Genomic DNA, 461,373 nt, shown 5'->3' on the forward strand with positions numbered 1-461,373 from the left:
TAATTTATCTAAAAAGCTTCTCCATGGATATTTCAACACTTTTGATTGCTAGAAAAAAATAGGCGCTTCGTGTGTATACACTTAGTGTTTCTTCCTTAAATGAGCAGATAAAATCTCTCTTAGAGAGTACATTTGAGAGAGTTTTAGTTGAGGGGGAACTCTCTCGTATAACCTTTCACAACAGCGGACATATCTACTTTACACTCAAAGATGAAAACTCAACTCTCAAAGCCGTTATCTTTAAAGCAAACGCTGCAAAGCTAAAATTTCAGCTCCAAGAGGGCTTAAAGGTTGTGCTTGATGGTGCAGTTACTCTTTATAAGCCACGAGGCGAGTATCAGATAAACTGTTTTAGTATCTCTCCTTCTGGGCATGGTGCTTTGGCTTTGGCGTATGAGCAACTCAAAAATAGACTTGCATCTAAGGGGTATTTTGATAGTTCAAGAAAAAAGCCTCTTCCAAAATTTCCAAAACGGATAGCTCTTATAACCTCTGCAACAGGGGCGGCACTTCAAGACATGCTTCGCGTTGCAAACAGCAGATACAGAGTTTTAGAGATAGATATATATGATGTTTTAGTTCAGGGCGACAATGCTGCACCATCCATTGTTAGGGCTCTTAAAGTAGCAGATACAAAAGGTTATGATATTGTTATTTTGGGGCGAGGTGGTGGAAGTGTAGAGGATTTGTGGGCATTTAATGAAGAGATAGTTGCAGATGCTATCTTTAGTGCAAGAACTCCGATAATCTCAGCGGTAGGACATGAGATAGATTGGGTTATAAGCGATTTTGTAGCTGATTTAAGAGCGCCAACCCCAAGTGCTGCAATGCAGATGTCTCTTCCTGATGAGAGAGAGTTGTATCAGCATATAGACTCTCTAGCGCAAAGATATGAGCAAATAATTTTACAAAAACTAAATAACGCGAAGCAAGAACTTGAACATATAAACAGACTATATCAAGAGCACTCCATAGAAAAAAAGATAAGTTATAAACTAGAAGAGATTACTCAACTTAAGCTCTCTTTTACAAATAGTATCTATTTTAAGATGCAAAGTTTTAGCAAAGAAGTGGAATCTGTAAAAATCAGATTTCCAAGTGCTATGCAGAGTAGAATCAATATTGCTCAAAATCAAGTATTGACTCTACAAAAAATGTTAGAATCCAACCATCCAAGGTTAAAAACAAAAAGAGGTTTTGCACAAATCTCTAAAGATTCTAAGGTTATTGATATAGAGTCATTAATGGTTGATGAAGTTTTTGATTTAATGAGTGATAGAGTAGCGATAAGTGCAAAAGTAATAAATAAAAAATATATATAGAGGTTTTATATGAAATATCCAGAATTTTTTGATAGTGTTGAGAGCATAAAAGTGGTAGATCCGCTCTCAAATGTATTAGGTGCATTTGAAGGCGGTTTGTATGAGATAAGTTTCTTAGAAGTTGTAAAAGCAGCTGGGCATAGCTGTCCAACAGTTGCAGGTGCTTACATAACAGCTTTAGTAGGATTGAAGGCACTTTATCCAAACTCAAGAGCAGTACGTGGAGAGATAAAAGTTGAGTTTAGCGACTCTTTAGAAGATGGCGTTGCTGGAGTTATTAGTAATGTTATCTCTCAAATCACAGGTGCTACTGATAAGAGTGGATTTAAGGGTTTAGGTGGAAAATTTGCACGTCACTCTCTTATGAAATTTGACGCAAATATAAGTTCTTCTGTAAAATTTACTAGAGTTGACAATGGTAAAAGTGTAGAGGTATATTATGATCCATCATCAATTGGTGGAAGCCCAAAAATGCAACAATTGATGCAAAAAATGATGGGCGGAATGGCTAGTAGTGATGAAGTAAAAGAGTTTGGCGCTCTTTGGCAAGATAGAGTAAAGAGAATTTTAGAAAACATACCAACGGTTACAAAAGTTATAATCTAAAGAGCTGTAATTTTCTAGTAATCAATTTACTATATACTTCTTTGCAAAAAAAGGAGTATAGATGGCATATTTTGACAATGTAAAAGTTGGTGATAAAGTTTTTGGTCTAGTGTTTGGTGCTGGAGAGATAGCTCAAATATTTGAGAACAGCCACTATAAGATGATGGTAGATTTTAAAAATGGCTATGAAGTTCCATATACTGAAGATGGAATTCCTGGCTGGGGAAACTTTAATAAGCAAACGCTTTATTATAAAAATGATATAGACTTAACAGACGTTGATTTCTCTCCTATCTCAAAAGTACTATCCATAAAAAAAATAATAAAGCTAAAAGATAAGAAAAAGCTTCAAGTAAGGCTTCCTTCTGGCGTTTGGAAAAAAGTAAAAAAAGCAGAAGAGTCTTACGTAGAAGATCTTCTAGAGAGAGAAAAATATCATATGTTTAGAAAGAAACCTGAAAAAAAAGATTGATTTTTTGATAAAAAATAGTCGCATTATCTCTACTCCAATTGGCGAAATGTTAGCAGTTACCAATGGAAGAGCTTTAATATATCTTGACTTTATTGATGATATTCTTGAGATAGAAAATTCTGATCATTTTATCTTGCTCAAGTTAGAGAAAGAGTTAAGAGACTATTTTTCTAAAAAACTACAAACCTTTACCATACCGCTCTATCTTACTGGTACAGAGTTTCAAAAAGGTGTTTGGAATACGCTCTTAAAAATCCCATATGGCTCAACTATCTCTTATGCTAAAGAAGCAAAACTTTCTGGAAACCCTAAAGCCTCAAGGGCCGTTGCAAATGCAAATGGCAAAAATCCTATCTCCATTTTAATACCTTGCCATCGTGTTATATCATCAGATGGTTCAATTGGTGGATATAGTGGTGGCGGAGTGTGGAGAAAAGAGTTTCTACTCTCACTTGAGAGAGCAGAAAAGTAGTTTTATCTTAGTGTTAGAGCTGGAAAGTATGTGTGCAAAGAGATGGCTGTTTGAGCGGAAATCTTTTTCATAAATTTATCAAATTTATCCTCTTCATTCCACTGTGGTGATGTTACTCCGCTTAGCTCTATCAATCTTTTTTTTGCATCAAATGAGACACCTAAAGTATCTACAAGCCCAACATCTTTGGCTTGGCTAGCAGTAAATATATGTGCATTTGCATAAAAATCTCTTTTATTTATATCAAGACCTCTAGCCTCTGCAACGTCTTTGGTAAAAAGCTCATAAGTTCCTTGAATAACTTTGTTTAACTCATTTTTTTCATACTCTGTCCACTCTCTATCACTTGCACCTACTTTTTTGTATTTTCCTGCTTGTACACTTTGCGATTTTATGCCTATTTTGCTCATAAGTTCACTAACATCAGCGCCTTGCATTATAACTCCAATGCTTCCAACCATAGAACCAGGATTTGCGATTATTTCATCTGCCCAAATACTAGCGTAGTAACTTCCACTTGCAATTGTTCCACTTGCATAAACAACAACAGGTTTGCTCTCTCTTGCACGTTTTATCGCGTATGCTATCTCGATGGATGGTGCGACTGCTCCACCAGGTGAGTCTACATTTAATAAAATTCCTTTTACAAACTGATTTGAAGTAGCATCATCTATCTGTTTTAGAACTTCTGAGACTTCCATAATAGGGCCTACTAAGTTTATCTGCTCAAGATTATTTGGTTTTAAATCCTCTTTGCTTTGAGGAGCAAATATTAGAAAAAGTATAAGCACAAAAATCATAGCTTTGAAATGCTCTTGAATAAATTTCATGGTTGAGAGTATTGGAGAGAAGATAGTTTTTATAAATTGCATTAAGCACCTTTTTTAGAAATAAATTTTCCGTTGATATAAATTTGGGAGATATTATATCTATGAAGTATTAAATGAATAGCCAACTCATCAGTTGGTTCTTTATCTAAATCTAAAACAAGCATATCTGCATTTTTCCCTTCACTTATCTCTCCGCTGTTGAGTCCTAGTGCTTGTGCTGCATTTATTGTCACACCTCTTAAAAGAGCTTTTGCAAACTCTAAAAGAGGCTCATTTGCATGCATTAGAAGGGAAGCTTTCATCTCTTCAAAGAGGTCAAGTTTGTAGTTTGAACTAAGCCCATCAGTCGCTACAATCCAGCGAATATTTTTATCATTTAATGCTTTGATATCGAGAGTTTTATTGCCTAGTAATCTGTTAGAAATAGGGCAGTGAATAACTGTATGTTTATTATCTGCTATCTTTTGGAGTTCTTTATCATTTGTTTCAACAGCGTGTGTTAAAAGTGTGCTAAAGCCATCAAAATGCTCTAAAAATTCACTAGAACTACAAGTAGAACTATTTTGTTTTAGTAGTTTCTCAAAAAACTCTTTAAAATCGCCCTCGCTCTTATCAAGCCACTCTCTCTCGGCAGAGCTCTCCATAAAATGAGCTGTTAGTTTAAGCTTCTCATCTTTTACTATCTGAAGTGCTTTTTTGATTAAAATAGGATGAACAGAGTAGGGCGAGTGAATGGCAACTGCTGGGTAAAATCCTTCTCTTTTTACACTCTTTGATGCGTCAAGTCTTGCCATAAAATCGCCAAAAAGTGCATCTGCCATCGTTGCTTGAGAACCGATTAGTTCATTAAAAAAAACAACATTTTGAGGTGCATCTGCACAGGCATCTAAGTCCATTGCATGTGAGCTAATTGCCCCAAAAGTTGTGATTCCAGACTCTAGCATAGAAGATATTGCTTCACTCATGCACTCTTTAGCGCAACTCTCTATTAAGTTCTCCCTTTGTTCAAGTACACTATAAAGCCAAGAGATAAAATCTCCATACGAGAGTTCCGTTTTATTTGCACTAAATTCTAAGTGTACATGCGCATTTATAAGACCAGGCATTAGGAGAGAATTTTTTTGTAATATTATAACTTCAGCGTCTGGAAATAGGCTCTTTAGCTCTTCTAGTGGCGCGATTTTATGTATAGTTTTATCAAATGCTACACTTTGCTCACAAAGCAGACTTTGCGGCGTTAATATATAGTTAGGAGTAATTATTTGCATCTTTTATCTTTTTTTAGAATTTAAAATAGATTATGCTTAATTTAGATAAAATGGCTCCTTAAAAATTTTAATTATTAAACAAAAAGGCAAGAGATGAAGATAGTAGTAATTCAAGGACCAAATTTAAATATGTTAGGCGTTAGAGAACAGCAAGTTTATGGTTCTATGAAATTAGAGCAGATTCACTCTCAAATGAGAGATTTTGCAGCACAAAGTGGACTAGAGATAGAGTTTTTTCAAAGCAATTTAGAGGGTGAGATTGTAGATAAGATTCAAGAGTGTTATGGAGATGCTCAAGGTATAATCATTAATGCAGCAGCATATACACACACATCAATAGCTATACGTGATGCAATCTCAGCTGTAAACCTTCCAACTATCGAAGTGCATATCAGCAATATCCACAGACGTGAAGAGTTTAGAAAACAAAATATGATTGCACCAGTTTGTACATCATCGATTGTAGGTTTTGGACCATTTGGTTATCATCTTTCTATGGTTGGTATGATTCAGATAATGAATGAGATAAAAGCAGTTCAAGAGATGCAAAAACAACAAGCTCCTCAAGCAGAGTAGATTAATGTATTTAGAGCGTAAATTAAGCGATAGCTTGACTATCTATAAAAATTTACGCTTTTGTAAAAAAGTGCAAAAAGGTTCTCATAGATATAGAGCAACTATCGGTATTGGTGGTAATTTAGGCGATGTTAGAAGAAGATTTGCCCATCTTGAAGCATATCTTATTAGAGACAGAAGAGTTGAGTTCCTAGAGAGATCGTTGATTTTAAAAAATCCTCCTTTTGGTTTTACAAATCAGGATGATTTTTTTAACTCAATTATTATATTAAAAACGAGTATGCAACCTATGCTATTTTTAGATTATTTAATGAGAGTAGAGAAAAAATTTGGACGTAAAAGAAGTTTTGCTAACGCTCCAAGAACACTCGATTTAGATATTATATTTTTCGATGACAGAGTTGTTAAAAAAGAAAAACTCCATATTCCACATCCAGAGTATTCTAAAAGAGAGAGCGTACTAATTCCACTTAAAGGTTTAAAGAGATGAAAATATTAACTTTTGTTGGAAAAACACCCTCAGATGCGCTAAAAAAAGCAAAAATGAGTCCTAACTATTCTCAAATGCTTCACATAGATACTAAAGAGATACAGAAAAAATCACTAGGGCGAGATGCACTCTATGAGATAGTAATGGGCATTGAAGGCGATACTGAGCAGACATATCAAAAAAATAGTTCTGTAACAAAAGATAGCAGACCACTTACTCAAAAGAGTGCAGATGTTCTTTATGATATATCTTATGCTGCAAAACAGATATCTAAAATAGCAGAGGTAAAAGACCCACTTTATGCTTATCAAGAGCAGAACACTCAGCCTATGCTTGAGCCAAAAGAGCTAAAAGAGATAAAATCTGAAATTGCAAAACTTGGCGATAAAGTTAAAATTATCCAAAATATGTTTTGGGAAGAAAAAGCTCCTGATTTAGATAGTCATATCCCATCAGAATTTGCAGAGATATATAGACTCGCTTCTCAAAGTGGTATGAACAAAGAACACCTAGATGCCATTATGAGAATGACGTTAGAGCATATGCCATTTAAAATGAGAGAAAACTCATCTACAATCAAGAGATATTTCCAAACGATACTTAGAAAAATGGTGCCAGTGAGAATAGAGTCTCTACCATCTATTGGAAATAAAAAAGTGATAATGCTAGTTGGTCCAACAGGAGTAGGTAAAACAACATCAGTGGCAAAACTAGCTGCAAGATACTCATTTTTAATGCAAAAAAAGTATAAAGTAGGGCTGATAGTTCTTGATACCTACCGTATAGGTGCGGTTGAACAACTTATGCAATACGCAAGAATGATGAAGTTAGCAATTGAGACCGTAGTAGATCCATCAGACTTTGCAAGCGCACTTGATTCTCTTAAATATTGTGATTATATTTTGATTGATACAATGGGTTCAAGTCCATACGATAGAAATAAGATAGAGAAAATTTATGAGTGTTTGGATGGAAATGATTCAAAATATAATATCGATGTTGTTTTAGTCATGCCGAGTTCTATAAAATATGAAGATTTAAAAGCTACTTATGAAAATTTCTCTAGTTTAAACGTAGATACATTAATGTTTACAAAGCTTGATGAAACAAGAGGCTTTGGAAATATATTTTCTCTTGCGTACGAGATTAAAAAGCCAATAAGCTACTTCTCAGTTGGTCAAGAAGTCCCAGAAGATTTGGTTTGTGCTACTAGTGATTTTTTAATAGAGTGCTTATTAAACGGCTTTAACAGGAGCAAAGCATGATAGGGAATCAAGCTCAAAAACTCCAAGAGCTAGTCTCATCTAGTTCGGCTAAAAAATCTAAAAAAACTCGTTTTATCGCTGTAACAAGCGGTAAAGGCGGTGTTGGAAAAAGTACAATAAGTTCAAATCTGGCATACGTTCTCTCTCAAAGCGGACTAAATGTAGGAATCTTTGACGCTGATATTGGTCTTGCAAACTTGGATGTAATGTTTAATGTAAAAATAAAGAAAAATATTCTTCATGTTCTCAAAGGTGAAGCAACAGTTAGTGATATTTTGATACCAATAACTAGAAATCTGATTCTAATCCCAGGTGAGAGCGGTGATGAGATTCTAAAATATTCAGATAAAGCTCTTTTTGAGAGATTTATGAGTGAAGCTGAAGTGCTTGATAAATTAGACATTATGATTATCGATACAGGTGCAGGTATTGGTGAGCATATACAGATGTTTTTAGATGCTGCTGATGATGTAATAGTTGTGACTGTTCCAGACCCAGCGGCTATTACCGATGCCTATGCAACTATAAAAACAATAGCAGTTTTGCGCAATGATATTGGTTTAATTATGAATCAGGTTAAAAATCAGAATGAGGCAACTGCTGTATATGAGAAGATAAAAAAAGTAGCACTTGCAAATATTGGTGATAAATTAAATTTAAAACTAATAGGAAAAATAGACAGTGATGTAAAAGTTTCCTCATCTATCAAGCAAAGAGCACTTTTTACTGTTTTACATGAAGGCTCAAGTGTTCATAAAGATATTGTCTCTATTGCAAATAATATAGTAAAAAATTTGGAACGAAATGTGCTAGTTTCTCCAAGTGAGAGTGGTTTATCTGGGCTTTTTAAGCGTTTGGTAAAGCATTTTTAAATCAAGTTGAGGCTGTTTGATGTTAGGTGAGAATTTTGTATATTTTTTTACTGTCCAAGGTTTTTTTATTGGAATAGTTTTTGGGATATTAAAATCATTTAACGCTGAGGGGTTGCTTGTTTATACATTTTTAATAACTGGCTTTTTTTATCTTTTTTCACACGTCATCGTTGCTTTTTACTACAAAACAACAATCGCTAAAAATTACTATTTTCCAAAAGAGAGTCATGAGAAGAAACTAGATTTATTTGTAATTGAGATAAACAAGAGAGAAAAACTTATTGATTCTGCTATAAAAATCACAGATGCAGCTATTAAAGCTAATGCCGCAGATGTCGGGATAAGTGCATGATAAGCGCATATACTCAAGATTTAAAACATAAAGAAGATGAGTTAGCTATCCAATATCTACCTGCTGTAAAAGCAATGGCTTTTAGACTAAAAGAGAGACTCCCTAGTTCTGTTGATTATATGGATCTCTCAGCAATTGGCACAGAAGAGTTGATAAAACTTGCAAGAAGATACGATGAGACTCTTAATGACTCTTTTTGGGGTTACGCAAAGAAGCGTGTTTATGGAGCAATGCTCGATTATCTTAGAAGCTTAGATATTGTTAGCCGTTCAAGCAGAAAGCTTATTAAATCAATAGACTATGCTGTCGAAGAGTATAGAGTCTTACATGATGAAGAGCCAAGTGATGAAGAGTTGGCAGCCATCATAGGTGAAGACGTTGAAAAAATTCATGAAGCAAGAGTTGCTTCGTCTATATATACTGTTATGCCGCTTCATGATCAACTCCATGTTGGAGATGAAGGTTTATCACTTGCAAATATAGAAAAAGAAGAGTTAGTTGATGTTATAAAAACAGTTCTTGGTTCATATAACGAGCGTGAGCAGATGATTATTCAGCTATACTATTTTGAAGAGCTTTCATTAAAAGAGATTAGCGAGGTTTTAAGTATAACAGAATCAAGAATTTCTCAAATTCATAAATCAGTAATCCATAAAATTAAAGAGAGTGTAGGAGCTTAAGATGGCAGACATACTTTCACAAGAAGAGATAGACGCGTTATTAGACGTTGTAGATGATGATGAATCTGACTTATTTGATGATGGAGGAAATGACGTTCCTTCATCAAACAGACAAGTAACTCTTTACGATTTTAAACGCCCAAATAGGGTTTCAAAAGAGCAGCTCCGAGCATTTAGAGGCATTCATGATAAGATGGCTAGATCTCTTGCTTCACAAATATCTTCAATCATGCGATCAATTGTTGAGATACAACTTCATTCGGTAGATCAGATGACATATGGCGAGTTCTTGATGTCGCTTCCAAATCCTACAAGTTTTAATGTTTTTTCAATGAAACCATTGGAGGGAAGCGGTGTTATCGAGATAAACCCATCTATTGCTTTTCCGATGCTTGATAGATTGCTTGGCGGAAAAGGGGAACCCTTTGATGCAAGTCGTGAGTTTTCGGATATTGAGTTAAGTCTTTTTGAAACAATTTTAAGAGTTATGATGGCTACTCTCAAAGAGGCTTGGGGACCAGTTATGGATATTTTTCCAAATATTGAGTCAAAAGAGTCAAGTCCTAATGTTGTACAAATTGTTGCTCAAAATGAGATTGTTGTTATGGTTGTTATGGAGATAATTATCGGGCAGAGCTCAGGTATGATGAATATCTGCTACCCTGTTATCGCGTTAGAGCCAGTTTTGCCAAAGCTTGCAAGTAGAGATTTGATGCTTAATGAAACTAGCACAAAAAAGAGCCGTAATACTGAATTGCATGTATTGCTTGGTGGCGCAAAAGTTGGTATTGAAGCAATGCTTGGTGATGCTGAACTTACTTTAAGAGATGTTTTGGATCTTCAGGCTGGGGATATTGTAAGGTTGACGAGTCCAGCTAATGATATCGTGACTGTATGTGTCGATGGCAAAGATAGATTTCGTGGCAAAATTGGTTTAAGACGATTCAGAAAGTCTATACAAATTACAGAGATAATAGACACAGAAAGAGATGCAGTTAAGAGAGCATTAGAAAACTTTGAATCAATTAGACGACAAAAAATATCTGGTGTTAAAGATATTATGCTTGATGAAGAAAATAGATATAACGATGATGAGGAGTAGATTATGAGTAATTTTATGAAATTATTTGAGAGTGAAACAATAGGTACAGTTGAAGCTCTTATAGGTCAGGCTCCTTCTATGGAACTAAAAGAGGAGCAAGAGTTAAGCATTATCTCTAGTATTGTGCCTCCTATTGTACTAGGCAATATTTCTATTAGTGGAGATATTCATGGTTCAGCAATGCTTGCATTTACTCCAAATTTAGTTACTGCTTTGTCAGATATGATGATGGGTGAAGAAGAGAGCAAAAGAGAAGATGTCAGTGAAGATGATTTAGATGCTGCTAAAGAGATTTCATCAAATATTTTTGGAGCAATAAGCAATAGCCTTGGAGCACAAAAAGAGTTGCCAAAGCTATCTTTTAGTATAGATAATATCGAATACGTTGGTGAAAATAAAGATATTTCACTCGAAAACTACTATAAAATGTTTGTTTATCACTTTAATATAGGAGATACAGATTCTCTTTTAATGTTTATTATGGATGAAAACCTTCATAACGCACTGTTTAAAACAGATAAAGCTCCAGCAGAAGATAAAAAAAATGAACAAAATAAAAGTAGTTCTGCCGCATCTTTAAGTAACGATGAGATGAATAATATTGCACTCATAATGGATGTAAAGCTTCCAGTAAAAGTTAGAATTGGAAAGAAAAAAATGTTGCTTAAAGATGTTTTAAATATGGACATTGGCTCTGTTATAGAGCTTAATCAATTAGCAAACGATCCACTTGACATATTAGTAGATGATAATGTAATTGCAGAGGGTGAAGTTGTGATAGTTGATGGAAACTTTGGCGTTCAAATTACCACAATTGGTACAAAGCGAGAGAGATTAAATCAGCTTAAATCATAACAAGGGCTATATTAGTGAAAAAACATAATAATGATTTAGCAAAAAAATATGTCAAAGATATTAAATCAGCAGATGTTTGGAGTGTTTTTAGAATACTTAGCGATTTTGTAAAAGGTTTTGATGGTCTTGGGGATCTTGGACCGACTGTTACAATGTTTGGAAGCGCTAAGGCAAAAAGTAGTAGTAAATATTATAAATCAGCTCAAAAACTATCTTCAATACTTGCCAAAAGAGGATTTAATATAATGACAGGTGGCGGACCTGGCGTGATGGAAGCTGCTAATAGAGGTGCATTTGAACATAAAAATGTAGAATCTATTGGTCTAAATATTGATCTTCCTTTTGAACAAATCCCAAATAGTTACACTACTACAGAACTAAGTTTTGAGTACTTTTTTTCGAGAAAAGTTATGCTTGTAAAATACTCAATAGCCTACGTTATATTTCCAGGAGGATATGGAACGCTAGATGAATTTTTTGAGGCCTTAACGCTTGTACAAACAAAAAAAATAACTGGCGTAAAAATATTTCTTGTTGGAACCTCTTTTTATAAGCCTCTTATGAAGTTTTTAGAAAATAAGTTATATAAAAATGGAATGATAACACTTGAAGATTTGCATATTATAACTTTGAGTGATGATTTAGAGCAAATTGTAATAGATATAGAAAATTCTCTTTTAAATCAAATAGAAATTTTAAATATTTCTGGATTATCAGATACAAAGTATTGTAACTCCCTTGTCGATTTTTTTAAAGACAAAGATGCAACTATAAAAGAGTATACAAATGTCTAAAAAAGTATTAGTTGGAATGAGCGGAGGAATCGATTCTACAGTTTCTGCCATGTTATTAAAAGAGGATGGATATGAAGTAGAAGGTTTATATATGAAACTTCACTCTAGCCCTGGATATCATGAAATACATGAAGCAAGAGCAAGAAAAGCTGCTGATTTTGTAGGGATAAAGTTGTATGTAATAGATTTGCAAGAGATATTTGATGAGAAAGTTTTTAAGCCTTTTATTGATACTTATGCAAAGGGTAAAACGCCAAATCCATGTGCGCTCTGCAATAGAAGCCTGAAATTTGGGGAGATGGTAAAGTTTGCAGATAAGATAGGTGCAGATTTTATAGCAACAGGACACTATATTAAAACTGATGGAAAATATTTTTATGAAGCTGATGATGATACAAAAGATCAGAGTTATTTTTTATTTTATGTAAACAAAGAGATATTACCAAGACTTCTATTTCCTTTAGGCGATAGAAAAAAAAGTGAGATTAAAGAGCTTGCTGGTTCAATTAGTGGATTAGAAACATTTGCATTACAAAAAGAATCAAGTGAGATATGTTTTGTCGAAACTACATATACTGATCTGCTTCAAGATTATGTTGAAGTGGACAAAGTAGGAGAAGTACTTGATCAAAACGGCAAAGTAGTAGGAGAACATAAAGGTTATATGCACTACACGATAGGTAAAAGAAGAGGCTTTAGTGTTAATGGAGCGCATGATCCACATTATGTAGTAAGTATAGATCCAGATAAAAATCAGATAATAGTAGGTAAAAAAGAGGATTTAGCTTGTAATAGTGTTATTTTAAGTAACTTAAATCTCTATACCGACGATAAAAGCTTTAATACAACTGTAAAATTAAGATATAGAACAAAATCAGTACCTTGTCATGTAGATATTGTAGGTGACAAAGCTTATGTAACACTGCAAGAGAGTGTTTTTGGTGTTGCAGCAGGACAAGCTGCTGTTTTTTATGATGGAAATAAGCTTCTCGGTGGTGGCTGGATAGAGGATAATTGAGTATAAATATAAAAAATAATCTATAAAGTAGAAAATATTAAAAATATGACCACTGTTTTAAGCCCCCTCTAAGCAATCCTTACCTATAATTCCCATCCACAAACACAGAGACCTAAACTTTAGGTATCTAGGCTTCAAGTAGAGGCTTATAACGGTAGTTTGAGATCATTGAAAACTAAGCAAGTAAATAGACTTTAATAACTAAAACTAGTTATTATTTAAGTCGAGTAAGTTTACTTATAAAAACTAAATAACAACAACCGTCTATTCTATTTATACCCAACTGGGTATCTATAGTAATAGATACTTTACAAAGTCCACATATATTTATATAAGTGGCAACAAAGCCAATGAATTTTAATTCTTGGGCAAAGATTAAACAAACCAATTATGGAGAGTTTGATCCTGGCTCAGAGTGAACGCTGGCGGCGTGCTTAACACATGCAAGTCGAACGGTAACAGGAACTAGCTTGCTAGTTTGCTGACGAGTGGCGCACGGGTGAGTAATATATAGTTAATGTACCCCAAAGACTGGGATAGCCACTGGAAACGGTGATTAATACTAGATACACCTCTTTAACATAAGTTAGAGAGGGAAATGTCTTTTCGCTTTGGGATCAGACTATATCCTATCAGTTAGTTGGTGAGGTAATGGCTCACCAAGGCAATGACGGGTAGCGGGTTTGAGAGGATGATCCGCCACACTGGTACTGAGACACGGACCAGACTCCTACGGGAGGCAGCAGTGAGGAATATTGCACAATGGAGGAAACTCTGATGCAGCAACGCCGCGTGGAGGATGACGCATTTCGGTGTGTAAACTCCTTTTATATGTCAAGAAAATGACGGTAGCATATGAATAAGCACCGGCTAACTCCGTGCCAGCAGCCGCGGTAATACGGAGGGTGCAAGCGTTACTCGGAATCACTGGGCGTAAAGGACGCGTAGGCGGGTTGTCAAGTCAGGTGTGAAATCCTACAGCTTAACTGTAGAACTGCACTTGAAACTGGCAACCTAGAGTATGGGAGGGGGAGATGGAATTAGTGGTGTAGGGGTAAAATCCGTAGATATCACTAGGAATACCTAAAGCGAAGGCGATCTCCTGGAACATTACTGACGCTAAGGCGTGAAAGCGTGGGGAGCAAACAGGATTAGATACCCTGGTAGTCCACGCCCTAAACGATGAACACTAGTCGTCGCCCTGCTTGTCAGGGCGGTGATGCACTTAACAGATTAAGTGTTCCGCCTGGGGAGTACGGTCGCAAGATTAAAACTCAAAGGAATAGACGGGGACCCGCACAAGTGGTGGAGCATGTGGTTTAATTCGAAGATACGCGAAAAACCTTACCTGGCCTTGACATTGATAGAATCCAGCAGAGATGCAGGAGTGCCCTTCGGGGAGCTTGAAAACAGGTGCTGCACGGCTGTCGTCAGCTCGTGTCGTGAGATGTTGGGTTAAGTCCCGCAACGAGCGCAACCCTCGTCCTTAGTTGCCAGCAGGTTAAGCTGGGCACTCTAGGGAGACTGCCTTCGCAAGAAGGAGGAAGGTGAGGACGACGTCAAGTCATCATGGCCCTTACGGCCAGGGCTACACACGTGCTACAATGGGGCGTACAGAGTGTTGCAATACCGCGAGGTGGAGCCAATCACTTAAAGCGTCTCTCAGTTCGGATTGTTCTCTGCAACTCGAGAGCATGAAGCTGGAATCACTAGTAATCGTAGATCAGCATTGCTACGGTGAATACGTTCCCGGGTCTTGTACTCACCGCCCGTCACACCATGGGAGTTGATTTCACCCGAAATTGGGAAGCTAACCTTCGGGGGGCTACCACTTACGGTGGAATTAGCGACTGGGGTGAAGTCGTAACAAGGTAACCGTAGGAGAACCTGCGGTTGGATCACCTCCTTTCTAGAGTAGAGTCAATCATTCATTTGAATTGACATACAAGAAAATCTCACAAGAGAAACAGTTATTTTAGTCTTTTACTTGCTTAGTTTTCAGTGATCATTGTTCATTTGAAATTGAAAATGGGTCTATAGCTCAGTTGGTTAGAGTGCACCCCTGATAAGGGTGAGGTCAGAGGTTCAAATCCTCTTAGACCCACCATTTTTGAGTTATAAGTGGCACAACTAATCATAAAACTAAATCCAAGTACTCAATAGAGTATTTAGATTTGGTTTTACACCAAAAAGTTCATTAAATTATTATTGTTAAAGTCAACATATAGTTATAAGAAGATAACTAGAGATTAAAAAGAGCAATCTTTACATTTCTGCAATCAATTATAAATATATCAACTAAATAACTACAATTAAACAGGATACTGCCCTACATTAAGTAAGGTAGTGAACGCAAATTAGAAAAAAAGATATTAAGGGCCATAGGTGGATGCCTTGGCTAGTAGAGGCGATGAAAGACGTACTAGGCTGCGATAAGCCTCGGGGAGCTGCCAAGAAGCTTTGATCCGGGGATTTCTGAATGGGGCAACCCAGCATGGTGCGAATCATGTTACCCTACGGGGAGCGAACTCAGGGAAGTGAAACATCTCAGTACCTGAAGGAAAAGAAATCAAACGAGATTCCCATAGTAGCGGCGAGCGAAACGGGATTAGGGCACTTAGTGATAATATATTTGTTAGCCGAACACTTTGGAAAGAGTGAGCATAGAGGGTGATACTCCTGTAGGCGAAAACATTTATATGGTACTAGACTAAGGAACGAGTAGGTCGGGACACGTGTTATCTTGACTGAATATGGGGGGACCACCCTCCAACCCTAAATACTACTACTAGACCGATAGCGAACAAGTACCGTGAGGGAAAGGTGAAAAGAACTGCGGTGAGCAGAGTGAAATAGAACCTGAAACCTATGGCTTACAATCATTCGGAGCACTATTATTTATAAGTGTGACGGACTGCCTTTTGCATAATGAGCCTGCGAGTTGTGGTATCTGGCAAGGTTAAGCGAACGCGAAGCCGTAGCGAAAGCGAGTCTTAATAGGGCGAATTAGTCAGATGCTGCAGACCCGAAACTGAGTGATCTATCCATGAGCAGGTTGAAGCTGGTGTAAGAGCCAGTGGAGGACCGAACCCATTGACGTTGAAAAGTCTCGGGATGACTTGTGGATAGGGGTGAAAGGCCAATCAAACTCAGTGATAGCTGGTTCTCTCCGAAATATATTTAGGTATAGCCTCGAGCAGTAGCATGAAGGGGTAGAGCACTGACAGGGCTAGGGCTGCTTACCGCGGTACCAAACCCTATCAAACTCCGAATACTTCATGTGTAACCTCGGGAGTCAGGCGGTGGGTGATAAAATCCGTCGTCAAGAGGGGAACAACCCAGACTAGCAGCTAAGGTCCCAAAGTCTTGTCTAAGTGGAAAAGGATGTGGAGTTGCTGTGACAACCAGGAGGTTGGCTTAGAAGCAGCCATCTTTTAAAGAAAGCGTAACAGCTCACTGGTCTAGCGATTCTGCGCCGAAAATATAACGGGGCTAAGACAAGCACCGAAGCTCTAGATGTGAATTTATTCACGTGGTAGGAGAGCGTTCCAGTCAGCGTAGAAGCCATACCGGCAAGGAGTGGTGGAGCGGCTGGAAGTGAGCATGCAGGCATGAGTAGCGATAAAAGGGATGAGAATTCCCTTCGCCGTAAACCCAAGGTTTCCTACGCGATGCTCGTCATCGTAGGGTTAGTCGGGACCTAAGTCGAGTCCGAGAGGGGTAGACGATGGCAAATCGGTTAATATTCCGATACCGACTGTTGTTCGCTTGAGTGATGGGGGGACGCATAGAGTTAATTGAGCTCACTGATGGAATAGTGGGTCGAAGGACGTAGGTTGTAAGGTAGGCAAATCCGCCTTACATTAGACCGAGATCTTACAGGCAGAGCAATCTCTTCGGAGAGCGCTTTGAATCAATGATACTGTCGTGCCGAGAAAAGCCTCTAAACGAGAACAACAGTTGCCCGTACCGTAAACCGACACAGGTGGGTGAGATGAGTATTCTAAGGCGCGTGGATGAACCCTGGTTAAGGAACTCTGCAAACTAGCACCGTATCTTCGGTATAAGGTGTGCCCTATTTGTTAATGGACTTGCTCCATAAAGCATTGACGGGTCGCAGCAAAGTGTCCCTCCCGACTGTTTACCAAAAACACAGCACTCTGCTAACTCGTAAGAGGATGTATAGGGTGTGACGCCTGCCCGGTGCTTGAATGTTAAATGGATTTGTTAGCTCTGCGAAGCATTGAAATGAAGCACAAGTAAACGGCGGCCGTAACTATAACGGTCCTAAGGTAGCGAAATTCCTTGTCGGTTAAATACCGACCTGCATGAATGGCGTAACGAGATGGGAGCTGTCTCAACCAGGGATCCAGTGAAATTGTAGTGGAGGTGAAAATTCCTCCTACCCGCGGAAAGACGGAAAGACCCCGTGCACCTTTACTATAGCTTGACATTGCTATTGGGATATTCATGTGCAGGATAGGTGGGAGCCATTGATGATATGACGCTAGTTGTATCGGAGGCATCCTTGAGATACCACCCCTGAATATTCTGATAGCTAACTCCGTACGATTATCTCGTGCGAGGACAATGTCTGGTGGGTAGTTTGACTGGGGCGGTCGCCTCCTAAAAAGTAACGGAGGCTTACAAAGTTCGGCTCAGAGGGGTTGGAAATCCCTCGTAGAGTATAATGGCACAAGCCGGACTGACTGTAAGAGATACAACTCAAACAGAGTCGAAAGACGGTCATAGTGATCCGGTGGTTCTGTGTGGAAGGGCCATCGCTCAAAGGATAAAAGGTACGCCGGGGATAACAGGCTGATCTCCCCCAAGAGCTCACATCGACGGGGAGGTTTGGCACCTCGATGTCGGCTCATCGCATCCTGGGGCTGAAGCAGGTCCCAAGGGTATGGCTGTTCGCCATTTAAAGCGGTACGCGAGCTGGGTTCAGAACGTCGTGAGACAGTTCGGTCCCTATCTTCCGTGGGCGTAGGAACGTTGAGGAGAGCTGACCCTAGTACGAGAGGACCGGGTTGGACATGCCACTGGTGCACCAGTTGTTCTGCCAAGAGCATCGCTGGGTAGCTACGCATGGATGAGATAACCGCTGAAAGCATCTAAGCGGGAAGCCAACTCCAAGATGAACGTTCCCTGAAGTACGCTTGAAGACTACAAGCTTGATAGGCTGGATGTGTACGCAGAGTAATCTGTTTAGCTGACCAGTACTAATAGTACGTTTGTCTTTTTTTAAAGTTCTTTAAATAGAACACAATTCGTTCACTACCTTACTTAGTGTATAGGTACCTGATGTAGTTATTTAGTTGTGTTGACTTTAACAATGATACTTTATGCATTAATTGCATAAAACTCACTCTAACTCAAGAACAATTACTTTTAAGTACACAAAACAGTGTATTTAAATGTGATTGTCTAGGTGGCTATAGAGAGAGGGAAACGCCTGGTCCCATTCCGAACCCAGAAGCTAAGCCTCTCATCGCTGATAATACTGATCCTTGCAGGATTGGAAACGTAGGTCGCTGCCTAGTTGATCATTTCTAACTTCAACTTCTTAATTTCAATCAAATTCACTTTTTAATTCTAGTCTAACTCTTTTATAAACTTTAATCATTTACTGCTTTAATTATTTAATCCATTTCGCTAAATCACTTTGTTAATTCTAACTCTATTAAATTACTTACATGTAGTAATTCCCATTTAAGAGCGATACTGACTCTAATCAACGAAGATGAAAGTGATGTTTAGTATAAATCTACAGAGTTAACGCAGGTAAGCAGCACTTTAGTATATAAATTTTAATCAACTCTAAATTTAGCAACTACAGGCAAATGATCTGAATAGCCTTTTCCTTTATGTTTTTTGACCTTTGCTTTGGAGATTTCCCATCTATATATGCTGTTTTTTTTGAAGAGGTATTCTTTGTTAAAGTTAGTAATGCTATTTTTAACATATGAGACATCTTTAGTATTTAAAAGTGATTGTGATATTAAAATATTATCTAGCACTTCTTTTTTTCCTTTGTAAATATAAGAGTATCTTTTTTCTTCATCTGTATCGTACCAGATGTTATAAAAACTTTCTTTTATATAACTTACATTGGAGGCAGTGTTTCTTTGATTTATAGTGCCTAAAATGTGGTTTATACCTGTTATGCCATCTGTATCGTTATGTTCTCTTTTTCTTTTAAATTTTAGGTACTCTTCATAGTCAGAGTTAAAATCTCCAAGTAAAATTATATTTTTATCAAATCCAATCTCTTTTACTCTCTTCATTAAGCTCTTTGCGCAGAGTACTCTTTTACTCTCTGGACCAGATTTTGATTTCCAATGATTTGTAAAAATGTATAATTCTTTGCCATCAATATTGAATTTTGTCTCTAAAATATTTCTATATTCATACGTTTGAGTAACGCTTATCTCTTTGGAGTATACAAAAGGAATCTTACTAAGCATAGCAACTTTGATTGTTGTGTTTTTCTTATCAGCAATACTATAATAACCATAATATAGGCCGCTTTGTTTTAGCGCAAATCTCAAATCTAAGAGTGCTTGGAGGGATTCTACCTCTTCTAAAGCTATGATATCCGCATCTATATCTTTTATAACTTGAGCGATATTTTTTAGTTTTATCTTATAGTTTTTTTGATTCCACTCTGAGGCAGAGTTTGGTATATACTCACGATATTCATAACCATTTTTTTCTAAATCAAAGAGATTCTCTACATTATATGTTGCTATTTTCAAGATAGTCTCTCCAAAAAGGGATGTGTAAATTAGAAATATTAAAAACAGAATTTTCATCAAATAATGCCATTTAGTCTTAATAGATTATCTGGATTTGCTTCTGCGCCCATAAACTCTTTATATAAAATCTCCATACTCTTAGCGCCTCCACCCTTTAGGACAATATCAAGATATTTTTGAGCACTTAAAGAGTCGAAAATTCCCTCATCAACTACACTGAAAAAAGCGTCTGCACTTAGAACTTCAGCCCATTTATAGCTATAGTATCCAGCTGCATATCCACCAGCAAAAATATGCGAAAATCCATTTTGAAACTTATTGTACGATGGTGGTTTGATAAGTGCAGTCTGCTCTCTTATAGAGTCTAGGAGCTCTTGAATTTCACTCTCTTTATAGAGGTTTGTGTGGAGCTTAAAATCAAAAATTGAGAATTCCAATTGTCTTAACATACCAAGCGCTGATTGGAAGTTTTTACTTTTTACTAACTTCTCTATCATCTCCGCTGGGATAGTCTCTTTGGTTTTATAGTGCATTGCAAAGAGTTTTAATACTTTAGGCTCATAAGCAAAGTTTTCTAAAAATTGTGATGGAAATTCAACGGCATCCCACTCTACGCCATTTACGCCACTTACTCCGCTCTCATTTACTTCACTTAACATGTGATGTAGTGCGTGACCCATCTCATGAAATAGCGTTACTACATCATCATGTCTTAAAAGAGATGGAGTTTTACCTTTTGATGGCGGAAAATTACATACTATAACGGCAGAGGCTAACTGCTCTTTGCCTTTTTCATCTATATGATGTGAGCTAAAATTATTCATCCATGCTCCGCCTTGTTTGCCTTTTCTAGCTTCTAAGTCAAGATATAATCTTGATTTTAAAGTATCATTGACATATAAATCGTAAGAGAGGGCTTTTTTATCCCATAGCTCCTCACTATTTTTTTTAAAACTTATGTTGAAAAGCCTATTTAAAAACTCAAACGTACCCTCTAAAACACTGTTTTGCTCAAAATATGGGCGATACTCCTCTTCGTCTATATCATACTTCTCTTTTTTTAGAAGTTCGCTGTAGTAAGCTGTATCATAGCTTTTAAGAGGTTTTTTTGCCATATTTTCAAGCTCTTTTAGCTCATTTTGGGCTTGAGGCTTGGAGTTTGTAATTAGTTTTTCTAAAAATTCAATTACGCTACTCTCATCCTTTGCCATTTTGCTAGCAAGTGAGTATGAAGCGTAATTTTCAAACCCAAGCAGTCTGCTCATCTCGTTTTTTAGTGATAATAGTTCATCAATAATCAGCGCATTTTGAGGTGCTCTTGTGACGTAAGCGCGATACAACTCCTCTCTTATCTTCTCATTTGTTCCATATGTCATGTAGGCTATATATGAGGGCATTTGAAGGGTAAATTTGTATTTTGTTACGCCATCTTCTTTGAACATTGCATTTGCCAAATCGCTCTGAGGAATTCCCTCTACATCTTTTAGGTCGGTAACAATATATTTGTACTCATTTGTTGCATTTAAGAGGTTTTGAGAGAAATCATTTGATAGGGTGCTCTTTTTGAGATTTATCTCTTGTAGTCTTTTTTTTGTTTTTTCATCGAGATGAGCACCGCTTAACTCAAAGCCCAAAATATTTAGCTCTAAGACTCTCTTTTGTTCTTGATTTAGGCTTTTTTGTTCATTTTTAAAAATCTCTTTGTAGGCGTTGTATAGCTCTATATTTTGAGAAAGTTTTGTTGAGTGCTCTGTGATTATTGGCAGTGATGCAGCGTATATCTTTTGTGTTTTAGCACTGTTTTTTACAGAGTTAAGGTGGGAGAGCTGTGTGAAAAATTCTCCTAAATGTTCATCCATCATCTCAAGAGGTTTTACAAAATTTGCAAAGGTCTTCCCTTTTATCTTTAGGAGCTTTTTTACTCTTTTTTCATCTTTTTCTATTTTTTCATTTAAATCTTTTATGAAACTGCCTAAATCCACTTTTAACTCTAAAAATTTACTCATATATCAATCCTCTTCATCTCTTTTTAATTTTATCGCGCCAAATTTATCAATTAGTATATCATCATACATATCAGAATATTTAAACAGCCTCTCAAATGCTACACGACCCTCTTCTAATGTTAGAGATGAGTCGATTATAAGGTAGGACAAATAGATGATGTTTTGATTTATGCAGAAGTGCAGATATGAAAATTTTTTATTTTCATCAAGTAGATAGTCGTAAATGCGTTCAATATTTTCTTGCGGTATAACGCAAAGTTTTGACTCTCCTATGATGATACCATTTTCATAGTACGTTATCTCTACTCTTGCGGTGCCAAAGTCCACTCGCCATGAAGCTTGTGAGCGTCTAGCTAATGTAACATTTACATCAAGGGAGTTTAAAATCTCTTCTAATAGTTTTGTGCTTCCAGTTGGTTTATACCCTTTTCTTCTAAGTTTTGCGACCTCTAGTTTTATGCCACATCTTGGGCAGTAGTCATCTTTTATCTCTTCTTCGTTTATGAGGTTTTTGCATGAGTGACATTTTAGTATATTTTTTATATTGAAATTTTTGTAGCTCTTTAGCGCTTCATCTACATAAAAATATGGAAGTGCAAAGCCTAAGTTGTTAGAGTCTTGAATGATAAAGGTGTTTACTCCGATGACTTCTCCATCTATATTTATAAGCGGTCCGCCACTGTTTCCTGGGTTTATAGCTGCGTCAATTTGTACGTACTCTAGTTCTCCATAAATTCTTGATGCTTTAGATACTATCCCCTCTGTTGCGCTATAATTAAGCCCATACGGATGTCCTATGGCGATAACACTATCTCCATTTTGAATCTCTTTTGTAGATAAAGTAAGCGGATTTTCTGGTTTATCAAATCCAAAACTAATAAAGGCCAGATCAAAATAAGCATCATCATAAACAACCTCTGCAATAGAGCGTTTAACCTTTTTTGAGCTAATTACAACCTCTTTTAGTCCAGCTACAACATGAGAGTTTGTAACAATCAAATCATCAATAATAAATCCAGTTCCACTTCCATAAGGTGTCATGATTTGTATGATGTTTTCTATATACTGCTCAAGTATTAGTTGTGTGTTCATGGTTATATCTCCTCATAATTGAGATTTTTTAGTTGTAGATAAAAGCTGTTGTTTAGCTCGTTTAGTGATGAGAAGTTCAGCTTGTCTCCAAATGGTTCAAGCATTTTAAAACGGCTTTGATATGGTGCTATAATAGTTTCGATTTTTGAGATGATAGCTCTTTTTGCAAAGAGTTGAGTCTCTTCGTTATATAGAGGTGTGTATCCCAGTGCCTTAAAATAGCTTGGATTTTGAATCTCTACTAAAGTATGAAGAAGATCTTTTGTAACACTTTGCAGACCATAGTTGTAGAGAATATACATCGCTATATATTTGTACATTGTTGGGATGATTTGGTTATATCTGTTGTTTTTATACCATCTTATCTTAGAGAGAGATTCTGTTATAAAGGTTTCAATCTCCTCGTTTGCTGCTTTGTCTGTTGGGTTGAAAGTATATTTAGCCTCATAAAAATTTTCTCTAAACTCATTTAAACTCATCTCTTTTAGCTCACCGATATACTCTCTTAGCTCATCATTTTTTGCTTCAACTGTTAGATTTTCATCACTAAAGTACTCTTGAATTTTTTTAGTAGATTTTTTGAAAATAGTGTACTTTGGAACTAGCATGTAGTCAATTTTAAAAATAAGATACAAAAATATAAATGACTCCATCGCTGCATTGTCATTTGAAGGAAGAGAGAGTATCTTTGTGTTTATCTCATCGATCCACTTATGCATAAACTCATATTTTAAAGAGAGTTCATCCTCATTTATGGGTTTTATATGAGAGATGTCTTCTATGGATATATCTAAAAATTCGCTCTTTATGTGCTCTTTGTCAAAGTCAGCGTTTAGTGCAATTTCTCTCAGTGGAAAAAATACTTTTTGAGGGCTCATTGTGGTATTGTCAAGAGATAGTTTTAGTTTTATATACTCATCATCACTAAAATAATAAACATAGGTAAATTGGTAGTTACGCTCTAAAATAAGGCGTTTTAGAGCTACGTGTGCAGATGATTTTTTACAAAGGATTGCTTCTGCATTAAGGCTCTCTTTTGTAGCTTTGCCTCTTATTACCGCACTTCCTTGGTATATCTCAAAACAAAGAGAGTCATCTTCTTTTTTTATGATTACGTTCTCATTTGAGATGCCATTTGTGTAGTTTATAAGAGAGTTTAAAAAATACTCATAGGCCAAGAGTATCTCTTTTGATTCAAAAGCTTCGTAAGATTTGTTAAACAGTTTCTCTTCATCTTTTGAGACATTTGCGTTTATGCCTCTTCCAAATGTATGTTTTAACTCATCTTTTGTCTCAAAAAAATTTAACCAGCTCATGGACTCTCTTTTTAAAAATTTAGATTTGTATTATAGTAAAAGCTTCTTTACAAATGGTTAGCATGTTTATGCGAAAGAGGGTGATATTTGTGCTTTTAAGATAAAAAAATTGTAATATTATAAAGATGTTCTTTTATATTGTGATAATTTTATCAAATAATTCGAGGAAGTAGTAATATATGCAAAAGTTATATAAAGATAAAAAAGCAAATAGTTTTAATTTTTTCTTGCTTATTACCGCTGTTCCTATCATCGGGATAATAATTATTTTCTCTCTTATTTTCAGAAATATACAAAACGATATAGAGTTTACTATGCATGAACAGTATGGCTTGACAATCATAGAAGAGATACAAAAAAGTGTTTTGAGTATTCAAAAAATTAGAGGTTTAACCTCCATAGAAAACCCAAACAGTGCTTCTTTAAACAGGCTTGAGTTAATGAAAAAAGATATTGTACTCAGTATGGATTCTTTGGAGAAGAAATTATCAAATATAAATAGCAATGCTGTCTTAAAAAAGGAGTTTTTGAGTTTTATAGGATTTGTAAAAGAGACTAAGTTAGAAACGCTTAGTTTTGATGAACTAACACAGATAGTTAAACAATTTATAGCATACTCAAGTCGCATCTCTTATCACTGCAGTCTTATTTTAGAGTCAGATTTGGATATATATGTTTTAATAAATAATGTTATCTTTCTTTTTGTTGAGCTAGTAGAGAACAACTCTCAAATCAGAGGAATAGCTGTAAATACAACTAAAAACAGTTTAACAGATGTTCAAAGAAAGAGAATGGCTGTGCAGTTGGATAGGATAGATAATAGAGTACAAAAGCTAGATTTTAATCTCTTTTTACTTGAAGACCCAGAACATGACAGGGATTTGAAAAAAAGTTATGAAGATATGAAGAGTGCTCAAAAAGTTATAGTAGATTTTGTAAAAGATGAGCTACTAAAAAGAAGTGGGGCAGAAGTCGACCCAAATTGGATTTATAAACGAATAACAGATAATATAGAGTCGATTATATCTTTGTATGATTTGAATCTACACATATTAAGACAAAGGCTTGAAACAAGGCTTGAAAATAGTAGAGAAAATCTAGTATATAGTGTAATTTTTGGTTTTTTATCTGTTATGTTCATCATTGTAATAAACAGAATTTTTTATCTAAAAAATAGAGATTATATCGATAAGATAGAGGAACTAACTATCACTGATGGGATGACATCACTCTATAATCGCAGATATTTTGATGATATGTTTGATAACTATTTAAAAATCAATCAAAGAATGAATCAAGTGCCGATATTTATCATCTTAGATATAGATTACTTTAAAGAGTACAATGATACATACGGGCATCAAGCGGGTGATGTGGCTATAAAAACAGTTGCAAAGATTGTACAAACTTCTTTAAAAAGAGCATCTGATATGGCTTTTAGGCTTGGTGGAGAAGAGTTTGGAATTTTATGTTCGGGAGTAAGCAAGTCAGAAGCACTTCACTTAGCTCAAAGTATAAGAGAAAATATAGAAAATGAGAAAATTGAACACAAAAACAGTAAAACAAATGACTACTTGACAATATCAATGGGAATTATAGTAATAGAACAAGACAAAATAAATAGTACAAGAGAGATATATAGATGCGCAGATAGAGCCCTATATAAGGCAAAGGAAGATGGACGAAATCAAGTAGTTCTATATGATGCAAAGTTATTTTGTGATAAGCAAATCTAAGTTTTTTACGATATAAATCTCTAAAGTAAAATTTTAAATATAACGAGGTTTATCGTGTCTTATCTGGTTCCTACCGAATTTGTTACAAAAATGATTGATGCTGGTGAGTCAAAAGTTTATATGTCCACCAAAGATACGATAATCAGAGCCTTTATGGCAGGAGCTATTTTAGCTCTCTCCGCTGCTTTTGCTATAACAGTAACCATGCAGAGTGGCTCAGCTCTTGTAGGCGCTATGCTATTTCCTGTTGGGTTTATAATGCTCTATCTTATGGGGTTTGACCTCTTAACAGGAGTTTTTGTGCTAGTTCCTCTTGCACTGCTTGATAAGAGAAAAGGTGTGACAATAAAGCAGGTTCTTCGTAACTGGGGATTAGTGTTTTTAGGTAATTTTGCAGGGGCGATTCTAGTAGCTTTTATGATTTCCTTTATCTTAACTTATGGCTATTCGATAGATGCTGGAGTGGTTGGCGAGAAGATAGGAAGCATAGGAGAGTCAAGAACGCTTGGCTATAAAGAGCATGGAATCTCTGGCTGGTTTACGATTTTCATCCGCGGGATGCTTTGTAACTGGATGGTTTCAATGGGAGTTGTTGGCGCTATGATTTCTACAAATGTAAGCGGAAAAGCAATAGCTATGTGGATGCCAATCATGCTCTTTTTCTTTATGGGTTTTGAGCACTCGGTTGTAAATATGTTTTTGTTCCCATTCTCTATGATAATGGGTGGAGATTTCACGGTAGCTGATTATATTATCTGGAATGAGATTCCAACAGTTCTTGGAAATCTCATCGGAGGTTTGGCTTTTACAGGGCTCACGCTATATGCGACTCATATAAAAACTGGCGCAAAAAGAGAGTTGGATTAGTTTAGGAATCCTCACTTGTATATATCATCATATAAAAAGTAGCTCTTTTGTAGAGCATCGTTTATCATCTCTTGAGTTTTTGTGTATGTAGTGGTAAATATCTTATGTTGTCTGTCGTGATTGTTCTTTATCTTGATATACGCAAGATAAGTTATACCAAGCAGAGATGCAAAAAATAGATAGACACCCTTGTCGTGAGTGGTGTATAGTTCGCTAAAAAGAGCTATGATGTTGTGCGCCATAAATATAGTAATAACTCCTACGCTTCCTATCCAAATGGGGTAAGCGCTACCTTTAGAGTCTCTCTCAAAATTTTCAAGATTTTTTAAAGTTTGAACGCTGTTGTTTATCTGCTCTTTTGCTTTGGCTACCTCTGGCATGTCATCTTTTGATATTTGAAGAAATTTTACATGTATGCTTGATTGCTCACTTTGAGCATTTATCTCTTTGTACTCATCTAAGAGCCAAGGAGAGCTCTTTAGCATCTCTTTAACTATCTGTGGAGTTATGTTTTGGTTTGATAACTTCTCTTTGATTTCAAAGAGAAGTGTGTTGTATAGAGCGTCATCTAAAATTTGAAGTGATACTTTTTCTATGTTTACCATAAGGTAGCCTTTACGCTTCGGGTACCAAAGCTTTTGTAGTTAGTTTTGATTTTGTAAATACGCCTATAAGCCCTTTTACGCCAACGCTCATTAGGATGTTTAATAAAAATACAACCCATGCAGACAGAAGCAAAAGCCCACAAATACCTGCTAATATCATATATGTCTGGTATTCGCCATCAAAATAGAGCGTTCTTCTAAGAGCGCCATCCATCGCAGCCATACCCATAAATGCACCCATACCGATTCCGCCTACTAAATGCGCCCAAAAGTGGTAGTTAGCCATTTTTTGACTATAAAGTTTTACGCCGTTTGTAAGGGTTGGCCAGAGTATATAAACAGCACTGTAAAGAGTCATCGTAAGCCCTACGAGAAGGGCTACGTGAAAGTGCGGACCCGCTACCCACTGCGTGTTATGCAGGATTCTGTTTAATCCCATATCTGCTTGAATGATTCCAGCGGGAACAGCTAACATAAAGCCTAAAATCCCGCCCAGTAAAAACTTTAGTTCATTTGTCATCTTAAGTGGTTTAGCACTCCAAAGCGTAACAAGTGTGATAAAGATGGCTATACCTTGAGTTACAAGCTCGAACGCCGTAACCATTTCGCCGCTGATGAGTTTCATCATGTTGTTTTGTCCCTGATCTGCTAAGAGATGGTGAGACCAAACAGCCCAAGAGACAATCAGTTCAAGCAAAAGTGCAGCTCTTGCTATGTTTTGCATAAAGAGTTTTTTGCCTGTGATAAGCATCGCCAAAAGATACCAAGAACCTGCTATATAAATAAGCACCAAACCATCAGCGATGAGGTCAAGTCCCCACCAGAAAAAGTTTTTATAAAGTAGCGCATTTACGGATGTATAATCCATGGTAGCACCCGATAAATCTCCTACGATATATACTAAAATCAGAACTCCACATGTAAGAATCACAAGCGCATCTAAAAAGTGTCTATCGTTCCGCGAAAAATAGCTACAACAGGCAGTGAAACCGCTGGTTCTTTTGAGTATGGCTCACGACCGCTTAGTTTATAGATGATATTTAACATCCCATCAATCCCAAGTCCAGAGATAATAAGCGGTTTCATCGGTCGTTTTTCATGCCCCTCTTCAGTGTAAAAAACAGTTGCAAAGATATTGTAGATAAAACCTAAAGTTCCTATCATAATAAGCGCAATACCAAGTATAAAAACAAGACCGCCAACTGCATTAAACTGAGAAAAATCAACAGGAAGAGGCCAGTAAAGCGTATAAAGCGGAGCGTAGTGAAAGATAAACCCTCCAAGCCAAGACATAAGAACACCAACTGCAATGAGCATCCATGTAGCGTTTGCCAGTTTGATGCTATATAACGGTTTTTTCATCAGATAGGGTACAAGAAACGTAAACGCGCCAAATACGACCAAGTAAGTTGAGCCAAATATCCCAACAATCGGATGAACAGTCATAACAGAGAAGTAGTGAGAATCATCAAGCATAGGCAGAGGGGAGATAGCATGTGCTCTCATCATCATACCCTCAAGCGCAGATAAACCATAGTAGAGAATCCCTACTATTACCGCTCTTAGAGTAACTTTTTGTGTGGGCGTTAAACCATCAGTTTTTAAGCCTCCCTCGTTACCATTTATCAAAGTGTTTAAAAAACTCATTAGTTGCCCCCTTTTTGTGAATGTTTATCATCTTCGTCGCATCCTGAGACTTCAAAAACATCTTTTACGTACATGTGCGCACCTTTTGGACCTGAGTACTCAGTTGATCTTAAATGATAGAGTCCGTTTTTATGAAACTTCCACATTAAGTCGTTTCTGCTACTAGGAAGTACCTGCATCTGAGTAACCATAGAGTTGTTTTGTCTAAAGATTCCAAAACCGTATGTCAAATCTTTTGAGACTACATCAAATAAAATGTACTCGTTACACTGTAGCTCTATTTTAGGGCTTGGCAGAATAAACTCATGTTTTTCTATTGCTATATTTACCACTTGTGCGGGTTGTATTGAATCCCTTTTAAAATCAATCTCAACCCATGGAATTTTGTTAAATGTTACAATGTGAATTGCAACACCGACTGTAATTAGAACACCTACATAAGTGTAAAATGTAGGTGCTTTTACCAATCGCGGTTTCCCTTTTGGATTTGCTACACCAAGAGCAAACCACCCCATAAGCGAGATTACTGCTACTGTGTATAGTGTATATACAAGTTTTAACATCTGCAATACATCAACAGAATCTGTCATCTTTTCTCCTTTTGTTATTAAGTTTTTCTTAATTAAAAAATTAACAGCAAAACTTTAGCAAGAAATATTATTTTTAGCACCAATAATTTGTATAAAATTTAATCATATTATTGAATGTAAAAATTGCAGATAAGAATATTTTTATTTAAAAAATAGATAAATTCTTTTAAAACTGAGTTGTTTTACTTTGAATTTATCCAGATAAGCAGGGCTATATTTATGATTGTCATGGTTATGAAAGCGAGTTTGTAGAAGAAAACTTCATGCTGTTTGATAAGAGAGATATTTTTTGAAAAATATGGTGCTACTTTTTGAGGATTTTTTAACTCATATGCCATCTCAGAGTAGTGCGCGTATCTCTGTTCTTTATCAAGTGCGATGGAGCGTAAGATGATGCTATCAAGCCAGTGCGGTATGTTCTGATTGTAAAAACTTGGTTTTTTCGCCTCTTTAAAAGAGGGCGTTTGAAAGGGCTCTATCTCTCCATAAGGATACTTTTTAGTAAGAGCGTAGTAGAGAGTAACGCCGATAGAGAAAATTTCGCTAGATTCACTTATCGCCTCACTTAAAAATCTCTCAGGAGATAAAAAACTTGGTGTTCCAGCTTTAGAGTTTGTAGAAAAAATCTCAGTTGTCAAACCAAAGTCGATTATCTTAAACTCAACATTTTGCCCATTTGTTAGGAGCATTATGTTGTGAGGTTTTATGTCGCCGTGGACTAGATCGTATTTTAAAAGATAAGCAGACATGTTGAGTAATAAGCCACAAAGTTTTAGCGCATCATCTACTTTGAGAGGTTGTATAAGTAGCATCTCGTGAAGATTTTGCCCCTCGATTTTTTGCATAACATAGTATCTGTGAGTTCTGTTTTTTGGGATAACTGCTTTTGGAAAAAACGGAGCTTTTAATCTCTTTGCATTCCAAGCCTCTTTGATAAAAAGGTCTAGTATCTTCTCGTCTTCGAGTGCAACTTCTGGTGCAAATTTTAGTATATATCTTTTTGTTTTTTTGTAAGCTTCCCAAGTGTTTTCGTTTAGTGAGCGCTCAAGTGTGTATCCGTCTATGATATCTTTAGCTTGAAGATTTTGTGCGATACTCACTTTTTGCATCTTTAGAGTGCTAAATTCACTCTTTTTTACTATCTCTATGACGAGAGCTGTTGTGTCATCTGCTAAGTTGTCACTTGTTAAATAACTCGCCTCTTTTACCAAAGAGTGGGCTCCAAGATGCAAGTTTTTCTGCATGTACTCATACGAGAGAGTATTGTATAGCCCATCACTGCAAAGAAGTATCTTATCATTTTGTTCTAAGATATTTTCAAAGTAAAATGGCTCAACACTATCTTGTGCACCTATGGCTTGAGTTAGAATGTGGCTTTTTTCTTGTTCAATGTGATCGTATGACAACTGCTTTAAAATACCGTCTCTGTGTAGATAGACTCTACTGTCGCCAACATTTGCTCCATATAGTCTATCGCCTTCTATTACAACAAGTCCTAGAGTTGTGAGAAGTTCGCTTCTCTCGTAGTTCTCAAGGCTCTCTTGATATAAAATTACATTTATGGAAGTTATGAAAGTTTGTATGGATTTTTCTATACTCCAAGCTTTTGGGCGTATTTTAAAGTTGTTGGATAAGTAACTCGCTACTCTTTGTGCTGCTCTGCCACCAGCTTCAGCACTCCCAACGCCATCACATATGATGGCGATAGTTGTTTGCGCGTTTGAGTTTATGGCATAAAAATCATCACTCGTTAAATCTCTTCCCTTAGCAAGACCAAATGCAGAGTGTTTAATCTCTTGCATTAGATTCTACCACCTGCATTTACGCCCCATGTTGTTCTCCATCTTGTTTTTACTAAACTGATACCAATAAGTGCTACAAGAACTATAAGTGCAAATATCATGAACCCCTCATTGTAGCCACCAAAGACCTCTTTACTCCATCCAAAAGCATTAATGATAAAAGTTCCTCCAAGTCCACCAGCAGCGCCAACTAGCCCTGTCATGATGCCTATATCTTTACCAAATCTCTGCGGTACAAGCTGAAAAACAGCACCGTTTGCCATTCCAAGACTAGCCATGATAAGAAACAGAACCAAAATCGCAAATCCAAAAGGAAGAACCATAAAAGCGTTTAGAAGTGCAAAAGCAAGAACAGAGCCAAAAAAGAAGTATAGTGATTTTACACCGCCAAATCTATCTGCAATTGCCCCGCCAACTGGGCGTAAAATAGCTCCTGCAAAGATACAAAGAGCCCCAAAATAACCAGCTGTTACTTTAACATTTTGCTCGTTTAAAATATCTAGTCCAAATGCGCTCATATCGGCTTGATAAGTGTTCATCAGATAAACTTTCATATATCCAGCAAAGCCAACAAATCCGCCAAAACTTACCGCATAAAACAGGTTAAACCACCATGTGTCTCTATCTTTTAATAATTTGCCATAGTCACGCAATTTCTTTGGACGCGGTGTATAAACCTCACTCGGAGCATCTTTTGCCATAAAGATATATGTTATAAAGATGATAGTAGACAAAACAGCGCCTACTAAAAACACACTCTCCCAGCCCCAGATTTGAGCAATCTTAGGTGCAAACAGGAAGTCGATTACAACTCCGATATTTCCAGCTCCAGCTATTCCCAAAACAACTCCTTGAAGTTTTGGTGGATACCACTGCCCAGCTTGTGGAAGAGCTACCGCAAAAGATGCTCCAGCAAAACCAAGACCAAGAGCAACAACTAAAAGCTCCTCATAAGTTATGCTGCTACCTTTAAAGTAAGCATAGAACAGAACCAAGATAACCAAAAATTGAGAAGACAGAGCGGTTTTTTTAGCACCAAATTTATCAACTCCAAAACCTAAAACTATACGAAGAATAGCTCCAGCTAGTACTGGGATAGAGAGCAGTGTAGCCTTTTGCGTCTCACTGATTAAAAATCCGCCAACTGCCAAAGATTCTGCTATCTCAGTGGATAATGGCCCAAGCATTGTCCAAACCATAAAACTAAAATCAAAATATAAAAATGCTGCTAAAAGTGTGGGCCAATGCCCTTGTCCTCTTAATGCACTAAACCCTGCCATGATAAACCTCCTATGTTTGATAAGAAAATTATAGTGACAAAATAGAGCCAATGTTTCAAATAGTTGATTAAAAAATAATCATATTTGGTTGCACAAATATTAATCACTAATCCTTATATAATCAAAATGATTTATCCTATAATTTTTTAACGAAAGTGTAAGAGGAGTGATTATGATTAAGTCTGTATGCGGTTATTGCGGTGTAGGTTGCGGTGTTGAGTATGAGAGTGATAAACTTGGCGGAAACTCATCGTATCCGATAAACAAAGGTGCTCTTTGTTTAAAAGGAATCTCGCAACTCCATAGTATGGGGCTTAACTCTAGATTTACATCCCCACTTATTCGCAAAAGTATTGATGATGATTTTAGGGACTCTTCATATGAGGAGTGTATATCTACTATTGCTTCAAAGATTAAAAGTACTCCAAAAGAGAGGGTGGCGTTTTATCTATCTGGGCAGTTGCTAAGTGAGGATTACTATATAGCAAATAAACTCTCCAAGGGGTTTATCGGCACAAACAGCGTAGATACTAACAGCCGTACATGTATGTCTAGTGCTGTTGTTGGTTATAAAAAGAGTATCGGTGCTGATTTTGTTCCACTTAGGATGGATGATATTTTTAGTGCAAATCTGCTTATTTTAGCTGGAGCAAATACCGCTGAGTCTCATGTTATCTTTCATAACAAAATTAAAAAAGCCAAAAAAGATGGGTTGCGTGTTGTGGTTGTTGACCCTAGATTTACAGAGAGTGCAAAGAGTGCGGATATTTATCTGCCCATAAAAGTTGGCGGAGATATAGATTTTTTTAACCTCATATCAAAGAGGCTGATAGAAGAAGAGCTCTATGACAAAGAGTTTGTAAAAAATAAACTTAATGGCTTTGAAGCTCTAAGGGATGGGCTTTTGTCTTTGAAAAGTGAAGATATGCTTAATGGCTGCGGTTTAACAAATGAGCAGTTTGAAGAGTTTTTCTCTCTCTACAAAGAGAGCCAAAACATCATAACAGCATGGACGATGGGGATAAACCAGTCTGCTCAAGGGGTAGATAAAAACCTCTCGCTTATAAACACACACCTTCTTAGCGGTAAGATTTTCAAAGAGGGAAACGGACCTCTTAGCCTTACAGGTCAGCCCAATGCAATGGGCGGAAGAGAAGTCGGAGGACTCTCAACCATGCTTGGAGTTCATCTTGGTTTTGATGATGAGAGTATTAAAAAAGTATCAAAATTTTGGCATACAAAAAAGATACACAACAAAGCAGGAGTCTGCGCAACGCAGATGTTGGAGGGGGATTTTGATGTTCTTATCATCTGCCACACAGACCCAATCTATCATCTCCCAAACAGAAATAAAAATGAGGCTCTTATAAAAAAGATTCCGTTGGTTGTTGAGATAAATGCGTACGATAACTCTCAAACTTCACAGTTTGCGCATATAAGGCTTCCATCAACTCCTTGGGGCGAGAAAGAGGGAACACAGACAAATCTCGATAGAACAATTACAAAACAGCAAAAACTTGGAAAAACTTTTAAAGATATCAGAGCAGATTGGGAGATTTTTATGCTCTTAGCGCAAGAGTTAGGATATAAAAAAGAGTTTGACTATAAAAATCCAAAAGAGATATTTGAAGAGTACCAACAGATGACGAAGTTAAACTCATATATGGATATTAGTGAGGCTTCATACGATGAACTATCAAATAAGCCCTTTATATGGGGAGAGAAGATTAAAGATTTTTTAACACCGTCTAAAAAAGGAAACCTATTTTTTGTTAAAAATCTAAACCTAAGTGAACAGACAAGTGAGGAGTACCCGTTTTTGCTTCTGACTGGAAGAACAAGAGATCAGTGGCATAGTGGTACAAAGTCCGCAAATGTGGCATCTTTAGTGAAATACAAAGCACTTAATTTTTGTGAGATAAACCAACAAGACGCAATGAGATTTGATATAAGAGATGGCGATGAGTTAAGGGTTTCATCTATAAGAGGTACTCTTACAACTAAAGCAGTTGTTACTTCTGACATCAAAGAGGGAGTCGTGTTTATCCCTATAAGCAACAGCGATATTAACTACCTAACAAACGACCTGCTAGACCCTGAATCACTGCAACCAGACTACAACCATAGTGCGGTAAAAATTGAAGTGGTGTATAAAAAATAATCACTTAATTGTATATTAGGCTTTATGGAACTGCTAAAATTGTGACTATATTCGATAGAGATCGGAGTTACAATGCAAGAGTTACAAAAAGCTTATGACGCAAGAGCAAAAAAAGTAAATAAGATAGAAGAGATAAAAGCGCTTAGAACTCCAAAAGAGGCATTTGAGATGCTGGAGCACTATGCGCAAAATGGTTATGACTCAATTTTAGATGAGGATAAGAGCTACTTTTTAAAATGTTTTGGAATCTATGATAAAGATTCACAAACACCAAAACAGTTTATGATACGAGTCCGTATAACTGGTGGCTATCTAAATGCTACTCAAGCAAAAGTTTTAGGCGAAATCGCAAAAGATTTTGGAGAGGACTATATAGATATAACTACAAGAGCGCAGATAGAGTTTCGCTTTATAGATATAGAAAATATACCGCTGATTTTTGAAAAGATGAGAGCAGTTGGAATAAGTTCTTATCAGACTGGTGTAGATAATTTTAGAAACATAGTAACGGACCCGCTTGATAGTGTAGGTTTTGATAATGTTCTGCCATCATTTTCACTCCTAAAAGAGCTTGAGAGCACTTTTTTACATGATTATGAGTGGATAAGTGCTCTTCCAAGAAAGTTTAACACTTCAATTACAGGCTCAATCTCAAACAGATGTAACGCCTTTAGCCATGACTGCTGTTTTGTGTTGGCTCAAAAAGATGGTATCTATGGTTACAACATCTACCTTGGCGGAAAAGTTGGCAAAGTTGCAAAAAGTGCAGATATTTTTGTGCTTCCAAACCAAGTAAAGAGCGCATACAATTCGCTAACAGATATTTTCGCAAGATTTGGATTTCGTGACAACAGAAACAAAAACAGACTCTCTTTTTTAATTGATGCCGTTGGTATGCAAGAGATAAGCAGTGCCATCAGAGAAAACGCAGGTATAGATTTTGCGACTGCTGGTGAGACGATGACAAAGCTTGATTTTAATGACCCAGACCACGGAAAGGTACAGTTGCGTGATGGAACTTTTGGAGTTCATATGGTTGTTCCCGCTGGAATATTTAGCGGAAGCGACTTGATAGAAGTTGCACACTCAAGCGAGAAATTTGGAAATGGCGAAATCCGTTTTGACATAGAGCAGAGTGTTTATATATTTGGCGTTAGAGATTATGACTCACTTCTACAAGAGAAGATATTTCAAAAATATAGAAGTGTAGATTCGCCATACAAAAACCATCTAATCGCTTGTGCAGGTTCACAGCACTGCTCATTTGGAGTTATAGAAAACAAGAGCGATGCGCTAAATATGGCGGAGTATCTTGAGCAAACAGTACCGCTAAGTGATGCAAGAGTGAGAATGTACTGGTCTGGATGCGTAAAAGGATGCGGTTTACACGGGCTTGGAGATATAGGATTTGAGGGGTGTAAAGTAAAAATAGATAACGAGATGGAGGGCGGTGTACACATATCCTTAGGCGGAAAAATAACAAGCGAAGGGCTTGAGGGATACAGCGTTATAAAATCTGCTCCACTTAAATATGCAAAGTTTTATGTAGAGACTCTTATGCTTGAGTATAAAAGATTAAAAAATAGAGATGAGAGTTTTGAGCTATTTAACGAGCGAGTTCTAAAGCTCTACACACCCTCTGCAATAGGCTTTTTAATGAAACTAGGCGCTTATTTGAGAGCGCATGATATAGATATAGAGATGGGTTTTAGTGAAAAAGTAAACAGCGGAAAAAATGAGGAGTTTGAGCTCTTTGAGATAGGCAGAAAGCTATACTATAAGCTCTCACAACAAGAGGCATATTCGGCGTATGAGAGATTTACAAACACTCTTAAAAATGAGAAGTTACAAAATATTCGCTCTTTGGTACCAAATGTAGATGAAAATCTTGCTCTGCTTTGTGAGAGAATCTTAGACACAAAAGAGCAAAACAGAGCGGTGGTTTTCTCAGAAGTCTCAGAGCTTATAGCGCTTTAATTAAATAAAAGATTTTTTTAAAAACTATAAGTAAACTGAGCAACTAAACCAAAAGCATTTTCATCACTTATATCGCTTCTTGTTCTCATAGCCTCTTTGATGTAGCCCCCGCTCATAAAGTAACCTACACCAAGAAGAAGGTCTATATTTTGGGAGTATTTGTACGTTGTAAAAATATCTATCTCATCTCCATAGTGATCATTTTGCATTGAGGAGATTGTGTAGCTTAACCACTTGTTTGTTGGCTCATCTGCATAAAATTTATGGTATTCAAGTTTTATATTTGTCTTTTTATCTGGTTCATAGATGGCAAATAGCTCATAATCTTTTATGTTTACCCACTGCATGATGTTTAATCTACCGTAGTACTTGTCACTTGCCCCAAAAACAGAGTCAAAAGTTTCATTGTCTTTAGTATTTGGGTCGTCTCCACTTGCGTATGTATAGCCTAAGCCGATTTTTGTACTGATAGGTTTAAAGTTATATCCGCCATCAGCATGAATACCAAGACCATCTATAGAAACACTCTCATAATTTAACTTTGTTTGTTCTCCAAAAGATTTTATAAATGTTGCATCAAAAAACCAGCTGTATAAATCCTTGTCATAGACTCTAGCTCCAGCATAGTAGCTCTCAAGCGAATCATAAACTTCTCTTCTTTTATCATTTGTCTTATATGCTAAAATCGGCTCAAATGCTGCATTTTGCTTATATACATAGTGTCCATACATACCCGCACCATAGTATCCGTGGCGATGATTTAAGCTAAACTCATCTGGATCATGAAGCATCATTGCTCCATAGAAAAAATCTAAAAAATTATCTCCGTCTTTGAGCGATACTTTAATAGCATCCCAAATCCATTTTCCAGAGTTTTTCCACTCTCCTGGACCATAAACTCTTAAATCTCCATAAGTGATTTTTTGTCTTCCTGCTGTTACTTCAACATTTTTGTCTCTGTATTGTAAAAATGTTTCATGCAACTCAAAAAAATCACTTTGCGTGCTATGAACTTGCCCAAACTCTTTGTTATACCAATCATCACTTGAAAAGCCCCAGTCAAAAACTCTTGCATCTTGCATAGATATTTTTGCATTCCAGTTGTCGTTGAAGTTGTATAACAGCCCGAGTTGTATTCTTGACATAAGATAGCTATCATGAGCCTCGCCAAGAGCTGGTTTTGTTCCATAATATTTTTCATTCATGTTGTCAAAACTCTCATAACGAAGTCTTACTTGTCCTTCATAGTCAAACTCCCCATATAAAGAAGAGGCTAGTAGCAGAAGAGGAAGAGTTTTTTTGATACTTTTTCTCATAATAATTCTCCAAATTTTTTATTTTTGATAGCGAAGTATACTCAAATATATAACGGGTGTCAAATGTAGTAAAATAGTTTCTAAAACAAAGCAATATCAAAGACAAACTTAAGTACAATTCGCGCAATTTTAACAAAGGAATTGCATGGCTAACAAACGGGTATTGGTTAAGTTTTCAGGCGAAGCTTTGGCGGGTGAAGCTGGTTATGGAATTGACACTAAAATTTTAAACTTCATCTCTCAAGAGATTAAGTCTTTGGTAGAAGCTAATATTGAAGTCGGCATAGTTATAGGCGGTGGAAACATCATCCGCGGTGTAACAGCGGCACAAGATGGAATTATTAAAAGAACTTCTGGTGATTACATGGGAATGTTAGCAACTGTAATCAACGGAATAGCGATGCAAGAGGCTTGTGAACATGCGGGACTTCAGGTTCGTATGCAAACAGCTATAAAAATGGAGCAAATCGCAGAGCCATATATAAATCGTCGCGCAGTGCGTCATTTAGAAAAAGGACGTGTTGTTATATTTGCAGCAGGAACTGGAAATCCATTTTTTACAACAGATACAGCAGCAACGCTTAGAGCAGTTGAAATTGGTGCTGAAGTAATCATCAAAGCTACAAAAGTTGATGGTGTTTACGATAAAGACCCAAATAAATTTAGTGATGCTATAAAGCTTCAAGAGCTCTCATACGAACAAGCTTTAAGTGACAATATAAAAGTTATGGACGATACATCAATAGCCCTTGCAAAAGACAACTCACTTCCTATTTTGGTGTGTGATATGTTTAAAAAAGGCAATCTGTTGGATATTTTGAAAAATGGAAATATGCAAAATTGTTCAATAGTAAAGTAGGTTTTTAAAAGGACTTTGTTCCTTTTGCGGACTTATCTGACACGTAAGTGTCAAGCTTTAGTAGCCCGTGCTGCTTTAGCGAAGCAAAAGGGACTTTGTTCCTTTTGCGGACTTATCTGACACGTAAGTGTCAAGCTTTAGTAGCCATAGCGGCTTTAGCGAAGCAAAAGGGACTTTGTTCCTTTTGCGGACTTATCTGACACGTAAGTGTCAAGCTTTAGTAGCCATAGCGGCTTTAGCGAAGCAAAAGGGACTTTGTTCCTTTTGCGGACTTATCAAATAAAAAAGGATTAGAAATGAAAGTAGAAGTATTAACAGCAAAGATATTAGACAATAACCCAAACATGGATCGCTACCAGTTAGCAATTGCAGTAGCAAAAAGAACAGATGAGCTTTTAAATGGCGCTGTAAGCAAGTTGAATGTTTCTAAAAAAGTTAAGACAGCTGATTTGGCTCTTATGGAAATCGCTGAGGGCTTTATTGTTATAAAAGGCTTTGTTGATATAAAAAAATAGTGAGTTGATTTTGAGCCAAGTTAATATAGAACAGATCAAAAAAATAGATACTATTGACTCGGCTACAGAGTATCTATTTGCTCAAATCCAACCAAGTGAAACTCTTCAAAAAGCTTTAGAGTACTCTAAAGCTGCTCATGTAAACCAGTTTAGAAAAAGTGGTGAGCCATATATTATCCATCCAATTTTAGTAGCAAGTATTGTTTCATCTATAACTAAAGATGAGGCAATGGCAATAGCTGCACTCCTTCACGATGTTGTAGAAGATACCCAAGTCGGTATAGATGAGATAAAAGAGGTTTTTGGCTCAGAAGTAGCTCATCTTGTTGAAGGCCTCACAAAGATAGATGCAATTAGAGATGCAGAACTTATCCCCTCAAATTCTAATGAAAAACTAGTAGTATCAGCACTCTCTTTTCGCAAGATGCTCCTTGCTAGTATCAAGGATGTAAAAGTATTGGTTGTTAAGCTGTGTGACAGACTTCACAATATGCTCACCCTTGAATCTTTATCGCCACAAAAACAGCAGAGAATTGCAGAAGAGACTCTTGTTGTTTATGCACCAATTGCTCATCGTTTAGGTATCTCTTTTTTAAAAAATCTGCTAGAAGATTTAAGTTTTTCAACTCTTTTTAAAGAGGAAAAAGCGCAGATTGATAATTACCTTGATCTTCACTACCACGCTATCGAGATGAAGCTTACAGAGTTTAGAGAAGCTATCGAGAAGATTTTGGTACAAAATGGTTTTTGTGAAGATGATTTTGAAGTACTATCTCGTGTAAAACACAAATACTCTATATATCTTAAAATGCAGAGAAAGGGTGTTGGAATAGAGGAGATTTTAGATCTCTTAGCGCTAAGAATTTTAACAGATGATCCAGTTAAGTGTTATAACATTTTGGGTCTTATACATCTTCATTTTCAACCTCTCTCTTCAAGGTTTAAAGATTATATAGCTGTTCCAAAAGATAACGGTTATAGAACAATTCATACAACTGTTTTTTATAAAACTGCTATTTTTGAAGTACAAATAAGAACGTACGATATGCATGAAACAGCAGAACTCGGTGTTGCTGCACACTGGAAATATAAGAGTGGCGGCAATGATAGTATTAAGCTAGACTGGCTTCATAATCTAGGCTATCAAAATGAGTCAGTAGAAGAGTTCTATGACTTGATTAAAAATGACTTATACAGTGAAGATATATCAGTTTTCTCTCCAAAGGGAGAGGTTTTTACTCTTCCTCGTGGGGCGGTAGTTCTTGATTTCGCTTATGCTGTTCACTCTCATGTAGGAAATCATGCAAAATCTGCACTTGTAAATAAAGCAAAGACATCACTTATAAATGAACTTCATAATGGTGATATAGTTAAGATAAATGTTGATGAAAATATTATCACAAGATGTAGTTGGCTTGATGCCGTAAAGACATCAAAAGCTAAAACAAATATGAAATACAACTGTAATGCAAGAGTAAGAGAAGTTGACTCAAAATCAGGCATAAACATAGTGGCGACTGCCATGAACTTAAGCAGTTTAATAGTTGAAGAGTGGTTTGAAAAAAACAACTGCGATAAAAAAGCAACAATTGCTACTGACATAGAGCATCTTAGGGATGTAGTTCATAGATATTTAGCTGAAGTTGACAAAAACAGCCGTATAAAAGGCTTTATTTCAAGACGCAGATTTAAACTCAAACTATACAGTTTTAGGGGATTAGAGTTATATAGCACATCAAATATAAGTGATGTTGTTTTTGATTACTGCTGTCACCCAAAAAATGGTGATGAGGTTATGGCATTTTTAGAAAAAGGCAAAGCACACGTTCATCATAAAATGTGTTCAAGCGCAACTAAAAAACTAGATGAAAAAGAGGCGATGGTTTTTGTAAGATGGGAAAAATTAAACATCTACAACTATAATATGATTGTTTCTCTTCACAGCGGAGTAGGAACATTAGCGGAGTTTTTAAACTTTCTAGCTAAACTAAAAATAGATATAAATCAGATTGAGCTTGGAAAAAACAAGAGCGAATCTACACGCTATTGTGAAATAGGTTTTGAGTCAAAAGAAGCCGATATTAATGCACTGCGTGCTAAAATCGAGCAAAAAATAAAACTAATACATTTTATTCGTACAGATGATGCGTATAGATAATTATGATTTTTAAAGTTAAGAAGAACTAAATTAAATAGGGATATACAGTATGTTAAAAGAGGCTCTAAGCGAGATACAAAGAGGAAGTGCTGAAATCATAGATGAGCAGAGAATTGAAAAGTTATTAAAAGCTTATTTTGAAAAAGGCGAGACATATACAGTTAAAGCTGGCTTTGACCCAACGGCACCAGATTTACACCTAGGACACACAGTTCTTCTTCAAAAATTAGCAATTTTTCAAAAATATGGTGCAAAAGTACAGTTTTTAATAGGTGATTTTACTGCTCAAATCGGCGATCCATCAGGTAAAAGTGCGACTAGAAAGACATTAAGTGCAGTGGATATTTTAGAGAATGCAAAAAGCTATAAAGAGCAAGTTTTTAAAATACTAGATGCTTCTAAAACTGATGTTGTATTTAACTCTGAGTGGATAAATCCTCTTGGAGCTTCTGGAATGTTAACACTTACTACAACTTTTAACGTTGCTAGAATGCTTGAGCGCGATGATTTTGATAAAAGATATAAGAGCGGTACATCTATCTCAATAAGTGAATTTATCTATCCGCTTCTTCAAGGGTATGATAGCGTTCATTTAAAGAGTGATATAGAGATAGGCGGAACTGATCAGAAGTTTAACCTTCTAATGGGAAGACATTTACAACGTGCTTATGAGACAGGAAAAGAGCAGGCTGTTTTAATGATGCCTATCCTAGAAGGTCTTGATGGTGTTCAGAAAATGAGTAAGTCTTTGGGCAACTATATTGGTGTTGCAGATGAGCCAAATGAGATGTTCGGAAAAGTTCTTAGCATCTCTGATGAGTTGATGTGGAGATATTATGAGCTTCTAAGTTCAAAAACATTGGCAGAGATAGAGCTTATAAAAAGCGGTGTTGAAAATGGCACGCTTCATCCAAAAAAAGTTAAAGAGGAGTTGGCAATTGAGATAACTGCAAGGTTTCACTCCTCCTCTGCTGCACAAGCTGCAAAAGATGAGTTTGATAGAGTTCACTCAAATAACCAAATTCCAACAGAAATAGATGAGTTTTCTTTAGATGGAGCTACTTCTATTACAAAAGCGCTTGTAGATTGCCTCTTAACACCATCTACATCACAAGCAAGAAGAGATATTAAGCAAGGTGCTGTTAGAATAAACCAAGAAAAGATTGATGATGAAACTCTATTGTTAGAAAGTGGAGAGTACATACTTCAAGTTGGAAAAAGAAAATTTGCAAAGTTAAAGGTGAACTAATGGGATATAAATCATTAAAAATCGGTAAACATATTATAGAAAAACCAATAGTTCAAGGTGGAATGGGTGTTGGTGTAAGCTGGGACAGACTTGCAGGAAATGTATCAAAAGAGGGCGGACTTGGTGTAATAAGTGCCGTTGGAACAGGCTATTATGAAGATAAAAAACATGCTTCAAAGCTTGTAGCAGGAAGACCGCTTGACGCACTTGGTTTCTACTCTAAAGAGGGTTTTGATGCAATTATAAAAAATGCTAGAAAGATTTGCGGAGATAAACCACTCGCTGCAAATATTTTATATGCGATTAATGATTATGAGCGTGTTGTAAGAGATGCTTGTGAGAGCGGAATTGATATAATCATAACAGGAGCTGGACTTCCTACAAATATGCCAGAGTTTACTGAAGGGTATCCTGATGTTGCCCTTGTTCCAATCGTCTCATCTGCTAAGGCTCTAAAGATTATCTGTAAAAGATGGCAGAAGAGATACAACAGACTCCCAGATGCAGTAGTGTTAGAGGGTCCAAAGAGTGGAGGACATCAAGGTTTCACTTATGAGCAGTGCAAGATGGAAGAAAACCAGTTGGAAAATCTGGTTAGACCAGTTGTGGAAGAGGCTGCTCTTTGGGGAGATATTCCAGTTATTGCCGCTGGCGGTATTTGGGATAAAAATGATATAGATGAGATGATCTCTCTTGGCGCATCAGGTGTTCAAATGGGAACTCGCTTTATCGCAACTCATGAGTGTGATGCTCATGACAACTTTAAAAAAGTACTTTTAGAATCAAAAAAAGAGGATATTCAGCTATTTTCATCTCCAGTAGGATACCCTGCTCAAGGAATCAGAACAAATTTAACACTGCTTGTAGAGAAGAGAGAAGGTCCAGCGATAAAATGTATCTCAAATTGTGTTGCTCCTTGTAATCGTGGAGAAGAGGCAAAAGAAGTAGGTTACTGTATTGCAGATAGGCTGAGTGATGCTTACAATGGAAACCTTGAAACTGGGCTTTTCTTCTCAGGGACAAATGGATACAGAGTTGATAAAATCATCTCAGTTAAAGAGTTGATTAATAAGTTAGTAGATGGTGAATAGTTTAAAAATATGATTAGACTTTTTTTACTACTACTGTCTCTTTTTATAGTCTCGGGACTGTATGCCAATAGTGAAATACTAGAACGTGCAGAAAAACATATGCAAAGTGGTTCACAAAGTGATATGTTTCGCGCATATAATGATTACAAAAGTCTATATCTTCATTCGGTTGTAGAAAATGACAGTGATTTAAAAACTAAATGTTTAAATGGCATTGTAGTTAGTGGAAATCAGCTTCATATAGATGTAACAAAATATGAAGCAGAACTAAAAATCCTCTCTAAGAACAACTATAATAAATCAGAAACAAAAGCCACTAAGACAACAAAACGTCTCCAAGATATACATGTAGAAACACTTGCAAAATTAAAATCAACTTCATGGCGCGATGAAACACTTCTTCTTGAGTTTGATAACAGTATAAGCAGTGAACAGATTAACTATTTTACTCTGCATGATAGTAGAAAAGGTAAGTATAGGTATGTTTTTGATATAAAAACTTCCATGCTTACAAGTTCACAAAATATAAACAAAAATAACATCAGTAAAATTAAAATAGCGCAATACAACCCTAATACATTACGCTTGGTAATAGAAAATAACTCACCAATTCAAGTTTCAAAAAATATAGAGAATAACACACTTGAGATTGCTTTTGGTGTAGAAGGTGCTACTGAATTTGCAGAGAAAAAAGTAGAAGAAAAAACAACTTCTCAAAAAGTAACTCAATCAAAATCAAATAAAAATAAAACAGTGGTAATTGATCCTGGCCATGGCGGAACAGACCCTGGAGCTATTGGATATAAAGGTTACAGAGAAAAAAATGTAGTTTTTAGTATCTCAAAAGAGTTAGAAAAGATTTTGAAATCACGTGGTTATACAGTTTTAATGACAAGAAAAGATGACACATTTATCAAGTTAAGCAAAAGAACAGAGTATGCAAATGATAAGAAAGCAGATATATTTGTGAGTGTTCACGCAAATGCAGTTCCAGCTGCAAATGCTGTGAATGTACAGGGAATAGAGTGCTATTTCTTATCCCCTTCTCGTTCAGAGAGAGCAAAAAAAGCTGCTGCTCAAGAGAACTCTGCAGATATGAGCGATATGAATATGTATGGCAAAGATAGCTACTTAAACCTCTTAAACCATCACAATATCTTAGCTTCAAATAAACTAGCAATTGATTTGCAAAGAGGAATGCTTGGGTCTCTCAATCAAAAGTATAGAGATGTGAAAGATGGTGGAGTAAGAGAGGGTCCTTTTTGGGTGTTAGTTGGAGCTCAAATGCCTTCTGTTTTAGTTGAAGTTGGTTTTATATCACACCCAAAAGAAGCAGAGCGCTTAGCAAATAATACCTATACAAGTATGTTAGCAAGAGGTTTGGCGGATGGTATTGAGCGCTATTTTACTAATAATTAAAGTAGTAAAAAAAGAGATTTAGTTCTCTTTTTTATACTCCAAATCTCCAGCAACTGACTCTTTTTCATTTATTATTTTTTCTATCTGTTTTTTTACTAAGTCGTATCTATATTGCTCTTTAAAGCCTATAATGCGTCCACCAGCAGCATTTGGATGTCCGCCGCCACCACACCACTCTTTTGAAATCTGAGAGACACTTACACTATTGTTTGCCCTAAAGCTCATTGTACCTCTAAAGCTTACATCAACGATAAAATCGTACTCTGGGTAGGCAAGTAGAAATCCGTTTCCTATGATTGAAGTGTTTCCAACTCCATAACTAAGGAAGCCTCTATAGCCTTTGTAGTAGATAGTTTTTTCATCTTTTGCATCTCCTAAGAGTTTTACAATAAAAGTAGTTGCTAGGTTATCTAATGTGTCATTTTTATCTATTTTAAAAAACTCTTTCTTTAGCATATGGATTTTCTCGTCTAAAACAATAGGAGCATTCACATCATCAATATATTTTACTGCTTCATGTAAAAGAGAGAGTTTGTAGTTATTGTCTTGTTCGGCAAACATAATCTTATTTAGCTCTCTCATCTCACTAAGAAGGCGCATACAAACTTTGCCATACTCAAAGTTTGCCACCTCTTGCATCTTCCATAAATCAACAGCATTAACGATATTTACAAACTTTTCCATCCACAGCGGAGCATCAAGATTGAAGTTCTCTTTTGCATAATCATAAGTGATTTTTGTAGCTGATCTATTAGTATCTAGGAAATACCAGCTATATTTTTGAGCGCTCTCTTCTCCAGTTCCATGATGGTCTAGCAGTAGAAGTTTTATCTCTTTTTTAGAGCTGTTTAGTTTTTCAACTTCACTGTTTATCCATCTTGATTCGTCTGGCGTTAAATTTAGATCAGTTACTAAAATAGTTGCATCTTTGTCGCTGCTTATTACATTTTGTAAAATAAGCTCTAGTGTCTGTTTTACCTCTGCACCATAATTTGCGTTATAGTTAAATAGTTTATATGGTGTGTATTTCATAACTAACTGGCAACTATAACCGTCTAGGTCTGTATGTGAGAGGTGGTGGATTATTTTATCGTTCATTTTTTTCCTTAAATTTACTTATTTATAGAGATGGAGCCCATAACTTCAAATGTAGCACTAGAGTCTATCTCTGCATGAGAGAGTGTAACAACCTCAAGAGAAAATCTCTCAAAGATTTCTGCTACACCTCTTCTTAGTTGCGGATCAACGATAAGAACAACTGGAGAGATTCCTTTTTGCAACAGTTCCGCTGCTTTAGCGCTTGTTGCTTGGATGAGTGCGTTTATCTCAGTTACATTTAAAAGAAGATTTCGCATCCCATCACGCTCCTGAGATTTTTCTAAAAGAAGTTGCTCAGAAGCTGTGTCAAATGTTAAGAGTCTGATAACCCCATCATCAGAAGCGTACATTTGAGTAATGATACGAGAGAGTTTAGCTCTAACTTGTTCTGTGATTATCTCAACATTTTTTGTGTACTCAGCAATGTCGGCAATTGTTTCTAGGATAGTAAGCATATCTTTGAGCGGTATTTTTTCATGTAGAAGAGCTTTAAGAACTCTTTGAACAAGCCCAATTGAAGCCACTTTTTGAACATCATCGATAATAACTGGAAAGTCATTTTTGATTTTAGTTATAAGAGATTGTACCTCTTGGCGAGTTAAGAGGTCTTCAGCATTTTTCTTAACAAGTTCACTCATATGTGTTGATATAACAGTGGCAGGATCAACAACTGTGTAGCCATTTATAATAGCATCTTCTTTTTGGTTTGGAGTAATCCACATAGCATCAAGTCCAAAAGCAGGCTCTTTTGTCGGCTCTCCTTTTATATCTCCAGTGGCCATTCCGCTATCCATCGCTAAAAATTTATCTGGAACTATTTTCCCCTCACCGATAGATATTCCCTTTAGAAGAATTTGATACTGTTGAGGCTGAAGATGAAGGTTGTCTCTTATACGAACTTGAGGCATTAAAAAACCAAAATCAGAAGCAATTTTTCTTCTCATAGAGCGAATTCTCTCAAGTAAATCCCCGCCTTGCGCACTATCTGCTAGACGGATAAGTTGATATCCAAGAGTAAGTTCAAGCATCTCTACTTTTAATATGTCTTCTAGTGCAATCTCTTCTTCTTTAGCAATCTCTTCATTCGTTTTTTTAGGTTTTAGAGCACTTTTCTCTTTTGCTTGTATCTCTTTCTCTTTTGCGGATGAAATAGTAGCTACATTTAGGATAGTAAGTTCACCTCTTTCATACTTGTAGAGTGACCATCCAAGAAGTGCAAATAGTATACCAACTAGCCCCATGGAAGCGGTTGGAAGACCTGGAACAAGAGCAAAAAGAATCATAATTGCACCAACAATCATCATTATTTTTGCATTGCCCATTATCTGATTGATAGCACCCTCTGCAAAGTTGTCACCATCTCCAGAAGAGCGCGTGATCATAATACCAGTCGCAGTTGAGATGATAAGTGCAGGAATTTGTCCAACTAAACCATCACCAATAGTTAAAAGTGTAAATACAGAAGCGCTATCACTAACGCTCATGTCATGTTGAAAAACACCTATTAAAAAGCCACCTATGATATTTATCAGAGTGATGATGATACCAGCAACAGCGTCACCCTTTACAAACTTACTAGAACCATCCATCGCTCCATAAAAGTTTGCATCTTGAAGGATTTCTGCTCTTCTTCTTTTTGCCTCTGCATCATCAATAAGACCAGCGTTAAGATCCGCATCAACTGCCATCTGTTTACCAGGCATCGAGTCAAGTGTAAAACGAGCTGCAACTTCTGCAACTCTAGTTGAACCCTTTGTTATAACCATAAAGTTTATAAGCACAAGGATAGAAAAAATAACGATACCAATTACATAGTTTCCACCTACAACAAAATTTCCAAAACTTGTGATGATGGAGCTTACTTCATCGGGACCTTGATGCCCATGGCTGAGAATCATTCTAGTAGTTGAGATATTTAGCGCTAGTCTAAAGAGTGTCAAGATAAGAATAAGCGTTGGAAAAGTTGTTAAATCTGTCGGTTTTGGTACATACAATGAGATAAGTAAAATAAGCACGGCAAGAGCCATAGAGATAGTAAGAAACAGATCCAGTACCGCAGAAGGAAGCGGAACTATGATAATGGCTAAGATAGCCATTACAAAGACAACTACACTTAAATCTTTTTGCCCTATAAGGAAGTTTAGTGTTGTGCCAATTTGCTCTCTAGTAGTTAATTTTTTTGCCAATCTACTACTCTAAAATATCTGCTAAAGTTAAGTCTGCTAAAAAAGAGTCTATTTTCCCTTGTAGTTTATTTAGAAATGGCCAAAGTGAGCATAACTGAGCTTTTCCTGATGGACAAGAGTACATAGAAGGTGAGCAGTCAAAAACAGCTGGAGCCTTTCCCTCAACTGAAGACATTACATTTAGCATCGTTATATCTTTAGGCTCAAGCAGAAGCGCAAAGCCGCCATTTACGCCTTTAAATGACTTTAAAATTCCATGCTTTGCCATGGCTTGAAGAATTTTTGCTAGAAAACTTTTAGGAATTGAGAGTTGAGTTGATAGTGTTTCGCTATCCATTGGGGCAGAGGCTTTAGATAGGACTATTAGTGAGAGTATCGCATATTCACTAGCACGAGTTATTAACATATTTATTACTTTATTTTATTTTTGTAAATTATATCAAAAGAAGTTGAAATAAAAGACGAAATCAGATATTATTTCACTTCAACTTTATACACTGATTTGTGTGACTGTTAGATTAAAATACCTTTTGGAGGCTATCATGGCTTTAGATTCGGCTAAAAAACAAGAAATTGTTACAAAATTCGGACGTGGTGAGAATGACACTGGTTCAAGTGAAGTTCAAATCGCTCTTTTAACAAAAAGAATCAGTGATTTAACTGAACACTTAAAAGTGTTCAAAAAAGACCATGCATCAAGACTTGGTCTTTTAAAATTAGTAGGACAACGTCGTCGTCTTATGAAATACTATAAAAGAAAAGATAAAGATGCTTATCTTAAACTTGTAGCAGAATTAGGTATTAGAGATAATATCTAGTTTTACTAGAGTGAAGCTAGATGCTTCACTCAAAGTGTTATAGAAATATCTCTACCGCTCTTTTCAAATCTTCTTCTGTATCTATCCCAAAACCTGTACTTGCTACTTTAACCATACTTATCTTTTTTTGATGATAAATTGCACGAAGTTGTTCTAGTTTTTCTATATCTTCTATTGGCGCATCGCTAAGGTTGCAAAATTCACTTAAACTCTTTTTACTAAAACCATAAATCCCTATATGCCCAAAATATGTAGCTTCTCCGCTTCTGTTAAAAGGTATCGCTGAACGAGAGAAGTAGATAGCGTTGCTCTTATCATCAAGAACTACTTTTACCATGTTTGGGTCTTGTGCTGATTCACTGTTTATAGAGTTATAGCAACTAGCCATAATAAAATCTTCGCCATCATTTTTTAGATTTTTTAGTCTCTCTATAAGCATTTCTACAACTTGTGGCTCGATAAAAGGCTCATCAGCTTGAACATTTATAACAATCTCATCATCTGCTAGATTTAAAATATTTGCGCACTCATTAATGCGGTCTGTCCCACTTTTGTGAGTAGTTGAAGTCATCATGACTTCTATGCCATAAGCTTTACACGTAGAGATGATAAGCTCATCATCAGCTGCCACTACAACTCTATCTAAATGTGCAACTCTTTTTGCGGTTCTAACAACCATCGGCAGACCACCAATATCTGCTAATACTTTTTGAGGAAACCTTGTTGAGGCGAGTCTTGCTGGAATAATTATCATTTAAAGCCTTTAAGATATAATTACAAAATTATATCCAAAAATGAATTTTTAGGACTTTTTTTATATGCTTCTTTACCAACCCTTAAGTGGATATTGCTATAACAGTGACTCAATATTTTTATATGATTTTATTAGCTCTTTTAAACCAAAGGGAAGAGTTTTGGATGTTGGAGCAGGTTGTGGTGTTGTTGGGTTATTAGTAGCAAAAGAGAATGAAAAAGTTGAATTAGAAGCGGTTGAAAAGCAAGAGCTTTTTGTAGAGTATGCAACAATCAACGCTAGAGTGAACAAAATACCTTACAAAATTCATAAAAGTGACTTTTTAGAGCTTGATGAAGGGCAAAAGTATGACTACATAATCTCAAATCCGCCTTTTTACCATGATGGAGTGACAAAAAGTGAAAATGAGATGTTATTTAATGCAAGATATAATAGCAACTTACCATTAGAGAAATTTTTTAAAAAAGTCTCAAGAGTATTAAAGCCAAATTCGCACTTTATATTTTGTTATGATGCATCGCAGTTTGGACTGATTTGTGAAGAGTTGAGCAGAGTTAAAATGAGAGCAGTGGATGTGCAGTTTATTTATCCAAAGATAGATAGAGTAGCTTCACTTGTTATGATACACGCAAGAAACGGCTCGAAGTCACTTATGAAGATTTGGCCCCCATTTATCAGTTTTGATGGTGATGAGTTTTCAAAAAAAGCACAAGATATATATAAAAAAGCTAGCACACAGAGTATAAAATGTCAGATATGATAAAAAAAGATGGATACGATTACACGTTTAATCCCGCAGCATGTCAAACATGTCAGGCAAAATGTTGCACAGGAGAGAGCGGATATATATATGTAAATGCTTCAGAGATAGAGGCAATAGCTCTATTTTACGATATTAGTGTTGAAGAGTTTAGTAAAAAATATCTCTTTAAAGTTGGGTACAAATACTCGATAAAAGAGAGAAAAACAGAAGATAGTTATGAGTGTGCTTTTTATGACAGAGCAACAAATGGATGTTTGATTTATGATGTTCGCCCAACTCAGTGCAGAACATTTCCATTTTGGGACTATTTTAAAACAAGAGTTGATGAGTTAAAACTTGAGTGCCCAGGAGTAGTAGATGCTATATAGTATAAAACTGTTTTTGATTACAATACTATTTTTTAGCGGATGTAGTGCTATAAGTGAACCATCTGTTAAAAAAGGACATGAGAAGAGCTTTGAGTATGAAGATGTTTACATAATGACAGGGTTGTATTTAGAAGAGCTTCAAGACTACAATAGCTCTTCAAAGATGTTTGAGACTCTCTTCCTTGAAACAAATAAAAAAGAGTATCTCTATCGTTCACTAAAAAATGACTTAGTTGCACAAAAATTCGAGAGAGTAGTTCAAAGAGTTGATTTAGAGAAAAATATTGAAGATGATTATGAACTATTAAAGATTAAAGTAGTTGCTCTTATAAAGCTAGACAGGGCTCTTGAAGCAAAAAAGTTGGCTATAAGACTTGGTGAAATTTCAAAAAATATTGACGATTATCTCTTAGCTGCTGATGTTTATACCAAGCTTCAAGAGTATGAAAATGCAGTGGCATATTTAGAAAATATATATGTTACAAATCCACATGAGAAGATAATAGACAGAATTACTACTATCATGTATGTTGATTTAGATAGAAAAAAAGATGCGATAACCCAGCTAGAAGCACACTCAAGAATATATAGTTGTTCAGAGTTTATATGCAATAAGCTTATAGGATTTTATAGCAATGAAAATGATCTAGACGCTCTTTTGTCAACTTATTTAAGAGTTTATAAGCTAAATGAAAATGTGGAAATAGCAAAAAAGATAATACAGATTTATGGCTATAAAAGAGACTATAAAAGTATGAGAGAATTTTTGCAGGAGAACAAAATAGATAAAGAGCTTTTACTGCAACTATATATCCAAGAAAAAGATTATAAAAAAGCAACATCTATAGCAAAAGAGCTTTATGAAGAGACAAAAAATGTTATGTTTTTGGCTCAAAGTGCAATTTTTGAGTATGAGAGCAGTGAAGATAAAAATAACAAGAAAATGCTTGATAGTGTAGTATCAAAACTAAAAGAGGTTGTAAAAACAGATAAAGATGCCATGTCTCTTAACTATCTAGGCTATTTGCTAATTGACCACGATATAGATATAAAACAGGGAATGAAGTATATCGAAGAGGTACTAAAGATAGACCCTAATTCCGCATATTATCTTGACTCTTTAGCGTGGGGATACTATAAACTAAAAAATTGTAAAGAGGCACTAAAAATTATGAAAAGAGTACAAAAACTTGAGGGCGGAGATAACGAAGAGGTTTTAAAACATATAGAGATGATAGAAAAATGCAACAAAAACACAAAAGGGATGAAATGATTTTAGATGAGATAATCAAAAAAACAAGAGAAGATGTTATAAAAAGAGAGAGTGAGTTTTCTCTTGATTGGTTAGGTCGTTCACTTGCATTTAACGCTAGAGCGCCAAGAGATGTATTTCCTTATTTAACAGCAACAGAGCAAGACCCATACAGAGTTATAGCTGAAGTTAAAAAGGCTTCACCTTCTAGAGGTGTCATAAGAGAAAATTTTGATCCAATAGCAATCGCTCAGAGTTATGAAAGAGGAGGGGCTAGTGCTATATCTATACTTACTGAGCCTCATTTTTTTCAAGGAAACTTAGACTATTTGGGTCAGATAAGAAGATACGTTGGCATACCTCTTTTGAGAAAGGACTTTATAGTTACAAAGTATCAGATACTTGAAGCTATGGTTCATGGTGCTGATTTTATACTATTAATAGCTGCAGCACTTAGTAAAACAGAGCTAAAAGAGCTCTTAGGATATACAAGACACTTAGGTATGGAAGCGTTGGTTGAGGTTCATGACAAGAGTGATTTGATAAAGGCTATCTATGCAGGAAGCGATATTATCGGGATAAATCACAGAAACTTGCAAACTTTTGAGATGGATATGAACCTCTCTTATGAGTTAATTCCAATGATACCAAATGGTAAAGTCATAGTAGCAGAGAGCGGAATATATGAGCATGGACAACTAGAAGATTTAAGCAAAGCGGGAGTTGATGCTTTCTTGGTAGGTGAATCACTTATGAGAGAAGATGATGAAGAGGCTGCATTAAAAAAATTAAAATTTGGTAGCAACTAGAGTAAAAAAACTCTAGTTAATTTATGAGAGCAGTGCTTTAGCGCACTCGCTTACTCGTTTCCCGTCTGCTTTGCTTGATAGCTCTTTGGTCGCTGTTCCCATCACTTTTCCCAAATCTTTTATAGTTGAAGCGCCTGTTTTTGCTATGATATCTTTTATAGCTAATGAAAGTTCCTCATCACTTAGTTGAGCTGGTAGATACTCTTTGTAGTATGCTATTTCATCGAGTTCAATCTGCATTAAATCTTCTCGATTTGCATTTTTATACTGAGTAGCTGCATCATCTCTTCTTTTTACTTGAGAGAGAATTATTTTTATAACATCATCATCGCTAAGCTCTTTTCTCTCATCAACTTCTATCTGTTTAAATGCACTGCTTAGAAGTCTTAGAGCATCTCTTTTTTTAGCATCCTTAGCTTTCATAGCCTCTTTTATATCGTTATTTATGGTATCTCTTAGATTCATTTTTTACCTTTTATGTGTGGAACTATTTTTGCTATGATTATAACTAAATAAAGAGATTAAATATAAAGAGATATGTAATGATAAAAAAAATTTTACTGGTTTTGATGCCCATTTATGCTATACTTTTTTTGTCTGGGTGCACCGCAAAACTAAGTGATCCTGATATTGATTTTGAGCCTCCTGCTTATGTTGAAGAGATGCCTGCAAAAGAGGATAACAAAGACTTTACTTCTGTTGGAAGTGTTTTTGGGCAAGGGGAGAATCCTCTTTTTTCAGACCATAAGGCTATGCATGTCAACGATATTGTTACCGTTGTTATCTCTGAGAATGCACAGAGCTCAAACACTGGTTCAAGACAGTTAAGCGAGAGTGACTCTTTAAATCTTGGCGGAGGAGCTTTTACTTCTACTGGGAGCAACTCTGCTGTTAATTCAGCAGTCAGTAAGCTAAATGGCATAGCAAATCTAGGGTTTGGAAGCACTTCTGATAGTGCATACACTGGAAAAGGGAGTGCTACAAAAGATGCCTCTTTTACTACAACTGTTTCTGCTAGGATAGTAAAAGTTTTACAAAATGGAAACTATTTTATCGCTGGAAAGAGAGAGATTTTAGTAGATAATCAAAAGCAGATTATTCAAATCGGTGGAGTTATCCGCCCTTATGATATCGATCAGGGGAATAGAATAAACTCTTCACAAATGAGTGAAGCAAAAATTCTTTATAAAACACAAGGGGATGTTGAAGGTGCTACACAAAGAGGTTGGGGTACAAAAATTATTCAGTCTGTTTGGCCATTTTAGTATTTTTTTACTATTTACATCCCTAACACTTAGTGCGGCGGAGAGTTTTAAAGATTTTAAAAAAGTTCAAACAGAGTCGTTTCAAACATATAAAGATGAGAGAGATAAAGCTTTTAATGCGTACTTAAAGCAGGAGTGGAAGGCTTATATAGAGCAAAAACCTGCTTCTCTTTATGAAGAGCCAAAACCACAAGAGATTATTCCACTAAAGCCACAAGCAACAACTCCTGTTGGTCCGAAAATTTATATTAAACCAAAAGATGAAATAAAAAAAATAGATAATAATGCTTCCATATATGTAGAGATTGAGGTAGCTCCAAAAAAAGCAAAAAATACTACTTTTGATTTTTTTGGAACACAACTAGGCTTTGATGTATCGCAAGATTTAAAAAAAGCTACATATTATCCACAAAATCAAATAGGAATATCAAACTTTTTCTCAAAAGCAGCATCAAGTGAGTATGAGGCTCTTTTATCTGATATAGATAAAACAGCAAAAGAGATGAATCTAAATGATTGGGCGATATATCTGCTTGTTAGTAAAATATCGCAGAAAGCATTTAGTGATGAAGATAGCTCAAATCTTTTGAGCTGGTTTTTGTTAAACAAGCTTGGATACTCTGTAAAAGTTGGGCTATCAAACAAACATATTCTTTTGATGCATTATTCAAAAAAAGTAATATATGCTACTCCAAACTATAAATTTAATGATAAAAAATTCTATGCAGTAAAAAATTATGCAAAAGGCGGCACAACTGTTTTCTCTTATGAGCAAGATTATCCAAATGCTACAAAAGAGCTTGATTTATCACTTCATACTCTTCCAAATTTTGAAAAAAAAGTTGAAAAAAAACTACTAAATTTTTCTTTACTTGGAAAAAAATATGATGTGCCAATCTCTTATGATAAAAATCTTATAGAGTTTATGGCAACTTATCCTCAGGCTGACTATGAGGTATTTTTTAATGCACCTCTTGAAAAAAGTACATACAATGAGCTACATGACGCATTTAAAGAGTATATTCAAGGAAAAAAAGCGAGTGAGGCTATGAACTTTGTCCTTCACTTTGTTCAGAGTGCTTTTAAGTATGAGGTAGACCATGAGCAGTTTTCAAGAGAGAAAGTTATGTTTGCTCAGGAAACTCTCTACTATGATAAGTCAGACTGTGAAGATAGAGCTATACTATTTTCATATTTGATAAAAGAGTTCTTTGGTATCAGTGTAGTTGGAGTAAAATATAAAGATCATATGGCAACAGCACTCTATATCCCACTTGAAGGAGACAGCGTGTCTGTAAAATCTAAACGCTTTGTTGTAGCAGACCCAACATATATAAATGCCACAATTGGGATGAGTATGCCAAAATATAGAGAGATAAAGCCTGAAAATTATATTATTATTAAAGAAAATTAGCGTATGAATAAAGAAAATGATTCACTGACAAATGTTGCAAATAGATTTGCTTTAATAGAGTATTTACAAAGCGTAAAAAATGCAAATCTCTTTTTAATAGATATAGACAATTTTAACAATATTAACAACGCTTATGGTTTTGCAATAGGAGACTTGGCTCTAATAGAGATAACACGTCTTCTAAATATGGCAAAACCATATAAGGCGAAAATATTTAGAGTAAACTCAGATGAATTTGCTGTTGTTTGTGTTGATATAATGAGTTCTCAAAAACTCTCAGATATTGCAAGTTCTATCATCTCTTTTTTCGATCAGAGCGAGATAGATATTTCAGATGATATAATCGTAAAGGTATCAGTAAGTATAGGCATATCTATCGGCCGTGGTGCAGAGATACTAAATGATGCAAGAACAGCTATCAAAGAGCTACGAGAGCATAAACGAGGCTCTTTTAAAATATATGACCCAACTTCTATTTTTATTAAAAAGCAGCAAGAAAATATCTACTGGGTGCATAAGATAAAAGAGGCTTTTGAAGACGAGAGGCTGATTACTTATTATCAGCCAATTGTAAATAACGAAACAAATAAAATAGAAAAATATGAGTGTTTGATTAGGATAGTTGAAAATGGAGTATTGACTCCACCGATAAGATTTATGGAAGCCTCAAAACTAACAGGTACTCTCTCTTTAGTTACAAAAACAGTGATTGAACAGAGTTTTAAAAAGTTTAGTGATACTAGTTTTGGATTTTCTATAAATATAACAAGCACAGATTTATATCTTAATTTTTTAGAAGAGTATCTTCTAAGAAGTGCAAAAAAGCATAATATTTGTCCATCAAGAGTCTCTTTAGAGATTTTAGAAGATATTGACACCCTTGATACTAAAGAGATTTTAACACAGCTAAACTCCCTTAGATACCACGGTTTTAAGATTTCAATCGATGATTTTGGAAGCAGAAGTTCAAACTTCTCAAGACTATTAGAATTTTCTCCAGATTATCTAAAAATAGATGGCTCTTTTATAAAAAACATACTAAGCGATAAAAAAAGTTTAACTATAGTAGAAGCAATTGTTCTTTTGTGCAAAAAAAGCAATATCAAAGTTGTAGCAGAGTTTGTTCATAGCAAAGATGTCCAAGCTAAAGTAAAAGAGCTTGGAATAGAGTATTCACAAGGATATTACTTTGGAGAGCCTAAGGAAGAGTTACTATAAGCTCCTTAGCCTGTTTTAGGGCTTTTGTGAAGGAGTCTTGGATGTTATCTTCCCCTATTAGAGAGGTTATTCCATCTTTACTAAGGTCTTTGAGTACTGATTTTTGAACTCCTGAGAGTAGTATCTTTACGTCTGATTTTTGTAGTGTTTTTATCATCTCTTGAAAATTATGAAGTGCTGTTGAGTCCACAAAAGGGACATGTCTCATACGTATAATGATGATTTTACTACTTAGTCCTATATTTTGAATAACTCCTGAGTACTGCTTTGCAGAAGCAAAAAATAGCGGGCCGCTAATCTCATAGATAGAGATTCCATCAGGAACTCCAGAGTAATCCTCTAGCACATCGCTATCAACGTTGCATGGAGTTTTTATCCCAATATCTGCCATTCTTTTCATAAATAGAAGTGAAGATAGAACAACACCTATCTGGATAGCAACAGTCAAATCAACAAAAACAGTTAGTAAAAAAGTGCTAAGAAGTACGATAATGTCAAAACCAGAGCCTCTAAGTATAGAGACAAAAGAGCGCCATTCGCTCATGTTGTATGAAACTACTATAAGGATTCCAGCGAGTGCGGACATAGGGATTAGCTTTGCGTAACTTGCAAAGATTAGCATAATTAAGAGTAGTGTTATTGAGTGAACGATTCCAGCTATTGGGGTTCGTCCGCCATTTTTTACATTTGTAGCTGTCCTTGCTATTGCACCAGTCGCAGCGATGCCTCCAAAAAATGGAGTAACTATATTTGCAACTCCTTGAGCGATTAGCTCTGTATTTGAGCGGTGATTTGAGCCTATCATACCATCAGCTACAACAGCTGAGAGAAGTGACTCTACTCCTCCTAGAAGTGCAATGGTTAGGGCAGGAGCTATGTAGATATATAAGTTGCTTAGCTCAAGAGTTGGAATTTGAAGTGCAAATGAGTTTGGAATCTCTCCAAAGAATGTCTCAATTGTAGTGACTGGTATAGAGGCAATCTGAACAAATAGAGTAATGCCAATAATAGCTATAAAAGAGCCAGGAATTTTTGTTGTCACTTTTTTTGAGTATATCGTTATGAGAATCGTAGCAACAGTAATAGAGAGAGCGTACAAGTTTGTATCGTTTATGTTTGAGAAGTAAGTTAGCCATTTGTTGAAAAATTCTGATGGTAGTTTTTCTATGTTTAGGCCGAGTGCATCTTTGATTTGCGTTGAAAATATTACAACAGCTATACCGCTTGTAAAGCCCACAATTAGGGGGTGAGGAAAATATTTTAAGAGATTTCCAAGGCGCAAAAAGCCAAATATGACTAAAAAAACTCCAGCCATTATAGTTGAAATCATAAGCCCATCTATACCGTACTCCTCAACAATAGCGTAGAGTATAACTATAAAAGCTCCAGTTGGACCCCCAATTTGAACTCTGCTTCCACCAAGGATAGAGATGATAAAACCAGCGACTATGGCGGTAATAAGCCCTTTTTCTGGAGATACTCCAGAAGCAACTGCAAATGCAATTGAGAGAGGAAGAGCAACAATGCCTACAACAATACCAGCAAAAATATCACTGCTTAACTGCTCTTTATTTATTCCATTTTTTAGTAAACTAAAAAACTTAGGTTCAAAAACATTGTTCATTTATTCTTAGCTTTGTAGAGATGTCAACTGCTCTTTAACTTTGCTCTGCTTATCTGATGCATCCGCCAAAAGCTCTCTGTTTTTTACTAAAACATCATCAGGAGCGTTAGCAACGAAACGCTCATTGTTTAACATTGAAGAGAGTTTGTCTATCTCTTTTTGTAGCTTTTCATCTTGCTTTGTAAGCTTTGAGATAATCGGAGTTAAATCAATACTTTGAGTCGGTATAAAAGTCTCACACATTTGGCTAATATCACTAACTGAGTCTGGGATTTTTTCATTTGTAAATTCAACTACATCAACCTTAGCAAGTCTAGCTATAAAAGGTCTCATCATCTCTTTTTCTTCTTCGCTTATGTTGTCTATCTTTACATAAGCTTTTTCTATCTTTTGGTTTGCCAAATCAACTAAAACTTTAGCACGTCTGATAGAGATAATAGCATCCATGATTATCTCAAATCTTGCTTCATCTTTTTTACGAACTTTTGTTTTGTAAGGGTATTTTTTAATCATTATTGACTCAGAAGTCTCAAGAGTAGTTCCGCTAAGTTCGTGGTAGAGATACTCTGTGATAAATGGCATAAACGGATGAAGAAGTTTCATAGCCTCTTTAAAGATAGCTCCAAGCTCTACAATAGCGCCTTTATCTGCCTTGCTAAGCTCGATTCCCCAGTCACAAAACTCATTCCATAAGAAGCGATAAAGTACAGTTGCAGCGTCGTTAAATCTATACTCATCCATGCATGAGCGAACTTCAGCAGTGGCTACGTTTAGGCGGGATAACATGTAACGACCAAGTGCAGACTCAACACAAAACCCTTTTAAATCAGGGAATGTATCTACGTTCATCTGCAGGAATTTTGCGGCATTGTAGAGCTTGTTTGTAAAGTTGCGGTTAAGTTCAAGCTTTTCATTACTCATGCGGATATCACGCCCTTGCGCTGCACTTATTGCAAGAGTAAAACGGAGTATATCAGCGCTGTATTTTTCAACCATGTCAAGTGGGTCGATTACGTTACCTTTTGATTTAGACATCTTTTGTCCATGTTCATCACGAACAAGCGCATGAAGGTAGATATGGTTAAATGGAAGTTCACCTACAAAACTCTCGCCCATCATCATCATTCTAGCTACCCAGAAAAAGAGGATGTCAAAACCTGTAATGAGAAGTGAGTTTGGATAGAACTCTTTCATATCCTGTGAACTAAAGAGTTTGTCCATATCAACATCACCATTTCCCCAGCCAAGAGTTGAAAACGGCCAAAGAGCAGAGCTAAACCAAGTATCAAGAACATCAGGGTCTTGAGAGATGTTTTTTGAAGCACATTTTGGACATGTATGCTCTTCATCTTTTAGTGAAGCCCACTCATGTTCACAATCCCCACAGTAAAATACAGGTATTTGATGTCCCCACCAAAGCTGACGTGAAATACACCAGTCTCTTAAATCGCCCATCCATGAGTTGTATGAGTTTATCCAGTGTGGAGGGAAAAATTTAGCTTCTCCGTTGTTTGTTTTCTCGATAGATTTACGAGCAACTTCACTTCTTACAAACCACTGTTTTGAGATATAAGGCTCAACAATGTTTTTACATCTGTAACAGTGTCCTACTTGATGTTTGTGCTCTTCTATCTTAACTACAAAACCCTCTTCATCAAGCCTTTTCATGATGATGTCACGAGCTTCTAAACGCTCTAAGCCTTTGAATTCTCCAGCGTACTCATTTAAGATACCCTTTTCATCAAATACAGTAATGAACTCTAAGTCATGACGTTTACCAACTTCATAGTCGTTTTGGTCATGTGCAGGTGTAACTTTTACAACTCCAGTTCCAAAATCCATAGCTACATGTTCATCGGCGATGATAGAGACTTCTCTATCAAGAAGCGGAAGTTTGATTTTTTTACCTACGAGATGTTTATAACGCTCATCATCGGGATGAACCATAACCGCTGTATCTCCAAAATATGTCTCAGGTCTTGTCGTTGCAACTTCAACAAACCCGCTTCCATCAGCAAAAGGGTACTTGATATGGTAGAATTTTCCATCATGGTCTTCATGTTCAACTTCAATGTCACTAAGTGCGCCATCATGTGTACACCAGTTTACCATGTAGTTTCCACGAACAATTAAGCCTTGATTGTATAGATGAACAAAAGCCTCTTTTACGCTCTTTTGAAGCCCCTCATCCATAGTAAAACGCTCACGCTTCCATGCAGGGCTAACTCCCATTTTACGTAGTTGGCTTGTCATAATACCAGCAGATTCTGCTTTCCATTCCCAAGCTCTCTTTAAAAACGCTTCTCTGCCAATCTCCTCTTTTGTAGTGCCCTCAGCAAGTAGTTGCTTCTCAACTACATTTTGAGTTGCGATTCCAGCATGGTCAGTTCCTGGTTGCCAAAGAGTTTTATATCCGTCCATACGTTTATAGCGAGTGATAATATCTTGAAGTGTAAATGTAAGAGCATGACCTATATGAAGACGACCAGTTACATTTGGAGGAGGCATCATGATAGAAAAAGTTTTCCCTTCTTCTACGATAGCGCTGTTTGCGTCTACTTCAAAGTAGCCTCTCTCTTCCCAAATTTTGTAAAACTTATCTTCAGTAAGTTGTGGTTCGTAGCTGTTTGACATATTTATTACCTTGATTTTTGTAGTTTAAAAGTTCGCGATTATATCTAAAAAGAGGTGATGCTTTACTTATAAGTGAGGGCATGGAGAGCATATATATGACTCTTTTTATCTGTTATGGTTTGCTCAAATACCTGTTATTCTTTTTTTTATTAAGTCCAATAGCGTTATAATGATATGTAATCAACAAAATAACATCATATGGAGTAGAACATGCCAAATACAAAAGAGAATTTAGAAGTAGCATTTAGCGGAGAGAGCGGAGCATACCAAAAATATAGTGCGTTTGCAAAACAAGCACAAAAAGATGGGTTTACAAATATAGCAAAACTTTTTAAAACAACAGCAGAAGCGGAGAAAATCCACGCTGAGGGGCATCTAAAAGCTATGGATAAAATAGGCTCAACACTAGAAAACCTTGAAGCGGCAATCGGTGGGGAGACTTATGAGTTTGAAGATATGTACCCGCCGATGTATGAACAAGCAGTAGCTGAAGGACATAAAGCAAAAAAGATGTTTGGTTATGCGCTTGAAGCTGAAAAAGTTCATGCTGAGCTTTACAAAAAAGCATTAAGTGCTGTAAAAGAGGGTAAAGATATAGAGGAGATAGGTATTTATCTCTGTCCAGTATGTGGCTATATAGAACTTGGAATGCCTACTGAAAACTGCCCAGTATGTGGCGTTAAACCTTCAACATTCATTCAAATCTAATTAAAATGCTCTTCTTAGAGCATTTTAGCAATAAATCTAAATCAAGCTTATCTTAGTACAATCTCACTCTTAAAATCTTTACAGGAGCCGTTTTGCCACTTTCTCGTTTAAATGAAGAGCAGTATGCGGCAGCTACTTCTAAAGAGCTTCAAAATCTTATCATTGCTTCTGCTGGGACAGGTAAAACTTCTACTATTGTTGGACGAATTGCTCATCTTTTAGGCCAAGGTGTTGAGCCTTCACAAATACTACTTCTCACATTTACAAACAAAGCAGCTGCGGAGATGGTCTCTCGTGTGGCTGATTTTTTTGGTAAAGATGTGGCTTCTAAAATCGATGCTGGAACTTTTCATGCGGTTAGTTACAGATGGCTTAAAAAGCATGATAAAAAGGTTGTGCTTAAACAACAGCGTGAGTTAAAAACCCTCTTTAGAAGTGTGTTTGAAAAGCGCTCATTTGGGCATATTGGAGCTGAGATAACGCCTTATGGCGGAAACTATCTTTATGATGTTTACTCTTTTTATCAAAATACGGAGCTAAATGCTCATTTTGAAGATTGGATAAAGTCAAAATACCCTGAACATGAGCTCTTTGCTATGATTTACGCAGATATAGTAGATGAGTTTGAAGCGCTAAAAAAAGAGTATGGTTTTGTAAACTTTAATGATTTGCTTCTAAATTTTAGAGATATTTGTAAAACAAAAGAGCTAGGTTATAAAGAAGTTCTTGTTGATGAGTACCAAGATACAAACGCGCTTCAAGGCACTCTCATAGACGCTATGAATCCGCCATCACTCTTTTGTGTTGGGGATTATGATCAGAGTATTTACGCATTTAATGGGGCGGATATATCTATCATCGGTACATTTTCTACAAAGTTTCCATCTGCTAAAGTGCATACGCTTACAAAAAACTATCGCTCAACAGTGCCTATTTTATCTCTTGCTTCAAAAGTTATAGAGCATAATGAGCGAATTTATCCAAAGAAACTTGAAGTAACTCGTCTGCATGACAGCCATGCACCAAGGCTTCTTGCGTATGACGAGCTTTTTGATCAGTACCACGATATAGCCTTTAAGATAAGTAATACCCAAACACCAAGAGAAGAGATAGCAGTTATCTTTAGAAATAACTCCTCAGCCGATGGGATAGAAGTAGGGCTTCGTGAGTTAGGTATTGCATGTAAGCGAAAAGGCGGAACTAGCTTTTTTGATTCGCGTGAGGTAAAAGCAGTTTTGGACTTTTACACACTTCTTGTGAATGAGTCGGATATGATGGCGTTTATCCACCTTTTTGAGTTTGCTAGAGGTGTTGGCTCGGCTATGGCAAAAGAGCTCTATATCGCTCTAAAGATGCTTGGACATGGAAGAATTTTTTATGGACTTTATGCTCCTGATGAGTCTATGAGCAACCCTTTTGAGAAGAGAAAGCTAAACCAACAGCTAGGGCTTTTTGATGATTTTTTAGAGCTTGGAAGTGTTGGTAAGTTTGCCAAGTGTGGATTTGAAGATAAGTTTATGAAAAGCCCAATCCTAAAACACCCAAAACTAACTAAAGAAAATGCTACTTTTTTGCATGATTTTTATCTTCTTTACAGAGATTTAAAAGGTGTTAAAGAGCCTCGTACAATTGTGCAAAAAATCGCACAATCAGAGATATACAAATACATATCAGAACAGCTCTCAAGTAAAAGAGCACTTCTTAAAGATGGCACTATTGATGAAAAACAAAAGGCTGAATCACTCTCAAGAATCGCTAGAAAAATGGTTCTTTTAGAGGAGCTCTCAAAGCCATACTCTGAGCACGAGAGATTTTTAAATGCCATGATACTTGGCTCTTCAGACCTAACACAAGGCGAGGGGGTAAACCTGCTTAGTGTTCACGCCTCAAAGGGCTTGGAGTACAAAGAGGTCTATATAGTTGACCTTATGGATGGACGCTTTCCTAACCGAAAACTTATGCATCGTGGTGGCTCTTTAGATGAAGAGAGACGTCTTTTTTATGTAGCCGTAACCAGAGCAAAAGATATACTCTATCTTAGCTACGCAAAATATGACAAGATTAAAAAATTAAACTTTGTAGCGTCGCAGTTTTTATATGAGGCTTCACTTGTTGAAAAAGATGAAGCTTACCGCGCTATGGTTTTAAAAGAAGAGGATAAAGAGGAGTAGGTTTTGGAGTATAATTTCAAAACTATACAAAGGAGTATAAGATGATTAAAGTGATTTTATTTGCAGTTGTAACACTGTTTATGGTTGGATGTAGTGATGATGCCGCTAAGAGCGCAAGTAGTGAAACACAAACTAAGCAAGAAGTTAAAGAGGAAGTAAAAGCCGTAGTTGCTGAAGTTAAAGAAGAGGCAAAAGCTGCTGTTGCTGAAACAAAAGAAGAGGTAACTAGCGCTGTTGTTGAAGAGACAAAAGCTATCGTTGAAGATGTTAAAGCTGCTGCTCAAGAAGCCCTTGTAGTTGTAGAAACTCCCGCTGTTACGGTTGATGTGATTGGCATATACAAAGTTTGTGCAGGATGTCATGGCGTTGATGGCTCAAAATCTGCACTTAACAAGTCACAAATCATCAAAGGCTGGGATGCTAAGAAAATAGCGGACGCTCTTCATGGTTATAAAACTGGAACTTACGGCGGAGCTATGAAAGGCTTAATGGGTGCTCAAGTATCTAAACTAGGCGATGCAGAGATAGAAGCTCTATCTATCCACATCTCAAAGTTTTAAGGGCTTATGCCCACTTTGTAGGAATAGGATAATTCTCAACTATAAAGTCTATATCTTTGTCTCCTCTTCCGCTTAAGTTTACCAAAATAGACTCCCTTGGATTCTCTTTTGCGTACTTAATGGCAAAGGCCACTGCATGAGCGGATTCCAAAGCTGGAATGATTCCCTCATGTTGAGAGAGTTTGAAAAAAGCATCTACCGCTTCTTCATCACTGCATAACCCTATATTTGTTCTTCCAATGCTATTTAGATAAGCGTGCTCAGGTCCAACTGAAGGGTAGTCTATACCACTTCCTATTGAGTGCACTGGAGCTGGATTTCCATCTTTGTCTTGAAGCATGATAGAGTTAAAACCATGCATAATTCCCTCTTTTCCATAAGTTAAGCTTGCACTGTGCTCACCGATTTTATTACCCTTTCCTGCTGGTTCTACGGCATATAGTTTTACACTATCTTCTATAAAAGCACTAAAAATTCCCATAGCATTGCTTCCTCCGCCAACACATGCCGTTATCATGTCAGGAAGTTTGCCAGTCATCTCTAAAAATTGCTCTTTTGCTTCAAAGCCCACTACACTTTGAAAATCTCTTACCATTTTTGGGAAAGGGTGAGGACCAACAACAGAACCAATTGCAAAGAGTTGAGTGTCTGGATCTTTTATATAGGCATCAAAAGCGCTATCAACTGCTTCTTTAAGTGTTTTAAGTCCATGAGTTGCTGGAACGACTTTTGCCCCTAAAATCTTCATTCTTACAACATTTGGATACTCTTTAGCGATGTCAACTTCGCCCATATGAATCTCGCATTCAAGCCCAAAGTAAGCTGCTGCAGTTGCAAGAGCCACACCATGTTGACCTGCTCCAGTCTCAGCGATTAGCTTTGTTTTACCAAGATATTTAGCTAAAAGAGCTTCAGCCATGCAGTGGTTTAGTTTATGTGCACCAGTGTGGTTTAAATCTTCTCTCTTTAGATAAATCTGACCTCCACCGACAAAGTTTGAGAGATTTTTACAGTACGATATAGGAGTAGGTCTTCCTTGATAGTGTTTTCTTATCTTTTTTAGCTCATTTAAAAACTCAAACGATTTTGAGAGCTTGTCATAAGCTCTGTTTATTTCAGCAAAAGGTGTCTCAAGTTGAGGTGGGATAAATGCACCTCCAAATTTTCCAAAAAAGCCGTTTTCATCTGGCATTGATTCTAGATAAGGTTTTTTCATAGTTATTTCCCTTTTTTTGCAGAGATTGTAGCTATTTTGTGATAAATTTTCTAGTAAGTAGCTATTTTTTTGTTAAAATAATAAAAATTTATAAGAAAGATAAGTATGAAAAATATTTTTTTATTTATATTATTACTCCTTTTTATAGGTTGTGATGGAACTATGTATACAAATATTTATGATAAAAGCAGAGTTGGAGCCAAGATAGAGAGCGTAGAGATAGTTGCTAGTGATGCGTTTTCTAAAGAGAGTGTTAGCGAGATAATGACAAGTCAAGGTTTTTTGGTGGGGAGTTCTGATTATAGATTAAGAGTTGAACATAGAGATTATAAAAAAGCGTGTACAAATCCGCTCTCAAAAACTTCATCTGATTATAGTTTTGATGGGTTGGTTTCGATAGAGCTTTACTACAAAGATAAAAAGCTCTATAACGTTTATAAAGATTATAAGGGCGAAAAGAGCAGAGCGCTTTTTGAGCCTCTAGTAAAAGAGATGCTTAGTGATATGGAGATAAAAAAGTAATTACGCTCCTTCTCTAAGCCCTCTCTCTAAGCTCTCTTGTTGCTAAAAAGTATGTGTGCCCTAGATAGATGACAAAAAATATCGCTGTAAAAAATATCGCAAAGGGCACAAGCGATACAAGGTAGAGCAGGGCTGTTTTTGTTCTTAGGTTGTTAGCCCTAAAGTATGCTATCTCCCTAGCTTCCTCTTTTGTGCAGATGCTTGAAGCGATGTCAAATGTAAGCATTTTATGAAAAAAGTAGTACATTGGCAGATTTAGAGCGATGATGTTTAGAAACGGAATAAAGTAAAACGGTATAAGTAAAATAAAGAGTAAAATCATAATGAGAACTGACTTTAGTGCCAAAAATAGAGCGTAGGGAAGGTTTGAATGTCCTATCATAGAGACGTCGCTGTATGACCTACTTTGAAGCTCCTTTAGTACAAAAGGAGTTAAAAAACCTATAATGATGACAGCCAAAAAGATAGAGAAGTAGATAGCCAAAAAAGTGCCAACCGTATAGATAAAAAATGTAACAAGCCATGAAGTAATGGCATAGTGCATCAAAAACTTTCCAATAGATGAGCCAACAAAAGAAGCGCTAAAACCCTCAGTATGAGCTACTCCGCCCTCTATGGTCGTTTGAGAACTCTCAACGCTAAGTGTGCCTAACTGCTCAACTCCAACTCCAGCTAGTACAAAAAAAACTATGTATAAAACTACCAAGCTTACTATAAAAGGGAGTATGGAGTATTTGAGCATTTTTGGTGTTAAAAAATCTTTTATACTTTGAAGAGCTATCTCTTTTTCGCTCATCTTTTGCTCCATAGTTTTTGGTTTAGCTTTAACTCTTCAACTATCCCGACTGCAAGGTGAAGTGTCTTTACGTACTCCATAGCAACTTTGTACTCTAGGAGTGAGCGAAAGATAGATGGTTCAAAGAGGTCTTTGTTGTAGCTAATCGCCATATAGATATGGTTTGCTTTAAATGAGACATGTATTGGGTGAGCTGATTTGTTTCTAAAGGAGAGCAGTTTTTCCATGAGAGAGTGAGATAGAATGTACCTAGCTTCTATCTGGTCGCCTGAGTAGACAACAAACTCCTCTTCAAATTTTGGGTTGTCCATCTTGACTAACTCATCTCTAGCACCATTGTTTGACTGAAGCCAGTGCCCTATGAGATTTCCAAAGGTACTCTGTGCACTATCTGGTAAAACAACTGTTTGAGATGAGAAGTTTTTGTTAAACTCTGCAACTATATAAAGCCCTCTAAAGAGTGTAACCCAGTTGTCTTTGCCTTTTGAGTTTTGAGTTTTTTTCTCAGCATGCATATCTGAGAACTCTATACGTATGCCATCTATCATGCCTTTAACGTAGTCGTTTCCTCTTACTCTATCGGGCTTTGAAAACAGATTTGAGTGCTCAAAGAGATGCTCTGATACATGTAAAGATGGTGAATAATCAAGAGAGTTGTCTATCGCATGGATAAGTGGCTTTATAACGCTATGTTTAAACTCATGTGTATAGTCATGAACTAAAAATCTATAAATAATGCCACCAAGAACTATGTATCCAACAACTATAAACTCAAAGAAAGAGCCTAAAATATAGGCGACAATAAGAGCTATAAAAGTTAAAATTATCCCAGCCATAACTATTCTATGGCTAAGGTTTTTTCTATCTTTTTCTAGTTTTTCTAGTGTAGGAAAAAGAGATTTATAGTAAAAATCAGTAAGCTCACTTATCTTTTTCAACGCGTAACCTAGTTAAAAAGCTCTTTAACATTTACGTTTTGGCGCTCACCCTCTGCTATCTCAAAGACTTGCTTTCTTCTATAACTCATAAGTGAAGCCATAAAGTTTGTAGGCACCATCTCAATAGCGTTGTTGTAGTCTGTAACAGCCTGATTGTAAGAGCGTCTTGATGCTGAGATTTGCTCTTCTAGCTCATGAAGAGTATGTTGAAGGTGCATTACGTTTTCATTTGCTTTTAGCTCTGGATACGCCTCAACTGCAACCATGATAGAGCCAAGAGCTGAGGTTATCTTTGCATCTAGTGCTATCTTGTGTGCATCACTGATATCTGGCTTTGTAGCCTCTGCGCGAAGTCTTGTAACTTCAGTTAAAAGTGATTTTTCATGCTCCATATATTTACTAACAGACGCAACAAGATTTGGGATGAGGTCGTAGCGCTTTTTGAGGTTTGTATCTACACTTGCAAAGATGTTTTCAACTTGGTTTTTCTTAGCAACAAGCGAGTTGTACATTAAAATAAGTACAAGAGCTATAACTATGATGATGATAAGAGATGTTGGCATCGGGTAATCCTTTTGTTTTGTTTTGTTAAGATAGCAGTCTATCAAAAAAAAGTTGAGATTTTGGTTTTGTTAATGTACGATATTGCAGAATTTGTGATATAACAATATAAAATTTTTACATCTGGAAATAAAAATGTTTAAAAAGCTACTCTCAAATAAAAGATACTACACAAATGGCGAGTTTAAAGGGGAGGAGGAGAAGTATTATCGAAGTAGTTTTCATAAAGATTACGACAGAGTTATATTTTCAAACTCTTTTAGAAGACTCTCAAAAAAGACACAAGTCCATCCGCTCTCAAAAAATGACCATGTTCATAATAGACTCACGCACAGCTTAGAAGTGGCAAGTGTAGGGCGTAGTCTTGGGCTTAGAGCAGGGGAGTTTTTAAAAAACAGGTATCCAGAGATAGAGATAAATCCTTATGACGTTGCGTATATAATTCAAACTGCATGTTTAGCGCATGACATAGGCAATCCTCCTTTTGGACACGCTGGGGAAGAGGTTATAAAAGAGTGGTTCCAGAAAAATAGAGATGAGCCTTTTTTAAAAGAACTTTCCTCTGATGAACTTGAGGATTTCGTACATATAGATGGAAATGCACAGAGCTTTAGAGTTGTAAGCCAGATAGAAAACAACCTCTTTAGTGGAGGAATGAGACTCACTTTTGCAACGCTTGGGGCTTTGGTAAAGTATCCTCACTCATCAGCTAGGTGTGAGCATCTTGGCAAATCAAAATTTAACTTTTTTCAAAGTGAAGCGGACTTTTTTAAGCTTCTGTTTTTAGAGTTAGGGCTTGTAAAGCTTGACGGCTCTTACAAACGACATCCTCTCTCATATCTTATGGAAGCCTCTGATGATATTTGCTATGGGTTACTTGATTTGCAAGATGCAGTTGAGCTTAAAATCATAACACTAAAAGATACTAAAGAGATATTTACACTTATATGTGGTGAAGAAGAGGTGGCGGCTGTTTACGCAGATGATGAGTATTCAGATATAAAAAAAGTATCAAGACTAGTTGCTATCTCTATCCACAATCTAGCTGTTCATACGATGGAAGTGTTTGAGAATAACTTTGATGCAATCATGAGCGATGAACAGCCAAAAGATTTGATAGATTGTTTTACAAACATAGAGTATAAAAGAGCGATAAAAGCGGCTAAAAAACTAGCAAGTGCAAAGATATTTAATGAAAAAAGAAAGATAGAGTTAGAGCTTGGAGCTTACAACATCATAGAGACGCTACTTGATAATCTTATACATGCAACTTATGATTTTTATAAAAAAGAGGATGAGAGTAAACTCTCTTTTAGATACAAAAGAGCACTAGAGCTTATGGGAGAAGATAGACCAAAAAAAGAGCAAAGCTTGTACAATATGTACCAAAGAGTAGTTGACTACATAGTAGGCATGACGGACAACCACGCAAAGTATGTAGCAAACCAACTAAATGGGATGGGGATATAAGCATCTCGTGTGGTTTATAGAAAAAAATCTAAATTTTAAGGGGTAAGTTATGATAGTTTTTGCTGAGGTGTCTCAAAAAGAGCAAGAGAGTATTTTAAGTTTGATTGATGAAAAGTATCATAATCAAATCCGTTTTTTTGAGCAGAGTATAAATGCAAAAAATGCAGAACTATTTTCTGATGCAACACTGCTTTGTACGTTTATACACTCATGCGTAGATGAGAAAGTTCTGCTTCAGCTCCCGCTACTCAAAGCTATCATCACTCGCTCAACTGGAAGTGACCATATAGATATAGAGGCGTGCAGGGGGCGTAACATAGAGGTTGCAAATGTTCCAAGTTATGGACAAAACACCGTTGCTGAATATACATTTACTCTTATCTTAGCTCTTGCTCGTAGAGTAAAACCTATGATAGAGAGGCTCAGTAGAGGGGAGTTTAATCGTGATGGATTAAAAGGGTTTGACCTTTTTGGCAAAACGATAGGCGTAATTGGCACTGGTAAGATAGGTTCGCATGTAGTCTCCATTGCAAGAGGTTTTGGCATGGAAGTTTTGTGTCATGCGCACCACGAAGATGCAGATATAGTAAAACTGCCTCACGTTAAGTATGTTTCACTTGAGACACTTTTATCAAAAAGCGACATCGTGACACTTCATGTTCCAGCAAATCCATCAACATTTCATCTTATAAACAAGAGCAATATTTCTCTCTTAAAAAGCTCTGCAATGCTCATAAATACGGCTCGTGGCAATGTCGTAGAGATAGAAGCTATCGTTGAGCAGCTAACTCTAAAAAATCTCCAAGGCGGTGTTGGTCTTGATACTTTTGAGTCAGAAGATATTTGGATAGAGGAGAAGTACCTTAAAAATGACACGCTCTCAGCACTTGAGCTTCAAAAAGCAATGTTAGTATTTTCAACTCTGCGCTCATCAAACGTAATTTTATCTCCACATAACGCTTACAATACGCAAGAAGCATTAGAGCGAATAGTTGCTATTAGTGTTGAAAATATCAACTCGTTTTTAGAAGATGGAGTTTTTATTACTCCACTTTAGATATGCCCATATCTGAAATTGGGATACAATATCGAACTTAAAAATAGCTGTATAAACAGCGCTGGAGATAGATACCGTATGTTAAAACCAATGTTAAAATTAATCTTTGTGTTAATGTTAGTTGCAGAGAATTTTGTTGTGGCAAATGAGCTTCCAACTCTTTGTAGCAGAGATAAAAATGTAAATGAGTTTACGATACTTAGTTATCACGAAATAGCCCAAAAAGGCGAAACACTAAACTCAACTTATACAGTTACTCCAGAGAATTTTGAGGAGCAAGTGCGTTTTCTGATGGATAGTGGGTATCACTTTGTTAGTGTAGATGATATATTATCTTATAGAAAAAAATCAAAGCCGCTCCCTGATAAATCAGTTTTGCTTACATTTGATGATGGATACCAATCTGTCTATATCAATGCCTTTCCAATTATAAAAAAATACAAAATTCCTACCGTTATAGCAGTTGTTGGCAGTTGGCAAAAATCAAAAGATAGAGTTGATTTTGATGGACATATGATAGATAGAAGTAAATTTCTAAGTCAAGAAGAGATAAAAGAGATGATATCTAGCGGTTTAGTAGAGATTGCAAGTCATACATACGCTCTGCACAAAGGAGTTCTTGGAAATCCGCAAGGCAACAAACTTCCAGCAGTAAAAGCAAGAGAGTGGCTAGAAGATAAGCAGATGTATGAAAATGAGACAAGCTATACAAAACGCATACATGATGATATGCTGCAAAGTGCTACATTTTTAAAGAAATATACAGAACAAAGACCTCGTATAATCGTCTGGCCGTATGGTTACTACAATAAAAAGGCTAGTAAAATGGCCCAAAAGTTAGGGATGTTTATCGGACTGACTCTTGATGATGGAAGCAATACAAAAAATACACCGTTGAGTGCTTTGAGACGTATACTAGTCGAGGGAAAAATGACACTTCCTGATTTAAAGTTGGCAATGGCGATACGAGATGCAAATTTTACAGATGATGCAAGAGCTACAAAAGCAGCGCATATAGATTTGGACTATATCTATGATCCAGACCCACAACAGCAAGAGAAAAATTTAGGTGACTTGCTAGATCGTATAAATAACTTAGGCATAAATACAGTCTATCTTCAAGCATTTGCTGATCCTGATGCTAATGGTGCTGCTGATTATGTATATTTTCCAAACAGAAATATACCGATGCGCGCAGATTTCTTTAACAGAGTCTCTTGGCAGATAAGAACTCGTACTCACGTAAGTAGAATCTATGCTTGGATGCCTATGATAGCGTGGGAACTCCCAGCCAAAAATCCTGCCGCAAAAGATACAGTAGTTACTCTTCAAGTAGATCCAACACACCTAAATATGGGCTATCCAAGGTTGTCACCATTTTCTACAAGAGCACAAAAAGTTATAAAAGAGATTTATGAAGATTTGGCAAAATCAACCTTTATAGATGGCATACTTTTTCACGATGATGTAACTCTCTCTGACTATGAAGATGATAGCAAAGCAGCAAGAGCGCAGTACAAAAAATGGGGATTAGCTCAAAGTGTTAATGAGATTAGAGCAAATCAAGAGCAGTTTGCAAAGTGGACTAAACTAAAAACTGAATATTTGGATGATTTTGCGATGGAACTCGCTCAAATACTAAGAGATGAGCAACCTGGGATTAAAACTGCGCGTAACTTATATGCACAAGTAGCTCTACATGAAAATGCGCAGGAGTGGTATGCTCAGTCACTTAAAGAGTCCATAAAAAAGTATGACTACACAGCGATTATGGCTATGCCGTACATGGAACAGGCTGAGAATCATACAGAGTTTTATGACAAAATAGTAGAACATATAAAAGAGGATGAGTGTGGGCTAGAGCGTACAGTTATGGAGCTTCAGAGTGTTAACTGGAGAAAAGATAGTGAAGCAATTCCAGCAGATGAGCTTAGTCAAACTATAGAGCATCTTTATAGTTTAGGCGTTCATCATATAGCTTACTATCCTGATAACTTGTATAAAAATGTTCCTGATGTTGATGTTATAAGAGAAGATTTTGCAAAAAAAGATTTGCGAATACATAACATAACACCAAGCTTAGATACACCAAACAACTAGGAGTAGCCAATGGCAACATTTTTTATCTGGTGGCACTATATCTGGCATGCAATGCTTGGTTATGTATTTTACTATCCGCTTTTTATGTCAACTTTATGGATGATAGGGGCGATATTTTTTTATTTTAAAAATGAGAAGCGTTATGTAAATGATACGATTCCAGAACTGAGAGAAAATGAGAGCTGGGTTGGTGTCTCTATACTAATTCCTTGTTACAATGAAGGAGAAAACGCTATTGAGACGATTACTTACGCGCTAGATGTGATATATCCAGAGTTTGAAGTAATAGCTATAAATGATGGAAGCAAAGATGATACTTTGGAGATATTGGTTGCTTTGGCAAAAGAGAATCCAAGACTAAAAGTTGTAAATTTAGCCCAAAATCAAGGCAAAGCGTTAGCTCTTCAAGCTGGTTCTCTAGTTGCAAAATATGAGTATTTGGTCTGTATAGATGGAGATGCTCTCATCGACCCTTACTGTGTTTATTGGATGGCTAAGCACTTTGTACGCTATCCTCAAGTTGCAGCAGTAACAGGCAACCCAAGGATAAGAAACCGCACAAGTCTGCTCGGCAAGATACAAGTAGGCGAATTTTCATCCATCGTTGGTATGATAAAACGTGCACAGCGTAGTTTTGGGCGTCTATTTACGGTTTCTGGCGTAATTACTGGGTTTAGAAAATCAGCTGTTCACGAGGTTGGCTACTGGAGCCCTGATATGCTGACTGAAGATATAGACATAACATGGAAGTTGCAGAGAAACGGTTGGGATGTCCGTTTTGAGCCTAAATCTTTAGTATGGATTTTGATGCCAGAGACTATCAAAGGGCTATGGAAACAGCGCTTACGTTGGGCTATGGGTGGTGCGCAGGTTATGTTTAAAAACTTTAAAGTTCTATTTTTACATAAACAGACGCATCTTTGGGGGCTTATGATAGAGTTGCTTCTTAGTATGGTTTGGGCATATACTATGGTTTTGGTTATTTTGGTCTGGATTGCTGGTTTGCTTTTTCCAACAGGCTTTTTAACGCCAAGTGAATCGCCAATTTTACCCGATCAGGGAAGTGTTATCTTGATTGGCGCATGTTTAGTACAGTTTGGAGTAAGTAAGTGGCTTGATGGTCATTACGATGATGGTTTGGGAAAAAATTATTTTTGGATGATTTGGTATCCATTTGCATTTTGGTTTCTAAATCTCTTTACTGCGGTAACGGCACTTCCAAAGGTTATATTTGGTAAAAAAACTCGTGCTAGATGGGTTAGTCCAGACAGGGGAGTTCATCAACAAGTAGCTAAGAGCAAAAAGGGTAAATCATGAAAAAGCGAACACTCATCATAAACAAACGTCATGAAATGCCATTTTCAAAAAAAATAGGTTGGGACGTAGTGACAGTTTTGCTATGGGCTGGATGGATATATTTATGGAAACCTCTGATAATAGTCTTTTATAATATTATGACTTTAGATGCTGATGTAGATGAGATATCACATGTAATTTTTGATGAAATATCAGCAGTTACGGTTGAACATGCCATAATTATGCTTGTTGCAACGCCTAGTATCTTGTTTATTTTATCGTGGCTAAATCGTCACGTTGCCCCTAGTGAGCATATTATTTATAAGTTTGATGAGTACGCTAAGTATTTTCAAGTAGATAGTGCAAAACTAAGAGAGTCAATCGACTCTCAACTAATAACAATCCATCATGACGACAACGGTCATATTGCAACTATTGAAAATAAGATTTAGCTTCTGCTTATAGCCTTTGCAGCAAGGTGTCCACTTGCCCAAGCAAAGGCGAAGTTGTATCCGCCTCTTTTACCCACAATATCCAATACCTCTCCGCAGAAGTAGAGATTTTTTTTCTTTAGTGACTCAAAAGTTTTTGGATTTATCTCTATTGTGTCTACTCCGCCACCGCTAACTTCAGCGTGGCGAAAACCATGTGTGTCGGTTACTTCAAGGCGCCAGTTTAAGAGTTGGTTTGCTATTTTTTTGGCTAGTTTTACATTGATTTTATCGGCAGAGATAGAAGATAAAATATCTAAATCCTCCAAAAGAGCTTGAGCAATTTTTAAGGGAACAAGCCCCGCTAAAATATCCAAAATAGTAAATTGAGGCATATTAAGAGCAAGAGAGCTTATGTGAGATGAGAGCTTTTGTGCATTAAAAGAGGGAAGCAGATTTATCGAGATGCTTACATGAGAAGAGTCCATCAAAGCCACACTTGCACTTTGTGATATATCCAAAACCGCAAAACCAGATACGCCATAATCAGCAAAAAGGATGTCGCCTTTAGAGGTAAGCTCTTTTTTGTTGTTTATAAGGAGTGTTACCTCTCCATCAACTTTGGCTCCGCTCATCTTTTTTACGATTTTAGAGTCAAGATGAAGCTGAACAAGAGAGGGATAGGTTGGGACAATATTGTGCCCAAACTCTTTTGCAAACTCCAAGCCGTCACTGTTTCCACCAAGGTGAGAAGCCGCTTTTGAACCTGTTGCTACAACAACTGCGTCATACTCATTTAGAAGTTTTTTTATATCTGTTATTTTTGTATCGGTATGAAAATTTACACCTAGATTTTTGGCATAGTTTATTAGCAAAGAGGCAACGCTTTTTGCTTCATTGCTTAGTGGATAAACTCGTCCATCCTCTTTCGCCTCAAGAAAAAGCCCAATGCTGTGGCAAAATTTCTCAAACTCCAAAAAGCCAAACTCTTTAAGCGCAAACTCCACAAATAAAGGATTTTGTGAGAAGTAGTCGTTATATGTAAGATTTGTGTTTGTAATGTTACAACGCCCATTTCCAGAGACTAAAATCTTTTTTGCACACTTTGAGTTCTGCTCATACAAATCGACCTGCACACCTTGTCTTGCGCAAAATATGGCACAGATTAACCCACTAGCCCCACCGCCGATGATTGCTGTTTTTTTTGTTTTATTCATAAGAGGATTTTAGCACAATAAAAGAGCTATTTTGTGTGGATATCTTTAAAAAAGTCGGTAATTTCTACATCCAAAGCGGTGGCTATTTTATAGAGGTGTTCGATGTTGAAGTGCTTTTTGTTGTGGTAGATTTCAGCAACAGAGATAAGACCGACAGATTTTAAGCCAATAGATAGGGCTAAATCTAGCTGAGTTAGCCCTTTTTCTTTTCTAACTCTCATAACATTAGTACCAATTTTTCGATGAAGCTCATCTATGTTTTCTGATGTTATATCTTGCAAAAAAACTACCTATAGTTAATATTTGTGTAAGTTTATTGATAATAGAATGTTGCATCAACTAACTATGGTTAGTTAGATTACTTTTAGGATGGAATTATGAAAAAAATAGCATTGGCTGTTTTATTGGCAAGTGGGTTGATGGCTGCGGATAGTGGGAACTATATAGGTGTTGATGTTGGAAACACTAAGTTTGATATGAAAGCTTCTGCCGCTGGAGTTAGTGCAGAAGAGAGTGATGATGGCGGTTCATTTACATTAAAATTAGGGCATTATTTTGATAAAAATAGCCGTGCTTTAATTTCTTATCAAAATGTCAATGTTGATGGAGGAACTTCTTATCATGTTGGTCTAGGGTATGATTATCTTATTGGAAACAGTGACCTCAAGCCGTTTGTTGGTGGTTTTGTTGGATATGGTTCTGCAGAAGTTGATGATTTACCAGAATTAGATATCTCAGGAGCTGTTTTTGGTGCACAAATTGGTGTGAACTATGCTATCAATGAAAATTTTTCTGCCGAGGTAGGCTATCGCTATATGAAGTCAAATATGGAAGATACAGTAACAGTGAGCGGTGTTGATGTAAAAGTTGAAATTGACCCTATTTCAAACTGGTTTGTCGGTGTAAACTACAAATTTTAACTCTCTTTTCTCTCTCCTGTAAACTCCCCTTGAGGGAGTTTTATAAACTCACTATCTTCGCCCCAAAACCGCCCATGTGTTGTGGTGCGTCTTCAAACTTTTTTACTCTTGGATGTGCTTTTAAAAACTCTTTGACTGCGTACGAGAGTTTTCCCGTGCCTATGCCGTGATAGACTATGACTTCATCCCAACCGTTTATGAGTGCATCTGAGATAAATTTGTCTAAAACTTCATTGGCTTCTTCGGCTCTCATGCCATGAAGGTCGCATTTTAATCCTGCTCCTTTTTGAACTTGTAGATTTACGTCAGTTCGTGATTTTTGCTTTATGATTTGAGTATGTTTTAGTTGTGATGTTTGTACTCTTACTCTCATTCCATCAACTTCTACAATAGCCTCTTTTTTATCTTTCATAGCCACAATCACACCTTTTTTGCTATGGTATTTTACGTTATCACCGATATTAAATTCAGCAACTTGCACGATTGGTTGCTCTTTTTTTTCTTGTGGAAGTCTCTCTTTAGCCTTGTTCATAGCTCTATGAATAGCTTGTGTATCTCCAGCTCGAGCAGCTGCTTTTGCCTCATTTATGGCACTTTCATAGCTCTCTTTAAGGGAGCTTTTTTCTCTATCTAGCTCTTTAAAGAGAGCCTCTTTTATCTCTTTTAACTCCAGCTCTTTTTTGTTTATATTTTCTAGTTTTTCATCAACTACTTTATGTTTTTGTTTTAGCTCACGCTCTAGTTGTGAGCCTCTCTCTATAAGAATATTGAGCTTCTCGCTGTTATCGCCATAAACGGCTTTTGCTTCACTAACGATTTTATTTGATATGCCATATCTACTTGCAGTCTCAAACGCGTAACTTTTTCCGATGATGCCATGCATAAACTCATAAGTCGGAACTCTGTTTTTTTCATCGTAAATCGCCGCCATAAGTTCAACGTCATCACGGTCAGCCATAAGAGCGGCAAGTCGCTTATGGTGTGTTGTGACGACTATTTTCTGCTCTCTTGAAATCAACTCATCAAGTATAACTTTAAACAGTGCCGCAGCCTCATCACTATCGGTTCCAAGTTCTATCTCGTCAACTCCGACAAGCGCATCTTTGTACTCAAATATTTTTGAAAACTCCTGCATCCGCCCTGCAAAAGTGGAGATGTCGTTTTTGACATTTTGAGGGTCGTCGATAATAGAGAGTATGTTTTTAAAATTTCCAATATATGATTTATGTTCATTTAGCTTCATAGGGATAATATACTTTGCCATAAAAGCCGCACTTAAAATTGACTTCAAGAGCATAGTTTTTCCACCAGCATTTACACCAGTTATCATCAAGATATTTTTACAGAAGTCTACATTTACAGGTTTTGCGTGATGAAGAGCAGGGTGGATAAAGCTATCCAATACTATTTTTGAATCTTTTGTTGACTTTATAAGTGAGAAATTTTTGCTCTTTGCAAATAAAACTCTAGCTTGATAGTTGTCAAATTTAGTAAACTCTTTATCTACAAAATTTATAAAAGGTAAAAGGTCTGAGAGTTTTGATGAAAACTCTTTTGCATAAGTATAAAAAATCGCCTCTCTCTCTTGGGTGATGTAGCGAATCTGCTCTTTTGCCTTAAGTATGCTATCGGGAGAGACATAGAAGCCTCCACTGCTGCTTCTGCCTACTATGGCACCTTTGAGGACATGGTTAAACCCGCCACGAACTAAAAGAGCTTCTTCATCATTTATGAGATGTAGTTGGCTGTCTATAAGGTATGGCGTAATTTTTGAACTTGATGTGAGTCGCTTTAGCGAACTGTTTATATTTGCTTTTTGCTCTTTGATTCTTGAGCCAAGAGCAAAAAGAGTCTCATCAAGGTTCTCTTCAAATTTGCCATCATGTGTAAAATATTTTTCAACATCAAGGAATTTTTGCTCAATGAGAAATTTATCCATCCACTCGCCAATGATGCCTTGTAGATTTTTGTTTTTAAAGTAACGAAAATATCGGACAACTTTTACTATCTCAAATATCTGCTCAAAAGTAAGTACGCCTCGTTTTTGAAGATGAAGCTTTATATTTGTAAAGTCGGCTACTTTTGGAGGAGCTTTAAACTCTATGGCGTCAAGAGCTTTTATATAGCGATAGTGAAGCTCTTGGTCGCCATCCATAAAGAGAGAGTCATCACGAGAGAAGAAACTTTTAAAAGAGGTTATATGCTCGTTTAAATCGAGTTGATTGATGAGTATATCAATCTTTGTTGGAGCATCTATTCGCATTTAGATGCACTAATCATCTGACCATAAAATGGAGTTTTTTCTTTGCCTATAAAAGTATAAGTACCGATACTTAGTGTGTAGTTTGTGCTATTTACATCCACTCCATCACAATTTACAGTGCTGTTTTGATTAAATTTTATAACTACGCTCATCATTCTCTCTCTTTGTTTGTCTGCGTAGCTATTAAAAATAACAGCAGATAAAACGATGGATAGAGCTACAACAGTTACTACTATTTTTTGCTTATGAGATAGGTCTGTAAAGTAGTGAAGTGCTAAAAAAAATAGTCCTACAACAACTAGTCCAATTAAATAAGACATTAAGCAGTTCCTCTTATCTGATAAGTTAAATCTCCAGCGCCAAAGCCGATTATTAGGCCTTTGTCAAGAGTTTTAAGCTCTGTTTTATCTTTAATGATAGTAATAGTGTTATTTGCTCTTGAGATGTTATCTGCCATCGTTAAGTTGTATCGTTTAAACTTCTCTTTAAAATCAATCTCTCTCATCGCCTCTCCAGCTGACCATACGGGAAGTATTATAAGCTCTGCCGCACCTTCAAAACAGTTTATAAACTCTTCTAAGTTATCAATAGTGCGAGAGTATTTATGTGGTTGCCAGATAGCGGTAATTTTGTCGAAACCTTTAAGAAGGGCATACTCTTTGAGAGATTCAAAAGTCGCCTTTATCTCTGTTGGATGGTGACCATAATCATCTATAATCACTCTATCACTCTGCGCTCCAACAATATCAAAACGCTTTTTAATACCTTTAAAAGTCAATATCTTCTCTCGTATCAACTCAATATCCATAGACTCATTTGCTGCCAAAATCGCCAAAGATGCGTCAAGCGCTATATGCTTTCCAAATCCCCAAACATCAAAACTTCCCAAATCTCTTAGAGTAAATCTAGTATGTGGTTCATCATCAATGAGTACAAATTTTAGTTCTGTAATCTCTTTGCTTGGATAGAGCCAGTTTGCTTCAACTTCATCAATTAATTTACTTAAAAATGGGTCTTCTGCATTTAAAATACGACATGGTGCAGATTTTATAAAAGTTTTATATGAGTCATAAAAGAGTTCGAAGTTGTAGTCGTAGTACTCCATATGTTCTGGCTCAGCATTTACAACAATAGCGCAGTGAGGATTTGAGTTTATAAAACTTCCATCACTCTCATCTGCTTCAAAAATCATAACGTCACTACTAGCGTCATATCTTACATTTGAGCCAAAAGCCTTTGATTCAGCACCTATAATCGCTGAACCATCCATAATAGCGCTTAGTATCGCAGTAGTTGTACTTTTTCCATGAGCACCAGCGATAGAGTAAACTTTAGAGGTGTCTAAAATACGAAGTAGTGCTTCACGTCTGGCAAGAACCTCTATCCCTTTTGCTTTTGCTTCTATGATTTCTGGGTTATCAGGACGTATGATTGCAGAGTGAATAACCAAATCTTGATTGCTTATAGCAGAAGCATCGTGTGGAACTGTAACTTTTATGCCAAGAGAGCGAAGTTTCTTAGTAATAACAGTCTCAGATATATCAGAACCGCTAATTTCATGCCCTTTGTATCTCATATATTGCGCCAAGCCAGATATGCCAATTCCGCCAATACCGATAAAATGAATTTTCATAGAGTTACTCCCCATCTATTTGGGAGTTTTCTAGCAATTTTTGTACCTCATTAGCACTAAAAGAGCTTATGTAAAAAGTTCCAGCCTCCGTAGTTGCATCTAAATCAGCAATATTATCAATAAAATCATCAAGCGAGATATCTTCTGCAGAAGCAAGGTGGTGAATTTTGAGTGCATTTGAAAACTCTTTTGAGTTGCTAAGTCCGCTTAAAACTTCAAAAAGCGCACTTGCATCAGAGATTTTACCAGCACTGTAGTTCTCAATGGCATACTCATAAAGCGCTCTAAGTGTGGCAAAATCTTGAACTTCATCCATATCCATTGCTCTATGAGACTCTAAAGTATCTGTTAATCTCTCTAGCGCTAAATCTAAAATATTTGCATAAAAAGCACCAAGTGTATCTTCATCAAATGTCTCATGTGCACGTTGCTCAAGCACATAAAGTGAAGCTATATCGCCATCTCTTTGCGCTTTTAGCACCTCTTCTTTTAATATTTCAATACTGCTCATGATAAACACTCCTTTAATCTTTCTAGGGCACTTTTGATTTTTTGTGTATCTTCTACAAGCGCGATTCTTATAAAATCTCTTCCAGGATTAAAACCATTTTCATCATCTCTGCCTAAGTATTCGCCTGGCAGAACTTTTACATTGTACTCTTGATAGAGTTTTTTTGTAAATTCCAATGCATTTGGAACTCTTAACCATAAATAAAAAGTAGCCTCTGGAATCTCTGCACCCAAAATTTCGTGTGCTGCTTCAAAGTTTTTTTTGTAAATCTCTCTTGCAATCTCTACATGTTCTTCATCTCTCCAAGCCGCTGCTGCCGCGCTTTGCAGAGGAAGAGGGGAGGCACATCCTATGTATGTTCTATAATTTATATACTCTTTTAGTATAGTCTCATCTCCAGCGATAAATCCAGAACGAAGTCCTGGAGCGGATGAGCGTTTTGAGATAGAATTGATAACTAAAATATTTTTAAAACTCTCATTTCCAGCATGAATTGAGGCTTCAAGCAGTGAAGGAACGGGATTTTTTGTATATATCTCACTGTAACACTCATCATTTAAGAGCACAAAGTCATATTTTAGAGCTAGTTTAACCCACTTTGAAAGCTCTTCAAGAGTTAGTGTTGAGCTTGTTGGATTGTTTGGAGAGTTTAAAATAACTAAATCACAAGAGGAGAGTTTCTCTTCATCTATTTCAGGCTTGAAGCCATTTTCTTGCGTCAAGTTGAGATGAATACTCTTTGCTCTAGAGGCGATAGCAGCTCCCTCGTATATCTGATAAAAAGGGTTTGTAAAAGCGATAGTAGGCTCTTTTTTGTCAAAGAGAAAAAATTGAGGAAAGTTAAAGAGAACTTCTCTTGTTCCAAAAGTTGGAATTATCTCTTTGTCTGTTAGTTTAACATTAAATCTTTTTTCAACAAACTCTCTTTGAGCAGCTCTTAGTTCATCTTCGCCTATTGTCTTAGGGTATCTTCTAAGCTCTGAGGCGCTATTGCAAAGAGCTTTTTGTATGAAATGAGGTGTTTCAAACTGCGGTTCGCCTATCGTTAGGATTGAGGCTTCATACTCACAATTTGGAGTAATACCTTGAAGCAAAGTGGTTAGTTTTTCAAATGGATATGGTTCAAAATTCATCGTTTATGCCCTTTATTGTGGGCGAAATTATATCTAAAATCTACTAGCGGGAAGTAAATGATTACTCAAATTCATCTAAACAAGAGGCACTTCCCTCAGAGACTCTGCAAAATTTTGAATCTTTGTCAAAAGAGATCATATATGGACGCTGTGTCATCTCTAAAGTAGATGCAACTTCTGCAATCTCCTTTAGCGCTTTGAGCGTTTGAGGCTTGGCTACCAAGTCGCTCACATCTATAATCTCCTCATCAATCATAACCTCCACAAGGGCTTCTTTTCTATCTTTAGCTTCTAAGATATATTGCATACTCTTCTCTGAATCAAGGCGCGGAAGTCTATACATAAAGATATAGTAACTGTTTGTAAGCTGAAGCATTTTATTTTCATCAATCTTTTTCATAAGAGCTTTTGAGTATTGGCATAATGGGTCCACAAAAACATAGACTTTGCTCATCTCGCCTGATCCAAACCTTATAGCATGATGCTCAATAGCCTCTAAATCAGCCTTTGGTTTTTGCGTTATATCTACACTCTGTGCAGCAAAAATATTTATAAAAAGAAGAAAAATTAGCGATAGAAATTTCATAGACTACTCCTTGATAGAGAAAATTTTTGAGTGACCAACTCTCCGTCACTGTTGAAAAAGAGATAGTATAGCTTATCTTTTTTTACACTAAGCCCTGCTAAATATCTAAGTGCCAAATTTGCCTGAAGTGAAGCGATATGCATAACAATAGGAGCGGCTATACCATCGGGTGTTTTAGAAGTTATCTTAAAAGCGTCTCTAAAAGATGACTCTTCAAAAAAACATACTTGCCCATGAAATGCCTCTACGCTTCCATAAATCCAAGAAGTACGCTTCTCTTTTGCATAGTCATCTATCTGAGCACGAGTTTCAAGGTTGTCAGTTGCATCAATGAGCAAATCAACTGCTATCTCTTTTTTACACCACTCTTCAAACGTACACTTATGTGCAATAGCTCTTACGTAAGGGCATCTTTGCTCTAAAATTTGAGCATTTATTTCTGCTTTGTTACTCCCCTCATCGCCAATCTTAAAAGCGATTTGACGATGAATGTTATGCGTGGAAACTTCATCAAAATCTATGATGTGTATCTCTCCAATTCCACTAGCACCCAAGGCATAGCAGAGTGAGCTTCCAAGCCCTCCAGCTCCAATTATCGCTATCTTTTTATTTTGCAGTGAGAGTTGTGTTTGCTCTCCCCAAAGTTGTACTTGTCTGTGAAAATAGTCCATCATGATTGGCTTCTCTTGTTTTGTGCATCTCTAAAACCCCAAGCTTTTCTAGCTCTAATGACATCTGCGTGGCTCATATCTACTATCATAAGCTCCTCTTTGTTGCCCAAGTGCTCAAGAAGTTCTCCGTTAGGTGAAGCAAGAAGTGAATCTCCATAAAAACTCCAACTATGGTTTTTATCTACATATTCGCCAATTCTGTTTGCTCTTAAAATATAGCAGTTATGAGTAAAAGCGCGTGACAAAATCAGCGCTTTCCATCTCTCATAAGAGTCAAATGTAGATACACTAGGAAGTAAAATGCAGTCAACTCCTTTAGAAGAGATATGAGAGAACATCTCATCAAAGTGGAGCTCAAATCCGCTCATGATGGCAAATTTAAAACCATCAACTTTAAAGACAAGAGGAGATTGAATCTCTTTTATCTCATTTGCAAAAAATTTCTCTTCATTCCAGTGTGCATAATTTATAAGAATTTGCTGTTCATAATAAGCAGTAGAAGAGGGGGAAAATTTTGCAACAGTTTTAAAAACTTCACCCTTTTTCACTATAACGATAGGCGCAATAATGCTCATATTATAGCTCTTAGCTAGCTCTTTTAAAACTTTTATCTGATGAAGCGCTTGTTCTTGTATCATCGCAACTGACAACTCTTGAAGCTCTTTAAAAAATGGATTTAGTATATATTCGCCAAGGAGTAAAACTTTTACACCCTGTTTGTGTGCAATTCTTATGTAGTTATAAAGCTTTGTAGAGCTCATGCCCTGAGCGCTTAGTTGAAGAACTGCTGCTCTCACTATGTAGCCTTTATATGGTTGATTTTTATCTGCGCTTCTTCTAGTATCTTTTGAGCAGATGAGAGCTCACTCATGCCCATCTCATAAGCCTTTAGACTATCTTGAAGTGTGATTTCTGGATTCATAAGTGTCTCTAGTACTTTTTTTGCACTCTCCAGTTTTGATTCAAAGCCTTGGGCTTCTTTAGTAAAACCTACGGTTTCTTTAGTAAATTTTTCAGACTCATCAATTAATTTACTTTTTGCCATTTTTTATCCTTTTAGTTTATTATTCTTTGTCATCTCTGTATGCTTCTAAAAACTGGCACACGAGAAAATCTACTGCATTTAAAGTGTCTTCATGCAAAAATTCTGACTCTACCAAAACGCTCTGCATGTAAGTATAGGCAAATGTATCAGTTTTCTCTTTTCTGTTTGTTTTTACATCTTCACCAAGAAAAAGTGATACTTCAAGTACATACAAATCCTTAATCTCGATAGCTTTAATCTCTATGATAAAGCTCGTAGAATCAACTTCTCCAAAAGTAAAATCCTCTTTTTTTAGCTTTTTTACTATAAGACTCTTTAGCTCTTCTTTAGCCTCTTTATCTATAAACTTTGTTCGCTCAACTATCATGATTTTTAAATTTTTAACACCGTCTAAAGTAAATTTTGAAGAAGAGAAAAGCATTGTTGAAAATAAAAGAAGAAGAGCAATTTTACGTATCATTTTTTACTCTCTCTAAAGATTTTTAGTGCTTCATCCATCAAATCTGAGAATTTTTTATGGTTTATATATGAAGATAGTTGATAAATCTCTTTTTGATTCTCTGGATTTATAAAATAGATAGATGGTATCGTAGCACTCGAGAATTTTTTTGGAAAATTGCCATCATCCCAATTTTTGTCAAAAACAACGCCAACACAATTTTCTTCTACTTTTTTGGCTACATCTTCATGCAGAAGTGTTTTTCTCTCAAGTTTTTTACACCAAGGACAAAAGTCAGCTACCACAACAAGCATCACTAGCTTATGCTCTTTTTTTGCAAGTTCAATAGAAGCGTTATAATCTCTTAGATACCCTGCGTTTGATGCAAACTCATCAATATAAGCCCCATATATCAAAGAGATTGATAAAAAGAGCAGGGTAAAAAGTTTCAAGTTATACTCTCATTTTTTGCTTCTAAAATATCTTTGATATTTTTTTCAAACTTATCTACTTCAACCAAAAAGGCGTCATGTCCATAGTCACTCTCTATATCTAAATAGCTGTGATTACTGTTTTTTATCTCAAAGAGTGCATCACTTATCTCTCTCATCTCAAAATTTTTAAAGAGTTGGTCATTGCTAAAACTAATTAGATGAAGCTCACATGTTATCTTCTTTAGAGCTTCTTGTAGTGAATCAAATCCTCTTGAGATGTCATAGATATTTATCGCTTTTGTAATGTATAAGTAAGATAGCGGGTCAAACCATTTTGTAAAGTTATATCCGTTGTACTCCAAGAAAAGCTCAACTTGAAACTTTCCAAAAAGTTCATAAAGTCCATCTGTACTTTTGTACTCTCTGCCAAATTTGTTTTTCATAGACTCATACGATAAAAAACTTATATGTCCAGCCATTCGCCCAACAGCCATTCCAGATAGGCCTTTTTCTTTTATGGTTTGACTATCGTAATATCCGCCTTTAAAATCTGCATCTTTTAGTATAGACTCTTGCGCTACTTTGTTAAAAGCAATCGCCCAAGGCTGTGTTGCGTGGGTTGTCGCCATGGTAATAATCTTAGATGCAAAATTTGGATAGTGGATAGCAAAAAGAAGCGCTTGCATCCCTCCCATAGAGCCACCAATAATGGCATGAACATTATGAATACCAAGCTTGTCGAAAAGTATTCTTTGTGCTTTTACCATATCTTTTATAGTTACAACAGGAAATTTGTAGCGGTATGGATTGTGATGCGGATGCGCAGGGCTCATAGGGCCAGTTGAGCCAAAACAGCTACCTATTACGTTTGTGCATATTACGAAGTATTTATCAGTGTCAACCGCTTTGCCAGAACCAATTAAGTTGTCCCACCAACCAGCTTTTTTATCTCCCTCATAAACACCAGCACAGTGATGAGAACCAGTGAGCGCGTGACATATAACAACAACATTGCTTTTATCATCATTTAGCTCTCCATACGTCTCATAAGTGATGTCATAAGGCTCTAAAATACGCCCACTCTCTAAGTAAAGCGGGTTTGTAAAATGCTCAGTATATGTTTTTAGGTTTAGTGACAACGCTTATGCCTCTAGTGCTTGTTTCATGTCGTCAATTAAATCTTTGATGCTCTCTAATCCGCATGAAATACGGATAAGTCCAGAAGGAACACCACAAGCAATTAGTTCTTGCTCATTTAACTGCTGATGCGTTGTAGAAGCAGGGTGAGTGATGATTGATTTAGAGTCTCCGATATTTACAACAAGTGAGTAGAGTTTTGTTGCATCTACTATTTTTGTAGCCTCTTGAAGTGAAGCAACTTCAAAACTAAGAAGACCGCTACACTCTCCATTATCAAAATATTTTTGCGCATTTTTATAGTTTGCGTTACTCTTTAGCCCTGGATAGTTCACTTTTTTTACTTTTGGATGAGACTCTAAAAACTCTGCAAGAGCCAGAGCATTTTTAGAGTGTTCTCTCATACGAAGAGAGAGCGTCTCAACCCCTTGGATAAAGAGCCATGAGTTAAACGGCGATAAAACAGCGCCTAAATCTCTCGATAGTGAGAGTCTTGCTCTTAGTGTAAAAGGAGGAAGTCCTATATCAACATATACCAGACCATGATATGATGGGTCTGGATTGTTAAAGTGCTCATATCGTGGGTTTGAGCGAAGTTTTTCAACTAAATTATTTCTCTCAACTAAAATCCCTCCGATTGCTAAACCTTGACCAGTTGTATATTTACTTGCACTATGAACGACAATGTCTGCGCCATACTCAAATGGACGGCATAAAATTGGGGTTGCAACTGTATTGTCAACAACACTTAAGATGCCATATTTATCCGCTATTTTAGTGATTGCTTCTATGTCGGCTACATCAATGCTAGGGTTTGTTAAAGATTCAAAAAAGATAACTCTTGTTTTATCATCAATTAGAGATTCAAGAGCTGACATGTCATGAACATCAAAGTATCTAGCTTCTATGCCAAATCTCTTTAGAGTGTGTGTGTTTAGAGTCAAACTACCGCCATAAAGCTGTTTTGCACAAACAATGTTTTCTCCAGCTTGTGCTGCATTTGCGATAGCAAAAAATGTAGCACTCATACCACTAGATGTCGCAAGTGAAGCTGCTCCACCTTCAAGTGAAGCAAATCTTTTTTCAAAAACATCAGTAGTTGGGTTATTTAGGCGTGTGTAGATATTTCCAAGCTGTTTTAGAGAGAAGAGATCTGCTGCATGTTCAACACTAGCAAACTCATACGCAGTTGTCTGATAAATCGGAACAACCATCGTTCCTTGTGAATCTTTTGTGTATCCTTCATGCAGAGCTCTTGTTTGCAAATCCATCTTAGTTACCTTGGTTTAAATATTTAAAAGTATTTTATCTAAAATGGTTTAATCTTAGTTTTAAAAGCTCTCTATTTTAAAGCTTAAGCCCTTTTGTCCACTCTTCCATAACCTTGTTTAGCTCCTCTTTTGGAGGCTCCATAAAGTCGATTACGATTTTGTCTTCAAATTCACAAATACCGATACTTCTTGGACGAACTGCCAAAATTTTTGTAGCAGGAATCGCTTGACCAAAACAAAAAACTACATTTTGTGCATCAAGCAGACCATCCATAATAGGGCCACCCAATTTTTTTGTATGAGCAAAATGATCAAATAGAGCGATAAACTCAGCCACTGGGTGGTTTGAAATCTTCTCTTTAAAGTACTCTACTACCTCTTTTGTGCTTGAGAGACGCATCTCACTCTTTAAAAACTCTATACTACAAATCGGATACTTATCCATAAACACTGTTTTTTTCATCATTTTTCCTTTTAAAATTTTTACTCTTGAATACAAATCTCTTTTTTACCAATATGCACTATCGTTTGGTATGCAACAATTAAGATAATTATAGTCGTGGCTGCAACCATCACATAAGATAAAATCTCAAAAAACAGAGTACCTTTTATGTGATACATCAACATAGCACTTATGGCCATTGCCGCAATTGGAAATACAAAAGCCCACCATGAGATGAAGAACTTTATCTTTATAAAATTTTTGTACATAAATAGAATTAAAAGCGTAAAAAATAGAGCAAGATTAAAGAGAAAAAGAGCAAAAGTGTCAACAACTCCAAACATCTTAAAGTAGGCTATAAATCCAACAGCAGGAGGAGCTATGAGTATAAAGAGTGTTGGCATAAACTTTACAGCCATCTGATTATGAAAAATAATTCTATTGAGTATTACAGAAAATAAAATTATCCAAAAGAAAATTCCAACGCTGAAAAAATATATCAAAATATCAATATCAACAAATCCCATACCGCCAACAGGAACTAAAACATTTCCAACTATCGGGATAAACCAAGCAGGGTTTGAGTGGTCTAATTGTTGATTTTTATTTATCCAAAAAGATATTGTGTACATAGTTAAGTAGAAGTGAAAAATAGTTCCAGGATACCAAAATAGGGCGCTGATGAGAGGGAATTCTTCTCTATATATTATTGCAAGCATTAACATGGAAATCGATATTGCTGCAAAGAAGTTTATTCTTATTGGATGAGAAAACTCATTTACAACAGCCATTTTATATGTAAGAGTTTTTCTGACGTATATAAAAGATACTATAAAGAAAACTAAAGTAGTAGCATACATCAAAATTTCACCTAGTATAGCGGGGAAACCAAGCCATAGAGCAGCTTTTTGATATGTTATAGTAAGACCACTTAGTCCCATAACAATAGCATACATCATAATCGGAAAAAATTTTAGCCTATTTGCTTCGAGCGAATTTTCCATTTAAAGCCTTTCATTATCTAAAGTTATAATTTTTATAAATTTTACTATAATTTATAATAAAAGTCAATTAATCTTATAAATAACTACCGTTCCAGCCAGAAGATCATGAAGCCCTCTTTTATCCTCTCTAAATCCAATCATGAAAAATCCAATTAAAAGAGTGATGATAGAAGCAAAATAGCCGATAGAACGAGTAAAAGCTTGTCTATTGTCTATCTCTTTGAATGTTTTAGCGTCAACTATTTTAATGTTTAAAATCTTTTTTCCAGGAGTCGCTCCTTTTGATTTTTTCCAAAAAATTGCAGTTATAAGTAGAGTAGAAATCTCAAAAATTAATTCCCATTTAAGAGATTTTTGCGGTTGATTTGAGAGTGCCATTTGAGCATTTCCGCTCATTGCATAAGAGATGTTTTGTTGAAATTGTGAAAAGTCAAACCAGTTGCCATCACTTAAAAAATAGATAATGATTGCAACTGGGAGAGCGAGAAAGAGAGTATCTAAAAATGAAGCAAAAAAGCGGATCCAAAACCCAGCATATTTTACTTCATTCATATCACTGTTATATGTGGTAATTTGGAGCTTCTTGCGTTATGATAACATCGTGAACATGGCTCTCTTTAAGCCCAGCACTTGTAATCTCTACAAACTCTGCTTGTTCCCAAAATGTAGGTATATCTTTGCTTCCGCAATAACCCATAGAAGAGCGAAGACCGCCCATCATCTGATGAACGATTCCAGCGATACTTCCACGAAATGGAACGCGCCCCTCTATGCCCTCGGGTACTAGTTTGTCTGCTGCTGTTCCCTCTTGAAAATATCTATCATTTGAGCCTTTTTGCATAGCCCCGATACTTCCCATACCACGGTATGATTTATATTGACGTCCTTGAAACATTATAGTCTCACCTGGAGACTCTTCTGTACCTGCTAGAAGTGACCCAGCCATGATACAACTAGCACCTACTGCTAGAGCTTTTGCAATATCTCCAGAGTATTTGATACCACCATCCGCAATAACTGGAACACCATGTTTACGAGCCTCATTAGCACACTCAGATATAGCAGAAATTTGTGGAACACCAACACCTGCAACTATACGAGTTGTACATATTGACCCTGGTCCAATTCCAACTTTAACACCATCAGCCCCAGCTTCTATAAGAGCAAGCACAGCTTCTGCTGTTGCTATATTTCCAGCGATTATATCCACAGACAAAGTTTTTTTAATCTCTTTTACAGTGTCTAAAATACCCTTAGAATGCCCATGAGCAGAGTCAAGAACTAAAACGTCAACTCCAGCATCAACTAGAGCTTTTGCACGATCCATTTGACCAACACCAATAGCAGCTCCAACAACAAGTCTGCCAAAAGCGTCTTTATTTGAGTTTGGATATTCAATACGCTTTTTAATATCTTTAATTGTTACAAGACCTTTTAAAAAGCCGTCATTGTCAATTATAGGGAGTTTTTCTATCTTGTTTTTATGCATTATATCAGCAGCATCATCAAGTGAAATTCCTTTGTTAGCAGTAATGAGAGGCATTTTTGTCATTACTTCATCAGCTCTTTTTGTCATATCTTTTTGAAATCTCATATCACGGTTTGTAAGAATTCCTAGTAGTTTATTGTGCGCATCAATAACTGGAACACCTGAAATTTTAAATTCGTTCATTAGTGCATCAGCATCTGCTAAAGTTGCATCTGGATGAACATATATCGGGTCTATTATGATGCCACTTTCAGATTTTTTAACTTTTTTAACTTGTTTGCACTGAGTCTCTATATCCATATTTTTATGAATTATCCCAATCCCGCCAAGTCTAGCCATGGCAATAGCAGCACGATATTCTGTTACTGTATCCATCGCAGCTGAAACCATAGGGATTTTAAGTGAAATATTTTTTGTTAATTTGCTCTCAAGCGAGACCTCTTTTGGCAGTACCTCTGAGTATTTTGGTACAAGTAAAACATCTTCAAATGTCAGGGCGCGTTTACGAATTTTCATGATAGTCCTTTTGATGTATAAAAGTTATTTATGTTTCAATAAAATTCTGTGGATTATAGCTTTTTTGTTGTTAAAAAAACGTAAAACTTGGGCTTTACATAAAATAAACTATGAATAATATAGAAGTGAAATAGATGTATAATAATAAAAAAACAATATTAATTTAAGGTGCAAAAATGAAATCAAGAGTCTTGTTTGTGTCTGTAGAAATACCAATAGTTATAACTAAAGCCGACCTAGAAAAGGAGTTTCCAGAGCTTCTTCTTACAACAATTGAAAAATCTCTCGTTGGTGAAATTTCTGATGATAAGTATATATTTACTACCTCATTTGGTGTTATAACTTTTTGTAACTTTAGTCATGATGAGATAAAGTCTTTTTTATCTAGATTAAATATTAAAGAAGCAGAGAACTACCAAATATCACTTATAAATCAAGATTATCCGATGATAATAGATGAAAAATATCAAAATCCGCTTATTGATACACACACTATTAGATATGAAAAATTTAATAAATCTGTTGCATCTATTATTTCTCTAGTACTATCCAGAAGTGTCGGGCTTGAAAAAAGAGAAAAATCTTTAGAAAAAAAGATGCAAGAGAGTAAAAAGTTATATGATACGATAGAAAATATAAAAGCAAAAGATAGAAAAAATCTTATGAATTTTGCAAGCAGTATAGCAAAAGAGAGATTTGAAATCTTAAATCAACTTTTTTTGCTAGATAAACCAGATATTATTTGGGATGATTTTGAGCTTGAATCACTATATAATCAACTGGCGCTTCAGCTCGAACTGAAGTCAAGATTTGATGTTGTAGAGTATAAAATGCTATTTTTAAAAGAGTCGGTAACATTTATAACAGATAGAGTAAATCAAAAATCAAGCGAATTTTTGGAGTGGATAATTATATGGCTAATAGCAATAGAGATACTCTTTTCAACATACGAATATATAATAAAGCCAAATTTATAGCTTTCTAAGCTTTAAGCTATTTTTGATTAATTTTTCCAATTGCACAAGAGACAAAGCTTTTAGCCTTTAGTCCGCCTTTTGTAAAAGTCCCAATCTCCTCATCCTCCATAGGATAGCCAAGAGATTTCATCTTTTTACGAAAGTTTAGCTCAGATTCTTCATCTTTTATCTCTAGGGTAACAACTCTAGGTTCTTGTGATAAATCAACATCAACTTCACCAAATTCACTCTTTAGTGACTCTTTTATAGTATTTGCACATCCACCACATTTTATGTTGAGTGCTTTAAAACTCTTTTGCATGATAAAGCCTTTTAGTTTTTTCAATTCTATCATGTATAAATAAAAAAATCTCTTCTATAGTAAATATAAATATAATCTTAAAAATAAGTGCTGAATATAAAAGAATTGGAAGCTTAAAAGTTAAATCAGATAAAATTACTCTGATTTAAAAATACTAGAGGGTAACGCTCTCTTAACAAAGGATACACAATGAAAACATTGATTTTAATGATCGGATTAACACTAGGCGCTCTTCAGGCAGATAACGTTGTAACTTATGATACAAGAACAAATACTACTGAGGCTATCGGAACTAACCACCCGACACAAGACCTATACTAAAGGTCTTTGACACATCTCCGCCATCCTTGGCGGAGATTTTACTTATTTACTCTTTAAATACTTCTACTTTTTATAATTAATCTCTTTCTCAAGACTAAGCGCACCATCAAACAAAACTTGCTCATCATATGCATTTGCAATCAACTGAAGCCCAATCGGCATACCATCAGAACTCTTTGATACAGGAACAGAGATAGCAGGAAGCCCAGCAAGATTTACACTTATGGTATATAAATCACTCAGATACATCTCCATCGGAGTTGATAATTCTCCAAACTTGTTCGCAGTTGTAGGCGCAACTGGAGATAAAATCAAATCTACTTCTTCAAATATTTTAGAATATTGGTCTTTTATGAGGTGTCTTGTCTTTTGTGCTTTTACATAGTACGCTTCATAGTATCCGCTTGAGAGTACAAAGTTACCTAGTAAGATACGACGTTTTACTTCATCACCAAAACCTTGACTTCTAGTTTGGATAAAAGTGTCGTTTAAATCTTTCCCAACAACTCTGTTTCCATAACGAATACCATCATATCTAGCCAAGTTTGTTGTAGCCTCTGCAGTCGCAGTTATATAATAAGCAGATATATCAAACTTTGCATCCATAAGTTCACGTTCTACTATCTCATGACCAGCACTCTTTAATGCTTCTATAGCAAGAGCATACGCTTTTTTTACATCTTCACTTGCATTTTGGATATGTTTTGGAAGTACTGCAATGCGTAGTTTGCGTTCTGAGTTTAGTTTGTCGCTTACTTTGTCGTTTCTGTTTGCGCATGTAGAGTCTTTTTCATCATGACCACTGATAATATCATACAAGATAGCAGCGTCTTCTACATTTTGAGTCATTGGACCTATTTGGTCTAGGCTTGAAGCATAAGCCCCTAAACCATAACGGCTCACTCGTCCATAAGTTGGTTTCATTCCAACTATCCCACAAAAAGAAGCGGGTTGACGGATACTTCCACCTGTATCACTTCCTAAAGCTGCGATAGCAAGGCCAGACGCAACTGCCGCGGCACTTCCTCCAGAACTTCCACCTGGAACACAATCTTTGTTATGAGGATTTAAAGTTTTGCCATAAAAACTTGACTCTGTCGTACTTCCCATAGCAAACTCATCCATATTTGTTCGCCCAAACGCAGATAAACCAGCACTAAGCATCTTCTCTATAACCGTTGCGTTGTATGGAGCGATATAACCTTGAAGTATGTTTGAGCCCGATGTAACAGACCAATCTTTAACCTGAATATTGTCTTTTATAGCGATTGGCACACCATCACCAAGGTTATTTACATCTATATACGCATTGATATCGCTATTTGCTTCTATCTTAGCTTTTAGTTCATCTTTAAATTTTGCTAATTCTTCTTTACTTAATTTTAATGCTTCTTTTAATGTAATCACTGGTATTCCTATTGTTAATAAATTATCGGGTGCATTATAGCAAAATGTGTTTATCTTTTCTTTAGTGGTGCTTTGTTAAGAGTAGAAAGTTCCTCGTTCCCAAGTTTCACTTGGGAATGCATACAGGCAAAACAAATCAATAAACTAAGATACACACTACGCTAGGTAATTTATTGGCTACTATGTCTTGTTATGTGTGTGCTTGTAATGGAAATCTTTCAGGATGCTCAATCATTTCTAAACTTAAATCAACATCTAAATTTTCCCAATAAAGATGACCTTGTCCAAAACTTTCAACTTTTGTAATATCATTTATTGTTTTATTTTTAAACCATGGAAAGTTTTCATAAGATAGAAAATACTCTCGATTATCTGATAATATCCATAATCCATGACTTGATATATTAGTTACTTCTGTTTCCAAAATGTTCCTCCCATGCTTTTATAAATTCTTCATAGTGCTCTTCAATTATTTTCTCAATTTCGCCCAGTTCTTTTCTTGATAATTTATAGTTGGTTGCTAATTCAATTTGAGGGTCAAGCCAAAATTTTGCCTCACCGTTTTGACATTGTACATGAATATGTTGTCTTAATTCTTCTCTTGAAAAGAAAAAGAAACGATAACCATTAATTTTTAAGACCGTTGGCACATATATCTCCTCGTTATTCTATCACTTTATTTTAACATATTTTGCTAGTCTAATGCCTTTGCTGATTTCTGCATGGTAATTTATTCCAATCTCGGCTAACTCTGCAATTTCACTCATTGAGCAATTACAACTTTTTAACTCTTCGGAATATTTTACTCCAAACAATCTTATCATCGTTGTACTATCTCCTTTTGGAGCATTTTCATACATATTCTTTAATTCACTTGCTAAATCTTGTTTTGTCATTTTATTTTTTCCTCACCTAACTGCTATCTTGCGAAATAAGTCGCTGCTAGGCTACTTATTTTTCTCCAAGTACTTGTTATATCTTTTATTTAGTCTCTGTCTTTCCAGTAGTTTGGTTTTCTATGAAGTTGCATTACAGCTAAAATGATAATTTCATTATCTTTTTGAAAATAAATTACTCAACTTTCGCACATAGATTTTGATGTTTAATTTATCTACGAAAGCCCATAAATAGGCGCTTTTTAGTATAATTATGTTACCACTAACATCATTATAAAGGTCTATTTTATGGAACTTGCAAATTATATAGAAACTGCTATGAAAAGCATATTAAAGAATCCAATCCTTGAAGTGCTAATAGAGATAAAAATCACAAAAATACTCAAGCAGAGCAACTTCATTAAACGAAATGTCGGCTATCCACCATTTCAAATAATCTTACACTTCGTGTATATGCTTATCATGAATAAAAGACAGTCTACATTCATAAAAAAGAGCGATAGTGCATTTGGCAAAGACGCTTATTACCGATTTATCAAAGAGAGTCGTTACAACTGGCGAAAGTTTTTAATACTAAGCACTACTGCGCTTTTGCAAAGAATAAAACCTCTACATAAAAACGGTGAACATCGCTTGCTCATTATTGATGACACAGTCGAAGCTAAAAGTGGTAAACATATTGAAGGAAGCTGTAAATATATTTGGAGCAATAAAGAGCACAGAAGCATAAATGCGCTCAATATCGTATCTCTAAATTATGCAGATTCACATTCAACATTTCAACTTGATTTTTCCATCAAGATGAATGATAGTCGTCGAAAAGATATATCTGAATTCACTTCAACTGTTCATCATCGTAGTAATTCTCATAAGCGTAAAGTTGAATCTCTCAAAGGTAAAAACATTTTAGCTATTGAGATGCTTGAGAGAGCGTTAGAGCAAGGGGTAGATGCAGACTACCTACTTATAGACAGTTGGTACGCTAAACCAGACTTCATACATCAAGCTAATGAGCTTGGCATGCCAGTAATAGCAAGACTTCCAAATAATAAACTCATTTGGAACTTTAAGGGCAAACATAAAACTATGAATGCAATCTATGATAGTATGAAAAACTCTCGTCATAAACAGAGTGGCAAACATGGAAAAATATCTTATAAATATTTCGATGCAATTGTAGAACATGCTGTTCTAGGCAAAGTCAAGCTCGTATTTTTGCACACAGGTAAAGACTTGTTGGTTTTTATCTCAACTGATATTATCATTATAGGCAAAGAGATTCTAGCAACTTATAAAAAGAGATGGAATATTGAGCAAGGTTACAAAGATTTGCGAAACCTGTTTGGGTTTGGCAAAGAAGAGAATCGTATCTATGAATCACTAATTGCAAAAATAACTCTCTCAATGTTTGCCTACAACATTGTAAGCTATATCAATCGCATAAAACATGAGCCACAAACTCTAGGAGAATTATTTAGAGACTTAGAGTGTGAGCTTGAAACTCTTGCAATATCAATGCAACTCTTCATTCAAATACTGACAAAAATCTCTGAAATTGAAAATGTTGTCAAGGATAATAAAGATTTACTGACTATTCTCGCTGTACTCAACGCTTATACTCAAAAAGAGTTGGGTTTTATGTGCGAAAGCTGAGTAAATTATTCCAAATGGAAATCTGTTTGTTAAGCATCTTCTTATTTTTCCATCTAGTTTTTGCCAAGCAGTAGGATATTCTAAAATTCTTTGGATTGTTTTTTGAACTTCATATGCAAATTCTGCACCAAGCCCATCTTTACATTCTTGATAATAATCAACTGAAGCATTTAATTCAACTTCAGCATCTGGGTGGAAAGAGTAGGTCATCTATGAGTGGAGTCTTTGAGAGATTTTTTTAAAAACTTCGTCTCCATCAACTAATGTAATGGAATTTGATTCAATTTCTTCTTTTCTTTTGTTGGCTTCTTTTATCCATAGTTTATCTATTTCGCTGTTTAACGGTGTAATACTAGCCAATATCTTATCCACAATTTCAGTCTTTAAATCTATTGGTAAAATATCTATCTCTTCAAAAAGTTGTTCTTGTTTTAAAGCTAACATCATGAACTCCAATACTTAAAATATACACCATTTTAGCAAAATGGTGTATATTTTTTCTTTAATTATTTTTTAGGGGGAACAATTTCCTCTACCGCCACCAGATGGATTGCCTGTTGTACTAGGACAATTTGGTGGTCTGCATCCGCCTTTTCCCATGTGAGACTCCTTTTTTTGAATTTCTCGTTCCCATCGTCTCGATGGGAATGCATACTTAATTTCAAAATTTATTACATTATGCAATATTTTTCTATATCCAAAACTAAATATATCATAATACAACAAAAAGAGGTTATATCGATGAGGCAAAACATTGGCGATATTCAAGTGCTAGAGATTATGAGGGAATTAATGGACTTATAGAGGTTGAGAGATTTTGGTGAGCTATATGCGTTCCCATCGAGACGATGGGAACGAGTTAGATAATTTACATTGATAAAAATGACCAACCCGTAAAATAAAGGTATGTTCGAGTTCTATGTTCTTTATTTCTTCTTTGCTTAAAAAAACTGTTTTAGAGCGATTTTTTATCTCAAGTTTTTCTCGTTCCCAAGTTCCACTTGGGAATGCATACATGTAAAACAAATTAATAAATTAAGATACACACTCCCAAGCACAGCATTTTCTCGTTTTCTCGTTCCCAAGTTCCACCTGGGAATGCATACAAGTAAAACAAATCAATAAACTAAGATATACACTACCAAGCGCAGCATGGGAGCGAGGAAAAGCACATACACCTATAACCTTTTTATCCTCAATTATACTAAAAATATATCCACCTTCTTCAATAATTTGATATGGATTTTCTGCCAATTCTATATCAATTTGTTCGATTTCAAAATACTTTTGTATCCATTCTTTATTTAATTGTATAAAGTTTTTTAGATATTTTTTTTCATTTTCAATTATTTTCATATTTTGTTGCTACTATTTATTAATAGGTTGATGACTAAAACAAAGTAATTTCCCATTAAGCCAACGTCTACAATAAGATATTTCATCAGAGGATAACACTCTGCCACATTCAACACAATGTAGTGTGTAATTTGAAAATCCTGACAATTCATACTCCTTTTTTAATAATAAGCTAGGTACTTAAGATAGACTCATAACGATTGTCGTGAGCAATATGAGGTTTTGTTATGTGTTGAGCTCCAAAACATCTCCATTTTCAAATATGACTAGTATTTTGTCAAATATCCCAAAGTCTTCAACACTTTCAAATGTGTTTTTATAATGTTCAATATGTTCTTGATTATCAAAAGATGTAAACTTATTGTAATAGTTATCAAATAGTGCTAGCCATATTGGCTTTTTAGTATCTTTACATTTGATATTTTTATCATAAATCCTATCATTTACAATATTAAATGTTTGCCCTGATAAATGACAATCTGATATTGTATCAAGTACGGTATTTATATCTCTTGACTTTTTGGCTTTACCACCAAAAGGCATTGCAGAACCTGCAATTTTTCTTGTTCCACTTTTTGGCATTGGAAATATCGATATTTTGAAGCTAACATCATTAATATTATCTTCTATACTATTGTCAACTTTAAGTGCATCTTCTTCAATTAGGGATTTTAAATATTTTTTAAATTTTTTACTAATAGTACTAACTTTGACATAATCATGATGGAAAAATAATAATATTTTTTTATCAGCATCAATAAGGTGTCCAAATTCTTTATCTATATTATCTATAAAATTTAAGTATCCATAATCTATAGTTTTTCTGTTTTTCAAAACATTTTGATCAATATCTGTGATTTCTACACCAATTTTTTTATCATCAATTTTCAAATAAATATCTGGTGGGTCATCACCTTCTTCAAAATCTACAGTATCAAATAATTTTGAAAAATAAGATTGCAAGCTTTCAGCTACAAATTTCTCAGTACCTTTTAAATTCAATGTTATTCACACCAAACTTCACATTTTTGTTTTCTGTTTACATTATATAAAACTGCTGATGCACAAGCACCCATTGGGCTTCCATCTAGAAATATAACATACTCACCGCTATCCCATCCTAAACAATATGTTTTTGCTTCAAATTTTTCACCATTTATAATAAATAGCTCATCATTGTGAGCAACTTCAATCTCATATGAATCAGCTGCAAATAAGCTATTAAACATAATAAGAACTAGAAATATAGTTTTTTTCATAAGTTACCTTTTGTATTGTTTTAGATAGTTACTTTATCGCATAACGGTTGACTTGAGAAATAGTTGCACCCGCAGGGTAATTTATTTCTCTCCAAAGTTTTGTTAAACATCATTAGTTAAATTGAGATTTTCAAATTCACGCATTCTTGATAATTCGAATAAAACCAAACCTAAGGGAATAGCAAAAGAAAAATATGCAGCTATCATTATTTGTCCGCCACCACGAATAAAGAATGTACTTATAAATATAAGCAGTGTAATGCTTACTCCTATACTTAACAATGTCAAGCCAATTCTTCTTATGTACAAAGTTTTTTCACTACTAATAACTGCGCTTAATTTCAATTTTCCACGAGCTATATCTAAAAATCTTTTGCCAAGAATTACAACTACACCAATTGCAGTCACAATTAATACTACAGCAAGAACTGGATTTACAACATTTGGGTTTCTTCCCATTTGCGATAATAACTGTAAAGCAAAAGGTACTTTGCCTAAAAATGCAAGAATAATTGAACCTAGCCCAAGTAGGTAAATTACTCTGGTAAAAGCACTTGCCTCTATTTTTTGAATGTTTTCGTACATTGTTTCTCCTTTTTGTTTAACGTTGGACTTGAGAAATAGTTTTGCCCGCTAGGGTAAATTATTGGTCTCCTCGTTTTTGTTAGGTTCTTTTTTTACTACTAGTAATGTCAACAATATGATGGTTAAAGATATTGGCAAATAAAAAATCCACAATAATGACAAATCTACATATTTCAAATACTTTAAATAAACAATACAGCCAACCGAACCAATTAAAACAATATTAGCAACACTTATTAGATGTAAAAGTACAGGCCTAATTGTTTTTTTAATTAGTGATAAAAACAATATTATATAGTGCGGTAATGCAAAAAATATATAGTTAAAAAAGAAAACCTTGAAACCATCAGATGTGTTGTTATTACTCGTGACCTTTTCTGCAACATCAGTATTATTAGTTGATGTTGCAGAGGATATAAGCAAAAACAGTATAAAAACAAAGAGAGGAAATAGTAAATGTAAAAAAACTTTTATTTTATAACTTACTTTCAATTTAGTTAATCTCCTTGCTTTAATATGGAATATTGTAACCTAACGGTTGAAGATAGCCAATAAATTCCCGCTAGGTAATTTATTGGCTACTCTGTTTTGTTGTATGACTTCTACTTTCAATATATTTAATTACCAAAAAAGTTAAAAACACTATTTACAAAAGTGTATGTTTTATTACTATTATTCCAGTTTATACAACTATTTTTGTCAACAACAATATCATCAACTAGTTCCATATTCCAATTATGAAATTTATATCCAACAGAAATGTTTTTATTAATCACCAAAAAATTCATTAGTTTTTGGGAGCATGTATCTTTAATCATTCCATCGGTTAAAATTCTAGTTAGTTTTTCTTTATTTTGTTTGATATTTTGTAAATTTAACAATACATCATAGTTTGTTTTTTTGACCCAAGTAAGCTTATTATCTTTATGTATAAAATCCAACACAATATCATTATCTGAAGTTTTAATTGGACACATATCGTGTTGGTGCTTAGCAAATTTTTGTAAAAAATCTTGCATATCTATTGCTGATAGCTTTTCCAATTCCTCTCTCATTTGAGGTGTGAATTTATCTTCATTTATTGTTTTTATTGTTTGAGTAAGTTCTTTAGCATATGGCATTCTTGTAAATCCAATGATCATTCCGCAAACTACCATTAGAACAGTATATTTTTTATTTAGTTTCATTGTTTTCCTTCATACAACGGCTGAGTTCAGTAACGATTTATCGTTTACTGCTAGGTTTTGTTATAGGTGGTTAATCTATATCTTCAAATCTAAGACAAAGTACATCTACTATTTTTTTCTTAGTGATATAATTATCAATAGAAGTTAACTTTTTAATTAATCTATTTTTTGAAATAGTTCTAATTTGTTGGCACAATAATATTGATGGCTTTTCAAGTTCATTTTGCAACAATAGTTCATTTGGGTATATTTTTCTACCATTTTTTAAAGAAGTTATTGGAATGATTGTGACTACATCAAGTAAGTTCTCATAATTGTTTGAGATTATTAAAACTGGTCTTTTCCCAAATTGTTCTCTACCAACAGTTGGATTTAAATCAGCTAGATATACATCGTATTGATTCATTTAATATTCTCAAAATCTGAGTATTGAAATTCATCTTCAATACTTTTCATATCTTGAATATATAATTTATCTTTTGAAGCTTCTATCATAGTTTTTTTATATTGCTCTTTTTTTTGTTTTTCTATCAAAAGCTGTAAAGCATTTGATACCAATTCAGAAAATGATTGATACTTCTCCATAATATGATTTAGCTCTAAATTATGAAATAAATCATCTTTAATTGCTACTGTTTTTCTTACCATTGTTAAGCCCCTTACTATAGTAATATTTAATTCATACTTTTATCATACTATAATAATCTAAGAGTTTGTTTAAATTTAAGATTTATAAATATAGTCCTATAACGTTTAAAATGAGCCAATAAATTACCCTACGGGCAATTTATTGGCTCCTCTGATTTGTTATGTGTTTAATAGTCTGCATTTTCAATCATATCACTGTATATTTGTTCAGCATTAATAAACTCTTGAAAGTCTTCAATATCCTCAAGATATGAAGACACTTTATTAAAAAAATCATCTGAAAACGATAATGACAATCCACTTTCTGCATATTTCCACGCGAACTGAGAAGATTCAAATTCAAGCCAATTATCTATCTTATCAAATTGCTCGCATATTTCTTCATATATAATGGCCTGAAAAATCAAGACAGAAGATTTGCCTAATTTATTTCCAAAAACGATAAAATAAATATGAAATATATGGAGATGAATATGAGTCGAAAAAAAGGTCAGATATACAGTGCGGAGCAGAAGACAAAAATTGTATTAGAGCTACTAAAAGAAGATCAAACAATAAATCAGCTAGCAACAAAGTATCAGATAACAGCAAAATCTATTCAGAACTGGAAGAAGCAGTTTTTAGAGAATGCTTCATTGGCATTTGAACCGGCAAAAGCGGTTCAAGAGTTCAAGGATGAAATAAAATCTAAAGATGAAGAGATAGCAGAGCTTCAAAAACAACTTGGTAAATCGGTTGTTGAAAAGGAATGGCTATCAAAAAAGCTAGAGAGCTCGGTCTCATTAAATAAGCGTAAAACACTTGTCGAGAACGGGCTTGAACTTACTAAAACAACCCAATGTAAACTCTTAAGTATAAGCCGTGCAACGCACTACTATAAAGCAGTGCCAGTCAGTGAACAGAACTTAAAAATAATGCATACTATAGACGAAATAGCCACAGACAACTCAGAGTATGGATATCGTTATATTTATCGACAGCTCATAGAGGATGGTTACATCATAGGCAAAGACAGAGTGCTTAAATATATGCAATCTATGGGGATACAAGCGATTTATCCAACGAAAAAGCGTTTGACTAGCATCAAAAATCCAGAGCACAAGATTTATGAGTATTTACTCAAACCTTACTGGACAAGAACAGGCCGAACTAAACAAGTCTATGTTCCAACACCAAATGAAGTATGGAGCGGAGATATCACTTACATCCGAACTAACGGTGGATTTATGTACCTTGCAGCAGTTATAGATTGGCATACAAAAGCGATTTTAGCTTATAAGATTTCCAACTCTATGGATGCAACTCTGGCTACAGATGTGCTCAAAGAGGCACTAAATAAATATCCAAAGCCAAAGATATTTAATTCTGATCAAGGAAGTCAGTACACAAGTTATGAGCATACTCAAACTTTAAAACAACATGACTGTCAACGGCGGAGTTAAATTCGGCAGATTTTCGTAAAAAATATTACGAATAGTAACCTTAAGCAACGACGGTTTAATCTCCTCCTTTTACTGATTTTTCCTCTTTAAACTTATATAAGTCTGAATTGACTACTCCTTCATCTTTTTTCTCTTTTAAACGATACGAATCCCCAAGTATATTTATGACGTGTGAATGGTGTAGTAATCTATCCAGTATAGCAGTAGTCACCACTTTGTCATTCGCAAATATACCGCTCCATTGACTAAACACCAAATTTGACGTAACGATGGTTGCTCCTCTTTCGTATCGTTTGGAGATTACTTGAAAGAAATGGTGAGCGTCCTCTTTACTCATTGGGAAATAACCTATTTCGTCAATTACAAGGAGTGATGGTGCCATAATAGCTTGACGAATAAAAGAGTCGTAGCGTTTCTCTTTTTTGGCATTACTCATTTGCATAATCAAATCAGAAATGGTAATAAACCGAGCTTTAATCCGTTTTTGCACTGCCCCGTAGGCAAGAGCAATAGCTAAGTGGGTTTTACCCACACCTGATTGCCCAAGAAGGATAATATTCTCGTTTCGTTTTACAAACTCCAGTGTAGCAAGTTCTTCAACTTGTCTTCGATTAACCCCTACGGTAAAGTTAAAATCAAACTGTTCAAGTGTTTTTATAGTGGGAAACCCCGCCATTTTTGTAAGGGTAATTCGAGAGCGTTTAGCTCTATTGTCAGATTCAAATTTGAGCATCTCATACAAATATTCACTGTATTTCCAGTTCTCTTTTGCAGCACGATTACTAAGCTCATGGTGCATCTCGCCAAACGTATTTAATTGTAGCTCCCGACAAAGCGTTTCAATCTTGGTGATTAGTTCCATAGAGCTCCCCCTATAGCGTATGCAGGCACCACAAGATAGGCAACGGCGGGTATAAACTCATCATAGCGTTGTAAGTCGCGGTTGGGAATATGGATGGTAATTCTATTGGATGTTTGGCTATTTTTTGATACACTTTGAGCTGTAGCTTTTGTTGGGTGGACACCGCAATAAGGCTTAGGTAGAGGATGCAACTGCGATTGCTCCTCTGCCAACAAGTCAAATGGTTTATATAAGGTTGTTTGATGTACTCTGGAGTTAGCTGTAAAATCCAACCAATCCATAACTGCTGCATTGGCGTTCTCCAAGCTCATTTTATACCCCATCATTGAGAGTCTTACTTTAAAAATATTGTGAAAACTGTATCTGAAATAGTGGTTAAATCTTTCTACTTTTCCCTTTGTTTGCGCACGATATGGCTTGCAGACTTTAAGTTCCATCCCACAGTGTTTTTGGGCAAAGTCTCGAAACTGTTCATTGAATTTATGCTTACCAAATCCATAAGCGTTACGCTTAGTGATAACCGTCTTCATATTGTCATAGAGACCCTCATGGGGCACTCCGCCAAAGTAGCTAAATGCGTTCATATGGCACTTAATAAGCGTCTCTACTTTTTCATCACTCACATATTCAACATACGATGTTCTGGAGTATCCCATGGTAGCTACAAACGCAGATAAGCCATCTTTTGGAAACTCTACCCAATCCACTTGCATCTGCTGGGCTTTTTTTGTTTCAAATCTCACAAGAGGCTCTTCATCTTTGACCTTTTGACGAAGCTCATGTCGTGATATGATATCCTTCATCCAACGAAGGCTTCCTCTGTAGCCTATCTTTTGAATCTCATCATAGATTGCAGTGTTTGGTATTGCAACACCAAGCTTGTGTGCCTCTTCCAACATTCTGGCAATGTTTGGAAGATAGGGATCTACTGTAGTCTCTACCGCCTCTCTTTTTATAACGGGAATGTAGCCTTCTGGCAGCTTTGCGTATTTGGCAACAGTATCTCTGTTGATACCTAATTTTCGTGCAACAGCACTTTTACTAAGCCCATCTTTGAGCATTTTATGAATCATTTTTACTTCACCTTTTTTAAGCACTTATCCCCTTTCAACTTTTTGAAAAGAGACTTTAACAAAATTAATTTGTTTCTTTAAGCTTTTGGTTGTAAAAACTACTTTTTAGCAGCTTTTCATACTGCCCATTTTAACTCCGCCGTTGACAAGCAAACCTTAACAAGCGAGTAACTTCACATATATTTAGACACTCTTATGCAACACATTTGCTTCAAGCAGGAATTGATTTGAGGAGTATTCAGGAATTATTAGGACATAAAAGCGTTGAAACTACGATGATATACACTCATGTAGTTTCAGAGATGAACAAAGCTAAAGTCATCAGCCCATTAGATTTTTAGTTATTTAAATTTTTTTACGAGTACTATTCCAACACCGATAATTACAAATATCATAGCGATAGTTGCTATGATAAATGAGCTCTCAACAGGAGCTGTTAAATCAGGCATTTAGTACCTTTGAACATCTCTTACATGTAGAGGTTTCATCTTTTGCTTGGTATTTCCAACATCTTGGGCATTTTGCATCAGTAGCTTTTTGGATAACAAAAATATCGCCGTCTACCTCAAATTTGCCTAACTCTTCTATGATTTGAGTATGAGAAATGCCAGAAACTACAAACCAATCTTCAGCGGCTGTTTTATCCATCTCTACTATCTTTTTTGACTCAGTTACTATGACTAGCTCAAGAGTGTTTTTGATGATTTTCTCTTTTTTGAGTCCATCAACTATCTCATAAAACTTCTCTCTTGCAGCGTACATGTACTCCGTGTTAAATCCAGACTCTGCAACGTCAATATTTTTATGAACAAAATCAAAAATATCCTCTTTGCTCTCTCTTATAACTTCAGGCAGATACTCAACAATCTCATCAGCTGTATAAGTTAGTATCGGAGCGATAAGCGTTAGAAGTGATTTGACAATTAGAGCCATTGCGCTTTGGCTTGATGTTCTTCTTGCATCATCTTTAGCGTCACAGTAAAGAGAGTCTTTTGTGATGTCGATGTAGATACCGCTTAACTCATTTACTATAAAGTTATTTAGCAGACTCATACCATTTACAAAGTTATAGTTGCTAAATGATTTGTGAACACCATCAAACACGCTTTTTGCTTCGTTTAAGATCCACTTATCTAACTCGCCCATTTTCTCATAAGGAGTTAATGCGTGTAAATCATTGATGTTTGCAAGCATTATTCTAAAAGTATTTCTTAGTTTACGATAGTTCTCAGCGCTCTGTTTTAGGATGCTTTGAGAGATTTTTAGATCTCCTTGATAGTCACTTGAAGCTACCCAAAGACGAAGGATTTCGCTGCCATACTCTTTTAAAACAGTCTCAGGAGCTACAACATTGCCCTTAGACTTAGACATTTTCTCGCCTTTTTCATCGACTGTAAAGCCATGAGTAAGAACGCCTTTGTATGGTGCTTTGTGCTCAACAGCAGCACTTAAGAACATAGATGACTGGAACCATCCGCGGTGCTGATCGCTTCCCTCAACGTATAAATCTGCTTGAAACTCTCCAGCATCATAGTTGCGAGATTTTAGAACTGAGTACCAAGTTGAGCCACTATCAAACCAAACATCTAAGATATCTGTAACTTTTTCAAGCTCATCAGCGCTGTATCCAGCACCAGGGTAGAGGAGCTGTTCTGTTGGCATCGAGTACCAAGCATCACTTCCGTGCATCTCAAAAATCATAGCAGTGAAGTTTAAAACCTTCTCATCAAGAAGAACTTCTCCAGTCGCTTTTACTCTGAAAAATGCGATAGGAACGCCCCAGTCTCTTTGACGAGAGATACACCAGTCAGGGCGGTTTGCTACCATTGATTTTAGTCTGTTTCTTCCAGTTTCAGGAAAAAACAGTGTCTTTTCAACTTCATCAAGTGCAATATTTCTTAGTGTTTTGTCTTCGCCGTTTGGAGTTCCATCAACACTGATAAACCACTGTTTTGTAGCTCTAAAAATAAGAGGAGTGTGGCTTCTCCAGCAGTGCGGGTATGAGTGTCTGAACTTTGAAACATGAACAACGCTCTCTCCCATAAGAGTTATCAAATCTTCATTTGATTTGAAGATATGGCGACCTAAAAAATCTTCTGCATTTGGGATTAAACCATCACGAACTATCGTCTCATCATAACATCCAGTCTCATCAACAGGCATAACTACTTCTAAGTCATAAACAAGTCCTATGCGGTAGTCATCTTCACCATGCCCAGGAGCTGTATGGACGCATCCTGTACCATTTTCAACTAAAACATGTTCGCCCAAAACTATACGTGAAGTTCTGCCATTGAGTGGGTTAAGCGCTAAGAGATTTTCAAACTCTTTAGCTTTAAATGTTTTTGCAATCTCTCCACTGAGGATATTGCTCTCTTTGAGTGAAGAGAGAAGTTTTTTAGCAACTATATATCCAGCTGTTGTTAAAACATACTCCTCTTCAGGGTTTAGCGAAATACCAGTGTTTGCAGGAATAGTCCACGGAGTTGTAGTCCAGATAACTAAAGCCGCTTTTGAGCTGATTGATAGTTTTACTTTTGCTTCATCGCTTAATTCAAATGCTATAAATATTGAGTAATCCTCTTTATCTTCATACTCAACTTCAGCCTCTGCAAGTGCTGTTCTCTCGGCCCATGACCAAAAAACAGGCTTGCTGCGCTCAATAAGAAGTCCTTTTTTTGCAACATTACAAAGAGTGCGGTAGATATTTGCTTCAAATTTAAAATCCATAGTAACATAAGGATTTTTCCAGTCAGCGATAACACCAAGCTTTTTGAACTCTTCTCTTTGAATATCTACAAATTCAGCTGCATGAGCACGACAAAGTTTTCTTACCTCTGATTTTTCTAAAAGCTCTTTTTTTTGTTTTCCTCCAAGTTTTTTCTCAACTTGTTGCTCAATTGGTAGTCCATGACAATCCCAACCTGGGGTAAAACGAACAGATTTGCCGTTAAAATAGTTATGTTTAATAATAATGTCTTTTAAAATTTTATTTAGCGCATGACCGATATGTGTATGTCCATTTGCATATGGAGGACCATCATGAAGAGTGAAGCTTTGCGCATTTTTGCGGTTTGCCTTCATCTTCTCATATATTTTTTTATCGTCCCAAGAGGCATATCTCTTTGGTTCATTATTGATAAGATTGCCTCTCATCTCAAATTTTGTAGTTGGTAGAAGTAGTGTGTCTTTATAATCCATATGAATTCCAAATAATAGAAAATTTTTGGATTGTATCTTTATAGGGTTTAAAAGCTACTTTAATGTAGTCATTTGGTGCTATAATTGGCAAATCAAATCTCTTTAAAAGGGCTGCTAGAACCATGAAACTTCATCTTATTTTTATCGGTAATAAATTTATATATAACCTTCCTCTTAGAGAATATATCATAAGAAAAATTGAGCAAAAGGTTGATTTTATACACTCAATTACTTTTTTTAAAGAGAGCGATAACTCACTTTTTTTATATCTTGATAAAGAGTTAAACTCTCAAAATAGACAAATTATAGTAACTACAAAACAGTACTTTTCAACTATGGGGAAACTTTTATGCACCATAACTGGAGATAATCAGATTTTAAAAGATGAGATGCTTATACCATCAAATTCCTCTATATATGAAAATGGCAGCTATCTTTTAGAGTATAAAGAGTCTATCATAAATGTTCTTCATATGGATGAGATGCAGATGTTTCCTGAAGTGCTACTAGAGGTAGAGGATTCTAAAGCAACTATACATCTTTTTGAAGAAGATAAAGAGAGCGCTGTTGCGATGCTCTCTCCAATAGCGCAGATGTATGATATAAAAATTGATATAGTAACTCTTATAGAAGGTTGGCTTAGAGTTGATATTAGAAGTAAAAAATATGGAAATATATCAAAGTTTATAGCTTCAGCAAAACAGTTATTGCCAAATAAATTAATAGCAACATCAAACATCGTAGCTTTTATAATAGAGAGGCTTTCATCTTGTGGAAAAAAAGTTGCTTTTGCAGAGAGTTGTACGGGTGGACTCTTGACTTATTATTTTACAAAAAACAATAATGCATCTAAAATTCTTGATGGCTCTTTAATAACATACTCAAATACTATCAAAGAAAATTGGCTTGGAGTAGAGAGTAAAACACTTGAAGAGTATGGTGCAGTAAGCAGTGAAGTTGTTTTGGAGATGAGTGATGGAGCTTTAAATGTTAGTAATGCAGATTACTCTATATCTATAAGCGGAATAGCAGGAGATGGCGGGGGAAGCGAATATAAACCAGTCGGAACTGTTTACATAGGTATTAGAAGTAAAGAAACACATCAGGAAGAGCGTATAAACTTAAATGGAGATAGAAACTATATACAGCATCAAAGCGTGCTTTTTGCTATAAAAATGCTACTGCTGATGGACAAAGAGACGTTTTTTTAAATTTGCCATTTTTTGTCTTGACAATTAAAACCTATTTGCCTATAATTTCGTCCTCTAAACGATTAGAGAAAATGTCTTGTTAGCTCAGCTGGTAGAGCATCTCACTTTTAATGAGGTGGCCGATGGTTCGAATCCATCACAGGACACCATTTTTACTTTTATATGCGCGGTGGTAGTTCAGTTGGTTAGAATACCTGCCTGTCACGCAGGGGGTCGCGGGTTCGAGTCCCGTCCACCGCGCCACGTTAGTTCGATTTTAAATGGGCGTTTAGCTCAGTTGGTAGAGCGCTACCCTTACAAGGTAGATGTCACAAGTTCGAGTCTTGTAATGCCCACCATTTAAAAACCTTTTGTTTATGAAAGTGACCCTTTCGTCTAGTGGCCAAGGACACTATCACTTCATGGTAGGGACAGAGGTTCAAATCCTTTAGGGGTCGCCATTATTTTTGGTGTTATATAAAAAAATGGGCGTTTAGCTCAGTTGGTAGAGCGCTACCCTTACAAGGTAGATGTCACAAGTTCGAGTCTTGTAATGCCCACCATTTTTTGATTATGACTTCGTTAAATTTCAGTTCGCATAGTTTACTATGCTTCATTAAAATTTGCCTTGTCTAATACAAAAAAACAAGTTTTTAAAAACTCTTTTAGAAACAATTATTTAATGCGCGGTGGTAGTTCAGTTGGTTAGAATACCTGCCTGTCACGCAGGGGGTCGCGGGTTCGAGTCCCGTCCACCGCGCCACTACCTTTTTAAATTCCTAAAACAACAAATTTCAAAGCATTTTCAAAATTTACTTTGCCAGATTTATGTCAATTCTCTTTCTAAATACTTATACCCATTCTAAAATCAAATAAAGCTTTTTGTACCACGTCCGTCATACATATCTTTATATCTAAACGTTATTAGATTTTGCATAATTGCAAATAAAATCATAAAATTTATAAAACTACTTCCACCATAACTAAACATGGGCAGAGGCACACCAACAACTGGGGCATAGCCTATTGTCATGGAGATATTTACTCCCATATATATAAAAACCATAAAAGCTATTGAGATTGTAACAACCTTTATAAAATTATCACTGTTAAAGATACTTAAACTCATAAGATGCAAAATTAGCATGACATATATTAAAATAATTCCAAGTGCCCCTAGAAAGCCAGTTCTCTCAACAAGAAAAGCAAAAATAAAGTCACTCGTAGCAATTGGCAAAAATCTCATTTGAGTTTGTGTTGCATCATCTTTTGATTTTCCAGTAAATCCGCCTGAACCAATTGCAATGATAGATTGTTGAACATGATAGGAAGGTTTTTCGCTTAAAAAATCATGGATTCTAGTTTTTTGATAATCATGAAGTAAAAAATTGTAAGCGATAGGAGAAAAAATTAAAATTCCCCCAACTAAAAATGCCCAAATTTTCCAATATACTCCGATATAAAATAAAACTCCAAAACCAATAAGTAAAAGAACTAATGCAGTACCTAAATCAGGCTCTTTTGCTATTAAAATAAAAGGAAGAAGTATATAAAAACTTATTTTTGCAAACTCCTTTAATCTGTATCCATCCATTGGTGGAGGTGCTTTATTTATAAGATATGCCAACATTAAAATAAGGGCAGGTTTGACAAATTCGGATGGTTGAATCGTAGCATTAACAAAGGGTATATCTATCCATCTTTGTGCTCCAAGTCTTGAGTGGCCAAAAAACTCTACACCAAGTAAAAGAGCTATGCTTAACCAATAGATTAGAGGAATAATCCAACTCATTCTTCTAATAGGAAGTAAGAAAATAGCTAAAAATGTTAAAGAAGCAATGCCAACATAAGCTGCTTGTTTTTGTGCAAGGGCAGGAACAGCTTCGCCGATAAGCCAGTTTGATGTTATAACTAGAGGTATGATTAATATAATAGAAAAGAGGTCAAATTGTGCTAAAATGCGCTTATCAATTCTCCACAAATTTAAAACTCCATAAGATTTTAGAAATTGTATCATAAAGGTTTATAATATGAATGAAACACAAAGTTATATTTGTGAGGCTCCTGAGCGCCTCGATACATTTTTAACATCGAAAATAGGGCAGAGTCGTTCACAAATAGCTCAACTAATTAAAAAAGAGTCAGTTTTAGTTGATGGTAAAGTGGTTTCAAGAAGCGGAGTAAAACTAAAAGAGAATCAAGTAGTTTTAGTTGAGTTTCCTCCAGCAGAGTTAAAAGCAGCATTAGATGTTGATTTTGATGTAGAAATACTTTATGAAGATGATGATATTTTGGTTATCAACAAGCCAACAGACTTAACAGTTCATCCAGCTCCAAGTGTTAAAGAAGCAACTCTTGTTGATTGGTTAAAACACAAAGGAATAAGACTTTCAACTCTTAGCGGAGAAGAGAGACATGGTATTGTTCATAGACTTGACAAGGGAACAAGTGGTGCTATGGTAATTGCAAAAAACAATGCCTCACATGAATTTTTATCAAACCAACTGCAAGATAAAAGCATGGGAAGATACTATCTAGCTGTTGTAAATCCACCTCTAAAAGAAGATTTAAGCGAAGTTATTGCTCCAATAGCAAGAAGCACTCACAATAGACTTAAGATGGCAATTTTAGAGCATGGCAAATATGCAAAAAGTGCTTTTAAAGTTTTAATGCTCTCAAATGATGAAAAAAATCAGCTTCTTGCATGTAAACTTTACACTGGCAGAACTCATCAAATTCGTGTACATTTAGAGAGTTTAAATCGTCATATTATTGGTGATCATATATATGCTCAAAGCCCAAAGCAAGAGAAATCGGAACGAATTTTGCTTCATGCATACATAATATATTTTATTCACCCAAAAAGTAAAGAGAGAGTCTCTTTTGTTGCATCATTAGATAATAATATGAAAGAGTATATAGATAAAAAATTCAATACGGAGAAGATAGATGAAATTATTGACGTTAGTAACATTATGCACGGCTTCCCTGCTAATACTTAGTGGTTGTGGCGGTAATGTGCCAATACCAAAAAAAGAGGCAGTCATTGATACAACTCTTCCAATTGTAGAGCTTACAGCAAATGGGACAATTATAGACTCTGGCTCAATAGCTCTTGAGTGGAAAGCAATTGATGATCAAAGAGTAGAAGGTGTTTATATATACAAGGTTTCTCTTGATGAAAACGATAGCAATAAAAATGAATACTACGATACTGTAAATAGTCGTTTTTCAACTCATTACTTAGACACAAAAATAGAAGCAAATTCTAGATATGCCTACTATTTTAAAACATATAGTGCCAAAGCAGAGTCTCAAAAAAGTGAAACAACAATTATTACATCTCTTCCTCAGCTAGAGTCTGTTATCTGGATTCATAGTACTCAAGGAATGCCAAGAAGTGCTAAGGTAATATGGCGTCCACATGCAAATGAAAAAGTAAAAGCATATATCATTCAAAGAAGAACTCTTCAAGAGAGCAAATGGAGTGATATTACAACAGTCAATGGACGTCTTAATGCTGAGTATATTGATGAAAACTTGCAAGACAATTTCACATATAAATATCGTATTCGCGTACTTACATATGATGGCATAGTTTCTAAGCCGAGCGAAGAAGTTAGTGTTGTAACAAAAGAGTTACCAGCAGAGATTATGCAAATTGTTGCTTCTACAGATATGCCAAAGAAGATTGAGATTCACTGGAGAGGTACACAGGCAAGTGATTTTTTAATGTATAGAGTATATAGATCTGTTAGCATAAACGGAAGTTATGAGATGTTGGCTGAGACAAAAAATAGCTCATATACAGATAAAATTGGCGAAGATTCAAAAGAGTATTTTTACAGAGTTAGTGTTGTAGATAGAGATAAGTTAGAGAGCGTTAACTCTAACTTTACGGCACTTGGAAGAACTTTAGTAAAGCCTTCAGCTCCTTCACTTGCAGAGGCAATGTTTGTAAATGGACAAGTTAAACTCTCTTGGGTTAGCTCTGATTCAAGAGCAAAAAGTTATATAGTGCAAAAAAAATTCTCTAAAAGTTTTTTAGAGAGTTCTATCGAAGATTTTAAAAATATTAATGGAAATCAATTTTTAGATTCAAATGTTGAATATGAAAAAACATATTATTATAAAATTTTTGCCGTAGATGCTAATGGTATAAAATCAGAGCCTAGTATAGAGGTAAAGTTGAAAATTGAAGATAAAAGTATGGTTCCAAAAAGAGCAAATCCTTCAAGTGTTCAGCAAAATAGAGTTGAGCAAAATGTAGTTCAAGAGAGAAAAGTTCAGCCTTCAAGCCCTATTTCTCCAGCTCCAATAGAAGAAGTAATTATACCAATGCAAGATTTTAACTAAACGAGAATTAATGCCACATTTACACATTGCAGAGTTTAAAGAAGTTGAGATGCCTTCAGACAAAGATGGCGTCTCTTTTAATTTTATAGCAAAAAACGCATCATATCAAGAAGAAAAATTAATTTCTGTAAGCGTAGATGAAGATGAGTTCTTTCTATTGGTAATAGATGAAGATAATAAAAAGCTTTTAAAGAGTGACAAACTTACAAGACCACCATCTATCTTTAATGTTCACAAAGCTCTGCTTTCATACGCTAGTGCTTCTGAAATGAATGTTATCTCATCCAATGTACCACAACATCAAAAAAACATCCATCTAAGAGAAGTTAAATCACTTAAGGATATAAGCTACTTTGCAACAAATTTTCCAACAAATGAGAAAATTTGTATAGAAGTAGGTTTTGGTTCTGGTCGCCACCTCCTTCATCAGGCACAAAATAATCCAGATACTCTATATATAGGCATTGAGATACATACTCCTTCTATTGAGCAAGTATTAAAGCAAATTACAATTAAAAATATTGAAAATATATTGATTTTAAATTATGATGCAAGACTTTTCATGGAGTTAGTTCCATCAAATATAATAGAAAAAATATATGTGCACTTTCCAGTACCATGGGATAAAAAACCTCATAGAAGAGTTATATCAACACCGTTTATAGAAGAAGCTAGCCGTATTTTAAATATTAGCGGAACGTTAGAGCTTAGAACTGACAGCGAGAACTATTATGCTTACTCATATGAGACATTTATCGCATTTCCTAAAACTACGCTTCATATAAATAAAAATAGAGATATTGCAATAACTAGCAAGTATGAAGATAGATGGAAGAAGATGCAAAAAAATTTCTATGATGTGACTATGATAAATAGTGAGCTCTCACCTGAACTCTCTCTTGAGGGCAATTTTGAATTTTCACATGTGAATTTAAACGCGCAAGAAGTTATCAATCTTTATAAGAAAACTCAAAAATTTGAGAGTGGTTTTATAAATTTTGAGCGAAGTTATACTTTGGATGATGGAGCAATGTTACGCCTGTCTATGGGGAGTTTTGATAAGCCAGAGCATCTCTATGTGATAGTAAAAGACACTAAAGCTTACTACTACCCAAAGACGCCGCTTAGATCTAAGAGCAATCTAGTCGCACATAAATTTTTAAATGAGGTGCTTTGTGGATAAAGTGATAATAGCCAAAGATCTTTCATTGGCATATTCAAACAATGAAACTATTATAAATAAGGCAAATTTTTCTATAAACTCTGCTGATTTTGTCTTTATTACAGGTGCAAGCGGAAGTGGAAAATCTACACTTCTTAAGTCTCTGTTTGGTGGATTAAAGCTAAAACAAGGGTCGCTTGTGGTTGGTGGTGTTGAGCTTGGTAATATTTCGCGCTCAAGACTAAATTTTTTAAGAAGACATATAGGGATAGTTTTTCAAGACTATAAACTTGTAAAAGAGTGGAATATCGATAAAAATATAATGCTACCTCTCTTAATCAATGGATACGTAAAGAGCGTTGCTCAAAATCAAGTTGATAAGCTTTTAAAACATGTAAGGTTGAATCATCAAACAGGAAAATATCCACTAGAACTTAGCGGTGGTGAACAGCAAAGAGTTGCGATGGCAAGAGCTCTTGCGCATAATCCTATACTGATTTTAGCAGATGAACCAACAGGCAATCTTGATGAGTACTCATCTGGGCTTATTTGGAATCTTCTAGAGGGGGCTAATGAGCAGTTGAAAACGACTGTAATAGTTGTAACACACAATATACCAAAAACCCTAAATGTTAATTATAAACATTTTCATATTGAGTATGGGAGTATTCATGAAGTCTGTTAGAAATCATCTCTCTTTGGTAATTGCTCTTTTGAGTATACTTTTTTCAATGCAGGTCTTCTTCATCGTTGAACGTGCTATTGACGCTTATAAAATAAATCTTTCACAAAACTATTCAGTTATTGCTGTAAGTAAAAAAGAGGTTAGTGTCGATGAGTTTAAAAAGATAAATAGCATTATCTCAAATTCACAAGAGATATCGCCAGACTCTGTTATAAAGCGATTGAGTAGTGATATGAAAAGCACAAATATAGAGCTTTTGAAACTTACTCTTCCGAAATTTTATAAGTTATCTTTAGGCTATTATCCATCCCCGCAAGAAGTTAAAAAGCTAAGAGATAATCTTCTTGAAAATAGCTCTATAACAAAAGTAGAAGATTTTTCGCATAATCACGATACCGTTTACAAGCTTCTTTTACTTTTTAAAAATGTTGTCTCTCTTTTTTCTATCGTTGTTTTGGTTGTAACGGTACTTCTAATATTTAAAGAGCTAAGAATTTGGCAATATAAACATAATGAAAGAATGAGCATAATGGGGCTTTTTGGTGCTGCATTATGGTTGCGTTCAGCTGTTCTTTTTAGACTCTCAATTGTAGATGCATTAATTGCTAGTTTTTTATCAATCGGAGTTTTTGCTTATCTCTCATCTTATCCTTGGATAATAGAGCAATTTAGAAGTATTGGTATAGATGTTGTTATTTTTAACCCTATTGATGATTCTTTGATTATAGTAGGTGTTGCAATATCAATATCAATTATTTTGGCATCATTGATTGTTGTAGGTCATAAAGAAGAGGCATGATTAGATTATTTATACTATTTTCTTTTATCTGCTTATTTGCAGAAGCAAAAACAAATGTTGATACAAAAATAGAAAAAACAAGTTCTGAAATAGGCTCTTATGCAAAAACACAAGAAGCAATAAGTAGGAAAATGGATGAGACTGCAGAGGCTATTTTACGCCATGAAAGAGATATAAAAACTCAGCAAGAGAGTCTTAAGCGGTTAAAAGATGAACTTGTAGAAAAAGAGAGTAGTTACGATACTAATGTAAAAGAGATAAAAGAGTTAAAAACATCACAAGATGGGCTGAAGCAAAATGGTAATGCGCTTGAAGAAGAGTTAGTTTTTACAATTGCACAAAGTGTAACCCTTTCGATTGTTTTAGAAGAGGAGTTTAGCGCCTCTCAAGATTCATTGATAGAGTATGAAGTTTTAGAGAGTATGCTTCATAGCGCTAAAATAAAAATAAAAGAGCTAAATGAGAAATTTTATGAAAACTCTAAAAATATAGATATATTAAATCATCATGTAAGTTCTCTTGAAGTTGCAATTGCATCAATTGATTCAAAGAGAAGAGAGGTTAAAAAAACTCAAGATGCAAATATTGAATCGCTTAAAAAGCAAAAAATTGCTAGGGATTCATATAAAAAAGAGTTAAAAGAGATTTTAAATAAGCAAGATTCACTTAAAAAGACACTTGCACAACTAAACATTATAAAAATAGATGAGTTAAAAAAGGTACAAGAAGATAGTGAAAGAGAAGAAGCTTTTGCTGAAAACGCAACAACTCCAACCAGCAGTAGTGATTTGCCAAAAGTAAAAACAGTTGGAAGCAGTTATCAAGCTGCAAAAACTAAACTTTATGTTGGAGAAAAAACGATTCCTCCATTTGAGCCATATAAAATTACAAAAAAATATGGAAATTATACGGACCCTATTTATGGCATTAAAGTTTTTAATGAGTCTATATCGCTAAAACCAGCGCAAAATAATGAAAAAGTAAAAACTGTTTTCAATGGAAAAGTCATATACGCAGACAAAACACCTGTTTTAAATAATATAGTAATTGTTGAACATGATAATGGTATCCACACTATTTACGCAAACCTTTCACAAATAGCACCAGATATTGAAAAAGGAAAAAAGGTTAAAAAAGGCTACACGATAGGTAGAGTAAGTGATGAGCTAATTTTTGAAGTTACGCAAAAGTCATTTCATATAAATCCTATTAGTTTGTTTCAATAATTTTTGATACTTTATCTTAAGTTTATTTAATTGTTTTTTGTTGCTATTTTAATATAATAAGTGCTATTATTAATAATTAAAGTCCTATAAGGAGTTGTAAATGGATTCAAATAGAGATTTGGATAATCACAGAAACAATGCTATGTATTATAATCAGCTCTTGCGTGAGGATAGAACAAGAGAGAATTCTCATATAAAATCAACTAGATCTGAGCCTGAATCTTTTGCTAACAAAAAAGTAGATTTTAGCGATTATCTTCCTGTCATAGAAGGGTATGAAGGGATTTTTTACACATTGTACTTCATTTCAATTCCATATATAAGTGGTGCTATATTTTTATTTTTCTTTGTAGCTGGTGGAAGATTTGAGTATTTTATGCTACTTGATTTCAACTCATTTTTGATTGTTTGGATGATTGGTTATGAGATAGTTGCTTCTTTGCTGTTGATAACTATTTTTATATCATTTTTTAAACATGATAACAAGCATAGAAGGATACATTGATTTTGATTCTTTGTTAATTTTGATATAATTTCAAAAAAAATTTAGGCAGAAAAATATGAACTTTATTCAAACACGCGGATATGACGCATCAAAACCAAAAAATGTTACATTCTCAGAAGCTATTTTAAACCCAATCGCCTCTTTTGGAGGTCTTTATGTGCCTGAGAGTTTACCTTCTTTAGGAGAGGCATTTTTAATTAAGCATATAAACTCTTCATACAAAGAGCTGGCTTCTGATATGCTCAGCCGTTTTGAGATAGATATTGATAAAAGCGTTATAGATGAAGCACTAAACCTTTATGATAAATTTGACAATCCAAAAAATCCTGTTCCAGTCGTAAAAGTAAAAGAGAATCTTTATGTAAGTGAGCTATATCACGGTCCAACTCGTGCATTTAAGGATATGGCTCTACAGCCTTTTGGAATTGTGCTCTCTTCAATAGCGCAAAAAAGAGATGAGCATTATCTAATACTAGCTGCAACAAGTGGCGATACTGGTCCAGCTGCGCTAGAGACTTTTAAAAACAGAGCAAATGTCCAAGTTGCATGCCTCTATCCAGATGGCGGAACAAGTGATGTTCAAAGACTTCAAATGGTTACCGAAGATGCTAAAAATCTAAAAGTTATTGGAATAAATGGCGTTTTTGATGATGCACAAAATGCACTAAAGAGACTTCTTGCTTCAGATGATTTCAAAGCTGCCTTAAAGAAAAAAAATATCCTTCTCTCTGCTGCAAACTCTGTTAATTTTGGGCGTATAATTTTTCAAATAATCTATCATATTCACAGTTATTTAGAGCTTGTTCGTCAAGGTGCTATTATAATAGGCGAGAAGGTTTATCTAAATGTTCCAAGTGGAAACTTTGGAAACGCTCTTGGCGCTTACTATGCTTGGAAAATGGGTCTAAATGTTTCTAAAATCATAATATCTTCAAATGAGAACAATGTCCTCACAAAGCTTATTAAAACTGGAAAATATGACCTACGAGACTCTTGTGTTGTGAGTACTACTTCTCCAGCCATGGATATACTAAAGTCTTCAAATGTTGAGAGAATATTATTTGACATGTTTGGACATGAGAGAACAAAAGAGCTTATGCAAGAACTAGAGTCTAAGAATTTTTATGAGTTAAGTGCAGACGAACTTGCAAAACTTCAAGAGAGTTTTGACGCTGATTTTTGTAATGGAGAAGAGGGTAAGAGATATATCAAAGATATTTTTTATAATCATGATTATCTTATGGATCCACATACTGCTACATGTATGAAATCTTATGAGACATGTTCAGACCCTAAGATAAAAACTATTGCTTACTCAACTGCTGAGTGGACAAAATTTTCTCCAGTGATAGCAAACGCACTTACAGGAGAGATAGACGCAGAGGATATTTTAGCTTTAGAGTCTATATCTAAAGAGGCAAATTTAGAGATTCCAGCTATGGTAAAAGAATTATTTACAAAGCCAATTGCACAAAGCACAATTATAGAAAAAGAGGAGATAGAAAAAGAGATTTTAAAGTTTTTATAAACTTTACTCTCTTTAGCTATTTAGATAATTCAACTGCTTTTTTATAAGCACTCTCTATAGCATCTATACAAGACGCTCTTACATTTCCATTTTCTAGCGCACCATAACCAGCAGCTGTCGTACCTCCAGGGCTCATAACAGCATCTTTTAGTAGTGCAGGGTGGATATTTTGTATAAGTGTTCCAAAACCTTCAAACAGACCACGCATCGTTTGCATAGCATCATCTCTTCTCATTCCCTGCTTTACTGCTCCATCTGTTAATGCTTCAGCAATAAGTGTAAGATAAGCAGGACCGCTTCCAGCAAGTGCCGTAGCGATATCAAGCTCTTTCTCGCTTCCTAGCCAAAGAGTAGTTCCTATTGCTCCAAGAAGTTCTTTTGCTTCTTCTTTAAACTCTTCATCACCAGTGAGAGTTGTCATTGATTTGCCAACACCTGCAGCTAGATTTGGCATAGCGCGGACTAGAGCATGTGGATGTAGATTTTGTCTTAGTTTTTGAAGTGAAGTTCCAGCTAAAACGGAGTAAATAACTCTAGCTTTTCCACTGATTCTAGTAGCGACCTCTTCAACATTTGCAGGTTTTACACAAAAAATTACAGTTTTATCTTCAACACTAAAATTATCCATAAGAGCTTTTTCTATATCAATTCCAAGTTCTTTTTCAAATTTTTCAATTTTCTCTAAACTTCTGCCAACTACTTCAATTTTGTAGCTATTTTTCAGTCCTTGCGCAATGCTAAGCGCCATGTTTCCGTTTCCAATAAAAGTTATAGTTTTCATAAAAGTGCCTTAATTTTTTTATGGTAGTATAACATCATCACAAAAATTATCAAAGCATGATATATAAAGGCAAATAGATGGAGATATTTTTACAAGAAGCAAAATCTGCGAGCAGGGTTTTATCGCTCTTAAGCGGTGCACAAAAAAATAGAGTATTAAAAGAGATGGCAAATGCTCTAAGAGCAAATACTATGGATCTCATAGAAGCAAATGATCTTGATATGGCTGATGGGAAGAAGAATAATCTCTCTTCGTCTTTGATGGACAGACTTCTTTTAGATGAAGCGCGCATAGATGCAATGGCTGTAGCAATTGAGGAGATAGCAGCGCTAAAAGAGCCTGTGGGACGTGTTCTTGATGGTTGGGTAACTGAAGCTGGGCTTAAAATCGAAAAAGTATCTATTCCTATTGGTGTGATTGGAATTATCTATGAATCTCGTCCAAATGTTACAAGCGACACAGCTGCACTCTGCTTTAAAAGCTCAAATGTATGTGTGCTTAAGGGCGGAAAAGAGGCTCAAAACTCAAATGAAGCAATAGCAAAAGTTCTTCAAGCAACACTAGAGAGAAATTCTTTGCCAAAATCTCTAATCTCTCTAGTTCCAGACTCCTCAAGAGAGGGTGTTGCTAAACTAATTAAGATGGATAAATATGTAGATTTGATCATTCCTCGTGGTGGAGAAGGGCTTATAAAATATGTATGTGATAATGCAACCGTAAGCGTGGTAAAGCACGATAAAGGGCAGTGTCATACTTATATAGACAAAGAAGCGATACTTGAGGATGCTATAAAAATTGCTATAAATGCAAAAGTTCAAAGACCTGGGGTTTGTAATGCTATGGAGACACTTTTAGTTGATAGCGCTATTGCAAAAAATGCCCTTCCTCTTATAAAAATAGAGTTTGATAAAGCAAACACAAAACTAAAAGGTTGTTTGAAAACACAAAAAATTATAGATGTTGAAAATGCAACAGATGAAGATTATGATACTGAGTATTTAGCAAATATATTAAACATAAAAGTAGTCGATGGAGTAGAAGAGGCGATAGAGCATATTGTTAGATTTGGCTCAGGTCACTCAGAAGCTATTGTGACTCAAAATGTAACAACAGCTGAAAAGTTTTTAAATTCTATTGATGCTGCTGCGGTCTATCTTAATGCATCAACGCGCTTTACCGATGGAGGTTCTTTTGGGTTTGGAGCAGAGGTTGGAATAAGTACAAATAAGCTTCATGCAAGGGGTCCAATGGGAATAGAGGGACTAACTACATATAAGTATAAAATTTATGGAAGTGGACAAACAAGATAGAAACTAGATGGAATTAGAGATATTTTGTTGATACAAATCAACGCTTTAATTTAAAAGATAAATTACAATTATAAATATTAAAAATAGAGGAGTGTTATAAATGTCTTTAATTCCAGAAAATGCCATAAAGATTGAAGTTACTGGCGCAAATGTTGATTTCTTCAAGCTAGAAGAGGATGGTCAAAGTACTTATTTTTTTGATACATCAAAGTGTGGACCGCCAGATCCAATGGTAAATGCGGTAAGTGGTTTGAAGCTTATCAAGGGAACAAAAGATAAATTGGTTATGATTAACCACAAAACACCAGGTGGTCTATTCGCAAAACTTGGGGATGATATATCTCATACGCTAGAAGAGACTGATAATGGTTTAGTAAAAGTAACTTTTACAAGTAATGAATCTTCATCAACATACACTAATTTGCAAAATATTACTCACTAAATAGATTATATGTTTTCTATCTCACAAGATTTCGCACCTCCATTTAAGCTTATCTCTCCTTTTTTTATATTGGGGAGCTTGTTTTATCTGGTTAGTATTATTTATATTTTTTTTATCTCTGCTGAGAATCTTTTTATATTAGATACGAAAATAATAGGTTTTGTACATCTTTTTTTACTTGGATTTATTATGATGACTATCTTTGGAGCAATGGCACAACTTGTGCCTGTTGTTTTAGAGGTTGGTCACTTTGGGGTTGAACTATTTTACGCAATATGGCCACTGCTAGGTATTGGTACCATTATGATGGTATTTGGCTTTGTAGGTTATCCGATGCTACTTCCATTTGGAGGAGTTGTTGTACTTATCTCTATGATGATATTTGTCATGGAGATATTTTTAACTATTAAAAAGATTAAAAAATTTAATCTTGTTATGAAAAGTATACTAGTATCAAATACATTTCTTTTCTTTGGTGTTATTTTTGGTCTTGTAATGTCCCTTGGTTACAGCGGACTTATAACTATTGATATTAACATGTTGCTTAGGGGGCATCTGTTTTTAGTCATTATCGGTTATATCGTTATTACTGTAATGGGGCTCTCTTTAGTGCTTCTTCCTATGTTTGGACTCTCACATGGATTTTCACAAAAACCTTTAGAGAGAGCTATGTTGATGGTTAGCGTAGCTGTTCTTTTAGTTGTTGCTTCATCTTTTTATCCATTGGCAATTTTGGAGTACAGCGGCTATTTATTGGCTATATTAGGGCTGTCTATATACTTTTATTTTATAAACAGTATCTATAAAACAAGAGCTAGAAAAGAGATAGATATATATGCAAAATCTCTTATGTTTTCATATTTTTCACTTATAGCCTCTTTGATTTTAGCTATTGTATATTTTTTCATTGGAACAGAAGAGATTCTTCTATGTTCTGGCTGGATGATGTTTTTTGGTTTTTTTGCTTTTGCTGTAACAGGGCATGTGTATAAAATAATCCCATTTTTAGTATGGTTTGAGAGATTTTCTCCTCTTGTTGGAAAACAGAGAGTTCCGATGCTGGCTGATATGGTTCCAAAACAGAGCTCATCAGCACAACTTCTTTTTAGCGCAGTAGGTGTTGTTATTATAGCGATAGCTATTTTACTTCAAGATGAAAAACTTATAAAAGCTGGTGCCTCTTTCTTGCTGATAGGTGTGTTGGCTTTTGTAAGAAATGTTTTTCATATGATAAATTATAAATAAGGATTTAAAATGTATTCAAAAGAGGAGCTATTTTTAGCTATTTCAACAGTAATTGACCCAGAAGTTGGCTTTAATCTTGTGGAGATGGGGCTTATATATGATGCTTCATGTGACGTGGATGGAAACGCATATGTAAAAATGACGCTCTCAACAAAAGCGTGTCCTATGCATCAGTTAATTCAGCAATGGGTAAAAGAGGCTGTTTTAAAGATGGCAAATATAAAGGGTGTGGAGATAGATTTAGTTTGGGAGCCAGAGTGGAATATAACTATGGCAGACGAACATGTTAAGCAAGCATTAAACAGAGGTTAGTTCTGGCTTGTGTATTCATTGATTGCTTCACATACTTGGTGAAGTGATCTTTTATATTTTTTTAGATTGTTTATATATTCCAAATCTGTAGGGTTTGAAAGACTGTTTTTTAAATCAACTGCAATCTTATGTAGTTCGTCCGCTCCTATATTTGCCGCAACACCAGACATATCTAACAATATTTTATTTGCATTTAGGCTGTCTGAATTTCCTATAAGTTCTTGAATTATTTGTGAAGAATTTGAGTACTTTAGAGTAAAATCGTTCAAAATCTCAAGATAAAACTCTTTATCTCCACCACATATCTCTAGACCTACTTTTGTATCAAACTCTTTTAATTCTTCATTGTGATTATCTAAAGAATTGTTTTTTGATTCGTTTCCAGTTGTGTAAATATATAAAATATCATAAAGAGAGTCCATCTTCAGTGGCTTTTCTATATGAGCTTCCATTCCAACATTTAGCATATTTCTTATATCATCAGCTGCGGTATCTCCACTTAGAGCAATGATTGGTATATGGTTATATTTTGGATTTTTTCTAATAAGTCTTGTTGCTTGAAAACCATCTAAAATAGGCATGTGAGCATCCATAAAAATCATAGAAAAATCGGTGTTATTTTGTAGTATGTTTAATGCTTCTTGTCCATCATTTGCTACTGTTATATCAATTCCAGACGTTGATAAGAGACCAATAATAACTTTTTGATTTATTATATTGTCTTCTGCAATTAAAATTTTTACACCTAAAAATATAGAAAAATCATCTTTAGCTATTTTTTCATGTTTTATGAGTTCTCTTTTTTTTCTAGTTAATGTTGGTTTAATATCTACTTTTTCTTCTTCTTCAGGTTCTTTATGGGTTATATTTTCTTCTTTTTTTGTTTCTTCTTCTTCTTTTATAGATTTAATTTTTTCAGGTGGAGTATCTTTTTTTTCTAACTTTTGTTTATCAGAATTTTTATAAGCTTCTTTCTTCGGAGTAGTTTTAAAAATTATATAAATTAAAAATAGGCTCAAAAATGCAATTACACTAACGATTTCAATATAATTTTCATTCAAAAAACTTTGCATAAAATTAGCCTTTTTTTCTTTATGATACTGTAATAAAAATTAAACTTTACAAAGTTAATGTATAATCATAATAAGAATAATTAAAAAAATATACAGGCTGTAAATGCAAATAATTCCACATGTTCCAGTTCTTTACAGAGAAGTTTTAGAACTCTTTCAAAATATAAAAAGCGGAATAGTGATTGACTGTACTATGGGCTATGGCGGACACTCTTCTATGATTCTTGATGCAAATCCAGATATAAAACTAATAGCAATAGACCAAGATCAGAGTGCAATAGATTTTTCAACAAAACGACTTGAAGCATATAAAGATAGAGTTGTTATAAAAAAAGGGCGTTTTTCTACTGTAATTAAAGAAATTTTAAAAGAGCATGATGTAGCTGATATTAGAGGAATTTTGGCAGATATTGGGGTTTCATCTCTTCAACTCGATAAAAAAGAGAGAGGATTTTCATTTTTTAGTGAAAACCTTGATATGAGAATGGATGAAAATGCGCCACTTAGTGCAAGTGTCGTTATAAATGAGTACTCATTACTTGAGCTTGAGAGGGTGCTTTTAGAGTATGGAGAACTTAGAAATTATAAAAAAATAGCATCATTTATAGTAAATAATCGTCCGTTTTATTCGGCAAAAGAGCTCTCAGAAGCAATTAAACATCTTATGCCAAGTGGAAAAAAAATACACCCCGCAACGCTTCTTATGCAGGCAGTTCGTATAGAAGTAAATAATGAACTTGGTGAGTTAGAATCACTATTGGATACTATACAAGAGAGTGGATTTTCAGATACAAAAGTAGCAATTATCTCATTTCACTCACTTGAAGATAGAATTGTAAAAAATGTATTTAACAAGTGGAGGGCTAATTGTATATGCCCAGCAGAAGCCATTAGATGCACATGCTCAAACGATAACTCTTTGGGAAAAATTTTAACAAAAAAGCCTATAATTGCGCAGTTGGATGAACTAAAAGAGAATCCAAGAAGTAGAAGTGCAAAGATGAGAGTATTTGAGATGGATAGATAATATGAGTGAAAAAACAGAACTTTTAGAAGAGATAGATGCTGTTCTTAACCCAAAAAAAGCGTTGGATTTAAACTATTTTTTTTATGTTTTACTGACTGTTTTTTTTATAGTTGCTATGCTTTTTCCTAAAATATATATTCAACAGCAAATCTATTTTACAAGTAGAGATATCGCGAAACTAAAAGGTGAATATGACACTCTAAAAGAGGAAAACAGGCTTATTCGTGCCTCAGTAGAGTCTATTAGATTTAAAAATCAAATCCTTGATACACTTTTTTAAAGAAATATTATGATTAGACGTTTTTTAGAATTTGCAATTGATAAACCTCTCTTAAATCACATTCTTTTAACATTTATATTTGTCCTCTCTATCTTTGCATATATAAATATTCCAAAAGAGATATTTCCTCCTATGAATATGGATAAAGTAACTATATCTGGTGGTTATGTTGGAACGTCCGCAGATATTTTAGACAAGATGGTTGTAAAAACTATCGAAGATGACCTGCAAAATATAGCAGAACTAGATACTGTTAAAACAACTATCAAAAATGGTTCATTTGTAATTATCGCAGATATAAAACCAAATTCTGACAATGCAAATGTTTTAAATGATGTTAAAGATATTGTAGGAAGTGTAAAAAAAGATCTCCCAGCTGATATGGCGGAACCAATTGCCAAAATTCAACTGCATAATTTTCCACTAGCTCTCGTTGCTCTTGTTGGAGATAAACCAAAAGAGGAACTACTACAAAGAGCAGAAGAGCTTAAGAGTGAACTTAGCAAGTTTAAAGAGCTCAGTGAAGTTACCATTAGAGGTGATGCAGATGAAGAGCTTGTTGTAAATATTGATGAGCAAAAACTATTAGCCTATGGGCTTAAACCAGCTTTAGCGGTAGATGCTATTAAAAATATAAGCTCTGTTTTTCCAATTGGTACTATTAAAGACAGGGGTTCTCATCTATACATTTCTACATACAATGGAGAGAAGAGTAAAGAGGCTGTTGAGCAGACCATAATTAGTGTTGGTGGCGTAAAAGTCCGTATAGCAGATATAGCAGAAGTTGCTTTTAAACTTAGCGATGAGTCCGAGCTCTCTCACTATAATGGAGTGAGAAACATCTCTATAAATATTGCAAAGTCAGAAGATGGAAATGCGATAGAGCTTGTTAAACGGGTACGTACTCTTTTAAAAGAGCAAGAGCTATTGCATCCAGATTTAGAGTATAAGATATATGCTGACACCTCTGTGTGGATTAAAAATCGTCTAAACACTGTTTTTGCAAATATAGTTTTTGGTCTTATGTTCGTTTTTTTAGCAATGCTGCTTTTTGTAAATCGTGGTATCGCAATAGTTGTGGCAATTGGAATACCTGTTAGCTTTATGATTGGGCTTATTGCGTCTGAATTAATGGGCGATAGTCTAAATATGCTCTCTCTTCTTGGTGCACTTATAGCCCTTGGAATGTTAGTTGATGAGGCTATAGTTGTAGCTGAAAATATATACAGACATTTAGAAGAGGGTATGCCAAGAAGAGAAGCAGCGATTGTTGGTGCACAAGAGATGTTTCCTGCGGTTTTAACAGCTACTCTGACTACTGTATTTGCATTTTTACCTATGCTTTTACTTAGTGGCGAGATGGGAATGTTCATAAAAATCATACCTATTATGATAACTGTACTTTTATTATCATCTCTTTTTGAAGCATTTTACTTTTTACCTTTACATGCACATGACTTTTTAAAAGTTTCAAAAGAAGATAGTTTTGCAAAAAAGATTTGGACTAAATTGTCATCGTGGCATAATGCTGTTTTACACTTTTTCTTTAGAAGAAAAGTGCTATCTTTGACTTTAATTGTAGTAACAATTTTATCATTAACTGCTCTTATGATTAAAAATTCAAAATTTCAACTATTTCCAGATTTTGATACAACACAGGTTTATGTTTATGGCAAAGTAAATGTAAATAATGAGCTCGAAGATACAGAAACTATTGTAACTGAGTTAGAAAAAGAGCTACTTAAAAATATAAAAGGCGATGATATATCTTCCATAACATCTATAATTGGTTTTAAGCTTGATGCAAAAAATATGGTTGAGACTGGTGAGCATCTTTTTCATATCTTTATAGATTTAAGTGAACGTGCCCCAGATAACGCTTTTGATAGATATATAAGCCCATATTTATCTGTAGAGTATGATAAGGATGTTTTAAAGAGACAAAGAGACGCTGTTGACATTGCAAAAGATGTACAAAAAGTTGTAGATCCTTTTATGGATTTACAAAGTAGTGGAAAAAAAGTTTTTGAAGAGCTCGTTGTTAAAGTTCCAGGAGCTGGTGTTGTTGCATCTGATATTGAAATTAGTATTATTGCAAATGATGAAGAAAAAATTATTGAGGGTGTAAAAGAGTTAGAAAATGCGTTAACATCAATAGATGGCGTAAATAATGTTTCAAATGATGCAACGCTAGGTGAGAAAGAGTTAAAGCTACGCGTAAACGAGTATGGACAACAGCTAGGTTTTAACGAGGAGCTTATCTCAAGAGAGCTTCGCTCTTACTATCTAAAGGGCGAATATGGAAAGATGTTTAATGATAATGGACTTGTTAGAATTAAAATAGAGAGCATAGTTAATCAAAAAATTGATTCTATAAATAGCATTGAAGTTCAAATACCGTCTTCAGACAAATTTGTTTTACTTAAAGACGTAACTGATTTTGTTATGGCACAAGGATTTGTAGCTCTTCAAAAAGAGAATGGTACAAGAATAAGAACTGTTGTTGCTTCGCTAGATAAAAAAATTGCTACATCTTCTGAAGCTATGAAAAAATTAGAACCTACGTTTAAGAGGTTAAAAGAGAGTGGGTTTAGAGTTGATATAAAGGGTGAAGAAAAAGAGAACGAAAAAAACAAAAGAGAGATGCTTCAATCTGCACTTATTGCAATATTTCTAATTTTTATCACACTTGTTTGGTTATTTGACTCGATAAAAAAATCTTTAATTGTTATAAGTACAATACCGCTTGTATTGCTTGGCGTGTTTTTTGGGCATATGGTTATGGGAATTAACCTAACAATGCCAGGAATGATAGGAGTTGTTGGCCTTGCGGGGGTTGTTGTAAATGATGGCTTAATAGTTGTTAGTTTTATAAAAAATGCAACAAATACAGAAGAGTTAATGAAACAGGCTCAAACAAGATTAAGACCGATTTTCTTAACATCTCTCACAACTGTTCTAGGACTCTCAACACTTATATTTTTTGCTTCAGGGCAAGCTATGATACTTCAGCCAATGGCAATTTCTCTAGGATTTGGTATAGCATGGGCAACAGCCTTAAATCTTGTATACGTACCACTTCTGTACGCAGTTGTTTTTAAGATTAAAGATATTAAGTCATCAGAAAAATCTAAGCTAGGCTAAAGTATAATTCCGACCTACAAAGCAAAAGCTTTTATAGAAACAGTGGGTTCTTAGCTCAGTTGGTTAGAGCCCTCCGCTCATAACGGAGTGGTCGAGTGTTCGAGTCACTCAGAACCCACCACTGCAAAACTCCCTCAATAACGACTCTCCAAAGACTTTCAAAAAGAAAAATCAAACAAACAAAAAAACCTTACCCCGCTTTTTACCCCACTTTTGATAATTTCGCGTACATTTTAATTATTATATTAAAGTTCCTTTAAAGGGAATTTTAATACAATAACAACATGAATATAATCAGTAAAAGAACTATAGTAATGTTTTATGAGAAACATTCTGATGCTAAGACTGCATTAGAGGTTTGGTATTCGGACGCAAAAAAGTCTACATGGAACACACCTGATGATATTAAAAAGATATACGCAAGCGCATCTTTTTTAAAAGACAACCGTGTAGTTTTTAATATTAAAGGTAATGATTTTAGGCTGGTAGTGCATATTGATTATCCTCGTAAAATTGTTAGAATTAAGTTCATAGGAACTCATAGTCAGTATGACAGAATAAATGCAGAGGAGATATAAAATGTTATTAAAACCTATAAGAAATGAACAAGAATATGATATGGCTTTACAAGAAGTTGATAGGTTGATGGAACTAAATCCGCCACTTAAAAGTAAAGAGAGTGATGAGCTTGAAGTTTTAGTTTTATTGATTGAAAAATATGAAGAAGAAAATTGGGCTATATCTGAACCCGATCCTATCGAAGCTATAAAAATAAGAATGCAACAAATGAACCTAAAACAAAAAGATTTAGTGCCGTATATCGGAAATAGAAGCAAAGTTTCTGAACTTCTAAACAGAAAAATTTCACTATCACTCTCAATGATTACAAAACTTTCAAGCGGTTTACATCTGCCGCTTGAGGCATTAATTCAGCCCCCTAAAAGAGCTTTAGGAAAGTAAACAACTATTCCGAAGCGCTTTAAATTATTCAATTTCTGTTATAGAATAAGGAGCTATATTATTATAACAGTGATAAAAATAATAATGGTCTAGTCCTTGAACAGAAACAGGGCTTTTGGTTTCAAGATTATTTGCTATATTTTCAAGCTCTTTATCTGTATAATCTTTTTCTTCATCAATTTCAATGCTTACAATCTTGCCGTTTTTTAAAAATGGTGATAAATCCACACCTTCTAAAAAATCTATCATGTCGTTTTGTAACAAATAGGAAAAATAAAACCACATACCTGCCTCATCGTCAAGAAAATCAATCAAATCAATAAACAAATGAAAACTATCTATCTCATTTTGATTAAACTCATTTCGCTGCTTGATGGCGAATGAAATAGCAGCTGCATGAAATGGTCTTTTGGAAATCTCAAATTGATTAAGATTTGTTTTTAAGTAGTATAAATATTGAAAATAATAACGAAGAATATAATCATGCAAACTATTAATACGTCTCATTTTACCGTGAATATAACTAAAATAAGAATCACGATAATGAGATAAAAGCCCCTGTGAAAATTTTAACTTTTCAAATTTTTGAATTTTGCCAGCCGCCAAAAACTCTTGTAGGTCTTCTTTTGTGAAATATTTTTCAAGTAATTTAATAATTGGCCTGTTTTCATTGTCCCAATTATAATAGGTTGCAAGCGTTGTTGAAAATATTTTTATTGCAATCTCTTTATATTCTTTTCCTTTTTTTTTCATCTAAAAAATTCCTTTATATTACAATATTTATAATTATATACAATTTATATTAAATTACTTCCAAATATTAATAAATTTAAGAATATTTTAATATTTATAATTGTATAGTTATTAATACAAATAAATTCTAATTATTAGAACTAAAGGATTAAAAATGGAAGCAAAAAAAGAATATGAATACAGAGGTATCAAATACAAGGATCGCAAAATCTCAAATACAGAGCTTGAACAAAAAGGCGTATGGCTTGATGAAATTGAAATTATACCTGTCAACGGCGGAGTTAAATTCGGCAGATTTTCGTAAAAAATATTACGAATAGTAACCTTAAGCAACGACGGTTTAATCTCCTCCTTTTACTGATTTTTCCTCTTTAAACTTATATAAGTCTGAATTGACTACTCCTTCATCTTTTTTCTCTTTTAAACGATACGAATCCCCAAGTATATTTATGACGTGTGAATGGTGTAGTAATCTATCCAGTATAGCAGTAGTCACCACTTTGTCATTCGCAAATATACCGCTCCATTGACTAAACACCAAATTTGACGTAACGATGGTTGCTCCTCTTTCGTATCGTTTGGAGATTACTTGAAAGAAATGGTGAGCGTCCTCTTTACTCATTGGGAAATAACCTATTTCGTCAATTACAAGGAGTGATGGTGCCATAATAGCTTGACGAATAAAAGAGTCGTAGCGTTTCTCTTTTTTGGCATTACTCATTTGCATAATCAAATCAGAAATGGTAATAAACCGAGCTTTAATCCGTTTTTGCACTGCCCCGTAGGCAAGAGCAATAGCTAAGTGGGTTTTACCCACACCTGATTGCCCAAGAAGGATAATATTCTCGTTTCGTTTTACAAACTCCAGTGTAGCAAGTTCTTCAACTTGTCTTCGATTAACCCCTACGGTAAAGTTAAAATCAAACTGTTCAAGTGTTTTTATAGTGGGAAACCCCGCCATTTTTGTAAGGGTAATTCGAGAGCGTTTAGCTCTATTGTCAGATTCAAATTTGAGCATCTCATACAAATATTCACTGTATTTCCAGTTCTCTTTTGCAGCACGATTACTAAGCTCATGGTGCATCTCGCCAAACGTATTTAATTGTAGCTCCCGACAAAGCGTTTCAATCTTGGTGATTAGTTCCATAGAGCTCCCCCTATAGCGTATGCAGGCACCACAAGATAGGCAACGGCGGGTATAAACTCATCATAGCGTTGTAAGTCGCGGTTGGGAATATGGATGGTAATTCTATTGGATGTTTGGCTATTTTTTGATACACTTTGAGCTGTAGCTTTTGTTGGGTGGACACCGCAATAAGGCTTAGGTAGAGGATGCAACTGCGATTGCTCCTCTGCCAACAAGTCAAATGGTTTATATAAGGTTGTTTGATGTACTCTGGAGTTAGCTGTAAAATCCAACCAATCCATAACTGCTGCATTGGCGTTCTCCAAGCTCATTTTATACCCCATCATTGAGAGTCTTACTTTAAAAATATTGTGAAAACTGTATCTGAAATAGTGGTTAAATCTTTCTACTTTTCCCTTTGTTTGCGCACGATATGGCTTGCAGACTTTAAGTTCCATCCCACAGTGTTTTTGGGCAAAGTCTCGAAACTGTTCATTGAATTTATGCTTACCAAATCCATAAGCGTTACGCTTAGTGATAACCGTCTTCATATTGTCATAGAGACCCTCATGGGGCACTCCGCCAAAGTAGCTAAATGCGTTCATATGGCACTTAATAAGCGTCTCTACTTTTTCATCACTCACATATTCAACATACGATGTTCTGGAGTATCCCATGGTAGCTACAAACGCAGATAAGCCATCTTTTGGAAACTCTACCCAATCCACTTGCATCTGCTGGGCTTTTTTTGTTTCAAATCTCACAAGAGGCTCTTCATCTTTGACCTTTTGACGAAGCTCATGTCGTGATATGATATCCTTCATCCAACGAAGGCTTCCTCTGTAGCCTATCTTTTGAATCTCATCATAGATTGCAGTGTTTGGTATTGCAACACCAAGCTTGTGTGCCTCTTCCAACATTCTGGCAATGTTTGGAAGATAGGGATCTACTGTAGTCTCTACCGCCTCTCTTTTTATAACGGGAATGTAGCCTTCTGGCAGCTTTGCGTATTTGGCAACAGTATCTCTGTTGATACCTAATTTTCGTGCAACAGCACTTTTACTAAGCCCATCTTTGAGCATTTTATGAATCATTTTTACTTCACCTTTTTTAAGCACTTATCCCCTTTCAACTTTTTGAAAAGAGACTTTAACAAAATTAATTTGTTTCTTTAAGCTTTTGGTTGTAAAAACTACTTTTTAGCAGCTTTTCATACTGCCCATTTTAACTCCGCCGTTGACATCTTGCGGTGAGCACTGGCAAAATCATTATTGGTTTTTTCTTCAATTGAAGTGCTAATTTTTTTTTTTCAGTATAGCAGCTCTAACAATTTTTCTCGCACCTTCGCTTTTGACAGTGTTTTGAAGTTCAAACTCTTCTTCTGGCGTGATAGTTATTTGCATTTAAAAACCTTTTATATTTTTTGAGCTCACGGCTCTTGTTTTCACACTTAAAAAACCTTTTTCACAGCCAAACTAGGATAATGTATCGCACTTAAATAACCTAGATCCTTGCTAGTAACATAACACGCTCCCGTATCAACCATCGCATAAGTGTCTGTAATTACAGGTTCTTTCAAAGCAGTATGTCCAAAAATATTAAAGATATTGTTTTGGACTTCTTTCTCTTTGTTGAAATGCTCTCTATTGAATCCGTGACGCCAAAGTATGTCATAGCCATCGTAGGTGCAAAATCTATGATTTTTTCCAAGCCAATCATTGTGTATGTATGAATGAGAGACAACCAGAGGCATATGTCCTTTAAGCTCAAAATATTTAAAAATAGGCAGATTTGCCAAGAACTCTAAGTGATGATCTGGTATCAACCCATCTTTGTATGAGCTAAGAGTTGCGTCTCCGCCATTAAGCTTCCATTGATAACAATCATTAGGATTTTTGCGAGCCTGTATTAACATCAATTCGTGATTACCTAATACACAATGGTAGCCCTTTTCAATTACCAATTCCAGCACCTTAGAACTTTGTGAGCCTCTATCAATTAAATCACCGACAAAACATACTTTAGCATCTTTGGGCAGTTTGTCTAACAGTCGTACTAATTTTTCATACTCGCCGTGAACATCTCCGCAAACCCAAATCTCATCTTTCATATTAAACCTCGATACTCTTAATCAAAATATCATCTCCATACATACTCTCTGATGGATAACCAAAAGGATTACAAATGCACTTAACGCCATTATGTTCATATTCAAGTCTATCGTGAGTATGTCCAAATACCCAGTACTTCATAGTTCCATCTTGCATAAATTTATGTCCGTTAAATGTAAAAAACATATTACTTTGATGTCCCCTGTAAGATTGGGCTATATGCTCATTCATAAATGACGGATTGACATGTGTAATCATCACATCGCATTTTTTATGAACTGCTTCTATTTTTGGTAATTCTATATTGTAAAGATCATTATAGTTTTCTACTCCAAACATCATCTCAGCATCGTACATGCAGTTTTTCCACATCTCATTATTTGCTTTATGATTATCTGCTAGCGGAAAGTAAGCTTTTAAATAAGCATTACTGTATGAACTAGCACAACCACCAAACCTTACACCATCTATTTCAATCACATTGCCATCCAGGCAATATAAGCCATTTTCTGAGTTGATTAGCTCTATCATCTCTTTGGCACGGTTGAAAGAGTTTTTATCATAATCATATTGAGCTGACTTATTGTTAAGATAATAATCGTGATTACCTAGAACACAAATAATATACTTATAATATAGCTTTTTAAAAAGCTTTAAAAATTGTATATTTTGCTCATTGTCGTGCCCGATATCACCAGCAATAACAAGAACATCTCCAGCGGCTCTGGTTCTATTATTAAAAATTATTGGATCATACATTGATTTCAAAACTTCTGTAGCTTTTTTATTTCCCATTTGCATAGGAAAGTAGTTGTCAAAATGTAAATCACTTAATATATCAATAGTCACTTTATAACTCCTTGCTTCATAATACTAAATGTGAAATAATCTCATTAGAAAATAAATATATTAAAATATATGTTATTATATCATAGTAATACTCAAAATAGCTTATATATTATGAATTTATATCAGCATAATGATATTTACTAGGATAAAAATGATATAATCTCATTATGTATAAAACAATTTCTAAACTAATAGGCAATACTGAGCGGACAATTTTTGCTTGGAAGAAAGAGCAGCGTCCTATAATTTCTCTACTTGAAAAGTATTTTAAAAAAGAAGATTTAAAAGAATTTCTAGAAAATGGAAAAATAGAACGATTAGATGATCAATCTTTTATTGATAACTTTTATAATGAACAAGCTTTTCAATTTATTTCACTTATTTACAGTATGCATTATCATTCAAAATCTGATATTTTTCCGTTATTTGTGAGATTATTGTCAGATGATATTAAAAATATAGAAGATGTTGAATTATATTGGGTAGAGCTACATAAAAAAGAGCTAATATCTTCTAAAACATTAATTGAATCAATAAAAAACTCTCCTATATCTAATCAATTATTTATGTATATAAAGTTAAATATCAAAAATGATTGGGGACCATTATATAGATATCTTCTCGCAGAGGAAGATGATATTATGTGGTTAATAGACTATATTAGATTGATGGTACTGGTTAATAATAAGGACTTATTTTATGACATCTTTGCATCGCACAATGGATTAAGAAAAATTCCAAATATCCCAAATCCAAATATGGAAAGTAAAGAGGATGAAGTAATTAGCAGTAAATACTATTCAAGTATCATCAAGGCTCTTATAGATAAAATTAACAATAACACATGGGATGATGATTTGTATATTGAGTGTAAAAGCAAACCTTTTTCACACAAAAATGCTGATTTTGAGCAGTGGTGTCAACACATGGAAGTAATTTCACTATTGAGCTACGCTATAGTGTAAAATATTTTACTTTAAATCGTTATTGCAGAACCATGTGTAGCCATAATTAGTCTGCTCAAATTCGCCAACACTTTTTTAAAATCATTTCACTAAATTATATAAAAGTGGAAACATTGGAGTGAAATTTACAAGCTACCATCTCTTCCTTTTTTTCTCTTTCAAACGATATGAATATCCAAGTATATTTAAAATTATAGATAAAGCTTTAATCAGTGATGTATTCTCTTAACTCTCCCTCTATCTTCTCTTTCAAAGATGACGGTTCTATCACTTTTACATGTGGTAGCCATCTTTTTAGAAGCTCTTCTATCTCAAGTTCTTGCGTTACTTTGTATGAGACTATCAAGTTGCCGTTCTCTTTTGTCTCTAAGATATTTTGAGAAGCTAGATGGTTTTTGGCTTTAAAGAAGAAAGCTTTAGCGGCTTTTACTTCAAGCTTTATCTCTATGAGATGTTTTTTATAGTCTCGTCTATATAACGCAAATGGGGTCTGCATAAACTTTATAAAATCCTCTAAATCATAGTTTTTTTGGTATGTTTTTGGGGTATCAGTTATGTTTTTTATCTTAGAGATTCTAAACATAGAAAATTGGTACTCTTCATGATCTACCTCACAAGCAAGATAGAAGTTTTCATTTATAAAGACAATCTTGTAAGGTTTTACTTCGATTTGCTCTACTTTGTCTTTTGCTATATAGTCCAGCACGATGCATTTTTGATACTTGATGCAGCTGCCGAGTTTTTTAAATATGACCATGTCATCTTTTTTAGATTCAAAAGGTTTGTTTTTAAACTCATAATAGCTACTTATCTCTTTTATCTTTGATGCTAAGATTTTTTTGTCATTTGGCTCTATGTTGAAAGTATCAAAGAGTTGACTTCTTTGCGCAATAGCAAAAGTTTGAACCAGTAGTGTTATAGCATCGGGATTTAAAAAGTTTTCAAACAGTCCCTTTGTGAGAGCCTTATAACATCCCCTCTCTCCTTTAGCTCCACGGATAAGTTCAAACCCCTCAGGAAAGTACTCTTTTATGGTATCAAGGTCTCTGCGTATAGTTTTTTCGCTTTTGCCATACCACATAGTATCGTTTTGAAGCACATCTATACATACTTTTTCGCCGTTATTGAATCTTTTTAAAAGCTCTAAAACTCTTGCTGTTTGATTGGTCATATTTTTTTCCTTTTATGGGAGAATTATACTCTTAATTATAGACATATTTTGTCTAAATGTAGATTTTAGTAAATAGATAAACTTTATATACAGTCAAAATATGCCCATACAAACATCTACAATTTTGCCATCTTAAAAATGGAGAGGGTTATGAGACTAAATAAAGAATCCATCAAAACTCTTGAACAAAGCATAGAGTTCACAAGAGTAAGCATTCGCAGAAATGGCGATATTAGCAATCTAGACAAAGTCATAGCTGATTTGAAATTGCTTATAAATGAAAATCAAAATAAAATAGATTTTTCAGAACTAAAATCGGACATGGAATTTTTACAAGAGTATTACAAAGAGGGTTCTTGGGGTGATGTAACAAGATGGCTCTCAAACATAAACTCAACCATTCGCACCATCTACTATGACTATCTAGCGAAAACAAGAGAGCATTATGCCAATAAGCCAAGTTATTAGAATTTACTAGACATTATGTGTCTACAGTATTTTCTATAATTTGAAACAACTTTGAAAACTACTCTCTATCTTATAGATGAAATACTTAGCAAATAAAAAATGGATAATAAATGAAAATGATCTTAATTTTTTCACACACATTGACAGATGAACAAATAGATGATGCTAAAAATACACTACATATAAATGAATTTGTGTATATGCCAAAAAAATTGCAAAATGAATGGTCAAACATACCATCATCTATAGATGATATGAAAAATTATTTAAATCCTATTCAAGAGTTTATATTAAATAATAGTTCAAAAAATGATTATGTTTTAGTGCAAGGCGATTTTGGAGCGACTTATAGCACTGTAAATTTCTGTAAAAAAAATAAACGAAAAACAATATATTCTACTACAAAAAGGCAATCAAAAGAAATATATCGTGATAATACAGTAGAAAAAATTAGTTATTTTTCTCATATATCATTTAGAGAGTACTAGTCATGACTTATTCAAAAATAACAGTTATTTTTAAGAGTGCTTTAAAGCCACCTTATTTCATAGGTTCTCAACTTCGTGGAGCTTTTGGATACGCACTCAAAAAAGTGACTTGCATCAACCCATCTTTTACATGTGATGGTTGTTTTGCAACATCAAATTGCCTTTATCATGAATTTTATGAAGCAAAAAATGAAGCACACAAATACCGTTTTGATTTTGAACTTGGTAAAGAGTATTATGAATTTAATTTTTATCTTTTTAACGATGCATGTGCAAAACTTCCTTATGTAGTTTCAGCATTTCATATGATGCTCACACAAATAGGTCTAGGTAAAGATAAAACAACCTATAAAGAGTTTGATATGTATATAAATGATGAAAATGCTTTTGCCAATGGTCAGCTTAAGCTTCCGCCAAACTTTATAAAAGAGTTTAAAACACCGGAACCTATTTCACATGTTAATATCAACTTCGTAACACCTTTACGGATTAAAAAAGAGAATAGATTTATTCGTAATGAGAGTATAGAGTTACAAGATGTGGTCAACTCTATTTATCAGCGTCAACTGCAAATACTTGGTAAACCTCAAAAAAAATTCCCTTATGAGATAAGCGGTGAGGTAGTACAAAAACAACTTCAATACAAAGAGCTCACACGACAAAGCAACAGACAAAAAACTACAATGAATTTAGGGGGGATAGTGGGAGAGATGCAGATAAAAAATATAGATGAAAAAAGTTACCATGTATTAAAACTCGGAGAGATTTTAGCATGTGGAAAAAGCACAGTCTTTGGACTGGGAAAAATTGAGATAGAGGAGATGAAGTGAGTAGTTTAAATGAAGACTTAGCTATAGCAGGTTTGCTACATGATATTGGAAAATTTGGACAAAGGGCTGAGATGCCTTTAAGAAGTTCACAATTTTCAAAAAATAGATACAACTATCTACATGCCGCATATTCGGCGCAGATTATGACTGATTATTTTGAGCTTGATCCTACACTCGTAGATTATAGTGCCATGCACCACGATCTTAAAGAGACAGATGGAAGTGATGATTATTGGATAGTGGCTTCAGCAGATAGACTTGCAAGTGGGTTTGAGAGGGAAAAGTTTGATGATTATAATTCAAATGCAGATTTTGAAAGTGAAAATTTTAAAACACAGCGATTAAGAAATATATTTAACGAAACAAAAGAGTATAAAATAGATGTACTTCATGTTGAAAATATATTTTCAGAAAGTGAAAAATCAAATCAAAATGAATATATAAGTTTATGGAAAAAATTTATATATGATTTAGAAAAAATAGACAAAGGAAACAGACACACAGACTTAGCTACAATAGAATATCTGTTAAAAAAGCATACAACTTTTATACCATCATCAACAACATTTACAAAAGGTGGTTATGACGCGGTAAAAGCAAATATCCCACTCTATGATCATCTCAAAACAACCGCACTTTTTAGCGGAGCTATTGAAGCGATGGATAAATCAAACCGCGATAATGTGCTAAATTATTACAAAAAAGCACCAAGTGATATTGAGCAAAATGATTTCATGCTCATAGCTGGAGATTTTTTTGGAATTCAAAAATTTATTTTTGACAAAGTTGAAGCAAAAAAAGCAAGCAAAATTTTAAGAGCCAAATCAGCATATATTCAGATTTTGACAAAAATTGTGGCCATTAGCCTTTGTGAAAAACTTGGACTGAGCAGATTAGCCATCATAAGCGACAGTGCCGGTAAGTTTGAAATACTCGCTCCAAACAAAGAACAAAACAAAGAGATAATTGCAAAGTTTAAAAAAGAGCTAAACGCACATTTTGTAAAAGAGTTTTATGGTCAAACAGGTGTTGGGGTTTGTTACGCTGAATGTTCTTTGGCTGATTTTATAGGAACTTCAACGAGGGATTATCAAAAGTTAAGAACAAAACTCTCTTTGGAAGTGGAAAAAATGAAATTTAACAAATTTGATTTACTTCATAATAAAAGCTTTGTTTTTGAAATAGATGAAGATTTAAACAATCAAAATCTTTGCCCACTTTGCAATAAAAGAAAAAAAGCAGAAAATAAAACAGAGTGTGAAACTTGTTCAAATTTTATTAAAATAGGAACAGAATTATCAAAAGAGAATTTTCTTGTTATAACAAAAGATGAAACGGCAATTCATATTTTTGATAATTTTTATATAAAATTTATAGAAAACCCCAAAGTTTATAAAAACTCTATCGCTATTTATGACTTATCAAACACGAGCGAATTTCGCGGATATGCAAAATGGGAATTAAGCTCTTATGTAGCCAAAGATAAAGATTTGCAACCGCTTACTTTTGAGATTTTGGCAAACAATAGCGTAAAAGAAAATGAACATGGCGGCGTCAAAGCTCTTATGGCTTTAAAGGCTGATGTGGATAGTATGGGAGATTTTATAAAAAATTCAACCATTACAGATTCATTTGCAAAATTTAATTTTTTTAGCCGTATGGTGGATTATTATTTTAGTGTTTATGTTCCACATCTTATGAATAAAAAATATCAAAACACTTATACAATTTTTGCCGGAGGGGATGATCTTTTTATTCTTGGAGCTTGGGATGAAGTTATTGGACTCTCTAAAGAGATTAGAAATGATTTTAGAAAGTTTTGTGAAGAAAAACTAAGTTTATCTGCGGGAATGATTATGACAAAGTCAAATAAACCGGTCAATTTTATAGCACAAATCTCTGAATCTTGGCTGGAAAAAGCAAAAGAGCATAAGGGCTTTAATGGTCAGCTAAAAGATGCTATATCCTTATTTGGAGAAACTGTCAAATGGGATGATTATCTTGATGATAAAGGTTTAATGAAAGAACTCAATTTGTTATCAGACAATACGGCATTTTTATATAGGCTGATAGAACTGGTAGCAATGAGCAAAAAAGTAAAAGGCGGAGACATAGAAGCAACCATATGGAAATCAAAACTAAACTATAGTTTTTATAGAAATATGGATATGGACAAAGAATCAAACAGAAAATTTATGTCCAATGTAAGCACTATGATTGACAAATACCCGGAGGAGACAAAAATGTTTTTGAGTGAATTTATATATAAAAGGAGAGAATCGTGATAATTTTAGATTATAAGAAAGATAAAGAGTTGTTAAATCTAACAGCTCAGAAATGGGCAAAAGAAATTGGTGTAGGACGAGATGGTGTTCAAAATACTCAAATTAGAAAATTTTTTGATCAAGTGCTGGATTTAACAAATAAAGCGAAACATTCAAACGATTTTGATGGAGAAATTTTACCATTTGTAAAAATGTTAAATTCAAAAGTTGCATATGCAAGTGCTAGAAAATCTGCAGGTGGAAATTTGATAAACAAGCCTTTTGTTGAGATGATGAACAGTTGTATCAATCAAGTAAATACAAAAGAGGAATTAAATATATTTAAACTGTTTTTTGAAGCAGTCATAGGATTTCATAAAAGCTTAGAGGGGAGAAACTAAAATGAAAATTGTAAGCATAAAAGGTCAAATCGAGTTATTGAGTGGGCTTCATATAGGTGGTGGTGATGATACCATGAAGATAGGCGGAATTGATAATGGGGTTATAAAAGACATCAATACAGACAAACCATATATACCAGGAAGTTCCCTCAAAGGCAAAATGAGAAGCTTGCTTGAATGGAATTTAGGATTAGTCAATCTAACTAAAGCAGATGGTGGACCTTTTAACTCAAAGTTATTGGATGATGCAGTTTTTAATGATGGTTTAAAAAGAGGTCAAGCATTAACTTTATTGAAACTTTTTGGAAATGGAAAATCAGATGATAAATTTAATGAAATCATACCCATTACCCGTATAAGTGTAGGGGATTGCCCTTTAGTTGAAGTTGATGATCAAAAAGTTTCTGAAGCAAAATATGAAAATGTTATCAATAGACAAAAAGGAACAGCAGAACATCCAAGACAAATTGAAAGAGTACCGGCAGGTGTCAAATTTGATTTTGATATAAGAGTTAAGATACTTGAAGAAGACAACGAAGAAGAACTTATATCAATGGTAAAAGATGGGCTGAATTTAGTAGCAAATGATTATTTGGGTGGAAGCGGATCTCGTGGATATGGAAGAGTAAAATTTCACATAAGTGAGTAGATTATGAGACTTTATAAAACAACAATAACACCAAGTTCAAATTTTTCAACACTGCTCAAAGGCGATACACTCTTTGGGCAAATGTGTTGGGCTATTAGGTTTGTTTTTGGTGAGGAGAGATTAAAAGAATTACTAAGTGATTATGAAACAAACCCTTTTTTAATTGTTTCAGATGCCTTTGCATTGAATCATCTTCCAAAACCGATGATGCCAAGTTTCTATCTAAACGAGGATGCAAATGATAAAAAAGTAAATAGAAAGAAGATTTGGCTTACTCTTGAAGAGCTAAAAAATGGAAAATTTCATCAAGCAAAAACAGATAAAGAAGTTCAAAATATTGATACATCCATGACGATTATACATAATGCAATTAATTATAAAACATCTACAACTGGAGGAAAGGGTTTTGATCCTTATAGTGAAAAAGAGACATCATTAAGTAAAAAAGATATCTACTTTTTGCTACGCAAAGATTTTTCTTTAGAAGAGCTCAAAAAAAGTTTTGAACTGGTAAGTCAAATGGGTTATGGTAAGGATAGCACTATCGGAAAGGGTCGCTTTGATGTAAGCGAATTTGAAATTATTGATATTGAATTAAGTTCTTCATCTACTTACATGACTCTTTCCCCTTTTATACCACATGAGTTAAAGTGCAAAGCAATATTTTATGAACCTTTTACGAGATTTGGAAAAAGTGGTGCTTCAAGAGCAAATACAAACCCTTTTAAAAAGCCTATTCTTCTAGCAGATACGGCAGCAGTTATAGACTTTGAAACAAAAGTGCAAAAGCAATATTTGGGAAAAGCTATTACAAATATTTCATCTTATTCCGACACAATACATCAAGGCTACACAATTGTTTTACCAATAAAGGAGCTCTCAAATGAATAATAAAATAGTAGTAGATAGAGATAAGTTACATCACTATAAGCTTAAGATTACTACATTAAGTCCTGTGCATATTGGAACAGGTGAAGCATATGAGCCAACAAATTTTGTGATTGATGAGCATAAATTTTATCACTTTGATGAAGTGCTATTTTATAAAAGTTTAGACGATCTAGATAAACAATCTCTCAATACAAAAATGCAAGATTATATGCAAGTTATAGATTTTTATAAGTCAAAAAAATCTAAAGCTAAAAATATTGCCAACTTTGAGTGCAATGCATCTAAGCGGGTACAAACACAATACGATAAAAAAATGAATCTTGATGGCAAAAAAAATCAAAACTTGCTTGAGATTCAAACGACATTCAAAAATCCAAATACATTTAGAGCTATTATTCCTGGAAGTAGCATCAAAGGGATGCTAGATACAGCGTTGAAAATTTATTCTCCAAAAGTTTGTGAAAATGATGCAAGACAGAATCTTATTGTCTCGGATGCCATGCTCTTAAGTGGTGGCACAGAGATAGGCTTTGCAGATAGAAAACATAGAGATCCCCAAAAACAAAGCAAACAAGGTATTTATCAGATTATAGAAGTTATAGCGCCAAAGAGTGAATTTATTTGCACAATTGATACAAATATAACCTTTGAAAAAATTCAGTTTATGTTAAAAGATTATCATAGCAAAAGATACAACAGCCGTTATAAAGAAACAAAAAATAGCTTTATGGCAAAAATTGGTAAAAATGTCGGGATGGATTACATGGTCGAAAGAGATGATGCATCTAGATTAAAAAACAAAGATGGGAAACTATTGGCAACTCATTTTCTATATAGTTCCGATACCATGTATGACGAAGAATTTGGTTGGATTCAAATTGAACTTATTGAAGATGTCAATTATCAAGCGCATCTTAAAGAAATTGCTAATCAAGAAACAGCCTATTATGAAGCTGTAGATGCTAAACAAAAAGCTATTAAAGTTGAGATACAAAATAAAAAAGAGGAAGCACAGAGATTAGTAAAAGAAAAAGAGCAAAAAGAACTTGAGCAAAAACAAAAAGAGGAAGCAGAAGAAAAAGCTGAACAAGAAAGACTCTCTAAATTATCCCCTTTTGATGTTAAAATAGAATCTCTTATAGATGCTGAACCAAATAAAACTATGTCTCATTCTCTTATTATTTTAAACAGTGTGAAAAATGGTAGTTTAGACGAGTTTAAAAAAGAAGCTCTAGAAAAAGTAAAACAACTTATGATGCAAAGCCAAGAGTGGAAAGAAGAAGAGCCAAAACCAAAACCGCCTAAACCATATAAAGATTATAAAAGAACACTTGAAATTAAAACGATGATGGAAAATTTGTCATAAACGGTCTTTACAAAAAGTATGAAAATCTATATAATTATCCTTATGCAAAAGGACACAAATGAAAGATTTATTTAAAAGAATCATTACTGATTTTATAGAAAGAGAGATAAAAGAGATTTTACCAAGGGAGTATAAGGTACCCTTAGATAGTAAAAAAATTATCTCTTTGATTGGAGTTAGAAGAAGTGGAAAAAGCTCTCTCTTGTTTGATCTCATAAAAAAACTTAGAGTAAACACGCCAAGAGAAAATATTTTATATTTAAATTTTGAAGATGACAGATTGTTTGGATTAGAACTCAAAAGTTTAGATTTGATTTTAGATGGGTATTTTGAACTATATCCTGCAAAAAGAGATGAAAAGATATATCTCTTTTTAGATGAAGTGCAAGTTGTAGATGGATGGGAGCTTTATGTTAGACGGATTTATGACACTTTAAATGTTTCTATTTTTATAACAGGTTCGAGTGCAAAACTTCTTTCAACGGAAATAGCAACAAGTTTGAGGGGAAGAACTATCAGTTTTGAAATTTTTCCATTTTCTTTTAAGGAGTATTTAGAGTTTAAAAAAATAAAAGTAAATCTTCACTCTTCAAAATCGCTCAGTTTTATAAAAAACAGCTTTGAGAGCTATATTATTGATGGCGGATTTGCAGAAACAATAAATGAAGATAGTTTTATAGCAAGAAAAATTTTAAGTGATTATTTGGAGCTTATTGTTTTTAAAGATATAGCACAACGGCACAACATCTCAAATACTTCACTTTTAAAACATCTTAATAAATACTGCTTTACCAATATTGCAACGCTACTTAGCTTTACAAAACTTTACAATGAGTTTAAGTCTCAAGGTTTTAAAGTGAGCAAAGATACTATTTTTAACTATATGGCATATCTTGAAGATGCATACGCACTTTTTAGTGTTCCTATCTTTAGAAACTCTATTAAAGAAGAGCAGCGAAATCCTAAAAAAATTTATGCCATAGATAATGGTTTTAAAAAAATATATGATTATGCAATTGGGCAAGACAAAAGTAAACTTTATGAAAATATTGTTTTTTTACATCTAAGAAGACAAACAAAAAACATCTATTATTACAAAGGGAATCAAGAGGTTGATTTTTATGCAAAGCTAGATGAAGGTGAGATATTGGTCAATGTAAGCTATGAAATTAACCAGGAAAAGACAAGACAAAGAGAGGTTAATGGGCTACTAGAAGCGATGGAGTATTTCAATCTTAACGAAGCTTATTTGATAACAAAAGATGAAAGTAGTAAAATTGAAATAGATAAAAAGAAAATTTATATTAAACCACTTTTTGAGTGGTTACTGCAATAGATTTAAATAAAAACAAGAGAATAAGATGATATTTAATATAAAAAAGAAAGCAAATCAAGACAAGAAAAAAGCAGTTATTACCATTTTGGGGATGCTTGGCGGCGATGAAAAGCATAATAAAGCTGAGTATTATTTTGAAAAGAATAAAGCTGATACAAAAGATTATTACAACACTTTGCCACTACTCATTGAAAAATATGCAAGCAAATACTCTATTGTACCTATATATACTCAAGAGGCAAAAAAAACAAATGAGATTGTTTTGCAAAAAAGTGGTGTTTCTAATATAGATTTTGATGAAAAAAATCTTATTGAAGATGATAAAGATTTTGATGTAATATTTAAAATCATAGATGAAGCCATAGAAGAATATGATGAAATAATTGTAGATGTATCGCATGGTTTTAGACATTTACCTATTTTAATGACTGTTGATTTGATTATTCAAAATTTTCAAAATGAAGATAAAATAAAAAAAATACTCTTTGCTAAAGAAATAGAACAATATAAACTTTACGAAATGATAGATTTAAAGAGTTACTTAGATCTTGCAAACATATCTTTTATTTTAACCTCTTTTGAAAAAAATTATACAGTAGCTAATCATATTAAAGTGGATAAATATAAAACACTTATTGAAAAACTTAATAATTTTTCAAATGACATTATGGCTCTTAGTTTAAACAATCTTTTTCAAACAACTTCAAAAGAACTGCAAATTGAACTTGATAAAGTCAAAGATGTCTCTATTCAAAAACAAGCACAAACATTAAAAGAAAAGATAAAAATCCTTACTGCCTATGAAGGAAAAAAAAGATACCAAACATACTATGATTTAGCAAGAGATTTATTTGAAAAAAACTACATGTTACTGAGCCTTTCTTTACTAAATGAAAGTATTCGACTTTATATTAAGTCAAGCATAAAAATTCATCATAAAGAACTTATAGATGAGATTGAAAATCAATTTAATCATGATATATATAAAATTGGTGATTTTTTTAAAAACTTAAATTGGAAAAGTTGGGATAAATATCAAGATGATAGAAAAAAGATTGAGATCTCTAAAAAAGATTATGAACAAATTCAATTATCATTTCCAAAGTATATTCAAGAGCTCTTTGACGAAATAGACAAAAAAAGAAATAATCTTGCACATGCAAACTCAGATAATAAATCTTTTAAGGACATAAAAAAAGAAATTAAAGGGTTGCTGAATGGGTATTATGAAAAATGTATTAAAGAAAAATCTACCTCTGATTTACTAAATCACTTTAAAAAGGTTTAAACATGGCAGACTTAAACACATTCCAAAAATACAAAGCCATTTTAAAAGAGTTTGAACTACGACAAGATAAGACACTAACCGGCTATGATGAAATTTTAAAAGACAAGCTTGCCTTACAACCAAAACAGATAGATAGGCTTCTTTATGAGTTATCTACAGTAATTGATAGCATAGTTTTACTTGAAGGTCAAAAGAAAAAAACCTATAAACTTATAAAACCTATCGACCTTTTTATAGAAACTTTTGAAAATTCAAATGAAATCGGTTGGCTTTTTTATATGGCTCATGATGCAGATCCTGAGATTTTTAAAAGTTTAGCGCAATATACAAACCAACATAAAAATATCTATATCTTTAAAAACACACCTTTTGAAGATGTAAATACTTTTGAATCTAAAGAGATGTTTAAGCGTCTTAAAACAGCAGTTGAACTTCATGAGTATAGAAAAATAAAATTTATGTTTGATGAAAGTGAGTACGACAACCTCAAGTGTTTAAAGCTAATTTTTATGGATAATAACTGGTATATTGCTTTTGTGGACAATGATGAAAAACTCCGTTTTGGAAGAGTCTCTTTTATAGAGAGTGTCAACTATGCCACAAAAATAAGCTTTCAACCATCAACTGTTGAAAAACAGATGAAATTTTTAAATACCGTTCAAAATTCTATGACACTTTTTCATGAGCCAAAAAAAATAGCAAAAATAAAAGCTACAAAAAATATAGCACGATACTTTGAAGATGGCATGAAGATTTTTCTTTCATCTCAAAAATTTAAACAACGCCAAGAAGATGGAAGTGTTATTTTTACTTTAGAATACACACAAGAGCTTGAAATTTTACCGTTTATCCAAAAATGGCTTCCAGATTTGATAATCCTTGAACCTCAAGAACTCAAAGATGCATATGTTAAAAAACTCTCTCATGCACTAAGCAGCTACAACTAGACAGTATATGACTTGATATATCACTATTATTCCTTAAAAATTAGGGGTAATAGATGAAAATAGTTACAATCAATAAGAAAAAATACAATATTAAAAATCGTATTGAATGGGGATTTAATCCTGTAACTCGTACTGTGAAAAGTAAAAAAATCTATTCTCGTAAAAATTTCAAAGCAGATAGTTACTAGACAAAATATGACCATATAATTTTCTATACTTCTTTAATCTAATGAAGGAGTATTGAGATGAATAAATTAAATATTGTTTATATTACAAACGCTAGTTTAAAACAAATCTCAAGAAATATTATGAGAAAAATATACTATCCTGCAAAATCTGAAATTATTAGCAATATAACTGATGGACTTGATGGATTAATCTCTCACGAAGATATTGAAGATATATTTAACAATAACGAAATTCAAGAACTCTATACTCTAAAATTTTTACTCAAAGATTTTGATCTTCTTTTAAAAGATATAGGAGAAAACAAACAAAATATTTATGAAAATATAACATCTCACAATAAAAACTATGCTTTTAAAGTAAAAACTCCTGCATATCATACAAACCATAGTTGTAAATGGATGTATAGTGACTTTACAAATATAAAACTACCTTTAGAGTTTCAGTCCTTAGAAAATCAACAAGCAATACATGAGTGGATAGATGAACATAAAACATTAGCATTTGAAGAACTCAATAAAAAATTTCAATTATATTTTCACACAAATACTAATCTTGAAGAGGTAAAGTATTCAAATTCAGGAGTTAAAAATATTGAAAATATTCAGATAAAACAACATCTCAAACTACGCTTGAAAAATGGTTTTACCCAGTTACGCTTTTTCTTTAATCACGAATTTACAAATAAAATTCTCAATTACAGATATGCACCAAAAGGTAAAATTAATGCTAATAGTCTTAATGACAAAGAGTATCGCAATGCAGTTTTAGATTTTCATACCATTAAAGGTGAAGTGTATGACCTCATAATAGAACATTTTCAAGCTGAGTACAACAAAAGATTAGCTTTTGATATCTCATTTTTGGAAGCTTTAGGTTTTAGAAAATGCAAAGCCTGTAAACAAGAAAATTATATGGCTATGAGTGCTTGATATATGAATAGTTTCCTAATAGCCTACGATATTTTTGATATCAAAAGATTGCCAAAAGTGAAACGGGTTGCTTATTCGTTTTCTCTTGGCGGTCAGCGTTCAGCACTTGAAGCACCGTTAAGCCAGTCATTTATGAAAGAGCTTGTTGCGCAGTTACTGCAATTAACAAAAAATGAGGACAAACTTAACATCATAAAATTTTTAGACAAGCCTATCTTACTTGGAAAAGCCAAACATGTAGCTTATGAAAACAAAGGAGTGGTGATAATATGAGAACAGTTGTAATCGATAAAAAAGATGTTAATCTTACATTTGAAAACAGTGCTATCAAAGTAGAGCAGCAATCTATTCCCTTCAAATACATAGATTTATTAGTGCTTAATCACAGAATAACTCTCAATACAAGCGATATTTTAAAACTTACAAAAGAAGAGATATCTATACTGATAGTTTCACATGCAAATGACAATCTTTCACTCATAGCATCAGCAAATACAAAAAACGCAGAGATAAAACTTGCTCAGTACAGCTCACATGCAAGAAACATAGAGTTTGCAAAATATTTTATCTCGCAAAAAATAGACACACATGCAAAACAACTGACTGCTCATGAAATCACACTTGAGCAAACGCAAGAACAACTACAACTTCAAAATGCAACTTCAATAGATGAAATTATGGGAGTAGAAGGCTCGTTTGCTAGAAAATATTTCAAGGAGTATTTCACTCTGTTTCCTACCTCTATGCATAAAGCAAAACGCTCTAAACAGCCACCATTAGATCCCGTAAACGCTATTATGTCATTTTGGTACTCACTCTATTACAATATCATAACTATCAAACTTATAAGTTATGGTTTTGAGCCAAGTTTGGGGTATCTGCATACACCATTTCGCTCTCACAATGCTCTTGCTTCTGATATCTTAGAACTATTTCGTGCAGATATTAATGAAGCTGTCATTCATCTTTTTAAAAACAAAATAGTAGAAATAGATGATTTTAGTAAAAAAGGGGGAGTTTATCTCAAATTTGAGGGAAGAAAAAAGATATGGACCTATTTTATTGCACTTGTTGATGCACTAAAACCAAAACTAGATAATGAAATAGCACATTTAAAAAGTATGATTTATGATAAATCGAATCTTCATTCTTAAAAATCCATCTACAAAAATCAAAATATACTCTGAGTATATGGTAGTTACATCACCAACCAACAATGATGTCGTAGCCTTTCGTTATATCAGCGAACTCTATATCAACAAAACTATTTACATAACTCCATCCCATCTTATAAAGTTGGCTTCTTTATTTAAAGTCTATTTTATCGATCATCATGGCTATATACTTGCAAGTATAAGGTTGGAAAATGATTAAGCATGATTTTGTCATTTGTTACGATATTGCAGATGAAAAACGGATACGAAAGGTTGCAAAATGTTTAGAAAAAAATGCTTCTAGAATTCAAAAATCTATTTTTTTTTATCCTCAGGCAACGCAAGCTGATATTTTCGCTCTTGTAAATGAGCTGGATGAAATTATAGACCAAGATGAAGACGATATTCGCATCTACCATGTTGATATAAAAAATTCTATTGCGCTTGAGAGTGGTATAGATTTAAGCAACTTTAACTTAGTGTTTTAGGAGAGAAAATGACAATCCAAGAAAAAATACAAAAGATATTTGATCAAGAGTCAGACAATAGACCAGAATGGGCAATAGAGCTATTAGCAGAGTTAAAAGAGATAAAATCTATGCTACAAGAAAGCAAACAAGAAAAAAAAGTACATGACTCCGCTTTTTATGATTTTGTTAAGGATTTTAGAAAAAGAATGATGCCAAGTGTGCAAAATAATATTTATCCAGAAGTGGAGTATGATGGTAGAAAAATAGGAGTCAACTATAGAGGTTTGCTTTATTATAAAGGTGATTTATCGCTGCTTCCAAAAAATGAAGCTTTTAAAGTGTACAGATATTTATATGATCATAAAAAATATGCGGTATAATTAAAGACTTAATTTTTAAGAGTTTTTTGACATTATTTTGTTAAATTATTTAAAAAAAATTTAAGATTTATATTTTCTATTTTGTGAGGTTTCAAAGGTGTTTAAACTTAATAATAGCTTTAATTATTTGTTTCAGTTTTCTATAAGTTTAGTAACTCCCTATTTACCGTAGCTAGATGGAATACAAAATGACCCGATTCTAAGGGGATTGAAACCTATGCACAAACAATATAAACCAATGTCTTCAGAATACAAAATGACCCGATTCTAAGGGGATTGAAACAAGTACTCTGTACACTCCACCATCTTTCTATTAATACAAAATGACCCGATTCTAAGGGGATTGAAACTACTTCATTTTTGTCAAATGAAATACGGTCTCTTAATACAAAATGACCCGATTCTAAGGGGATTGAAACCATTAACCATATCTAGCTTCAACTGCAACTCTTAATACAAAATGACCCGATTCTAAGGGGATTGAAACTATCTTCCCACATACTAATGCGTAATTGAATACGAATACAAAATGACCCGATTCTAAGGGGATTGAAACCTTGATATAAAAATCTTTATACAGTTTCTTAAAAATACAAAATGACCCGATTCTAAGGGGATTGAAACGTTTTTTCCACCACCGATAGTTTAGCTATAATTAATACAAAATGACCCGATTCTAAGGGGATTGAAACCTAACTCATTCTCATTTAACTCAAACCATTTAAATACAAAATGACCCGATTCTAAGGGGATTGAAACCTTTCGCTCGCTCAATTTAGAACCCGTCTCATTAATACAAAATGACCCGATTCTAAGGGGATTGAAACTAATAAAGCTCTTAATTGGTATATGTTCATTAATAATACAAAATGACCCGATTCTAAGGGGATTGAAACGTAATCTCCAAACTCTCTTGGACCAACATTAATAATACAAAATGACCCGATTCTAAGGGGATTGAAACGCTAATTCTAATGCGTCAAGTTCAGCGTCACACAATACAAAATGACCCGATTCTAAGGGGATTGAAACAAACGCCTCATTTGCTTTTAACACTTTGCCTGAAGAATACAAAATGACCCGATTCTAAGGGGATTGAAACTCTGCATAAGTTCCATTAAATAAGCTATCGTTAATACAAAATGACCCGATTCTAAGGGGATTGAAACCACCGTCTTTTAAAGTTGCCACGGCATTTTCGAAGTTAATACAAAATGACCCGATTCTAAGGGGATTGAAACCTTTTGGTTTTTCAACTAATACAGTTTTGGCTTTTAATACAAAATGACCCGATTCTAAGGGGATTGAAACTAGCTTCTACAACACTAGCAGTCTTTTCCCACATAAATACAAAATGACCCGATTCTAAGGGGATTGAAACTTTCATCTTGTTTCCTCTTTGTTGTTTGATAGTTAATACAAAATGACCCGATTCTAAGGGGATTGAAACTTAAAAACCCTTTTTTTACATTTTGACTAATAAGAATACAAAATGACCCGATTCTAAGGGGATTGAAACAAATGCTTTTTGCTTCTTCTTTGTCATTTCTAAAGAATACAAAATGACCCGATTCTAAGGGGATTGAAACTGCTTATGATGTCACGACCTAACTCTACTACAGAATACAAAATGACCCGATTCTAAGGGGATTGAAACGAGTATGAACTCTTAATTGTCTTTAAGCTATCGAATACAAAATGACCCGATTCTAAGGGGATTGAAACTGTAACTCTTTTAGTGTTTTATAATTCATCTTGTAATACAAAATGACCCGATTCTAAGGGGATTGAAACTCAAGTTCTGCGTCACATACGTCAAGAGATTCATAATACAAAATGACCCGATTCTAAGGGGATTGAAACCTTCTTATTGCTTCCTAGTTCGTTTATAAACTGAATACAAAATGACCCGATTCTAAGGGGATTGAAACTTTAACTTCATCACGAAGTTCCATTAAATTCTAATACAAAATGACCCGATTCTAAGGGGATTGAAACCCATGTTGTTGCTTATTATAGAGCGACCTAACAATACAAAATGACCCGATTCTAAGGGGATTGAAACCTTTGTTTAGTTCGTTTATACTATATAAACTTAAATACAAAATGACCCGATTCTAAGGGGATTGAAACTAAGTGGTTAGCTGAATATAGCTAGTGTGCATATGACGGGGTATCCGTTTGAAAATTATGCAATTTATGATGCTTTAAGTTTATAGCATAAGTTTGTATCCAAACATACTATTTTAACTCCACCGGTAACAACAGATATTCAAGAAAATATAGAAAATAAATTAATTGTTTTTATAATGGTCATTATTTGTCTATATTTAACTATATAATTTTTTATATATAAGAAACAAATGATATATGAGATTGAAACAATCGCTGTTGGTCATATACCAGCTGAATTCCATACTACATTTTCAACAGAAGCTATATAGTCTTGGAATAAGGATTATGGGAGTATCTCGAAATATCTGTTTGTAAAACAATATTTTAGTTTTTGCAGTTGAAATAAAAAAGAACAATGAAGTTATATAAAAAAATTTATATATTTGGAGAATTTAAATGGAATTTCTGCTATTTGTAATGATTGTTAGTACAATTAGATATATATATGATTTATTTACTAAAAATACGACTGCAACTCTTGACATAAGTGAGCATACTCTTAAATCAAAAGAACCTACAACAAACAACTACTATATGGAGTTAATGAACTGGATGCAAAAAAACTTATTGGTTATAGGTAATTACGTTTGTACATGCAAAAAATAGCTTGGAAACTCAGTTCTGCTCTTAATAATCTTGACTCACTTTTTTCTAATCAAGAAACATCTTATCTTGTAGATGCCTATCTTTGCGATTGTGAAGATGCAGAGTTCCAAACACTTATATATATTTCAGATGATAATGAACCACTATACTGCTGTCCGCATTGTGGTAATAGTGATTTTTATGATGCTAACTCTTTTGCTAACAATATGATATGGTACGCTCCAATTGAGAAAATATTTTCACAAGACACTCTCATAAGCTTAGAACCTAGATTAAGCTCAACAGAAAATAGTTTTTTGGTCTATGAGATAGCTATTGATATACCAAAAGATTTACATCTTGTACAGAACAAATTTACATATTTTTCGAAAACGCTTTTTCATGTAGTAATTAATAAAGAGATATTTCCAGAATCTCATGTTACTTTTGGAAATTCTGAATTAGCGGAACTTTATGAAAAAAAGATACTTCATCATTTACAAAAGTATCTTAGCCATAATCCCATCCTTTTGCTTTGCAAAACACTCCATGAAGCTGCTTTTTTTTATGCCAATAAACATCTTAGTGAATATGAGTTTATCTACTGGGAAAACCTCGACCTTTTACCTAAAGAGAAGGTTTGGACAATTGAGGAAGCACTTAGATATGTAAGTGCAAATCGCAAAGAAAAAACATATAAAAAGGAGATCTATAAACACTACAAGTCTTCTTTGCTCAATTTAGATAGATTTAATAAACGATCATTAAAACTTGATTATTGGTATGAAGAAAAAGCACAAACAGGTAGATATTACTTTCGTTTCGCACATGTAGTGTCTCTTTATATAAATGATGTAAATATTGCTAAAAGAATGCTAAAACTAGATTTAAGTACCCATCTTTTAAATATTGAAAATAATCTTTTAGAGGAATATATGCTTTATCTATGTGGACACTATACACTCAAACAGATAGAGAAACTCTTTACTCGCTATGCACAAGACGACACCTTTTGGCTTAAAGATACTCTAGGACTTTTTGATATGTTAAGTGAAACGCTAGAGACACTTCCAAAAACACATTGTAATCCTCGTGATATTCATGATGCTTTTTTAGCTCATTTACACTATGGTGCTATTAGAGAAAAACTAGAAAAAATTACTTTTTTTTATGAACAAAAGTACCTTCAAGCATGTTGTAAAATAGAAAACTTTGATGTAAAACTACCATCAAATGGCACAGAACTTTATTTGTGGGGCAATATGTTACAAAACTGTCTTAGTAGTTACTATGATATGATTGAAAAAAGGCAAAGAACCATTTATGGCTTTTTTCAAGGGGAAGAGTTGCTTTTTGCAGTTGAGATAGCTGATAGCTCTGTTGTACAAGCAAGCTGTAAGTACAACACACCATTGACAAAGGAAGATAAAAGTTTAGTTGAGGGATGGGCTAAGCGGTATTTTGCAGGATAGAATTTTTATATTAGAACTTATGTTTTTAGAGGTGCTCTTAAGTCAAAAATATCTGTTCAATACAAAAAGCCAAAAAGCCAAAGTGGAATCTTAGTGCCATATCCGACTTCTATATCATCCAAAGCAAGATAGCTGTTTTTTATATCTTTGATTTGAGAAAAATCTTTATTTTTGCCGCCTATTTCAAAAGTGTATTTATCATCCACTAAAAAGTCGCCTTTTTTTGCACTAAAAATTCTATCATCTATTAGCCTCGTTTGTGAAGAGAGGGCATTTTTTATCTGATTTACAAAAAAAGCCTCTCTTGCACTTCCTGTGTCTAAGTTAGCTGTAATTGCATATGAAATATTTGTGTTTTGCATAAAAAGCTTTTCAGGTTTTGCCATAATGTTATAGCCTTTTTCTTTGCTTTTTATACTGTTTATCACTTTGGCTCGCTCTAGGTACTCTAAGTAGTCATACACTTTTGGACGTGAGATATTGGTAGCTTTTGCAATATCTGTGATATTTGGAATAAAAGGCACATTTGTAGCAAGAAGATAAAGCAGCTTTTTTAATTTTGCTATTTGTGAGATGTCTATGTGGTTTATATGTGGCAAATCCGTTTCAAGTATGAGATTTATTATCTGAATGATTTTTTGATGATACACCTCTTTGTCTTCTAAGATAAATGGATAAGCTCCGTATTTGAGGTACTCTTTAAAGTGCATAAGCGGCTTGATATGCTCGGATATAGTTTGTGTTATAGATATATGGTTTTCTAAAATATTCTCAAGCATAAAACTATCAAACTTATAAATATCAAGAAGCTCAAGGTATTCTCTAAAAGATAGATTTTCTAAAGTGTAAATAATGCTTCTTCTTGAGAGGTCGCTGTTTTGCTGTGATATTTGAAGTATGGAAGATCCTGAAAAAACCACTTTTAGTTCTAGCGTATCGTAGATATTTTTTATGTGTGTTGACCAATCTTCATATTTATGCACTTCATCCACAAAAAGCACCTCACCACCGTGCTGTTCAAAATATTTGGCAAATTCAAAAAGGGAGACTGACTGCATATATGGATTGTCCAAACTTACATAAAGTGCCGTATTTTTATTGGTAAAATTTTCTTTGATGTATTGCAACATCATAGTTGTTTTTCCAAGACCTCTTTGTCCTAAAATCCCTATTGATTTTAAACTCCAGTTTATTTTGCTATAAAGGTATCTTTTTTTGTCTAAGCTAATTTTATGAAGAAGTTTTGCTTGCTCTTCAAAAAGTATTTGTAAATTCATATTAATGCCTTAATCAATAAAGTGTAAATGCATATTAACATATTATTAAATATTTGTAAATAGAATGTCTTTATTCTTAATATTTTGCACTTAGAATTAGTTTCAATCATACTTTTATAAAATAGACATTATATGGACATATAAAATAATAATATACACTATAAAATAAATTTAAAGGATAAAGTGTGTCTCAAAATAGTAAACTATTTAAAGTCTTAGACGAGTATATATATTTTGATAATGCACTTGAATCCCAAGAGTATGCTAAAAAGAACCCTGGAAAAGTTGTTGTTAGAAATCCTCATGGTGATGAAGCGTTAAAGCACAAAGAAGTAGTTTCACTAAAGAAAACAAAAATATCAATATCTCCAAAAATGATTTTAGCACATTTAAATAGACATGTCATATCTCAAGATGAAGCTAAAAAAGAGGTTGCACTGGCCATATATTACCATCGCTTAAAATCAGAATATCCTACAAATAAAAACATCGGTAGCAACGCTCCTATAATGATAGTTGGTCCAACAGGTAGCGGAAAAACTTTTATAGTCCAAAAAGCAAGTGAGTTTGTAGATAGCGTGTTTTTACATGTAGATACTGCAAGCATGGTTCCAGAAGGAATCAAGGGTTATAGTGTAACTAGTTTAATAAAAGACTTGATATCTTTGGCTGACGGTGATATTGAAAGAGCGTCTAAAGCAGTAATATTTTTAGATGAAATTGATAAACTATTTTTAGGTGAAGATAGTGATTTAAACTATAGTAAAAGAGTTGCTAGTCAACTGCTAAGACTCTTAGAAGGTAGCACATTTAAAGTCTATAGCAGTACTGAAGATAAAGAGAGCATAGACTTTGATAGTAAAAATGTTCAATTTATACTTGGTGGTGCTTTTCAATCTATATTGGATGAAAAAAAAGTAAGAAAAGCAGTAATGGGGTTTAATAAAGAACAAATAGAAGCTGATGCGCAAAAGATTACTTTAGAGAATTTATATAAAACTGATGTACCAAAAGAGCTGTTGGGACGAATGAGTTCCATTGTAAACTTATACCCATTAAATGAAGATGATTATTATAAAATTTTGACACAAAGTGATAGCTCTCCTTTAAATGAATTTATAAATAAAATAACATTTCACGGGGATAAAGTGGATATAAATGATGAAACTATACATAAAGTTGCAAAAATAGCGGCACAAAGTGAGTTAGGAGTCAGAGCAATCAAACAAACACTAAAGAGTATGTTTAATGATGCCCTTTTTAGTGCTGCTGATGGAGAATACACAACTCACGCAATTACTTTTAAAGAAGTTAACTAGTTGACAAAATATGTCTATACATTCTTATAAAATAATTACACTAAAAAACAAAAGGAAGCAACACAATGAAAAAAATAATCTTATCTACTTTAACAGTAGTAACCATACTTAGTACAACAGCTTTTGCTGATGGATATACACTCGCACCTGATGGAAGTTATGTAGCAGGAGATAGTTATTCACTGGCTCCCGATGGTTCTTATGTAGGCGGAGATTCGTATACACTAGCTCCAAATGGCTCATATGTAGGAGGTAGTAATTCTAGCTTGACTCCAAATGGTAGCTATGTGGGTGGAAGTACATACAACATGGCTCCAGATGGAAGTTTTGTAAGTGGTTCTTCATCAACTTTAACTCCAAATGGTTCTTATGTTGGAGAATAGTATAAGTATCGATAGACGATTTGCTCAAATTAATTATCAATCAGTCTTAGTAATTACTATGATATGATTGAAAAAAAGCAAAGAACTATCTATAGCTTTTTTCAAGATAAAGAGTTGCTTTTTGCAGTTGAAATAGTTGATAGCTCTGTTGTACAAGCAAGCTGCAAGTACAACACACCATTTGACTCAGGAAGATAAAAGTTTGGTTGACGAATGGGCTAAGCGGTATTTTGCATAACAAAATTTAAGTTAAAACAAACTCTGCTGTTTTGCTTCTTTCTTATAAATTATATCTACAAATCTATCTTTGCAGCTTAGGGCATCTTCTAGCAAGTCAAGATTAACAAGTGAAACTAAAACAGCACAAGTTCTTGCTTGACAGTTCAGTGATTTTTTTGGATTGAACTCTATATCTGAGAATGAGCTATATTCTGCCACCTCTTCTATGATATCTCTGTAGTTGTCATGTAGAGTTTTAATATAAAGATAGTCATAAAATGCTGTTTTAGGTTCATTTTCCCAAAAAATTCCATCAAAATTAAAACCTATAATATTGCCTGATTTTTTGAGTCTCTCATCTTTTTTAGCCTGTATGCTCTCGACAAAATACAAATCATCATATTGAGTACCGCCATCAAATACTTTACTGCCTTGAAATGCACACTCTAAAGAAATTTTCTTATTAACATCAAAATCTACCATCAAATTAAACGCACTTAACTGCCATCCTAATTTATTATCTGCTTTTGTTGACACTTCAAGAACCTTTTTATAGCCTTGTTCATCTGCATTTTTATGGAGTGATTTAATGCTTTTTGCTTTTTGCGATAGTGCAAAACCATTATAAAATGTAAAATCGATATTAACCTCTCTAAAAAGCTCTTTAGAATTATTTGTTGAAATAAATATTGGTCTATTTGCCATAAGTGATTCCTTTGATTTTATTTATATTTATTGAGTCAAACACCATGATCTCAGCTTTTCTTGCTTCTTTTTTTAAGTTGAAGTCTTTTTCATACATCATAGCATTAAAATCTATGTATTTTAAAATATCTTCAATTTTAAATATATGCGAATTTGTACTATTTGCAACAGTATCACAATACAAAGTATTGTTTTCGTATAAAATAGAACTATCTAATTCTATCCATATCGGGTCAATTATATTTTTTCTCGCTTTTGCTACATGATACATCGGATGATCTTTTATAAAAGATAGATGAACATACTTATCAAGCCCTTTTCTTTGATCAAGTCTATGACTTAATTCTTCAGCACCAAAGTGCTTAACAGGTATGTTAAGATTGAAAATATTTTTTAATGATTGAAGCCCGTGTTGTTCAATCGTTTTTAAATTTGCTTTATCTGTGAAGTGATAAATTGAAGCGATACCATAGTTTTCAAAAGTTTCTCTTAGATTCATTTTCAATCCTTTTAGCTTGATTTCTAAAAGAATTATAAAAAAATAGATAGACATATTTTGTCTATTTTAAATTATATTGTCTAGTTTTATAAGTATTGTTTCAATCAGTTCAAGCCAAGGAACAAGATGTGTCTCATTTGGATTTTGTATAACCCTACCTTTGCATGCAGGTTTAATTTCGCCAGGATGAATTTCATAATTTCTACTGCAAGAAAGTTCATCTATAAGCCGTGTATTATTATTTTCGTTAATCTGTAATACTGCAATAATGTTTTTAATTTTATTATTGATTGAAGCATTGCCATCATTCTCAATCGCTCTACTATTCTCTCTCCAGTAAGCTCTTTGTTTTTTAGAAACAACATCGTATTGCTCATAAATAAAATAATCGCAAATTATTTCTATACATTTATAAAGCGTAAACATTCCATATATAAATGGCTTAGGAATGTTGCTATCGAGTGTTTCAAATATCATTGATATAGTGTTTTTGAGTTCTAATAATTTTTTATCACTCTCTGGCATATCAAAAGAGAATTTAACTTGGAAAAGTGATAATTGTAAAAGTTTATTTTGTGTCAAAAAAACTTTCTTTAAAAACTTTCTTTCAAGTCCTTTATCAACCATTTTTACTAATTTATTTATATTTTCAGCCGTATCTATGTTTATATCATCAGGGTGCTCTTTTTTTATATATCCCAGTATCTTTTTCTCATAGAGTTTTTCAAGTATGCTACTTTTACTTGTTGCCGTGAGCATTATTACTTGGATGCCGGCATTTATCTCATGGATTTTTTCAAGAATTTGGATACCTGTGTAGTTTTCTAAATCATCATTTTCATGGTCTGTTTCTATTAACCGTAAATCAAGTATAACCACATCAGCTTCTGCGATTTGGTCTTTTAAATTTTTATATTTGAGTTGTATGATTAAATTGAAGTTTGTTTTATCTTTAAAATCATATTCAAAAACATTAAATTCTAAATCATCTATGCTAAGTGCTTTTTTTAAAACATCACCCCAACCTTTATCCCACTCATCATCTATAAGTAAAACTTTTCCTTTTTTTGATGGCTTAATAATACTTGTGGTCTTACTTGTTTGGCTTTGATTTAAAGCTTTGAGATATTTAAAATAAAGTTGATTTTCTATCTCTTCTTTGTTTTTCTTAACAGTTTCACTTTCTACTTTCAAAAACAGGGACCATCTATAGATGCTCCATTTATTTGCTATATCATGGCTTCCTGATGTATCTTTTGGAGGGGATACTCTTATTTGATTTAAAAAATATATATAGTTTTCTTGTGATAGACCTTTTAACTCAAGTGATTGAAGCTTTACAATATCCTCTTTAGCATTATTGCAAAGATAAGTCCCATCAGTAAACAGAATCTCTGCTTCATTACTAAAACGCATCAAAGTAGCACTATCAAACTCACTGATTATGACTATTGGAAGAAATCTTTTTGCTTTCAATTTTTCACTAAGTCTGATATGGTAAGCCACTCGAAGACCTAAAAGATCTAAGTAATTTGATGAAAGGCTATCTTTTATAAAAATTTTATTGAATTCTTTGGAACTGAGGTCTGAGATAATTTTAGTTGAGATATATGTGTCTATATCATCTTCATTATTAAATACTATATCATACAAAAATGGAGTCTCTACAACATTGTCATTATGTATCAAAAGTGATATGTTGTCAGCTTTCGTTGTTGTGTAAGTATTACAATCTTGAAAATATTTTATTATGCTGTCTTTAAATTTTTGTATTTCATCTGAACTAATCCATCCATTTTCAGTAATAATGTCATAAAATTTATAATCGATTTGAGATAATTTATTCAAGTCCGTGTAGAGTACAAATTTATTTAAAACACTATTTTTATCTCCAAGATGGTCTAAAAATAGATTTGTTTTTTCTAAAACATTTGAAACAACATTAAACTTCCAGTTTTCTCCATAACAAAGCATCAAAATATTCTCGTCGCCTGTTCGAACTGTCTCTAAAAATAGCTTAAGATTTTGACTATAAAATGTTTTTGAGTTAAGCTCAAGAAATTTAAACTCACTGTTGTCATAGTAGTTTACAGAGATGCCGCCTGAAAAAAAGATGAGAATTTTTTTTGTAGTTTTTGCGTAATTTTTAAGTTTATTAATAATAAGAGAGTTGTCGTTTTCATATGCCGACTTATGGGAGATGATGATATCATACTTTGTAAAATTAAAGCTATCTCGAAGTATTTGTTCTTTTAACTCTTCATAGTCATCGTTTATAAAATTATCAAGTATACCAGCATAATTTTTAAAATCAATTCCCGCCCCCTCTAAAAAAAACTCTTGTCTTGTAGCTCTATCTTCTATCAGCAGTATCTTTTTCATTTCGACAAACTCTTTTCTTTTTGTTTTGTATTTTAGTAAAATCTTATCTATAAAATCTCAAGATATGTGTAAATCCTTTTGGTTTATAATCCAATATTTCGATTTCTTTGACATTGTTGCTATGCAAAAAGTTCACTCTAAAATTCATATCTTCATGACTGCTCTCAACACTCCAATCACAAATATTTACAAGAGTTGCTTTGATTTCAGCCAAATCTCCACCGTCGTTTATTACTTTTTCCAACAAGCTATTTGCTGATTTACTTGAAAAAGAGTCTAATTGTGTAATTTTTATCACTATTGATCTATCTTCTTCATTCTCTTGCGTACTTACTTCTACTCTTGGATACTCTATTCGAATTTTTATTTCGCTAAATATTTTACTAAGTGCGCTTGAAAATTTTTCTACATCGGTATAAAATTGACGATTAAATTTTGAGGCAGAGAAATCAAGATAAAATTTCTCTCCTAAATTTTCTTGTTGAGCAGCAAATAACATTTCTAGATTTTTAAAATTCTCTCGTATTTCTATCTCTTGCTTAAAAAGATTGATAATGTCTTTGAAGGTAGTAAGCCTTACTGTTTCAAAATCAACTTTATAAACAATAGCGTTTGGCAATACAAAAGTATCTGGGGTTTTGCCACTATCGCAATGTTCTTTTAGTCCATTTAGTGAAGACCATCCTATATTGATGTGAGTTTTATGGCACCAACTATAGCTCTCATTGGGGTTTTCTTCTATCAAAAAAGCATAAATTTTTTTGTAAAGATTTGGTGACAACTCTTGAAGTTCGTCTTCCAGGCTCTTAAACTGTTTTTTTACAGCACTTTTGTAGCCATCAAAATTGCCATATTCATTTTTAAGAGTTCCAAAATCCCAATCATGAGTTGTGTATTTTATTGGCTTATCAATAGTAAAGTTTTTAAGAAGCTTTATAAGTTTTTGAGGAGTGTTGTTTTTAGACTTTTGAATAAGAACTCTTATATTTTCTTCACTAGTCAAATCAAAAGCAGTCATCTCACTTTTTACATTGATGTCTGCACCAAATTTAGTTAATATCTGGCATCCATCCTCTTCATTGTTTAAAGAACATAACATTAATGCTGTTAATCCACTTTTATTTTTTGTGTTTATATTTGCACCATTATCAATCAAAAGTTTTATTCCTTCTTGTTTCTTGTTGTATAAATCTTTTTTTAAAGCAAATTGCATTAAAGCCGTCATGCCATCACTATTTTTTGTATCAAGTAATGTGCCGTTTTTTATTATCAACCGCAACTCTTCATTTTTACCATCTATCGTATTTGTACTTTCTAAACAGTTTATTATTTTCTCTATATCACTATTTGAATCGCCATAAGCAACACCCTCCAATCTCTCTATCTCTCTATATAATTCAATGTGATATTTTCTGATATAAAAAAATACCACAAACATAATAATTGCAAAAAGTATAGGAATATGGCTTCTAAATCTATAGTTTTCCCACCATTTATCTAATGCTTTTTTAAATCCCTTTTCTGGATCATTACAATCCTCATACACATTTTTTGCTGATAAGAAGATGCTTCTAAAAATAGAGTAGAAATATTCTTCAGAATCAAAGGTAACATTTTTCAAATATGTAATGTTGTTATCACTATTTAATGCAGGAATTGTTATATCAACTGAATATTGTGCAACTAGATCTTGGGATTTTGAAAAAAGTTTTAAAGGTTCATATCCTTTTTTTATTTCACCAGTTGATTTTGCAATTGCATTTTGATAATTTAAATTAATATATTTATTATAATAGGCTTTTTCATGAAATTGTTTCACTAGAACTTCTGTATATTCTCTGTATTTTTTATCACTTATTTTATTCTCTCTAAAATATTTCAAACTCTCATTTAATATCAATTCTAGTTGTTCAGCATCCCTGCCTGCACTTCTTTCAACATGAGCATAAAAAAAATAATTATTTATGGCAGTAAACATGACTACTGACAAGATAATTGCTGCAATAAAGATTGTTTTATTCCTTAAATCAAATCTCTGTATAAAATTATTTTTCATGTCATTTCCGCTCTTTTTTTTTACGTTATATAACTATATTCTAAAAGTGCTTTTAAGAAGCTATCTTGTTTTTTTGTTTCTCGATATTTCCAGCTAATAATATATCTATAATTAGGCATATTTTGTCTATCTAAAAAATCTGCACATTTACTCTTAAAGAATTATACCAAGTTGTCTCAACAAACAAACTTTTTATATATAGACATAATACGACCAACAAAGCTCTTATACTTTTATCATCAAAACAACCCAAAGGATTCAAAATGAAAGTAACAATTCACGCGGCACAAAGATTTTTAGAGAGAGTTATGTTTAAAACAAACTACACATATCAAGATGTAGGTGTGGCTTTAGAGTTTCTTGAAAAAATATTAAAAGATGTAGTTGTAACTAGCAAGGTTAAATACTTTGTTCTTCCAGGATTTAAAAACTTTAGAGTTGTTTATTGTGATAACAAAGCTCTAACAATCATACCAAAGGGGCAAATAAAATGAAAGAATTTTTATCGAGCGCTATAGATAGCATAACCGATACTGCAAAGAATGCGACAAATGCTTATGACTCACACATTAGGGTAAAAGCAATAAAAGTAGTCAATGAAAAGATAAAAACAAAAGGGCTACAGATAGAACACATAGAAGAAGATGATTACGAAGCTATGATAAGTGATTTATCTAAAGATATCAAAGAAGATTATGCTAAAAAAGCTGCTCAAGGGTTGTTGGCATTCATCGGACTTGATATGTTGTTTGGACTATAAAATGTTAGGATTTATCTTTAAAAGCGGTACATACTACTTGCTCTGGCAAAAGTTTAAAAAGCAGATCATTACGCTTCTTGTCTCTTTTGGGCTTATTTTGATGATAATTGGTGTCTACAATGACCTCTTTAGCGTGCTTAAAATATCGAACAAAGAGAATATTCTTGAGCTTTTGCTTCTAAAGTGGTTTTTGATTGTGCTAATAGTTGGTGTCAATATTTTGATGATCAAAAGACTCAGCACCAAAGAGTTTAAAGAGAAGCTAAAAAAAGAGGAAGCAAAAGAGTCAAAGCAGGTAAAACTACCACTCTCTCAGCATGAGAAGCTTGTGAAAAAAGAGAAGCTACTTAACACCACTGAGCTTATCTTGGCGAAGTATGCAAATAAAAAATCTAAAGATGAGATAAAGTGAGAAAGCTTCTTTTTTTTCTTCTCGTATTAGCACTTTTTGCTAAAGAGAGTCTCACACTGCTCCACTCGCTTTTATTACAACATGACCCGATTCTAAGGGGATTGAAACTTAGATGTAGATGTAAATAGGTATCTCTTGATCTGCTCTTTGGAGTTTAATTGTATTTAGCAAATATTTTAATACAAAAAACCAAAAAGCCATAGCGGTATCTTGTTGCCGCTTCCTATCTCTATATCATCGGATACGATATAACTCTCTGGTATGTCTTTTATCTGTTTGTAGCTTTTGGTTTTTCCGCCGACTTCTACAACGAAAGTATCTTCTACACTAAAATCGCCCTTTGAAGATAGTGTTATATCTTTTTCATCAAACATGCTCATAAAAAAGACCTCTCTTATAGTGCCGATTTCCACTTGATCACAGTAGCTATAGTGTAGATTTGTATTGGCAAGGTAGATTTTATCTGGCTTTACAAAGATAGAGTCTCCTTTGGCTTTAGCTCTTAAGAGATTTAAAATCTTTCCTCTTTTTAGATATTCCAAGTATTTATAAAGTGTTTGGTAGTCACTGATGCCTATTTTTGTGGATAACTCTTTTATGTTGACTTTAAAAGGTTTTGATTGGCACACTAAGCGAACAAGTTTTTTTAAGTTTATGATTTTGTCGTACTCTATGGGGAAGATGGATGGGATGTCAACCTCTATGACAGTGTTTATGGTCTCTTGAAGTTTGAGTAGATAACTTTGCTCACTTTCAAAATAAAACGGATAGTACCCGTATTTTAGGTACTCTTGAAAAAACTCAAAAGGTTTAAAATCATTACCCAATTCGTAAGCTATATCAATATGGTTACTAAATATCTCTTGTGTTGTAAAAATAGGTAGTTTTATGGACTTTTTAAGCTCTATAAACTCTCTAAAAGACAACCCTTTCATGTGGTAGAGCAATGCTCTTCTACTCAAATCTCCTTTTGAGTGGTCAAGCCTTATGGCACTGCTACCGCTAAATATGACTTTAAGATTAAGCATGTCATATATCTTTTTTAGCTCTATTTCAAAGTTTTTATATTTGTGAATTTCGTCTATTATGAGAAGCTCTCCACCCTCTTTGGAAAATTCAAATGCTATTTCAAAGAGTGAATCTAAATCTATGGCATCCGCACTCATGTAGAGTTTTTTTGAAAGCGGCAAATCATTTTCTTTGAGATACTGAAGTAAAAAAGTGGTTTTTCCAACCCCTCTAGCACCTATGATGCCGATGAGTTTTTGGTTGAAATCTACTACGCGGTGTATATACCTTTTGTAGTTTGTATCCAATACTCTTAGATAGTTTTGCTGATATTCTTTAAGATTTTGCAGCATTTTATTCCTTTTAATGATAGAACTGTAAAATTATAGCTAAAAATTATTGTTACAACCATAGTTTTTACTTAATCTAATACATAGATAAATCTTTAATTCAATTCATCCTCAAAATATGTCCATATAAATACATACACTTTCCTCAATAAAAATATTTATGAGGAAATAACGATGCTCGGATTTATATTTAAAAGCGGTACATACTACTTGCTATGGCAAAAGTTTAAAAAGCAGATCATTACGCTTCTTGTCTCTTTTGGGCTTATTTTGATGATAATTGGTGTCTACAATGACCTCTTTAGCGTGCTTAAAATATCCAACAAAGAGAGCATTCTTGAGCTTTTGCTTCTAAAGTGGTTTTTGATTGTGCTAATAGTTGGTGTCAATATTTTGATGCTTAAAAGTCTTAGCACCAAAGAGTTTAAAGAGAAGCTAAAAAAAGAGGAAGCAAAAGAGTTAAAGCAGGTAAAACTACCACTCTCCCAACATGAGAAGCTTGTAAAAAAAGAGAAGCTGCTTAACACCACTGACCTTATCTTGGCGAAGTATGCAAATAAAAAATCTAAAGATGAGATAAAGTGAGAAAGCTTCTTTTTTTTCTTCTCGTATCAGCACTTTTTGCTAAAGAGAGTCTCTATCTACATACGCCTAGTGATTTACCTTCTCAAGCCGTACAAACATCATTTGGCAAAGAGCTTCTTGTGCTTATAAAAAATGCAAAACATGAAATACTTTTTGCGATTTACGGGCTTAGAGGGCAAGACGAGATATTTGATGCGCTTCTTGAAGCTAAAAAAAGAGGTGTTAGTGTTAAAGGAGTTGTGGATAGCGATTCAAAGGGTGGCAACTACTACTCCGATACGCATAAACTCTACAGCTCTTTTGAGATAGTAAGCGATCACAAAAGCTACATCATGCACAATAAATTTTTCATCATCGATAGCTCTTTTCTTTGGAGTGGCTCTTCAAATATAAGTGATACTGGAACTGGTGGATATAACGCTAACAACGCTATAGTAACGGATGAGAAAAAAATCATAAACGGTTATCTTGAAGAGTTTAGCGAGATGTTTTACGAGAGAAGATTTTCTACTAAAAAAAGTAAAAGAAGCTATGAAAACATAAAAACAGATGAGTCCATCATCTCTCTCTACTTCTCTCCAAAGTCCAATACTTATGCCGCAATAGAAAAACTTATCCAAGGTGCCAAAAAATATATATACATACCAATCTTTTACCTCACACACAAAGAACTCTCAGATGAACTTCTTAGAGCAAAAAATAGAGGTGTTGAGATAAAGATTATTTTAGATGCCTCAGCAGCAAAAAATGCTTACTCCACGCACAACTCTCTTCGAGAAGTTGGTATTGAAGCAAAAGTGGAAAACTTTGGAGGAAAGATGCACTGCAAATCGATGATTATCGACGATATGTACATCATAAGTGGCTCTATGAACTTTACAAAAGCAGGTAATTCCAAAAACGACGAGAACACGCTTATTATTAAAAATGAAGAACTGGCAGTTCAATACAAGAACTATTTTTTAGATCTATGGCAAAAGATTCCAGAGAGATATCTACACTACGATCCAAATCCTGAGAGTCCACAGAGCATAAACTCATGCATAGATGGTATTGACAACGACTTTGACAGACAAACAGACGCAAAAGATACTAGATGCAACTAAGCATAAAAAATGAAGATTTATTTACGGTGTCATTGGATATCAAGATTAATGGCTTAAAATTATTCATGCAAAAATTATTGCTATACTTCTATAAGAATTAAAAAATAATATACAGGAATTTAAAATGATACAGATACCCATACAAGAACTTCTAGAGAGTTTAGAAGCAGGATATAATGAATACAAAAAGTGTAAAGATGCAGGAAATAATGAAGCTGATTTGGCACATATCAAAGGATTTTGCACAACTATTGAGCAGATTTTAAATGTTTATGGCGAAGTTACTTCAGAAGAGATAAGAAAGATCAAGGAGCCGATACTTGGAAATATTTCACTAAGCAGAAAAAGCAAAAATGAAACCAAACCACTAGATATGAATGCTATAATGGCCTGAAAAATCAAGACAGAAGATTTGCCTAATTTATTTCCAAAAACGATAAAATAAATATGAAATATATGGAGATGAATATGAGTCGAAAAAAAGGTCAGATATACAGTGCGGAGCAGAAGACAAAAATTGTATTAGAGCTACTAAAAGAAGATCAAACAATAAATCAGCTAGCAACAAAGTATCAGATAACAGCAAAATCTATTCAGAACTGGAAGAAGCAGTTTTTAGAGAATGCTTCATTGGCATTTGAACCGGCAAAAGCGGTTCAAGAGTTCAAGGATGAAATAAAATCTAAAGATGAAGAGATAGCAGAGCTTCAAAAACAACTTGGTAAATCGGTTGTTGAAAAGGAATGGCTATCAAAAAAGCTAGAGAGCTCGGTCTCATTAAATAAGCGTAAAACACTTGTCGAGAACGGGCTTGAACTTACTAAAACAACCCAATGTAAACTCTTAAGTATAAGCCGTGCAACGCACTACTATAAAGCAGTGCCAGTCAGTGAACAGAACTTAAAAATAATGCATACTATAGACGAAATAGCCACAGACAACTCAGAGTATGGATATCGTTATATTTATCGACAGCTCATAGAGGATGGTTACATCATAGGCAAAGACAGAGTGCTTAAATATATGCAATCTATGGGGATACAAGCGATTTATCCAACGAAAAAGCGTTTGACTAGCATCAAAAATCCAGAGCACAAGATTTATGAGTATTTACTCAAACCTTACTGGACAAGAACAGGCCGAACTAAACAAGTCTATGTTCCAACACCAAATGAAGTATGGAGCGGAGATATCACTTACATCCGAACTAACGGTGGATTTATGTACCTTGCAGCAGTTATAGATTGGCATACAAAAGCGATTTTAGCTTATAAGATTTCCAACTCTATGGATGCAACTCTGGCTACAGATGTGCTCAAAGAGGCACTAAATAAATATCCAAAGCCAAAGATATTTAATTCTGATCAAGGAAGTCAGTACACAAGTTATGAGCATACTCAAACTTTAAAACAACATGACATCCAAATCTCAATGAACGGCAGAGGCAGATCTATTGATAATATTGTCATAGAACGCTTTTTCAGAACACTCAAGCATAGCAATATCTATATCAGTGACTATCAATCAATCAAGGAGTTAAAAGAAGGTGTAAACGCTTACATGTACAAATATAATTTTAAGAGATTTCATTCAAGCATAGGTTATCAAAAACCAATGAATCTCTATCTTGAATATTTAAAAAGTGTAGTATAAAGTAGCAACTAGAGGTGGAAATTAATTAAGCTGAAAAGTTGTCTTGATTTTTCAGGCCATTATATGCCGACTTGGAAATGCCGACGATTCTTAGACGAAAAGGCATATAAAGCCTTGTCTTACAGTCATAAATTAGGTGTAAATGGCCTAATTTATTTTATGCGTGTTTTTATCTCTCTTTTCTTTTCACACCAACAAACCACAATATAAAAATATTTTATAGACAAAATGCGTCTATATGTATGTCTATAATCTCTTAATAATTTCAATGGAGAAAAGAGATGAAAGAGCTAACAGAAAAACTAAAAAGTATGAAAAGCGCAACACAGTCTCAGTATGATGAGATGATAGAGAAGTATGCTCATAAGGAAGTCATCAAAGAGCTTAAAGAAGCAGGTTTGACAAAAGAGGACCTTACTTCAGAGGAGTTTGAGGCTCTTTTAAATGAACAAAAAAAGAGATCAAACGCTTATGCCAAAGGTGTGTTAGGCGCATCTGGGGTATTTCTATTTTTAGAGCTTTTGGGCTAGAGATGGCAAAAATAGAACTGCTGGACAGGCTTTTTAAAGAGTACCGTATCTGGACACTAAAGCTAAAGACGGCTTCTCAAAATATTGAAGATAACATCTTGCAAAAAGATACAAGTGCAAAACTTGAGGAGAAAGTTATCAGCATTGTTATCTCTTCTGTTCTTGTTTATATCGTCATTGGCATTATCGGTCTATTTGGTGTTGGTATCGCCGGAGTATGGGGCGTAGTTGTTTTTGCAATAGGATGGCTTTTATCTAAGGGGCTAAATAAAAAGATTTTTGGAAGCATGAGAGCCGTTGATTCACTAAAAGATGATGAAAAACTACTTTTAGAGAAGTTGTGGCTGCTTCACGGAGCACATGAGGAGATACGAAATCGTCTAAATGATAAAACAATGTTAGTCTTTTTTACAGACTATCCATCCCTTAGAAGAGAGTTTCAAGAGACTATAAATAGACTCTTAACATATGACGCTTCAAATTTGGCACTTAAATATAGATACAAATATCCATATTTGGTAAAAAAGTATCAACAAGAAGTTGAAGTATTTAATGAAATATATGCACACAAAAAAGGAAAATAATAATGCTAAATAATCAGATAATGTATATAATCTTGGCTCTTATAGTGATATTTTTTTTACTAAGCTTAGATAAAAATTCAAACAAGAATTTCAAAAATGAGATAGTAAGCCTTGGAATACTTGGAACTTTTATCGGAATAGCAATAGGTCTTTTCAACTTTGATGTAACAAACATAAAAGAGAGTATGCCCCAACTCTTAGGCGGGTTAAAAACTGCCTTTATTACATCTGGAGTTGGAATTTTTTTCTCTATTATTCTCTCTATCTATAAACCGCAAAGAACCAAAAAAGATGAGATGCTCGGCGCACTCGAAGAGGTAGTAAAAGATTTTAACAACAACCTGACTGAGCAGTTTGGAGATAACTTTAAGCAGCTTAATGAAGCCGTTAAAAATATGATTGTTTGGCAGGAGAACTATAAAAGCCATATAACGAAGAGTCAAGAGAGTATTGGTCATATTGTCAAAGAGCTTAAGCAAATCTCTCTCGCAAAAGAGAGTGAACAGGCAAGTATCCAAAAACTCACAGACAATCTGGTTGCATCTAGCGATAAAGTAAAAATCTCGCTTGAAGAGACTACTGAGATTGTAAAAGAGAACATGCAACTCTTGCTCAGAGAAGCAAACAAAAGGCTTTAAAATGAACGATAGCCAAAACAGCTGGGTAAGCATAGCAGATGTCATGTCTGCTCTTATGATGATATTTATGTTTATCTCCATCTCTTTTTTATATGAACTTCTCAGCAAAAAAGAGAGCTATAAAATAGAGCTAAACAAAGCACTGCATAAAGAGTTTGATATGGATTTAACAAAGTGGCAGGCAGTCATTACGCAAGATAATATCATGCGCTTTAACTCGCCATTTCAAACAGGGAGTGCTGAAGTACCGCCGCAGTTTTACGAGATACTTCAAGATTTTTTCCCACGCTATATCAGACTGCTAAACATTGAAAAATTCAAAGATGAGATTGATGAGCTAAGAGTTGAGGGACATACATCTAACGGCTGGGGAGCAATAAGCAGCGAAAAAGAGATTTATATAAAAAATATGCATCTCTCTCAGGAGAGAGCAAGTAATGTTTTAGCGCTCTGCTATAGCTTAGAAGATAGCACTGTTACGAACAACCAAAAGTGGCTGGAGGCAAATCTCAGAGCAAATGGCATGTCATTTTCTAAGCCGCTTTATATGAACAACTCAAGTGTTAAAGACCAAGAGAGTTCCAAAAGAGTGGAGTTTAAAGTCCTCATAAAATAAGGCTTTTTATAAAAAGTTTTTTCTAGACATTATGCGTCCATAATTTTTTCTATACTTTTTCATATTTCGATATCAAGGGGAGGTTCAACATGTAGAAAAAACTCTCTCTTGTTATAAAAATAAAAAATAATAAAAGGAATATACAAATGAGAAAAATAAGTTTGCCACTATTGGCAACTGCAACACTCTTTATATTATCTGGCTGTTCATCGCACAATGTAACCATTGCGCCGCAACAACCAAAAAAATATGAAGTTTTAGGAAAAGCAGAGGGAAGTGCTAGTGGCTCTTTGGGGCTTTTAGGAACAGCGTACTATTTTGTGCCAATGGGACTAAACTCAAGAGTTGATAGAGCATATGAAAACGCACTAAAGAGCGTTCCGGGTTCAACAGGGCTTATCAATGTAACATATCAGGAAGATTGGCTATGGTGGATTATCGGTACAAGCAGAGATGTCACCATTAAAGGCGATGCGATTAGGGAGATAAAATAATGAAGTACATAAAAAAAATAATTGCGATTGCTTCGCTAGCTATCTTTGGTTTTTTTATAGTTGGATGCTCAGGCACTCCTGTTTATATTGAGACTCCAAATCCAGTAGCATATGAAGGCTCAAAAGATAAAGGTAGAGAAATAAGTGCCTCTGCGAGTGGATTCCAGCTATTGCTTTTTATACCAATAGATATAAATGAACGCCATGAACAAGCCTACCAAATGCTAAAAGCACAAGCTGGCAATGGCTATATTACAGATGTAAAGATTAAAGAGTCTTGGACCTACGCACTTGTGGGAACTGTTTACAAAACAACTATGAGCGCTATAGTTTATCCTAGAGAGTAGAGTTTATTCAAAAGGCCTAATTTTTTATTTTCATAAAAAGTTAGGCCTTAATTATAATGCTTTACGAATAATAAGTGAGGGGAAAATGTCAAATAGTAAATACACTAGAGAGTTGACATCTTCTGCTAAGGTTGTTCATAAGAGTATTGAAGAGTTTAAGAGCCAGATTTAACAGACATATAGTTTTTAAGAGTTTTCATCTATTGCTGACATAATATTATAGAATTTTAAAAAAATTATTATTAAATATAGTACAACAAGAAACATTATTGTAATATATTACTCAATGAATAAAAATTGGAAAACATATGAGTCATAAGTCTTTTACACCAGGTCAAAGAGTAATTATAAGAGATGCAGAATGGGTAATTAGAAGAGCAGACATACTCGCTGATGATGGTTATGAGTTGGCTTGCAGTGGTATTTCTAACTTTGTTAAGGGTAAAGAAACAATATTCCTAACGACCTATGAAAAAAATATTCAAATCATAGACCCACTTGAAACTAAATTTATCATAGACAAATCAAGTTCGTACCAGCAGTCTCTTCTCTACATAGAATCTCTTTTAAAAGATGTAGTTCCTACAGACCGTAAGATTCATAGAGCACATCATGCTGCTATGGATAAAGTAGATTACCAATTTGAGCCGGCACTTCAAGCACTAGGTCAGCCAAGGCAACGAATCCTTATGGCTGATGCGGTTGGACTAGGTAAAACTCTTGAAGCGGGTATCTTAACCACAGAGCTTATGAAAAGAGGTAAAGGCAAGCGCATCCTTGTTCTTGCTGTAAAAAGTATGCTAACACAGTTTCAAAAAGAGTTTTGGAACCGTTTTTCTATACCATTGACTCGTCTTGATTCTCAAGGTATTCAAAGAGTTAGAAATAAAATTCCAGCCAATATGAACCCATTTTTTTACTATGATAAATCTATTATTTCCATAGACACTCTTAAGCAAGAAGCACTCTATCGTTCATACATAGAACAGTCATATTGGGATATTATCATCATAGATGAAGCTCATAATGTTGCCGATAGAAATTCAGGCTCTCAAAAGTCAAAACTAGCAAAACTTATCTCTTCAAGATGTGATACTTTGATGATGCTCTCAGCTACTCCACATGATGGAAGTGCCAAAAGTTTCGCATCACTTTTAAACATGCTCGACCCAACAGCTATTGCCAATCCAAATGATTACACATTAGATGATTTCAAAGATAAAGGTCTGGTAATTAGGCGGTTTAAAAAAGATATTGCAGACCAAGTAAAAGATGAATTCAAAGAGAGACAAATATTTACTATCAAATCAAATGCATCTATCTATGAAGAGGATGTTTTTGACTATATTTCAAACCTGACATTTAAAACACTTGACAGCAAAAAAAGAGCAGGGAGCGAACTATTTAGAACTACACTCATAAAATCGCTTCTCTCTTCTCCATTAGCTTGTATAGAATCAATTAAAAACAGAATTAAAAGAGTAGAAAAACTTGATGAAGACTACAGTGATGATATTGATACACTTGAAATTTTACTCGAAAAATTACAGCAAGTAGATATTAATAGTTTTTCAAAATATCAAGAGTTAGTAGAACTTATCAACAAAAAAATGAAATGGAAAAAAGCTCCAGATGATAGAATAGTCATCTTTACAGAGCGTATTAAGACACTTGAATTTTTAAAAGAGCATCTTCAACATGACTTAAAGCTAAAAGATAACGAATTAGTCACTATGACAGGCTCCATGAGTGATATTGAAGTAAATAAAATAGTAGAAGATTTTGGGCAAGAAGACTCAAAAGTAAAACTTCTTATAGCCACAGATGTAGCGAGTGAAGGTATCAATCTTCATTACCTCTCTCACAGGCTTATCCACTTTGATATTCCATGGTCGCTTATGGTGTTTCAACAGCGTAACGGAAGAGTTGACAGATACGGGCAAGAAAAAGAGCCAGAAATCTATTACATGCAAACATCTTCCTCAGATGAAGATTTTAAAGGCGACAATCGAATCTTAGATATTTTGATAAAAAAAGATGACCAAGCAGCCAAAAATATTGGCGATCCAAGTGCATTTATGAATGTCTATAGCATAGAAAAAGAGGAAGAGATCGTTGCCAATGCAATTGAAACTAAAAAAGATGCAGATACATTTGAAAAAGAGCTTGATGCGAACATCGAAGACTCAGAATTTGATTTTTTTGCAGCATTAAACGAATCCCTAGAAGAAAAACCAAAAGCAGCAAAAATTGAGTTTGGAACATCTTTATCTCTTTACGAAGATGATTTAGCCTACACAGCTAACGCTTTAAAATACATCCAACAATTTCAAAAGCTAGATGCAAGATTTGAGCATGACCGCATAGAACTCCACGCATCAGAACTGGAAGATTTAAAATACAGATTTAAAATGCTGCCAAGTGAAGTTATCCCTGATAAATGGCATTTTATCTTAACAAATGATTTAAAAACCATCAACGACGAGATAAAAAATTCCAGAAAAAATGAAACAGCATGGCCAAACATTCATTATCTTTGGGAACAACATCCACTTCTTGAATGGATAAAAGATAAATTATTAAGCAATTTTAACAGACAAGAAGCACCAGTTCTAACTTTAAATACTTTAGAAGAAAATGAACAGATTTTTATCATAAGCGGTCTTATACCAAATAAAAAAGCACAACCTGTTATTGATGAATGGATAGGTGTGAAGTTTACTCACAATAAGTTTGATTCTATATTGACCTTGTCTGATGTGCTTGAAAAAACAAAGCTAAACACTAAGAAGTTTCCAAACAGTGCAACAGATTTTGAACTTGAAAGCATAAAAAATAATCTACCAACAGCTATAAATGAAGCCATATTATATATCCAAGCACAAAGAGATAGTTATGATGATGCCATGAGTACTGAACTTTTAAATCATCTTGATGGACTTGATAAATTAAAAGTTCGACACATGGGACAACTTGAGATGGATTTTGATCAAGAGTCCAAAAAATTAGAAAAACAACGAGAGATAGATAATATATTTAAAGATTATCATAACTGGATAAAAGAGACCATGGAGATAGAAAAAGAGCCGTATATCCAAGTAATAGCAGTTCTAAGAGGTATAAAATGAATCTAATCGGTATATCCAACGAAAACGAGTTTTATACAAACCACTATCTCAACGAAATTTTTGAGGGTGATATAAAAGAGCAAATAACATCATGGCAAGAAAAAGAGAATGAGAGTGATGTTTATAAAACACCGTATAAAAAGCTCAGGGGTATTGGCGCTGATTATTTTGAGCTGTTAAAAGAGCTTCAAAAAAAAGGCAATACTACCCAAGACAAGCTAGGTTTATCAAGAGAGTTTTACAAATCATTTTTGGACATCTTCGGTTACAGTTTTTCTTTCACCACAAAAGATTTAGGAGAGCTGGCCGTTCCTATAATTGCCAGTGTAGATAAATCTGATGGCAGTCCATATCTTTGGATATTAGAGAGTTTTTGCAGTGAGAGTTGCGATGTGCTGACTACTACTTTAGAAAAAGAGCAACTCAAAGAGCTTGACGACTACAATGGTGAGTTGAATTTTGATGCCATCATCACTTCGCATATATTTACTCTCTCAGAGCCTCCACGCTGGGTGATGCTCGTCTCACCTTATCAGATAGTGCTCATAGAGAGAGCCAAATGGGCGCAAAAAAGATACCTGCGATTCGACCTCGAAGAGATACTCGGCAGAAAAGACGACAGCACTCTCAAAGCTACAACGGTACTTCTTCATCAAGAATCTCTTGCTCCAAAAGATGGACTAAGTCTGCTTGATACTCTTGATGAAAACTCACACAAACATGCGTTTGGTGTCACAGAGGATTTGAAATACTCTTTGCGAAGTGCAGTAGAACTTCTAGGAAATGAAGCACTTTATTTTCAAACAAAAAATAATCCCGATTTTTTACAAACACCAGAACTCGAAGCAAACCTCACAAGAGAATCTTTGCGTTACATGTACAGACTTCTTTTTTTATTTTACATAGAATCCCGTCCAGAACTAGGCTTCATCCCCTCAAAATCTCAAAGCTTCATAAAAGGGTATTCATTAGAGAGCCTAAGAGATTTAGAACTTATGCCACTTCTAACAGATAACGATAAAAACGGCACTTATTTCCATGAGAGCATATCATTACTTTTTGACATGATTTATAATGGCAGAGTAAGCCATAGAGCAAATATGACAGGGAAAGATTTGTTTGCTATCTCACCTTTACGCTCACATCTCTTTGATCCAAACAAGACACCCATACTCAATGGTGTAAAACTTAGAAATCATATCTGGCAAGAGATTATCCAAAGTCTTAGTCTTAGTCGTGAGAAAAAAGGAAACAGAGGCAGAGGAAGAATCTCTTATGCAAATCTTGGCATCAATCAACTTGGAGCAGTTTATGAAGCACTTCTAAGTTACAAAGGTTTTATCGCAAAAGAGGAACTTTATGAAGTAAAAAAAGCAGATTCCAACCCAACAGAGCTAGAAAATGCTTACTTTGTCACAGAAGCACAACTCCATGAATACAAAGAAGCAGAGAGAGTTTTTAACACCGATGGAACAATCAAAGCCTACAAAAAAGGCTCATTCATCTACCGCCTCGCAGGAAGAGATAGAGAAAAATCAGCTTCTTACTACACACCAGAAGTTCTCACCAAATCACTTGTAAAATATGCACTCAAAGAGCTACTTGGTATTGACGAACATGGCAAAATAGCAAAAGGTGCAGATGAGATTTTAGCTCTTACGGTTTGCGAACCAGCCATGGGAAGTGCAGCCTTTTTGAATGAAGCTATCAACCAACTCTCAGAGGCATATTTACATCAAAAGCAAGTTGAATCTGGCGAAAAGATTCCACATGCCGACTATGTATCAGAACTCCAAAAAGTAAAAATGTACATCGCCGACAATAATGTCTACGGAGTGGACCTAAACCCAACAGCCGTAGAACTAGCAGAAATCTCTCTTTGGCTCAATGCTTTAGCGGGTGCATTTGTGCCATGGTTTGGGTTTCAGCTTGAAAATGGAAACTCTCTCATAGGTGCGAGGCGAGAAGTGTATGAAACACATCAATTAAAAGCAGAGAAAAAAGCACTCATTTGGTATGAAGATGCACCAAAAAGACTCTCTCCAAAATCTCTATGGCTCACTAAAAAACGAGAAGTCACTCTTGGGCAATCATCTGGCTCACTTTTTGAAGACCCTACAAAACTGCCACTGGTTACTGTAGTAGAAGAAAAAGTTGATGACAAAAGTGCAGGAAGAAAGATAGACTCACAAGTGTATCACTTCTTAGTCGGCGACAAAGCGATGGCAAGTTACACAGATAAAGTAGTAAAATCACTCAAAAAAGATGAGATAGACAAAATTGAAAAATGGCGTAAAGAGTTCATAAAACCACATGCCAAAAGTGAAGTAGATAAACTCCTCAGACTCAGCCTAGCCATAGACAAACTTTGGCAAGAACAAGCAAGACATCTCTACGACATGAAGAAAAAAACAACCGACACTCTACATGTATGGGGACAACCAAAAGCACAAAGCCGAGAGACTAACATAGAGTACAAAGACACCGTATTTTTACAAGAGAAACTCTCAGCAGATGTAAAAAGTTCAAGTCCTTATGTGAGACTCAAAACAGTGATGGACTACTGGTGTAGTTTATGGTTTTGGCCCATAGACAAAGCAGAGTTTTTACCATCAAGAGAGCAGTTTTTAAACGACATCTCACTTTTGGTAGAAAAACGAGACGACATCATCATGGACTTTGACAAAAACCTCTTTAGTGAAACCATAGACGATGAACTCAAATTTGAACAAATAACAGAACTAGGCTTTATAGATGTTCATGAGCAAATAGCCAAAAATGAAAGACTTCAAATAGTTCAACGAGTGAGCCATGCACAAAAGTTTTTGCATTGGGAGCTTGAGTTTAGTGATGTGTTTGCCAAAAATGGCGGGTTTGATTTGATTTTAGGAAATCCGCCATGGCTCAAAGTGGAGTGGAATGAAAGCGGAATTATGGGTGAAGCTAATCCACTTTTTGATATAAGAAAGTTTAGTGCGAGTAAATTAAATACTTTGAGAGTTGAAACTTTTGAACAGTATCCAAACTTAGAAAAAGAGTATATTGGTGAATATGAAAGTTCGTCAGCTACTCAAAACTATTTAGGTTCAAACTCAAACTATCCGCTTCTTGATGGTAAATCAAATCTTTATAAATGTTTTTTACCTCTTGGCTGGAATGTGGCAAATAGTAAAGGGGTGAGTGGATTTTTGCATCCTGAGGGTGTTTATGATGATCCAAAAGGGGGAGCTTTAAGAGTTGAAATATATAAAAGATTGAAGTATCACTTTCAATACATCAATGAATTAACTTTGTTTGCAGAAGTGGACCATCATTTAAAATATAGTACGAATATTTTTAATAATTCTAATAGAAATATTGATTTTAAAACTATTGCAAATCTATTTTTACCTCAGACAATTGACAATTCATTTGAAGATCATGGGAACACTGTTGTTGATGGTATTAAAGATGATGAAAACAAGTGGAGCATAAAAGGACATAAAAGTAGAATTGTAAGTATAAAAAAAATTGAACTAGAACTTTTTGCTAAACTATATGATGATGAAGGGACAAATTATTTACAGGCTAGACTTCCAGCACTTCATTCAGTTGAACTCATAAGTGTTTTAGAAAAATTTGCAGATTATCCAAAAAGGTTAAGTGGAATAAAAAAAGAATACTATTCAACCCAATTTTGGAATGAAACCACAGCACAACAAGATGAAACAATGGAACGAAATACTAAATTTGTAAATTCTTCACAAGACTTAATAATATCAGGACCACATTTTTTTGTTAACAACCCTTATTATAAAACACCAAGAAAAGTTTGTACATTAAATGGAGATTATGATGTTCTAGATTTAACTAGTATAAGCAGTGATTACTTACCTCGAACTAATTATATTCCACATAGCAATGAATATGAAAGCAGAATACCAAGTGTTGATTTTGGTAATAATATGAAAGTAACAGAATTTTATAGAATTGTTTTTAGAGCAATGGTAGGAAGTGCAAGCGAAAGAACACTTACTGGTGCAATTGTTGCAAAAAAAATTGCTCATACTAATGCGGTAAGATCTATCGTATTTAAAGATAATTTTATGTTGATAAAACTAAGCATATTAAGCTCTTCAATTATTGCAGATTTTTTTCTAAAGTCAACGGGTAGAACAAATCTTCACTATACATGGGAAACTTTTCCATTACTTGATATTAATAATGAGATGATTACTAGAAACTTATCGCTAACATGCCTGACAACTCACTATTCAGAACTTTACGAAGAACAATTCAAAGAAGACTTTAAAACAGATAATTGGACTAAAAAAGATGACCCAAGATTAAATCATAACTTTTTTAAAGATTTAACACCCACATGGAATCGGCATGTAGCTCTAAGAACAGATTATGAAAGAAGACAAGCGTTAGTTGAGATAGATGTGCTGGTAGCCATAGAACTAGGACTCACACTAGAAGAGCTAAAAACCATCTACCGCATCCAATTTCCAGTGCTTAAACAAAACGAAAACGAAACATTTTATGACATGAACGGACGAATAGTCTTCACAGTCAGCAAAGGCCTCACAGGAGTAGGCTTACCAAGAAACGCAGACAAAAAAGCCCCTCCATACAAAATAGTCATTAATGGCTTAGTAGAAGAAAAACCCCTAGGCTGGGAAGATATAAAAGAGATGAGTGAAGGAGAAATCCACCGCACCATCCAAGACGACACAGTACCAAACGGCCCAATAGAACGAACCATAATCTATGTAGCCCCATTTGCCAAATGCAACAGAGAAAAAGATTATGAAATTGCATGGGCTGAGTTTGAGAGAAGAGGGGATGGAAGATAACAATGAGTAACTTTGATGTATTGAGAAATCAGTTACCACAGCTAGCGGAATTGGGTGCATTCGCTGAATCATATGTATACTCTGATCCTGTAAGCGCGATTATCAAACTGCGTATCTTTAGTGAGCAGTTTGTCAACACAATTTATGCAAAACAACAATTTTATTATGAGAGTAGCTGGTCTTTTTATGATCGCTTGGAAAATATAGAGTTTAAAGATAATGTTGACAAATCTATACTGCAGAAACTACATGCTATTAGAATGAAGGGCAACACAGCTGCACACAAAGGCAAGGCTTCTAGTGATGATGCTTTGTGGCTTTTGAAAGAGGCATACTTGATGGCTTGTTGGTATAATGCACTCTATTCAAAGTCTGAATCACAACCATGTAAAGAGTTCGTTCAGCCGGCAGAACAAGGTGTTAAAATTGACAAACTTCAAGAGACCATCAAAGAGTTAGAAGAAGTTATTCAAAAAGAACAAGATAAAAATAGAACTGCTATACATATTTCTACACAAGAAAATAAAGAAAAAACTTTACAATTTAAAACTGTAAATGAGCAGATTGCCAGTAATATGAGCCTGAGCAATAATGAAATCAACAATAGAATTGATATTGAAGACATCTATTCCGAGTATGATTTAACTGATGAGCAGCATCAACTTGTGCAAGAGCTGAAGCTTTTTTTATCGGATAAAACTAAACATTTGTTCCTATTGAAAGGATATGCGGGTACCGGTAAAACATTTATTCTTAAAGGTTTGACAGACTACTTCGAATTGACGGGAAGAAACTATAGATTAGCCGCACCAACTGGAAAAGCTGCTAGAGTAATCGCGTCAAAGACTAGGAAAGAAGCTTATACAATTCATAAGTCTATATACTCAAATACTGACATAAAAGAATTCAAAACTGAAAATACAGATGGTACGGAAACTTACAAATTCTATTATGACATCAATGTCAATGAAGACCCAGCACAAACCGTTTATGTCTTCGACGAAGCTTCCATGATTCCAGATGTTTACTCAGAAGCTGAATTCTTTAGATTTGGTTCTGGTTTTTTATTGCGGGATCTACTGAAATATATCAACTTGGACAATAATGACCATGATAAGAAAATAATATTTGTCGGTGATAATGCTCAACTTCCTCCAGTAGGAATGAAATTTTCACCTGCATTAAGTGAGGAGTATTTATTAGAAAAACATCAGCTCAAGGCAGCTTCTTTTGAGTTAACTGAAGTAGTTCGCCAAGCGAACAACAGTGGGATTCTGGAAAATGCTATGCAATTACGCAGTAATCTCAAAAATGATGTTAGGAATCAACTAGATTTTAATATGGATTATGATGATGTTGAACATATTGAACATGTCAACCTGATGAACAAATATCTTGAATCTTGCGATAATAAAATCAATGGTGAGTCAATCATCATAGCGCACTCTAATGCATCTGTATCTGAGTACAACCGTAGAGTAAGGGAGCATTTTTTTGTAGGTCAGCCATTTTTAGCTCCTGGAGACAAAGTAATGTCTGTCTCCAACAATGTACAACATGAAATTTTGATTTCAAATGGTGATTTTGGATTGGTCAAAGAGGTAGCTCCATTAGCTGAAACTCGATTGGTACGTATAAAAAGAAAATCTGAAGTGACTGGTGAAGTAGAAAATATTGATATAACATTAGTATTTCGAGATGCTATTGTAGGGTTTAACGATACAGACAATAAAGCGCATTTTTTCCAGTGTAAAATCATTGAAAATTTGCTTTATTCTGAACAGCCTAATTTAAGCTCTGATGAGCATAAAGCTCTTTATGTTGATTTTAGGATGAGACTTCCTTATTTAAGACCCAGTACAAAAGAGTTTAAAGACGCGCTACGAAGTGATCCTTACTTTAATCCTATGCGAGTTAAGTTTGGCTATGCAATTACATGTCATAAAGCACAAGGTAGTGAGTGGAATAATGTATTTGTAAATTGTCAAACCAACATGGGCTTTCTTAATGCGACATATTATAGGTGGCTATACACTGCAATAACTCGAACTTCCAAAAAACTTTATCTTTTAGATGAACCACATATAAAACTTACAAGTGGGATGAAGGCTGTAGGGGGAATTTTTGAAGAAGCAGTAAGGGAAGCAGATGATATTACTCTTTCAGTTGAAAGTAAAGATGATGCAAGTCAAAAAGAACTATTTGGCATTCAGGCTGGTAACTCATTTTTAATGACTATATTTAATTATGTGTCTAGTGCAATTACGCCTGAACATATTAATATTTTAGATATTCAACATCATCCTTACCAAGAAGCATACTTTTTATCTGATGAAAAAGAACGGGCTAGAATAAACATCTACTATACAAGTAAGCAAGAGATATCAAATATTATTTGGCAAGAGAAAAATGATTTATCAGAAAAGCTTGTGGGGCTCTTAGCATCGTTACATCACAAAAAAATCATTATAAAACAGACACATAACCAAGATACGGTTGAGAAACATTTCGAATTTTCAGAACCGTTCCTAGAAGAATTTTATATGTTACTATGTGGTGTTTTAGAAGCTCATAATATTAAGATTGATGATATCTCGTCCCATTTATGGTTGGAAAAATATATGTTTTCTAGAGGTGATGAGATTGCAAGTTTTAATTTTCATTATAATGGAAAAAAGCAATTTACACGTTTCATGGAAGAGAAAAAAAATAGCACATCAGTGGCATTAATACGTGATTTAAATCAAATCTTTTCAAGCGAGTTAGGATAATGGTTACAAGCAAAGAAGTTTTTGAAAAACGAAAGGCCGGATTATTAATTGATGCTTTAGATATGGGTCGAGAACTTGTTTTAAACACTCCTAATGATCCATGGAACATAAAAGCATTGGCATGGACGATTATAGACTTAATAAAAGCTGCATCTACTAATAATGATGTTGAATTTGCACAGTCGTTAGCTTCCGAGCTTCGAGGTTTAAATTTGGACCGCAGTGATGACATCTTAATGAAAAGTGTCAGTTATGTATTGAATCTTTCAAATCCTGCAAGTAAGGTCATTAATGATGCTAAGTTACTTAGCAAACAAGGTAATCATGAAGAAGCCATTAAAGCATACCGCTATGCTATGAATACCTCGCCGAATGATCCATTTATCCAAGAGGGTCTTGGTTGGGAACTTTACAAGCATGGAAAACAATTTTTTAACCATGATGAAATTGTGCTTGGGCCGGCAAAACAATTGTTATTTGAATATATCAAGCTTCAGAATCCAAGACCATCATTACTACATTCACTTTTTTTAAAGCTTTCCGACAAACTAATCGGAAAAGAGGGGTTTAACCTAGTTTCATTTCTACAGCTTTGGGATTTGAATAATTTAACAGATGATGATTTTAAACCTTATAAAGCTGATAATGGCAATGTGTATCCTAGCATTGCAGAAAAGGTTATTCAGCATGCTGCGAAAGACTCATTGTCTAAAAATATTTCAGTTGATATTGAATATATTCTTCCTTTTGTTGATATGGCAATAAGTAAGTTTCCTGAGAACTTTTGGCTTACTTACTACAAAGCAAAACTACTGCATAGTCTGGGTTATAATCAGGAAGCTTATGAGTTTTCAATATCTGTAGTCAAAGCAAAACTAAACGATTATTGGGCATGGGACTTATTAGCAGAGACATTGATAGATGTTGATCGAGAAAAAGCTTTTTCTTGTTATTGCAAGGCACTTTTATGTAGAAGTGAAGATAAATTTCTTGCGAGTGTACGAATTAAACTTGCAGAGTTACTTCTTCAAAAATCTATGTTTAATGAAGCAAAATATGAAATTAATCAAGCAATAAAAAGTCGAGAGAGTGAGGGTTGGAAATTAACAGAAATACTCGTTCATTATCAGCAAAGTGAATGGTATGCCAATGCAACTGCTACGACAAATAATCTGGCACTTTACAAGCAACATATTAGTCTTGCAGAATCATTGCTATTTGATGGTCTTCCATGGCTGAATGCATCTGTTGGCAATACATTTACAACACCAAGAAGCCCTGATAAACCTAAAAGAAAAATATATATTTCTATAACTGGAAAGTCAACTCCTATCGAAATTTCAGTATCAGAAAAAAGATATCAATTTAAGAAGATGGAGCAGGGTGCTGGACTGAGAATAAAAGGTGAATACGATTCAGAAAATCGGTTTCAAATTTATCTTATTGAGCCAAGAGATATAGCACTAAAATGGGATATATTCCCCGAATATATTGGAATAATCGATTATGTCAATAATGAGAAGAAGCTTGCACATTTTATTGTAGACAGAAAGATTGATGGTGTTTTATATTTTGCTGACTATCCACTGAAGTTTGAGGTGTCTGATATCGTTGCTCTTAAACTTTCCTCACATGAAAATGATAGAGGCATACAACACAGTGTCTTATCATGCGTGCCTACAGATAAAGAAATTAGTAGCACAATCGCAAAAAACTTCAAAAGCACTGTTAGGATTGTTAATGGATTTGGTTTTACTGACAGTGATGTATTTATTGATAGACCTTTGGTGGAGCACTTCAAAATGCAAGACAATGATAGTATAGAAGGATTGACTGTACTGAATTTTAACAAGACAAAAAAAACTTGGGGATGGAAAGCAATTAGAATTGATAAATATGAACAAGATATTGAAGATGAGGCTTACAGTGAAAGTTTCTGAGGCTTCTTTTGATGAATTAATCAAGGTTTGGAACGAAACTAGACTAAGTAATTGTCAAGCAGGAATAGCAAAGTGAATATATTTAAGAAAATATTTCAATATTATGTATCATTAAAAGTAGTCAATAAGAGAGGTTTTAAATTGCAAGAAAATATATATAATGAGATAGATAAATTATTTAATGACTATGAATCTTTTGTGATTACTTTAAAAGGTGATTGGGGTACTGGCAAAACTCATTTTTGGAATAAATATAAAAGTGATAAGTTAAGTGAGAAACAATATGCCTATGTATCATTGTTTGGTAAAGATAGTATTGATGATATAAAAAAAGATATTATTATTCAGATATCAGTCAAAGATAAACATTTATCATCTATAAGAGACAAATTAAAAGATGTAAAAACAACTTTAGGTTTTAAAGAAGATGATTCAAATTTTGGACTAACTGGCTCAATGCTTAGTTCAGTAATGTCGCTGTTTGAGAAAAAAGACTTTGAAGATGTCGTTATATGTATTGATGATTTTGAAAGAAAGTCTAATAAATTAGATATTAAAGATATATTTGGTTATTTGTCTGTTTTAAAAGAACAGTTTTCTTGTCAAATAATTCTTATTCTAAATGAAGAGAAAATTTCAGAAGATATAGCTATCTATAAAGAATATAAAGAGAAAATAGTCGATTTTGAATTTCATTTTAGACCATCTGTTGATGAATCATTTGAAGTTATCAAAGATAATATGGAAATGTTTAAAAATGAATTCTTAGAATATTGTCAAAATGTTGGATTAAATAATATACGAGTGATGAAAAAGGTAGTTAGATTTTTAAATAGAGTATCTCAAGATATAAAGTTTAATGATTATTCTGCAAATACAAAAAAAGATTTTTTGAATAAAGTTCTATCCATATTGGTCCCCTATTATAAGTTCTCTACTACTGAATTTAAATCTTTACAAGAGTATACGTATAGTCGAAGATTTGATGAAGATACAAAAGTTAAATCCAATCAAGATTATGAGGATATCCTAAGTTATATGACTCAGCAGGGTATCTTATATCATGTTGATGAAATGGATTTAGTAGTATTGGAATATATAAATAATTCTATACTTGACATAGAAGTTTTAAGACAAACAGTTAAAAGTTTAGATGAAAAACAAGATGAAGCTCTTGTCGAAAATCAATTTCATAATTTACAAAATAATATGCTTTATAATCTAAATTTAGATAAAGATGAGTATATAAAAGAAGTCTATGATTTTCTTGAACAAAACTATTCAGTGATTTTCAGAAAAACATCTTTTAGTAACTTTTTATTTTATATAAACGAGTTAAAAGAATTAGATAAACAGTATAAGTCAAAATATACTAATCTTCTAGAAACATGTGTAAAATCTTTTGTACAAGAGGTTTTATCTATTAAAGACAATTCCTACATGCAAATAGAAGATATTTATGGCATGCATATTTTTAAGAGTTTTGAAAAAGAAATTCCTGCAATAAAACCATACATAGAGGAAAAACTATCTGAACGAAAAAAGATTAACTACAATTTTGATAAGCTACAAGAAGTATTAGAAAAAATTAAGTCGAATAAGGGCTATGGTGCTTTTGAAGAAGATATTATTAATAGTTTATCAGTTACTTTTTATAAGGAAGCACTTTATAAGCCAGAAATTTTAGAAAAAATAATTTATCTATTGAGACATCACAGTAGTATGGAAAATTTAAAAATAGGAATAGCTAAAATCAAAGAAGCAATAGCTTTGATAGAAGAGGATGAAAATAGCAATGCCTATCAGATAAAAAGAATTAAGTTTATTGCTGGCTATAAAGACACATTGATTGGAGATAAACTATGAACCTAAAAGATTTTAAATCAGGCACATTAAAACAAGAGTATCAATACAAAAGTTTTTTGCCTCATAGCATAAATCATACTTTTACATGGAATGATCCACAGATAAACATCATGCTTGAAAATGCAACAAGAGCACTTGGTGAGCTTAATGCTTTTACTATGATAGTGCCAAATGTAGATATATTTATACAAATGCACATCACAAAAGAGGCTAATACTTCGAGTAAGATTGAAGGCACAAAAACAGAGATGGACGAAGTGCTTATCTCAAAAGAACAAATTGATCCAGAAAAAAGAGATGACTGGCAAGAGGTCAGAAACTATGTAGATGCTATGAATTATGCAGTGAAAGAGCTTGATACTTTACCTCTTAGCAATAGACTGATAAAAAAAATACATGAAATACTTCTTAATAGTGTCAGAGGTGAAGTCAAACAGCCTGGAGAGTTTAGAAAATCACAAAACTGGATAGGTGGCGCGAGTTTGGCGAGTGCGTATTTCATTCCTCCACATCAGATGCATGTGGATGAACTTATGAGTGATTTGGAAAAGTTTTTGCACAATGAAGAGATTTTTGTGCCACACCTCATAAAAATTGCAATTGCACACTATCAGTTTGAGACTATACATCCATTCTTGGATGGCAATGGAAGAATTGGCAGACTTCTTATCACGCTTTATTTGGTAAGTAATGGTTTACTAAAAAAGCCATCACTATATTTGTCTGATTTTATTGAAAAAAATAAAACTGCTTATTATGAAGCTTTAACTACTGTTAGAACAAGTAATGACATAGAGCGATGGATAAAGTTTTTTTTAGAAGCAGTTATCTCTACTGCCAATAGTGGAATTGAAACTTTTCAAGCAATTTTGTCTCTCAAACAAGACATGGATGCACTTATTGTTGGATTCGGTAAAAAAGCACATAATGCAAGCAAGCTTATAGAGTTTTTGTATCAAAAGCCAATTATTATGGTTAATGATATTGTGGAACCTTTGGGTATTAGTAAGCAAACAGCTAATCAACTTGTAAAAGAATTTGAATCAAAAGGGATACTAAGAGAGGTGACTGGCTATGAAAGAAATAAACTATTTGTTTTTGAAAGATATTTAAATATTTATAGTCAAAGTTAATGCACAAAACTTGACTAAGAAAATCCATAGTCAAAGTTAAGGATCCAAACTTGACTAAGGTTTTTTTTAGTTCGAGTTTAAACTCCAAATTGAACTAAGAACTTGATAAAAGAGGAAAAATGAACTTACCAATGAATATAAATGAACTACTCCATGGAAAATCTGTAGAGTGGGAACGATTAGAATTTAAAGCTGGATGGAATCCTGAAGTGATACTTCACTCTATTTGTGCTTTTGCAAACGATTTTCATAATCTTGGCGGTGGGTATATTGTTGTAGGGGTTGAAGAGAAAGATGGTCAGCCTATTTTGCCTCCAAAAGGAATCAATCCTGCAAATGTAGATGCTATCCAAAAAGAGCTTTTAGCTCTTGGTCATAATGCCATCATGCCAAACTATCATCCCATTGTTTTTCCAGTAGAAGTTTTTGAAAAAACTATACTTGTCATTTGGGTGCCAGGGGGGATGACAAGACCTTACAAAGCAAAAGTTGGTTTAGGAAAAGAGCAGAAAAACTATGCTTACTATATTCGCAAAAACTCTAGTTCTGTAGTTGCAAAAGGTACTGATGAATCTGAGCTTTTAAGTTTGGCTGCAACAGTTCCATTTGATGATAGATACAACCAGCGAGCAAAAGTAGAAGATTTAGACAGAGGGCTTATAAAAGAGTTTTTAGAAGAAGTTGGAAGTAGTTTGGCTTTGCAAGTAGATGAACTCTCACTTGAAGAATTAGGGCGTGCTATGCATATAGTAGATGGTCCAAAAGAGGCGGTTTTTCCTTTAAATATTGGGCTTATGATGTTTAATCCTGAACCATGGAAGTTTTTCCCTTACACTCAAATAGATATTGTTTGGTTTGGAGCGCATGGAGCTGGAGGAGATAAGTTTAGTGAAAAAATTTTTAAAGGTCCTATACATAAAATGACCAAAGAGGTACTTGATTTTATAGAAAGAAATTTTATTACTGAAACAGTTATAAAGCATCCAGACCGAGCAGAAGCAACAAGAGTAAAAAATTACCCATTTGCAGCAATAGAAGAAGCTGTTGTCAATGCAGTGTATCATAGAGCTTATGACGAAAGAGAGCCTATTGAGATACGAATATATCAAGATGAGTTACTTATATTGAGCTATCCTGGACCTGATAGGTCTGTCAAACTTGAAACACTTCAAAAGGGTCGTGCTAATTCAAGAAGATATAGAAATAGACGCATTGGTGAATTTTTAAAAGAGCTAAAGATGACAGAAGGTCGTTCAACGGGAATCAATAAAATCATAGATGCCATGGCTAAAAATGGTTCGCCAAAACCAGAGTTTGATTTTGATGAGGAACACTCCTATTTTCAAGTGAAACTGCCTATACATAGAGAAACTTTGGTAGAAAAAGCGACTGAAGAGAACTTAATCCCTCAAGTTGGGACTAAGTTAGGACTAAGTCAAAATCAAGTAGAAATACTAGAACAATGTATTGAACCAAGGACTAGTAAAGAACTTATGGTGTTTTCAAATAGAACAAACAGGACCAAGTATAGGGATCAAGTAATTAAACCTTTACTAGAAAGTGGCTATTTGGAACTGACTATCCCTGATAAACCAACAAGCTCAAATCAAAAATATAGATTAACTTTACTCGGGAAAGAAATTGTAGAGGAAACCAAATGATACCATCGGTCCTTGCATCACAGCTCATTAAAGGCACAAAAGATTTTTTAACAACTACATTTCCAAGTAGTACACCAGCATTCTTTGATATGATGGATAATTTTGTAAATGAAGATGGCAAGCTTTTTAAAGGGCCTTATATTTCCGTGGCACTTCCTTTTAGAAAAGGTGCAGTTGATGTTAACTATTTTCCAGATATTTTGGATGAAAACTTCAAACCCTACTATCATCAAGAGTTGGCTTTTAAACGACTCGGCGGAGATAATCCTAAGCCTACACTTGTGGCAACTGGTACAGGTTCTGGTAAAACAGAGTCTTTTATGTACCCTATACTTGATTATTGTTTTAAAAACAAAGATACAAAAGGTATCAAAGCTATTATAATCTACCCCATGAATGCTCTTGCAACCGACCAAGCTAAAAGATTTGCAAAAACTATTTCACAAACAGCTGCACTAAATGGTTTAAGGGTAGGGCTATATATAGGAAGTCCTGAGCAAAATACAAGTAAGACGATGACAAAAGATTATGTTATAACAGATAAAGATATTTTAGGAGATAACCCGCCAGATATTTTACTTACAAACTATAAGATGCTGGACTTTATGCTCATGCGACCTCGTGATCAAAAAATTTGGAAGTATAACCTTGAGAGTGATATATTAAAGTTTATTGCTGTTGATGAGATACATACATTTGATGGTGCTCAAGGAACAGACTTAGCCTCACTTATGAGAAGACTCAGGGCAAAACTTGGTGTAAAAAAAGGTCATTTGGCATGCATAGGCACATCTGCGACATTAGGCGGTGATGGCACAAAAGAGATACGAGAATTCGCCTCAAATATCTTTAGTGAAGAGTTTGATGAAGATTCCGTAGTACAAGAATATAGAATAACTCCACAAGAGTTTTTTGAAGACTCACAAGAAGATATACTATTTTATCCACAGCCATCTCAACTGCAAGAGCTTGATTTTAGAAACTATAAAAGCATGAGCGATTATATTAAAGCGCAATATGAGTTGTGGTTTAATGAAATTGTAGATGATGTTGATAGTGATAATTTTAAAGTAGAACTTGGAGTAAAACTAAAACAGCTTTACTTTTTTAAACTTCTGCTTCAAACATTAGATGGAAGCATAAAATCAAGAGACTCAATTGTTGATGCTTTTATAAGAAAAATCCCTAGTAAAAGTTCAAATGATTATTTTGAGAACATGGTTAATTCATTGTTGGCTCTTACTTCATGGGCTAAAAATGAAAAAGTTGGTAAAAATTATCCACCTTTTTTATTTGTTAGAGTTCAAGTTTGGTTGAGAGAACTTGCTCGTATGGTAGCCACTCTTGATGAGCAGCCAAAGCTTACATACTCTGATGATTTAAAACCTGATGAATATAAACTTCACTATCCTGTAATCCATTGTCGTGACTGTCATGCAACTGGGTGGGGTGGCGTAAAAAAAGAGGGGAATGGTGAGATTCAAAGTGATTTAGATCTATTTTATCAAGCTTTCTTTAGTCATGATAGTAGAGTGAAATTTATCTTTCCAATTGATGAAAAAGCTCAAAATTTAACTGGGCACATCTACTATATCAGCAGAAATGGAATAGAAATATTTGACAAAGACGATGAACAAAATGGCATAAAAGTGTATGAACCAAATAATATTGATTCTAAAGGAAAAAGCCATAGCAATTGTCCATTTTGTAACTCTAAAAACTCTTTAACTATTTTAGGCTCTCGTGCTGCTAGTCTCACCAGCGTTCTTATAGGACAAAATTTTACAAGTAATTATAATGATGATAAAAAGCTCATTGCTTTTTCAGATAGCGTACAAGATGCAGCTCAAAGAGCAGGTTTTTTTGGAGCAAGAAGCTATCAGTTTACTGTGAGAAGTGCAATGCAACAAGCTCTTGATGCTTATGGTGGCGAGGTTTGTTTAAGTGATTTTAGTGATGTTATCAGTAAATATTGGCAAGAGAAATTTGAAGATGATAAACAATATGCTGCAACTCTTATAGCACCAGACATGGAGTGGCTTAGAGAGTATGACAACTTAGTTAAAACAGATGAACTCAATAATTCAGGAGAGTTGATAGATCTCATTAATAAAAGAATTGATTGGATGGTACATAGTGAATTTGGTTTTAAATCTCATATAGGTAGAACACTAGAGAGAAGTAATACATCTGCTATGTATATTGATGGTTTAGAAAAGATAGTTGATATAACTTTACCAATAGTTCAAAATGAGATAGAGAGCTTAAGAAGCATTACAAAAGATGAGTTGGAAAAATTTATTTTAGGATTTTTAATTTATTTAAAAAATAGTGGTGCAATCTTTAGTTTTCATATTGAGCCATATGTCACAAGTGGTGGTGAAACTTATCAAGTAAATCAGCTATATCCAAGAAATAGATATATGGCAAAGTTTAGTCCAAGTGCAAGAAATCCGAAGTTTTTAACAAATGGTGGATTTAAAGATTTTGAGAAAATATCAAATACTACAAAATCAACCTGGTGTGATAGATGGATAATGCACAACTTTGTAGATAAAAATCCTCTTTTGCCTGATACAGTTATGGTATATAAAATCATTCTAAGTGCTCTTATAAAACAGAAAATTATTATAGAAAAAGATGTTAAAGATAGTCTTGTTTGGGGGCTGAATCCTGAAAAACTTTTTATTAACAATGACACTAAACAACTTCGATGTTTTAAGTGTAATCATATTTTATGTGTAACATCAAAACAGCATGAAAGTGCTAAAGATATGAAATGTTTAAGAAAAGAGTGCAGTGGTTATTATGAAAACTATATGAGTGAAGATAGCTACTATAAATTACTTTACACAAATGGTGATTTGCAAAGAGTTGTAGCTAGAGAACATACTGGACTTTTAGGAAGAAGTGCAAGAGAGAAAGTTGAAAATGATTTTATAAAACGCACATCAATAGAACCATGGAAACCAAATCTGCTTAGTGCTACACCAACGCTGGAGATGGGTATTGATATTGGCGATTTAAGTTCTGTGGTTTTATGCTCGGTTCCACCAAATGGAGCTAACTATTTACAAAGAATAGGTCGAGCCGGCAGAACGGATGGTAATGCATTTAATGCAACTATTGCTAATGCAAGTAATCATGACCTCTATTTTTATGAAGAGCCAAATGCAATCATGCAAGGCAGCATTGATGCTCCAGGTGTGTATATAGATGCTTCTGCAATCCTGCAAAGACAATTTTTGGCGTATTGTATAGATAACTGGGTGAGTAAAAACAATATTACAAATCAAGAATTACCACATAGACTAAGTGCAGTTCTTGTTAATATAGATAAAAATAAAACTGATAAGTTTCCTTATACTTTATTTGACTTTATTCAAGATGGCAAGTCAAATCTGCTTCATTCTTTTTTTGCTTTGTATGAAAATAAACTACAAGAGAATTCGATAAAAAGATTAAAAGAGTTTGTAGAAGGTGAGGATGAAGCAAACAGTTTAGTTTTTTTAATACTTAATAGGCTTGAGCAAATGCTCATCGAACAAAAATCTCTCTCAAGTCAGATAAATGCTTTAAAAAAGAGATTGAAAGAACATGAAAATAAAGAAGCAAAAGATAAAGACCATGAAGATGTTGTAAGAAAAATGCACGCAGAACTAGATGGGCTTAAATCAGTTCTCATACTTTTAAAAAGAAAAAAAACATTTGAATTTTTTGCAGATGAGGGACTTTTGCCAAATTATGCTTTTCCAGAGAGTGGCGTCATATTAAAGTCAGTTATCTATAGAAAAAAAGAGACAAAAGCTGATGAGAGTGGTGGTAGATATGAAACTTATACTTATGAGTATGAAAGAGCTGGCAGCAGCGCTATTAGTGAATTAGCACCAAATAATAGTTTTTATGCAGGCGGACGAAAAGTTACAATCGATCAAATAGATATGAGTAGTGCAGAGCCTGAAACTTGGGTGTTTTGTGATAAATGCTCATACACTCAAAGAATAACAAATGAACATTTAGCAACTTGTCCAAAATGTGGGAGTGAAATGTTTGGTGATGATGGACAAAAAAAAGAGATTTTAAGGATGAGACAAGTTCTTGCTACTAGTGATGATAAAAGTAGCCGTTTAAAAGATGATAAAGATCAAAGAGATATTCTGTTTTTTAATAAGCAGCTGCTTATAAACTTTGAAAAAAAACATATTGAAGATGCATATGCAGTTGTCAGTGATGAAACATCATTTGGATTTGAGTTTATAGAAAAGGTGAATTTTAAAGAGATTAATTTTGGTGAGACTACTTTGATTGGTAATGAGATAAGTATAGCAGGAAAATCAGTTCCACGAAAAGGATTTGTAATATGCCGTACATGTGGAAAAGTTCAATTTGGCAAACCAATAGATGAAAAATTTAAAGGAAATCACTCTTTTACATGTGATGTAGAAGATCAAAAAGAGCCAAAAAACTACTTTGAATCGCTTTATCTTTATAGAGAATTTAATTCTGAAGCTATTAGGCTCATGCTTCCTATCTCATCATTAAATATTGATGAAGAAAAACTTCACTCTCTGATTGCATCATTTCAATTAGGACTTAAAGAGTACTTTAAAGGCTCTGTAGAGCATTTAAGAGTCGGAATATATGACGAGGTAGACTCTAAAGATGAAATGCCTAAGAGGTACCTTATCTTGTATGATACAGTTCCTGGAGGAACTGGTTATCTCAAGCAACTGATGCGAGATGAAAAACCTCTTTTTGAAGTTTTAGAAGTAGCCTTAATAAAACTAAAAAGTTGTCAATGCAATACTAACCATAATAAAGATGGTTGTTATAAATGTATCTACGCTTATAAAAATAATTTTGACAGACCACTTATTTCAAAAAGAAAAGCTATTGAAATTATAGAAAATATTCTTGGTTCAAGAGATAGCATTCAAAAAGTACAAAGTGTAAGTGATGTTAATTCTGATAGTTTAAGCGAAAGTGTATTGGAAGAGTTGTTTTTATCTAAATTAAAAAGTATTAGTACTGCTTGGAAGCAAGTCATAACCTCAAGAGGACATAGTGGGTATCTTTTTGAATTAATTGATAGCGATAAGGAAAAACACTCCTATGAAATAGAACAACAAGTTGAACTCACATCAGCTGATGGAGTTGAAGTTTATTCAAAATCTGATTTTATAATCTATCCTATCAAAAATAAAAATATGAAGCCTATCGTGGTGTTTACTGACGGCTTTGCATATCATGAAGATAGAGTTGCACAAGACAGTGCACAAAGAATGGCTATAGTAAAAAGTGGAAATTTCATAGTTTGGTCTTTAACATGGGAAGATATAGAAGAGTATAGTAAGAAAAAATCAAATTATAGATTTGAAAACTATCTTGGTGAAACATATATCAACAATGATTTATTTAAAAAAATGTATAGAGAGAGTAAAAACTTTTTAAATTTTAGTAGTTTAGAGTTACTTTTTGAACTTTTAAAAAGTAAAGAGCTTAGTATATGGAAAAAGCGAGCAAATACAATAGCTACTTCGATGCTTAAAAGAGCATTCGATATAAATGAGGAAAATTTTTTAATAACTCTTAGTGATGATATGAAAGAAGAAACTATACAAACAGATAAGGCATACTTTGGCGGACAATTTAATAATAGTGAAGTTTCCATCATAGCGTTAACGGTTCACGAACAACTTTTAAATAAAGATTTTGCTAATAATATTTTTATCTTATACATCAAAGATAAACTTGGAAAACTTGAATTTTCATCTTGGGCAGGGGTGCTTAGAATGTATAATTTACTACAGTTCTCAAAAAATAGTTTTTTTACTACTACAAATGGTATCAGCGAATCTTTATATGAAGGGATTGATTTTAGAGATAAAGCAAAAAAATATTCTGACACTGATTGGGGTTTTGTATATGAAGATGTCCAGGATGAAGCTAGAAATTTGGTGAAAATATTATCTCAAAACATTAATTTTCCTATTCCTAGTGTCGGGGAAGAGATTGCTGACAACAAAGGTTCTGTTATTTGCGAAGCAGAGTTATTATGGAGTGAATTTAAAATTGCCGTAATCATTGAAGATGCTATTTTAATAGATGGCTGGGATGTTTTTACAATAAACGATGAAGAAAAAATTATACAAACACTACAACAAAGGATTGATTCATGAGAGTAGCTATATCATCTGATTTTTTTACAGCACTTGCAAAACTACCTAAAGCACAACTCAATAGCACTATAAAATTAGTGGAAAAGTTTAAAAATAATCCTAAATCACCTGGATTAAATTATGAGAAACTTCACTTTTCCGATAATATGCACTCTATAAGAGTTGATGGTGCATATAGATGTATCGTTATGAGTCCTGATAGTGATGATGTCTATATTTTACTATGGGTTGACAAACATGACGAGTCATATGATTGGGCGAAAAAACATAAATGTTTAGTTAATGCTCAAACAGGAAGTTTGCAAATAATCCAATCTGAGTATGAAATTGAAAAAATACCAAAGCTAGAAGATGTAACAAAAGAATCATTTTTTAGTAAGTTCAAAGATAAAGAGCTTTTAAAATTAGGTGTTTCAGATGAACTATTAGAGCATGTCAAAAAAATTGATAGTGAAGATGAACTAGATGATTTTAGAAAATACCTGCCAGAAGATGTTTACGAGGGATTATTCTATCTTTTGGCTGGTGATAGTTTTGAAGATGTATATAACTATTTATATACCTCAAATGAAGATGTAGTCGTTGATACCAATGACTTTATTAAAGCTTTAGATAACGATAGCTCTAAGCGAAGTTTTTATGTAGTGGAAGAAAATGATACAGAACTAATGAATATGCTTAATGCTCCTCTTGAAAAATGGAGAGTATTTTTGCACCCTAGTCAAAGAAAGCTAGTTGAAAAAGATTATAACGGGCCAGTAAGAGTTTTAGGTGGTGCCGGAACAGGTAAAACAATAGTCGCAATGCATAGAGCTAAATATTTAGCAAACAAATTAAGTCTATTTGACACTCGTAAAATTTTATTTACAACATACACAAAAAATCTTGCAATTGATATTTATGAAAATTTGAAAAAGATATGTGATGAAGATACTCTGGCTAAGATTGAAATTAAAAATTTAGATCAATGGGTATATGAATTTTTATCTAAAAATGGTTATAAAAATGAGATAGTTTATGAAACTAAAACTAATAGTTTATGGGAAAATGCTTTAGTCTCTAAATCAGATGAACTTGATTTATCTGATGGCTTTTTCAAAGAGGAGTGGGAAAGAGTTATACAACCAAATTCTGTTAGTACTCTAAATGATTATATCAAAGTACCAAGAGCGGGTAGGGGAACAAGACTAAATCGTACTCAAAGAAAGCTTATATGGGAAGTTTTTGAAGAGTATAGGCTACTTTTATCTTCTAAAAATTATAAAGAACCAAGTGATGCTATGAGAGATGCGAGAGTGTTAATTGCTGATGGCAAAATGAATGAAAAATATTCATCTGTTATTGTTGATGAAGCTCAGGATTTTAGCGCACAATCATTTATGTTATTAAGAGATATTGTAGAGGAGTCTATAAATGATATCTTTTTAGTAGGTGATGCTCATCAAAGAATATATGGACACAAAGTAGTACTTGGTCAATGTGGCATTAAAATAGTTGGAAGAAGTAAAAAATTAAAATTTAACTATAGAACCACAGACGAAATAAGAAAATGGGCTGTATCACTTTTAAAAGGTGAGCAAATAGATGACATGGATAACGGAGTTGATAGCAATAGTGACTACAAATCCCTTTATCACGGGCAAAAGCCTCAAGTAAAGTCGTTTAATAGTTATGAAGAAGAAATTGAATTTATAAATGCATATATTCAAAAGTTAAAAATAGAAGATGCAAATAGCAAAATTTGTATTGTTGCTAGAACGCAAAAAATTGTAGACAGTTATAATACATACTTTACTAATCAAAATATTCCAACTATTAAAATATCAAGAAGTACAAAAGACAACATATCAAACACTGGCATAAGATTAGCGACAATGCACAGAGTAAAAGGGCTTGACTTTGACCATGTGATAATTGCCAGCATGAATGATGGCGTTGTTCCTTTAGAAATATCAGAAAAATCTGATGAAAAACAAATAGAGGATGAAAAACTTTTAAAGGAAAAGTCTTTAGTATTTGTTGCAGCTACTAGGGCTAAAAAATCATTGCTTATTACATCTTATGGAGATAAATCTAGATTGTTGTAGTTCGATACATAAATGATTCTAAAAATGCTCCTAATATTATAAAGCAAGAATGTCAAAAAATATTAACTTTGGCGTGTGTCCGGATGAGAGCGGCGGGAGGACTCAAGTTCGTTATCCATATTTTTGCGGGATTATATTAAACTCTATAAGTCTTATATTTTAATTATAAATTTAAGCTTTGATGAATGTACTAATAATCACAAACATTACTATATCCAGACATAAAGCTGTCAAAACACTTCTCTATACTTCTTCTATAACTATTTTATAGGAGCTTACAATGCCAAAACAAACATTCCAATATACTACAAACTATCAGCCAACCGACTTCATGGAAGCAGAACTAGTTGATAAAACAACTTTGTGGATATTGCGTATTATTCTAAAGGCTCGTGGATACAGAGAGTTTTTGGATGAAAAGGGCAGTTTTGACTATAACTCCAAAGAACTTTGCTTTTTTCTAGGTTTAGAAAAATATGCTGCTATGGATGCAGAAAAGTACACTAGTGTTGAAGTGCTTGATATCTTGTCTAAAAAACTTAGTGTATTGGAGAAGCGCAAGAAGTTTGGTTCTTTGGCAGTTCTTGATAGAAATATTAAGCGTATAGCTAAACTCGCAGGTCTTAATAGTGCCGAGGAGAGGGTGCTTGAATTTAGCGTGCTAATAAAACGCTATGAAATACTTGATAAAGCCATAAGATTTCTTGGCAATGAACTAAACTCTCTGCAAACAAAGCGTCTTTTGAGCACTATTTTGGATTTAAAAAAAGAAGAGATTGATGCTATGTTTGCATCTGATTCAAAGTTTTCAAAATCATCTTTATTGGTTTTAGACAAAAGAAGCAATAGCTCACTTGACAGAAAATTAGATCTGCTCAGTAATGAGTTTTGCGACAATCTTTTATCGCTTGATGAAGATGTTGAGAGCTTAATCCAAGATGTAGTAAAGCCTTGCCAAAAGAGTGATTTGGATGTTCAAAATTATCAGCATATCAAACTTGATTTGGAGTTAATGCTCTCGCACTTAGAATATGCTCTAACAACTAAACAAAAAGGAGTAAATATCCTTTTATATGGACTTCCCGGAACTGGAAAAACAGAACTTGCAAAAGTCGCTGCACAAAAACTTCAAGCAAAAATTTACGAAGTAAGTTATACAGATAGTGAAGAAGAGTCTAGTGATGGAAATCAGCGCCTAAAAGCCTACAAAAGCGCACAGGCACTCTTGAGTAATGAGAATACAGTGCTGATGTATGATGAAGCCGAAGATATTTTTGAGAGTAGTGGTGGCTCTTTTTTTGCACCGCCGCAAAGACAAAAAGACAAAGCGTGGATAAATCGCATACTAGAGTCCAATACTATTCCTACGATTTGGATTACAAACAATATTGATAGTGTAGATAACGCCATCGTCAGACGTTTTGATATGAGCATAGAGGTTCCCATCCCTCCTAAAAAAACAAGAGTTGAGATTATTAAAAAATATAGCGAAAATATTTTAGATGAAAAAACACTCCAGATGCTGGCGGCAAATGAAAATATCTCTCCTGCGGTCATCTCAAGCGCGACAAAGGTAGTGAGCAGTTTGCAAAATGCTAATCAAGTGGAGGCATTTACGCGCCTGCTTAACAACACGCTAAAAGCGCAAGGGTATAATGAAATCGCTAAAAATAACGGTGTATTGCTTCCAAGCAACTACAACCCAGCATTTATCAACACCACAACGGACCTAAATGCACTGGCATCTGGCATAAAAGAGAGCAAAAATGCGCGTCTTTGTCTCTACGGACCTGCTGGAACAGGCAAAAGTGCTTTTGGCAAATATATAGCAGAGGTCATAGAACAGCCTATTCTTTTAAAAAAAGGAAGCGACTTGATATCTAAATGGGTTGGTCAAACCGAACAAAACATAGCAAGAGCATTCCAAGAGGCAAAAGAAGAAAAAGCAGTGCTTATTTTTGATGAAGTAGATACTTTTTTAGCCGATAGAGAGAGTGCAAAAGCAAGCTGGGAGATAACGCAGGTTAATGAGATGCTTGTACAGATGGAAAACTTTGATGGGGTATTTATCGCCACTACAAACCTGATGGACAATCTCGACCGTGCTAGCCTAAGACGCTTTGACCTAAAACTTGAGTTTGGGTATCTGCAACCAAAACAGGCGTGGGAGATATTTTGTTCCTACGCAAAAGAGCTGGGATTTACCAAACCTCATATAAGCCTTCAAAACCAAATAGGTTATTTGCACTATCTCACTCCAGGTGACTTTGCGGCGGTGATGCGTCAAAACAGATTTAGACCGATAAAAGATGTGGGAAGTTTTGTAGAAAGGCTTAAAGAAGAGGTTGCTGTTAAAAATACGGTTGGGAAGAAGATGGGGTTTTTGTAGGATGGAGAGTAAAACCAGACATAAAGTTGTCGCATGTATAAAGTAGACTATCATTAAAATATAAAGGATAGTTTATGGAAAGAAGAAACTTTTTTAAATTTGTTGTTGTAATATATGGACTGTTTGGCATAAGTGCAAATGCTAAAGAAGCCAAGCAAGTTAAGCACATAAATTCATCAACAATGGATAAATTATGTATTATTGGAATTGGTGGAGGAGGCACTAATATTGTAAAAGAGATATTAAAACTAGATAAAACACATATACCCATCTATCTTAACAGTGACTATGACTTACTTAATCAAAAAAAGTCTAAACATCAGATTATGTTGGGTTGGAAAGAAAAATCAGGGTTAGGTTGTGGGGGCAACGCGGAATATGGAAAAAGTCTAGTAAATAATGACATAAAAAACAAACTTAACGAACTGACCAAATCCATGGAGACAATTTATGTCATATCGTCGCTAGGAGGTGGGGTGGGAAGTGGAGTCACTCCAGAAATAGTAGAGCATCTAAAAACCTTGAATAAAAAAGTCATAGCGTTTGTAACCATTCCTTTTAGTTTTGAAGGAAAGAAACGAATGGCTGTTGCAAATAATTCAATGATAAAAATAAAAGAATATTCAGATGCTCTCGTTATTTTTAATAACGATTCTTTACTTAGCGATGCTAAAGGCAGAGGTGTCAAAGATACTTTTAAACTAACATCGAGCATGTTTTATAGAATGATGAAGTCTTAAAAGATGAATGAAGAAGATATATTAAACGAGATTATCAACAATCCGTTTATAACAGAAGAAGGGGATGAACTATATCTAACGGACAAAGATTTTATGATTTACGCTTGCAAAAATCATGGTTGGGTATTTGAATATGCAGGCGTAGAACTAAAAGCTGATAAAGAGTTTTTGCTTGAAATTATGCAACACTCTTCTTTATGCTTTCGATGGATAAATAGAGTATTAAAAAGAGATAGACGATTTGTGCTTAAAGCAGTAAAAATAAATGGTTTGATTTTAAAATACACTCTCAAAAAATCAAAAATGGATAGAGAGATTGTACTTGAAGCAGTTAAAGAAAATGGCAATGCTTTACCGTTCGCTCATAAAAATTTTTTCTCTGATAAGGAAATCGTTCTAGAGGCGGTAAAAAATACTATTAGTTCTTCCTACTACTCAGATAAAGCATCCTGTTCAAGCGTCACAGGTTCATATGTAAAGTATTTTCAATCGTTAGGTGTAGCTTGTGAAAAGTTGAGAGCTGATAGAGATGTCGTGTTGGAAGCTGTAAAAAGTGATGCTTGCGCTTTAGAATATGCCAGTCATGCATTAAGAGATGATATAGAGATTGTGTTTGAAGCGGTCAAGAAAGATGGCAGCGCCTTGGAATATGCGAGTGATAGAATAAAGGCTAATAAAGAGATTGTATTTGAAGCAGTGCAAAACGACATGTACTCTTTAATGCACGCAAGTATAGCATTGTTGCTGGATAAAGAGTTTATTTTTAAAGTAAGTGAAACAATTGGGATTGCTGTAGAGTTTCTAAGTAGTGGGTCCATAGAAGATTTAAATGATGCAGAGACTATGCTTGAATCAGTGAAAAACAGCGCTACTGCTATATACACTACTAGCAAAGAGTTGAAAGGTGATAAGGCATTTATGCTCATGGCGGTCATAAACGACGCTTGCTCGTTAAAATACGCAAGCGAGTACATGAGAGCTGACAAGGAAATTGTATTGGCAGCTGTATCTAACAATGGTATTGTTTTGCAATACGCTAGCAAAGCATTGAAGGCGGATAAAGAAGTAGTAATAAAAGCTGTCAAAAACAATGGACTAGCTTTACAATATGCAAGTGAAACATTACGGGCTGACAAAAATATTATCGATATAGCCGTTAAAAATAATATATTTGCAAAACGATTTATTTTTGGTATGTCACCTATACTAGCAAAAAATAAAATATTTTAGCTACAATGAAAAAAAACTTTAAGGAATTCTATAAATGCAATCAAAGTTAGAAAAATTTTATGCTGAGGGCTTAAAAGAATTTAATGATGTAAATGAAAGTACTGAAAAGCCAACAAATCCTTTGATGTTATCAATCCCAGAAGATTATGATAAAAAACTTAAAATAATGCTTTTTGGACAAGAGACAAATGATTGGAGAGGTTTGTATAGTGAAAAAATAAGTGTAGAAAATAATATATCAGGATATTGTCGTTTTTGGATTGATAAGGAAAGTGATTTTTCATATAAAGGTCCATTGATGCAAACTTTTAATAAATTTCAAAAAGACATAGATATGGATAAAACTTCATGTATTTGGAATAATATTATTAAAATTGGTAAACATAGTAAAAGTGGAACACCTTCTTCGGCCTTGATTCAGAAACAAAAATTTTGGTTTGGAATTGTTAACAAAGAGGTTGCTTTATTAAAACCTAATGTAATGATTTTTTTTACAGGTCCTAACTACGACAAATATATAGAAAAGATATTTGGAAAATTTGACCAGGAAGAAGTTATAGGGCAAAAAACAAGGAAAATCTCCAAATTAATTTTCCACTATGATAAAAATATAGTTGCCTACAGAACTTATCACCCAGGATATTTAAGGCGAAGTGCTTTAGGGAAAGAATATTTGAGCTATCTTAAACAAGTGATTGCGGATATATCTATATAATTACCAGACATGAAGCAGTCCATACAAATTACCATACTACTAAATAAATTTAGGAGTTTAAAATGGATAAAAATAAATGAAAATATTCCACACTACTGATTTACATTTCAATAAACATTGGTTTGATTGGATAGCTAATCAACAAAACAGCTATGATATTTTTTGTATTACCGGTGATTTTTTGGAAAGCTCAAAAGAAGAAATTTTAGGTGAGCAAATAGAGTGGATAACAGAGTGGATGAAAAATTTTCAAAAACCTCTTTTTGTGTGCAGTGGTAATCACGACATAGAGGAGCTTGATAATGAAGATTGGCTATCAAAAATCTCCAATGTTTATAGTGACAATACTATCAAAACAATAAATGGCATTAAGTTTGGATGTGTACCTTATATAGCGCCTGATTTTATAGATTTTGATGAATGTGAAGTTATTTTGTGTCATTTACCACCGGCATTGTCAAAAACTGCTTTGCACTGCACAACAAAAGCCGATTGGGGAGACAAAGAGATTACAAAACTCCTTCAAAAAGAGATATTAAGACCAAAAGTGCTTCTGTGCGGACATATGCATCACCCGCATGCAACAACAGATAGGATAAAAAATACCATTATCTATAATCCCGGGGTTGATAAGACAAAAACAGTTCCTCTTCATCATATTATAGAAATTTGAGTAAACTTAACCAGACATAAAGCTGTCCATATAAACTATTATACTTCTAAATAAACTTAGGAGTCAAAAATGAATAAAGTTAAAATAAAAGATATAGCAGATGAGCTAGGAGTAAGCACTAAAGAAGTGTTACATAGAGCTGTTTTAATGTTTATAGATGTTAAATCTATAAGAAGCACTGTTTCACTTGAAAATGCACAAAAAATATTTGATGCAATAATATATAATCAACAACCTGGCGCAGATAATCCAGATAGTTTGTTTTATAAAAGCAAAAATCTTAATATTTACCTATCTGAAAATAGTGTTGATATGATTTTTTTAAATAACATATCAATACCATACATCGATCAAGGTATGGACAACTTTTTACTATTTAGTTACAACTTCTCCGATGATACACTTCAAGAACTATACTCTATGTCGCTGGACAAATTGAATATTGAAAAGTATTTAAAAAAGAAATTTAACGACAGTGATTTTAAAAATTTAGCAGAGAGCGTTAAAAGCTTTTCTAATGATTTTGATATAAGTTTCATAGATAATAAACCGCTTGATAATCTAAAACTATATTGTAGAAAATTTAAGCCTCAATTAATATCTATAGAAGGAATAGATTTTTCATTTATTGAAAACAACAACTTTGAAATTTTTAATACTATCAAAGAAATGACGCTATTTGGTATAAAGTTTGAATTGGGCATAGTTAATGCAAGTATAAATAAAAAAGACATATTTAGAAATAAACTTGATAGTCTTTTTGAGACCGTTTGTTCACCTCGTTAAAAATAGCTTAAATTAATCAGCTCAGAGGTATTCAACAAAAAAGAAGCGGTAATGGATTTGGCAACATCCAAAGCATCCAAAATTTTTCCGCTAAAAACCAGACATAAAGCTGTCAATGTAATATCTTATACTACCTATATCAAAACAAAGGACGCATATGCTATTTGATGAAATTGTATTTATAGTAGAGACTATTTTACATGAAGGTCTTGAGCAGACAAAGCAAACAAGAAAGGCAGGATATCTTTATCAAAACAAGTACATGTCTCGTGCAGTGTATGATTTGTACCTTGTTATTGAGTCTATCTATGGTGCTATGAAACTTTCGTTAAAACATTATTTTCCACATGATTACGAAGTGCTGTGTGAGGGAACGAAGAGTTTTTCGTCGCCAAAAGAGAAGTGGGAGTATTTTACAAATGAAGATTTTGTCTACCTTACAAAAGTGATGATAAAGTTTTTAAAAACAGCACAGAGTCATCATAATTCATTTATCTCAATTATTTATGGAGGAAATTTGGAAGGATTTTTTGGATGTAAAAACCAGTGGCAAGAGCTTTTTTCTAAAACATATTGTGCAGGTAAAATAGAGAACGATATGTTAAAAGTAAGTTATTTGCCATGGGCAAAACCGCTAGAGAGAAAGGAGTGGGATAGTAGAGCGATACACCAAGAGCCTGTCTTCATTGTTTATGATATTTCAAGCTTAGAAAAACGCAAAGAGATAGAGAAGCTTGCACAGCAAAATATACAAAAAATTCAAATCATTATGCGTGAGCTAAAAGATTTTATGCTTAAACACTGCACGCTTGAAGAGATGCTTGAAAATAGAGAGATACAGCGATAAAAGAGAGGAAGATAGAGATGATAGAAGAAGCAAAAAAAATCATTGACGCAGCAGATGCTATTCTCATCACTGCTGGTGCCGGAATGGGTGTGGATAGCGGCTTGCCTGATTTTAGAGGAAAAGAGGGCTTTTGGAGGGCATATCCTGCTGCTAGAGAGCTAGGACTTAGTTTTTCTCAGATGGCAAACCCCAGCTGGTTTAAGAGTGACCCAAAGCTAGCATGGGCATTTTACGGACATAGGTTGCATCTCTACCGCGATACGAATCCTCATATTGGATTTGCGATATTGCAAGAACTGGTTCAAGCTAAAAATCAAAACTATTTTATCAATACTTCCAATGTTGATGGACAATTTCAAAAGGCAGGCTTTGATGAAAAAAAGATTGTTGAAGTGCATGGAAGCATTCACTTTGTTCAATGCAGTGGACACTGCAAGGGGATAGAGAGTGCTGAATATATCGAAGTTGCTATAGATATGCAAAAATTTGAAGCACTGAGCATCCCTTTGTGTCCACGATGCAGCGAAGTGATGCGTCCAAATATTTTAATGTTTGGAGATTGGACTTGGCGGCAGAACCGTACAGATGCTCAAGAACAAAGGTATAAAAAATGGCTCAAAGAGAATTTTTCAAAAAAAATAGCTGTTATTGAACTAGGGGCTGGCACAAATATTTTTACAATTAGGCTAGAAGGAGAGAGGATTGTTAAGAAATTTCCTGATGCAACTTTGATTCGAATAAATCCTAATGATTATGAGATAGAAAGTACCAATGGTGTTAGTATGCCATACGGCGCAAAACATGCTTTAGAGTTGATTTTTAAAAGGTAGGAGTATGTTTTTCAATCTATTTTAAGGAGAAGCAGTCAAAATTCAAAAAAAAGGAGTACCATGAAACAACAGCCTCTTGGAAATTTTCCACTAACACGTCATATTCTTGTTAAAACATTTGAAGTTATAAATTGGTGCATAAAAAGCTACGATTTTTATAGAGAGCATATGGTTTCTTGTAGAAAGACTCAAAGAAGAGGTTGCTGTTAAAAATACGGTTGGGAAGAAGATGGGATTTTTGTAAGATAGCAGTAAAAGCAGACATATAACTATTAATTTAGCATTTTATGTCTGGTTTGTAAAAAAGTTTATTGCTCATTCATTATTTTGACTAATTCTTGAAAATCATTTGAGTCTATTGTAAAGCCCAGCAAAGTTGTAATATCTTGAATGATTCCATCAATTTCTTGAGAATTTTTCAAATAAATACCATCGTATTTCCCAAAAGATACATCAGGAAAGTCTTCTCCTTCTATGACTATCATATTGTCATGAACAGCCCATTCGGTGTCTTTAAAATCTGTTTTTCTTATTCTCAGAACATTGAGAATATCACTTTTTAAATTTAAAAAGCATTTGCAATAAAGCCTAGAAGCATAATCATCGCCTATGGCTAAAAATAAAAATTTTTCATTTTGTAATTTTTTATAAAAATATAATCCATTAAAACCAATATCTATTTTCTTTGTACTTGGTTTTCGTAAGTTTTGTATCCATTGAATATCACTCTCATCAAAATTCCAATTAAAATCATCGCCATTATAAATCTCAAATTCTTTCAGGCATTCTTCTTTTAGTTTTATTTGTAGTTTTTTATAAAATTCCATTTCAAAGATAGCTTTTGCTCTTGGTAAAGCATTTGCTATTTTTATAGCTATTTTTAAATTATCATCATGCTTTAAGTACTCTGCTATCATTTCATTTTCCTCTTTTGAATTTTTATTGGTTAATTTTTCTATTGTAGTTAAATATTGATCCACTGTTATTTTGATATTTTCAAATTTTATTAACTCTTTTGAGTTTGAGAGCCATTTGTAAATATGCGTTTGATAGCTTAACAAATCTATCTTATCGACAGAAAGCGAGTTGTTAAGTGACTGAATTTCAGGCGATTTACCATCTAATGTTAAATAAATGAGAATAATATTGGAAAACTTTTCATTCTCTTTTGCTTTGTGGTATCTATAAAGTTGCTTATGCTGGTCTGAAGCATAAATTTTATTTTCGATAACTATCGTAGTATCTTTAGATTCAAGAACAATATCAATGTAGCTTTGATTTTTTTCTACAATGTGAAACTGTTCAGTTCCAACTTTTACATGTTTACAAAACAAGTCAATATCTTTTATTTTTGCTTTAATTGGTTCTAAAAGCAAAAATTGTTTTAAAAATAAATCTTTGCAACCATGAGAGCCATTTGGATTTAAAAGTTCTGCTAAAAATTTTGAATGCCTTGTTTCAAGTATTTCAACTCCTAAAGTTTCAAAAATATTGAACTCTTCAGATGGCTTTTGATTTTTTTTCATTTTTTCTAAGCTAGCTTGTAACTCTTTTAATAATATTTCAATTTTTAGATTCATTTGGGAAATCCATCTCTTTTGCTTTGAATTATACCTAACAATTTAGACGCCTTCATATCCATTTAAATACCATCTAAAATCTTTCTGTATTCACCGTGCCTCTATTACTCTTGTGTGCTCTAAAACGAACTCTTCTATTTGCATATAATGACTTTTTTCATCGTTCATATTGAAATTTCGGAGCCTAAATTAAAAATGGTAGAATTTTTTTGCAAAATAAAAGTGCATTCAGTCGCTATCGTTATTAAACATTGTTAGCCGCCACAAGAGATATTTTCTCAAAACCAGTGGCGATGAGAGTTACACGAATAAAATCAATAGGTAATGTTGCATCTGTTGTTGTAGCGAAGATAACATCAGCCGAGTAATTTGCCTTTTCACTAATAATACACATTGCCTCTGCAATTTTTATAAAATGAAATTCTGGATGCATCGTAAAATGAACAAGAACCCCTGAAGCAACTTCAATGGGCATGTTATCATTTTTAGTAAACTCGATTACGCTCGTAATTGCTTCGCATGCGGCTTCCTCTCCCTGTGATTCACCTATCCCTGCAAAAGCGCTTCCACGGTTGGACATAATCAATTGTAAATCGGTAATATCGATGTTAATATCGTTTTCGTTATTTGAAGGTAATGTGCTGATAATTCCTTTGATAATGTGGGTAATCATGCTGTCTGCAATCTTGAAAATCTCTGAATTATTCAGTTTATAATTCATTGCGAAGAATATTTTATCATTTGGAACGATGACTATGCAATCAGCCACTTTTTGAACTCTAGCGAGAGACTCTTGCGCAATAATATGACGCTTTTTTCTTTCAAAGATAAAAGGTTTAGTAGTAATTAAAATAGTTAATGCGCCAGCATTTTTAGCAAGTTTAACAATTTCAGGAACTACGGCATGTCCTGTTTGCCCGCCTAAACCTCCTGTGATAAAAACAATGTCGGCACCAGTCAATGTGCTTATGATATTTTTATTATCACTTTCTGCATAGATAGTAATAAATTTAATATTTGTGCTTTGTGTCTTCATCATATTATCGATTATATTGCTGCCACTGCCCCCAAAGCCGACTACTACGATTCGATTTTTTAGCGCTCTTGGCAACTCGCTTTGAATAAATTGTTCCATGATGACAGTCCTTGTTTAAATATAGAAAAGTTTATCATCACCATACGACATCTTTATGTCTGGATAGTTAAATTGATTTCAGGAAAGAAGAGTGCTTGATGAGCTACTAATAATTGACAAATAGCTCATATAGTGATACGATTATGATATTAATCAGCTCATGGAGTATCAATGAAAAAAAAACAGCAATGGATTTGGCAACATCCTGAGTATCCAAAATTTAACTATAATCTTCATAAATTTCTTCCGAAGATTACGCAGATAGCTCAAAACATCGGTCAGGTTAAAGCTCTTATCGCACTCTTAGATCAAGATGCTCAAAACAGTATCAAAATAGATCTTTTTACAAGTGACATAGTCTCTACATCTGCCATAGAGGGTGAGCATCTCTCAAGAGAGAGTGTGCGCTCTTCTATAAGAAAAAAACTAGATACTAAGTTTGATAAAGCAGATGATAAATCTACCTATCATACCGATGCGCTTGCAGCTATACTTATGGATGCTATGCTGAATGCAACGCCTCTAAACCTCGAACGCTTTCATAAATGGCATATTGCACTTCTCTCTCATACGCCAAGCGCTTTTAAAAATATACGACTTGGAGAATTCCGTGATTATGATGATATGCAAATCGTCTCAGGTCCAATAGGAAAGGAAAAGGTGCACTTTGTAGGACTTCCTCACAAAAAAATAGACGAAGATATAAACTCTTTATTGGAGTATATCAACGGTAGCGATGATGATATTTATATCAAAAGCGCAATCGCCCATCTGTGGTTTGTGACCATTCACCCTTACGACGATGGCAATGGCAGGATAGCTAGGCTTATAAGTGACTATGTTATATCTCAAAGTTTTGGATTGGAGTACAAATATTTTTCTATCTCCTTGGCTATTGCAAATGACCGTAAAAATTATTATGACAAGCTGGAGACTACCCAAAACTTAACCGACAATCCTAATTTGGACTCTACATCGTGGATAGAGTGGTACTTAGATAGATTTAACGACTCGCTTCAAGAGACGCTCAGCGCAATCCATAAAATCATGAACAAAACTAAGTTTTGGGATAAGGTACGGCACATCACCCTCAACCAACGCCAGTTAAAAGTGTTGACTAAATTATTGGAATATAACGCAGGTGAGTTTCAAGGCGGTCTTACTACTAAAAAATATGTAGCCATGACAAAAACTTCACTTGCAACCGCAAAAAGAGATATACAAGAACTTCTAAAATATGGATGCTTGTATCAGATTGAGGGTACTCATGGAAGAAATGTTAAGTATGACATTGCGAATTGAAAGTAAAAAAAGATAAACCAGACATAAAGCTGTCAAAAAGAGTTGTTAAGATTTTAAAAATATCAGCATAAAAGAAGTATTTTTAAAATAGAGTAGGGCATAAAATGAAACTTTATTTAGATTATTTACGAACGCCTATAGAGGAGTTTGATTTTATAGCAAGAAGCTATGAAGAAGCTATGGCAATTGTACAAAAACACGGTTCAATGAGTTATATCTCCTTTGATCATGATTTGGGAGAAGATGCTGATGGGCGCTTGTTAAAAAGCGGTTTTAATTTTGCAAAGTGGCTTGTTGAGGCAGACATCACTGGCAGTTATCCTTTTGTGGATAATTTTAAATATAAAGTTCATTCTCAAAACCCAGTTGGTAAAGCAAATATTATTGCTTTGTTAGAGGGATACTTCAAATTTAAAAGAGTTAAGCAATAAATATAAAATTCAAAGTACCCCATATATATGCAATTGCAATGATGCATTAGAGTCATCAAGATATTTTGCTTTCAGTATTAATATATAGTTTGTTTATGCTTTTGGTGCTTCGTTATTTAATTTGCAATTTAATAGATTTTCATAATATTTTCTCATTGATGGAACAAAAAATTCCCTCCATGTATTTTCATCGATTAAATTACTTTTTGCATTATTACAAAGAGGACATGCAAGGATTAAGTTTCCAATATTATAACTATTATCTTTGCTGTCTCTTCGTTCAATTTCTAAGCTCCCGCTAGATCTTTTTGTTTTATCATTAAGTGGTAATAGTCTATCTTCTAGAAAAACTTTGTATAACTCTTCTTGGCTAATACCACAATACCCACAACAAGAATTTACTTCTTCGTTAGTAAACCAAATTAAAAAAGTTTCAAAGTCGTCATTGTCACTTTTTCTTTTTTCTGTAAATTTATTTCTAATTTTTTGAATTTTTTCTACATAATATGCACATTCAATATTTAGCCTTTGAACATCCGCATAATTTTTTGATGGATCTAGTTTTTTAAGTTCAAGTTCTATCTCATGAAATTTCATTCTTTTAAATGAATAACAACTAATAAATAATTTTTGTTCTTCAGATATCTGAAATTTGTCTAAATATTTTTGTATTTTATTGTTACCTATGTCCATCTTATCCTCTTGTTTAAAATTTTCTATTCTGCAGTGTATAACATATTGACTTTGAATAAGATTACTTTAAGAAGAGAGTTATAATATCCGTTTGTCTTACAAAAAAAGGATATTACATGACTCTCCAACTAACAGAATAAAAATTCTATAATCTTTCTATTTTAGGCATTCTCGCAAGCAGAGAAGAGATTGCAAACTCTCTAATATGGGAAATAGAGTATGGCTAGTTTTTAGCTCTCATCCCAATTTCACAATTATCTTATTTTTCCACCAAAACCAGACATAAAGCTGTCAATTTAATATCTTATACTGCTCATATCAAAACAAAGGACGCATATGCTATTTGATGAAATTGTATTTATGGTAGAGACTATTTTGCATGAAGGTCTTGAGCAAACAAAACAAAAAATTAAAGAAGGCTACCTTTATCAAAATAAGTATATGTGCCGTGCAGGATATGATTTGTATGTTGATATCGAGTCCATTTATGGTGCGATGAAACTCTCTTTAGCGCACTATTTTCCACGCGATTACGAAGTTTTTTGCGAGGGAACGAAGAATTTTTCTTCACCAAAAGAGAAGTGGATCTATTTTACAAACCAAGATTTTGAGTACCTTACAAGTGCAATGATAAAGTTTTTAAAAACAGCACAAAAACATCATAACTCATTCGGTTACAGAGGAGATCTAGAAGGGTTTTTCGGATGTAAAACATATTGGTATGAGCTTTTTTCTAAAACATATTACGCTGGTGTAATAGAGGACGATATGCTAAAAGTAAGTTATTTGTCATGGGCAAAACCACTAGAGAAAAAAGAAGTGGGATACAAGAGCCATACACCAAGAGACGAACATTTTAGTTCGTGATGTTTCAAGTCTTGAACAACGTCAAAAAATAGAGAAGTTTGCTCAATAAAATATACAAAAAATTCAAATCATTATGCGTGAGCTAAAAGATTTTATGCTTAAACACTGCACGCTTCAAGAGATGCTTGAAAACAGAGAGATACAGCGATAAAAGAGAGGGAGAGAGGTAGGAGTATTTTTTTCAATCTATTTTAAGGAGAAGCAGTCAGAATTTAAAAAAAAGGAACACTATGCAACCACAGCCTCTTGGAAATTTTCCACTAACACACTATCTTCTTGCTAAAACATTTGAAGTTATAAATGGGCACGAAAAAAGCTATGATTTTTATAAAGAGCATATAGCTTCTTGGAATATTGAAGCATTTGAGAATGATGAATATAGTTTGTTTATAACGATTCTACCAGACAAAATATTGTCACAAGATAAAGAGAGACATTTCATCAATACCAACCACTTTTATTTGATGGTTGAGCACAAAGCAGACAATATGTTGGCGTTAGACTTTATCAATCATGATTTGAAAGAGGTTGTTTGTGAGCTAGAGGGGAACCCTTTTTTGATGGATGTAAGAGATTATTATAATGACTTGGAGCTTCGACAATTGCGAAAACATAGACCAAATGAGGAGTTAAATGATGAACATAGTTAAACTAAATAGATTTATTTATAAACAAGCACTCCAGTTGCGTGATACTGTTTTTGATGAGTTAGAACCTTTAGAGTATGAAACATTAGAGGCATCAATTTATCCTCAAAACTTTTCTCTCTGGTATGAAAAAGCAGGCATAAAAAACTTAGAGTACTGGGTTGCACAAGATACATATTACAATCTTGCTGGACTTGTAGGGCTTTATACTCAAACGGGCGATAAAAAATCAAAAGTATGGCTTGGCTGGTACTGCGTAGATCCAAAATATAGAGGTGTAAATCTTGGTTCAAAACTTTTGGATTTTTCTATAAGAGAGGCGAAAGAGAAGAGTTTTAAAGAGCTGCATCTCTATACAACGAATGATGACGTTTACAAAAGAGCACGTGAACTTTATGAAAAAAGAGGGTTTGTGAAATACAAAGAGACTAAAAAAAATGGCAATGTGTATTACAAGCTTTTACTAAAATAGGAGAATAGATGGCAGTTCTAATAGAGCACATTGATGCGATAGCTAGAAAAAAGCAAAGAGATGTTTTGTTTTTAGAGTTTGGCGTACCTGAGGATAAAAAGAGTTATTCATCTTCGTATGAATATGAGCAAGACCCAATTCGTGGAGATATTTTAGCATGGCTTGATGCTCATAATATATCTTATACAATGTGTGGTGATTTTGCAAGTGAAAACGGATGGAGAGCATATAGAGGTCAGATTTATTTGGATGTGGTACCGGATGAATTAGATGTAGTGTACAAACTTTTAAATGAGTATCTTGAAGACAATGAGGGTAAAATAAGGTTTAAAGGAGTGATGTACTACATACTCTCCTTGGAAATTGCTATGCAAAATGCCCATCATGATGAACCTGGCTTTTGGGAAAAATGGGCTGAGAATTTTTAACTAGAGGATAAAAAATGGCTTATACTTTAAATATAAAATGCGGTAATCTTTTAGAAGAAGGAGATGCTACATTTATTGTAAACCCGTCAAATACAAGATTAATTCTTGGTTCAGGTGTCTCGATGGCATTCAAAAGATATTGCGGTAGTGAGCTTCAAAAAGAGATGTTTCAAAAATTAGAAAAAATTGGACATCCTCTACAACAAGGGGATGTAGTAGTAACTTCTTCAGGAAACGCTAAAAATTTTAAATACGCTTTGAATGTAGCTATTATGGATTATAACGCTGGCGTGCGCTATGAGCAAAAGATTCCAACTATTAAAACGATTGAACATGCTTTGCAAAATATAGAAAACTATCTTGCTTGGTACGAAAGTAACTATCGTGAAGCTATAAAGATAGTTTTGCCACTCATGGGATGTGGTGTTGGCGGAATGGATAAAGAGGCAGTCATAAAACTATATAAACAATTTTTTGAACGTGATGTCTCATTTGATTGTGAAGTAGTAGTTTATGGGCATACTCAAGAAGATTATGCGCTTTTGAAATCTTAGTGCAGAAAGATTTTTAAAAAAATAGAGTAGATATAAAAAACAAGACATAAAGCTGTCATCAGATAGAGTATAAATCTAAGAGTTATAAAGTTATAATCAGTTTATTTTAAACAATTTTCACACAAAGAGCAAGCATGGCATACAAACACGACTACGACAAAATTCTTACAAGGCTCTCATATATCCTCTCAAGACTAAATGACGGAGAGGCTTTGTCTGTTAAAGATTTGGCAAAAGAGTTCAACACTAGCGAGAGGACGGTACAGAGAGATTTTAATGAGCGGCTAGTCTCTTTTCCAATACTACAAGAGGGGAAAAAGTGGAAAATGCAAGATGGATTTAGGGTTGAGAAAACCAAGTCATTAGAAGATGAGATAGTTTTGGACATCATAGAAAAAATTACCGAGGGCATAGGCGGCAAGTTTGCATCAAAGTCACATAAGCTGCTCTCAAAGATAAAAAACCAAGATTTCAATCCCATCTATGCAAAACTCAACATCGAAGATATCAGCGATAAGTTTGGTGAGATACAGGTTATAGAGGGTGCCATAAAAGCAAAAAAAGAGATAGAGTGCTCTTATGATGATGAGCGACACGAGGTTTTTAGAGTAACACTCAAGCCTCTTAAAATTGTAAATTTTGAGGGATTTTGGTATTTGGTTGCACTTCAAGAGGATGTGCTTAAGAAGTACTACCTAAAAAATATCTCTAATGTAAAAGAAACGGCTAATATTTTTTCCACCGATGCAAAGCTTGAAAATCTGCTAGATAACTCCATATCTGTCTGGTTTCAAAAGGATGTAGAACCGTTTGAAGTTAAGATTTATGCCAACAAGATTGCCGCAAAGTACTTTCAAAGAAGACCGCTTCCGACACAGAGCATAGAGTCACTCCACAAAGACGGAACAATAGAGTTTGTCGTAAAGATAACGCATGAGATGGAGATACTTCCCATCATTAAATATTGGCTGCCGCACATGAGAGTCATCGAGCCTGAGTGGATACAGGAGATGATAGACGAGGATTTAAAAGGTTATTTGGAGATAAAAACAAAATGAGACTATCCAAATCACTCTACATAAGAGGTCTTCAATGCACAAAATCTCTTTGGCTTAAAAAGTACAAAAAAGATGTTTTAACTCCGCCCGATGGCTCATCTGAGGTTATATTTGAAACAGGCAACGAAGTGGGCGCTTTGGCATGTCAGCTTTTTGATGATGGCAAAGAGGTACCTTATGAGAACACAAGCTTTGAAGAAAAAATAGCGCTTACAAAAAAGTGGATAGATGAGGGTGTAAAAAATATCTATGAGGCGACATTTGCGTATGACGGCATTGTTGTAATGGTTGACATACTTCACATCAACGGCGACGGCACGCTTGAGATATATGAGGTCAAAAGCTCAACGGAAGTAAAAGATGTCTATCTTGATGATGTCTCTATCCAGTATTATGTTTTAGAGGGTTTGGGCTACACCCTAAAGAGCGCAAATGTAGTCCATATAAACAACAAGTATGTAAGAGGTGATGAGCTGGAAGTTGAGAAACTTTTTTGCATAGTTAATGTTACAGACGAAGTTTTGGAACGTCAACATAACATCCCAAGCTACTTAAAGCTTTTTAAAACACACCTAAACGATAGCGAAAATATGCCCGACATTGACATAGGTACGCACTGTACAAACCCTTACGAGTGCGATGCGATGAGCTACTGCTGGGGTCATGTGCCGAGTTACAGCATCTTTGACATCTCAAGACTAAAAACAGATACCAAATTTTCTCTATACAAACAGGGCATCGTAAACTTTACGGACATTGCAGACATATCGGGCTTTTCGCTCTCACAGCAGATACAGATAAACTCTGAACTTGAGAACAAAGAGATTATCAACCGTGAAGCGATAAAAGAGTTTGTAGATAGTCTATCTTATCCGCTTTATCATCTTGACTTTGAGACATTTCAACAAGCAGTGCCGCAGTGGAGAGGCGTGAGTCCGTTTATGCAGATACCGTTTCAATACTCTCTACATGTAGAAGAGAAAAACGGGGAGTTAAAGCATTACGAATTTTTAGCAAATGACGACAAAGACCCACGATATGAACTTGCAAAGAGACTAGTTAACGACATACCTACCGATGTAACGGTTCTGGCTTACAACATGGGGTTTGAAAAAGGGGTGATACGCAAACTAGCAGAGATGTTTGAAGAGTTTGCGCCAAAGCTTCTTGCCATTCATGACAACATACGAGACCTCATGACACCGTTTCAAAAGAAAGAGTACTATGTGCCAAGCATGAGAGGAAGCTACTCCATAAAATATGTGCTTCCCGCACTCGTACCTGAGATGGAGAGGGCGTACAAAGAGTTGTCACTCGTACACAACGGCGGCGAAGCAATGCAGACATTTGCAAAGCTCTCAAAGATGGATGATGCAACAAAAGAGCAATACAGAAGGGCTCTGCTACAATACTGCAAGCTCGATACGCTGGCGATGGTGGAAGTTTTAAAAAAATTAAAGGAGAGTGTGGGATGAGCATTTCTAATCAAATAAATAATGAAGAATTTATAAGCTTTACACTTGAGTATATTAAAAATAAAATTGTAACTCCAATTGCATACCTTGAAAAAAATAGAAAAGATTGGATAGCACAGCCTATTAAAAAAATAGATTTTTTAAAAGATAAGTTTACAGATATTGAAAGTCCATTTTTAAAGGATGTATATTTAAAGTTTTTAATGTTTGAACATTTACAGCAAAATCCAGACAATAAAGAATTAAAAGAATGGATAGTGCAAGATTGGGGTGGAATAAAAACACTGGAATGTCCCCTATAAACTAGACAGTTCTAAATACAGTAGGTTTTGGAATTATTATATAATTTTAATGACTATTGGTTACTGACACAAAACTCTGAACAGTTTCGATTTAAAATTAGCTAGCTCACTTTCGTGATTTATTCTCACTTTTTCCCAATCTCGGAAAATACATCCCATGCTTGTTTAGCCATTAATTCTTTTTGATTTGAGTATCTTTGTGTTACTGTTATATTAGAGTGCCCTAATAGCCTTTGGACTGACTCAAGAGCTACATTGTTGTTAATAAGCACATAACCCAATAAATGCCTAAAATCATGTATTCTCATATCGATACAAAGCTCATCTTGCAGATATTGCCAAAATCTTTTAGGGATTGCACTAAATTTTTCTCCAGTTCGAGATGATATAAAAACAAGACCCTTTTCTTTTTTTATAAGATTTAAGTGCTCTATCAACACATCATCAAGGACATAGGTTTGATTTTTACGAATTTTATTATTGTAATCCCGGATAAAAAATATTTTATTATCAAAATCTATATCTTCCCAGCATAGCGATCTTACTTCATTACTCCGCCGCCCTCTCAATAAAAACATAAACATAACTCTATAATGATTGTCTGGAATATCCATAATTTTACTTATTAGTTCTTTTATTTTATCGTCAGGCAGAGAAAAATATCTTATATTGTCATATTTTGGAAATTTCAAATAATCAGTTATATTTTTTTCTACCAAACCAAACTCAAGAGCTTTTTTAAAAAGAGGGGAAAATATCTCTTTAACCGTAACGATATAGCTCCCTTTTTTACCGTCTTTAAGCATCTGATTTATTATTTTTTGTAAATCGTCGCTATCAACATCTTTTAAATTTTTATTTTTAACTCCATCCGGTACATACTTATCATAAAAATAAAATGCACTTTTCCATCTATTTTTTGAGATAGTTTGTTCCCTCATCTCTTGAAACTCATTAAAAAATTTATCTAGGGTAGGGTTGTCAGCTCTCTTGGTTGACTTGCCGGCTTTATGAATTGTTATAAGCTCTATGCGGCGATTAAATGCTAAGGCTGGATTGGTTTTATATTTATCATTTGAATAGCCCACAATCTGCTCAATTTCAGTTCCGTTAACTTTTGCCCTCGCTAGATAAGTTTTGACTTTAGTTTTGGGATCTTCTTTAACATAGATTCCCGTATATTTAGTTTTGATATAATCTTGTCTCGTTCCCATTACTTACTTCTTACTATTTTTTTTGAAGTATAGCATAGTACCCCACTTTTTACCCCACTTTTTTAGTAAAAAACATACATATTTAATAAAACTTAATAAGATGAAGTTTTCAAAATCATAGTAGTTAAGTGCTTATAATAGGCTATTTTGTTATAGTTAATACAATTTTGTATAATTTAGTAAAAGTCCAATCCTTGACGCTCATAACGGAGTGGTCGAGTGTTCGAGTCACTCAGAACCCACCACTGCAAATCTCCACAAACAATGAACTTTAAAAGAAAATCAAAAAGTAAGTAACCATTTAAACTTTAATTAGGGTACGTCTTAGGGTACGTCTTAAATGATTTTGTTATACATATCAATTTCTTAAATATTACCTTCTATTTCACTTCAAAATAATTTAATCAAATCTAAACTACAAATAACATACACAATGTTCTATTATTTAAGGGTTATATGTGATTTTTATCTTTTAGAAGAATAAAATGATAAATTTTTAAATCATATAGATCAGCTTTTGAGTCGACCTATTACCAAGGATGAAAGGCATTATAGAGAGCAGAATTAATGAGCGTGGAAATGAGTCGAGACAATGAGAAAGATTAAACATAACAAAACCTCAAAACGTGTCGCTTAAGTCAAACGTTAAGTTTCTAAACCTCTAGAATTTGGAACAGTTTTTAGTAACAGAAAGATTGTTCCAAATAGAATTGAATTTTTGAACATACTCCAAAACCTACAGCTTATTGAACAGTACCATAGTACCATGCATAAACTATATCGTTCTGCAATAAGCAGACATAAAGCTGTCAAAAGAATTGTATAAACTTCTTTTATCAATAAGGAGTTATACAATGAAACATACAACTACTCAAATACAAACATTACTCTCATGGGCAGATGAGCAAGGCTTCTCTGAAGATATTTTTCCTCGTAGTATAGACAAACTACTCTCCATTACGGAGTTAAATTTGCATTCTAAAAACTTAAATTTTATTCCCCAAGAGATTAATGTATTGCAAAATCTTACAAAACTGTATCTATCGGATAATAATCTAGTTTCAATACCTAAAGAAATCGGTAAGTTAAAAAATTTGCAAACCCTGTGGATACAAAACAATAAAATCCAGGTTTTACCGAATGAAATGCTAAATTTAGCACTACTTGAAGAGTTGGTGGCATTTGACAATAGATTGCATACCTTACCAAAAAAAATAGCTGATATGCCAAGTTTAAAATCACTGTTTTTACATTGCAATTGCCTGGATTCAAAGATTTTAGAGTTTGAATTTAACTCGATAAAAAGTGAATTTGAGTTGAGTATTTATGATCAAAACGAGCCGCCTCAGTAGTTTGCAGAATAACCACGCACCAATTCAAGCATTAAGCACTTTTGTTTTCTCTATATTTTCAACATGTAATTTTAAAAATTTACAAACGAAATACTATCTTCGTATCCACATCTTATAATCTCTTTATCTTAAAAATTTACCAATACGGTAGCAAAGGATAAAAGATGAGTTTAATGACAGCAAACGGTACATATTCAAAAACAACCGAGACGTGGATTGTAGTAGCAGTAGTATTTAACATGGCGCTTGGACTCTTCTCAACAGTCGTAGAGGTAATGCTACTGGATTATTTTGTGACTACTCTATTGGAACCTGCGCAACAGGTAAAAGATATGTTGGGCATAATTTATAATTCACTGAGATAAAACGAAATATATACTTCGTTTTAATACTATAAACTGTTTTCATTGGATTAAATCCAAAACCAAAATATATAAGTAAAATAAGGAGCAAACAATGGAAATAACAATTATTGAGGCTATTTCACCAATAATCCTTATGGCTATAGGCTTAGTGCTTATAGTATTTGAGGCTTTCGTGATGAGCTTTGTGCTCATCTGGTTTGGAGTAGGATTTTTTATGGTCGGGATAATTAGTCATCATTTTACGTTCAACGATGCTATCTGGCAGCTGGCGGCAGTCTCTATGGTCTCAATGCTTTTGCTTTTTTTGCTGCGTACGAAGTTTGTAAGATACTTCATGGAAGAGGATGGCATAAATTGATTTTTTGGTACAACATTGATGAGAAACAAAAATTTAGTAAAATAATTCGCAATATGCTACAATCAGCGACTATTTTACAACTGAGAGCTTAATATGACACTTGTCTCTATTATCGGCGATTTTCACTCTTCAATACTTCCTATCTTTTATCACTTCAAAGATGAACTTGTAAACCATGTGTTAGTCTATGATGACTTCAGACATGATGTTTTACAAGCCAAAAAAATAATGCGCGGCACAAAGCACTTTATTGAAGAGAAAAAACTTCCCATCACAACATACACCAAACAGATAGACGAAGACAGCTACGAAGCTATCAAAGAATTGGCGGAGTATATTTTAACTTTTACCAAAGCAAACGAAAAAATACTCATAAATATAACCGACGGACTGGCGAGTATCGCCTATGGCCTTGCAAAAGAGCTAAAAGACAAAGATGTTGCGTTCCTTTCATACGATAGGTTTGACAACACATATACGCTTTTGGATGATACAAGTATGAGCAAACCAATTGCCGTAAGCAGTATGAATATCACAGACCATTTAACTATGAAAAACATAGTTATTGAGAGTATGCAAGATACTAACAATGCCTTGGAGTACAGAGATGAGATATCATCTCTTTTTGATGAGTATAACGGTATGCACGCACGTTATATCAAAGAGCAGAGTGTTCCTGCATTTGTAAGGACGACTCCAAAAGGATTTTTGTTTGAGCTTTATATCTACAATCTTCTTAGCGGACTCAGTTTTGATGACATTGCTCTTGGTGTCAAAGTAAAAGACTATTATGTTGATGATGACTATTTTACAAATGAGTTTGACATCCTTATTATGAAAAATAACCATCTGCATATGATAGAGTGCAAATTCAGAGATGATTTTGACCAGCGAAAAACCGCAGCCTTTATCTACAAGCTTGACTCTATTAGAAATACGCTCGATGATGATGCGCTTATGCTTTTTTTGACAGACGATGAAGTCTATGACCCTGAGCTTGATGCTATAAGAGAAGATATACACGCTCCATACAAAAGAGCAAACGCAAGAAGAATCTTTCTTAGGGGCTCGCCAATAGGACGCACGGGACGCTTCATAAGAGATGTTGACTCCATCTTCTCGCTCAACACTCCGGACATAGATTCGCTCTCGCCGCAAAGTTCAATAAAACCTACCAAGGCAGATGAGTTAAAAGAAGAGTTAAATCAGTTTTTACGCACGCATCTCTTGATAGAGATAGACTTTTTCAGCAAAAAAGAGCTGCTTCGTCTGCTCAATTATAAAATAAATTATCGTAACAATGCCAAAGTAAAAGAGTCTATGGAAAATGAGCATCTAAAGACAGTCATACGATTTCTAAACAAGATGAAAAGTGAGTCGGAGATTCATTTTATTTATAACTATTTTTTAAAATATAAGGCAGAGATGTAGCGTTTGTACACCTATTCGCATGAAATAATAAAATGTGATAATTATATTTCATTTTAAAGATTGTTTAATATTTGCACAGTTAAAATCTTTGAGAATTATTAAATAAAATTATTATGCAGGTGCATTATGGCAAAAAAAGATTATGACAGAGCGCTCTATCGCTTTGTGGGGATTCTTACAAAGCTCTCAGATGACACAAGACCTACCACTCAGGAACTCGCTGAAGAATACTTTGTCACTGCCCGCACTATTCAAAACGATCTCAAACGTCTTGGCATGATGCACTTTCCCATTACAAAAGACAAAGAGGGAAGACATATGTTTGAAAAGGGTTTCTCACTGAACAAGACAGTGCTAAGCAAAGATGAGATGATCTTTTTAAGCCTTGCGCTAGAGCAGTTCAATGATGTGGATGACATAGACAAGATCCAAGAGCGTATATATTGCAAACTTTTTCAACAGCAGGTTGTCAATCCATACTTTATAAAGTACGAACAGCTAGAAGATATCGACATAGATTCGCCGCTTATCTCGGAGCTTGAAAAACTCATAGAGCTTAGTGAAATCACTACCATTGAGTTTAGCGAGCGTACAACGACTCTGGAGCTTTATAAAATAGCTGCTTTTGAGGGTTTTTGGTATCTCTTTGCAAAAGATTTAAGTGACAACAAAACAAAAGTATTCAAGCTCTCAGCCATCCGTAAACTTATCCCGACAGGAAAATATCATAAAACTTCGCATTCCAAAATAGAGCAGATCCTTGACAAAGTTCACTCTGCATTTTTTGAAGACGGCAACTCGTTTACCGTGCGCATAAAAGTAGATGAACCGGTTGCAAAATACTTTAAGGCGCGTGATTTTTTGCAAACACAAATCATAGAGCGTGAAGCCAAAGACGGCTCACTGATTGTCAGTTTTGAGATAAGCCACGACGAAGATGTAGACAACCTCATAAAGTCATGGCTGCCACATGTAGAAGTGCTTGAGCCTCTAAGGTTTCGTCAAAAGATTTGTGATGAGCTGAAAAGTTATGTCAAGAGACTTGAAGCGAAATAGTCTGTGCGTTATGTTTTACTAAAATCAAATATTTAAAACTTTAGGAAGAGTTATGAAACAACTATTTTTACTTGGTGGAAATGATCTTGAAATGGATGCTATCAGAGATTTATTGAAAAACAACAGTATAAAGCCTGCAGATAATAATCTTGCTTGGGGTGCTAAACTAAGCGACTATAAAGAGTTTTTAAACTTTGAAGGAACTATTTATGGCATTGAGCTGGAAGAGGACATAACTCCTCCAAGCAACTATGTAGAGATTGACCATCACGGCAAAAACGACCATAAAAAATCTTCATTGGAACAGGTGGCAGAGATTTTGGGCATCGAACTAACAAGAGAGCAAAAACTCATTGCCGCAAACGACAGCCGCTACATAAGCGGTATGAAATCGCTCTGCGAAAAACAAGAAGAGATAGATAAAATAAGAGCAAAAGATAGAGCTTCTCAAGGTGTAACAAAAGAGGATGAAGAGTTAGCCTTGCAATCTTTCAATATTGCATTAAGTGATAAATCAAATGTCATCTACTCAAAAACATCTCATTTCAGCGCAGTAAGTGATTTGGCTTTTTATGAGTATAACAACTACATCATCTACAACGATTCAAAAATAGTCTTTTACGGCTACAAAAAAAGCAATATTTTAGATTTTTTAAGTACTCAAAATGTTACAGAGTCAAGATATTATTACGGCGGTGGAGATTTTGGTTTTGTAGGCATCAAAGAAGATGCCCTAACCAAAGATGAAACAAAAAAATTAATAGATGAGTTTATAAAAATGAAAAAAGATGAGTTGTACAGCTACCATACTTTTATGTTGCCATTTAAATATAAAGGTAAAGAGAGTGTAATAGAGAATTGGTGTAAATTAGATGATGCTAAAGTTGATTATAATCAACAAGCATACTTCCATAAATTTTTTATAAAAAGCATGTTTGATAATTGTGAAATATATGAAAATATAAAATATAAAACTTTCACACTCAAAACAAAAGATTTAAAAAAATATGGTAGTGATGAAATTAGACGACACTCAAAAACATATAAACTTGGTATTGAAAAATTATCGTTAAGAATTTTTGATGATTTTAAAGTAGGGATACTCTCTTTTCATCTTGAAAATAAAACTTATAAAGATAAACAAGAAATTTTAGAGATAAATGAGTATGGAAGAAGAATATACCCTGAGTATTTAGATGGCGACAATAATTGCAATTTAGTAGCAGAATATATAAAATTAGATGATATACCTGAAACTTTTAATAGCAAAAATGAGAACAATGCTCCAAGAATATCTCAAATTATCACTAAGCTTATTGGAGATATTCAACCAGCAGTTGATGATAGAATGTTTACCATTAGCTACTTGAATAATCCAAAATTTGCAAATGAAGTAAAAGAAAACTATTTATGCAATGATAAGTGGTATGAATATGTTTTTATAGATGGCGATGGCAAAACGGTTCAAAGCCAAACCATGCAAGAAGAATTAATCAAAAAAGCAACTTATGATAGATGGAAAGATTATGAAACTACGTATGGCATGAGTAGGTACTCTTTTGTGTGTTTGGCAAATAGTGATTTTCCATTACCACATATGAAAACTATGTATTTTAGTATGTTTAGTTTGCTTTTGATGGTAAGAGCCACTTTACTTAAATTTGCAGATGATGTGAGTGGAATTGCTAATGGTATAGATACAAAAGATATATCAGGTCAAGTGAATAATACTTACAGGAATTACATAAAATTTATAAACAAATACTATTTTAGAGAGATTACAGCCAAAGATCAAGGACTTGAACTCTATGAAAAAGCATTAGATATTTTAAAAATAGAAAGAGATGTAAAGGATTTAGATAATGAGATAGAAGAACTTTTTAAATATGTAGAATTACAAAGTGAGAAAAAATCAGCAGAATCATTAAATCTTATTAGTTATGTTGGAGGTGCTTTATTTCCAGCTTCTATAGTTACAGGATTTTTAGGTATGAATTATCTAGATGGAATTGGTGGGTATTTACCTGATCTGCTATTGAATAATAAAGGTATAACATCTACGATTTTAGTAGTTCTATCTGCTTCAATAATACCAATATATTTAAAATTTAAAACAAAGTAGAATCATGAACAATAGCAAGTTTAAAGTTAAGTTCACACTCAAACAACACACCCCTATCATTCACTTCCAAAGTGATCAAAGCGGGGCGACGCTAAGGGCAACGGAGTTGAAACCGAAGTTTAAAGTTAAGTTCACACTCAAACAACACACCCCTATCATTCACTTCCAAAGTGATCAAAGCGGGGCGACGCTAAGGGCAACGGAGTTGAAACCGAAGTTTGATAAGTTTTTGATTGAAAATGTTTTTCAAAAAAATAAATCTCTGTATGAAAATTATTTGATAAACATAGATAAGGTTGCTTTTGACTACAAGGTAAAAATTTTTCCAAATCCAAATCAAATAAAAACTGATGCAACATATAAAACAGTAGTACCAAGTTATGATATGTCATCTAAAGTCGGCTCTTATTTTGGAGACAGCAAGGCAGTTGGATTTGAAGACAAGTTAGTAAATGTTGAAATTCATTGCTTTAACTCTAAATTAAAAAAAATAATCGAAGATAATCTTGAATATTTTTTCTGCACTACAGGTTTTGGAACTCGAAGTAACAAAGGATTTGGTTCATTTTCATTACAAAAGACTACAGAGCAATCTTTTGAGGATACTTTAAAACGACGAAACATTGTTTATCATAAACTATCAGATAGTGAGCCGTTAAGAAAAATCCATAACGAATATCAGCTTATTAAAAGTGGCAACTCAAGAAACAAACAAAAATCGTATTTAATGGAGTATTTTTTTGATAAGCAACTTAGATGGGAAAAAAGATGGATAAAAAAACAAATTAAAGAAAAAAATCCTGATATGTTTAAAGATTTAAAAGACGATTACCATGATAAAAATGGATTTAATCCATCTCAAAATGAAAAGTATATTTTTGCAAGAGCATTGCTTGGATTAGCTGATAATCATGAATATTTGACATATTCATCGAGTAAAAAAAGTCAAGAAGCAAAACAAAAGAAAGATGAAAGAAAATTTGACGATGCTAAAAAGTTATCCAAAGAAGCAGATGGATTAAAAGTAAAAATCTCAATAAGCTCAAATGATAATATTGCGAGATACAAATCACCTTTAAACTTTAGGGTTTTTGAAAAATCAATCTTTATAATTCTTAATGAAGCTACTGATGAAATCTACGACAAAGAGTTTACTTTTGTGGCTTCATATAAAAATGGCAATAGCAAAACTCCGCTTGAAACAAGAAGGACTCCACAAAAAAAAGACTTCAGTCTTGGTGATTTTGTTGAATATTCTATGAAGAAACCAAAAAAACCATCTCATTCAACATATAACAAAAATCATCATAGGAATGAAAATACAAAAAGTGAACAAAGCTTCTCTTCTCTTGGAGATAATTTTAGAGCTTCAGAAAGGAACCTCAAATGAACAATAAATATATAGCCCTAACCATAGGACCAATATATGAGACACTTTTAAATGCTAGAAAAACGAGAGAGCTTTGGGTAGGGAGTTATCTTTTTAGCTATTTTATGAAAACGCTTATAAAAGAACTAAAAGAGAAAAAAGGTTTTAGTTTTATAATTCCCTATGAAGGAGATGAGGCATTTAAACCATATGCTCACGCAGGTCTTTTTCACGATAGATTTATAGCTAAACCAAAAGATGCTGTATAATGGCCTGAAAAATCAAGACAACTTTTCAGCTTAATTAATTTCCACCTCTAGTTGCTACTCTATACTACACTTTTTAAATATTCAAGATAGAGATTCATTGGTTTTTGATAACCTATGCTTGAATGAAATCTCTTAAAATTATATTTGTACATGTAAGCGTTTACACCTTCTTTTAACTCCTTGATTGATTGATAGTCACTGATATAGATATTGCTATGCTTGAGTGTTCTGAAAAAGCGTTCTATGACAATATTATCAATAGATCTGCCTCTGCCGTTCATTGAGATTTGGATGTCATGTTGTTTTAAAGTTTGAGTATGCTCATAACTTGTGTACTGACTTCCTTGATCAGAATTAAATATCTTTGGCTTTGGATATTTATTTAGTGCCTCTTTGAGCACATCTGTAGCCAGAGTTGCATCCATAGAGTTGGAAATCTTATAAGCTAAAATCGCTTTTGTATGCCAATCTATAACTGCTGCAAGGTACATAAATCCACCGTTAGTTCGGATGTAAGTGATATCTCCGCTCCATACTTCATTTGGTGTTGGAACATAGACTTGTTTAGTTCGGCCTGTTCTTGTCCAGTAAGGTTTGAGTAAATACTCATAAATCTTGTGCTCTGGATTTTTGATGCTAGTCAAACGCTTTTTCGTTGGATAAATCGCTTGTATCCCCATAGATTGCATATATTTAAGCACTCTGTCTTTGCCTATGATGTAACCATCCTCTATGAGCTGTCGATAAATATAACGATATCCATACTCTGAGTTGTCTGTGGCTATTTCGTCTATAGTATGCATTATTTTTAAGTTCTGTTCACTGACTGGCACTGCTTTATAGTAGTGCGTTGCACGGCTTATACTTAAGAGTTTACATTGGGTTGTTTTAGTAAGTTCAAGCCCGTTCTCGACAAGTGTTTTACGCTTATTTAATGAGACCGAGCTCTCTAGCTTTTTTGATAGCCATTCCTTTTCAACAACCGATTTACCAAGTTGTTTTTGAAGCTCTGCTATCTCTTCATCTTTAGATTTTATTTCATCCTTGAACTCTTGAACCGCTTTTGCCGGTTCAAATGCCAATGAAGCATTCTCTAAAAACTGCTTCTTCCAGTTCTGAATAGATTTTGCTGTTATCTGATACTTTGTTGCTAGCTGATTTATTGTTTGATCTTCTTTTAGTAGCTCTAATACAATTTTTGTCTTCTGCTCCGCACTGTATATCTGACCTTTTTTTCGACTCATATTCATCTCCATATATTTCATATTTATTTTATCGTTTTTGGAAATAAATTAGGCAAATCTTCTGTCTTGATTTTTCAGGCCATTATATTTAATGCCAGTCAAGATGCTTTTGATGTCAAAACAAAAACTTCTTTTCTTCTCAAAACTATCTATCCAGGACTTTTAGTCGGTACTGGTTACCCTCATCCCGTATCAGATAAAGTTCAAAAAGATGATGACACAAAAGGGGACTTTCAAAATGGATTTTATTTTGACTACACTACGGGACTGCCAATTATTCCAGGTTCAAGTATCAAAGGAGCTTTAAGAAGTTATTTTCCATCTATTGATATATCAATGTTTAAAAATAAAAAATACAAAGATGAAAAATGTGAACTTATGCAAGATATTTTAGCGAACGAAATAAAAGACAAAGTATCACTTTCCAAAGATGAAATTAAACAGTTAGAACTAGAAATTTTTGAAGGATTAGATACAAAAGGCAAACCAAAAAGTATCTATAAAAAAGACAGGTTTTTAGATGCTTATCTTGATTTCCAAGGTTCAAAACAAATTTTTGCTGAGGACTATATCACACCGCATAAAAATAGAAAAAATCTTACATTTGCGGATGGAAAAACTTTAGTTCCTGATGAGATGTGCGAACCAAATCCTATCAAGATTTTAAAAATTAGAGGAGATATAGAGTTTAAATTTCAGTTTTTATTGCAAGATGGAATAATTTTAGCGGAGCAGAAAAAACAGCTTTTTGAGTATCTTATCAAAGAGTTTGGCTTAGGTGCCAAAACAAACGTAGGTTATGGAAAATTTATAGGGTAGCCTCATGTTCACCTCCCAACTAGAACACATCTTTACCAAAGAGCATTTCACTGAAGCCTTTGGTGAGATCTCTGCAAAAGCAACAGGGCTGGATGAAGTAAACTTCAAAGAGTTTTACTCCGGTTTTTCCAAAAATATTGATGAACTCTCACACTTCATTCTCTCGGGTACTTATGCTCCAGAGCCGTTAAAAAAGATAGAGATAGACAAAGAGGGGAGTGATGAAAAACGCCCCATAGCTCTAAGCGCCATAAAGGACAAGTTAGTGCAAAGAGTGCTCTACAAAGAGCTAAATCCATACTTTGACAAAGAGTTCTCAGATAAATCTTACGCATACCGTCCTGACAAATCGACTCTAAAAGCCATCAACCGTGTCACGCAGTTTTTAAACGAGAAGTATTACCACATAGTAAAAACAGACATAGAGAACTTTTTTGAGTCCATAGACCATGACACTCTTTTGCAGATTTTAAGTTACCACATAACAGACAAACGCATCATCCGCCTTATCTCGCTCTTTGTCCAAACTGGCGGTTTTAAAAACTTTACCTATGATGAGCACGATTTGGGAGTACATCAGGGCGACATCCTCTCTCCGCTGCTCTCAAACATATATCTTGATGCGATGGACAAGTATCTTGAAAAGCACGAGGTCGCTTTTGTGCGCTATGCGGATGACTTTGTTATGCTCTTTAAAAAGGAAGCCGAAGCAAAAGAGCGTTTGGAGAAGCTCACAACTTATCTTGCTTCCATGAAACTCTCTCTTAACGACTCAAAAACATCAATAGTCCACATCACAGACGGCTTTACCTTTTTGGGTGTGAACTTTCACGGCAGAAATCGACATGTAGACAATGAGCGTCTTCAAAAAGCTATCTCACGCATACATAAACTCTCAAAAGACAAGTCTGGATTTGCCAAGTTTGTAAAAGATATCAATGCTTACCTTTACGCGCTTAAAAACTACTATCTGAAGATTCTCGAACAAAACTCCACGCAACACATTCTTTTGCAAAACGCTCTTTTAGAGAGTGTAGCATATAAAATATCGCTCTCAAAAGCTTCCAAAGCCGTTACGACAAAAAAAGAGTTTCGCATCTTTTTGGACCAGATTCACTTTGAGCTGCTTTTCGCACTCGAGCTGGTAGAAGACAAAAAAGCCCTTGCCATAGCAAAAGGGTATGAGCGTTATCTTGCAAACAAAAGCTACAAAGAGTCACATGCAAAGATAGACAAAAAGAAAAACCACTACGCAAAAAAGTTCGCAAATGACTCGACTCTCCATATCAACACGCATGGTTTGATGCTTGGCATCTCCAAAAACAAATTTGTCATAAAAGAGTACGGCAGAGTTAAAAATTCCTACCCGTTTGACAAGGTAAGCCGCATCATCTTTGAGGGCAAAGGCTTTAGCATAAGTTCCGATGTTCTTAAAAAATGTGCCGATAACTCTATAACTGTTGATTTTATAGACCATAACGCTTTCGCCTACGCTTCGCTCATAACATACAAAGCGACAATAGCTCAAAGCGTGCATAAACAAGCCATGGTGCTAAACACCGACAAACAGCTCACTCTGGCATGTGAGTTTATAAGAGGCAAATCAAAAAACCAGATAAACTACCTCAAGTATCTCAACAAATATCACGGACTTTTGGACAAACATATAGACTCCATGGAGCTAAATGCGCTAAAGATAAAAACCGCTCAAAGCGTAGCCGAGCTGATGGGCATAGAGGGGAGCATCTCCGCTTCGTACTGGGAGGCTGTAAAGCTTGTTTTGGAAGTCCCTTTTGAGAGGCGCATAACCCAAGGTGCGAAGGATATTGTAAACTCTTCGCTCAACTACGGTTATGCCATTTTATACGGCAAAGTCCAGCACTCGCTTGTACATGCGGGGCTTAGTTTGAGCATCTCTTTTTTGCACGCGCTTGATGAGAAGAAGCCGACACTCACCTTTGACATGATAGAGGAGTTTCGCACCTTTATAGTCGATAGAACCATTATAAGTATGCTAAACAAAGACGAGCCCATAAAACTGGGCAACGACGGCATGCTCACCAAATCTTCTCGCCAGCTTATCTCCAAAAACATAAAAGAGAAACTGGGAAGTTACACCATGTGGAAAAAAGAGTCGCGAAAAGTAGAAAATATCATACAGACGCAGTGTCACAACCTCTCACACGCCATAAACCAAGAGGGCGCGAAGTACAAAGCCTTTATAGGGAAGTACTGATGCGTTATGTAGTAGCTTATGACATCACAAACGACAAGCGTCGCAAAAAGCTCTCCGACCTGCTTGACACTTACGGCACGCGTGTAAACTACTCAGTCTATGAGATAGAGCTAAACCAGACAAAGCACAGAAAACTTCTGCGAGAGATAGAAGAAAAAGAGCTCATAAACAAAAAGTATGACTCCATTCGCTTCTACCACATATGTGAGAACTGCCTGCCCAAGTGCTCTGAAATCTCCAATGCACCGGACCCTTTTGCGCATAAAGATATGTTTATATAGCCTCAAAAACGATTCTCGAACTTTTTTTGTCCAAAAATCGCTCTTTTTTGCTAAAATCTACATGTAGAAGTTTTCAAATACGGCATATGCAAAATTATCTTTATGAGATTTGCGAACTTTTAGTTAGAGTTCAGTTTGAAACTACCTGTTTTAGGCATTTTATAAACTTAAAGAAAACAAAAAGTTAGAGATTCTCGATTTTTAGAAAAAACTAAAAGTGATTTGCGAACTTTTTAAAGTGACAAATGTCCTAAAATAGGCTCTCTTTGAAAATATATTGTCAAAACTACATAGTTGCATTTTGCAAAATGCTATGCATTTGCGAACTTTTTTGTCAAACTTGGCAAAAAATGGAAGTTTTTAAGAAGCAAGTAGTTACCATACTGCTCTACATAGCCTAAATCTTGGCTATTTCGCCCCGAATATTCGGGGCAGTTATTTTGAGACTCTGTATGCATCCCAGCACACACTTTGATCCGAATGATTTCGCCCCGAATATTCGGGGCAGTTATTTTGAGACAACATTAATATCTTTTGGCGATGTTTGTTTCGCTATTTCGCCCCGAATATTCGGGGCAGTTATTTTGAGACTCGTCTTATAAATCCTTGAACTGAATGATAATTAATTTCGCCCCGAATATTCGGGGCAGTTATTTTGAGACCTATTGTTAATATTTTCATTATGTCTCCTTAAGACGCGGTATTTCGCCCCGAATATTCGGGGCAGTTATTTTGAGACTCGTTTACTTTCACGACCTCATACTCCTGGTATCTTTGAGATACCTTTATTTCGCCCCGAATATTCGGGGCAGTTATTTTGAGACATCTTTGTCAGATATTTTTCCATTCATTATTTTTTCAATTTCGCCCCGAATATTCGGGGCAGTTATTTTGAGACACCACCTATATTTTTTGTATATTGCCCAACTATTAAATATTTCGCCCCGAATATTCGGGGCAGTTATTTTGAGACTAATAATCCCTTTACACATGAGTGATTATTTTTAAATGAATTTCGCCCCGAATATTCGGGGCAGTTATTTTGAGACTTCCAGAGTTTTCTTTATATATTCATTGTTTTGCTCTAAATTTCGCCCCGAATTTTCGGGGCGCTAATTTTGTAGTTTTTTTCAATTTTATTTCAAAACATCATTTCTAAAATCATCAAAAACAAAATATTTTCTAAACAATATAAAACCAAACGAAATAGCAGGTTCGTTATCTATGTGTATAAAAGGGGGAGTGTTTAAAAAGTTTTAAATAGGGCGGTATGAAATGGAGACTATTTTTTATATTTTTATCTTCCTGGTTATAGTGGGCAGTGTCATTGATGATGGTTCAGATGAAGATTGCGATGGACTTGATGCTTATTTGGACCCTTGTTGTTTTGAGTACTGGGTCTTTGGACCCGGCTCAAAGGATTATGATGATATCTATGACTAGAGTATCTCTCCGCATCCGTTGCAGATATATCTCTCTTCAAAATCTCTGCTTGAGAAGTAGTGCGGGTGCATCTTGTGGTTGCAAAAATCGCACATTGGCAACTCATCTCTGTTTTGAAACATCCTGTAGTAAGGCGCATTGCCTACTTTGCAGTAGTGGTTCCAGAAAAACTCTCTTGTCTCTTTGTCAAATTCAGTCGGGTAAACGCTGTCGCCGCCGTAGTGTATAACCGCGTCCGGGATGTTTACCTCAAGCCACTCCGCTACATTTTTATAGAGCGGAAAGTTTCCTCTCTCATACCCAATGCTGTAAAAAGCATCTTTAAATGAGACCCTTATAAATGTCTCATCTTCTTTTGGCAATATCTCTGTTATATCTTCAAACGATATTATCCCAATAACTTCTACTCTCTCAAGAGCTCTGCACTCATAGTTTGAGCCGTTCTTTTTTTTGTATATGTCAAAATTATCATATCCAAAAGCGCATGAGAGGTGATATGAGAGGTCGGCTATCTGCTCTTTTGTGATTTTACTTTTTGTTACGGCAAACATTTCAACGTCTATTCCCACTTGAAGCCTTTTTATTTAAGTTAGCAATTATGGGTTTTATTATAACTTCAATTTACGAAACTTCTAATGATAGAGAACTCATAAAACAAAACGAAATGTACGCTTCGTTTTGTTTATGTAAACTTTTTTCTGTAAAAAACTAGAAAAAAGGATCTGTTATGGAAGCAATTTTTGAGTTTGTAGTTATTGTTTTTCAATCGGTGGGATCTCTCGGCGATAAGATAAGAACGGTCGTGCGTGAAGGGGTGACTTTCATAGAAGACCCGTTTTTGGCATTTTATCTTGCAGCGCTGATCAGTTCATCTATGTTTTGGCTGATACTCAAGGTGACAATATTTAGATATCAGTCATACTGGGAGTTCTTTGGTCATTTCAACTGGCTTGTTTTTTTGTTCACTGTTTTTATCTATATTGCAGGTTCATATCAATACTCGCTCGCAAAATCAGATATGACCTTTATCAGCGTTGCCATTATTTTGTACCATGTCTATGTTACAGTAATGGGTGCAGGAATTAAAAATTTGGTTGAGGAGTTTAAGTCATGAAGAGATATATTTTAAGCGCACTCTGCCTTGCTGTAATCCCTCTGGTAGTTTCTGCCAAAGATGGCAGTTGGCATATCGCTATAAAAGAGGGTTTTGTATCGACGGATAAGGCGACTTACTTTGATGGCAAAGAGAGTATGAGTAACACGGTAGGCTCAGGTGGAAGAAGAACAGAGCTGGAGCTTGGCGGCGTTTGGAGAGTTTACAGAGCCTCTACGCCTCTTTACTCAAAAGCATTTGCTTACACATGGAAGCATGATGATGCTAAAAATGATGAACGTGGCTATGGCATAGGTCTTAGCGGCGGTTTTACAAGCGGTGACTTTACATATTCTCTGGGCGGCAAAGTTGGCGTTGGAGCGCAAAAGACACAGGGCAAGAGCTTTATGACGCAAAGCGGAACATCCAATGTCTCATACATATTTAGCGGTACTTCTCAAGCAACAGAGGCCATCTTTACAAAAGATACGGATGTTGTCGAGATAGCTCTGCTTCTGGATTTGGCTTATGCTTTGAGTAAGAACATAGGAGTTCATCTTGGAGTCGGTTACATTATGGACACATATAGTTTCTCTTACACTTTGGCAAATGGAGGAAGTGTTCAGCTCTCAGGTGTTGTGCAGGATAATTACCAGGCTACTCTCGGACTCAATTTTGAGTTTTAAAATATTTATAACGAAATGTACACTTCGTTCTATACCTATATACTTTTAGACGTAAAATAAAAAAAGGGTTTAAAACCCAAACAAAGGATTTACATGTTAAAAAAATTAGTCACATCAAGCCTCTTGGCTATTTCGTTGGCGTCAGGCCTTGCAGCGGACAATTATGTATTTGTCGGCGCATCAAAAGCAGATATGATGGAGGATCAGTCTCCGACTATATTTAGTGTCGGTTACGGTTTTAGCAAAGTGTTTCGCAACAATGTTATGGTTGGGTTTAGCACATCGTACCATCAGGGTGATTTTAAGAACTACAGTGGCTCTGACAGCTCTTGGTTTAACGGTATCGGGGTTGACTTTCACTTAGGGTACAGCCCGACAAAACCGCTTGAAATTTACGGCATAGCAGGTTATCAGGTACAAGCAATCAGCTCAAGCACATCAGCAGGCGGCTTTGGCTATGGGGCAGGGGTCTCTTACAAGGTGTTTGAACATGTCGCACTTGCCATGGAGTACAGAACATACGATATGGAAGTCTCAAGTTTGAACATCAACTATGACTACAACACAATGGACGCGCTTATCCGCTTTGTGTGGTAATAAAAATCAAAACTTTTGCCGTAAATGCAGCTAAGGCTGTATTGGCATAAATATTAAATTTACTTTATATGGGAAGATGATACAATTTAAAGCCATAAATATATCAAAAAATGATACAATAAATTCATGAAAACAGATCAAAGCACAGCTTCTTTAGAAAATGAATTAAAATGGATATGGGAGAGTAGTAACTTTCCAAATTTTACTTATGATAATGTCAATCTTGATAGTCTGACTTATAAGTTTGGTCAGCTTAAGATGGTAGAGAATTTTATGAATCGGAGCGATTCAAATGAATTGCTACTTGAGGTACTTCTTGATGAGGCAATAGCAACATCCGCTATTGAAGGGGAAATACTTCAAAGATCATCGGTTCGTTCATCTATCAATAAGCTTTTAAAACTTGGACTTGAAGATGATTATAGTTATACCGTACAATCTGATAATCTAATAGAGATACTCATAGATGCAAAATCAAATAAAGAGCCATTAACTAAAAAAAGATTATCTGCATGGCATAAAGCACTTTTTCCTACAGGAAGCTCAGGATTAAGAGATATCACAATAGGCGCATACAGAAATGATGCCCAAGATATGCAAATAGTATCTGGTCCTTGGGAAAAAGAGAAAATTCACTACATAGCACCACCATCAAGTAGTATAGATAGACTCATGGAAGATTTTTTAAAATGGCTCAACATTAAAGATGAACAAAACAGTATCTATAAAGCTATAGTAGCTCATCTTTACTTTGTACTAATACACCCATTTGACGATGGAAACGGAAGAATCGCTAGAGCCATAACTGATTACGTACTAGCTGGGTCAAATTTGGCAAATGCAAAGTTTTATTCTATCTCTACCATTATTTATAAAAATAGAAAAGAGTACTATGATGTTCTGGATTATGTTTGTAAAAATACAAATCAAGATATTACACTATGGATAGAATGGTTTGTAAAACTTCTTGAAATATCTATCGATGAAACCCTTCAAAAAGTCGAAGTAGTACAAACAAAAGCAAAGTTTTGGGATAAATACAGAGCTGAAAAATTAAACGACAGACAAAAAAAAGTGATACTCAAAATGCTCTCATATCTTCCAGAAAAATTTGAAGGTGGTATGAGGGTAAATAAATATATGAGCTTAACCAAATCCCAAAGACTCACAGCTAGTAGGGATATAGCAGATTTAGTTCAAAAAAGGATATTTGAGAGTTTTGGAAAAGGTCGGGGTGTTTATTATGAACTTAAAATATAAGGTGTTAACTGAATAAGTTTATGTATATATAAGTGAGAGTCATTCCAGATTGAACATAGACCTTAAATAGGTCTATGTATATTTTTATTACTAAATAAAATTTAATCTATTTAGTGATAAACCTTACTATTTAGAAGGACAGTTCCCTCTACCACGACCAGATGGGTTTCCAGTTGTACTTGGCCCCTTAGGTGGAGTACATCCACTTGACTTTGACATTGCATATCCTTTTAATGTATTTTTATTTGCTAGTTAGAGTACCTATCTACTCTTCATCGTTATCATCGAAAAGATAATCGTCATAATTCTGATTATTGATATCCGACAAGGAATCAAGTTTCTCTTGAGCCATATTTAACATATTGCCTCCTTTAGTTTAAGATTATAAAAATAAAATACAAAACTATAGATTCTGTTTCGTATTAAACTTTCAAATAAAACTTTAGCACCTTAAGCACTCCAATACTAGGAATTTACTTGGACACGAATTTTCATACGGCTAAATTTCCTACACGCGGGGATATCTTACATTTACTCAGTAAGCAGTTAGAGATTAAACAAAATGGGAATAAGCAGGAGCGTTTTACCAAAGAAGAAAAAATTGAAGCAGAAATGCTAAATACTCAAATCAATGACCTAGTAAATCGTATACTAGAGTTATTTTATGAAAAACCAGATACACCTGAAATCATTTATCTACAAAAGAACTTGCATTCATTTTTGAACTTTTATAATGAATTCTCCTTATCATTTGAAAGCTGCAACGCTTCAGAGAAACAACTGATTTTTTTATTATGGAAAGACTTTTTCATTCCATTTGCAGCAGTGTTGTCATCAATTATTTTTAAGGACACATTACCTTTATTAATTCACTTAGAACCATCAAAAAAACAACTACCAATGGAACTCTTATTTAACTGGATTAACAAAAAGATAAACAATAAAAAAAGTATGTTTAAATACCTACTTGAAAAACATCTTAATGACAATGAATACGATAAGGGTGAAAACACTATTAGGAAAAATATTGCTAGTTGGATAAGTGGCGAAACTACACCAGAAATAAAATCCATAGAAAGACTTGCAAAATACATTAGCGCTGACCTAGATGAAATTACTCCAACAAAGCTACAAAATATGTTTATATATGCATGTTTAGTCCAAGATACATACAAAGCACTTAGCACTCAATATACAAAACATCAGGTGTACATGCTAATCAAACACTTTTTTCTGCTCAGTAAACTATTTTTTATGCAACAACTACATAGTGATCAAGACGAGCTAAGAATACTAATCTATGAAAAAGGTTTATTCTCTCATATTAATCCAAATATTTTAAATAGAGACTTGTACTGGGATGAATATTTCATGTTCATTCAGTATGTTTTACATAGTGATATCCCACCCAATAAATTGATCAAAAAAGCAAAACGGAGCAATGATAGTGCATACTATTTGGATGAACATACAGCATTTAAATATATGCCTGTATTTTTGCCTGTTGATTTCTTGTTGCAAGAGTGTGACCAGCAAGAATACAAAGATCTTTTTAATGACTTTATGCTTTATGTAGAAAAAACTAGTGAAAGTTATACTATTTCAACTTGGGAATAGAATATTCAGTCAATGGATTCGCATCAAGCACAAGTGCACCATGTTATGGGTTCCATATATATCAAGCTCTTGCCTCAGCAAGACAAAAGCCCTCAAGACCTTAGTGAAGTTAAAAGCATGTTTAAATATCTTCAGAACAACTTGAACGTCGCAGAAGATGACTACAGTATATGTTTTTTAAAATCCAGATACTATGCATTTACTGGAAGTCCTGATAAAGCATTAGAATCCTGTGTAAAAAGCTACAAATCAGGCAAACAGCAGATGGGCACACATACCAAAGATTTGATTACAGAAGGAATTCTACTATCAGCAAAATGTAAGAGCAAAAGAAATTTCAACTATTTTTTAGAGCAAGCTAAAATCAAAAAAATATTCAAATATGGGATGCTAAAAGTTCCTGCGAATACTAAGATTTATACTTTGATCGAAGTATCAAAAGAGAACCCAAACTTTGAACGTCTCATCCAAGAGTATGACCATTATTGGAGCTGATCAAGATGCTCTGTTAGAATCCAGTAGTTCCTAAAATTGTATCACTAATTTAAAGCATCATTGAATATAATGGCCTGAAAAATCAAGACAGAAGATTTGCCTAATTTATTTCCAAAAACGATAAAATAAATATGAAATATATGGAGATGAATATGAGTCGAAAAAAAGGTCAGATATACAGTGCGGAGCAGAAGACAAAAATTGTATTAGAGCTACTAAAAGAAGATCAAACAATAAATCAGCTAGCAACAAAGTATCAGATAACAGCAAAATCTATTCAGAACTGGAAGAAGCAGTTTTTAGAGAATGCTTCATTGGCATTTGAACCGGCAAAAGCGGTTCAAGAGTTCAAGGATGAAATAAAATCTAAAGATGAAGAGATAGCAGAGCTTCAAAAACAACTTGGTAAATCGGTTGTTGAAAAGGAATGGCTATCAAAAAAGCTAGAGAGCTCGGTCTCATTAAATAAGCGTAAAACACTTGTCGAGAACGGGCTTGAACTTACTAAAACAACCCAATGTAAACTCTTAAGTATAAGCCGTGCAACGCACTACTATAAAGCAGTGCCAGTCAGTGAACAGAACTTAAAAATAATGCATACTATAGACGAAATAGCCACAGACAACTCAGAGTATGGATATCGTTATATTTATCGACAGCTCATAGAGGATGGTTACATCATAGGCAAAGACAGAGTGCTTAAATATATGCAATCTATGGGGATACAAGCGATTTATCCAACGAAAAAGCGTTTGACTAGCATCAAAAATCCAGAGCACAAGATTTATGAGTATTTACTCAAACCTTACTGGACAAGAACAGGCCGAACTAAACAAGTCTATGTTCCAACACCAAATGAAGTATGGAGCGGAGATATCACTTACATCCGAACTAACGGTGGATTTATGTACCTTGCAGCAGTTATAGATTGGCATACAAAAGCGATTTTAGCTTATAAGATTTCCAACTCTATGGATGCAACTCTGGCTACAGATGTGCTCAAAGAGGCACTAAATAAATATCCAAAGCCAAAGATATTTAATTCTGATCAAGGAAGTCAGTACACAAGTTATGAGCATACTCAAACTTTAAAACAACATGACATCCAAATCTCAATGAACGGCAGAGGCAGATCTATTGATAATATTGTCATAGAACGCTTTTTCAGAACACTCAAGCATAGCAATATCTATATCAGTGACTATCAATCAATCAAGGAGTTAAAAGAAGGTGTAAACGCTTACATGTACAAATATAATTTTAAGAGATTTCATTCAAGCATAGGTTATCAAAAACCAATGAATCTCTATCTTGAATATTTAAAAAGTGTAGTATAGAGTAGCAACTAGAGGTGGAAATTAATTAAGCTGAAAAGTTGTCTTGATTTTTCAGGCCATTATAAATTACTAAAAAATTTAAAATAGTACAAAATAATATATTTATGATTTTTGTATCATATCACTAGCTATTCTAGATCCTTGCATATAATTCATGGTTAAATATTTTGTAATAGTATTTGGGTCGTTGTGCCCTAATGCCCCACTCATATAAATGGCATCTATTCCCTGTTCTGCCATTGCTGAGACCATCACATTACGTGTATAGTGCATTGTAAACCAATCTCCCAATTCTTTCTTTAGCTTAGCAGTTTGACGTTTAGCATCTGATAGTCTTTTAGTTTGATCAAAAGGTGATGAAAACACCCAACCTTCATTATGTTTAAACTGTTGCAAAGCCTCTTTAACATTTGGTGGAAGAAAAACTTTTTGCTCTTCATCATTCTTTGTATTTGCTAAAAAATAATAGTCATATTCAAAGGAAATATGTTCCCATCGTAAATTCATAATTTCACTTTTACGTCTGCCTTGAAGAGCTAATAAAAAAAATGATCTATAGTAAGGATCATTAATATAAAGTCGTATTATCGCATGATAAATATTAGTTAATCTATCTGTGGCATTTACAACAATCTTTTTAGATTTAGGAAGTTTAATTTTTACATCTAAGCAAGGATTGTGAACTACAATTCTATTTGCACGAGCTATATTAAATGCAGGAGATAGTACTTCAATTGTTTGCTTAGCTGTTCTAGGACTATCACCAGACTTTATATTGTCACTAATTACTTTTTGAATATGCATTGGAAGTACATTTTTAGCTTTTTTATTACCTAGTACTTTTGCAACTTTTCTTTCATAGTATGATTTACGACTATTTTTATATGTTCCGTCTTTTAGTGTTTCAAAATAAAGTTTAACAATATCAGAAATTTTAGCATCTGTATCTATAGAACTAGTGGCTTCTTCTTTTGCTTTCAGCAGTTCAGCTTCAGCATATTTAATTCGATCTCTTTTTCCCCAAGTTTTTCTGGAAAGGTCTACAAGACCTTTATATGTTTTTTTTTCATGAGTAAATCGATAATAAAATTTATCATAGGAACTATTTGCATGTAGATTTGGCTTTACTTTATTGGGGTAATCTTTTGGATTAATAGCCATATTATCTTCCTTTATAAACGGGGTACTTCCTGGGGTACCTCTTATGTAGAAATAATTATACTATTAAAAGAATTAATAAGAAATAGAAACCCTGAAATAAGTGCTTAAATGGGTCAACTGGTACCTTAAGGAATAATAGTCTCAATGGCTCATAACGGAGTGGTCGAGTGTTCGAGTCACTCAGAACCCACCACTGTTAAACTCCATCCACAACGAACTTTCAAACAAAAATAAAAATAAGTTATAAATTTTATTTAAAATCTGGCACTATTCTGTATCCAACACCATAAATACTCTCAATACAATTAGCTGATAGTTTTTTTCTAAGTTTTGAGACAAGCTTTCTTATGTTTATAATATCTAAGTTCTCATTTAGTGAATTGTAACGTTTTGTTATATCTTCATTTGAATATATTTTTCCTACATTGTCTGTAAGCATTTGTAAAAATATAATTTCGTATTTTGTTAAAGTAACCATAACGTTATCAATTTGTAACATATTTGTCTCTTTATTAAATATGCAGAATCCAGCTAATTTTATAACCAAAGGATTAGAGTGGTGAATTTTTTGTTCATTTTTTAAAAGTATTTTTTTTGTTGCTTTTTGAAGTACTTTTATCAAGTCTTGATAATCAATAGGTTTTTTTATGAACTGCTCAATTCCTAGGTTAATTAATGGAAGTAGATATTTTGAATCATCAAAAGCAGATAACACTATAATAATTTGTTCTGGATTTGTAATATAAATATTCTCAACAAGTTCAACACCATTCATGCGTGGCATCTGTATGTCTGAAATAACTATATCATAGTACTTAGAATGACTGATATAAAACTCTTTATACTGCTTTAGTGCATCCTCACCATTTTTTGAGCCATCAACTTTACCAAAAAATTTTTTTAGAATCTCTTTTATATTTTCTCTTAAGTCATCATGGTCTTCAACGAAGAGAATAGATAACTGTTTTGTGCTTGTTAATAACTCTTTTGAATTCAAAGTTTATCCGCTTTCTATCTCTATTTTTGGGCTTAATTATATCTATAATTGATTCTATATTCAATAAAATAAGATATTATTGCAAAAAAAGGAATAAGATGAAACTAATAATTAATGGTGAAACAAAAGAGTTTGAAGAAAAAATAACTTTAGAGAAACTTTTAGAGAGATTGAGTCTTAAAGATAAAGTTATGGCAGCAGCTGTAAATATGGAGATTGTAAAACAAAATAGTTGGGATTCATATCAACTTTGTGATATGGATAAGATTGAATTGCTAGATTTTGTTGGTGGTGGTTGATTCGATAGCTACAACCGCTATTGCATACTCTCCATCATGTGTAATAGAGAGGCTAATGCTTTTTACATTAAAATTTTTAATTATTTTTTCTGATAGTGTAATATTTGGTGCGCCACGAGAAGATTTAGATATAACGATATCATGAAATCCACACTCTGCACCGATGCCGACACCAAGTGCTTTTGAACATGCTTCTTTTGCTGCCCAAAACCCAGCAGCTGTTTTATGATTTTTAATAAGTTGAATTTCGGTTGGAGATAAAAATTTATTAAGAGATTTTTCGCCAAACCGCTCAATAAGGCGGTTCATACGAGATGTTTTAATAAGGTCTATACCAATCATCTACTGAATAACAAATTCTGTAAAGTAGATTCCTTCTATACTTCCATCGCTAATCATAGAATTTAGTGTATCCATAATCTGCTCAGATACCTTTTGCTTCCCTTTTTTAGAAGATATCTCTTCTAGTGTTTTGGAAGTCAAAATTCTAATAATTCTATCTCTAATAACTGGAGATTTACTGTCTAGCTCCATACTCAACTCTTTACCGTTTAGTTCAAGTGATATTGTTGCTTTAAGATAGCGACGACCAGCATCACTTTTTAAATTAACTGTAAAACCATCAAGAGGGTATAGTATTCCAATTTGGCTTAGTTTTCTAGATCCCATATCATCAGATTCTTCTCTAGATCTGCTTGAGCCATTAGAACTACTTTTTTGCTGTGGTTTTTCTGCTTGTTGTTCTATATTTTGCTGAGCTGCCTGTTCTTTTGTATCATCACCAGATAAAAGAATAACAACCGCAGTAACAGCAACTAAAATTAGGACTAAAACAGCAACAATTATTATAATTAATAATTTTTTTGATTTTTTTTCTTCTGTAACTGTGTCTTCAGCAGTCTCTTTATTTGGCATAATTCTTCCTTGAGTTTAGTTTTGTTAGTATATCAAAATTTGTACTATTAAAAAATCCATAGAGAGCTTAGTCACATATCTTTATGTTTAAAGTTTTTATAATTTCTTCAAATATTTTCCCAGCATCACGATCTATATCATCATGATATTCGATTACAACAACATCTTTATTATTTGAAACATTACATGTGTATGACTCAGGTTTTATCGTATATTTAGAGGTTATTTTATCAATTGTTGAGCAAACTAGTGCGCCTTCTTCTTTTCCTTCATATGATATTGATATTTTAGAAAATTTTTCTTCACTTCTAACTTGAGCATCCATACTATGATTTCCTTTAGAGATATTAAATTTGGGAATTATACTATTAATAGTGTAAAGTAGATTTTAATGTAGCCAAAATTAGTACCATTCCAATAGTTTTGTTACTTCATCAACTATAAAAGTTTTTATATTTGTTTTCTCCAATGGTTTTTTACAAACTAAAGCTTTTGTTATATTTTGCATACTTGCCTCTTTTAGTCTAGTATCCATTCCAAAAACTTCTCTTACATCACCAACAAGAGAAACTTCTCCGATAAATACAGTCTGTTTTGATATTGCACGATTGCGAAAACTGCTAATTATGGCTGCAAGTATCGCAAGGTCTGCAGAGGTTTCAGTTATTTTTATACCGCCAGTTATATTTATAAACACATCATATCCAGAGAGCGGAATCTCTAACTTTCTCTCTAGGAGTGCTAGGAGCATGTTTAATCTGTTTGTATCAAATCCAGTTGCTTGTCGCTTTGAATTGGATGTGTGAGACTCTGAAACTAGCGCTTGAACTTCAAGTATAATAGGGCGAGAACCCTCCATAATGACTGTTAGTGCAGAACCTGCTTGTTCTGAGTTGCGATTGAAAAATCTTGATGCTATATCGGTTGCTGAGACTAAACCATCGCTTCTCATCTCAAAAACACCTATCTCGCTTGTTGGACCAAAACGATTTTTAAATCCTCTTAAAATACGAAGTTCTTGGGAAGAGTCTCCCTCAAAATATAGAACTGTGTCTACCATATGCTCTAGTACTCTAGGTCCAGCAATTGAACCCTCTTTTGTAATGTGCCCGATGATAAAAATAGCTATATTTCTATCTTTTGCTATTCTCATTAGCTCAAATGTAATTTGTCTTACTTGAGTTACAGACCCTGGAGCAGAAGAGATGTTTTCAGAGTATAGTGTTTGAATAGAGTCTATGATAATAAAACTATAATCCCTGTGTTCAATCTCTACTAAAACTTGTTCAAGCCTTATCTCGCTTAGTAGAAAAAGTGTATCTTGGTTTGAGTTTAGACGATTGGCGCGAAGTTTTATCTGTGAAGTTGACTCTTCTCCTGTAACATAAAGTACATTTTGTCCGCTTGAAGCTATATCGCCACCGACTTTTAGAAGAAGTGTCGACTTTCCAACTCCTGGACTGCCTCCAATTAGAGTAAGTGAACCAGGTACAACACCACCACCTAGTACGCCATCTAGTTCTTTACTTTTGGAGCTAAACCTAAAAATCTTCTCCTCTTTTATCTCATTTATACTAATTGCTTTTGAGGATGAGGCAGTGGTTGATTTTGTCTGTTTTACAACATCTTGCTGATGTTCGTTTAGTTCTACAAATGAGTCCCAAGCACCACAGTTTGTACACTTTCCCATCCATCTAGGAGTTGTCAATCCACAATGTTGACACTCAAAAAGAGTCTTTTTTTTGGACATAGTTTTAGCCTTTAACGAGTTATGAGGGTATTATATAAAATTGTGAGGCAAAGAGATAAAAGTATGTCATATTGTCATACTTTTATATTATAGAGAGATTTTTAAATATCTTCTTCAAAAATAGCGTCTAGAAGTCCATCGACAAATTCATACTTATCAAAAGGTGTAAGATTTTCTGGTTGCTCACCTGTTCCAACATATAAAATAGGAAGATTTAGTGCGTAAGCTATGCTAAAGACGCTTCCGCCTTTAGCTGTTCCATCAAGCTTTGTAATGATAATGCCATCAACACCTATCATCTCATTAAACGCTTTTGCTTGGGCTATAGCAGAGTTTCCTTGTGTTCCATCAATTATAAGAGTTGTTCTATGAGGTGACCCACTATGAGCTTTGTCGCAGATTCTATGAATTTTTTTTAGTTCATTTGCTAAGTTTGTTTGAGTGTGAAGTCGTCCTGCTGTATCAATTATGACATGGTCATAACCTTTTGATTTCGCTGAGTCGATAGCATCATAAGCTACTGCAGAACTATCGTGACCCTGCTTTGAAGCTACTATCGGAATATCTAATTTTTTTGCCCAAAGTGATAGTTGCTCTATCGCAGCAGCACGAAAAGTATCTCCTGCTCCAAGCATGACTTTTTTACCCTCATTTTTGTATCTAAGAGCAAGTTTTGATATAGTTGTAGTTTTTCCTGCACCATTTACTCCAACAATAAGCTCAACAAAAGGAGCGTTGAACTCAGGCTCTATATATGAAGTGTAAGCAAGAGTAGCAAGGAGTTTTGGGCGTAGAATCTCACGAGTTATTTTACTTTGATATAGTTCATTGATTATTATCTCAACAAGAGCGTATTCAACATCAGCTTCAAGTAGAATTTCTTCTATCTCATCTTTTGAAAATGATAATTTTTTCTTTGGAACTACTGATTTTATCGCCTCAGCAGTTTTACTTAGAGACTTTTTTATAAATCCAAACATATCTATTTGCCTAAAGCATTTCTTATATCGCTATCTATAAATTCCTCTTCAGTGGCGCCTACATAGTGGTTTATTAGTTTTGTGTCTTTGTACATTGCAAGTGTTGGGATAGGAAATCTCTCACCGAGTTCCAACTCTTTTACTATAGCGTTACTAAGGCGGCGGTTTTGATCTGAATTTACTAAAATATAGTTTGCATTGTATGTTTTTGAAAACTCTACTAGTTTTTCATTTTGAATATTTTCTTCAATTGTTATACCAATAATAATTAAATTATCTTTGTATTTTTCTTGAAGTGAACTAAGGTGTTGTGCAGCGCCACGACATGGTGGACACCAAGTAGCAAAAATATCAAATATCACTATTTTGTCTTCTGCTCCTACAAGTGTAAAACCTTTATCTATTTTTTTAACGATATATTCTTTGTTATTAGTATCTGTGAGAACATACTCGCTTGAAGCTATCATTGTATTTGGGTCTTTTTTAGTTTTATCTTCAGAGCAGCCTTGAAAAAGAAGAATTGAGATTGTAGATAGAATAAGAATCGATTTTTTAAACATTTGCTTACCTTGTTTTCTGTTTTTTGAGTAGAATTTAGCGAAATTATATCCATAAAGATTTTAGATGGCTCTTACAAAAGCAACTTTTAGACAAAATTGTCTAGAGATGATTAAAAACAGTTCTAAGCATAATCGTTTATACAAAAATAAAAAAATAAGTAATCAGTTAATAAAAGAACTTAAAAAATTTAAAAATAAAAAAATACTTTTTTATACATCGCTCCCATTTGAGGCGGATACTGCAAAAATAATAAAACTTATTAGAAGAAAATATAATATCTTTGTTCCATTTATGCAAGGCGAAAGTTTTAAGATGGTACCATTTAGGTTACCGCTGAAGAAGAAAAAATTTGGTATTTATGAAGCGGGAAATAGTTTAAGAGACATTAAAAATATAGACGTAGCTATAGTGCCAGTTGTTGGTGTAGATGGAAATTTACAAAGAGTCGGTTTTGGAAAAGGAATGTATGATCGTTTCTTTGAAAAGTTAAAAAAGAGACCATACACAATTTTTATACAGTCAGAATTTTGCTTTACAAAAGAGTTAATTTGTGATGATTATGACATCGCATGTGATTTGATAATTACACCAAACATTAAAGTACAAAATAAAAATATTGCTACAATCATGAGGAAATAAAATGTTAAACGAGATACTTAGTGGCAGCTCAGCAGCTGTTATTAGTGGACTTGTTGGGTTTTACATCTCTAAAAAAATAACTAATGCTAATTTTGATATATATGTTGAAAAAGCAAAAGCTCAAGCTGGTGCTATTGAAAATGAAGCACATATGCTTCTTTATAAAGCAAACATTAAATCTCAAGAGATAGAGCAAGAAGCTACAAAATTGTATGAAAGTGCAAAAGATAGAGCTAAAGCTGATCTCCATTTAAAAGAAGATGATGTTAATAAAAAAGAGCAAACTTTTAAACGTTATAAACAAAATGAAGAGAGACGACTACAAGATGAAGTCTCTACTTTAAAAGCTAGACAAGTTGATTTAAAAAGAAATGAAAAATCTTTAAGTTTACTAAAAAAAAGATATGAAGATCAGATTGATGAAGCACTAAACGCTATTGAGCATTGTGCTGGTATGACAAAAGAAGAGGCAACAAAAGTGCTTCTTGAAAAAGTAGAAGAGAAATCACGTGCTGAAATCGCGCATGTTGTAAGGCGATATGAAAATGAAGCTAAAACAGAAGCTAAAAAAAGAGCAAATTATATTTTAGCACAAGCTACAAGCCGTTTTGCAGGAGAATTTGCCGCAGAACGCCTTACAAATTCAGTGCATCTTAATGATGATGAATTAAAAGGCCGAATTATTGGAAAAGAGGGAAGAAATATCAAAACCCTTGAGACACTGCTTGGCGTTGACATAATAATAGACGATACTCCAAATGCTATTTTGGTAAGTAGTTTTAACCTTTATCGCAGAGCAATTGCTACAAAAACACTAGAACTCCTTATACAAGATGGGCGAATACAGCCAGCACGCATAGAAGAGATATATAATAAAGTTTGTGAAGAGTTTGAAACTGATACTCTACATGAAGGTGAAGAGATAATTATTAATCTTGACATCGGTGTTATGCATCCAGAGTTGATAAAGCTTATTGGCAAACTCCGTTATCGTGCTAGTTATGGACAAAATGCTCTTGCTCACACTTTAGAAGTTGCACATTTAGCTGGAATAATGGCTTCTGAAATGGGTGGAGATGCAAGACTTGCAAAAAGAGCTGGACTTCTGCATGATATAGGCAAAGCACTCACTCATGAACATGAAGGCAGCCACGTTGATTTGGGTGCACAAATTTGTAATCGCTACAATGAGCATAGCGTTGTTATAAATGCTATATATGCTCATCATGGTCAAGAAGAGATTAATTCTATTGAGTGTGGTGCAGTTTGTGCAGCTGATGCTCTCTCAGCAGCGCGACCTGGTGCTAGACGTGAAGTTTTAGAGAGTTTCTTGAAAAGAGTTACAGCCATAGAGGAGATAGCATCACAACATAATGGTGTTAAACAAGCCTACGCTATAAATGCTGGCAGAGAGGTTAGAGTTATAGTAAATGCCTCTCTTGTAAATGATGATGAGTCTATACTCTTAGCTAAAGAGATAGCTACTGAGATAGAACAGGGAGTTCAATACCCTGGCGAGATAAAAGTAAATGTTATTCGTGAGAGCAGAGCTGTAGAATTTGCTAAATAGCTCTAATAAATATCTTCTGCATCATTAATCTCTGAATCGTCATATGGGTCCATATGCATAAGTATATGGACTTTTTTATCAGAAAAAAGTTTTTTAATTTTGTCTTCTAATTTATCTGAAACAAGATGTGCATCATATAGAGATATGCTTACATTAAAGACAACATGAATTGATATAAAAATATGTGAACCAGATGCTCTTGTTCTTAAATGATGATAGTTTGTGACAGTTTTATCACTATCTACAATTTCTTTAATCTTCTCTATTTCCTCTTCACTAAGAGCTGCGTCAAGAAGCATAAGTATTCCTTCTTTTATGATTGGAAGTGCTGAGTAAATCATATAAATTCCAATTATTATCCCAAGAATCGGGTCTATAATATGCTCAGAAGTAACTGATACAAGTCCAAGAGCCAATAAAACAGCGCCATTTGAGAATATATCAGTTTTGTAGTGAAGAGCGTCAGCTTTTATAACCATATTTCCTGTTTTTTTAGCAACTTTATTTAAAAAAACAACAAGAAACGAAGTAATTATTATAGATACAAGCATAACCGTAATACTCACACCTACAAATTCCATTTCTCTTGGATGTGCAAGTTTAACAAGTGCCTCATATAGTATGAAAAGTGCAGACAATGATATAACAGTCCCCTCAATAACTGCTGCAAGAGGCTCTATTTTGCTGCGTCCATAGTTAAAATCATCATCAGGATCTTTTTCGGCATTATGAAGAGCGAAGTAGTTAAAGATAGAAACAGTTAAGTCAAGTAAAGAATCAATAGCAGATGCCAAAACAGCGATTGAACCACTTAGTATTCCTATACTCATTTTCATCACTACAAGAAGCATTGCTACTGAGGTTGATATTAAGGTGGCTTTCTTTTCTATTCTCATATTTGCTCCTATATATTTTAGGGTACAATTATAGTAAATTTAACATATTGTAGTGATTAAAATGAACATAGATGAATTGAGAAAAGAACGACAAAAGTGGATGGAGTGGAAAAATATCGCTCCGCTTCGAGAGGCACTAAAGCGCTTAAATAATGGCGCGTGGAGTGTTGAATTGGGCGATGTGGTAACCATAAGAAGTGAAGCTTTAGAAAGTATAGAAGATGTTGCAAGGCTTATGATGCCTTGGAGAAAAGGTCCATTTCAGATATTTGACACATATATAGACTCTGAATGGAGAAGCAATATAAAATATAATCTTTTGAGAAAACATTTTAATTTAAAAGATAAAAGAGTTGCCGATATAGGATGTAACAATGGATATTATCTTTTTAGAATGCAAGAAGATGCACCAAAACTGCTTGTCGGTTTTGACCCATCGCCACTATTTAAAACACAGTTTGATTTTATAAACCACTTTGTTAAGAGTGATATTGTTTATGAACTTTTGGGCGTTGAACATCTGGAGTTTTATGAAGATAAGTTTGACACTATCTTTTGTTTGGGTGTTTTGTATCACAGAAGCGATCCTGTATCAATGTTGAAATCCCTTTATAAAGGGCTAGATAAGGAAGGCGAGGTTATTCTTGATACTTTTTATATCGAGGGTGAAGAGGAGATTTGCCTCTCCCCTGCATCATCATATTCAAAGATACCAAATATCTATTTTGTACCTACGATTAGTGCTCTAAAAAATTGGTGTCTAAGAGCTGGATTTACTATTTTTGAAGTTTTAGAAACCTCTTTGACTTCAAGTAATGAGCAGAGAAAAACTTCATGGATTGAGGGTGAATCTTTGGAGAATTTTTTAGATAAAGATGATAACACCAAAACAGTAGAAGGGTATCCTGCACCAGCAAGAGTATATGTTAGATTGAAAAAGGAAATTAAATGAATATATTAAAAGATAAAGAAGAGATACAAGAAGAGGATGAAGAGCTAGAGATAAATGGGTATAAAAAAGATGATGTTTTATTAAAAACACATGAAAATACAAATCAGGATTTATGTGGAGAGATAGAAAAACTTGATATAGGATTTGTAAAACTAAAACTTGTAACTACTCATGATATGATTGCTGATTCTATGGGGTTGATACATGGCGGGTTTATTTTTAGTGCTGCTGATTTTGCAGCAATGGCTGCTGTAAATGAGAGAAATGTTGTTTTGGTTGCAAGTGAGTGCCAGTTTTTATCTCCTGTAAAGTTTGGAGATATTGTAAATTTTACTGCAAAAGTACGTCATAAAGAGGGACGAAAAAGAAATGTTCATGTTATAGGCAATGTTTTAGAGATAAAAGTTTTTGAGGGTGAATTTAAAACAGTTGTTACAGAGAGACATGTTTTAAAACTTAAACTAAATGGCGAAAATGATGATGAAGAGTAACAAATCCCTTATAGATTTGCTATCCAATAATCGCTATACAACTGCTCCTGTTTTATAGTCGTAGTTCCGCCATGTCCTGGATAGATTGTCTTATCGTAAGGAATTTTTTTAAACTCTCTTAGTGACTCTCTCATCTGCGCTGGTGAAGAGTATGGAAAGTCTGTACGCCCAATAGAACGCTCAAATATAAAATCTCCGCTAAACATAGCATCTCCTATTTCAATAGTTGAACATCCAGGTGTGTGCCCTGGAAAATGATGAAATTTAACGCTTACGCCATTAAAATCAAACTCTTGATTTGCTTCTACTTCAACATCTGCATATGATGGAGGCAGAGATGGCATCCAAGAGCTCTCAGAGAGAAGCATAGTGTCCTCTTTAGGGGTATATAGAGGAATTTTTAACTTTTTTTGCAACTCTGCATTGCTCCAAACATGATCAAAATGTCCGTGAGTATTTAAGATAGCTATGGGGTTTGTTACATTTTGCATTACCCACTCTGTTGCACCTATACCAGGGTCTATAATAAAATCCATATCGTTTATAGATACTATATAGCAGTTAGTTTGATACTCACCCATTGGTTTGACTTTTATATTCATGCTTTGCTCTTTGCGCTTTTTTGTAAAATTGTAACCTGAAAAGTATAAATATAGCCTCATATATCATATTTTACACATCTTTACCAAACTTTGATATAATCTTATTTGTTAAAGTTCCTTAAAGGTTAATGATGAAAAAGTACGAGCTCATAACAGAGCATCTACAATATTTCTTATATGATGAAGTCCACAAAACTGGGATAAAAAATGTTGTTTTAGGTCTTAGTGGTGGGATTGATTCGGCTGTTGTAGCAGTGCTTGCATCAAAAGTTTTTGGGGATAATTTGCTATGCGTAAAGATGCCATCACACTACTCGTCACAAAGCTCTCTTGATGATGCGGATGAACTCTCTTTAGCTTTTAATCTTAGTTCTATCACTAGTTCGATTGAGCCTATGTTAAGGGCTTATGAAGAGATGAATCCAGATATGGACAATTTAAGAAGAGGCAATCTCTCAGCACGGCTTAGAATGAGCACTCTCTTTGATTTCTCTGCAAAATATAGTGCTTTGGTTTTAGGAACAAGCAATAAAAGTGAGTTAATGTTGGGGTATGGAACCATTTATGGAGATTTGGCTAGTGCTTTAAATCCTATTGGTGATCTATACAAAAGTGAAGTGTATGAGTTGGCGCGCTATTTGGGCATAAATGAGACTATTATAAAAAAAGCTCCATCGGCAGATTTATGGGCTGGACAGAGCGATGAGGCTGATTTGGGCTATACGTATGCAGAGCTAGATGAGGTGCTTAAACTATATGTTGAAGATAGATTAAGCAGAGAGAAGATTTTAGAGATGGGATATGATTCAAAGATGCTCGATATGATAATAGAGAGAATTTTTCGTAATCATTTTAAAAGAAAGATGCCACTGATAGCTAAATTGACATCTAGAACTATAAATCACGATTTTAACTATCCAAGAGATATTAGACTATAAGGAGTATGCAATGAAAGTTTCGTTTTGTAAATATGAGAGTAGCAGAGAAGCCCATTCAAATGTGAGTGATGTTTTAGATGGAGAAGAGATAGACCAAGTAGAAGAGCTTGAGGATGAGTTTAAGGCATATATCGGTGCCGATTATACACTTGCTACTTCACATGGTACCTCTGCACTTCATTTAGCTATGTTGGCGCTTGATTTGAAGCGTGGAGACAAGGTTGTTTGTTCTGTAAATGCACATCCAAAAGTTCCAGAAGTTGTTCGCCATTTTGATGCTGAACCTGTTTTTATAGATATTGACCCAGAGACATTCAACATAAATCTTGATAAATTAGAAGCATATTTAGAGGACAACAGAGCCAAAAAACTAAAAGCTGTAATCGTTACGCATGTGGCTGGACAGTGTGGTGATTTGGATAGACTCTACTCAATGGGAACTATCTATGATGTGAAAATCGTAGAAGATGCAAGTGAAGCACTCGGAGCAACGTATAAGGGCAGAAGAGTAGGAGCAACAGGGGCAGATATAACATGCTTTAACTTCTCTTCTCATCTTAAAAAAGATGTCTGTAATGGTGGTATGCTTGTTTCAAACTCACAAGAGATAATAGAACGTGCAAAACTTCTTAGCTCACACGCTATGAGCAGAGATGAGGATTCATTAGAGTACATTTATGATGTTACAGATATAGGATTTGATTACTCTATGAGCCAACTTGATGCCGCTTATATAAGAGCAAAAGTTCAAGAGCAAGATGAGAATCTCAAAAGAGTCAATCAGATAGCTCAAATGTACAATAAAGCCCTTGATGGAGTATCTCATATCTCTATACCAAAAGTTATAAATGAAGAGCATCCATACTCTCTTTACATCATTAAAGTTGATAAAAACAGAGACTCTTTTGCTCTAGAGTTAAAAAAACATGGGGTTGAGGTTGGTCTGCACTATATTCCCCTTCATTTTTTATCTTACTACAAACATAAGTACTCTTTAAAAGTCAATAATTTTCCAGTAGCACTTACAACGTATCAGCAAGTAATGTCTCTGCCTATATATGCAAGTATGGATGATAAAGAGGTTAAATACGTTATAGATAAAGTAAAAGCTGTTGCTCTAACAAGAGTATAAATTTTTGCGTAAAAAAATAGTCTTTTGGGTTGAAGAGTACTTCTACAACCCGAGTTTCATTCAAAAAATCATCTCTCTTTTTCTGTTTCCCCTTAGCTGGATTTACTGTTTTTATATGTATGTCAGATATAAGAGCAAACATGCAGAAGATTTCAATATAGATATAGTAAGTGTAGGAAATTTAAGTGTTGGCGGAAGTGGCAAAACACCGCTTGTTACGGCTCTTGCATCAAGATATGAGGGAGCAGCTATTGTACTTAGAGGTTATGGACGCAACAGCAGAGGATTGTATGTTGTAAGCGATGGGGTTAAAATATTGTGTGATGTGGATATTAGCGGAGATGAAGCTATGATATACGCGCATAAAGTTTCTAAAGCAATTGTTATAGTTAGTGAGGATAGAAAAAAAGGTATTTTAAAAGCTAAAGATATGGGCGCAAAAATAGTTTTTTTAGATGATGCCTACTCAAAACACGACATAAAAAAACTAGATATTCTCATAGATGTTGAGAGTAAAAACTTAGCTTGTTTACCATCTGGACCCTTTAGAGAGAGGCTTTGGAGTGAAAAAAAAGCTATCGTAATAAAAGAGGGTACGCATTTTAAAAGAGTAGTTGAACTTAAAAATAAAAGTGATAAAATGTCGCTTTTAACTGCCATAGCAAGACCGCAGAGGCTTGATAAGTATCTGAGCGAAGTTGTTAGTAAAAACTACTTTGAGGATCATCACTCATTTGAAAAAGATGAGGTTTTAGAGATTTTAAAGCGAGATGGCTCAGAGACTCTTTTAGTTACTTACAAAGATTTTGTCAAGTTAGAGCAGTTTGATTTACCACTGTCTCTGCTTGATTTACATGTGGAAGTGGATGAGTATATTTTTAAAATTATAGATAATTACAGGGGAAAATAAGTGCAAAAAAAGATTGAAACAGTACAGACGCTTCTTGAAGCGTTACCATTTATAAAAGAGTTTAGAGGCAAAACAGTAGTTATAAAATATGGTGGTTCAGCTCAAGAGACACCTCAGTTAAAAGAGAAGTTTGCAGAGGATATTTTGCTTATGTATCTAGTTGGAATCAAGCCCGTTATAGTCCATGGCGGTGGACGACAGATAAACGAGATGCTTGATGCGCTAAAGATTGAGAGCAAGTTTATAGAGGGGCAGAGAGTTACATCTAAAGAGGTAATGAGAATCGTTGAGATGGTTTTAAGTGGAGAGATAAACAAAGAGATAGTCTCGCTACTAAACTCTCATGGCGCAAAAGCGATAGGTATCAGTGGAAAAGACGCTCATTTTATATCTGCAAAAGCAAAAGATTTCTCAAGATGGGGACTAACTGGAAATATTACAGACGTAAAAGCTGATGTTATCTCAAATCTTATAGCTGAAAAATTTATTCCAGTTATCGCTCCAATCGCTGCTGGAGGCGAGATGGGTCACCCTGGATTTAATATAAATGCAGATTTGTGCGCCTCGTATGTTGCAAAAGCGATTGGTGCACATAAAATTATCTTCCTAACAGATACAGCAGGTGTTTTAAACAACAGCAAAGAGCTATTTAGTACGCTTACAAAAGCAGAAGTTGAGGCTCTAAAAGCAGATGGAACAATTCATGGCGGAATGGTGCCAAAAGTGGATGCTTGTCTTGAAGCAATAGAAGGTGGAGTTGCTAAAGCGCATATCATTGATGGAAGGATAGAGCACTCAATGCTACTAGAACTCTTCACATCAGCTGGAGTTGGAACTCAGATAACTATCTAAAGTTTGGCTCTTGCCATCTTATAAAAGAGTTTCTCGCTTGAGAGCTCTTGCGGTATTTTTTTTGAGTCTAAAATCTCTTCACATAGCAGTTTCGCAAGCAGTGGAGCTACTACAAAACCCCTTGAGCCAAGAGCATTTATGATATATAGATTTGGAAAGTATGTAAGTAACTCTGGCGGAATTTTTGTTCCATTTTTTATAGATGGATATTTTTTTATGCTTTCATCATAATCTATAACTTTGCCAATTACTGGAAAGTAACTCTTAATTGTCGCTCTTGCACCTCTGTATATTTTACTTACTTCTATATTTTCCAATTCAATTAACTCATGTGCTTCTCTCAACAACTCTTCAACTTGCCCTTGTTCGCTGTTTACATAAAAAGCGCATTTATCACATGAGGTCAAACACTCCATCTCAGTTGCGTCATGTCTCTCTTTTGTCGCACCGATAGAGATAGTAGAATCATTTTTATTTGTCGATACAGAGATAGATTTATGTATGTTAAAAGGCACTTTTGTTGTTGTTTTGACATCTATTTTAACTCCAAAAATTGGTGCTATTTTTATATAAGGAGTCGATACTATGGGCTTTATAACGCCTTGAGCTAGAATTACGTTTTTTGCCATAAAGCCATCAAAGATATAAAACCCATTTTCGTATTTTAACTCATCTACACCATAATTATAAAAATCACACTTCTCTATGAGCTTTTTACATACATTGTACGGGTTTAAAATCGCTGCATTTTCGTAAAAATATCCATCAATATTGGCAAAATTTTGTGAAATATCTTTTAACTCTTTTGTGTTTATATAGCGGTTTTTTATGTTGTTTGTTTTGAGTTTTGTAGTGTCAAAATTGTCATTTGCAACTCTTAGCACACCATTTTTTACTATCTCACTTGGAGCCATTTTTTCATAAAAATCCAAAGAGTACTCTAGCGCGCTATTTATAAAACTGTTGTAACTGTTTTGTACTCCAGCAAGAGGCGATAAAAAGGCTCCAGCCGCGCCACTTCCGCCACTAGCAACGCCTTCTTTGTCTGCAACCGCAACACTAAATCCTCTTTTTTGAAGATAAGATGCGCTATTGCATCCAGCACTCCCTGCACCGATAATTAAAAAGTCATATATTTTCATTTGAGAATTATAGAAAAATATGACTTAATGTCAGGAGTTAAGAGATTGTTAGAATAGTGATGTTATAATCGCAAAAATATTATTAAACAGGGTATAAAATGTACGGATTATTTGAAGACGAAGATGATATATTTATGGGCTCTCCAAAGAGTAAACTTATGGATGTTGTATTTAATGCGAACAATGACGTTGTAAGATATGAGTTAGAAAAATTCATCGATAGAGCCGCTGCTATGGAGATGATGATGAGATCAAAATGTGCTGATAAATTTAGCGATAATGGCGATGAAATAGAAAAAGAGATTAAATCTTATATCTTGAATAATAGAGATGAAGTTGATAGTTTTGCTAAGAATTTATATATTGAAATGATGGGCGCAATTTTATCACAAAGTGAATAGTTGAAAAATCTACTCCTTATCTTTACTCTTTTAGCATTAAGTTACACTTTTTCATCTGCTTCTGAGTATAGACAAAAGAGAGAAATTTTGCTAAAAAAAGATGAGCAAAAGAATATTTTTGTAAAATACGCTGATAAAAAAAAGCTTCTCTCATTTAGATGGACTCTTTACACTGATGGAGCACTTGTTCTATTTAAAAGTTATGACAAAATTGTTGGACAAAATATACTTCATTTAAAAAACAAAAGCCATAGTTTTCGAGTAGAACTAATGCCAAAAGGTACTAGATTTGCAGATGGAGCTTATATGTTAGTAAAATTTAAAGAGTTCAAGGAGGCTTCAAATGAGGTTCTCTTTGAGATACTTTTATTTGATGATAAAAAATATATAGAGTTAGAAGAGTTAAAAAAATAGCTAAAGAGAGAGTGATGCAAAGAGTTGAGAGCGAAATTAATAGGATTGTCAAAGAGATTGATTATGATGAAGTAACACGTCTTTTTGAAATGCTTCAGGGCGGAAAGAGACTTAGAGCAAAACTGATTTTAAAAATAGCCCCAACTTGTGAAACTGCTCCTCTTCTTGGTGCTATTGTTGAACTCATTCACGCTGCTAGTCTTTTGCATGATGATGTGATAGATGAGGCTACACTTAGACGTGGAGTTGCTTCTGTAAACGCAACAGATGGGAGCAAAACAGCGGTAATGCTTGGCGATATACTCTACTCAAAAGCTTTTAGTGAATTGGTAGCATTTGATAAAGAGATTGCTAAAGTTATCTCATCTTCTGTTACAGCACTCAGCAAAGGCGAGATGATGGACGTTAAGATGGCTTCTGCTTTTAATAGCGATGAAGAGAAGTATCTTGAGATGCTATATCTTAAAACTGCCACTTTGATAGAAGCATGTGCCCATGGGGCAGCTCTTCTTGCAAAAAAAGACCCACACTTACATGCTCTTTATGGAAAAAATCTAGGACTCTCTTTTCAAATTATTGATGATATTTTAGATATAACTTCAGATAAAGCTACTCTTGGCAAACCAGCGATGAATGATTTTGTCGAGGGAAAATGTACTCTGCCATATATCTATCTTTATCAACTCTTAGGCGAAGAAGATAGAGAAAAACTCAGTTCTTTACACGCAAAGGCACTTAGCGAAGATGAATCACTCTGGATTAGAGATATGATGGCACAACATAAAACGGTAGAAAAGTCATTTGCTCTTGCTCAAAAGCTCTCAAATGAGGCTATGAGTGCTATAAAAGATGACGCAGGATTGATAGAAATTTTACAAACCATGATAAAAAGAAGTTACTGATGCACTATTTAAACATAAGTTTTTCACATAAAAATTCAACTCTTGATGTTAGAGAAAAGCTCTCATACAAAGATGACAACGCTACAAGAGGATGTCTTACAAAGCTTAACTCTGGCGAAGCTATAAATGAATCTATATTGATTTCTACATGTAACAGAATGGAAGTGTTTTGTAGCTGTAGTGATATTTCAGAAGCTACAAAACATATATTTGAGATGTTGGCGGCAAGGTCTGGAGTCTCTATCGATGAGTTAGAGGGCAGAGCAGATATATTTGATGACAGCAGTGCAATTCATCATATCTTTAGTGTTGCATCTTCCCTAGATTCTATGGTTGTTGGAGAGACACAAATTGCAGGTCAGTTAAGAGATGCTTTTAGATTTTCATACGATAATGGATTTTGCTCTCAAAAATTGGCTCGTGCCATGCATCACGCTTTTAAGTGTGCTGCAAAGGTAAGAAATGCAACAGATATTTCATCAAAACCAGTATCAATCGCAAGTGTTGCAGTTGCAAAATTAAAATCAGTTCTTGATAGTGTTGAAGGCAAAAAAGCCCTAGTTATCGGCGTTGGAGAGATGTCTGAGATAACAGCAAAGCATCTTTTATCAAGTGGCGCAGATGTTTATATCATAAATAGAACAAAACAAAAAGCTGAGAAATTAGCAGCACAATGCGGTGCAAAAGTTTTAGATATGCAAGATTTACAAAAGGCTGTAAATGAGTTTGAGATACTATTTACTGCTACGTCCTCACCTGAACCTATCATTACAGATGAGATAATAAAGCCTTGTGATTTTGAGCGCTACTGGTTTGATATGGCGCTTCCTCGTGATATAAACTACCATAAGGGCGATAGAATCAATCTGTATGTAATAGATGATTTAAAGAATATAGTAGACGAAAATATGGGATTACGTGAGGATAGTGCAAGAAAGGCTCATGGTATCATAGGAAGAAGCACTGTTGAGTTTTTTGAGTGGTTAAATACGTTAAATATTGAACCAATGATAAAAGAGATTTATCAAAAAGCATTTGAAGCAGCACGTATTGAGAGTGATAGAGCTATAAAAAAAGGGTTTATTCCAAAAGAGTATGAAGAACAAGCTTACAAAATGACGCAACAAGCTTTAAAGAGGTTTTTACATCAGATGAGTTCTAAGATGAGAAGTGTCTCTGAAGAGTCAAAAGCAGATATGTTAACAAGTGCAGTTCAGTTTTTGATAGAAAAAGATAGAAGTGATATGCCAGACAAATATAAGTGCGAACACGCATTAAACATTATAGAAGGAAGATAAGTGAGAAGAAGTAGAGCGTTTATTCCAACTGCAAAAGAAGCGCCATCTGATGCAACATTACCAAGCCATCAGTTTTTAGTAAGAGGCGGTTTTATAAACCAGCAAGGTGCTGGACTTTACAACTTTTTGCCACTTGGAAAGATAGTGTTAGAGAAAATTAGAGCTGTTGTAAAAGAGGAACTTGATTTTGCGGGATGCTGTGAAGTACAACTTAGTTTTGTAACTCCTATTAGTTTGTGGGAGAGAAGTGGTAGAGCTGATGCTATGGGCAAAGAGATGTTAAGAATAAATGACAGACATCAAAATGAGTTTGTACTTAGCCCTACAAATGAAGAAGCTATGGTTGAACTTGTAAAAAATAGAGTAACAAGTTATAAAGATTTACCACTAAATTTATACCAAATCAACACAAAGTTTCGTGATGAAGCAAGACCTAGATATGGGCTTTTGCGTGGTAGAGAATTTTTGATGAAAGATGGTTACTCTTTTCACTCAAGTAAAGAAGATATGGTTCGTGAGTTTGACCTCATGGAAAGTACTTATAAAAAAATCTTTACAAGACTTGGGCTTGATTTTAGAGTAGTCGCAGCTGATAGCGGCGCGATTGGTGGAGATGGAAGTAAAGAGTTCCATGTTTTAGCAGATAGCGGAGAAGATACACTTATAGTCTGCGAAGCTTGTAATTATGGTGCAAACATTGAGACTATTGATGAGTTTAAAGATAAGATAGATGAACTAAACGAAAAGAGTTATGAAGAGCTAAAAGAGCAAAAAATAGATCAAAAGTGTTCTTGCGGAGCAAATCTTTACTTTAAAAAAGGTATAGAAGTTGGACATATTTTCCAACTTGGGACTAAATACTCAGCTGCATTAGAAGCAAACTTTAGTGATGAAAATGGAAGAAGCAAACCTTTTGAGATGGCAACTTTTGGCATCGGTGTTAGTAGACTTGTAGCTGCAATTATAGAACAAAACCATGATGAGAGTGGCTGTATCTGGACTAAAGAGAGTGCCCCATATATCGTAAATATTATGGTCTCAAATGTAAAAGATGAGACTCAAATGAGTTTAGGCGAAGAGCTTTATGTAAAACTTAGAGCGGCAAAAGTAGATGTAATTTTTGATGATACAAAAGAGAGATTTGGTTTTAAGATGAAAGATGCTGAGCTTATAGGCTTTCCTTACACTATTATTATCGGTAAAGAGCTTGAGAGTGGATTAGTTCAAATATTTGATAGAAAAACAAAAGAGAGTTTTTCAATCGATGTAAGTAGTGCTTATGAGAAAATAATGGAGTTAATTAAGTAATGATTTACTTCTTAATATATCTCTTTTTAGAAGTCCTTGTCTCTGTAAATATTGCCTCAGCAATAGGAGGTTTATGGACTTTTTTTGAGATACTATTTAGTGCTTTTTTAGGTATAACGATACTTATGAATTTTCGCTCTACATTTAGAGAAAATGTTATGGCAGTTTCATATAAATGTATAGATTTACAAGAGTTTCAACGCCTTAGTCTCTTTAGTATCTTTGGAGCAATTTTACTTATTATTCCAGGGTTTTTAACAGATATTTTAGGTGTTTTATTACAGTTTAGCGTACTTACAACTATGCTTGTTAATCGTTATAATGTAAAATCAAAGTGCAAAACAAATTATAAAAATTACAATAAAGAAAAGGATATTGATGTCATTGATGTTGAAATTATTAGCGATAACACTAGTACTAAGTAGTCTCTTGCGAGCAGAACCTACAGGTAAAGATGTAGAGAGTTTTTTAAAAAAGATGTTTGCAGCAAATCAAAATATAAAATCACTTAATGTTAAAGTTACAAATGTAACTGAAGTTCAAGGACATGATGACTGGTATGCATACTATGTTGAATTGGATGCTTTACTTGTAAAAGATAAACGTCAAGTTGTTCAAAAAATGGTTTGGTTTTCAGATGGAAAAGTAATCACAAAAGAGATTTTTGATATAGAAAAAATCAGAGATATGAATGAGTTGGTCTCTTTACCTTTTGAAGAGAAAAATTATAAAAAAGAGAATTTGATATATGGAAATGCAAATGCAAAACATAAAGTGGCAATCTTCTCAGATCCACTCTGTCCATTTTGTAAAACATTTGTTCCAGAAGCGCTTGAGTACATGAAAAGTAGACCAAATGAGTTTGCAGTTTACTACTACCATTTTCCACTTGAGTCACTTCATCCAGCTGCTGTAGAGCTTGTAAAAGCTGCTGTTGCACTTGAACTTCAAGGCAAAAAAGATGTTGTACTAAATCTATATAAAATAAACATAGATCCAAAAGAGAGATCAAATGATAAGATATTAGCAGAGTTTAACAAAGTAATGGGCTCAAATATAAAAATGTTTGACCTTATCTCAAAAGAGGTTGGCGAACATCTTAAGAGTGATTTGGCAATAGCAGACTCAATGATGGTAAATGGAACTCCAACAATGTTCTTTGATGGTGTTTTAGATAGAACAAAAATGAAATATAAAGAGGTAAAATAGATGAAAAAATTAGTAATAGCAACAAGGGGATCGCAATTAGCACTTTGGCAGTCAAATCATATAAAAGCTATTTTAGAAGAGCAAAATCCAGGTCTTGAAGTTGAACTAAATGTAATAATTACGACAGGAGACCGTATCCAAGATAAGGCACTCTCTAAGATAGGCGGAAAAGGACTGTTTTTAAAAGAGCTTGAAGAGGCTATGCTTCAAGGGGAGGCTCAAATAGCAGTTCACTCACTAAAAGATGTTCCAACAGTTATGCCTGATGGACTTCTTCTAGCAGCAATTACAGAGAGAGAAGATTCAAGAGATGCACTTTTATCAGAAAATTATGCAAATATTGAAGCGCTTCCAAATGGCGCAGTTGTAGGTACATCGTCTCTTCGCCGCCGTATGCAGATACAAAAACTTCGCCCAGATTTAATTATAAAAGATTTAAGAGGCAATGTTGATACAAGAATAAGAAAGCTAAAAGAGGGTGAGTTTGACGCTATTATCTTGGCTGCAGCTGGAATAAACAGACTCTCACTGCTTGACGCTGTAAAACATGTATATCCTATTTCGCTCGAAGAGATGATTCCATCTATGGGGCAGGGCGCATTAGGAATAGAAGCCGTAAATGACGCTGAAGTTTTAAAAATAGTAGCAAGACTAGAAGATGAGTACAGCAGAATTGAGACAACGATAGAGAGATCTTTTGTTGATGAGCTAGAGGGCGGCTGTCAAGTTCCAATAGGAGTAAATGCTTCTGTTTTAGACGATGGAACTATTAGTATAAAGGCTATTCTAGGGCTTCCAGATGGAACAGAAATGCTCAGTGATTCAAAAATTACATCTAAAAAAGATTATGAAAATATCGGTAGAGAGATTGCCGCTGAGTTTATCCAAAAAGGTGCTAAAGAGCTTTTAATGCGCGCTGAAGCGATGATGGAAAATAAGTAATAATGCAAAAAACCATTGAGTTATTAAAGAGTAAGGGTGAACTAAGAGTAATTGATATTGAGCTTGATATATATCTTGAAATTCCACATTTAGCATATGCAGAAGTTAAGAAAAAAGATGGTGGAATGGCTATTCTTTTTACAAATGTGATTGATAGAAAAAGTGGTAAAAAGTTTGATGAAGAAATTTTGATGAATGTTTTTGGTTCATATAAGCGTTGTGAGCTTCTCTTTGGCAGAACTATAGAGTCTGTTGCTGATGAGATAACAAAGCTTCTTCATATGAAACCTCCAAGTGGTTTTTTAAATAAAATTTCAATGGCGAGTGAACTATTTTCCCTTAAAAATATATTTCCAAAAAAACTCTCTAAAGAGGGTGAATGTCAAAAGATAAAATATCTAGATGATGCGATAGACCTTTATAAAATCCCAGTTTTAACTACATGGGAACAAGATGGTGGTCCTTTTATAACAATGGGACAAACTTATACTCAAAGTCTTGATGGAGAGATGGTAAATCTTGGTATGTATAGACTTCAAGTATATGATAAAAATCATCTAGGAATGCACTGGCAGATTCATAAAGACTCTTCACACTTTTTTGATCAGTACCAAAAAGCTGGCAAAAAAATGCCTGTAACCATTGCTATTGGTGGTGATCCGCTCTATACTTGGTGTGCAACTGCTCCATTGCCTTATGGTGTAAATGAGTTACTTATGTATGGACTTATAAAAAAAGAGAGTGCAAAACTTGTGAAATCTTTAACAAATCCACTCTATATCCCACATGATGTTGACTACGTTATAGAGGGTTGGGTAGATACAAATGAGATGAAAATAGAGGGTCCTTTTGGCGATCATACTGGGTATTACACTTTAGAAGAACCATATCCAGTCTTAGAAGTCAGTGCAATTACTACAAATAAAAAGCCTACATATTTGGCTACAGTTGTAGGAAAGCCACCTCTTGAAGACAAGTATATGGGTTGGGCTACTGGAAAGATATTTTTTCCTCTGTTAAAAACAACAGCTCCTGATTTACTTGATTATCATATGCCAGAGAATGGTGGTTTTCATAACTTAATACTTGCAAAAATGCAACCTCATTACAAAGGACATGCAAAACAGTTTATGCACGCTTTTTGGGGTGCTGGGCAGATGAGTTTTGTTAAACATGCAATTTTTTTAGATGAAAAAGCTCCAAAATTAGATAGCTATGAAGTGATAAGTGCATATATTTTAGATAGGTTTACTCCAAAATCTCTCTTTATTTCAGAGGGCATTTTAGATGCACTTGATCACTCGTCTGATGAAGCACTAGTAGGTGGAAAGCTAGGTATTGATGCAACATCGGCTAATAAAGTAGAAGCTCCAATGCTTTTAGGCGACGAAGAGCTTTTAGTTAAAGTTAAAGAACTTATACCAGATACTATAAATTTACATCAGTTTATGAGAAGAACAAAAAATCCAATCACTGTTATATCTGTTGACAAAACAAAAAATGTAAAAAATTATTTTGAGGCACTTATACCTTTGAGTATGCATTTAAGAGTTGTAGTTTTTGTAGATGCTCATAAAAATGATATATTTAACTCTTATATGCTTGTGTGGAGAGTTACAAATAATATGGACGCACTTAGAGATATATACATCTCTGGATTAATGGTTGCAATTGATGGGACAAATAAAAATGCTTTAGATGGTTTTGAGCGAAGATGGCCTGATGATGTTGACTGTACACAGAGTGTTGTGGAGTCTCTTAAACTCAAGGGTGTGTGGGATTTAAGTGAAAAATTGTATGAAAAGTTTCAATTATCGTGATTTATTGTCTTTTGCCTTCTCTATAAGGTTCATATAATAAATTGTAATGTAATATAAGCAATTATTATAGGGGTTTAGCATATGAATAAGTTTTTAATTTCTGTTTTGTCTATATCAATTTTCACGTCAATTGCTCTTGACGCCGCTGTTTACAAAGGCCAAAGAGAGTTTGTAAAAAAGTGCGTAAAGTGTCATAAATCTGGACAAGTTTTTGTCTCAACAAAGAAAAAAAGAGAGTGGAATGTTTTCATGAAAAACAAGGGTGAGAAGTTGGCAGAAGTTCATATGCAAAGCAAAAATGAAGATGCTGAAGATTCACATGAGTATTTTGAAAGCAGAGGTTTTACTAAAAATTCAAAACACTTAAAAGACTTTTTATTTGAATACGCTGCTGATAGTGGAAATGTTCCTGCTTGTAATTAAACTAAACTACTATATTTATTAAGATAGATATTTTCTATCTTAACGCCTCTTCTCTATTTTGTAAAATCACTTAATTTAGCTAAAATACCGAACTTTTTAATATTGGAGAAATTATGGACAAAATGTGGTCAGGTCGTTTTTCTGCAAGTGCTTCAAGCCTTTTGGATCAGTTTAACGCATCTATAATGTTTGATAGAAAACTTTATCGTGAAGATATTGAAGGCTCTTTAGCACACGCTACAATGCTAACAAAACAGGGCATATTAACAGCAGATGAATTATCTCAAATAAGTAAAGGACTCTCACAAGTAAAAGATGAGATAGAATCTGGAGTATTTGAGTGGAAGATATCTGATGAAGATCTTCACATGGGGATTGAGAAGCGTCTTACTGCCATTATCGGTGATGCTGGAAAAAAACTTCATACTGCAAGAAGTAGAAATGATCAAGTAGCAGTAGATTTTCGCCGCTATGTTCTTCGTAAAAATCTAGAGATAGTTGAAGCTCTTAAACTTCTCATGAATGAGATTTTAGAGATAGCATCAAAACATACCCAGACTCTTTTACCAGGTATGACGCATCTTCAACATGCACAGCCAATAAACTTTGCTTTTCATCTAGGTGCATATCTTTCAATGTTCAAGCGTGATATAGAGAGATTTGAGAGCTCATATGTAAGAAATAATATATCTCCGCTTGGATGCGCAGCTCTTGCTGGAACTCCACACAAGATAGATAGAGATATGACAGCAGAACTTTTAGGCTTTGAGAGTGCAAGTATAAACTGTTTAGACACCGTAAGTGATAGAGATTTTGCACTGGAAATTTTATTTAATATCTCAACTATGATGATGCATATATCTCGTCTTAGTGAAGAGCTTGTTATGTGGTCTAGTTATGAGTTTAGATTTGTTGAGCTTAGCGATGAGTACTCAACAGGCTCATCAATTATGCCACAAAAGAAAAACCCAGATGTACCAGAGCTTCTTCGTGGTAAAACAGGTAGAGTTTATGGCTCTTTAATGGGTCTTTTAACTGTTATGAAAGGGCTTCCTTTGGCGTATAACAAAGATACTCAAGAAGACAAAGAGGGTGTTTTTGATGCTGTAGAAACTGCTGAAATCTCATTAGAGATTTTAAAAGAAGCTATGAAAACTATGCAGATTAAGCCACAAAATATGAAAAGTGCTTGTAAAATAGGACATTTAAGCGCTACTGATTTGGCTGATTATCTAGTTCAAAAATGTGATATTCCTTTTAGAGAAGCACATTTTATTACAGGAAAAGCAGTTGCTAAGAGCGAAGAGCTGAAAATTGATTTAAGTGATATAGAGTTTAAGTATCTTAAAGAGATTGATGAGAGAATAAGTGAAGATGTTTTAGCGTTTTTATCTATAGAAAATTCTATGAATGCTAGAACTTCAGCTGGTGGAACTTCTACTCAAAGAACTAAAGAGCAACTAGAATATTTTAAAAATTTCTTAATAGGACAATAGATGAAAGTTAGCGTATCACACTTAAATGAGATGAAATTTGAGGCAAAAACTGAGAAGGGCAGTTTTATTATTAACTGTCCAGAGATAAGTCCAATAGAGTATTTTTTATCAGGTATTATCTCGTGTAGTGCTACTGATATTGTTTTATTGCCAAAAAACCAAGGCAAAACAGTTTCAAATTTAGTAATAGATGGTGAAGCTATCAGAAATGATGATTTTCCAAAAAAATTTAATACTCTTTATCTTGATTATAGTTTTGATTCTGATGCTGATGACACTTCGGCCGCTCGTTATGTTATGGCGTCATTAGAGACTTACTGCTCAACTATTAACACGATAAGAGATAGCGTTATTATCTCTTACTCAATTACACATAACGGCGTAAAGATAAGAGAAAACGAGAAGATGATATCTGGCGGTGGAAGCAAGATAGATATGGGCACTATAGAGAGTTGCCCATCATAAATAGCTAAATCATACTTTTTGGATTTGCATCGCTTAGATGTGACCAAGCGAGTTTTGCTCCTCCAAGAAGATGGAAGTGAAGATGTTTAACCTCTTGAGCTCCATCTTCTCCTACGTTTGTTATAACTCTATAGCCACTTTTGTCAACGCCAACTTCTTTAGCAACATCTTGTATGAATGTAGTCATTTTTTTCATAGTATCAGGAGTTACTTCATTAAAACTCTCAACATGTATTTTTGGTATTGCCAATATGTGAACAGGAGCTTTTGGATTTATATCGTGAAAAGCTATAAAATCTCTGTTTTCTAAGACTATATTTGATGGAATTTCATTATTTATTATTTTGCAAAATATACACATTTTAGCCCTTTTTTTTATTTATTGTAACATACAAATTGACAAATGAAGCTATATATAAATTATATTTGACTATAATCCATTTTAAAATTTAAGAGGTTTTTCCTCCAATATGGGTGAATTGATTGAAACATTGGTATGATGCAATAAAAGAGGCACAAAGTGTCGAAAAAATTGAAGAAATCCGAATATCTCTATTTGGTAAAAAAGGGGTTTTAGCAGCAGAGTTTGCTAAGATGAAAGAGGCATCGGATGAAGAGAAATCAAAAATTGCACAAGAGTTAAATATAAATAAAAATGCTTTAATGAATGAGCTTGTGCAGAGAAAAATAGTTCTTCAAACTTTAGAACTTCAAGAACATATGAAGGCTGATGCGATAGATGTAAGTATGTTTAGCTCATCTTCAGAATCAGGAGCGCTTCATCCAGTTATGGAGACGATGGACAGAATTGTAGAGTACTTCTCCTCTATGAATTTTGCGGTTAAAACTGGCACAATGGTTGAAGATGATTTTAATAATTTTGAGGCATTAAACTTACCAAAGTATCATCCAGCTCGCGATATGCAAGATACATTCTATTTTAAAGATGAGATGCTTCTTCGTACTCACACTTCTCCTGTACAGATAAGAACTATGATGAGCAATAAACCGCCGATTCGTATGATAGCTCCAGGTGCTGTTTTTAGAAGAGATTATGATATTACGCATACTCCTATGTTCCATCAGGTTGAGGGGTTATTGGTAGACAAAGAGGGCACTGTATCTTTTGCAAATTTAAAGTTTATTTTAGAAGATTTTTTAAAATATATGTTTGGTGATGTGGAAGTTCGTTTCCGTCCTAGTTTTTTTCCTTTTACAGAACCTTCTGCTGAAGTTGATATCTCGTGCGTTTTTTGTAAAGGAAGTGGTTGTAGAGTTTGCTCTAGAACAGGCTGGCTTGAAGTTTTGGGCTGCGGTATAGTTGACCCAAATGTTTTTGAAGCTGTAAAGTATCAAAATGTTAGTGGATATGCTTTTGGCCTTGGAGTTGAACGATTTGCGATGCTTATTCATCAGATAGGAGACCTTCGTTCACTTTTCGAGGGAGACATAAAGTTGCTGGAGCAGTTTAGATGATAGTTACAAGAAGTTGGTTAAATGAGTGGATAGATATAAGTTCAATATCCACGGATAAATTACTAAAGACATTAAACTCTATTGGCTTGGAAGTAGATAGTATTGTCACATATAAAGTGCCAGAAAAAATTGTATTTGGAAGAGTCTTAGAGTGTAAAAAGCACCCAGATGCAGATAAACTAAATATCTGTAAAGTAGATATTGGATCAAGTATACGTCAGATTGTTTGTGGCGCTTCAAATGTAAAAGCTGGTCTTGATGTAGTAGTTGCAACTATTGGAGCAGTTATGCCAGATGGTACGCTTATTAAACCAGTGACACTTCGTGGTATAGAGTCTGAAGGGATGATTTGTTCTGCAAGGGAGATAGGTCTTGGCGATGTTAGTGAAGGAATTATTGAACTCGATAGTAGTATTGGAAAATATGAAATAGGTCAAGAGGTCTCACAAAACGCTATATTTAGAGATGATGTTATAGAGATTGAGCTCACTGCAAATAGAGGCGATTGTTTAAGTATTAGAGGAGTAGCAAGAGATTTAAGTGCGGCTTTTGACAAACCACTCAGAGAGAGAAAAGTTCAAGAAGATGAAGATAAAAGAGTCGGAATAGGGCGTATTTTATCACTCTCTCATGAAAATAATTTAGATGTAAATATCAGATATAAAGCTGTTGACTTTAAAAATCTCACACTCCCTTTTATAGTAAAACTTAGATTGTCTCAAGTAGATGACAAAAAAGAGTCTGACGTTGAGTCATTGATGCTTTATGCAACGCATAGCAGCGGAGTTATACTAAGAGCGTATGATTATGCTCTTTTTTGTGTAAAAGATGAACCAATTGCAAAAATATCTCTAAGCAAAGACAAAAATGGTTTTGCTTCTATTATGTCAAAAGATAAAAAAGTTTCAGTAGTTGGAGTTATGCAAGAGGAGTCCTTTAAAGTTGCTCATAGCAATGGCGTAGTCCTGATTGAGGCAACTTATATTCCACCAGATATTATTTCTAAAAAAATGCAAGAGAATAAAATTCCTACAGGGCTTAGTTACTACAGAGCATCAAGAGGAAGTGAACCAGACTTAAATCAAGGTTTAGATTATTGTATCAGTGTTATTGAGACCAACTCAGAATCATCTGTTTATGGTGGTACTATTGAAATTGATGAATCACATGAGGATAAAATTATTAGTCTTAGTAAAAAAGAGATTGATGAGATAATCGGTGCAAATATTGATAAAGTTAAGATTACAAAAATACTTAAAAATCTAGGTTTTGATACAACAAAATCTTCTGCTGATAGTTTTGTTATTTTAGTACCAAGATTTAGACATGATATAGTAAATAAGCAAGATATTGTAGAAGAGATTGTTCGCCTTGTTGGAATCGATAATATCCCCTCAAAACCATTTACATTTACTGAAGCAAATAGCTTTAATGATGACTATTTTAATTATAAAAAAAGAGTGACATATAGACATAAAGCTGCATTTAGCGGTTTTTTTGAATCTGTTCATTTTGTTTTTGATGAAAAAAAGATTTTACAAGAGTACGGATTTGAGACTATTGTTGAAAATAAAGAGTTACTAAATCCTATTGTAAATACGTTAGATACGCTTAGAACTACACTTCTTTGTGGGCTACTTAGAGCAGCATCAAATAATAGTAAAAATGGATATGCTTCTGTTAAACTTTTTGAAGTTGGTTCTGTTTTTGACTCTCAAAGAGAAGAGTCTTTAAAGATGGCATTTATATTTTGTGGAGATAAAGAGGCTGAGAGTTTGTCAAATTCTGGAAAACCTTCAAAAGTTGATTTTGCACTTTTTGCACAAAAAATTTCTAATGTTATTGGAGAGTTTGAGCTTCGCGAATATAAAACTAAACATACCCTCTCTCATCCATACCAATGCGCTGAAATATTTGTTGCCAATGAAAGTGTAGGGGAGATTTTCCGTCTTCATCCAAATGTACAAGAGAGTTATGATTTGGATATTACTTACATGTGTGAGTTAGATTTTAACAAGCTCCCATGTGAGTTAAAAACAGCAAAGCAATCTTCTAAATATCAAGCTTCTTTTAGAGATTTAAGCATTGTTATGCCTAAAGATATGGCGTATGAAAAAGTAAAAAATATAATTAATGCATCTGCAACAAAAGAGCTTATTCGCTTTTATATTGTTGATAAATATAGCGATGAATCGCTTGGTGAAAATATGAGTCTCTCTATCCGTTTTGTGCTTCAATCATTTGATAAAACATTAGAAGAAGAAGAGATTACAAATACAATGAGCACCATTTTAGAAGCATTAAAAACTGATCTTGGAATTACAATTAGATGAATAGCGTAAAAGTTAATAAGGCGGAGTCGTTTTCTTTTAAAACCAGCCAGATAGCACCAGATAAATCTATATCACACAGATGCGCTATGTTTGCTATGTTAGCAGATGGAACAAGCGAGATAACAAACTTTTTAAGAGCTGAAGATACGATGAACTCTTTGCAAATTGTAAAAAATTTAGGCGCGATGATTGAAGATGATGGAAACATAATCAAGATAAGTTCTGATGGTATAAAAGAGAGTAGTGAAGTTTTAGACTGTGGAAATTCTGGAACAGGTATGAGACTGTTTTGTGGTCTTTTAAGCTCTGCTGATGGTCATTTTGTATTAAGTGGCGATGAGTATCTTCGCCGTCGCCCAATGAAGAGAGTTACTGCTCCACTTCGTGATATTGGAGCAAAACTTGATGGCAGAAATAACGGAGATTTAGCACCACTGAGCATTAGAGGTGCATCACTCACTGCATTTAATTACGAAAGTAAAATAGCATCTGCACAAGTTAAAAGCGCGATGATATTAGCTGCTCTTAGAGCTGATGGAGAGTGTAGTTACTCGGAGCCAGAACTAAGCCGTGACCATACAGAGAGAATGTTAAAAGGCATGGGCGCAGAGATTGAAGTGAATGGTTTAGTGACTAAGATAAAACCTATGAAGAAACTTCTCTCGCCATTGAAAATTAGAGTTCCTTCCGATCCTTCAAGTGCATTTTTCTTTGCAGTTGCTGCTGCTATTACTCCTGATTCTGATGTTGTACTCGAGGGTGTAACTCTAAATCCAACCCGCATAGAGGCATTTAAAGCGTTAGAAAGAATGGGTGCAGATATAAGATATGAGACAACAGAAAATAAGTACGAACCAATAGGAAATATATATGTCAAGTATGCACCCTTAAAAGCAATAATAGTTGAAGATAATATCTCATGGCTTATAGATGAACTACCTGCTTTATCGATAGCTTTTGCATGTGCTGAGGGTGTAAGTATTGTAAAAAATGCAGAGGAGCTCAGAGTTAAAGAGAGTGACAGAATATCAACTGTTGTAAATGGTCTTATAGCTTGTGGGATAGAAGTAGATGAAGTCCATGATGGATATAGCGTCAAAGGTGGAACTCTTAAAGAAGCTAAAATAGATAGTCATGGAGACCATAGAATTGCTATGAGTTTTATAATAGCAGGGCTTAAATGTTCAATGGAAGTTGAAGATATAGATTGTATAAATACATCATTTCCAAACTTTTTTGAACTTTTACAAAAAATAACCAAAGTAGAATTCACTTCTTTGTAAAAGGAGACATAAAATAATGAAAATAGAATTAGCGGAGAGTTACGGTTTTTGTTTTGGCGTAAAAAGAGCTATAAAGATTGCTGAAGAGAATAAAAACTCTTCAACATATGGCCCTTTGATTCACAATTCAAAAGAGATACAAAGACTTGAAAAAGACTTTAAAGTTGGTTTGACTGATGACCATAAGAGCTTTGCTTCTGGCGATAAAGCAGTTATTAGAACTCACGGAATACCAAAAGAAGAGTTAGCAGAGCTAAGGGCAAACAATGTTGATGTAGTCGATGCTACTTGTCCTTACGTTACAAAGCCTCAGCAAATTTGCCAAGAGATGAGTGAGCAAGGATATGAGATTATTATTTTTGGTGATGATGCACATCCTGAGATAAAAGGTGTAAAAAGCTATGCAACTTACGGCGCGATTGTCGTTACTTCTCCAAGCGAACTAGAAGATTTAAAACTAAAAGATAGAATTGCTCTTGTAGCTCAAACAACTAGAAAAGTTGAAGACTATATGGAAGTAGCAAACTATCTAATTCCAAGATATAAAGAGGTTAGGGTTTTTAACACTATATGTAACGCAACTTTTGAGAATCAAGAAGCTGTTAGAAAGATTTCAAAAAAAGCAGATGTTATGATAATAATTGGTGGAAAAAACTCATCAAATACAAAGCAGCTATTTAGTATTTCACAAGATAATTGCAAAGATAGTTATCATATAGAGGATGAAAATGATTTAGATTTTTCATGGTTTAATGGTAAAGAGTTTTGTGGAATCAGTGCTGGAGCTTCTACTCCTGATTGGATTATTCAAAACGTGGTAAACTCTATTCAAAATAGCATTTAGTTGCTGTTTTGAAATATTTTTTTAGATAATTTATCCATAATATTTCCCCCAATTTTCAAGCCTTTTTTAAATAATTAATAAAAGTATTATTAATAATTAGATATACTCACGAAATTTTTATGTAACAGAGGATAGGTAATGGCGTTCGATAACGAATCATTTGAAGAAGAAGAAAATTTTGCAGAGATGTTTGCTGCAAGTGAAAAGCAGCAAGAGACAAGTCGCATAGTAGAAGGCGAAGTTGTTGAAATTCAAGCGGATGAAAATAGAGCATTAGTAGGTGTTGGAGATAAGCTAGAGGGTATTCTTAGTTTAGACGAAATCAGTGAAAATGGTGTATTGAAGTTTAATGTTGGCGATAAAATCAAAGTAATGGTTACTGGATACTATAATGAGCGTCCAAAAATATCATATAAAAAAGTTTTAGAACAACAAAAAACTATCGATTTTATCGATAAACATAAAGAAAACTTTGAAGATATTGTTATTGATGGTTTAATTACTAAGAAAAATCGTGGTGGATATGTTGTTGAAGCTGATGATGTAACATTCTTTATGCCTCGCTCACTTGCGGCTTTTAAAGACACTGATGAAGTTGTTGGTCGTAAAATTAAAGCTCAAGTTGTAAAAATAGATGAAGAGCAAAACTCAATTGTTGTATCTCGCCGTAAGCTATTTAATGATGAGCGTAAAAAGAAAAAAGAGATTATTGATAAGTTGATGGAAGATGACACAACTATCGAGGGAACTATCAAAAAGATTACTAGCTATGGTATGTTTGTAGATGTTGGTGGTGTTGATGGTTTAGTTCATTATAATGAAATAAGCTACAAAGGTCCTGTTAATCCTTCAAAACTTTATAAAGAGGGCGATGCTGTAATGGTAAAAGCTATCTCTTATGATAAAGATAAAAGACATCTTTCTTTATCAATCAAAGCAGTTCAATCTGATCCATGGGCTGAAGTTGAGAGTGAACTAGATGAAGGCGATACAATTACTGTAACTGTTTCAAATATCGAAGCTTACGGTGTTTTCGTTGATTTAGGAAATGATATTGAAGGTTTCTTACATATCTCAGAAATATCATGGGACAAAAACGTTAAAAATCCTAATGATTATTTAACAGTTGGTCAAGAAATTGATGTTGAAGTAATTGAAATAAATCCTAAGACACATAAGTTACGTGTTTCATTAAAAAGACTTCTTGCTAAGCCTTTCGATGAATTTATGAAAAAACATAACGAAGGTGATGTAATTACTGGAACTGTTACTTCTCTTACAGATTTTGGTGCGTTCGTTCGTATCGATGGTATTGAAGGACTTCTTCATAATCAAGATATCTCTTGGGATAAAAACGTAAAATGTAAAGACGTTTTAAAAACAGGTGATGAAGTTGAAGTGAAAATTGCTAAAATCAATCCTGAAGATCAAAAAATTTCACTAAATAGAAAAGCTTTACTAGAGAGCCCAATTGATTCATTTGCTAAAAGCCATAAAATGAATAGTATTGTAGTTGGTACTATCCGTGATATTAAAGATTTTGGTGTTTTCGTTTCACTAGAAGATGGCGTTGATGCACTAATTCGTGATGAGGATTTATCTCCATTGGAAAAAAGTGATTTAGTTGTTGGACAACAAATAGAAGCTGCAATTGCAGTAATTGATACACGTCGTGACCGTATTCGCTTATCTGTTAAAAAATTAGATTACATAAAAAACCAAGCAATGCTAGATGAAATTAACGATGATGAGTCGCACTCTTTGGGTGATTTGATTAAAGATAAATTCAAGTAAAGATAGTGCGAAAAATTTTAAGATGGCTTACTCCTCTCATAGCAGTTGGGGTGGCTATTTTTATTGTTTTTTTTCTTATTTCAATCAACTCAAGTGAAGCCCATATTGAATTGGCTCCTTTAGAGCACAAGAAGGAAATTGTTGTAGATAAACCACAGCAAATGTGGCTGAATCATTTTTATAAGGCAGAAAAATCAGGATATTTTTATCCAGTAAATGAAGTTTTAATAAAAGTTGATTTAAATGAGAAAATAGCACCAAAACCAATATACAAACTCTCCGCGCCAGAATTAGATCCGTATCAACTCTTCTGTTTAAAAGAGGAGCTAAAACATCATAAATTGGAGTATTATCTCAAAAAAGATAAGAATGGTGCGGAGTTGCTCATTTACTCAAAAGATAGAGATAAGTTAAATTCTCTAGTTGAAGTGTTAAAAAATTATCAAATTTCAGCCTATGTTGGGCTATACAAAGAGGATACATAATGCAAAAACATACAATAGTAGTTTGTGATCATATACATGAAGCAGGATTGGAGATGCTGCGAAATGATAAAAATATAAATTTTATCATGGCGGCAGATGAAGACAAAGAGAAGCTTTTAACAATTATTGAACAAGCAGACGTTGCAATAACAAGAAGTTCAACTGATGTTGATGATAAGTTTATAGCTCATGCAAAAAACATGAAAGCAATTGTTCGTGCGGGTGTTGGCGTTGATAACGTTGATATAGCTGGATGTTCTAAAGAAGGAATTATAGTTATGAACGTTCCAACAGCAAACACAATTGCTGCAGTTGAACTTACTATGGCGCACATGCTCTCTTGTATGAGAATGTTCCCATATTCTCATAATCACTTAAAACTTGATAGAGTTTGGAAAAGAGAGAAGTGGTACGGGTATGAGCTAAAAGGAAAGAAACTAGGTGTTATTGGTTTTGGAAACATTGGCTCACGTGTTGCAAAAAGAGCTCAGGCTTTTGAGATGGATATAGTTGCTTATGACCCATATATCAACCCTTCAAAAGTAACTGATTTAGATATGGTTTATACTAAAAATTTTGAAGATATTTTATCTTGTGACATTATCACTATTCACACTCCTAAAAATAAAGAGACTGTAGATATGATAAATAGTGCAGAGATAGCTAAAATGAAAGATGGTGTGGTTTTAATTAACTGCGCTAGAGGTGGTCTTTATAATGAAGAAGCACTATACACTGGTCTGACAAATGGTAAAATCCGTTTTGCTGGTATTGATGTATTTATGAAAGAACCTGCAACAAATCACCCTCTGCTTGATCTTGATAATGTGACTGTTTCTCCTCACTTAGGTGCAAATACTTATGAGTCACAATATAACATCGGTGTACAAGCTGCTGAGAATGCTATTGCAGCTGCAAAAGGAATTTCTTATGCTCATGCAATGAATCTTCCAATTGATGAGAGTAAAATACCACCATTTGTAAAACCATTCTTAGAGATGGGGCAAAAAATTGGCTTCTTAGAATCTCAGTTAAATCAATCTCAAATTGTAGCAATTAAAGTAAGTGGGCATGGCGATATAGCAAAGTATGTTGACTCTCTTGCAACTTTTGTTGCAGTTGGGGCTATGAGCCAAATTAGTGATGATACTATCAACTATGTAAACGCTGATTTTGTGGCAAAAGAGAAGGGTATAAAGATAGAGTTTGAAGCACTTCTTGAGTCAACTGTTTATAAAAATCTCATTACTATTAAGTTAACTACTGCTGAGGGTGGAACGACTACTATTAGTGCTACTATCTTTGATGATAATATATTTAGAATTGTCTCAATAGATGGTTTTGATATAGAAGTTGCTCTTAAGGGCGATATGATTATTCTTAAAAATCAAGATGTTCCTGGAGTTATTGGAAATATTGGTTCAACTTTAGCAAAACACAATGTAAATATAGCAGATTTCTCACTTGCTAGAAATGATAAGAAACAAGCCTTAGCTGTTATCTTGGTTGATAATGTTATAAGCGATGCTACACTAGATGAGTTATTAAAAATAGATGCTTGTTCAAGCGTTCAATACGCAAGGTTATAGGTTATACTTAAACAACTATATGAGTAAATCCCATATAGTTGGCAGGGACAAAGATTTCCCTAAACCCACCCCCATAAAGCTCACACATCTTTTAGAAAAGTTCTTACATGTAATTTTTACATGCAAGAAATATCTACTCTTCATCCAAATTAAAATGTTTATTTAAATCAGATTTATAAAGAAGTATTGGCACTATAATCAAAGATGCAACAACGGCTGCTATTGTTCCAAAGATCAAAGCTACACCAAGGCCTCCAAATACAGCGTCTCCTGCTAGAAGCGTTGAAGCAAGTATAATTGCTGCTGCAGTTAGAAAGATAGGTTTGGCACGTGTTGCACTTGCGTATGCGATAGCTTCTGCTTTGCCCATTTTACTATCTCTCATCAGTGAAGCAGTAAAATCTATAAGAAGTAGAGAGTTTCTAGAGCTTATCCCTATAAGTGCGATAAAGCCAATTAGTGACGTAGCAGTTAAAAAGAATGTATCTGCTGTAAATATATCCATAATATAGTGTCCAACGATTACTCCAATTATTGATAAAAATGAGCCTAATAAAATGATACCGCTAAGGGTATAGCTTTTATAGTAGATTACCATTAGTAAAAATATAAGTACAAGTGCTGCGATAAAGGCAGCGCCTAGTTCAACAAAAGTATCAAGTGTTACTTCCATCTCTCCATCCCAAATTAGCTCATAAACATCTTTAGAAGTTTTATCTACTAATCTTAGGTTAAATAATCCAATTTTTTCTATATCGTATTTGTCACTAAAGGTCTCTAAGATAGTGTTTCTTGCTTCCATAAGAGGATAGACTTGTGAAACCATATCTGTCTCAGCCATTACATTTGTCATTTTATGAAGATTTTTGCTCATTATCATAGGGTTTGATTTTTTTGGTACTATGGTTACGAGCTCAGTTAGCGGCGTCATCATTCCCATCTGGTTCATAAGTTTTAAAGATGATAGTTTTGCTTTTATATCATTTATATCTTTTGATGAGAATTTTTTTGACTCTTTGCTTAGTGAGAGATAGATTGGAATCTGATCATTTATCATAGATGAGTTTTTAACAGCTATCTGCATACCCTCAAATGCAAGATATAAAACATCGTTTAACTGCTTTATATTCACTCCAGAGAGAGATACCTTTGTGCTATCAACTTCTACTTCAAAAGTGTCATATATCTCATCTTGCATAACTTCTACATCAACTAAACCATCTGTTTTTTCAAATACATCTTTAACTCTGTTAGATAGAGTACGGATACCATCTGAATCTTGACCATAAACTTCTGCAACAATTGCTGCTAAAACAGGAGGCCCCGCAGGTGGCTCTACAAATGTTATGGTTGTATTTTCATATAGTTTTGTACAGTTATTTTGAATTTCTGGTCTGATGCGTTGAACCATAAAGTATGAAGGCTCATCTCTATGGTGTTTTTTTGTAAGGTTTACAACTATTTCTGAGACATTTTCACTATTTTTAAAGTGTGAGCCTTTGATAAGTCCAGCAAAATCAAGAGGAGCACCCATCCCTAAAAATATCTCAAAGTCAGTTATCTCTTTCTCATTTTTTAGATATTTTGCTACACACTCGCTTACTCTGTTTGTCTGCTCGATAGAGCTTCCCTCTGCAAGGGTTGCATAAATAGTAAATGTATCATTATTTTTTCCAGGGAGCATCTTTGCCAAAACCATTTTACTAGGAGCTATCATAAGTACAGATAAGACAAATGCTATAAATGTAGCTATAAGAATAAAGTTCCTCTTTTTAGGATTTTGAATACCCTCAAATACGGTGTCTTGAAATTTTTTAAACATTAATGTTTCTCCTCGCTATGAAACTCTGGTTTTTTTAACATTCTAGCTGCTAGATATGGAGTAAAGATATATGCTACAAAAAGTGAAGCCACAAGAGCAACTGGAACGTTTGCAGGAATTGGTTTCATAAACTGTCCCATCATCTGCCCAACAAACGCCATAGGAACCATCGTCATAATAATCGCTAAAGTTGCTATGTTTGTCGGTGGTCCAATCTCATCTGTTGCTTCAACCATAATATCATCAACACTTTTGTTTGCAGACTCTCTTGAGTGGTAGTGACGGTGAATATTTTCAATTACGATAATAGCAGCATCAACTAAAAGTCCAAGAGAGAGCAAGAAGGCAAAGAGTGTTATACGATTTATGGTTTGTCCTGTTAGATATGCTACAAAAAGTGTAATTGCTAAGATTGCAGGAACTGTAAATGTAACGATTAGAGACTCTCTCCATCCAAGAACTATGATTAATAAAATAGCGATAATTACGATTGATAAAAGAAGGTGAAATACAAGCTCATTTACTGCTTCATTTGCTCTCTCACCATCGTTTCTTGTGATTACATAGCCTATATTGTTGTTGTTTAAATACTCTTTGTATGTCTCTAAATCACTCTTAACTGCATCCGCAATAACAACTGCATTTGTGCCTTGAAGCTTAGAGACTGTAAGTGTTACTTGATTTTGAAGTTCTGAGAAGACTCCATTTTCATTTTTTTTACTAATAGTTGCTGATTTAAAGTTTTGAATATCATAAGATGCGCTCACTTTTGCTACCTGTTTTAGATAGATTGGTGAACCCATATATTGGGCGATAATAATATTTCCGATATCATCAGCACTCTCAAGAGCATTTTTTACACCAAGCATAACTATCTCATTCTCTTTTGTTCTGTTTTTTACAGCTGGAACACTGTATGACAAGGATTGGACACCTTGAACAATTTGACCCATAGAGATGTTATAGCCAGAGAGCTTATTTAAATCTACTTCAACATTAAACTGGTGTCTGTTTCCACCTTTTAGCTCCGTAACTGCAACGTTGCTTAGTCCATTTATATGGTGCTGTATATTTTTAACTCTTTCGTAAAGTTCAGTTTTGCTCATGTTTGCGTCTTTTGAATAAAAAGCAACAGAGATTACTGGAATATCTACATCAATATCAAGAGGTTTTATGATTGGATTCATCGCACCTTTTGGGAACATGTTAGAGTTTTGCATAATTTTGTCATAGATTTTTAGGTTGGAGTTCTCTTTCTCTTCCCCAATAAAAAATGCAGCATTTACAACACCGACATTGTCCATCGCCATTGAAGAGATATTTTCTACACCTTTTACCTCTTTGAGCTTTCTCTCTAATGGTTTTACGATGGCTTTTTCAATCTCAGCGGCACTAGCCCCAGGAAGAGCAACTATAACAGTTGAGCCACTTACAACCATTTGAGGATTCTCTTCTCTAGGCATTATATTTAGGGCTAAGTAGCCAATTGATAGTAAAAATATACCAAGAACAATAGTAAGCGGATTTCGTAAAAAGCCAGATGCCAATTTACCAGCGATATCTGTTGGTTTATAGTGAATCATCATCAGAGCCTACTCAATTACCACAGTTGCATACATACCTGGATAGATAGAGTTGTAGACATTTTTAAATGATATTTTTATCTTAAATGAGTGTGTCATAGGATTTGAACTAGGTATGATTGCGCTTACTATACCAACGGTTTGGATATTTTGAGACGCTATATTTACGACTACTTTTTTTCCCTCTTTTATAAGTTTTAAATTATCCTCTGATATTTCAGCCGATATTTTCAAATCACTTAAATCAGATAACTCTAAAGCTGGCATTCCTGGCATTGCCATCTCCCCGACTTTTATATTTTTAGAGACAATTACACCATCATTTGGCGCTGTTATGTTTAAGTAGCGATACTGATTTTTAACTTCTGCTAATTGTGCTTCTGCTTGAATAACCTGTTTTTTAGCAATAATTATCATGTTTGCAAGATTCTCTTCTGCAAGAGCTAAATTTTCAACTTCAAACTTTGAAACCATATCTTTTTCAAGAAGTCTTCTGTGTCTATCAAGATTCAATTTTACGTTTGTATATTGGTTCTGATACATTTGAAGGCTAAGTTGCGCTTGAGATATACCAAGTTCAACTTGAATAAGAGCAGAATCTATCTCTTTTGAGTCAATCGTATATAAAAGAGCCCCTTTTTTTACACTATCACCCTCTGATACTTTAACATCTGTTACAAAGCCCATAAAACGGCTTGTTATCATCTTTCTGTTGTCACTTATAACTGTGCCAGATAGTGTTATCGCCTCTGCCGATAATATGGCGCTTAGCATTGCCAAAAGTATTGCTATTTTTCTCATTTTTCTTCTCCGTTTGCTAATTTTTCAAGTGCGAAAATTCTCTCGTTTCGCTTGTTTAGAGTCTGTTGTAGTTGCAGTATCTTTTGAATCTGCTCAGATTGTTTGATGATTACATCGCTCATTGAAGAGAGTTTTTCTCTATATCTCGCCTCATAATTGTTGTAAATCTCATCAGCTAAAAGAAGCTCTTTTTTTAGTGACTCTATATCTTTGTTTAAACTCTCTATCTCAGTTCTTATCTTTTGTGTTTGAAGCTCAATTCCGCTTTTTGCGAGGGCTACTTGAGTTTGTGTTTTTAGATACTCAACTCTTGATTTTTCAACATTTGCGCTATCTATGCCACCATTAAATATATTTAGCGTAGCTCTAGCACCTATTGTGTAAGATTTATGGTCACTCGCATCATTTAAAAATTTATCATCAGCAGTTGCGACCTCTGCAAAAGCACCAACCATTGGGTAATATGAAGACTCTGCTACATCAACCATACTTTTTTTAAGAGCAAGTCCACTGTTTGCTTTTTGAATATCTATGTTATTTTTAAGTATCTCATCATTTGTAACGGTTGGCATCATAATCTCAAGTGATGGAGTTTTTATAGATGTCACTTTTTGGTTTAGAAGAAAACTTATGTAGTGGTACAAAAGCTCTTTGTTTGACTCCATTTGTGAGATTAGACGCTCAACATTTCCCTTTTTTGCTGTTACTTCAAGCAAATCAACTTTTTTTGCATAACCAACATCTATCATCTCTTTTGTCATAGCTTCAAGTGTATCTATGTTTTTTAAAATAACATTTAAGTTAGAGATAGAGTCCTCAAGAAGAGCCATATCATAAAAGCTTTTTCTAGTTTCATACACTTTTTCATTTAGCATTTGAGTTTTTTCTAGCGTTCTAATCTTAGTAACGCTCTGCATGATATCCTCATAGCTAGAAATCTTAAAGCCAGTAAATATAGGAATCTCATACTTTAATTTGCTTTGGAAGTAGTTTCTTGTTCCTGGGTAGTTTAAACCATGTGGAGGAGTAACATAGTCTCCTTGACCTGTTGCAGTAAAAACATCCATAAATTCTTCTGCTCCAAAATCTCCAAAAGTTGCCTCTCTTGAACTTAGTTTAAAACCAAACACATTTCCAGCGTCATTTGAACGTGCAAAATCTTGAATCAAGTCAAGTTTCCCGAAGTGGTTTCCTGAAGCTGTTTTTCTCTCTTCTATGGCACTCTCTATATCGTACTGCGCACTTTTAATCTCTAAATTTTGTGATTTTAGTAACTCAAGCGCCTCACGCAGGTCCATTGAACTTGAAGCACTAAGCATTGTTGTGCCCAAAAGAATGGATAAAATGAATAGCGTAAACATATATTTCATAAGCATCTCTCTTGATAAAATTAAGTTCTGATTATAACACATATTTTATTTTATTATATATAAAAATAAAATTTTAAACTTTTACTATCTAAATTCTATACTTTATGTAACCCATTGTAAAGATAAAAGTACTCTTTTTGAGATGAAGTATTGTATCTATTATATTGATTTTTTAATAAGGGAGAGGCAAAAATGCCCTCCTTTATTTTTTTTGATAAAATAGAAAGTATGCGGATGGTAATAGAAGCAGTGTTAGAAGTGTTGAACTGATGATTCCTCCAGTGATGACAACTGCGAGTGGATACTGTATCTCGCTTCCTACACCAGTTGCATATAACAGTGGCAAGATGCCAAAGAGTGTGGTAAAAGCAGTCATCAGTACAGGACGCAGTCTCAATAGGGTTGCATCTTTTAGAACTATCTTTAAATCCACATGTGGGAATTTTTCTCTTAGCTCATCGATAAAGCTAACTAGAACTATTCCATTTAAAATAGCAATGGCAAAAATTGCCAAAAATCCAACAATCGCTGATACTGATAGATAAATCCCGCTCAGTAGCAGTGCGATAATACCTCCTATAAATCCAAATGGAACATTTAAAAGGATTAACATCGCTTTTGAGATGGAGTTAAAGGCACTATAAAGAAGCAGTATTACCAATAGTAGAGTTATTGGGATGATTAGCATCAACTTCTCTTGCGACTCTTTCATATTTTTAAAATCTCCAGCCCAAGCCGTATAATAGCCATTTGGAATGGTTAGACTATTTTTTAAAATCTCATCTGCTTCTTTTACAAAAGAGGCAACATCTCTGTCCTCAACTTCCATAGATACAACCATGTAGCGACTAAGATTTTCACGCTTTATAAATGATGCCCCATGAGATATAGTTATGTCACATATTTGCGATAGAGTTACCAACGCACCGTTTGATGAGCGAATAGTGATATTTTTTAGAGACTCTATATCTTTTTTTGCATCTTTTATTTTAGGCACAATTCCAAAACGTCTAACACCCTCAATCATTTCAGTTACGCTCTCTTCACCTATCCCGTTTCTGATTATACGCATAACTTCATCTACACTTATGCCATAACGTGCAAGAGCGAGATAGTTTGGTTCTATCTTTATTTGAGCTTGACCTAGTTGAGTCTCAACTTCCATCTCTTTTAGTCCATCAACTCCTTGAAGTTTACTTTGAATCTCTTGCGCGATTGACTCTAAGATGCTTTGATTTTCCCCATAAATTTTGATGGCTAACTCAGCTTTTACTCCCTCTAAAAGCTCTTCTATACGCATAGCAATTGGCTGTGTCGGTATAAATTGGAGATACTCAAAATGCTCTTTTAAATCTTTGTTCATTTTAAGAGTTAGATTTGGTAAATCTTTTATCTCGCCTTTTAGAGTCAATAATATCTCCATATAGTTTGCTTGAGCAGTCTCTCCTTTTTCGCTTCTTCCTATCATCGAGAGAACTGATGTTACTTCATTTGGATAGTTTTTTAGTATATGTTTTTCTATCTCACTAGCACTATGGAGGGATTGTTCAAGCCCAGTTCCTGGAATGGCGATGACTCTATACATAATAGACTCTTCATTTAGCTCAGGCATAAACTCTCTTCCTTGAGCGCTTAGTATATAGCTTAGTATGATGAAGAGTACAGATACTCCAACAAACATCTTTTTTGAGTGTTTTAGAGATAATTCTAAAAGAGGCGTGTATCCTTTTTTGATGCCTCTCATAAAACTATTTTCTCTATTTTTTGATGCCTTAAGAAGTAAAATACTTAAAGTAGGAACTAAAAAGAGGGCAACAATCAATGAGCCAAGCATAACAAAGAGTATGTTTAAAGCCATCGGTGTATATAATTTTCCAGCTAAGCCATCAAGTAAAAGAAGAGGAATAAAAACAGCAGCAATAATCAAAATAGCAAAAGTTACAGGTTTTGCAACCTCTTTTGTAGATTCTGATATAAGCTGAAGTTTTGGCATATCACTCTCGTCATGAAGCTTTCTAAAACTGTTCTCAACTATAACAATAGTGCCATCAACAATCATCCCAACAGCGATAGCAAGACCACTCAGGCTCATAAGATTTGCACTTAAGTCATAGTATTGCATAAGTAAAAAAGCGATAAACAAAGAGAGCGGAAGAGATAGGATAACTATAAATGCCGAACGTAGCTCAAATAGAAACAAAAATAGTATAAGCGCAACCAGTATGATGCCGTATATTAGGGCATCACTCATTGTTTTTAATGCTTTGTGTGTTATCTCTGTTCTATCATAAATAGTCTCGATAGTGACTCCTTGAGGCAGAGCGGAGTTTATGGTTGGAATCTTCTCTTTGATTAGTTTTACTACATTTGCGGCATTTGTTGCGCTTCTTTGTAAAACCATACCCATAACTGCCTCTTTAGCATCAATGCTCACCGCCCCGAATCTAGGAGCAGAGTCCTCTTGCACTGTTGCTACGTCTTGTATTGTTATGGATTGTCCAGATTCAAATTTTATAACGCTGTTTCGTATATCATCGAGGGTGTTGTAGAGCCCTGCACCACGAATCTGATACTGCTCACGGTTGAACTCAAGATACTGTCCACCAGCTGAGAGATTACTTTTTTGCAGAGTGCTTACTATATCATCATAGGTAATGCCAACGTTTTGGAGCTTTTTTGTATCTACTAAAACATTGTACTGTTTTTGATAACCGCCCCATCCAACAACCTCTTCTACACCGCTAAGGCTCTTTAGCATTGGGGAGACAACATACTCTTGTAACTCTCTTAACTCTTTTAAAGAGAGCTTGTTGTCCATATCTTTTAATCTGTACCAAAAGACCTGACCAAGACCTGTCGTGTTTGGGCCAATCACTGGTTTACCCCAGCCAGTCGGTATATTCACACTGCTTAATCTCTCATTTACAAGCTGACGTAAAAAATATATATCTAAATCATCTTCAAAAAAAACAGATACATACGATAGTCCAAAAAAAGAGTTTGAACTTATCATCTTTACCCCAGCCATGCCAGATAGTGCAGATTCTATTGGGTAAGTTATGAGTTTTTCTATATCTTGTGCAGATGCTCCAGCACTCTCTGTGTAGATAACAACCTGCTTAGGAGTTATATCTGGAAATGCATCAATTGGAATCTCTTTGTAAGCTTTAAAACCAAATAGGCTAATTGCTACAAATATGAGAACGACTAAAAGTCTGTATTTAAGTGAAATGTCAATGAGTTTGTTTAGCATCTATATCACCTAGTGTTCATGTTCATCTAGAGATGATTTTAGCATCATAGATTTAGCATAGTAGCTTTTGTCACTAACATACTCTTCGCCTTCATTTAAGCCCTCTACGGCTACATACTCATCATCTTGAGTTATGATTTTTACAACACGAGCTTCAAAAATATCTTCATGCTCATCTTCATCTTTATGTTCGTCATGACTTTCATGAGCATCATTTTCTTTTTTATGCATAAATACAACCCACTCATTGTTGAAAAAAGATAGAGCTGATTTTTTTACGCCGACATACTTTTTCGCCTCATCAAAATAGAGAGTAGAGGCTAGATAACTTCCAACAAACAGAGAGTCAACCATCTCATCAATGCTTGAGAGCAAGATAACTCTCTGGCTCTGCTCGTCTAGCTCGGGAAGTATCTGAGTTATATGGGTTGTAACTATCTTTTTGTTATGCTCTAGGCTTATCTTTTGAGTAACTTTTACACTTTGTGCATACTCAAGAGGCAGATACGACTTTATATAAAAGGCTTGTTCTTTTACTATGGAGACAAGTGGTTCATCCTCTTTTATAACCTTGTGCAGTGGCTCCAAAAGAGCAGCAACACGCCCAGCGCTGTGAGCATAGATGATAAAATTTCCCGTTGGCTCAACTAACTTGTTTGGATTTATTCCAAGGGTATTTAGTTGTGATTTCAATCCATCTATCTCCGATGAGACCATATCAAACTCTATCGTTTGTCTGTTTGCATCCTGCATAGAGAGCATACCTTTCTCATAGAGCAACTTACTAGCTTTTTGGTTTTTATCCAAAGAGAGAAGCTGTTTTTTAAGTGAGAGATATTTTGATGTGATATTTGAGAGCTCTATTGACTCAATAAGTGCAATTTTATCTCCAGTTTTTATCTTTTGGTTTGGCTCTACAAAGTAACGCTCTAAATGCCCACTTAGAAGTGAAGTGATTGATTGCTGGGCATTTGAGAGCTGAATAACTTTTGAGTTTAGTTTTACACTTTTAGAAAATACTCTAAGTTGTGCAACTTCGCTAGGTAGCTCTATACCAAAGAGCGATACGGAGCATAATAGTGTAAGTAGATATATTTTATTCATTGTAAACTCCTTTTATATAGTTTGTATTTATGGCATTTTTATTTAATGCAGTACCTATCTCTATGAGCGCTCTTTTGCTCTGTAACATTTTGTTCTTTATCTCTTGAAGTTCGATTAGATTTATACTTGAAATCTTATATCCATCCTCATACATTGCCAAAAGTTCAACCTCTGTTTGCAGAGTTCTTGCGCAACTCGCCTTTAACTTAAGCAGAGCATCCCTCTCTTTGTAGAGTTTTTTTAACTCCATGCTTGTGATATTTTTCTCATTCTTGCTTAAGCTATCAAACTTTGAGGCTCTAAGAGTTGATAATTTTGCCTCTTCTTTGTTATCGTTAAATATAGCAAGAGGGATATTTACTCCAAATCTAAAGATATCTTGCTCTGGCTCACTCTCAAACTCCCCAAAGATATCGATACTTTTTATTGCATGTGAATTTACTTTTGCTTCCATAAGAGCGCTATCTTTTTGTGCACTCAGTAGCTCAATAGAAGGGTTTTTACTCTCATGTATAGCTCTCTTTAGAGTGAAGTCATAGCCATCATCAAGCTCTGTCTCCTCATTTGCATCTGCTGTGCCAAGAAGGTCATAATATGATGAAATAGTGTTTATGTGGGCAAACTCTTTTGAGTTTTGACTCTTTTCATAATCAAGTAGTGCTTGAAGCTCTACTCCTTTTGAGATTGCTCCGTTTTGAAATCTTAGAGCAGATATTTCATATATTTTCTTTGCAATGGCTATCTCCTCTTTGGCAAGTTCTAGGACTCTCTTTTGCTCAGAGTAGATTGTATATTTTAGAGATATGTTGCGGATAAACTCAGCCTTTTTTTGGCTAAAAGAGGCATTTTTTGTTTTAATGTTTGCGCTATTTAGAGCTTTTGTATCATCTTTTATGCCCCATAAACGAACTGGCTGGGATAGATTTAAGATATATCCGTCATCTGCTTTATTGTTTGTAGGTTTAAATGATGAGTGGGTGAGTTCCAACGTTGGGTTCTCATACTTTAAAGATATGTCAGCTTCTATTTCGCTCTCTTTTATCTCAAGTGAATGAGCATATAAATATGCACTTCTATCTATAGCTTTTTGTAAAAATATATCAAAACTCTCGGCACTCAAAAAGGTACACAAGAGTAGAGATGTGCTTATGTATTTAAACATAATCATCCTTTATAAAATAAAAATTTGTTGTAGGTTATGGTTGGATTGAAGTGTTAAGCGATAGGGGGTTTGAAGAAATCCAGATTTGTTTGAAATTTATATGACTCTTTTTTGTAAGTTCTAAAAAAATTCTCAGCATCAACATAAGCTAAGATATTATCCTCTTGCGGTATGTATAGATGATGGTACTCGTAGTGTATATCGCAAATATCGCCATGGTCTGATGGCATCTCTTGCTCACTTATATATTGGCTAATTGTGCAGTGTTCGTTGTCGTAGTATGCAAAAATATACTCATGAACAAGAGAAAAGCTCATGACAAATAGCAGAGCAAAAGTTACTATTTTATCTGCTTTTGCAAATTTCATTAAGATATCATCTTAAGGCTAAGCAGAAGGTATTGTTGATTGAATTGATTAATCATCTCAGAATCCCTCATCATTAGTTTTAATGCTTCAAAAGATGAGAAGCTCTTTCTGTGAGGTCTATGACTAGTAAGTGCATCAAAAACATCACATATTGCCAAAATAGAGGCAAAATCGCTTATATCGTTTTTCTTAAGTCCATTTGGATAACCACTTCCATCATAACGCTCATGATGATTCATTACAGCGTCTAGGATGTATGGATCTAAAATTTTGTTCTGTTTTATAATTTCAACACTGTAGCTGCAGTGTTTTTGAACTAAGAGATTCTCATGTTTGTCTAGTTTTGTCTCTTTTCTGATGATATTTGTATCAATTCTCTTAAGACCTACATCATGTAAAAACGCTGCCGTTCCAAGCTGGACTAGCTTAGTATCAGAGAATTTTAGTGTATAGCCTAGAGCAATTGCATAGATGGCAACATGCAAAGAGTGGTACTCCAAGAGGTCTTCGTTGTTAAAGTATGGCATTATATTTTTTATAAAATTTTGGTCATTTTTTACAAGATAGATTATTGATTTAACTATAAGTTCACTGCATTGTGAGTCGATTTTATTCTCTTTGCTATTTATAAATATATCAAAAAAACCAGAAGTTACATTATAAAGAAGAGCTACTCTTTTTTGGTGATTGTTTATATTGTGGCGAATATAGTATCTTAGACTCTCACATGATAAAATCTGTTTTTCTTCATCAGCTTTGGCTAGATAGAGGTTTGTGTGGTTTTGAAGTTTTGCATAAAGAGCTTCATTTATAAGTGTACCTGCTTCGATTATTATCACAAAATCATTATCTTTTTTTATTAAGATGTCAAAGGGAACAACTTCACCAATGGAAATCGTGTTTAAATCAAATCTTATGTAACTGCGCGAATAATCTAATTTTGTTTTAATAACTTTCATGTTTGCGATTATAGCCAGATGTTTAAAATAAATGTTGTACTAAACAATTATTAGTTAGAATTTCGCTTTAAAACAAAGGCAAAAAAATATGCAGATGATAGTGGATTCTCTTAGAAAAAAAGGGAAAATTTACAAAAAAATGCAAGAGATTTCTACCAAAGAGTTGGGAATCAGAAACAGAATCAAGATATACAAAGCAACAGATGTTACTGGGTATTTCTGGGCTATTTTTGCCATTAGCCAAAAGAGTAAACTGCTTATGAAAGATGTACATAAATTTGAAGAGATTTATGCAAAACTAACTATTTTTTGTGCGCACAACTTTAAGCACAAAACTATTTTTATAGATGCCCCTCTTTGTTCAAAAGCCAAAGATGCACTCAAAGAGTTGGGCTGGAAAATCCAGTAATGCTTCTATGTGACATCGGAAACACAACTTACCATTTTTTTGATGAGCACTCATCTTACAAAGAGGATGCAAAACTCTTTGATCCATCATCAGTAAAAGAAAAAGTTTTTTATATATGCGTAAATAGCGTAGTAAAAGAGCGTCTATCTTTACTGGAGAATTGGATTGATTTATCTTTGTATGTTGATATGAGCAGATACTATAAAACTATGGGAATAGACAGAATTATGGCATGTGAAGCTATCAAAGATGGCGTTGTTGTAGATGCGGGAAGTGCTATCACTGTTGATATTATCAAGAGTGGCAATTTTGAGGGCGGTTTTATCTACGCAGGGATAAATGCAATTAGTGCGTGTTATAAAAATATATCTCCCTCACTTGAGTACTCATTTAACTTTGAGCTTGATTTGGATAAAATGCCGAAAAATTCCCGTGATGCCATAAGTTATGGATACCTTGGGCTTCTTTACAAAGAGGTTGCCTCTTATGGTATGAAAATATATCTTACAGGCGGTAATGCAGGAGAGTTTAGTAAACTTTTTATCAACTCACAAGTAGATGAGTTACTGCTTTTTAAGGGAATGAAAAATATTATGAAAAAGGCCAATTTATGCTAACGATAGCACTTCCAAAAGGACGTATTGCGCAAGAGACTTTAGAGATTTTTGAGAATCTCTTTGGCGATGGTTTTGCGTTTGATGATAGAAAGTTGATACTAGAGACTCCAAAGTTTCGTTTCTTGCTTGTAAGAAATCAAGATGTTGCTACATATGTTTTTCATCAAGCAGCTGATATAGGGGTTGTTGGACTTGATACTCTAGAAGAGCAGGGGCTGGATGTGATTCGTCTGCTTGATTTGAAGCGCGGAATATGTAAAGTTGCTATTGGGATGAAAAAGGGCGAGAAGTTTGATCTTGATAAACCAGAGATTAAAGTCGCTTCAAAGATGGTAAACATCACAAAACGCTACTTTGAAGAGCGTGCTGTCTCGGTTGACATTATCAAACTATATGGTTCTATTGAATTAGCTCCACTTATCGGTCTTGCGGATATGATTGTTGATGTTGTAGAAACTGGCTCAACCATGAAACAAAACGGACTAGAAGTTGTAGAGGATATCATGACTTCATCAACTTATCTCATCGCAAACAAAAACAGCTATATCGCTAAAAAAGATGAAGTGCTTGATATTTACGAGAAGATTAAGAGCGTAATAGATGCAGAGCAAAAAGTAAAATGACAAATTTAGACTTATATGCAAAAGCTGAACATCTCTTAGGCATTGAAGAAGCAACAGAAGCGCTTTATGATTTGTATCGTTCAGAGTTGGATAGTTACAGTGTTGCAACACTCTTAGACATTGGTTGCGGTCGTGGCGGTTTTATGAAACGCATGATAAGCGATGGCGTTACATGCAGTGGAATCGACCTTAGCTCTGTTATGGTGCAGGAGTGTAAGGCTGATGGACTGGATGCCCAGTGTGTTGATATATCAAAAGTTGATGGCAAATATGACGCAATCGTGGCTATATTTGATGTGCTAAACTTTTTAAATGAAGATGAATTGCTGAAGTTTTTAGATGAAGTTGCTCTTCGCCTGAATGATGATGGCGTGTTTATCGCAGATATAAATACACTTTATGGATTTAAGGATGTTGCTGAGGGCAGTATGAGCAGCCAAAACGAGAATGAATTTTTAGTTGTTGATGCTGTTTTTGAAGATGATAAACTCTTTACGAAATTTACGCTTTTTGAGAAATGCGAAGATGAGAGATACAAAAAATATCAAGACACTATAGTTCAGTATTTTCATAAACTAAAAATCTTTGAAAAACCAAACTCTCTAAAACTTATAGATAAGCAGACTTTCTCGCTATATGACACAAAAGACAAGACACTTCTTATATTTAAAAAGAAGTAATTACTCCATCCAAGTTAAAAACTCTATAGTGAAAACAGCGCCATCTTTAGAGTTTGATGCTGTTATTACTCCGCCATTTTTCTCAACTAAAATTTTTGATAGATAAAGACCGAGATGTAGGTCATTATTGATTCCGTCACTATATGCAAAAAGATTATCAAATGATTTTTTTGTGATTCCACCACCATTATCGCTGATAGTAATTTTTTTGTCACTAATTGAGAGATGAATCTCTGGATTTATCGTATCTCTTAATTTAAAAATCTCTCTTGCGTTATTTAAAATAGTAAAAATTACTTGTGAAAACTCATTTTGATTTCCAAATGTGTTCTCTTCTTCATGTGAGATAATATATATTTTAATATCATCAAAATAGAAAGTTCCCTCAACGATTGTAAGAATTTCTAAGATAGTGTCAGTAAGAGAAAACTTCTTAATGTCATAAGATGGCTTATAAAAATCTTGAAACGTATCTATCGTCTCACCCATAAATTCAATTATATCTTCTGATTTTTTTAGTGATTTTAAAAATTCATCTTTATCAAAAGAGCTTGAAGACAAGAGTTCTTCTCTATTTTTAGTGTTTATTGATTTAAGTGACGCAAGAGGTTGTTTCCATTGATATGAAATATGCATCAAAAGTTGTCCTAAAGCGGCCTGTTTTGATTGTTGATACATCATCTGTTCTTTTGTTTTGTTGCTATATATCTCTTCTTGAACTCTGCGTTCGAGGTTTTTTTCATAAGCTCTTAGGTTAAGGTGCGTTGATACTCTTGAGAGAAGTTCATCTGGGTGAAATGGCTGACTAATGTAGTCAACTCCACCTGCGTCAAATCCTCTTTTAATCTCTGCTTGTTCATGTTTTGAGCTTAAAAAAATTATAGGTATGTGAGATATACTTGGCGTGCTTTTTAAAGTTTTACAAATATTACAGCCATCTACCCCTAACATTTTGATATTTAGAAGAATAAGGTCTATGCTGTTTTCATTTGATAGCACATCAATTGCATTTTTCTTATCTGAAGCGGTTAATAGATTGTAATTTTGAAGTAGGCTAGTTAAAGTATCAATGTTTTGTTTTATATCATCTATTATCAATATCGTCTGTTTTTCATCCATAAAAGAGCCTCGCACGTAGTTAAATTTTTAAAATATAAATCAAAGAGTTAAATTATATCTTCTCGAAGATAAAAAAATAGATGGTATCATTTGCACTATGAAAATATGTAAAATATGCAGTAGCAAAACCGATAAAATAGTAGATAAAAAAAGCACTAAAGAGTATGATAAATGCTCTGTTTGTGGCTATATAGCGCTAGATGAGAGCTTTTACGTCGATGAGGTGCGAGAGAGAGCACACTATGACAAGCATAACAATACTCTTGAATCCCTTGGCTATGTAAAAATGTTTGAAGATTTGGTTGGTGAGTTTGTTTTGCCATATAGAGATGAGATAAAAACCTCATTGGATTTTGGATGCGGAGAGGGTGAAGTTTTGCCAATAGTCCTTGAGCGAGAGGGGATTTCATGTGATAGATATGATTTGCACTATTTTCCAAAACAGATATATAAAGAAAAAGAGTATGATTTAATTCTCTCAACAGAGGTTTTTGAGCATCTGCAAAATCCGCTTGAAATATTTGAAGAGTTACTTTTACATATAAAAAAAGATGGTTATCTTCTGCTTATGAGCGCATTTCATCCAGATAATGATGAGGAATTTTTTAAGTGGTGGTATATTAGAGATATAACTCATATAGGTTTTTTTAACCTGAACACTTTTTCGTATATAGCCAAGATGTTAAATATTCAGATAGTTAAACATAACTTTAAAAATAGTGTTCTGTTTAAAAAAAGAGCAGATTAAAAAGAAATAGAGGCTATAATCTGTCAAAATTATGTCAAGGATTAAAAATGAAAAATGTAATACTCTCAGCTTTAGTGGTGCTATCTTTCGCATTTAACGTAAATGCAAGTGAAAAAAGCGGATGTACTTTAGCTCAAAGTGGCCCGATAGAAGTTAGTTGGACAGGATATAAAACTCCAAAAAAAGTTGGTGTTGGCGGAACTTTTGATAAAGTAACTTATACTCCAGTTGCCCCAAGCGGTGAAAACTTTCGTTCTATCTTAGTTGGTTCATCTGTTGTTATAGATACTTCAAGTGTAAACTCTAAACATCAAGATCGTGATGCAAAACTTGCAAAATTTTTCTTTGGACTCATGAGTGATAAAAATATAAATGCAAAGATAGTTGATATCAAAGCAGATAAAAAAGTCAAAGATGCTCCAAGAACAGGCGTTGTAACGTTAGAGATAGAGATGAACGGTGTTAAAAAAACAACTCCTATGACTTATAGTTTTAGTGATGGAATCTTTGAAGCAAAAGGTTCAATTGACTTGCTAGAATTTAGCGCAAACGAAGCATTGTCTGGAATAAATAAAGCTTGTTATGACCTTCACGAGGGTAAAACATGGAGTGATGTTGGAATCGGCTTCAAAACAAAAATAGAAGCAACTCTCTGTAGAGCTAAAGCTATAAACTAAGATAACTAACTCTTTTAAAAGATTTTATACTATTTTTTATAGCATACTCTTTTATGAAATATGTCAATGCAAAAGATAGTATAAGTAAAGTTACTCAACTTTCGCACATAGATTTTGATGTTTAATTTATCTACGAAAGCCCATAAATAGGCGCTTTTTAGTATAATTATGTTACCACTAACATCATTATAAAGGTCTATTTTATGGAACTTGCAAATTATATAGAAACTGCTATGAAAAGCATATTAAAGAATCCAATCCTTGAAGTGCTAATAGAGATAAAAATCACAAAAATACTCAAGCAGAGCAACTTCATTAAACGAAATGTCGGCTATCCACCATTTCAAATAATCTTACACTTCGTGTATATGCTTATCATGAATAAAAGACAGTCTACATTCATAAAAAAGAGCGATAGTGCATTTGGCAAAGACGCTTATTACCGATTTATCAAAGAGAGTCGTTACAACTGGCGAAAGTTTTTAATACTAAGCACTACTGCGCTTTTGCAAAGAATAAAACCTCTACATAAAAACGGTGAACATCGCTTGCTCATTATTGATGACACAGTCGAAGCTAAAAGTGGTAAACATATTGAAGGAAGCTGTAAATATATTTGGAGCAATAAAGAGCACAGAAGCATAAATGCGCTCAATATCGTATCTCTAAATTATGCAGATTCACATTCAACATTTCAACTTGATTTTTCCATCAAGATGAATGATAGTCGTCGAAAAGATATATCTGAATTCACTTCAACTGTTCATCATCGTAGTAATTCTCATAAGCGTAAAGTTGAATCTCTCAAAGGTAAAAACATTTTAGCTATTGAGATGCTTGAGAGAGCGTTAGAGCAAGGGGTAGATGCAGACTACCTACTTATAGACAGTTGGTACGCTAAACCAGACTTCATACATCAAGCTAATGAGCTTGGCATGCCAGTAATAGCAAGACTTCCAAATAATAAACTCATTTGGAACTTTAAGGGCAAACATAAAACTATGAATGCAATCTATGATAGTATGAAAAACTCTCGTCATAAACAGAGTGGCAAACATGGAAAAATATCTTATAAATATTTCGATGCAATTGTAGAACATGCTGTTCTAGGCAAAGTCAAGCTCGTATTTTTGCACACAGGTAAAGACTTGTTGGTTTTTATCTCAACTGATATTATCATTATAGGCAAAGAGATTCTAGCAACTTATAAAAAGAGATGGAATATTGAGCAAGGTTACAAAGATTTGCGAAACCTGTTTGGGTTTGGCAAAGAAGAGAATCGTATCTATGAATCACTAATTGCAAAAATAACTCTCTCAATGTTTGCCTACAACATTGTAAGCTATATCAATCGCATAAAACATGAGCCACAAACTCTAGGAGAATTATTTAGAGACTTAGAGTGTGAGCTTGAAACTCTTGCAATATCAATGCAACTCTTCATTCAAATACTGACAAAAATCTCTGAAATTGAAAATGTTGTCAAGGATAATAAAGATTTACTGACTATTCTCGCTGTACTCAACGCTTATACTCAAAAAGAGTTGGGTTTTATGTGCGAAAGCTGAGTAAAGTTATATATATCATCTATTTTTTCTTATGTCATAAATGGATTGGTTGGTTTGATATCTATCTCATATCCAAGAAGTGAAAGTATTTGATTGACTGTGACTATACTTATATTTGCAATGTATCCATTTTCAAGTTTTGATAGTGTCGCTCTTGAGATACTAGATTGTTCTGCTAAACTCTCTTGAGACAAACCTTTTTGCTTTCGTAAAGTTTTAATAGTTTTTCCAAGTTCTGATAGTATCATCATCAAGCTCCTTTATACTAACTTCTTTTAAAGATAACTTCCAACTATCCAACATCATCTTTCCTATTTTAAAATCTGGGTTTTTAGTCAAATAAATTTCTAGTTCATCTATTGCCCAAAGTAGTGCAGCGTAACATTCCCCATAATATTTCTTAGCTTCTCTTAAACTCAAAAGACAACTCTTTTGCCCAAATTTTATAAGAGTATCTTTTGAGTGCCATATCTTTTTACCATCAAGCATAAGTGCTGGTTTATCTTTGTGAATATAAACAACAGTATTTACAACATCATATGCAGGTGAATAAAAAATATTTTTAAAATCATCATCAAACAAAAGACCAAAATTTTTCAGATGTGCATCACCATTTTTAAGCAGATAATTCATCACTACAGTTTTATAAAAAGCTATCATAGACTCTTTTTTATTGGTAGTATATGAGTAGATGATTTTAGCTATCTGCTCATAGCTACCATCATACTTACTATCCTTATTTTTATCCATCAAGGACAATATCTCTTCAAATCCATAAAAACTACCATCATTTTTTAGTGTAAATTTTTCTACTATTAAAAACTTATTGTTTTTAGATAACTGAATATTTGCTATTTTTACCCCTGCTTTTTCTACAGCTTTTAGGCAAAAGTATTCATTGAGAGCCAAATCTTGATACTCTTCACCCCAAGTTTTAATGATGTACTCTTTGGTGTCTAGTTTTTCTTTGTCATTTAATAGTGCTATTGTTTTTGGCTGAACTCCACTGATGGCATTTTTATTTAAAAAGGTTTGAAGAAGATTACTGAAAGTATCGTTTGTATCGTTTGCTAAGATCTCATCTATATAAAACTTTGGAAACTCAACACTATTTTGCAAATCACTTTTAAATTCTACTCTTGATTGGATATTGGAACAAAGTAGTGAAAATATAAGATAGTCATCTACCTTACCATATTCTTTTGATAAAAGATTTTTAAATATCTCATACAAATACCCCTCAGGTAAAAAACTCTCCAAAAAAGGTGGAAATTTATAATCATACAGATAAATCTTTTGAGTATTTGGTAAAGAGAGTGCTATAGAGTTTTGTATATCAAAATTTTTATAGTCTATGATAAAGTTTCTATTATCTTTGATAAATGATGCTACTGCTTTTTGATGGTGAAATATCTCTATCATTACTTACCTTGTATAAATTGATTTACAATTATACTATATAAGTTATGTTTTGTAAAGTAAATTATACAATTATTCACCATTCACCATGAAAGAAGTGCCTGTAGGATGAAGCATTAATTGAATCCTTTCTTCTTTACTATAAGGATTTGCAAACGACTTTTTGATCGCATATTCTTTTATAAAATATGTCAATAAAAATGAGATTAAAAATAAAACTATATAATCATAATTATTTCTCTCTAAAAATAGTTTTTAACCAATTTTCAATAGAATATTTTTCATATATTTTTCTTTCTGACTCTTCATATGGTGAATCAAAAAAACTTTTATCAATAATTATATTGTTTCTATCAATTACCATAATATTATTTGGATTATAAAAGTCGTATTCCAATATATTCTGATTGGTAGTGATTAATTTCTTTTTACCCCCAAGACACTCAAAAGTACGCATTGTTAATCCATACTGACCTGGATGATTAATATCTAAAACTACTTTACTTTTACGGAAAAAATCAACTATTTTACTATGTTCTAGAGGTTTAAAATTAAAATCATTGATGCTACCATACTCATAATTTTTAACAAAATATTTTCTAATATAATACATTATCTTACTAGGTAAATAAAAATAGTAGTAACTCTTATAGTTATCTAATATTGTATTTACTCTCTTTGCTATTTTATATCTATCACTGTGTGCAGTTGCAATAAAAGTTATATCAAATTCATATTTTTTTGTTTCTAATTTTTCATATTCTTCTATATAAAACAAAGGTAAAAATGATAAATCATATTTTTGAGCATCTCTATTATCAAAAGAAAAAACTTCATCAAACAACTCAATTGTATTAAAACTATTTTTATTTTCAAAGGAATCCCACATATACAATATAATTTTTGCTTTTGGTTGTAGAACTTTTATAATTTGCAGCTCTTTAAAAGAAAAAGTTTCTGGAGATACAACAAAAACATAGTCATAATTTTTATGCTTGATAAATTCAAACATTTCATTATAATATTTATTAATTTTATTATTAACAAAAAATTTTAGCTTCAATCGAATAAAAACTTTTGTTAAAAAATCATTACTTGGTCTATCATCAAAATAATCAACTATTGCACCTAGATTTTCTAATTTTTCTTTGATAATTTTTTCATATCCAAAAAATTTAGGACTTATGTATAAAATATTTTTATTTTCTAAATACCTATTCATTACTTATAAAGCCCTTTCTCTTTCATCTCATTTATACTTGTTTCATACTTATCTTCTACAACATCTTGAGCGTTTACCCATGCTGTAAATCGTCTTATCCCTTCTTCAAAACTCACTTTTGGTTCAAACCCTAATTTAGCTTTTATTTTATCCAAATCTGCATAATTATCTCTAATATCTCCAAGTCTATAATTTCCTGAAATAGTGATTTTAGAGTTACTATTATAAGCTCTCACAAGTGTATCTGCAACAGTATTTACATCTATTGCTTCTCCCAGTCCCACATTAAATACTTCATAGTTTGCTTCATCTTTTTCTATTCCTAAAATAGTAGCTTCAACCACATCATCGACATAGACAAAATCACGACTCTCTTTTCCATCTTCAAAGATATTTATATCATTTCCATTTTTTATTCTAGTTGAGAAGATAGATAAAATTCCAGTATATGGGTTACTTAGTGATTGTCCTGCTCCATACACATTTTGATATCTAAATGCAACTGCTGGGATATTTAGAGATTTTCCCATTACCATAAACATCTGTTCTTGTACTTGTTTCGTAATGCCGTAAATTGAGCTTGGATGAATTTTGCTTGTCTCATCAGTTGCCATTAGTTTTGCATTTGCTCCACACATTGGACACTTTACAGCAAAATCACCTTTTGCCATATCTTCATCTTTTCGTTCACTCGGATAGACTACTCCACATTTTGGACATTCATACTTACCTTCGCCATAAATAGACCTAGAAGAAGCAATTATCATCTTTTTTACACTATGCTTTTCATTTGCCAAAATATCTAAAAATATTGAAGTTCCTTTGATATTTACATCAGTATATTTTTCTATCTCATACATAGATTGACCCGTGCCTGTCTCAGCTGCTAGATGCACAACTACATCTGTTCCGTCAAGTGCTTTTTTCCAGTCGTCGTAGCTTAAAACTGTCCCTTTGATGAAGTTTACTTTATCTTTGATACTTTCATATAATGGTGAGTATTCACCATGTATCTGAGGTGAGAGGTTATCCAGAACTGTTACTTTATACCCTTTTTCTATAAGTTTCAAACTCAAGTTTGAACCTATAAATCCTGCTCCACCTGTTATTAATACTTTTTTATATTTCATTGTTTCTCCAACTTAAATTGTATGATTATTTATTTCTCAAATTTCTCCAACAGTTTGTTGGAGATTTCTCGCACGGTATGTGCGAGTTAATTCAACACTTGCTTACAATACTCAAAAACTTCATCATCGCTTGTATAGTTAAATACTTTGATACCATTTCTTAATAATTTCTCTTTATTTTCTACATTTGCATTATTCACTGCATTTAAAAAGTCATACTCTGTTCCACTTGAAATATGAAGCGGTACACCTTGAAAGGCTCTAAAAACATCTTGAGAGTTATTTATACTTCCTATAAGAGAGTGGACAATCTTAGAAGACTTTTTATTGTAAAAATCCAAGCTAAACCCACTAATAACTGACTTTTTTACTTCTATTTTATCTTTAAATTCTCTTGCTACTATCTCTTTTGTTTTTTGTTCAAATTTTTGGGCTGTAGTCTCTTTTTCGGCTCTTTCTAACTTGTATCCTACATACTGATAAAACAGTTTCTGTACAAGCTCATTGATTGGTTCTTCTGATTTACTACTTAACTGAAAACTTGTATCGAGTACATTTTTGTATCTATTGTTTATTTTCGAAATAATTTCATCACTAGAATACTTTCCTTGTAAAAAATTTCCCAAGTCTTCAACAGAGTTTTTCAATACCTTAGATTCTATTAAAATTGGACAATGAAGAAGTGATATCTCTTTCGTACTTAGAAGTCTATAGTGTAATTCATCCCCATCATATACAACAACCCCAACATTCAAAAACTCATAAGTATCTACCTTTGGAAAATATCGTACGATATTAAACTTTCTTGTTTTCATTTTATTGTTTATATCAAAGTTGTGTCTTTTTAAAAACTCTTCCATTTCATTCTCCTAGTATAGACATTCGCATTTTATGAAATCTGTCGTATCAAATATTTTTCTTGACTTTATTCTTTTGGCTATAGTATTTGCTATCATCACTTTATAGTTTAATGGCTCCCAATCTGGAGGCATGGTATCTATCAAATCCAACAAAACTTGAGTAAATTCATCAATGCTTTGAGCTGTTAATTTATAATTCATTTGTTCATCACTATTTTTAAATATATATCTTCCTGAACTTTTTGGTAAATTGCATAATATTTGCATTGAAATATCTTCACCACTCACTATCTTTTCGTACAAAATAGCATCTGCCAAAGCATTTCCATAGTCTATAGCATAGTACTTTCTTCTATCTTTTTTGTCTTGTAAGATATTTGAATTTGCTCCTTCAACTCTATCACAGTTTAAGATATAGTTATCAAGTCTTATGGTATCTCTTACAAATGTTTTATTCATTTTTTCACTTTTGATTTCCATGGCATCTTCTATATATTCAACACCCACATTAAAACCTTTGGAGTCTTTTATATACTCATAGGACTCTTTTTCTATTATGTTTTGAGTGTATGCATCAAAAACCATATCTACTACATCATCGTCAATATACAAATAACACACATTTTGAGGAGAGATACCAAATCCCATCTCATCATGCAAGAGATAAGCCAATGTTTCGTTGAACACTCCAAGATCTTTTGGATTTGTTCCATCTTCTCTAGTTTTTAGTACATAAAGTTTTTCATCTTCTGCTCTTACTATGATAGGCTTTGTGCCACCAAAACCAGCAGGCTTGATGATAGATATGATTTTTAATGGTCTAATCTCTCTCATTGCTCTTCTTTATGTTTTCTTAATTTTAACATCTTTTGTATTACAGATGCCATCTATAGCTCATCTACAAACTCCCCATTCTTATCCGTCTTCTTCCAAACACCACTCTTCTCATCATATCTCTTCACTATCCTAGCAGGAACTCCAACTATTACACAATAATCAGGGAAATGACCTTTTACAACTGCATTTGCTCCGACGATACACTGCTTACCCAATATCGTGCCTGCTTGTATAACGGCTCCATATCCTATAAAGCAATTTTCACCTATATGTGTTTTTGCACTTACAAGAGGTTGTTCAAGTATATGTTTATCTATCTCATCATATTGATGATCTATATTAGTAACAAATACATTAGCAGAAAAAGTTGTATTTTCACCTATTCTCAATTCTTGTCCACCACCTGAAATGATATGCAGATTTTGCCCAATAGAAATATTATCTTTAAAGATAATAGAAGAATTTTTATCTACTACTTCTACCCTAGCTCCTGGGAAAATGCGAACTCTTTTGCCTATAAAAATTCTTTTAAAGTTCCCTATAAATACAGGTTTTCCAATATACGACGGTAAACCAAATTTTGCAAAAAATGGCTTGTATATCAAACCTCTTAAAATCCAAAATATTTTAAATATCATTTGAAATACCTCTTTATTAAATGCATTAAAGTATAAAGTCTCACTTTTAATTTATGAGCTAAACTATTTTTACTTTTTTCACCACCACTTGAAGCATTTGAACTATGTCTTCGATATAATAGTAATTGTTCATCCAGCTTATAGCTTTTAAAATACATCTCTGCTACTAAACTAATCCAATAATCATGAGCACATAATTTTGCATTCTCTGGAAATGGTAAGCTTTTTTCTAATACATTTTTTTTAAATGCCATACAAGCACCCACATATCTTGGTAATAATAAATTTCTTATAAAACCTCTACCAGTTTTATATACTTCAAAATGTGACTTATTTATTATCCCAAGGTTTTCATTCACAATGCTATTATCACTAACTACAAAATCGTATTTTTTAAGTATTTCGGTCATTTTTTGAACTTTGTTTTCTACCCAAACATCATCTTGATCTGATAAAAAAATTATATCACCACTAGCTTTTTCAAGTGCATTTTCAAAATTTCTTGTATAACCTTTTTCTTTTGTATTCTTATAAATTTTGATTCTACTATCGTTAAAAGACTTTGTAATTTCAACTGTATTATCCGTAGAACTATCATCAGAAATTATAATTTCATCATTTTCACCTATTTGAGATAATATAGAATCCAATTGCTCTTTTATATACTTTTCACCATTATATGTTGCCATACAAACTGATATTTTCATATTTCTTTTCCTTTTATATAATAATCATAAAATACTTTTATAAAACTCAATTTTTTATATTTTAAAATTAATCTAATCAATCTTCTCAAAGGAGACCATAAAACATTTGTATTTAAAGCATTTCCTATCTCTCTTGAAGCACTACAATAGTACCTAAATCTGTTATATTCTCTTGCAAAATCTTTTCCTTCATCACCTGAAATACTGTGTTTTAGATATACATTTACTAAAACAATTTTTGGATTTATTTCTTTATATTTTTCAATAAAATAAATATCACTAAAATCAAGTTTTAAATTCTCATTATATCCACCAATTTTTTCAAACATTTCTATAGGTATCATTAGCCCGCTATTTATAACTGATTTACCAAGCAAACTATAGATTTTCTCGTAAACAAAGTTTTCAAAAGATTGTGTTTTTCCTACAAAATTGCTCATAAACGCAGGAGAGTAAATTTTTGTTTTTTTCTCATCACATACTATTGGTACATAAATGTAATCATTTTTATATGTCTCATACATTTTCATATATTGTTCTATAAAATTTAACTCAAAACTACTATCTTGGTCTAAAACCAATAAAAGTTCTTTATTTAATTCTTTAGCTTTTTTATAAGCTTGATTGTACGCACGACTTACTCCACTATTATTTTCATCGTGTTCATAATAAATATTTACATTTTCAAAAATTGATACTTCTTGCGGAAGTTTTGAATTATCGTAAATGAAAATATCAATTATTTCATTTGGTACATTCTTTAAAATTGTTAAGTCTGATATTTTTTTATTGTAAATTACTATTGAGATTAATAAATTCATTTTGTCACTTTTAATTTGTAGTTTAGAGAAAAAGCTAAAAACAAACAGATCCAAATAAATAAAACATTAAAATAATTTGCAAACACACTCATTATCATGATATAAGAAACTACTGACCAAGCAATGGTATAACTTAAATCATTACTAAATATATATTTTCTATATATAAAAGAAACAAATACCCCATATAAAAATGCAAAAAAAGCCACTCCTAAATAACCAAAATCAAGATATGGATCACCTATTATAGTCGCTAATTTTCCAAAAGTATTGAATTCATCAAGATAGCTTATCCCAAATGCTTGGTCTATTTTAAATAATTGAATTAAAGATTTGAAAGTATTTATGCCATACATATAATCCTGACTCTTTAAAATCATTTCATTTAATGTATTAAAATTCATAGAAGTATATAGATTATAAGTTATATCAAACATATTGACATCCAAATCAATTGGAACATCAGAATAAGATTTCATAAAAGTGACTTCATCAACTTCAACATCAATAGCTTGAAATCTGACCGTACCAAGCACTAAAAAGAACACTGCAACAAATGGAACAAAGATTATCAATAATCTACCGATATTTAAATTATTGACTTTGACATACACTAAGAAAAAAGTCATTATGCCTAAAATCATAATTTGCCTAGAAAGTAAGTTTAATAAAATAAAAGAAGATATTGCAATAAATAGAATAAATTGGGACTTCGATATAACACTTTTTTTATAATAAAAATAAAAAATAGCTGGAAATAAAGAATTTAACATTACCAAATAGTGAAGAACTGGAACATAGCTCATTTCTGTGTAAATATTAATACCATAAAACAATGTCATCAAAAAAGGAAATCCGCCATTTAAAAACATTTCAATTAAAAAAATAATTATCCCACCAATAAATAGTAATTTTAGAAAATTATAATTTCTTTCAACAGTTACTAGATTTATTTTATCCGAAGAATATTTTTTAAACTTTACAAAAACTCCTGCTATGTAAAAAAATAAAAATAAAAATATAGACAAATTGGTTTCAAATGATAATTCTTCCTGTCTTTGCGAAATCATAAATTGGTAATAAATAATTGCAAATAAAAAAGGAATAAGTAAAGTGATTGGATTAAGTAAATTATTAAATTTTTTTACACTTAAAAAAAGTATAAAGAGTAAATATAAAAATAAAATTCCTATTAAGAAAAATTCTTTTCCAACTTTAAAGCTTAGATCAAGAAAATAAAAAAAAACACCTGAGAGAATAATTGATATAAAAAAAAATGCTTTAATTTGATTAATTTTTACTATCATTAATCACTACTTTTAATCAAATGATAAAAATATTGTATATACTTCTTTAGCTTCAATAATATAAGATTAAATTTATATTTTTTAAATGAAGAATCTTGAAGAAGTTCTGTATAAATTCTTATATCACCTTGTAACATTTTTAAAATATATTTCTTTCTTGATTGCTTTTCAATATACACATCACACAAAATCTCATTTAGATAAGCTATTTGTTTATTTTTTACAACATAAATCCAAAATTTCCAATCTTCCAAACGATTAATTTTTGTATCAAATCTAACATCAGTTTTTCTAAATAATGGAGAATGAATAACAAGAAAATTTCCTTTCAAAATCTCGTAATCAATATTTCCATCTATCTTTGGTTCTAAAGTATGAGTTGTTTGACCTAGCTCATTTTTATACTCAACTCCACAATAAACCAAAAAATATTCAGGATTAGCATCCAAAAAATTCACTAGTTTTTCTATTTTTGTAGGATATATCTCATCATCAGAATCCAAAAACTGTATATATTCACCTCGTGCCACATCTAAGCCATGATTTCGTGCAGCTGATCTTTCTTGATTTTCTTGATAAATATACTTAAATCTTTCATCTTTGTTGTATTTACTCAAAACATCTTTAGTATTATCAGTTGAGCCATCATCAATAACAATTATTTCTATATTTCCATAAGTCTGATTTATACAAGAATCAACAGACCTACAAATTGTATTTGCATTGTTGTATGTTGGGATGATTATACTTACTAATACACTATTCTCACTCACCATTCAAAGCTCCCATCAAAAACTCTAACGAGCTTTTTTTATTCTCTTCTAGAATCTTATTTACACTTGTGTAATCAATACTATTTATCTTTTTATCTTTCAAATCTTCCACACTAAAAACCATTCTATCTTCTAAACCTAGTAAAGAAAGTAACGAGGTAAATCTATCCAAACCTCTATCGTGATTTCCTATCACTACAAAATCTTTTTCAAAGATGATAGAAAAAACCATACCATGAAAAGAATCCGTCACTACTGCATCAGCATAAGCAAAAGAAGCTAACCACTGAGGGACTGAATAGGTTATTTTTGAACTATCAAATCCTTTGAGATGATGTACACTCTCAAACTCAACATTCTCTTTTACAAAGTTGATAATCCTTTCTTTTTCTTGCTCTTCATCTAAAACATAAGTGACCAATCCACCTTTTGAGATGTTTGAAATATCATATTTTGAGATAATCTCATCTATATAAAATTCTTTATTCATAAGCATTGTTGGGTCTAAAACATGTTTTGCATCGTTATAACTAAAAGTATTTTTACAAATATCTACTCCTGATAATTCTCTTGTAGATATAGCGGTGAACTCTTTTAGAAGCTTAGCTATCTCTTCGCTATCATTTTCCCCTTCCCACACATCTTTTCCAAAAGAGGCTGCATAAGCTATTTTTTTAGTTTTACTACCATCTAGAAAATCAAAAAAATAACTTTTATAATATTTGTCATTTATATATGCTTTTCTCCAAACTTGGTCACTTCCGACTATGACCGCATCAAAGTTCTCTTTGTTGGCAAAATTTTCTAAAGCTTGTTTTGTGTATAAATCTTCACTTATTTTAAATATCTCTTTTTCTATAAATGGTCTATGAAATAGCTTTCTTGTATCTCTTTCTTCATTTAGTTTTTTACTTGCTTTAAAATTTTTAAAATCTTGAAAAGGGATTTTAAGCAATATCTCTTTTACTATTTTTTTCCACCATACTTGAGTATAAGCACTTTCTTTATATATCAAAGCAACATCATGCCCCTCTTTATGCAGCAGTCTATAGAGTGCTATAGCTTGTAAAATCCCGCCATAGTTTTCGGCTATCGGGAGGGTTAGTATTCCTATTTTCATTTTGTAATTATTCCTTCTATTTTTTTTTTAAATCTAACCAATAATTTGTAAAAACTTTTCTCTACGTTTTTTTGGTGCTGATATGACAACTTCCATATGTTTTTGCAAAATTATTTTGTACTCTTCATCTTGATTTGTATTTTTAATACATCGTTTAAATATATCAATAAATTGATCTAGTTCTCTTAAGATTTGGTCAGGTTTTCTTTGATAGTTCGTGCCACCCATTGTACGTATCTCAATATGATTTATAATTCCTTTTTCTTTTCTTTTTTCAAGATTCCAAACTCTTCCCTTTTTATTTTTGAGTTTTTTTGCTTCTTCCATGTCAAGAGTGGTTAATACATCCATCACATTTAAACAATAACCATTTCTTTTTCCCCAATTATTTAGCAGTAAAGATTTATCGCATAGAAGCATAAACTTGTAAAAATCCACTTCTATGTTTGTGTCTATTGTAGAGATATGTATATGAAATCCCGTATCTTCATTAGTTTCGCCACTACTATCAACTATTTTACAAATAGTATAAATATAATGCTTCAAATCTTCATAAGAACAAATAGGTGTTGTAATTTCCTTACCTGTTCTCGCTCTAAGAGATGGCTCATTTTTATAGTTCATATTTTCATCATCATTACTATCAAGATGTAATCTTAGAGATATATCAGGTTTTAAAACACTCTCAAGAGAATCAATTATTTCATCTTCTAACATTATATTCGGATAAAATTCAAACTCACATCCAAATCTTAAATCATTGTGTAGTGTCACTAATTCTCTCCATTCATGATGGATTTATAATAAGCATCAAGATCAAAAGATTCTTGTTTTTTCCATGTTGTTATAGGTTGTTTCTTTTTAGAGTCGAGTTTATTAGTATAAAAGTATGTAAAAGCTCGTTTGTTAGTCTCAAAGCTTCTACTTTTGACCTCTATTGCTTCTCTAGTATAATAATCAGGACTACCCTCAAAAATATCGATTTTTTTCAATAAATCTTTTCGTGCTATTTTATATAGCTCTCCTTCAATATTATGCAGAGGCTTATTTTTGAGTAAATATGGATACTCCCCGCCTTTTGCTTTATACATTGCAAATTTTCTAACTGTTGTTGCTTTTGAGATGTATCTGCCTTTGTCTAGTATATGTTCATTTTCAAATCCTTTTTTCAATGAACCATATACAAAAAGATAGACTTCAAAATATTCATCTTCTTTTGAAAAAACACCTTTGTCTTGTATAGTGATTAGTCCACTGTCATGAAGTCTATGTAGGTTGATACGCACTACATCGGTAGATAGTTCTGGTAAGTTTTCACGAACATATTTAAATGTAAAATTTTCATGACAAGGAAGTGTTTTTATAAATTTTTTAATCTGTTGAGATTTTGTCATTTTTAGTCCTTTTTTTACAAATAAGTGTTACGATTTTTTAAGATTATATAGTTATTTATTTAAAATATTTAAAATACTTCTAAATACCTATATAGCGATAAAAAATCTATATAAAATAGAATTTTTCTTACAAATAAGTGTTACGATTTTTTGTATATTTTCAGTAATTTTTTTATATATCAAAACCACATCATGCCCCTCTTTATGCAGAAGTCTATAGAGTGCTACAGCTTGTAAAATCCCGCCATAGTTTTCGGCTATCGGGAGGGTTAGTATCCCTATTTTCATTTTGTCCCTTTTATTATTCTATATATTTTTGAAACAACTCTTTTTGGTAATATCAAAATCCCTTTTATTTTGTGTAGTTTTTCAATTTTTTGAGATAAGGCTTGTATTTCTGCTCTATTTTTCTCATACCCTTCAAGTGAAAGTTTTTGGATTTGGAGTCGTATTTTTGTTGTTTGTCTTAAAAAAATACCTCCAGTTCCTAGCGCAACGGCATTTTTATTGTCAACTACAGCTTGTTGAGACAATAAAACTTTTTTAGCACTTATAGGTTTGTTCACAATGCTAGAGAGCGTTTCTAAAAAATCCTTAATCTCTTTTGTGCGAGATATAACTAAAGTATGCCCTTTGTAATCTTTGGTATATTCAGGAAGCCATGCGTCCATAAGTACTATATCTGCACAATGAGCAAACACATCCGTACAACTATTACATGCCATAGGTGTAAATGCTCTACTTCCCCATAATTTACCAGGGCCGTCCTGCTGAGCCGTCCTGCTGAGCCGTCCAGCTGAGCCAACTTTGCCTTTGAACTCAAAGGCAAAGTTGCTTGCTGGCTCATTTTCTTGCTTGACTCTAAACTTTACATATTCAAGTCTATCTGTTTTGATGGCGTTTCGTGCAAGTGTATGGGTAAATTCTTTTGTTTTCATTTGTCCACAAACAAGACCAATGATGAATTTGATTCGTTTTCTTAGTTTGTGGTTTTTTTCTTGAGCTAAGCGTATGGCGTTTGCAAAACATGGTAGTGCCGTAACAGCATAGGTGCCGTCATTGCTCATGACAAAATCAAGTACCTCTGAAAGTTCTGTAGGGTAATAAATCGAACCACGAGTTTTTTGAAGTTCTTCAGAGTTTTTAAATACTGAAAATTTAAAAAGCTTGTCCACATCTTCATTTGGCTCTACACTCAAAACTGCATCAACTGCTTTTGATTCCAACAATGCATTTAGTATGGCATGACCTGCACCACCAGAAGCCGATTGGAGTCTGTCATTTAGTTCTTTTTTATGCACTTCATGAGTACTTGTATAAAACCCTAAATCATTATGAAATGAAATATTTTCTTGCTTGCCATAAAGCTCTTTTGCTAACTCTTTTTCTGTTTTATTCGTTTCTATAAAAGGACAAACATCAATACAAAGAGTGCATTTGTCTAAACATCCTTCACTCTCTTTTGGCTCATACATCCCAATAGCATTAAACTGCATATCAAGTACATTCACAGGGCAAATAGTGTCACAAACTCCACACCCGATGCACTTATCTTGATTGACGATTAGTTCTGTTATGTTTGGTCTCATCCATGTGTCCTTAATGATTTTATATGTTTTAACGTATTTAAACTTCCAAAAAGAGTTAATGCCTTTGTCTGCATGTAAAACATAGGTCTTGTTTTTGTATTTGTAAAATTAAAAAAATAAAGTGCCATGGATTGAGATATTACAGTAGCAATAGCGGCACCAACTGCTCCATATAAAGGAATTAAAAAATAGTTCAAAACGATATTGACAAAAAAACCAACCAAACCTCTGTAAAATGAAGATTTTTGCAGTCCTTCTGCTATGAAGTACCTATAAGAAATTGCACTCATAGCCATAAAGACTCCACCCCAAATATGAATAGTCAGTACAAGCGAAGATTCACTATAGCTTTCTCCAAAAATCAAGTTTATAAAAGGTGAAGCTACAAAAATAATCCCAACACCTGCAACTACACCCAAAAGTGCCATAAGATTTAAAAGATGTTGTGTTCTTTGTAGATATAAAGTATAGTTATTTTTTCTAGCATTCAGCATAGCAGGGAATAATGATGTAGCAATGATGACAGGAATAAACATCCAACCCTCACTTATTCTTACAGCAGCTGCATAAATCCCCACCGATTCATCACCTATCATACTTCCAAGCATAATTTGGTCAACTCTTGTATAAAGTACATATAGAGTCCCAGCTAGTATTAGCGGCCATGCCTCTTTAAGTAAATATTTTACTTTAATAAATGAAACTTTCCAATCTGAAATTTTATTTGATTTTTTAAGATAAATTATTATTAAACCAATAGCAAGCAAAATGCTTTCGAGCAAAACTACCCATGCAAACGCAATAAGCGGAGCTTCGAGTATGATTAAAACACCTTTGGTAATTGAACTAGCAAAAATAACCATTGCATCGATTATTGCGCTGTATTTTGCTTGAACATGTGACTCAAACCAGTATTTTATGACTTCAAAAGAGCTAAAAAAGAAAGCTGAAGAGATGATGATAACCATGAAAAATATAAGGTCGCTCTCAGGACGAACAATAGTCACACTAAACGCAGCCAATGGCAGAAGTAAAATTGTGCCGATAAAACGAAGAGTAAATGAAGTACCCATAATCTCTTGAGTGTCTTGAGGATGAGAAAGCAACTCTTTGGTTACAAGCTTGTCTAACCCCAATGATGACAACACTCCAAAAATCGCCACAAAAGAAAGAGCATAGTTAAAAATACCAAACTGTTCAGGACCCAAATATCGAGCAAGCCAAACAGTAATAAATAAACCAATAGCTATACGAAATATTTTTTCAGCAAAAAGCCATGAAGTGTTTGATAGATATTTTTTGAAACCAGAATTATTTGGCATTATATAATCTTTGAGATAATCTCATCTATTTATTTCCATACTTCCCCAAATACCACTCAACCGTCTTAACAATCCCACTATCAAAATTCTCATCAGCTTTCCAACCAAGTTCATTTTCAAGTTTTGTAGCATCTATTGCATATCTTCTATCATGTCCTGCTCTATCTTCTACGAAAGTTATTAAATCTTTGTAAGAATCGTTAGCTTGTGGTACTTTTTCATCAAGGATTGTACAGATTCTATCTACGATTTGAAGGTTTGTTCTTTCATTTCTTCCACCGATATTATAAGTATCTCCTGTTTTACCAGTATGATAAACGATATCTATCCCTTTACAGTGGTCAAGTACATAGAGCCAATCTCGGATATTTTTCCCATCACCATAGATTGGGATTGGGTTGCCTTTGAGAGCATTTCTGATAATTGTAGGTATTAGTTTTTCATCATGTTGTTTTGGTCCATAGTTATTTGAACAGTTTGTGATAACAGTATTGAGTCCATAAGTTTCATGATATGCTCTTATAATCATATCACTTGAAGCTTTTGAAGCAGAATATGGAGAGTTTGGCATATAGGGAGTAGACTCACGAAACAAATCATTTGGGTCAAGGGTGAGTGTTCCATAGACTTCATCGGTGCTTATGTGATGAAATCTTGGAAGTGAGGTTTTAACCTCGCCATTTGCCGAAGCTAAAGCATCGGTTCCGATAAATCTTTCTTTATAAACAAATGGTTTTTCCATCCAATAGTTTTTCGCTACATCGACAAGGGTATAGGTACCATTTACATTTGTTTGTACAAATACACCTGGATTTTTGATAGAGTTATCCACATGAGATTCAGCTGCAAAATGGATTACACCTTGGATATCATATTCATTGAAGATAAACTCTACTAGTTCACGATTACAGATGTCACCTTTGATGAACTTATATCTAGAGTTGTTTTTACACTCTTTTAGGTTTTCTAAATCTCCTGCGTATGTTAGCAGATCAAGATTTACTATAGTGTACTCTGGGTATTTTTCCAGGAAATATGGTACAAAATTACTCCCTATAAATCCTGCTGTTCCTGTTAAGAGTATTGTTTTGTTTTTATTGTTAAACATTTGAAGTCCTATAATAATCTAAGTATGTTTCATAAAGTTTTTGTTTGAATTCTGAACTGTTTTGTTGATAATCTTGAGATTGAATGTTGTGCTTGAATTCATCTATGAAATCTAGCACTTCTCCCAATGTAGTTTCATAAACTTTCTTTGGTTCAATATATGTTTCTTGTGAAGTTTGATTATCAATGATAGATACAAAATCATTAACTATATCTTGTACATAAACATAGTGAATCTGAATATTTCTATCAAAACAGTTTATCTCCAAATCATGGATACTGTTGTATATCCAAGTAGATATGACTGAATTGTAATTTGGTTTACAACCTTCTCCAAACACATGAGGAAGTCTATAAATAAAACATTTTGCATTTGTCTCTTTTGAGTAGTTTTCGACTAAAACTTCTGCTTCTCTTTTTGTTTTACCATATTCATTTTTAAGAAGTTTTGCATGGATAGTTGAAGCTATCAAAATAGGAATATTTTTATTGTTCTTTTTAAGAAAATCTACAATATTTTGAGTAAGTAAGGTATTTGAATTTTTAAAATCATCATTAGAGCTATTTGGTCTGACTTCCCCTGCTAAATGAACTATAAAATCACTTTGAATGATTTGTTTTTCTAAGGTCTCTAAAGAATCATTCCGATTAAACTCTAATATATTAAAATAGTTGCTATCAAGTTTTTTTAGTAAATTTTTACCTATGAACCCTTTTGAACCAGTCACTAAAATATTAAGCATAATAATCTACTCCAAATTCAAATATATCATTTGTATCTTTTAGAAGTGGTTGTTTAGTATCTTTAGGCGATAGGTTGAGTTCATCATGGTTTAGTATCCAGTTTATATTTAAAGATGGGTCGTTAAATGCTATCCCTCTATCATTTTGGGGACTATAATAATTATCTACTTTATAAGCAAAGATAGTATCATCCTCAAGTACTACAAAACCATGAGCAAACCCTCTAGGAACTAAAAGTTGCTTTTTATTTTCACTTGATAATTCAACCGATACATGGTGTCCAAAGGTAGGAGAATCTTTTCTGATATCTACCGCTACGTCTAAAACGCTACCTTGGATAACTCTTACTAGTTTAGTTTGAGCAGCGGGATGAAGTTGATAATGAAGACCTCTTAAAACGCCACGAGAAGATTTAGACTCGTTGTCTTGGCAGAAGTTAATCTTGTAGCCTAAAAACTCTTCTAGTTTATCAGCTCGAAATGTTTCTACAAAATAGCCTCTGCTATCACCATGAACTTTTGGTTCTATTATCACCACATCAGGGATTTGTGTTCTTATAAAGTTCATAAGCTATTTCATCCTTCTTGGTTGATTTGCTCTATTGATAAGGTATTGACCATATTGGTTTTTCTTTAAAGGCTCGGCAAGTTCAAGGAGTTTTTCTTTTGAGATATATCCCATCTCATAAGCTATCTCTTCTAAGCATGCTACTTTTAGTGATTGTCTGTTTTCAATAGTTTGGATAAATTGACTAGCTTCAAGGAGAGATTCATGAGTACCAGTATCAAGCCATGCGTATCCTCTTCCCATAAGTTCCACTTTGAGTCTTGATTCGTGAAGATATATTTCATTGAGAGTTGTAATTTCAAGTTCACCACGGTCTGATGGTTTTACCTGTGCAGCTTTTTTCACTACATCATTTGGATAAAAGTAGAGTCCTACAACTGCATAGTTTGATTTTGGCTCTTTTGGTTTTTCTTCGATAGATACTACAGTTCCCTCATCATCAAACTCTGCAACTCCATATCTCTCTGGGTCACTTACATAATATCCAAATACTGTTGCATTGTTCTCTTTTACATTTGCTACACTTTGTGCAACTAATTTAGTTAATCCATGACCATAGAAGATATTATCTCCCAAAACTAAACAAGCATCATCACCATCTAAAAACTCTTCACCTAATATAAAAGCTTGTGCTAATCCATCTGGGCTAGGTTGCACTACATATTCAAATCGCATACCAAGATCACTTCCATCTCCCAAAAGGTTTATAAAACTTTGCTGATCTTGTGGAGTTGTGATTATTAAAACTTCTTTTATCCCTGCAAGCATTAAAACTGAAAGAGGATAGTAAATCATCGGTTTATCATAGATTGGTACTAGTTGTTTAGATACCCCTTTTGTGATTGGATAAAGTCGTGTTCCACTTCCACCTGCTAAGATTATGCCTTTCATTTATTTTCCTCCATCTTTATAAAATTCTTTATACCACTTCACAAATCTCTCAATTCCAACTTCAAGCGATGTATCAGGCTTATATCCAAAGTCATTGATAAGGTCACTCACATCTGCATAAGTAGATACTACATCTCCATCTTGCATATCCATATAGTTTTTTTTAGCCTCTTTTCCTATGGCTTTTTCAAGCGTTTTGATAAAATCTAAAAGTTGAACTGGAGAGTTATTTCCAATGTTATAGATTCTATATGGGGCAGTAGATCTATCAGGTGGCAAATTGATGGATTGCTTCGCTTCACTCGCAATGACTGGAGTTGCAGGATTGTCAATTACCTTTACTATTCCATCTACTATATCACCTACATAAGTGAAGTCTCTAGACATATTTCCATGGTTAAATACTTTTATAGGTCTGTCATTTGTGATAGCATTTGCAAAAAGCATAGGAGCCATATCTGGTCGCCCCCACTCACCAAAGACAGTAAAAAATCTCAACGATGAAGCCAAAATTCCATATAGATGAGAGTATGTGTGAGCCATCATCTCATTACTTTTTTTAGTAGCTGCATAAAGTGATACTGGATGGTCTGTATGGTCACTTGTTTTGAACGGTTGGGATTTGTTTAGTCCATATACTGATGAGCTTGAAGCATAAGATAGGTTTTTTACACCATAATTTCTACAAGCTTCTAGAATATTCATAAAACCTACTACATTACTTTGAATATAAGCATGTGGATTTTCTATAGAGTATCTTACACCTGCTTGAGCTGCTAGGTTGCATACTGCATCAAACTTTTCAGTCTCAAAAAGGTTGTTTATAGTTTGGCTATCTTCTAGGTTTGCTTTGATGAATTTGTGGCGAGGAAATAATTTTGAATTATGAATTTTGAATGTTGAATTATCAGATTCGACTTCGTCTCTTTTTATTCCTAATTGTTCTAGCCTTGCATACTTTAGATTTACATCGTAGTAGTCATTGATATTATCTAGTCCTACTACTTCATCTCCTCTTTCAAGGAGTTTTTTGGCTAAGTGGTATCCGATGAAACCTGCTGTTCCTGTAACTAGTATTTTCATTTAGTACAATGTGCCTTTTTAAGATTTGACATATCATACATCTCTTCATACTCTTTTTTTTGTTGTTGAAGTTTATCGTACTCTTCTTTTTTAATTTCGATAAATTTATCTGTTAGAGTAATTTTTTCTTTTATACCTTCTGGAGTTAAAAGATATTTGTATTGTATTTTACTTTTTGAGTTTACAAATCTATCAACTTTAACCAAACCTTTTTCTACAAGTTTTTTAAGAACATAGTTAACCTTACCTGCACTATAACCTATCTCTTCACCTATAGTTCGTTGATTAGTTACTTTTCCTAATGTTCTTAAAACCTCTAGTTCAATCTCTTCTTGAGTCAATTTTTTAACCTTTTGTATAAATCGTGTTTAGTGATTGAATTGTATAGCGTTTAGACTTTGAATATGATTAAATAATTTTATATTATTATTTTAAAATGATAATATTTCTTATAAGACAATTGACAGAATTAAATAAAAATGCTACAATATACACAAAGACTACAAAGGATATATGATGACAATAAAAGTTGGATTTAGAGAATTAGCTAGAAATTCTAATATTTTAGATGGTTATGATTATATTGAAGTTGAAGATAAAAAAACTCATGAGTACAAAGGCTTATTTGTGTCTCCTAAGTATGCTAAGGAATTTAAAATTTTTTTAGAGGAGAAAATATCTAATGAGAATCAGAAAAAACTTGATAAAATTATGCAGTTTTCTGGTTCAATTGAGATAGACTCAAAATATAAGGAAATGAGTTCTAGTGAGTTAAGGGACGCGCGTGCCAACAAGAAATAAAATATATTTAGATACAAATGTCATCATGGATTTTGTTGATTCATCAAGACCAAAACATTTAGAAACAACTCAACTATTTAGTTTCTTGATAAAAAATAAATATGATATATTTATTAGTGAAGATATGATTAGTACTTTATTTTATATATCCAAAGATAAGAAGAAAATGTTGAAGTTTTTAGAAGTTATACTAGAGGACTGGACTGTATCTGCGTTTGGTAAAGATGTCATCAAAAATGCTATTGAACTATCTCTTGGTAGTAACTTAGATTTAGAAGATATGCTACAGTGTCTATGTGCAAAAGAAAATGGCTGCGAAGTGTTGCTAAGTAATGATGTAAAGTTTTTAAATTGTGGTGTAAAAGTAATGAGTGTTGATGCCTTTTTTAATGGCAAGTGAGTATTGTCACAGGCGGAATTAGGTTAATGTTGAATGGTGAATTTTGAATGTTGACAGTTTATGAAAATAATGTAGCGGTAGCATGGTGCAAGTAGTAAGTATGACAGAAGCTAGAAATAATTTTAAGCTATGAGATAGATATCAAACCAGCGAATCTATTTGTAACATAAGGCAATAACATATGATTTATATAGTTCTATTTTTAATATCTTTTACCATCACTTATCTCATAAAAAATTATGCTATAAAAAAATCACTTGTAGCAGAGGTAAATGAAAGAAGTAGTCATAGTGTACCTACTCCTCATGGCGGTGGAATAGCTGTCGCTATTACTTGGTTTGCAGGGCTTATCTATCTGTATATAAACGACCAAATAGAATCATCACTTTTCTTTGCACTTATTTTGGGTGCTGTGATAGCGATGGTTGGTCTTATGGATGACATAATAGAGCTAAAGCCAAAGACTAGGATGATAGTCTTTACTTTTATAGGAGTTGCGGGGCTTTATATTATTGGCGGATTAGATGTCATAACTTTTGGAATATTTAATATTGCAAACCCTATAATCACATCTTTATTTTCCTTACTGTTGATACTGTGGTACATAAACTTAACTAATTTTATCGATGGGATAGACTCTTATTTGGCTGTAGAGTTTATATTTTTAAGTATTGCTGGTGTACTTTTGTTTGGTGGAGCAGAACACTTTACAGTGCTTGGAGTGTCGGTGTTAGGCTTTTTATATTGGAACTGGCATAAAGCTAAGATATTTATGGGAGATGTTGGAAGCACACTTCTAGGCTACACCATAGCTATTATCACAATCTATTATGCAAATATTGAAAGTTCAAACCTATGGATATGGATCACACTTTATGGAGTATTTTGGTTTGATGCTACCATAACTTTAGTGCGAAGAAAGATTAATGGTGAGAAATTAAGTATCGCACATAAAAAACATGCCTATCAAAGACTAACACAATCTGGTTGGAGCCATAGTAAGGTTACCGTTTACGCACTTGGGCTTAATGTAGTGATATTTTTGCTAGTATATTTTATACCAAATATTGCTATAAGTTTTGCGCTTAGCATAGTGCTTCTTTATGGTGTGATGAAATTTATAGATAGTAAAAAGCAGTTTGTGTAGCAGTTTTAGTTAAGATGCTGATAAGTTAGCAAGATAAATTTTTTGAGGTGAAAAGATAGATGATTTTAAGCAAAAAAGTACTCAATTTTCTTGTCATCATAATTGTATCTATGTTTACGTTTTCGTGGACATATTTTATTTTTCATCTTCCATTTGACTGGGGTGTGGTTGCGACTATAGTTGTTCTTAGAGTAGTGGCATCTGTTCTTATTTACAAAGATTATTCCCTCTCATGGTCAAAAGCGACACAAAAAACATTTCTTTTAAAAACACTCGTAGTCGTAGTTCCATTGTTTATATCACTTGCAATCTACTATCAAGAGGTGCGAATAGTTTTTTTAATCTCTGAGGCATCTTTTTATCTTATCTCGGTTACATTTTTGATGTATTCGTATCACTATTACATAAACAGAAGTACTGCTCTAAAAACAAAGTCTCTAGTGATATATGGTGCTGGAAAAGCTGGTTTGAAACTCGAAGATGAGTTTAGGGACAGTGCATATAAAGTAAGGTATTTTGTCGATGATGATAAAGTTACTCAAGGCCGTAGTATAGATGCTATCAAGGTAGTCTCTAAGTTTCAGATAAAAGAGATAATAGGTGAGCAAAACAGGTATGATTTACTTATTATCGCAATTCCGAGTGCTTCAAAAGATAGAATCAAAGATATTCATGAGAGACTTAGCCCATATTTTAAACAGATAAAGATATTACCCGCTATTGATGAGATACTTCAAGATAAAAACTACTCTGCGATACTTCAAGATATCAGTGTTGAGGATTTACTAGCCCGTCACCCAAAAGATTTAGATAAAACAGCTATTAAAAAATTTATTTGCGCAAAGAGAGTTTTAATCACTGGTGCTGGTGGAAGCATAGGTAGTGAAATAGCAAGACAGTGTGCTCTCTTTGGAGCAAAAGAGCTTGTGTTGCTAGATCACAGTGAATTTAATCTATATCTTATAGCAGAAGAGCTTTGCGAATACAAACCAAAGCTTGTTATGCAATCTGTGGTTAATTTAGAACACCTAGATGCCACATTTGAAAAGTACAAGCCAGATATTGTTATACATGCAGCCGCATATAAGCATGTACCGCTTGTAGAGGAAAATATAACCGAAGCAATTATTAACAATGTTATAGGGACAAAAAATGTCATAGATATGTCAATAAAACATAGCGTTAAAAAATTTGTTCTTATCTCAACCGACAAGGCAGTGCGTCCTACAAATGTGATGGGAACAACTAAAAGGATTTGTGAACTTTATGCGCAGAATGTACTCTCATCAAAAACTGAAATTGTAGCGGTTAGATTTGGAAATGTTTTAGGAAGCAGCGGCAGTGTGATACCAAAATTTAAGGCGCAAATAGAAGCTGGAAAAAATATAACAGTAACTCATCCAGATATAACTAGATACTTTATGTTAATCCCTGAAGCTTGTGAGCTTGTACTTCAAGCAGCAAGTATAGGAAAGGGTGCAGAGATATTTATACTTGATATGGGAGAGCCTATAAAGATATTTGATTTAGCCAAAAAGATGATTGAGCTATCTGGAAGAGAAAATATAGAGATAGAGTTTTCAGGTCTAAGGAGTGGAGAGAAGCTTTATGAAGAGCTTCTTATCGACTCAAGTGATGCAAAAACAGAGTATGAGTCTATAACAGTTGCTGGTAGAACTAATTATTATATAGAGAAGTTAAACCAAGATATCTATGATTTAGTTCATTGTGAAGATAAATTAGAAAAGCTAAGAGAGATAGTGCCAGAATTTGATCATCAGGCAAACTAAAGCTCTCCTCTAAGAGCAATGGCGCTTTTTATGGCGTTTATGTAACTTAGAGTTTTTGCTTTTCCTTCGTAAGCTATATCAAATGCGGTGCCGTGGTCTACTGATGTTCTAATTATTGGTAGATTTAGTGATACATTTATGCTCTCATCAAAATATAGCGCTTTAAGAGGAGCTAAGCCTTGATCGTGGTACATGGCGATAAAGTATCTAAATTTCTCTCTTGCGTGTGGAGTAAAAGCAGTATCTGGGACTATTGGACCTATAAACTGCTCAAAACCTACTTTTTTATTTGCGCTTTTTATTGCTTTTGTGATTATCAGCTCTTCATTTCCAAGAACTCCATTATCTCCAGCATGTGGATTCAGCCCAAGAACAGCCACTTTTTCATTTGGTACTGAGTTATTAAAATCTAAAAAAAATTGTTTTAACTTTTTATATTTTATGGATGAAGCGACATCTTTTAGCGGGATATGTTCGCTAAAAAGAGCGACAAACATCTTCTGGCATCCAAGCATCATAATGGCATCTCTGTTGAAGTGCTCACGAAGCAAGTCGGTGTGACCTTTGTATTTGAGTCCAGCTAACATCCAAGCTTCTTTGTGAATAGGCATAGTTACAACTGCATCGGCTTTTTTTTGCTCACATAAAGATATGGCATGAATGAAAGAGTCATAAGAGTATCTGCCAGAATCTTTATCAACGCACCCTTTTTTTATAGCAAACTCTCCAGCAGTCTCTGATATTTCAAAATTTGATGGGATTTTATAGCCTAGAAGGGTTGACGCTTGATTTAACATGTAAGAGTTTATGCAGTAAAGAGGAGCGCAGAGCTTTGAGACCTCTTCATGTGCTTTTATCGCTATCTCGATTCCAACACCATTTAAATCTCCAACACTTATAGCAATGCGCACTTTGCTCATCGGCTTGTTAATCTTTTCATCTCTTTTATAGCTTCGCCTAAACCGCAAAATAGGCTTCTAGCTACTATGCTTTGACCGATGTTTAGCTCTGTTATCTCAGCTATCTTCATCATCTCATGAACATTGTGGTAGTTTAGTCCATGCCCAGCAGCAACCTCAAGACCGATTTTTTTTGCATGTTTTGCAGCTTCATCTATTGCTAAGATGGACTTCTCAAGTCTGATGGAGAGCTCATGGCGAGGAAGTTCTAGCTCTTTTATGGAGTGATTGGAGTGCGGAAGTGAGGAGTTAAGCATCGCATAGAGATTTGCAAAAGTTCCAGTATGAAGCTCAACCATCTCAGCTCCCAACTCTTTTGACTTCTCAACAGCCTCTATGGTCGGGTCTATAAATAGTGACACAGGTATAAGATAGTCATGTAAAAGCTCTATCGCATAAGCTATCTCATCTTCATAGCCAAAAACATCAAGTCCACCCTCTGTTGTTACCTCTTCTCTCTTCTCTGGAACTAAAGTAGCGCGGTGAGGCTTCAAGTCAGTTACGATATCTAAAATAGCTCTGTTTATGGAGCACTCTAGGTTTACACCGACATTAGAGTATTTTATAATAGCATATGCATCAGCGTCTTGAATGTGACGTCTATCTTCTCTAAGATGGATAGTTATCTGGTCTGCTCCGTTTTGTGTAGCAACATAAAGAGCGTTTAAGATATCTGGATCATTCACTCTTCTAGCTTCTCTTAAAACCGCTACATGGTCTATGTTTACGCCTAATTTCATACTGTTCAAATTAAAATCCTATCTGCTTCTATGTAGAGGATGTTGGTAGTCATTTCTCTCACATGCGTTAAATGTAACTACTGTTCCAACTGCCAAAAAAGTCATTAAAATAATTTTTTTCATTACAAATCCTTTAAAAAGTTTGTTCAATTATATCATTGATACTATTTACATCGTCTGTATTGGCAAAACAACTCTTATCTCCACAAATCATAAAACCTTTATCTTCAGAGGCTTTTTTAAATATAAATGGGTAGTTTAGTGAGGCAATCTTTAGCGCATTTGATTCTAAGTTTTTCTGTTCCGATTTTATAACTCTATCGCCCTTTAAGTAGCGCAACATTTGACGTAACATGCAAGGGTATATAACAGGTCTTCTTCCTAGTTCGTAAGAGTTGTATTCTAGTGTCTTGAAGGCAAAATGGCTATATTTCGCATCTTCTAAAAGTGTGCCTAAAGAGAGCAGAACATCAACTATGATTGCAACAGAACTTGTGTAGGTATTGTCAGAGATTTCCGCTTTTGTCTCAAACTCTCCAACGCTAAATCTCCATGTTCCTTTATCATAAAACTTCTCTAAAGCTATGTTTGCTAAGTGCTGTGCGCGGATAAGATATAGCTCATTTTGTGTTGCGTTATATGCTTCTATCAGAGCAGAAGAGAGATAAGCATAATCCTCTAAAAAAGCCTCTACTTTAGGAGTTTTATGTATAAGAGTCGTGTGATAAAGTTTACTCTCAAGGTACATTGTATCTAGTAGTGCGTTTAGCGAGTTTATAGCTCTTTGTGTATAGTTAGAGTCGATTTTGCCTAAGTTGAAGAGTGCTTTTATCATCATTGCAGACCATGATGTTTGGATTTTTTTATCTATAAAAGGGTACTCTCTTTTAGCTCTTAGAGTTTGTAGAAGCCTTTTAATTTCACTAAAACCTTCAACTCCACTCTCATCTCTAAATCTGATGATGTTTTTTCCCTCAAAATTTCCATTTTTTGTGACACTCAGTGCATCTAAAATAGCCTCTATATTTGAGTAGTTGTTATCTTTTAAAAGTGTATAAACTTCATCATAGCTATATACAAAGTAAGTTCCCTCTTCGCCCTCGCTATCGGCATCACTAGCACTATACATAAGGTCGTCTTCACTCATAAAGTTATGCCAAAAATCTGCGCACTCTTTAGCAATATGTAAAAAACTCTCATCACCATAAGAGAGATAAGCGTTTGTGTAGAGTTCACAAAGCAGGGCGTTATCGTAAAGCATCTTCTCAAAATGCGGTACTAACCATTTATCATCAACGCTGTATCTGCAAAACCCGCCATCAACAAGGTCGTATATACCGCCTTGTTTCATCATACGCAGTGTATGTAAAAACATAGCTTTTGCCGCTTTATCATCATATAGTTTGTCAATAACAAGCAGTGTGCCCAATGTGCTAACATGAGGAAATTTTGGTGAATGAGAAAAGCCTCCGTAAGCTGTTTCATAGTTGTTTTTTACTTGAAGCATAAAGTTTTTTACAAAATCCTCTTTTAGAACCGTTGCCTCTTTTGGATGCTCTTGGTTGTTTAAAAACCCCTCTATCTCGTCTGCATTTTTTAACAACTGCTCATCATTTGCAGAGATTTTAGATGCTATGAGTTTTGTAAGCTCGATAAAACCCATCCCCTCGATACTTCCCTCTGTTGTTTGTGGAGCTATATATGTTCCTGCAAAAAATGGTTTATTTTGTGGTGTACAAAAGATAGAAGTTGGCCATCCTCCGCTTCTGCGGTTTAGTAACATATATACTTCTTGATAGTGTTTGTCTATGTCTGGGCGCTCTTCACGGTCTACTTTAATACTGATAAAATGTTTATTTAATATATCTGCGCACTCTTTGTTTTCAAAAACATTCTCCTCCATAACATGACACCAGTGACAAGAAGAGTAACCAATGGAGATAAATATAGCTTTGTTTTCATCTTTTGCTTTTTTAAAAGCTTCATCGCACCATGGGTACCAATCAACTGGATTATTTTTGTGCTGTTGCAGGTAAGGAGAGTCCTCTTTTTCTAATCTGTTTGACATAATAATTCTCTGTATTTTAATTTTATGTAGAGTAGGGAAATGTTGATGATATTTTGCTTAAATGATAAGTCTAAGTTTTACGATAAGTATTTAGAGTTTTCATAAAGTTTACACTTAAAATGTTATAATTTACTCACATTTTATAAATCTGGACAATTAATTCATGAAAAAAATCATTTTATTTCTACTTTCATCCCTCTTTTTACTTGCTGCACAACCAAAATTTTTGATGCCTGATGAGGCATTTATGCCATCGGTTAAGTTAAATGAGAAGATGCAGTTAGAGGCTACAATTGGGCTTGGTAAAGATATATATGTTTATGAAGAGTCGGTTAAGTTTGAGCTAAAAGATGCAAAGGGCATAAAGATTAAAGATATAGTCTCTCCTAAGAGTGTAGAGCATCATGAAGATAAGGTCTATCTTGAATCTCCTACTTTTTTAATATCTCTTGATAAGGATGCAGGTGTAGATGGCGTTAAAAATATCACGTTAAATTTCTCATTTCAAGGGTGCTCAGAGCAGGGGCTTTGTTATGAGCCAGATACAAAATCTTATACATTTGAGATAGACAGTTCAAATCTTGAAGTAGCATCAGATAAAGAGAGTTTGCCAAAAGTAGAGACAAAAGCAGAACTAAAGATAGAAGCCAAGACGGAGACAAAAGAGCTATCAGAGAGCGACTCAATTGCAGATACCATAAAAGAGGGCAGTATAGCTCTTATCTTAGTGACATTTTTAGGCTTTGGTCTTCTCTTGGCACTTACTCCATGCACATTTCCTATGATTCCTATCATCTCTGGCATCATCATCTCTCAAGGGGAGGGGATTACTACTAAAAAAGCCTTTATGCTCTCTTTGGTTTATGTCTTAGCTATGGCAGTGGCATATACGATAGCTGGAGTTTTAGCAGGTCTCTTTGGCTCAAATCTTCAAGCAACGCTTCAGGCTCCATGGGCAATATACTCATTTTCTGCAATTTTTGTAGCACTTGCACTTAGTATGTTTGGCTTTTATGAATTAAAACTTCCAGACTCTTTTGTTGCAAAGATAAGCTCAAATCACCATACAAACCGCAATGGATATGCAGGAGTTGCTATTATGGGCTTTTTATCTGCCCTGATTGTTGGACCTTGTGTTGCTGCTCCTCTTGCTGGTGCGCTGGTTTATATCGGGCAGACAGGAGATGCGCTACTTGGCGGTGCGGCTCTTTTTGCTATGAGTATAGGGATGGGGATTCCTCTTATCTTGGTTGGTGTGAGTGCTGGTAAGTTTATGCCTCGCCCTGGCGCATGGATGACTATGGTTAGCGCTGTATTTGGGGTTATGATGCTAGGTGTTGCTATCTGGATGCTTGAGCGTGTTGTAGATGAGAGCGTAATCGTGCTTCTTAGTGTAATGCTTGGAGTCGGATTTGCTACCTATTTTGGAGCGTTTGATAAAGATGCACATCTATTTAGAAGAACTATCTCTATCCTTGTTTTTATCTACTCTGTATCTCTTTTTGTTGGCTTGATGGCAGGTTCATACAACATGATAAAACCGCTTGGATTTTTAAAGTCATCTTCTGGCACGAGTAGCCAAAGTGTTAAATCTGCACATTTAGAATTTAAAAAGGTAACTTCTATTTCAGAGCTTGATAAGGTTTTAGAAGCAAATAAGGGGAAGAAAATTATTTTGGATTTTAGTGCAGAGTGGTGTGCCGTATGTAAAGAGCTAGATAAACAAACATTCTCAGATGAAGCAGTAAAAGCAAAGATGAGTGAGTTTGTGCTCGTAAGAGCAGATGTTACGCAAAACACTCAAGAGCAAAAAGATCTAAGTAAAAAATATGGAGTTTTTGGTCCACCTGTAATCATCTTTTTTGACAAAGAGTCAAACGTAATAAGCTCAAAAACAGTCGTTGGCTTTATAGAAGCTGATAAGTTTGTAGAGCATTTAAAGAGCATATAACATAAAATATGTGCTAGAATTACCAAAAAATTTATAAAAGGGGGAGATATGAAGAGAGTCGAAAATATTTGTGATTTTAAACTATTAAAGCTCTCTTTGCTCTCTAAGCCTTGTTATTGCAATATATTTTTTGCTCTAAAGACAAGAACTTCTCTTTTGATAAATCATTTTATTCCTCGTTGTCCATACTATACAACTTACTTTGCGTTTAGACGCACAGGCGTACATCCTCCTCTCTAATATCCTTTTTTTACAAAATCATTACAAAAAAATAGAAAAAAATAATGACACAAGGATGTTTTAATGTCAAAAAATTACATAGTTGGTTTCCCACGTATAGGGGAGCAAAGAGAGTTAAAGAGAGTTTTAGAAGAGTTTTGGGCAAAAAAATGCTCATTTGAAATGGTTACAAAAGTAGCTTCTGAGTTAAAAAAAAGACATTGGGAGTATCAAAGAGATGCAGGAGCAGAGTTTATAAGCTCTAACGATTTTTCACTCTATGACAATATGTTAGACACCTCGGTAATGCTAGGTGCAATTCCAAAGAGATTTGCCAATCTTGTGGGCGAGGAGCTCTACTTTGCAATGGCAAGAGGCAATGCTTCAAGCGTAGCTATGGAGATGACAAAGTGGTTTAATACAAACTACCACTACATAGTTCCAGAGTTAAGTTTGGATGATGAGTATCTGCTTAACGCTTCAAAAATAGTAGATGAGTACAATGAAGCAAAAACTCTTGGCATAAAAACAAAGATAAATATAATCGGACCTATAACTTATCTAGGGCTTAGTAAAAGAGCAGACGGTGGCGATGTTTATGAGCTTTGGGGCAAAATATTGCCGATTTATGAAGAGCTCTTAAAAGTTATAAGCAGACTCGATGAGAGAATCACTGTGCAGATTGACGAGCCAATTTTTGTAAAAGAGTTAGATATCAAAGTCTTGAGTTTGATAAAACCGACTTACGATAGACTTTGCGCAGTTTCGCCAAACATAAAAATTGCTGTTGTTACATATTTTGAGCACTCAAACGAAGCAACAAAAGTTTTAGTTCATACACCAATCTGGGCAATAGGGCTTGATTTTTTATATGGAGAAGAAAATTTAAAATCACTTGATATCATAGCTATGAGTGGCAAAGAGCTTATCGCAGGGGTAGTTGATGGCAGAAATATATGGAGATGTGATATAGAAAAAAGTCTTGAGCTATTGAGAGATATCTCAAATTTTGTGAGTAAAGATAGAATTTTAATCTCCTCATCTTGTTCACTTCTTCATATACCTTTTACTATAAAGTATGAGGAGAAGATGAGTGGTGAGATAAAAGAGTGGCTAAGTTTTGCGCTTGAAAAACTCTCTGAAATATCGCTTATATCAAAAATCTTTTTTGAAGGAGAGTTTAGTTTGGATGAGGCTCAAAAAAGCTCACTCGTAAACAATAGAGATGCAAATATAAAGAGAAGAAATTCGACTCTCATCCATAATAAAGCTGTACAAGAGAGAGTAAATAGTCATTCAAAACTTCAAAGAGATGGAGATGCAAAAGAGAGATTAAAACTCCAAAGAGAGATTTTTAGATACGAGGATTTAGTAACAACAACCATCGGCTCATTCCCTCAAACTCCAGAGTTAAGACGTGCTAGAAGTGACTTTAAAGCCGCTCTTATCTCAAGTGATGAGTATGAGAGTGAGATAAAAAAGTATATAGATGAGTGTGTGCTATTTCAAGAAGAGTGCGGACTAGAAGTTTTAGTTCATGGTGAGCCAGAGAGAAACGATATGGTTGAGTATTTTGGTGAACAGCTAAATGGATATGGATTTAGCCAAAATGGGTGGGTACAGAGCTATGGAAGCAGATGTGTAAAACCGCCATTTATCTATGGAGATATAAGCAGACCTCGCCCTATGACGATTGATTGGATAGCTTACGCACAAAGTAAAACAAACAAGATTATGAAAGGGATGCTAACGGGTCCCGTAACCATCCTAAACTGGTCGTTTGTGCGTGATGATATGCCAAGAGGAGAAGTTTCAAAGCAGATAGCTGTTGCTCTTAGTGATGAGATAGATGATTTGCAAAGAGCAGGTATAAAAATCATACAGGTTGATGAAGCGGCATTTAAAGAGGGGTATCCGCTAAGAAGAGCGAAGATAAAAATATATGAAGCGTGGGCGACTAGAGATTTTAAAATCGCTGTTAGTAGTGCAAAAAAAGAGACACAAATCCACACTCATATGTGTTATAGCGAGTTTAATGACATTATAAATACCATAGAAGATATGGATGCAGATGTTATCTCCATAGAGACTGCAAGAAGTGGCAATGAACTACTAAAAATATTTAAAAAAGTAGGATATACAAAAGAGGTAGGGCCTGGTGTTTATGATATACACAGCCCAAGAATCCCGAGTGTTGAGGAGATTGTAAAGCAGATAGAACTTCTGCTTGAGGTTTTGCCAAAAGAACAACTTTGGATAAATCCAGATTGTGGATTAAAAACAAGAAAATGGGAAGAGGTAAAACCAAGTTTAAAAAATATGGTTAAAGCGGTGAAAATCGTAAGAGCAAAGCTAAACGTTTAGCTTTTGTAGAAGACTCTCTTTGCAAAAAAAAGCAAAGAGGGTTTGTCTATTTTATGTTGCTAGAAGCCACAAAAGAGGCTAGTTTTTTGATAAACTCATTAGGGTTGGTGTCTGCTATCTCTTGAGCTAGGATTTTATCTGCTCCATCGCCGAGTATCTTTTTAAACACGGCTTTAATATCTTCTATATCGCCTCTGTTTTCAAGTCTGCGTCTAAGACCTATCGCATTTAAGCCTTTGATAGTAGCTTTATTGCCCTCTACTAGCATAAATGGTGGGATATCGCTATCTACAACAGATGCACCGCCGATCATAACTCCTGTCCCTATCGTGTTGTTTGCTTCTATCACGCTAAATCCGCCAAGAATAACTCTCTCTTGACATCTAACATTTTCATAAAGTCTTACCGCATTTGTTACGATACAAAAGTCACCAAGCTCTACTCCGCTAAATATTTGAACATACCCCATTAAAAAGTTGTTAGCACCTATAACTATCTTTTTATTGCTTCCATCTTCACTCTCTTGAGAACCGATTTGAGTAAACTCTCTGATATGCGTTTTTTCACCTATCTTTATATCTGAGTTCTCATTTCCAATAGTAGAAAAACTAAAGATTCTTACGTCCTCATCAACTTCAAGCTTACCCTTTAGGATAATATTTGATTGTAGTATTACGCCATCTTTTAGCACAACATCTTTGCCGATATTGCAAAATGGACCTATGATTACATTCGAAGCGATTTTAGCACCATCTTCTATGATTACGCTTGAGTGGATACTATTTTTGTTTTGTGACATTATTTACTCGCAATTTCTAATGTAATTATGCTATCTTCGATAGAAGCCAAAGAGCCTCTGTCTCCACTCTCTAAGTAGTTTATAAATGCTTCAAGCTCATCGCTTAGAGCATTGCTTCTGCTTACAAAACAGTTTTTTGTAATATGTGAAGATGGATTTATATTTATACGTTCAGTGAGTGTTTGAGATAGTAAGTCAGCTTCAAAAAACTTGATTTTACTATGTTCATCAACTCTACAAGCCACGCTTATAGCTCTTTTTCTATATGGTGTGAGCCAGTTTGTTGCGATATCCCCGATGATATTTCCCTCAAGTTCAAACGCTAAGATAGCGTTGTCCTCATGAGTTTTATGAATTTTTTGAGATTTGAAAACAGCACTTTTTATAATATTTTTTTTAGTGATAAATCTAATCAAATCGCTATCATGAACAGATAAATCCGTCAAAATTCCAACATCTGCAATGCGTTCTGGAAAAGAGCCACTTCTAACAATAGAGATAGATAAAATCTCATGCTCTTTTATCTCATTTATGAGAGATTTTACAACAGGATTATATCTCTCAATATGCCCTACACAGCTCTTAATGTTGCTCTCTTGTATCGCTTTTAGTATCTCTTTTGCATCTTCAACACTTGATGCTGCTGGTTTTTCTATAAAAATATCAATGCCACGCAAAGCACACTTTAGAGCTGCTTCTTTATGTAGAAATGTAGGCGTTACAATGATGAGAGCATCAGGTTTTATCTCATCTAGCATCAAATCCAAATCATAGTAAAACGGCTCTTCAAACTCGCCATTTTTAACAACATCACAAAGAGCAACTACTTTAGCAGATGGTATCTGCTTTAGCGTGTTGTAATGGTTTTTCCCCATTACACCAAGTCCGAGAATCGCAATTTTTTTCAATAATTAACCTTTAATGGCAGCAACAACAAAATCTTGCTCTGCTTCACTTAAAAACGCGCTCATTGGAAGTGACATAATTTGTGTAGAGATTAATTCACTAAGAGGAAAATCCCCATCGCCATAACCTAGATATTTAAAAGCTTCTTGTAAGTGAAGAGGTACAGGGTAGTGAACAGCAGTTGGAACACCAAGAGCAGATAGTTTTGCTACCATTGCTTCTCTATCTTTTACTCTGATTGAGTATTGAGCATATACGCTTACGTTTCCATCAGCAATTTTTGGAGTTACAACGTCTGCGTCTTCAAGCAGATCACTATATCTGCTACCTATCTCATCTCTTAATCTTGCTTCTTCTTCAAAATGTTTTAGTTTTACATTTAATATCGCTGCTTGAACTGCATCAAGACGGCCGTTAATTCCGATATATTTATGTTTGTATCTCTCATTTTGCCCATGATTTAATAGCATTCTCATCTTTGATGCTAACTCATCATCACTTGTAAAGATAGCCCCGCCATCACCATAAGCACCAAGAGGCTTAGATGGGAAAAAGCTTGTACATGCGATAGTTGAGAGGTTACATGATTTTTTACCATTATAAGATGCACCAAAACTTTGACAAGCATCTTCTATAACTACAAGGTTATGTCTTTTTGCTATCTCGTTGATTTTGTCCATATCTGCGCATTGACCATAGAGTGAAACAGGGATAATCGCTTTTGTTCTCTCAGTGATAACCGCTTCAATCTTAGTTGGGTCTATGTTGTAGCTCTCTTCGTCAATATCAACAAAAACACTCTTAGCGCCTAAAAGAGCGATAACCTCAGCAGTTGCGATAAAAGTAAATGGAGTTGTGATAATCTCATCACCTTCGCCAATATCAAGAGCCATAAGAGCTAAAAGAAGAGCGTCTGTTCCACTGCTACATCCAATCGCATGATTTGCACCAGTATAAGCTGCTAGATTTTTCTCTAACGTGTTTAATTTCTCTCCGCCGATAAACTGCGCTGAATTAAAGACTTCCATAACTTCACTGTTTATCTCTGTCTCATATTTTTTGTATTGTGCTTGTAGGTCTATAAAGTTTATTTTCATTTAGTTTTTTATCCTAATAATTAAATCTATTTAAGATTTTTCGACGATTTTCGCAACTGTTTTTGAACTGCCGTGTTTCAAATAGCCTCTAAGCGCTTTTGAGTCACTCAAAAACTTCTCTCTGTCATACTCATGGTACGACTTTAATAGATTTTCTTTTGTGACATCCTCTTGTATAAATTCGGGGTGAAGCACCACGCCTTTAAACTTTGAGAACATTATATTTGCAAGACCGATATACTCTAGCTTGACAAGTCTACTTGCTATAAAGTAGTCAAACCCCTTAGCAATATATGTCAAAATAAAAGGCGTTCCGATTAGTGAAGCCTCTAGTGTTGCCGTCCCGCTACATATAAAAGCAAAATCCGCTTCAAGAAGCGTCTCATGCGTATTGTAAGCTATTTTAAAACCCGCAAGATTACCATAAACTTCTTTTATATCTTCTTTAGAAAAGTGTTTTGGAATGATGATAATTGACTCTGCATCAAGCTCTTTTTGAAGCTCTATAAAGATTGGAAGAAGCTTTTTTATCTCGCCCTTTCTGCTCCCTGGCATAAAGACTACTTTTTTTACTTCTTCTCTTAGAGTCTCTTTGAACTCAGATATCTGATCAAGTAGCGGATGTCCAACATAAGTAATTGGCGCAGTTTTAGAGTAGTAGTCTTTTTCAAATGGCAAGATGGAAGCAAGATGGTCTATCGTTTTTTCAAGTATTGGGATACGCTTTTTTTTCCAAGCCCATGCTTGAGGCAAAATGTAATAGATAATCTCTTTAGTTGGATATTTTTTTTTGATTTTTTTGGCAAGTGGAAGGTTGAATCCAGAGGAGTCTATGAGTAAAACTTTATCAACATCTTTAGCTAATTCAAGCATCTCATTGTTTAGTTTTATAAAAAAAAAGAGTTTCTTTATAGCATCAATAAAACCCATGATAGAGAGAGCTCTTAAATCAACTATGCTATTTCCCAAATCTCTATCAAAAATACCGATAAATTCTGTCGTCTCGCTTAACTCTTTTTTTAAAGATTTTAGATGTATATTTGCAGAGTGCTCTAGCGCACTTACCAAAATCTTCATGAACCTCCATCTCCCTCTCTATAAAAATTATCATCATACTTTTTTTTACTATCTTCTTTTACATAGTTGTACATAAAAATTGATAAGTTTTCTATATCGTCGTCGCTCAAATTAAGAGCAAAGGGTATCATCATGTCTTGTTGCTGGTTTTCAGAAATCTTAGAGCGAAATCTCTTTAGTTTATAGGACATATAACCTTTTGCACGATTTGCAAGATATGGATAGTTATGCATCCCCTCTAAATCTCTTCCATGACAGCTAAAACACCCATTTTTCATATATACGTTTTTTCCTAATTCATATGGCGATGAGGATTTTGCAAATGAAATAAGAAACAATAGGAAAAATAAAAAACGCAATTCTAAGCCTTTGTTGTTTATAATTTTAGCATTATACCAAATCCATTTTTTTAAAGAGGGCAGTGTTTATGATTTTTAAGAACGCGATTGTATGTGACGTTAATGGCGAGAGAGTTTGTGATGTAAGAGTTGAAAATGGGCTCTTTGCTGAGATTGGTTTAGATATAAAGGGTAAAGAAGAAGTTGACGCAAAAGGGTTGTATCTTATACCACTGCTAGTAGATTTAAATATAAAAACATCAGATTCTAACCTAAATGCTAAAAATATAAAAGCAGTTTCAAATGAGGCGCTAAAGGCTGGAATAGGGCATATAGTGCTTAGTCCAGATTCTACTCCTGCGATTGACAACGAGATAGTCTTAGAGTTTGCTCAAAACGGACTTCATGAGCTCCATGGCGCAAAAGTTGATTTGATGATAAACACGCTTAAAGAAGACGCAACGCTTAGCAACATCGCAATTTTGTTAAAACGTGGAGCAGTTGCACCTTATATGAGTACAATCGCAAAAAATGATGTAGCCATAAAGATAGCGCAGTATGCCCAAATGTATGGAGTAACTATCTTTTGTAAAGCAGAGGATAATTCACTAATCTCAAGTGGTGTTATGCTTGATGGCGATGTCAGTTCTAAACTAGGTCTTGCTGGGATTCCTGATTTGAGCGAAGTACTGCATGTCTCTCGTATGATTGAGATTGCAAGACACTTTGATATAAAGATACTTTTTAAAGCGATAGCTTCTCCACGCTCTATATATCTTATTAGTAAAGCAAAATCGGAGGGTGTAAAGGTTACGTGTGAAGTATCTATTCATCATATATTAAACTCTGATGAGGCTTGTAAAAATTTTAATACAACAGCAAAACTAAATCCGCCACTAGCTTCAAAAAAAGATATGAATCTTCTTCAAGAAGCGCTTAAAAACTCTCAAATAGACATACTGACAACGCTTCATCAACCAAGCTCTCCGATAAGCAAAGAGGTGGCGTTTTACGATGCTGCTTATGGTTGTGAGGGACTCTCACATGCTATGAGTCTATACTATACAAAACTTGTAAAGAGCGAGATGATACCTATGAACAGGCTCTTAGAGCTGTGTGTTAGAAATCCTCTAAAAGCCATTGGAAAAGATGGCGGAGAGATAAAAGTAGGAGAGAGAGCCTCTTTTATGCTTTTTGATCCAAGTAAAAAAGTTACTATGGATGAGAAGTTGTCCCTTTATAGCGGTGAGGAACTTTATGGCGAGATTAGAGAGGTTTTTAACTTCTAATATGATAATATTCCAAAAAAATTACAAGGAGACAATAAAATGCTACATGAATACCGTGATATCATAACTCATATGAAAGAAACAGGAAGCGAAAATGCTCACTTTTTAAGAATCTTCAACAAGCACAATGAGCTAGACGATAAGATATTAAAAGCTGAAAAAAGTGAAATCATACTTACTGATATGGAACTAGAAACTCTTAAAAAAGAGAAGTTATTGCTTAAAGATGAGGCGTATTCTATCCTTATGACATACAAAAAAGAGCATAGTCTTTAATCCATCAATATGATGGATTAGGCTCTTTTTCTATAAAATTCCGCTTTAAATTCTCCGTAACAATCATTTAAAATTGCTTCTCTAGCTTCTCTCATAAGATTAAGATAATAGTGTAAATTATGAATAGTCGCAAGTCTGAAGTATGCTATCTCACGAGCACGGAAAAGATGGTTGAGGTAAGCTCTTGAGTACCTTTTGCATGTTAAACATTCACACTCGCTATCTACTGGAGTATTATCCTCTTTAAATGTCGCGCCTTTTATGTTTAATCTTCCAAATGAGGTAAAAAGTGTTCCGTTTCTTGCATTTCTTGTTGGCATAACGCAGTCAAACATATCTATACCGCGCTCTATATTTTCTATCAAATCCTCAGGCGTTCCAACACCCATCAAGTAACGAGGTTTATCTGTTGGCATGTATTTTGTTGTATGCTCGACTGTATCGTACATCTCGTTGTTTAACTCGCCAACACTAAGTCCGCCAATAGCAAAACCATCAAAATCAAGAGCGCAAAGCTCAGTTGCACTCTTTGTTCTAAAGGCTTTGTCTGTTCCGCCTTGGATAATGGCAAAGATATTTTGCTCTACACCGACACCCTCTTTTTGTTTTGCTCTAAAGTAATCTATACTCTCTTTTGCCCATGCAGTCGTTCTCTCAATGCTTAATGCTATGCGTTCTTGAGTAGCTGGAAGAGCGACAAGATCATCTAAAATCATCATGATGTCAGAACCAAGATTGTGTTGGATGTCGATAACCTTTTTCGGCGTAAAGAAGTGTTTGCTTCCGTCTATGTGGCTTCTAAACTCTATACCGTTTTGTGAAGCTTTAGAGATGTCGCTTAGGCTAAACGCCTGAAAACCGCCACTGTCTGTTAAAAAACTCTTTGGGTAAGTTGTAAAGCCGTGAAGTTTTCCCATCTTAGCAACAGTCTCATCCCCTGGGCGTAGATACATGTGGTAAGTATTTGCCAAAATTATCTCTGCACCAAGAAGTTCTAAAACATCCTCCATATCAAGAGCCTTGACACTCCCAAGAGTTCCAACAGGCATAAAAACAGGAGTTTTTATAGTTGAATGGGCTGTTTTAATGGTACATGCACGAGCATTTTTTGAAGTGGCTTCTAAAGTAAATTCCATAAATAATATTCCTAAAGCATATAATTTTTTGACATTATAACATTAACTGAAATTTCTCGCTTTTTGTGCAGGTTATTACTGGAATATACAGCTTTAATTAAAGTTATTTATTTATCTGTATTTTTTCAACCAATATAAAGAAATGGTACTAGAATGATACAATCAAATAAAAGAAGGCAAAGCAGATGACTAAAACATTGATTAAAAATATTGATGCAATCCCACCACTCCCAGAATCAGTACAGGATGTTGAGAGAATATATAGAGATGAAAACAGCACGTTTGAAGATATGCAAAAGGCTATCGAAAAAGACCCGATTCTAACAGCAGATATACTTAGGATTGCAAATTCACCTATGTACGGCATATCTAGAACTGTAAATAGCGTAAAACAAGCAGTCTCACTACTTGGCAAAGATGCGATTAGAGCATTTGTTTTAAATAGCGCAGTTAATGCTTCTTTTAAGATTGATTTGTCTCCTTATAGTATGACAAAAGAGCAGTTTGCATATGCTTGTGAGAGACAATTGGCACTTATGATAAATTGGCTTATTCGTACTCAAGCAAAACGTTTAGGAATCCTTGCACCAGCCGCATTTTTAGTTGATATAGGTCGTGTGATAATCAGTAAAACAATCATAGAAGATGGCAGAGCAGATATAGTAAAAGAGTCATTGGGCAGTGCAGAAGATATAGCTCGTGCAGAAAAGAGTGCTTGTGGTATGCAAACAACAGATGTAACAGCAACTCTTTTTAATAACTGGAAATTAGACCCAGAAATCATCCACGTTATAAGATATAGCGATGACCCAGAAGGAACGATGGATGAAGATAGAGAAATGGCAGCACAGCTAAAGGCTATTAGAGAAACAGTTCTTCCAAATGGAGAGATAACAAAAGAATCAATAGCAATAGCAAAAGCAACCATAGAAGAGTTCAATCTAAATTTAGAGAGTTATGAAAAAGCACTAGAGAAAGTTTTAAACTCTTAACCTGTAAATTTTGGGACGTTAGAAATTTCTCTCTACAAAGTTTCACATCTGCTTTCATGACTTACCTCTACACTGTATAAAACCTCTTTTCGAGCAAACGCTTGAAAATGAGGAAGCAATAACAAAATAAGTTTAAGTCCTTTTAGGGTAAAATCGCAAAAAAATTTGCAAGGTGAATTTATGGCAACTATCGGAATGAGTGATATCAAAAAAAATATTCGTCTTATAATAGGCGAAGTACCATATAAAGTGGTAGAGTTTCAACATGTAAAACCTGGTAAAGGTGCTGCATTTGTTCGTATGAAAGTTAAGAGCTTTTTAAATGGCAAAGTTGTTGAAAAGACTGTTCATGCTGGAGATAAATTTGAAGTTCCTGAGATAACTTTTAAAACTATGCAGTATCTTTATGATGATGGCGAGCAGTATCAGTTTATGGATAATGATAGTTATGAGCAGATAGGTCTTAGCTACGAGCAGTGTGATGACGCTTCAAAGTGGTTTAAAGATGGTATCCAAGTTGATATGATTTTTTACAAAGGAAACGCTATCTCTGTAAGTGCTCCTGAGGTTATGGAACTAGTAATTACTGACACTCCTCCAAACTTCAAGGGTGACACATCAAGTGGAAGTAAAAAACCTGCAACTCTTGAGACTGGCGCTGTTGTTCAAGTGCCTTATCACGTTCTTGAGGGCGACACAATTAAAGTAAATACTGTTGATTGTGAATATCTAGAAAAAGTAAAATAAAACCCAATAAACACGACTTTGCTCGTGTTTATATCTATCTCGTAACTTCCTCTTAAACTCATTTTTACTATAATCCTAAGCTTTAAACAATAAGTACAAAAGGTTATAAAATGAGCGCTCAGCCCTTTACCCATCTTCATCTTCACACGGAATACTCACTTCTTGATGGTGCAAATAAACTAACCAATTTGGTAAAGCAGGTAAAAGAGCTCGGCATGAGTAGTGTTGCTATGACCGATCATGGCAATATGTTTGGAGCGATTGATTTTTATCAGCAGATGCGAGCCGCTGGGATAAAGCCTATTATCGGGATGGAAGGTTATATCCATAATGGCGAAACTATGGATGATAAAAGCTCAAAACAACGCTTTCATATCTGCCTTTTTGCAAAAAATCAAAAAGGTTATGAAAACCTTATGTATCTCTCTTCAAAAGCATTTATAGACGGCTTTTACTACTTTCCACGTATAAATAAAAATGAGCTAAGAGCTCATAGTGAAGGGCTTATATGCACCTCTGCATGTCTTCAAGGCGAGGTAAATTGGCATCTAAATCTATCAAATGATAGAAATGTAAAAAATGGCGCACTTGGATATGATGGCGCAAAAGCCGTTGCTCTGGAGTATAAAGATATATTTGGGGATGATTTTTACCTTGAACTTATGCGTCATGGCATAGGAGATCAGCTCTTTATTGATGAGCAGGTTTTAAAACTATCTAAAGAGTTAGATATAAAAGTAGTAGCTACAAATGATACACACTATACATTTGCAGAAGATGCTCAGTATCATGAAGCTTTTATGTGTATAGGGATGAATAAACTCTACGACGACCCAAATCGTATGCGTCACTCTGTTCATGAGTTTTATCTAAAGAGCCCAGCACAGATGGCGATGCTTTTTGCAGATATTCCTGAAGCCATTGAACATACACAAGAGATAGTTGAGAAGTGCAACTTAGAGCTAAAACTAGGAGACCCAATCCCTCCAAACTTTAAATTTTCAGCAGAGTATGCACGAAATGATGGCTTAGAGATAAATAGCAGTGATAAAAATGAGATAGATGCCCAGTATTTTGTTTATCGTTGCAAAATAGGGCTTGAGAATCGTTTAGCGCATGTAGCCGAGGAGAAACATCAAGAGTACAGAGATAGACTTGACTTTGAGATGAATGTCATAAACTCTATGAAGTTTCCAGGATATATGTTAATCGTTTGGGATTTTGTTAAAGTTGCCAAAGAGAAGGGTATAGCGGTTGGTCCAGGGCGAGGAAGTGCGGCGGGGAGCTTGGTTGCTTATTCGCTTGAGATTACCGACATCGACCCGATGAAGTATGATTTGCTTTTTGAGAGATTTTTAAATCCTGAGCGTGTAAGTATGCCCGATATCGATATGGACTTTATGCAGGCTCGTCGTGGTGAAGTGATAGACTATGTAGTAGAGAAATATGGACGAAATCAAGTAGCGCAAATTATCACTTTTGGTTCACTTTTGGCAAAAGGAGTAATCCGTGATGTTGCTAGAGTTTTGGATATGCCACTCTCTCAAGCTGACAAAATGGCAAAACTTGTTCCTGATGAGCTTGGAATCACCCTAAATGGAAGAACAAAAAATGGAGAGTTTATAGCTGGAGCTTTTCAAAAAGAGCCAAAATTAAAAGAGCTAATAGATAGTGACGCAAACGCTGCAAGAGTTTGGGAATTTGCAAAAAAACTTGAAGGATTAAAGAGAAATTCTGGTATTCATGCCGCTGGAGTAGTTATATCAAACGAAGAGTTATGGAAAAAAACGCCTATTTATAAGCCTTCAGGCGAGGATGTTTTTGTAACTCAGTACTCTCTAAACTACCTTGAAGATGTAGACTTGATAAAGTTTGACTTTCTTGGTCTTAAAACTCTTGATGTAATCGATAACGCTATCAAGCTTATAAAGTTTCGTTACAACAAAGAGATAATCTGGCATGAGATAGATGAGAATGATGCAAAGGTTTATGAGGTTATAAGAGGCGGAAATACGGTTGGAATGTTTCAGATAGAGAGTTCTGGTATGCAAGATTTGAACAAACGACTAAAACCAGATAATTTTGAGGATTTGATTGCGGTTTTAGCGCTCTATCGTCCAGGGCCAATGGAATCTGGAATGCTTGAAAGCTTTATCGAGAGAAAGCATGGCAGAGAGAAAATAGAGTACACTTTTGATAGTATGGAGCCCATACTTAAAAACACATACGGAGTCATCGTCTATCAAGAACAGGTTATGCAGATAGTACAGAGTGTTGGTGGTTTTTCTCTTGGTTATTCAGACATTATCCGCCGTTCTATGGGTAAGAAAAAGGATATGTCCGTTTATAACGATGAGTTTGCAAGGGGAGCTCAGAGTCAAGGGCTTGACTACGCCGAGGCTTCAAAACTCTTTGATTTGATTGAAAAGTTTGCTGGGTACGGTTTTAACAAATCACACTCTGCGGCTTATGCGATGGTTACCTTTCAAACAGCATGGCTAAAAACTTACTATCCTAACGAGTTTATGGCGGCACTTCTAACGTCTGATAAAGATAATACAGATAAAGTTGTGCGTTACATAGATGAGACTAAGAGGATGGGAATAGAGTTATCGCCTCCAGACATTTGTGACTCACAGCTTGAATTCTCCGCTATCACAAAAGATGACAGAGAGATAGTTCTATTTGGGCTTGGTGCTATAAAAGGTGTAGGTGAAGCAGCAGTTCAATCTATACTTGAGACAAGAGCAGAGGGTGGAGAGTTTATCTCAATAGAGGATTTTGTAAACAGAATTGAGCCATCAAAAGTTAATAAAAGATTTATAGAGTCAACAATTAAAGCTGGTGGTTTTGATAGATTTGGGTTTTCAAGAAAAGCACTACTTGACCAAATAGAGAAGATTGTAGATACTGCAAAAGATGCTTCAATGGCTAGAAAAAATGCAGTAGGAAGTCTTTTTGGAGATGATAGTGAGATAACAAGTGTTGAGTTAAAACTTAGCAACTCGCCAGAATATGGACTAAAAGAGATTTTAGAGTTTGAAAAAGAGACAATTGGTTTTTATATATCAGGACATCCACTTGATGAATTTAGAGATAAGCTAGATGAGTTAGAGTACACGCTTTCATCTGAAGTAGAGGATGTAAAAGATGGCACTTATGCTATTTTTATAGGTAAAGTTGAAGAGATAGTTAAAAAAACCTCTAAAAAAGGTGCTCAATTTGGCATAGTAAATCTTATGGACTTTCATGGAAATATAGAGCTTATGCTGTTTTCAGATAAAGTAGAAGAACTCCAAGCGATGAACTTAAATGAGCCAATAGCCTTTAAGGTAAAGATAACTCACACAGATATGTTTACAAGAACAAGTGTGAGCAAAATCATGACACTAAAAGATGCAAAAAAAGAGACGCAAAAGACTAAAAAAGAGGTTAGAGAAATACCTCTTCCGCCACAAGAGCCGATAAATCTTGCTATAAGACTAGACACAAATATGAGGATTTTAGAAGATTTATATCAGTTAATCAGACAAAACCATGGAAACAGAGAGCTAAAAATAACGATAATTTCAAAACTTCAAAATATAGTTATAGACTCTAGTATAAGAGTTGACAGTAAAATCATTAGTCTATTAGAGGGTAATGAAAGTATTGATATATTGGTTTCATAAGGGTAGAGATGAGAGAAAAAATAAAAACAAAAGTAAAAGAGATTGCTGTAAATCCAAACACAAAAAAAGTACTTCTTTCAATGAAGCCAGAGCGTAATTTTTGGGGAATTAGCGGTGTGGTTTTATTTCTTATACTTCCAGAAATTATTGCCTATATCTGGGGAGCGGATATTACTCTGTATGCAAATAGAGAGCTTTTAGTAGCAGAAAGTTTTTTAGATAAACAGTACTTTGAGATGCTAATAATGCTCTTTGAAGATGGGATGAGTTATATAAATCTTCTCATTGGTATAGTGCTTTTTATTTGGCTTTTTTTCTAATGAAATCACGAGATTTGGAGCATCTTTTTTATGAGTGGGATGGTGATGTTTTGGTTTTAAATATACTGGGAACCCCATCAGCAAAGAGAGATGTTATAGGCAAAGTAAGAGCAAACCAGCTAAAAGTAAGTGTTAGGGCACAGCCTGAGGGTGGAAGAGCAACGGACTATATGGTAGGCTTTTTAGCAAAAGAGTTTGGAGTTAGTGTCTCAAGCATAGAGGTAGTTTATGGACGAGAGAGTATCCACAAACAACTCCGCATAAAAGCACCAAAAAAGCTTCCAAATGGTATTAATGAGTAACTGTTTACAAATTTTAATTTGTCTTTAGTTAAGTTCTAAATGTTTCAAGTTTAGCATGTAGCTCATCAGTCATAGCGTTAAGATGCTCAGCTGCTGCTGCGATCTCTTCAACATTTCTTGCATTTCTTGAAGATATTTCATTTATCTGAGTAACTTGAGATACGATATACTCAACATTTTTACCAGTTTTCTCAAAGTCATTTACAGTTTTATCACTTGCTCTTACAGCATCTTCAACGATACAAACGCTGTTGTTTATCTTCTGCTCAACATCAGAGGCGCTCTGCGCTAAAGCTTGAACTTCCTCTGAGTTTGAGCTCATCTGTCCGCTTACATCAACAATTGACTGCACGATTATATTTATGGTTGCATTTATCTCTGTTAAGCTTCTTTGAGTTCTCTCTGCAAGTTTACGAACTTCATCGGCAACAACAGCAAAACCACGCCCATGCTCACCAGCACGAGCTGCTTCTATGGCAGCATTTAGAGCTAGAAGGTTTGTTTGGTCTGCTATATCTGAGATGATTTCAAGAACATTTTTAACTTGATTTGCTTCATGTGAAAGTGTTTGCATTCTATCTGAGAGTTCTACTTCAAGCTGGGCACTCTGCGAAACTTTTTGACTAAGAGATACTATCTCATCTCTTGCCATGTCAAGATTTTGGTTTGCTTTTAGTATCTCTTTTTTACTCTCTTGCGCATCGCTTATCGCTTGAGAAATCTCATCTTTAATGTTTTGAGCTTTTTTAGTTGCCTCGTCTATGATAGTTACAGATCTCTCAACACTCTCTCCAACACCCATAGCCGTAGTTGATAGCTCGTGAGAGATAGAAGCGTTTTCACTTGAAGATTGTTTTGAGGTTTCTATTATTTTTCTTAGTCTGTCTATGAGTTTGTTAAAATTTGATGCTATATCAGAGAGCTCTTTAGCAGATTTTTCATCAGCCTTAAGCGTGAGATTATTGCTAGAACAAATCTCTAGTATAGTTGCTTTGAGAGTATTAATAGGCTTTATGATATTTGAGTTTATCATAAAAATTGCAATTAGAAGAATAGTTATTAATACAAAAACAGAGTAAATAACGATAGTCAAACCTATACTGTTTGGTACATCTAGGACTTCATTTTCATTGATTTTAGAAACTATAGCCCATCGTATACCGTTGCCTATCTCTATAAATGAGTATGAAGATAAAACCTGATTGTTGTTGTAGTCAGTAATTACCTTTGTATCTGTATTTCCATTTAGTGCATCTATGGAGGCTTGAGAGTTTATCATACCTGTTGATGGGTTTGCAAAAGATGCTTCCAAAGAGTGGTTTTTATTGTCTAAAAAGCTGTTATTTCTCATAAGCTTGTCTTGCCCGATTAAAATATCCTCTTGTGTTGCACCATAACCTTCTCTATGGCTTGTTATAGAATCTATCTGTTTGCTGTCTATCTTTAGCACAAGTACAGCTTGAAGCTCTGCTCTAATCATAATAGGAGTAGATAAAAACATAGCCGCACTCCCATCAACACTATAGTACTGCATATCTATAAAAGTTGATGATTTGTTCAATACAGCTTCTCTCCATGCTTTTGCTAAAGGGCTGTCTTTGAGTTCAGAATACTTTAGGTTTGCTCCGTAGTCTGATTTTTTTGTGGCGCTATATACAACTTGCCCTGTCTTTGCCAAAATAACATATAAGTCACTATACTCATACTCTTTTAGGTATTTTTGAAAATACTCTTCATGTGGAATCCTCTGCTCTTTTGCAGATGGAGCATTTACTGCAAAAGGATCACTCTCTTTTATCTCTAGCTCGTCATATACACTCAGCATATCCCATGCTAAGTTTTGCAGATTTTCGCTGTTTGTAAGTACTTCTATATCCTTTTTACATCTGTTAAAAAAGATTTCAAGATTATATTTTTTTATATCTCTCATCGATGTTAGTTTTGCATAGCTTTGAGATACAAGAGCATCTTTACTTTTTTTTGTTGATATGAAAGTTGTGATAACTGTTAAAACTATTAAAGATGAGAATATCAGTAGTAAAAGCTGACTTTTTATACTTAATTTTTGCACTTGTTTCCTTTTTTTTAAATAATAGAACTGATGGAGATATGATTTTTTTCTTGTTTTGCAACTTTTTTTTGAAAAGAAAATATCTCATTTAACATAGCTGTATCACGTTTTTTTGATAAAGCTCTTACTAGAAGCACGGAAGCACTTGTGCTAAGAAGAGGGAACTTTTTTTTATCTCCATCTCTATTCATGGATAATATAAAGCCATTTTCTTTATCCTCTTTTGAGTATAACTCTCTTGCATCATCACAAAACTTTTTGATAAGTTTGTCTATTTTATGGATATATTTTTCTTGCTCACTCTCTTTACACTCAATGGCTATAAAAAAATCATCCCCGCCAATATGTGCCTTAAAAAAATCATGTGAGAGATTTTTTTTGAGAATATCAGCAAAAAGCTGTAGCGCTCTATCTCCATTTCTAAATCCATAGGCATCATTAAAAGCTTTAAAATTATCTAAGTCAAAATAGCAAAGGATATAGAAATTTTGATTTGTGCTTACCTCATATAGATACTTCTCTATCATAGAGTTGCCTGGAAGTTTTGTAAGAGGATTTTGCTCTCTTGCATATATGAGATTTTGTTCGTTCATAATGGTTATGATGGCTCTAGCGGATAAAAATCCATGATATTTAGAATTTTTTGTAAGTATGATACCTATGGACTCTGGATTGTTTGAAAAGAGTTCTATTATTGTTGAGATATTGCAATTTATCTCTGTTGTACCGCAAGGTTCTATGAGGTATCTTAGTTTTGATTTTTTTATACTGTAGTTGGACATAAGGGATCTTCCATATGGTGAATAGATAAGCTCTTTTATGGAGTGTTCTTGTAAGATACCAACGGGCTCATAATTTGAATTTACGATAGGAACAGCTCTTGTATGTGGGTTTTTTTGAAAAAAATCAACTATAGTGCTCATATCCATATCCATTGTCAGAGGAGATTGCTTGTCAACAAACTGTTCCATATTACATTCTGGATTTGTCAATCTTTTATCATTTTTTACTAGATTAGTTATGTGTTGGTACTCTTTGCATATTTCATTAGTATCAAGTGTAGGAACTTGTACGAAATAACCTTGTACAAAGTGGCATCCTAAATCTTTGCAGATGAAAAATTCCTCTTTGCTCTCAACCCCCTCAGCTATAACTTTTATGCCAAGTTGTATTGCTAAGTGGGTTATACATCTAGTGATAAGCTTTTTTTTCATATCGTTTTGTATGTTATTTAGGAAAAATCTATCTATTTTAATAACATCTGGAGTTATGTCATATAGCAGTTTGTATCCTGAATATCCAACACCAAAATCATCTATGGCGATACAAAATTTTTCATTTTTATAGTGAGATAGTAACTCCTGAATTCCGTTTGAACTTGATACTTCAAATCTCTCTGATATCTCAAAGCATATATTGTTTTTATTGATATTGTGACTATCAAGAATTTTGCTTGTGTTTCCTTGTTTGTAATTTGGCATTTCAAGAAGTCTGTTATCCAGATTATAAAAAAGCTTTATATTTTCATAATCTTTTATCATCATATATTTTTTGAATGCTTTTTTTCTGAGTTTTAAATCAAAAGAGTAAAGAAGATTATCTTTATAAACTTCATCGAAAAGTTCAAAGATAGAGTTGAATCCAGCCTCTTTATAATTTCTAAGAAGTGCTTCAACGGCAAAAATCTTCCCAGTATTTATATTTAAAATAGGCTGAAAGGCAAAGTCTAAGATTTTAAGATTTTGTATCCATTTTTTTGGCAAACTGTTTTTCATGTCAAAATGTTAGAGTAAGATTGTTTCAAAGAGATTACAAAATTATTGGATATTTTAGCGTTACTAATTTTTGCAAAGATTTTATATTTCATGCTAATTACTTTTTCTAAATCATCCGCTAAAGAAAATATAGATATGATATTTCTTTACTAATTAGAAAAATATCAGGGATAAAATTAATGAACATAGAAGATTTTAATAACGGGCTTTTAGGATTCTTGGACGCTTCGCCGACTCCTTTTCATGCAACGCAAAATATGGCTGGGATGTTTGAAAATGCTGGATTTACAAGGCTTCATGAGGTTCAAAAGTGGAACTTGAAGCAAGGCGAGAAGTACTATGTTACTCGTAATGACTCCTCTATCATCGCTTTTACATATCCAAAAAGTAAAAACTATGTGATGATTGGAGCGCATACCGATTCGCCAAATCTGAAGCTAAAACCAAATCCTGTTATAAAAGAGCATGGAGTTGTAAAGTTTGGGGTTGAGCCTTATGGCGGTGTATTATTGGGCACTTGGTTTGATAGAGACCTCTCTTTGGCTGGGCGTATCTCTTATCTGGATTCACAAAACATGATAAAAGACTCTCTTGTAGATGCTAAAAAATCTATTGCAATTATCCCCTCTCTTGCGATTCATCTTGATCGTGAAGTAAATGAGAAGAAGAGCGTTAATGCACAAACTGATATTTGCCCGATACTCTCAACTAACAAAGAGTTTAAATTTGAGAGCTTTTTAAAAGAGCTTTTAACTAGTAGCGGAGTTAAAGATATAAAAGAGCTTTATGCAAATGAGCTTAGTTTTTATGATACTAAAAATGCCTCTTTTGTTGGGCTTGAGAGTGAGTTTATAGCAAGTGCAAGGCTGGATAATCTTCTTAGCTGTTATGTTGGAATGTTGTCTATTTGCAGTGTTGATGCTCTCTCTCCTATGCTTTTTATCGCAAGTGATCATGAAGAGGTTGGAAGCGAGTCGGCGAGTGGGGCAGGTGGGAGCTTTTTAGAGAGTACTCTAAAGCGGATGTTTAGCGATTTTGAAGAGTATACGCAGATGATTCGTTCCTCAATACTTATAAGTGCGGACAACGCTCATGCAGTGCATCCAAACTTTGCGAGTAAACATGATGCAAACCATGCACCGCTTATAAATGGTGGTGTTGTTATAAAGGTAAATGCAAATCAGCGTTACGCTTCAAGCTCTAAAACGATTTCAAGGTTTATGAATGTTGCCTCATCTTTAGGTGAGCCTATACAAAACTTCGTAACTAGAAGCGATATGGGATGTGGCTCTACCATCGGACCAATAACCGCTTCAAGGATTGGAATTGACACGATAGATATAGGGCTTCCAACTTATGCTATGCACTCCATTCGTGAGCTTTGCGGAAGTTATGATGCTTATAGTCTTTATAAAATTATCTTAGGATTTAGTGAGTAATGTCCGTTATTTCCCCAGAAGAGTTAAATGTTTTAATAGAGCAGACATATAAGGTAGAAAAAGAGTTTAGTGAGCTAAAGGCTTCTTATATACATCTTCAAGATACTGTTGAAGAGGTTGTGGAATTTTTACCAAATGCGATTTGGATTTTAGATAAAAGTGGAGATATTTTTTTACAAAACTCTCAAGCCAAATCACTTGATGAACTTTTTGAACTTTTAGAGTCTAAAAAAAATGATTACGAGGTAACTTTTAACACAAAATCGTATCTTATAAAAAGCTCTTCATATAAAGAAAAAATTATGTTGAGTGCAACAGATATAACAGAGCAAAAAAGAAAAGAAAACCTCGCTACCATGGGGCAAATGGCGGCACATCTATCTCACGAGATACGTAATCCCATAGGCTCTATCTCACTTCTTAGCTCAACGCTAAAAAAAAGAGTAATGCCTGAAAATGTGGCTATTGTAGAAGAGATACAAAAATCAGTTTGCAGAATTGAGCGCATAATAAAAGCGACACTGATGTTTAGCAAGGGTGTTCATGCTAACAAAGCGCCTTTTATGTGGAGTGAGCTTCAAGATGCGCTTAATATGTCTGTTGGATATTATGGTTATACAAAAGAGATAACATTTATTTTCCCAGATAAAAATTTTGAGATAAATGCAGATAGAGATCTGCTAGAGATGCTTTTTTCTAATTTTTTAACAAATGCCATAGACGCCATAGAACTCGATGACGAGGAGAGTGGAGAAGTTGAGATGATTTATGAGAGAGATGATAAATTTCATAAGTTCTATATATATGATAGCGGCATAATGATAGAAAATACAAAAGAGCTTTTTGAGGCATTTAAAAGCACAAAAGTAAAAGGAAATGGTCTTGGGCTAGTGCTTTCACGTCAGATAGCAGAAGCGCATGGCGGAAGTGTGGAACTTCTTGATGGACAGAGAAAAGGTTTTGAGATAAAACTTGCTATTTGACAATTTTTTCTACGTTTTAAAATGATAAAATAAGTTTAAAAAAAAAGGCATAAAATGCAAAAAGAGTTGATAAGTGTTCCAAGAGCAACGCTAGATTTTTACAAATATGAAGAGGATGGGTTAACCATCTATGAGTACGATGCTACAAAGTGTCAACCGCCTGAACCAATGGTAAATACAATGGTGGGATTACCTCTTTTAAAGAGTAAAAACGACAGACTTGTAGGTATATTTTTCCATGAACCGTTTCCTCTTTATGACAGAATTCCTTTAACAATTTCACATGAAGCAAAACAGCTTGATAGCGGAGATTTTAGGATTACGTTTAAGCTAGAAGAGTAAGTTTAGACTTTAGTTTTTGTTTAATCTTCTATTATCTTACTTTTACTAGAATATCCTTTTTAATTTAAGGATATATATGAAGAAACTTCTTTCAATTTTTGGCTCTATGAATGGCATGGTCATTATGATGCTCCTTTTTGCAGCAGCAATTGGCTATGCTACTTTTATAGAAAACGACTACGGTACAATGACTGCAAAAGCAGAGGTGTTTAATGCACTCTGGTTTGAGGTGCTTATGGGACTTCTTGCCATAAATCTTATGATAAACATGTATAAGTTTAAAATGTTTAGCATTAAAAAAGCTCCTATTTTTATCTTCCACCTCTCTTTTTTAATCATTCTTCTTGGCGCTGCAATAACTAGATATGCAGGATACGAAGGTACTATGCACATCCGTGAGGGTGAAGTAGCTACTACTATGATAAGTATGGAAAACTACTTTAACGTCTCCGCTAAAGTAGGCGAGAAAGTTGTTTCATCATCACAAAATCTTTATCTTTCAAAAAAGAGTCATAATACTCTCTCATCAATTTTAGAAATTGATTCAAAAAAAGTAGAAGTTGATTTGACTAACTATATTCCAGATGCAATTGAAACGCTTGAAGATGCGCAAGATGGCGGATTTGAAGCTTTAGATATTATGGTTGCTGCAAATGATTCTAGTGAACCTATTAGACTTAAAAAAGGTGAATCTTATGAAAATGATGAGTTTGCACTAGATTTTGAATCAGGAAAAATATTTTTAAAACCTACTATTTCTATCTTTTCTAAAGATGGTGAAGTATATATGAAACATGACATGACTCTGAAATTTCTTAAAATGGACACTAAAGAGCAGGGTGAAATATCACCAACTCAAGATACTCTCCTAGCACTAAGAACTCTTTTTGGCGTAGAGAGCGGTAACTTTGTTGTTCGTAAATACTACAAACATGCAACAGCTAAAATAGTTTCAAACCCTAATGCTTCAGCTATGAGACCTTCACAAGATGCATTTGTTTTCAATATAAAAGTTGGTGATGTATCACAAGAAGCTATGATTTTCGCACAAGCTGGAAGAATGGCAAAAGAGAACCATTATGATATAAATGGAGTACATGTAGATATTTCATATGGAGCGAAGAGACTTGAGTTGCCTTTTGGAATAAAATTGATAGATTTTCAGCTTGACAGATATCCTGGGTCAATGTCTCCAGCATCTTATGCTAGTGAAGTTGAGCTAGTAGATGAGGAGAAAAATATACATATGCCTTATAGAATTTTTATGAACAATATTTTAGAGCATCGTGGTTACAGATTTTTTCAATCTTCTTACGATCAAGATGAGATGGGAACAGTTCTCTCTGTAAACAATGATCCAGGAACACTGCCATCTTATCTGGGTTATATACTTTTAGGAATTGGTATGTTCTGGTCAATATTTTCAAGAGGTAACAGATTTTCTCAGTTGTCGGAGAGAGCAAGAAAAGCAAGTTCCCAAAAAGCACTTAGCTTATTTTTTGCTCTAGGGCTTCTCTTTAGTGTTGTACCATCACATGCGCAAGATTTAAATCCATCTCTCAAGACAGTTTTGTCATTTGATAAAGAACATGCTAAAAAATTCGGTGAGTTGATTATTCAAGATAGTGGCGGAAGAATGAAACCACTCGATACGCTCTCAACAGAGATAGTTGCAAAGATTCATAAAAAAGCAAATATAAGTATCGGCGAAGATAAATTAAACGCAAATCAAGTTGTTCTTGGAATGATGACAAAGCCAGATATTTATAGAGATTTGAAAATAATCGCTACAAAGAACGAGGCTCTAAATAAAATGATAGGCGCAGAAAATGACGCAAAATATGCCTCTTTTTCACAGTTTTTTACAAGCCCTGAAACATTAGAAGGGTATAAAATAGCAGAAGCTGTAAATGATGCTACACGTAAAGAGCCTAAGCATAGAGACCTTTTTGACAAAGCTGTTTTAGAGGTTGATGAGCGTGTAAATATATCTTACGCAGTATATTCAGGCGCACTTATAAAGATATGGCCTAAACCAAACGATGTAAACAATAAGTGGCATGAGACTATCGATGCACTTCAAACTTTTGATCCAAAGACATCACAAAAAGTTAGAGATATTGCTTTTGAATACTTTACTGCAATAGAGAATGCGCTAAAGAGCGGTGATTGGAGTGGAGCAAATACAGCGATAGACAAAATAGCAAATTATCAAAGCTTTTATGGCTCATCAGTTCTTCCTACTGAAGAGAGAATTAAAGCAGAGATGTTCTATAACAGCGCAAATATCTTTGAGAGAATCTATCCTCTATACTTTTTAATTGGATTTGTTCTTTTAATCGCTAGTTTTATCAAAATATTAAAACCAGCTCTTAAGATAAAACTCTTGTCAAACTTATCTCTACTTTCGTTAACTCTGCTTTTTATAGCTCATACTGTGGGCTTAGGACTTAGATGGTATATCTCTGGTCACGCTCCTTGGTCTGATGGTTATGAGTCTATGATATATATCAGCTGGGCAACTGTTTTAGCTGGTTTCATCTTCTCAAGACGCTCATCTATGACAATGGCTTCAACTGCCGTACTAACTGGACTTATCCTTTTTGTAGCACACTTAAACTGGATGAACCCGCAAGTAACAAACTTAGTTCCAGTTCTAAACTCTTACTGGCTTAGCATACATGTTGCGGTAATTACTGCTAGTTATGGCTTTTTAGGGCTTGGTGCACTTTTAGGATTTATCACTGTTTTACTATTTATATTTAAAACACAAAACAACGACAAGCATATCTCATTATCTATCAAAGAGCTTAACTCAATCAATGAGATGAGTTTAATGATAGGACTTGCATTTTTAACACTTGGTAATTTTATCGGCGGTGTTTGGGCAAATGAGAGTTGGGGTAGATACTGGGGATGGGATCCAAAAGAGACTTGGGCATTAGTTACGATTTTAGTTTATGCTGCTGTTATACACCTTAGATTTATAAAGTCTCTTTATAGTGAGTTTAACTTTAGTGTTATCTCACTTCTATCGTACACATCAGTTATCATGACTTACTTTGGAGTAAATTACTATCTTGCTGGAATGCACTCATACGCAAAAGGCGACCCAGTGCCAATTCCAGACTTTGTTCCAGTAACTTACGCAATTTTATTTATAGCAATAGCAATAGCCTTTAGAAATAGAAAACTAGCCTAAATATTGGCAGTTTTCTGTAATCATTACTGATAAATTATTTTTTACATATTCTTTTGATATAATCGTTTTATTTAGAAAATAGGGCAGTGTATTGATAAATTTAGAGACTCAAGATGTAAATAATCAAAAGATTAAAGAGTTAGAAAAAGTAGAAGAACTTAAACACATCTTTCCTGAAGCTTTTGAAGATTCAAAATTAAATATAGAGAAGTTTAAAAATCTACTTTTTGATGTCAAAGATGAGAAAACTGAGCACTACAGTTTTAACTGGAACGGCAAGCAAGAGTGTTACAAAATCATCAAAGAGAAATCAAATGCAACGCTCAAAGTTGATAATGATAAAAGCATCCTAGATGGAGACAATATTTTCATAGAGGGTGATAATCTTGAAGTGTTAAAACTCCTTCAAAACTCCTACCATAAAAAAATCAAGATGATATACATCGATCCTCCATACAACAAAGACAAAGATTTTGTCTATAGTGACACTTGGGGCGACACCATTACAAACTACCTTATCCAAACAGACCAATTAAGAGATGAGGGTTACACAAGCTCTAAGACTTCAAGTGTAGGCAGACGTCATACAAACTGGCTTAACATGATATATCCACGACTTTGGTTAAGCAGAAATCTGCTCAAAGATGACGGCGTAATCTTTGTAAGCATAGATGATGATGAAGTTGCAAACTTACGAAAAGTTATGGATGAGATTTATGGGGAAGAGAATTTTATTAGTAATGTAATATGGGAAAAAAAGTATAGTCCACAAAATGATGCGAAATGGTTTAGTGATAATCACGACCATATTTTAGTGTACGCAAAAAATAAAGATATTTGGAGACCAAATCTTTTAGCAAGAACAAAAGAACAAAATGACAGGTATAAAAATCCTGATAATGACGCTCGTGGACTTTGGAAATCTAGCGACTTGTCTGTAAAAACTTATTCTGTAAATTATGATTATCCTATAACTACACCATCTGGAAGAATTGTTAATCCACCAAAGAGTAGATGTTGGAGAACATCAAGAGATAAATATGAAGAGTTAGTAAAAGAAAATAGAATTTGGTTTGGAGAAGATGGCAGTGCTACGCCTTCAATAAAAAGATTTTTATCTGAAGTGCAAGATGGGATTGTGCCACTGACAATTTGGAAATATGCAGATGTTGGGCATAACCAAGATGCAGCAAAAGAAATAAGAGAATTATTTGATGGAAATGCTTATTTTGATACACCAAAACCGACAAAATTATTAAAACGAATGTTGCACTTAGGAAGTAGTGACAATGACATTATCCTAGACTTTTTCGCAGGAAGTGGGACAACTGCCAATGCAGTGATGGAGCTAAATCAAGAAGATGAAAAAGATGGAAAAATAGGCAATAGAAAATATATCTTAGTACAACTTCCAGAAGCTACCGATGAGAGTAGTGAAGCCTACAAAGTAGGGTATAAAAAAATAAGCGACATAACAAAAGAGAGAATCAAAAGAGTTATAAAAAAGCTAGACTATAAAGACGGTTTTAAATCATATAAACTTGACAACTCAAATTTTCAAGTTTTTAAAGAGTTGAAAAAAAGACCAAACGATAGTTTTGAAGATATTATGAAGATGTTAAAAATGAGCGTATTCAATGAAAATATCTTAACTCAAGGCGCAAAACAGATAGACATAGTGTATGAAGTAGGACTGAAAAACGGGTTTAGTTTATCGGCTTGTAGCCAAGAGATAAAAAAAGATAAATATAGCTTTATAAGACTATATGAAGAGACAAGAGAATTTTACTTCTGTTTTGATAAAGAGGTAAAAACGGATATACAAGAGTTTATTCCAAAGAGTGCTAAGTTGATTTGCTTTGATAAAGCACTAAGTGATAGCACAAAACTAAATCTAAGAGAAAATTTGGATTTGGAGACTTTATAATGAAACTAACTAAAGAGATAATATTAGCTTTTCTAACGGAACATAAGCAAGAGTTTAAGGAAAAATATTCTGTCGAAAAAATAGGCCTTTTTGGTTCTTATGCAAGAGATGAAGCAAATGAAAATAGTGATATAGACATCATAGTAAAAATGCCATCAAGTTTTGATGCTTATTATGACTTTAAAGAGTTTCTTGAAACATCGCTTCAAAAAAGAGTTGATTTAGGTATGGAAAAAACTATAAGAAGCTTTATAGCTAATGATATTAAAAAAGATATTATCTATGCCTAATAGAGCTGTAGAATTATATATATTGGATATTTTTGTAGCTATTGATAAAATTAAAAGATATACGGCTAAATTTAATAATGGAAGCGATTTGTTGTGTGATGAATTAAGTTGGGATGCAACAATAAGAGAGTTAGAAATTATTGGTGAAGCTACTAAAAATTTGCTTCATAACAATGTTGTCAATGACAAAAAATATAGACGAATAGTTGATTTTAGAAATCAGATAAATCACGGATATTTTGGTATAGATGAAGCTATTGTTTGGGATGTTATAACAAGTAAGATAAATGAATATGAAAATGACTTGAATAATGTAATAGTTGATTTTAAATTAGATATGCTTAGCACTATAAAAGCATTTAAAATAGAAAATAAAAAACAGAAACAGGTTTTATTGTTTTTAGAAGATTTAGAAAAAAAATGCAAATAAAATATCTCAAACAACTACATCAAGAAAAAGCTATAAACTCTATAGTAGATATATTTCAAGGTCAGTCAAAACAAGATAATAGTTTTGATATATTTGACGGTGAAGCAGTTTGTTCCAATGAGCTTTTAATATCTCAAGATGACATACTGAATAATCTACATGTAATACAAAGATTAAATAATATTGAAGAGTCTTTGATGTTGCAAAGTTTGGATTTTTCTATAGAGATGGAAACGGGTACGGGTAAAACTTTTGTATATATCAAAACTATACTAGAGCTATACTCAAAATATGGATGGAGTAAATTTATCATCATAGTGCCATCTATCGCCATAAAAGAGGGGGTTTTGAACTCTTTAGCAAGTATGAAAAGCTACTTTAGGGATGAGTTTAATTTTCCTTATGATTATTTTGAGTATGACTCAAGCAGGTTAGGCACTCTGAAACATTTTATAAGAGATGATAGCCTCCAAATTATGATTATGACGATAGATAGTTTTAAGAGAGCAGGAACTGTACTAAATATGCCGCGAGAAGGATTTGTTGGAACTCCAAAGATGAGTTTACAAAAAACAAATCCTATATTGATACTTGATGAGCCGCAAAATATGGAGAGTGATTTAAGTAAAACTGCATTAAGTGAACTAAATCCACTTTTTACATTAAGATACTCTGCTACTCATAAAAACTACTACAACCTTGTGTATAGTTTAAGCCCCAAAGAAGCACTTGATAACGGGCTTGTAAAACAGATAGATGTTTTGGCTTTGAGTGAAAATCAAACTATAAATGATGTTTATATAAATGTGCAAAAAATTGAGATAGATAAATCTTCAAGAAAACCTGTTGCATCACTTGAACTTATTGTAAAAAACAAGGATGATTTTGTAACAAAGCTTGTAAAAATAAAAGGTGAAGATAGCTTAAGAGATAAAACAAAAAATTCAATATATGAGGGTTTTATAGTCGATGAAATATCTTTTAAAGATATGTATATAAAATTTGAAAATGGTTTAAAACTAGAGATTAATGATATAAACGGACAAGTAAAAAAAGAGATACAAAAACTTCAAATTAGCGAAGCAATCGAGCGTCACATGAAGAGATTTGAAGAGTTAAAGAAAAAAAATATAAAAGTTTTAAGTCTATTTTTTATAGATAAAGTTGCTAATTTTTTAAGTGCTGAAAATGGCTGGATGGAAGAACATTTTATAAGTGAATTTGAAAGACTCAAAGTAGAGTTTGAGAGTTTTAAAAGCATAGATGCCAAAGAAGTGTATGCTTACTACTTTGCAAAGAGAAAAGCTGAATTTGTTGATGAGCTTAAAAATAATGATAGTGATAGAAAACTACAAAAAGATACTTATGATTTGATAATGAAAGATAAAGAAAAACTTCTTAGTTTTGAAGATAATCATAGTTTTATATTTTCACACAGTGCCCTAAAAGAGGGATGGGATAATCCAAATGTGTTTTTTATAACAACGCTAAATGATACAAAAAGCCAGATGAAAAAAAGACAAATTATCGGTCGTGGTGTAAGACTTCCAGTAAACTCAAATGGACAAAGAGTAGAAGATAAAAATATAAATAGACTTACCGTGATAGCAAATGAGAGTTTTGATGAGTTTACAAGAGGATTGCAACAGGAGTACGACATTAGCGGTAATGGAAGCCAATATACTAAGCCAAATAATTTAGCTACGCAAAAATATGCTAAGAGAAAGTATAGTGAAGATGATATAAAAGAGTTTAAAGAACTTTGGGAAAAGCTTAAACAAAAAACTATTTATGAGATAACTTTAGATACAACAAACTACATAGATGAAGTTAGTGAAAAACTAAAAAATATTGAAGTTAGAGAAAAAAAGATTGTAAAGCAGTTTGGAAATATAGAGAGCAGTTTTGATGGATATGTAAGTGAGTCAAAAAGTACTAAAATTGATGTTGAAGAAGAGTTACCAAATATAGTATCTATAATTGAAAAGCATATTGGTCTTTCAAAACAAACTATTATTGCAATATTTGAAAAAGTTGGGATAGAAGAATTTACAAAAGAGTTTATTAAAAATAGTGATTCATATATAAAACAAGCCATTGAAGCTTTTGAGGATGTTATGTTTTCTATGTTAAGTAAAAGCGGATTGGTTTATAAAAAAATAGATGAATATTATGAATTTGCCAATATTTTCCCTGAAGAAATTTCAGGATATAAATTGGAAGATTGTAGAAAAGGGCTTTACGAAGCTGAACAATATGACTCAGATACTGAAAAGAATTTTATAACTTGTGCAGATATTGGAGATTTTAAAATTTTTACAAAGCTACCAAATAAATTTAAAATTAAAACTCCTCTTGGGACATATAATCCAGATTTTGCAGTTGTAAAACTTGATGAGAGTGAAGGAAGTTTTATTGTTGAGACAAAAGGCAGTGATAAAAAAAGAGATTCAAGAGCTAGAGAAGATTGGCAGATAGAGTATGCTAAAAAACATTTTGAACTTATAGGTTTAAAATACAAAGATAGAATTACTAGCTGTAAAGATTTATTAATATAGAAAATAAAAGGTTTATAATTGGAGTTTAAAGGATTTTGTGGAGCAATCCCTTTTTTAGAGTCTATTCGTAAAAACAACACAAAAGAGTTTTTTGAAGCTAATCGTGATGAGTATGAAAGAGTTATCCTAAACCCATCAAAGGCTTTTGTAATCGAGATGGGTGAACATCTCATGGCGTTAGAGCCTCGTGTGACTCCTGAGCCAAAGATAAACAAGTCTCTCTTTAAAATGTATAGAGATATACGCAGAATGGGTGCTAACAAAGAGCCTATGAAGTCAAAAGTAGGCATCATCATACCTCAAGACGGCTGGGATGGTTGCAGACTTCAAAAATCATCTTTTTATATGCATTTTTCTCCAGATGAACTTTTTGTTGCGGTTGGTGTTAGATGGTTTAACAAACCCCTTCTTGACGCTTATCGTGAATATATAAGAGATGAGAGAAGAAGAGTAGAACTTGATAGTTTACTGAAAAAATTAAACTCTATGGGTTATCTAACAATAGAAAAAGGGTACAAAAGATACCCTAGAGGCTTTAGTGAAGATATGCCAAGCGTTGATTTGAGTCTTCAAAAAGGTATGGCAACATACAAAATTTTACCTCCAAAAACGATAGAAGATGGTGCTTTGCTTATAGATACTCTGTATAAAATATATGAGGATATGCTCCCGCTTCAACGCATAGTTTACGAGATAAGCCAAAGAGCAAAAGAGGAGTAGAGATGAAAAAAGAAGCAATTATTTTACTAAATATGGGTGGTCCAAACAATCTCGAAGAGGTTGAAGTTTTTTTAACAAATATGTTTAATGATAAAAACATCATAACAGTAGGAAGCTCACTTCTTAGAAAATTTATAGCTACTATGATAACCTTTAGCAGAACCGAGAAATCACAAGAGATATATAGACAAATCGGTGGTAAATCACCTATTGTAGGGCATACTAAGAGGCTTGTAGAGAAGCTTCAAGATAGAGTAGGAGAAAATGTTATAGTTGATTTTGCTATGCGTTACACTCCACCTTTTGCTTCTGAAGCCATCGAGAGACTTAGTGATAAAAATATAGAAAAAATCTATCTCATCCCGCTCTATCCGCAGTACTCAACAACTACTACAAAATCTTCATTAGAGGATTTTGAGGAGCAGTATCACTTAAGCGGGAGTGATGCAATCTTAGTTGAGATAAAACACTTTTTTAATAACAAGAGCTATAACATGGCTATTTTAGAGCGCATAAAAGAGAGAGTTTCTTCTGAAGAGATTGGTGATTTTGACTTAATATTTTCTGCTCATGGTCTTCCTGTAAAAGTAATAGAGAGAGGCGATGTATATGAGCGCCATGTAGAAAAACATATCTCTATACTAAGTCAGATGATGCAAGATGAGGGGAGTGTTTTTAAAAATATTCACCTAGCGTATCAGTCAAAAGTTGGTCCTATGGAGTGGCTAAAACCTTCACTTGAAGATAAACTGCGTGAGATAAAAAATAGAAAAGTTATAATTTTTCCAATAGCATTTACGATAGATAACTCTGAGACTGACTATGAGCTAGAGATTGAGTACCGCGAAGTTGCTCATGAACTTGGATATGAAGAGTATAGAGTTTGTAGATGCCCAAATGACAGTGATTATTTTGTAGAGGCACTAGTAGAGCTATACGCAAAGATGAGATAAAACACTATGAAAGTAGTTATTTTTGATATGGACGGCACTCTGCTTGACTCCAAAGAGGATATAACAAGCTCTATAAACTACGTTAGAAGTATGAATCATAATCTCCCAGAAGTAAGCCAAGAGTATGTTGTAGAAGCTATCAACATGGAGGTTAGAAACCTCTCAGAACTCTTTTACGAGACGCCTCTTTATGAAGATAGAGATAGAGAGCTTTTTGAGAGCCACTATGAGCGTGAGTGCATTAAAAATGTCTATCTTTATGAGGGCGTAAAAGAGTTATTAAACGAGCTTGTAGCGAGAGATATTAAAATATCAGTTGCTACAAATGCACCAACACAGTTCGCGCTTCGTATGTTAGAACATTTGGGGGTAAAAAATCTCTTTGACATAATCATAGGCGCAGATATGGTTGCAAACTCAAAACCAAGCCCTGAGATGCTTGAATATATACTCAAGCATTATAGATTTGATAAAAAATCTCACAAAGCGTGGATGGTCGGAGACAACTCAAAAGATATACTAAGTGCAAATGCGGCTCAAATTGAGTCTATCTTCGTTACATGGGGCTTTACACCCTTTGCAGAACAAAGAGTAATAGCCAAAAAACCTCTAGATGTACTGGAGATAGTTTTATAAAAATTTATGATAAAATGTTTTGATTTCATCTGAAGGATTGAGAGATGTTTGATATTGATTTATTAGTTGCATTTGCTTTTATGGGGATTCTGTTTTTAAGACAGATTTCGATTATAAAACAGCCAAATAAGATAAACTACGCTCCATTAATGATTGGTATAGGTGCTATTAGCGGTACTATCCATTTTATAGCTCATCCAGAAGCCTCACAATCTCTCCTTGTTTTAAAAGAGAGCCTCTTTCCCATCTTAGTCTCTTTGATTTTATATCTCATAATGAACATTTTGCATCAAACACAACAAGCCCAATATGCCAAAGAAGAGCATGAGTCAACAAAAGAGCTTTTAGCGCAATTTACACAACTTAAAGAGTTTAGCGGTGAGTTAGAAAAAAGAGTGATTTTAAATCAAAATGATGAGAGAGTATCAGAAGAGCATCAAAGAGATAAATTCAAGCATGATATGAAGATGTTGGACTCTATTCTTGAGAATCAAAACCAATTTTTAGAGAATTTTGAGCAGATGAGAGGGTGGTATGAAAATGTCAGTAAATCATTTGAAAAATTTACAGAAGTTCAACTCCCTTCCCTTGATAATGTAGTGCATAAACATATAGATATACTCCGCATAGCAGAACAAGATCACTTTAACAAAGTAAAAGGGACACTCTCAAAAGCGATAGAGAGCAGAGAGGGGATAAAAAATGAGCTAGAAGAGCTAAGAGAGAGCCTTCATGCAATCAGCAATATCTCGCAAACTATCGCAAAAAGCGTAACAAAGCATACTACTGAACAACTCTCAGAAGTCGTAAAGCCATTTGAAAAAGAGATACTATCTCTAAAGTCACATGCAGAGGGAGTAAATACTTCACTATATGAGAGCGAGAGTAAACTCCATAATATTCAAGAGAGAAGTGAACTAATCATGAATCAGATGAATCTCTCTTCTAAGAAGATGAATGAGCTTCAAGCCCAAAATAGTTCACTTCATGATATATATGCGATGATGAGAGATTTGATGAGAGATATTGAGATTATAAAATCTGAGTATGTAAAATCACAATCCCAACTTAGTATTATTGTAGATGATTTTAATGAGATAAGTAAGAATGATAGAGCGGCTTACAAAGAGCAGAGTGATAACTTTTTATCTCTATTAAATAGTGAGATGCAGACACTGCTTCAAAAACTAAACGCACATAAAACAGAGCCAGAAGATGTAACTTCAAATCTGAAATTTTTATCTAAACAGGCACAGCTTAAAAATAGATACTCAGAGTTAGAGAGCTAGATAGATAAGAAAAGGGTAGATTAAAAGCCCTATATATGGCAAAAAGCTATCAATAGGAGCAAGAAGGATAAGAGAGAGTTCATGCGAGAGTTTTTTCTTTGTAAATATCTGCTCTATAAGTAGTATTTTTGTCGCAATGTCGGCAGTTTTTAAAAACAGTAAAATCATCGCGTAGATGTTATACTCGCTAAGCAGAGCAAATCCTATACTAAAATAAAAGGTAGGTTGCATTAGCAAAAAGATAAATATACTCTTTGAGTAGTGTTCGTTCATCTTTATAATCATGCCCATTATACTTGGAGCCTTTTGCCACCAAATCTCGTAGACTTCAAGAAAAACAAAGAGAAGTATGTAGTTTAAAATTAAATCATCTATCATGGTTAAAATGGTACTATAAATAGCTAAAAAATGAGTACAAAAAAGAGGTAATTAAGTTGAGTTCACACGATAGAAAAAGCAAGATACTTAAAAAAGTTATATTTTTAAATATTTCACTTGTAATCGCAGAGATATTTGCTGGTATATATAGCGGTTCAATGGCTCTTTTGGCGGATGCGTTTCATAACCTAGGTGATGTTTTGGCTCTGTTTATCTCACTTATCGCCATAATATATGGAGCAAAAAAAGCAAACGATTTTATGACATTTGGATATATAAAAGCCGAAATGATGGCAGCTTTTATAAATGCAATATTTTTAGTAATCACTATGCTTTTTATCTTAGTTGAGTCCATTGAACGCCTCTTTACGCCAAATCAAATAGACGCTCCCGTTGTGATAGTTGCCTCGCTTGTAGCACTTTTTATAAACGGTTTTAGTACATGGCTACTAAGCAGAAGCAATATAGAGCATCATCACCATCATCATGAGCAAGAGAGCCACCATGAGCATCACAACCATGAAGATATAAATATAAAATCAGCATATCTTCATATGCTAGGAGATGCTGTTATCTCTTTTAGCGTTGCAGTTGGCGGAGTGCTTATCTACTTCTTTGGTATAGTTGCAATTGACTCTATTTTATCGGTTCTCTTTAGTATATATATAGTGCGAGAGACACTTCCTCTGCTTAAAAAATCATTCTACTCGCTTATGGATTCAAATGTTGATGATATCAAGGAGATAGAGGCTCTTATGCTATCTTTTGATGAGGTTTTATCTGTTCATGACCTTCATCTATACCGTCCAAGTTCAGTAGAGTTCTATGGCTCTGCTCATATTGTCTTGAAGGATGACCTACTTTTAAGTGAGATAGATAAAATATCAAATCGCATTAGAGAGAGACTTTGTGATGAGGGAATTACACACTTTGTAATTCAGCCAGAGAGCAAAGAATTTGATAAAAATTCTGCATGTTGCGCTCTTCATTAGCACAAAACAATACTCCTTATCAATATATATTAAGCTATATAACGCTAAAGTTCTATAGCTTGTAAAGTATAGTATATAAGGAAAAAAAAGATAATGAAATTTCTATCTGAACTAATTTTGATGGATGGTGACAACTCATTTTTGCTCCAAAAAAGAATAGCGCTTCTTGATGCAATTGATAAAGTTGGAAGTTTAAGCGCTGCTGCGAAGATGGTTCCTCTTAGCTATAAAGGTGCTTGGGATATGATTGATGCTATGAATAACTTTTGTCCAAGCCCAGTTGTTCAAAAAGCAACGGGCGGAGTAGGTGGCGGTGGAACAACACTAACTGAGTATGGCAAAAACTTAGTAAAAACGTATGAGGTTATATATAGAGAACATCAAAAATTTCTGGAAACTATTTCTCACGTTACAGATTTTGACAGTGGGAGTTTAAAATTTTTTAGGAGATTTAATATGCAGATAAGTGCAAGAAATCAGATAGTTGCAACAGTAGTAGAGATAAAGAGTGATAACGTAAACGCGACACTGCATATGAAGCTAAAGAGTGGATATATAATGACTAGTGTCATTACAGCAGGTGCCGTTGAAAATTTAGGGTTAAATCTAGGCGATGAAGTTATAGTTATATTTAAATCAAACTCTGTTCTTCTCTCTACTGATTTGAATCTAAAATTAAGTGCAATGAATAAGCTTAGTGGCATAGTAGAGAAGATTCATCTCTCAGATATTAATTGTGAAGTAGTGGTAAATGTCGGAGGGGATTATATAGCGTCAGTTGTGACAAAAAGTGCTGTTGAGGCTTTAGATATAAAAGTAGGCGATAGTGTCAATGCCATAATAAAATCAAGTGATGTAATGGTTGGGAAATAGATGAAAAAAATCATAAGTACAGTAGCGGTAGTTTTAAGCTTAAGTGTTCCTCTTCTAGCAGATAGTATAAATGTTTTTGCAGCGTCAAGTACAAAACTTGCGATGAATAAAATAGTAGAGAAGTTTAAGGCAATAAACCCTAATGATGAGATAGTGATAACCTTTAGCTCAACAGGAAAGGCTTATGCACAGTTTAGCAATGGTTTTGCGTATGATATTTTTATGGCAGCTGATAGCTCATATCCAGCTAAGATATATGAAGATAAAAATGCCATAACCAAGCCTGAAGTTTATGCGCTGGGTGTCGTTGCACTCTTTAGTACAAATAAAGAGCTTATAAAAAAAGGGTTAAATGCTTTAAGTGATGAGAGCGTAAAACATATATCTATCGCAAATCCTCGTTTAGCACCGTATGGGGTTGCAGCTATGGAGATACTTAAAAATCACTCACTGCAAGAGGCTACAAAGTCTAAACTAGTTTTAGGTGACAACATAGCTCAAAGTGTTCAGTTTGTAGATTCTGGAGCGGCTGAGATAGGTTTAGTAGCATACTCGCTTATAAAAAGTTCAAGAGAGAGTGATGAGTTTATGCTTATAGATAAGAAGAGATATGCACCGATGCAACAATCATTTGTTTTGACAAAGTATGCAAAAGATAAACCACTAGCAAAAAAGTTTGCAGAGTTTATACTAACTAAAGAGTCTCAAGATATTTTTGAAGAGTTTGGATTTGGCAGAGTTAAATGAACAGAGTTGGCGGAGTAATTAAAGAGATAAAAAAAAGCGGTGAGATAGAACATATAATCGTTGATACTAAAGACGCTCTCTTTAGTGTTTTGATACTAAGCAGCAATGAGAGTTATAAAGTTGCAGATAGAGTAGAACTTCTTTTTAAAGAGAGTGAGGTGATGGTTGCAACTATAGAGTCTAAAGTGAGTGCAAGAAACTCTTTTGTCTCAAAAATTATTGAAATAGAAGAGGGCGAGATTTTGGCAAATGTGACTTTCTCGTTTTATGGCTCTAAAATATCCTCTATCATTACAAGAGAGGCGCTTAAAGATTTGTCTTGTGGTGTCGGAGATGATAGCAGATGGTTTATAAAATCAAATGAAGTCTCAATTTTAAGAGCTAAATAGGAGCCAATATGGAGGAGAGTTTTTTTCAAACAATGAAGCTGACTTTTGAGTTGGCTGGTATTACTACGCTTATTTTGCTATTTATCGGGATACCTCTTGCCTACTATCTCTCACAAACAAAATCAAAATTTAAACCAATTATAGAGGCTTTAGTCTCAATGCCATTGGTTCTTCCACCGTCTGTTTTAGGTTTTTATCTGCTTCTTGCTTTTAGTCCTCAAAATGCTTTTGGCGCTTGGCTTGATAGAGTTTTTGATGTAAAGCTTGTATTTAGTTTTGAGGGGCTTGTTGTTGCATCTATAATCTTTAGTCTGCCTTTTATGGTGCATCCGATACAGAGCGGTTTTTCTTCACTCTCAAGCTCTCTAAGCGAGGCTTCATACACTCTTGGCAAGAGTAAAATGGCTACCCTTTGGTATGTACTTCTGCCAAATATAAAACCATCTCTGCTTAGTGCCAGTGTTATAACATTTGCACATACTGTCGGTGAATTTGGAGTGGTTTTGATGATAGGAGGCAACATAGCAGGAGAGACGAAAGTTGCAAGTATCGCCATATATGATGAGGTAGAAGCCCTAAATTACGGCGTTGCAAACCAGTATGCTCTTACTCTTTTTATTATTACTTTTTTTATTTTGCTTTTTGTTTATGCAATAAATAAAAATATGATAAGAAGTGAGATTAGATGATAGAGATAAACATCATAAAGCCCTTAAATACGGCAGATGGAGATATAAATCTAGTAGTAGATAGAAGTATAGAAGATGGCGAATTTTTAACTCTTTTTGGTAAGAGCGGAAGCGGAAAAACAACACTTTTAAGAATACTTGCAGGACTTGAAGTCCCAGAGAGTGGCTATATAAAAGTTGATAATGAAGTCTGGTTTGATAGCAAGAGAGGTATAAATATACCTCCACAACGACGAAATGTAGGGTTTGTTTTTCAAGACTACGCACTTTTTCCAAATATGAGTGTAGAGGAAAATCTAAAATTTGCTCTTAAAGATAAAAATGAGTTTAAAAAAGTTGATGATATCTTAAAAATCATGGAGATACAAAATCTCAAAAATATGAAACCACAACACTTAAGCGGTGGACAAAAACAGAGAGTAGCAGTTGCAAGAGCACTTATGAGAGAGCCGAAAATACTGCTTCTTGATGAGCCACTCTCCGCTCTTGATAATGCAATGAGACATAAACTTCAGGATGAACTTCTTTTAATTCATCAAAAATTTGGCATCACTTCTATCCTTGTCAGTCACGATATTGGCGAAATTTTTAAACTCTCAAGCAGAGTTTTTAAAATTTCAAATGGAGAGATAACAGATGATGGTTCACCAAGCCAAGTTTTTGCAAATCAAAACATCAGCGGAAAGTTTAAAATAGTAGGCGAGGTTTTGAGTATCAAAAAAAGCGATATTTTATACATAGTAGAACTCTTATCTAACAATGAAATTATAAAAGTAACAGCTGTATACGACGATATAAAAGAGCTCTCAAGCGGAGATAAGATACTCCTCTCAAGCAAAGCATTTAATCCTATTTTGAGTAAGATTTAACTCTTTTTTCTACTAGAAATGGCTCTTATCTCTCATCCGCATATGCTTCTTTAGTTTGAATTCTACTATCAACATAACCGCGACCAATAGTGAAATGATAAAGGCTCTGGAACTTGTTGTCTTTAAGTCCAAGCAAGGAGTGCATCATGTCGTCCAAAAAGCACCCGATTCCTGTACCGCTTAGACCCATAGAAGTTGCATCAAGATAGAGCTGTTGTCCTATCATCCCACACTCCCAGTAGAGTTCTTTGTATCTATGCGCTCCATGTGTTTGGAGTTGCTCTTTGAAATTACATAACATTCCAAGAGAGAAAGCCCCATCACTAGCAATCGCTTGTGAACAGCTAATTGCTTGACTTGGCATCCTTGCATCACGACTCTCTAAAAGAAACAGATTGTCTAATTCTGTACTTTTCCACAGATATGCATGGTGCATAGCTTTTTGTAAAGCATCTTTATCTCTTTTGTTTCTAACAAGTATATAAATGCCTTCATCTAACTCCTCTACTCTATGTACAAAAATAACTAAGTGAGCGGAATTTTCTTTGCCATCAAGAGAGTTACAAACACCACGCAGTAGAGAAAAAAACTGCTCTTTTGAGATGGATGATTGCTCTTTATCCATCACATGAACACTTCTACGACTCAGTATTACTGTTTTTGACTCTTTTGTAGGAGGAGGCAAGTGAGGTTTTTGTTTTTGCTCTTTTTGTCGAAGTGATTTCTCTGAAGTCGCTTCCGTTATCTCAGGGATGATTTCCCACTTGTACATACTTGGGCTGAGCTTATTTGCTACTCCATCATACGTTAGAGGCAAATCTTGTAAAAGAGCCTCAATGGATAAAGATGGGCTTAGACACTCACTAGAAACTACCAAGAGCATATCTGCATGTTCGCTCTCACTAAATCTTCTCTCTTGTGAGAGTCCAAGCAGTTTGTTAATATCTTTATCACTTACACCATCTAAGCGCGTTATTTTCCAACCTAAAGTTTTTGCTGAAACTACCAAAGATTGCCAAGCGTGACCCGCATCCAAGTTTACATATCTAAAAGCTCTCTCTCCATATTTCCACACTTCTCTCCAAGCGATACTAGAGAGTCCTATGATAAAACTATTTTTTGGAAGAGTGTCCCAAAAGTTTGTATCAAAACTAGCTAAGGCTTCAAGAGCATGATTTTTTGGAGCATAGTGAAAAAGTGTAGTTTTAGCGTTTTGTTCCTGCGATTCTGGTGGTAAAAGTAAGTAAGCTTCAGTAGGATGTAAATTTCCGCTAGAAGCATTACAGCGAACTGCCCACGCACTCTCTCCAGAGACTTTCCAAGCGGCTATACCCATAGAAAACTGTAAAAGCTGTGAGAGTGACTCTTTTAAAAGTGGTGCAGTAGGCAAGTCGGTATTCAGAAGATGGTACGGAGGTGTTGCGTGCTTAAAAGCTAAAGGAAGCATAAAGTTTTCTGCTCCTCTGTACTCACGAAAAGGGTTAGGTTGCGTAGCCCAGTCCATATATCCAAGAGAGCGTGCATATCTCTGCTGTGAGTGTTTTGTGGCTTCATGGTAAGCAAATGTTGTTTGTAAGTTTTTATTCATGATTACTCCTTTATTATGACGAGCAACTAATATGAGATATACCAGCAATGCCAAAGAATTTAGTTGGTTTTTTTCTATAGTATTTTTCTTCTATCTCGCTAGAATGCTCAGCATATGGGTCACTCATAATCTCTTGTAACTCTTTTATGAGGGTAAAATCTCCACTTTGAGCTTCTTTATAGGCAGGAACAAGGAACCACTCTCGTAGTGTATATTTTGGATTTATTTGCTTCATATCATAAGAGAGCATCTGGCGAGACTCTTCAGTTGTGACATTGATAAGTGATTTCCACATTTGTAGCCACTCAGACCAACTCTCTAAAATCGACTCATTATCTATATAATCACCATAAAAGCTTTTAGTAAGTGTAGAAATATCATCAGGTACGCTAGAGAGTTCACGAAAAAAAATAGTGTAATCGAGGGAAGTTTCTATCATTAACTTCATAAGTTCATCAAATATAGTTACATTAAAAGTTTGTAGGCCTAGCTTAGAAGCCCACATCTGCTCCATTTTACCTTGCATAACGTTGGAGAATTCATCTTCTATCATCTTTAGTTCTCGCAACTCACTCTCATGTGATTTAAGCAATGGTTTGAGTGCGATGCAAAACATATAAAAGTTACGCTGGGCAGCTTGAGGCTGATTTAGAAATGAGAAGTGATCTCCGCCACCCGTCCATGGTTGATACTTTGGGCTAAACATATCTATAAATCCAAATGGACCGTAATCGAGTGTAAAACCACCTGCTGCGCAGTTGTCACTATTAAAATTCCCTTGAGTGTAACCGACACGAATCCAATCTGCTACAAGTGAGGTAAGACGATTGCAAAACTCACGAGCCAACAATAGCACTTTCTTATCTATGGTTAAATTTGTATCTATAACATCACTATATTGGCGCTCTATAAGGTGTAACACTATCATCTCAAGCTCTTGCATCGCTTTTGGATGCTCATTTTTACGTGCACGACGACCAAAAAGTTCAAGTTGACCTACCCGAAGAAAAGAGGGTGCTACCCGTGTTGTAATAGCAACGGCTTCTTCTATCATAACTTCAGGATCTCTAGAGTGAGAATCGTTTAAAAACCATGGCCGTCTAACCTTTTGTGTTTTTGATACGTACAAACTCAAAGAACGTGATGTTGGAACTCCAAGTGCGTTCATATGCTCTTGAGCCAAAAACTCTCGAATACTTGAGCGTAGAACTGCACGACCATCAGCTCCACGACAGTAAGGTGTTTTGCCGCCACCTTTGAGCTGCATTTCCCATCTTTTTCCATTTATGACAGCCTCTAGGATAGATATAGCTCGACCATCACCATATCCATTTCCTGTTTTAAAAGGACACTGTTCGTAGTATTCTGTACCATAGATAGAAAGCGCGTATCCTGTTGCCCAACCTATCTTTTGCAGCGGCTCTGGTAACTGCGATGTGTCACCCGAAAAAAGCCGAACAAAATCTTCTGATGTAGCAAGAGCATCACTAAATCCAAGTTCAGCAAAGAAGTTTTTGCTATGTGTAATGTAAAGAGGAGCTTCAAGCGGAGTAGGAATTACTGGCACATAATGCCCACTAAAAACTTCTCTTGGCAAATGGTCTATACCGTTTGCTTTAGCATCTGGATCAGGAGTTAGTGTGTCCATCAGGGAGTAATCAGCTAAGAGTGCTAAATCATCAAGTTTGTTTATAATTTTACAGGTTTGTTTAATTTCTTGCATATATTTTCCTTGTTTTAGAGACATAAAATTCAAATGTAAAAAGAAAAAAATGTATAGTGCAATGTATATCTCAACTATCTTTATAGTAAATTAATTGCTTAGATTATGTAGTTATTTTAACATTCTTATATGTGCTGGAATTCCATATTTGGCTAATTATAAATTGAGTACAATACGAAAAAATATAATCAAAAATAGCTTTAAAAGAGCACTAAAGAAAGGGTTTACATGAAATTGAGAGTCTATTATGAGGATACAGATACTGGAGGGGTTGTTTATCACTCTAATTATCTAAACTTTTGTGAAAGAGCTAGAAGTGAGATGTTTTTTAAAAATGGATTGAGCCCTGTTTTACAAAATGGTCATTTTGTAGCAAAAAAAATTGAGGCTAACTATATAACTTCTGCGAAGTTAGGTGATGAACTTGAAGTAATAAGTGAGCTTTTAGAGATAAAAGGGGCATCATTTAAGCTTTGCCAAACTATTTTTAAAGATGATAAAAAAATATTTGAGCTTGTTATAACACTTGCATATATAACATTTGACGCAAAACCTCAAAAGATTACGCAGGATGTTAAAGATATTATAGAAATGCTTTTTGATAAAAAGTGATGAATTTGGTTGCGGAAATAGGATTTGAACCTATGACCTTTGGGTTATGAGCCCAACGAGCTACCGAACTGCTCTATTCCGCGACATACCTAAAAATAGGGGGTTTAGTTAAAAAGGGTGGATGGGGATATAGGATTCGAACCTATGAATATCGGCACCAAAAGCCGAGGCCTTACCACTTGGCGAATCCCCATCATTTAAAGTAGAAAATTGGTTGCGGAAATAGGATTTGAACCTATGACCTTCGGGTTATGAGCCCCATTGAAGCCTTTTTTCTATATTCCTTAAAGAAACATAACCATCACCAAACAACTATAAATAGGTGCTTTTCGATACCTTTCTATTTTTCCAATATTCCGCTAAAATTCCTATATTATATAACATAGGTGGGGAATAGGTGGGGAAAATAAAACGCATTTCTACTAAATTCACAGGGGTCTATTACATAGAATCCACAACCAATGAAAAGCCAGATAAAACGTATTATATCAGATTTAAAGATATTAATAAAAAAGATGTTGAAGTAAAAATCGGTAAATTTACAGAAGGTATCAGAGAGCAATATTGTAATATAAAAAGAAATGACATTATAACAAAAATGCGACTTGGTGAAGAAGTTCATATTAAACACCGACGAAAAGATAAAGTTTTATTAAAAGATATAGCTCAAGAGTATTTTGACACTCGGGCTGAATCAAGTAGTAAAAATAAAGATTTATCTATTTTAAATAAGCATTTATTAACATATTTTGAAGATGTTGACCTTGAGACTATAGTTAAAAAAGATATTCAAGAGTTTCAGAAGATAAAAATTGCGACTCCACTCGCTCCAAAAACTGTAAACAATATACTCTCTTTGTTTGGTAGCATAATAAAGAATGCTAGTAGAGAAGAGCTACTCAAAAATGATATTTCAATATTTATAAAAAAAGATAGTGTGGATAACGATAGAGAAAGATTTTTAACCGTAGAAGAGATTAAAAAGTTATACAAAGTCGTTGAAGGGGATAAGAGACTACATCTTTTTTGTAAATTATCATTAACTACAGGTGCAAGACTTGCCTCAACTATGAATATAAGGAAAAAAGATATAGATATAACACATAAAATTTTAACACTTAAAGATTTTAAAAATAATACTACATACAAAGCTTTTTTAAAGGATGATGTAGTTGAACTCTTAAAAAAGTATACAGATGAGATTGAACATACTGAAAAGCTATTTGATGTGAGTGAAACGACTATTCAAAAGCCATTAAGAGAGATTTTAAACAAGCTGTTCAATACAAAATTAGATTCAGGCGATAGAAAGAATAGGGTGGTGCTTCACACACTAAGACATACCTTTGCTTCACACCTTGCAATAAATGGAACACCTATTTTTACGATTCAAAAGCTCATGAATCACAAAGATATAAAAATGACTTTGAGATATGCAAAGCTAGCAGATCATAGCGGCAGAATTGAAGTGGATGGATTAGAGTTTTGAAATAAGATATAATTTGATTTTGATATGAACCGGAGAAATATGACAGAGTTAAGAAAAAAGATTTGTATACATGTTGATTTATCTATAGCTGATACACAATACAATGAAGAGCTATGTTTCCCGATTCCTCCAAAAACAGTTAAAAGACTATTACAAATCCTGCATTTAAATATAGAGAACTATACATGTGTTATTAAAAGTCATGATGTAAGACATGTAAAAAAGAGACATCCCGAAGATATAGATTATATATGCGAGATACCGATTATTATTCAAAAATTTGATAGAGTTGAAAAGAGCATTGTGAGATGTGAAAAGACTGGTACATCTCTGGTTAATTTTGCATTTGAAAAAAGATATGATAAAAATACAGTCAAACTTGTTAAATTGAGAGTTTTGAGGGATAAGAAACTGGAGTTGAAAACTATTTTTGTGAAAGAGTAGCAGACCAAAAACTGCTACATTCTACGGGTGTTTGCTAATGCCTTTTAAAAATCTTTAGCTTGACGTCCGAAACGAACTCCGATGGTTTTACACTCAGAAGACTTTCTGTAAGAACTATTATAGATGAATAAAATAAATAAGTCAATATGCAACAGCTGGAACTGTGCATATAGTTTTAGTAAATCTTTAACCGTGAAAGGTGTTGATTTACAAGTCAAAGATTAATCTCTCAATCCTTGAAGTTATTTGTGAGATAGTTAAATATCTCAAGAATAATTAAAACAAAGAGGGAAGCTTAACGGCTTCTCTCGTATGCAAATTATACCACAAACAAAAAAATCTTCAATCTTTTTATAAAAAAATCGCTTTTTTACCAAAAAATACATAAACATATTGTCACAATAATGTCAAAAAAAGAGACAATTTAAGCTAAAACATAAAGCAACTTAGATATTTCTTGCGATAATCCTCAACAAACTATAATAAAGCATTATAAGCAGTAAATCAGTACATCGCCAATTTAGGACTCTCACAAAGACAAAAGGCGCGTTTCCTAATGATGAAAGCTTATTAAAATTGCTTTACATGGGGATTCAAAACGCTCAGAAGAAATGGACTATGCCAATTAGAAACTGGAGCTTAACAATCTCTCAGTTAGCCATCCACTTTGAGGGACGGCTTGATGACGCTTTAGATTTATGATATAATTTTAGGAATTACTCGATGCTGACACGGAATCTTGAACACTACCTCGATACTTTATATCCTACACCATATTCGTTTTGTATTAGTGTTTCAGGAAGTTTTTTTCTTAGTCTTTTAATAATAGTCTTCAATGACTCCTTTTTATCTTCATCAAAGTTGTTCCATATATGGATGATAATGTCATCAAAGCTTAAAACTCTCTTTCTATTTTGGAAGAAAAAATCAAGAATTTTTGATTCAGTTGGGGTAAGTGGTATTATCTGGCCAAATTTTGTAAGTTCTTTGTTGTTGATGTTCCAAAAAATATTATGACCAAGCGAGATGTTTTTCTCATTAAGTATTTTAAAGTTTGTGAGCTCGTAAAGGAGAAGCTCTATGCTCTCTTGCAAATCCTTTCTGTTTATAGGTTTGATTAAGTATTTGGTTAGTTTTAATTCAGTAGCTTCAAGGATTGCCTCAAAATCAGATCGTGCAGTCATCATAACAACCTTCGTTTCGTGATCGTTCATTCTTATTTTTTTTACAAATTCAAGACCGCTCATTTTTGGAAGATTAATATCTAAAAAGATTATGTGAGGTTTTTTGTCCAGATAAATTTCATAGCCATCTAAAGCATTAAATACGGCATACACATCTTTGAAATACCTTTTAAGATGCATAGAAATTTTCTCATTTAACTCTTTTTCATCTTCTATATATAAAACCTTATAATTTAATAGTTCTTGATTATGCATTTTTTTCCTTTATGAATTGTATGTGGCAAGACAAGCCCTTATCCGTGTTATGGGCATTGAGTTTGCCATTAAGTTTTGTTTCTATAATCATTTTAGCTATGTAAAGACCAAGTCCTGTTCCTTGACTTTTATGCTTAGTTGTAAAGTATGGTTCAAAAATACGACAAATAATATCTTCATTGACACCTCCTCCGTTGTCTGAAATCTCTAAAATATATTCATCTGCAAGTCCCTTCATCTCTATGAGAATGTAAGGATTTTTTATTTGTTTTGCTATAAGAGCATCTTTACTGTTGTTTATTAAAATGAGAAGAACCTGTGCCAGTTCACTTTTGTTTCCTTTGATGTAAATGTCTTTTTCTAGATTGATTATAAGTTCAATCTTATTGTGCTCGAGCACTTTTTGTATGATTTTAAGGGTATGCTCAATTGCTTCATTGATATCCAATTTTTCAATTTTGTCATTTTGCAAAAAAAAGTTTTTGAAATAGTCGATTGTGCTCGACATATATAGTGTCAACTCTTCTATATGTAAAAGCTCTTTTTCAAGATTTTGATCTTTTATTTTATGATAATGTATAAGGTTGTCGATAGTCATAATGGTTGCGTTTATCTCAGAGAGAGGCTGTCTCCATTGATGAGCAATATTTTGAATCATTTCGCCCATAGCGATTAATTTGCTTTGTTGAAATATCATTTTATCTTTATCGGTAATCTCTTTTAATTGCTTTTGCATTTTTGCTTGAAGATCTATATTGATTTTTTTAATCGCATATTGTCTATGATAGAGCAAGACAAGAATAAATAAAACGCCTACGATTATTTTCCACAATAAATTATAGTCAAACCCTTGTTCATACTTAATTGTCATCCAATTTGAAAGAATTTTTTCTTTCTCTTTTGATGATATATTGTTGATGCTTTTTGATAGAATTGAGAGTAAAATAGGATTGTCTTTCTTTACACCCATTTTATATTGATTCATCAATTCTGTTTTTCCAGCTATTTTTACATCTACTAGATTTAATTTTCTAATTAAAAAAGAGCTTCCAAAGAGAGCATCTATAGTCGCATCTATCTCTTTGTTTGATAAAAGTGCAAAGCACTCTTCGTGACTTTCACAGTGCCGTATTTTTATTTTTGGGTAGTTCTTAGAGATATAGGCTTCCCTACTGTGTCCTTTGACAAGACCTATTGTTTTACCATTTAAAAAAGATATGTGATCAATATAAGGAATGTCGTGTTTTGTAACAAAAACATCAAACTCTTCAAAAAGTGATTGAGTGAAGTTCATGTACTTTTTCCTTTCAAAAGTCTCGTTAAGAAAAGGAATAAGCTCACATTTCCCTTGTTTAAAATATGTTTGAGACTCTTCCCATGAACTTGTAGGAACTATTTTAAATTTTTTGTCCATTTTGGTTGAAATTAAGTCCAAAAATTCAGCAACCATTCCTGTGTATCCATTAAGCGAACTAAGTTTTTCATAAGGTTCCCAATTCGGATGCACACAGACTGTAATATTCTCTTTGGTATCTAAGAATTGTTCTTCTTCTTGACTAAATACAGTTTTGTATGGCTGAAAAACAATCTCTTTGAGTACGTTAAGATACTTATCACTCACATATCCAGATTCGATAAAGTTCTCAGCAATATGATAAAGCCTCTCAACGTCTATACTCCCGATTTCTTCTAAATGTGAAAGCATGAGAGATTCTATCTGCTTAGCTTCAAACGCTAGGGCCTCTTTAGTTTTCGCTTGAGTATTGTATTTTTTTAAAATAATATCAATAATCTCGTCTTGATTTTCAAGTGCATACGCCCAGCCTCGATTTGTCGCTTCTTTGAACTTTCTTACCGTGGCAGGATTTTGTAAAGCGAATTTTTTTGAGGTGAAAAGGTTGAGATCATAATACTCGCTCCCATAAACGGATGGATTAAAAAGTTTATATGAAACGTTTTTTTTATCAAGTTCGTAAATCTCATTGGTAGTGAAAATTGCCATTGCATCTACTTTTTTGTCAATAAAGTCATTTATGTTGAAACTCGCTTTTACGCTTTGTATATCTTTTAGAGATATGCCAAACTTTTCAAGCATTAGTTTAAGGGTGACACTATCTATGTCATTGGAGATTCCCATTACTTTTTTGCCCTTTAATTGCGCTGGCGTTTGGATCTCTTTTTGGGCGATGAGCACTAATGGTGATTGCTTGAAATAGTTCGCTATAAAAACTACAGGTTTCCCCTTGAGATATTCTGAAATTAAGGAGGAATAGGTTAATCCAAACTCCGCGTTATTCTCCAGAACGGTATCTGTAATGCTTATACTGTTTTCATATTCTAAAAACTCAACATCAAATCCAAGCTCTTTATAAAAACCTTTCTCCTTGGCGGCGTAAAATCCTGCGAATTCAAACTGATGTTTCCACTGCAGTTGAACTCTTATCTTTTGTAAACTTTCCCCAAATAAAGAGTAGATAAATATGCAAAATAGCAAAAGAAGAATTTTCATAGCGTTATTTCCAGATGTTTTTATGATGATACCATTGATTAAATGATTTTATTATGAGTTAAGGTATTATGCATAAAAAATATGACAATAAAAATTGTTAATAGTTAAATAATATTAATATCTAATTTTGATATAAATTTTTTTTATATTGTTCCCTTTTTTGCCCCTTTTGTAATTTATAATGTTGTACCAGTTTTTATAAATAATCATACTAGTTTGTTTTTTTAAGAATCAAATTATATGCTTTGGTTGCTAAGCCTTATTTTTAAAGATTGACTATTTGAAATTTGAAGCAAGCTAAATTGCGATACGAGGAAAAGAAATGAAGCTCTATGTAAAAAAACTTTCAGGGGAAAGTGAAGTTATAGTTGTTCAAAAAGGCAAGCTCACAAAAGTAGCGGTAACGGAGAACTCTAAATATCAATTTGTTGATGACGCAAAGACGCCATCAACAAAAGTAAAAGTCTTAAAAACAAAAAGAGTCGGAGATGATTTAGAGGTATATTTTGAGGGTGAAACTGAGCCCTCTTTAGTTCTTGAGAATTACTTTGCACAAATGCAAACACCTCCAATGATTTACAATCAAAATGGAGAGCTTCTTACATCATCAGGGTATATTAACTTAGAGTCTGATGTTGACCCATTTTTTCTCGTAGAACCAGTAGAGAATACTTTCTTAACTTATGGTTTGGCAGCTGCAGCAGGTATAGGAGCTTTAGCACTTACATCATCAAGTGATTCAAGTTCAAATAGCTCACCAGCCCCTGACACGATAGCTCCTGCGTTAAACACCGACACGGGTGTTATGTCAACAGGCACTCCGACAGATGGAATTTTAATTGTTACCACTTTGCCATCAAACGCAGTAGTCGGAGATAAAGTGCTTACAGTTTTGAAAAATTCTTTAGGTGTTGCTATTCAAACTGAAGAGACTACTTTGACCGCTGATGATCTTACGAATGGCACTATCACTCAAACAATAGGGACTCTTCCTTTTGGAACATATACAACCCTTACTTCTATGAGCGATGCGGCAGGAAACGTAAGTGAAGTGGCTGAAATCTCATTTAACAACAACCTCTCGGGACAACTTCAAGATGATTATATCTCTGACGCTTTTGTATTTATAGATACAAATAGAGATGGTGTTTGGAGTGAGGGCGAAGAGTGGACACAGACCGATTCTAATGGTAGATTTGAATTTACTACAGATCCTGATGGCGCGCCAATTATCGCGATGGGTGGGGTCGATACGGCTTCAGGAACGCCAAATACGATAGTTTATAAAGTTTATTTGGACGCAACGACTCAAGTACCTGGTCACGATGTCATTATGTCTCCTCTTTCAACGCTGATCGCAGCTGTCGCGGAAGCTCAAGCAAAAGCAAACGGAACACAAAATGAAGCGATGACTCAAGAGGCTTTACTTGCCGCCGTAGTAACAATCGGACAAGTTTTTGGAATAGACATCCAAGATCCTCAAGCTATATTAAATTATGACTTTGTGGCTGCCTCAATGGGTGAAAACGCTACTGACTTTGATAAAGCTTTTTTATCCTTAAATAGACAAATCGCAGTAGTGTTAAGTACGTCAACGGCATTAATTGATGGTGCCGCCGCTACGTCAAATAATGATATTGACGCAAATATTTTGGGTCAAGGAGCAACTGCGGCGACTCAGTCTTTCGCAAATTTAATTGCAGAAAAAGAAAATACGGGAACGACCATTGATTTAGGATCATCCACTGATATTCAAACAATTATTACAGATTCTATAACTATTTCAAATGACTTGGGATTAACAAATGATTTAAGAGCGTCAAATGAAGCCGATTTAACTACGATTAGTGATGTGATATCTGGATTTAATACTCTAATTGACGAGCAAACTAATTTAGATCCTCAGTCTACTCAAGCTCTTTCAACCTTAAGAACTGTAACGGAAGTTTTAGTTCCTACGCTAACAACCGCTGGTGCTCAAGCTAGTACGCAAAGGGGTGGAGATATCTCTTTATCTGATAGTATAGATACTTTAAATACTGATACGACAGGCGGAATTGATACTTATATTGCTACACAAATAAATACGGTTGCGACCGAAGCTAAACCATTTTTAGCAAATGACGTAGATGGCGTTACGGGACAGCTTACAAAAATAGTTCTTCAAATGCCAACTTTAGGTGTTGGAGATAGCGTTGACAGGCTTTATATCTCTAAAGCAACGGATGATGAATATAGTGTAGAACTATTTACAGTAAACCCTTTAACTAAAGAGACAAATCAATTAACTGAAGAAATAGAAATTGACTCTAGAACCTACTTTGTGGTTGATCCTTCCGTTGTTGGATTTTTATATGTCAAATCAAGTGAAGAAATTGAATTGGATTACTTGGATGTAATTGCTTACAATACAGTTGATAATAATGAAACTCCATATAATGGAGATGTTCAAATCTCTATGAAACCTCCATTAGTCTTACCAACTATCACTATTGACACTGTAGAAGATAATTTTGGAACAATTACAGGGACAATCTCTAAAAACTCAGTTACAAATGATGAAACGCCAACTATAAGTGGAACGCTATCAGGTGAACTTCCAGTTGGATATACTCTAAAACTCTTTAATAATGATGGTATTTTAATCGATGTCACTCTTAATGTTTTAGATTGGAGTTATACGTCATCTGATCTCGATGATGGAAGCCAGGCTTTTAGCGTAGCTATTGTCAGAGATAGTGATAGTAAAATCATGACGGCGCTTAATCCTTATGGCTTTGTTGTCGATACGGTTACTTCAATTCCAGTAATAAATCAAACAGATGGAAAAGTTATCAATGGTACGGCAGAAGTTGGTGCCACTGTTACAATAAAAGACGGTGAGACGGTTGTTGGAACAGCAATGACAGACGCTACGGGTAAATGGTCTTTCTCCACAACAACTCAAATCGCAGATAGTACGCCATTAACAGCGACTGCTGTGGATAGAGCTGGAAATAGTGCTACTTCTCAAAGTGTAACTGTAGAATGGGGAGTTCCAACTACTTTAGTGACTCTAACTACAGTTCAGGATGACTTGAAAGCCTTAGCGAATGACGCATACACAAATGACGCAACGCCAACTATATCGGGAACAATTAGCGCGTTGTTGCAAGAAAATGAAGTAGTGTTGATTTTCAATGGCGATAAAAAAATCGGAGAGGCTGTTGTCACTGGTCAAACTTGGACATTTACTCCAAGTGAGAATTTAGATGATGGAGCTTATCGTTTTAACGCTAAAGTTGACAATGGCGCAAAGCAGGGTCTGGCGTCTTCTAATTTTGATCTAAATATTGATACGTTGGTTCCAACGCAATCTATAGCAATAGAAAGTGTTATGGATGACGTGCTAGGTATTGTTGGCGAAATACCAGCAGAGGGACTTACAAATGACTCTAAACCTATGTTCATTGGAACAATATCTTCAGAGTTAAGCGAAAATGAATCAGTCGTAGCATACATAGGGACTACGAAAGTAGGTATAGCTACGGTTGATGGAACTAGTTGGTCATTTACTCCAACAATCCCACTCTCTGATGGATTAAAAAATATAAAATTCGTGGTTGAAGATAAGGCGGGACTAAAAAGTGCCGATACGTCTTTTGAGTTTACTATTGACACAGCAGCTCCAAGTTTAAATATTGATTCAAATTCATTAATCACATCTATACAAGAGAGTAATACCACAGACGTTATATGTTCGGTAACAGCTTCAACAGGTGCCATTCTTTCGATGAAAAGTGGAAGCGGTGATTCTGATTTATTTGAAGTTTCAGTAGCTGGTGAAGTTACCGCAAAAAATGGATTGGACTATGAAAGTAAAACGCTTTATACTTTTACGGTTGTCGCAAGTGATGAAGCTGGAAACAGCAAAGAAGTGACAGCCACTATTGCAGTGACAAACCTCACGGAAGCTCCAACTATAGTTAGTGTTGAGCCATCATCTTTAGCAAGTTTTGAAACGCCTGATTTAGGTGAAAGCGTTGAAATTAGTTTTATAGTAAAAAGAACTGATTCAACTGGAGAAGCCACTGTTTCTTGGGAAACAAGTGGAATATCCGCGCAAGATTTTGAAAATAGCGAACTGCCAAGTGGCCAAGTAACTTTTACGGATGGAGAATCAGAAAAAACAGTTACTATATTTGTTCCTGCGAGTTTAACGCAAGAGCAGATAAGAACTTTAGAGTTCTCTTTGACAAATGCAGATGATGGCTACTCTATAGATGCTTCAAACGCTAACGCGATAGCCGATATCGTTGATACTTCCACTGTTGAAACAGGCACTAGATTTACAGTTTCGGCTGATAAATCAGTTATTAGTGAGGGTGCAAAGGGCGAAAATACAGATATTACTTATACTATAACAAGAAGTGGTGATTTATCACAATCTTTAAGTATCTCTTATTCTGTTACCCCAGGTGGTGCTGCACTTGTAAGTGGAAATGATTTTGTATTAGAAAGTTTACCTAGTGGTAATATTTTATTTGATGCAAATAGTGCAACAGCAACTGTAATTATTTCTGTTCAAGGTGATAATGACGTAGGTCCTGATGAACAATTTAATTTTGTTTTAGAAAATCTTCCAGAGGGCTCAAAAGTATTTGGAAACGCTATTGGAAAAATTGTAAATGATGACGCTTATATTTCGGTTGTTCCTGAAGAAATTGAAAATGCCTCAACAGGCGAAGTGGCATATAAATTTATAATCACAAGAAGTGGTGACACTTCAACTGCGCATAGCGTATCGTATACAATTTCTTCAACAGGTGAAAATGGAACAGACTTATTTGATACGGATGAAGAGATTATACTTACTTTTGAAGCGGGAGAAACGCAAAAAGAGGTAAGTTTCCAAACAACTGGAGACGAAGTTGTCAACGGATATAAATCATTTGGTATAGAGCTGTTTGCTAGTGAAGATTCAAACGTTACGTTATTAAACAAAACAGCCATCTCTACTATTAACCCAAATGTTCAAGACGTAAAAATTGAAGCGGATATTGATAGATTATTAGAAGGAAGTATTGAAGAGTTTGTTTACACGGTAACAAGAAGTGGAAATATTTCTGAAGCTTTAGAGATTCCTTGGAGCTTAGAGCCATCAAATGAAAATGGAGTAAGCGCGACTGACTTTACGGAAGGTGTTTATCCATCAGGAACTTTAGTGTTTGAAGAGGGAGACACAACCGCCACTATACGATTTAGTTCTACTCAAGATAGCGTTTTAGAAGGTGACGAGGGCTTTAATATCGTACTTGACAATGCGTCTTTGCCTGAATATATAAGACTCATAAATCCATCAATTGAAGGATTTATAGTTGATGATGAAAGCGCTGTTGGTTTTGCTACAAACGCATTGTTTGAAGCCATGGAGGGAGATTCTGGGACAAGGGATTTAGTAGTGACGGTAAGTAGAATCGGATTTACTGGAAATCCATCAACCGTTGACTGGGCTCTATCTTTTGGAAGTGAATCAAATAGCGCGGCGCTTGCAGATTTAATGCAAAATCAACCAACGTCAGGAACAGTTTCGTTTAAGCCAGGTGAAGCAACAGCCACCATTACAATTAAAGTGGCGGGAGACGTAGCTTTTGAAGATGGTTTGGATGAAGTGTTTAACGTAACGCTTGCAAATCCATCTACGGGAACAAAACTCATCGGTGGAACTGGAGAAAATGGAGTGGCGTTTGATGGCTACTCAAACGTAACAACGGCAACGATTATAAATGACGATTCGCTTATCAAAGTGGCAAGCTCCACTGTTGAGTATTTAGAAGGTCAAGGTGGAACTTCTGATTATGTGGCTATCACCATCAAAAGAGAGGGAAGCACTGTTGGAGAAGATTGGGTTAAATGGTCACTCATTAGCAGTGGAGAGTCAAATTCCGCTGACAATGTGGATTTAGGAGAAGAGAATGACTCTATAGGTATTTTTGATAGTTACTATGATTCTTGGATAGACTTCGCGACGCTCAGTGGCGATCAAAGCGTCCAAGGGAGCATTATTATTTCAAAAGATGGCTATTTAATGGTGTCATACAATCGAGAGTGGTCTTTTAATAATACGGAGCCAATGGACGAGTTTATCTTAAATAATATCTCGTTAAATGGTGGAATATTAACTTCTGTTGAAAATGATAATAACTTTGATTTGAACTTTGAAGAAAGTACAACAAGCGCGAATGGAAGCGCAGACGATGATGGAGATAGTGAGGATTATAGAGCGTATGTAATTTTCAAACTTGACGTAACGGATTCTAACGCTGAAATTTCATTTGATGCTGAACAGTTAGGAAGATATGGAATTGATACAAGTAATATTTCGTATGCGCCTGAAGGAACTTTCTCTACTGATAGTGGAGATATGAGATATGACAATGAAGGCGCAAATCTTTTAATTCCAGCGTTAAAAAGTCCTCTTTTAATTAATTCATTGGATATAAGCGCGTTTATTGATGAAGAAAACTACGCGATTGAAGATATTGAGTATTTTGACATAGATGAATTTTGGGATAATGATTTATACTTCAACGAAGGAACACAAGAAAATCCAAATTGGGTTAATTTTTGGGATCATGCTGAAAATGTAGAAAGTGCTGATGTTTCCGTGCAAGATATAAATGATGGAAAGTTAGGTCATACGGGAAGTACTATAGGACTATATGTATATCCTAATGATGGAGAAAATGAATATAACGGAATAGATATATATACAGGAGTTTACACAGCGTTATCTATTGATGATTTCGCAGGAGATTATGAAATCGGTTCTGCCGAATATGTTTATTTTGACTGGATAGTTGATGACAACTTTTATATAAATACAAGTGAAACATCAACACCAAATTGGGTAAATGTAGATAATAATGAAAGATATGTAGCGGTTCAAGATATTTTAGATGGTAAATTAGCATATCTAGGTGATAGCAAAGATTTTAAAGCTTATATATATGATGGAAATGAAAATGAGCTTTCATACATTGAAAATGTTGAGTATCATACATTGACTTTAAATGATTTTGCATCGAACTATTTTGATGTTAATGATATCTCATGGGTTCGATTTGATTCTGATGAAACAAAAATTCAATATAATGTAGGATCTGATAGCGAACCAGAATGGCTTACAATCGAAGAAAGATATGACCAAGAATATAGCAATGCGAGAAGGGTGGATGCGGAAGAGATAGTAGATGGAAAAATTCGTTACATCGGCAGTGTTGTTGAAATTGAACCAAAAGTGTATATCAATGATGGAGATGACTCTTATTATGTAGACTATACGTTTGTCGCTTCAGAAAATGTTTCATCTGAAATAGCAACACAAACAGGTGAGGTTGCACTTGATGGAAGTGGATATATCTGGGTGAGATACGACAATAACGAAAATAGTGGTAGTGATGGGGCTGATAAAGCTTGGATAAATAATCTTCACTTAGTTGATCCAAGTGGATTAGCGACTATTGAAGTTGTGGGACAAAAAGTAATCAAAGATGGCGTTGCAAAAGAGCAAGAGCTATCATCAATGTCTGGTACTTTAACTTTAGATGGCATTGCTATTAAAAACACCTCTATTGTAAGTGAGGACACAAATTCACTTATCGCGATTACTACAGGTGGGAATAGAATTTCGTTTGATATTACAGATATAAATGGAGAAGATAGTTGGGTTGAAACTTCGAATGGTAGTACGACTTTAACAGCTCTTAATGTATCTCAAGCAGAAAAAATAGTATATGGTCAATATAAGGATACAAACCTATTAGACACAGATACTATTTCTATAGTTCAAGGTAATTTATCATCACTTGCTTCAAATACTAAAGTTATTGAACCAAATGCATTTCATACAGTTTCTCTTGATTCATTAGTAAATCTTTTCAATGTAGATACATATATGCAAAATAATCAATACACTATAAATGATATGGTATATGTTTATTTTGATGGTTGGAACACAGACCAAAATTCAGATGAGTTGTATTTTAATAAAGGAACAGTAGAAAATCCACAATGGGAAATATTTAATGGTGGAGATATTTTAGTTCAAGATATTTTAGATGGAAAACTTGCATATACAGGGGAGTATTTTGAAATCCAATATCCAAAGTTTTCATTTGATGAAAATGGGAATAACTATTACTACTATGATGATTATGGTTATATGTATAATCCAACAAATACGGTTTCTCTTGAAGATTTAGCAAGAGCATTTCAGACGTCAGTTGATGAAATTGCATCTATTAATATTAGAAATTTTAGCGTTGATGATGATTTGTATTTTAATAACGGTACAAAAGAAAATCCACAATGGATTGAATTTTGGGATTATTATTATGCAAATGATGAAACATATCCAACTTTCACAGCTCAAGATATTATAGATGGAAAATTAGCTTATACAGGAAATTATGTTAATTTTTATAATACAACTATTTATAGCGCCGAAGAAGTTATTGCAAAAAATATCTATAACCAAGATATAAATAATTCTGGAAGTGATTATATTTATGACCAAACTCAAACACATACTTTAACTCTTTCTGATTTAGAAAAATCATTTGATATTAAAGCTGGAGATATAGGTCAAATCAAACTTTACTCTGCTTATGCAGATGAAGATTTATATGTAAATATTGGAACAAAAGATACAGCGCAATGGGTAAACTTTAATAATTATTTTGAAGGAGATTGTACTTTAACAGCTCAAGATATTCTTGATGGAAAAGTCATTTATACAGGTGATTATTTAAATATTAATAATGTAGATATTTATGATAAGAATACTAATTTATTAGTAGATGAAGGTTCAGCATATATTGATAATTCATTAAATGTAGTTACTTTAGAAGATATTGCAACTATGTATGAAAATAGATTTAGTGCTGATGATATTGGTTCTATTAACATTAATTCTTGGAGTGCAGATAATGATTTATTATATAACTCGGGGACTATAGAGGAGCCATATTGGGAAAGTTATTCAAATTATTACTTGAGTCATGGTTATACATATCCAATTCTAAGCGCACAAGATATATTAGATGGAAAATTAGCTTATACGGGTGATTATTTACAAATATACACCATTATAGAAGATACAAATGGAAATGAATTAGTTTGGTATAACTGGAGTAACTATATTTATTCAGTAGCTGAAGTAAATAATCCAAATACATTTGAAACTATTGAAATCTATGATGCAACAGATGGCTCACTTGTAGGAGATGAACCATATTTTATGCATTCAGTTGCTACTTATGAATTTAGTGGAGAAGATTCAGCTTCACTTTTAGGAGAAGATTCAATAACTTTAAATGGAGAGTTATTAACATTTACATCAGATGATGATTTATCAGATAGAACTATTACTATAAGTGGTTATATAGAGGGAAGTGAAGATTTAGTAATTGAAACTATTACAACTTTAAATAATCAAACAGTTGTTTCAACAAATAGATTTGTTTCTGTAACTTCAATTCAAGTATCTTCGGGAGCAAATGATGCTTCATTATCTGTTGGAAAATCTATTGTATTTGAAAATACAATGACACTTTTTGCAAAATCAAATTTAGCAGATACGGATGGTGAAATCACAATAACTGGTTTAGATGCAAATGGTCAAGTTCAAACTATTGTTTATGAAAATATTTTAGATGGAATTTCAAAATCAGTAGGAGTTTTCAAAGAAGTATTTGCTATTGAAACTGCTAATATGAATGATGGAAAAATTGAATTTAGTGCTGTTGAGGGAGATGGTTTTGCAGATATTACTCTAAATGGAACTAGAGATAATGATGGTTATATTGTATTTGCAGAAGCTCAAAGAGTTACTATTACAAACAACGATTCAAACGCACAAAATCAAGAGTACAGAATAACAGGTATAGATAAAGACGGTAATAGCGTAGTTGAAATTGTTGAAGGTTTAGATTCTAATGGTTCTTATGTTTCAACACATTATTTTACTAAACTGTTAAATATAGAAAGTGGTTCAGTAAATGGTTCTTCAATTAGTAATATCTCAATTGGTACAGTTGGAGCTCCAATAGTAAATGAGCAAGTAATGTCTGAGTACGGAAGTGAAGTTGCTGTAAATGATTCAGTAGCAACATTTGAAACGCCAAGTCAAATTACATTTAGTAGTACAGATGATTTAACTACTAGAGTATTTACAATCACAGGTACAAATACTTTAGGTGAAACTGTTGTAGAAAATGTAACAGGTGCAAATAATGGTCTTTCAATGAGTGCGACTAAATTTATGACAGTTACAAGTATAACTGTTGATGATGGTGCAGTTGGAAGTGTAAAAGTTGGATTTACTACAAGTGGTGGATTAACTGATAATTTTGTTATAACTGGTAGTGGAACAGCAGAAGATCCATTTGTAGGATATTCAACAAATGTAGCAGAAGGTACAGAATCAGATGTATTATTATTTGTAAACTTCAATGGTGCGGCGGCTGGAAGTGTAAAACTATCATACGACTTAGCAGTGCAAGGCGCTGTCAATGAAGACACTTTATATGTAGAGTATTCTTCTAATTTAACTTCATTATTACAAGGTAAAACATATTTTGAAGATGGAGACGATGAAACGACTATTTTAATCCCAGTGGTTGGCGATGATACTAAAGAAGCAAATGAAGATATGACTTTGGTTCTAACAGGCAGTTCAGAAGGAACAACGATAGTTCAAGGAGAAGAAACGACTGTTGTTACTATTGTAAATGACGATGATTTAGTCACTTTAGACACAACGCCAGTTTCACTCCAAGAGGGGGATGATTCACAAGCTCCAAATACTTTAAGATTTAGTGTTTCTAGAGACGCGAACAATACTGAAAAAGAAGTATTCTGGCATATTGAAAATATTACGTCAGAAGATGGAGATTTTGCAGCTACAAGTGGCTCTGTGATTTTTGCAGAAGGTGAATTAGAAACTTATATTGATGTTGTTTTAACTTCAGATAGAATTCAAGAGGGAACAGAAAACTTTAATTTAGTACTCTCAACTCCAGAAGTTGGAAGTGGGTATAGCTTAAGTGGCTCAACAACAGCTGCTGGAACAATTGTTGAAGATGATGTTGCAATTAGTATAGTTGCAAATGATGTAAGTCAAGCTGAAGGTGCAACTGGTGCTGAAACTACATATACATTTACAGTAACAAGAACTGGTGATACAACACAAGCTAGTAATTTAGTATGGAATGTTGCAGGAGATGTTGCAAATATACCTTATGGTTTTGATGCAACAACTGGAACTTTAGACTTTGCAGCAAATGAATTAGAAAAAACCATCACTATCACAACAGTTGGTAATGATGAAATGAATGGTGATAGACCTTTCACAGTTACAGTTTCAAATGTGCAAGGTGATACAAGTGATATTAAAGTAGCAACTGCAACTTCAACAATGATTGAAGATGATGCTATTAATTTATCTATTGCTTTAAATGAAGTAAAACAAGTCGAAGCTACGGGTACGGCTAAAACATTTACGTACACCATAACAAGACCTGACGCTGAGTCATCTTATGAAGCTTCGTATAATTGGGCTGTAATTTTAGAAGGCGATGGAGTAAATCCAGTTGCAAGTTTGGCAGATTTTGTAAATAGCACGATTCCATCAGGAAATATAGTATTTGCAGCAGATGAAAAAACAAAAACTATTACTTTTGAAGTGGCTAATGATTCAATCTTAGAAGCTGATGAAGCGTTTAAACTAAGATTTGAAGCGGCAAACGCAAGTGAGATTTTAGATCAAGATATTACAGCATATATCGTAAATGATACAGTTGCTTACTCTATCGAAGTAAAAGCTAATGATGTAGCAGTTGATACAGCAGTTAAAGAAGGAGATAGTGAAAATAAAACTATTACAGTAACTTTTGTAAGAGCTGGAAATTCAGAAAATGAAGCAACTTTAACTTACTCAATTGAGGGAACAACTGCTAATGTTATAAGTGCGGATGATTTTGTTGATATGCAAACTTTACCAACAGATGAAACGATAATTTTTGAAGCTGGGCAAAGTACAGTTACAAAAACATTTACTTTAAAAGCAGATTCTGTAAAAGAAGAGAATGAATCATTTAAAGTTGTATTGAAAGATGCTCAAACTACAGAAGTTGCAACAAAAACCGTACAAGTTACAAATGATGATGCAGGACTTGTTCTTGAAGTGAGTCAATCTTCAATTACAGAAGGAACTTATGCAGCAAATTCATCTGCCGATGCTAGATATACAACATTAACATATACAGTTTATAGAAGTGGAGACACAACTCATAGTTCAGAAGTAAGCTGGAAAGTAAACGCGGAATCTGGAATTACAATAGATGATTTCGTAGGAGCAACTGATAGTTTAGGTACAAACAATGGTTTACCATCTGGGACTATAACTTTTGGCGCTAATGATAGTGCAACATATAAAACATTTACAATAAATGTAGCAAAAGATTGGAAATATGAGGGTGCTAGTGAAAATCTAGTAGTAGAGTTATTTGACGCGTCTGTTGGAACTGGTATCACAACAGCAACAGTAACTACTACTATTTTAGATGATGATAAAGAAGTAGGGTTTAGCGTAGGCACAATCACTCAAACAGTAACTGAAGGCAGTCCAACTGGTACGGAAATGGTAAATGCTAGTGAATACGTAGATATTACATATACAGTTGTAAGAACTGGAAATGATAGAGATGGAACGCAAACTATTACTTGGAGTTTAAGTGGACTAGATAAAGAAGGATATGACGCTGCTACTGTAGATTGGTTCTCTAATAATTATGCACAATGGCAAAATGAAGATGTCACAACTATAAATAGAGTAGCAAGTGGAACTTTAGTATTCTCAGGAAATGAAGATAATTCTAAAACAATAACAATTAGAGTACATAAAGATCATTATCAAGAAAATCCAGAAGCATTTAAAATCACTCTTAGTAATCCAACAGAGGGATTATCTGTAAGTGAAACAACAGGTATTGCTGAGGGATATATTACTGATGATGATATTGCACTTTCTCTTTCATCTGATTTAGCAACTAGAGTTGTAAAAGCTGAAGGGCAACTAGATGGAAATGAAAATACTGTTTATACAGAATATACGTGGGTAATTGAAAGAACAGGATTAGAAGCAGCAGTTGATTTAGTGTGGAGTGTTCAAGGTCATAGTATAGGCAATATGTCATATGTTGCTGCTAATGGACAATGGGTATATGGAACTATACCTAGTGCAACTGTTGATAGTAGTGATTTTGATGCAAACACATTAAGTGGAACTTTACAATTTGGAGAAAATGAAACATCAAAAACTCTCACAATTAGAGTAGTTGGAGACGCGGTAGTCGAATCAACAGAAGCATTTAAGGTTGTATTTGCCAAACCAGCAAATGTTGGAGATATTAGTGACCTTGGAATTTGGTCTGTTGTAAATCCTACGACAAGTTATGCTGAGGGAGTTATTTTAAGAGATGAGGGAAGATTTGGTATAGAATCTTATGAATTAGATATAAATAGTGTAGAATCTTTTGATAATGATGAATATGACACTATTGATGATGAAAATGCAAAAGCAGAGGGCGATAGTGGGGAAGTTTCTCATTTCTTTAAAATTTATAGAGACTTTACAACTTCAGGCGATGCGACAATAGAGTGGAGAGTTGAAAATGGTTGGGTTTCAAGCGTTGAAGATGATTATCCATTCTTAGACCATAATACAAGTATATCAGCAGATACAAGTGACTTTGTAGATGGCCAAAATAGCTTAGCGAACACTACGCTTCCAAGTGGAGTGGCTACTATAGCCGATGGTGAAGAATACACTATCATAGAGATAAAAACGAAAGGCGATATAAGCGCTGAAGACTTAAATAGCTTTGTGGTAAGACTAAGCAATCCATCAAGTGGTAGTACTTTAGATGTTTATTATCAAACTTCAATGGGGTATATCGCTAATGATGATAATCCACTATTTTCTATTGGACAAATTATTCCTGATGAAGAAAATGCCGCTACTTATGGAAGTAAAGTTGTAACTGAGGGAGATACTGTAACATATAGAGTTTATAGAAGTGGCTCAACCGCTTATGAAGCGGATATCGATTGGCAAGTTATATTTCCTGACTCCGCAGCAAACGCGCTAAATAGCGACTATAAAGCCGATGCTACTGATTTTGATACTTCTGTTTTAAATGGAACGTTAAACTTTGGCGTTGGTGAAAGCTATAAAGAGATCACTTTAAATATTAAAGATGATACTACAAAAGAAGCTTGGGCGGAAGCGTTTAGTATTGAGCTTTCAAACGCAAGATGGGCAAATAGCGTTCCAACTGAAGTGCAAAACGCAAAAACTCCTGCAATCAGTCAAGTTGCTGGAACAATGGAAAGCATTATCATTGATAATGAAGCTGCAACATCTGTTGTATCTGTGAGTGCGGTTAACAATGCAACAGGTGGATTTGAAGGTGGTTATAATGAAAATGGTGCAACTAATACTATTACTTATACGCTAACAAGAACGGGAGATGCTACAAACGCTGCACAAATTGGATGGACATTAAGAACGCCTAGTGATTATACTGACTATTCAAGTATAAGTGGAGATACGGTTGCTCAAACTTATACGCCATATCAAGCTTCAGCGCCATCTTACGCCGTTGGACTTGTGAGCTTTGAAGCGGGAGAAACTACAAAAACTATAACTTTGACATATAACAATGATGATGTTATTGAAAATAATGAAAACTTTGTATTTACTCTGATTGATGGTAAAACAATTTTAGAAAATGGTTGGTCTGAGTGGATGTCTCCTTGGTATTATGGTACTGGAAATGACACAACGTTAAATCTTAACAAATTTGGGATTGATTTATTAGACGCGGATGGAAGAATTCCAGATTCAGCTAATATGTATGTGGATAGCGAGAACGCAACCGTTACAACCGAAGTTAAAAATGATGATGGAAGAATTTATGTGAATAATACATTCTACTCTTTTCCTTACAATTATATGGGTGAACATATCTATGAGGGTGATAGTGGTGATATAGTATTTACCGCAGATATTACACGATATGGAAGAATTGACCATGATGTGACTATTACTTATAATCTTGTAGATGCAAGTAATAATGTGGTTGCAACTGGCACTTGGGATTTGGCAGGTGATACTACAAACACAAATGGTAATGGAAGTAAAGAGTACACTATGGACTTTGTGCTTGGAACTGCAAATACGACCGTTGAAGCCGATAAAACTTATACTTTACAACTCAGCAACGTGAGTGATTCAAATATCTTATTTTCTCAAAATCCTAGTTGGTCAGGAGGAAGTACGACACAAAATATTCCTGTGACCGTACTTAATGATGATGCGACTTGGTCAATTGGTGCAACTACGTTAAGTCAAGTAGAATCAGATGATTTCCAAGATTACACATTTACTATTACAAGACCAAGTAATGAGTATATAGGCGCTGCTGATGTAACTTATCAAATAGTTGCAAATGGTGCTACTTATACAATAGATGAAAATGATATTGTAAATGGATTAGGAGAAAGAACCGTATCTTTTGCTGCTGGTGAAACTTCAAAAGTTGTTACGTTCAGAGTTGATGGAGATCAAGTGGCTGAGAGAAATGAATCATTTAACGTAGAGTTGGTAAGTGCTACTAAAGGTCAGATTTCCGATGTGGCAAATACTCTAACATATACTATTGTAAATGATGATACGACTGTGGAGATTGTTGACGCGACTCCTGTTTTAGAAGGCGACGTTGATGGCGCATATTTGGAATTTGACGTAATTAGAAAAGGTCAAATTTCAAATGGTTCTTCTTCTGTTACTTGGACAGTACAAGATGGAAGCGCAACAATCACAGATGACTTAACAAGCGCATCTGTTAAAACAGAAAGTTTAAGTTTTGATAATGGGCAAACAAATATTTCAGAAGTAATTTCTGATGGATATGGTGAACAAACTCAAAAAGTTAAAGTTTATATTAAAGGTGATACAACTGTTGAAGCAGATCAATACATAAATGTATCTCTTTCTAACGCGACAGATAGTGATGGAATCAACACACAAAAAGTAATTGCAAAAGGTACTATTTTAAATGATGAAAGTATCTTTACTTTAACAGCTGGTGAATCAGTAGTTGAGGGTGATATTGCAGGTCAAAAATTCACAATTACAAGAAGTGCGGTTACAGGACAAGAACAAACCATAGATTGGGCAGTAAGTAGCGAAGGAAATAGCCACTCTGTAAGCACTGATGATATGAATGGTGGAATTCTTGCAACTGGTAGCGTAACGTTTGCGTCAGATGAGTTGGTAAAAGAGATATTTGTAAAATCGGCTTCCGATGTTGTAGCGGAACTTGATGAGGTATTTATATTTACTATTTCAGTTGCAAATGGAACAACGGGTGCAACCATAGAAGATGGCAAAGATGTGGCTTATGGTACCGTAGTAAATGATGATGTTGGAACTCCTGTAGTTTCTTCAAATGATTCAACTATTGCAATAGATGGTGTTTCAAGTGTAGTAGAGGGTGATACAGGAACTTCTTATGTAGAGTTTACTCTTACAAGAGGTGGAGTTTTAACTTATGATGCAAGTGTAAGTTGGCATATTGAGTTGATTGATGCCCAAGCAGATTTAGCAGATTTTGGTGGAACATTACCATCTGGAATTTTAGAATTACCATTAGGTGAAACAGCATTTACAATTAAAGTTCCTATTAGTGGTGACTCAGCTTATGAAGCAAATGAGAAATTTAAATTAGTAATTGATACTCCTGAACCAGGTCTTGAAATCATAGTTGATAATGCAGAAGGGACAATTACAAATGATGATGCACTTATTTCAATAGTTGATAATGTTGTAGTTAATGAAGATGGAACGGCAACATTTACACTTTCAAGAACAGGTGTATTAACTGAGTCAAATACAGTAAATTGGACTATAACTGCAAGTGAAAATGTTTTGGGAACAAACGATATAAATGTTTTAACTGGAACTGCCACTTTTGCAGCTGACTCAGCTACAACAACAGTCACTATCAATATGAATAATGATTCTATTTCAGAAGCATATGAAGTATTTAATTTCACATTGTCAAATCCAAGCCAAGGTGCAAGTTTGGATTTAGAAAATAGTTCTAAAACTCTTACTATTACAAATGATGATGCTGATAAAATTACTTATACTGTTACTCCTCTTTCACAAAATGAAGGAGATGGAGATTCTTGGACAACATATACTGTTACTGTAAATAGAGAAAATCCAACAACAAATGTAAGTGTAGATTGGTCAGTTACTGAAACAACAGCAATTAATTTATCAGATATCATTTTTGAAGCACAAACAGGTACAGTTACATTTGAAGGAACTTCATTAACGGCAACTTTTGATATAAAAGTAAAAACAGATGATATTGGAGACTTTGATAAATATTTTGATTTAAGTTTATCTAATCCAATAGTTAAAATAAATGATGTTGTAGATAGTGTAAATGGTGCTTATGTTGATACTTCAACAACAGAACTTGAAGTATTAAATGATGATCCTGCATTTAGAGTAGATTTCACAGCAAATAGTTTTGTTGAGGGTAATGGAACAAACACTAAACTAGTAACATTTACAATTACAAGAAGTGGTGATTTAAGTGGGACAGCTTCTTTAGATTGGGCAATAAGTACAGAAGAAAATAGTTTTAATCCTGTAAATATCTCTGATTTTGGAGGATATTGGCCAACTGGTAATACAACATTTGCAGATGGTGAAAGTGTAAAAACTATCCAAGTTGCAATTGCTCCAGATGCTGTATTTGAGCCATCTGAGAGTTTCAAAGTTGAAATATCAAATTTAATTTCACAAACTCAAGGTGCGCAAATTATTGTAGCTACTGACACAGCAGTAATTACAAATGATGATATTGGTGTTAGTGTTGAAGCTTCTGTCGATAGTATTATTGAGGGAAGTGATGGAAATAATCCAGCTATATCATTTACATTGAGTGCTGAAGGTGTTGCAAATAAAACTGTAAAAGCTCATTTTGTAATTGAAGGTACAGATATTAACCCAATTGATAGTGGAGACTTTGAATTTAAGTACTTCAGTGGAAATATTATAGGTTCTTATTATGATTCTGAAACTATGACAGGTTGGGTAGAATTTAGAACAGATGGTAATGGTTATGTAGAATCAAATATTAATTTAGAGATAGTTGCAGATAATATTGCAGGTGCAAATGAAATCTTAAGAGTTAGAATTACAGAAGTTGTTGGTGGAACAGTTGATAACTCAGAAGCGATTCTAGAAATTATCAATGACGATACGGCAATTACTTCTATTGTAAATACAACAGTGGATATAAAAGAAGGAAATGTGGGAACTAAAATTTACACATTTGAAGTTACAAGAAGTGGAAGTACTATAAGTGAAGCTCAAGTAGCTTATGAAATTTTAGGATTTGGTGATAATCAAGCTGATAGTTCTGATTTTGATGGAGCGTTATTACCAAATGGAAATATTACATTCCTTGAAGGTTCTTCAACTGCAATTATTGAAGTAGTCGTAGCAAGTGACACAGTTTTTGAAAGTGATGAAGGATTTATAGTAGTTGTTGCTCCTGGCACTCCAAATGAAGCTAGATTGGACGCTGTTATTCAAAATGACGATTTAGCTACTTTAGAAGTAAATGGAATAGTAACTTCTGTAAAAGAAGGAACGGACAACGCTAATTTCTTAACTTATGAAATCGTAAGAAATGGAGATAATAGTGAACCATTAATAGTTAGTTATAAATTAGTAGATTTACAAGATACTGATATTACAACAGCTGATTATTTAGTAGGTGATGCAACTGGCACTATTACAATTCCAGCTGGTGAGTCTAGAGTTGTTTTAGCTCTAGAAACCGTAAATGACGATATTTCATCAAATGATATAGAGTTTAAACTTCAGATAACCGCAGATGGATTTGAAAATCCAGCTACCGTGAATAGCACGATATTTGATGATGACAGCGGCATTTCAATTAGTACAACAGATGTAAGAAAAGTTGAAGGGACAGATGGAACTACAACTTATACATATAGTGTTACTAGAACAGGAGTTAATTTAGCAGCAACGACAGTTGCTTGGGCATTAGCTGGTCTTGGTATAAATGCAGCTGCATCAAATGATTTTACAACAGTAATGTCTGGAAATGTAGTGTTTGCACAAGATGAAACTTCTAAAGAGATTGTAATAACAGTTGTTGGTGATACTATAGTTGAAAATGATGAAAACTTTAGAGTAACTTTAGTTTCTTCAAGTGATACAACTCAAAAAATTCTTGTGTCAAGTGTTGATTCAGTTATTGAAAATGATGATGTAATTACTGAAAATGGAGATACTATCCAAGGCGGAACAGGTGTTGATGTAATAGATTCTCTTGGTGGAGATGATATTATTCATCCAGGAGCTGGAGCGGATGTTATTCACGCTGGAGACGGAGATGACACTATTTACGCTGAAGGTGGAGCGGATGTTGTTTACGCGGGAGCTGGAGATGATGACATCGTGGTGGATAGTTTAGACTTTATGCTTATTGATGGTGGATTAGGTTTTGATACTTTAGTGCTTGATGGTGCGAGTATGCAACTAGATTTTGCTTCTATCGCTGTTGGTGAGAAGTTGAAAAGCATTGAAGCTATTGATTTGACTGGAACTGGAGACAACGCTTTAGCGCTCTCGTTTGAAGACGTATTTGCCATAAATGACGCTAAAGAGTTATATGTTCGAGGAAATCAGGGAGATACTGTTTCAGTTGATTTAACTGGAGCGACGACTTCTACGGAAGGAATAGATGGCGTGACTTACAATGTGTATGAATATAATGCGGAAGATGAGTACGCTAAGATATTAGTCGAGCAAACAGTAAGTGTTAATGTAATCTAAATTATAATAACCTTTCTCGCGTCTTTTGTGATGCGAGAAACATCTCTTTTATACTAAATAACCAATAAACCTTTAGGATGTGTGTATGATTAAAAAAAAATCTGTTTTGTCTCTTTTTCTTTTAGCTATTTCCCTTCAAGCTTCTCCCTATGAAAAATTTGTCGAAGATTTAATTAGTACTTCTTTTGAAAAAAATCCTTCGATATTATCTAAACAAAACTCAATAACCGCTACGAGTTACAGTGTAGATGGCGCATGGTGGCAATACTTTCCAACACCATCCTTACGTGCTGAGAATGATGAAAATGGAGCTCAAGTAGCAAACTTTAGTCTTCAGCAGCCACTATGGGCAGGTGGAAGAATAGATGCGACATATAATAAAGCGAAAATTCAAAAGCAAATAGCACAAATGAATTTAGCTGAAACAAAAGAGAGTTTGGCTATTTTGGTGACTCAAAATATTTATAGTTTACTCTCATCATATGGAAAAGCTTTAGTTTACATTGAGGCTCTCAAACGATTGGAAGAGCATAAAAACATGATTACAAGAAGAATAGCCGAAGGCGTTTCTCCGGACTCGGAACTATCACTTATTCAAGCCAGACTTACACAAGCTCAAACAGATCATTCTATGGCATTGGCTTTGCAAAGTAGAGCATTGCTTACACTAGAACAGTTACTTGCTAGAAGAGTCTCAATAGAAGAATTTAAAGATATTTTGCCAAAAGAGTTAAATCAACTTGAATTAACGCCACAATATAACGACGACAATTTAATAGCCAAAGTAGTTGCGGTTAATCCTTCTTTAGAGAAGTATGCGCAACAAATTAACGCGCAATCTCAAGAAGTAACTATTAAAGAATCCGCTATCTATCCTAGTGTTTACGCTAAGTATGAAAAAAATTGGGCAGATGAAAGCAATATCGCAAATAGTAGTAGTATGAACAATAGAAGTTATTCAGTTTTTAAAGTCGGTTTAGAGTACACGCCTGGCGCGGGCTTCTCGTCAATCTCGGCAATAGAAGCAGCTAAGGCGGACGTATTGACTCTATCAAGTGATAGGGACAATATAGAACTAGAGATAAAACAAAAAGTGGCTTCGGAATTGAGTGATTATCAGTTCACCTATGAGAGATATGACAACTATGTTTTGGCTATCAAAACGAATGAAGAGACTAGAGCTTCATATAAAAGATTATTTATTGCGGGAAAAAGAAGTTGGTTGGATGTTCTTAATGCGGAGAGGGAGCTGATTAACGCTCAGATAAGTTTAAGTGATGTTCAGGCCTATTTAGTCACAACGCCTATAAAATTCAAAATCTTTTCAAATGAGTTAAAAAAGTTAAAAATAAGGGTAGAGAATGAGCAGTAATAAAAAAGATCAAACAGCCTATGGGATGTTTAAATCTAATCTTTTACGATACAAGAGATATATTTTTGAAGGGATAGCCGCGACTATAGTTATTAATATTTTAGCTTTGGCAACTTCTTTGTTTAGTATGCAAGTGTATGACAGAGTTATTCCGACTCATGGACTATCTACGCTCTTTACCCTGGCGTTAGGCGTTATCATAATGATAATTTTTGAATTCAGTATGAAAATGGCTAGAAGTTTGATTATGGACAATGTGATTGTTGGTTTGGATAACACATACTCAAGACAGATTTATAAAAGACTTTTGTCTATCAGACTAGATCAAATGCCTTCAAGCGTGGGTTCTTTGTCTTCTCAGTTAAAAGGGTATGAAACAATTAGAACGTTTTTAACAGCGAGTACTTTGTACTTATTTGTCGATACACCTTTCGCTATTTTATATATTTTACTTTTGGCGTTTATTGGAAGCCCTTGGATCGCTCTCATATCTTTTACTTTTTTTATCACGGCGTTATGCGTAGGCTTATGGTTAAAATATAAAATAAAGCTTCATGCAACTGACAGTGCTAAATACAATAATATAAAAATCGGAGAATTAGTCGAAACTATTCAAGGTTCTGAGATTATAAAAGCGGGATATGGTGAAAAGAAATTTTTAGCAAGATGGATGCACACAAGCAAGGGCGCCATTTCTAATGATTTGTCTATGAGACATATAAATGAAAACTCAACATATATTGCTGCGTTGCTACAGCAACTAGGGTATGCTTCAATCATTATTACTGGAGCTTTTTTGGTTATAAGTGGCGATATGACTATGGGAGCGTTAATCGCTTGTACTATTATTTCAGGAAGAATTATGGCACCCGTAGCTGCATTGCCTGGATTGTTTACTCAAATGGCCCACTCAAAAGCCGCATTGGAAGGACTTGAGCAAATGTATAGCTTAAAAACCTATCATCATGACATTGCAACTCCCTTAAAGCCCTCAATCATCTTAGGCGATTACTCAGTATCTGATGTAGAGTACTCATATACAGAGGGCGTGAAGGCTTTATCTATTGAAAACTTTACCATCAATAGAGGAGATAAAATTGCAATCGTTGGGAGCATAGGATCGGGTAAAAGCACATTTTTGAAAATCTTATCAGGTATGTATAGCCCACAAGAGGGAAAAGTGCTCTTAGACAATTTAGATATCTCCTTGATAGATAGAGAGCTTCTTTCTAATACGATTGGTTATATGACGCAAGACAATAGACTCTTTCAAGGAACACTGAGAGAAAATTTGATTATAGGTCAAAAAGACCCTGGAGACGAGGTTTTAAGAGACATAGCTACACTCACTGGTCTCATTCAAATTGTTCAAAGTAATCCACAAGGGTTTGAATTGCCTATTAGCGAGGGGGGAGTTGGATTGTCTACGGGTCAGAAGCAATTAGTGGCAATAACAAGACTTTTGATTAACAGCCCAACTATTTGGCTTTTAGACGAGCCAACTGCTTCGATGGATGGACAGTTAGAAAACAAAATGCTAAAAATTTTAGCGACAACTATTAAAGAAGAAGACACTGTGGTGATTGTAACTCACAAACCTTCTATTTTGGCGATAGTAGATAAAATACTGGTGTTAAACAATGGGAAAATAGCCATGTTTGGAAATAAAAATGAGATTTTGGAGAAACTCCAATCTCCTGTCTCTAGCAAGGAAAATTAATGTCTTTATCTATAGTAAGCAGACAAAAAACAAAACGAGCGAGATACTTTATTTATATCATAGTGGTTGCATTTTCAACTATTTTACTCTGGGCTTATAGTTTTGAAATTGAGCGAAGTATTAGAACGCAAGGACAAATAGTCTCGGCGGATAAAACGCAAATTATCCAATCCGCTGATGCCGGCGTTATAGAGTCAATACAGTTTAAAGAGGGAGATAGTGTTAAAAAAGGAGATATTCTTGTGGTCTTAGAAAAAGAGAGAGCAAACGCAGCCTATACTGATACTCTGGGAAAAGTTTCCGCCTTAAAAATAACCCTATGTAGATTAAAAGCCGAAGTGTATGGAAAGCCTCTTTCTTTTCCCTCCGAGCTTTCAAAATATAAAGAGTTCATATCTAATCAAACGGACTTGTATAAACGAAGAAAACAAGCAATAGATGAAGATGTTTCTACTTTAAAAGAGAGTTTGGAATTGGCAAAGCTAGAGCTGCAAATGAACAACAACCTTTTAAAAACAGGAGATGTTGGAAAATTGGAAGTACTTAAACTGCAAAGGCAAATTACTGATATTAAAGGCCAAATATCTACGAAAAAAAATAAATATTTTCAAGATGCTCAAGCTGAAATGACTAAGGTTCAAGAAGATTTGTCAACTCAGGAACAAACATTACTTGATAGAAAGCAGCTGCTAGAACATACTACATTAGTTTCTCCTATGGATGGAGTTGTAAATAAAATCAATTTTACCACAATAGGAGCTGTTGTAAAACCTGGAGACGAAGTCGTTGAGCTACTGCCTACGGAGTCTGATTTAATTGTGGAAGTCAAAATCCAGCCAATAGATATGTCACATTTAGTTAAAGGATTAAAGGCAATCATTAAACTAGATGCCTATGATTTTTCTATTTATGGAGCGATGATTGGAGAGGTGGATTATATAAGCCCTGATTCCTTAACTGAACAAGGGAGAAATGGCGATACAATTTATTATAAAGCAAAGATTCGTATCAAGGAAAAAGAATTTAGAAACAGGTTTGCTGATGAAATACAGATAAATCCAGGTATGACAGTCACAGTAGATATAAAAACTGGAAGTAGAACAGTTTTAGAGTATATTACTAAACCAATTACTAAAACTATTAGTGAGTCTTTGAGTGAAAAATAAAATTTTATAGAAGTTGATAGTTTTCTTTAGGGAAAGATAGGGGACAAAAGCTTTTTTTCACAAAAAAAAGCCCTAAAAATAGGGCTTTAAGACTACTCTCTTTGTTTGGTAGCATAATAAAGAATGCTAGTAGAGAAGAGCTACTCAAAAATGATATTTCAATATTTATAAAAAAAGATAGTGTGGATAACGATAGAGAAAGATTTTTAACCGTAGAAGAGATTAAAAAGTTATACAAAGTCGTTGAAGGGGATAAGAGACTACATCTTTTTTGTAAATTATCATTAACTACAGGTGCAAGACTTGCCTCAACTATGAATATAAGGAAAAAAGATATAGATATAACACATAAAATTTTAACACTTAAAGATTTTAAAAATAATACTACATACAAAGCTTTTTTAAAGGATGATGTAGTTGAACTCTTAAAAAAGTATACAGATGAGATTGAACATACTGAAAAGCTATTTGATGTGAGTGAAACGACTATTCAAAAGCCATTAAGAGAGATTTTAAACAAGCTGTTCAATACAAAATTAGATTCAGGCGATAGAAAGAATAGGGTGGTGCTTCACACACTAAGACATACCTTTGCTTCACACCTTGCAATAAATGGAACACCTATTTTTACGATTCAAAAGCTCATGAATCACAAAGATATAAAAATGACTTTGAGATATGCAAAGCTAGCAGATCATAGCGGCAGAATTGAAGTAGATAATTTAGGATTTTGATATAATTGCAATGCGGTTCTGCTGTAGCTATATGCAACAGCTGGAACTGTGCATATAGTTTTAGTAAATCTTTAACCGTGAAAGGTGTTGATTTACATGTCAAAGATTGTTCTCTCAATCCTTGAAGTTATTTGTGAGATAGTTAAATATCTCAAGAATAATTAAAACAAAGAGGGAAGCTTAACGGCTTCTCTCGTATGCAAATTATACCACAAACAAAAAAATCTTCAATCTTTTTATAAAAAAAAACGCTTTTTTACCAAAAAATACATAAACATATTGTCACAATAATGTCAAAAAAAGAGACAATTTAAGCTAAAACATAAAGCGACTTAGATATTTCTTGCGATAATCCTCAACAAACTATAATAAAGCATTATAAGCAGTAATTATAACTTAAGCTTAAAAAGCCCACAAATTGCTATAATTTTCTCATACAAATTACTGAACGGGGTACTAAGTTGTGGCTCTCCCCAAGAGCCAAGGAGACTCCCAGTCTCCCGTTGAGTAATTAAAAAGATACAACTTAGTACCTTGTGTCTCACTCAAAAAAAATCACAATATAAAAAAATAGATAGATCTTACTACTATCGAAGCTTTGAAGCACTTGTAATATAAAAAAGGGTTTTGGAGTAATAAATATCGAAAGACTTTATCAGTCTCTTTCCAAAGTTTGGCGACGCTGGAAGACTGATAAAGCTCGGCACATAAAGATTATGTGGTGTCCGCAATTATACCACAAAATTCTCAAATCCGTTCATATTTTCTTACCAATTGTTAAAATAAATAATAGCGGTTGGATGGGCAACTGCAAGGTTGAAAATCCTTTAAAAGCTAATAGCCTTCAACTCCCTAGAGATCGGGAGGGAAAACATAGAGTTAGCCACATCAAGGATAAGATGTCAAAAACCAAAAGAGACCAAATGTACAGAGTGTGAGGCGGTTTGCGGTTCAATTCACTCTGGAGATACCCGTAGTAAACAGCAATGTTTAGTAGTGACTCCCTTAAGGCTGGTAGGAGCGGATATAATAAGCCGCTATGCTGTAAGACTAAAAGGTTATGGATAAGGGCTACCGTCCATGTAATTGTTTTAAGTCGATGAGTACAACATCGATTTAGTGTGTTAAAAATGAAAGCGAAACCTCATTTGACGCGGCTAAAACTACTCCTATATAGAGAATAGTTATCAAATGGCTATCCTCTATATAGGGTAGTTATGTCTATTTTTCAGCATTTCCTATTTTCTGCGGCTTTTTAGAGAGTTTTTAAAAAAGAAAAATTGAAAAATAGATATAACGAGATAAAAAAGATGGAGGAAGCCTTAGCTTTTACTATAGTTAGCTTTTATTTTTTTTATTTTATCTTGGCAATAATAATCAAAGTCAAACTTAGATCCAAATTCGGATGTTTTTACACAATCTGCAATCAGGTAAGGTGAATACTTGTATTTTTTACTTAATTGCATAGGAGAACCTATAAGTAATCTATCTGAAATTCCTTCAGACCCTTCTATGCTTGGGTCAATAATAGTTCCATCAGATAGAGTAATCCATGCATGCATATTACTAGGTACTACTCTACTATTGTTATATTTATCAATAAAATGTTTTTTTGTACCTACAGAAAAAATATCATGATTATCTATAGTTGTTGTTATTCTACCAAAAGTTAAAAAAGCATATTGTTGTTTAGTTATGACAGTAGCAATATCAATTAAGAATATTGATAAGGGCATACATAACCCACTGCTTATAATTTTTTGAAACTCCTCTAATGCAATAGCATTATAGTAATTCATTAACTCTACATCTTTATTTGATATGTCTTTATAACGCATATCTAATTCAAAGATAGCTTTTTTATTTTTAAACAAATACCCGTCTTTGGCAGTATTAAATAATTTCTCATATTCTATATTAGCGGTATTATTCATTGATTATCCTATCACTTACAAGCTGCTCAACAGCATTGGCAGTATGTATGCACTCTGTATTAAAAGATATTTTAGGATACAGCTCATTGATTGGATATATATTAATAGAATAGCCTACCAAATCTTTCATTTTAAGCAAACTCCTAATCTCATTATACATAAGTACAATATCTTCTTTCCCTTTGATTTTTTGAGTTACCGTCTCTTCGTTCAGCATTAAATACATAGCAGGAAAATATCTCATTGTAAAAAGCAACAAAGTAATAAATAAAGACAAAACCACAAATATAAAAAGTGTGACTTGTATATACTCTATTATATTAGGTTTAAAATCAAGATAATAAATAAAAAAAGTAGAAGCAAAAAAACTACCTATAAAAAGACCAAAAAGAGTACGAGCAAGATCTACCTTGTTTATATAATTATGAAACACTCTTATTTTAAGCTCATCTTTGATTTTAAGGGGTTTGAAAATAAGAGATGAATAGAAGTTGTTTTGGGTGCCAATTGCTGCACTTGTAAAATCTTGTGCAACTTCATTTTTAGTATTATGAAAATTGTTTTTTTGCTGACTAATCATTTTTGTATATTACATATATTTAGGCAGAAGTGACGATAAATCAGTTTTTAACTCATCAACTTTTTGTTTTGAGACGGCAAAACTATACAAAGTATCAACAAGTTTTAAAATATTAGGATCAATATTAATCGAACCGATATTTTGAGTGTGTGAACTTTTATTTTTTGAGCTAAAATCTTGTCCTACCACATTATTACTATTTTGAAAATTATTAGTTTGTACATCCCCAAAAATCTCATTATATATACCTAGTTCACGACATTTTTTTTTAATCGCGTTTACGGAATTACGAGTCCGCCAGCTTGATATTGAAGTTTGTTTTGTATCTAAAATTTGAGCAAGTTCACTTATTGTGCTTACATTGTAATGATTTAATAGCTTTTCTATATAAAAATCTGCATTATATTGCATATATAACTCCTATATTGCATAAGTAACTCAAAATAACTCTAATTTAAGCTTAAAATAAGCGTTATAATGCAATAATACATTATCAATAGAGGTAAAGAGAGGTAAATAGCAATGAATAGTATAACACACAAAAATGAAAAAACAAATAAAGTTGATGAAGCAATAGAGCTTTATCTAAACATGCCAGAAGATCTTTTTGATTTTATGTTTCAAAATTATTGTGATTTACAAGATGGAAACTTAGAAAATTCCAAAAAAGTCAAACTTGATGAATTCGATCCAAACTGGATGATTAATGTGCCTGCTGCCATCAAATGGGCAGTTCAAAATGAAAAATAAAAAAAGGATACGTCATGAAAAATGAATCAATTACACAAACACTCGAAGAGATAAATAATCTCAACCCTAAATTTAAGAAATTGCTCGCGCTAAATCAGAAACAAACCGCAGATGCAATAGGCGTCAGTAGTTCGACTCTCGAATCATGGCGCAAAGAAGGTATAGGACCGTCATACAAAAAACAAAATAACGGTAAGCGTGCCCGTGTACTTTACCCAAAACAAGCCATAGCAGAGTGGCTATCAGATACCGTTAAAACGGCGTAGCTTAAACGCTGCGTCTTACCCTCATTTAAGCCCTACTAATAGGGCTTAAATGAGGCTAAAACCCTCAATGTTATTTAAAAATTAAGCCTGACTCACTAAAAACGAAACCCTTGCACCTGTTTTTTTGACAGAGCACGTGGTATAGCAGGTAAAAAAATATGCGCAATGTAGGAGACTGTGAGAGTTGCACATAGTTATAAACTTGATATTGCATTTTAGGAATGTAATACAAAATTTATAAAGTAAAGGAGTCAAAAATGAGCAGGGAAGAAGATAAAGAGCTTTTAAGTAATTTAATTTTTGCGAATAAAAAATTTGCCGAAAATTTGGAAGAATTAAAAAAACTTGACGGGATTGCGGCGAGGGCAAAAGCCCTAAACGAGGTCGATACCTCTAAAATTTTAGAACAACTTGACTTGGTTAGTTTTACACAAATATCGCGCAAAATAATCGATCGATTAAATGAGCAATTTGAGGCGCAACGGGTTCAAATCAATAAAAGTGCGGCGGCAGCCGAAACCGCCGCAAAAGAGCTATCAAAAAAAGCCGAAAATCTGACAGTTGTGGCGGATGGTTTTAACAATCTTGATAATATGTCTCAAGATTTGGATCAGTTTGTTAAAAAGTTCAAACAGATGAGCTATAAAAGCCTATATTTAGGCGTTATATCGGCTACTGTAGTAGGTATATTTGCGGGCGGTGTATTATCTTACGCCTACCAGTTTGGCACCGGAGACACTGGGCGCTGGCTTGAGTTTGCGAGTAAAACAAACGCTGTAATCATGCCCGCAAATGCGGGCGGCTACAAAATATTTACACCCGCTGCTCAGTCTAAATTTTTTTTAGAGAGCAATAAAAACGGGGCAGATGTGTTGTTTATTTACCCAGCGGGGGTAAAGTAAAAATGAAACCACTTGAAAAATTCAAAAGTCGCGAACCCCCAAAAAGACGGGTTCAAAAGCTTGAAAAAATAAAAGAAGAGGTAGCGGATTTATACGCCTCCGGCTACCAAGCCGAGCAAATTCAACTTTTTGCTCTTTCTCAAAAAATAGAAGTATCACTTCGTACGATAAGACGATATTTAAGCAAACTTAAAGCTTCAAAATTTTCCCCTACAAACCCGTCGGCGGAGCCGACCAAACCTAAAAATGGTGAGCGAAAACCTAGCCCATTTTTACAAAAAATCATAAAACAAGCAGAGGAGTAAAATATGATATTTATTATCGCAAATTCAAAGGGCGGCGTAGGTAAAACCAATACTGCCATAACTATAGCGTGCCTGCTGCACGCAGCAGGTAAAAAATTTAAGCTGATTGAGCTTGACAACAACAACTCAAGCCTTTTGTTTAAAAACTCAAAAGTAATGAGCCAAGACAATATCAAATCGCTCAAAATCGATAAAAAAGATGAAGCCGTGGCGGATATGCTTTTTGATTTGATGGATGATCCATACATTAATTATATCGTTGACATCGGCGGGGGAGATGACACAGCGCCGATAGTGCAAAAACTCAAACAAGTAAACCGTCCAAAAACTTGGATTATTCCAACGACAAAGATTAAAAAATACTTAGCCAACGCAGTAGCAACACATGACGATATAAACGACCCCGACAACACTGTATTTTGTCTAAACATGTACTCTGATTTTGCAAAAATTCAAAAAGAGTTCATTTATTTTTTCGGAGACCCAAAAATCGGCATAAAACCATACTCACCTATTTTTGCAAAAGCAAGAACAATAGGTATCCCGTTTAGTCACCATTTTGAGATTGCGGCAGATGATGAGCAAACCATTTATGACCTTGCCGCGATATCTCGTGAGACATCGCAAGAAGAAGCCGAAGCAGAGTTTTACGCCGCCGCAAAAGGCGATCGCGAAAAGTTTCACAAAATGCTAATGATGTATTGGCGCAGCCAAGAGGCGGCGCAAGTTTTTAATGAGATTGAGCAAAATTGCTCAAGCGAGCTTTTATCGTAAAAAAGCTCAAAAATGACAGATAAAGACATAAAAAGACATAGAGTGCCACCAAAAAGACACACAAAGACAGAGAGTGTCACAGAGTGCCATCAAAAAGACAAGAAAAGGACACTCTAAAGAGTTGCACCAATGCCACTTTAAAAAAAAGTGGCGTGCTTGGGTGGAGTTTGGGTGTAAAAATCAAAAAAAGGAGATAAAAATGAATATTAGCCAATTTTATATGGATCAGCTTGCTGTCAAAAAAGTTACCTTTAAATTCCTCAAAAATAAGATTTTGCAGGATTTTGACGAGTTGGGAGATTTAACATTTGTTGCTTACAAATCACCAAACAACAAAGATAAATACAAAAATTTGGGATATTTGCTTAAAAATAACTCAAAATTTGTAACGCAAATAAGAGTATATATTATTGCCGCGCGGTTATACATGCTCACTAAAGTTCAAAAAAATGCTCACGGTTCGTAAACTGAGCCTCGCACAAGCCTCTACTTACTATTCAAAAGACAACTACTACACGGAGCAGCAGGGCGAGTTTTACGGTAAATTAAAAGATAAGTTAGGTTTAAATGACCTCACTCATGAGAGCTTTATTCAACTCCTGCAAGGTGTCAACCCCTCTACAGGGGAGAGTCTAGTCGCCTCAAAGAATGGTAAAGAGGCGGCGGTGCCCGCCTTTGATTTTACTTTTAGTCCATCAAAAAGTATAAGTATTGTATATGAGGCGGCGCTTGCAAAAGGCGATACTATCCTTGCAGCTGCCATTCAAAAAGCTCACGACAACGCAGTAAATACGGCTTTGTCTCACATTGAGCAAGAGCAAATAAAAGCGAGAGTTCAAGTAAAAGGCAAGCGACAGAGTGTAAATACCGGCTCTATGGTTGCCGCAAAATTTCAACATGACATTAACCGTGCGCTAGATCCGCAGCTTCATACACACTCAGTTATTTTTAACATAACTAAGTGCGAGGATGGAAAATATCGCGCACTTGACGCTTCACACCTCTTGAAAAAAAACTGCCCAATAATTAAAAATATAGGGCAGTTTTATAGGGAGGCTTTGCGCGAAGAGCTGCAAAAAGCAGGTTTTGAGCTGCGAGATACAAATAAAAGTGAAAGCTTCTACGAGCTTAAAAATGTAGATGATAAACTCATTGAGGCTTTTTCAAGCCGTAACATAGCCATAAAAGCCAAAGTTGAGGAGCTTAAAAAAGAACATCCTCATTTATCTAAAAGTCAGCTCTCATTAAGAGCTTTTTTTAATACAAGAGTTGCAAAAAAAGAGGTAAATCGCGACGAGGTTCGCGTAAAAAATGTTGAGCTGATGTCTCAACATGTAGATATCAACAAGCTTCTATCTTCTTTACAGCCTATTTCAAAAAATGAGGTTCAAAAAGACCAAGAGCTAAAACAAGACGAGCTTAAAAAATTAATCTCTCTTGTAAAAAGCGAAATTACAAATAAAAAACACCGTACACCTTTAAATGTCGCGACTAAAATCACAACTAAAATAGATAATCCTATATCTATTTCAATTCTATTCAAAAAAATTAAAACCGAGGAGGCAAAACAACAAACAGAGTTTAAAAATATGCATGAGGTGCTAATCAACAGTTTACAATCCACAAAGTTAGACACGCAAAAACTTTTCGCGAGTCTCAAACAACCAGATATAAAAATTAAAATTGAGGAGGCAATCGAAAATGCCCGGGGAACAACCAATAACCGAGATAGATTTGCTGCAAGCTTTAGTGAGCTCTCAGACAAACTTGAGCGAGCAAAACTCTCTCATTATAGAGATGCTTCAAATATTATTACCACAACCGCAGAGCGAGGAGTCGCAAGAGCCAAGCTTGAAAGAGATGATGTTACTAATGCTAGAACAACAGGAGTTAATCATAAACCAGTTGTCGTCACAATCGAGGACATCAGAACCGCAGAGCGAGCTTATGCCGAGCAACGAGCCCGAGAACTTCAAAAACAAGGAGTTACAAGATGAGTAATAATCAAAATTTAGTAGTAATTAGCGAGCTTCAGTCCGCCATAAATGAGCTAGACCACAACCGCGTCTCATGGATTGATAAGCATTATGTGATGGATTTGCGAGATAAAGCGCAAGTGCTTTTAGAGGCGGTTTCAAGGCTTGAAGACGCAGAAAAAGAGGCAGCGATAGACGCAGCGCAAGAGTTTTTAATCGAGATTAAACCGGTTATTCAAGAGTTGTATAAGCAAAAAATAGGAGCTTAAAATGGACTTTATATCACGCAAATATACGGTATTAATGGGTAACGAGCCCTTAACTCTATGGGTAAAAAATGATCAGGTGCAAAGCGCAAAGTTTTTGGATAAAAAAATCCAATTAAATTTAGATGAGGAGACGGTTAAACTCATCAAAGATAATCCTACAAAAATAGTCAACGGTAACAACCTTACCGCCAACGAAGATTTTACACGCAAAGTCTCAAAAATGATGAGCTCCAAACTTGAGCTTGCGATTGCAAAAAATGATAAAAAGACTTTATCAAGATTTGCGCGTTCAGAGTTAGTGCCGGAGGACATGAAGCTTGATTTTATTGCTGCTATCAATCGTCAAAATGGTTTAAGAGGCGTATTAACAAGAGCCGTAAATCGCACAAACTCCATTTTTCAAAATCTGGCTAAAAAAATAGACAGATTTTTTGACAAAGTCACAGACAAAATCGCAAACAAAAAATTAGATCCATATTTAAGCAAATATCAACTTCAACATGTAAACAAAGCACCACCGCTGTCAGAGCAGGATTTAAAATCACATGTTGACCCCAAATTAATGGAGCTTGCGGAGCAGTTTTTCAAAGAAAAAGGCTTAGATAAGCGACAGTTTAGCGCAGAACTTTTGAGTGATCGCATTATACTTAATGAGTTTTTGGAGAGAGGTGTTTCAAAGGGCTTCACTATCAAGGATTCTCAAGTAGCACTGTTTAAGGTTGAGGGCCAGGCAATTAACACTTTGCTTATGTCTGACAAAATGCAAGAAAATTTAAATCTCCAAGCAGCGATTAAAGATTTGCAAGACAAGTTACATGTCTATGAGGCAAGAGAGACAAGTAAAAACGAAACGCTTAAGGATTTTGAGGTACTCGCAAAAGATTTGCAAGCGATCGATAAAATAGACCTACTCGTTAAAAATAAAGAGTATCTATCTATGACACCCGACCAACAAACAAAGTTTGAAGATTTTCATATCTTTAAATTTGAGCCAGTGCAAGAGAGAGCAAAAGAGATATCTGTTATTCAGGAGCAAATCAGAGCCCCAAAAACAGAAACAATTATCGACCGTACTCCTACGGTTGATTTTTTTGACAAAACTATCCAGGGCAAAATCGCTCAAGAGTGGAGTAAGCAACAAGTCGCTAACCGTGAGAGTGCTTCACCCACAAGAGACTTTATGAACATTTCCGCAGTACGCTTTAACGGCGTAAGTAAAGAGTCGCTTGACAAATGGGCTTTAGCTGCTAAATCAAACGCTCAAGCAGACCCAAAAACTATTGATAAATTTGTTGAGGCTTCTTTACGCAACGCTAAAGAGCTTGGAAAAGTCGGAGTCTTAAAAGAGGCTACTCAAGGCGAGTATAAGTTTGTTGATAATTTTGCGAAACAAGCTCTTTATCAAAATGTTGATAAAACAACAGCTCAAATCCAAGAGGTTAACCAAGGCAAAGAGGTAACGAGAGAGTTATACAATAAAGACGAGATAAAAGAGCGGGTTCAACATATGTCAAGCGCGGACAGCTTCAAAGAGCTGCTAAATTCAAAGGGAGAGCTAGACTCTCAAAAACTTTTCGAGTATGCTCAAAAGCTTCAATCTGTAGCCGCGGCATTCCATGAGCGAGAGAGCCCAAGTGTGGTAGTAACGCGTGAGGACTTACAAAAAGCAGACAGAGCGCACGAGTCAAAAGAGCAGGGGCGAGAAAATGCAAGATAAAAAAATATATATGCAGCTAGGCGACGGTTCTGAGTTCGAGAGCCTAAAGCAAAGCTCCAATCAAATGGAGTCGGAGCAGCCATTTTTTGAAAAAAAGATGGCAGAGAGAGGTTTCGCAGAATTCAAGGATATAGGGTTTGATAGTGTCGAAGTTGTTCAATTAGGTGCAGGTATGGTTTCTATAACCATACCTTTGGCTTTGATTGAATTTTTAAATAAATTTTTATCTAAATTTGAATTAGAGAAGAGGATAGAGAGATGAGTGATTTATTTTTAATCGGGGCTATTTTTGCTCTATTGTGGTACATTTTTGGAATTAAGAAAGAGAATGGCTTTGTGTATGCAAGATTTCCATTTGCTCATAAAAACGCTGGAGGCTCACTTCCAAATCCGCTAGAAGTAAAACGGGGTTATATATGGACTCCTGTTTCGAGATTAAAAATTCTCTTTAAAAAAAGTGTTAAAAATAAAGTTTTTATTGATACCTTTAGATTCGATGAAGATTTCAAATATAAAGCAAATATGAATGGATTTTTTGCCAAAAGAGCGGAGATATTAGAAATTCATTTTGACCCTTTAAAAATGACACAGGGTATTTTACTTGTAGGAAAAATGGGTTCTGGTAAGACAGAGTTTTATTTCAATATTCTAAAACAACTGTTTTACAACAGAGCAGTCATACACCAAGTAAAAGCAGGCGATTTTGTAGAAACGCTATTAGGTAAAAACGATATACTGTTTTCGCCGTATGATGAAAGAGGCTATTTATGGGATGTTATGAGTGAAGATGAAGGTATTCTAAAAACTTTTTTCGAGAATTATGCCAACGCAATTATGGGAGATAAAAAAGACTTCTTTAGTGCCTCAAGCCAACGCTTATATAATGAGCTTGCTCAAAAAGTCAGAACCAAATACGCAAACGAGACTTCAGCTGTTAAATGGTTATTATTGATTAAAGCGATTAAGGATTTATTCGCAGAGATGGACGGTGGAACTCAGAAGTCAAAACAAGATGTTAAATCAACGATGGAAGCAATGTTTGAGCCTTTAGAGATTATGGCTTTTAAAATGCAAGACCCACAGCAAAAACGATTTATAATTAAAGACTTTTTCAAGAGAAAAAATCAATGTAAGCTTATTATGGATAACATTCCAGAGCATGAAAAATCATTAACTCCACTCTTTGCAGCTTTCATAGCTTGTATGTCACAGGTTCATACTTCAATGCCTGATTCTAAAACAGATTTTACTTTGTATGCATTAGATGAGTACCTATCTTTTTTATTAATCATGGATGACGCTTCTAAGAAGCGCTTGCACACGTTAATTCGTTCTAAGTGTGGAATACTAATGCCAGCCGTGCAATACATACCGAAAGATGATAAAAAGCTCCAGCAGTTATTGACATCTTCTGCTTATGCATGGATTTATTTTAGCGTGATTGAAGAGGAGACAATCAATCTTCTTAAAAATTCTATTGGAGAAACGGAGTATGTTTATTCAGAGAAAAACGAGAGCCAAGATTCAAAAGGTAAATCCTCAAATTATTACTCAAATAAGCATGAGAAAACGAATATCATATTCAACAAGCTACTAAACGGTTTGGGAGACAAGTTCGAGCATATCGTTTATTTGCCGAATCATGAAGTCGTTTATAAAGGCTACACACCACAAGCAAACTTAAAAGCGATTGCTAAAAAGAGCGTTCCTGCTGATTTAAAAGAGTATTACGCTTTAAAATACAGCAATGATAATGCACCAGAAGAGGACATCAAAAACCTTACTTTTGCTGACCTTTTCAAAGAAAAACCACTCTCGAAAGTGGAGGAATTTAGACTTTTCAAAAAGTTTGAAAAGGCAAAAGGGAAAGAAGAGGAGCTTAAAAACTTTAAAACAGAAAACAAGCTTGAGCAGGTAAACCTTGAGCATCTCTTCCAGAAGTATATGCAAGACGGGCAAATTTTAGAAAACAAAATGAAACTCTTTACTTTAAATGAGAGAGTGGAGCTAAACGGCAAATGGCAGAGAGTGCAGGGAGACGCAGAGCAAGAGTTACAATTTATTGAAAAGTATGATTTGTTTGGTGCTTTACCTGCATTTTTTGAGTTTGATTATAAAGATAAACTTGAAATAGAGCAAATGGTATGAAAAAGTTTGATGATTCGCAAATTCAAACCTTTATCCGCCAAACTAACGAGGAGCTTGTTTTACAAGACCCTCTACCCGTTTTACAAGATTTAGCAATCGAGCTCAAAGAGCTAGGTAATGACAGCTATCGCATGAATATACGAGGCGAGAAAACGGCAAGTGCTTATATCTCTCTCAAACATGGCAAATGGATTTATAAAGATTTTGGAGCGGACAAGGGCGGCAATATCGTTAATGTTGTGATGGATGCAACAGGGAAAGATTATAAAACCGCTCTTAGCTACTCTTTACAGACGCTAGGAGTCCCGAACTATTTGGAGCAGGCCCTTAACTCTAAAAAAGAGAGTTATGAGCTTACAAAGGCAGACCGAGAGAGAATAGCAGCGCAGAGAGAAGCAAATAAGAGTCGTGAAAGCTCTCATCCGCTCTCTAAGGTTACGACAGTGCATGAAGTCGCTACAAATCAGTTAGCAGTCGATTATCTAGCCTCAAGAGGTATTCTAAAAATACCCCCGCAGATGAAGATTATCAACGGTGAATATACAAACAACCAGGGCAAAATAAAAAAAGCTTTTGGTGTTGGCGTTCTAACTCAAAGCGGCGGCGGGGATATCCATTTTCTCCAAAAATTGGATTTGAAGTCTATGAGTTTTGGAACGAGTGATGTGAGTTTTTTTAAAAACCCAAACTCAAACAAAGTAGCGATTTTTGAAAGTAAAATGGATTATGCAGCTGCATACCAACAAATGCCGCTAGACGGTGTTAATATCATTATCGCTAACAGCACGTCAAACGCTTCTAAAGTCGCAGAATTGCTTATATCAGAGGGATTGACACAAACCCCTATGTTTTTTAATCAAAACGACGCAGCAGCATATCGTTTCGTGGCCGACATAATGAAAAAGGCAGAGATTACAGAGGTTAAAAGCATTCGCTATGACATCATGAGCGAGTATAAAAAAGATATCAACGATATTTTACTTGAGGGCGAAAAAATAGCGGACCGCATAGAGACGCGAGATATTGATTACTTTTCAAATATCGCCGCTTCTCTTGAGGCTATCCAAAAAGCGCAAAACACTCCAAAAATAGAACCAGTAACAAGAGAAGATTTAAAGCTCGCAGATAAAGCTTACGAGAGAAGCCAAGAGCGAGAGAGGTAAGGGTTTTTAAAAGAAAATTAATTACCCTCGTTTAGCTTCTCATTGAGTTCTTTGATGAGGAGCTTAAATTCATCTAACTCTTTAGTTTTTTCATACATACCAAGAAATTTAGCAACCCACAACGGCACTGGATTAGAGCGACCATACTTAGAGACCGTGGAATACGGTATATCGGTTAACTCTGCAAATTCGGTCAGATTGATATTCAAAGCAGTTAAACGCTCTTTGAATTGTTCGAGTGTCATATTATATTACTCCTATGTCTTATTAAGATTTAAATAATAGCGTATATTTGCTTAAAAGGCAAATAAATATCTATATATTTAGCATATTAGGAGATAAAAGCTTGACATTTATATCTTAATAGGATATAATTATTCTATATATTTAGTATATTAGGCAAATAAAAGGAAATAAAATGAAAAACATAACAGAAACAGCACAACTGATTAAATACTCTAGACAATCGATTGAGAATTCTTTGGAGCTGCTCCAGCTAAAAATAGAGAGTGATGAAGAATATAAATCTTTTTCACAAAAGTTATATGAAGAAACGAAAATATCAAATTGTTTCCATAGTAGTTATTTTGAATTTAGTTTTTTCAAAGTTGAAAATGATGTAGTTATATCTTTATTTAGGATTGATGAATTTGGTAATGTGCTTTTTACAGAAAAAAATATTTTTGATGGTATTGAAGAAGTTGCCGCAGAGGCTCATAGCATAGTCGCAAAATTTTACAATGGAGTAAAAAAATGAACCCAATACAAAAAATAGCTTTAACTTGGTACAAAATCATTGATGGAACCGGAACACTTTACGATATGCTCCGTGACCTAAACATATATGTCAGACTCGTTTTTTATATAGGGCTGGTACTCTTTACTTTTTTTGTTTTACAGTTAACAGAAAAGTTTCTACCGCTTGCAAAGTACGGTGCTGAGGGCTTATATATCTTTCTTACTTACCTTACGACAGCGAGCACGGCTTTAGTCGTTACATACGAGAGTATCTACAACTTGAATGTAAAAGCAATCATTCAAATGCAAAAAGAAGATCGCGATTACATAAAACGCGCAAAACTTCAAAAATGGCGTTTGCGTAATATGTTATTCCTCTTGCGAATAGGTGTTTATATTTTTTGTTACATAATCATTGCGAGTCTAATTCAATTGATAGTTGTCATGGCTTTTATGGAAAATTATCCGATGGCGGGCGAACAAGAGCTCAAAATGCTAAAAGAGAGCTACTACATTATGCTTGGATACTTCACGATGTTTTACGCGTTTTTGTTTTTAGTTTTAGAGTTTTTCACACGTAAAATTCAAGAAAGGGGAACTCATGCTTAAGTATCTACTTTTAATTTTTATATTAATTAACCCGCTGGTTGCTAATTATCAAAGCACCTACGACCGTAAAAATATTCTCGCGGATTTTGAAAAAGGTGGAGAGGCAATAGAAAAGTATAAACTAGACACCTTTATTACGTTGCAAAAGGAAGAACTGGTAAGTCGAGGCGTTATGACGGACTCCAAGAGCTTAACAAGTGAAGCGGATAGTGTCGATTGTGCTGAGTTTTTGGCTAACGGCAATTTTACTGCTACAATTTATAGGCTTGACCCTAAAAGCGGCCGCGTTAGCTGCATGGTAGCAAACACCGGCAATCTCTACAACCCTATCGGAGTTTTTGATGTTTACTACCCAAAAATAGAGGCAAAATTCAAAAAAAATTATGCTCAAAGCCAGGGCGAAAATGCAACAGCACTCAAGACGGCTAATGAGCAGTTTAAAGTGCTCACGAATGAGAAAAAAAAGATAGCGAGCGAGATTGCGCAAAACGGCGCTCAATATCTCAATATCCCTCAGCTTCTATTGTCAAGTGTATTGACAGATGTTGACATAATCGACATGGAGGCAACTCTGGCGGCGGGCAGGCTTCAACTTCAAGACGGCTATACGGCTAAAATTTACCGCGAGAATGCAGGCGTAACTGATAATGCCGAGATCATCAAGAGTGATGCTAGCGGACTGTTTAGCGTGTACACAGGACTAAGTAATTTGTCTATGCAGTACTTTTATTTTATCTTTGGTTTCGCAATGATTTTTGGAGCCGGCGGTTTTGCCCTTAACTACTTTAGCGATCAGGTTGATAAAACTAGTAAAACGGCGAGAAAAACTCCCTATGCGGTTGGCGCTATTGCAGGTATGCTGCTTTTTTTCCCGTACAACGATCACGATATAATCCACGCTCCAAGCGGAGAAGAAATAGGGCAGTTTGATATTATGAAGACGCGCTATCAGGATTTTGAAAAAACTGGGTACTATCTCTTTTCGGATTGGGCTAATGAAATAGCAAAAGTCACGATTGACACAGAGATGGACGGTCTGATAGATAAGGCAGGTCTAAGCAATCAGCAGCAAATCATCGACTCACATGCGGCTCTGGCACAGTATCGTAATCTAACGCAATACGCGGCACAGATAGACAAAGAGTGTTTTGAAACCTTCAAAAAAGACTGGTTCTCTAATATAGATAAAATGAATATCTATAGCGATAACCCAAACACGCTATTTCCACTATCGGAAAATTGGGCTTACGCGGCGTCGTGGGGTAAGATAGGCGGTGCTGATTACTATAATAAAGGTTTAGTGCTCTCAAGCGGCTACTCTGCATTTACAATAAATCAAGCTAGAGAACAAGACCTAAACCTTTATTATCCTAGGTATTCAATGTCCGCCTGCGCGCATAACAATCTCTTAAAACTCCGCTACCAGGACAAAATGATAGACTATACCAAGTCATACCATGAGGCGATCTTTAGCGGCGACACGGCGGAGCAGAGCGCTAAAAAAATAGCCGTATTGCGCAATCTTACCCATTTTCAATATGAGCTTTATCGCGATTGGGGTTTTTTGGCAGTGCTAGCTCTTCCAGTGACGAAGATGCAGACAGAGTATATCGGCGGTCTGTATAGAACAGAGAACTCTTTTCTTAAAAAAGCCAACGAGGAGATAAACGGCGGAAACATCGTCGGCGAAGCAGTTCATAATCTTGTTAGCTCGCTTCCTTATGGACTTCTTCCTGGAGTAATGAGCGTGTACACTTTTACGGAGCAGAACGCTCATATTATCGGTGCAGCGACAGGGGCGGCAGCCGGAGCGAGCGGCGGATGGATCGGCGGACTCTTTGGTGCCGTTGCCGGCGGTGTGGCCGCTGAACTATCCAGTAGCGTCATCGGTTTCGGTATAGCCGTTGCGTACGCTAAAACTATAATCGTTTTATCACCTATACTAGCGATTCTTCTCTTTGGGCTTGCGAGATTTTTAATTATAATCGTCAAGATATTTCTTATCCATTTTGTAAGTTTAGTGCTGTTGCCGGTGATTTTCGTGAGTAGGAACCTGGAGTACTTCAAGACGTTTAGTTTGAAGGTTTTCATAACGATGCTGGAACTCCCAGTATATGTTATTGCCGTTTGGCTCGCGGTAATGGTAAACTCTCTAGTCCATTCTATAGGGGATGTTTTCAGCAAGAAGATCATACTCGGAATGATCGAAAACAACAAAGTTAGCTCAGCGGCGAAAGAGATCTCGCTCTCTGATTTTGCATCTATGAACTTTGAATATATCAATGTTTTTAAAATATACGTTTTGGATGGCTTCATGCAGATTGGTATAACTATCTTTTCATTAGTCATGATCTATGTAATTATTCTAAAAGCTCACAGTGCGCTTTTTGAGATGTTAGAACTAAGAGGCGTCGAAACTCTCGATCAAGCGGGAGAAGCTTTGTCGGCTCAATCAAGAGGATTTGGAGGTAAAATATGAAAAGTTTAGTAGAAGAAATTAAAATCTTGACCTATAACATTAAAGTGGCAAAAAAATTGCCCAAAACTGAGAGCTCTTGCTCTCTTATCCGATTGATGGAGCATATAAAGGATGCGATATCCAAAAATGAGCTATGTCCTCAAATAATAGACACTATTATAGTATTTCTTCCGCTGCTTTATTTGCAAATTTATAAACTTAAAAAACAAAAAATATGAGCTGCCTCTAGAGCAACTCTCTTATCAACCTCGAGTTGAGCCAGTGTCAAACGAATGCCAAATTTAGGCAGATAATTTGCTAGAACAGCTCTATATTATGGATTTAATTGGAAAGAAATACATGCAAATTTTAACTCTTCGTTTGACACCTAACGTTTAAAATGAGCAATCAAAAACCCGCTCGCGGGTTTTTGATTGGTCTCCTTTGATTTGTTAAACATCTATTTCGCTTCCATAACTTGTAAACTCCATTGTTCACATCCTGGTTCTACAGGAAAGCCATTTTCATCTTCAAAACGTATATTCATTCCTGCACGAGTTTTCATAGTTTTAAGCTTGGTTGCGGGGAGAAATTCAGGTGTTAAAAGCTGAAATTCATCAGGTAAAGATCTAATATTATTTATATAAGATTGCGTCTTTTCATATTTCACTACATCGCCTTTCATATATTCTAGTAATGACTCTATTTCTGATTCTTGCAATTGATAAGTCCAGTTTAGGCACCATCTAATTTCTGTAGTATCAGATTTGGTAGGTATTGATAGTCGATGCATTATATCGGATTGGTTAGATGACGTTGGAACCTTTCCTAAGACATTCGAGATAATTTGCTCTTCAGCTTCTTTCAAAAGAACACAACCCGCCCATTGTTGGTTTTGTTCTTCTTTGCTCAATTGTTTGAAGACATCACTCAAGAAAATTTTTGTTTCATCATCTGCGCAATAATCCCCAATTCCTATGGCTCCTCGTAATGGCATATTTTCATTTGAAAATAGTTCCATCAGTCGCAAAGTTGAGAAAATAAATTTACAACTACTTTTGACATCTATTGGATATGATACTAGAACTAGTGTATCAAATACAAATTCACCTACTTCGAAATTGTAGTTTTTTGTTTCTAAACTCCCTGGTAATGTATCATTTACAAATACCTTTTCACGAGCTTCTTTGATTAATCTATTGTATTTTTCTATAACTTTTTGCAATTCATATTTGTCTTCAATTTGACTAGATAATCCTAGTACATCTAACATGGCTATTAATCGATTTTCCAGATACAAATAATTCCCCTGATGTTTAACGTTTGAGTTGAGAAATAAATTAGCCGCAGGGTAATTTATTTCTCTTCAATGTTTTGTTAGGTGTCAATCTCTAAGTTCTGCACTAATAAAGACATTCGAATTTGTATTGATAATTTTTTTACCTGATTTAATAAGATGACCATCTACGGAATCAATTTTTAAAACATAAGTAACTTCCTCTGAAGCATTCTCTAAAATCTTAATAGAATATGTTTTTCCTATCTCAAACATAATATTTCTCCTTTATTTTGTAATTAGTTTCACCTAACTAGTTATTCATTCCCATTATAGTGAACTTAGACTTAATATTATAATTAATAGAACACACAAAATATACTATTAAAAGTGATAATAGGTTGATTTAATTAAAAAATATCATATTTTTAATGTTTTTGCATTTTTTTTTATATTATTCTTAAATATAAAGTGTTCTTTTAGCACTAAATTTACCGTTATTTGGACAAAGTGTTGAGTTATTTGTTTAATAATCCATTAAAAGGACATAGTATCCCTTAAGCAAGAGGTGTAAATTATGGAGATTAAGAAATAATTGTTGATAGAAAAAAGAGTTTAAAGGAGCTATTTCAGGGGCTTTTAGTATGTTTTAGATTCTCCAGTATCCGGAGCCATGCATGTGCTATAGTAACTCTTATACAACAGCTGAACAAATTGAGCAATTGATTTCTAATAACAAATTAGATTGGAATAAACAATTTGATAAGATGAATAAGAAACTAGCTATTGATATAAAAGATAATTAACTAGACTTTTGAAGTTTTTAAATTTCAATTATTAACATTAATACAATTGGAATGCTTATATAAAAAATACTTTTATAGTTTCTATAGCTGGTTTATAATTTTTATTAACTCTTGTGTTTATAGCTTTCTTCTAAGTTGCTGTAATGAGTTGCTACTTAAGCAACTCCGCTTTTTTGGCTTCAAACTCTTCTTTAGTAATAGCCCCTTTTTCTAGCAGTCCGAACCAATATCCGACATCACTCTTATCAACTGTAACCTCTTTTGCTAGACCATTATTAGCATACGCCTTATGCTCTTTGGCAACTCTTTCATTAACTTCCATCTGAGCTAACTCACCTTCAATGTTTTTATAAATACTTAGCCCGTTTTTTCTTCTAAACTTTCTTACACTTCTCTCCCAAAGGATAAAAGGGATTGCAAAAAGAAACATGCCCCATAACATATCAAGGGTAGAATTGCCAAATGTGCTGCCCTTTGTCCATTCGGCATCCGACATTATTATCATCCACACACCGACAAGATAAAATGGTACATAAAAAACAGCATATGCAAAAAGTCTTGCTGCGAATCCTCCGGTTTTTATTGCTCCTCCCGCTGCTGCGAAAGTACCATTTGAATTATTCTTACTCATTTTAAATCCTTATTTTATTAAAAATTATTATTTGTAGTTTATCATAACTTTAAACTTTTATGTAAGTGGAAAAAATGTTTTGTTATTAAACTGAAATGACATAAATAAACTAGACATATTTTACTTAGTTAACTAATAGTGTTTTTCATCATATATAAAAGAATTAGATATTTATCTCGCTCTAAAGTATAAAGAGGTATTCTATTGTTAATTTTTATAAACTAATATTCACAAAGAGAACATAATGCCAGAACAGAAATTTTTACAAGATTTAGAAAAAAAACTGTGGACATCTGCCAACAAACTACTTCCATCATTAGATGCAGCGGTATATAAGCATGTAGTGCTTGGAATGGTATTTGTCAAATATGTATCAGACAGCTTTGAGACGCGCCGTCAAGAGTTAAAAGTTGCTTTTGCAGACCCATTAAATGAATATTTCTTAGGTGAAGATATAGATGAAGAGTTCATAAATGAAGAGCTAGAGAACAGAGACTTCTACACTGAGAAGAATGTGTTTTGGGTACCGCAAGCGGCTCGTTGGAAATATTTGCAAGATAGCATCAGGTTATCTCTTGGCTCACCTTTGCCTCATGGTGGAGAGTTTAAGGGTGCTGGAAAGTTACTTGATGACACTATGGAGCTTATAGAAAAAGAGAATCCAAAGCTCAAGCGCATCCTTAACAAAAACTATGCGCAACTCCAAATAGAACAAAATAAACTTGCAGACCTGCTTGACCTTATAGCTACTATTCCATTTGTGCATGACTCGCTCAAAGCAAAAGATATTTTGGGGCATGTGTATGAATACTTTTTGGGGCAGTTTGCAGCGGCTGAGGGGAAAAAAGGTGGACAGTTTTATACTCCTAAATCTATAGTAAATCTCATAATCGAAATGGTTGAGCCTTACAAAGGGCGTATTTATGACCCTGCTATGGGGAGTGGTGGATTTTTTATAAGTAGTGAGAAGTTCATCGAAGCTCATAATGGAAGACTTGGCGATATTTCAGTTTATGGGCAAGAGTCTAATCCTACCACATGGAGATTAGCGGCTATGAACATGGCGATTCGTGGGATAGACTTTAACTTTGGAAAAGAACCAGCAGATACCTTTACTAAAGACCAACACCCAGACCTAAGAGCTGATTTTGTACTGGCTAATCCACCGTTTAATCAAGATGAGTGGTGGGACGCTAGTTTGGAGGGTGACGCAAGATGGAGCGGTTATCCAACACCTCCAAAAGGAAATGGCAACTATGCTTGGATGCTTCACATGTTGCACCATACAAGCCCACATGGAGTTGTAGGTTTGGTTTTAGCCAATGGCTCACTCAGTTCTAACACTTCTGGCGAAGGGGACATAAGAGCCGCACTTGTAAAAGCTGACATTGTAGAAGCGATAGTAGCTCTTCCATCACAACTCTTTGCCAATACACAAATACCTGCATGTATCTGGATACTCAACCGTAACAAGAAACAAAAAGGCAAAACTCTTTTTATAGATGCTAGAAATGTTGGACACATGGTAGATAGAGCTCAGAAAGCATTTAGTGATGATGACACAAAAGCATTGGCGGATATGTTGCATAAGTTTAGAGCCAACACAGGTTATGAAGATATAGCAGGAGAGTTTTACGCAGCATCTACTGAAGAGATAGCAAAACAAGAGTACATCTTAACTCCAGGGCGATATGTGGGAACAGCCGAAGAGGAAGATGACGGAATCTCATTTGGTGAGAAAATGGCTACACTTACTGCAACTTTGAGTGAACAGTTCAAAGAGTCGGCAAGACTTGAAGAGATGATTAAAAAGAACTTGGTGGGGCTTGGGTATGAGGTCTAAAATATCTTTTGGAGACATAGCTAAGTTTTCAAATGGCAAAACTTCTCCTGATAGAGATGATAATGCAAAATATAATGTTTTCGGTTCCAATGGCATTATTGGAAAATCTAATCTGACAAATACAGAAGACGAAATTGTTATAATCGGCAGAGTTGGTAGCTATTGTGGAAGTGTTTATTTTTCAAAACATAAATGCTGGGTTACGGATAATGCAATCAAATGTGAAGCAAAAAGTGATAATGTTCCATCTTTTATTTACTATCAAGCACTAAAACTAAACTTGAATAATTTTAGAGTTGGAAGTGGACAACCACTTTTAAATCAAGGGATTCTTAATAATCTTGAAATCAATTATTTTGCCCCTCATACCCAAAAAAAAATAGCCCACATCCTCTCAACCCTAGATGACAAAATAGAACTCAACCGCAAGATGAATCAGACACTAAAAGAGATGGCTCAGGCACTTTTTAAGTCTTGGTTTGTAGATTTTGACCCAGTACATGTCAAGGTGAATGCCGCAGGCAGAGAGGATGCCCTGGGGTACAAAATGGGATGCGCAAATGATGAAGAGCTAGAAACAGCAGCACGTGAACTTGGAATATCCAAAGAGATATTAGAACTATTTCCTAGCGAGTTTGAAGAGAGTGAGCTTGGGATGATTCCTAAGGGGTGGAGCTTCTCTGAATTATCTTCAATTTGTAAGGTTCAATCAGGCTATGCATTTAAAAGTGCTTGGTGGCAAGATACTGGAGTTAAAGTTGTTAAGATTAAAAACATAAATGGGAGCGTTGTTGATACTTTGGATTGTCAGTGTGTATCTAAAGAGATAGCAGATAAGAATGCTAACTTTAAACTCAATAGTGGTGATTGTTTGATTGCAATGACAGGTGCTACAGTTGGGAAAGTTGGAACTATTCATACTTCTGGTGAAGAATATTTACTTAATCAACGAGTTGGAAGATTTCAACCATACGAAAATCATGATGAATATGTAAAAATATTAGTCAATACAGATAAGTTTTTTGATAGTATTCAAGGTCAAGCCCAAGGAAGTGCACAACCAAACATAAGTGCAAAAGAAATTGAATCTACAAAAATTATAAAGCCTGATATTGAAGTGATAAAATCTTTTTCTAAACTTATGAGTCCTATTTTTATGAAAACACTTGAACATCAAGGAGAAATCCAAACCCTCCAAAAAACAAGAGACACACTCCTTCCAAAACTTCTCAGCGGCGAAATAGAGGTATAAATATGACACGAGACCAATTCCAAGAAGTTATTCTAGTTAAAGATGATGGGCGAATGAAACATCGTGAAAGTAAAAAGTTGGAATTTAAAATAAACTTTAACTTTGGCTCAATGAATGAATATTCCAAGACCTTTGCCGCTTTTGCTAACAGCGCAGGAGGAATTGTTGTCTTTGGGGTTCAAGATAAACCTAGAAATCCTATAGGAATGGCAAACAATAATTTTTTAGATATTGACCCAGAACATATCACCAATTATCTTAATGAACATTTCTCACCTGAAATAGAATGGGAAATGTTTGACTATGAGATAGAAGACCTAAAGTTTGGAGCTATTTTAATAGGTGAATCTAGACATAAACCTATTGTTTGTAAGAAAGAAACAAAAGGACAAAAGGCTAGAGAAAGTGATATTTTCTATCGTTATAGTGGAAGAAGTGAACGAGTTAAATTCCCAGAATTACAGAATATGTTGAATGAGAATAAAGAAATAGAGCGAAAAAAATGGATGGAACATATTCAAAATATTGCTAGAATTGGTCCAGAAAATATTATGCTAATGGATATCATGAGAGGGGAAATACCTAATGAAAATAATACAAAGATTATTGTCGATAAAGAGCTTCTGAAAGAAATTAAGTTTATTCAAGAGGGTAAGTTTGTTGAAAGAGATGGTGCGCCTGCATTAAAACTAATTGGTTCAGTTGAAGGAGTTGAGGCAGTAGCTCCTAATTTCAATCTCTACGATGATTTCTATTCTACAAAAGAATTAGCAAATAAATTAGGGGTTTTAACAGATAAAGGTGGCACATCTAATATGACAGCTATCATTTGGAAATTTAATATACAAAATGAAGCTAAGTATTATCAACACAAGGGACAACAAAAACTATACAGTAAGCTAGCATATGAATTTCTAGCATCTAAAAAATTAGAAAGAGAAGAGATAGAAGAAATCAGTAAAGAATATTATGCTTCAAGGGGAAGTCAATGATAAACGAAGACCAAGTAGAGCAACTCGCCATAGAGTGGTTTAAAGAGTTAGGGTATGATTATCTCTTAGGCTACGAGATAGCCCCAGATAGTAATGACCCACAAAGAGCCAACTATCAAGAGGTACTTTTATCTCATAGACTCCAAACAACTCTAACGAAACTAAACCCAACGCTTCCAGCAACTGCCATAGATGAAGCTATCCATCTACTAAAGAAACCACAACATGCAACCCTTATTCAAAACAACAGAGCTTTTCATCAGATGCTACTTCAAGGTATATCTGTAGAAATTAAGAATGGTGATGAAGCTAAAGGTGAGGTAGTAAAGCTTATAGACTTTCATGATGTAAATGCAAATGATTTTTTGGTAGTAAACCAATACACCATTAAAGGCACTAAAGGCAACAGAAGACCTGATATAGTCGTATTTATAAATGGAATTCCTATTTCTATATTGGAACTCAAAAATCCAGCAGATACCAATGCAGATATTTTCAAAGCGTACAATCAGCTACAGACCTACAAGGATGAGATAGAAGACCTATTCGTCTATAATGAAGCTCTTGTCATTAGTGATGGAATTAACGCTAGAATTGGTTCACTCACAGCTACGGATGAACGGTACATGTACTGGCGAACCATCAAAGATGAGAATGATAAACCACTGCTCGAGTATGAGCTAGATACGCTCATAAAAGGATTCTTTGATAAGGAACATATACTAGACTACATTCAAAGCTTCGTTCTTTTTGAGGATGATGGCAAGAACATTATTAAAAAGATTGCAGGGTATCATCAGTTTCATGCAGTGCGAGAAGCTATCCGCTCTGTTATAGAAGCATCAACTGGCGGAAGCAAAAGAGGTGGTGTCGTTTGGCATACGCAAGGGAGCGGAAAGTCTATCAGTATGGCTTGTTTTGCAGGTAAACTCACGAAACAACCAGAGATGAAAAACCCAACTCTACTGATAGTTACAGATAGGAATGATTTAGACGGTCAGCTCTATGCTACATTTTCCAGTGCTAAGATGCTGCTAGGTCAAGAACCAATCCAAGTAGACAGTGTGAGTGAACTGCGGGAGATACTAAAAGACAAACCATCTGGAGGGATTATCTTTACTACAATTCAGAAGTTCGCACTCCAAAAAGATGAAAGTAGGTTTCCAATTCTTAGCGATAGAGATAACATAGTGGTCATAGCTGATGAAGCGCACAGAAGCCAGTATGGATTTGATGCCATGCTAGATAATGAGACAGGTCAGTTTAAATATGGCTACGCTCAACACCTCAGAGATGCCGTGCCTAATGCTACATTTATAGGCTTTACTGGAACACCTATTGAGAGTGCTGATAAAGATACAAGAAGTGTATTTGGCGATTATATTAGTATCTACGACATCGAGGACGCTGTAAAAGACGGTGCTACTGTTCCAATTTATTATGAGAGCAGACTTGCTAAACTAGATCTAGATGCAGAAGTACTCAAAGAGATAGATGCAGATGTCGGCGAGCTAGTAGAAGATGAAGAGTTAAATGACAAAGAGAAATTCAAAAGCAAGTGGAGCGCATTAGAAAAGCTGGTTGGCTCTGAGCCAAGGATACAACAGATAGCAAAAGACTTAGTGGAGCACTTTGAAGACAGAGTTGCCACGATAGATGGCAAAGGTATGATAGTTGCCATGAGTAGACAGATAGCAGTTGATTTGTATGATGCTATAGTTGCTCTAAGACCACAGTGGCATGATGAAGACCAAACCAAAGGTGCTATTAAAATCATTATGACTGGTTCAGCTAGTGATGATGCAAAGTTACAGAAACATATCTACTCTAAACAGACAAAAAAAGATTTAGAAAGAAGAATCAAAGACCCAGACGATGAGCTAAAGCTGGTTATTGTCAGAGATATGTGGCTTACTGGATTTGATGCACCAAGTCTTCACACTATGTACATTGATAAGCCCATGAGGTCACATAATCTCATGCAAGCGATAGCGAGAGTCAATCGTGTATTTAAAGGTAAGAATGGCGGACTTGTAGTTGATTATATCGGCATCGCCAATGAACTCAAAGCTGCACTTAAAACATACACTGGAGCTAATGGCAAAGGTAGCGGAACTGTAGATGTAGGCGAAGCGTTTGCTGAGATGTTAAAGAGACTGGACATTGTAAGCAACATGTATCATGGATTTGATTATGGGGAATATCCAACCAAAGCTCACATGCTACTAGCTCCAGCAGCTAACCATATCCTTGGACTTAAAGATGGTAAAAAAAGATATTTGGATGAAGTGCTCTCCCTTACCAAAGCTTTTAGTTTATGTGGAACTTTGGATGAAGCCAAAGAGCATAAAGAAGAGATAGCATTCTTTCAAGCTGTGAAGGCTGTAATACAAAAAGTTGGAGTAGTAGCAGGTAAGAAAAAAGACACCAATGGAGCCATTAAGCAAATCATAGATAATGCTCTAATTTCTGAAGGTGTGGAAGATATATTTTCTCTCGTTGGATTAGAGAAGCCAAATATTGGAATACTCTCTGATGAGTTCTTGGAAGATATTGCTCACATGAAGCACAAGAATCTTGCTGTAGAACTGCTAGAAAAACTACTGAGTGACCAGATAAAAGCTCAAAATAGAACCAATGTTGTTCAAGAGAAAAAGTTCAGCGATAGGCTCAAAGCTACGCTAAGCCAGTATCATAATCGTGCAATAGAAACAGCCAAGGTTATAGAAGAGCTTATACAGATGGCAAAAGATATTGCTGAGGCTGCAAAGCATGGAGCAGACTTAGGACTCAATTTTGACGAACTAGCTTTTTATGATGCACTTGCTGAGAATGAATCGGCACTTCGAGAGATGGGTGATGATATACTCAAGCAGATAGCGCAAGAGCTTACAACTAAACTCAGAAGTAGCGTAAGCGTTGACTGGCAAAGAAGAGAGTCTGTAAGAGCTAAGATGAGAAATATTATCAGAATGATACTCAAGAGATTTAAGTATCCACCGGATAAGACGGCAGAAGCTATGGACTTGGTTATGAAGCAAGCTGAAGTGCTTAGTGATGAGTGGAGTAGGTAAATGAATTATCTTATGCTTGATACCTGCGTATTATTAGACATATCAACAAACAGAAAAGATTTGCCTATTGTATCGGCTCTTGAGGAATTAACACAATCAGGAGCAATAAAACTTCTAGTTACAGATCTTGTTATTGCTGAATTTAATAGAAATAAAGAAGATGTAGCTGATAAAACTAGAAAGCGGTTAACCCAAGAATTTAAAATAGTAAAAAATATAGTAAGTGAATTCGGTGGGGAGCAGAAGCAACAGGCGGTAGAAGTATTAAATGAAGTCAATATGAAATTGCCTCTTTTATCCGAAGCTAATTATGCAACAATATCCAGAGTTGAAAAACTTATTGAAGATTCTATGCAAATAGAAGTGACAGATAAAGTTAAAATAGCTGCAGCAAATAGGGCTATAAGTAAAAGAGCACCATTTCATATAAGTAAAAATTCTATGGCAGATGCTGTAATTATTGAACAATTTTCAGAGTTTATGCTAGAAAAACAGTCAGAAAATAATTCTTTCTTTTTTATTACACATAATCATAATGATTTTTCAGATAAAGATCATCGCTTACCACATGAAGATTTTAATGAGATATTCCAAGAGCCCAATGTATTTTATTTTAATAATACTCAATCAGTTATTAATTTAATAGATTCTGAGATATTAGAGGATATAGAATTTGAAGAGAATTATATGGATGAGACTCGTGGACTTCAAGAGATATTGTTATCTATGGATGAATTGGTAGATAAAGTTTGGTATAACAGACATTGCTACAGAAGTTATCAAATTGAAAATGGTGAAATTCGTATGGTTCCAAAAGGCACAAAAAAATATGGAAATGATGTGATACATGAGGATATATGGGAGGGTGCTTTGAAATCAGCTAAGAGAGTTGAAGAAAAATATGAAGACACTGGTCCTTGGAGTGATTTTGAATGGGGTATGATTAATGGTAAATTATCAGCTCTTCGCTGGGTTTTAGGTGAAGAATGGGATGAACTATATACATAGTGATATGAAATTTTATGGGAAAAAAATATGCAAGCATTTAAACCAAAAACATTAACAATAGCAGAGCTATTTGGTAATCAGGATAGTTTATATAAGATACCAAGGTATTAGAACCATATAGATGGGAAGGTAATCAAGTCGAGCAGCTTTTGGGATGATATTTATTCTGCATATAAAGTATGGTAGTGCATAAACTATCACAATCAACCAGATGATTTTTTAGCTTATCTTCTTTAACATTAGTAGTAGTATTATTTTCATAATAGAAGCACTTTTTATAATTTTTATCATCATTATAAATCATCTTCCAAAAAGCATCAGGAACAGCTATCTGGTTATTACCTATTTTGAGTGGATTTAAGCTATATACAACGCCATTTAAGACACTAACACTACCAAGTGATACTGCTACACTTCTTTCAAGTTCCTCAGCTTTAATCCAAGTTTTACGATTAACATTTGGTGCTTGAGGAATGATATTTGCCATCGTATAAGTTTTAACAACTACCTTTTCATCATAATCAAATGAAGCATCATTAGCTAAATGACCTCTATCATAGCCTGAGTTAGTGTAATCTTTATTATGACTTCTGTATTGGTTAGGTAAATTTTTTTCTGTATAGAACTTTGAACGCTTCTTGATATTAACTGAATTTACTAAAGTTCCATCTAAACTATAAGATACATATTTAGCACCTTTGGCTTCGTAGTCATAGCAAATTGTAAAGACTTGTTTATCTATGATTTGAGAGCAGTTTTGTTTATTTATGTATTGACTTAGGTCTGTTGCTTGTAGTAGTGTAGCAAGCATGAATATGGTTGATAATGTTATTTTTTTTATAAAAGTATTATATCGAAGGATGTGATGCTTTTTGTTTAGGTGGGGAGTAGGTGGGAAAAATATTTTATTGCTAAAACTTAAAGTTAGTATGATTTATAATAAAAAGTAATGATTTGGTTGCGGAAATAGGATTTGAACCTATGACCTTTGGGTTATGAGCCCAACGAGCTACCGAACTGCTCTATTCCGCGACATACCTAAAAATAGGGGGTTTAGTTAAAAAGGGTGGATGGGGATATAGGATTCGAACCTATGAATATCGGCACCAAAAGCCGAGGCCTTACCACTTGGCGAATCCCCATCATTTAAAGTAGAAAATTGGTTGCGGAAATAGGATTTGAACCTATGACCTTCGGGTTATGAGCCCGACGAGCTACCGAACTGCTCTATTCCGCGTCATTACAAACAAAGATAATTCGTTTGTTGGAGTGGAATTATAGGCAAATAAGATGGCTTTGTCAAGAAAATCGGTATTAAATCTTAAAAAATCGTTTGAACTAAATTTAATCAACATTTATATATAATCTGCGCAATTAAAATAAAGAAGTATATATGACACCTACGCAAAGAGTATTGGAAGCTATTGAAGAGATTAAACGAGGGCGAATGGTCATCATGATTGATGATGAAGATAGAGAAAATGAGGGTGATTTAGTTTATGCTTCAGCATTTTCTACTCCTGCGCATGTAAACTTTATGGCTACACATGCAAGAGGACTTATTTGTGTTGCGATAAATAGATCTATTGCAACAAGACTTGCATTAAACCCGATGGTAAGCTCAAATACATCTTCTTATGAGACAGCTTTTACAGTTTCTGTTGATGCGAAAAATGCGCTCACTGGTATATCTGCTGGAGAGAGAGACGATACTATTAAGATTTTAGCAAATCCTATTAGTAATGCTGATGAGCTTGTAAAACCTGGGCATATATTTCCTCTTATAGCAAAAGATGGTGGCACACTTGTTAGAACTGGACATACAGAGGGCTCTGTTGATTTGTGCCGTTTGGCTGGGCTTAGTGAGTCAGCTGTTATATGTGAGATAATCAAAGAAGATGGCACGATGGCTCGTCGTGATGACCTTGATATCTTTGGGGAGAAACACAATCTTAAGACAATTTTTATATCCGATATAGTTGAGTATCGTCTTGCTAATGAGAGACTTGTAAATGAGATAAATGTTGAAGAGTTAGAATTTTTTGATACAAAAGTTAAAAAGCACACTTTTGTAGATCATGACAAGATAGAACATACGGCTATTGTTTTTCATAAGATTACATCAATAGCAAATGTAAGAGTACACAATGTTATACCAGATATAGAACTTCTACTAAATCAGAAAAAATATCATAACCTTATCTCTTCAATAGAGTATTTAAAGCAAAACAGCGGTGTTCTCATCTTTATAAACAAGCCTACGCATAACGATAATGCTGCGATGAAAGAGTTTGGGATAGGAGCTCAGATACTAAAATCTTTTGGTATTTCAAAGATGAATCTATTATCTTCTTTAAGTCATACTGATTTTGTAGGGCTTAGCGGATTTGCACTAGAGATAAATGAAATCATAGATATTTAGTCTATCTTTTAAATTTTGAAACTTCTTTTTTTACTCTTATCTATGTTTTGGCTCCTAGAAGCCAAAACAACCTCTCGCGTACAAGTAATTATGTCAACTTTCGTCACTATTAAAGTCGATGAAAAAAACGAAAAATATATCAATGATGGTTTTTTGATTATGAAAAACGTTGAGATGTCACTCTCTTCATACAACAAAGATGCAAAACTTTTTCAACTAAATAAAAACCTATATGTAGCTTTAGATAGTTATCTCTATGAAGCGCTATCTCTAAGCAAAGAGTATTACAAAAAGAGTGATGGGTATTTTGATGTAACCATAGGCTCTATTACAAAAGAGTTATATAGGTTTGGTGAGGATGAGAGAGTAGCCACAGTTTCAGAGTTAAAGAGCGCTAAAGTTGATTTTAATGCTCTTAGATTTAATGAAAGGGAAGCTTCTATAAAAGAGGGGATGAAAGTGGATTTGGGCGGCATGGGAAAAGGTTTTGGTGTCCAAAAAGTAGCAGACTATTTTAAAAAGATGCAAATATATGATGCGATAATCTCTGCAAGTGGAGATATAAGATGTTTATCTACGTGCAAGATAGAGGTTCAAAATCCATTTGATGAAGAGTTGATTTTGTTCTCATTTGAGACGCTTGGAGATGATGTTGGCATATCAACCAGCGGAAACTATAACAGATATGTCGCCTCAAAAGAGAATAACCATCTAATAAATCCAAAAGCTAAAAAACCACAAGTGCTTTTTACCTCCATAACGCTAATAGGCTCAATCTCTAGCGCATCTTTGGATGCTTATGCCACCGCTGCCTCTGTTATGCCAATAAGCAAAGCGTATGAGTTTTTAGATACTCTTGGCATTGCTTATATCATTGTGCAGAGTGATAAAGAGATAGTAATTAGTAAAAATATAGCTTCACACGTAAAAAATTTATCTAATTTTTCTAAATAGAAGCCATAATGTAAATAACGTTAGAGATAAAAAAGTAAAAAAAGATAGGATTTTTATATATGCAAAAAAACTCCATCCGCTAATAATCATAAACGGTGTAAAAATCTCTAGCAAAGCAGTGATAAAAGTGACATAAATGAGTATCAAAAAAACTCTTCTGCTCTTTAAATCTGTAAATACTAAAAAGTGTAAAAGAACCATCGCAAAGAGTCCAAATACAAATATGTGTGGCAGAACTATCTTTAAAATTCCAGCGGCACTTTGTGCTGGAATAAATTTATCTTCATTACCAATATAGTAATCTAAAACAGAGTTGTAACTAAACCCAATTTTGTGCTCAAAGAGCATTACCGCACTCAAAATAAGAAGCAGAGAAAATAGTATGTAGTAGAAAATAGAGAGTTTATACGCTTGTTGCATTAAGTTTCCAAAGAGCATATAAAATCATATATAAAGCAATAGCGTGCCAGAAAAAATATGCTATGACATATATATATGTAAAAAAGTTTGATAGATAAAAAGCAAGAGGAAGTGAGATGAGTGAAGTAATGGCACTGAGCATTAGTGCATTTGTTAAAATGGCTCTGCTTCTGTTTGCAACTCTTATAAAAATTGAGCTAAGAGTTAGTAAAATCATCATTATAAAGAAAATCTGAGTGTGCCAAAACTCTAAAAATGAGGCTTCATTCATGGCATCTATATATAACTCTTCATTTCCCTTAAGCGTTGTATTTACCGCTTCAAATGTGATTCCAAAGCCTGATTTTAAAACAAGAACATCAGAGATAAGATAAAGCAGTATAAATAGAAGAAAACCTCTAAGAATGAGGCTCATTGAACTGTTTTTTTGAATGTTTTTTACAACAGTAAATTTCAATTTTTGCCTTTAAGCATCTCTTTATAGATAGCGAGAGCTTTTTTGGAACCATCTATTATGTTTTTTGCACTCATTGTTGCCCCTGTTGTATTTGGCACATCGCCTGTGCTACTAAGCTGTAAAACCCACTTTTTTGATGGTAAATACTCCATAGGCTCATTAAAAGCTACAATCTCAATACTTTTTAAAGTTGATTCGTCGGAAATAATATATAAAACGACAGCATTTTTAGAGCGTACTTTTTCATTTATAAGAATCCCATAGCCTAGAGTAGTACTATTTTTTGTAGCTTTAAATACTTTAACAATGTTGGTAGATAATTTTGTTTTTGATTCTTGTTGTATTTTTTGTGCTTGAGCATTTGTAAGCAATAAATTTTCTTCACTAATTGTTGCTTCGGGTCCATAATTTTCCTGCATAGCTTCTGCTGGAAGTATAAGTAGTTTGGCACTTAAAGGAAGTGCCAAAAATATGAGAAAAAAAAGTGAAATATGCTTCATGATGATGTCGTCCCTAATTTTCTTTGATTGTATAAAATAATTTTTTTTTTGTCAATGCGCTGTGTCAATAACAGCGCAAAATAAAATATTTTAAAATATAAAGCCCATAGAAAGACTAAAAGTATCTGAATCAATACTTCCCTGACTCTGCATCGCATAATCAGCTTTTAGAACAACCTGAGAATGAGGAAAATAGTTTATACCAAATGTTGTAGTTTTAATTGCATCTAATGAGCTGCCGTCTGTTAACGCATATGCTGGATTTACGCTCTCGTACTGTATAAAAACTGGAAGTTTATCTTCTGATGATATAAATGAAAACATGTCATAACTTAAATTTAAAAAGCCACCCTTAGCTTTTTTTTGAGAAAGAACACCTGCAAGTTCCAAAGCCTCTGAACGATTTGCTATGGAGTATGTACCATAACTTCTAAACGCCCCAATACTATAATCCGCATGAACATCAAAAATATTAATATCAGAATCTGAATAAGCAGAGGCACCTACCAATAATCCATTTACACCTGTATAGTCAATTCTTGCGACTACTCCTAGTCCAGGATTATTGTTTGTTAGAGAGCCACCTCTTGCATCTCTAAGCCAGTTTTTATCATTGTCTATTGATGAATCAAGTGAAGTTATTCCAGCAATTTTGTATTTAAAATCTTCAGCAATATCTCCATAGAGCATAATGCCGCTCTCATTCCATGTTGATGGAATCAAATATTTTGCAGTTAATGGTCTTTGTACGGTGTTGAAAAGTGTTGGTTCATGTCTTTCATTTATAAGACCCATTGGCATAAGCATATTTCCAACTCGTATATTTGCATTTTTATTTAATAGAAAATCAAGATACATAAATTCAACAATTACTTCTCCTCCCTCTGAAGTACCATTGTTGTTTTCAACACCACCGTGCTCAAACTCAAGCTCTGCATTTAAAATAATATTATCAGAAAACTTGTAACCTATATATGGAACAAATCTGTAAACATCTACCTTTGAAGAATTACCACTATCTGAATTAGTATGGGAATAATACATTTCTCCGTAACCACCAATACTAAGTGGAGATTTTGAATAATACACTTTTGATGCTGCAGCGCCCAACCCACTATGTGAAGCCTCAGTATCAACTGTTGTGTAGTTAAACCCTGTTTGAAGGTTGCTAGTTTCGTTTGTTAGAATCTTAGTCTGCTCACGAAGCTCTGCTATTTCTTGCTTTAACTCCAAAATATCTGAAGCGGTATCTGCAGAAAGTGTAGAGGATAATATCAGGGCTGCTGCCAAACTAAGCTGTGTTTTGTTTGTAAAAAATCTCATGTTTATTCCTTTGATGATTACGATAATTCATATCATAATTAATTTGAGAATTGTAATTAAAAATTCTTAATCTTACATTAAAACGATAATCATTATCGATAAAATTAATTTTTATTTTTTAATCTTGGCTATAATTAAATAAAAATAAAACCAAAGAGAAATATGAGAGAATTTTTTAATAGAGTAGAAGATGGCGTTTTAGTAAATATAGAAGCAGATATAGAGATAGAGTCGCAAAAAGAGATATATCCTTGGCTTTGCAGTATCTTTGTAAAGTTTGGAGAGATTAATAAAGAGTTTGATGGTTTTGAACTTTTTTTTGAGACAAAAGAGGCTCTTATAGTTGCTCTTGAGTATGAAAATAGAGCGGTATATGCAGGTTCTAGAGTCAAGGATGATTGGAATGAGTTCTATTTTTATGCAAAAGATGCAAAAAAATTAGAACCAATTATCTCAAAAATGTTAAAAGAGAGCGGGTACAAATATGAAAGCAGTGTAGTAAAAGATGCAAAGTGGGATTTTTATCAGCATAATCTTTTCCCAAGTGAGCTAGAGTTTTGTCATATACAGAGCGATAAAATAATCTTTTTGCTTCAAGAAGAGGGCGATAATATTGACGCAAAAAGAGATGTAGAGCATTATGCCTCATTTGATACGGCTACTCAAAAAGATAGATTTGTTGCAAACGCTCTTCTTAGCGGATTTGAGTTTAAAGATGATGTTAGCAGTGAAGAGTTTGACCACGGAGTAGCACTTGTAAAAGAGCATACTATACAAAACGAAGAAGTAAGAAGTGTTGTTGAAGAGCTTTTTGAGTTGATAAAAAAAGAGCATGGATACTATGAAGGTTGGAGTACAACTTTGGCAGATGAAGAGAATTAAAAAGAGATAGATGTTTAAAATAGTTGGAGTTATAAATTATCTTTTAGTTGTTTTTTTAAATGCTTTTACAGATTTAGGGCATAAAATAATCATCCAAAATACTGTTTTTAAAACTTATGAAGGGTCAGAGCAGATAGTATTTACCGCTGTTGTAAATGCTCTTATTCTGCTTCCGTTTATCCTTGCTTTTTCTCCCTCTGGATTTTTAGCAGATAGATTTGCTAAAAATATCATCATGAAATTCTCATCACTCCTTGCTATTTTCATAACGCTTCTAATTACATATTCATACTATCAGGGCTGGTTTTTTACAGCATTTGCTATGACATTTTTACTGGCACTTCAAAGTGCAATATATGGACCTGCAAAATATGGATATATAAAAGAACTTGTTGGTGTTAAATATATAAGTGCTGGAAATGGAGCTATTCAGGCCACAACCACCGCCGCAATTTTGCTTGGAATACTATTTTATACAGTGTTGTTTGAGTTGCTTTTAGGGGATAAATTTTCCACTAAAGAGGATATCTTGCATATTATCGCACCGCTTGGATGGCTTTTAGTTCTTGGCTCTGTTGTTGAGTATATTTTGGCTTCAAAATTACCAAACAAAATGATAGAAACAACCAAGAGAGAGTTTGACTTTAAGAGATATTTTAGAGGTGAATATCTCAAGAAAAACATGATAATGATAATGAGAAAAAAAGAGATTTTTGATGCGATTATAGCTCTTAGTCTTTTTTGGTCTATCTCTCAAGTAGTTTTAGCGATTTTTGGAGAGTACGCAAAGAGTAAGCTCGGTATTACAAATGCTATAACTGTTCAAGGAATCATGGCATTAGCCGTTTTAGGTATCATTTTTGGCTCTATAATAGCTTCGAAATTATCAAAATATTATGTAAATATGGGCTTGTCTGCTCTTAGCGCTTTAGGTATAACGGTGGTGCTTTTTTTTATTCCGCATACGGTATCTATAGCTATTTTAGGCTTAGAATTTATCCTTTTTGGACTCTTTAGCGGAGTTTTGATAGTACCATTAAATGCAAAGATACAACTCTTATCTTCAAACACCCATTTAGGCACAATTCTGGCTGGAAATAATTTTATACAAACTGTTTTTATGTTTGCTTTTTTAATGTTGACAACACTCTTTGCATATTATGGAGTTGATGCAACATCTCTCTTCTATTTTATGATGATAGTTGGAGTTTATCTCAGTGTGAAACTCTTTAAAAGATACCTTGTTATGGGCTTTTGGGCATTTTTTGAACTTCTTTTTAGGATTAGATATAAATTTAACTATGTAGGAGTTCAAAATACGGAGTGTAGCGGTGCAATCATGTTTGTTGGAAATCATGTAAGCTGGATTGATTGGTTTATATTACAACTCCCAATAGAGAGACGAATTAGCTATATAATAGACAAAGATATATATAAACATAAGCTCTTAAATTGGGCTTTTAGATTGGCACAGCTTATCCCAGTATCACAAAGAGCGTCAAAAAATTCATTTCTTGAAACCTCAATGAAATTAAAAAATGGTAAAATAATAGCTATATTTCCAGAGGGCGAAATATCTAGAAGTTCTGACGTGTCAAAATTTTATAGAGGTTATGAGTTTATAGATAGAAATGGAAGCGCGATTGTTCCGTTTTATATAGATGGTGTTTTTGGTAGTATTTTTGCAAGACACAAAGGTGATGCGAAAAGATGCTTTTTGAAAAAAAGAGAGATAACTCTCTATTTTGGAGAACCAATAACAAAAGATATAACCCCAGAAGAGCTTAGAGAAAAAGTTATAAATTTAAAATGTTAATTAATCTGACGCTTTATGCGTCAAGCTTTAGTGCCATAGCGGTTAGCGTAGTCAGTCGGGACGAGTTCTGATTGACGTGATATTAGTAAAAAAGGATATAGATTTGAGAACAACATTGATAATTGGTGCAGGTGGAGTAAGTCGTGTAGTTGTATATAAATGTGTACAAAATGCGGATGTTTTTGGCAAAATAGTTTTGGCAAGTAGAACACTTAAAAAGTGTCAAGACATAAAAGATGAGTTGCCAAACGCAGATATTGAGGTAGCTTCAGTAGATGCTGATAGTACAGAAGAAGTTATAAAACTTATAAACTCATGTAAGCCAAGCATTGTTATAAATGTTGCTCTTCCATACCAAGATTTAACTATTATGGATGCTTGTATCGCTACTAAAACACCATATTTAGATACTGCAAATTACGAACATCCAGATGAGGCTAAGTTTGAGTATAAACTTCAATGGGCAAGAGATGAGAAGTTTAAAGAAGCTGGAATCATGGGACTTTTGGGAAGCGGATTTGACCCAGGGGCAACAAACGTATTTTGTGCTTATGCTCAAAAACACTACTTTGATGAGATTCATACTATTGATATTTTGGACTGTAATGCAGGGGATCACGGGTACGCTTTTGCAACGAACTTTAATCCAGAAATAAACCTAAGAGAAGTTAGCGCAAATGGCAGATATTGGGAAAATGGAGAGTGGATAGAGACAAAGCCTCTTGAAATTATGCAGGTTTGGGATTATCCTGAAGTTGGTCCAAAGGATAGTTATCTTCTCTACCATGAAGAGATGGAATCCCTTGTTCAAAATATAAAAGGTCTAAAGAGAATCAGATTTTTTATGACATTTGGACAGAGTTATATAAAACATATGGAAGTTCTTCAAAATGTCGGAATGTTAGGAATCGAGCCCGTTGAGCATAAAGGGATGATGATAACTCCTATTGAGTTCTTAAAGACACTTCTGCCAGACCCTGCATCTCTTGGTGCTCGTACAAAAGGTAAAACAAATATAGGTATTGTTGCAGAGGGCTTAAAAGATGGCAAAAAGAGAAAAATCTATATCTACCAAGTAAAAGAGCATGAAGATTGCTTTGCTGAGACAAACTCACAAGGTGTATCATACACAACAGGCGTTCCCGCTATGATTGGTGCAAAACTTATGTTGAAGGGTGTCTGGAGCGGGGTTGGCGTGTTCAATATGGAACAGATGAATCCAGACCCGTTTATGGATGAGATGAACATAAGTGGACTGCCTTGGCAAGTTAAAGAGCTAGAAATTTAGATGACTTTTAAGCATATAATATCAGATATTGAGTCTCTGCCTCCACTCTCAAACACACCGTTTATGATACAGCAGATATACAACTGTGGCTCTCAAAATATTGATATTATAAGACTTGTAAAAGTGATAGAAGATGATGCGGCATTAACCGCAAATATCTTAAAGATGATTAATGCGCCAGTATATAAATTTTCAAGAAAAATAGCTTCAGTCGCACAAGCGGTGACCCTCTTTGGTACGGATGAAGTTTATGGTTTGGTTTTAAAGTATGCAATAGCAGAACAACTCAAAGCTGATACTGAGATATTTGGAGTAGATAATAAAAAATTTAATGATATTTGTCATCTTCAAAGTACGCTTATGATGCAGTGGTATTCGAAAGTCGATGTAAGACATGCCCAATTTATGGCTCCATTGGCACTTATTATGGAGACTGGAAAGCTTGTCCTCTCAAAAGAGGTAATGAAGAGTAGTTATATAAAACAGTTTTCAAATGGATACAAAAAGACAAAAAATGTTGCTGAATTTGAGCATAGTTTGCTTGGAACTACAACTTACTATCTAACGGCAACACTCTTTGAGTATTGGAAGCTAGAGCCTCTTTATGTTGAAATCTTAAAAGGCCTTGATTTTGAAACAGATCCAAGCCCAAAAGTAAAATCATATATTGACTCACTTGATGCAGTCAGAGTGGCTATAAATACAAAACATATTTTGACGCCAGATTCTATTGAAGAGGCGTGTGAAATAGTTGATAACATGGGACTAGATAGAGAACACTTTAAAAAGATTGCGCTTAGAATCAAAGAAAAATATAATCAAATTTTAGTAAATAGACTTATAAAAAAAACATAAAAAGTGTAGAGATATGAAAAAAATAGAAGAGTTAAAAACACCATATTACATGTGTGATGAGTCCCTTTTAAGAAACAACTTAAAAATACTAAATTATGTGCAACAAGAGAGTGGGGCTAAAGTTATTTTGGCGCTTAAAGGCTTTGCAATGTGGAGTACCTTTCCTCTTGTAAAACAGTACTTAAAAGGTTGCACATCGAGCGGACTACATGAAGCACTTTTAGCTAGAGAAGAGTTTGCACAAGATGATAAAAATCTTGAAGTTCATACGTACTCTCCAGCTTTCAAAGATGAAGAGATAGATGAGATAGCTAAAATATCTGACCATATAGTATTTAACTCGCCATCTCAACTCTTTAAATACTCAAAGCGAGTCAAGGAGATAAATCCTAAAATCAGCCTATCACTTAGAATAAATCCAGAGCAGTCATCATCTCCAAAAGATATATACAATCCTTGTGGAATCTATAGCCGACTTGGGACAACTTTGGCAAATTTTGATGAGAGAGTTTTAGAGCATATCGATGGGCTTAACTTCCATGCACTTTGTGAGCAAGATGTTGATGCCTTAGAAGATGTTTTAGTAGCTTTTGAAGAGAAGTTTTCTAAATATTTTAAAGGTATGAAATATATAAACTTTGGCGGTGGACACCACATAACAAAAAAAGGTTATGACGTAGAGAAGCTTATAAATTTAATAAAAAATTTTAGAGCCAAATATGGTGTCGATGTCTATTTGGAACCTGGGGAAGCAGTTGGGTGGCAAACAGGAGTTTTAGTAAGCACTGTTTTGGATATTGTTCACAACGGCATGGATATAGCTATTTTAGACACTTCAGCAGAGGCTCACATGCCAGATACTTTAGCAATGCCATATCGAGCTATGGTTAGAGGAAGCGGTGAGGCTGGAGAGAAAAAATATAGATACCGTTTTGGTGGAAATACCTGTTTAGCAGGAGATATTATGGGTGATTACTCTTTTGATGAGCCGTTGCAAGTAGGCGATAAAGTTATATTTGAAGATCAAATTCATTACACTTTTGTAAAAAACACGACATTCAACGGTATAAAGTTACCCTCATTGGTTATACTAAGAGAGGATAAAACTCTTGATGTTATCAAAGAGTTTGGATATCAAGATTATAGAAATAGACTATCATAAAAGGAAAAATATATGCAAGAAGATAAAGCTAGATGGAACGAGAGATATTTAGAAAATCCTATGCCTCAGAGTGTATCTCCACTACTTGAGCAATATATTGAACATGCAAAAGTTGGACAAGCGATAGATGTGGCATGTGGAACAGGCAGGAACACACATTATTTAGCTGATAAAGGTTTTAATGTTGACGCTGTTGATATATCTGATTATGCTCTTAAAGCTGTAAAAAACAGTTCAATGATAAAAAAGATAGATACTGATTTAGATAAATACAATTTAACCCCAAACAAATATGATTTGATTGTAAATGTAAACTATCTAAACCGCCGTCTTGTTTCTCAAATGAAAGATTCACTCAAGAGTGGTGGATTGTTAGTGTTTGAGACGTTTATAGTGGCTCATGGTGACTTTAATATGCCAACAACTAACCTTGATTATCTTCTTAGAAAAAATGAGCTATTGCACTCGTTTATAGGGCTTGATGTAATTTATTATGAAGAGAAGATTGATACTAATCTAAGAGGCGAGAGAACTAAAGTTGCATCGCTTGTAGCTAAAAAGGCTTAAGGCCTCTTAGCTTTTAAACTCGTTTATTCTTGATTCAAGAGAGTTTGCAACTTCTAAGAGACGTTTTGACTCTTCTGTAATATCTATAACTCTCTCTTTGTTTAATGATGAGTGATTACTTATCTCATTGATTTTTTTAATTATCTCATCTGTATGTTTTACTATTATCTCAGAGTCTTGTACTGAACGTTTTGCAACATCTAGAGAGTTTTTCATCTCATAAGATGTATCATTAATCTTTTCTTCCACATCTTGAGATATATTTGTAAGCTTTTCCATCCCTTTTGCATTTTCATGCATCTTATCACTAACATCATTGATTGATTGAACAATTGTGCTCACACTTATCTCTATCTCTGAGAGCGACTTTTGAGTTCTCTCTGCAAGTTTACGTACTTCATCAGCGACAACGGCAAACCCTCTGCCATGCTCACCAGCACGAGCTGCTTCAATGGCAGCATTAAGAGCTAAAAGATTAGTCTGCTCAGCTATATCTTTAATTACAAGTAAAACGCTCTTAACTTGATCAGCATCTTGTTTTAAACCAAGTAATTTAAGAGATAAGTCATTTTCTATCTCTATAAACGTATCTACTTCATGTACTAGTTCACTAAGTGCCTCTCTTGAAGACTCCAGATTTTTATCTGCTTTTGCAACCTTTTCCTGAGTCTCTCTAGCAACTAATATAGAGTTATCTAAGATTTCTTTGATAGATTTGCTTTTATGTGTAGTCTCTAAAACGATAGCACTTTCTTCTTGTATAGTTGTAAATATGGAAGATGAAGATTTTGTTATTTTGTCTGCAATAGATACATTTTGATGACCTAAATTTTTAACTTCATTTACAGTCTCTTGAACAGTTTTAACAAAATCATTTACGGCATAAGCAGAAGCCGCAAACTCATTTTTGCGTAAAACTTCAATACGTCTAGTTAAATCTCTATCACCATCAACAAGCTCTCTTATTCTTTTTCTTAGCTCATCAATTGGGGCGATTACCTCTTTTTTAAAAAAAGTATTTATAATTAGTATAAATATAAGAAAAACGGTACTAAGCGTTATAAGCAAAATATTTTTTGTGCCTTCAATATCTTTATCATTTGCGTCAAGAGATACTACAAGATTCATAACCCCAAGAACATCTCCCTCATTTGCATTTGCATGACATGCAATACAGTTTTGTTCTGCTATCATAGGGCTTAATAGCTGTATAGTGTGGTGAGAGTCACTTGCCTTTTCAATAGTTTTTGGCTTTTTAGTAGTTAAAACCTCTTTTACCATCATATCATTTGTAAATGTTTCATTCTCTGAAGAATAAAGCTCAAGAGTTAGCTCTGATTTTGAAACATCGAGCGACTCAATTCCATGAATTTTTTTTGCTTGTTGTATAGTATTTTGAACAACTTTTGGGTCTCCTGCTAACATACTTTGCGTAACAGTCTGAAATATTGATTGGCTTAGCATATCAAGAGACTTATTTGCAGTTTTGTTTGAAAAGTCATTGAAGGTGTAAGATATATATGCATACATCAAGCCAACAGAGAGTGCGCCAAAGAGTAAGATAGTGATTAGAATACGAGATTTAATAGTAGATAACATTTAATAACTCCATATTTAAATTATAGAATTTTAGTTTAACATAACAATATTTTTATTTAGCTTAAAAGCCCTTCTAAAAGTGTATGCCATAGCATATCAACATCATTATCACTTAAAAAAAGAGCAGAGTGATTCTCAAAAAGTTCATTTATTGCGCTTTTCTTTATTGCGTGTGTATGAGCACAGCTTTTGTGTGTTGGTAAATAAGCACGTAGCAGTGAAATTTCATCCTCGTCAATATGTCCAGAACATAAAAAACACTCAAACTCTTTATGTAGCCTACCTTCATGTTCAAGTAATTTTACATATGACTCAATTGCTACTCTCTTTGGGTTTTGTCTGTTCCAGTTTTGTGAAGCATTTTCTAACAGCTCAAAATAGAATGAGTCAAGTTGCTCAGCATCTTTTAAGTGCTTATAAAAAAGAGCGCAAAAATCTTGCCAAAGTTTTAGCAGTTTATAATCATTTATCCATTTAAAGCCTATATGAATAACATCTTTTAATCTATGTATTGTTGCTTTAGAAGATGGCTCTTTTTCATAGTCTATTTTAAAGCCCATATTTATTACGCCATGTCTAGCGCCATAGAATCTATAAAGAGTATCTAAGCTCTCTCTTGATAAGATTGTGACAATAAGATTTTCATCTTTGACCCTATTTAACGCTAGAATAAACCCCTGCATAGTTTCGCTTCTTTTTTACTCAAATTTATATTTTTATCAAAAAATCATTCTGTTATTATAATTTTTTAAACCTTTAGATTGTATAATGCAACTCTTATCTCTAAATAGAACAAGTTTCTTTAAAAAGAGATTAAATTTGTAGAAAATTACAAAAAAAGCAAGATTTAGGAGTTAGTATGGTTGAATATCATGATTTATTAAGATCATTTAAAGATAATTGTGGATTTGGTCTTGTTGCAAACATTAAAAACAAGGCGTCTCATAAAATTTTAGATGATGCGATAACTGCGTTAGAGAGAATGATGCACCGTGGTGCTGTTGCAGCTGATGGAAAAACTGGTGATGGAAGCGGACTGCTTCTCTCCTTACCTGAAGAGTTTCTTCGCAAAGAGGCCTCGAAAAGCGGGATTGAACTTCCAGCACAGTTTGCAATCGCTTCTATCTTTACAAAAGATATTAAAAACCTATCTATTGTAGAAGAAGTTTGTACAAACAATGATTTAAAAGTTGTTCTAAGAAGAGATGTTCCTATAGATATTAATGCTCTAGGAGAACAAGCTCTTGCTACTTTACCAAATATCGTTCAATTATATATAACTCCAAATTCAATAATGGCTACAAATAGATTTGAAGCACTTCTTTATCTCTCTCGCAAAGAGAGTGAGCATAAATTAGAAGATGATAGAAATTTTTATATAGCTTCTATGAGCTCAAAGGTTCTTTCATATAAAGGGCTAGTTATGCCTACACATATAAAAGAGTTTTATAAGGATCTACAAGACGAGAGTTTTAAAATCTCTTTTTCACTCTTTCATCAAAGATTCTCAACAAATACACTTCCAGAGTGGAAACTAGCTCAACCTTTTCGTGCTGTTGCGCACAACGGTGAAATCAACTCTGTAGAGGGAAACCGTTTTAATGTTGAAATAAAATCAGAATCAATTAAAAGTGAAGTATTTACAAGCGAAGAGATACAGAGGATATTGCCTATTTTACAACCAAGATCTTCTGATAGTGCTTCAGCAGATAACTTTTTTGAATTTTTGCTTGTAAATGGTATGGATTTTTTCAAAGCAGTTCGCGCAGTTATTCCAGCTGCTTGGCAAAATGCTCCACATATGGATCCAGAACTTCGTGCGTTTTATGAATTTCACTCTACTGTTTTTGAAGCATGGGATGGTCCAGCTGCATTTTCTGTTACAGATGGAAGATATGTAGGATGTGTTTTAGATAGAAATGGACTTCGCCCTTCAAAATATGTTATTACAAAAGATGATACGCTTTTAATAGCAAGTGAATATGGTGTTGTAGATATCGCACCAGAAAACATCAAAGAGAGAGGTCGCCTACAATCTGGCGAGATGATAGGGCTTGATTTAAAGTTTGGAAAAATATTTAAAAATAGTGAAATTAATGATTATTTAAAGAGTTCAAACCCATATATGAAGTGGTTGAATGAACATATGATTTATCTTCAAGAACATGTTGTAGATCAGTATATGTCGGAACCAAAATATACTAAAGAAGAGCTAATTGCAAGACAGAGATATTTTAACATTACTCATGAAGTGATAGAACAAGTCATAGAACCTATGATGCTTGAGGGTAAAGAAGCCGTTGGATCTATGGGTGATGACACTCCTCTAGCTGCATTTTCCAATAAACAAAGAGCTTTTAGTGACTTTTTTAAACAAAAGTTTGCACAAGTAACAAATCCTCCTATTGATCCAATTAGAGAAAAGGTTGTAATGAGTCTAAATACAGGCTTTGGAGAAGTTCACAATATACTAGATGAAGTTCCTTTCCATGCTCATCGCCTTAAGTCTATCTCTCCAATTATTACAAGTGAAAAGTTAGTTATATTAAAATCATTTGGAGATAAAAAATCACCAAGTTATCAAGATTTTTATCGTAACAAAACATTCTCAACTGCTTATGAATCAGGGCTTAGAAAATCGCTTGATACTTTAGTTGAAACTATTGTCTCTTCTGTTAAAAATGAGGGAACAAGAATCATAATCTTAGATGATTTTGAGTTTAGTAAGACAAAAAGAGTTATACCAATGGCTATGGTAATTGGACGTTTAAATATTGCGCTTTTAAAGGCAAAAGTTCGTCACTTAGCATCTATGGTCGCAGTAACAGGTGAAGTTTATGACTCTCATAGTGCAGCAGTTCTTCTTGGATATGGTGTTAATGCTATTCATCCAAAGCTTTTAGCAGAGAGTGTTGTAGAACATGCAAATAGATCAAATGTAATTAAGATAGACTGTAATACAGCTCTAAAGGCGGTTCATAGCTCTTTAAATGCTGGTATATTGAAAATAATGTCCAAAATGGGAATCGCAACAGTTGCATCATATAGAAATGCAGGTCTTTTTGATGTAATGGGACTAAGTCGTGAAATAGTAAAAGAGTGTTTTGAAACTTCAAATTCAGCACTCAATGGACTATGTTACGACGATATAGACGAGAGAATTGCAAAGTATCATAAGGATGCTTTTGAAGATAGCGGATTTAATAGAATTTTCCCTCTAAATATTGGTGGGTATTATAAGTTTTATAATGGAGCAGAACATCATGATTTTGGTCCATCAGTAATCCATGCTATTCATGCAACTGCAAACAGTGGTTTAAAAAAAGATTATGATAAGTTAAGAGATATAGTAAATGGCAGGGGTTTGAAATTTATTCGTGATTTCTTTGATATTAAATCAGATAGAGCGGCTATTAATATTTCAGAAGTTGAACCAAAAGAGGAGATATTTAAGAGATTTGCTTCAGCTGCTATGAGTTTGGGGTCAATCTCTCCAGAAGCGCATGAGACAATTGCTATGGCTATGAATCAAATAGGAGCTAAATCAAATTCAGGAGAGGGCGGGGAAGACTCTGAACGTTTTGGAACTGATAGAAACTCAAAGATTAAGCAAGTTGCAAGTGGACGATTTGGTGTAACTGCCGCGTATCTGAGAAGTGCCGAAGAGATTCAGATAAAGGTTGCACAAGGTGCAAAACCTGGGGAAGGTGGTCAACTTCCAGGTCATAAGGTTTCGCCTCTTATTGGAAAACTGCGTCATACAGTTCCTGGAGTAACACTAATTTCGCCTCCTCCTCATCATGATATCTACTCAATTGAGGATTTAGCGCAGCTGATTTTTGATGTTAAACAAGTAAACCCAAATGCAAAAGTAGCTGTAAAATTGGTTTCAGCTATTGGTGTGGGGACAATCGCAGCTGGTGTTGCAAAAGCTTATGCGGATAAAATTATTATCTCTGGCGGTGACGGCGGAACTGGAGCGGCTCCGCTTACTTCTATAAAATTTGCTGGAAATCCATGGGAACTTGGGCTTAGCGAGGCACATAACGCACTTAAAGCAAATAACTTAAGAGGTTTAGTAGAACTTCAAGCAGATGGTGGATTAAAAACAGGTCTTGATGTTATAAAAGCAGCACTTCTAGGCGCTGAGAGTTACGCATTTGGTACAGGAGTTTTAACAATTGTTGGCTGTAAAATGCTTAGAATTTGCCACGTAAATAAGTGTACAGTTGGTATCGCAACACAAAATGAGATGCTTCGTCAAGAGTTTTTTAAAGGGCATGTTCATCAACTTATAAACTACTTCACACTTTTAGCTGAAGATATTCGCTCTATCATGGCACAACTTGGATTTAAAACTATGCAAGAGATGATTGGAAGAAGTGATATTTTAAAAGTTGTAGAGAATGATTTTGCTAAAAAGTTTGATTTTAGTTCAGTGCTTCATCAAGAAGAGGGTGTAAATCACTCAACGCAGAGTTCTAATCCTACATTTGATGACAACGCATTTGAAAAAAATGTTTTAAATGAGGCTATGAGCTCAATCAAGCATCCTAAAAATAAAGTTAGAATAACAAGAGAGATTACAAACGTAAATAGAAGTTTTGGCGCACTTCTTAGTGGTGAGATAGCAGAGTACTATGGAGATAAAGGCTTAGCAAGTGATACGATTCGCATAAACCTTAGCGGAATATCAGGTCAGGCACTTGGCGCATTTTTAGTTCCAGGAATATCTATATACTTAAATGGTGTTGCAAATGATTATATTGGCAAAGGTATGCATGGCGGTAAAATAATTATCAACTCTCTCAATCAAGGTGAAGAGTTTGCTGCTGGAGGTAATACTTGTCTTTATGGAGCAACAGGTGGAAAACTCTATATTTCTGGGAGTGTAGGTGAGAGATTTGCAGTTCGTAACTCAGGTGCACTAGCAATAGTTGAGGGAACTGGCGATAACGCATGTGAGTATATGACTGGCGGTGTTGTTGTTATTTTAGGACGCACTGGTATAAACTTTGGTGCTGGAATGACTGGCGGAATAAGTTTTGTATATGATTTTGATCACACTTTTATAGAGAATGTAAATCGTGAATTAGTTGAGCCTGTTCGTATAGATACTGATGATGGAGATGAAGCTAGACACTATCTAAAGAAACTTTTACAAGATTATTTTACAGAGACACAAAGTAAAAAAGCAAAAGAACTTCTTGATAATTTTAGAGTTGAAGTAAGAAACTTCTGGCTTGTAAAACCTAAAAATTTAACTAAATTACCTATGAACTTAGAGATCGGAGATTAATCATGAAAGAGTATTTAACAATCGAAAGAATCGAAGCTAAAAAAAGATTAGTCGTTGAGAGAACAAAAGATTTTGGCGAGATTTATGAAGTTTTTGACCGTAATGAAGCGGCAACTCAAAGTGAGAGATGTATCCAGTGCGGAGACCCTTTTTGTTTGAACAAATGCCCACTGCATAACTATGTTCCTCAATGGCTAAAGGCTGTAAGTGAAAAAGATTTGGAGTTTGCATTTAAACTCTCAAATGAGCCTTCACCTTTTCCTGAAGTAATGGGAAGAGTATGTCCTCATGACAGACTTTGTGAGGGTGATTGTACTTTAAATGATGGACATGGAGCTATAACAATAGGCTCTGTTGAAACATATATTACAGAAGAGGGCTTTAAGGCTGGGTATAAACCTGATTTTCCAGGAATTACAACTGATAAAAAAGTAGCAATCATAGGAAGTGGCCCAGCAGGACTCTCGTGTGCAACATATCTTTTGCGCTCTGGAGTTGCTGTAACTATGTATGAGAGAAGTGATAGAGCGGGCGGGCTTTTAACTTATGGAATCCCAAATTTTAAGCTTGATAAAAAGATAGTAGAACGCCGTGTAAAGTATCTTAAAGAAGCTGGAATGGAGCTTGTATTAGAGTGCGAAGTAGGTAAAGATATTGCTTTTGAAGAGATAGCTAATAAGCATGATGCGATGTTCATAGGAGTAGGTGCTACAAAAGCTAAAAAAGCCTCTATTAACGGAGAAAAAGCACCAAATGTTTTTAGAGCTATGGACTATTTAACTGCAATTCAGAAAAAAAACTTTAAGCTTAATTATGACAAAAAATTTGATTTTAAAGATAAAAACGTTGTTGTAGTAGGTGGCGGAGATACTGCTATGGATTGTCTTAGAACTGCAAAGAGAGAAGGCGCAAAGAGCGTAATATGTCTATACCGTCGTGATGCACACAACATGCCAGGAAGTCAAAAAGAGTATAAAAACGCGATGGAAGAGGGTGTTGATTTTACTTTTTTTGTATCACCAAAAGAGATTGTCTTGAATGACAAAGGCAATGCAATAGCAATTGAGATGATAAAAACAACTTTAGGTACAAAAGATGAGAATGGACGCCAGAAGATTGAAGAGATAAAAGGAAGCGAATATAGAGTAAATGCAGACGTAGTAATTATGTCTTTAGGTTTTGATCCAGAAGTACCATCATTTTTAGCAGAAAATGGAATAGAAACAAATAAATGGGGTGGGATTATTATTAACGAAGATACCCATGAAACAAGCACTGCTGGGATTTATGCAGGTGGTGATTGTTATAGAGGTGCAGATTTAGTTGTAAGTGCTGCTTATGATGGTCGTGAAGCTGCAAGAAGTATGCTAAAAGTACTTCTGAAAAAATAGTGTTACTTTTCTACATCTAGTCTTGTTAGATGTAGAAAAAATTGCTCTAATTTGTAACAAATAGAAGCACCTCATTTTTTAAACTTTACAGAAAACAAGTATTATTTTGATATAATTTCCGCCATTATATATTGAAGGATACTTTTTGAATCTACTTAGCATTTTTTCTAGAAACACAGATAAGAACCAACCTGTTAAAAGTGAAGCACCAGCACACTGGGTAAAGTGTAAATCATGTCAGTCGCTTATGTACTATAAAGAAGTAGAAAACCAAAAACATGTATGTCCAAAATGTGGTTATCACATCAGAATAGGTGTAAAAGAGAGAATAGAACTCTTAGCAGATGATGGTACATTTGTAGAGTATGATGATAATTTAAAACCTATTGATCCACTAAACTTTATAGATAAAATATCTTATAAAAAAAGACTTGAAGAAGCATACGCAAAAACTGGAAAGAACTCATCTGTTGTAAGCGGAGAGTGTAAAATGAACGGAGTAAGTGCACAAGTAGTTATATTTGACTTTGCATTTATGGGCGGTTCACTTGGTTCTGTTGAAGGTGAGAAAATTGTTCGTGCAGTTGATCGTGCTATTGAGAAGAGACAAGGGTTAATTATACTTAGTGCAAGTGGTGGAGCTAGAATGCAGGAGAGCACTTTTTCTCTACTTCAGATGAGTAAAACTTCAGCCGCTTTGGCAAAACTAGCACAACATAAACTTTTATATATCTCTGTTTTAACTGACCCTACTATGGGGGGAGTTAGTGCCTCTTTTGCAACATTGGGAGATATTATTATAGCTGAACCAGGAGCATTAGTTGGCTTTGCTGGACAGAGAGTTATTGAGCAGACAATTGGCTCAGCTTTACCAGATGGTTTCCAACGTGCAGAATTCTTACTTGAAAAAGGCTCTATTGATATGATTGTCAATAGAAATGAGCTTAAAAAAACACTCTCAGATATGCTAACACTTTTTAAAGTTGCGTAATGCGACTTTATGCTCTTTGTGATCAAGACCTTTTAGATAAAAGAGGTCTATCTCTTGAAGATTTTATCTCAATTGCTAAAGAAAAAAATGCAGAGATTATCCAATACAGAAATAAAAATGCAGATATTACATTTATAAAACAACAACTGATAAAAATCAGAAAAATGTATGATGGCTTTTTGATTGTAAATGATGCTTATGAGCTCATAGAGTTTTGTGATGGCGTTCACGTAGGGCAAGAAGATTTAAGAGCCATAGATGAAGATATTTTTGTTGCAGTTAAGATTATTAGAGAAGTGATTAAAAAAGATAAGATTTTAGGTATTTCAACTCACAATGAGAAAGAGATTTTAGAAGCAAACAAGATGGATTTAAACTATATTGGTTTAGGCGCATACAGAAATACGGATACAAAAAGTGATGTAACAACGGTTCTTGGCGAAAAATTAGACTCTCTTGCATCACAATCAAAACATTATGTAGCTGCAATTGGTGGAGTTAGAGAGAGTGATAAATTTGTACACGTCACTTATCATGTGATTGGAAGCGGACTACTTTAGTGAATATAGAGATTTTATCAATTGCAAAAAGAGAGAAATCTACTTACGATCCTTTATCAAAAGAGCTTATGAAGATGATTTCTCGCTTTGCAAAGATAGAAGATGTAGAACTTTTTAACAAAGATGTAACAAAAGCACACACCATCTCACCAGAGGCCTCAAAAGAGGCTTATTCAAAACTTTTTGAGCCACATATAGCTAAGAGTTTTAATGTTATATTGCACCCAGATGGAAAATTAATCGATAGTTATGAATTTAGTAAGCTATTAGATGGTAAAATTGCGATTAAATTTTTCATAGGCGGTGCTTATGGCTTTGAAGAAGAGTTCTTGAAAAAGGGTCATTCTATCATAAGTTTAGGGAATATTACTATGAGTCATAAAATTGCAAAAGTAGTTTTGCTTGAGCAGATTTATAGAGGTTTTTCAATTTTAAGTAATCATCCATATCATAAATAACAAGGAACATAAGTGCAAGAGAGCGAGTTAAAATATTTTAAAGAAATTCTTGAGAGTAGAAAAGAACAAATAATAAAAAATATTAAAGGTGTTAATGAAGAGTTAACTCAATTGAGTTCTTTAGAGTTAAATGATGAAGGCGATCATGCATCTGTGGGTAATAGTTCAATGGTTGAGAGTGCAATTGTTCATCAACAAGAGCAAGAGCTAAAAGAGATAAACGTTACGCTTGGAAAAATTTCAACAGGTGATTATGGCATATGTGAAATGTGTGAAGATCCTATTGGTTTTCAACGACTTAAAGTTAAGCCTCATGCGATATACTGCATTGATTGTAGAGAAATAGTAGAAAAATCTAAATAAGGAATAAAGTTATGCATCTTAAAAAATATACGGTAGCAGCATTTATATTAATAGTAGTAGTTGGGTGGTATGTTTACGCATTCATAACACAAGACAGCGCAAGTATTGAGCTTTTTGGACTAGTATTACCTCCTCTATCGATTGCAATATTGGTTGTTTTACCGATGATTATTTTATATATCGCAAGTCTGCTTCATATGCTTTTTTATTCACTTATGGGAATACTGAAGCTTCGTAAATATGAAAAAGATCATGAAAAAATGGTTGAATCTATTGTTGATGCTTACCTTGGAAAAGAGAATCGTTCTCACTCATTTAAAACACAAAAATATAAACTTTTAGGATCTTTGGTTGATAATGCAACTATCTTTCCAACAGCAGAGCTTAACGCTGAAGTTGAAAATAAGAAGATAAACGATGTTCTTGCGTTAATAAACAGTATTAAAAATGGTGAAGTTGTTGATTTGAGAAAACATTCGCTTTCATCTTCAAATGCACTTGTTATTCAAAATGATAGAAACAGATATAAGAAGGGCGTTCTTAGCGCTGAAGATATTTTAAGCTCTCAAAATAGATATGATATATCTTTACAAAAAGAAGTTTATACTGATTTTGTAAAAAAAGCACCACTCAATATGATTGAAAAGTATAAAAAAGCAATTACAAAAGAGTCTCTTTTTGAGATTTTATCAAGAGTAAATGCTGATGTAAATACTTTGGTTATTTCAAACGACTCTTTAATTGCTCTTTTTAAAGATTTAAAGCTTTCATCAAAAGAGTATATAGAAGCATCTAAAAAACTATCAAAATCAATGTTACCTGAACAAAGAATGAAGCTTTTTGAAACATTAAGTAATGAGAATGAATTAACAATGGAAGCTTATCTATTTACTCTTTTTGATTTAGAGATGTTGACTCCTGCTAAAGAGATACTTGATGCTTCTCAAAATGGCGATTATGCACAGTTTAAAGCATATAGTTCACTTAAAGAGTGTGGCAAGCACTTTAATATAAATATCTTTATTTAGTACCAAATGATTGAAAAAAAACTTACTTTTGATAAGCCAATTTATGTTCTAGCACCACTCGCAGGATATACAGATTTACCTTTTAGAAGTGTAGTTAAAAAGTTTGGTGCAGATCTTACTGTTAGCGAGATGTTAAGCTCTAATGCCCTAGTTCACGGCTCATCAAAAACATTAGGTATGATAGAAAAAAGTCCTAATGAGGATCCTTATTCTGTACAAATTGCAGGAGCAGAGGTTGATGTTATAAGAAGAGCTGTAGAGATACTAAATGAGCAGCAAGGCATAGATGTTATTGATCTAAATTGCGGATGTCCTGTTCCTAAAATTGTAAGTCATGGAAGTGGGAGTTCTCTTCTTTTAAATCTGCCTCTTATGGGTGAGATTATAAAAACAATTAAAGAGACTTCAAATAAAAATCTTACAAGTGTAAAAATAAGACTTGGATTTGAAAAAAAGAACCATGTTGATATTGCAAAAATAGTTGAAGATAGTGGTGCAGATTTCATTGCTGTTCATGGAAGAACGCGTGCTGGAAAATTTAACGCACCAGTTGATTATGATGCGATAAGAGAGATTAAAGAAGCTATACGAATTCCTGTTATAGCAAATGGTGATATCGACTCATACGAGAAAGCAGAGTGGGTTTTAGAGCATACTGGTGCTGATGGTGTTATGATAGGAAGAGGTGCAGTTGGTGCTCCTTGGATTTTTCATCAGTTAAAACATGGCACTAAAGATGTTGATGAGAGTATAAAACGCGCCATAATAATGGAACATTTTGATAAAATGATTGAATTTCATGGTGCTCATGGTGTTGCTATGTTTAGAAAGCATATGCATACTTATTCAAAGGGATATCGTGGGGCTTCAGTTCTTAGAGATAAGATAAACCATGTCTCTAATCCTCAAGAGTGTAGAGAATTGATAGAAAATTTTTTAAAAAATAGTGAGATAGTTTGTTAAAAATCAGCAAATCCATTAGAACATTAGACGAGAGTGATATAGGGGATAATCTTCTGCATTATGATTATAATGTAAAGTATCTACTCTCTTTAATCAGACGTGGAATCGATCAAGAAGATCAACACTATTTAAGTTCTTATCGCTCTTTTGAGGGTGAAGTTTTTGAAAACTTTATTTATGAAAAACTTCTTATGTATGCAGTGGAAAATGAAGATATAGATAAGTTTGTCTTAAAAGGTTTTCATCAAGACAAAATAAAATCTCATGCAAATACTCTCTCAATTAGCGAGAAACAGCAGATTGTTTATAGAACAAAAAGTAGAGAAATAAGCGAATTTGACGCTATGTTTATCACAAAAAGCAGAGAACTCTATTTTGTTGAGATGACGCTTGTAAAATCAGTTTTAAAATTAAGAAAAAGACTTAGAAAGAAAAAAGCTCTTTTAGAGCTTATTTTTCCAAACTATGAAGTCAAGGCACTAATTATTCTAAATGAGGGTGCTACTGGAGTTAGACAGCTACCATCTTACTGCAATGTTTGGTTAACAAATGAGTTTTCTGCTAAAGGTGTACTTGATTATATTGTAAATACAGACAGTAGAAGACTACAAGTAAAAAAGAGAGTTAAATCACCTAAGATGGTTGAAGCTCACTCACTTAAGCTATATCCGTTTAGATATTACAATACAATTTCATGGATTACAAAAACTATCAGAAGTCATAAAAAATATGTTATAGATATGAATTTTCTAATGAGCCAAAAAGTTCAGAGATACCATGATTTGTATAATAAATTTTATATTGGCTATATTGATGTTTCGCTGCTTAGAGATGAACTTGGGCTTGATAGTAGTTTTAAGGACAATCAAAGTGTAGTTGTTGCGATTGAGAAAAAGCACTCAGATGAGATTACGCTTACTTACTATATACAACAAGCACGTAAGGTTTTATATCTTTACTCTTATGATGAAAATTCTAAAGTTATAAGAGAGAAAAAAGATCCGTACGGAATAACAATTACAGAAGTTTATCATATTAGTAAAATGATGGATGAGAAGTATAAACTAAGCGTTGCAAATCTAGCTACTATTAAAAATCTTTTAGAAGGTAAGACGCAGCTAGAGGATTAAACCTCGTAAGAGATTGAAGCTGCCTTTTCTTTATATATTCTCAGTGATTCTTTATAATCATCATCATTATTTAAAAAGTTATCAAGCTCTTTATGTCTATTTTGTAAGATAGTTTCAAATTCACTTTGATTTGTTGGCTTGTTGTCTGAAAATTTGTCTAAAAGTATATTGCTTTTTCCCATAAGCACAAGATAGCTCTGTTCGCCATAGTCAAGCATAACTACGCTGTTATCACTGTTTAGTGCTTTTTGAAATCTAATAGTTACATTTGATTGGTTTGTTGGTGCTGTAAACTCTTTTTTCTCTTCTTCTTCACTGCTGTTTTCTTGAAAAAGCCAAGATGCTTGTTTCTGTTTTGTTTGTGGAAGCGCAACTCTTTTTTTGATATAAAAGAGTATTCCTATTCCAAGAATGAGGATTGAAACAACAATATAGTAGCTTTGAGATAAATCATCACCTTTTTTTGTCGGAAGAGAAGCGAACTCATCTTTTGAAACCTCGCTTCTCTGCTCAACATTTGTTTGTGGTAAAATCTCTGGCGCTGCAAAGCGAAGTCTAAGTCCATAAGAGTCAGATGTTTTTGAAGCTTGTAGGGCTACAGACGGTGGTATTTCAGCTACAATTTGAGTATACTCTTCCATTGGAGTTATAGTAATTGAACGAATGTATTTTGAAGATAGTTGTTTGATTTTAGAGGACTCTATTGAAGCATTTTCAAGTTTTATAGTAATGATAGAATTGCTATTGCTCTGTTTTATAACACCATTATATGGAGTGTCAAACGTTATCATAACATCTACTCTATCTGTTCTATCATAGATATTGTAACTCAAAATTTTTGATGCACTTAGTAAAAAAGGGATAGATAAAAGTAGTAAAAATTTAATCATGCTTTTTCTCTTGAGAGATGGTATAAAACAGCGCTCGAGTCCAATACTTCATTGATACGAATTGCGAGATTTTTTTCATATACCATGACTTCTCCTCTTCCTAAAATACGCCCGTTTACATATGATTCAACGCTCTCTCCAGCTGGTTTTTTAAGGTCAATTATAGAGCCTTTTTTTAGCTGTAGTATTTCACTTATCGTTAACTCTGTTTCACCTAAATCAGATATAAATTCAACTTCCATATCCAACAGACCAGAATAATCCATCCATGAAAGCTCAGTTTCTGGATTAAAAGCTTCTTCTTTTGCTCCATATGTGCGTCTTTTGTTTTTCAATTATATTTCCTTGATAGCAATAATCATCTCATCATTTCCTACTTTTATAGTTTTTGCTTCATCATACTCTATATCAAAAGCATCTATCTTTGCAAAGTAAGGAGTTGCCATTGTATATGAATATTCAGGCATATTTTGTGCAAGAACTTTAGCGCTTCCAACTATCAGGTTTGTGAGTTCAAGCACCATATCAACTAGAGTCTCTTCATCGCTATCATCTTCTTCTAAAAGAAGTGCTGTGACTCTCTGGGCAAAATTTGGGGTTGCACCTATAAAAACTCTATGCTTTTTTCCACTGCTCATAGTTATATCAACATAAGCAATAACTGTTCTCATATTTTCTGTATATTCAATTATTTTATAAGGCTCTCTGATTTGATGGGTACAAAAATTTTGAGAAGCCTCTACTATGATATTTAACATTAATGCCCCTTAAGTGGGATGATTATACTTGATTGAATCTCAAAGTAAAATTAAACTATCTTATGTTTAGTGTGTTGTAATAACTTTGATTTTGAGAAGATGATATAATTTCTAAAAAAAGTTATAAAAAATGGTTGAATTGCTCTTTTTAGGTGTTGGTGTTGGTGCTCTATCTGGTTTTTTTGGGATTGGTGGCGGAACTATTCTTGTTCCTCTGCTTCTATTTTTAGGGCATCAAATAAAAGATGCTATTGGAATTTCAATAGTGCAGATGGTTTTTAGCTCAATCTATGGAAGCTATTTAAATAATAAAAAGAAAACATTAGATGTACCAATGGTGCTTATAATTGGAATCGGTGGATTTTGTGGTGCGTTTTTTAGTGGTTTTATTGCTTCTAGTGTAGATGATAGAGTTTTAGAGATTATATTTTTGCTATTTGCTTCATTTGCGCTACTTAGACTATTTTTTAAGACGACGCAACATAGGACTCAAAAGTATGTAAGCAGAGCAGTTTTATTTTTTATAGGATTTGTCTTAGGTACACTAAGTATGCTAATTGGCGTTGGCGGAAGTATTCTTTTAGTGCCGATACTGGTAGGGTTTTTGCATGTAGATCTAAAACGTGCTATATCAGCTGGGCTGTTTTTTGTAGTTTTTTCATCCGTTGCTGGTTTAATATCACATGCCATAAGCAGAGAGATAGATTTTTATAGCGGAACGATTATAGGCTTGGCTTCATTTGTTGGTGTTTATATTGGAGTGCATCTTAAAGAGAAAGTAGATGCGGTTGTACAAAAAAAACTATTAGTGCTCTTTTATCTTTTAATAGTACTATATTTGGCACAGAGAATCTTTTTTAGAGGAAATTAATTATATATGAAAAATAGAGATGTTATAAAAATAGTAGGTGCGAGAGAAAATAATCTAAAAAATATATCGCTTGAGATACCAAAAAATCAGCTTGTAGTCTTTACGGGTCTTAGCGGAAGCGGAAAATCAACTCTAGCTTTTGATACGCTATATGCAGAAGGGCAAAGACGTTACATGGAGTCTTTATCATCTTATGCAAGACAGTTTTTAGACAGAGTTGGAAAACCTGATGTTGACAAGATAGAAGGTCTTACTCCTGCTATTGCGATTGATCAAAAAACTACAAGTAAGAACCCGCGCTCAACAGTTGGGACAATCACGGAGATATATGACTACCTAAGACTTCTTTATGCTCGTGTTGGGATTCAACACTGCCATAAATGTGGCAAAGCAATCTCTCAAATGAGTGCTTCAGATATTATCAAAGAGGTTGCAAAACTACCAGAGGGTGCAAAACTTGTTCTTTTAGCTCCTATCGTAAATGAGAAAAAAGGTGCATATGCAGATGTTTTAGAGTCTCTTGTACAAAAAGGTTATGTTCGTGCCATGATAGATGGTGTGATGGTTCGACTTGATGAAGAGATAGAGCTGAGTAAAACAAAAAAACATACTATAAAAGTTGTAATAGATAGAGTAGTAGTAAATAAAGAGAATAAAGAGCGCATCGCAGCTGACGTTGAAAAAGCCTTAAAAGAGAGCTATGGTGAGCTTGAGATAGAGATACTAAACCATGAAGAGCTTGGACTAAATAGGTCACATATGCACTACAGCGAACATAACGCATGTTTTGATTGTAAGGTTAGTTTTGAGCCCTTAGAGCCGCTATCTTTCTCTTTTAACTCACCAAAAGGTGCATGTAGAGAGTGCGATGGTTTAGGGCTTCGTTACGCACTTGATCAAGATAAGATTATAGATGTAGATTTATCGGTTGAAAAGGGTGCTGTAAAGATAATTTATGGCTTTAACAAAGGCTACTATTTTACGTTCTTAAAAGGCTTTTGTGCGCAAAACAAGATAGATACAACTATCCCTTATTTGGAGCTAGAAGAGCATCAGAAAAAAGCTATTTTACATGCTGGGATAGATGAAGTTAGCTTTCTTTGGAAAGGTCATGAAGTAAAGAGAGTTTGGCCTGGAATCATAAAAATAGCGTACGATATGTTTAAAGATGAAAAAGAGTTGGCTGATTATATGAGCGAGAAAAAGTGCAGTATATGCTCATCACATAGATTAAAACAGGAGTCTTTATCAGTTAAAGTCGCAGGTAAAGGGATAGCAGATATTTTAGATATGCCAATCTCTAAAAGCTATGAGTGGTTTAAAGAGAAGAGTAATTTTAACTATTTTTCAGATCAAAGTGCACAAATCTCTGCTCCTATTTTAAATGAGATAAGAGAGAGATTGTACTTTTTGTTTGATGTTGGACTTGGCTACATAACTCTTGGTCGTGATGCTAGAACTATAAGTGGCGGAGAAGCTCAAAGAATCCGTATCGCTTCACAAATAGGAAGCGGTTTGACTGGTGTTTTATATGTCCTTGATGAGCCAAGTATTGGGCTTCATGAGAGAGATACTCTTAAGCTCATACGAACTCTTAGAAGCCTTCAAGAGAAGGGAAACAGCGTAATTGTTGTTGAACATGATAAAGAGACTATTGAAAATGCTGATTTTATAGTAGATATTGGCGCAGGTGCAGGAAAATTTGGCGGAGAGGTCGTTTTTGCAGGGACACTAGATAAGCTCAAAAAGGCTAAAACACTTACAGCTGATTATCTTTATGGCAGAAAAAAGATAGAGTATTTTTATAGAAGAGCTCAAGAAAAATATATAGAGATAAAAAATGTTACATTAAATAATATCAATAATTTAAGTGCAAAAATTCCACTAAATAACTTTGTATGTATCACAGGAGTAAGTGGAAGTGGAAAGAGTTCTCTTATGCTTCAAACGCTTCTTCCAACGGCAAGAGAGCTTTTAAATCATGCAAGAAAAGTAAATAAAGTTGCAGGAGTTGAGATAAACGGACTTGAGCATGTTGATAAAGTAATCTATCTTGACCAAAGCCCAATAGGACGAACTCCTCGCTCAAATCCAGCAACATATACAGGGCTAATGGATGAGATAAGAAATCTTTTTGAGCAGACAAAAGAGGCGCAAATCAGAGGATATACAAGCTCAAGATTTAGCTTCAATGTTAGAGGCGGACGATGTGAGAAGTGTCAAGGAGAGGGCGAAAATAAGATAGAGATGCACTTTTTGCCAGATATTATGGTTAAGTGCGATACATGTAATGGCACAAGATATAATCAGCAGACGCTAGAGGTTTACTACAAAGGTAAAAATATCTCAGAAGTGTTAAACATGAGCGTTGAAGAGGCTTATGAGTTTTTTAAAGCGATACCAAAACTAAACCAAATCCTCTCAACTTTAGTTGATGTAGGTCTTGGCTATATTACCTTAGGACAAAATGCAGTAACACTCTCAGGCGGCGAGGCACAAAGAATCAAACTAAGCAAAGAGTTAAGCCGTAAAGATACAGGCAAAACGCTATATATCCTTGATGAGCCAACAACGGGGCTTCATTTCGCAGATGTTGATAGGCTTACAGGAGTTTTACACAAGTTTGTAGAGCTTGGAAATAGTGTTTTGATTATAGAACATAACTTAGATATGATAAAAAATGCGGACTACATCATAGATATGGGTCCAGAAGGTGGAAGTGGCGGCGGCTTGATTATAGCGGAGGGAAGCCCAGAAGAGGTTGCTAAAGAGTATAAAAAAACAGGAAGTTATACTGGCGAGTATTTAGCTAAAGAGCTTCTGCTTCATAAAAAAATATAATAAGATTCAAGGACAATAGTGAAAAAGATAAAACTTACAGAGTATAGTCACGGGGCAGGGTGCGGATGTAAAATATCTCCGATGCTTCTTGATGAGATTTTAAAAACAACTACGCAAATGCCTATATATCCAGAACTTTTAGTTGGAAATGAGCATAAAGATGACGCCGCGGCGTATGATTTGGGAGATGGCAAGTCAGTGCTATCTACAACAGATTTTTTTATGCCTATCGTAGATGATGCTTTTACTTTTGGACGAATTGCTGCAACAAACGCACTTAGTGATATTTACGCGATGGGTGGTCGTCCGCTTATGGCTATCGCAATTTTTGGATGGCCTATCGACAAACTCTCTGCAGATGTTGCAAAAGAGGTTATCGAAGGCGGTAGAGCAGTATGTTTGGAGAGCGGAATCCCTTTAGCAGGAGGACACTCAATAGACTCTCCAGAGCCTATCTTTGGACTTGCAGTAACTGGTATAGTTGAGAATAAACATCTTATGAAAAACAGTTCTGCAACGGATGATTGTTATATATTTATCACAAAACCAATAGGTATCGGAATACTTACTACAGCGCAAAAACAAAAAAAGATAGAAGACGGAGATATTGATGTAGCTGTTGAAGCGATGGTTACGTTAAATAAGTCAGGGGCTACATTTGCAGCACTTGATAGCGTTTTAACTATGACAGATGTTACAGGGTTTGGTCTTTTAGGGCATCTTAGTGAAGTTTGTGAAGCTAGTAATGTAAGTGCTAAGATATATTTTAAGAGTGTTCCACTT

General features: G+C 34.3%; 426 protein-coding genes, 13 tRNA genes, 3 rRNA genes, 1 pseudogene and 2 CRISPR repeat arrays (2 of these 445 cut by a window edge). Of the genes and pseudogenes, 278 read left to right on the forward strand and 165 right to left on the reverse strand.

Features of this window, described 5'->3' with window-relative positions; all coding sequences use genetic code 11:
• The 5 genes from ubiE to AC6H33_RS03410 form a co-directional block, all read left to right on the forward strand.
• Positions 1 to 62: the 3' portion of a bifunctional demethylmenaquinone methyltransferase/2-methoxy-6-polyprenyl-1,4-benzoquinol methylase UbiE gene (gene ubiE, locus AC6H33_RS03390; RefSeq protein WP_497605560.1), read on the forward strand. It extends 658 nt beyond the left edge of the window; the window shows 62 of its 720 coding nt (coding positions 659-720); its start codon lies off the left edge, out of view; it ends in the stop codon at positions 60 to 62.
• Between the two features lie 9 nt (positions 63 to 71).
• Positions 72 to 1,322, forward strand: coding sequence for an exodeoxyribonuclease VII large subunit (xseA, locus tag AC6H33_RS03395; RefSeq protein WP_497605561.1), 1,251 nt, complete (start codon positions 72 to 74; stop codon positions 1,320 to 1,322).
• Positions 1,323 to 1,331: 9 nt separating this feature from the next.
• The gene (locus AC6H33_RS03400; RefSeq protein ID WP_497605562.1) at positions 1,332 to 1,928 is read left to right on the forward strand and encodes an FmdE family protein; all 597 of its coding nucleotides are present in this window, start codon (positions 1,332 to 1,334) and stop codon (positions 1,926 to 1,928) included.
• A 61-nt stretch (positions 1,929 to 1,989) separates the two neighbouring features.
• The gene (locus AC6H33_RS03405; RefSeq protein ID WP_497605563.1) at positions 1,990 to 2,400 is read left to right on the forward strand and encodes a hypothetical protein; all 411 of its coding nucleotides are present in this window, start codon (positions 1,990 to 1,992) and stop codon (positions 2,398 to 2,400) included.
• A gap of 4 nt (positions 2,401 to 2,404) precedes the next feature.
• A complete protein-coding gene (locus AC6H33_RS03410) occupies positions 2,405 to 2,872 on the forward strand; it encodes a methylated-DNA--[protein]-cysteine S-methyltransferase (RefSeq protein ID WP_497605564.1) in 468 nt (155 codons plus the stop codon).
• A gap of 2 nt (positions 2,873 to 2,874) precedes the next feature.
• On the opposite strand, the gene sppA is transcribed toward AC6H33_RS03410, so the two are convergent.
• The gene (sppA, locus tag AC6H33_RS03415) at positions 2,875 to 3,744 is read right to left on the reverse strand and encodes a signal peptide peptidase SppA (RefSeq protein WP_497605565.1); all 870 of its coding nucleotides are present in this window, start codon (positions 3,742 to 3,744) and stop codon (positions 2,875 to 2,877) included.
• Positions 3,744 to 4,970 carry an aminofutalosine deaminase family hydrolase gene (gene mqnF, locus AC6H33_RS03420; RefSeq protein ID WP_497605566.1) on the reverse strand — a complete coding sequence of 409 codons (1,227 nt, stop codon included), beginning with the start codon at positions 4,968 to 4,970 and terminating at the stop codon, positions 3,744 to 3,746. The genes sppA and mqnF overlap by 1 nt, the downstream gene beginning before the upstream one ends.
• 93 nt (positions 4,971 to 5,063) lie before the next feature.
• Here mqnF and aroQ point away from each other — a divergent pair, with 93 nt between their 5' ends.
• From aroQ to rrf, 14 genes are all read left to right on the forward strand, one after another.
• Positions 5,064 to 5,546, forward strand: a complete 483-nt coding sequence (aroQ, locus tag AC6H33_RS03425; RefSeq protein ID WP_497605567.1) for a type II 3-dehydroquinate dehydratase — start codon at positions 5,064 to 5,066, stop codon at positions 5,544 to 5,546.
• Positions 5,547 to 5,550: 4 nt separating this feature from the next.
• Positions 5,551 to 6,036, forward strand: a complete 486-nt coding sequence (gene folK / locus AC6H33_RS03430; protein ID WP_497605568.1) for a 2-amino-4-hydroxy-6-hydroxymethyldihydropteridine diphosphokinase — start codon at positions 5,551 to 5,553, stop codon at positions 6,034 to 6,036.
• The gene (flhF, locus tag AC6H33_RS03435) at positions 6,033 to 7,301 is read left to right on the forward strand and encodes a flagellar biosynthesis GTPase FlhF (protein ID WP_497605569.1); all 1,269 of its coding nucleotides are present in this window, start codon (positions 6,033 to 6,035) and stop codon (positions 7,299 to 7,301) included. The genes folK and flhF overlap by 4 nt, the downstream gene beginning before the upstream one ends.
• The gene (locus AC6H33_RS03440) at positions 7,298 to 8,173 is read left to right on the forward strand and encodes a P-loop NTPase (protein ID WP_497605570.1); all 876 of its coding nucleotides are present in this window, start codon (positions 7,298 to 7,300) and stop codon (positions 8,171 to 8,173) included. Before flhF ends, AC6H33_RS03440 begins: the two co-directional genes overlap by 4 nt.
• 19 nt (positions 8,174 to 8,192) lie before the next feature.
• On the forward strand, positions 8,193 to 8,525 hold the full coding sequence (locus tag AC6H33_RS03445) for a hypothetical protein (protein ID WP_497605571.1): 333 nt from the start codon (positions 8,193 to 8,195) through the stop codon (positions 8,523 to 8,525).
• A complete protein-coding gene (locus AC6H33_RS03450; protein WP_497605572.1) occupies positions 8,522 to 9,205 on the forward strand; it encodes an RNA polymerase sigma factor FliA in 684 nt (227 codons plus the stop codon). Before AC6H33_RS03445 ends, AC6H33_RS03450 begins: the two co-directional genes overlap by 4 nt.
• 1 nt (position 9,206) lies before the next feature.
• Positions 9,207 to 10,307: a flagellar motor switch protein FliM gene (fliM, locus tag AC6H33_RS03455; protein WP_497605573.1), complete on the forward strand. Its 1,101-nt coding sequence runs from the start codon at positions 9,207 to 9,209 to the stop codon at positions 10,305 to 10,307.
• A gap of 3 nt (positions 10,308 to 10,310) precedes the next feature.
• Positions 10,311 to 11,162: a flagellar motor switch protein FliY gene (fliY, locus tag AC6H33_RS03460; RefSeq protein ID WP_497605574.1), complete on the forward strand. Its 852-nt coding sequence runs from the start codon at positions 10,311 to 10,313 to the stop codon at positions 11,160 to 11,162.
• A gap of 14 nt (positions 11,163 to 11,176) precedes the next feature.
• Positions 11,177 to 11,956: an LOG family protein gene (locus tag AC6H33_RS03465; protein ID WP_497605575.1), complete on the forward strand. Its 780-nt coding sequence runs from the start codon at positions 11,177 to 11,179 to the stop codon at positions 11,954 to 11,956.
• A complete protein-coding gene (gene mnmA, locus AC6H33_RS03470; protein ID WP_497605576.1) occupies positions 11,949 to 12,974 on the forward strand; it encodes a tRNA 2-thiouridine(34) synthase MnmA in 1,026 nt (341 codons plus the stop codon). The genes AC6H33_RS03465 and mnmA overlap by 8 nt, the downstream gene beginning before the upstream one ends.
• A 387-nt stretch (positions 12,975 to 13,361) precedes the next feature.
• Positions 13,362 to 14,883, forward strand: a 16S ribosomal RNA gene (locus AC6H33_RS03475).
• A gap of 121 nt (positions 14,884 to 15,004) precedes the next feature.
• Positions 15,005 to 15,081 (forward strand) — tRNA-Ile (locus tag AC6H33_RS03480).
• Between the two features lie 255 nt (positions 15,082 to 15,336).
• A 23S ribosomal RNA gene (locus AC6H33_RS03485) occupies positions 15,337 to 18,224 on the forward strand.
• 180 nt (positions 18,225 to 18,404) lie between these two features.
• A 5S ribosomal RNA gene (rrf, locus tag AC6H33_RS03490) occupies positions 18,405 to 18,520 on the forward strand.
• Together the 16S, 23S and 5S rRNA genes with 1 tRNA gene alongside form the textbook arrangement of a ribosomal RNA operon.
• Positions 18,521 to 18,787: 267 nt before the next feature.
• On the opposite strand, the gene AC6H33_RS03495 is transcribed toward rrf, so the two are convergent.
• Genes AC6H33_RS03495 through AC6H33_RS03510 form a run of 4 tightly spaced genes read right to left on the reverse strand, consistent with a single transcriptional unit; the run spans position 18,788 to position 24,149 of the window.
• Positions 18,788 to 19,735: an endonuclease/exonuclease/phosphatase family protein gene (locus tag AC6H33_RS03495; RefSeq protein WP_497605577.1), complete on the reverse strand. Its 948-nt coding sequence runs from the start codon at positions 19,733 to 19,735 to the stop codon at positions 18,788 to 18,790.
• 56 nt (positions 19,736 to 19,791) lie between these two features.
• Complete coding sequence (locus tag AC6H33_RS03500; RefSeq protein WP_497605578.1) at positions 19,792 to 21,741, reverse strand: M3 family metallopeptidase; 1,950 nt, start codon at positions 21,739 to 21,741, stop codon at positions 19,792 to 19,794.
• Positions 21,742 to 21,744: 3 nt separating this feature from the next.
• The gene (locus AC6H33_RS03505) at positions 21,745 to 22,833 is read right to left on the reverse strand and encodes a trypsin-like peptidase domain-containing protein (RefSeq protein ID WP_497605579.1); all 1,089 of its coding nucleotides are present in this window, start codon (positions 22,831 to 22,833) and stop codon (positions 21,745 to 21,747) included.
• A 2-nt stretch (positions 22,834 to 22,835) separates the two neighbouring features.
• Positions 22,836 to 24,149, reverse strand: coding sequence for a hypothetical protein (locus tag AC6H33_RS03510; RefSeq protein WP_497605580.1), 1,314 nt, complete (start codon positions 24,147 to 24,149; stop codon positions 22,836 to 22,838).
• 179 nt (positions 24,150 to 24,328) lie between these two features.
• Here AC6H33_RS03510 and AC6H33_RS03515 point away from each other — a divergent pair, with 179 nt between their 5' ends.
• Both AC6H33_RS03515 and AC6H33_RS03520 read left to right on the forward strand, forming a co-directional pair.
• Positions 24,329 to 25,885, forward strand: a complete 1,557-nt coding sequence (locus tag AC6H33_RS03515; RefSeq protein ID WP_497605581.1) for a GGDEF domain-containing protein — start codon at positions 24,329 to 24,331, stop codon at positions 25,883 to 25,885.
• A 54-nt stretch (positions 25,886 to 25,939) separates the two neighbouring features.
• Positions 25,940 to 26,752, forward strand: a complete 813-nt coding sequence (locus AC6H33_RS03520) for a formate/nitrite transporter family protein (RefSeq protein ID WP_497605582.1) — start codon at positions 25,940 to 25,942, stop codon at positions 26,750 to 26,752.
• 11 nt (positions 26,753 to 26,763) lie between these two features.
• Here AC6H33_RS03520 and AC6H33_RS03525 read toward each other — a convergent pair whose 3' ends face one another.
• The 6 genes from AC6H33_RS03525 to AC6H33_RS03550 all read right to left on the reverse strand — a co-directional run bounded on the left by AC6H33_RS03525 (position 26,764) and on the right by AC6H33_RS03550 (position 32,676).
• Positions 26,764 to 27,357, reverse strand: a complete 594-nt coding sequence (locus tag AC6H33_RS03525; protein WP_497605583.1) for a hypothetical protein — start codon at positions 27,355 to 27,357, stop codon at positions 26,764 to 26,766.
• 10 nt (positions 27,358 to 27,367) lie between these two features.
• The gene (locus AC6H33_RS03530) at positions 27,368 to 28,225 is read right to left on the reverse strand and encodes a cbb3-type cytochrome c oxidase subunit I (RefSeq protein ID WP_497605584.1); all 858 of its coding nucleotides are present in this window, start codon (positions 28,223 to 28,225) and stop codon (positions 27,368 to 27,370) included.
• A 71-nt stretch (positions 28,226 to 28,296) separates the two neighbouring features.
• Complete coding sequence (locus AC6H33_RS03535) at positions 28,297 to 29,004, reverse strand: cbb3-type cytochrome c oxidase subunit I (RefSeq protein WP_497605585.1); 708 nt, start codon at positions 29,002 to 29,004, stop codon at positions 28,297 to 28,299.
• Complete coding sequence (locus tag AC6H33_RS03540; protein ID WP_497605586.1) at positions 29,004 to 29,594, reverse strand: cupredoxin domain-containing protein; 591 nt, start codon at positions 29,592 to 29,594, stop codon at positions 29,004 to 29,006. The genes AC6H33_RS03535 and AC6H33_RS03540 overlap by 1 nt, the downstream gene beginning before the upstream one ends.
• 182 nt (positions 29,595 to 29,776) lie before the next feature.
• Positions 29,777 to 31,396, reverse strand: coding sequence for a bifunctional protein-serine/threonine kinase/phosphatase (locus AC6H33_RS03545; RefSeq protein ID WP_497605587.1), 1,620 nt, complete (start codon positions 31,394 to 31,396; stop codon positions 29,777 to 29,779).
• Positions 31,396 to 32,676 (reverse strand): MFS transporter, encoded by a 1,281-nt coding sequence (locus AC6H33_RS03550; protein ID WP_497605588.1) that lies wholly within the window; start codon positions 32,674 to 32,676, stop codon positions 31,396 to 31,398. The genes AC6H33_RS03545 and AC6H33_RS03550 overlap by 1 nt, the downstream gene beginning before the upstream one ends.
• A 172-nt stretch (positions 32,677 to 32,848) precedes the next feature.
• Between AC6H33_RS03550 and AC6H33_RS03555 the strand changes: the two genes are divergently transcribed.
• Together AC6H33_RS03555 and AC6H33_RS03560 are read left to right on the forward strand one after the other, a co-directional pair.
• Positions 32,849 to 34,837, forward strand: coding sequence for a molybdopterin oxidoreductase family protein (locus tag AC6H33_RS03555; protein ID WP_497605589.1), 1,989 nt, complete (start codon positions 32,849 to 32,851; stop codon positions 34,835 to 34,837).
• 72 nt (positions 34,838 to 34,909) lie between these two features.
• Positions 34,910 to 36,814: a ferredoxin-like domain-containing protein gene (locus AC6H33_RS03560; protein ID WP_497605590.1), complete on the forward strand. Its 1,905-nt coding sequence runs from the start codon at positions 34,910 to 34,912 to the stop codon at positions 36,812 to 36,814.
• A gap of 17 nt (positions 36,815 to 36,831) precedes the next feature.
• Here the strand turns inward: AC6H33_RS03560 and AC6H33_RS03565 are convergent, their stop codons facing one another.
• Positions 36,832 to 38,130: an alginate export family protein gene (locus AC6H33_RS03565; protein ID WP_497605591.1), complete on the reverse strand. Its 1,299-nt coding sequence runs from the start codon at positions 38,128 to 38,130 to the stop codon at positions 36,832 to 36,834.
• Between the two features lie 145 nt (positions 38,131 to 38,275).
• Between AC6H33_RS03565 and pyrH the strand changes: the two genes are divergently transcribed.
• From pyrH to AC6H33_RS03595, 6 genes are all read left to right on the forward strand, one after another.
• Positions 38,276 to 38,989 (forward strand): UMP kinase, encoded by a 714-nt coding sequence (gene pyrH / locus AC6H33_RS03570; protein WP_497605592.1) that lies wholly within the window; start codon positions 38,276 to 38,278, stop codon positions 38,987 to 38,989.
• A 296-nt stretch (positions 38,990 to 39,285) separates the two neighbouring features.
• Positions 39,286 to 39,504 (forward strand): DNA-directed RNA polymerase subunit omega, encoded by a 219-nt coding sequence (locus AC6H33_RS03575; protein ID WP_497605593.1) that lies wholly within the window; start codon positions 39,286 to 39,288, stop codon positions 39,502 to 39,504.
• 4 nt (positions 39,505 to 39,508) lie between these two features.
• The gene (locus AC6H33_RS03580; RefSeq protein WP_497605594.1) at positions 39,509 to 41,662 is read left to right on the forward strand and encodes a RelA/SpoT family protein; all 2,154 of its coding nucleotides are present in this window, start codon (positions 39,509 to 39,511) and stop codon (positions 41,660 to 41,662) included.
• 49 nt (positions 41,663 to 41,711) lie between these two features.
• Positions 41,712 to 42,911, forward strand: coding sequence for a tyrosine--tRNA ligase (tyrS, locus tag AC6H33_RS03585; protein ID WP_497605595.1), 1,200 nt, complete (start codon positions 41,712 to 41,714; stop codon positions 42,909 to 42,911).
• Positions 42,911 to 44,002, forward strand: a complete 1,092-nt coding sequence (locus tag AC6H33_RS03590) for a nitronate monooxygenase (protein WP_497605596.1) — start codon at positions 42,911 to 42,913, stop codon at positions 44,000 to 44,002. Before tyrS ends, AC6H33_RS03590 begins: the two co-directional genes overlap by 1 nt.
• A gap of 9 nt (positions 44,003 to 44,011) precedes the next feature.
• Complete coding sequence (locus AC6H33_RS03595) at positions 44,012 to 45,421, forward strand: N-acetylmuramoyl-L-alanine amidase (protein ID WP_497605597.1); 1,410 nt, start codon at positions 44,012 to 44,014, stop codon at positions 45,419 to 45,421.
• Positions 45,422 to 45,439: 18 nt separating this feature from the next.
• Here AC6H33_RS03595 and AC6H33_RS03600 read toward each other — a convergent pair whose 3' ends face one another.
• Genes AC6H33_RS03600 through AC6H33_RS03610 form a run of 3 tightly spaced genes read right to left on the reverse strand, consistent with a single transcriptional unit; the run spans position 45,440 to position 49,111 of the window.
• Positions 45,440 to 46,519 (reverse strand): DHH family phosphoesterase, encoded by a 1,080-nt coding sequence (locus tag AC6H33_RS03600; protein ID WP_497605598.1) that lies wholly within the window; start codon positions 46,517 to 46,519, stop codon positions 45,440 to 45,442.
• 14 nt (positions 46,520 to 46,533) lie between these two features.
• Positions 46,534 to 48,705 (reverse strand): flagellar biosynthesis protein FlhA, encoded by a 2,172-nt coding sequence (gene flhA / locus AC6H33_RS03605; protein ID WP_497605599.1) that lies wholly within the window; start codon positions 48,703 to 48,705, stop codon positions 46,534 to 46,536.
• Positions 48,706 to 48,709: 4 nt separating this feature from the next.
• Entirely contained in the window at positions 48,710 to 49,111 is a 402-nt protein-coding gene (locus AC6H33_RS03610) for an RrF2 family transcriptional regulator (protein ID WP_497605600.1), read from the reverse strand.
• Positions 49,112 to 49,247: 136 nt separating this feature from the next.
• Between AC6H33_RS03610 and rpsO the strand changes: the two genes are divergently transcribed.
• Positions 49,248 to 49,523 carry a 30S ribosomal protein S15 gene (gene rpsO / locus AC6H33_RS03615; protein ID WP_497605601.1) on the forward strand — a complete coding sequence of 92 codons (276 nt, stop codon included), beginning with the start codon at positions 49,248 to 49,250 and terminating at the stop codon, positions 49,521 to 49,523.
• Positions 49,524 to 49,560: 37 nt separating this feature from the next.
• Here the strand turns inward: rpsO and kdsB are convergent, their stop codons facing one another.
• The gene (kdsB, locus tag AC6H33_RS03620; RefSeq protein WP_497605602.1) at positions 49,561 to 50,277 is read right to left on the reverse strand and encodes a 3-deoxy-manno-octulosonate cytidylyltransferase; all 717 of its coding nucleotides are present in this window, start codon (positions 50,275 to 50,277) and stop codon (positions 49,561 to 49,563) included.
• A gap of 64 nt (positions 50,278 to 50,341) precedes the next feature.
• Here kdsB and AC6H33_RS03625 point away from each other — a divergent pair, with 64 nt between their 5' ends.
• The 4 genes from AC6H33_RS03625 to trpC are packed head-to-tail and all read left to right on the forward strand — an operon-like array spanning position 50,342 to position 53,469.
• Positions 50,342 to 51,037, forward strand: coding sequence for a tRNA1(Val) (adenine(37)-N6)-methyltransferase (locus tag AC6H33_RS03625; protein WP_497605603.1), 696 nt, complete (start codon positions 50,342 to 50,344; stop codon positions 51,035 to 51,037).
• Entirely contained in the window at positions 51,025 to 51,408 is a 384-nt protein-coding gene (locus tag AC6H33_RS03630; RefSeq protein ID WP_497605604.1) for a YkgJ family cysteine cluster protein, read from the forward strand. The genes AC6H33_RS03625 and AC6H33_RS03630 overlap by 13 nt, the downstream gene beginning before the upstream one ends.
• Complete coding sequence (locus AC6H33_RS03635; protein WP_497605605.1) at positions 51,398 to 52,681, forward strand: tetratricopeptide repeat protein; 1,284 nt, start codon at positions 51,398 to 51,400, stop codon at positions 52,679 to 52,681. The genes AC6H33_RS03630 and AC6H33_RS03635 overlap by 11 nt, the downstream gene beginning before the upstream one ends.
• Complete coding sequence (trpC, locus tag AC6H33_RS03640; RefSeq protein WP_497605980.1) at positions 52,678 to 53,469, forward strand: indole-3-glycerol phosphate synthase TrpC; 792 nt, start codon at positions 52,678 to 52,680, stop codon at positions 53,467 to 53,469. The genes AC6H33_RS03635 and trpC overlap by 4 nt, the downstream gene beginning before the upstream one ends.
• 21 nt (positions 53,470 to 53,490) lie before the next feature.
• Here trpC and AC6H33_RS03645 read toward each other — a convergent pair whose 3' ends face one another.
• The gene (locus AC6H33_RS03645) at positions 53,491 to 53,934 is read right to left on the reverse strand and encodes a GatB/YqeY domain-containing protein (RefSeq protein WP_497605606.1); all 444 of its coding nucleotides are present in this window, start codon (positions 53,932 to 53,934) and stop codon (positions 53,491 to 53,493) included.
• 77 nt (positions 53,935 to 54,011) lie between these two features.
• Here AC6H33_RS03645 and flgH point away from each other — a divergent pair, with 77 nt between their 5' ends.
• From flgH to AC6H33_RS03660, 3 genes are read left to right on the forward strand one after another with little or no spacing between them, the layout of a single operon-like run.
• Positions 54,012 to 54,734, forward strand: a complete 723-nt coding sequence (flgH, locus tag AC6H33_RS03650; protein WP_497605607.1) for a flagellar basal body L-ring protein FlgH — start codon at positions 54,012 to 54,014, stop codon at positions 54,732 to 54,734.
• Positions 54,679 to 56,148 carry a hypothetical protein gene (locus AC6H33_RS03655; RefSeq protein WP_497605608.1) on the forward strand — a complete coding sequence of 490 codons (1,470 nt, stop codon included), beginning with the start codon at positions 54,679 to 54,681 and terminating at the stop codon, positions 56,146 to 56,148. Before flgH ends, AC6H33_RS03655 begins: the two co-directional genes overlap by 56 nt.
• Before the next feature lie 3 nt (positions 56,149 to 56,151).
• The gene (locus tag AC6H33_RS03660) at positions 56,152 to 57,366 is read left to right on the forward strand and encodes an EAL domain-containing protein (RefSeq protein WP_497605609.1); all 1,215 of its coding nucleotides are present in this window, start codon (positions 56,152 to 56,154) and stop codon (positions 57,364 to 57,366) included.
• Here the strand turns inward: AC6H33_RS03660 and AC6H33_RS03665 are convergent.
• The gene (locus AC6H33_RS03665) at positions 57,347 to 58,990 is read right to left on the reverse strand and encodes a SulP family inorganic anion transporter (RefSeq protein WP_497605610.1); all 1,644 of its coding nucleotides are present in this window, start codon (positions 58,988 to 58,990) and stop codon (positions 57,347 to 57,349) included. The two genes, AC6H33_RS03660 and AC6H33_RS03665, sit on opposite strands and share 20 nt — an antisense overlap.
• A gap of 6 nt (positions 58,991 to 58,996) precedes the next feature.
• On the reverse strand, positions 58,997 to 61,624 hold the full coding sequence (locus tag AC6H33_RS03670; protein WP_497605611.1) for a valine--tRNA ligase: 2,628 nt from the start codon (positions 61,622 to 61,624) through the stop codon (positions 58,997 to 58,999).
• A 210-nt stretch (positions 61,625 to 61,834) separates the two neighbouring features.
• Between AC6H33_RS03670 and AC6H33_RS03675 the strand changes: the two genes are divergently transcribed.
• The 3 genes from AC6H33_RS03675 (at position 61,835) to AC6H33_RS03685 (ending at position 65,063) form a co-directional block, all read left to right on the forward strand.
• Entirely contained in the window at positions 61,835 to 62,332 is a 498-nt protein-coding gene (locus AC6H33_RS03675; RefSeq protein ID WP_497605612.1) for a rubrerythrin family protein, read from the forward strand.
• 92 nt (positions 62,333 to 62,424) lie between these two features.
• Positions 62,425 to 64,503, forward strand: a complete 2,079-nt coding sequence (locus AC6H33_RS03680) for an ATP-dependent helicase (RefSeq protein WP_497605613.1) — start codon at positions 62,425 to 62,427, stop codon at positions 64,501 to 64,503.
• Positions 64,504 to 64,544: 41 nt separating this feature from the next.
• Positions 64,545 to 65,063 (forward strand): c-type cytochrome, encoded by a 519-nt coding sequence (locus AC6H33_RS03685; RefSeq protein ID WP_497605614.1) that lies wholly within the window; start codon positions 64,545 to 64,547, stop codon positions 65,061 to 65,063.
• Positions 65,064 to 65,067: 4 nt separating this feature from the next.
• On the opposite strand, the gene trpB is transcribed toward AC6H33_RS03685, so the two are convergent.
• Positions 65,068 to 66,279, reverse strand: a complete 1,212-nt coding sequence (trpB, locus tag AC6H33_RS03690; RefSeq protein ID WP_497605615.1) for a tryptophan synthase subunit beta — start codon at positions 66,277 to 66,279, stop codon at positions 65,068 to 65,070.
• A 105-nt stretch (positions 66,280 to 66,384) separates the two neighbouring features.
• Here trpB and AC6H33_RS03695 point away from each other — a divergent pair, with 105 nt between their 5' ends.
• Positions 66,385 to 66,801 carry a hypothetical protein gene (locus AC6H33_RS03695; RefSeq protein ID WP_497605616.1) on the forward strand — a complete coding sequence of 139 codons (417 nt, stop codon included), beginning with the start codon at positions 66,385 to 66,387 and terminating at the stop codon, positions 66,799 to 66,801.
• 13 nt (positions 66,802 to 66,814) lie between these two features.
• Here the strand turns inward: AC6H33_RS03695 and AC6H33_RS03700 are convergent, their stop codons facing one another.
• The 3 genes from AC6H33_RS03700 to AC6H33_RS03710 are packed head-to-tail and all read right to left on the reverse strand — an operon-like array spanning position 66,815 to position 69,098.
• Positions 66,815 to 67,597 (reverse strand): EI24 domain-containing protein, encoded by a 783-nt coding sequence (locus tag AC6H33_RS03700; RefSeq protein WP_497605617.1) that lies wholly within the window; start codon positions 67,595 to 67,597, stop codon positions 66,815 to 66,817.
• A complete protein-coding gene (locus AC6H33_RS03705; RefSeq protein WP_497605618.1) occupies positions 67,594 to 68,535 on the reverse strand; it encodes a DUF3137 domain-containing protein in 942 nt (313 codons plus the stop codon). The genes AC6H33_RS03700 and AC6H33_RS03705 overlap by 4 nt, the downstream gene beginning before the upstream one ends.
• Before the next feature lie 8 nt (positions 68,536 to 68,543).
• Complete coding sequence (locus tag AC6H33_RS03710) at positions 68,544 to 69,098, reverse strand: LemA family protein (RefSeq protein WP_497605619.1); 555 nt, start codon at positions 69,096 to 69,098, stop codon at positions 68,544 to 68,546.
• A 133-nt stretch (positions 69,099 to 69,231) separates the two neighbouring features.
• Here AC6H33_RS03710 and AC6H33_RS03715 point away from each other — a divergent pair, with 133 nt between their 5' ends.
• The 5 genes from AC6H33_RS03715 to pgaD are packed head-to-tail and all read left to right on the forward strand — an operon-like array spanning position 69,232 to position 75,471.
• Entirely contained in the window at positions 69,232 to 70,566 is a 1,335-nt protein-coding gene (locus AC6H33_RS03715) for a deoxyguanosinetriphosphate triphosphohydrolase (RefSeq protein WP_497605620.1), read from the forward strand.
• A gap of 49 nt (positions 70,567 to 70,615) precedes the next feature.
• Positions 70,616 to 71,623, forward strand: a complete 1,008-nt coding sequence (locus tag AC6H33_RS03720) for an NAD(P)-dependent oxidoreductase (protein WP_497605621.1) — start codon at positions 70,616 to 70,618, stop codon at positions 71,621 to 71,623.
• Between the two features lie 18 nt (positions 71,624 to 71,641).
• Entirely contained in the window at positions 71,642 to 73,723 is a 2,082-nt protein-coding gene (gene pgaB / locus AC6H33_RS03725; RefSeq protein WP_497605622.1) for a poly-beta-1,6-N-acetyl-D-glucosamine N-deacetylase PgaB, read from the forward strand.
• A gap of 9 nt (positions 73,724 to 73,732) precedes the next feature.
• Complete coding sequence (gene pgaC, locus AC6H33_RS03730; RefSeq protein WP_497605623.1) at positions 73,733 to 75,040, forward strand: poly-beta-1,6-N-acetyl-D-glucosamine synthase; 1,308 nt, start codon at positions 73,733 to 73,735, stop codon at positions 75,038 to 75,040.
• Entirely contained in the window at positions 75,037 to 75,471 is a 435-nt protein-coding gene (pgaD, locus tag AC6H33_RS03735) for a poly-beta-1,6-N-acetyl-D-glucosamine biosynthesis protein PgaD (protein WP_497605624.1), read from the forward strand. The genes pgaC and pgaD overlap by 4 nt, the downstream gene beginning before the upstream one ends.
• On the opposite strand, the gene AC6H33_RS03740 is transcribed toward pgaD, so the two are convergent.
• Together AC6H33_RS03740 and AC6H33_RS03745 are read right to left on the reverse strand one after the other, a co-directional pair.
• Positions 75,468 to 76,667 carry a BaiN/RdsA family NAD(P)/FAD-dependent oxidoreductase gene (locus tag AC6H33_RS03740; RefSeq protein ID WP_497605625.1) on the reverse strand — a complete coding sequence of 400 codons (1,200 nt, stop codon included), beginning with the start codon at positions 76,665 to 76,667 and terminating at the stop codon, positions 75,468 to 75,470. The two genes, pgaD and AC6H33_RS03740, sit on opposite strands and share 4 nt — an antisense overlap.
• Before the next feature lie 26 nt (positions 76,668 to 76,693).
• Positions 76,694 to 76,948 (reverse strand): helix-turn-helix domain-containing protein, encoded by a 255-nt coding sequence (locus AC6H33_RS03745; RefSeq protein WP_497605626.1) that lies wholly within the window; start codon positions 76,946 to 76,948, stop codon positions 76,694 to 76,696.
• Positions 76,949 to 77,044: 96 nt separating this feature from the next.
• On the opposite strand from AC6H33_RS03745, the gene AC6H33_RS03750 reads away from it, so the two are divergent.
• Complete coding sequence (locus AC6H33_RS03750) at positions 77,045 to 77,587, forward strand: outer membrane beta-barrel protein (RefSeq protein ID WP_497605627.1); 543 nt, start codon at positions 77,045 to 77,047, stop codon at positions 77,585 to 77,587.
• A gap of 40 nt (positions 77,588 to 77,627) precedes the next feature.
• Here the strand turns inward: AC6H33_RS03750 and AC6H33_RS03755 are convergent, their stop codons facing one another.
• The 17 genes from AC6H33_RS03755 to guaB form a co-directional block, all read right to left on the reverse strand.
• Positions 77,628 to 79,850, reverse strand: coding sequence for an endonuclease MutS2 (locus AC6H33_RS03755; protein WP_497605628.1), 2,223 nt, complete (start codon positions 79,848 to 79,850; stop codon positions 77,628 to 77,630).
• Positions 79,841 to 80,170, reverse strand: coding sequence for a hypothetical protein (locus AC6H33_RS03760; RefSeq protein WP_497605629.1), 330 nt, complete (start codon positions 80,168 to 80,170; stop codon positions 79,841 to 79,843). The genes AC6H33_RS03755 and AC6H33_RS03760 overlap by 10 nt, the downstream gene beginning before the upstream one ends.
• A complete protein-coding gene (gene murC / locus AC6H33_RS03765; protein WP_497605630.1) occupies positions 80,170 to 81,483 on the reverse strand; it encodes a UDP-N-acetylmuramate--L-alanine ligase in 1,314 nt (437 codons plus the stop codon). The genes AC6H33_RS03760 and murC overlap by 1 nt, the downstream gene beginning before the upstream one ends.
• A 4-nt stretch (positions 81,484 to 81,487) precedes the next feature.
• The gene (locus AC6H33_RS03770) at positions 81,488 to 81,994 is read right to left on the reverse strand and encodes a hypothetical protein (RefSeq protein WP_497605631.1); all 507 of its coding nucleotides are present in this window, start codon (positions 81,992 to 81,994) and stop codon (positions 81,488 to 81,490) included.
• Positions 81,991 to 83,127, reverse strand: coding sequence for a succinyldiaminopimelate transaminase (locus tag AC6H33_RS03775; protein ID WP_497605632.1), 1,137 nt, complete (start codon positions 83,125 to 83,127; stop codon positions 81,991 to 81,993). The genes AC6H33_RS03770 and AC6H33_RS03775 overlap by 4 nt, the downstream gene beginning before the upstream one ends.
• A 61-nt stretch (positions 83,128 to 83,188) precedes the next feature.
• The gene (locus AC6H33_RS03780) at positions 83,189 to 83,713 is read right to left on the reverse strand and encodes a thioredoxin domain-containing protein (RefSeq protein ID WP_497605633.1); all 525 of its coding nucleotides are present in this window, start codon (positions 83,711 to 83,713) and stop codon (positions 83,189 to 83,191) included.
• Positions 83,710 to 84,387 (reverse strand): HesA/MoeB/ThiF family protein, encoded by a 678-nt coding sequence (locus AC6H33_RS03785; RefSeq protein WP_497605634.1) that lies wholly within the window; start codon positions 84,385 to 84,387, stop codon positions 83,710 to 83,712. The genes AC6H33_RS03780 and AC6H33_RS03785 overlap by 4 nt, the downstream gene beginning before the upstream one ends.
• Positions 84,384 to 85,181: a carbon-nitrogen hydrolase family protein gene (locus AC6H33_RS03790; protein WP_497605635.1), complete on the reverse strand. Its 798-nt coding sequence runs from the start codon at positions 85,179 to 85,181 to the stop codon at positions 84,384 to 84,386. The genes AC6H33_RS03785 and AC6H33_RS03790 overlap by 4 nt, the downstream gene beginning before the upstream one ends.
• Positions 85,181 to 85,429: an exodeoxyribonuclease VII small subunit gene (xseB, locus tag AC6H33_RS03795; protein WP_497605636.1), complete on the reverse strand. Its 249-nt coding sequence runs from the start codon at positions 85,427 to 85,429 to the stop codon at positions 85,181 to 85,183. Before xseB ends, AC6H33_RS03790 begins: the two co-directional genes overlap by 1 nt.
• Positions 85,430 to 85,448: 19 nt before the next feature.
• Positions 85,449 to 85,889, reverse strand: coding sequence for a hypothetical protein (locus tag AC6H33_RS03800; RefSeq protein ID WP_497605637.1), 441 nt, complete (start codon positions 85,887 to 85,889; stop codon positions 85,449 to 85,451).
• Positions 85,886 to 86,320 carry a thioredoxin fold domain-containing protein gene (locus tag AC6H33_RS03805; RefSeq protein WP_497605638.1) on the reverse strand — a complete coding sequence of 145 codons (435 nt, stop codon included), beginning with the start codon at positions 86,318 to 86,320 and terminating at the stop codon, positions 85,886 to 85,888. Before AC6H33_RS03805 ends, AC6H33_RS03800 begins: the two co-directional genes overlap by 4 nt.
• Positions 86,317 to 87,441 (reverse strand): homoserine O-acetyltransferase MetX, encoded by a 1,125-nt coding sequence (gene metX, locus AC6H33_RS03810; RefSeq protein WP_497605639.1) that lies wholly within the window; start codon positions 87,439 to 87,441, stop codon positions 86,317 to 86,319. Before metX ends, AC6H33_RS03805 begins: the two co-directional genes overlap by 4 nt.
• Positions 87,442 to 87,444: 3 nt before the next feature.
• Positions 87,445 to 88,710 carry an O-acetylhomoserine aminocarboxypropyltransferase/cysteine synthase family protein gene (locus tag AC6H33_RS03815; protein WP_497605640.1) on the reverse strand — a complete coding sequence of 422 codons (1,266 nt, stop codon included), beginning with the start codon at positions 88,708 to 88,710 and terminating at the stop codon, positions 87,445 to 87,447.
• A gap of 76 nt (positions 88,711 to 88,786) precedes the next feature.
• Positions 88,787 to 89,173, reverse strand: coding sequence for a DUF6858 family protein (locus tag AC6H33_RS03820; protein WP_497605641.1), 387 nt, complete (start codon positions 89,171 to 89,173; stop codon positions 88,787 to 88,789).
• 20 nt (positions 89,174 to 89,193) lie between these two features.
• On the reverse strand, positions 89,194 to 90,156 hold the full coding sequence (locus AC6H33_RS03825; protein ID WP_497605642.1) for an SLAC1 anion channel family protein: 963 nt from the start codon (positions 90,154 to 90,156) through the stop codon (positions 89,194 to 89,196).
• A gap of 63 nt (positions 90,157 to 90,219) precedes the next feature.
• Positions 90,220 to 90,708, reverse strand: a complete 489-nt coding sequence (locus AC6H33_RS03830) for an RDD family protein (RefSeq protein WP_497605643.1) — start codon at positions 90,706 to 90,708, stop codon at positions 90,220 to 90,222.
• A 7-nt stretch (positions 90,709 to 90,715) separates the two neighbouring features.
• Complete coding sequence (gene guaB, locus AC6H33_RS03835) at positions 90,716 to 92,161, reverse strand: IMP dehydrogenase (RefSeq protein WP_497605644.1); 1,446 nt, start codon at positions 92,159 to 92,161, stop codon at positions 90,716 to 90,718.
• A 176-nt stretch (positions 92,162 to 92,337) separates the two neighbouring features.
• Between guaB and AC6H33_RS03840 the strand changes: the two genes are divergently transcribed.
• Positions 92,338 to 93,138: an RMD1 family protein gene (locus AC6H33_RS03840; RefSeq protein WP_497605645.1), complete on the forward strand. Its 801-nt coding sequence runs from the start codon at positions 92,338 to 92,340 to the stop codon at positions 93,136 to 93,138.
• A gap of 16 nt (positions 93,139 to 93,154) precedes the next feature.
• Here AC6H33_RS03840 and AC6H33_RS03845 read toward each other — a convergent pair whose 3' ends face one another.
• Entirely contained in the window at positions 93,155 to 93,439 is a 285-nt protein-coding gene (locus AC6H33_RS03845; RefSeq protein WP_497605646.1) for a heavy-metal-associated domain-containing protein, read from the reverse strand.
• A 189-nt stretch (positions 93,440 to 93,628) separates the two neighbouring features.
• Here AC6H33_RS03845 and AC6H33_RS03850 point away from each other — a divergent pair, with 189 nt between their 5' ends.
• Positions 93,629 to 93,760 (forward strand): hypothetical protein, encoded by a 132-nt coding sequence (locus AC6H33_RS03850; protein ID WP_497605647.1) that lies wholly within the window; start codon positions 93,629 to 93,631, stop codon positions 93,758 to 93,760.
• Between the two features lie 63 nt (positions 93,761 to 93,823).
• Here AC6H33_RS03850 and gatA read toward each other — a convergent pair whose 3' ends face one another.
• The 4 genes from gatA to AC6H33_RS03870 form a co-directional block, all read right to left on the reverse strand.
• Positions 93,824 to 95,167, reverse strand: a complete 1,344-nt coding sequence (gene gatA / locus AC6H33_RS03855; RefSeq protein WP_497605648.1) for an Asp-tRNA(Asn)/Glu-tRNA(Gln) amidotransferase subunit GatA — start codon at positions 95,165 to 95,167, stop codon at positions 93,824 to 93,826.
• A 190-nt stretch (positions 95,168 to 95,357) separates the two neighbouring features.
• Positions 95,358 to 95,591, reverse strand: coding sequence for a DUF2442 domain-containing protein (locus tag AC6H33_RS03860; protein ID WP_497605649.1), 234 nt, complete (start codon positions 95,589 to 95,591; stop codon positions 95,358 to 95,360).
• Entirely contained in the window at positions 95,572 to 95,817 is a 246-nt protein-coding gene (locus AC6H33_RS03865) for a DUF4160 domain-containing protein (RefSeq protein WP_497605650.1), read from the reverse strand. The genes AC6H33_RS03860 and AC6H33_RS03865 overlap by 20 nt, the downstream gene beginning before the upstream one ends.
• Positions 95,818 to 95,838: 21 nt before the next feature.
• The gene (locus tag AC6H33_RS03870; protein ID WP_497605651.1) at positions 95,839 to 96,063 is read right to left on the reverse strand and encodes an HTH-like domain-containing protein; all 225 of its coding nucleotides are present in this window, start codon (positions 96,061 to 96,063) and stop codon (positions 95,839 to 95,841) included.
• Between the two features lie 288 nt (positions 96,064 to 96,351).
• Here AC6H33_RS03870 and AC6H33_RS03875 point away from each other — a divergent pair, with 288 nt between their 5' ends.
• A complete protein-coding gene (locus AC6H33_RS03875) occupies positions 96,352 to 97,716 on the forward strand; it encodes an IS4 family transposase (protein ID WP_497603908.1) in 1,365 nt (454 codons plus the stop codon).
• Here AC6H33_RS03875 and AC6H33_RS03880 read toward each other — a convergent pair.
• The 10 genes from AC6H33_RS03880 to AC6H33_RS03925 all read right to left on the reverse strand — a co-directional run bounded on the left by AC6H33_RS03880 (position 97,648) and on the right by AC6H33_RS03925 (position 103,158).
• A complete protein-coding gene (locus AC6H33_RS03880; protein ID WP_497605652.1) occupies positions 97,648 to 97,926 on the reverse strand; it encodes a hypothetical protein in 279 nt (92 codons plus the stop codon). The genes AC6H33_RS03875 and AC6H33_RS03880 overlap by 69 nt on opposite strands.
• Positions 97,927 to 98,160 carry an addiction module protein gene (locus tag AC6H33_RS03885; RefSeq protein ID WP_497605653.1) on the reverse strand — a complete coding sequence of 78 codons (234 nt, stop codon included), beginning with the start codon at positions 98,158 to 98,160 and terminating at the stop codon, positions 97,927 to 97,929. It lies immediately after the preceding gene.
• Positions 98,161 to 98,751: 591 nt separating this feature from the next.
• Positions 98,752 to 99,072 carry a hypothetical protein gene (locus AC6H33_RS03890; protein WP_497605654.1) on the reverse strand — a complete coding sequence of 107 codons (321 nt, stop codon included), beginning with the start codon at positions 99,070 to 99,072 and terminating at the stop codon, positions 98,752 to 98,754.
• A 225-nt stretch (positions 99,073 to 99,297) separates the two neighbouring features.
• Positions 99,298 to 100,074, reverse strand: a complete 777-nt coding sequence (locus tag AC6H33_RS03895) for a hypothetical protein (RefSeq protein WP_497605655.1) — start codon at positions 100,072 to 100,074, stop codon at positions 99,298 to 99,300.
• Positions 100,075 to 100,076: 2 nt separating this feature from the next.
• Positions 100,077 to 100,331: a hypothetical protein gene (locus AC6H33_RS03900; RefSeq protein ID WP_497605656.1), complete on the reverse strand. Its 255-nt coding sequence runs from the start codon at positions 100,329 to 100,331 to the stop codon at positions 100,077 to 100,079.
• A gap of 102 nt (positions 100,332 to 100,433) precedes the next feature.
• Complete coding sequence (locus tag AC6H33_RS03905; protein WP_497605657.1) at positions 100,434 to 100,916, reverse strand: hypothetical protein; 483 nt, start codon at positions 100,914 to 100,916, stop codon at positions 100,434 to 100,436.
• A 617-nt stretch (positions 100,917 to 101,533) separates the two neighbouring features.
• Positions 101,534 to 102,103 (reverse strand): hypothetical protein, encoded by a 570-nt coding sequence (locus AC6H33_RS03910; RefSeq protein WP_497605658.1) that lies wholly within the window; start codon positions 102,101 to 102,103, stop codon positions 101,534 to 101,536.
• Between the two features lie 70 nt (positions 102,104 to 102,173).
• The gene (locus tag AC6H33_RS03915) at positions 102,174 to 102,509 is read right to left on the reverse strand and encodes a type II toxin-antitoxin system PemK/MazF family toxin (protein WP_497604147.1); all 336 of its coding nucleotides are present in this window, start codon (positions 102,507 to 102,509) and stop codon (positions 102,174 to 102,176) included.
• A complete protein-coding gene (locus tag AC6H33_RS03920; protein ID WP_497604146.1) occupies positions 102,506 to 102,751 on the reverse strand; it encodes a hypothetical protein in 246 nt (81 codons plus the stop codon). Before AC6H33_RS03920 ends, AC6H33_RS03915 begins: the two co-directional genes overlap by 4 nt.
• Positions 102,752 to 102,918: 167 nt before the next feature.
• Positions 102,919 to 103,158: a hypothetical protein gene (locus AC6H33_RS03925; RefSeq protein ID WP_497605659.1), complete on the reverse strand. Its 240-nt coding sequence runs from the start codon at positions 103,156 to 103,158 to the stop codon at positions 102,919 to 102,921.
• Between the two features lie 66 nt (positions 103,159 to 103,224).
• On the opposite strand from AC6H33_RS03925, the gene AC6H33_RS03930 reads away from it, so the two are divergent.
• Positions 103,225 to 104,193 (forward strand): IS3 family transposase, encoded by a 969-nt coding sequence (locus AC6H33_RS03930; protein ID WP_497605660.1) that lies wholly within the window; start codon positions 103,225 to 103,227, stop codon positions 104,191 to 104,193.
• Between the two features lie 55 nt (positions 104,194 to 104,248).
• Here the strand turns inward: AC6H33_RS03930 and istB (AC6H33_RS03935) are convergent, their stop codons facing one another.
• Entirely contained in the window at positions 104,249 to 105,055 is an 807-nt protein-coding gene (gene istB / locus AC6H33_RS03935) for an IS21-like element helper ATPase IstB (protein WP_497604552.1), read from the reverse strand.
• Complete coding sequence (istA, locus tag AC6H33_RS03940) at positions 105,046 to 106,152, reverse strand: IS21 family transposase (RefSeq protein WP_497604551.1); 1,107 nt, start codon at positions 106,150 to 106,152, stop codon at positions 105,046 to 105,048. Before istA (AC6H33_RS03940) ends, istB (AC6H33_RS03935) begins: the two co-directional genes overlap by 10 nt.
• A 182-nt stretch (positions 106,153 to 106,334) precedes the next feature.
• Between istA (AC6H33_RS03940) and AC6H33_RS03945 the strand changes: the two genes are divergently transcribed.
• Positions 106,335 to 106,469 (forward strand): tyrosine-type recombinase/integrase, encoded by a 135-nt coding sequence (locus AC6H33_RS03945; RefSeq protein WP_497605661.1) that lies wholly within the window; start codon positions 106,335 to 106,337, stop codon positions 106,467 to 106,469.
• 100 nt (positions 106,470 to 106,569) lie between these two features.
• Here the strand turns inward: AC6H33_RS03945 and ileS are convergent, their stop codons facing one another.
• Entirely contained in the window at positions 106,570 to 109,329 is a 2,760-nt protein-coding gene (ileS, locus tag AC6H33_RS03950) for an isoleucine--tRNA ligase (RefSeq protein WP_497605662.1), read from the reverse strand.
• A 122-nt stretch (positions 109,330 to 109,451) separates the two neighbouring features.
• Here ileS and AC6H33_RS03955 point away from each other — a divergent pair, with 122 nt between their 5' ends.
• The 7 genes from AC6H33_RS03955 to AC6H33_RS03985 all read left to right on the forward strand — a co-directional run bounded on the left by AC6H33_RS03955 (position 109,452) and on the right by AC6H33_RS03985 (position 111,282).
• Complete coding sequence (locus AC6H33_RS03955; protein WP_497605663.1) at positions 109,452 to 110,540, forward strand: CinA family protein; 1,089 nt, start codon at positions 109,452 to 109,454, stop codon at positions 110,538 to 110,540.
• A 73-nt stretch (positions 110,541 to 110,613) separates the two neighbouring features.
• Positions 110,614 to 110,689, forward strand: a tRNA-Lys gene (locus tag AC6H33_RS03960).
• A gap of 17 nt (positions 110,690 to 110,706) precedes the next feature.
• Positions 110,707 to 110,783: transfer RNA gene (locus AC6H33_RS03965), tRNA-Asp, on the forward strand.
• Between the two features lie 19 nt (positions 110,784 to 110,802).
• Positions 110,803 to 110,878, forward strand: a tRNA-Val gene (locus tag AC6H33_RS03970).
• Positions 110,879 to 110,904: 26 nt separating this feature from the next.
• Positions 110,905 to 110,980, forward strand: a tRNA-Glu gene (locus AC6H33_RS03975).
• Positions 110,981 to 111,006: 26 nt separating this feature from the next.
• Positions 111,007 to 111,082 (forward strand) — tRNA-Val (locus tag AC6H33_RS03980).
• 123 nt (positions 111,083 to 111,205) lie between these two features.
• Positions 111,206 to 111,282, forward strand: a tRNA-Asp gene (locus AC6H33_RS03985).
• 105 nt (positions 111,283 to 111,387) lie between these two features.
• On the opposite strand, the gene AC6H33_RS03990 is transcribed toward AC6H33_RS03985, so the two are convergent.
• The gene (locus tag AC6H33_RS03990; protein WP_497605664.1) at positions 111,388 to 112,500 is read right to left on the reverse strand and encodes an FtsW/RodA/SpoVE family cell cycle protein; all 1,113 of its coding nucleotides are present in this window, start codon (positions 112,498 to 112,500) and stop codon (positions 111,388 to 111,390) included.
• Positions 112,501 to 112,549: 49 nt separating this feature from the next.
• Here AC6H33_RS03990 and AC6H33_RS03995 point away from each other — a divergent pair, with 49 nt between their 5' ends.
• The 8 genes from AC6H33_RS03995 to thrC all read left to right on the forward strand — a co-directional run bounded on the left by AC6H33_RS03995 (position 112,550) and on the right by thrC (position 120,780).
• Complete coding sequence (locus AC6H33_RS03995) at positions 112,550 to 113,521, forward strand: RluA family pseudouridine synthase (RefSeq protein ID WP_497605665.1); 972 nt, start codon at positions 112,550 to 112,552, stop codon at positions 113,519 to 113,521.
• Positions 113,469 to 114,875: a fibronectin type III domain-containing protein gene (locus AC6H33_RS04000; protein WP_497605666.1), complete on the forward strand. Its 1,407-nt coding sequence runs from the start codon at positions 113,469 to 113,471 to the stop codon at positions 114,873 to 114,875. The genes AC6H33_RS03995 and AC6H33_RS04000 overlap by 53 nt, the downstream gene beginning before the upstream one ends.
• Positions 114,876 to 114,885: 10 nt before the next feature.
• Complete coding sequence (gene trmB, locus AC6H33_RS04005; RefSeq protein ID WP_497605667.1) at positions 114,886 to 116,058, forward strand: tRNA (guanosine(46)-N7)-methyltransferase TrmB; 1,173 nt, start codon at positions 114,886 to 114,888, stop codon at positions 116,056 to 116,058.
• On the forward strand, positions 116,051 to 116,722 hold the full coding sequence (locus AC6H33_RS04010) for a cell division ATP-binding protein FtsE (protein WP_497605668.1): 672 nt from the start codon (positions 116,051 to 116,053) through the stop codon (positions 116,720 to 116,722). Before trmB ends, AC6H33_RS04010 begins: the two co-directional genes overlap by 8 nt.
• Positions 116,709 to 117,521, forward strand: coding sequence for a cell division protein FtsX (locus AC6H33_RS04015; protein ID WP_497605669.1), 813 nt, complete (start codon positions 116,709 to 116,711; stop codon positions 117,519 to 117,521). Before AC6H33_RS04010 ends, AC6H33_RS04015 begins: the two co-directional genes overlap by 14 nt.
• The gene (locus AC6H33_RS04020) at positions 117,518 to 118,747 is read left to right on the forward strand and encodes a murein hydrolase activator EnvC family protein (RefSeq protein WP_497605670.1); all 1,230 of its coding nucleotides are present in this window, start codon (positions 117,518 to 117,520) and stop codon (positions 118,745 to 118,747) included. The genes AC6H33_RS04015 and AC6H33_RS04020 overlap by 4 nt, the downstream gene beginning before the upstream one ends.
• A gap of 100 nt (positions 118,748 to 118,847) precedes the next feature.
• Positions 118,848 to 119,252, forward strand: coding sequence for a hypothetical protein (locus tag AC6H33_RS04025; protein WP_497605671.1), 405 nt, complete (start codon positions 118,848 to 118,850; stop codon positions 119,250 to 119,252).
• 55 nt (positions 119,253 to 119,307) lie between these two features.
• Positions 119,308 to 120,780, forward strand: coding sequence for a threonine synthase (thrC, locus tag AC6H33_RS04030; RefSeq protein ID WP_497605672.1), 1,473 nt, complete (start codon positions 119,308 to 119,310; stop codon positions 120,778 to 120,780).
• Positions 120,781 to 120,796: 16 nt separating this feature from the next.
• Here thrC and AC6H33_RS04035 read toward each other — a convergent pair whose 3' ends face one another.
• Positions 120,797 to 121,561 (reverse strand): pyrroline-5-carboxylate reductase, encoded by a 765-nt coding sequence (locus tag AC6H33_RS04035; protein ID WP_497605673.1) that lies wholly within the window; start codon positions 121,559 to 121,561, stop codon positions 120,797 to 120,799.
• 77 nt (positions 121,562 to 121,638) lie between these two features.
• Here AC6H33_RS04035 and AC6H33_RS04040 point away from each other — a divergent pair, with 77 nt between their 5' ends.
• From AC6H33_RS04040 to AC6H33_RS04055, 4 genes are all read left to right on the forward strand, one after another.
• A complete protein-coding gene (locus AC6H33_RS04040) occupies positions 121,639 to 122,871 on the forward strand; it encodes a glutamate-5-semialdehyde dehydrogenase (RefSeq protein ID WP_497605674.1) in 1,233 nt (410 codons plus the stop codon).
• Positions 122,872 to 122,971: 100 nt separating this feature from the next.
• Complete coding sequence (locus AC6H33_RS04045) at positions 122,972 to 123,313, forward strand: hypothetical protein (RefSeq protein ID WP_497605675.1); 342 nt, start codon at positions 122,972 to 122,974, stop codon at positions 123,311 to 123,313.
• A 9-nt stretch (positions 123,314 to 123,322) separates the two neighbouring features.
• Positions 123,323 to 124,558, forward strand: a complete 1,236-nt coding sequence (locus tag AC6H33_RS04050; protein ID WP_497605676.1) for a hypothetical protein — start codon at positions 123,323 to 123,325, stop codon at positions 124,556 to 124,558.
• Positions 124,559 to 124,567: 9 nt separating this feature from the next.
• On the forward strand, positions 124,568 to 124,870 hold the full coding sequence (locus AC6H33_RS04055; protein ID WP_497605677.1) for a metal-sulfur cluster assembly factor: 303 nt from the start codon (positions 124,568 to 124,570) through the stop codon (positions 124,868 to 124,870).
• Here the strand turns inward: AC6H33_RS04055 and AC6H33_RS04060 are convergent.
• Positions 124,867 to 125,943, reverse strand: a complete 1,077-nt coding sequence (locus AC6H33_RS04060; RefSeq protein WP_497605678.1) for a response regulator — start codon at positions 125,941 to 125,943, stop codon at positions 124,867 to 124,869. The genes AC6H33_RS04055 and AC6H33_RS04060 overlap by 4 nt on opposite strands.
• A 103-nt stretch (positions 125,944 to 126,046) precedes the next feature.
• Between AC6H33_RS04060 and rsmH the strand changes: the two genes are divergently transcribed.
• The 6 genes from rsmH (at position 126,047) to AC6H33_RS04090 (ending at position 131,354) form a co-directional block, all read left to right on the forward strand.
• The gene (gene rsmH, locus AC6H33_RS04065; protein WP_497605679.1) at positions 126,047 to 126,970 is read left to right on the forward strand and encodes a 16S rRNA (cytosine(1402)-N(4))-methyltransferase RsmH; all 924 of its coding nucleotides are present in this window, start codon (positions 126,047 to 126,049) and stop codon (positions 126,968 to 126,970) included.
• 1 nt (position 126,971) lies between these two features.
• A complete protein-coding gene (locus AC6H33_RS04070) occupies positions 126,972 to 127,250 on the forward strand; it encodes a hypothetical protein (protein WP_497605680.1) in 279 nt (92 codons plus the stop codon).
• A gap of 9 nt (positions 127,251 to 127,259) precedes the next feature.
• A complete protein-coding gene (locus AC6H33_RS04075) occupies positions 127,260 to 130,394 on the forward strand; it encodes an efflux RND transporter permease subunit (protein ID WP_497605681.1) in 3,135 nt (1,044 codons plus the stop codon).
• A 44-nt stretch (positions 130,395 to 130,438) separates the two neighbouring features.
• Positions 130,439 to 130,515: transfer RNA gene (locus AC6H33_RS04080), tRNA-Ile, on the forward strand.
• 193 nt (positions 130,516 to 130,708) lie between these two features.
• A complete protein-coding gene (locus AC6H33_RS04085) occupies positions 130,709 to 130,972 on the forward strand; it encodes a type II toxin-antitoxin system HigB family toxin (protein WP_497605682.1) in 264 nt (87 codons plus the stop codon).
• 1 nt (position 130,973) lies between these two features.
• The gene (locus AC6H33_RS04090; protein WP_497605683.1) at positions 130,974 to 131,354 is read left to right on the forward strand and encodes a helix-turn-helix domain-containing protein; all 381 of its coding nucleotides are present in this window, start codon (positions 130,974 to 130,976) and stop codon (positions 131,352 to 131,354) included.
• A 24-nt stretch (positions 131,355 to 131,378) separates the two neighbouring features.
• On the opposite strand, the gene AC6H33_RS04095 is transcribed toward AC6H33_RS04090, so the two are convergent.
• Complete coding sequence (locus AC6H33_RS04095) at positions 131,379 to 132,107, reverse strand: hypothetical protein (protein WP_497605684.1); 729 nt, start codon at positions 132,105 to 132,107, stop codon at positions 131,379 to 131,381.
• A gap of 154 nt (positions 132,108 to 132,261) precedes the next feature.
• Here AC6H33_RS04095 and AC6H33_RS04100 point away from each other — a divergent pair, with 154 nt between their 5' ends.
• Positions 132,262 to 132,411 carry a hypothetical protein gene (locus AC6H33_RS04100; RefSeq protein ID WP_497605685.1) on the forward strand — a complete coding sequence of 50 codons (150 nt, stop codon included), beginning with the start codon at positions 132,262 to 132,264 and terminating at the stop codon, positions 132,409 to 132,411.
• 36 nt (positions 132,412 to 132,447) lie between these two features.
• Here AC6H33_RS04100 and istB (AC6H33_RS04105) read toward each other — a convergent pair whose 3' ends face one another.
• The 4 genes from istB (AC6H33_RS04105) to AC6H33_RS04120 form a co-directional block, all read right to left on the reverse strand.
• Positions 132,448 to 133,254: an IS21-like element helper ATPase IstB gene (istB, locus tag AC6H33_RS04105; protein ID WP_497604552.1), complete on the reverse strand. Its 807-nt coding sequence runs from the start codon at positions 133,252 to 133,254 to the stop codon at positions 132,448 to 132,450.
• Positions 133,245 to 134,351, reverse strand: a complete 1,107-nt coding sequence (gene istA, locus AC6H33_RS04110; RefSeq protein WP_497604551.1) for an IS21 family transposase — start codon at positions 134,349 to 134,351, stop codon at positions 133,245 to 133,247. The genes istB (AC6H33_RS04105) and istA (AC6H33_RS04110) overlap by 10 nt, the downstream gene beginning before the upstream one ends.
• Before the next feature lie 332 nt (positions 134,352 to 134,683).
• Positions 134,684 to 135,343, reverse strand: coding sequence for a metallophosphoesterase (locus tag AC6H33_RS04115; protein WP_497605686.1), 660 nt, complete (start codon positions 135,341 to 135,343; stop codon positions 134,684 to 134,686).
• 1 nt (position 135,344) lies between these two features.
• Positions 135,345 to 136,193: a metallophosphoesterase gene (locus tag AC6H33_RS04120; protein ID WP_497605687.1), complete on the reverse strand. Its 849-nt coding sequence runs from the start codon at positions 136,191 to 136,193 to the stop codon at positions 135,345 to 135,347.
• 167 nt (positions 136,194 to 136,360) lie between these two features.
• Here AC6H33_RS04120 and AC6H33_RS04125 point away from each other — a divergent pair, with 167 nt between their 5' ends.
• Positions 136,361 to 137,158: a hypothetical protein gene (locus tag AC6H33_RS04125; protein ID WP_497605688.1), complete on the forward strand. Its 798-nt coding sequence runs from the start codon at positions 136,361 to 136,363 to the stop codon at positions 137,156 to 137,158.
• A 205-nt stretch (positions 137,159 to 137,363) separates the two neighbouring features.
• Here AC6H33_RS04125 and AC6H33_RS04130 read toward each other — a convergent pair whose 3' ends face one another.
• Positions 137,364 to 138,329, reverse strand: coding sequence for a helix-turn-helix transcriptional regulator (locus AC6H33_RS04130; RefSeq protein WP_497605689.1), 966 nt, complete (start codon positions 138,327 to 138,329; stop codon positions 137,364 to 137,366).
• A gap of 150 nt (positions 138,330 to 138,479) precedes the next feature.
• Between AC6H33_RS04130 and AC6H33_RS04135 the strand changes: the two genes are divergently transcribed.
• The 20 genes from AC6H33_RS04135 to AC6H33_RS04230 all read left to right on the forward strand — a co-directional run bounded on the left by AC6H33_RS04135 (position 138,480) and on the right by AC6H33_RS04230 (position 156,611).
• On the forward strand, positions 138,480 to 138,797 hold the full coding sequence (locus tag AC6H33_RS04135) for a hypothetical protein (RefSeq protein WP_497605690.1): 318 nt from the start codon (positions 138,480 to 138,482) through the stop codon (positions 138,795 to 138,797).
• A 110-nt stretch (positions 138,798 to 138,907) separates the two neighbouring features.
• A complete protein-coding gene (gene csx20 / locus AC6H33_RS04140; protein WP_497605691.1) occupies positions 138,908 to 139,285 on the forward strand; it encodes a CRISPR-associated protein Csx20 in 378 nt (125 codons plus the stop codon).
• Positions 139,286 to 139,287: 2 nt separating this feature from the next.
• Complete coding sequence (gene cas6, locus AC6H33_RS04145; RefSeq protein ID WP_497605692.1) at positions 139,288 to 140,115, forward strand: CRISPR system precrRNA processing endoribonuclease RAMP protein Cas6; 828 nt, start codon at positions 139,288 to 139,290, stop codon at positions 140,113 to 140,115.
• Entirely contained in the window at positions 140,112 to 142,400 is a 2,289-nt protein-coding gene (gene cas10, locus AC6H33_RS04150) for a type III-A CRISPR-associated protein Cas10/Csm1 (RefSeq protein ID WP_497605693.1), read from the forward strand. The genes cas6 and cas10 overlap by 4 nt, the downstream gene beginning before the upstream one ends.
• Entirely contained in the window at positions 142,397 to 142,780 is a 384-nt protein-coding gene (csm2, locus tag AC6H33_RS04155) for a type III-A CRISPR-associated protein Csm2 (protein WP_497605694.1), read from the forward strand. The genes cas10 and csm2 overlap by 4 nt, the downstream gene beginning before the upstream one ends.
• A 1-nt stretch (position 142,781) precedes the next feature.
• Entirely contained in the window at positions 142,782 to 143,429 is a 648-nt protein-coding gene (gene csm3, locus AC6H33_RS04160) for a type III-A CRISPR-associated RAMP protein Csm3 (RefSeq protein WP_497605695.1), read from the forward strand.
• Between the two features lie 3 nt (positions 143,430 to 143,432).
• A complete protein-coding gene (gene csm4, locus AC6H33_RS04165; RefSeq protein WP_497605696.1) occupies positions 143,433 to 144,320 on the forward strand; it encodes a type III-A CRISPR-associated RAMP protein Csm4 in 888 nt (295 codons plus the stop codon).
• Positions 144,313 to 145,686 (forward strand): type III-A CRISPR-associated RAMP protein Csm5, encoded by a 1,374-nt coding sequence (gene csm5, locus AC6H33_RS04170; RefSeq protein ID WP_497605697.1) that lies wholly within the window; start codon positions 144,313 to 144,315, stop codon positions 145,684 to 145,686. The genes csm4 and csm5 overlap by 8 nt, the downstream gene beginning before the upstream one ends.
• Positions 145,687 to 145,744: 58 nt before the next feature.
• Positions 145,745 to 147,022, forward strand: coding sequence for an ATP-binding protein (locus AC6H33_RS04175; protein ID WP_497605698.1), 1,278 nt, complete (start codon positions 145,745 to 145,747; stop codon positions 147,020 to 147,022).
• A gap of 25 nt (positions 147,023 to 147,047) precedes the next feature.
• Positions 147,048 to 148,310, forward strand: a complete 1,263-nt coding sequence (locus AC6H33_RS04180; protein WP_497605699.1) for a CRISPR-associated DxTHG motif protein — start codon at positions 147,048 to 147,050, stop codon at positions 148,308 to 148,310.
• Between the two features lie 2 nt (positions 148,311 to 148,312).
• Positions 148,313 to 149,257 (forward strand): WYL domain-containing protein, encoded by a 945-nt coding sequence (locus AC6H33_RS04185; protein ID WP_497605700.1) that lies wholly within the window; start codon positions 148,313 to 148,315, stop codon positions 149,255 to 149,257.
• 53 nt (positions 149,258 to 149,310) lie between these two features.
• Positions 149,311 to 149,445, forward strand: a complete 135-nt coding sequence (locus tag AC6H33_RS04190; protein WP_497605701.1) for a hypothetical protein — start codon at positions 149,311 to 149,313, stop codon at positions 149,443 to 149,445.
• Positions 149,446 to 149,502: 57 nt separating this feature from the next.
• A complete protein-coding gene (locus tag AC6H33_RS04195; RefSeq protein ID WP_497605702.1) occupies positions 149,503 to 150,375 on the forward strand; it encodes a hypothetical protein in 873 nt (290 codons plus the stop codon).
• A 3-nt stretch (positions 150,376 to 150,378) separates the two neighbouring features.
• Positions 150,379 to 150,648, forward strand: a complete 270-nt coding sequence (locus AC6H33_RS04200) for a CRISPR-associated endonuclease Cas2 (RefSeq protein WP_497605703.1) — start codon at positions 150,379 to 150,381, stop codon at positions 150,646 to 150,648.
• A complete protein-coding gene (cas1, locus tag AC6H33_RS04205; protein WP_497605704.1) occupies positions 150,645 to 151,529 on the forward strand; it encodes a CRISPR-associated endonuclease Cas1 in 885 nt (294 codons plus the stop codon). Before AC6H33_RS04200 ends, cas1 (AC6H33_RS04205) begins: the two co-directional genes overlap by 4 nt.
• Positions 151,504 to 151,749: a hypothetical protein gene (locus AC6H33_RS04210; protein ID WP_497605705.1), complete on the forward strand. Its 246-nt coding sequence runs from the start codon at positions 151,504 to 151,506 to the stop codon at positions 151,747 to 151,749. The genes cas1 (AC6H33_RS04205) and AC6H33_RS04210 overlap by 26 nt, the downstream gene beginning before the upstream one ends.
• On the forward strand, positions 151,742 to 152,017 hold the full coding sequence (cas2, locus tag AC6H33_RS04215) for a CRISPR-associated endonuclease Cas2 (protein ID WP_497605706.1): 276 nt from the start codon (positions 151,742 to 151,744) through the stop codon (positions 152,015 to 152,017). Before AC6H33_RS04210 ends, cas2 (AC6H33_RS04215) begins: the two co-directional genes overlap by 8 nt.
• Positions 152,018 to 152,025: 8 nt before the next feature.
• A complete protein-coding gene (locus AC6H33_RS04220; protein WP_497605707.1) occupies positions 152,026 to 152,379 on the forward strand; it encodes a hypothetical protein in 354 nt (117 codons plus the stop codon).
• Between the two features lie 180 nt (positions 152,380 to 152,559).
• Positions 152,560 to 154,512: direct repeats of the CRISPR family, unit length 35 nt; unit sequence AATACAAAATGACCCGATTCTAAGGGGATTGAAAC.
• Between the two features lie 438 nt (positions 154,513 to 154,950).
• Positions 154,951 to 155,160, forward strand: a complete 210-nt coding sequence (locus tag AC6H33_RS04225; protein ID WP_497605708.1) for a hypothetical protein — start codon at positions 154,951 to 154,953, stop codon at positions 155,158 to 155,160.
• A complete protein-coding gene (locus AC6H33_RS04230) occupies positions 155,148 to 156,611 on the forward strand; it encodes a PcfJ domain-containing protein (protein ID WP_497605709.1) in 1,464 nt (487 codons plus the stop codon). The genes AC6H33_RS04225 and AC6H33_RS04230 overlap by 13 nt, the downstream gene beginning before the upstream one ends.
• A 56-nt stretch (positions 156,612 to 156,667) precedes the next feature.
• Here the strand turns inward: AC6H33_RS04230 and AC6H33_RS04235 are convergent, their stop codons facing one another.
• The gene (locus AC6H33_RS04235) at positions 156,668 to 157,888 is read right to left on the reverse strand and encodes an ATP-binding protein (RefSeq protein ID WP_497605710.1); all 1,221 of its coding nucleotides are present in this window, start codon (positions 157,886 to 157,888) and stop codon (positions 156,668 to 156,670) included.
• A gap of 185 nt (positions 157,889 to 158,073) precedes the next feature.
• Between AC6H33_RS04235 and AC6H33_RS04240 the strand changes: the two genes are divergently transcribed.
• From AC6H33_RS04240 to AC6H33_RS04250, 3 genes are all read left to right on the forward strand, one after another.
• Complete coding sequence (locus AC6H33_RS04240) at positions 158,074 to 159,207, forward strand: AAA family ATPase (protein WP_497605711.1); 1,134 nt, start codon at positions 158,074 to 158,076, stop codon at positions 159,205 to 159,207.
• A gap of 65 nt (positions 159,208 to 159,272) precedes the next feature.
• The gene (locus AC6H33_RS04245) at positions 159,273 to 159,590 is read left to right on the forward strand and encodes a hypothetical protein (RefSeq protein WP_497605712.1); all 318 of its coding nucleotides are present in this window, start codon (positions 159,273 to 159,275) and stop codon (positions 159,588 to 159,590) included.
• 63 nt (positions 159,591 to 159,653) lie between these two features.
• Positions 159,654 to 159,788 (forward strand): hypothetical protein, encoded by a 135-nt coding sequence (locus AC6H33_RS04250; protein ID WP_497605713.1) that lies wholly within the window; start codon positions 159,654 to 159,656, stop codon positions 159,786 to 159,788.
• 51 nt (positions 159,789 to 159,839) lie between these two features.
• Here the strand turns inward: AC6H33_RS04250 and AC6H33_RS04255 are convergent, their stop codons facing one another.
• The 4 genes from AC6H33_RS04255 to AC6H33_RS04270 form a co-directional block, all read right to left on the reverse strand.
• Entirely contained in the window at positions 159,840 to 160,514 is a 675-nt protein-coding gene (locus AC6H33_RS04255) for a DarT1-associated NADAR antitoxin family protein (RefSeq protein ID WP_497605714.1), read from the reverse strand.
• The gene (locus tag AC6H33_RS04260) at positions 160,504 to 161,013 is read right to left on the reverse strand and encodes a DarT ssDNA thymidine ADP-ribosyltransferase family protein (protein ID WP_497605715.1); all 510 of its coding nucleotides are present in this window, start codon (positions 161,011 to 161,013) and stop codon (positions 160,504 to 160,506) included. The genes AC6H33_RS04255 and AC6H33_RS04260 overlap by 11 nt, the downstream gene beginning before the upstream one ends.
• Before the next feature lie 66 nt (positions 161,014 to 161,079).
• Positions 161,080 to 163,395: a hypothetical protein gene (locus AC6H33_RS04265; protein WP_497605716.1), complete on the reverse strand. Its 2,316-nt coding sequence runs from the start codon at positions 163,393 to 163,395 to the stop codon at positions 161,080 to 161,082.
• A 43-nt stretch (positions 163,396 to 163,438) separates the two neighbouring features.
• Positions 163,439 to 165,451: an ankyrin repeat domain-containing protein gene (locus AC6H33_RS04270; protein WP_497605717.1), complete on the reverse strand. Its 2,013-nt coding sequence runs from the start codon at positions 165,449 to 165,451 to the stop codon at positions 163,439 to 163,441.
• A 263-nt stretch (positions 165,452 to 165,714) separates the two neighbouring features.
• Between AC6H33_RS04270 and AC6H33_RS04275 the strand changes: the two genes are divergently transcribed.
• Genes AC6H33_RS04275 through AC6H33_RS04285 form a run of 3 tightly spaced genes read left to right on the forward strand, consistent with a single transcriptional unit; the run spans position 165,715 to position 166,623 of the window.
• Positions 165,715 to 165,945: a hypothetical protein gene (locus AC6H33_RS04275; protein WP_497605718.1), complete on the forward strand. Its 231-nt coding sequence runs from the start codon at positions 165,715 to 165,717 to the stop codon at positions 165,943 to 165,945.
• The gene (locus tag AC6H33_RS04280; RefSeq protein WP_497605719.1) at positions 165,942 to 166,211 is read left to right on the forward strand and encodes a hypothetical protein; all 270 of its coding nucleotides are present in this window, start codon (positions 165,942 to 165,944) and stop codon (positions 166,209 to 166,211) included. Before AC6H33_RS04275 ends, AC6H33_RS04280 begins: the two co-directional genes overlap by 4 nt.
• Before the next feature lies 1 nt (position 166,212).
• Positions 166,213 to 166,623: a hypothetical protein gene (locus tag AC6H33_RS04285; RefSeq protein ID WP_497605720.1), complete on the forward strand. Its 411-nt coding sequence runs from the start codon at positions 166,213 to 166,215 to the stop codon at positions 166,621 to 166,623.
• A 176-nt stretch (positions 166,624 to 166,799) separates the two neighbouring features.
• On the opposite strand, the gene AC6H33_RS04290 is transcribed toward AC6H33_RS04285, so the two are convergent.
• Positions 166,800 to 167,984, reverse strand: a complete 1,185-nt coding sequence (locus AC6H33_RS04290) for an ATP-binding protein (RefSeq protein WP_497605721.1) — start codon at positions 167,982 to 167,984, stop codon at positions 166,800 to 166,802.
• Positions 167,985 to 168,155: 171 nt separating this feature from the next.
• Between AC6H33_RS04290 and AC6H33_RS04295 the strand changes: the two genes are divergently transcribed.
• From AC6H33_RS04295 to AC6H33_RS04430, 28 genes are all read left to right on the forward strand, one after another.
• Positions 168,156 to 168,566 (forward strand): hypothetical protein, encoded by a 411-nt coding sequence (locus AC6H33_RS04295; RefSeq protein WP_497605722.1) that lies wholly within the window; start codon positions 168,156 to 168,158, stop codon positions 168,564 to 168,566.
• Positions 168,563 to 169,672, forward strand: coding sequence for a phospholipase D-like domain-containing protein (locus tag AC6H33_RS04300; protein ID WP_497605723.1), 1,110 nt, complete (start codon positions 168,563 to 168,565; stop codon positions 169,670 to 169,672). The genes AC6H33_RS04295 and AC6H33_RS04300 overlap by 4 nt, the downstream gene beginning before the upstream one ends.
• A gap of 124 nt (positions 169,673 to 169,796) precedes the next feature.
• Positions 169,797 to 170,066: a hypothetical protein gene (locus AC6H33_RS04305; protein WP_497605724.1), complete on the forward strand. Its 270-nt coding sequence runs from the start codon at positions 169,797 to 169,799 to the stop codon at positions 170,064 to 170,066.
• Between the two features lie 53 nt (positions 170,067 to 170,119).
• On the forward strand, positions 170,120 to 171,325 hold the full coding sequence (locus AC6H33_RS04310; protein ID WP_497605725.1) for an IS3 family transposase: 1,206 nt from the start codon (positions 170,120 to 170,122) through the stop codon (positions 171,323 to 171,325).
• 281 nt (positions 171,326 to 171,606) lie between these two features.
• Complete coding sequence (locus AC6H33_RS04315; protein WP_497605726.1) at positions 171,607 to 171,855, forward strand: hypothetical protein; 249 nt, start codon at positions 171,607 to 171,609, stop codon at positions 171,853 to 171,855.
• Between the two features lie 2 nt (positions 171,856 to 171,857).
• Positions 171,858 to 172,439: a hypothetical protein gene (locus AC6H33_RS04320; RefSeq protein ID WP_497605727.1), complete on the forward strand. Its 582-nt coding sequence runs from the start codon at positions 171,858 to 171,860 to the stop codon at positions 172,437 to 172,439.
• A 2-nt stretch (positions 172,440 to 172,441) separates the two neighbouring features.
• Positions 172,442 to 173,077 carry a hypothetical protein gene (locus AC6H33_RS04325; RefSeq protein ID WP_497605728.1) on the forward strand — a complete coding sequence of 212 codons (636 nt, stop codon included), beginning with the start codon at positions 172,442 to 172,444 and terminating at the stop codon, positions 173,075 to 173,077.
• A 1-nt stretch (position 173,078) separates the two neighbouring features.
• The gene (locus AC6H33_RS04330) at positions 173,079 to 173,693 is read left to right on the forward strand and encodes an OmpA/MotB family protein (protein WP_497605729.1); all 615 of its coding nucleotides are present in this window, start codon (positions 173,079 to 173,081) and stop codon (positions 173,691 to 173,693) included.
• Positions 173,694 to 173,839: 146 nt separating this feature from the next.
• The gene (locus tag AC6H33_RS04335; protein ID WP_497605730.1) at positions 173,840 to 174,187 is read left to right on the forward strand and encodes a hypothetical protein; all 348 of its coding nucleotides are present in this window, start codon (positions 173,840 to 173,842) and stop codon (positions 174,185 to 174,187) included.
• Positions 174,187 to 174,534: a hypothetical protein gene (locus AC6H33_RS04340; RefSeq protein WP_497605731.1), complete on the forward strand. Its 348-nt coding sequence runs from the start codon at positions 174,187 to 174,189 to the stop codon at positions 174,532 to 174,534. The genes AC6H33_RS04335 and AC6H33_RS04340 overlap by 1 nt, the downstream gene beginning before the upstream one ends.
• Positions 174,535 to 174,842: 308 nt before the next feature.
• On the forward strand, positions 174,843 to 177,662 hold the full coding sequence (locus AC6H33_RS04345; protein ID WP_497605732.1) for a DEAD/DEAH box helicase: 2,820 nt from the start codon (positions 174,843 to 174,845) through the stop codon (positions 177,660 to 177,662).
• A complete protein-coding gene (locus AC6H33_RS04350) occupies positions 177,659 to 182,500 on the forward strand; it encodes an Eco57I restriction-modification methylase domain-containing protein (RefSeq protein ID WP_497605733.1) in 4,842 nt (1,613 codons plus the stop codon). The genes AC6H33_RS04345 and AC6H33_RS04350 overlap by 4 nt, the downstream gene beginning before the upstream one ends.
• A 2-nt stretch (positions 182,501 to 182,502) precedes the next feature.
• Positions 182,503 to 185,271, forward strand: coding sequence for an ATP-dependent DNA helicase (locus AC6H33_RS04355; protein WP_497605734.1), 2,769 nt, complete (start codon positions 182,503 to 182,505; stop codon positions 185,269 to 185,271).
• Positions 185,271 to 187,211 (forward strand): tetratricopeptide repeat protein, encoded by a 1,941-nt coding sequence (locus AC6H33_RS04360; RefSeq protein WP_497605735.1) that lies wholly within the window; start codon positions 185,271 to 185,273, stop codon positions 187,209 to 187,211. The genes AC6H33_RS04355 and AC6H33_RS04360 overlap by 1 nt, the downstream gene beginning before the upstream one ends.
• Positions 187,212 to 187,352: 141 nt before the next feature.
• Entirely contained in the window at positions 187,353 to 189,077 is a 1,725-nt protein-coding gene (locus AC6H33_RS04365; protein WP_497605736.1) for a P-loop NTPase fold protein, read from the forward strand.
• The gene (locus tag AC6H33_RS04370) at positions 189,074 to 190,210 is read left to right on the forward strand and encodes a Fic family protein (protein WP_497605737.1); all 1,137 of its coding nucleotides are present in this window, start codon (positions 189,074 to 189,076) and stop codon (positions 190,208 to 190,210) included. The genes AC6H33_RS04365 and AC6H33_RS04370 overlap by 4 nt, the downstream gene beginning before the upstream one ends.
• A gap of 119 nt (positions 190,211 to 190,329) precedes the next feature.
• Complete coding sequence (locus AC6H33_RS04375; protein WP_497605738.1) at positions 190,330 to 191,871, forward strand: RNA/DNA-binding domain-containing protein; 1,542 nt, start codon at positions 190,330 to 190,332, stop codon at positions 191,869 to 191,871.
• On the forward strand, positions 191,868 to 198,050 hold the full coding sequence (locus AC6H33_RS04380; protein WP_497605739.1) for a DEAD/DEAH box helicase: 6,183 nt from the start codon (positions 191,868 to 191,870) through the stop codon (positions 198,048 to 198,050). Before AC6H33_RS04375 ends, AC6H33_RS04380 begins: the two co-directional genes overlap by 4 nt.
• Positions 198,047 to 200,137 (forward strand): UvrD-helicase domain-containing protein, encoded by a 2,091-nt coding sequence (locus AC6H33_RS04385; RefSeq protein WP_497605740.1) that lies wholly within the window; start codon positions 198,047 to 198,049, stop codon positions 200,135 to 200,137. Before AC6H33_RS04380 ends, AC6H33_RS04385 begins: the two co-directional genes overlap by 4 nt.
• Before the next feature lie 280 nt (positions 200,138 to 200,417).
• Positions 200,418 to 202,526 carry an AAA family ATPase gene (locus tag AC6H33_RS04390; RefSeq protein WP_497605741.1) on the forward strand — a complete coding sequence of 703 codons (2,109 nt, stop codon included), beginning with the start codon at positions 200,418 to 200,420 and terminating at the stop codon, positions 202,524 to 202,526.
• A 74-nt stretch (positions 202,527 to 202,600) separates the two neighbouring features.
• Positions 202,601 to 203,266: a hypothetical protein gene (locus tag AC6H33_RS04395; RefSeq protein ID WP_497605742.1), complete on the forward strand. Its 666-nt coding sequence runs from the start codon at positions 202,601 to 202,603 to the stop codon at positions 203,264 to 203,266.
• A 3-nt stretch (positions 203,267 to 203,269) separates the two neighbouring features.
• Positions 203,270 to 204,496, forward strand: a complete 1,227-nt coding sequence (locus AC6H33_RS04400; RefSeq protein WP_497605743.1) for a DUF4116 domain-containing protein — start codon at positions 203,270 to 203,272, stop codon at positions 204,494 to 204,496.
• Between the two features lie 34 nt (positions 204,497 to 204,530).
• Positions 204,531 to 205,211: a hypothetical protein gene (locus AC6H33_RS04405; protein ID WP_497605744.1), complete on the forward strand. Its 681-nt coding sequence runs from the start codon at positions 204,531 to 204,533 to the stop codon at positions 205,209 to 205,211.
• A gap of 76 nt (positions 205,212 to 205,287) precedes the next feature.
• Complete coding sequence (locus AC6H33_RS04410; RefSeq protein WP_497605745.1) at positions 205,288 to 205,884, forward strand: metallophosphoesterase family protein; 597 nt, start codon at positions 205,288 to 205,290, stop codon at positions 205,882 to 205,884.
• A 69-nt stretch (positions 205,885 to 205,953) separates the two neighbouring features.
• A complete protein-coding gene (locus tag AC6H33_RS04415) occupies positions 205,954 to 206,670 on the forward strand; it encodes a translation initiation factor IF-2 N-terminal domain-containing protein (protein ID WP_497605746.1) in 717 nt (238 codons plus the stop codon).
• Between the two features lie 157 nt (positions 206,671 to 206,827).
• Entirely contained in the window at positions 206,828 to 207,517 is a 690-nt protein-coding gene (locus AC6H33_RS04420) for a hypothetical protein (protein ID WP_497605747.1), read from the forward strand.
• A gap of 17 nt (positions 207,518 to 207,534) precedes the next feature.
• A complete protein-coding gene (locus tag AC6H33_RS04425) occupies positions 207,535 to 208,347 on the forward strand; it encodes an SIR2 family NAD-dependent protein deacylase (RefSeq protein ID WP_497605748.1) in 813 nt (270 codons plus the stop codon).
• Between the two features lie 60 nt (positions 208,348 to 208,407).
• Positions 208,408 to 208,557, forward strand: coding sequence for a hypothetical protein (locus tag AC6H33_RS04430; RefSeq protein WP_497605749.1), 150 nt, complete (start codon positions 208,408 to 208,410; stop codon positions 208,555 to 208,557).
• A 98-nt stretch (positions 208,558 to 208,655) separates the two neighbouring features.
• Here AC6H33_RS04430 and AC6H33_RS04435 read toward each other — a convergent pair whose 3' ends face one another.
• Positions 208,656 to 209,927, reverse strand: a complete 1,272-nt coding sequence (locus AC6H33_RS04435; protein WP_497605750.1) for a PDDEXK-like family protein — start codon at positions 209,925 to 209,927, stop codon at positions 208,656 to 208,658.
• A gap of 244 nt (positions 209,928 to 210,171) precedes the next feature.
• Positions 210,172 to 211,062, reverse strand: coding sequence for a cell division protein FtsZ (locus AC6H33_RS04440; RefSeq protein ID WP_497605751.1), 891 nt, complete (start codon positions 211,060 to 211,062; stop codon positions 210,172 to 210,174).
• Between the two features lie 171 nt (positions 211,063 to 211,233).
• Between AC6H33_RS04440 and AC6H33_RS04445 the strand changes: the two genes are divergently transcribed.
• Complete coding sequence (locus tag AC6H33_RS04445; RefSeq protein WP_497605752.1) at positions 211,234 to 212,364, forward strand: Fic family protein; 1,131 nt, start codon at positions 211,234 to 211,236, stop codon at positions 212,362 to 212,364.
• A 104-nt stretch (positions 212,365 to 212,468) separates the two neighbouring features.
• Complete coding sequence (locus AC6H33_RS04450; RefSeq protein WP_497605753.1) at positions 212,469 to 212,795, forward strand: cyclic-phosphate processing receiver domain-containing protein; 327 nt, start codon at positions 212,469 to 212,471, stop codon at positions 212,793 to 212,795.
• A 93-nt stretch (positions 212,796 to 212,888) separates the two neighbouring features.
• Here the strand turns inward: AC6H33_RS04450 and AC6H33_RS04455 are convergent, their stop codons facing one another.
• A complete protein-coding gene (locus tag AC6H33_RS04455) occupies positions 212,889 to 213,488 on the reverse strand; it encodes a hypothetical protein (protein ID WP_497605754.1) in 600 nt (199 codons plus the stop codon).
• Between the two features lie 336 nt (positions 213,489 to 213,824).
• On the opposite strand from AC6H33_RS04455, the gene AC6H33_RS04460 reads away from it, so the two are divergent.
• The 8 genes from AC6H33_RS04460 (at position 213,825) to AC6H33_RS04495 (ending at position 219,291) form a co-directional block, all read left to right on the forward strand.
• Positions 213,825 to 214,355 (forward strand): hypothetical protein, encoded by a 531-nt coding sequence (locus AC6H33_RS04460; protein WP_497605755.1) that lies wholly within the window; start codon positions 213,825 to 213,827, stop codon positions 214,353 to 214,355.
• Between the two features lie 230 nt (positions 214,356 to 214,585).
• A complete protein-coding gene (locus AC6H33_RS04465) occupies positions 214,586 to 215,005 on the forward strand; it encodes a hypothetical protein (RefSeq protein ID WP_497605756.1) in 420 nt (139 codons plus the stop codon).
• Entirely contained in the window at positions 214,989 to 215,474 is a 486-nt protein-coding gene (locus tag AC6H33_RS04470) for a GNAT family N-acetyltransferase (protein ID WP_497605757.1), read from the forward strand. Before AC6H33_RS04465 ends, AC6H33_RS04470 begins: the two co-directional genes overlap by 17 nt.
• 8 nt (positions 215,475 to 215,482) lie before the next feature.
• Entirely contained in the window at positions 215,483 to 215,902 is a 420-nt protein-coding gene (locus AC6H33_RS04475) for a hypothetical protein (RefSeq protein ID WP_497605758.1), read from the forward strand.
• Positions 215,903 to 215,916: 14 nt separating this feature from the next.
• Entirely contained in the window at positions 215,917 to 216,456 is a 540-nt protein-coding gene (locus AC6H33_RS04480) for a macro domain-containing protein (RefSeq protein WP_497605759.1), read from the forward strand.
• A gap of 134 nt (positions 216,457 to 216,590) precedes the next feature.
• Positions 216,591 to 217,514: a helix-turn-helix transcriptional regulator gene (locus AC6H33_RS04485; RefSeq protein ID WP_497605760.1), complete on the forward strand. Its 924-nt coding sequence runs from the start codon at positions 216,591 to 216,593 to the stop codon at positions 217,512 to 217,514.
• The gene (locus tag AC6H33_RS04490; RefSeq protein ID WP_497605761.1) at positions 217,511 to 218,989 is read left to right on the forward strand and encodes a DUF2779 domain-containing protein; all 1,479 of its coding nucleotides are present in this window, start codon (positions 217,511 to 217,513) and stop codon (positions 218,987 to 218,989) included. Before AC6H33_RS04485 ends, AC6H33_RS04490 begins: the two co-directional genes overlap by 4 nt.
• Complete coding sequence (locus AC6H33_RS04495; RefSeq protein WP_497605762.1) at positions 218,986 to 219,291, forward strand: hypothetical protein; 306 nt, start codon at positions 218,986 to 218,988, stop codon at positions 219,289 to 219,291. Before AC6H33_RS04490 ends, AC6H33_RS04495 begins: the two co-directional genes overlap by 4 nt.
• A gap of 125 nt (positions 219,292 to 219,416) precedes the next feature.
• On the opposite strand, the gene AC6H33_RS04500 is transcribed toward AC6H33_RS04495, so the two are convergent.
• On the reverse strand, positions 219,417 to 220,505 hold the full coding sequence (locus AC6H33_RS04500) for a tyrosine-type recombinase/integrase (protein WP_497605763.1): 1,089 nt from the start codon (positions 220,503 to 220,505) through the stop codon (positions 219,417 to 219,419).
• An 854-nt stretch (positions 220,506 to 221,359) separates the two neighbouring features.
• Here AC6H33_RS04500 and AC6H33_RS04505 point away from each other — a divergent pair.
• From AC6H33_RS04505 to AC6H33_RS04540, 8 genes are all read left to right on the forward strand, one after another.
• On the forward strand, positions 221,360 to 221,857 hold the full coding sequence (locus AC6H33_RS04505; RefSeq protein ID WP_497605764.1) for a leucine-rich repeat domain-containing protein: 498 nt from the start codon (positions 221,360 to 221,362) through the stop codon (positions 221,855 to 221,857).
• A 164-nt stretch (positions 221,858 to 222,021) separates the two neighbouring features.
• Positions 222,022 to 222,222 carry a hypothetical protein gene (locus AC6H33_RS04510; protein ID WP_497605765.1) on the forward strand — a complete coding sequence of 67 codons (201 nt, stop codon included), beginning with the start codon at positions 222,022 to 222,024 and terminating at the stop codon, positions 222,220 to 222,222.
• A gap of 91 nt (positions 222,223 to 222,313) precedes the next feature.
• Positions 222,314 to 222,580, forward strand: a complete 267-nt coding sequence (locus AC6H33_RS04515; protein ID WP_497605766.1) for an NfeD family protein — start codon at positions 222,314 to 222,316, stop codon at positions 222,578 to 222,580.
• 93 nt (positions 222,581 to 222,673) lie between these two features.
• Positions 222,674 to 224,011, forward strand: a complete 1,338-nt coding sequence (locus AC6H33_RS04520; protein WP_497605767.1) for a Card1-like endonuclease domain-containing protein — start codon at positions 222,674 to 222,676, stop codon at positions 224,009 to 224,011.
• A 126-nt stretch (positions 224,012 to 224,137) separates the two neighbouring features.
• Positions 224,138 to 225,067 (forward strand): helix-turn-helix transcriptional regulator, encoded by a 930-nt coding sequence (locus tag AC6H33_RS04525; RefSeq protein WP_497605768.1) that lies wholly within the window; start codon positions 224,138 to 224,140, stop codon positions 225,065 to 225,067.
• 52 nt (positions 225,068 to 225,119) lie between these two features.
• Positions 225,120 to 227,189 carry a hypothetical protein gene (locus tag AC6H33_RS04530; RefSeq protein WP_497605769.1) on the forward strand — a complete coding sequence of 690 codons (2,070 nt, stop codon included), beginning with the start codon at positions 225,120 to 225,122 and terminating at the stop codon, positions 227,187 to 227,189.
• A 4-nt stretch (positions 227,190 to 227,193) separates the two neighbouring features.
• On the forward strand, positions 227,194 to 228,579 hold the full coding sequence (locus AC6H33_RS04535) for a hypothetical protein (RefSeq protein ID WP_497605770.1): 1,386 nt from the start codon (positions 227,194 to 227,196) through the stop codon (positions 228,577 to 228,579).
• Positions 228,576 to 228,827, forward strand: a complete 252-nt coding sequence (locus AC6H33_RS04540) for a type III-B CRISPR-associated protein Cas10/Cmr2 (protein WP_497605771.1) — start codon at positions 228,576 to 228,578, stop codon at positions 228,825 to 228,827. Before AC6H33_RS04535 ends, AC6H33_RS04540 begins: the two co-directional genes overlap by 4 nt.
• A gap of 59 nt (positions 228,828 to 228,886) precedes the next feature.
• On the opposite strand, the gene AC6H33_RS04545 is transcribed toward AC6H33_RS04540, so the two are convergent.
• On the reverse strand, positions 228,887 to 230,092 hold the full coding sequence (locus AC6H33_RS04545; RefSeq protein WP_497605725.1) for an IS3 family transposase: 1,206 nt from the start codon (positions 230,090 to 230,092) through the stop codon (positions 228,887 to 228,889).
• A 45-nt stretch (positions 230,093 to 230,137) separates the two neighbouring features.
• Between AC6H33_RS04545 and cmr6 the strand changes: the two genes are divergently transcribed.
• Genes cmr6 through cas2 (AC6H33_RS04560) form a run of 3 tightly spaced genes read left to right on the forward strand, consistent with a single transcriptional unit; the run spans position 230,138 to position 233,407 of the window.
• A complete protein-coding gene (gene cmr6 / locus AC6H33_RS04550) occupies positions 230,138 to 230,890 on the forward strand; it encodes a type III-B CRISPR module RAMP protein Cmr6 (RefSeq protein ID WP_497605772.1) in 753 nt (250 codons plus the stop codon).
• 4 nt (positions 230,891 to 230,894) lie between these two features.
• On the forward strand, positions 230,895 to 233,126 hold the full coding sequence (cas1, locus tag AC6H33_RS04555) for a CRISPR-associated endonuclease Cas1 (RefSeq protein WP_497605773.1): 2,232 nt from the start codon (positions 230,895 to 230,897) through the stop codon (positions 233,124 to 233,126).
• On the forward strand, positions 233,126 to 233,407 hold the full coding sequence (cas2, locus tag AC6H33_RS04560) for a CRISPR-associated endonuclease Cas2 (protein WP_497605774.1): 282 nt from the start codon (positions 233,126 to 233,128) through the stop codon (positions 233,405 to 233,407). Before cas1 (AC6H33_RS04555) ends, cas2 (AC6H33_RS04560) begins: the two co-directional genes overlap by 1 nt.
• Positions 233,408 to 233,817: 410 nt before the next feature.
• Positions 233,818 to 234,456: a CRISPR direct-repeat array (repeat unit 37 nt; unit sequence ATTTCGCCCCGAATATTCGGGGCAGTTATTTTGAGAC).
• Between the two features lie 390 nt (positions 234,457 to 234,846).
• Here the strand turns inward: cas2 (AC6H33_RS04560) and AC6H33_RS04565 are convergent.
• The gene (locus tag AC6H33_RS04565; protein ID WP_497605775.1) at positions 234,847 to 235,419 is read right to left on the reverse strand and encodes a hypothetical protein; all 573 of its coding nucleotides are present in this window, start codon (positions 235,417 to 235,419) and stop codon (positions 234,847 to 234,849) included.
• Between the two features lie 158 nt (positions 235,420 to 235,577).
• Here AC6H33_RS04565 and AC6H33_RS04570 point away from each other — a divergent pair, with 158 nt between their 5' ends.
• The 7 genes from AC6H33_RS04570 (at position 235,578) to AC6H33_RS04600 (ending at position 241,935) form a co-directional block, all read left to right on the forward strand.
• The gene (locus AC6H33_RS04570) at positions 235,578 to 235,964 is read left to right on the forward strand and encodes a hypothetical protein (protein ID WP_497605776.1); all 387 of its coding nucleotides are present in this window, start codon (positions 235,578 to 235,580) and stop codon (positions 235,962 to 235,964) included.
• A complete protein-coding gene (locus AC6H33_RS04575; RefSeq protein WP_497605777.1) occupies positions 235,961 to 236,629 on the forward strand; it encodes a hypothetical protein in 669 nt (222 codons plus the stop codon). The genes AC6H33_RS04570 and AC6H33_RS04575 overlap by 4 nt, the downstream gene beginning before the upstream one ends.
• Before the next feature lie 135 nt (positions 236,630 to 236,764).
• Positions 236,765 to 237,226 (forward strand): outer membrane beta-barrel protein, encoded by a 462-nt coding sequence (locus AC6H33_RS04580; RefSeq protein WP_497605778.1) that lies wholly within the window; start codon positions 236,765 to 236,767, stop codon positions 237,224 to 237,226.
• A 126-nt stretch (positions 237,227 to 237,352) separates the two neighbouring features.
• The gene (locus AC6H33_RS04585) at positions 237,353 to 238,486 is read left to right on the forward strand and encodes a DUF4172 domain-containing protein (RefSeq protein WP_497605779.1); all 1,134 of its coding nucleotides are present in this window, start codon (positions 237,353 to 237,355) and stop codon (positions 238,484 to 238,486) included.
• A 477-nt stretch (positions 238,487 to 238,963) separates the two neighbouring features.
• Positions 238,964 to 240,103, forward strand: a complete 1,140-nt coding sequence (locus AC6H33_RS04590; RefSeq protein WP_497605780.1) for a hypothetical protein — start codon at positions 238,964 to 238,966, stop codon at positions 240,101 to 240,103.
• A 12-nt stretch (positions 240,104 to 240,115) separates the two neighbouring features.
• Positions 240,116 to 240,598, forward strand: coding sequence for a hypothetical protein (locus AC6H33_RS04595; RefSeq protein ID WP_497605781.1), 483 nt, complete (start codon positions 240,116 to 240,118; stop codon positions 240,596 to 240,598).
• A gap of 131 nt (positions 240,599 to 240,729) precedes the next feature.
• Positions 240,730 to 241,935 carry an IS3 family transposase gene (locus tag AC6H33_RS04600; RefSeq protein ID WP_497605725.1) on the forward strand — a complete coding sequence of 402 codons (1,206 nt, stop codon included), beginning with the start codon at positions 240,730 to 240,732 and terminating at the stop codon, positions 241,933 to 241,935.
• Between the two features lie 102 nt (positions 241,936 to 242,037).
• On the opposite strand, the gene AC6H33_RS04605 is transcribed toward AC6H33_RS04600, so the two are convergent.
• Both AC6H33_RS04605 and AC6H33_RS04610 read right to left on the reverse strand, forming a co-directional pair.
• Positions 242,038 to 243,096 (reverse strand): tyrosine-type recombinase/integrase, encoded by a 1,059-nt coding sequence (locus AC6H33_RS04605; protein WP_497605782.1) that lies wholly within the window; start codon positions 243,094 to 243,096, stop codon positions 242,038 to 242,040.
• A gap of 250 nt (positions 243,097 to 243,346) precedes the next feature.
• Positions 243,347 to 244,093 carry a response regulator transcription factor gene (locus tag AC6H33_RS04610; protein WP_497605783.1) on the reverse strand — a complete coding sequence of 249 codons (747 nt, stop codon included), beginning with the start codon at positions 244,091 to 244,093 and terminating at the stop codon, positions 243,347 to 243,349.
• A 98-nt stretch (positions 244,094 to 244,191) separates the two neighbouring features.
• On the opposite strand from AC6H33_RS04610, the gene thiS reads away from it, so the two are divergent.
• Positions 244,192 to 244,392 (forward strand): sulfur carrier protein ThiS, encoded by a 201-nt coding sequence (gene thiS, locus AC6H33_RS04615; RefSeq protein WP_497605784.1) that lies wholly within the window; start codon positions 244,192 to 244,194, stop codon positions 244,390 to 244,392.
• Here thiS and acpS read toward each other — a convergent pair.
• The 6 genes from acpS to AC6H33_RS04645 form a co-directional block, all read right to left on the reverse strand.
• Positions 244,369 to 244,734 (reverse strand): holo-ACP synthase, encoded by a 366-nt coding sequence (gene acpS, locus AC6H33_RS04620; RefSeq protein ID WP_497605785.1) that lies wholly within the window; start codon positions 244,732 to 244,734, stop codon positions 244,369 to 244,371. The two genes, thiS and acpS, sit on opposite strands and share 24 nt — an antisense overlap.
• Positions 244,735 to 245,307, reverse strand: a complete 573-nt coding sequence (gene fliL / locus AC6H33_RS04625; RefSeq protein ID WP_497605786.1) for a flagellar basal body-associated protein FliL — start codon at positions 245,305 to 245,307, stop codon at positions 244,735 to 244,737.
• 67 nt (positions 245,308 to 245,374) lie between these two features.
• Positions 245,375 to 245,632 (reverse strand): hypothetical protein, encoded by a 258-nt coding sequence (locus AC6H33_RS04630; RefSeq protein ID WP_497605787.1) that lies wholly within the window; start codon positions 245,630 to 245,632, stop codon positions 245,375 to 245,377.
• A gap of 78 nt (positions 245,633 to 245,710) precedes the next feature.
• Positions 245,711 to 247,057 carry a DNA repair protein RadA gene (gene radA / locus AC6H33_RS04635; protein ID WP_497605788.1) on the reverse strand — a complete coding sequence of 449 codons (1,347 nt, stop codon included), beginning with the start codon at positions 247,055 to 247,057 and terminating at the stop codon, positions 245,711 to 245,713.
• Between the two features lie 101 nt (positions 247,058 to 247,158).
• Positions 247,159 to 248,037, reverse strand: a complete 879-nt coding sequence (gene ftsY / locus AC6H33_RS04640; RefSeq protein ID WP_497605789.1) for a signal recognition particle-docking protein FtsY — start codon at positions 248,035 to 248,037, stop codon at positions 247,159 to 247,161.
• Between the two features lie 2 nt (positions 248,038 to 248,039).
• Complete coding sequence (locus AC6H33_RS04645; protein WP_497605790.1) at positions 248,040 to 248,597, reverse strand: TlpA family protein disulfide reductase; 558 nt, start codon at positions 248,595 to 248,597, stop codon at positions 248,040 to 248,042.
• Between the two features lie 64 nt (positions 248,598 to 248,661).
• On the opposite strand from AC6H33_RS04645, the gene AC6H33_RS04650 reads away from it, so the two are divergent.
• Entirely contained in the window at positions 248,662 to 249,237 is a 576-nt protein-coding gene (locus tag AC6H33_RS04650) for a 5-formyltetrahydrofolate cyclo-ligase (protein WP_497605791.1), read from the forward strand.
• A gap of 1 nt (position 249,238) precedes the next feature.
• Positions 249,239 to 250,807: a ribonuclease Y gene (gene rny, locus AC6H33_RS04655; RefSeq protein WP_497605792.1), complete on the forward strand. Its 1,569-nt coding sequence runs from the start codon at positions 249,239 to 249,241 to the stop codon at positions 250,805 to 250,807.
• Positions 250,808 to 250,809: 2 nt separating this feature from the next.
• Here the strand turns inward: rny and AC6H33_RS04660 are convergent, their stop codons facing one another.
• On the reverse strand, positions 250,810 to 251,703 hold the full coding sequence (locus AC6H33_RS04660; RefSeq protein ID WP_497605793.1) for a cation diffusion facilitator family transporter: 894 nt from the start codon (positions 251,701 to 251,703) through the stop codon (positions 250,810 to 250,812).
• Positions 251,704 to 251,764: 61 nt separating this feature from the next.
• On the opposite strand from AC6H33_RS04660, the gene cmoB reads away from it, so the two are divergent.
• Positions 251,765 to 252,655 carry a tRNA 5-methoxyuridine(34)/uridine 5-oxyacetic acid(34) synthase CmoB gene (gene cmoB, locus AC6H33_RS04665; protein WP_497605794.1) on the forward strand — a complete coding sequence of 297 codons (891 nt, stop codon included), beginning with the start codon at positions 251,765 to 251,767 and terminating at the stop codon, positions 252,653 to 252,655.
• The gene (locus AC6H33_RS04670) at positions 252,652 to 253,146 is read left to right on the forward strand and encodes a hotdog domain-containing protein (RefSeq protein ID WP_497605795.1); all 495 of its coding nucleotides are present in this window, start codon (positions 252,652 to 252,654) and stop codon (positions 253,144 to 253,146) included. The genes cmoB and AC6H33_RS04670 overlap by 4 nt, the downstream gene beginning before the upstream one ends.
• Before the next feature lie 8 nt (positions 253,147 to 253,154).
• Here the strand turns inward: AC6H33_RS04670 and AC6H33_RS04675 are convergent, their stop codons facing one another.
• Positions 253,155 to 253,748, reverse strand: a complete 594-nt coding sequence (locus tag AC6H33_RS04675; protein WP_497605796.1) for an MBL fold metallo-hydrolase — start codon at positions 253,746 to 253,748, stop codon at positions 253,155 to 253,157.
• Between the two features lie 131 nt (positions 253,749 to 253,879).
• On the opposite strand from AC6H33_RS04675, the gene AC6H33_RS04680 reads away from it, so the two are divergent.
• From AC6H33_RS04680 to argB, 4 genes are read left to right on the forward strand one after another with little or no spacing between them, the layout of a single operon-like run.
• The gene (locus AC6H33_RS04680) at positions 253,880 to 254,686 is read left to right on the forward strand and encodes an NAD+ synthase (protein ID WP_497605797.1); all 807 of its coding nucleotides are present in this window, start codon (positions 253,880 to 253,882) and stop codon (positions 254,684 to 254,686) included.
• Between the two features lie 10 nt (positions 254,687 to 254,696).
• Entirely contained in the window at positions 254,697 to 255,818 is a 1,122-nt protein-coding gene (locus tag AC6H33_RS04685; RefSeq protein ID WP_497605798.1) for a DegT/DnrJ/EryC1/StrS family aminotransferase, read from the forward strand.
• Between the two features lie 4 nt (positions 255,819 to 255,822).
• Positions 255,823 to 256,728 carry a tetraacyldisaccharide 4'-kinase gene (locus AC6H33_RS04690; RefSeq protein WP_497605799.1) on the forward strand — a complete coding sequence of 302 codons (906 nt, stop codon included), beginning with the start codon at positions 255,823 to 255,825 and terminating at the stop codon, positions 256,726 to 256,728.
• Positions 256,729 to 257,580: an acetylglutamate kinase gene (argB, locus tag AC6H33_RS04695; protein WP_011372484.1), complete on the forward strand. Its 852-nt coding sequence runs from the start codon at positions 256,729 to 256,731 to the stop codon at positions 257,578 to 257,580.
• Here argB and AC6H33_RS04700 read toward each other — a convergent pair.
• Positions 257,577 to 258,722 (reverse strand): FAD-dependent oxidoreductase, encoded by a 1,146-nt coding sequence (locus tag AC6H33_RS04700; RefSeq protein ID WP_497605800.1) that lies wholly within the window; start codon positions 258,720 to 258,722, stop codon positions 257,577 to 257,579. The genes argB and AC6H33_RS04700 overlap by 4 nt on opposite strands.
• Before the next feature lie 98 nt (positions 258,723 to 258,820).
• Here AC6H33_RS04700 and AC6H33_RS04705 point away from each other — a divergent pair, with 98 nt between their 5' ends.
• From AC6H33_RS04705 to AC6H33_RS04760, 12 genes are all read left to right on the forward strand, one after another.
• The gene (locus AC6H33_RS04705) at positions 258,821 to 259,123 is read left to right on the forward strand and encodes a DUF2018 family protein (protein WP_497605801.1); all 303 of its coding nucleotides are present in this window, start codon (positions 258,821 to 258,823) and stop codon (positions 259,121 to 259,123) included.
• Complete coding sequence (locus AC6H33_RS04710) at positions 259,124 to 259,537, forward strand: hypothetical protein (RefSeq protein ID WP_497605802.1); 414 nt, start codon at positions 259,124 to 259,126, stop codon at positions 259,535 to 259,537.
• 14 nt (positions 259,538 to 259,551) lie between these two features.
• Complete coding sequence (locus AC6H33_RS04715; protein WP_497605803.1) at positions 259,552 to 260,439, forward strand: polyprenyl synthetase family protein; 888 nt, start codon at positions 259,552 to 259,554, stop codon at positions 260,437 to 260,439.
• Complete coding sequence (gene hemA, locus AC6H33_RS04720; RefSeq protein ID WP_497605804.1) at positions 260,439 to 261,737, forward strand: glutamyl-tRNA reductase; 1,299 nt, start codon at positions 260,439 to 260,441, stop codon at positions 261,735 to 261,737. Before AC6H33_RS04715 ends, hemA begins: the two co-directional genes overlap by 1 nt.
• Positions 261,738 to 263,045, forward strand: coding sequence for a proline--tRNA ligase (proS, locus tag AC6H33_RS04725; protein WP_497605805.1), 1,308 nt, complete (start codon positions 261,738 to 261,740; stop codon positions 263,043 to 263,045).
• Positions 263,045 to 263,470 carry an FxsA family protein gene (locus AC6H33_RS04730; protein WP_497605806.1) on the forward strand — a complete coding sequence of 142 codons (426 nt, stop codon included), beginning with the start codon at positions 263,045 to 263,047 and terminating at the stop codon, positions 263,468 to 263,470. The genes proS and AC6H33_RS04730 overlap by 1 nt, the downstream gene beginning before the upstream one ends.
• Positions 263,433 to 264,254: a DsbA family protein gene (locus AC6H33_RS04735; RefSeq protein ID WP_497605807.1), complete on the forward strand. Its 822-nt coding sequence runs from the start codon at positions 263,433 to 263,435 to the stop codon at positions 264,252 to 264,254. Before AC6H33_RS04730 ends, AC6H33_RS04735 begins: the two co-directional genes overlap by 38 nt.
• The gene (gene hemC / locus AC6H33_RS04740; protein ID WP_497605808.1) at positions 264,255 to 265,196 is read left to right on the forward strand and encodes a hydroxymethylbilane synthase; all 942 of its coding nucleotides are present in this window, start codon (positions 264,255 to 264,257) and stop codon (positions 265,194 to 265,196) included.
• A gap of 2 nt (positions 265,197 to 265,198) precedes the next feature.
• Entirely contained in the window at positions 265,199 to 267,016 is a 1,818-nt protein-coding gene (locus AC6H33_RS04745) for a menaquinone biosynthesis decarboxylase (RefSeq protein WP_497605809.1), read from the forward strand.
• An 81-nt stretch (positions 267,017 to 267,097) separates the two neighbouring features.
• Positions 267,098 to 267,439, forward strand: coding sequence for a cytochrome C (locus tag AC6H33_RS04750; RefSeq protein WP_497605810.1), 342 nt, complete (start codon positions 267,098 to 267,100; stop codon positions 267,437 to 267,439).
• Positions 267,440 to 267,552: 113 nt separating this feature from the next.
• On the forward strand, positions 267,553 to 268,935 hold the full coding sequence (gene argH / locus AC6H33_RS04755; RefSeq protein ID WP_497605811.1) for an argininosuccinate lyase: 1,383 nt from the start codon (positions 267,553 to 267,555) through the stop codon (positions 268,933 to 268,935).
• Positions 268,936 to 269,400, forward strand: a complete 465-nt coding sequence (locus tag AC6H33_RS04760) for an OsmC family protein (RefSeq protein ID WP_497605812.1) — start codon at positions 268,936 to 268,938, stop codon at positions 269,398 to 269,400.
• Between the two features lie 4 nt (positions 269,401 to 269,404).
• Here the strand turns inward: AC6H33_RS04760 and AC6H33_RS04765 are convergent, their stop codons facing one another.
• On the reverse strand, positions 269,405 to 269,761 hold the full coding sequence (locus AC6H33_RS04765; protein WP_497605813.1) for a histidine triad nucleotide-binding protein: 357 nt from the start codon (positions 269,759 to 269,761) through the stop codon (positions 269,405 to 269,407).
• Positions 269,762 to 269,883: 122 nt separating this feature from the next.
• Between AC6H33_RS04765 and pheS the strand changes: the two genes are divergently transcribed.
• The 7 genes from pheS (at position 269,884) to serA (ending at position 279,204) form a co-directional block, all read left to right on the forward strand.
• Positions 269,884 to 270,876: a phenylalanine--tRNA ligase subunit alpha gene (gene pheS, locus AC6H33_RS04770; RefSeq protein ID WP_497605814.1), complete on the forward strand. Its 993-nt coding sequence runs from the start codon at positions 269,884 to 269,886 to the stop codon at positions 270,874 to 270,876.
• On the forward strand, positions 270,873 to 273,209 hold the full coding sequence (pheT, locus tag AC6H33_RS04775) for a phenylalanine--tRNA ligase subunit beta (RefSeq protein ID WP_497605815.1): 2,337 nt from the start codon (positions 270,873 to 270,875) through the stop codon (positions 273,207 to 273,209). The genes pheS and pheT overlap by 4 nt, the downstream gene beginning before the upstream one ends.
• A complete protein-coding gene (gene aroA / locus AC6H33_RS04780; RefSeq protein ID WP_497605816.1) occupies positions 273,206 to 274,492 on the forward strand; it encodes a 3-phosphoshikimate 1-carboxyvinyltransferase in 1,287 nt (428 codons plus the stop codon). The genes pheT and aroA overlap by 4 nt, the downstream gene beginning before the upstream one ends.
• Positions 274,493 to 274,508: 16 nt before the next feature.
• Positions 274,509 to 275,336, forward strand: a complete 828-nt coding sequence (locus AC6H33_RS04785; RefSeq protein ID WP_497605817.1) for a 4-hydroxy-3-methylbut-2-enyl diphosphate reductase — start codon at positions 274,509 to 274,511, stop codon at positions 275,334 to 275,336.
• 138 nt (positions 275,337 to 275,474) lie between these two features.
• Positions 275,475 to 277,130 (forward strand): 30S ribosomal protein S1, encoded by a 1,656-nt coding sequence (locus tag AC6H33_RS04790; protein ID WP_497605818.1) that lies wholly within the window; start codon positions 275,475 to 275,477, stop codon positions 277,128 to 277,130.
• Positions 277,131 to 277,135: 5 nt separating this feature from the next.
• Positions 277,136 to 277,615: a hypothetical protein gene (locus AC6H33_RS04795; RefSeq protein WP_497605819.1), complete on the forward strand. Its 480-nt coding sequence runs from the start codon at positions 277,136 to 277,138 to the stop codon at positions 277,613 to 277,615.
• Positions 277,615 to 279,204, forward strand: coding sequence for a phosphoglycerate dehydrogenase (gene serA, locus AC6H33_RS04800; RefSeq protein WP_497605820.1), 1,590 nt, complete (start codon positions 277,615 to 277,617; stop codon positions 279,202 to 279,204). The genes AC6H33_RS04795 and serA overlap by 1 nt, the downstream gene beginning before the upstream one ends.
• Positions 279,205 to 279,337: 133 nt before the next feature.
• Here the strand turns inward: serA and AC6H33_RS04805 are convergent, their stop codons facing one another.
• The 9 genes from AC6H33_RS04805 to AC6H33_RS04845 all read right to left on the reverse strand — a co-directional run bounded on the left by AC6H33_RS04805 (position 279,338) and on the right by AC6H33_RS04845 (position 291,626).
• Positions 279,338 to 281,026 (reverse strand): efflux RND transporter permease subunit, encoded by a 1,689-nt coding sequence (locus AC6H33_RS04805; RefSeq protein WP_497605821.1) that lies wholly within the window; start codon positions 281,024 to 281,026, stop codon positions 279,338 to 279,340.
• Positions 281,026 to 282,612: an efflux RND transporter permease subunit gene (locus AC6H33_RS04810; RefSeq protein WP_497605822.1), complete on the reverse strand. Its 1,587-nt coding sequence runs from the start codon at positions 282,610 to 282,612 to the stop codon at positions 281,026 to 281,028. The genes AC6H33_RS04805 and AC6H33_RS04810 overlap by 1 nt, the downstream gene beginning before the upstream one ends.
• A 6-nt stretch (positions 282,613 to 282,618) precedes the next feature.
• Entirely contained in the window at positions 282,619 to 283,410 is a 792-nt protein-coding gene (locus AC6H33_RS04815) for an efflux RND transporter periplasmic adaptor subunit (protein WP_497605823.1), read from the reverse strand.
• Positions 283,407 to 284,780, reverse strand: coding sequence for a TolC family protein (locus AC6H33_RS04820; RefSeq protein ID WP_497605824.1), 1,374 nt, complete (start codon positions 284,778 to 284,780; stop codon positions 283,407 to 283,409). The genes AC6H33_RS04815 and AC6H33_RS04820 overlap by 4 nt, the downstream gene beginning before the upstream one ends.
• 202 nt (positions 284,781 to 284,982) lie before the next feature.
• On the reverse strand, positions 284,983 to 288,033 hold the full coding sequence (locus AC6H33_RS04825; protein WP_497605825.1) for an efflux RND transporter permease subunit: 3,051 nt from the start codon (positions 288,031 to 288,033) through the stop codon (positions 284,983 to 284,985).
• A 9-nt stretch (positions 288,034 to 288,042) separates the two neighbouring features.
• Complete coding sequence (locus AC6H33_RS04830; protein WP_497605826.1) at positions 288,043 to 289,137, reverse strand: efflux RND transporter periplasmic adaptor subunit; 1,095 nt, start codon at positions 289,135 to 289,137, stop codon at positions 288,043 to 288,045.
• Complete coding sequence (locus AC6H33_RS04835) at positions 289,130 to 290,299, reverse strand: TolC family protein (RefSeq protein WP_497605827.1); 1,170 nt, start codon at positions 290,297 to 290,299, stop codon at positions 289,130 to 289,132. Before AC6H33_RS04835 ends, AC6H33_RS04830 begins: the two co-directional genes overlap by 8 nt.
• Positions 290,300 to 290,352: 53 nt before the next feature.
• Positions 290,353 to 290,667, reverse strand: a complete 315-nt coding sequence (locus AC6H33_RS04840) for a hypothetical protein (protein ID WP_497605828.1) — start codon at positions 290,665 to 290,667, stop codon at positions 290,353 to 290,355.
• Positions 290,667 to 291,626, reverse strand: coding sequence for an HD-GYP domain-containing protein (locus tag AC6H33_RS04845; protein WP_497605829.1), 960 nt, complete (start codon positions 291,624 to 291,626; stop codon positions 290,667 to 290,669). The genes AC6H33_RS04840 and AC6H33_RS04845 overlap by 1 nt, the downstream gene beginning before the upstream one ends.
• Before the next feature lie 88 nt (positions 291,627 to 291,714).
• Between AC6H33_RS04845 and AC6H33_RS04850 the strand changes: the two genes are divergently transcribed.
• Genes AC6H33_RS04850 through AC6H33_RS04865 form a run of 4 tightly spaced genes read left to right on the forward strand, consistent with a single transcriptional unit; the run spans position 291,715 to position 293,955 of the window.
• Positions 291,715 to 292,035: a hypothetical protein gene (locus AC6H33_RS04850; protein WP_497605830.1), complete on the forward strand. Its 321-nt coding sequence runs from the start codon at positions 291,715 to 291,717 to the stop codon at positions 292,033 to 292,035.
• Positions 292,035 to 292,652 (forward strand): type III pantothenate kinase, encoded by a 618-nt coding sequence (locus AC6H33_RS04855; protein WP_497605831.1) that lies wholly within the window; start codon positions 292,035 to 292,037, stop codon positions 292,650 to 292,652. Before AC6H33_RS04850 ends, AC6H33_RS04855 begins: the two co-directional genes overlap by 1 nt.
• Positions 292,646 to 293,275: an ATP phosphoribosyltransferase gene (gene hisG, locus AC6H33_RS04860; RefSeq protein ID WP_497605832.1), complete on the forward strand. Its 630-nt coding sequence runs from the start codon at positions 292,646 to 292,648 to the stop codon at positions 293,273 to 293,275. The genes AC6H33_RS04855 and hisG overlap by 7 nt, the downstream gene beginning before the upstream one ends.
• A complete protein-coding gene (locus AC6H33_RS04865; protein ID WP_497605833.1) occupies positions 293,272 to 293,955 on the forward strand; it encodes a class I SAM-dependent DNA methyltransferase in 684 nt (227 codons plus the stop codon). The genes hisG and AC6H33_RS04865 overlap by 4 nt, the downstream gene beginning before the upstream one ends.
• On the opposite strand, the gene AC6H33_RS04870 is transcribed toward AC6H33_RS04865, so the two are convergent.
• Positions 293,956 to 295,074, reverse strand: a complete 1,119-nt coding sequence (locus AC6H33_RS04870; RefSeq protein WP_497605834.1) for a response regulator — start codon at positions 295,072 to 295,074, stop codon at positions 293,956 to 293,958.
• Positions 295,075 to 295,171: 97 nt separating this feature from the next.
• Here AC6H33_RS04870 and AC6H33_RS04875 point away from each other — a divergent pair, with 97 nt between their 5' ends.
• From AC6H33_RS04875 to AC6H33_RS04885, 3 genes are all read left to right on the forward strand, one after another.
• Positions 295,172 to 295,822: a class I SAM-dependent methyltransferase gene (locus tag AC6H33_RS04875; RefSeq protein ID WP_497605835.1), complete on the forward strand. Its 651-nt coding sequence runs from the start codon at positions 295,172 to 295,174 to the stop codon at positions 295,820 to 295,822.
• Positions 295,823 to 295,869: 47 nt separating this feature from the next.
• Positions 295,870 to 296,499, forward strand: a complete 630-nt coding sequence (locus AC6H33_RS04880) for a YceI family protein (protein WP_497605836.1) — start codon at positions 295,870 to 295,872, stop codon at positions 296,497 to 296,499.
• Positions 296,500 to 296,702: 203 nt separating this feature from the next.
• Positions 296,703 to 298,067, forward strand: a complete 1,365-nt coding sequence (locus tag AC6H33_RS04885; protein WP_497603908.1) for an IS4 family transposase — start codon at positions 296,703 to 296,705, stop codon at positions 298,065 to 298,067.
• A gap of 29 nt (positions 298,068 to 298,096) precedes the next feature.
• Here the strand turns inward: AC6H33_RS04885 and AC6H33_RS04890 are convergent, their stop codons facing one another.
• The 23 genes from AC6H33_RS04890 to AC6H33_RS05000 form a co-directional block, all read right to left on the reverse strand.
• Positions 298,097 to 298,318, reverse strand: a complete 222-nt coding sequence (locus AC6H33_RS04890; RefSeq protein WP_497605837.1) for a helix-turn-helix domain-containing protein — start codon at positions 298,316 to 298,318, stop codon at positions 298,097 to 298,099.
• Positions 298,284 to 299,489: a type II toxin-antitoxin system HipA family toxin gene (locus AC6H33_RS04895; protein WP_497605838.1), complete on the reverse strand. Its 1,206-nt coding sequence runs from the start codon at positions 299,487 to 299,489 to the stop codon at positions 298,284 to 298,286. The genes AC6H33_RS04890 and AC6H33_RS04895 overlap by 35 nt, the downstream gene beginning before the upstream one ends.
• A gap of 229 nt (positions 299,490 to 299,718) precedes the next feature.
• Positions 299,719 to 300,708, reverse strand: coding sequence for a WaaS/CpsH family glycosyltransferase (locus tag AC6H33_RS04900; protein WP_497605839.1), 990 nt, complete (start codon positions 300,706 to 300,708; stop codon positions 299,719 to 299,721).
• Positions 300,708 to 301,838, reverse strand: coding sequence for an NAD-dependent epimerase/dehydratase family protein (locus AC6H33_RS04905; protein WP_497605840.1), 1,131 nt, complete (start codon positions 301,836 to 301,838; stop codon positions 300,708 to 300,710). Before AC6H33_RS04905 ends, AC6H33_RS04900 begins: the two co-directional genes overlap by 1 nt.
• 86 nt (positions 301,839 to 301,924) lie before the next feature.
• Positions 301,925 to 302,698 (reverse strand): DUF3037 domain-containing protein, encoded by a 774-nt coding sequence (locus AC6H33_RS04910; protein ID WP_497605841.1) that lies wholly within the window; start codon positions 302,696 to 302,698, stop codon positions 301,925 to 301,927.
• A 9-nt stretch (positions 302,699 to 302,707) separates the two neighbouring features.
• The gene (locus tag AC6H33_RS04915) at positions 302,708 to 303,532 is read right to left on the reverse strand and encodes a HipA family kinase (RefSeq protein ID WP_497605842.1); all 825 of its coding nucleotides are present in this window, start codon (positions 303,530 to 303,532) and stop codon (positions 302,708 to 302,710) included.
• A gap of 53 nt (positions 303,533 to 303,585) precedes the next feature.
• Positions 303,586 to 304,173: an acyltransferase gene (locus tag AC6H33_RS04920; RefSeq protein ID WP_497605843.1), complete on the reverse strand. Its 588-nt coding sequence runs from the start codon at positions 304,171 to 304,173 to the stop codon at positions 303,586 to 303,588.
• Positions 304,170 to 304,880 carry a glycosyltransferase family 2 protein gene (locus AC6H33_RS04925; RefSeq protein WP_497605844.1) on the reverse strand — a complete coding sequence of 237 codons (711 nt, stop codon included), beginning with the start codon at positions 304,878 to 304,880 and terminating at the stop codon, positions 304,170 to 304,172. Before AC6H33_RS04925 ends, AC6H33_RS04920 begins: the two co-directional genes overlap by 4 nt.
• Positions 304,877 to 305,701 carry a glycosyltransferase gene (locus AC6H33_RS04930; RefSeq protein ID WP_497605845.1) on the reverse strand — a complete coding sequence of 275 codons (825 nt, stop codon included), beginning with the start codon at positions 305,699 to 305,701 and terminating at the stop codon, positions 304,877 to 304,879. The genes AC6H33_RS04925 and AC6H33_RS04930 overlap by 4 nt, the downstream gene beginning before the upstream one ends.
• Positions 305,698 to 307,008, reverse strand: a complete 1,311-nt coding sequence (locus AC6H33_RS04935; RefSeq protein ID WP_497605846.1) for an O-antigen polymerase — start codon at positions 307,006 to 307,008, stop codon at positions 305,698 to 305,700. Before AC6H33_RS04935 ends, AC6H33_RS04930 begins: the two co-directional genes overlap by 4 nt.
• On the reverse strand, positions 307,008 to 307,784 hold the full coding sequence (locus AC6H33_RS04940) for a glycosyltransferase family 2 protein (RefSeq protein ID WP_497605847.1): 777 nt from the start codon (positions 307,782 to 307,784) through the stop codon (positions 307,008 to 307,010). Before AC6H33_RS04940 ends, AC6H33_RS04935 begins: the two co-directional genes overlap by 1 nt.
• Complete coding sequence (locus AC6H33_RS04945) at positions 307,774 to 308,901, reverse strand: polysaccharide pyruvyl transferase family protein (RefSeq protein ID WP_497605848.1); 1,128 nt, start codon at positions 308,899 to 308,901, stop codon at positions 307,774 to 307,776. Before AC6H33_RS04945 ends, AC6H33_RS04940 begins: the two co-directional genes overlap by 11 nt.
• Positions 308,902 to 308,934: 33 nt before the next feature.
• Entirely contained in the window at positions 308,935 to 309,675 is a 741-nt protein-coding gene (locus tag AC6H33_RS04950) for a hypothetical protein (RefSeq protein ID WP_497605849.1), read from the reverse strand.
• Positions 309,675 to 310,295 carry a gamma-glutamylcyclotransferase family protein gene (locus tag AC6H33_RS04955; RefSeq protein WP_497605850.1) on the reverse strand — a complete coding sequence of 207 codons (621 nt, stop codon included), beginning with the start codon at positions 310,293 to 310,295 and terminating at the stop codon, positions 309,675 to 309,677. The genes AC6H33_RS04950 and AC6H33_RS04955 overlap by 1 nt, the downstream gene beginning before the upstream one ends.
• 87 nt (positions 310,296 to 310,382) lie before the next feature.
• The gene (locus tag AC6H33_RS04960; RefSeq protein ID WP_497605851.1) at positions 310,383 to 310,583 is read right to left on the reverse strand and encodes a hypothetical protein; all 201 of its coding nucleotides are present in this window, start codon (positions 310,581 to 310,583) and stop codon (positions 310,383 to 310,385) included.
• Positions 310,580 to 311,884 carry a Coenzyme F420 hydrogenase/dehydrogenase, beta subunit C-terminal domain gene (locus AC6H33_RS04965; RefSeq protein WP_497605852.1) on the reverse strand — a complete coding sequence of 435 codons (1,305 nt, stop codon included), beginning with the start codon at positions 311,882 to 311,884 and terminating at the stop codon, positions 310,580 to 310,582. The genes AC6H33_RS04960 and AC6H33_RS04965 overlap by 4 nt, the downstream gene beginning before the upstream one ends.
• Positions 311,881 to 313,206 carry a flippase gene (locus tag AC6H33_RS04970; protein WP_497605853.1) on the reverse strand — a complete coding sequence of 442 codons (1,326 nt, stop codon included), beginning with the start codon at positions 313,204 to 313,206 and terminating at the stop codon, positions 311,881 to 311,883. Before AC6H33_RS04970 ends, AC6H33_RS04965 begins: the two co-directional genes overlap by 4 nt.
• 25 nt (positions 313,207 to 313,231) lie before the next feature.
• Complete coding sequence (rfbB, locus tag AC6H33_RS04975; protein ID WP_497605854.1) at positions 313,232 to 314,314, reverse strand: dTDP-glucose 4,6-dehydratase; 1,083 nt, start codon at positions 314,312 to 314,314, stop codon at positions 313,232 to 313,234.
• The gene (locus AC6H33_RS04980; protein WP_497605855.1) at positions 314,307 to 315,056 is read right to left on the reverse strand and encodes an NAD-dependent epimerase/dehydratase family protein; all 750 of its coding nucleotides are present in this window, start codon (positions 315,054 to 315,056) and stop codon (positions 314,307 to 314,309) included. The genes rfbB and AC6H33_RS04980 overlap by 8 nt, the downstream gene beginning before the upstream one ends.
• On the reverse strand, positions 315,049 to 315,624 hold the full coding sequence (gene rfbC, locus AC6H33_RS04985) for a dTDP-4-dehydrorhamnose 3,5-epimerase (RefSeq protein WP_497605856.1): 576 nt from the start codon (positions 315,622 to 315,624) through the stop codon (positions 315,049 to 315,051). Before rfbC ends, AC6H33_RS04980 begins: the two co-directional genes overlap by 8 nt.
• A 3-nt stretch (positions 315,625 to 315,627) precedes the next feature.
• The gene (gene rfbA / locus AC6H33_RS04990; protein ID WP_497605857.1) at positions 315,628 to 316,515 is read right to left on the reverse strand and encodes a glucose-1-phosphate thymidylyltransferase RfbA; all 888 of its coding nucleotides are present in this window, start codon (positions 316,513 to 316,515) and stop codon (positions 315,628 to 315,630) included.
• A complete protein-coding gene (locus AC6H33_RS04995; protein WP_497605858.1) occupies positions 316,516 to 317,598 on the reverse strand; it encodes an NAD-dependent epimerase in 1,083 nt (360 codons plus the stop codon).
• Positions 317,595 to 317,939: a MarR family EPS-associated transcriptional regulator gene (locus AC6H33_RS05000; RefSeq protein ID WP_497605859.1), complete on the reverse strand. Its 345-nt coding sequence runs from the start codon at positions 317,937 to 317,939 to the stop codon at positions 317,595 to 317,597. The genes AC6H33_RS04995 and AC6H33_RS05000 overlap by 4 nt, the downstream gene beginning before the upstream one ends.
• A gap of 175 nt (positions 317,940 to 318,114) precedes the next feature.
• Between AC6H33_RS05000 and AC6H33_RS05005 the strand changes: the two genes are divergently transcribed.
• From AC6H33_RS05005 to AC6H33_RS05020, 4 genes are all read left to right on the forward strand, one after another.
• Positions 318,115 to 318,399 (forward strand): hypothetical protein, encoded by a 285-nt coding sequence (locus tag AC6H33_RS05005; RefSeq protein ID WP_497605860.1) that lies wholly within the window; start codon positions 318,115 to 318,117, stop codon positions 318,397 to 318,399.
• Complete coding sequence (locus AC6H33_RS05010) at positions 318,383 to 318,799, forward strand: type II toxin-antitoxin system VapC family toxin (RefSeq protein ID WP_497605861.1); 417 nt, start codon at positions 318,383 to 318,385, stop codon at positions 318,797 to 318,799. Before AC6H33_RS05005 ends, AC6H33_RS05010 begins: the two co-directional genes overlap by 17 nt.
• Positions 318,800 to 318,980: 181 nt before the next feature.
• The gene (locus AC6H33_RS05015) at positions 318,981 to 319,946 is read left to right on the forward strand and encodes an MraY family glycosyltransferase (RefSeq protein WP_497605862.1); all 966 of its coding nucleotides are present in this window, start codon (positions 318,981 to 318,983) and stop codon (positions 319,944 to 319,946) included.
• 59 nt (positions 319,947 to 320,005) lie between these two features.
• Positions 320,006 to 321,736, forward strand: a complete 1,731-nt coding sequence (locus AC6H33_RS05020; protein ID WP_497605863.1) for a polysaccharide biosynthesis protein — start codon at positions 320,006 to 320,008, stop codon at positions 321,734 to 321,736.
• On the opposite strand, the gene pdxA is transcribed toward AC6H33_RS05020, so the two are convergent.
• The 3 genes from pdxA to AC6H33_RS05035 form a co-directional block, all read right to left on the reverse strand.
• Positions 321,733 to 322,656, reverse strand: coding sequence for a 4-hydroxythreonine-4-phosphate dehydrogenase (gene pdxA / locus AC6H33_RS05025; RefSeq protein ID WP_497605864.1), 924 nt, complete (start codon positions 322,654 to 322,656; stop codon positions 321,733 to 321,735). The two genes, AC6H33_RS05020 and pdxA, sit on opposite strands and share 4 nt — an antisense overlap.
• Complete coding sequence (locus AC6H33_RS05030) at positions 322,653 to 323,435, reverse strand: pyridoxine 5'-phosphate synthase (protein ID WP_497605981.1); 783 nt, start codon at positions 323,433 to 323,435, stop codon at positions 322,653 to 322,655. Before AC6H33_RS05030 ends, pdxA begins: the two co-directional genes overlap by 4 nt.
• 133 nt (positions 323,436 to 323,568) lie before the next feature.
• The gene (locus AC6H33_RS05035) at positions 323,569 to 325,503 is read right to left on the reverse strand and encodes a thioredoxin domain-containing protein (RefSeq protein ID WP_497605865.1); all 1,935 of its coding nucleotides are present in this window, start codon (positions 325,501 to 325,503) and stop codon (positions 323,569 to 323,571) included.
• Between the two features lie 163 nt (positions 325,504 to 325,666).
• Here AC6H33_RS05035 and dsbD point away from each other — a divergent pair, with 163 nt between their 5' ends.
• From dsbD to metE, 3 genes are all read left to right on the forward strand, one after another.
• Positions 325,667 to 327,454 (forward strand): protein-disulfide reductase DsbD, encoded by a 1,788-nt coding sequence (dsbD, locus tag AC6H33_RS05040; protein WP_497605866.1) that lies wholly within the window; start codon positions 325,667 to 325,669, stop codon positions 327,452 to 327,454.
• Positions 327,455 to 327,502: 48 nt separating this feature from the next.
• A complete protein-coding gene (locus tag AC6H33_RS05045) occupies positions 327,503 to 327,694 on the forward strand; it encodes a hypothetical protein (protein WP_497605867.1) in 192 nt (63 codons plus the stop codon).
• A gap of 63 nt (positions 327,695 to 327,757) precedes the next feature.
• A complete protein-coding gene (gene metE, locus AC6H33_RS05050; protein ID WP_497605868.1) occupies positions 327,758 to 330,037 on the forward strand; it encodes a 5-methyltetrahydropteroyltriglutamate--homocysteine S-methyltransferase in 2,280 nt (759 codons plus the stop codon).
• Positions 330,038 to 330,083: 46 nt separating this feature from the next.
• Here metE and AC6H33_RS05055 read toward each other — a convergent pair whose 3' ends face one another.
• From AC6H33_RS05055 to AC6H33_RS05075, 5 genes are read right to left on the reverse strand one after another with little or no spacing between them, the layout of a single operon-like run.
• On the reverse strand, positions 330,084 to 330,836 hold the full coding sequence (locus AC6H33_RS05055) for an acyl-ACP--UDP-N-acetylglucosamine O-acyltransferase family protein (protein WP_497605869.1): 753 nt from the start codon (positions 330,834 to 330,836) through the stop codon (positions 330,084 to 330,086).
• Positions 330,836 to 331,744, reverse strand: a complete 909-nt coding sequence (locus AC6H33_RS05060; RefSeq protein ID WP_497605870.1) for a Gfo/Idh/MocA family protein — start codon at positions 331,742 to 331,744, stop codon at positions 330,836 to 330,838. Before AC6H33_RS05060 ends, AC6H33_RS05055 begins: the two co-directional genes overlap by 1 nt.
• A 3-nt stretch (positions 331,745 to 331,747) precedes the next feature.
• Positions 331,748 to 332,839: a DegT/DnrJ/EryC1/StrS family aminotransferase gene (locus tag AC6H33_RS05065; protein ID WP_497605871.1), complete on the reverse strand. Its 1,092-nt coding sequence runs from the start codon at positions 332,837 to 332,839 to the stop codon at positions 331,748 to 331,750.
• Positions 332,840 to 332,869: 30 nt separating this feature from the next.
• Positions 332,870 to 333,916: a lipid-A-disaccharide synthase gene (gene lpxB, locus AC6H33_RS05070; protein WP_497605872.1), complete on the reverse strand. Its 1,047-nt coding sequence runs from the start codon at positions 333,914 to 333,916 to the stop codon at positions 332,870 to 332,872.
• A complete protein-coding gene (locus AC6H33_RS05075; protein ID WP_497605873.1) occupies positions 333,913 to 334,194 on the reverse strand; it encodes a c-type cytochrome in 282 nt (93 codons plus the stop codon). Before AC6H33_RS05075 ends, lpxB begins: the two co-directional genes overlap by 4 nt.
• 149 nt (positions 334,195 to 334,343) lie before the next feature.
• Between AC6H33_RS05075 and AC6H33_RS05080 the strand changes: the two genes are divergently transcribed.
• Together AC6H33_RS05080 and AC6H33_RS05085 are read left to right on the forward strand one after the other, a co-directional pair.
• Positions 334,344 to 335,543, forward strand: a complete 1,200-nt coding sequence (locus AC6H33_RS05080) for a metal-dependent hydrolase (RefSeq protein WP_497605874.1) — start codon at positions 334,344 to 334,346, stop codon at positions 335,541 to 335,543.
• A gap of 39 nt (positions 335,544 to 335,582) precedes the next feature.
• Positions 335,583 to 335,819, forward strand: a complete 237-nt coding sequence (locus AC6H33_RS05085; protein ID WP_497605875.1) for a DUF465 domain-containing protein — start codon at positions 335,583 to 335,585, stop codon at positions 335,817 to 335,819.
• A 17-nt stretch (positions 335,820 to 335,836) separates the two neighbouring features.
• On the opposite strand, the gene tgt is transcribed toward AC6H33_RS05085, so the two are convergent.
• Positions 335,837 to 336,955 carry a tRNA guanosine(34) transglycosylase Tgt gene (gene tgt / locus AC6H33_RS05090; RefSeq protein ID WP_497605876.1) on the reverse strand — a complete coding sequence of 373 codons (1,119 nt, stop codon included), beginning with the start codon at positions 336,953 to 336,955 and terminating at the stop codon, positions 335,837 to 335,839.
• Between the two features lie 185 nt (positions 336,956 to 337,140).
• Between tgt and AC6H33_RS05095 the strand changes: the two genes are divergently transcribed.
• The 5 genes from AC6H33_RS05095 (at position 337,141) to AC6H33_RS05115 (ending at position 342,987) form a co-directional block, all read left to right on the forward strand.
• A complete protein-coding gene (locus tag AC6H33_RS05095) occupies positions 337,141 to 337,947 on the forward strand; it encodes an HDOD domain-containing protein (protein ID WP_497605877.1) in 807 nt (268 codons plus the stop codon).
• A 180-nt stretch (positions 337,948 to 338,127) separates the two neighbouring features.
• Positions 338,128 to 338,694 carry an elongation factor P gene (gene efp / locus AC6H33_RS05100; RefSeq protein WP_497605878.1) on the forward strand — a complete coding sequence of 189 codons (567 nt, stop codon included), beginning with the start codon at positions 338,128 to 338,130 and terminating at the stop codon, positions 338,692 to 338,694.
• 110 nt (positions 338,695 to 338,804) lie between these two features.
• Complete coding sequence (gene dnaE, locus AC6H33_RS05105; protein ID WP_497605879.1) at positions 338,805 to 342,365, forward strand: DNA polymerase III subunit alpha; 3,561 nt, start codon at positions 338,805 to 338,807, stop codon at positions 342,363 to 342,365.
• 8 nt (positions 342,366 to 342,373) lie between these two features.
• On the forward strand, positions 342,374 to 342,685 hold the full coding sequence (locus AC6H33_RS05110) for a hypothetical protein (RefSeq protein ID WP_497605880.1): 312 nt from the start codon (positions 342,374 to 342,376) through the stop codon (positions 342,683 to 342,685).
• Positions 342,685 to 342,987: a DUF167 domain-containing protein gene (locus tag AC6H33_RS05115; RefSeq protein ID WP_497605881.1), complete on the forward strand. Its 303-nt coding sequence runs from the start codon at positions 342,685 to 342,687 to the stop codon at positions 342,985 to 342,987. Before AC6H33_RS05110 ends, AC6H33_RS05115 begins: the two co-directional genes overlap by 1 nt.
• 28 nt (positions 342,988 to 343,015) lie before the next feature.
• On the opposite strand, the gene AC6H33_RS05120 is transcribed toward AC6H33_RS05115, so the two are convergent.
• A complete protein-coding gene (locus AC6H33_RS05120) occupies positions 343,016 to 345,058 on the reverse strand; it encodes a methyl-accepting chemotaxis protein (RefSeq protein ID WP_497605882.1) in 2,043 nt (680 codons plus the stop codon).
• A gap of 14 nt (positions 345,059 to 345,072) precedes the next feature.
• Entirely contained in the window at positions 345,073 to 346,833 is a 1,761-nt protein-coding gene (locus AC6H33_RS05125; RefSeq protein WP_497605883.1) for a GGDEF domain-containing protein, read from the reverse strand.
• 179 nt (positions 346,834 to 347,012) lie between these two features.
• Here AC6H33_RS05125 and AC6H33_RS05130 point away from each other — a divergent pair, with 179 nt between their 5' ends.
• The 12 genes from AC6H33_RS05130 (at position 347,013) to AC6H33_RS05185 (ending at position 361,602) form a co-directional block, all read left to right on the forward strand.
• Positions 347,013 to 348,272, forward strand: a complete 1,260-nt coding sequence (locus tag AC6H33_RS05130) for a M18 family aminopeptidase (RefSeq protein WP_497605884.1) — start codon at positions 347,013 to 347,015, stop codon at positions 348,270 to 348,272.
• The gene (locus AC6H33_RS05135; RefSeq protein ID WP_497605885.1) at positions 348,272 to 349,255 is read left to right on the forward strand and encodes a sensor histidine kinase; all 984 of its coding nucleotides are present in this window, start codon (positions 348,272 to 348,274) and stop codon (positions 349,253 to 349,255) included. The genes AC6H33_RS05130 and AC6H33_RS05135 overlap by 1 nt, the downstream gene beginning before the upstream one ends.
• Positions 349,256 to 349,309: 54 nt before the next feature.
• Positions 349,310 to 349,597, forward strand: a complete 288-nt coding sequence (locus AC6H33_RS05140; RefSeq protein ID WP_497605886.1) for a hypothetical protein — start codon at positions 349,310 to 349,312, stop codon at positions 349,595 to 349,597.
• Between the two features lie 76 nt (positions 349,598 to 349,673).
• A complete protein-coding gene (locus AC6H33_RS05145) occupies positions 349,674 to 352,799 on the forward strand; it encodes a cytochrome c biogenesis protein (protein WP_497605887.1) in 3,126 nt (1,041 codons plus the stop codon).
• 91 nt (positions 352,800 to 352,890) lie between these two features.
• Entirely contained in the window at positions 352,891 to 354,726 is a 1,836-nt protein-coding gene (locus AC6H33_RS05150) for a site-specific DNA-methyltransferase (protein ID WP_497605888.1), read from the forward strand.
• Positions 354,726 to 355,016 carry a nucleotidyltransferase family protein gene (locus AC6H33_RS05155; protein WP_497605889.1) on the forward strand — a complete coding sequence of 97 codons (291 nt, stop codon included), beginning with the start codon at positions 354,726 to 354,728 and terminating at the stop codon, positions 355,014 to 355,016. Before AC6H33_RS05150 ends, AC6H33_RS05155 begins: the two co-directional genes overlap by 1 nt.
• Positions 355,009 to 355,446 carry a HepT-like ribonuclease domain-containing protein gene (locus AC6H33_RS05160; RefSeq protein WP_497605890.1) on the forward strand — a complete coding sequence of 146 codons (438 nt, stop codon included), beginning with the start codon at positions 355,009 to 355,011 and terminating at the stop codon, positions 355,444 to 355,446. Before AC6H33_RS05155 ends, AC6H33_RS05160 begins: the two co-directional genes overlap by 8 nt.
• Positions 355,437 to 358,004, forward strand: a complete 2,568-nt coding sequence (locus tag AC6H33_RS05165; protein WP_497605891.1) for a restriction endonuclease — start codon at positions 355,437 to 355,439, stop codon at positions 358,002 to 358,004. The genes AC6H33_RS05160 and AC6H33_RS05165 overlap by 10 nt, the downstream gene beginning before the upstream one ends.
• Positions 358,005 to 358,022: 18 nt before the next feature.
• Entirely contained in the window at positions 358,023 to 358,724 is a 702-nt protein-coding gene (locus AC6H33_RS05170) for a DUF2461 domain-containing protein (RefSeq protein WP_497605892.1), read from the forward strand.
• A gap of 2 nt (positions 358,725 to 358,726) precedes the next feature.
• Complete coding sequence (gene hemH, locus AC6H33_RS05175; protein WP_497605893.1) at positions 358,727 to 359,677, forward strand: ferrochelatase; 951 nt, start codon at positions 358,727 to 358,729, stop codon at positions 359,675 to 359,677.
• A 6-nt stretch (positions 359,678 to 359,683) separates the two neighbouring features.
• On the forward strand, positions 359,684 to 360,313 hold the full coding sequence (locus AC6H33_RS05180) for an HAD family hydrolase (protein WP_497605894.1): 630 nt from the start codon (positions 359,684 to 359,686) through the stop codon (positions 360,311 to 360,313).
• Positions 360,314 to 360,357: 44 nt separating this feature from the next.
• Positions 360,358 to 361,602, forward strand: a complete 1,245-nt coding sequence (locus AC6H33_RS05185) for a hypothetical protein (RefSeq protein WP_497605895.1) — start codon at positions 360,358 to 360,360, stop codon at positions 361,600 to 361,602.
• On the opposite strand, the gene AC6H33_RS05190 is transcribed toward AC6H33_RS05185, so the two are convergent.
• Complete coding sequence (locus AC6H33_RS05190; RefSeq protein WP_497605896.1) at positions 361,591 to 361,980, reverse strand: hypothetical protein; 390 nt, start codon at positions 361,978 to 361,980, stop codon at positions 361,591 to 361,593. The two genes, AC6H33_RS05185 and AC6H33_RS05190, sit on opposite strands and share 12 nt — an antisense overlap.
• Before the next feature lie 56 nt (positions 361,981 to 362,036).
• On the opposite strand from AC6H33_RS05190, the gene AC6H33_RS05195 reads away from it, so the two are divergent.
• The 6 genes from AC6H33_RS05195 (at position 362,037) to AC6H33_RS05220 (ending at position 366,539) form a co-directional block, all read left to right on the forward strand.
• The gene (locus tag AC6H33_RS05195; protein WP_497605897.1) at positions 362,037 to 362,972 is read left to right on the forward strand and encodes a cation diffusion facilitator family transporter; all 936 of its coding nucleotides are present in this window, start codon (positions 362,037 to 362,039) and stop codon (positions 362,970 to 362,972) included.
• A 93-nt stretch (positions 362,973 to 363,065) separates the two neighbouring features.
• On the forward strand, positions 363,066 to 363,845 hold the full coding sequence (locus AC6H33_RS05200; protein WP_497605898.1) for a TOBE domain-containing protein: 780 nt from the start codon (positions 363,066 to 363,068) through the stop codon (positions 363,843 to 363,845).
• Positions 363,846 to 364,592, forward strand: coding sequence for a molybdate ABC transporter substrate-binding protein (gene modA, locus AC6H33_RS05205; RefSeq protein ID WP_497605899.1), 747 nt, complete (start codon positions 363,846 to 363,848; stop codon positions 364,590 to 364,592).
• On the forward strand, positions 364,589 to 364,981 hold the full coding sequence (locus AC6H33_RS05210; protein WP_497605900.1) for a hypothetical protein: 393 nt from the start codon (positions 364,589 to 364,591) through the stop codon (positions 364,979 to 364,981). Before modA ends, AC6H33_RS05210 begins: the two co-directional genes overlap by 4 nt.
• A gap of 8 nt (positions 364,982 to 364,989) precedes the next feature.
• On the forward strand, positions 364,990 to 365,670 hold the full coding sequence (modB, locus tag AC6H33_RS05215; RefSeq protein ID WP_497605901.1) for a molybdate ABC transporter permease subunit: 681 nt from the start codon (positions 364,990 to 364,992) through the stop codon (positions 365,668 to 365,670).
• Positions 365,667 to 366,539 (forward strand): sulfate/molybdate ABC transporter ATP-binding protein, encoded by an 873-nt coding sequence (locus AC6H33_RS05220; RefSeq protein ID WP_497605902.1) that lies wholly within the window; start codon positions 365,667 to 365,669, stop codon positions 366,537 to 366,539. Before modB ends, AC6H33_RS05220 begins: the two co-directional genes overlap by 4 nt.
• Positions 366,540 to 366,564: 25 nt before the next feature.
• Here AC6H33_RS05220 and AC6H33_RS05225 read toward each other — a convergent pair whose 3' ends face one another.
• Both AC6H33_RS05225 and AC6H33_RS05230 read right to left on the reverse strand, forming a co-directional pair.
• The gene (locus AC6H33_RS05225) at positions 366,565 to 368,127 is read right to left on the reverse strand and encodes a SagB/ThcOx family dehydrogenase (protein ID WP_497605903.1); all 1,563 of its coding nucleotides are present in this window, start codon (positions 368,125 to 368,127) and stop codon (positions 366,565 to 366,567) included.
• Positions 368,128 to 368,140: 13 nt separating this feature from the next.
• Positions 368,141 to 369,850: a protein adenylyltransferase SelO gene (locus tag AC6H33_RS05230; protein WP_497605904.1), complete on the reverse strand. Its 1,710-nt coding sequence runs from the start codon at positions 369,848 to 369,850 to the stop codon at positions 368,141 to 368,143.
• 228 nt (positions 369,851 to 370,078) lie between these two features.
• Here AC6H33_RS05230 and AC6H33_RS05235 point away from each other — a divergent pair, with 228 nt between their 5' ends.
• Positions 370,079 to 370,462, forward strand: a complete 384-nt coding sequence (locus tag AC6H33_RS05235; RefSeq protein WP_497605905.1) for a YbgC/FadM family acyl-CoA thioesterase — start codon at positions 370,079 to 370,081, stop codon at positions 370,460 to 370,462.
• Between the two features lie 6 nt (positions 370,463 to 370,468).
• Here AC6H33_RS05235 and AC6H33_RS05240 read toward each other — a convergent pair.
• Together AC6H33_RS05240 and AC6H33_RS05245 are read right to left on the reverse strand one after the other, a co-directional pair.
• Positions 370,469 to 370,545: transfer RNA gene (locus AC6H33_RS05240), tRNA-Met, on the reverse strand.
• Positions 370,546 to 370,580: 35 nt separating this feature from the next.
• A tRNA-Gln gene (locus AC6H33_RS05245) sits at positions 370,581 to 370,655 on the reverse strand.
• Positions 370,656 to 370,859: 204 nt separating this feature from the next.
• On the opposite strand from AC6H33_RS05245, the gene AC6H33_RS05250 reads away from it, so the two are divergent.
• The 3 genes and pseudogenes from AC6H33_RS05250 to AC6H33_RS05260 all read left to right on the forward strand — a co-directional run.
• The gene (locus AC6H33_RS05250) at positions 370,860 to 371,951 is read left to right on the forward strand and encodes a tyrosine-type recombinase/integrase (RefSeq protein ID WP_497605906.1); all 1,092 of its coding nucleotides are present in this window, start codon (positions 370,860 to 370,862) and stop codon (positions 371,949 to 371,951) included.
• 39 nt (positions 371,952 to 371,990) lie between these two features.
• Positions 371,991 to 372,395, forward strand: coding sequence for a PBECR3 domain-containing polyvalent protein (locus AC6H33_RS05255; protein WP_497605907.1), 405 nt, complete (start codon positions 371,991 to 371,993; stop codon positions 372,393 to 372,395).
• A gap of 501 nt (positions 372,396 to 372,896) precedes the next feature.
• A pseudogene (locus tag AC6H33_RS05260) lies at positions 372,897 to 373,097 on the forward strand (IS256 family transposase); the annotation flags it as partial.
• Positions 373,098 to 373,141: 44 nt separating this feature from the next.
• Here AC6H33_RS05260 and AC6H33_RS05265 read toward each other — a convergent pair.
• Together AC6H33_RS05265 and AC6H33_RS05270 are read right to left on the reverse strand one after the other, a co-directional pair.
• The gene (locus tag AC6H33_RS05265; protein WP_497605908.1) at positions 373,142 to 373,834 is read right to left on the reverse strand and encodes a response regulator transcription factor; all 693 of its coding nucleotides are present in this window, start codon (positions 373,832 to 373,834) and stop codon (positions 373,142 to 373,144) included.
• Complete coding sequence (locus AC6H33_RS05270) at positions 373,827 to 376,343, reverse strand: ABC transporter substrate-binding protein (protein WP_497605909.1); 2,517 nt, start codon at positions 376,341 to 376,343, stop codon at positions 373,827 to 373,829. The genes AC6H33_RS05265 and AC6H33_RS05270 overlap by 8 nt, the downstream gene beginning before the upstream one ends.
• Positions 376,344 to 376,665: 322 nt before the next feature.
• Here AC6H33_RS05270 and AC6H33_RS05275 point away from each other — a divergent pair, with 322 nt between their 5' ends.
• From AC6H33_RS05275 to AC6H33_RS05295, 5 genes are all read left to right on the forward strand, one after another.
• A complete protein-coding gene (locus AC6H33_RS05275; RefSeq protein ID WP_497605910.1) occupies positions 376,666 to 396,339 on the forward strand; it encodes a Calx-beta domain-containing protein in 19,674 nt (6,557 codons plus the stop codon).
• An 85-nt stretch (positions 396,340 to 396,424) separates the two neighbouring features.
• On the forward strand, positions 396,425 to 397,711 hold the full coding sequence (locus AC6H33_RS05280; RefSeq protein WP_497605911.1) for a TolC family protein: 1,287 nt from the start codon (positions 396,425 to 396,427) through the stop codon (positions 397,709 to 397,711).
• Positions 397,701 to 399,431 (forward strand): peptidase domain-containing ABC transporter, encoded by a 1,731-nt coding sequence (locus AC6H33_RS05285; protein ID WP_497605912.1) that lies wholly within the window; start codon positions 397,701 to 397,703, stop codon positions 399,429 to 399,431. Before AC6H33_RS05280 ends, AC6H33_RS05285 begins: the two co-directional genes overlap by 11 nt.
• Positions 399,431 to 400,597, forward strand: coding sequence for a beta-barrel domain-containing protein (locus AC6H33_RS05290; protein WP_497605913.1), 1,167 nt, complete (start codon positions 399,431 to 399,433; stop codon positions 400,595 to 400,597). The genes AC6H33_RS05285 and AC6H33_RS05290 overlap by 1 nt, the downstream gene beginning before the upstream one ends.
• A gap of 101 nt (positions 400,598 to 400,698) precedes the next feature.
• A complete protein-coding gene (locus AC6H33_RS05295; protein ID WP_497605914.1) occupies positions 400,699 to 401,331 on the forward strand; it encodes a tyrosine-type recombinase/integrase in 633 nt (210 codons plus the stop codon).
• 1,322 nt (positions 401,332 to 402,653) lie between these two features.
• On the opposite strand, the gene AC6H33_RS05300 is transcribed toward AC6H33_RS05295, so the two are convergent.
• Genes AC6H33_RS05300 through AC6H33_RS05310 form a run of 3 tightly spaced genes read right to left on the reverse strand, consistent with a single transcriptional unit; the run spans position 402,654 to position 404,256 of the window.
• A complete protein-coding gene (locus AC6H33_RS05300) occupies positions 402,654 to 403,265 on the reverse strand; it encodes a hypothetical protein (RefSeq protein WP_497605915.1) in 612 nt (203 codons plus the stop codon).
• Positions 403,258 to 403,845 carry a hypothetical protein gene (locus AC6H33_RS05305; RefSeq protein WP_497605916.1) on the reverse strand — a complete coding sequence of 196 codons (588 nt, stop codon included), beginning with the start codon at positions 403,843 to 403,845 and terminating at the stop codon, positions 403,258 to 403,260. The genes AC6H33_RS05300 and AC6H33_RS05305 overlap by 8 nt, the downstream gene beginning before the upstream one ends.
• Before the next feature lie 9 nt (positions 403,846 to 403,854).
• Positions 403,855 to 404,256, reverse strand: coding sequence for a hypothetical protein (locus AC6H33_RS05310; protein WP_497605917.1), 402 nt, complete (start codon positions 404,254 to 404,256; stop codon positions 403,855 to 403,857).
• Between the two features lie 111 nt (positions 404,257 to 404,367).
• Between AC6H33_RS05310 and AC6H33_RS05315 the strand changes: the two genes are divergently transcribed.
• The 12 genes from AC6H33_RS05315 to AC6H33_RS05370 all read left to right on the forward strand — a co-directional run bounded on the left by AC6H33_RS05315 (position 404,368) and on the right by AC6H33_RS05370 (position 414,115).
• Positions 404,368 to 404,595, forward strand: a complete 228-nt coding sequence (locus AC6H33_RS05315; RefSeq protein WP_497605918.1) for a hypothetical protein — start codon at positions 404,368 to 404,370, stop codon at positions 404,593 to 404,595.
• Between the two features lie 14 nt (positions 404,596 to 404,609).
• The gene (locus tag AC6H33_RS05320) at positions 404,610 to 404,861 is read left to right on the forward strand and encodes a helix-turn-helix transcriptional regulator (RefSeq protein WP_497605919.1); all 252 of its coding nucleotides are present in this window, start codon (positions 404,610 to 404,612) and stop codon (positions 404,859 to 404,861) included.
• A gap of 257 nt (positions 404,862 to 405,118) precedes the next feature.
• Positions 405,119 to 405,763 (forward strand): hypothetical protein, encoded by a 645-nt coding sequence (locus AC6H33_RS05325; RefSeq protein ID WP_497605920.1) that lies wholly within the window; start codon positions 405,119 to 405,121, stop codon positions 405,761 to 405,763.
• 2 nt (positions 405,764 to 405,765) lie between these two features.
• A complete protein-coding gene (locus AC6H33_RS05330) occupies positions 405,766 to 406,068 on the forward strand; it encodes a hypothetical protein (RefSeq protein WP_497605921.1) in 303 nt (100 codons plus the stop codon).
• A 3-nt stretch (positions 406,069 to 406,071) separates the two neighbouring features.
• Positions 406,072 to 406,842, forward strand: coding sequence for a nucleotide-binding protein (locus AC6H33_RS05335; protein WP_497605922.1), 771 nt, complete (start codon positions 406,072 to 406,074; stop codon positions 406,840 to 406,842).
• Positions 406,843 to 406,915: 73 nt separating this feature from the next.
• A complete protein-coding gene (locus AC6H33_RS05340) occupies positions 406,916 to 407,308 on the forward strand; it encodes a hypothetical protein (protein WP_497605923.1) in 393 nt (130 codons plus the stop codon).
• Positions 407,292 to 408,839, forward strand: coding sequence for a MobF family relaxase (gene mobF, locus AC6H33_RS05345; protein WP_497605924.1), 1,548 nt, complete (start codon positions 407,292 to 407,294; stop codon positions 408,837 to 408,839). Before AC6H33_RS05340 ends, mobF begins: the two co-directional genes overlap by 17 nt.
• On the forward strand, positions 408,836 to 409,087 hold the full coding sequence (locus AC6H33_RS05350; RefSeq protein WP_497605925.1) for a hypothetical protein: 252 nt from the start codon (positions 408,836 to 408,838) through the stop codon (positions 409,085 to 409,087). Before mobF ends, AC6H33_RS05350 begins: the two co-directional genes overlap by 4 nt.
• A gap of 1 nt (position 409,088) precedes the next feature.
• Positions 409,089 to 410,804, forward strand: coding sequence for a hypothetical protein (locus tag AC6H33_RS05355; protein ID WP_497605926.1), 1,716 nt, complete (start codon positions 409,089 to 409,091; stop codon positions 410,802 to 410,804).
• Positions 410,794 to 411,066 (forward strand): hypothetical protein, encoded by a 273-nt coding sequence (locus AC6H33_RS05360; protein ID WP_497605927.1) that lies wholly within the window; start codon positions 410,794 to 410,796, stop codon positions 411,064 to 411,066. Before AC6H33_RS05355 ends, AC6H33_RS05360 begins: the two co-directional genes overlap by 11 nt.
• A 260-nt stretch (positions 411,067 to 411,326) precedes the next feature.
• Entirely contained in the window at positions 411,327 to 412,952 is a 1,626-nt protein-coding gene (locus AC6H33_RS05365; protein ID WP_497605928.1) for a type IV secretion system DNA-binding domain-containing protein, read from the forward strand.
• Positions 412,949 to 414,115, forward strand: coding sequence for a hypothetical protein (locus AC6H33_RS05370; protein ID WP_497605929.1), 1,167 nt, complete (start codon positions 412,949 to 412,951; stop codon positions 414,113 to 414,115). Before AC6H33_RS05365 ends, AC6H33_RS05370 begins: the two co-directional genes overlap by 4 nt.
• Before the next feature lie 17 nt (positions 414,116 to 414,132).
• Here the strand turns inward: AC6H33_RS05370 and AC6H33_RS05375 are convergent, their stop codons facing one another.
• Positions 414,133 to 414,360, reverse strand: a complete 228-nt coding sequence (locus AC6H33_RS05375; protein WP_497605930.1) for a helix-turn-helix domain-containing protein — start codon at positions 414,358 to 414,360, stop codon at positions 414,133 to 414,135.
• 173 nt (positions 414,361 to 414,533) lie between these two features.
• Here AC6H33_RS05375 and AC6H33_RS05380 point away from each other — a divergent pair, with 173 nt between their 5' ends.
• Genes AC6H33_RS05380 through AC6H33_RS05395 form a run of 4 tightly spaced genes read left to right on the forward strand, consistent with a single transcriptional unit; the run spans position 414,534 to position 418,159 of the window.
• Entirely contained in the window at positions 414,534 to 414,872 is a 339-nt protein-coding gene (locus AC6H33_RS05380; protein ID WP_497605931.1) for a hypothetical protein, read from the forward strand.
• Positions 414,869 to 415,462 (forward strand): hypothetical protein, encoded by a 594-nt coding sequence (locus tag AC6H33_RS05385; protein ID WP_497605932.1) that lies wholly within the window; start codon positions 414,869 to 414,871, stop codon positions 415,460 to 415,462. The genes AC6H33_RS05380 and AC6H33_RS05385 overlap by 4 nt, the downstream gene beginning before the upstream one ends.
• Entirely contained in the window at positions 415,455 to 417,941 is a 2,487-nt protein-coding gene (locus AC6H33_RS05390) for a hypothetical protein (RefSeq protein ID WP_497605933.1), read from the forward strand. The genes AC6H33_RS05385 and AC6H33_RS05390 overlap by 8 nt, the downstream gene beginning before the upstream one ends.
• On the forward strand, positions 417,938 to 418,159 hold the full coding sequence (locus tag AC6H33_RS05395; protein WP_497605934.1) for a hypothetical protein: 222 nt from the start codon (positions 417,938 to 417,940) through the stop codon (positions 418,157 to 418,159). Before AC6H33_RS05390 ends, AC6H33_RS05395 begins: the two co-directional genes overlap by 4 nt.
• A gap of 221 nt (positions 418,160 to 418,380) precedes the next feature.
• Here AC6H33_RS05395 and AC6H33_RS05400 read toward each other — a convergent pair whose 3' ends face one another.
• From AC6H33_RS05400 to AC6H33_RS05410, 3 genes are all read right to left on the reverse strand, one after another.
• Positions 418,381 to 419,193, reverse strand: a complete 813-nt coding sequence (locus AC6H33_RS05400; RefSeq protein WP_497605935.1) for a hypothetical protein — start codon at positions 419,191 to 419,193, stop codon at positions 418,381 to 418,383.
• Between the two features lie 111 nt (positions 419,194 to 419,304).
• Positions 419,305 to 419,472, reverse strand: coding sequence for a hypothetical protein (locus AC6H33_RS05405; RefSeq protein ID WP_497605936.1), 168 nt, complete (start codon positions 419,470 to 419,472; stop codon positions 419,305 to 419,307).
• Between the two features lie 681 nt (positions 419,473 to 420,153).
• Positions 420,154 to 420,633: an SHOCT domain-containing protein gene (locus AC6H33_RS05410; protein WP_497605937.1), complete on the reverse strand. Its 480-nt coding sequence runs from the start codon at positions 420,631 to 420,633 to the stop codon at positions 420,154 to 420,156.
• 244 nt (positions 420,634 to 420,877) lie between these two features.
• Between AC6H33_RS05410 and AC6H33_RS05415 the strand changes: the two genes are divergently transcribed.
• The 5 genes from AC6H33_RS05415 to AC6H33_RS05435 are packed head-to-tail and all read left to right on the forward strand — an operon-like array spanning position 420,878 to position 428,802.
• Positions 420,878 to 422,476: a type I restriction-modification system subunit M gene (locus AC6H33_RS05415; RefSeq protein WP_497605938.1), complete on the forward strand. Its 1,599-nt coding sequence runs from the start codon at positions 420,878 to 420,880 to the stop codon at positions 422,474 to 422,476.
• Positions 422,466 to 423,728 (forward strand): restriction endonuclease subunit S, encoded by a 1,263-nt coding sequence (locus AC6H33_RS05420; RefSeq protein WP_497605939.1) that lies wholly within the window; start codon positions 422,466 to 422,468, stop codon positions 423,726 to 423,728. Before AC6H33_RS05415 ends, AC6H33_RS05420 begins: the two co-directional genes overlap by 11 nt.
• Positions 423,729 to 423,730: 2 nt before the next feature.
• Positions 423,731 to 424,720: an ATP-binding protein gene (locus AC6H33_RS05425; protein ID WP_497605940.1), complete on the forward strand. Its 990-nt coding sequence runs from the start codon at positions 423,731 to 423,733 to the stop codon at positions 424,718 to 424,720.
• Positions 424,717 to 427,794 (forward strand): type I restriction endonuclease subunit R, encoded by a 3,078-nt coding sequence (locus tag AC6H33_RS05430; protein ID WP_497605941.1) that lies wholly within the window; start codon positions 424,717 to 424,719, stop codon positions 427,792 to 427,794. Before AC6H33_RS05425 ends, AC6H33_RS05430 begins: the two co-directional genes overlap by 4 nt.
• Positions 427,795 to 428,802, forward strand: coding sequence for a PIN domain-containing protein (locus tag AC6H33_RS05435; protein WP_497605942.1), 1,008 nt, complete (start codon positions 427,795 to 427,797; stop codon positions 428,800 to 428,802).
• Positions 428,803 to 428,935: 133 nt separating this feature from the next.
• Here AC6H33_RS05435 and AC6H33_RS05440 read toward each other — a convergent pair whose 3' ends face one another.
• The 4 genes from AC6H33_RS05440 to AC6H33_RS05455 form a co-directional block, all read right to left on the reverse strand.
• Positions 428,936 to 429,613, reverse strand: a complete 678-nt coding sequence (locus tag AC6H33_RS05440) for a DNA/RNA non-specific endonuclease (RefSeq protein WP_497605943.1) — start codon at positions 429,611 to 429,613, stop codon at positions 428,936 to 428,938.
• Positions 429,614 to 429,757: 144 nt separating this feature from the next.
• Positions 429,758 to 429,834: transfer RNA gene (locus AC6H33_RS05445), tRNA-Met, on the reverse strand.
• 35 nt (positions 429,835 to 429,869) lie between these two features.
• Positions 429,870 to 429,944, reverse strand: a tRNA-Gln gene (locus AC6H33_RS05450).
• Between the two features lie 18 nt (positions 429,945 to 429,962).
• Positions 429,963 to 430,039, reverse strand: a tRNA-Met gene (locus AC6H33_RS05455).
• Positions 430,040 to 430,195: 156 nt separating this feature from the next.
• On the opposite strand from AC6H33_RS05455, the gene AC6H33_RS05460 reads away from it, so the two are divergent.
• Entirely contained in the window at positions 430,196 to 431,224 is a 1,029-nt protein-coding gene (locus tag AC6H33_RS05460) for a bifunctional 3,4-dihydroxy-2-butanone 4-phosphate synthase/GTP cyclohydrolase II (protein ID WP_497605944.1), read from the forward strand.
• 90 nt (positions 431,225 to 431,314) lie between these two features.
• A complete protein-coding gene (locus tag AC6H33_RS05465) occupies positions 431,315 to 432,178 on the forward strand; it encodes an FAD:protein FMN transferase (protein WP_497605945.1) in 864 nt (287 codons plus the stop codon).
• Here AC6H33_RS05465 and AC6H33_RS05470 read toward each other — a convergent pair.
• The 4 genes from AC6H33_RS05470 to AC6H33_RS05485 all read right to left on the reverse strand — a co-directional run bounded on the left by AC6H33_RS05470 (position 432,158) and on the right by AC6H33_RS05485 (position 434,878).
• Positions 432,158 to 432,598, reverse strand: coding sequence for an Aq_1264-related membrane protein (locus AC6H33_RS05470; protein WP_497605946.1), 441 nt, complete (start codon positions 432,596 to 432,598; stop codon positions 432,158 to 432,160). The genes AC6H33_RS05465 and AC6H33_RS05470 overlap by 21 nt on opposite strands.
• Complete coding sequence (locus tag AC6H33_RS05475; RefSeq protein WP_497605947.1) at positions 432,582 to 433,055, reverse strand: Aq_1264-related membrane protein; 474 nt, start codon at positions 433,053 to 433,055, stop codon at positions 432,582 to 432,584. The genes AC6H33_RS05470 and AC6H33_RS05475 overlap by 17 nt, the downstream gene beginning before the upstream one ends.
• Positions 433,052 to 433,555, reverse strand: a complete 504-nt coding sequence (locus AC6H33_RS05480; RefSeq protein WP_497605948.1) for an FMN-binding protein — start codon at positions 433,553 to 433,555, stop codon at positions 433,052 to 433,054. The genes AC6H33_RS05475 and AC6H33_RS05480 overlap by 4 nt, the downstream gene beginning before the upstream one ends.
• 90 nt (positions 433,556 to 433,645) lie before the next feature.
• Positions 433,646 to 434,878, reverse strand: coding sequence for a porin (locus AC6H33_RS05485; RefSeq protein WP_497605949.1), 1,233 nt, complete (start codon positions 434,876 to 434,878; stop codon positions 433,646 to 433,648).
• Positions 434,879 to 435,040: 162 nt separating this feature from the next.
• Between AC6H33_RS05485 and AC6H33_RS05490 the strand changes: the two genes are divergently transcribed.
• The 6 genes from AC6H33_RS05490 (at position 435,041) to AC6H33_RS05515 (ending at position 441,448) form a co-directional block, all read left to right on the forward strand.
• Complete coding sequence (locus tag AC6H33_RS05490; protein WP_497605950.1) at positions 435,041 to 435,760, forward strand: DUF695 domain-containing protein; 720 nt, start codon at positions 435,041 to 435,043, stop codon at positions 435,758 to 435,760.
• 10 nt (positions 435,761 to 435,770) lie between these two features.
• Positions 435,771 to 437,576, forward strand: coding sequence for an MFS transporter (locus AC6H33_RS05495; RefSeq protein ID WP_497605951.1), 1,806 nt, complete (start codon positions 435,771 to 435,773; stop codon positions 437,574 to 437,576).
• Positions 437,577 to 437,679: 103 nt separating this feature from the next.
• Complete coding sequence (locus AC6H33_RS05500; RefSeq protein WP_497605952.1) at positions 437,680 to 438,864, forward strand: saccharopine dehydrogenase family protein; 1,185 nt, start codon at positions 437,680 to 437,682, stop codon at positions 438,862 to 438,864.
• Positions 438,865 to 439,719, forward strand: a complete 855-nt coding sequence (locus AC6H33_RS05505; protein ID WP_497605953.1) for an HDOD domain-containing protein — start codon at positions 438,865 to 438,867, stop codon at positions 439,717 to 439,719.
• 13 nt (positions 439,720 to 439,732) lie between these two features.
• Positions 439,733 to 440,881 carry a carboxynorspermidine decarboxylase gene (gene nspC, locus AC6H33_RS05510; protein ID WP_497605954.1) on the forward strand — a complete coding sequence of 383 codons (1,149 nt, stop codon included), beginning with the start codon at positions 439,733 to 439,735 and terminating at the stop codon, positions 440,879 to 440,881.
• Positions 440,882 to 440,893: 12 nt separating this feature from the next.
• Positions 440,894 to 441,448 carry a class I SAM-dependent methyltransferase gene (locus AC6H33_RS05515; protein ID WP_497605955.1) on the forward strand — a complete coding sequence of 185 codons (555 nt, stop codon included), beginning with the start codon at positions 440,894 to 440,896 and terminating at the stop codon, positions 441,446 to 441,448.
• Positions 441,449 to 441,454: 6 nt separating this feature from the next.
• Here the strand turns inward: AC6H33_RS05515 and AC6H33_RS05520 are convergent, their stop codons facing one another.
• Both AC6H33_RS05520 and recO read right to left on the reverse strand, forming a co-directional pair.
• Complete coding sequence (locus AC6H33_RS05520; protein WP_497605956.1) at positions 441,455 to 443,047, reverse strand: methyl-accepting chemotaxis protein; 1,593 nt, start codon at positions 443,045 to 443,047, stop codon at positions 441,455 to 441,457.
• A gap of 56 nt (positions 443,048 to 443,103) precedes the next feature.
• Entirely contained in the window at positions 443,104 to 443,730 is a 627-nt protein-coding gene (gene recO, locus AC6H33_RS05525) for a recombination protein RecO (RefSeq protein ID WP_497605957.1), read from the reverse strand.
• A gap of 176 nt (positions 443,731 to 443,906) precedes the next feature.
• Here recO and gltB point away from each other — a divergent pair, with 176 nt between their 5' ends.
• The 9 genes from gltB (at position 443,907) to AC6H33_RS05570 (ending at position 455,230) form a co-directional block, all read left to right on the forward strand.
• Positions 443,907 to 448,346 carry a glutamate synthase large subunit gene (gltB, locus tag AC6H33_RS05530; RefSeq protein WP_497605958.1) on the forward strand — a complete coding sequence of 1,480 codons (4,440 nt, stop codon included), beginning with the start codon at positions 443,907 to 443,909 and terminating at the stop codon, positions 448,344 to 448,346.
• A 2-nt stretch (positions 448,347 to 448,348) separates the two neighbouring features.
• Positions 448,349 to 449,737, forward strand: coding sequence for a glutamate synthase subunit beta (locus AC6H33_RS05535; protein ID WP_497605959.1), 1,389 nt, complete (start codon positions 448,349 to 448,351; stop codon positions 449,735 to 449,737).
• Between the two features lie 145 nt (positions 449,738 to 449,882).
• Positions 449,883 to 450,728 (forward strand): acetyl-CoA carboxylase, carboxyltransferase subunit beta, encoded by an 846-nt coding sequence (accD, locus tag AC6H33_RS05540; RefSeq protein ID WP_497605960.1) that lies wholly within the window; start codon positions 449,883 to 449,885, stop codon positions 450,726 to 450,728.
• The gene (locus AC6H33_RS05545) at positions 450,728 to 451,288 is read left to right on the forward strand and encodes a thiamine phosphate synthase (protein ID WP_497605961.1); all 561 of its coding nucleotides are present in this window, start codon (positions 450,728 to 450,730) and stop codon (positions 451,286 to 451,288) included. The genes accD and AC6H33_RS05545 overlap by 1 nt, the downstream gene beginning before the upstream one ends.
• Positions 451,288 to 451,746, forward strand: a complete 459-nt coding sequence (locus tag AC6H33_RS05550) for a 23S rRNA (pseudouridine(1915)-N(3))-methyltransferase RlmH (protein ID WP_497605962.1) — start codon at positions 451,288 to 451,290, stop codon at positions 451,744 to 451,746. The genes AC6H33_RS05545 and AC6H33_RS05550 overlap by 1 nt, the downstream gene beginning before the upstream one ends.
• Positions 451,747 to 451,758: 12 nt before the next feature.
• Positions 451,759 to 452,109 carry an RNA polymerase-binding protein DksA gene (gene dksA, locus AC6H33_RS05555; RefSeq protein ID WP_497605963.1) on the forward strand — a complete coding sequence of 117 codons (351 nt, stop codon included), beginning with the start codon at positions 451,759 to 451,761 and terminating at the stop codon, positions 452,107 to 452,109.
• A gap of 11 nt (positions 452,110 to 452,120) precedes the next feature.
• Positions 452,121 to 453,137, forward strand: a complete 1,017-nt coding sequence (locus tag AC6H33_RS05560) for a hypothetical protein (protein WP_497605964.1) — start codon at positions 452,121 to 452,123, stop codon at positions 453,135 to 453,137.
• Between the two features lie 6 nt (positions 453,138 to 453,143).
• Complete coding sequence (gene dusB / locus AC6H33_RS05565) at positions 453,144 to 454,100, forward strand: tRNA dihydrouridine synthase DusB (RefSeq protein ID WP_497605965.1); 957 nt, start codon at positions 453,144 to 453,146, stop codon at positions 454,098 to 454,100.
• Positions 454,094 to 455,230 (forward strand): hypothetical protein, encoded by a 1,137-nt coding sequence (locus AC6H33_RS05570; RefSeq protein ID WP_497605966.1) that lies wholly within the window; start codon positions 454,094 to 454,096, stop codon positions 455,228 to 455,230. The genes dusB and AC6H33_RS05570 overlap by 7 nt, the downstream gene beginning before the upstream one ends.
• Here AC6H33_RS05570 and AC6H33_RS05575 read toward each other — a convergent pair.
• From AC6H33_RS05575 to AC6H33_RS05585, 3 genes are read right to left on the reverse strand one after another with little or no spacing between them, the layout of a single operon-like run.
• Positions 455,227 to 456,120 carry a hypothetical protein gene (locus AC6H33_RS05575; RefSeq protein WP_497605967.1) on the reverse strand — a complete coding sequence of 298 codons (894 nt, stop codon included), beginning with the start codon at positions 456,118 to 456,120 and terminating at the stop codon, positions 455,227 to 455,229. The genes AC6H33_RS05570 and AC6H33_RS05575 overlap by 4 nt on opposite strands.
• Positions 456,117 to 456,455 (reverse strand): flagellar motor switch protein FliN, encoded by a 339-nt coding sequence (fliN, locus tag AC6H33_RS05580; RefSeq protein WP_497605968.1) that lies wholly within the window; start codon positions 456,453 to 456,455, stop codon positions 456,117 to 456,119. The genes AC6H33_RS05575 and fliN overlap by 4 nt, the downstream gene beginning before the upstream one ends.
• Entirely contained in the window at positions 456,456 to 456,878 is a 423-nt protein-coding gene (locus AC6H33_RS05585; RefSeq protein WP_497605969.1) for a chemotaxis protein CheX, read from the reverse strand. It abuts the gene before it with no gap.
• Between the two features lie 130 nt (positions 456,879 to 457,008).
• On the opposite strand from AC6H33_RS05585, the gene AC6H33_RS05590 reads away from it, so the two are divergent.
• The 3 genes in view from AC6H33_RS05590 to selD are tightly spaced (at most 15 nt apart) and all read left to right on the forward strand, a layout consistent with a single transcriptional unit that may run on beyond the window.
• Entirely contained in the window at positions 457,009 to 457,749 is a 741-nt protein-coding gene (locus AC6H33_RS05590; RefSeq protein ID WP_497605970.1) for a sulfite exporter TauE/SafE family protein, read from the forward strand.
• A gap of 6 nt (positions 457,750 to 457,755) precedes the next feature.
• Positions 457,756 to 460,590, forward strand: a complete 2,835-nt coding sequence (gene uvrA / locus AC6H33_RS05595) for an excinuclease ABC subunit UvrA (RefSeq protein ID WP_497605971.1) — start codon at positions 457,756 to 457,758, stop codon at positions 460,588 to 460,590.
• Positions 460,591 to 460,605: 15 nt separating this feature from the next.
• Positions 460,606 to 461,373 carry the 5' portion of a selenide, water dikinase SelD gene (gene selD / locus AC6H33_RS05600; protein ID WP_497605982.1) on the forward strand. Its footprint extends 267 nt past the window's final position, so 768 of the gene's 1,035 nt are visible here — the first part of the coding sequence; it begins with the start codon at positions 460,606 to 460,608; its stop codon lies off the right edge, out of view.

The organism is Sulfurimonas limnophila (genome assembly GCF_059705345.1).

Coding starts and splice junctions, on each gene's coding strand:
- AC6H33_RS03400 (WP_497605562.1), top strand. CDS start 1,332: ATGAAATATCCAGAATTTTTTGATAGTGTTGAGAGCATAAAAGTGGTA.
- AC6H33_RS03405 (WP_497605563.1), top strand. CDS start 1,990: ATGGCATATTTTGACAATGTAAAAGTTGGTGATAAAGTTTTTGGTCTA.
- sppA (WP_497605565.1), bottom strand. CDS start 3,744: ATGCAATTTATAAAAACTATCTTCTCTCCAATACTCTCAACCATGAAA.
- mqnF (WP_497605566.1), bottom strand. CDS start 4,970: ATGCAAATAATTACTCCTAACTATATATTAACGCCGCAAAGTCTGCTT.
- aroQ (WP_497605567.1), top strand. CDS start 5,064: ATGAAGATAGTAGTAATTCAAGGACCAAATTTAAATATGTTAGGCGTT.
- folK (WP_497605568.1), top strand. CDS start 5,551: ATGTATTTAGAGCGTAAATTAAGCGATAGCTTGACTATCTATAAAAAT.
- flhF (WP_497605569.1), top strand. CDS start 6,033: ATGAAAATATTAACTTTTGTTGGAAAAACACCCTCAGATGCGCTAAAA.
- AC6H33_RS03440 (WP_497605570.1), top strand. CDS start 7,298: ATGATAGGGAATCAAGCTCAAAAACTCCAAGAGCTAGTCTCATCTAGT.
- AC6H33_RS03445 (WP_497605571.1), top strand. CDS start 8,193: ATGTTAGGTGAGAATTTTGTATATTTTTTTACTGTCCAAGGTTTTTTT.
- AC6H33_RS03450 (WP_497605572.1), top strand. CDS start 8,522: ATGATAAGCGCATATACTCAAGATTTAAAACATAAAGAAGATGAGTTA.
- fliM (WP_497605573.1), top strand. CDS start 9,207: ATGGCAGACATACTTTCACAAGAAGAGATAGACGCGTTATTAGACGTT.
- fliY (WP_497605574.1), top strand. CDS start 10,311: ATGAGTAATTTTATGAAATTATTTGAGAGTGAAACAATAGGTACAGTT.
- mnmA (WP_497605576.1), top strand. CDS start 11,949: ATGTCTAAAAAAGTATTAGTTGGAATGAGCGGAGGAATCGATTCTACA.
- AC6H33_RS03500 (WP_497605578.1), bottom strand. CDS start 21,741: ATGAGTAAATTTTTAGAGTTAAAAGTGGATTTAGGCAGTTTCATAAAA.
- AC6H33_RS03505 (WP_497605579.1), bottom strand. CDS start 22,833: ATGAACACACAACTAATACTTGAGCAGTATATAGAAAACATCATACAA.
- AC6H33_RS03510 (WP_497605580.1), bottom strand. CDS start 24,149: ATGAGCTGGTTAAATTTTTTTGAGACAAAAGATGAGTTAAAACATACA.
- AC6H33_RS03515 (WP_497605581.1), top strand. CDS start 24,329: ATGCAAAAGTTATATAAAGATAAAAAAGCAAATAGTTTTAATTTTTTC.
- AC6H33_RS03525 (WP_497605583.1), bottom strand. CDS start 27,357: ATGGTAAACATAGAAAAAGTATCACTTCAAATTTTAGATGACGCTCTA.
- AC6H33_RS03530 (WP_497605584.1), bottom strand. CDS start 28,225: ATGGATTATACATCCGTAAATGCGCTACTTTATAAAAACTTTTTCTGG.
- AC6H33_RS03535 (WP_497605585.1), bottom strand. CDS start 29,004: ATGAGTTTTTTAAACACTTTGATAAATGGTAACGAGGGAGGCTTAAAA.
- AC6H33_RS03540 (WP_497605586.1), bottom strand. CDS start 29,594: ATGACAGATTCTGTTGATGTATTGCAGATGTTAAAACTTGTATATACA.
- AC6H33_RS03545 (WP_497605587.1), bottom strand. CDS start 31,396: ATGCAAGAGATTAAACACTCTGCATTTGGTCTTGCTAAGGGAAGAGAT.
- AC6H33_RS03550 (WP_497605588.1), bottom strand. CDS start 32,676: ATGGCAGGGTTTAGTGCATTAAGAGGACAAGGGCATTGGCCCACACTT.
- AC6H33_RS03555 (WP_497605589.1), top strand. CDS start 32,849: ATGATTAAGTCTGTATGCGGTTATTGCGGTGTAGGTTGCGGTGTTGAG.
- AC6H33_RS03560 (WP_497605590.1), top strand. CDS start 34,910: ATGCAAGAGTTACAAAAAGCTTATGACGCAAGAGCAAAAAAAGTAAAT.
- AC6H33_RS03565 (WP_497605591.1), bottom strand. CDS start 38,130: ATGAGAAAAAGTATCAAAAAAACTCTTCCTCTTCTGCTACTAGCCTCT.
- pyrH (WP_497605592.1), top strand. CDS start 38,276: ATGGCTAACAAACGGGTATTGGTTAAGTTTTCAGGCGAAGCTTTGGCG.
- AC6H33_RS03575 (WP_497605593.1), top strand. CDS start 39,286: ATGAAAGTAGAAGTATTAACAGCAAAGATATTAGACAATAACCCAAAC.
- tyrS (WP_497605595.1), top strand. CDS start 41,712: ATGTTAAAAGAGGCTCTAAGCGAGATACAAAGAGGAAGTGCTGAAATC.
- AC6H33_RS03590 (WP_497605596.1), top strand. CDS start 42,911: ATGGGATATAAATCATTAAAAATCGGTAAACATATTATAGAAAAACCA.
- AC6H33_RS03595 (WP_497605597.1), top strand. CDS start 44,012: ATGATTAGACTTTTTTTACTACTACTGTCTCTTTTTATAGTCTCGGGA.
- AC6H33_RS03600 (WP_497605598.1), bottom strand. CDS start 46,519: ATGAACGATAAAATAATCCACCACCTCTCACATACAGACCTAGACGGT.
- AC6H33_RS03610 (WP_497605600.1), bottom strand. CDS start 49,111: ATGTTAATAACTCGTGCTAGTGAATATGCGATACTCTCACTAATAGTC.
- rpsO (WP_497605601.1), top strand. CDS start 49,248: ATGGCTTTAGATTCGGCTAAAAAACAAGAAATTGTTACAAAATTCGGA.
- kdsB (WP_497605602.1), bottom strand. CDS start 50,277: ATGATAATTATTCCAGCAAGACTCGCCTCAACAAGGTTTCCTCAAAAA.
- AC6H33_RS03625 (WP_497605603.1), top strand. CDS start 50,342: ATGCTTCTTTACCAACCCTTAAGTGGATATTGCTATAACAGTGACTCA.
- AC6H33_RS03630 (WP_497605604.1), top strand. CDS start 51,025: ATGTCAGATATGATAAAAAAAGATGGATACGATTACACGTTTAATCCC.
- AC6H33_RS03635 (WP_497605605.1), top strand. CDS start 51,398: ATGCTATATAGTATAAAACTGTTTTTGATTACAATACTATTTTTTAGC.
- trpC (WP_497605980.1), top strand. CDS start 52,678: ATGATTTTAGATGAGATAATCAAAAAAACAAGAGAAGATGTTATAAAA.
- AC6H33_RS03645 (WP_497605606.1), bottom strand. CDS start 53,934: ATGAATCTAAGAGATACCATAAATAACGATATAAAAGAGGCTATGAAA.
- flgH (WP_497605607.1), top strand. CDS start 54,012: ATGATAAAAAAAATTTTACTGGTTTTGATGCCCATTTATGCTATACTT.
- AC6H33_RS03660 (WP_497605609.1), top strand. CDS start 56,152: ATGAATAAAGAAAATGATTCACTGACAAATGTTGCAAATAGATTTGCT.
- AC6H33_RS03665 (WP_497605610.1), bottom strand. CDS start 58,990: ATGAACAATGTTTTTGAACCTAAGTTTTTTAGTTTACTAAAAAATGGA.
- AC6H33_RS03670 (WP_497605611.1), bottom strand. CDS start 61,624: ATGTCAAACAGCTACGAACCACAACTTACTGAAGATAAGTTTTACAAA.
- AC6H33_RS03675 (WP_497605612.1), top strand. CDS start 61,835: ATGCCAAATACAAAAGAGAATTTAGAAGTAGCATTTAGCGGAGAGAGC.
- AC6H33_RS03685 (WP_497605614.1), top strand. CDS start 64,545: ATGATTAAAGTGATTTTATTTGCAGTTGTAACACTGTTTATGGTTGGA.
- trpB (WP_497605615.1), bottom strand. CDS start 66,279: ATGAAAAAACCTTATCTAGAATCAATGCCAGATGAAAACGGCTTTTTT.
- AC6H33_RS03695 (WP_497605616.1), top strand. CDS start 66,385: ATGAAAAATATTTTTTTATTTATATTATTACTCCTTTTTATAGGTTGT.
- AC6H33_RS03700 (WP_497605617.1), bottom strand. CDS start 67,597: ATGAGCGAAAAAGAGATAGCTCTTCAAAGTATAAAAGATTTTTTAACA.
- AC6H33_RS03710 (WP_497605619.1), bottom strand. CDS start 69,098: ATGCCAACATCTCTTATCATCATCATAGTTATAGCTCTTGTACTTATT.
- AC6H33_RS03715 (WP_497605620.1), top strand. CDS start 69,232: ATGTTTAAAAAGCTACTCTCAAATAAAAGATACTACACAAATGGCGAG.
- AC6H33_RS03720 (WP_497605621.1), top strand. CDS start 70,616: ATGATAGTTTTTGCTGAGGTGTCTCAAAAAGAGCAAGAGAGTATTTTA.
- pgaC (WP_497605623.1), top strand. CDS start 73,733: ATGGCAACATTTTTTATCTGGTGGCACTATATCTGGCATGCAATGCTT.
- pgaD (WP_497605624.1), top strand. CDS start 75,037: ATGAAAAAGCGAACACTCATCATAAACAAACGTCATGAAATGCCATTT.
- AC6H33_RS03740 (WP_497605625.1), bottom strand. CDS start 76,667: ATGAATAAAACAAAAAAAACAGCAATCATCGGCGGTGGGGCTAGTGGG.
- AC6H33_RS03750 (WP_497605627.1), top strand. CDS start 77,045: ATGAAAAAAATAGCATTGGCTGTTTTATTGGCAAGTGGGTTGATGGCT.
- AC6H33_RS03755 (WP_497605628.1), bottom strand. CDS start 79,850: ATGCGAATAGATGCTCCAACAAAGATTGATATACTCATCAATCAACTC.
- AC6H33_RS03760 (WP_497605629.1), bottom strand. CDS start 80,170: ATGTCTTATTTAATTGGACTAGTTGTTGTAGGACTATTTTTTTTAGCA.
- murC (WP_497605630.1), bottom strand. CDS start 81,483: ATGAAAATTCATTTTATCGGTATTGGCGGAATTGGCATATCTGGCTTG.
- AC6H33_RS03770 (WP_497605631.1), bottom strand. CDS start 81,994: ATGAGCAGTATTGAAATATTAAAAGAAGAGGTGCTAAAAGCGCAAAGA.
- AC6H33_RS03775 (WP_497605632.1), bottom strand. CDS start 83,127: ATGAATTTTGAACCATATCCATTTGAAAAACTAACCACTTTGCTTCAA.
- AC6H33_RS03780 (WP_497605633.1), bottom strand. CDS start 83,713: ATGAAATTTCTATCGCTAATTTTTCTTCTTTTTATAAATATTTTTGCT.
- AC6H33_RS03785 (WP_497605634.1), bottom strand. CDS start 84,387: ATGATGGACTATTTTCACAGACAAGTACAACTTTGGGGAGAGCAAACA.
- xseB (WP_497605636.1), bottom strand. CDS start 85,429: ATGGCAAAAAGTAAATTAATTGATGAGTCTGAAAAATTTACTAAAGAA.
- AC6H33_RS03800 (WP_497605637.1), bottom strand. CDS start 85,889: ATGATACGTAAAATTGCTCTTCTTCTTTTATTTTCAACAATGCTTTTC.
- AC6H33_RS03815 (WP_497605640.1), bottom strand. CDS start 88,710: ATGGATTTGCAAACAAGAGCTCTGCATGAAGGATACACAAAAGATTCA.
- AC6H33_RS03820 (WP_497605641.1), bottom strand. CDS start 89,173: ATGAAAAAAACAGTGTTTATGGATAAGTATCCGATTTGTAGTATAGAG.
- AC6H33_RS03825 (WP_497605642.1), bottom strand. CDS start 90,156: ATGGAAAATTCGCTCGAAGCAAATAGGCTAAAATTTTTTCCGATTATG.
- AC6H33_RS03830 (WP_497605643.1), bottom strand. CDS start 90,708: ATGAATGAAGTAAAATATGCTGGGTTTTGGATCCGCTTTTTTGCTTCA.
- guaB (WP_497605644.1), bottom strand. CDS start 92,161: ATGAAAATTCGTAAACGCGCCCTGACATTTGAAGATGTTTTACTTGTA.
- AC6H33_RS03840 (WP_497605645.1), top strand. CDS start 92,338: ATGAAATCAAGAGTCTTGTTTGTGTCTGTAGAAATACCAATAGTTATA.
- AC6H33_RS03845 (WP_497605646.1), bottom strand. CDS start 93,439: ATGCAAAAGAGTTTTAAAGCACTCAACATAAAATGTGGTGGATGTGCA.
- AC6H33_RS03850 (WP_497605647.1), top strand. CDS start 93,629: ATGAAAACATTGATTTTAATGATCGGATTAACACTAGGCGCTCTTCAG.
- AC6H33_RS03870 (WP_497605651.1), bottom strand. CDS start 96,063: ATGACAAAACAAGATTTAGCAAGTGAATTAAAGAATATGTATGAAAAT.
- AC6H33_RS03875 (WP_497603908.1), top strand. CDS start 96,352: ATGGAACTTGCAAATTATATAGAAACTGCTATGAAAAGCATATTAAAG.
- AC6H33_RS03880 (WP_497605652.1), bottom strand. CDS start 97,926: ATGACCTACTCTTTCCACCCAGATGCTGAAGTTGAATTAAATGCTTCA.
- AC6H33_RS03885 (WP_497605653.1), bottom strand. CDS start 98,160: ATGTTAGCTTTAAAACAAGAACAACTTTTTGAAGAGATAGATATTTTA.
- AC6H33_RS03890 (WP_497605654.1), bottom strand. CDS start 99,072: ATGAAAATAATTGAAAATGAAAAAAAATATCTAAAAAACTTTATACAA.
- AC6H33_RS03900 (WP_497605656.1), bottom strand. CDS start 100,331: ATGAAAAAAACTATATTTCTAGTTCTTATTATGTTTAATAGCTTATTT.
- AC6H33_RS03905 (WP_497605657.1), bottom strand. CDS start 100,916: ATGTACGAAAACATTCAAAAAATAGAGGCAAGTGCTTTTACCAGAGTA.
- AC6H33_RS03910 (WP_497605658.1), bottom strand. CDS start 102,103: ATGAAACTAAATAAAAAATATACTGTTCTAATGGTAGTTTGCGGAATG.
- AC6H33_RS03915 (WP_497604147.1), bottom strand. CDS start 102,509: ATGAATCAATACGATGTATATCTAGCTGATTTAAATCCAACTGTTGGT.
- AC6H33_RS03920 (WP_497604146.1), bottom strand. CDS start 102,751: ATGGTAAGAAAAACAGTAGCAATTAAAGATGATTTATTTCATAATTTA.
- AC6H33_RS03930 (WP_497605660.1), top strand. CDS start 103,225: ATGAGTCGAAAAAAAGGTCAGATATACAGTGCGGAGCAGAAGACAAAA.
- istB (WP_497604552.1), bottom strand. CDS start 105,055: ATGGAACTAATCACCAAGATTGAAACGCTTTGTCGGGAGCTACAATTA.
- ileS (WP_497605662.1), bottom strand. CDS start 109,329: ATGGATTATAAAGACACACTACTTCTACCAACTACAAAATTTGAGATG.
- AC6H33_RS03955 (WP_497605663.1), top strand. CDS start 109,452: ATGAAACTTCATCTTATTTTTATCGGTAATAAATTTATATATAACCTT.
- AC6H33_RS03995 (WP_497605665.1), top strand. CDS start 112,550: ATGAATGAAACACAAAGTTATATTTGTGAGGCTCCTGAGCGCCTCGAT.
- AC6H33_RS04000 (WP_497605666.1), top strand. CDS start 113,469: ATGAAATTATTGACGTTAGTAACATTATGCACGGCTTCCCTGCTAATA.
- trmB (WP_497605667.1), top strand. CDS start 114,886: ATGCCACATTTACACATTGCAGAGTTTAAAGAAGTTGAGATGCCTTCA.
- AC6H33_RS04015 (WP_497605669.1), top strand. CDS start 116,709: ATGAAGTCTGTTAGAAATCATCTCTCTTTGGTAATTGCTCTTTTGAGT.
- AC6H33_RS04020 (WP_497605670.1), top strand. CDS start 117,518: ATGATTAGATTATTTATACTATTTTCTTTTATCTGCTTATTTGCAGAA.
- AC6H33_RS04025 (WP_497605671.1), top strand. CDS start 118,848: ATGGATTCAAATAGAGATTTGGATAATCACAGAAACAATGCTATGTAT.
- thrC (WP_497605672.1), top strand. CDS start 119,308: ATGAACTTTATTCAAACACGCGGATATGACGCATCAAAACCAAAAAAT.
- AC6H33_RS04035 (WP_497605673.1), bottom strand. CDS start 121,561: ATGAAAACTATAACTTTTATTGGAAACGGAAACATGGCGCTTAGCATT.
- AC6H33_RS04040 (WP_497605674.1), top strand. CDS start 121,639: ATGGAGATATTTTTACAAGAAGCAAAATCTGCGAGCAGGGTTTTATCG.
- AC6H33_RS04045 (WP_497605675.1), top strand. CDS start 122,972: ATGTCTTTAATTCCAGAAAATGCCATAAAGATTGAAGTTACTGGCGCA.
- AC6H33_RS04050 (WP_497605676.1), top strand. CDS start 123,323: ATGTTTTCTATCTCACAAGATTTCGCACCTCCATTTAAGCTTATCTCT.
- AC6H33_RS04055 (WP_497605677.1), top strand. CDS start 124,568: ATGTATTCAAAAGAGGAGCTATTTTTAGCTATTTCAACAGTAATTGAC.
- AC6H33_RS04060 (WP_497605678.1), bottom strand. CDS start 125,943: ATGCAAAGTTTTTTGAATGAAAATTATATTGAAATCGTTAGTGTAATT.
- rsmH (WP_497605679.1), top strand. CDS start 126,047: ATGCAAATAATTCCACATGTTCCAGTTCTTTACAGAGAAGTTTTAGAA.
- AC6H33_RS04070 (WP_497605680.1), top strand. CDS start 126,972: ATGAGTGAAAAAACAGAACTTTTAGAAGAGATAGATGCTGTTCTTAAC.
- AC6H33_RS04075 (WP_497605681.1), top strand. CDS start 127,260: ATGATTAGACGTTTTTTAGAATTTGCAATTGATAAACCTCTCTTAAAT.
- AC6H33_RS04085 (WP_497605682.1), top strand. CDS start 130,709: ATGTTTTATGAGAAACATTCTGATGCTAAGACTGCATTAGAGGTTTGG.
- AC6H33_RS04090 (WP_497605683.1), top strand. CDS start 130,974: ATGTTATTAAAACCTATAAGAAATGAACAAGAATATGATATGGCTTTA.
- AC6H33_RS04095 (WP_497605684.1), bottom strand. CDS start 132,107: ATGAAAAAAAAAGGAAAAGAATATAAAGAGATTGCAATAAAAATATTT.
- AC6H33_RS04100 (WP_497605685.1), top strand. CDS start 132,262: ATGGAAGCAAAAAAAGAATATGAATACAGAGGTATCAAATACAAGGAT.
- istB (WP_497604552.1), bottom strand. CDS start 133,254: ATGGAACTAATCACCAAGATTGAAACGCTTTGTCGGGAGCTACAATTA.
- AC6H33_RS04115 (WP_497605686.1), bottom strand. CDS start 135,343: ATGAAAGATGAGATTTGGGTTTGCGGAGATGTTCACGGCGAGTATGAA.
- AC6H33_RS04125 (WP_497605688.1), top strand. CDS start 136,361: ATGTATAAAACAATTTCTAAACTAATAGGCAATACTGAGCGGACAATT.
- AC6H33_RS04130 (WP_497605689.1), bottom strand. CDS start 138,329: ATGACCAATCAAACAGCAAGAGTTTTAGAGCTTTTAAAAAGATTCAAT.
- AC6H33_RS04135 (WP_497605690.1), top strand. CDS start 138,480: ATGAGACTAAATAAAGAATCCATCAAAACTCTTGAACAAAGCATAGAG.
- csx20 (WP_497605691.1), top strand. CDS start 138,908: ATGAAAATGATCTTAATTTTTTCACACACATTGACAGATGAACAAATA.
- cas6 (WP_497605692.1), top strand. CDS start 139,288: ATGACTTATTCAAAAATAACAGTTATTTTTAAGAGTGCTTTAAAGCCA.
- csm3 (WP_497605695.1), top strand. CDS start 142,782: ATGAAAATTGTAAGCATAAAAGGTCAAATCGAGTTATTGAGTGGGCTT.
- csm4 (WP_497605696.1), top strand. CDS start 143,433: ATGAGACTTTATAAAACAACAATAACACCAAGTTCAAATTTTTCAACA.
- csm5 (WP_497605697.1), top strand. CDS start 144,313: ATGAATAATAAAATAGTAGTAGATAGAGATAAGTTACATCACTATAAG.
- AC6H33_RS04175 (WP_497605698.1), top strand. CDS start 145,745: ATGAAAGATTTATTTAAAAGAATCATTACTGATTTTATAGAAAGAGAG.
- AC6H33_RS04180 (WP_497605699.1), top strand. CDS start 147,048: ATGATATTTAATATAAAAAAGAAAGCAAATCAAGACAAGAAAAAAGCA.
- AC6H33_RS04185 (WP_497605700.1), top strand. CDS start 148,313: ATGGCAGACTTAAACACATTCCAAAAATACAAAGCCATTTTAAAAGAG.
- AC6H33_RS04190 (WP_497605701.1), top strand. CDS start 149,311: ATGAAAATAGTTACAATCAATAAGAAAAAATACAATATTAAAAATCGT.
- AC6H33_RS04195 (WP_497605702.1), top strand. CDS start 149,503: ATGAATAAATTAAATATTGTTTATATTACAAACGCTAGTTTAAAACAA.
- AC6H33_RS04200 (WP_497605703.1), top strand. CDS start 150,379: ATGAATAGTTTCCTAATAGCCTACGATATTTTTGATATCAAAAGATTG.
- cas1 (WP_497605704.1), top strand. CDS start 150,645: ATGAGAACAGTTGTAATCGATAAAAAAGATGTTAATCTTACATTTGAA.
- AC6H33_RS04210 (WP_497605705.1), top strand. CDS start 151,504: ATGATAAATCGAATCTTCATTCTTAAAAATCCATCTACAAAAATCAAA.
- cas2 (WP_497605706.1), top strand. CDS start 151,742: ATGATTAAGCATGATTTTGTCATTTGTTACGATATTGCAGATGAAAAA.
- AC6H33_RS04220 (WP_497605707.1), top strand. CDS start 152,026: ATGACAATCCAAGAAAAAATACAAAAGATATTTGATCAAGAGTCAGAC.
- AC6H33_RS04225 (WP_497605708.1), top strand. CDS start 154,951: ATGGAATTTCTGCTATTTGTAATGATTGTTAGTACAATTAGATATATA.
- AC6H33_RS04230 (WP_497605709.1), top strand. CDS start 155,148: ATGCAAAAAATAGCTTGGAAACTCAGTTCTGCTCTTAATAATCTTGAC.
- AC6H33_RS04235 (WP_497605710.1), bottom strand. CDS start 157,888: ATGAATTTACAAATACTTTTTGAAGAGCAAGCAAAACTTCTTCATAAA.
- AC6H33_RS04245 (WP_497605712.1), top strand. CDS start 159,273: ATGAAAAAAATAATCTTATCTACTTTAACAGTAGTAACCATACTTAGT.
- AC6H33_RS04250 (WP_497605713.1), top strand. CDS start 159,654: ATGATTGAAAAAAAGCAAAGAACTATCTATAGCTTTTTTCAAGATAAA.
- AC6H33_RS04255 (WP_497605714.1), bottom strand. CDS start 160,514: ATGGCAAATAGACCAATATTTATTTCAACAAATAATTCTAAAGAGCTT.
- AC6H33_RS04260 (WP_497605715.1), bottom strand. CDS start 161,013: ATGAATCTAAGAGAAACTTTTGAAAACTATGGTATCGCTTCAATTTAT.
- AC6H33_RS04265 (WP_497605716.1), bottom strand. CDS start 163,395: ATGAAAAAGATACTGCTGATAGAAGATAGAGCTACAAGACAAGAGTTT.
- AC6H33_RS04270 (WP_497605717.1), bottom strand. CDS start 165,451: ATGAAAAATAATTTTATACAGAGATTTGATTTAAGGAATAAAACAATC.
- AC6H33_RS04275 (WP_497605718.1), top strand. CDS start 165,715: ATGAAAGTAACAATTCACGCGGCACAAAGATTTTTAGAGAGAGTTATG.
- AC6H33_RS04280 (WP_497605719.1), top strand. CDS start 165,942: ATGAAAGAATTTTTATCGAGCGCTATAGATAGCATAACCGATACTGCA.
- AC6H33_RS04285 (WP_497605720.1), top strand. CDS start 166,213: ATGTTAGGATTTATCTTTAAAAGCGGTACATACTACTTGCTCTGGCAA.
- AC6H33_RS04290 (WP_497605721.1), bottom strand. CDS start 167,984: ATGCTGCAAAATCTTAAAGAATATCAGCAAAACTATCTAAGAGTATTG.
- AC6H33_RS04295 (WP_497605722.1), top strand. CDS start 168,156: ATGCTCGGATTTATATTTAAAAGCGGTACATACTACTTGCTATGGCAA.
- AC6H33_RS04305 (WP_497605724.1), top strand. CDS start 169,797: ATGATACAGATACCCATACAAGAACTTCTAGAGAGTTTAGAAGCAGGA.
- AC6H33_RS04310 (WP_497605725.1), top strand. CDS start 170,120: ATGAAATATATGGAGATGAATATGAGTCGAAAAAAAGGTCAGATATAC.
- AC6H33_RS04315 (WP_497605726.1), top strand. CDS start 171,607: ATGAAAGAGCTAACAGAAAAACTAAAAAGTATGAAAAGCGCAACACAG.
- AC6H33_RS04320 (WP_497605727.1), top strand. CDS start 171,858: ATGGCAAAAATAGAACTGCTGGACAGGCTTTTTAAAGAGTACCGTATC.
- AC6H33_RS04325 (WP_497605728.1), top strand. CDS start 172,442: ATGCTAAATAATCAGATAATGTATATAATCTTGGCTCTTATAGTGATA.
- AC6H33_RS04330 (WP_497605729.1), top strand. CDS start 173,079: ATGAACGATAGCCAAAACAGCTGGGTAAGCATAGCAGATGTCATGTCT.
- AC6H33_RS04335 (WP_497605730.1), top strand. CDS start 173,840: ATGAGAAAAATAAGTTTGCCACTATTGGCAACTGCAACACTCTTTATA.
- AC6H33_RS04340 (WP_497605731.1), top strand. CDS start 174,187: ATGAAGTACATAAAAAAAATAATTGCGATTGCTTCGCTAGCTATCTTT.
- AC6H33_RS04345 (WP_497605732.1), top strand. CDS start 174,843: ATGAGTCATAAGTCTTTTACACCAGGTCAAAGAGTAATTATAAGAGAT.
- AC6H33_RS04350 (WP_497605733.1), top strand. CDS start 177,659: ATGAATCTAATCGGTATATCCAACGAAAACGAGTTTTATACAAACCAC.
- AC6H33_RS04355 (WP_497605734.1), top strand. CDS start 182,503: ATGAGTAACTTTGATGTATTGAGAAATCAGTTACCACAGCTAGCGGAA.
- AC6H33_RS04360 (WP_497605735.1), top strand. CDS start 185,271: ATGGTTACAAGCAAAGAAGTTTTTGAAAAACGAAAGGCCGGATTATTA.
- AC6H33_RS04370 (WP_497605737.1), top strand. CDS start 189,074: ATGAACCTAAAAGATTTTAAATCAGGCACATTAAAACAAGAGTATCAA.
- AC6H33_RS04375 (WP_497605738.1), top strand. CDS start 190,330: ATGAACTTACCAATGAATATAAATGAACTACTCCATGGAAAATCTGTA.
- AC6H33_RS04380 (WP_497605739.1), top strand. CDS start 191,868: ATGATACCATCGGTCCTTGCATCACAGCTCATTAAAGGCACAAAAGAT.
- AC6H33_RS04385 (WP_497605740.1), top strand. CDS start 198,047: ATGAGAGTAGCTATATCATCTGATTTTTTTACAGCACTTGCAAAACTA.
- AC6H33_RS04390 (WP_497605741.1), top strand. CDS start 200,418: ATGCCAAAACAAACATTCCAATATACTACAAACTATCAGCCAACCGAC.
- AC6H33_RS04395 (WP_497605742.1), top strand. CDS start 202,601: ATGGAAAGAAGAAACTTTTTTAAATTTGTTGTTGTAATATATGGACTG.
- AC6H33_RS04400 (WP_497605743.1), top strand. CDS start 203,270: ATGAATGAAGAAGATATATTAAACGAGATTATCAACAATCCGTTTATA.
- AC6H33_RS04405 (WP_497605744.1), top strand. CDS start 204,531: ATGCAATCAAAGTTAGAAAAATTTTATGCTGAGGGCTTAAAAGAATTT.
- AC6H33_RS04410 (WP_497605745.1), top strand. CDS start 205,288: ATGAAAATATTCCACACTACTGATTTACATTTCAATAAACATTGGTTT.
- AC6H33_RS04415 (WP_497605746.1), top strand. CDS start 205,954: ATGAATAAAGTTAAAATAAAAGATATAGCAGATGAGCTAGGAGTAAGC.
- AC6H33_RS04420 (WP_497605747.1), top strand. CDS start 206,828: ATGCTATTTGATGAAATTGTATTTATAGTAGAGACTATTTTACATGAA.
- AC6H33_RS04425 (WP_497605748.1), top strand. CDS start 207,535: ATGATAGAAGAAGCAAAAAAAATCATTGACGCAGCAGATGCTATTCTC.
- AC6H33_RS04430 (WP_497605749.1), top strand. CDS start 208,408: ATGAAACAACAGCCTCTTGGAAATTTTCCACTAACACGTCATATTCTT.
- AC6H33_RS04435 (WP_497605750.1), bottom strand. CDS start 209,927: ATGAATCTAAAAATTGAAATATTATTAAAAGAGTTACAAGCTAGCTTA.
- AC6H33_RS04440 (WP_497605751.1), bottom strand. CDS start 211,062: ATGGAACAATTTATTCAAAGCGAGTTGCCAAGAGCGCTAAAAAATCGA.
- AC6H33_RS04445 (WP_497605752.1), top strand. CDS start 211,234: ATGAAAAAAAAACAGCAATGGATTTGGCAACATCCTGAGTATCCAAAA.
- AC6H33_RS04450 (WP_497605753.1), top strand. CDS start 212,469: ATGAAACTTTATTTAGATTATTTACGAACGCCTATAGAGGAGTTTGAT.
- AC6H33_RS04455 (WP_497605754.1), bottom strand. CDS start 213,488: ATGGACATAGGTAACAATAAAATACAAAAATATTTAGACAAATTTCAG.
- AC6H33_RS04460 (WP_497605755.1), top strand. CDS start 213,825: ATGCTATTTGATGAAATTGTATTTATGGTAGAGACTATTTTGCATGAA.
- AC6H33_RS04465 (WP_497605756.1), top strand. CDS start 214,586: ATGCAACCACAGCCTCTTGGAAATTTTCCACTAACACACTATCTTCTT.
- AC6H33_RS04470 (WP_497605757.1), top strand. CDS start 214,989: ATGATGAACATAGTTAAACTAAATAGATTTATTTATAAACAAGCACTC.
- AC6H33_RS04475 (WP_497605758.1), top strand. CDS start 215,483: ATGGCAGTTCTAATAGAGCACATTGATGCGATAGCTAGAAAAAAGCAA.
- AC6H33_RS04480 (WP_497605759.1), top strand. CDS start 215,917: ATGGCTTATACTTTAAATATAAAATGCGGTAATCTTTTAGAAGAAGGA.
- AC6H33_RS04485 (WP_497605760.1), top strand. CDS start 216,591: ATGGCATACAAACACGACTACGACAAAATTCTTACAAGGCTCTCATAT.
- AC6H33_RS04490 (WP_497605761.1), top strand. CDS start 217,511: ATGAGACTATCCAAATCACTCTACATAAGAGGTCTTCAATGCACAAAA.
- AC6H33_RS04495 (WP_497605762.1), top strand. CDS start 218,986: ATGAGCATTTCTAATCAAATAAATAATGAAGAATTTATAAGCTTTACA.
- AC6H33_RS04500 (WP_497605763.1), bottom strand. CDS start 220,505: ATGGGAACGAGACAAGATTATATCAAAACTAAATATACGGGAATCTAT.
- AC6H33_RS04505 (WP_497605764.1), top strand. CDS start 221,360: ATGAAACATACAACTACTCAAATACAAACATTACTCTCATGGGCAGAT.
- AC6H33_RS04510 (WP_497605765.1), top strand. CDS start 222,022: ATGAGTTTAATGACAGCAAACGGTACATATTCAAAAACAACCGAGACG.
- AC6H33_RS04515 (WP_497605766.1), top strand. CDS start 222,314: ATGGAAATAACAATTATTGAGGCTATTTCACCAATAATCCTTATGGCT.
- AC6H33_RS04520 (WP_497605767.1), top strand. CDS start 222,674: ATGACACTTGTCTCTATTATCGGCGATTTTCACTCTTCAATACTTCCT.
- AC6H33_RS04525 (WP_497605768.1), top strand. CDS start 224,138: ATGGCAAAAAAAGATTATGACAGAGCGCTCTATCGCTTTGTGGGGATT.
- AC6H33_RS04530 (WP_497605769.1), top strand. CDS start 225,120: ATGAAACAACTATTTTTACTTGGTGGAAATGATCTTGAAATGGATGCT.
- AC6H33_RS04535 (WP_497605770.1), top strand. CDS start 227,194: ATGAACAATAGCAAGTTTAAAGTTAAGTTCACACTCAAACAACACACC.
- AC6H33_RS04540 (WP_497605771.1), top strand. CDS start 228,576: ATGAACAATAAATATATAGCCCTAACCATAGGACCAATATATGAGACA.
- AC6H33_RS04545 (WP_497605725.1), bottom strand. CDS start 230,092: ATGAAATATATGGAGATGAATATGAGTCGAAAAAAAGGTCAGATATAC.
- cas1 (WP_497605773.1), top strand. CDS start 230,895: ATGTTCACCTCCCAACTAGAACACATCTTTACCAAAGAGCATTTCACT.
- cas2 (WP_497605774.1), top strand. CDS start 233,126: ATGCGTTATGTAGTAGCTTATGACATCACAAACGACAAGCGTCGCAAA.
- AC6H33_RS04570 (WP_497605776.1), top strand. CDS start 235,578: ATGGAAGCAATTTTTGAGTTTGTAGTTATTGTTTTTCAATCGGTGGGA.
- AC6H33_RS04575 (WP_497605777.1), top strand. CDS start 235,961: ATGAAGAGATATATTTTAAGCGCACTCTGCCTTGCTGTAATCCCTCTG.
- AC6H33_RS04585 (WP_497605779.1), top strand. CDS start 237,353: ATGAAAACAGATCAAAGCACAGCTTCTTTAGAAAATGAATTAAAATGG.
- AC6H33_RS04595 (WP_497605781.1), top strand. CDS start 240,116: ATGGATTCGCATCAAGCACAAGTGCACCATGTTATGGGTTCCATATAT.
- AC6H33_RS04600 (WP_497605725.1), top strand. CDS start 240,730: ATGAAATATATGGAGATGAATATGAGTCGAAAAAAAGGTCAGATATAC.
- AC6H33_RS04605 (WP_497605782.1), bottom strand. CDS start 243,096: ATGGCTATTAATCCAAAAGATTACCCCAATAAAGTAAAGCCAAATCTA.
- thiS (WP_497605784.1), top strand. CDS start 244,192: ATGAAACTAATAATTAATGGTGAAACAAAAGAGTTTGAAGAAAAAATA.
- acpS (WP_497605785.1), bottom strand. CDS start 244,734: ATGATTGGTATAGACCTTATTAAAACATCTCGTATGAACCGCCTTATT.
- fliL (WP_497605786.1), bottom strand. CDS start 245,307: ATGCCAAATAAAGAGACTGCTGAAGACACAGTTACAGAAGAAAAAAAA.
- AC6H33_RS04630 (WP_497605787.1), bottom strand. CDS start 245,632: ATGGATGCTCAAGTTAGAAGTGAAGAAAAATTTTCTAAAATATCAATA.
- radA (WP_497605788.1), bottom strand. CDS start 247,057: ATGTCCAAAAAAAAGACTCTTTTTGAGTGTCAACATTGTGGATTGACA.
- ftsY (WP_497605789.1), bottom strand. CDS start 248,037: ATGTTTGGATTTATAAAAAAGTCTCTAAGTAAAACTGCTGAGGCGATA.
- AC6H33_RS04645 (WP_497605790.1), bottom strand. CDS start 248,597: ATGTTTAAAAAATCGATTCTTATTCTATCTACAATCTCAATTCTTCTT.
- AC6H33_RS04650 (WP_497605791.1), top strand. CDS start 248,662: ATGGCTCTTACAAAAGCAACTTTTAGACAAAATTGTCTAGAGATGATT.
- rny (WP_497605792.1), top strand. CDS start 249,239: ATGTTAAACGAGATACTTAGTGGCAGCTCAGCAGCTGTTATTAGTGGA.
- AC6H33_RS04660 (WP_497605793.1), bottom strand. CDS start 251,703: ATGAGAATAGAAAAGAAAGCCACCTTAATATCAACCTCAGTAGCAATG.
- cmoB (WP_497605794.1), top strand. CDS start 251,765: ATGAACATAGATGAATTGAGAAAAGAACGACAAAAGTGGATGGAGTGG.
- AC6H33_RS04670 (WP_497605795.1), top strand. CDS start 252,652: ATGAATATATTAAAAGATAAAGAAGAGATACAAGAAGAGGATGAAGAG.
- AC6H33_RS04675 (WP_497605796.1), bottom strand. CDS start 253,748: ATGAATATAAAAGTCAAACCAATGGGTGAGTATCAAACTAACTGCTAT.
- AC6H33_RS04680 (WP_497605797.1), top strand. CDS start 253,880: ATGAAAAAGTACGAGCTCATAACAGAGCATCTACAATATTTCTTATAT.
- AC6H33_RS04685 (WP_497605798.1), top strand. CDS start 254,697: ATGAAAGTTTCGTTTTGTAAATATGAGAGTAGCAGAGAAGCCCATTCA.
- AC6H33_RS04700 (WP_497605800.1), bottom strand. CDS start 258,722: ATGAAAATATATGACTTTTTAATTATCGGTGCAGGGAGTGCTGGATGC.
- AC6H33_RS04705 (WP_497605801.1), top strand. CDS start 258,821: ATGTACGGATTATTTGAAGACGAAGATGATATATTTATGGGCTCTCCA.
- AC6H33_RS04715 (WP_497605803.1), top strand. CDS start 259,552: ATGCAAAGAGTTGAGAGCGAAATTAATAGGATTGTCAAAGAGATTGAT.
- hemA (WP_497605804.1), top strand. CDS start 260,439: ATGCACTATTTAAACATAAGTTTTTCACATAAAAATTCAACTCTTGAT.
- AC6H33_RS04730 (WP_497605806.1), top strand. CDS start 263,045: ATGATTTACTTCTTAATATATCTCTTTTTAGAAGTCCTTGTCTCTGTA.
- AC6H33_RS04735 (WP_497605807.1), top strand. CDS start 263,433: ATGTTGAAATTATTAGCGATAACACTAGTACTAAGTAGTCTCTTGCGA.
- hemC (WP_497605808.1), top strand. CDS start 264,255: ATGAAAAAATTAGTAATAGCAACAAGGGGATCGCAATTAGCACTTTGG.
- AC6H33_RS04745 (WP_497605809.1), top strand. CDS start 265,199: ATGCAAAAAACCATTGAGTTATTAAAGAGTAAGGGTGAACTAAGAGTA.
- AC6H33_RS04750 (WP_497605810.1), top strand. CDS start 267,098: ATGAATAAGTTTTTAATTTCTGTTTTGTCTATATCAATTTTCACGTCA.
- argH (WP_497605811.1), top strand. CDS start 267,553: ATGGACAAAATGTGGTCAGGTCGTTTTTCTGCAAGTGCTTCAAGCCTT.
- AC6H33_RS04760 (WP_497605812.1), top strand. CDS start 268,936: ATGAAAGTTAGCGTATCACACTTAAATGAGATGAAATTTGAGGCAAAA.
- AC6H33_RS04765 (WP_497605813.1), bottom strand. CDS start 269,761: ATGTGTATATTTTGCAAAATAATAAATAATGAAATTCCATCAAATATA.
- pheT (WP_497605815.1), top strand. CDS start 270,873: ATGATAGTTACAAGAAGTTGGTTAAATGAGTGGATAGATATAAGTTCA.
- aroA (WP_497605816.1), top strand. CDS start 273,206: ATGAATAGCGTAAAAGTTAATAAGGCGGAGTCGTTTTCTTTTAAAACC.
- AC6H33_RS04785 (WP_497605817.1), top strand. CDS start 274,509: ATGAAAATAGAATTAGCGGAGAGTTACGGTTTTTGTTTTGGCGTAAAA.
- AC6H33_RS04790 (WP_497605818.1), top strand. CDS start 275,475: ATGGCGTTCGATAACGAATCATTTGAAGAAGAAGAAAATTTTGCAGAG.
- serA (WP_497605820.1), top strand. CDS start 277,615: ATGCAAAAACATACAATAGTAGTTTGTGATCATATACATGAAGCAGGA.
- AC6H33_RS04805 (WP_497605821.1), bottom strand. CDS start 281,026: ATGTTTAAAAAATTTCAAGACACCGTATTTGAGGGTATTCAAAATCCT.
- AC6H33_RS04810 (WP_497605822.1), bottom strand. CDS start 282,612: ATGATGATTCACTATAAACCAACAGATATCGCTGGTAAATTGGCATCT.
- AC6H33_RS04815 (WP_497605823.1), bottom strand. CDS start 283,410: ATGAGAAAAATAGCAATACTTTTGGCAATGCTAAGCGCCATATTATCG.
- AC6H33_RS04820 (WP_497605824.1), bottom strand. CDS start 284,780: ATGAAATATATGTTTACGCTATTCATTTTATCCATTCTTTTGGGCACA.
- AC6H33_RS04825 (WP_497605825.1), bottom strand. CDS start 288,033: ATGCTAAACAAACTCATTGACATTTCACTTAAATACAGACTTTTAGTC.
- AC6H33_RS04830 (WP_497605826.1), bottom strand. CDS start 289,137: ATGAATAAAATATATCTACTTACACTATTATGCTCCGTATCGCTCTTT.
- AC6H33_RS04835 (WP_497605827.1), bottom strand. CDS start 290,299: ATGTTTAAATACATAAGCACATCTCTACTCTTGTGTACCTTTTTGAGT.
- AC6H33_RS04840 (WP_497605828.1), bottom strand. CDS start 290,667: ATGAAATTTGCAAAAGCAGATAAAATAGTAACTTTTGCTCTGCTATTT.
- AC6H33_RS04845 (WP_497605829.1), bottom strand. CDS start 291,626: ATGAAAGTTATTAAAACAAAATTAGATTATTCGCGCAGTTACATAAGA.
- AC6H33_RS04850 (WP_497605830.1), top strand. CDS start 291,715: ATGCAGATGATAGTGGATTCTCTTAGAAAAAAAGGGAAAATTTACAAA.
- AC6H33_RS04855 (WP_497605831.1), top strand. CDS start 292,035: ATGCTTCTATGTGACATCGGAAACACAACTTACCATTTTTTTGATGAG.
- hisG (WP_497605832.1), top strand. CDS start 292,646: ATGCTAACGATAGCACTTCCAAAAGGACGTATTGCGCAAGAGACTTTA.
- AC6H33_RS04865 (WP_497605833.1), top strand. CDS start 293,272: ATGACAAATTTAGACTTATATGCAAAAGCTGAACATCTCTTAGGCATT.
- AC6H33_RS04870 (WP_497605834.1), bottom strand. CDS start 295,074: ATGGATGAAAAACAGACGATATTGATAATAGATGATATAAAACAAAAC.
- AC6H33_RS04875 (WP_497605835.1), top strand. CDS start 295,172: ATGAAAATATGTAAAATATGCAGTAGCAAAACCGATAAAATAGTAGAT.
- AC6H33_RS04880 (WP_497605836.1), top strand. CDS start 295,870: ATGAAAAATGTAATACTCTCAGCTTTAGTGGTGCTATCTTTCGCATTT.
- AC6H33_RS04885 (WP_497603908.1), top strand. CDS start 296,703: ATGGAACTTGCAAATTATATAGAAACTGCTATGAAAAGCATATTAAAG.
- AC6H33_RS04890 (WP_497605837.1), bottom strand. CDS start 298,318: ATGATGATACTATCAGAACTTGGAAAAACTATTAAAACTTTACGAAAG.
- AC6H33_RS04895 (WP_497605838.1), bottom strand. CDS start 299,489: ATGATAGAGATATTTCACCATCAAAAAGCAGTAGCATCATTTATCAAA.
- AC6H33_RS04900 (WP_497605839.1), bottom strand. CDS start 300,708: ATGAATAGGTATTTAGAAAATAAAAATATTTTATACATAAGTCCTAAA.
- AC6H33_RS04905 (WP_497605840.1), bottom strand. CDS start 301,838: ATGAAATATAAAAAAGTATTAATAACAGGTGGAGCAGGATTTATAGGT.
- AC6H33_RS04910 (WP_497605841.1), bottom strand. CDS start 302,698: ATGGAAGAGTTTTTAAAAAGACACAACTTTGATATAAACAATAAAATG.
- AC6H33_RS04915 (WP_497605842.1), bottom strand. CDS start 303,532: ATGAGAGAGATTAGACCATTAAAAATCATATCTATCATCAAGCCTGCT.
- AC6H33_RS04920 (WP_497605843.1), bottom strand. CDS start 304,173: ATGATATTTAAAATATTTTGGATTTTAAGAGGTTTGATATACAAGCCA.
- AC6H33_RS04925 (WP_497605844.1), bottom strand. CDS start 304,880: ATGAAAATATCAGTTTGTATGGCAACATATAATGGTGAAAAGTATATA.
- AC6H33_RS04930 (WP_497605845.1), bottom strand. CDS start 305,701: ATGAATTTATTAATCTCAATAGTAATTTACAATAAAAAAATATCAGAC.
- AC6H33_RS04935 (WP_497605846.1), bottom strand. CDS start 307,008: ATGATAGTAAAAATTAATCAAATTAAAGCATTTTTTTTTATATCAATT.
- AC6H33_RS04940 (WP_497605847.1), bottom strand. CDS start 307,784: ATGGTGAGTGAGAATAGTGTATTAGTAAGTATAATCATCCCAACATAC.
- AC6H33_RS04945 (WP_497605848.1), bottom strand. CDS start 308,901: ATGAAAATAGGAATACTAACCCTCCCGATAGCCGAAAACTATGGCGGG.
- AC6H33_RS04955 (WP_497605850.1), bottom strand. CDS start 310,295: ATGACAAAATCTCAACAGATTAAAAAATTTATAAAAACACTTCCTTGT.
- AC6H33_RS04960 (WP_497605851.1), bottom strand. CDS start 310,583: ATGAAAATAGGGATACTAACCCTCCCGATAGCCGAAAACTATGGCGGG.
- AC6H33_RS04965 (WP_497605852.1), bottom strand. CDS start 311,884: ATGAGACCAAACATAACAGAACTAATCGTCAATCAAGATAAGTGCATC.
- AC6H33_RS04970 (WP_497605853.1), bottom strand. CDS start 313,206: ATGCCAAATAATTCTGGTTTCAAAAAATATCTATCAAACACTTCATGG.
- rfbB (WP_497605854.1), bottom strand. CDS start 314,314: ATGTTTAACAATAAAAACAAAACAATACTCTTAACAGGAACAGCAGGA.
- AC6H33_RS04980 (WP_497605855.1), bottom strand. CDS start 315,056: ATGCTTAATATTTTAGTGACTGGTTCAAAAGGGTTCATAGGTAAAAAT.
- rfbC (WP_497605856.1), bottom strand. CDS start 315,624: ATGAACTTTATAAGAACACAAATCCCTGATGTGGTGATAATAGAACCA.
- rfbA (WP_497605857.1), bottom strand. CDS start 316,515: ATGAAAGGCATAATCTTAGCAGGTGGAAGTGGAACACGACTTTATCCA.
- AC6H33_RS04995 (WP_497605858.1), bottom strand. CDS start 317,598: ATGAAAATACTAGTTACAGGAACAGCAGGTTTCATCGGATACCACTTA.
- AC6H33_RS05005 (WP_497605860.1), top strand. CDS start 318,115: ATGACAATAAAAGTTGGATTTAGAGAATTAGCTAGAAATTCTAATATT.
- AC6H33_RS05015 (WP_497605862.1), top strand. CDS start 318,981: ATGATTTATATAGTTCTATTTTTAATATCTTTTACCATCACTTATCTC.
- AC6H33_RS05020 (WP_497605863.1), top strand. CDS start 320,006: ATGATTTTAAGCAAAAAAGTACTCAATTTTCTTGTCATCATAATTGTA.
- pdxA (WP_497605864.1), bottom strand. CDS start 322,656: ATGAGCAAAGTGCGCATTGCTATAAGTGTTGGAGATTTAAATGGTGTT.
- AC6H33_RS05030 (WP_497605981.1), bottom strand. CDS start 323,435: ATGAAATTAGGCGTAAACATAGACCATGTAGCGGTTTTAAGAGAAGCT.
- AC6H33_RS05035 (WP_497605865.1), bottom strand. CDS start 325,503: ATGTCAAACAGATTAGAAAAAGAGGACTCTCCTTACCTGCAACAGCAC.
- dsbD (WP_497605866.1), top strand. CDS start 325,667: ATGAAAAAAATCATTTTATTTCTACTTTCATCCCTCTTTTTACTTGCT.
- AC6H33_RS05045 (WP_497605867.1), top strand. CDS start 327,503: ATGAAGAGAGTCGAAAATATTTGTGATTTTAAACTATTAAAGCTCTCT.
- metE (WP_497605868.1), top strand. CDS start 327,758: ATGTCAAAAAATTACATAGTTGGTTTCCCACGTATAGGGGAGCAAAGA.
- AC6H33_RS05055 (WP_497605869.1), bottom strand. CDS start 330,836: ATGTCACAAAACAAAAATAGTATCCACTCAAGCGTAATCATAGAAGAT.
- AC6H33_RS05065 (WP_497605871.1), bottom strand. CDS start 332,839: ATGAAAATAAACTTTATAGACCTACAAGCACAATACAAAAAATATGAG.
- lpxB (WP_497605872.1), bottom strand. CDS start 333,916: ATGAAGATTTTGGTAAGTGCGCTAGAGCACTCTGCAAATATACATCTA.
- AC6H33_RS05075 (WP_497605873.1), bottom strand. CDS start 334,194: ATGAAAAATGGGTGTTTTAGCTGTCATGGAAGAGATTTAGAGGGGATG.
- AC6H33_RS05080 (WP_497605874.1), top strand. CDS start 334,344: ATGATTTTTAAGAACGCGATTGTATGTGACGTTAATGGCGAGAGAGTT.
- AC6H33_RS05085 (WP_497605875.1), top strand. CDS start 335,583: ATGCTACATGAATACCGTGATATCATAACTCATATGAAAGAAACAGGA.
- tgt (WP_497605876.1), bottom strand. CDS start 336,955: ATGGAATTTACTTTAGAAGCCACTTCAAAAAATGCTCGTGCATGTACC.
- AC6H33_RS05095 (WP_497605877.1), top strand. CDS start 337,141: ATGACTAAAACATTGATTAAAAATATTGATGCAATCCCACCACTCCCA.
- efp (WP_497605878.1), top strand. CDS start 338,128: ATGGCAACTATCGGAATGAGTGATATCAAAAAAAATATTCGTCTTATA.
- dnaE (WP_497605879.1), top strand. CDS start 338,805: ATGAGCGCTCAGCCCTTTACCCATCTTCATCTTCACACGGAATACTCA.
- AC6H33_RS05110 (WP_497605880.1), top strand. CDS start 342,374: ATGAGAGAAAAAATAAAAACAAAAGTAAAAGAGATTGCTGTAAATCCA.
- AC6H33_RS05115 (WP_497605881.1), top strand. CDS start 342,685: ATGAAATCACGAGATTTGGAGCATCTTTTTTATGAGTGGGATGGTGAT.
- AC6H33_RS05125 (WP_497605883.1), bottom strand. CDS start 346,833: ATGAAAAACAGTTTGCCAAAAAAATGGATACAAAATCTTAAAATCTTA.
- AC6H33_RS05130 (WP_497605884.1), top strand. CDS start 347,013: ATGAACATAGAAGATTTTAATAACGGGCTTTTAGGATTCTTGGACGCT.
- AC6H33_RS05135 (WP_497605885.1), top strand. CDS start 348,272: ATGTCCGTTATTTCCCCAGAAGAGTTAAATGTTTTAATAGAGCAGACA.
- AC6H33_RS05140 (WP_497605886.1), top strand. CDS start 349,310: ATGCAAAAAGAGTTGATAAGTGTTCCAAGAGCAACGCTAGATTTTTAC.
- AC6H33_RS05145 (WP_497605887.1), top strand. CDS start 349,674: ATGAAGAAACTTCTTTCAATTTTTGGCTCTATGAATGGCATGGTCATT.
- AC6H33_RS05155 (WP_497605889.1), top strand. CDS start 354,726: ATGAAACTAACTAAAGAGATAATATTAGCTTTTCTAACGGAACATAAG.
- AC6H33_RS05160 (WP_497605890.1), top strand. CDS start 355,009: ATGCCTAATAGAGCTGTAGAATTATATATATTGGATATTTTTGTAGCT.
- AC6H33_RS05165 (WP_497605891.1), top strand. CDS start 355,437: ATGCAAATAAAATATCTCAAACAACTACATCAAGAAAAAGCTATAAAC.
- hemH (WP_497605893.1), top strand. CDS start 358,727: ATGAAAAAAGAAGCAATTATTTTACTAAATATGGGTGGTCCAAACAAT.
- AC6H33_RS05180 (WP_497605894.1), top strand. CDS start 359,684: ATGAAAGTAGTTATTTTTGATATGGACGGCACTCTGCTTGACTCCAAA.
- AC6H33_RS05185 (WP_497605895.1), top strand. CDS start 360,358: ATGTTTGATATTGATTTATTAGTTGCATTTGCTTTTATGGGGATTCTG.
- AC6H33_RS05190 (WP_497605896.1), bottom strand. CDS start 361,980: ATGATAGATGATTTAATTTTAAACTACATACTTCTCTTTGTTTTTCTT.
- AC6H33_RS05200 (WP_497605898.1), top strand. CDS start 363,066: ATGAAATTTCTATCTGAACTAATTTTGATGGATGGTGACAACTCATTT.
- modA (WP_497605899.1), top strand. CDS start 363,846: ATGAAAAAAATCATAAGTACAGTAGCGGTAGTTTTAAGCTTAAGTGTT.
- AC6H33_RS05210 (WP_497605900.1), top strand. CDS start 364,589: ATGAACAGAGTTGGCGGAGTAATTAAAGAGATAAAAAAAAGCGGTGAG.
- modB (WP_497605901.1), top strand. CDS start 364,990: ATGGAGGAGAGTTTTTTTCAAACAATGAAGCTGACTTTTGAGTTGGCT.
- AC6H33_RS05220 (WP_497605902.1), top strand. CDS start 365,667: ATGATAGAGATAAACATCATAAAGCCCTTAAATACGGCAGATGGAGAT.
- AC6H33_RS05225 (WP_497605903.1), bottom strand. CDS start 368,127: ATGAATAAAAACTTACAAACAACATTTGCTTACCATGAAGCCACAAAA.
- AC6H33_RS05230 (WP_497605904.1), bottom strand. CDS start 369,850: ATGCAAGAAATTAAACAAACCTGTAAAATTATAAACAAACTTGATGAT.
- AC6H33_RS05235 (WP_497605905.1), top strand. CDS start 370,079: ATGAAATTGAGAGTCTATTATGAGGATACAGATACTGGAGGGGTTGTT.
- AC6H33_RS05255 (WP_497605907.1), top strand. CDS start 371,991: ATGACAGAGTTAAGAAAAAAGATTTGTATACATGTTGATTTATCTATA.
- AC6H33_RS05265 (WP_497605908.1), bottom strand. CDS start 373,834: ATGCATAATCAAGAACTATTAAATTATAAGGTTTTATATATAGAAGAT.
- AC6H33_RS05270 (WP_497605909.1), bottom strand. CDS start 376,343: ATGAAAATTCTTCTTTTGCTATTTTGCATATTTATCTACTCTTTATTT.
- AC6H33_RS05275 (WP_497605910.1), top strand. CDS start 376,666: ATGAAGCTCTATGTAAAAAAACTTTCAGGGGAAAGTGAAGTTATAGTT.
- AC6H33_RS05280 (WP_497605911.1), top strand. CDS start 396,425: ATGATTAAAAAAAAATCTGTTTTGTCTCTTTTTCTTTTAGCTATTTCC.
- AC6H33_RS05285 (WP_497605912.1), top strand. CDS start 397,701: ATGAGCAGTAATAAAAAAGATCAAACAGCCTATGGGATGTTTAAATCT.
- AC6H33_RS05290 (WP_497605913.1), top strand. CDS start 399,431: ATGTCTTTATCTATAGTAAGCAGACAAAAAACAAAACGAGCGAGATAC.
- AC6H33_RS05300 (WP_497605915.1), bottom strand. CDS start 403,265: ATGAATAATACCGCTAATATAGAATATGAGAAATTATTTAATACTGCC.
- AC6H33_RS05305 (WP_497605916.1), bottom strand. CDS start 403,845: ATGATTAGTCAGCAAAAAAACAATTTTCATAATACTAAAAATGAAGTT.
- AC6H33_RS05310 (WP_497605917.1), bottom strand. CDS start 404,256: ATGCAATATAATGCAGATTTTTATATAGAAAAGCTATTAAATCATTAC.
- AC6H33_RS05315 (WP_497605918.1), top strand. CDS start 404,368: ATGAATAGTATAACACACAAAAATGAAAAAACAAATAAAGTTGATGAA.
- AC6H33_RS05320 (WP_497605919.1), top strand. CDS start 404,610: ATGAAAAATGAATCAATTACACAAACACTCGAAGAGATAAATAATCTC.
- AC6H33_RS05325 (WP_497605920.1), top strand. CDS start 405,119: ATGAGCAGGGAAGAAGATAAAGAGCTTTTAAGTAATTTAATTTTTGCG.
- AC6H33_RS05330 (WP_497605921.1), top strand. CDS start 405,766: ATGAAACCACTTGAAAAATTCAAAAGTCGCGAACCCCCAAAAAGACGG.
- AC6H33_RS05335 (WP_497605922.1), top strand. CDS start 406,072: ATGATATTTATTATCGCAAATTCAAAGGGCGGCGTAGGTAAAACCAAT.
- mobF (WP_497605924.1), top strand. CDS start 407,292: ATGCTCACGGTTCGTAAACTGAGCCTCGCACAAGCCTCTACTTACTAT.
- AC6H33_RS05350 (WP_497605925.1), top strand. CDS start 408,836: ATGAGTAATAATCAAAATTTAGTAGTAATTAGCGAGCTTCAGTCCGCC.
- AC6H33_RS05355 (WP_497605926.1), top strand. CDS start 409,089: ATGGACTTTATATCACGCAAATATACGGTATTAATGGGTAACGAGCCC.
- AC6H33_RS05360 (WP_497605927.1), top strand. CDS start 410,794: ATGCAAGATAAAAAAATATATATGCAGCTAGGCGACGGTTCTGAGTTC.
- AC6H33_RS05365 (WP_497605928.1), top strand. CDS start 411,327: ATGAATGGATTTTTTGCCAAAAGAGCGGAGATATTAGAAATTCATTTT.
- AC6H33_RS05370 (WP_497605929.1), top strand. CDS start 412,949: ATGAAAAAGTTTGATGATTCGCAAATTCAAACCTTTATCCGCCAAACT.
- AC6H33_RS05375 (WP_497605930.1), bottom strand. CDS start 414,360: ATGACACTCGAACAATTCAAAGAGCGTTTAACTGCTTTGAATATCAAT.
- AC6H33_RS05380 (WP_497605931.1), top strand. CDS start 414,534: ATGAAAAACATAACAGAAACAGCACAACTGATTAAATACTCTAGACAA.
- AC6H33_RS05385 (WP_497605932.1), top strand. CDS start 414,869: ATGAACCCAATACAAAAAATAGCTTTAACTTGGTACAAAATCATTGAT.
- AC6H33_RS05390 (WP_497605933.1), top strand. CDS start 415,455: ATGCTTAAGTATCTACTTTTAATTTTTATATTAATTAACCCGCTGGTT.
- AC6H33_RS05395 (WP_497605934.1), top strand. CDS start 417,938: ATGAAAAGTTTAGTAGAAGAAATTAAAATCTTGACCTATAACATTAAA.
- AC6H33_RS05400 (WP_497605935.1), bottom strand. CDS start 419,193: ATGTTAGATGTACTAGGATTATCTAGTCAAATTGAAGACAAATATGAA.
- AC6H33_RS05405 (WP_497605936.1), bottom strand. CDS start 419,472: ATGTTTGAGATAGGAAAAACATATTCTATTAAGATTTTAGAGAATGCT.
- AC6H33_RS05410 (WP_497605937.1), bottom strand. CDS start 420,633: ATGAGTAAGAATAATTCAAATGGTACTTTCGCAGCAGCGGGAGGAGCA.
- AC6H33_RS05415 (WP_497605938.1), top strand. CDS start 420,878: ATGCCAGAACAGAAATTTTTACAAGATTTAGAAAAAAAACTGTGGACA.
- AC6H33_RS05420 (WP_497605939.1), top strand. CDS start 422,466: ATGAGGTCTAAAATATCTTTTGGAGACATAGCTAAGTTTTCAAATGGC.
- AC6H33_RS05425 (WP_497605940.1), top strand. CDS start 423,731: ATGACACGAGACCAATTCCAAGAAGTTATTCTAGTTAAAGATGATGGG.
- AC6H33_RS05430 (WP_497605941.1), top strand. CDS start 424,717: ATGATAAACGAAGACCAAGTAGAGCAACTCGCCATAGAGTGGTTTAAA.
- AC6H33_RS05435 (WP_497605942.1), top strand. CDS start 427,795: ATGAATTATCTTATGCTTGATACCTGCGTATTATTAGACATATCAACA.
- AC6H33_RS05440 (WP_497605943.1), bottom strand. CDS start 429,613: ATGCTTGCTACACTACTACAAGCAACAGACCTAAGTCAATACATAAAT.
- AC6H33_RS05460 (WP_497605944.1), top strand. CDS start 430,196: ATGACACCTACGCAAAGAGTATTGGAAGCTATTGAAGAGATTAAACGA.
- AC6H33_RS05465 (WP_497605945.1), top strand. CDS start 431,315: ATGTCAACTTTCGTCACTATTAAAGTCGATGAAAAAAACGAAAAATAT.
- AC6H33_RS05470 (WP_497605946.1), bottom strand. CDS start 432,598: ATGCAACAAGCGTATAAACTCTCTATTTTCTACTACATACTATTTTCT.
- AC6H33_RS05480 (WP_497605948.1), bottom strand. CDS start 433,555: ATGAAGCATATTTCACTTTTTTTTCTCATATTTTTGGCACTTCCTTTA.
- AC6H33_RS05485 (WP_497605949.1), bottom strand. CDS start 434,878: ATGAGATTTTTTACAAACAAAACACAGCTTAGTTTGGCAGCAGCCCTG.
- AC6H33_RS05490 (WP_497605950.1), top strand. CDS start 435,041: ATGAGAGAATTTTTTAATAGAGTAGAAGATGGCGTTTTAGTAAATATA.
- AC6H33_RS05495 (WP_497605951.1), top strand. CDS start 435,771: ATGTTTAAAATAGTTGGAGTTATAAATTATCTTTTAGTTGTTTTTTTA.
- AC6H33_RS05505 (WP_497605953.1), top strand. CDS start 438,865: ATGACTTTTAAGCATATAATATCAGATATTGAGTCTCTGCCTCCACTC.
- nspC (WP_497605954.1), top strand. CDS start 439,733: ATGAAAAAAATAGAAGAGTTAAAAACACCATATTACATGTGTGATGAG.
- AC6H33_RS05515 (WP_497605955.1), top strand. CDS start 440,894: ATGCAAGAAGATAAAGCTAGATGGAACGAGAGATATTTAGAAAATCCT.
- AC6H33_RS05520 (WP_497605956.1), bottom strand. CDS start 443,047: ATGTTATCTACTATTAAATCTCGTATTCTAATCACTATCTTACTCTTT.
- recO (WP_497605957.1), bottom strand. CDS start 443,730: ATGCAGGGGTTTATTCTAGCGTTAAATAGGGTCAAAGATGAAAATCTT.
- gltB (WP_497605958.1), top strand. CDS start 443,907: ATGGTTGAATATCATGATTTATTAAGATCATTTAAAGATAATTGTGGA.
- AC6H33_RS05535 (WP_497605959.1), top strand. CDS start 448,349: ATGAAAGAGTATTTAACAATCGAAAGAATCGAAGCTAAAAAAAGATTA.
- AC6H33_RS05545 (WP_497605961.1), top strand. CDS start 450,728: ATGCGACTTTATGCTCTTTGTGATCAAGACCTTTTAGATAAAAGAGGT.
- AC6H33_RS05560 (WP_497605964.1), top strand. CDS start 452,121: ATGCATCTTAAAAAATATACGGTAGCAGCATTTATATTAATAGTAGTA.
- dusB (WP_497605965.1), top strand. CDS start 453,144: ATGATTGAAAAAAAACTTACTTTTGATAAGCCAATTTATGTTCTAGCA.
- AC6H33_RS05575 (WP_497605967.1), bottom strand. CDS start 456,120: ATGATTAAATTTTTACTACTTTTATCTATCCCTTTTTTACTAAGTGCA.
- AC6H33_RS05585 (WP_497605969.1), bottom strand. CDS start 456,878: ATGTTAAATATCATAGTAGAGGCTTCTCAAAATTTTTGTACCCATCAA.
- AC6H33_RS05590 (WP_497605970.1), top strand. CDS start 457,009: ATGGTTGAATTGCTCTTTTTAGGTGTTGGTGTTGGTGCTCTATCTGGT.
- uvrA (WP_497605971.1), top strand. CDS start 457,756: ATGAAAAATAGAGATGTTATAAAAATAGTAGGTGCGAGAGAAAATAAT.